Annotated in this window: 360 protein-coding genes, 6 tRNA genes and 4 pseudogenes; 200 read left to right on the forward strand and 170 right to left on the reverse strand. The window is 67.8% G+C overall.

Going from position 1 to position 461,373, the window contains the following annotated elements; translation table 11 throughout:
* Positions 1 to 25: 25 nt before the first annotated feature.
* Together nagB and GQ464_RS00010 are read left to right on the forward strand one after the other, a co-directional pair.
* Positions 26 to 868 (forward strand): annotated as a pseudogene (gene nagB, locus GQ464_RS00005) (glucosamine-6-phosphate deaminase); the annotation flags it as partial.
* Positions 869 to 887: 19 nt separating this feature from the next.
* Positions 888 to 1,112, forward strand: a complete 225-nt coding sequence (locus tag GQ464_RS00010) for a hypothetical protein (RefSeq protein WP_228350452.1) — start codon at positions 888 to 890, stop codon at positions 1,110 to 1,112.
* A 30-nt stretch (positions 1,113 to 1,142) separates the two neighbouring features.
* On the opposite strand, the gene GQ464_RS00015 is transcribed toward GQ464_RS00010, so the two are convergent.
* On the reverse strand, positions 1,143 to 2,093 hold the full coding sequence (locus GQ464_RS00015) for a sugar-binding transcriptional regulator (protein ID WP_166975072.1): 951 nt from the start codon (positions 2,091 to 2,093) through the stop codon (positions 1,143 to 1,145).
* Between the two features lie 207 nt (positions 2,094 to 2,300).
* Between GQ464_RS00015 and GQ464_RS00020 the strand changes: the two genes are divergently transcribed.
* The 38 genes from GQ464_RS00020 to GQ464_RS00205 all read left to right on the forward strand — a co-directional run bounded on the left by GQ464_RS00020 (position 2,301) and on the right by GQ464_RS00205 (position 51,843).
* A complete protein-coding gene (locus GQ464_RS00020) occupies positions 2,301 to 5,126 on the forward strand; it encodes a TonB-dependent receptor (protein ID WP_166975075.1) in 2,826 nt (941 codons plus the stop codon).
* Positions 5,127 to 5,197: 71 nt separating this feature from the next.
* Positions 5,198 to 8,599, forward strand: coding sequence for a glycosyl hydrolase (locus GQ464_RS00025; RefSeq protein ID WP_166975078.1), 3,402 nt, complete (start codon positions 5,198 to 5,200; stop codon positions 8,597 to 8,599).
* 7 nt (positions 8,600 to 8,606) lie between these two features.
* Positions 8,607 to 9,563: a sugar phosphate isomerase/epimerase family protein gene (locus tag GQ464_RS00030; protein ID WP_166975081.1), complete on the forward strand. Its 957-nt coding sequence runs from the start codon at positions 8,607 to 8,609 to the stop codon at positions 9,561 to 9,563.
* Positions 9,560 to 11,506 carry a glycoside hydrolase family 3 protein gene (locus GQ464_RS00035; protein WP_228350453.1) on the forward strand — a complete coding sequence of 649 codons (1,947 nt, stop codon included), beginning with the start codon at positions 9,560 to 9,562 and terminating at the stop codon, positions 11,504 to 11,506. Before GQ464_RS00030 ends, GQ464_RS00035 begins: the two co-directional genes overlap by 4 nt.
* Entirely contained in the window at positions 11,503 to 14,535 is a 3,033-nt protein-coding gene (locus GQ464_RS00040; protein ID WP_166975084.1) for an alpha-L-rhamnosidase, read from the forward strand. The genes GQ464_RS00035 and GQ464_RS00040 overlap by 4 nt, the downstream gene beginning before the upstream one ends.
* A 10-nt stretch (positions 14,536 to 14,545) precedes the next feature.
* Positions 14,546 to 15,988, forward strand: a complete 1,443-nt coding sequence (locus GQ464_RS00045; protein WP_166975087.1) for a purine-cytosine permease family protein — start codon at positions 14,546 to 14,548, stop codon at positions 15,986 to 15,988.
* The gene (locus tag GQ464_RS00050) at positions 15,985 to 16,182 is read left to right on the forward strand and encodes a hypothetical protein (RefSeq protein ID WP_166975090.1); all 198 of its coding nucleotides are present in this window, start codon (positions 15,985 to 15,987) and stop codon (positions 16,180 to 16,182) included. The genes GQ464_RS00045 and GQ464_RS00050 overlap by 4 nt, the downstream gene beginning before the upstream one ends.
* A 42-nt stretch (positions 16,183 to 16,224) precedes the next feature.
* Positions 16,225 to 17,508 (forward strand): sugar isomerase, encoded by a 1,284-nt coding sequence (locus GQ464_RS00055; protein ID WP_166975093.1) that lies wholly within the window; start codon positions 16,225 to 16,227, stop codon positions 17,506 to 17,508.
* Between the two features lie 9 nt (positions 17,509 to 17,517).
* On the forward strand, positions 17,518 to 18,921 hold the full coding sequence (locus tag GQ464_RS00060) for a rhamnulokinase (RefSeq protein WP_166975096.1): 1,404 nt from the start codon (positions 17,518 to 17,520) through the stop codon (positions 18,919 to 18,921).
* A 17-nt stretch (positions 18,922 to 18,938) separates the two neighbouring features.
* The gene (locus GQ464_RS00065; protein ID WP_166975099.1) at positions 18,939 to 21,128 is read left to right on the forward strand and encodes a bifunctional rhamnulose-1-phosphate aldolase/short-chain dehydrogenase; all 2,190 of its coding nucleotides are present in this window, start codon (positions 18,939 to 18,941) and stop codon (positions 21,126 to 21,128) included.
* Positions 21,125 to 21,916: a (Fe-S)-binding protein gene (locus tag GQ464_RS00070; RefSeq protein WP_166975102.1), complete on the forward strand. Its 792-nt coding sequence runs from the start codon at positions 21,125 to 21,127 to the stop codon at positions 21,914 to 21,916. The genes GQ464_RS00065 and GQ464_RS00070 overlap by 4 nt, the downstream gene beginning before the upstream one ends.
* Positions 21,913 to 23,331, forward strand: a complete 1,419-nt coding sequence (locus tag GQ464_RS00075) for a lactate utilization protein B (RefSeq protein WP_166975105.1) — start codon at positions 21,913 to 21,915, stop codon at positions 23,329 to 23,331. The genes GQ464_RS00070 and GQ464_RS00075 overlap by 4 nt, the downstream gene beginning before the upstream one ends.
* Positions 23,328 to 23,927, forward strand: a complete 600-nt coding sequence (locus tag GQ464_RS00080; RefSeq protein ID WP_166975108.1) for a LutC/YkgG family protein — start codon at positions 23,328 to 23,330, stop codon at positions 23,925 to 23,927. Before GQ464_RS00075 ends, GQ464_RS00080 begins: the two co-directional genes overlap by 4 nt.
* Positions 23,928 to 24,255: 328 nt before the next feature.
* Entirely contained in the window at positions 24,256 to 25,413 is a 1,158-nt protein-coding gene (locus GQ464_RS00085; protein ID WP_228350454.1) for an alpha/beta hydrolase family protein, read from the forward strand.
* Between the two features lie 30 nt (positions 25,414 to 25,443).
* Positions 25,444 to 26,592 carry an FAD-dependent monooxygenase gene (locus GQ464_RS00090; protein WP_166975111.1) on the forward strand — a complete coding sequence of 383 codons (1,149 nt, stop codon included), beginning with the start codon at positions 25,444 to 25,446 and terminating at the stop codon, positions 26,590 to 26,592.
* Between the two features lie 41 nt (positions 26,593 to 26,633).
* Entirely contained in the window at positions 26,634 to 27,536 is a 903-nt protein-coding gene (locus GQ464_RS00095) for a fumarylacetoacetate hydrolase family protein (protein WP_166975114.1), read from the forward strand.
* Positions 27,537 to 27,546: 10 nt separating this feature from the next.
* Positions 27,547 to 28,737 (forward strand): 4-hydroxybenzoate 3-monooxygenase, encoded by a 1,191-nt coding sequence (gene pobA / locus GQ464_RS00100; protein ID WP_166975117.1) that lies wholly within the window; start codon positions 27,547 to 27,549, stop codon positions 28,735 to 28,737.
* Between the two features lie 7 nt (positions 28,738 to 28,744).
* Positions 28,745 to 29,548 carry a 3-oxoadipate enol-lactonase gene (gene pcaD, locus GQ464_RS00105; protein WP_166975120.1) on the forward strand — a complete coding sequence of 268 codons (804 nt, stop codon included), beginning with the start codon at positions 28,745 to 28,747 and terminating at the stop codon, positions 29,546 to 29,548.
* Positions 29,549 to 29,553: 5 nt separating this feature from the next.
* Positions 29,554 to 30,348, forward strand: a complete 795-nt coding sequence (locus tag GQ464_RS00110) for a TIM barrel protein (protein WP_166975123.1) — start codon at positions 29,554 to 29,556, stop codon at positions 30,346 to 30,348.
* A gap of 18 nt (positions 30,349 to 30,366) precedes the next feature.
* Positions 30,367 to 30,777, forward strand: a complete 411-nt coding sequence (pcaC, locus tag GQ464_RS00115; RefSeq protein WP_166975127.1) for a 4-carboxymuconolactone decarboxylase — start codon at positions 30,367 to 30,369, stop codon at positions 30,775 to 30,777.
* Positions 30,774 to 31,493: a protocatechuate 3,4-dioxygenase subunit beta gene (gene pcaH, locus GQ464_RS00120; protein WP_166975130.1), complete on the forward strand. Its 720-nt coding sequence runs from the start codon at positions 30,774 to 30,776 to the stop codon at positions 31,491 to 31,493. Before pcaC ends, pcaH begins: the two co-directional genes overlap by 4 nt.
* A gap of 29 nt (positions 31,494 to 31,522) precedes the next feature.
* Positions 31,523 to 32,092 (forward strand): protocatechuate 3,4-dioxygenase subunit alpha, encoded by a 570-nt coding sequence (pcaG, locus tag GQ464_RS00125; protein ID WP_166975133.1) that lies wholly within the window; start codon positions 31,523 to 31,525, stop codon positions 32,090 to 32,092.
* 22 nt (positions 32,093 to 32,114) lie between these two features.
* Entirely contained in the window at positions 32,115 to 33,473 is a 1,359-nt protein-coding gene (gene pcaB, locus GQ464_RS00130; protein WP_166975136.1) for a 3-carboxy-cis,cis-muconate cycloisomerase, read from the forward strand.
* Positions 33,474 to 33,496: 23 nt separating this feature from the next.
* Positions 33,497 to 34,765 carry a thiolase family protein gene (locus GQ464_RS00135; protein ID WP_166975139.1) on the forward strand — a complete coding sequence of 423 codons (1,269 nt, stop codon included), beginning with the start codon at positions 33,497 to 33,499 and terminating at the stop codon, positions 34,763 to 34,765.
* A 2-nt stretch (positions 34,766 to 34,767) separates the two neighbouring features.
* Positions 34,768 to 36,123, forward strand: a complete 1,356-nt coding sequence (locus GQ464_RS00140; RefSeq protein ID WP_166975142.1) for a 3-oxoacid CoA-transferase — start codon at positions 34,768 to 34,770, stop codon at positions 36,121 to 36,123.
* Positions 36,124 to 36,495: 372 nt separating this feature from the next.
* Positions 36,496 to 38,883 carry a TonB-dependent receptor gene (locus tag GQ464_RS00145; protein WP_228350455.1) on the forward strand — a complete coding sequence of 796 codons (2,388 nt, stop codon included), beginning with the start codon at positions 36,496 to 36,498 and terminating at the stop codon, positions 38,881 to 38,883.
* Positions 38,884 to 38,958: 75 nt separating this feature from the next.
* A complete protein-coding gene (locus GQ464_RS00150; RefSeq protein ID WP_166975148.1) occupies positions 38,959 to 40,167 on the forward strand; it encodes an MFS transporter in 1,209 nt (402 codons plus the stop codon).
* A gap of 22 nt (positions 40,168 to 40,189) precedes the next feature.
* Positions 40,190 to 41,182, forward strand: a complete 993-nt coding sequence (locus tag GQ464_RS00155) for a sugar phosphate isomerase/epimerase family protein (protein WP_166975151.1) — start codon at positions 40,190 to 40,192, stop codon at positions 41,180 to 41,182.
* Positions 41,183 to 41,224: 42 nt separating this feature from the next.
* On the forward strand, positions 41,225 to 41,614 hold the full coding sequence (locus GQ464_RS00160) for a C-glycoside deglycosidase beta subunit domain-containing protein (RefSeq protein ID WP_166975154.1): 390 nt from the start codon (positions 41,225 to 41,227) through the stop codon (positions 41,612 to 41,614).
* 3 nt (positions 41,615 to 41,617) lie between these two features.
* Complete coding sequence (locus GQ464_RS00165; RefSeq protein ID WP_166975157.1) at positions 41,618 to 42,019, forward strand: C-glycoside deglycosidase beta subunit domain-containing protein; 402 nt, start codon at positions 41,618 to 41,620, stop codon at positions 42,017 to 42,019.
* A 23-nt stretch (positions 42,020 to 42,042) separates the two neighbouring features.
* Positions 42,043 to 43,041, forward strand: coding sequence for a sugar phosphate isomerase/epimerase family protein (locus GQ464_RS00170; RefSeq protein WP_166975160.1), 999 nt, complete (start codon positions 42,043 to 42,045; stop codon positions 43,039 to 43,041).
* Positions 43,038 to 44,576 carry a GMC oxidoreductase gene (locus tag GQ464_RS00175; protein ID WP_166975163.1) on the forward strand — a complete coding sequence of 513 codons (1,539 nt, stop codon included), beginning with the start codon at positions 43,038 to 43,040 and terminating at the stop codon, positions 44,574 to 44,576. Before GQ464_RS00170 ends, GQ464_RS00175 begins: the two co-directional genes overlap by 4 nt.
* Before the next feature lie 13 nt (positions 44,577 to 44,589).
* The gene (locus GQ464_RS00180) at positions 44,590 to 45,507 is read left to right on the forward strand and encodes a helix-turn-helix domain-containing protein (RefSeq protein ID WP_166975166.1); all 918 of its coding nucleotides are present in this window, start codon (positions 44,590 to 44,592) and stop codon (positions 45,505 to 45,507) included.
* 29 nt (positions 45,508 to 45,536) lie between these two features.
* On the forward strand, positions 45,537 to 46,343 hold the full coding sequence (locus tag GQ464_RS00185; RefSeq protein WP_166975362.1) for a cyclase family protein: 807 nt from the start codon (positions 45,537 to 45,539) through the stop codon (positions 46,341 to 46,343).
* 36 nt (positions 46,344 to 46,379) lie between these two features.
* On the forward strand, positions 46,380 to 47,348 hold the full coding sequence (locus GQ464_RS00190; RefSeq protein ID WP_166975169.1) for a VOC family protein: 969 nt from the start codon (positions 46,380 to 46,382) through the stop codon (positions 47,346 to 47,348).
* Between the two features lie 6 nt (positions 47,349 to 47,354).
* Positions 47,355 to 48,890: an MDR family MFS transporter gene (locus tag GQ464_RS00195; RefSeq protein WP_166975172.1), complete on the forward strand. Its 1,536-nt coding sequence runs from the start codon at positions 47,355 to 47,357 to the stop codon at positions 48,888 to 48,890.
* A 170-nt stretch (positions 48,891 to 49,060) separates the two neighbouring features.
* Positions 49,061 to 50,815: a sodium:solute symporter gene (locus GQ464_RS00200; protein ID WP_166975175.1), complete on the forward strand. Its 1,755-nt coding sequence runs from the start codon at positions 49,061 to 49,063 to the stop codon at positions 50,813 to 50,815.
* Positions 50,816 to 50,835: 20 nt separating this feature from the next.
* A complete protein-coding gene (locus tag GQ464_RS00205) occupies positions 50,836 to 51,843 on the forward strand; it encodes a TIGR00341 family protein (protein ID WP_166975178.1) in 1,008 nt (335 codons plus the stop codon).
* A gap of 10 nt (positions 51,844 to 51,853) precedes the next feature.
* Here GQ464_RS00205 and uxuA read toward each other — a convergent pair whose 3' ends face one another.
* Together uxuA and GQ464_RS00215 are read right to left on the reverse strand one after the other, a co-directional pair.
* Positions 51,854 to 53,056: a mannonate dehydratase gene (gene uxuA, locus GQ464_RS00210; RefSeq protein ID WP_166975181.1), complete on the reverse strand. Its 1,203-nt coding sequence runs from the start codon at positions 53,054 to 53,056 to the stop codon at positions 51,854 to 51,856.
* 33 nt (positions 53,057 to 53,089) lie between these two features.
* Positions 53,090 to 53,926 carry a polyphosphate kinase 2 family protein gene (locus GQ464_RS00215; protein WP_228350457.1) on the reverse strand — a complete coding sequence of 279 codons (837 nt, stop codon included), beginning with the start codon at positions 53,924 to 53,926 and terminating at the stop codon, positions 53,090 to 53,092.
* A 286-nt stretch (positions 53,927 to 54,212) separates the two neighbouring features.
* Between GQ464_RS00215 and GQ464_RS00220 the strand changes: the two genes are divergently transcribed.
* A complete protein-coding gene (locus tag GQ464_RS00220; protein ID WP_166975187.1) occupies positions 54,213 to 56,804 on the forward strand; it encodes a TonB-dependent receptor domain-containing protein in 2,592 nt (863 codons plus the stop codon).
* A gap of 41 nt (positions 56,805 to 56,845) precedes the next feature.
* Here the strand turns inward: GQ464_RS00220 and GQ464_RS00225 are convergent, their stop codons facing one another.
* Together GQ464_RS00225 and pabB are read right to left on the reverse strand one after the other, a co-directional pair.
* Positions 56,846 to 57,478 (reverse strand): aminotransferase class IV, encoded by a 633-nt coding sequence (locus GQ464_RS00225; RefSeq protein ID WP_228350458.1) that lies wholly within the window; start codon positions 57,476 to 57,478, stop codon positions 56,846 to 56,848.
* The gene (gene pabB, locus GQ464_RS00230; RefSeq protein WP_228350459.1) at positions 57,465 to 58,664 is read right to left on the reverse strand and encodes an aminodeoxychorismate synthase component I; all 1,200 of its coding nucleotides are present in this window, start codon (positions 58,662 to 58,664) and stop codon (positions 57,465 to 57,467) included. Before pabB ends, GQ464_RS00225 begins: the two co-directional genes overlap by 14 nt.
* 151 nt (positions 58,665 to 58,815) lie before the next feature.
* Here pabB and GQ464_RS00235 point away from each other — a divergent pair, with 151 nt between their 5' ends.
* From GQ464_RS00235 to pbpC, 4 genes are all read left to right on the forward strand, one after another.
* Positions 58,816 to 59,778: an ATP-grasp domain-containing protein gene (locus GQ464_RS00235; protein ID WP_166975189.1), complete on the forward strand. Its 963-nt coding sequence runs from the start codon at positions 58,816 to 58,818 to the stop codon at positions 59,776 to 59,778.
* 62 nt (positions 59,779 to 59,840) lie between these two features.
* On the forward strand, positions 59,841 to 61,199 hold the full coding sequence (locus tag GQ464_RS00240; RefSeq protein WP_166975192.1) for a hypothetical protein: 1,359 nt from the start codon (positions 59,841 to 59,843) through the stop codon (positions 61,197 to 61,199).
* Positions 61,200 to 61,268: 69 nt separating this feature from the next.
* Positions 61,269 to 62,126, forward strand: coding sequence for a type 1 glutamine amidotransferase (locus GQ464_RS00245; protein ID WP_166975195.1), 858 nt, complete (start codon positions 61,269 to 61,271; stop codon positions 62,124 to 62,126).
* A 96-nt stretch (positions 62,127 to 62,222) separates the two neighbouring features.
* Positions 62,223 to 64,640, forward strand: coding sequence for a penicillin-binding protein 1C (gene pbpC, locus GQ464_RS00250; protein WP_166975198.1), 2,418 nt, complete (start codon positions 62,223 to 62,225; stop codon positions 64,638 to 64,640).
* Positions 64,641 to 64,703: 63 nt separating this feature from the next.
* Here the strand turns inward: pbpC and GQ464_RS00255 are convergent, their stop codons facing one another.
* Genes GQ464_RS00255 through GQ464_RS00265 form a run of 3 tightly spaced genes read right to left on the reverse strand, consistent with a single transcriptional unit; the run spans position 64,704 to position 68,428 of the window.
* The gene (locus GQ464_RS00255) at positions 64,704 to 66,023 is read right to left on the reverse strand and encodes a Gfo/Idh/MocA family protein (protein ID WP_166975201.1); all 1,320 of its coding nucleotides are present in this window, start codon (positions 66,021 to 66,023) and stop codon (positions 64,704 to 64,706) included.
* Positions 66,024 to 66,047: 24 nt separating this feature from the next.
* The gene (locus GQ464_RS00260) at positions 66,048 to 66,965 is read right to left on the reverse strand and encodes an FAD:protein FMN transferase (RefSeq protein WP_228350460.1); all 918 of its coding nucleotides are present in this window, start codon (positions 66,963 to 66,965) and stop codon (positions 66,048 to 66,050) included.
* Between the two features lie 29 nt (positions 66,966 to 66,994).
* Positions 66,995 to 68,428 (reverse strand): Gfo/Idh/MocA family protein, encoded by a 1,434-nt coding sequence (locus tag GQ464_RS00265; RefSeq protein WP_166975206.1) that lies wholly within the window; start codon positions 68,426 to 68,428, stop codon positions 66,995 to 66,997.
* A gap of 228 nt (positions 68,429 to 68,656) precedes the next feature.
* Between GQ464_RS00265 and GQ464_RS00270 the strand changes: the two genes are divergently transcribed.
* Positions 68,657 to 69,271, forward strand: a complete 615-nt coding sequence (locus GQ464_RS00270) for a YceI family protein (protein WP_166975209.1) — start codon at positions 68,657 to 68,659, stop codon at positions 69,269 to 69,271.
* A gap of 21 nt (positions 69,272 to 69,292) precedes the next feature.
* Here GQ464_RS00270 and trhA read toward each other — a convergent pair whose 3' ends face one another.
* The gene (gene trhA / locus GQ464_RS00275) at positions 69,293 to 69,937 is read right to left on the reverse strand and encodes a PAQR family membrane homeostasis protein TrhA (RefSeq protein WP_166975212.1); all 645 of its coding nucleotides are present in this window, start codon (positions 69,935 to 69,937) and stop codon (positions 69,293 to 69,295) included.
* A 118-nt stretch (positions 69,938 to 70,055) separates the two neighbouring features.
* On the opposite strand from trhA, the gene GQ464_RS00280 reads away from it, so the two are divergent.
* Positions 70,056 to 72,743, forward strand: a complete 2,688-nt coding sequence (locus GQ464_RS00280) for a glycoside hydrolase family 3 N-terminal domain-containing protein (RefSeq protein WP_166975217.1) — start codon at positions 70,056 to 70,058, stop codon at positions 72,741 to 72,743.
* Between the two features lie 65 nt (positions 72,744 to 72,808).
* Here the strand turns inward: GQ464_RS00280 and GQ464_RS00285 are convergent, their stop codons facing one another.
* The 3 genes from GQ464_RS00285 to GQ464_RS00295 all read right to left on the reverse strand — a co-directional run bounded on the left by GQ464_RS00285 (position 72,809) and on the right by GQ464_RS00295 (position 75,732).
* Positions 72,809 to 73,528, reverse strand: a complete 720-nt coding sequence (locus GQ464_RS00285; protein ID WP_166975220.1) for an ABC transporter ATP-binding protein — start codon at positions 73,526 to 73,528, stop codon at positions 72,809 to 72,811.
* A gap of 23 nt (positions 73,529 to 73,551) precedes the next feature.
* On the reverse strand, positions 73,552 to 74,931 hold the full coding sequence (locus tag GQ464_RS00290; RefSeq protein WP_166975365.1) for a sigma-54-dependent transcriptional regulator: 1,380 nt from the start codon (positions 74,929 to 74,931) through the stop codon (positions 73,552 to 73,554).
* An 84-nt stretch (positions 74,932 to 75,015) separates the two neighbouring features.
* A complete protein-coding gene (locus GQ464_RS00295; RefSeq protein WP_166975223.1) occupies positions 75,016 to 75,732 on the reverse strand; it encodes a tetratricopeptide repeat protein in 717 nt (238 codons plus the stop codon).
* Positions 75,733 to 76,050: 318 nt separating this feature from the next.
* Here GQ464_RS00295 and gap point away from each other — a divergent pair, with 318 nt between their 5' ends.
* Together gap and GQ464_RS00305 are read left to right on the forward strand one after the other, a co-directional pair.
* Complete coding sequence (gap, locus tag GQ464_RS00300; RefSeq protein ID WP_166975225.1) at positions 76,051 to 77,067, forward strand: type I glyceraldehyde-3-phosphate dehydrogenase; 1,017 nt, start codon at positions 76,051 to 76,053, stop codon at positions 77,065 to 77,067.
* A gap of 181 nt (positions 77,068 to 77,248) precedes the next feature.
* Entirely contained in the window at positions 77,249 to 78,460 is a 1,212-nt protein-coding gene (locus GQ464_RS00305; RefSeq protein WP_166975228.1) for a phosphoglycerate kinase, read from the forward strand.
* 238 nt (positions 78,461 to 78,698) lie between these two features.
* Here the strand turns inward: GQ464_RS00305 and GQ464_RS00310 are convergent, their stop codons facing one another.
* From GQ464_RS00310 to GQ464_RS00340, 7 genes are all read right to left on the reverse strand, one after another.
* Positions 78,699 to 80,300, reverse strand: coding sequence for a sodium/sugar symporter (locus tag GQ464_RS00310; RefSeq protein WP_166975231.1), 1,602 nt, complete (start codon positions 80,298 to 80,300; stop codon positions 78,699 to 78,701).
* 45 nt (positions 80,301 to 80,345) lie between these two features.
* A complete protein-coding gene (locus tag GQ464_RS00315; RefSeq protein ID WP_166975234.1) occupies positions 80,346 to 82,925 on the reverse strand; it encodes a glycoside hydrolase family 2 TIM barrel-domain containing protein in 2,580 nt (859 codons plus the stop codon).
* A gap of 110 nt (positions 82,926 to 83,035) precedes the next feature.
* Positions 83,036 to 85,618 carry a glycoside hydrolase 5 family protein gene (locus GQ464_RS00320; protein WP_166975237.1) on the reverse strand — a complete coding sequence of 861 codons (2,583 nt, stop codon included), beginning with the start codon at positions 85,616 to 85,618 and terminating at the stop codon, positions 83,036 to 83,038.
* Positions 85,619 to 85,773: 155 nt separating this feature from the next.
* The gene (locus GQ464_RS00325; RefSeq protein ID WP_166975240.1) at positions 85,774 to 86,691 is read right to left on the reverse strand and encodes a FlgD immunoglobulin-like domain containing protein; all 918 of its coding nucleotides are present in this window, start codon (positions 86,689 to 86,691) and stop codon (positions 85,774 to 85,776) included.
* A gap of 45 nt (positions 86,692 to 86,736) precedes the next feature.
* On the reverse strand, positions 86,737 to 88,203 hold the full coding sequence (locus tag GQ464_RS00330) for a RagB/SusD family nutrient uptake outer membrane protein (protein ID WP_228350462.1): 1,467 nt from the start codon (positions 88,201 to 88,203) through the stop codon (positions 86,737 to 86,739).
* A 66-nt stretch (positions 88,204 to 88,269) separates the two neighbouring features.
* A complete protein-coding gene (locus tag GQ464_RS00335) occupies positions 88,270 to 91,371 on the reverse strand; it encodes a SusC/RagA family TonB-linked outer membrane protein (protein WP_166975246.1) in 3,102 nt (1,033 codons plus the stop codon).
* A 269-nt stretch (positions 91,372 to 91,640) separates the two neighbouring features.
* The gene (locus GQ464_RS00340) at positions 91,641 to 92,678 is read right to left on the reverse strand and encodes a LacI family DNA-binding transcriptional regulator (protein WP_228350463.1); all 1,038 of its coding nucleotides are present in this window, start codon (positions 92,676 to 92,678) and stop codon (positions 91,641 to 91,643) included.
* Between the two features lie 273 nt (positions 92,679 to 92,951).
* Here GQ464_RS00340 and GQ464_RS00345 point away from each other — a divergent pair, with 273 nt between their 5' ends.
* Genes GQ464_RS00345 through GQ464_RS18665 form a run of 4 tightly spaced genes read left to right on the forward strand, consistent with a single transcriptional unit; the run spans position 92,952 to position 98,514 of the window.
* The gene (locus tag GQ464_RS00345) at positions 92,952 to 94,067 is read left to right on the forward strand and encodes an aldose epimerase family protein (RefSeq protein WP_166975249.1); all 1,116 of its coding nucleotides are present in this window, start codon (positions 92,952 to 92,954) and stop codon (positions 94,065 to 94,067) included.
* Positions 94,068 to 94,082: 15 nt separating this feature from the next.
* Complete coding sequence (locus GQ464_RS00350; RefSeq protein WP_166975252.1) at positions 94,083 to 95,126, forward strand: UDP-glucose--hexose-1-phosphate uridylyltransferase; 1,044 nt, start codon at positions 94,083 to 94,085, stop codon at positions 95,124 to 95,126.
* Positions 95,127 to 95,157: 31 nt separating this feature from the next.
* Positions 95,158 to 96,378, forward strand: a complete 1,221-nt coding sequence (galK, locus tag GQ464_RS00355) for a galactokinase (RefSeq protein WP_166975255.1) — start codon at positions 95,158 to 95,160, stop codon at positions 96,376 to 96,378.
* A gap of 15 nt (positions 96,379 to 96,393) precedes the next feature.
* Entirely contained in the window at positions 96,394 to 98,514 is a 2,121-nt protein-coding gene (locus tag GQ464_RS18665; protein ID WP_262899682.1) for a glycosyl hydrolase 53 family protein, read from the forward strand.
* On the opposite strand, the gene GQ464_RS00370 is transcribed toward GQ464_RS18665, so the two are convergent.
* The gene (locus GQ464_RS00370; protein ID WP_166975258.1) at positions 98,508 to 98,978 is read right to left on the reverse strand and encodes a TonB-dependent receptor plug domain-containing protein; all 471 of its coding nucleotides are present in this window, start codon (positions 98,976 to 98,978) and stop codon (positions 98,508 to 98,510) included. The genes GQ464_RS18665 and GQ464_RS00370 overlap by 7 nt on opposite strands.
* Positions 98,979 to 99,145: 167 nt before the next feature.
* Between GQ464_RS00370 and GQ464_RS00375 the strand changes: the two genes are divergently transcribed.
* On the forward strand, positions 99,146 to 101,617 hold the full coding sequence (locus tag GQ464_RS00375) for a glycoside hydrolase family 2 TIM barrel-domain containing protein (RefSeq protein WP_228350464.1): 2,472 nt from the start codon (positions 99,146 to 99,148) through the stop codon (positions 101,615 to 101,617).
* A gap of 65 nt (positions 101,618 to 101,682) precedes the next feature.
* Here the strand turns inward: GQ464_RS00375 and GQ464_RS00380 are convergent, their stop codons facing one another.
* The 6 genes and pseudogenes from GQ464_RS00380 to GQ464_RS00405 all read right to left on the reverse strand — a co-directional run.
* Positions 101,683 to 103,200, reverse strand: a complete 1,518-nt coding sequence (locus GQ464_RS00380) for a TolB family protein (RefSeq protein WP_228350465.1) — start codon at positions 103,198 to 103,200, stop codon at positions 101,683 to 101,685.
* Between the two features lie 27 nt (positions 103,201 to 103,227).
* Positions 103,228 to 104,013, reverse strand: a complete 786-nt coding sequence (locus tag GQ464_RS00385) for a ThuA domain-containing protein (RefSeq protein ID WP_166975264.1) — start codon at positions 104,011 to 104,013, stop codon at positions 103,228 to 103,230.
* A gap of 124 nt (positions 104,014 to 104,137) precedes the next feature.
* Positions 104,138 to 106,099 carry a sialate O-acetylesterase gene (locus GQ464_RS00390; RefSeq protein WP_166975267.1) on the reverse strand — a complete coding sequence of 654 codons (1,962 nt, stop codon included), beginning with the start codon at positions 106,097 to 106,099 and terminating at the stop codon, positions 104,138 to 104,140.
* 44 nt (positions 106,100 to 106,143) lie between these two features.
* Positions 106,144 to 107,145: an L-glyceraldehyde 3-phosphate reductase gene (mgrA, locus tag GQ464_RS00395; RefSeq protein ID WP_272493452.1), complete on the reverse strand. Its 1,002-nt coding sequence runs from the start codon at positions 107,143 to 107,145 to the stop codon at positions 106,144 to 106,146.
* Between the two features lie 110 nt (positions 107,146 to 107,255).
* Entirely contained in the window at positions 107,256 to 108,530 is a 1,275-nt protein-coding gene (locus tag GQ464_RS00400) for an AGE family epimerase/isomerase (RefSeq protein WP_166975270.1), read from the reverse strand.
* 4 nt (positions 108,531 to 108,534) lie between these two features.
* Positions 108,535 to 108,897 (reverse strand): annotated as a pseudogene (locus GQ464_RS00405) (glycosidase); the annotation flags it as partial.
* Between the two features lie 374 nt (positions 108,898 to 109,271).
* Between GQ464_RS00405 and GQ464_RS00410 the strand changes: the two are divergent.
* The 3 genes from GQ464_RS00410 to GQ464_RS00420 all read left to right on the forward strand — a co-directional run bounded on the left by GQ464_RS00410 (position 109,272) and on the right by GQ464_RS00420 (position 115,080).
* On the forward strand, positions 109,272 to 110,501 hold the full coding sequence (locus tag GQ464_RS00410) for an ROK family transcriptional regulator (RefSeq protein ID WP_166975272.1): 1,230 nt from the start codon (positions 109,272 to 109,274) through the stop codon (positions 110,499 to 110,501).
* A 100-nt stretch (positions 110,502 to 110,601) separates the two neighbouring features.
* Complete coding sequence (locus GQ464_RS00415; RefSeq protein ID WP_228350466.1) at positions 110,602 to 112,983, forward strand: glycoside hydrolase family 3 N-terminal domain-containing protein; 2,382 nt, start codon at positions 110,602 to 110,604, stop codon at positions 112,981 to 112,983.
* 60 nt (positions 112,984 to 113,043) lie between these two features.
* Positions 113,044 to 115,080, forward strand: coding sequence for a glycoside hydrolase family 9 protein (locus GQ464_RS00420; RefSeq protein ID WP_166975278.1), 2,037 nt, complete (start codon positions 113,044 to 113,046; stop codon positions 115,078 to 115,080).
* Between the two features lie 3 nt (positions 115,081 to 115,083).
* On the opposite strand, the gene GQ464_RS00425 is transcribed toward GQ464_RS00420, so the two are convergent.
* From GQ464_RS00425 to GQ464_RS00440, 4 genes are all read right to left on the reverse strand, one after another.
* Positions 115,084 to 115,773, reverse strand: coding sequence for a phosphatase PAP2 family protein (locus tag GQ464_RS00425; protein WP_166975281.1), 690 nt, complete (start codon positions 115,771 to 115,773; stop codon positions 115,084 to 115,086).
* An 11-nt stretch (positions 115,774 to 115,784) separates the two neighbouring features.
* Positions 115,785 to 116,819, reverse strand: coding sequence for a recombinase RecA (gene recA, locus GQ464_RS00430; protein WP_166975284.1), 1,035 nt, complete (start codon positions 116,817 to 116,819; stop codon positions 115,785 to 115,787).
* 337 nt (positions 116,820 to 117,156) lie between these two features.
* On the reverse strand, positions 117,157 to 118,230 hold the full coding sequence (locus tag GQ464_RS00435) for a hypothetical protein (protein WP_166975288.1): 1,074 nt from the start codon (positions 118,228 to 118,230) through the stop codon (positions 117,157 to 117,159).
* Positions 118,231 to 118,365: 135 nt separating this feature from the next.
* Positions 118,366 to 119,151, reverse strand: a complete 786-nt coding sequence (locus GQ464_RS00440) for a TatD family hydrolase (protein ID WP_166975291.1) — start codon at positions 119,149 to 119,151, stop codon at positions 118,366 to 118,368.
* Positions 119,152 to 119,311: 160 nt separating this feature from the next.
* On the opposite strand from GQ464_RS00440, the gene GQ464_RS00445 reads away from it, so the two are divergent.
* The gene (locus tag GQ464_RS00445; protein WP_228350467.1) at positions 119,312 to 121,870 is read left to right on the forward strand and encodes a histidine kinase; all 2,559 of its coding nucleotides are present in this window, start codon (positions 119,312 to 119,314) and stop codon (positions 121,868 to 121,870) included.
* Positions 121,871 to 121,889: 19 nt separating this feature from the next.
* Positions 121,890 to 122,747 (forward strand): LytR/AlgR family response regulator transcription factor, encoded by an 858-nt coding sequence (locus GQ464_RS00450; protein WP_166975297.1) that lies wholly within the window; start codon positions 121,890 to 121,892, stop codon positions 122,745 to 122,747.
* 70 nt (positions 122,748 to 122,817) lie between these two features.
* Here the strand turns inward: GQ464_RS00450 and GQ464_RS00455 are convergent, their stop codons facing one another.
* Positions 122,818 to 124,644, reverse strand: a complete 1,827-nt coding sequence (locus GQ464_RS00455) for a gamma-glutamyltransferase family protein (protein WP_166975301.1) — start codon at positions 124,642 to 124,644, stop codon at positions 122,818 to 122,820.
* A gap of 236 nt (positions 124,645 to 124,880) precedes the next feature.
* On the opposite strand from GQ464_RS00455, the gene lgt reads away from it, so the two are divergent.
* The 3 genes from lgt (at position 124,881) to GQ464_RS00470 (ending at position 127,353) form a co-directional block, all read left to right on the forward strand.
* Positions 124,881 to 125,693, forward strand: coding sequence for a prolipoprotein diacylglyceryl transferase (gene lgt, locus GQ464_RS00460; protein ID WP_166975304.1), 813 nt, complete (start codon positions 124,881 to 124,883; stop codon positions 125,691 to 125,693).
* Positions 125,694 to 125,707: 14 nt separating this feature from the next.
* The gene (gene nadC / locus GQ464_RS00465; RefSeq protein ID WP_166975307.1) at positions 125,708 to 126,607 is read left to right on the forward strand and encodes a carboxylating nicotinate-nucleotide diphosphorylase; all 900 of its coding nucleotides are present in this window, start codon (positions 125,708 to 125,710) and stop codon (positions 126,605 to 126,607) included.
* 131 nt (positions 126,608 to 126,738) lie between these two features.
* Entirely contained in the window at positions 126,739 to 127,353 is a 615-nt protein-coding gene (locus tag GQ464_RS00470; RefSeq protein WP_166975310.1) for a CBS domain-containing protein, read from the forward strand.
* Positions 127,354 to 127,378: 25 nt separating this feature from the next.
* Here GQ464_RS00470 and GQ464_RS00475 read toward each other — a convergent pair whose 3' ends face one another.
* The 8 genes from GQ464_RS00475 to GQ464_RS00510 form a co-directional block, all read right to left on the reverse strand.
* Complete coding sequence (locus GQ464_RS00475; protein ID WP_166975313.1) at positions 127,379 to 127,828, reverse strand: DUF2721 domain-containing protein; 450 nt, start codon at positions 127,826 to 127,828, stop codon at positions 127,379 to 127,381.
* Positions 127,829 to 127,841: 13 nt separating this feature from the next.
* On the reverse strand, positions 127,842 to 128,846 hold the full coding sequence (locus GQ464_RS00480; RefSeq protein WP_166975316.1) for a 3'(2'),5'-bisphosphate nucleotidase: 1,005 nt from the start codon (positions 128,844 to 128,846) through the stop codon (positions 127,842 to 127,844).
* Between the two features lie 358 nt (positions 128,847 to 129,204).
* Positions 129,205 to 129,675, reverse strand: a complete 471-nt coding sequence (locus GQ464_RS00485; RefSeq protein WP_166975319.1) for a type I restriction enzyme HsdR N-terminal domain-containing protein — start codon at positions 129,673 to 129,675, stop codon at positions 129,205 to 129,207.
* 108 nt (positions 129,676 to 129,783) lie between these two features.
* A complete protein-coding gene (locus GQ464_RS00490) occupies positions 129,784 to 130,959 on the reverse strand; it encodes a lipocalin-like domain-containing protein (protein WP_166975322.1) in 1,176 nt (391 codons plus the stop codon).
* A 69-nt stretch (positions 130,960 to 131,028) separates the two neighbouring features.
* Positions 131,029 to 133,548, reverse strand: coding sequence for an FtsX-like permease family protein (locus GQ464_RS00495; protein ID WP_228350468.1), 2,520 nt, complete (start codon positions 133,546 to 133,548; stop codon positions 131,029 to 131,031).
* A 4-nt stretch (positions 133,549 to 133,552) separates the two neighbouring features.
* Positions 133,553 to 134,269: an ABC transporter ATP-binding protein gene (locus tag GQ464_RS00500; protein ID WP_228350469.1), complete on the reverse strand. Its 717-nt coding sequence runs from the start codon at positions 134,267 to 134,269 to the stop codon at positions 133,553 to 133,555.
* A 432-nt stretch (positions 134,270 to 134,701) separates the two neighbouring features.
* Positions 134,702 to 135,088: a type II toxin-antitoxin system VapC family toxin gene (locus tag GQ464_RS00505; protein ID WP_166975690.1), complete on the reverse strand. Its 387-nt coding sequence runs from the start codon at positions 135,086 to 135,088 to the stop codon at positions 134,702 to 134,704.
* On the reverse strand, positions 135,085 to 135,294 hold the full coding sequence (locus GQ464_RS00510; protein ID WP_166975728.1) for an AbrB/MazE/SpoVT family DNA-binding domain-containing protein: 210 nt from the start codon (positions 135,292 to 135,294) through the stop codon (positions 135,085 to 135,087). Before GQ464_RS00510 ends, GQ464_RS00505 begins: the two co-directional genes overlap by 4 nt.
* A 275-nt stretch (positions 135,295 to 135,569) precedes the next feature.
* Here GQ464_RS00510 and GQ464_RS00515 point away from each other — a divergent pair, with 275 nt between their 5' ends.
* Together GQ464_RS00515 and GQ464_RS00520 are read left to right on the forward strand one after the other, a co-directional pair.
* Positions 135,570 to 136,472 carry a carbon-nitrogen hydrolase family protein gene (locus GQ464_RS00515; RefSeq protein ID WP_166975687.1) on the forward strand — a complete coding sequence of 301 codons (903 nt, stop codon included), beginning with the start codon at positions 135,570 to 135,572 and terminating at the stop codon, positions 136,470 to 136,472.
* Positions 136,469 to 137,218: a GNAT family N-acetyltransferase gene (locus tag GQ464_RS00520; RefSeq protein WP_166975684.1), complete on the forward strand. Its 750-nt coding sequence runs from the start codon at positions 136,469 to 136,471 to the stop codon at positions 137,216 to 137,218. Before GQ464_RS00515 ends, GQ464_RS00520 begins: the two co-directional genes overlap by 4 nt.
* 15 nt (positions 137,219 to 137,233) lie before the next feature.
* Here GQ464_RS00520 and GQ464_RS00525 read toward each other — a convergent pair whose 3' ends face one another.
* The 4 genes from GQ464_RS00525 to fsa all read right to left on the reverse strand — a co-directional run bounded on the left by GQ464_RS00525 (position 137,234) and on the right by fsa (position 145,348).
* A complete protein-coding gene (locus GQ464_RS00525) occupies positions 137,234 to 139,708 on the reverse strand; it encodes a zinc-dependent metalloprotease (RefSeq protein WP_166975681.1) in 2,475 nt (824 codons plus the stop codon).
* Between the two features lie 537 nt (positions 139,709 to 140,245).
* Complete coding sequence (locus GQ464_RS00530; protein WP_166975678.1) at positions 140,246 to 143,152, reverse strand: FAD-binding and (Fe-S)-binding domain-containing protein; 2,907 nt, start codon at positions 143,150 to 143,152, stop codon at positions 140,246 to 140,248.
* Positions 143,153 to 143,230: 78 nt separating this feature from the next.
* Positions 143,231 to 144,628, reverse strand: a complete 1,398-nt coding sequence (locus GQ464_RS00535) for an MBL fold metallo-hydrolase (RefSeq protein WP_166975675.1) — start codon at positions 144,626 to 144,628, stop codon at positions 143,231 to 143,233.
* A 39-nt stretch (positions 144,629 to 144,667) separates the two neighbouring features.
* Positions 144,668 to 145,348 (reverse strand): fructose-6-phosphate aldolase, encoded by a 681-nt coding sequence (fsa, locus tag GQ464_RS00540; RefSeq protein ID WP_166975672.1) that lies wholly within the window; start codon positions 145,346 to 145,348, stop codon positions 144,668 to 144,670.
* Between the two features lie 159 nt (positions 145,349 to 145,507).
* On the opposite strand from fsa, the gene GQ464_RS00545 reads away from it, so the two are divergent.
* On the forward strand, positions 145,508 to 146,788 hold the full coding sequence (locus GQ464_RS00545; protein ID WP_166975669.1) for a putative sugar nucleotidyl transferase: 1,281 nt from the start codon (positions 145,508 to 145,510) through the stop codon (positions 146,786 to 146,788).
* Positions 146,789 to 146,861: 73 nt separating this feature from the next.
* On the opposite strand, the gene GQ464_RS00550 is transcribed toward GQ464_RS00545, so the two are convergent.
* The 7 genes from GQ464_RS00550 to GQ464_RS00580 all read right to left on the reverse strand — a co-directional run bounded on the left by GQ464_RS00550 (position 146,862) and on the right by GQ464_RS00580 (position 156,780).
* Entirely contained in the window at positions 146,862 to 148,595 is a 1,734-nt protein-coding gene (locus GQ464_RS00550) for a SpoIIE family protein phosphatase (protein WP_166975666.1), read from the reverse strand.
* A 111-nt stretch (positions 148,596 to 148,706) separates the two neighbouring features.
* Positions 148,707 to 149,204: a metallophosphoesterase family protein gene (locus GQ464_RS00555; RefSeq protein ID WP_166975662.1), complete on the reverse strand. Its 498-nt coding sequence runs from the start codon at positions 149,202 to 149,204 to the stop codon at positions 148,707 to 148,709.
* Positions 149,205 to 149,228: 24 nt separating this feature from the next.
* The gene (locus GQ464_RS00560) at positions 149,229 to 150,200 is read right to left on the reverse strand and encodes a hypothetical protein (protein WP_166975659.1); all 972 of its coding nucleotides are present in this window, start codon (positions 150,198 to 150,200) and stop codon (positions 149,229 to 149,231) included.
* Between the two features lie 88 nt (positions 150,201 to 150,288).
* Entirely contained in the window at positions 150,289 to 150,975 is a 687-nt protein-coding gene (locus GQ464_RS00565; RefSeq protein WP_166975656.1) for a metal-dependent hydrolase, read from the reverse strand.
* 121 nt (positions 150,976 to 151,096) lie between these two features.
* Positions 151,097 to 153,166 carry an OPT family oligopeptide transporter gene (locus GQ464_RS00570; RefSeq protein ID WP_166975653.1) on the reverse strand — a complete coding sequence of 690 codons (2,070 nt, stop codon included), beginning with the start codon at positions 153,164 to 153,166 and terminating at the stop codon, positions 151,097 to 151,099.
* Between the two features lie 55 nt (positions 153,167 to 153,221).
* Complete coding sequence (locus tag GQ464_RS00575; RefSeq protein WP_166975650.1) at positions 153,222 to 154,928, reverse strand: LamG-like jellyroll fold domain-containing protein; 1,707 nt, start codon at positions 154,926 to 154,928, stop codon at positions 153,222 to 153,224.
* Between the two features lie 187 nt (positions 154,929 to 155,115).
* Entirely contained in the window at positions 155,116 to 156,780 is a 1,665-nt protein-coding gene (locus GQ464_RS00580) for a S41 family peptidase (protein WP_166975647.1), read from the reverse strand.
* A gap of 207 nt (positions 156,781 to 156,987) precedes the next feature.
* Here GQ464_RS00580 and GQ464_RS00585 point away from each other — a divergent pair, with 207 nt between their 5' ends.
* The 5 genes from GQ464_RS00585 to GQ464_RS00605 all read left to right on the forward strand — a co-directional run bounded on the left by GQ464_RS00585 (position 156,988) and on the right by GQ464_RS00605 (position 160,130).
* Positions 156,988 to 157,509, forward strand: a complete 522-nt coding sequence (locus GQ464_RS00585) for an RNA polymerase sigma factor (protein ID WP_166975644.1) — start codon at positions 156,988 to 156,990, stop codon at positions 157,507 to 157,509.
* On the forward strand, positions 157,496 to 158,020 hold the full coding sequence (locus GQ464_RS00590) for a hypothetical protein (protein ID WP_166975641.1): 525 nt from the start codon (positions 157,496 to 157,498) through the stop codon (positions 158,018 to 158,020). Before GQ464_RS00585 ends, GQ464_RS00590 begins: the two co-directional genes overlap by 14 nt.
* A complete protein-coding gene (locus GQ464_RS00595) occupies positions 158,017 to 158,577 on the forward strand; it encodes a DUF4252 domain-containing protein (RefSeq protein WP_166975638.1) in 561 nt (186 codons plus the stop codon). The genes GQ464_RS00590 and GQ464_RS00595 overlap by 4 nt, the downstream gene beginning before the upstream one ends.
* 158 nt (positions 158,578 to 158,735) lie before the next feature.
* Positions 158,736 to 159,335: a LemA family protein gene (locus tag GQ464_RS00600; RefSeq protein WP_166975635.1), complete on the forward strand. Its 600-nt coding sequence runs from the start codon at positions 158,736 to 158,738 to the stop codon at positions 159,333 to 159,335.
* 9 nt (positions 159,336 to 159,344) lie between these two features.
* On the forward strand, positions 159,345 to 160,130 hold the full coding sequence (locus GQ464_RS00605; protein WP_228350471.1) for a TPM domain-containing protein: 786 nt from the start codon (positions 159,345 to 159,347) through the stop codon (positions 160,128 to 160,130).
* A 26-nt stretch (positions 160,131 to 160,156) separates the two neighbouring features.
* On the opposite strand, the gene GQ464_RS00610 is transcribed toward GQ464_RS00605, so the two are convergent.
* From GQ464_RS00610 to GQ464_RS00625, 4 genes are all read right to left on the reverse strand, one after another.
* On the reverse strand, positions 160,157 to 162,232 hold the full coding sequence (locus tag GQ464_RS00610) for a hypothetical protein (RefSeq protein ID WP_166975632.1): 2,076 nt from the start codon (positions 162,230 to 162,232) through the stop codon (positions 160,157 to 160,159).
* Between the two features lie 351 nt (positions 162,233 to 162,583).
* Positions 162,584 to 163,573 carry a fibronectin type III domain-containing protein gene (locus GQ464_RS00615; protein ID WP_166975629.1) on the reverse strand — a complete coding sequence of 330 codons (990 nt, stop codon included), beginning with the start codon at positions 163,571 to 163,573 and terminating at the stop codon, positions 162,584 to 162,586.
* Positions 163,570 to 164,658, reverse strand: a complete 1,089-nt coding sequence (locus GQ464_RS00620) for a hypothetical protein (protein WP_166975626.1) — start codon at positions 164,656 to 164,658, stop codon at positions 163,570 to 163,572. The genes GQ464_RS00615 and GQ464_RS00620 overlap by 4 nt, the downstream gene beginning before the upstream one ends.
* Before the next feature lie 237 nt (positions 164,659 to 164,895).
* Entirely contained in the window at positions 164,896 to 168,075 is a 3,180-nt protein-coding gene (locus GQ464_RS00625; RefSeq protein WP_166975623.1) for a S8 family serine peptidase, read from the reverse strand.
* Positions 168,076 to 168,350: 275 nt separating this feature from the next.
* Between GQ464_RS00625 and GQ464_RS00630 the strand changes: the two genes are divergently transcribed.
* From GQ464_RS00630 to GQ464_RS00655, 6 genes are all read left to right on the forward strand, one after another.
* Complete coding sequence (locus GQ464_RS00630) at positions 168,351 to 168,689, forward strand: tetratricopeptide repeat protein (protein ID WP_166975620.1); 339 nt, start codon at positions 168,351 to 168,353, stop codon at positions 168,687 to 168,689.
* Positions 168,679 to 169,521 carry a CPBP family intramembrane glutamic endopeptidase gene (locus GQ464_RS00635; RefSeq protein WP_228350472.1) on the forward strand — a complete coding sequence of 281 codons (843 nt, stop codon included), beginning with the start codon at positions 168,679 to 168,681 and terminating at the stop codon, positions 169,519 to 169,521. Before GQ464_RS00630 ends, GQ464_RS00635 begins: the two co-directional genes overlap by 11 nt.
* A gap of 131 nt (positions 169,522 to 169,652) precedes the next feature.
* Positions 169,653 to 170,495, forward strand: coding sequence for a zinc metalloprotease HtpX (gene htpX / locus GQ464_RS00640; protein WP_166975617.1), 843 nt, complete (start codon positions 169,653 to 169,655; stop codon positions 170,493 to 170,495).
* Between the two features lie 74 nt (positions 170,496 to 170,569).
* On the forward strand, positions 170,570 to 173,932 hold the full coding sequence (locus GQ464_RS00645) for a CHAT domain-containing protein (protein WP_228350473.1): 3,363 nt from the start codon (positions 170,570 to 170,572) through the stop codon (positions 173,930 to 173,932).
* 172 nt (positions 173,933 to 174,104) lie between these two features.
* Positions 174,105 to 174,725, forward strand: a complete 621-nt coding sequence (locus tag GQ464_RS00650) for a T9SS type A sorting domain-containing protein (protein ID WP_166975611.1) — start codon at positions 174,105 to 174,107, stop codon at positions 174,723 to 174,725.
* Positions 174,726 to 175,006: 281 nt separating this feature from the next.
* Positions 175,007 to 176,017, forward strand: coding sequence for a T9SS type A sorting domain-containing protein (locus GQ464_RS00655; protein WP_166975608.1), 1,011 nt, complete (start codon positions 175,007 to 175,009; stop codon positions 176,015 to 176,017).
* Positions 176,018 to 176,077: 60 nt separating this feature from the next.
* Here the strand turns inward: GQ464_RS00655 and GQ464_RS00660 are convergent.
* Positions 176,078 to 176,150 (reverse strand) — tRNA-Ala (locus GQ464_RS00660).
* 259 nt (positions 176,151 to 176,409) lie between these two features.
* On the opposite strand from GQ464_RS00660, the gene acnA reads away from it, so the two are divergent.
* From acnA to GQ464_RS00725, 13 genes are all read left to right on the forward strand, one after another.
* Entirely contained in the window at positions 176,410 to 179,157 is a 2,748-nt protein-coding gene (gene acnA, locus GQ464_RS00665; RefSeq protein ID WP_166975605.1) for an aconitate hydratase AcnA, read from the forward strand.
* Positions 179,158 to 179,308: 151 nt separating this feature from the next.
* On the forward strand, positions 179,309 to 179,782 hold the full coding sequence (locus tag GQ464_RS00670) for a DinB family protein (protein ID WP_166975602.1): 474 nt from the start codon (positions 179,309 to 179,311) through the stop codon (positions 179,780 to 179,782).
* A 60-nt stretch (positions 179,783 to 179,842) separates the two neighbouring features.
* Positions 179,843 to 180,775: a DUF58 domain-containing protein gene (locus GQ464_RS00675; protein ID WP_166975599.1), complete on the forward strand. Its 933-nt coding sequence runs from the start codon at positions 179,843 to 179,845 to the stop codon at positions 180,773 to 180,775.
* 96 nt (positions 180,776 to 180,871) lie between these two features.
* Entirely contained in the window at positions 180,872 to 182,635 is a 1,764-nt protein-coding gene (locus GQ464_RS00680; RefSeq protein WP_228350474.1) for a M28 family peptidase, read from the forward strand.
* A gap of 146 nt (positions 182,636 to 182,781) precedes the next feature.
* Positions 182,782 to 183,090, forward strand: coding sequence for a type II toxin-antitoxin system RelE/ParE family toxin (locus GQ464_RS00685; protein WP_166975596.1), 309 nt, complete (start codon positions 182,782 to 182,784; stop codon positions 183,088 to 183,090).
* Positions 183,087 to 183,389: a helix-turn-helix domain-containing protein gene (locus GQ464_RS00690; protein WP_228350475.1), complete on the forward strand. Its 303-nt coding sequence runs from the start codon at positions 183,087 to 183,089 to the stop codon at positions 183,387 to 183,389. The genes GQ464_RS00685 and GQ464_RS00690 overlap by 4 nt, the downstream gene beginning before the upstream one ends.
* Before the next feature lie 107 nt (positions 183,390 to 183,496).
* Positions 183,497 to 183,724 (forward strand): DUF2281 domain-containing protein, encoded by a 228-nt coding sequence (locus GQ464_RS00695; RefSeq protein WP_228350476.1) that lies wholly within the window; start codon positions 183,497 to 183,499, stop codon positions 183,722 to 183,724.
* A gap of 135 nt (positions 183,725 to 183,859) precedes the next feature.
* On the forward strand, positions 183,860 to 185,062 hold the full coding sequence (locus tag GQ464_RS00700) for a M20 metallopeptidase family protein (protein WP_166975593.1): 1,203 nt from the start codon (positions 183,860 to 183,862) through the stop codon (positions 185,060 to 185,062).
* Between the two features lie 14 nt (positions 185,063 to 185,076).
* Positions 185,077 to 186,258 (forward strand): M20 family metallopeptidase, encoded by a 1,182-nt coding sequence (locus GQ464_RS00705; RefSeq protein WP_166975590.1) that lies wholly within the window; start codon positions 185,077 to 185,079, stop codon positions 186,256 to 186,258.
* Positions 186,259 to 186,392: 134 nt separating this feature from the next.
* On the forward strand, positions 186,393 to 187,097 hold the full coding sequence (locus GQ464_RS00710; protein ID WP_166975587.1) for a DUF2461 domain-containing protein: 705 nt from the start codon (positions 186,393 to 186,395) through the stop codon (positions 187,095 to 187,097).
* Between the two features lie 95 nt (positions 187,098 to 187,192).
* On the forward strand, positions 187,193 to 187,777 hold the full coding sequence (gene def, locus GQ464_RS00715; RefSeq protein WP_166975584.1) for a peptide deformylase: 585 nt from the start codon (positions 187,193 to 187,195) through the stop codon (positions 187,775 to 187,777).
* Between the two features lie 105 nt (positions 187,778 to 187,882).
* A complete protein-coding gene (locus GQ464_RS00720; protein ID WP_166975581.1) occupies positions 187,883 to 188,248 on the forward strand; it encodes a hypothetical protein in 366 nt (121 codons plus the stop codon).
* Positions 188,249 to 188,321: 73 nt separating this feature from the next.
* Complete coding sequence (locus GQ464_RS00725) at positions 188,322 to 190,628, forward strand: TonB-dependent receptor (protein WP_166975577.1); 2,307 nt, start codon at positions 188,322 to 188,324, stop codon at positions 190,626 to 190,628.
* Between the two features lie 256 nt (positions 190,629 to 190,884).
* Here GQ464_RS00725 and GQ464_RS00730 read toward each other — a convergent pair whose 3' ends face one another.
* The 6 genes from GQ464_RS00730 to GQ464_RS00755 all read right to left on the reverse strand — a co-directional run bounded on the left by GQ464_RS00730 (position 190,885) and on the right by GQ464_RS00755 (position 199,778).
* The gene (locus tag GQ464_RS00730; protein WP_166975574.1) at positions 190,885 to 191,676 is read right to left on the reverse strand and encodes a response regulator transcription factor; all 792 of its coding nucleotides are present in this window, start codon (positions 191,674 to 191,676) and stop codon (positions 190,885 to 190,887) included.
* Between the two features lie 78 nt (positions 191,677 to 191,754).
* Positions 191,755 to 193,413: a T9SS type A sorting domain-containing protein gene (locus tag GQ464_RS00735; protein ID WP_228350477.1), complete on the reverse strand. Its 1,659-nt coding sequence runs from the start codon at positions 193,411 to 193,413 to the stop codon at positions 191,755 to 191,757.
* Between the two features lie 223 nt (positions 193,414 to 193,636).
* Entirely contained in the window at positions 193,637 to 196,516 is a 2,880-nt protein-coding gene (locus GQ464_RS00740; RefSeq protein WP_166975571.1) for a TonB-dependent receptor domain-containing protein, read from the reverse strand.
* 382 nt (positions 196,517 to 196,898) lie between these two features.
* A complete protein-coding gene (locus tag GQ464_RS00745) occupies positions 196,899 to 197,966 on the reverse strand; it encodes a M24 family metallopeptidase (protein WP_166975568.1) in 1,068 nt (355 codons plus the stop codon).
* Between the two features lie 79 nt (positions 197,967 to 198,045).
* Positions 198,046 to 198,822: a creatininase family protein gene (locus tag GQ464_RS00750; protein ID WP_166975565.1), complete on the reverse strand. Its 777-nt coding sequence runs from the start codon at positions 198,820 to 198,822 to the stop codon at positions 198,046 to 198,048.
* A gap of 86 nt (positions 198,823 to 198,908) precedes the next feature.
* A complete protein-coding gene (locus tag GQ464_RS00755; RefSeq protein ID WP_166975562.1) occupies positions 198,909 to 199,778 on the reverse strand; it encodes a PfkB family carbohydrate kinase in 870 nt (289 codons plus the stop codon).
* A gap of 124 nt (positions 199,779 to 199,902) precedes the next feature.
* Here GQ464_RS00755 and GQ464_RS00760 point away from each other — a divergent pair, with 124 nt between their 5' ends.
* The 3 genes from GQ464_RS00760 to GQ464_RS00770 all read left to right on the forward strand — a co-directional run bounded on the left by GQ464_RS00760 (position 199,903) and on the right by GQ464_RS00770 (position 202,448).
* Entirely contained in the window at positions 199,903 to 200,982 is a 1,080-nt protein-coding gene (locus GQ464_RS00760; protein WP_166975559.1) for a glycosyltransferase family 2 protein, read from the forward strand.
* Positions 200,983 to 201,205: 223 nt separating this feature from the next.
* Positions 201,206 to 201,481: a LapA family protein gene (locus GQ464_RS00765; RefSeq protein WP_166975556.1), complete on the forward strand. Its 276-nt coding sequence runs from the start codon at positions 201,206 to 201,208 to the stop codon at positions 201,479 to 201,481.
* Between the two features lie 13 nt (positions 201,482 to 201,494).
* The gene (locus GQ464_RS00770) at positions 201,495 to 202,448 is read left to right on the forward strand and encodes a S66 peptidase family protein (RefSeq protein ID WP_166975553.1); all 954 of its coding nucleotides are present in this window, start codon (positions 201,495 to 201,497) and stop codon (positions 202,446 to 202,448) included.
* Between the two features lie 5 nt (positions 202,449 to 202,453).
* Here GQ464_RS00770 and GQ464_RS00775 read toward each other — a convergent pair whose 3' ends face one another.
* A complete protein-coding gene (locus GQ464_RS00775; RefSeq protein ID WP_166975550.1) occupies positions 202,454 to 202,729 on the reverse strand; it encodes a hypothetical protein in 276 nt (91 codons plus the stop codon).
* Between the two features lie 235 nt (positions 202,730 to 202,964).
* On the opposite strand from GQ464_RS00775, the gene purN reads away from it, so the two are divergent.
* Positions 202,965 to 203,600: a phosphoribosylglycinamide formyltransferase gene (purN, locus tag GQ464_RS00780; RefSeq protein WP_166975547.1), complete on the forward strand. Its 636-nt coding sequence runs from the start codon at positions 202,965 to 202,967 to the stop codon at positions 203,598 to 203,600.
* Between the two features lie 147 nt (positions 203,601 to 203,747).
* The gene (locus GQ464_RS00785; protein WP_228350478.1) at positions 203,748 to 205,718 is read left to right on the forward strand and encodes an AMP-binding protein; all 1,971 of its coding nucleotides are present in this window, start codon (positions 203,748 to 203,750) and stop codon (positions 205,716 to 205,718) included.
* Positions 205,719 to 205,727: 9 nt separating this feature from the next.
* Here the strand turns inward: GQ464_RS00785 and crtI are convergent, their stop codons facing one another.
* From crtI to GQ464_RS00800, 3 genes are read right to left on the reverse strand one after another with little or no spacing between them, the layout of a single operon-like run.
* Positions 205,728 to 207,296: a phytoene desaturase family protein gene (gene crtI / locus GQ464_RS00790; RefSeq protein WP_166975544.1), complete on the reverse strand. Its 1,569-nt coding sequence runs from the start codon at positions 207,294 to 207,296 to the stop codon at positions 205,728 to 205,730.
* Between the two features lie 4 nt (positions 207,297 to 207,300).
* Positions 207,301 to 209,781 carry a carotenoid biosynthesis protein gene (locus GQ464_RS00795; protein WP_166975541.1) on the reverse strand — a complete coding sequence of 827 codons (2,481 nt, stop codon included), beginning with the start codon at positions 209,779 to 209,781 and terminating at the stop codon, positions 207,301 to 207,303.
* A 59-nt stretch (positions 209,782 to 209,840) separates the two neighbouring features.
* Positions 209,841 to 210,761 (reverse strand): helix-turn-helix domain-containing protein, encoded by a 921-nt coding sequence (locus GQ464_RS00800; RefSeq protein ID WP_166975538.1) that lies wholly within the window; start codon positions 210,759 to 210,761, stop codon positions 209,841 to 209,843.
* A gap of 114 nt (positions 210,762 to 210,875) precedes the next feature.
* Between GQ464_RS00800 and GQ464_RS00805 the strand changes: the two genes are divergently transcribed.
* The 3 genes from GQ464_RS00805 to GQ464_RS00815 all read left to right on the forward strand — a co-directional run bounded on the left by GQ464_RS00805 (position 210,876) and on the right by GQ464_RS00815 (position 214,355).
* The gene (locus tag GQ464_RS00805) at positions 210,876 to 211,622 is read left to right on the forward strand and encodes an SDR family NAD(P)-dependent oxidoreductase (RefSeq protein WP_166975535.1); all 747 of its coding nucleotides are present in this window, start codon (positions 210,876 to 210,878) and stop codon (positions 211,620 to 211,622) included.
* Between the two features lie 5 nt (positions 211,623 to 211,627).
* The gene (locus GQ464_RS00810) at positions 211,628 to 213,112 is read left to right on the forward strand and encodes an SDR family oxidoreductase (protein WP_166975532.1); all 1,485 of its coding nucleotides are present in this window, start codon (positions 211,628 to 211,630) and stop codon (positions 213,110 to 213,112) included.
* A 109-nt stretch (positions 213,113 to 213,221) separates the two neighbouring features.
* The gene (locus tag GQ464_RS00815) at positions 213,222 to 214,355 is read left to right on the forward strand and encodes a carboxypeptidase-like regulatory domain-containing protein (RefSeq protein WP_166975528.1); all 1,134 of its coding nucleotides are present in this window, start codon (positions 213,222 to 213,224) and stop codon (positions 214,353 to 214,355) included.
* Between the two features lie 136 nt (positions 214,356 to 214,491).
* Here GQ464_RS00815 and GQ464_RS00820 read toward each other — a convergent pair whose 3' ends face one another.
* On the reverse strand, positions 214,492 to 215,226 hold the full coding sequence (locus tag GQ464_RS00820) for a 4'-phosphopantetheinyl transferase family protein (protein ID WP_166975524.1): 735 nt from the start codon (positions 215,224 to 215,226) through the stop codon (positions 214,492 to 214,494).
* Positions 215,227 to 215,268: 42 nt separating this feature from the next.
* On the opposite strand from GQ464_RS00820, the gene GQ464_RS00825 reads away from it, so the two are divergent.
* Positions 215,269 to 216,432, forward strand: a complete 1,164-nt coding sequence (locus GQ464_RS00825; protein WP_166975521.1) for a carboxypeptidase-like regulatory domain-containing protein — start codon at positions 215,269 to 215,271, stop codon at positions 216,430 to 216,432.
* Between the two features lie 120 nt (positions 216,433 to 216,552).
* Positions 216,553 to 217,569 (forward strand): class I SAM-dependent methyltransferase, encoded by a 1,017-nt coding sequence (locus GQ464_RS00830; protein WP_166975518.1) that lies wholly within the window; start codon positions 216,553 to 216,555, stop codon positions 217,567 to 217,569.
* Positions 217,570 to 217,607: 38 nt separating this feature from the next.
* On the opposite strand, the gene GQ464_RS00835 is transcribed toward GQ464_RS00830, so the two are convergent.
* The 3 genes from GQ464_RS00835 to GQ464_RS00845 form a co-directional block, all read right to left on the reverse strand.
* Positions 217,608 to 219,035 (reverse strand): GWxTD domain-containing protein, encoded by a 1,428-nt coding sequence (locus tag GQ464_RS00835; protein ID WP_228350479.1) that lies wholly within the window; start codon positions 219,033 to 219,035, stop codon positions 217,608 to 217,610.
* Positions 219,036 to 219,118: 83 nt separating this feature from the next.
* Positions 219,119 to 219,520 (reverse strand): DUF2784 domain-containing protein, encoded by a 402-nt coding sequence (locus GQ464_RS00840; RefSeq protein ID WP_166975512.1) that lies wholly within the window; start codon positions 219,518 to 219,520, stop codon positions 219,119 to 219,121.
* Positions 219,521 to 219,746: 226 nt separating this feature from the next.
* On the reverse strand, positions 219,747 to 220,418 hold the full coding sequence (locus tag GQ464_RS00845) for a WbqC family protein (protein ID WP_166975509.1): 672 nt from the start codon (positions 220,416 to 220,418) through the stop codon (positions 219,747 to 219,749).
* Positions 220,419 to 220,577: 159 nt separating this feature from the next.
* Between GQ464_RS00845 and GQ464_RS00850 the strand changes: the two genes are divergently transcribed.
* The 3 genes from GQ464_RS00850 (at position 220,578) to GQ464_RS00860 (ending at position 226,253) form a co-directional block, all read left to right on the forward strand.
* Positions 220,578 to 221,705: an ISAs1 family transposase gene (locus tag GQ464_RS00850; protein WP_166975506.1), complete on the forward strand. Its 1,128-nt coding sequence runs from the start codon at positions 220,578 to 220,580 to the stop codon at positions 221,703 to 221,705.
* Positions 221,706 to 221,874: 169 nt separating this feature from the next.
* A complete protein-coding gene (locus GQ464_RS00855; RefSeq protein ID WP_166975503.1) occupies positions 221,875 to 224,481 on the forward strand; it encodes a carboxypeptidase regulatory-like domain-containing protein in 2,607 nt (868 codons plus the stop codon).
* 17 nt (positions 224,482 to 224,498) lie between these two features.
* Complete coding sequence (locus GQ464_RS00860) at positions 224,499 to 226,253, forward strand: T9SS type A sorting domain-containing protein (RefSeq protein ID WP_166975482.1); 1,755 nt, start codon at positions 224,499 to 224,501, stop codon at positions 226,251 to 226,253.
* Between the two features lie 62 nt (positions 226,254 to 226,315).
* On the opposite strand, the gene GQ464_RS00865 is transcribed toward GQ464_RS00860, so the two are convergent.
* A complete protein-coding gene (locus GQ464_RS00865) occupies positions 226,316 to 227,773 on the reverse strand; it encodes a polysaccharide deacetylase family protein (protein WP_166975477.1) in 1,458 nt (485 codons plus the stop codon).
* 84 nt (positions 227,774 to 227,857) lie between these two features.
* On the opposite strand from GQ464_RS00865, the gene GQ464_RS00870 reads away from it, so the two are divergent.
* The 3 genes from GQ464_RS00870 (at position 227,858) to GQ464_RS00880 (ending at position 230,929) form a co-directional block, all read left to right on the forward strand.
* Entirely contained in the window at positions 227,858 to 229,135 is a 1,278-nt protein-coding gene (locus tag GQ464_RS00870) for an HD domain-containing protein (protein ID WP_228350480.1), read from the forward strand.
* A complete protein-coding gene (locus GQ464_RS00875; RefSeq protein WP_166975471.1) occupies positions 229,132 to 230,169 on the forward strand; it encodes a histone deacetylase family protein in 1,038 nt (345 codons plus the stop codon). The genes GQ464_RS00870 and GQ464_RS00875 overlap by 4 nt, the downstream gene beginning before the upstream one ends.
* 61 nt (positions 230,170 to 230,230) lie before the next feature.
* Complete coding sequence (locus tag GQ464_RS00880; RefSeq protein WP_166975466.1) at positions 230,231 to 230,929, forward strand: DUF4159 domain-containing protein; 699 nt, start codon at positions 230,231 to 230,233, stop codon at positions 230,927 to 230,929.
* Here GQ464_RS00880 and GQ464_RS00885 read toward each other — a convergent pair.
* Positions 230,907 to 231,347: a hypothetical protein gene (locus tag GQ464_RS00885; protein WP_166975460.1), complete on the reverse strand. Its 441-nt coding sequence runs from the start codon at positions 231,345 to 231,347 to the stop codon at positions 230,907 to 230,909. The genes GQ464_RS00880 and GQ464_RS00885 overlap by 23 nt on opposite strands.
* 232 nt (positions 231,348 to 231,579) lie before the next feature.
* On the opposite strand from GQ464_RS00885, the gene GQ464_RS00890 reads away from it, so the two are divergent.
* A tRNA-Val gene (locus tag GQ464_RS00890) sits at positions 231,580 to 231,653 on the forward strand.
* A 144-nt stretch (positions 231,654 to 231,797) separates the two neighbouring features.
* Here GQ464_RS00890 and GQ464_RS00895 read toward each other — a convergent pair.
* The 3 genes from GQ464_RS00895 to GQ464_RS00905 form a co-directional block, all read right to left on the reverse strand.
* On the reverse strand, positions 231,798 to 232,502 hold the full coding sequence (locus tag GQ464_RS00895) for a hypothetical protein (protein ID WP_166975453.1): 705 nt from the start codon (positions 232,500 to 232,502) through the stop codon (positions 231,798 to 231,800).
* Positions 232,503 to 232,509: 7 nt separating this feature from the next.
* The gene (locus GQ464_RS00900) at positions 232,510 to 234,876 is read right to left on the reverse strand and encodes a CHRD domain-containing protein (protein ID WP_166975450.1); all 2,367 of its coding nucleotides are present in this window, start codon (positions 234,874 to 234,876) and stop codon (positions 232,510 to 232,512) included.
* Between the two features lie 94 nt (positions 234,877 to 234,970).
* Entirely contained in the window at positions 234,971 to 235,435 is a 465-nt protein-coding gene (locus GQ464_RS00905) for a cytochrome C (protein ID WP_166975447.1), read from the reverse strand.
* A gap of 1,533 nt (positions 235,436 to 236,968) precedes the next feature.
* On the opposite strand from GQ464_RS00905, the pseudogene GQ464_RS19140 reads away from it, so the two are divergent.
* Positions 236,969 to 237,088: pseudogene (locus GQ464_RS19140) on the forward strand (hypothetical protein); the annotation flags it as partial.
* A 209-nt stretch (positions 237,089 to 237,297) separates the two neighbouring features.
* Here the strand turns inward: GQ464_RS19140 and GQ464_RS00915 are convergent.
* Positions 237,298 to 237,371, reverse strand: a tRNA-Arg gene (locus GQ464_RS00915).
* Positions 237,372 to 237,523: 152 nt separating this feature from the next.
* On the opposite strand from GQ464_RS00915, the gene GQ464_RS00920 reads away from it, so the two are divergent.
* The 3 genes from GQ464_RS00920 (at position 237,524) to GQ464_RS00930 (ending at position 241,871) form a co-directional block, all read left to right on the forward strand.
* Complete coding sequence (locus tag GQ464_RS00920; protein WP_166975441.1) at positions 237,524 to 238,585, forward strand: NAD(P)/FAD-dependent oxidoreductase; 1,062 nt, start codon at positions 237,524 to 237,526, stop codon at positions 238,583 to 238,585.
* Positions 238,586 to 238,822: 237 nt separating this feature from the next.
* Positions 238,823 to 239,902, forward strand: coding sequence for a class I fructose-bisphosphate aldolase (locus GQ464_RS00925; RefSeq protein WP_166975437.1), 1,080 nt, complete (start codon positions 238,823 to 238,825; stop codon positions 239,900 to 239,902).
* 178 nt (positions 239,903 to 240,080) lie between these two features.
* Positions 240,081 to 241,871: an ATP-binding protein gene (locus GQ464_RS00930; RefSeq protein ID WP_166975434.1), complete on the forward strand. Its 1,791-nt coding sequence runs from the start codon at positions 240,081 to 240,083 to the stop codon at positions 241,869 to 241,871.
* Positions 241,872 to 241,989: 118 nt separating this feature from the next.
* Here GQ464_RS00930 and GQ464_RS00935 read toward each other — a convergent pair whose 3' ends face one another.
* A complete protein-coding gene (locus GQ464_RS00935) occupies positions 241,990 to 242,217 on the reverse strand; it encodes a type II toxin-antitoxin system Phd/YefM family antitoxin (protein ID WP_166975431.1) in 228 nt (75 codons plus the stop codon).
* A 331-nt stretch (positions 242,218 to 242,548) separates the two neighbouring features.
* Between GQ464_RS00935 and GQ464_RS00940 the strand changes: the two genes are divergently transcribed.
* A complete protein-coding gene (locus GQ464_RS00940) occupies positions 242,549 to 244,408 on the forward strand; it encodes a DEAD/DEAH box helicase (RefSeq protein WP_228350481.1) in 1,860 nt (619 codons plus the stop codon).
* Between the two features lie 251 nt (positions 244,409 to 244,659).
* Here the strand turns inward: GQ464_RS00940 and recG are convergent, their stop codons facing one another.
* Complete coding sequence (gene recG, locus GQ464_RS00945) at positions 244,660 to 246,759, reverse strand: ATP-dependent DNA helicase RecG (RefSeq protein WP_166975428.1); 2,100 nt, start codon at positions 246,757 to 246,759, stop codon at positions 244,660 to 244,662.
* A 251-nt stretch (positions 246,760 to 247,010) separates the two neighbouring features.
* Here recG and GQ464_RS00950 point away from each other — a divergent pair, with 251 nt between their 5' ends.
* A complete protein-coding gene (locus GQ464_RS00950; protein ID WP_166975425.1) occupies positions 247,011 to 247,469 on the forward strand; it encodes a response regulator in 459 nt (152 codons plus the stop codon).
* 63 nt (positions 247,470 to 247,532) lie between these two features.
* On the opposite strand, the gene GQ464_RS00955 is transcribed toward GQ464_RS00950, so the two are convergent.
* Entirely contained in the window at positions 247,533 to 247,697 is a 165-nt protein-coding gene (locus GQ464_RS00955) for a hypothetical protein (RefSeq protein ID WP_228350482.1), read from the reverse strand.
* A 247-nt stretch (positions 247,698 to 247,944) separates the two neighbouring features.
* On the opposite strand from GQ464_RS00955, the gene GQ464_RS00960 reads away from it, so the two are divergent.
* Entirely contained in the window at positions 247,945 to 248,856 is a 912-nt protein-coding gene (locus GQ464_RS00960; protein WP_166975419.1) for an MBL fold metallo-hydrolase, read from the forward strand.
* A gap of 115 nt (positions 248,857 to 248,971) precedes the next feature.
* On the opposite strand, the gene GQ464_RS00965 is transcribed toward GQ464_RS00960, so the two are convergent.
* The gene (locus GQ464_RS00965) at positions 248,972 to 250,063 is read right to left on the reverse strand and encodes a VWA domain-containing protein (RefSeq protein WP_166975417.1); all 1,092 of its coding nucleotides are present in this window, start codon (positions 250,061 to 250,063) and stop codon (positions 248,972 to 248,974) included.
* Positions 250,064 to 250,330: 267 nt separating this feature from the next.
* Here GQ464_RS00965 and GQ464_RS00970 point away from each other — a divergent pair, with 267 nt between their 5' ends.
* The 3 genes from GQ464_RS00970 to GQ464_RS00980 are packed head-to-tail and all read left to right on the forward strand — an operon-like array spanning position 250,331 to position 253,618.
* On the forward strand, positions 250,331 to 251,866 hold the full coding sequence (locus GQ464_RS00970; protein ID WP_166975414.1) for a phytoene desaturase family protein: 1,536 nt from the start codon (positions 250,331 to 250,333) through the stop codon (positions 251,864 to 251,866).
* A gap of 2 nt (positions 251,867 to 251,868) precedes the next feature.
* The gene (locus GQ464_RS00975; RefSeq protein WP_166975411.1) at positions 251,869 to 252,603 is read left to right on the forward strand and encodes a lycopene cyclase domain-containing protein; all 735 of its coding nucleotides are present in this window, start codon (positions 251,869 to 251,871) and stop codon (positions 252,601 to 252,603) included.
* Positions 252,596 to 253,618: an NAD(P)/FAD-dependent oxidoreductase gene (locus GQ464_RS00980; protein ID WP_166975408.1), complete on the forward strand. Its 1,023-nt coding sequence runs from the start codon at positions 252,596 to 252,598 to the stop codon at positions 253,616 to 253,618. Before GQ464_RS00975 ends, GQ464_RS00980 begins: the two co-directional genes overlap by 8 nt.
* Here GQ464_RS00980 and folE read toward each other — a convergent pair.
* The 3 genes from folE to GQ464_RS00995 all read right to left on the reverse strand — a co-directional run bounded on the left by folE (position 253,593) and on the right by GQ464_RS00995 (position 255,863).
* Positions 253,593 to 254,252, reverse strand: a complete 660-nt coding sequence (gene folE, locus GQ464_RS00985; RefSeq protein ID WP_228350483.1) for a GTP cyclohydrolase I FolE — start codon at positions 254,250 to 254,252, stop codon at positions 253,593 to 253,595. The two genes, GQ464_RS00980 and folE, sit on opposite strands and share 26 nt — an antisense overlap.
* Before the next feature lie 95 nt (positions 254,253 to 254,347).
* The gene (locus tag GQ464_RS00990; RefSeq protein WP_272493486.1) at positions 254,348 to 254,818 is read right to left on the reverse strand and encodes a fasciclin domain-containing protein; all 471 of its coding nucleotides are present in this window, start codon (positions 254,816 to 254,818) and stop codon (positions 254,348 to 254,350) included.
* 121 nt (positions 254,819 to 254,939) lie between these two features.
* A complete protein-coding gene (locus GQ464_RS00995; protein WP_166975382.1) occupies positions 254,940 to 255,863 on the reverse strand; it encodes a cobalamin-dependent protein in 924 nt (307 codons plus the stop codon).
* 190 nt (positions 255,864 to 256,053) lie between these two features.
* On the opposite strand from GQ464_RS00995, the gene GQ464_RS01000 reads away from it, so the two are divergent.
* Positions 256,054 to 257,172 (forward strand): ISAs1 family transposase, encoded by a 1,119-nt coding sequence (locus tag GQ464_RS01000; protein WP_166982023.1) that lies wholly within the window; start codon positions 256,054 to 256,056, stop codon positions 257,170 to 257,172.
* A gap of 119 nt (positions 257,173 to 257,291) precedes the next feature.
* A complete protein-coding gene (locus tag GQ464_RS01005) occupies positions 257,292 to 257,948 on the forward strand; it encodes an RNA polymerase sigma factor (RefSeq protein WP_228350485.1) in 657 nt (218 codons plus the stop codon).
* 39 nt (positions 257,949 to 257,987) lie between these two features.
* Here GQ464_RS01005 and GQ464_RS01010 read toward each other — a convergent pair whose 3' ends face one another.
* The 3 genes from GQ464_RS01010 to GQ464_RS01020 form a co-directional block, all read right to left on the reverse strand.
* Positions 257,988 to 259,259: a bifunctional 3,4-dihydroxy-2-butanone-4-phosphate synthase/GTP cyclohydrolase II gene (locus GQ464_RS01010; RefSeq protein WP_166980781.1), complete on the reverse strand. Its 1,272-nt coding sequence runs from the start codon at positions 259,257 to 259,259 to the stop codon at positions 257,988 to 257,990.
* 218 nt (positions 259,260 to 259,477) lie between these two features.
* Positions 259,478 to 259,551: transfer RNA gene (locus GQ464_RS01015), tRNA-Pro, on the reverse strand.
* A gap of 24 nt (positions 259,552 to 259,575) precedes the next feature.
* The gene (locus tag GQ464_RS01020; protein WP_228350486.1) at positions 259,576 to 260,070 is read right to left on the reverse strand and encodes a MerR family transcriptional regulator; all 495 of its coding nucleotides are present in this window, start codon (positions 260,068 to 260,070) and stop codon (positions 259,576 to 259,578) included.
* An 11-nt stretch (positions 260,071 to 260,081) separates the two neighbouring features.
* Here GQ464_RS01020 and GQ464_RS01025 point away from each other — a divergent pair, with 11 nt between their 5' ends.
* Together GQ464_RS01025 and GQ464_RS01030 are read left to right on the forward strand one after the other, a co-directional pair.
* Positions 260,082 to 261,017, forward strand: coding sequence for a DMT family transporter (locus GQ464_RS01025; protein ID WP_166980785.1), 936 nt, complete (start codon positions 260,082 to 260,084; stop codon positions 261,015 to 261,017).
* Between the two features lie 68 nt (positions 261,018 to 261,085).
* Complete coding sequence (locus GQ464_RS01030) at positions 261,086 to 261,928, forward strand: hypothetical protein (RefSeq protein ID WP_166980787.1); 843 nt, start codon at positions 261,086 to 261,088, stop codon at positions 261,926 to 261,928.
* A 62-nt stretch (positions 261,929 to 261,990) separates the two neighbouring features.
* Here the strand turns inward: GQ464_RS01030 and GQ464_RS01035 are convergent, their stop codons facing one another.
* The 12 genes from GQ464_RS01035 to GQ464_RS01090 all read right to left on the reverse strand — a co-directional run bounded on the left by GQ464_RS01035 (position 261,991) and on the right by GQ464_RS01090 (position 276,375).
* Positions 261,991 to 265,050 (reverse strand): AAA family ATPase, encoded by a 3,060-nt coding sequence (locus GQ464_RS01035; protein WP_166980789.1) that lies wholly within the window; start codon positions 265,048 to 265,050, stop codon positions 261,991 to 261,993.
* Between the two features lie 146 nt (positions 265,051 to 265,196).
* A complete protein-coding gene (locus GQ464_RS01040; protein ID WP_166980791.1) occupies positions 265,197 to 266,423 on the reverse strand; it encodes a bifunctional alpha/beta hydrolase/OsmC family protein in 1,227 nt (408 codons plus the stop codon).
* A gap of 84 nt (positions 266,424 to 266,507) precedes the next feature.
* Positions 266,508 to 266,975 (reverse strand): type II toxin-antitoxin system VapC family toxin, encoded by a 468-nt coding sequence (locus tag GQ464_RS01045; protein WP_228350786.1) that lies wholly within the window; start codon positions 266,973 to 266,975, stop codon positions 266,508 to 266,510.
* Entirely contained in the window at positions 266,896 to 267,117 is a 222-nt protein-coding gene (locus tag GQ464_RS01050; protein ID WP_228350791.1) for a hypothetical protein, read from the reverse strand. Before GQ464_RS01050 ends, GQ464_RS01045 begins: the two co-directional genes overlap by 80 nt.
* 172 nt (positions 267,118 to 267,289) lie before the next feature.
* Positions 267,290 to 268,066: an NRDE family protein gene (locus GQ464_RS01055; RefSeq protein ID WP_166980795.1), complete on the reverse strand. Its 777-nt coding sequence runs from the start codon at positions 268,064 to 268,066 to the stop codon at positions 267,290 to 267,292.
* A gap of 15 nt (positions 268,067 to 268,081) precedes the next feature.
* Positions 268,082 to 268,516, reverse strand: coding sequence for a hypothetical protein (locus GQ464_RS01060; RefSeq protein ID WP_166980797.1), 435 nt, complete (start codon positions 268,514 to 268,516; stop codon positions 268,082 to 268,084).
* Positions 268,517 to 268,626: 110 nt separating this feature from the next.
* Entirely contained in the window at positions 268,627 to 269,199 is a 573-nt protein-coding gene (gene mnmM, locus GQ464_RS01065; RefSeq protein WP_166980799.1) for a tRNA 5-(aminomethyl)-2-thiouridylate-methyltransferase MnmM, read from the reverse strand.
* A gap of 160 nt (positions 269,200 to 269,359) precedes the next feature.
* Positions 269,360 to 269,671: a hypothetical protein gene (locus tag GQ464_RS01070; protein ID WP_166980801.1), complete on the reverse strand. Its 312-nt coding sequence runs from the start codon at positions 269,669 to 269,671 to the stop codon at positions 269,360 to 269,362.
* A 167-nt stretch (positions 269,672 to 269,838) separates the two neighbouring features.
* Positions 269,839 to 270,591 carry an esterase family protein gene (locus GQ464_RS01075; protein ID WP_166980803.1) on the reverse strand — a complete coding sequence of 251 codons (753 nt, stop codon included), beginning with the start codon at positions 270,589 to 270,591 and terminating at the stop codon, positions 269,839 to 269,841.
* A 155-nt stretch (positions 270,592 to 270,746) separates the two neighbouring features.
* Positions 270,747 to 271,628, reverse strand: a complete 882-nt coding sequence (locus GQ464_RS01080; protein ID WP_166980805.1) for a hypothetical protein — start codon at positions 271,626 to 271,628, stop codon at positions 270,747 to 270,749.
* Positions 271,629 to 271,776: 148 nt separating this feature from the next.
* On the reverse strand, positions 271,777 to 272,700 hold the full coding sequence (locus tag GQ464_RS01085) for a DUF6263 family protein (RefSeq protein WP_166980807.1): 924 nt from the start codon (positions 272,698 to 272,700) through the stop codon (positions 271,777 to 271,779).
* A 216-nt stretch (positions 272,701 to 272,916) separates the two neighbouring features.
* On the reverse strand, positions 272,917 to 276,375 hold the full coding sequence (locus GQ464_RS01090) for a methylmalonyl-CoA mutase family protein (protein WP_272493487.1): 3,459 nt from the start codon (positions 276,373 to 276,375) through the stop codon (positions 272,917 to 272,919).
* Between the two features lie 239 nt (positions 276,376 to 276,614).
* Between GQ464_RS01090 and GQ464_RS01095 the strand changes: the two genes are divergently transcribed.
* Complete coding sequence (locus GQ464_RS01095; RefSeq protein ID WP_166977507.1) at positions 276,615 to 277,535, forward strand: GntR family transcriptional regulator; 921 nt, start codon at positions 276,615 to 276,617, stop codon at positions 277,533 to 277,535.
* A gap of 3 nt (positions 277,536 to 277,538) precedes the next feature.
* Here GQ464_RS01095 and GQ464_RS01100 read toward each other — a convergent pair whose 3' ends face one another.
* From GQ464_RS01100 to GQ464_RS18670, 4 genes are all read right to left on the reverse strand, one after another.
* The gene (locus tag GQ464_RS01100) at positions 277,539 to 280,025 is read right to left on the reverse strand and encodes an HD family phosphohydrolase (RefSeq protein WP_228350488.1); all 2,487 of its coding nucleotides are present in this window, start codon (positions 280,023 to 280,025) and stop codon (positions 277,539 to 277,541) included.
* Between the two features lie 66 nt (positions 280,026 to 280,091).
* Positions 280,092 to 281,651, reverse strand: a complete 1,560-nt coding sequence (locus GQ464_RS01105; RefSeq protein ID WP_166977509.1) for a sodium:solute symporter — start codon at positions 281,649 to 281,651, stop codon at positions 280,092 to 280,094.
* A gap of 45 nt (positions 281,652 to 281,696) precedes the next feature.
* Positions 281,697 to 283,832, reverse strand: coding sequence for an NAD-dependent DNA ligase LigA (gene ligA / locus GQ464_RS01110; RefSeq protein WP_166977511.1), 2,136 nt, complete (start codon positions 283,830 to 283,832; stop codon positions 281,697 to 281,699).
* A 36-nt stretch (positions 283,833 to 283,868) separates the two neighbouring features.
* Positions 283,869 to 284,852 carry a helix-turn-helix domain-containing protein gene (locus GQ464_RS18670; RefSeq protein ID WP_166977513.1) on the reverse strand — a complete coding sequence of 328 codons (984 nt, stop codon included), beginning with the start codon at positions 284,850 to 284,852 and terminating at the stop codon, positions 283,869 to 283,871.
* Between the two features lie 173 nt (positions 284,853 to 285,025).
* Here GQ464_RS18670 and GQ464_RS01120 point away from each other — a divergent pair, with 173 nt between their 5' ends.
* A complete protein-coding gene (locus GQ464_RS01120) occupies positions 285,026 to 285,976 on the forward strand; it encodes a hypothetical protein (RefSeq protein WP_166977515.1) in 951 nt (316 codons plus the stop codon).
* 9 nt (positions 285,977 to 285,985) lie between these two features.
* Here the strand turns inward: GQ464_RS01120 and GQ464_RS01125 are convergent, their stop codons facing one another.
* From GQ464_RS01125 to GQ464_RS01135, 3 genes are all read right to left on the reverse strand, one after another.
* The gene (locus GQ464_RS01125; RefSeq protein WP_228350489.1) at positions 285,986 to 288,463 is read right to left on the reverse strand and encodes a M14 family metallopeptidase; all 2,478 of its coding nucleotides are present in this window, start codon (positions 288,461 to 288,463) and stop codon (positions 285,986 to 285,988) included.
* A 186-nt stretch (positions 288,464 to 288,649) separates the two neighbouring features.
* Entirely contained in the window at positions 288,650 to 289,978 is a 1,329-nt protein-coding gene (locus GQ464_RS01130; protein ID WP_166977519.1) for a glycerate kinase type-2 family protein, read from the reverse strand.
* A gap of 144 nt (positions 289,979 to 290,122) precedes the next feature.
* Positions 290,123 to 291,214, reverse strand: coding sequence for a glycosylasparaginase (locus tag GQ464_RS01135; RefSeq protein ID WP_166977521.1), 1,092 nt, complete (start codon positions 291,212 to 291,214; stop codon positions 290,123 to 290,125).
* A gap of 189 nt (positions 291,215 to 291,403) precedes the next feature.
* Between GQ464_RS01135 and GQ464_RS01140 the strand changes: the two genes are divergently transcribed.
* On the forward strand, positions 291,404 to 292,525 hold the full coding sequence (locus GQ464_RS01140) for a M24 family metallopeptidase (protein WP_166977523.1): 1,122 nt from the start codon (positions 291,404 to 291,406) through the stop codon (positions 292,523 to 292,525).
* Between the two features lie 129 nt (positions 292,526 to 292,654).
* On the opposite strand, the gene GQ464_RS01145 is transcribed toward GQ464_RS01140, so the two are convergent.
* Positions 292,655 to 293,425, reverse strand: a complete 771-nt coding sequence (locus GQ464_RS01145) for a protein tyrosine phosphatase (protein WP_166977525.1) — start codon at positions 293,423 to 293,425, stop codon at positions 292,655 to 292,657.
* Positions 293,426 to 293,609: 184 nt separating this feature from the next.
* Between GQ464_RS01145 and GQ464_RS01150 the strand changes: the two genes are divergently transcribed.
* The 3 genes from GQ464_RS01150 to GQ464_RS01160 all read left to right on the forward strand — a co-directional run bounded on the left by GQ464_RS01150 (position 293,610) and on the right by GQ464_RS01160 (position 296,236).
* A complete protein-coding gene (locus tag GQ464_RS01150) occupies positions 293,610 to 294,827 on the forward strand; it encodes a DUF819 family protein (protein ID WP_166977527.1) in 1,218 nt (405 codons plus the stop codon).
* A gap of 375 nt (positions 294,828 to 295,202) precedes the next feature.
* Positions 295,203 to 295,658 (forward strand): hypothetical protein, encoded by a 456-nt coding sequence (locus GQ464_RS01155; RefSeq protein WP_166977529.1) that lies wholly within the window; start codon positions 295,203 to 295,205, stop codon positions 295,656 to 295,658.
* A 35-nt stretch (positions 295,659 to 295,693) separates the two neighbouring features.
* The gene (locus tag GQ464_RS01160; protein WP_166977531.1) at positions 295,694 to 296,236 is read left to right on the forward strand and encodes a fasciclin domain-containing protein; all 543 of its coding nucleotides are present in this window, start codon (positions 295,694 to 295,696) and stop codon (positions 296,234 to 296,236) included.
* Between the two features lie 551 nt (positions 296,237 to 296,787).
* Here the strand turns inward: GQ464_RS01160 and GQ464_RS01165 are convergent.
* A complete protein-coding gene (locus GQ464_RS01165; RefSeq protein WP_228350490.1) occupies positions 296,788 to 298,611 on the reverse strand; it encodes a M3 family oligoendopeptidase in 1,824 nt (607 codons plus the stop codon).
* A gap of 164 nt (positions 298,612 to 298,775) precedes the next feature.
* Here GQ464_RS01165 and ytxJ point away from each other — a divergent pair, with 164 nt between their 5' ends.
* Complete coding sequence (gene ytxJ, locus GQ464_RS01170) at positions 298,776 to 299,177, forward strand: bacillithiol system redox-active protein YtxJ (protein WP_166977533.1); 402 nt, start codon at positions 298,776 to 298,778, stop codon at positions 299,175 to 299,177.
* A 7-nt stretch (positions 299,178 to 299,184) separates the two neighbouring features.
* Positions 299,185 to 299,766 carry a peroxiredoxin family protein gene (locus GQ464_RS01175; RefSeq protein ID WP_166977535.1) on the forward strand — a complete coding sequence of 194 codons (582 nt, stop codon included), beginning with the start codon at positions 299,185 to 299,187 and terminating at the stop codon, positions 299,764 to 299,766.
* A gap of 331 nt (positions 299,767 to 300,097) precedes the next feature.
* On the opposite strand, the gene GQ464_RS01180 is transcribed toward GQ464_RS01175, so the two are convergent.
* The gene (locus tag GQ464_RS01180; RefSeq protein ID WP_166977537.1) at positions 300,098 to 301,288 is read right to left on the reverse strand and encodes a thiolase family protein; all 1,191 of its coding nucleotides are present in this window, start codon (positions 301,286 to 301,288) and stop codon (positions 300,098 to 300,100) included.
* 190 nt (positions 301,289 to 301,478) lie between these two features.
* Here GQ464_RS01180 and GQ464_RS01185 point away from each other — a divergent pair, with 190 nt between their 5' ends.
* A complete protein-coding gene (locus GQ464_RS01185; protein ID WP_166977539.1) occupies positions 301,479 to 302,555 on the forward strand; it encodes a metal-dependent hydrolase in 1,077 nt (358 codons plus the stop codon).
* On the opposite strand, the gene GQ464_RS01190 is transcribed toward GQ464_RS01185, so the two are convergent.
* From GQ464_RS01190 to pgsA, 3 genes are read right to left on the reverse strand one after another with little or no spacing between them, the layout of a single operon-like run.
* Positions 302,500 to 303,774 carry a competence/damage-inducible protein A gene (locus GQ464_RS01190; protein ID WP_166977603.1) on the reverse strand — a complete coding sequence of 425 codons (1,275 nt, stop codon included), beginning with the start codon at positions 303,772 to 303,774 and terminating at the stop codon, positions 302,500 to 302,502. The two genes, GQ464_RS01185 and GQ464_RS01190, sit on opposite strands and share 56 nt — an antisense overlap.
* A complete protein-coding gene (gene pyrE / locus GQ464_RS01195; protein ID WP_166977541.1) occupies positions 303,771 to 304,433 on the reverse strand; it encodes an orotate phosphoribosyltransferase in 663 nt (220 codons plus the stop codon). The genes GQ464_RS01190 and pyrE overlap by 4 nt, the downstream gene beginning before the upstream one ends.
* 46 nt (positions 304,434 to 304,479) lie before the next feature.
* Complete coding sequence (pgsA, locus tag GQ464_RS01200; RefSeq protein WP_166977543.1) at positions 304,480 to 305,067, reverse strand: CDP-diacylglycerol--glycerol-3-phosphate 3-phosphatidyltransferase; 588 nt, start codon at positions 305,065 to 305,067, stop codon at positions 304,480 to 304,482.
* A 323-nt stretch (positions 305,068 to 305,390) separates the two neighbouring features.
* On the opposite strand from pgsA, the gene dnaK reads away from it, so the two are divergent.
* The 3 genes from dnaK (at position 305,391) to GQ464_RS01215 (ending at position 314,229) form a co-directional block, all read left to right on the forward strand.
* On the forward strand, positions 305,391 to 307,310 hold the full coding sequence (gene dnaK / locus GQ464_RS01205) for a molecular chaperone DnaK (protein WP_166977545.1): 1,920 nt from the start codon (positions 305,391 to 305,393) through the stop codon (positions 307,308 to 307,310).
* Between the two features lie 215 nt (positions 307,311 to 307,525).
* Positions 307,526 to 309,955, forward strand: a complete 2,430-nt coding sequence (locus GQ464_RS01210) for a heme lyase CcmF/NrfE family subunit (RefSeq protein WP_166977547.1) — start codon at positions 307,526 to 307,528, stop codon at positions 309,953 to 309,955.
* 359 nt (positions 309,956 to 310,314) lie between these two features.
* Positions 310,315 to 314,229, forward strand: a complete 3,915-nt coding sequence (locus GQ464_RS01215; protein WP_228350491.1) for a GAF domain-containing protein — start codon at positions 310,315 to 310,317, stop codon at positions 314,227 to 314,229.
* Here the strand turns inward: GQ464_RS01215 and GQ464_RS01220 are convergent.
* On the reverse strand, positions 314,204 to 314,677 hold the full coding sequence (locus GQ464_RS01220; protein WP_166977551.1) for a hypothetical protein: 474 nt from the start codon (positions 314,675 to 314,677) through the stop codon (positions 314,204 to 314,206). The genes GQ464_RS01215 and GQ464_RS01220 overlap by 26 nt on opposite strands.
* On the opposite strand from GQ464_RS01220, the gene GQ464_RS01225 reads away from it, so the two are divergent.
* The 5 genes from GQ464_RS01225 to GQ464_RS01245 all read left to right on the forward strand — a co-directional run bounded on the left by GQ464_RS01225 (position 314,678) and on the right by GQ464_RS01245 (position 319,545).
* A complete protein-coding gene (locus tag GQ464_RS01225) occupies positions 314,678 to 315,985 on the forward strand; it encodes an ABC transporter substrate-binding protein (protein WP_166977553.1) in 1,308 nt (435 codons plus the stop codon).
* Positions 315,986 to 316,038: 53 nt separating this feature from the next.
* Complete coding sequence (locus GQ464_RS01230; protein WP_166977554.1) at positions 316,039 to 316,917, forward strand: ABC transporter permease subunit; 879 nt, start codon at positions 316,039 to 316,041, stop codon at positions 316,915 to 316,917.
* The gene (locus tag GQ464_RS01235) at positions 316,914 to 317,723 is read left to right on the forward strand and encodes an ABC transporter permease (RefSeq protein WP_228350492.1); all 810 of its coding nucleotides are present in this window, start codon (positions 316,914 to 316,916) and stop codon (positions 317,721 to 317,723) included. Before GQ464_RS01230 ends, GQ464_RS01235 begins: the two co-directional genes overlap by 4 nt.
* Before the next feature lie 199 nt (positions 317,724 to 317,922).
* On the forward strand, positions 317,923 to 318,684 hold the full coding sequence (locus GQ464_RS01240) for an ABC transporter ATP-binding protein (protein WP_166977556.1): 762 nt from the start codon (positions 317,923 to 317,925) through the stop codon (positions 318,682 to 318,684).
* A gap of 51 nt (positions 318,685 to 318,735) precedes the next feature.
* Positions 318,736 to 319,545 carry an MTAP family purine nucleoside phosphorylase gene (locus tag GQ464_RS01245; RefSeq protein WP_166977558.1) on the forward strand — a complete coding sequence of 270 codons (810 nt, stop codon included), beginning with the start codon at positions 318,736 to 318,738 and terminating at the stop codon, positions 319,543 to 319,545.
* 45 nt (positions 319,546 to 319,590) lie between these two features.
* On the opposite strand, the gene GQ464_RS01250 is transcribed toward GQ464_RS01245, so the two are convergent.
* The 15 genes from GQ464_RS01250 to GQ464_RS01320 form a co-directional block, all read right to left on the reverse strand.
* The gene (locus GQ464_RS01250) at positions 319,591 to 320,658 is read right to left on the reverse strand and encodes a dipeptidase (protein WP_166977560.1); all 1,068 of its coding nucleotides are present in this window, start codon (positions 320,656 to 320,658) and stop codon (positions 319,591 to 319,593) included.
* A 45-nt stretch (positions 320,659 to 320,703) separates the two neighbouring features.
* Positions 320,704 to 322,608, reverse strand: a complete 1,905-nt coding sequence (locus tag GQ464_RS01255) for a GWxTD domain-containing protein (RefSeq protein ID WP_166977562.1) — start codon at positions 322,606 to 322,608, stop codon at positions 320,704 to 320,706.
* Between the two features lie 31 nt (positions 322,609 to 322,639).
* A complete protein-coding gene (locus tag GQ464_RS01260; protein ID WP_166977564.1) occupies positions 322,640 to 324,358 on the reverse strand; it encodes an NADH-quinone oxidoreductase subunit G in 1,719 nt (572 codons plus the stop codon).
* A 38-nt stretch (positions 324,359 to 324,396) separates the two neighbouring features.
* Positions 324,397 to 324,915, reverse strand: a complete 519-nt coding sequence (locus GQ464_RS01265; protein WP_166977566.1) for a DUF4920 domain-containing protein — start codon at positions 324,913 to 324,915, stop codon at positions 324,397 to 324,399.
* 19 nt (positions 324,916 to 324,934) lie between these two features.
* The gene (gene nuoF / locus GQ464_RS01270; RefSeq protein WP_166977568.1) at positions 324,935 to 326,260 is read right to left on the reverse strand and encodes an NADH-quinone oxidoreductase subunit NuoF; all 1,326 of its coding nucleotides are present in this window, start codon (positions 326,258 to 326,260) and stop codon (positions 324,935 to 324,937) included.
* 31 nt (positions 326,261 to 326,291) lie between these two features.
* A complete protein-coding gene (locus GQ464_RS01275; protein ID WP_272493488.1) occupies positions 326,292 to 326,795 on the reverse strand; it encodes a Uma2 family endonuclease in 504 nt (167 codons plus the stop codon).
* A 128-nt stretch (positions 326,796 to 326,923) separates the two neighbouring features.
* The gene (locus GQ464_RS01280) at positions 326,924 to 327,073 is read right to left on the reverse strand and encodes a hypothetical protein (protein ID WP_166977572.1); all 150 of its coding nucleotides are present in this window, start codon (positions 327,071 to 327,073) and stop codon (positions 326,924 to 326,926) included.
* 6 nt (positions 327,074 to 327,079) lie between these two features.
* Positions 327,080 to 327,754: an NADH-quinone oxidoreductase subunit NuoE family protein gene (locus GQ464_RS01285; RefSeq protein WP_166977574.1), complete on the reverse strand. Its 675-nt coding sequence runs from the start codon at positions 327,752 to 327,754 to the stop codon at positions 327,080 to 327,082.
* Between the two features lie 78 nt (positions 327,755 to 327,832).
* On the reverse strand, positions 327,833 to 329,155 hold the full coding sequence (gene nuoD, locus GQ464_RS01290) for an NADH dehydrogenase (quinone) subunit D (protein WP_166977576.1): 1,323 nt from the start codon (positions 329,153 to 329,155) through the stop codon (positions 327,833 to 327,835).
* Positions 329,156 to 329,194: 39 nt separating this feature from the next.
* Positions 329,195 to 329,887 (reverse strand): NADH-quinone oxidoreductase subunit C, encoded by a 693-nt coding sequence (locus tag GQ464_RS01295; RefSeq protein ID WP_166977607.1) that lies wholly within the window; start codon positions 329,885 to 329,887, stop codon positions 329,195 to 329,197.
* 83 nt (positions 329,888 to 329,970) lie between these two features.
* Positions 329,971 to 330,558 carry an NADH-quinone oxidoreductase subunit B gene (locus tag GQ464_RS01300; RefSeq protein ID WP_166977579.1) on the reverse strand — a complete coding sequence of 196 codons (588 nt, stop codon included), beginning with the start codon at positions 330,556 to 330,558 and terminating at the stop codon, positions 329,971 to 329,973.
* A gap of 125 nt (positions 330,559 to 330,683) precedes the next feature.
* Positions 330,684 to 331,055, reverse strand: a complete 372-nt coding sequence (locus tag GQ464_RS01305) for an NADH-quinone oxidoreductase subunit A (RefSeq protein ID WP_166977581.1) — start codon at positions 331,053 to 331,055, stop codon at positions 330,684 to 330,686.
* Between the two features lie 211 nt (positions 331,056 to 331,266).
* Entirely contained in the window at positions 331,267 to 334,095 is a 2,829-nt protein-coding gene (locus tag GQ464_RS01310) for a TonB-dependent receptor (RefSeq protein WP_166977583.1), read from the reverse strand.
* Positions 334,096 to 334,334: 239 nt separating this feature from the next.
* Positions 334,335 to 335,627 (reverse strand): adenylosuccinate lyase, encoded by a 1,293-nt coding sequence (gene purB, locus GQ464_RS01315; RefSeq protein ID WP_166977585.1) that lies wholly within the window; start codon positions 335,625 to 335,627, stop codon positions 334,335 to 334,337.
* 106 nt (positions 335,628 to 335,733) lie between these two features.
* Positions 335,734 to 336,339: an RNA polymerase sigma factor gene (locus GQ464_RS01320; RefSeq protein WP_166977587.1), complete on the reverse strand. Its 606-nt coding sequence runs from the start codon at positions 336,337 to 336,339 to the stop codon at positions 335,734 to 335,736.
* 219 nt (positions 336,340 to 336,558) lie between these two features.
* On the opposite strand from GQ464_RS01320, the gene GQ464_RS01325 reads away from it, so the two are divergent.
* Positions 336,559 to 337,104 (forward strand): hypothetical protein, encoded by a 546-nt coding sequence (locus GQ464_RS01325; protein ID WP_166977589.1) that lies wholly within the window; start codon positions 336,559 to 336,561, stop codon positions 337,102 to 337,104.
* Between the two features lie 100 nt (positions 337,105 to 337,204).
* On the opposite strand, the gene GQ464_RS01330 is transcribed toward GQ464_RS01325, so the two are convergent.
* Together GQ464_RS01330 and GQ464_RS01335 are read right to left on the reverse strand one after the other, a co-directional pair.
* Positions 337,205 to 339,388, reverse strand: a complete 2,184-nt coding sequence (locus tag GQ464_RS01330; protein WP_166977591.1) for a glutamine synthetase III family protein — start codon at positions 339,386 to 339,388, stop codon at positions 337,205 to 337,207.
* A gap of 100 nt (positions 339,389 to 339,488) precedes the next feature.
* On the reverse strand, positions 339,489 to 339,980 hold the full coding sequence (locus GQ464_RS01335; protein WP_166977593.1) for an Lrp/AsnC family transcriptional regulator: 492 nt from the start codon (positions 339,978 to 339,980) through the stop codon (positions 339,489 to 339,491).
* Positions 339,981 to 340,210: 230 nt separating this feature from the next.
* Between GQ464_RS01335 and GQ464_RS01340 the strand changes: the two genes are divergently transcribed.
* Together GQ464_RS01340 and GQ464_RS01345 are read left to right on the forward strand one after the other, a co-directional pair.
* Positions 340,211 to 340,283, forward strand: a tRNA-Ile gene (locus GQ464_RS01340).
* A gap of 881 nt (positions 340,284 to 341,164) precedes the next feature.
* On the forward strand, positions 341,165 to 342,403 hold the full coding sequence (locus GQ464_RS01345) for an FG-GAP repeat domain-containing protein (RefSeq protein ID WP_166977595.1): 1,239 nt from the start codon (positions 341,165 to 341,167) through the stop codon (positions 342,401 to 342,403).
* On the opposite strand, the gene GQ464_RS01350 is transcribed toward GQ464_RS01345, so the two are convergent.
* Positions 342,400 to 343,314, reverse strand: a complete 915-nt coding sequence (locus tag GQ464_RS01350) for a transposase (protein WP_228350222.1) — start codon at positions 343,312 to 343,314, stop codon at positions 342,400 to 342,402. The two genes, GQ464_RS01345 and GQ464_RS01350, sit on opposite strands and share 4 nt — an antisense overlap.
* A gap of 410 nt (positions 343,315 to 343,724) precedes the next feature.
* Here GQ464_RS01350 and GQ464_RS01355 point away from each other — a divergent pair, with 410 nt between their 5' ends.
* The 6 genes from GQ464_RS01355 to GQ464_RS01380 all read left to right on the forward strand — a co-directional run bounded on the left by GQ464_RS01355 (position 343,725) and on the right by GQ464_RS01380 (position 353,948).
* Positions 343,725 to 344,093, forward strand: coding sequence for a T9SS type A sorting domain-containing protein (locus GQ464_RS01355; RefSeq protein WP_166981058.1), 369 nt, complete (start codon positions 343,725 to 343,727; stop codon positions 344,091 to 344,093).
* 279 nt (positions 344,094 to 344,372) lie between these two features.
* Entirely contained in the window at positions 344,373 to 347,153 is a 2,781-nt protein-coding gene (locus tag GQ464_RS01360; protein ID WP_166981060.1) for a TonB-dependent receptor, read from the forward strand.
* A 42-nt stretch (positions 347,154 to 347,195) separates the two neighbouring features.
* The gene (locus tag GQ464_RS01365; RefSeq protein ID WP_166981062.1) at positions 347,196 to 347,633 is read left to right on the forward strand and encodes a four helix bundle protein; all 438 of its coding nucleotides are present in this window, start codon (positions 347,196 to 347,198) and stop codon (positions 347,631 to 347,633) included.
* 48 nt (positions 347,634 to 347,681) lie between these two features.
* Positions 347,682 to 351,080, forward strand: a complete 3,399-nt coding sequence (locus GQ464_RS01370) for a fibronectin type III domain-containing protein (protein ID WP_228350493.1) — start codon at positions 347,682 to 347,684, stop codon at positions 351,078 to 351,080.
* A gap of 97 nt (positions 351,081 to 351,177) precedes the next feature.
* Complete coding sequence (locus GQ464_RS01375; protein ID WP_166981064.1) at positions 351,178 to 352,218, forward strand: PorV/PorQ family protein; 1,041 nt, start codon at positions 351,178 to 351,180, stop codon at positions 352,216 to 352,218.
* Positions 352,219 to 352,304: 86 nt separating this feature from the next.
* Positions 352,305 to 353,948 (forward strand): N-acetylmuramoyl-L-alanine amidase, encoded by a 1,644-nt coding sequence (locus GQ464_RS01380; RefSeq protein ID WP_166981066.1) that lies wholly within the window; start codon positions 352,305 to 352,307, stop codon positions 353,946 to 353,948.
* Positions 353,949 to 353,957: 9 nt separating this feature from the next.
* On the opposite strand, the gene GQ464_RS01385 is transcribed toward GQ464_RS01380, so the two are convergent.
* Positions 353,958 to 354,455, reverse strand: coding sequence for a hypothetical protein (locus GQ464_RS01385; RefSeq protein ID WP_166981068.1), 498 nt, complete (start codon positions 354,453 to 354,455; stop codon positions 353,958 to 353,960).
* Positions 354,456 to 354,677: 222 nt separating this feature from the next.
* Between GQ464_RS01385 and GQ464_RS01390 the strand changes: the two genes are divergently transcribed.
* The 5 genes from GQ464_RS01390 to GQ464_RS01410 all read left to right on the forward strand — a co-directional run bounded on the left by GQ464_RS01390 (position 354,678) and on the right by GQ464_RS01410 (position 361,019).
* Entirely contained in the window at positions 354,678 to 355,523 is an 846-nt protein-coding gene (locus tag GQ464_RS01390) for an ABC transporter ATP-binding protein (RefSeq protein WP_166981070.1), read from the forward strand.
* Between the two features lie 31 nt (positions 355,524 to 355,554).
* Entirely contained in the window at positions 355,555 to 356,109 is a 555-nt protein-coding gene (locus GQ464_RS01395) for a cob(I)yrinic acid a,c-diamide adenosyltransferase (RefSeq protein ID WP_166981072.1), read from the forward strand.
* A 16-nt stretch (positions 356,110 to 356,125) separates the two neighbouring features.
* A complete protein-coding gene (locus GQ464_RS01400; protein WP_166981074.1) occupies positions 356,126 to 358,102 on the forward strand; it encodes a tetratricopeptide repeat protein in 1,977 nt (658 codons plus the stop codon).
* Positions 358,103 to 358,441: 339 nt separating this feature from the next.
* On the forward strand, positions 358,442 to 359,623 hold the full coding sequence (locus GQ464_RS01405; protein WP_228350494.1) for an RNA-guided endonuclease TnpB family protein: 1,182 nt from the start codon (positions 358,442 to 358,444) through the stop codon (positions 359,621 to 359,623).
* A gap of 88 nt (positions 359,624 to 359,711) precedes the next feature.
* On the forward strand, positions 359,712 to 361,019 hold the full coding sequence (locus tag GQ464_RS01410) for an acetyl-CoA hydrolase/transferase family protein (RefSeq protein ID WP_228350495.1): 1,308 nt from the start codon (positions 359,712 to 359,714) through the stop codon (positions 361,017 to 361,019).
* A 121-nt stretch (positions 361,020 to 361,140) separates the two neighbouring features.
* On the opposite strand, the gene GQ464_RS01415 is transcribed toward GQ464_RS01410, so the two are convergent.
* Both GQ464_RS01415 and GQ464_RS01420 read right to left on the reverse strand, forming a co-directional pair.
* The gene (locus GQ464_RS01415) at positions 361,141 to 362,049 is read right to left on the reverse strand and encodes an NHL repeat-containing protein (protein ID WP_166976568.1); all 909 of its coding nucleotides are present in this window, start codon (positions 362,047 to 362,049) and stop codon (positions 361,141 to 361,143) included.
* An 11-nt stretch (positions 362,050 to 362,060) separates the two neighbouring features.
* Positions 362,061 to 363,476, reverse strand: coding sequence for an MATE family efflux transporter (locus GQ464_RS01420; protein ID WP_228350496.1), 1,416 nt, complete (start codon positions 363,474 to 363,476; stop codon positions 362,061 to 362,063).
* 193 nt (positions 363,477 to 363,669) lie between these two features.
* Here GQ464_RS01420 and GQ464_RS01425 point away from each other — a divergent pair, with 193 nt between their 5' ends.
* Genes GQ464_RS01425 through GQ464_RS01435 form a run of 3 tightly spaced genes read left to right on the forward strand, consistent with a single transcriptional unit; the run spans position 363,670 to position 367,350 of the window.
* On the forward strand, positions 363,670 to 365,799 hold the full coding sequence (locus GQ464_RS01425; protein WP_166976570.1) for a glycosyltransferase family 2 protein: 2,130 nt from the start codon (positions 363,670 to 363,672) through the stop codon (positions 365,797 to 365,799).
* Positions 365,800 to 365,836: 37 nt separating this feature from the next.
* Positions 365,837 to 366,862: an acetyl-CoA carboxylase carboxyltransferase subunit alpha gene (locus tag GQ464_RS01430; protein WP_166976571.1), complete on the forward strand. Its 1,026-nt coding sequence runs from the start codon at positions 365,837 to 365,839 to the stop codon at positions 366,860 to 366,862.
* Between the two features lie 56 nt (positions 366,863 to 366,918).
* Positions 366,919 to 367,350 carry an acyl-CoA thioesterase gene (locus GQ464_RS01435; protein WP_166976572.1) on the forward strand — a complete coding sequence of 144 codons (432 nt, stop codon included), beginning with the start codon at positions 366,919 to 366,921 and terminating at the stop codon, positions 367,348 to 367,350.
* Between the two features lie 155 nt (positions 367,351 to 367,505).
* On the opposite strand, the gene GQ464_RS01440 is transcribed toward GQ464_RS01435, so the two are convergent.
* From GQ464_RS01440 to GQ464_RS18975, 14 genes are all read right to left on the reverse strand, one after another.
* Entirely contained in the window at positions 367,506 to 368,195 is a 690-nt protein-coding gene (locus GQ464_RS01440; RefSeq protein ID WP_166976573.1) for a sll1863 family stress response protein, read from the reverse strand.
* A gap of 47 nt (positions 368,196 to 368,242) precedes the next feature.
* Complete coding sequence (locus tag GQ464_RS01445) at positions 368,243 to 368,404, reverse strand: DUF1328 family protein (protein ID WP_166976574.1); 162 nt, start codon at positions 368,402 to 368,404, stop codon at positions 368,243 to 368,245.
* Between the two features lie 61 nt (positions 368,405 to 368,465).
* Complete coding sequence (locus GQ464_RS01450) at positions 368,466 to 368,684, reverse strand: CsbD family protein (protein ID WP_166976575.1); 219 nt, start codon at positions 368,682 to 368,684, stop codon at positions 368,466 to 368,468.
* A 53-nt stretch (positions 368,685 to 368,737) separates the two neighbouring features.
* Entirely contained in the window at positions 368,738 to 369,229 is a 492-nt protein-coding gene (locus GQ464_RS01455) for a DUF305 domain-containing protein (RefSeq protein ID WP_228350497.1), read from the reverse strand.
* A 61-nt stretch (positions 369,230 to 369,290) separates the two neighbouring features.
* A complete protein-coding gene (locus GQ464_RS01460) occupies positions 369,291 to 369,743 on the reverse strand; it encodes a hypothetical protein (protein WP_228350498.1) in 453 nt (150 codons plus the stop codon).
* A gap of 283 nt (positions 369,744 to 370,026) precedes the next feature.
* On the reverse strand, positions 370,027 to 370,491 hold the full coding sequence (locus GQ464_RS01465; RefSeq protein ID WP_228350499.1) for a hypothetical protein: 465 nt from the start codon (positions 370,489 to 370,491) through the stop codon (positions 370,027 to 370,029).
* Between the two features lie 379 nt (positions 370,492 to 370,870).
* Positions 370,871 to 371,275, reverse strand: coding sequence for a response regulator (locus GQ464_RS01470; protein ID WP_166976579.1), 405 nt, complete (start codon positions 371,273 to 371,275; stop codon positions 370,871 to 370,873).
* A 108-nt stretch (positions 371,276 to 371,383) separates the two neighbouring features.
* Positions 371,384 to 372,061, reverse strand: a complete 678-nt coding sequence (locus GQ464_RS01475) for a YiaD family glycine zipper/OmpA-like lipoprotein (RefSeq protein ID WP_166976580.1) — start codon at positions 372,059 to 372,061, stop codon at positions 371,384 to 371,386.
* Positions 372,062 to 372,117: 56 nt separating this feature from the next.
* On the reverse strand, positions 372,118 to 372,774 hold the full coding sequence (locus tag GQ464_RS01480) for a hypothetical protein (protein ID WP_166976581.1): 657 nt from the start codon (positions 372,772 to 372,774) through the stop codon (positions 372,118 to 372,120).
* Positions 372,775 to 372,779: 5 nt separating this feature from the next.
* On the reverse strand, positions 372,780 to 373,004 hold the full coding sequence (locus tag GQ464_RS01485) for a DUF3185 domain-containing protein (protein WP_166976582.1): 225 nt from the start codon (positions 373,002 to 373,004) through the stop codon (positions 372,780 to 372,782).
* A 51-nt stretch (positions 373,005 to 373,055) separates the two neighbouring features.
* Positions 373,056 to 373,202 carry a lmo0937 family membrane protein gene (locus GQ464_RS01490; RefSeq protein ID WP_166976583.1) on the reverse strand — a complete coding sequence of 49 codons (147 nt, stop codon included), beginning with the start codon at positions 373,200 to 373,202 and terminating at the stop codon, positions 373,056 to 373,058.
* A 195-nt stretch (positions 373,203 to 373,397) separates the two neighbouring features.
* Positions 373,398 to 374,582, reverse strand: coding sequence for an AI-2E family transporter (locus tag GQ464_RS01495; RefSeq protein WP_228350500.1), 1,185 nt, complete (start codon positions 374,580 to 374,582; stop codon positions 373,398 to 373,400).
* 19 nt (positions 374,583 to 374,601) lie between these two features.
* Positions 374,602 to 374,865 carry a hypothetical protein gene (locus GQ464_RS01500; RefSeq protein WP_228350501.1) on the reverse strand — a complete coding sequence of 88 codons (264 nt, stop codon included), beginning with the start codon at positions 374,863 to 374,865 and terminating at the stop codon, positions 374,602 to 374,604.
* Between the two features lie 89 nt (positions 374,866 to 374,954).
* Entirely contained in the window at positions 374,955 to 375,332 is a 378-nt protein-coding gene (locus GQ464_RS18975) for a Rho termination factor N-terminal domain-containing protein (RefSeq protein ID WP_228350502.1), read from the reverse strand.
* A 346-nt stretch (positions 375,333 to 375,678) separates the two neighbouring features.
* On the opposite strand from GQ464_RS18975, the gene GQ464_RS01510 reads away from it, so the two are divergent.
* From GQ464_RS01510 to GQ464_RS01535, 6 genes are all read left to right on the forward strand, one after another.
* Positions 375,679 to 378,288 carry a PAS domain S-box protein gene (locus GQ464_RS01510; RefSeq protein WP_166976586.1) on the forward strand — a complete coding sequence of 870 codons (2,610 nt, stop codon included), beginning with the start codon at positions 375,679 to 375,681 and terminating at the stop codon, positions 378,286 to 378,288.
* On the forward strand, positions 378,285 to 378,917 hold the full coding sequence (locus tag GQ464_RS01515) for a response regulator (protein ID WP_166976587.1): 633 nt from the start codon (positions 378,285 to 378,287) through the stop codon (positions 378,915 to 378,917). The genes GQ464_RS01510 and GQ464_RS01515 overlap by 4 nt, the downstream gene beginning before the upstream one ends.
* A gap of 105 nt (positions 378,918 to 379,022) precedes the next feature.
* Positions 379,023 to 381,155 carry an AAA family ATPase gene (locus GQ464_RS01520; protein ID WP_166976588.1) on the forward strand — a complete coding sequence of 711 codons (2,133 nt, stop codon included), beginning with the start codon at positions 379,023 to 379,025 and terminating at the stop codon, positions 381,153 to 381,155.
* 450 nt (positions 381,156 to 381,605) lie between these two features.
* On the forward strand, positions 381,606 to 382,154 hold the full coding sequence (locus tag GQ464_RS01525) for a DUF3237 domain-containing protein (protein ID WP_228350503.1): 549 nt from the start codon (positions 381,606 to 381,608) through the stop codon (positions 382,152 to 382,154).
* 26 nt (positions 382,155 to 382,180) lie between these two features.
* Positions 382,181 to 383,059 carry an alpha/beta fold hydrolase gene (locus GQ464_RS01530; protein WP_228350504.1) on the forward strand — a complete coding sequence of 293 codons (879 nt, stop codon included), beginning with the start codon at positions 382,181 to 382,183 and terminating at the stop codon, positions 383,057 to 383,059.
* Positions 383,060 to 383,070: 11 nt separating this feature from the next.
* Positions 383,071 to 384,402: an FAD-dependent oxidoreductase gene (locus GQ464_RS01535; RefSeq protein WP_166976590.1), complete on the forward strand. Its 1,332-nt coding sequence runs from the start codon at positions 383,071 to 383,073 to the stop codon at positions 384,400 to 384,402.
* Between the two features lie 146 nt (positions 384,403 to 384,548).
* On the opposite strand, the gene GQ464_RS01540 is transcribed toward GQ464_RS01535, so the two are convergent.
* The 3 genes from GQ464_RS01540 to GQ464_RS01550 form a co-directional block, all read right to left on the reverse strand.
* A tRNA-Gln gene (locus GQ464_RS01540) sits at positions 384,549 to 384,621 on the reverse strand.
* Between the two features lie 88 nt (positions 384,622 to 384,709).
* The gene (locus GQ464_RS01545; protein ID WP_166976591.1) at positions 384,710 to 385,480 is read right to left on the reverse strand and encodes a lysophospholipid acyltransferase family protein; all 771 of its coding nucleotides are present in this window, start codon (positions 385,478 to 385,480) and stop codon (positions 384,710 to 384,712) included.
* A gap of 105 nt (positions 385,481 to 385,585) precedes the next feature.
* Positions 385,586 to 386,698 (reverse strand): hypothetical protein, encoded by a 1,113-nt coding sequence (locus GQ464_RS01550; protein WP_166976592.1) that lies wholly within the window; start codon positions 386,696 to 386,698, stop codon positions 385,586 to 385,588.
* 181 nt (positions 386,699 to 386,879) lie between these two features.
* Between GQ464_RS01550 and ribD the strand changes: the two genes are divergently transcribed.
* Positions 386,880 to 388,019, forward strand: coding sequence for a bifunctional diaminohydroxyphosphoribosylaminopyrimidine deaminase/5-amino-6-(5-phosphoribosylamino)uracil reductase RibD (ribD, locus tag GQ464_RS01555; RefSeq protein ID WP_228350505.1), 1,140 nt, complete (start codon positions 386,880 to 386,882; stop codon positions 388,017 to 388,019).
* 35 nt (positions 388,020 to 388,054) lie between these two features.
* On the opposite strand, the gene GQ464_RS01560 is transcribed toward ribD, so the two are convergent.
* The 5 genes from GQ464_RS01560 to GQ464_RS01580 are packed head-to-tail and all read right to left on the reverse strand — an operon-like array spanning position 388,055 to position 393,342.
* Complete coding sequence (locus GQ464_RS01560; protein ID WP_166976593.1) at positions 388,055 to 388,747, reverse strand: cell division ATP-binding protein FtsE; 693 nt, start codon at positions 388,745 to 388,747, stop codon at positions 388,055 to 388,057.
* Positions 388,748 to 388,795: 48 nt separating this feature from the next.
* Complete coding sequence (locus GQ464_RS01565; protein ID WP_166976594.1) at positions 388,796 to 389,575, reverse strand: class I SAM-dependent DNA methyltransferase; 780 nt, start codon at positions 389,573 to 389,575, stop codon at positions 388,796 to 388,798.
* Between the two features lie 50 nt (positions 389,576 to 389,625).
* The gene (pdxA, locus tag GQ464_RS01570) at positions 389,626 to 390,684 is read right to left on the reverse strand and encodes a 4-hydroxythreonine-4-phosphate dehydrogenase PdxA (protein ID WP_228350506.1); all 1,059 of its coding nucleotides are present in this window, start codon (positions 390,682 to 390,684) and stop codon (positions 389,626 to 389,628) included.
* Between the two features lie 42 nt (positions 390,685 to 390,726).
* Positions 390,727 to 392,235 (reverse strand): leucyl aminopeptidase, encoded by a 1,509-nt coding sequence (locus GQ464_RS01575; RefSeq protein ID WP_166976595.1) that lies wholly within the window; start codon positions 392,233 to 392,235, stop codon positions 390,727 to 390,729.
* A gap of 3 nt (positions 392,236 to 392,238) precedes the next feature.
* Positions 392,239 to 393,342: a DHH family phosphoesterase gene (locus tag GQ464_RS01580; RefSeq protein WP_166976596.1), complete on the reverse strand. Its 1,104-nt coding sequence runs from the start codon at positions 393,340 to 393,342 to the stop codon at positions 392,239 to 392,241.
* A 141-nt stretch (positions 393,343 to 393,483) separates the two neighbouring features.
* Here GQ464_RS01580 and GQ464_RS01585 point away from each other — a divergent pair, with 141 nt between their 5' ends.
* The 3 genes from GQ464_RS01585 (at position 393,484) to GQ464_RS01595 (ending at position 396,465) form a co-directional block, all read left to right on the forward strand.
* The gene (locus GQ464_RS01585; protein WP_166976597.1) at positions 393,484 to 394,968 is read left to right on the forward strand and encodes a DUF2851 family protein; all 1,485 of its coding nucleotides are present in this window, start codon (positions 393,484 to 393,486) and stop codon (positions 394,966 to 394,968) included.
* A gap of 43 nt (positions 394,969 to 395,011) precedes the next feature.
* On the forward strand, positions 395,012 to 395,377 hold the full coding sequence (locus GQ464_RS01590) for a putative quinol monooxygenase (RefSeq protein ID WP_228350507.1): 366 nt from the start codon (positions 395,012 to 395,014) through the stop codon (positions 395,375 to 395,377).
* Positions 395,378 to 395,562: 185 nt separating this feature from the next.
* Positions 395,563 to 396,465, forward strand: coding sequence for an HDOD domain-containing protein (locus GQ464_RS01595; protein WP_166976598.1), 903 nt, complete (start codon positions 395,563 to 395,565; stop codon positions 396,463 to 396,465).
* Between the two features lie 38 nt (positions 396,466 to 396,503).
* On the opposite strand, the gene GQ464_RS01600 is transcribed toward GQ464_RS01595, so the two are convergent.
* Both GQ464_RS01600 and GQ464_RS01605 read right to left on the reverse strand, forming a co-directional pair.
* A complete protein-coding gene (locus GQ464_RS01600) occupies positions 396,504 to 397,040 on the reverse strand; it encodes a hypothetical protein (RefSeq protein ID WP_166976599.1) in 537 nt (178 codons plus the stop codon).
* Between the two features lie 118 nt (positions 397,041 to 397,158).
* Complete coding sequence (locus tag GQ464_RS01605; protein ID WP_166976600.1) at positions 397,159 to 398,439, reverse strand: glucose-1-phosphate adenylyltransferase; 1,281 nt, start codon at positions 398,437 to 398,439, stop codon at positions 397,159 to 397,161.
* Between the two features lie 337 nt (positions 398,440 to 398,776).
* Between GQ464_RS01605 and GQ464_RS01610 the strand changes: the two genes are divergently transcribed.
* Together GQ464_RS01610 and GQ464_RS01615 are read left to right on the forward strand one after the other, a co-directional pair.
* Positions 398,777 to 399,073: a hypothetical protein gene (locus GQ464_RS01610; RefSeq protein ID WP_166976601.1), complete on the forward strand. Its 297-nt coding sequence runs from the start codon at positions 398,777 to 398,779 to the stop codon at positions 399,071 to 399,073.
* Positions 399,074 to 399,142: 69 nt separating this feature from the next.
* Positions 399,143 to 402,715 (forward strand): coiled-coil domain-containing protein, encoded by a 3,573-nt coding sequence (locus GQ464_RS01615; RefSeq protein WP_166976602.1) that lies wholly within the window; start codon positions 399,143 to 399,145, stop codon positions 402,713 to 402,715.
* 13 nt (positions 402,716 to 402,728) lie between these two features.
* On the opposite strand, the gene GQ464_RS01620 is transcribed toward GQ464_RS01615, so the two are convergent.
* Positions 402,729 to 403,136 carry a thiol-disulfide oxidoreductase DCC family protein gene (locus GQ464_RS01620; protein WP_272493489.1) on the reverse strand — a complete coding sequence of 136 codons (408 nt, stop codon included), beginning with the start codon at positions 403,134 to 403,136 and terminating at the stop codon, positions 402,729 to 402,731.
* A 260-nt stretch (positions 403,137 to 403,396) separates the two neighbouring features.
* On the opposite strand from GQ464_RS01620, the gene GQ464_RS01625 reads away from it, so the two are divergent.
* The 8 genes from GQ464_RS01625 to GQ464_RS01660 all read left to right on the forward strand — a co-directional run bounded on the left by GQ464_RS01625 (position 403,397) and on the right by GQ464_RS01660 (position 413,744).
* On the forward strand, positions 403,397 to 404,152 hold the full coding sequence (locus tag GQ464_RS01625; RefSeq protein ID WP_166976604.1) for a glycogen/starch synthase: 756 nt from the start codon (positions 403,397 to 403,399) through the stop codon (positions 404,150 to 404,152).
* Between the two features lie 159 nt (positions 404,153 to 404,311).
* Positions 404,312 to 405,481, forward strand: a complete 1,170-nt coding sequence (locus GQ464_RS01630) for a hypothetical protein (protein WP_166976605.1) — start codon at positions 404,312 to 404,314, stop codon at positions 405,479 to 405,481.
* A 3-nt stretch (positions 405,482 to 405,484) separates the two neighbouring features.
* Positions 405,485 to 406,816 (forward strand): hypothetical protein, encoded by a 1,332-nt coding sequence (locus GQ464_RS01635; RefSeq protein WP_166976606.1) that lies wholly within the window; start codon positions 405,485 to 405,487, stop codon positions 406,814 to 406,816.
* A gap of 50 nt (positions 406,817 to 406,866) precedes the next feature.
* Positions 406,867 to 408,186: a tetratricopeptide repeat protein gene (locus GQ464_RS01640; protein ID WP_166976607.1), complete on the forward strand. Its 1,320-nt coding sequence runs from the start codon at positions 406,867 to 406,869 to the stop codon at positions 408,184 to 408,186.
* A 217-nt stretch (positions 408,187 to 408,403) separates the two neighbouring features.
* Positions 408,404 to 409,690, forward strand: a complete 1,287-nt coding sequence (eno, locus tag GQ464_RS01645) for a phosphopyruvate hydratase (RefSeq protein ID WP_166976608.1) — start codon at positions 408,404 to 408,406, stop codon at positions 409,688 to 409,690.
* A 25-nt stretch (positions 409,691 to 409,715) separates the two neighbouring features.
* Positions 409,716 to 410,042: an FtsB family cell division protein gene (locus tag GQ464_RS01650; RefSeq protein WP_166976609.1), complete on the forward strand. Its 327-nt coding sequence runs from the start codon at positions 409,716 to 409,718 to the stop codon at positions 410,040 to 410,042.
* Positions 410,043 to 410,044: 2 nt separating this feature from the next.
* The gene (locus tag GQ464_RS01655; RefSeq protein WP_166976610.1) at positions 410,045 to 411,043 is read left to right on the forward strand and encodes an ROK family protein; all 999 of its coding nucleotides are present in this window, start codon (positions 410,045 to 410,047) and stop codon (positions 411,041 to 411,043) included.
* Positions 411,009 to 413,744 carry a putative LPS assembly protein LptD gene (locus GQ464_RS01660; RefSeq protein WP_166976611.1) on the forward strand — a complete coding sequence of 912 codons (2,736 nt, stop codon included), beginning with the start codon at positions 411,009 to 411,011 and terminating at the stop codon, positions 413,742 to 413,744. Before GQ464_RS01655 ends, GQ464_RS01660 begins: the two co-directional genes overlap by 35 nt.
* 67 nt (positions 413,745 to 413,811) lie before the next feature.
* On the opposite strand, the gene GQ464_RS01665 is transcribed toward GQ464_RS01660, so the two are convergent.
* Positions 413,812 to 414,924 carry an RNA-guided endonuclease InsQ/TnpB family protein gene (locus GQ464_RS01665; RefSeq protein WP_166976612.1) on the reverse strand — a complete coding sequence of 371 codons (1,113 nt, stop codon included), beginning with the start codon at positions 414,922 to 414,924 and terminating at the stop codon, positions 413,812 to 413,814.
* Positions 414,925 to 415,248: 324 nt separating this feature from the next.
* Here GQ464_RS01665 and GQ464_RS01670 point away from each other — a divergent pair, with 324 nt between their 5' ends.
* Positions 415,249 to 415,566: a BON domain-containing protein gene (locus tag GQ464_RS01670; protein ID WP_166976613.1), complete on the forward strand. Its 318-nt coding sequence runs from the start codon at positions 415,249 to 415,251 to the stop codon at positions 415,564 to 415,566.
* 66 nt (positions 415,567 to 415,632) lie between these two features.
* On the opposite strand, the gene GQ464_RS01675 is transcribed toward GQ464_RS01670, so the two are convergent.
* Genes GQ464_RS01675 through sucC form a run of 3 tightly spaced genes read right to left on the reverse strand, consistent with a single transcriptional unit; the run spans position 415,633 to position 418,363 of the window.
* Positions 415,633 to 416,034 (reverse strand): GNAT family N-acetyltransferase, encoded by a 402-nt coding sequence (locus GQ464_RS01675; protein ID WP_228350509.1) that lies wholly within the window; start codon positions 416,032 to 416,034, stop codon positions 415,633 to 415,635.
* 48 nt (positions 416,035 to 416,082) lie between these two features.
* Entirely contained in the window at positions 416,083 to 417,132 is a 1,050-nt protein-coding gene (locus GQ464_RS01680) for an ABC transporter ATP-binding protein (protein WP_166976615.1), read from the reverse strand.
* Positions 417,133 to 417,178: 46 nt separating this feature from the next.
* Entirely contained in the window at positions 417,179 to 418,363 is a 1,185-nt protein-coding gene (gene sucC, locus GQ464_RS01685; RefSeq protein WP_166976616.1) for an ADP-forming succinate--CoA ligase subunit beta, read from the reverse strand.
* A gap of 149 nt (positions 418,364 to 418,512) precedes the next feature.
* Here sucC and GQ464_RS01690 point away from each other — a divergent pair, with 149 nt between their 5' ends.
* The 10 genes from GQ464_RS01690 to hemL all read left to right on the forward strand — a co-directional run bounded on the left by GQ464_RS01690 (position 418,513) and on the right by hemL (position 429,768).
* Positions 418,513 to 419,598, forward strand: a complete 1,086-nt coding sequence (locus GQ464_RS01690) for an LptF/LptG family permease (protein WP_166976654.1) — start codon at positions 418,513 to 418,515, stop codon at positions 419,596 to 419,598.
* A gap of 246 nt (positions 419,599 to 419,844) precedes the next feature.
* Complete coding sequence (gene hemA / locus GQ464_RS01695; RefSeq protein ID WP_166976617.1) at positions 419,845 to 421,152, forward strand: glutamyl-tRNA reductase; 1,308 nt, start codon at positions 419,845 to 419,847, stop codon at positions 421,150 to 421,152.
* Positions 421,149 to 422,063: a hydroxymethylbilane synthase gene (gene hemC / locus GQ464_RS01700; RefSeq protein ID WP_166976618.1), complete on the forward strand. Its 915-nt coding sequence runs from the start codon at positions 421,149 to 421,151 to the stop codon at positions 422,061 to 422,063. The genes hemA and hemC overlap by 4 nt, the downstream gene beginning before the upstream one ends.
* Positions 422,056 to 422,847 (forward strand): uroporphyrinogen-III synthase, encoded by a 792-nt coding sequence (locus tag GQ464_RS01705; protein ID WP_166976619.1) that lies wholly within the window; start codon positions 422,056 to 422,058, stop codon positions 422,845 to 422,847. Before hemC ends, GQ464_RS01705 begins: the two co-directional genes overlap by 8 nt.
* Before the next feature lie 14 nt (positions 422,848 to 422,861).
* Positions 422,862 to 423,968: a porphobilinogen synthase gene (gene hemB, locus GQ464_RS01710; protein ID WP_166976620.1), complete on the forward strand. Its 1,107-nt coding sequence runs from the start codon at positions 422,862 to 422,864 to the stop codon at positions 423,966 to 423,968.
* Positions 423,969 to 424,093: 125 nt separating this feature from the next.
* Positions 424,094 to 424,831 (forward strand): chlorite dismutase family protein, encoded by a 738-nt coding sequence (locus GQ464_RS01715; protein WP_166976621.1) that lies wholly within the window; start codon positions 424,094 to 424,096, stop codon positions 424,829 to 424,831.
* Between the two features lie 96 nt (positions 424,832 to 424,927).
* Positions 424,928 to 426,010: a uroporphyrinogen decarboxylase gene (gene hemE, locus GQ464_RS01720; protein ID WP_166976622.1), complete on the forward strand. Its 1,083-nt coding sequence runs from the start codon at positions 424,928 to 424,930 to the stop codon at positions 426,008 to 426,010.
* A gap of 21 nt (positions 426,011 to 426,031) precedes the next feature.
* Complete coding sequence (gene hemH, locus GQ464_RS01725) at positions 426,032 to 427,003, forward strand: ferrochelatase (RefSeq protein WP_166976623.1); 972 nt, start codon at positions 426,032 to 426,034, stop codon at positions 427,001 to 427,003.
* 24 nt (positions 427,004 to 427,027) lie between these two features.
* Complete coding sequence (gene hemG / locus GQ464_RS01730; protein WP_166976624.1) at positions 427,028 to 428,467, forward strand: protoporphyrinogen oxidase; 1,440 nt, start codon at positions 427,028 to 427,030, stop codon at positions 428,465 to 428,467.
* A gap of 14 nt (positions 428,468 to 428,481) precedes the next feature.
* Entirely contained in the window at positions 428,482 to 429,768 is a 1,287-nt protein-coding gene (hemL, locus tag GQ464_RS01735) for a glutamate-1-semialdehyde 2,1-aminomutase (RefSeq protein WP_166976625.1), read from the forward strand.
* Between the two features lie 31 nt (positions 429,769 to 429,799).
* Here hemL and GQ464_RS01740 read toward each other — a convergent pair whose 3' ends face one another.
* Positions 429,800 to 430,120 carry a DUF3467 domain-containing protein gene (locus tag GQ464_RS01740; RefSeq protein WP_166976626.1) on the reverse strand — a complete coding sequence of 107 codons (321 nt, stop codon included), beginning with the start codon at positions 430,118 to 430,120 and terminating at the stop codon, positions 429,800 to 429,802.
* A 251-nt stretch (positions 430,121 to 430,371) separates the two neighbouring features.
* Positions 430,372 to 431,739: pseudogene (locus tag GQ464_RS01745) on the reverse strand (pyridoxal-phosphate dependent enzyme); the annotation flags it as partial.
* Between the two features lie 175 nt (positions 431,740 to 431,914).
* On the opposite strand from GQ464_RS01745, the gene GQ464_RS01750 reads away from it, so the two are divergent.
* Positions 431,915 to 433,375 (forward strand): hybrid sensor histidine kinase/response regulator, encoded by a 1,461-nt coding sequence (locus GQ464_RS01750; RefSeq protein WP_166976628.1) that lies wholly within the window; start codon positions 431,915 to 431,917, stop codon positions 433,373 to 433,375.
* 177 nt (positions 433,376 to 433,552) lie between these two features.
* Entirely contained in the window at positions 433,553 to 436,069 is a 2,517-nt protein-coding gene (gene lon / locus GQ464_RS01755; RefSeq protein WP_166976629.1) for an endopeptidase La, read from the forward strand.
* Positions 436,070 to 436,154: 85 nt separating this feature from the next.
* Here lon and GQ464_RS01760 read toward each other — a convergent pair whose 3' ends face one another.
* Positions 436,155 to 436,388 (reverse strand): hypothetical protein, encoded by a 234-nt coding sequence (locus tag GQ464_RS01760; protein WP_166976630.1) that lies wholly within the window; start codon positions 436,386 to 436,388, stop codon positions 436,155 to 436,157.
* Between the two features lie 11 nt (positions 436,389 to 436,399).
* Positions 436,400 to 436,693, reverse strand: a complete 294-nt coding sequence (locus tag GQ464_RS01765) for a hypothetical protein (RefSeq protein WP_166976631.1) — start codon at positions 436,691 to 436,693, stop codon at positions 436,400 to 436,402.
* Between the two features lie 134 nt (positions 436,694 to 436,827).
* Here GQ464_RS01765 and rsgA point away from each other — a divergent pair, with 134 nt between their 5' ends.
* Positions 436,828 to 437,817, forward strand: coding sequence for a ribosome small subunit-dependent GTPase A (gene rsgA / locus GQ464_RS01770; RefSeq protein WP_166976632.1), 990 nt, complete (start codon positions 436,828 to 436,830; stop codon positions 437,815 to 437,817).
* A 28-nt stretch (positions 437,818 to 437,845) separates the two neighbouring features.
* Here the strand turns inward: rsgA and topA are convergent, their stop codons facing one another.
* A complete protein-coding gene (gene topA / locus GQ464_RS01775; RefSeq protein ID WP_166976633.1) occupies positions 437,846 to 440,425 on the reverse strand; it encodes a type I DNA topoisomerase in 2,580 nt (859 codons plus the stop codon).
* Positions 440,426 to 440,843: 418 nt separating this feature from the next.
* Between topA and ppdK the strand changes: the two genes are divergently transcribed.
* Positions 440,844 to 443,534, forward strand: coding sequence for a pyruvate, phosphate dikinase (ppdK, locus tag GQ464_RS01780; RefSeq protein ID WP_166976634.1), 2,691 nt, complete (start codon positions 440,844 to 440,846; stop codon positions 443,532 to 443,534).
* Positions 443,535 to 443,568: 34 nt separating this feature from the next.
* Entirely contained in the window at positions 443,569 to 445,278 is a 1,710-nt protein-coding gene (locus GQ464_RS01785) for an asparagine synthase-related protein (protein ID WP_166976635.1), read from the forward strand.
* Positions 445,279 to 445,287: 9 nt separating this feature from the next.
* On the opposite strand, the gene GQ464_RS01790 is transcribed toward GQ464_RS01785, so the two are convergent.
* Entirely contained in the window at positions 445,288 to 445,599 is a 312-nt protein-coding gene (locus GQ464_RS01790; RefSeq protein ID WP_166976636.1) for a hypothetical protein, read from the reverse strand.
* Positions 445,600 to 445,759: 160 nt separating this feature from the next.
* On the opposite strand from GQ464_RS01790, the gene GQ464_RS01795 reads away from it, so the two are divergent.
* The 8 genes from GQ464_RS01795 to GQ464_RS01830 all read left to right on the forward strand — a co-directional run bounded on the left by GQ464_RS01795 (position 445,760) and on the right by GQ464_RS01830 (position 454,631).
* Positions 445,760 to 446,548: an SDR family oxidoreductase gene (locus GQ464_RS01795; protein WP_166976637.1), complete on the forward strand. Its 789-nt coding sequence runs from the start codon at positions 445,760 to 445,762 to the stop codon at positions 446,546 to 446,548.
* A gap of 15 nt (positions 446,549 to 446,563) precedes the next feature.
* The gene (locus tag GQ464_RS01800) at positions 446,564 to 448,024 is read left to right on the forward strand and encodes an aldehyde dehydrogenase (RefSeq protein ID WP_166976638.1); all 1,461 of its coding nucleotides are present in this window, start codon (positions 446,564 to 446,566) and stop codon (positions 448,022 to 448,024) included.
* Entirely contained in the window at positions 448,021 to 448,476 is a 456-nt protein-coding gene (locus GQ464_RS01805; RefSeq protein WP_166976639.1) for a RidA family protein, read from the forward strand. Before GQ464_RS01800 ends, GQ464_RS01805 begins: the two co-directional genes overlap by 4 nt.
* Before the next feature lie 5 nt (positions 448,477 to 448,481).
* Positions 448,482 to 448,988 carry a 3-hydroxyanthranilate 3,4-dioxygenase gene (gene nbaC, locus GQ464_RS01810; RefSeq protein WP_228350510.1) on the forward strand — a complete coding sequence of 169 codons (507 nt, stop codon included), beginning with the start codon at positions 448,482 to 448,484 and terminating at the stop codon, positions 448,986 to 448,988.
* 309 nt (positions 448,989 to 449,297) lie between these two features.
* A complete protein-coding gene (locus GQ464_RS01815; RefSeq protein ID WP_228350511.1) occupies positions 449,298 to 450,359 on the forward strand; it encodes an amidohydrolase family protein in 1,062 nt (353 codons plus the stop codon).
* A complete protein-coding gene (locus tag GQ464_RS01820) occupies positions 450,356 to 451,183 on the forward strand; it encodes a cyclase family protein (RefSeq protein WP_166976640.1) in 828 nt (275 codons plus the stop codon). The genes GQ464_RS01815 and GQ464_RS01820 overlap by 4 nt, the downstream gene beginning before the upstream one ends.
* A gap of 54 nt (positions 451,184 to 451,237) precedes the next feature.
* On the forward strand, positions 451,238 to 452,494 hold the full coding sequence (kynU, locus tag GQ464_RS01825) for a kynureninase (protein WP_166976657.1): 1,257 nt from the start codon (positions 451,238 to 451,240) through the stop codon (positions 452,492 to 452,494).
* 526 nt (positions 452,495 to 453,020) lie between these two features.
* The gene (locus GQ464_RS01830) at positions 453,021 to 454,631 is read left to right on the forward strand and encodes a DUF1593 domain-containing protein (protein WP_166976641.1); all 1,611 of its coding nucleotides are present in this window, start codon (positions 453,021 to 453,023) and stop codon (positions 454,629 to 454,631) included.
* 226 nt (positions 454,632 to 454,857) lie between these two features.
* Here GQ464_RS01830 and GQ464_RS01835 read toward each other — a convergent pair whose 3' ends face one another.
* Positions 454,858 to 456,468 (reverse strand): serine hydrolase domain-containing protein, encoded by a 1,611-nt coding sequence (locus tag GQ464_RS01835; protein ID WP_228350513.1) that lies wholly within the window; start codon positions 456,466 to 456,468, stop codon positions 454,858 to 454,860.
* 318 nt (positions 456,469 to 456,786) lie between these two features.
* Here GQ464_RS01835 and GQ464_RS01840 point away from each other — a divergent pair, with 318 nt between their 5' ends.
* A complete protein-coding gene (locus tag GQ464_RS01840; RefSeq protein WP_166976643.1) occupies positions 456,787 to 458,175 on the forward strand; it encodes an FAD-dependent oxidoreductase in 1,389 nt (462 codons plus the stop codon).
* On the opposite strand, the gene GQ464_RS01845 is transcribed toward GQ464_RS01840, so the two are convergent.
* Positions 458,151 to 459,251, reverse strand: a complete 1,101-nt coding sequence (locus GQ464_RS01845; protein WP_166976644.1) for a tryptophan 2,3-dioxygenase family protein — start codon at positions 459,249 to 459,251, stop codon at positions 458,151 to 458,153. The two genes, GQ464_RS01840 and GQ464_RS01845, sit on opposite strands and share 25 nt — an antisense overlap.
* A gap of 419 nt (positions 459,252 to 459,670) precedes the next feature.
* Between GQ464_RS01845 and GQ464_RS01850 the strand changes: the two genes are divergently transcribed.
* Entirely contained in the window at positions 459,671 to 460,717 is a 1,047-nt protein-coding gene (locus GQ464_RS01850) for a universal stress protein (protein WP_166976645.1), read from the forward strand.
* A gap of 30 nt (positions 460,718 to 460,747) precedes the next feature.
* Here the strand turns inward: GQ464_RS01850 and hpt are convergent, their stop codons facing one another.
* Positions 460,748 to 461,317: a hypoxanthine phosphoribosyltransferase gene (gene hpt / locus GQ464_RS01855; protein WP_166976646.1), complete on the reverse strand. Its 570-nt coding sequence runs from the start codon at positions 461,315 to 461,317 to the stop codon at positions 460,748 to 460,750.
* Positions 461,318 to 461,373: the final 56 nt, after the last annotated feature.

The raw sequence follows: 461,373 nt of genomic DNA on the forward strand, positions 1-461,373 counted from the left end.
ACCTACCGCTTACCCCTCGACGATCATGGTTTCGACTGCTGCCTCCCTGCCCGTCTCCACACACGACGACGCCGCGCTCGAACTGCCCGACGGCAGCCACCGCGAACGCGTCCCCGTGCTCATCTTCGAACACCCCGCCCAGATGGCCCGCCAGGTGGCCCGCCGCATCGCCAACCTGATCGAGGAGCGGCAGGCCGTCGGCAAAAACGTCGTGCTCGGCCTGCCCACCGGCTCCACCCCCATCGGCGTCTACGAAGAACTCGTCCGCATGCACCGCGAGCAGGGCCTCGACTTCTCGAACGTCATCACGTTCAACCTCGACGAGTACTACCCCATGCAACCGGACAGCCTTCAGAGCTACCACCGGTTCATGCACGAGCACTTCTTCGACCACGTCAACATCCCGAAGGAAAACATCCACATCCCCCGGGGCGACCTGCCCCGCGAGGAGGTCGAGGCCTACTGCCTGCAGTACGAGCACGCCATCACCAAGGCCGGCGGGCTGGACCTGGTGCTGCTGGGCATCGGCCGCAACGGTCACATCGGCTTCAACGAGCCCGGCTCCGGGCCGGAGACGCGCACCCGCCTGGTCGTGCTCGACGAGATCACGCGCAAGGACGCCGCCAGCGACTTCTTCGGGGAGGAGAACGTGCCGCGGGAGGCCATCACGATGGGCGTTGGAACCATTCTGGACGCCCGGGAGATCATCCTGATGGCCACCGGGGAGCACAAAGCCTCCATCGTGCGCCGGGCCGTGGAGGAGGAGCCCAACCGCCGCGTGACGGCCTCCTTCCTGCAACGCCATCGCAACGCCACCTTCTACGTGGACCGGGCTGCCGCGGGCGAGCTGACCCGCATCAAGCCCCCCGGCTCGCCTGCGAGGTGACGTGGACGCCCGAACCGACATGCGGGTCTGGTTCTGCATCCTGTGCCTGCTGAGCGGCGGGTGCCGCCCGGGCGGCGCCCCCTCCGACGCCGCCAACGACACACCCGCACCGGACAACACCGTGGCCCTCTGCCATGGGGAGGGCTGCCTCTACCGGACCACCGCCCACGGCCGCACCTATCACGACTATTCGACCGGGTTCCGCTGCTGCGCCGACGCCCGATGAACCCGGCGCTCCCCCATCCGGAAAGGCGTGTCAGGCCGCCTGCAGGCGGACGGCCGTATCGTAGTCCGTGATCAGGACGTTGATGAGCCGCCCCCGCAGCGCGCCCAGAATCGCCTCCACCTTTTCGGCCCCTCCGGCCACGCCCACCACGCGCGGCACCGCTTTCAGCTCCTCCAGCGTGATCCCGATGGTGCGCTCGTCGAGTTCCGTCTTCACGGGCTTCCCGCCTGCATCGAAGAAGCGCATGGCGATGTCGCCGACCGCACCGGCGGCCGCCAGGGCCTCGTAGGCCGCATCCGGCAGGATCCCGCCCTGCCGTTCGAAGACGGGGTTAGTGGACAGGGCGCCGATGCCCGCAAACGCCATCGTGAGCCGCGGGAACCACCCCATGGCCTCCCGGACATAGCGGTCCGAGCGCAGGATGGCGCTGCTCTCGGCCCGGTCCACGATGCCGGGTGCCGGTAGCAGGGTGACCGTACCGCCGAGGAGCTGGGCCAGGCGGCGTGACAGGTTGGCGGCATGGATCTCCGCCTCGGGCGGTCCCAGCCCTCCCATGGTCTGCACCACCCGCACGGGATGGACGGGCCGGGGCTGCAGGGCGTTGACCATGGCCTGGAGCGTCCGCCCCCAGGTGACGCCGATGACGTCGCCGTCCTGGATGGTGCGCTGGAGGTAGTCCGCCGCGGCGACTCCCAGTTGCTGCCCAAACACCCGCTCCCCCGCTTCGGTCTCCACGATGAGCACCTCCTTCAACCCGAACCGCCGCTCCAGTTCCGTTTCCAAGTCGAGGAAGGCCATGCTGGAGACGACGTTGATCTGCACGACCCCCTCCTCACGGGCCTGCCGGAGCAGGCGCGACACCCGGGGCCGGGACAGCTGGAGACGATCCGCGATCTCCTGCTGCGTCAGGTCCTGCAGGTAATACAGCACACTCACCTTGAACAGCAGGCGGTGATCGACGGGCTCTTTGCGACGGGCCATGGTGGTCTCTTTCGGAAGGAAAACAGGCAATAACTGAACATACGTTCATTTTTCAAATTTTTCTCATCTTCACAATCACTTCATGGAAAGGAGTTTCGTCCTCCGGGATCGGTAAATATTTTGTTAACCAGATCAAAAGTTCTTTACTGAACAAGTGTTCATAAAGAACCGCTTTCCGTCCCACCTTCTTACCCGCCCCGGTAGGTCATGAAAACGCTCTACACCTCCTGCAGCCTCCTCACGCTCCTGATCGCACTTGCGGTACCGGTCGCCTCCGCCCAATCCACCGGCACCATCACGGGCACCGTCACCGATGCCCGGGGCAACGCGCTTCCCGGAGCCCAGGTCATTGTGGCCGGCACATCGCTCGGCACCGTCACCGGCATTGACGGGCGCTATGCCCTCGACGGCGTGCCGGCCGGCGAGCATACCGTCGAGGTCCGTTTCGTCGGCTATCAGACGGGCGAGGCCACCGTCTCGGTCGAGGCCGGCGGGCGCATCCGCCTCGACTTCGCGCTCGAGGAAGAAGTGCTTCGCTTCGACGAGTTGATCGTGACGGGGACGTTCGACCGGCGCAGCGCCCAGGAAGCCTCCGTGGCCATCACGACGCTGACCCCGCAGGTCCTGGAGCAGACGGTCCCGGTCAGCTCGGCCGATGTGCTGAAGAACGTGCCCGGCGTGTTCGTCAACTCGGCCCTGGGCGAGATCCGTAACATCGTCTACTCCCGCGGCGTCTCGGCCAACACCGTCGACGCCGACCGGGGCTACTACTACGTCTCCATGCAGGAGGACGGGCTCCCCGTGACGACCCTCACTGGGGGCAACTACGGCCCGGACTACTACCTCCGGCACGACCTGACCGTCACCCGGGTCGAGGCCGTACGGGGCGGCTCGGCGTCCATCACCTCGGCCAACGCGCCCGGCGGTGTGTTCAACTATCTCTCGCGGACGGGTGCCGGAACGTTCGGCGGCGCCGTCTCGACGCGCAACGGGCTCCAGGGCGGCGACAACCCGTTCGTTCGCTTCGACGCCACCCTCGGCGGGCCGCTCTCCGAGAAGGTCACCTTCAACGTTGGCGGCTTCTACCGCTACGACGAGGGCGCCCGGGATGCCGGCTACCCGATGAACCAGGGCGGCCAGCTCAAGGGCAACCTGACGTACGGGCTCGAGAACGGCTTCCTCCGCTTCTACGCCAAATACCTCCACGACACGAACGGATGGTTTGAGTTCATCCCGGCGGTCAACTTCAGCGACCCGACCTTCGCGCAGGGCTTCGACGCCGCCTCGTCGGTCCTCTTTGAGCCGATGGCGGTGCCGGTCTACTCGACGCGCCGGAACGAGACGCTGACACTCGACCCGAGCAAACTCGTCAACTCGCGCGAGCAGATGATCCAGTTCCAGCTCGTCCAGTTCCTCGACGGCTGGGAGATCGACAACAACGCCCGTTTCTCCCACAAGGGCCGCACCTGGCAGTCGAGCGGGGTGATCTTCATGTCCCACCCGGCTGACCCGCTGGTCTATCTCATCGGCGGCATGGCCGTGGATTTCGGCACGTATCGCTTCACGGACCCCGACACCGGGACCCTCATGGCCGAAGTGGTGCGGGCCCCCGGCAGTCCGTTCGATCCGAGCACCTACACCGTCACAACGAACAACCTGCCCAACGGGGGGCGTTTCCTGAACGGTCTCGCGCTCGACTTCCGGGCCTCGGTCAACGAGGTGATGGACCAGTTCCAGGTGGCCCGTGAGGTCGGCCCCATGCGCTTCGTGGCCGGCGGCTTCTTCGCCTACGCCGACCTGGTGCAGACGAACAGCTTCGGCAGCCTGGTGACGAACACGTTCGTGCCCCGGCCGCAGGCGCTGACCGTCACGTACACGGCCCTCGATGGGACGACCTATCAGGTGACCGAGCCGCATGGCTTCTGGAACACGACCCTGAGCGAAACGCGCAACGACGCCTCGCAGCTGACCCTGGCCGGCTTCTTCAACCACAGCTGGGAGCTCTCCGACCGGTTCAACCTCGACTACGGCTTCCGCCTCGAGCGGGTGCGCAACGAGGGTACCAACTCCATCGCGTCCCTGGTGCGCCCGCCCGTGGGCACCGCGGGCGGACGTGACGGCAGCCCGCTCACCCTCTACGACAACGCCACCGTCACGTTCGAGGACTTTTCCTACGACGCCACCGTCACCACCTTCTCCTTCTCGGGCGGGCTCAACTACGAACTCACGAACCGCCTGGCCATCTACGGGCGCTTCTCGCGGGGCAACAAGGCGCCCGACCTGATCCTCTACAACGACATCGACACCCAGTTCGAGGCCGAAACGCTGGAGCCTATCACACAGAAGATTACCCAGGTCGAGGGGGGGCTGAAGTATCGCTCGCCCCGGATGACACTCATCGCAACGCCCTTCTACAGCTTCCTCGACGACTTCGCCATCAGCACACCCTTTCAGAACGAAGACGGAACGTTCTACACACCGCCGACCCTGTTCAACGCCATCGAGACCTATGGCGTCGAGGTCGAGTTCGACGCGGACCTGTCCCACGGCTTCGGTCTCCGCGCGGTGACGACGCTCCAGAACTCGACGGCCACGCGGTGGAAGCTGAACGTCGCCAACAACCCCGGGCCGGCAGACGACCAGGTACTGGACTTCTCCGGCGGCAAGGCTGAGAACGCCGCCGACGTCATGTTCACGCTGACGCCGCGGTTCCAGCGAGGCCGGTTCTCTTCCTTCGCCACGATCCGGTACATGGGAGCGCGCCCGGCCAACGTGCCCCGCGCCTTCGACCTGCCCGCCTTCACGACGGTGGACCTGGGCGTCGACGTCGACGTGACACCGCGCGTGCATCTGGGGGCGTCGGTGAGCAACCTTTTCGATACGGCCGGCATCATGAGCTGGACGCCGCCGGGGCTGCTCATCGGCCGCCAGACGTTCACGCCGGAACAGGTGGCCGCCAACCCGGACGCCACCTTCGGCGTGGTACCCGTGCAACCGCGGTCGTTCTTCGTCTCGCTCCGGTACGACTTCTGACGGAGATCCCCGCCCGTGTATCGCGCCCGCGCCTCGGAGGCGTTTTCTCCCCACACAACCCCCATCGCGCCATGCTCCGTCGCCTGCTTCCCTTCCTGCTCCTGATCGGCTCCGTACCCGCGCTCGCCCAGACGCCGGCCGGCAACCTCGAACAGGGCTTCCGGAACCCGCCCGAGGCCGCCAGACCCCGCGTCTGGTGGCACTGGATGAACGGCAACGTCACCCGTGAGGGCATCACAGCCGACCTCGAATGGATGAAACGGGCCGGCATCGGCGGCTTCCAGCAGTTCGACGTCGACCTGGGCAACTTCCTGGCAGGCGAGTTCTCCCTGCCGACGTACGTCGAGGAGCGGGTCGTGTACCGCACGCCGGCCTGGCAGGAGCTCCTCCGCCATGCGGCGGCCGAGGCGAAGCGGCTGGGGCTGGAGATGACGATGCACAGCTCGGCCGGCTGGAGCGAGACGGGCGGCCCCTGGGTGCGGCCCGAGCAGGCCATGAAAAAGGTGGTGTGGAGCGACACGATCCTGACGGGGGGACGGCACTTCACGGGGCGGCTTCCCCACCCGCCCACCGTGACGGGCCCCTTCCACGACCTGCCCCGCCTCTCGCCCCTCAGTGCCATCACGGGGGCGGAAGCGCTGCCCACGTACTATGAGGACGTGGCCGTCCTCGCCTACCGGAACCCCGTGCCCGGCACGGCCCCGCGCCCGCGCCTCGAAGCCGCCACGCCGGACCTGGACCTCTCGCGCCTTGCGGACGGCAACCTGCTGGACCCGGTGGCGCTCCCGTTCGAGGAGGGGGGCCATGCCTGGATCCGGCTCACCTACGACCAGCCGGTGACGGTCTATGCCCTCACGCTCGTCATGCCGGAGGGCTTTCCGCCCGGCCTGATCCAGGCCAGCCAGGACGGGATCACCTTCACGACGATCGCCGCCTTCCCGGGGCAGACCGGCTACGTACTGAGCCACCTGCCGGTGCAGACCTTCGCCTTTGCGCCCACCACCGCACGCACCTTCCGCGTCGTCTTCACGGGCCTGCCGCCGACGAGCCCCTTCGCCCAGTTCCTGGGAGCCGGCCCCCGCACGGCCCATGCCGTCGCCGAGCTGACGCTGCACACGACCCCCCGGGCGCACCGCTGGGAGGCCAAAGCCGGCTATGACATCCTGTTCGACTACGAGCCTCTGGCGACGCCGCCCGTGCCGGCCGGCGTCACCATCGATCCGGCGGGGATCGTGGACCTGACGACGCGGATGCGGCCGGACGGCACGCTCGACTGGGAGGTGCCCGAGGGCGAATGGGTCGTCCTGCGCCTGGGCGCCTCGCTGACCGGCGCCACGAACAACCCGGCACCGCCCGAGGGCCGAGGGCTGGAGGTGGACAAGCTCAGCGCCGAGGCCGTCCGCGCCTACATCCGCGACTACATGGCCCCGGTCGAAGATGCACTCGGCGACCTGGTGGGCGAGGCGTTGCAATACCTTCTGATCGACAGCTGGGAGGCCGGCCTGCAGAACTGGACCCCGGCCCTCCTCGCCGCGTTCGAGGCGCGGCGAGGGTATGACCCGAGGCCCTACCTGCCGGCCCTCACCGGCCGCATCGTGGGCAGCGCCGAGATCACCGACCGCTTCCTCTACGACTACCGCCTCACCATCGCCGACCTGCTCGCAGAGAACCACTACGGCGTCATCGACGCCTACCTGGCCGAGCGGGGCATGAGCACGTACGGCGAGGCCGCTGGCGCCAACAACGCCATGTTCCAGGACGCCCTGCGCAACAAGGGGATCATCGACATCCCCATGGGCGAGTTCTGGACGCTCCCGGCCGGCGAGACGCGCTACCGGCCCGAGCACATCACCGACATCCGGGAGGCGGCCTCGGCCGCCCACATCCACGGTGTGCCCATCGTCGCCGCCGAATCCTTCACGACGATGGCGCCGGGATGGAGCGAGCCGCCCTCCGCCCTCAAGCCGCTCGGCGACCATTACCTGGCCCGTGGCGTCACCCGGTTTGTCCTCCACACCTCGGTGCACCAGCCGCTGCCCACGCCGCCCGGCTTCACGCTGTTCGTCTTCGGCCAGCACATCAACCGGCACACCACCTGGGCCGAGATGGCCGGCGGCTGGCTGACCTACCTGGCCCGGGCCTCCTACCTGCTCCAGCAGGGCCGCCACGTGGCCGACCTGGCCTACTTCATCGGCGAGGGCATCCCCGCCACGGTGTTCTACGGCGAGGATACCACGCCCGACCCCGAGCCGCCCGAGGGCTACGCCTACGACTACCTCAACGCAGACGTGCTCCTGCGCAGCCGCGTCGAGGATGGGATGCTGGTGCTGCCGAGCGGGATGCGCTACCGGGTGCTGGTCCTTCCGCACCGCGTCGACGGTGTTTCGCCGGCCGTGATGCGGCACCTGCGCGACCTCGTCGCCGCCGGGGCCACGGTCGTCGGCGCACCGCCCCGGGGGACCCTCGGCCTGACGGGCTACCCCGCCGCCGATGCCGAGGTCCGCGCCCTCACCGCCGAGGTCTGGGGCGATACCGACGGGCGCGTCATCACCGAGCACGCCTACGGGCAGGGCCGCGTCTACTGGGGCACTCCGCTGGAGGAGGTGCTGGCCGCGATGGACATCGCCCCGGACGTCGAGACGACGCGTCCCCACTTCGACACTCGCATCGACTGGATCCACCGGCAGACCGACGACGGGACCGACCTCTACTTTGTCTCGAACCAGACAGGCCGCGCCCTGCAGCTGGAGGCCCGCTTCCGCGTCGCCGGCCGCGAGGCCGAGGTCTGGGACCCCGTTACGGCGACCATCACCCCGGCCTCGTACATCATCGAGGACGGCCGCACAACGGTTCCGCTTGACCTGGAGCCCTACGAGTCCGTTTTTGTCGTATTCCGACGGCCCACCGACCGGCCGTCCCGTTCCGTCCCTGCCCTCGTCCGGGAGACGCTGATGACGCTCGAAGGCCCGTGGACCGTCTCGTTCCAGGAGAACCGCGGGGCGCCCGATGCGATCCGCATGGACCGGCTCGCCTCCTGGACCGAACACGACGACCCGGGGGTGAAGTACTTCTCCGGCGTCGGCACCTACACGAAAACCATCGAGGTGCCGGCGGCCTGGCTCGCCGGCGGCGCACGCCTCGAGCTCGACCTGGGCGACGTCCGCGAGGTGGCCCGGGTGCGCGTCAACGGCGACACGCTGGGCGTGGCCTGGACACCTCCCTTCCGCGTGGACGTCACCGGGGCCCTGCGCCCCGGGCGGAACGAGATCACGATCGAGGTGGCCAACCTGTGGACGAACCGGCTCGTCGGCGAGGCGCTGGGCCGGGTCGAACCCATCACCTTCACCACGTACCCCGGTTATGTGGCGGGATCCCCGTTGCTGGGTCCGGCCGGGCTGGAGGGCCAGCTCCGCCCGGCCGGCCTGCTCGGGCCGGTGACCCTGCACCGCATCGCGCCCCGACCGGCCAACTGATCCGACCATGTCCCCGTTCTCCCGATCCCTTCCCTCCGCGACCGGCGACGGCCGCGACGACACCCCGCGGCCGCCCGGCCGCCGTTCGTTCCTGAAGACCCTGGCCCTGACCGGTGGGGCGCTGCTCCTGGGCGGACACCGGCTGATGGACCGCCCCGAACGCCTCATCGGCGTGCAGCTCTACACCCTGCGCGAGCGGATGCAGCAGGACTTCGCGGGCACCCTCGAGCAGGTCGCCGCCATCGGCTACCGGGAGGTCGAGTTCGCCGGCTACTTCGACCGCCGGCCCGAGCAGGTGCGTGCCCTGCTGGAGCGCCTGAACCTGACCGCCCCCAGCACCCACATCGGCCTGGACGCGCTCCGCAACGACCTCGACGGCCAGCTCGAAACGGCCCGCACCATCGGGCACCGGTACGTCACGGTGCCGGCCATCATGGAAGCGTTCACCGGCACGATGACCCCGGACGCCTGGTCCCGCTACGCCGCGGAGTTCAACCGGATCGGTGCGGCCTGCCGGGACAAAGGGCTGACGCTGGCCTATCACAACCACCACTTCGAGTTCGTCCCCGCCGGGGAAGGACGGACCGGCTTCGACGTCCTGCTTGCCGAGACGGACCCGGACCTGGTTGTCTTTGAACTGGACCTGATGTGGGCGACCCTGGCCGGGCACGACCCCGTCACGTTGTTCGAGCGGTACCCCGGACGCTTCGTGATGTGGCACGTGAAGGACCTGAAGTCGATCGAAACAGCACGGGCGGCCGCTGGCCGGGGCATGGAGGGCTTCCGCACCATCCTCGGGCTGATGGCCGACGTCGGGGCAGGTGAGATCGACTTCGCCCGCATCTTCGCCCGCGCAGAGCAGGCCGGCGTCCGGCACCTCTTCGTCGAGCACGACGCCCCGCAGGACGCCCTGGCCAGCATCACGAACAGCTTCCGTCACGTGCAAGCCCTGCTCGCCCCATGAATCGACCGCCCCGGAACATGGATTCCGGCGCGCGGCAGCGCGGGCTGTGCGGCGCCCTGCTGCTGGCCGCCTGCCTGGCCGGCTGCGGGCCGGACTCCCCGGAACCGGCCGCCCCGCGCCTGACCGTGGACGGCTACACCTTCCGCGACCTGAACAAGAACGGGCGGCTGGACCCGTACGAGGATGCCCGCCGGCCCGTCGAGGAACGCGTGGAGGATCTGCTCGGGCAGATGACCCTGGCCGAGAAAGCCGGCCTGATGTTCATCAACGGCGTCGTCGTCAGCGAAGACGGGTCGCTGGAAGGGCCGCCCCCGCCGGGCTCGTTCGGGGCTTCGGCGCCGGAACTGATCCGGGAGAAGCGGATGAACAGCTTCAACATCTGGGCGGCCCCGTCGCCGGTCGCGCTGGCGACGTGGTACAACAACGTGCAGCGGCTGGCCGAGGGCACCCGGCTGGGTATCCCCGTCACCATCGCCTCCGACCCCCGGCATGCGTTCGAGCACAACGTGCTCACCAGCGCTGCCGGGCAGGGCTTCTCCCGATGGCCGGAACCGCTCGGCCTGGCCGCCCTGGGCGACACCGCCCTCGTCCGGCGCTTCGCCGACATCGCCCGGCAGGAATACCTGGCCGTGGGCATCCGCCTGGCCCTCCATCCCATGGCCGACCTTGCCACGGAGCCGCGCTGGCCCCGTATCAACGGGACGTTCGGCGAAGACGCCCACCTGGCCGCCCGGATGGTGGCCGCCTACGTGAAAGGGTTCCAGGATGAACGGCTCGGCCCTCACAGCGTGGCCACCATGACGAAGCACTTCCCGGGGGGCGGCCCGCAGCGGGAAGGCCTCGACCCGCACTGGGAGTTCCAGAAAGGGCAGGTCTACCCCGGCGGCCGGTTCGACTACCACCTGATCCCGTTCGAGGCGGCGCTGGCGGCGGGCACGGCGCAGATCATGCCCTACTACGGCGTGCCGGTCGGGCAGACCAGCGAGGACGTCGCCTTCGCCTTCAATCGCGAGATCATCACCGGCCTGCTCCGTGAGCGCTACGGGTTCGACGGCGTGGTGACGACGGACTGGGGCGTGCTCACCGACGTCCAGCTCGGGCCCTTCGTCTGGAAGGCGCGGGCCTGGGGCGTGGAGCACCTGACCCCGGCGCAGCGCATGCGGAAGGCCCTCGAAGCCGGCGTCGACCAGTTCGGCGGCGAGTCAATCCCGGACACGCTCGTGGCCCTCGTGGAGGCCGGGCTCGTGTCCGAGGACCGGATCGACGTGTCGGCCCGCCGGATCCTGCGCGACAAGTTCCGCCTCGGCCTCTTCGACAACCCGTACGTGGACGTGTCGCGCGTGCCGGAGGTCGTCGGGGCACCGGCGTTCGTTGCGGCCGGCGAGGCGGCGCAGCGACGGTCCATCGTCCTGCTCAAGAATGGCCCGGCCGGCGGCCTCCCGCGGCTGCCCCTGCCACGGGGGCGGCTGAAGCTCTACGTGCGTAACCTGGACCCGGCCGTGGCAGCCCGCTACGGCGAGGTCGTCGACACGCCGGAGGCGGCGGACGTCGCCATCCTGCGCCTGCAGACGCCCTGGCAGGCGATGGAGGGCCCCGCCTTCGCCAGCACGATGCACCACGGCGACCTGGACTTCAAGGAGCCGGAAAAGACGGAGATCCTGACGCTGCTGCGGGCGGTCCCCACCGTCGTCGACATCTACCTGGACCGGCCGGCGGTCATCCCCGAGATCGCGGCCGAAAGCGCGGCCCTGGTGGCGAACTTCGGCGCGAGCGACGCGGCCGTGCTGGACGTCCTCTTCGGCGAGGTCGCGCCCGAGGGCCGGCTCCCGTTCGAGCTCCCCTCGTCCATGGAGGCCGTCCGCCGCCAGAAGGAGGACGTGCCCTACGATTCCGAGAACCCCCTTTTCCCGTTCGGCTTCGGCCTGCGCTACGAACAGCCATGACCCATCCCCTGTCTTTTCCCGTGACCTTGCTCCCGAAGACGGCCCTTCTCCTGCTCCCGCCGCTGTTCCTGATCGCGGCGGCCCTCGGCCAGACGGGCACGTTGACGCCCACCGGCCTGCGCGTCGAGTACGCCGAGAACCCCATCGGCATCGACGCGCGCGTGCCCCGGCTGAGCTGGCGCAGCACGTCGACGGAGCGAAATGCACGGCAGACGGCCTATCAGATCCAGGCCGCCGCCTCCGAAGCCGACCTCGCGGCCGGCCGCCTGCTGTGGGACTCCGGGCGTGTCGCCTCCGACCAGTCCCTCTTCGTCCCCTACGGCGGACCGCCACCGGTCTCGGGCCAGCGGGTCGTCTGGCGCGTGCGCGTCTGGGACGGGGCCGGCCGGCCCTCGGCCTGGAGCGCGCCCGCCCTCTGGGAGATGGGGCTGCTCGACCCCGCCGACTGGCAGGCCCGCTGGATCAAACCCGCCGGCCCGCCGGACACCGCCATGGCCCGCCCCGTGGCCATGCTGCGCGGCCGCTTCCGCCTCGACGGCGAGGTCGCCCGCGCCCGGGTCTATGCCACCGCCCGCGGCCTCTACGCGCTCGAACTCAACGGCCGGCCCGTCGGGGACCAGGTGCTCGCGCCGGGCTGGACGAGCTACCACCACCGCATCCAGTATCAGACCTACGACATCACCGACCTGCTGCAACGGGGCGAGAACGTCCTCGGCGCCTGGCTGGCCGACGGCTGGTACCGCGGCTGGCTCACCTGGAACGGAACCCGCAACCACTACGGGGACCAGACTGCCCTCCGGGTGCAGGTGCACGTCACGTACGCCGATGGCCGCGAGGCGGTCTTCGGCACGGATGAAACCTGGCGGGCGACGAAGGACGGCCCCTACCGCATGGCCGACCTCTACGACGGCGAGATCTACGACGCCCGGCGCGAGATGCCCGGCTGGAGCACCCCCGGCTTCGACGACGCCGCCTGGGCGCCGGTGGCCCTGTTCGAGGGCGAGCCCGTCGCGCTCGTCGCGCCGCAGGGACCGCCGATGCGCCGGATCGAGGAGATCCGCCCGGTCTCGATCACCCGGGCCCCTAACGGCGAGACAGTGGTCGACATGGGGCAGAACATGGTGGGGTGGGTGCGCCTGCGCGTGCGCGGCCCGGCCGGCACCGAGGTGGTGCTCCGCCACGCCGAGGTGCTCGACCCCGAGGGCAACCTCTACACGGACAACCTCCGTTCCGCCGACCAGACCGACCGCTACATCCTGCGCGGCGAGGGCGAGGAGGTCTACGAGCCGCGCTTCACCTTCCACGGCTTCCGCTACGTCGGTGTCCGCGGCTACCCCGGCATGCTCACGGCGGACGACCTCACGGGCGTCGTCGTCCACTCGGACCTGCCACGCACGGGCTGGTGGACCAGCTCGGACAGCCTGCTGAACCAGCTCTACCACAACATCATCTGGGGCCAGAAGGGCAACTTCGTCGACGTCCCCACGGACTGCCCGCAGCGCGACGAACGCCTCGGCTGGACCGGCGACGCCCAGGTCTTCGCCCCCACGGCCGCCCTCAACATGGACGTCGCCGGCTTCTTTGCCAAGTGGCTGCGCGATGTGGCCCTGGATCAGCGCCCGGACGGGGCCGTCCCGCACGTCGTGCCGAACGTGCTCGGCCCCCAGGCCGCCGGCACCGCCGGCTGGGCGGACGCCGCCACCGTCATTCCCTGGGAAATGTACGTGGCCTACGGCGACGCGGGCCTCCTGGAAGCCCAGTTCCCCAGCATGAAGGCCTGGGTCGACTACATCGGCACGCAAGCCGGGGAAGACGGCATCTGGCGTCCCGGCTTCCAGTTCGGGGACTGGCTGGCCCCGCTCTTCGACAACACCTTTGCCCCCTACCGCGCCACCACCGGCGTCGACCTCATCGCCACGGCCTACTATGCCCACTCGGCCGACCTCGTGGCGCGTACGGCCGGGGTGCTGGGCCGGGACGAGGAGGCCCGCACCTACCGTGCCCTTTTCGAGCGAATCCGCGAGGCTTTCCGGCACGAGTTCATGACCGGCGCCGGGCGCCTCTCCTACGAGACCCAGACGGCCTACGCGCTCGCGCTGGCCTTCGACCTGTTCCCCGAAGCGGAACGGGCCGAGGCCGCCGCCCGCCTGGCCGCCGACGTGCGGGCGCGGGGCAACCACCTCACGACCGGCTTCCTCGGCACCCCCGTGCTCACCCGCGTCCTGAGCGACCACGGCCAGCTCGAGACGGCCTATGCCCTGCTCACCCAGACCACCTACCCCTCCTGGCTCTACCCGGTCACCTTCGGCGCCACGACGATCTGGGAGCGCTGGGACGCCATCCGCCCCGACGGCACGTTCCAGAGCCCGGAGATGACCTCCTTCAACCACTACGCCTACGGGGCCATCGGGGAGTGGATGTACAACGTGGTGGCAGGGCTGGAGGCCGACCCCGCCCGGCCGGGCTACCGGCACCTCCGGGTGCACCCCCGGCCGGGCGGGAAGCTCACCCACGCTAGCGCCCGGCTCATGACACCGTACGGCGAGGCCGCCTCAGCCTGGTCGTTCCACGGCCCGCGCTTCAGGCTGGAGGTGACCGTCCCGCCCAACACGACGGCGCGTGTCGTCCTGCCGATGGCCGCCGGCGCGACCGTGACCGAGGGCGACACGCCGCTGCGCCAGGCCGCCGGCGTCCACACCGTGACGACGGAGGGGAGCGACCTGCACGTCGAGGTCGGCAGCGGAACGTACCGGTTCGTCTACGAGGCGCCCGAGCTGGCGCTCTTTGCCGCCGGCTACCGCGAGCTCGGCCCGGACGCGACGCTCTCCGACGTCATCGCCGCGGCCGAGTCCGTCCTGGCCGAAGTGGCGCCCGCCCTGTTGAACCCCCAGGTACGCCAGTTCGGCGGGTCGATGCCGCTCCGGCAGGCCCGGGGTACCCTGCTCACACCCGAAACCTACGAGGCGCTGCTCGAAGCGCTCGCGCGGGTCAACGCCGAACGCCGCGCCGCCATCCTCCACACCCCCTGACCACACGCCTATGCCCTCGTTCCGTACCCTGGCCGAACGACTCGACGCCATCAACGAGTTCGACCGCGAGCCCGTCTCCGAAGACCGCCTGCAAGGACCCGGCAGCTTCATCGGGCTCTACGCCGGCGAGCACGTCGCCGGCACCGAATTCGTGATCGGCCCCCTCTTCGTCGCCCACGGCGTGGCGGCGGCCGACCTGTTCCTCGGCCTGCTCGTCGGCAACCTGCTGGCGGTGCTCTCCTGGGCGTTCATCTGCGCTCCCATCGCCACACGCACGCGCCTGAACCTCTACTGGAAACTGCGCAAGATCGCCGGGCCGAACCTCCTCTTCCTCTACAACATCGTCAACGCCCTCATGTTTTGCTTCCTGGCGGGGGCGATGATCTCGGTGGCGGCCACGGCCGTCGGCATCCCGTTCGACATGGCGATGCCGCAACTGAGCGACCTCTACCCCAACAGCGCCGGCTGGGTCGTAACCGTCCTGCTGGTGGGCGCCGTCGTCACGGTGCTGGCCATCCTCGGGTTCGAAAAGATCGCACACTTCTCGAAAGTGGCCTCCCCGTGGATGTTCCTCGTCTTCGTCGCCTGTGGGGTGGCCGTGCTGCCACAGCTGGGCGTGCACACGATCGGCGACTTCTGGCAGGTAGCCAGCGAAAAGATCTGGACGGGCGTGCCGATGGAGGGCCGCGTGAAGTTCACCTTCTGGCACGTGACGTTCTTCGCCTGGTTCTGCAACATGGCCATGCACATCGGCATGGCGGACATGACGATCCTCCGCTATGCCCGGAAGTGGACCTATGGCTTTGCCAGCGCGTTCGGCATGTACCTGGGGCACTACATCGCCTGGATCGCCTCCGGCATCCTGGTGGCGCTGGCGCTCCAGATCGGGCACGAGGTGGCGCCCGGCCCCATCGCCTACCTGGGAGCGGGGCTGGCCGGCCTCGTGGCCGTCCTCATCGCGGGCTGGACGACCGCCAACCCGACCATTTACCGGGCCGGCCTGGCCATGCAGACCATCACGCCGAACTGGAAGCGGTGGAAGGTCACGCTCGCCGTGGGGGTCATCACGACGGTCGCCGCGCTGTTCCCGGCGCTCATGATGCGGCTGCTCGACTTCGTCGCCCTCTACGGGCTGCTGCTCATGCCGATGGGTGCCGTCATCTTCGCCGACTTCTGGCTGCTGCCAAAGCTGGGCCTGCGGCAGGACTACGCCGAATGGAAGCAGCTCCTCTTCAGCTGGCCGGCGGCGCTGGCCTGGTTCGTGACGCTGGGCGCCTGCCTGCTGCTCAACCTGGCCGGGGGCGTGGAGATCTTCTTCCTGGGCCTGCCCGGCTGGTTCATCGCCGTCGCCCTCTACGTGGGCCTGAGCCTGCTCCAGCAGCGGCGTGCCGCCGCGACGGCCGCCGTGACGACCGCGCCCTCCCCCGAACCCGCCCTCGGAGAACGCCCATGAAAGCCTTGCTGTACGTGATCTCGTTCCTGGGTCTGGCCCTTACGGTCGTGCCAGCCTTCCTCGTCTTCGCCGGGGCGATCCCGTGGGAGACCCATGCCACGCTCATGTTCGCCGGCACGGTGGCGTGGTTCGTGACCGCCCCGTTCTGGATGCACACCGGGAGCCCGGATGCCCCGGCAAACCCCGCGCCGTAGCCCCCGCCCCGCCGCACCCCGCTCCCCCGAACGACATCCCCCATGAACCTCTCCGAACACATCGAGCAGACCAACCGGACGGACGAAGCCCTCTTCCGTCGGGACTACGAGCACCTGGGCGAACAGCTGGCCCGCCGCGGCCTCGACCTCGAGGCGCTCGTGACGGAGGTGGCCCGCTTCGAGGTCGCCATCCCCTCGTGGGCCCTGACGACCGGCGGCACCCGCTTCGGCCGCTTCCCCGGGCCGGGCGAGCCGCGCGACGTCTTCGAAAAGATGGAGGACATCGCCGTCATCCACCGGCTGACGGTCGCCGCACCCCGCGTCTCGCTCCACATCCCCTGGGACGAACCCGGGGACCCCGCCGCCCTCCGGGACCACGCCGCCGCCCTCGGGCTGGGCTTCGACGCCGTCAACTCGAACACCTTCCAGGATCAGCCCGGCCAGGCGCACTCCTACAAGTTCGGTTCGCTCGCCCACACGGACCCCGCCGTGCGCGCCCAGGCGGTGGCGCACAACCTGCACGTCGTCGAGGTCGGCCGGGCACTCGGCTCCCGGGCGCTGACGGTCTGGCTGGCCGACGGCAGCAACTACCCCGGGCAGATGCACCTGCGCCGGAGCTTCGAGCGGGTGCTGGACGGCCTCCGGCAGATCTACGATGGCCTGCCCGAAGACTGGCACCTGTTCACCGAACACAAGCCCTACGAGCCGGCCTTCTACGCCACGGTCGTACAGGACTGGGGCTCCTCGCTGATGCTGGCGCAGGCGCTCGGCCCCCGCGCCGCCTGCCTGGTGGACCTGGGACACCACCTGCCCAACACCAACATCGAGCTGGTCGTGGCCCGCCTGATCACCGCCGGCCGGCTGGGCGGCTTCCATTTCAACGACAGCAAGTACGGGGACGACGACCTGACCGCCGGCTCCATCAAGCCCTATCAGCTTTTCCTCGTCTTCCACGAACTCGTGACGGCGGCCCGTGAGCAGGTGCCGGGCTTCGACCCCGCCTACATGATCGACCAGAGCCATAACCTGAAGGACCCCATCGAGGCGCTCCTGCAGACCGTCGACCAGTTGCAGCGGGCCTACGCGAAGGCCCTGCTCGTGGACCACGAGGCCCTGGCCCATTACCAGGAGACGAACGACGTGCTCATGGCCGAGATGACCCTGAAGGCCGCCTTCGAGACGGACGTCGGGCCGCTGGTGGCGGCGGCACGCGCACGGGGCGGTGGGGCCCGGAACCCCGTGGCGGCATTCCGGGCCGCCGGCTACCGGGCCGCCCGCAGCCGTGAGCGCGCCGGCAGCGTGTACGTCCCCCCGCAGAGTCTGTAGAGGTGCCCCATGAAGCCGACGCACTACCTGGCCGTAGACCTGGGCGCCTCCAGCGGGCGCGTCTTCCTGGGCACACTCGAGGGCGACGTGATGCACATGGAAGCCCTCCACCGGTTCGAGACGCCGCTGCTCGAACGGGACGGGCACCTGTACTGGGACGCGGAGGCCCTCGTGCGGGAGGTGGAGCAGGGCCTGCGCCGGGGCCTGGACGCCGCCCCGGACCTGCGCTCCGTCGCGGTGGATTCGTGGGCGGTCGACTACGTGCCGCTGGACCGGGACGGCCAACCCCTCCGCCGTCCCTACGCCTACCGCGACCGGCGCACCGACGGCCTGATGCAGGACGCCTTCCGGACGATGCCGGCGGCGGAGCTCTTCGCCCACACCGGCATCCAGTTCCTCCCCTTCAACACGCTCTACCAGGTGCTGGCCGACCGGCGCGACACCCCGGACCTGCACCGGCGCACCGCCTGCCACCTGACCATCGCCGACTACCTGAACCACCGCCTGGGTGGCCGGCCCGTCATCGAGGTCTCCATGGCGAGCACCACCCAGCTGATGGACGTTCACACCCGGACGTGGTCGGAGGCGGTGTTCCGGGCCTTCGGCCTCGACCCGGGGGCCTGGCCGTCGATCGTCCCCTCGGGCACGCCGACGGGCCATGTGACCGCCGCGCCCCACGTGGCCGTACTGGCCGCATGCAGCCACGATACCGCCTGCGCCGTGGCCGCCGTCCCCGCCGGCGAGGGCCCCGGCTGGGCCTACATCAGCTGCGGCACGTGGTCCCTCCTGGGCGTCGAGCGGCAGGTTCCCCTGCTGGGCGAGGCGGCCCGCACGGCCGGCTTCACGAACGAGGCGGGGCTCGACGGCACCATCCGCTTCCTGAAAAACCTGACCGGGCTGTGGGCTCTGCAGGAATGCGCCCGCGAATGGGGCACGGTCGACTGGGAGGCCCTGGAGCGCGAGGCCCGCGCCGCGGCCCCGCCCGCCTTCCTGATCGACCTCGAAGACCCCCGGTTCCTCCCGCGTGGCGGCATGGAAGCCCGCCTGGCCGGCTACCTCCGCGAGCACGGGCAGCCCGTCCCCGGGACGCGCGCCGGCTGGACGCGCCTCATCCTCGAGAGCATCGCCGCGGGGTACCGGCGCACGCTCGACGACCTGGAGCGCCTCACCGGCCAGCCCATCGACACCATCCACCTGGTCGGCGGCGGCGCCCGGAACCACCTGCTCTGCGCGCTGACGGCGCACGCCTGCGGCCGGACCGTCGTCGCCGGGCGGGAGGAGGCCACCGCCCTGGGCAACCTGCTCATCCAGGCCCGCACGCTCGGCGACCTGCCCCCCGGCCTCACCCTCCGGGACGTCGCCCGGCGCTCATCCGACCTTCACGTATTCCATCCGACCGAACAAACCGTCTGATCCACGATATGCCCGATATGACCACCCTCGAATCGCTTTATCTCGTCGAAGACCGCTGGGACGACGCCGTGGCCGACCGCCTCGACCCCGTCGAGCGGCTCGTGTACCGCTCCAACCTGCTCGGCAGCGACTGGCGCATCACCAACACCGGCGGGGGCAACACCTCGTCGAAGCTCGTCGAGCGCGACCCCATCACGGGCGAGCCCGTCGACGTGCTCTGGGTCAAGGGCTCCGGGGGGGACCTGCGCACGGCCCGGCGCGAGCACTTCGCCTCGCTCTACCTAGCGCAACTGCTCGCCTTGCAGGAGCGATACCAGGCCTTCGACGAGCGCGGCCCCAAGACGCCGGCCGAGGACGCCATGGTCGCCCTCTACCCGCACACCACGTTCAACCTGAACCGCCGCGCCCCCAGCATCGACACCCCGCTGCACGCCTTCATCCCGTACCGCCACGTCGACCACATGCACCCGGTCGCCGTCATCGCCATCGCCACGGCCGCCGACGGCCCGGCGCTGACGAAGCAGATCTACGGCGATGAGGTCGTCTGGCTGGACTGGCAGCGGCCCGGCTTCGAACTGGGGCTGGCCCTGCAGCGCGTCTGCGAGGCGCATCCCGAGGCGAAGGGCGTCATCCTCGGCGGCCACGGCCTCATCAACTGGGCGGACGACGACCGCGACTGCTACCGGCTCACGCTCCGCCTCATCAACCAGGCCGCCCGCTTCCTCGCCGAGCACGACCGCGGCCAGGAGACCTTCGGCGGGGCCAAGTACCCGGCCCTGCCCGAAGCGGAACGGCGCGAGGTGCTCGTGCGCCTCCTCCCCTGGCTCCGGGGACGCCTCAGCCGCAAGAAACGGGTGCTGGCGACGGTCGAGTCCTCCCCGGCCGTCCTCGACTTCGTCAACGCCGTCCGGGCGCCCGAACTGGCCGAGCTGGGCACCTCCTGCCCCGACCACTTCCTCCGCACCAAGATCAAGCCGCTCTATGTGGACTGGGACCCCGGGCGGGAGGACATCGAACGGCTCAAGGATCGGCTGGAGGAAGGGCTGGCGCAGTATGCGAAGGACTATGCCGCCTACTACGAGGCCTGCAAGCGCCCGGACTCCCCGCCCATGCGTGGGGATGAGCCGACCGTCATCCTGATCCCCGGGGTGGGTATGATCGGCTGGGGCAAGTCGAAGAGCGAGAGCCGGGTGACGGCCGAATTCTACCGCTGCGCCATCGAGGTGATGCGCGGGGCAGAGGCCGTCAGCCGCTACACGGCGCTGCCGCGGCAGGAGGCCTTCGACATCGAGTACTGGGCGCTGGAGGAGGCGAAGCTGCGGCGGATGCCGCCCGAGAAAGAGCTGGCGCGGCAGGTGGCCCTGGTCGTCGGGGCGGGCAGCGGCATTGGCGTGGCCGTGGCCAACCGCCTCGTCGACGAAGGCGCCGTCGTCTCGGCCGCCGACCTGGATGCCGGCGCCGCCGAAACGACGGTGGCGGCCATCGAGCAGCGCCTCGGCCGGGGCATCGGCGTGGCCGGTACCGGCATCGCGGCCGCCGGCGACGCCATCGCCCTGCCGGTGGACATGACGGACCGCGCCTCGGTCCGCCGGGCCCTCGAGGACACCATCCTGGCCTACGGCGGCATCGACCACGTCGTCATCTCGGCCGGCCTCTACGTCAGCCCCGACGTCGACGGCGAGATCCCCGACGCCCGGTGGGACGACACCTTCCGTGTCAACGTGAAAGGCCCGTACCTGGTCGCCAGTGAGATGAAGCGCATCTGGCAGGAGCAGGACCTGCCGGGCAGCCTGGTCGTGCTGACGAGTGTCAACGCCGTCGTGGCGAAGGAAGGCAGCATGGCCTACGACACGAGCAAGGCGGCGGCCAACCACCTGGTGCGCGAACTGGCGGTGGCCCTGGCCCCGCGCGTGCGCGTCAACGCCCTGGCACCGGCCACGGTCGTCGAAGGCAGCAAGATGTTCCCGCGTGAGCGGGTCATCGCCTCGCTGACGAAGTACGGCCTGCCGTACGACGAGGCCGAGGACACCGAGACGCTGCGCGCCCGCCTCTCCGCCTTCTACGCCGAGCGCACCCTCACCAAGCAGACCATCACGCCGGACGACCAGGCCGAGGCCGTGTTCCTGCTCGTGAGCCGCCGCCTGGCCAAGACCACCGGCCAGATCCTGCACGTCGACGGCGGCATCCGGGATGCCTTCCTCCGATGAGGGTCGGCCTCTTCATACCGTGCTATCTCGACCAGCTGTACCCGGAGGTGGCCGTGGCCACGCTGGCCGTGCTGGAGGGCCAGGGCCTGGCGGTGGACTACCCGCTCGACCAGACGTGCTGCGGCCAGCCGATGGCCAACGCAGGCTGTGCGGACGCCGCCGAAGGCGTGCACCGGCACTTCCGCCGGACCTTCGACGGCTTCGACACCGTGGTGGCGCCCTCGGGAAGCTGTGTGCTCCACGTGCGCCGGCACGTGCTGGGGACCGCCGCCACGCCCCGGGTCTTTGAACTGTGCGAGTTCCTCGTCGACGTGCTGAAGACGCCCTCCCTGAACGTGCGCTTTCCGTACCGCGTCGGCGTCCATGCGGCCTGCCACGGCCTGCGCGGCCTGCGTCTGGGAGCCGGCACCGAGCGCCGCGTGCCGCCCTTCGACAAGGTGGCCGCCCTCCTCGACCGGATCGACGGCCTCGAACGCGTCTCCCTGGACCGCCCGGACGAATGCTGCGGGTTCGGGGGGACGTTCGCCGTCGGGGAGGAAGCCGTCTCGGTGCGTATGGGCCGCGACCGGCTGCAGGACCATCTGGACCACGGGGTCGAGGTCATCACGAGCACCGACATGTCCTGCCTGATGCACCTCGACGGGCTCATCCGGCGCGAGCGGCGGCTGGGCCGCCTCACACGACCCCTGCAGGTGATGCACGTGGCCGAGATCCTGGCCGGCGTCTCGCCCGCGGAGGCCGCCCGCCGCCGGGGCGCCCGCCTGAACGGAGGGGAGGTGACGGCATGAACCGGCTGCTGCACACCCTGCCCGTGATCGACCACCCCGCCGCCGCGGCCCGTTTCCTCCACGACGCCGACCGCGCCACCTGGCACGACGCCTCCCTCTGGCAGGTCCGCCGGAAACGCGACCGGGCGGCGGCCATGGTCGAAGAATGGGAGGAGCTGCGCGCGCTCGCCTCGGCCATCAAGGAGCACACCCTCTCCCACCTCGACACGTACCTGGAGGCCTTCGAGCGGCACGCGACGGCCAACGGCATCCAGGTCCACTGGGCCGCCGATGCCGCCGAGCACAACCGCATCGTGCTCGACCTGCTGCGCCGACACGGGGCGCGGCGGGTCGTCAAGAGCAAGTCCATGCTGACGGAAGAATGCGGCCTCAACCCGTTCCTGGAGGCCCACGGCATCGAGGTGGTGGACACCGACCTGGGCGAGCGCATCGTGCAGCTGGCGAACGACGCCCCGAGCCACATCGTCATGCCCGCCATCCACTACCGGCAGGAGGAGATCGGCGCCCTCTTTCACGCGAAGATGGGCACGGAGGCCGGGGCGGACGAGCCGGCCTACCTGGCCGCGGCCGCCCGGCGGGACCTGCGCCGGCGCTTCCTGGAAGCCGACGCGGCGATCACCGGCGTCAACTTCGCCGTCGCAGAGACGGGCGGGTTCGTCGTCTGCACGAACGAGGGCAACGCCGACCTGGGGGCCCACCTGGCGCCGCTCCACATTGCCTGCATGGGCCTCGAGAAGGTCATCCCGCGCCTGGACGACCTGGGCGTGTTCCTGCGCCTGCTGGCCCGGAGTGCGACGGGACAGCCGATCACGGTCTACACCTCCCACTTCCACCGGCCGCCGCCCGGGCGCGCGCTGCACGTGGTGCTGGTGGACAACGGCCGCTCGGCCCAGCTTGCCCGCCCGGCCTACCGGGCCTCGCTCAAGTGCATCCGTTGCGGCGCCTGCATGAACACCTGCCCGGTCTACCGGCGCAGCGGCGGGCACAGCTACGGCGCCCCGGTGCCCGGTCCCATCGGCTCCATCCTGATGCCCGGCGCCGATCCCGTGCGCTACGCGTCGCTGCCCTTTGCCTCCACACTGTGCGGCTCCTGCAGCGACGTCTGCCCGGTGCAGATCGACATCCACGACCAGCTCTACGCCTGGCGCCAGGACGTCACCCGGGCCGGGGGCGTCTCCCGGGCGAAGCGGTGGTTCATGCAGATGGCCGGCTGGCTCCTCGCTCACCCGCGCCGTTACAGGGTCGCGGGGGCCGCCCTGCGCCGGCTCCTGCGCCACCTGCCCCGCCGCCTCCTCTATGCCCGGCCGAACACCTGGGGACGGGCCCGGGAGCTCCCCCCGGTGCCGCCGCAGACATTCCGCGACTGGTACCGGACCCACCGCCCTGCCCCGGAACACCCCGCTGACATGCCATGAACAGCCGCACGAAGATCCTGGAGGCCGTGGCCCGCCATCGCCCGCCGCCCCGCCCCCATCCCGGCCTGCCGTCCTTTCCCGCCCCCGGGAATGACCTGGCGGCGCGCTTCCGGGAGGCGGCGGCCGGCGTGAACGCAACCTGCCTCACGGGCTCCCTCGACACCCTGGGCGACGTCGTCCGGGCACGGTATCCCGGCGCCCGGGTGATCGCCGCCCTCGAGCCGGACCTGCTGCCCGGGACGCAGGTGATCGACGCCACGACCGCCCCGGCGGAGCTGGCTACGATCGACCTGCTCGTGTGCCGCGGCACGCTCGGCGTGGCCGAAAGCGGCGCCGTGTGGGTGCGGGCCGCGCCCGCCGGGCATCGTGCCGCACTGTTCCTGGCCGAACACCTGCTGCTCCTGCTCCCTGCCGACCGCCTCGTCTGGAACCTGCACCAGGCCTACGACCGCCTCGACGTGGCGGCGGAGGACTTCGGCGTCTTCGTGGCCGGCCCCTCGAAAACCGCCGACATCGCCCAGGCCCTCGTCATCGGCGCCCACGGCCCCCGCAGCGTGACGGTCTACCTGATCCCGGATACGAAAATCTCTTTTTGAATAGTGCATTCCTCCCAGAAACGATGCCGTCTGGCCGACCAGATGAGGCTCCAAAAGGTTCATTACCAGCCATATCCTTCATCCAAATACCCATCAAAGACATGGCCAAAGCCAGTATATCCATACCGGAGAGATGATTGATAATGCATATTAATTGCGGTTTCCTGATAAAGACGCACGGCATCGTTTTTCTATCTTCTTCACCGAAACATCAAGCGACCGTCACCGCAGAAGGTTCGCCGAGCCTGAAAGGGCTTTTTCCCGAAGCCCACCGGAGAACAACGACCGCACGCGCTGGCCCCTATGTGCCCATGCCTTTCCGATTGCCATGACCAGGAACCCCGAACAGGCTGGCCCCACCAAAATGTGGCAGTATTTCCCGGGGCACTACATGTTCTCCTATCAGCTGGTGCGGATCCTGGCCCAAGCCCACTACGGCGGCGGCGAGTTCAACGAATGCCTGGAAGCCGCCGCCCGGATCGAACCGGGCAACCGGGAGTCGTTCCATGAAGCCTGGACCTGGCAGGGCAGGCAAGTCCTGGCTCGTGCCGAAAAAGCCCTGGCCGAAGGACGCCGAACCACCGCCAGGGCACACTTCCTCCGGGCATCGAACTACCTGCGCACCGCCGAATTCTTCCTCCAGCCCGGCGATGACCGCAAGCTGCCGACCTACCTTCAGGCCGTCGAAGCCTTCCACAGAAGTCTCCCCTACTGGCGCATCCCTCCGGACGTGGTGAAGGTGCCCTACGAGGGGTCTCACATGCCCGGCTATTTTTTCAAAGCGAAGGCCACGTTGACCGAACCTGGCCCGCTCGTCATCATGTTCGGCGGCCTGGACAGTTGTGCCGAAGAACTCTGGTTCGGCCCGGCCCTGCTGCTGAACGAGCGAGGCGTCTCCGTGCTGGTGCTCGACGGCCCCGGACAGGGCGGTGCGCTCCGCCTGAACGGCCTTCACACCCGGCACGACTACGAGGTCCCCGCCACGACCGCCTTCGACTGGGCCATTGCGAATCTGCCCGTCGACCCCGGTCGTATCGGAATCATGGCCGTCTCGATGGGTGGCTACATGGCGGCACGGGCCGCTGCGTTCGAGTCGCGCTTCCGGGCCTGTGCCATCTGGGGCGCCGTCTGGAACTACTCCGACACATGGGACAATCGCTCCGACGACCACCCGCTGGCACCGATCCTGATGCACATCCTCGGCGTCGATGACATGAAGTCCGCCCGCGAAAAACTCCAGCTCTTCACCCTCGACGGGGTCGCCGAGCAAATCAGGATACCGACCTTCATCTCGCACGGTGAGGACGACCGCCAGAACGTCGTCGCGCATGCTTACCGGCTCTACGAAGCCCTCACCTGTGAAAAACATCTTCACATCGTACCGAAAGAGGAAACCGGCTCGGCGCATTGCCACGTCGATAACTTCACGAAGGCCTACCCGATGCTCGACTGGCTGGCCCGCGAGCTCGGAAGTGAGGAGGTCTGACCCCGATCCGCTCACCCATCCGCATCCACCATGGCAGCGACAGCACACATACTCATCGTCGGCGGCGGTATTGGCGGGCTCTCGCTAGGCACGGCGCTTCGCCAGGCGGGCTTCGATGCGGAGATCGTCGAGATCCACGACGAGTTCGACGTCTACGGGGTCGGCATTATCCAGATGGTCAACGCGCTCCGTGCCCTCGACGCCATCGGCCTGGCCGACGAGACCATGCGCCGCGGCTTTCCCTACGGGAAAGTCAAGCTGTGCCTGGCCGATGGCACCCCGATCGGCGAGACGGGCACCCCACCGATCGGCCGCTTTCCCAGCCACAACGGCATCTCGCGACGGATCCTGCACGACGTCCTGCACGAGAAGGCGGTTGCCTCCGCTGTCCGGATCCGGATGGGCCTGAGCGTGGCGGCCCTCGAGCAGGATGCAACCGGCGTCGACGTCACCTTTACGGACGGCAGCACAGGGCGCTACGCCCTCGTCGTCGGTGCCGACGGGATGAACTCCCATGTGCGCGAACTGGTCTTCGGAGACTTCCCCCCCCGGCCGGTCGGCTCGGCGGTCTGGCGCTATCCTTTCGAGCGCCTGCCCGATCTCGACACCGGCTACATGTTCTTCGGGCGGAACGCCAAGATAGGCCTCATCCCGATGACACGAGACACGATGTACATGTTCGTCGTGACCCCCGACGCCGGACACCGACTGGCCCGGGAAGAGCTCGTGCCCCGGCTTCGTGCCTACATGCAAGCGTTTCCCAACCCGTTCATACAGCGCCTCATCGACCGGGTCGACGATCCGGACGAGGTGATCTACCGGCCGTTGTGGACCCTGCTCGTTCCACCGCCCTGGTACCGCGGGCGCGTCGTGCTCATTGGCGACGCGGCCCACACGACGGTGCCACAACTGGGCAATGGCGCCGCGCTGGCCATCGAAGATGCCGTCGTCCTGGCCGAAGAGCTGCACGCCTCCGGCCTGGACGACCCGGAGGTCCTCACGCGGGCCCTGGATCGCTTCATGGCACGCCGGTTCGACCGGTGCCGGATGGTCATAGAGGAGGGGGCGACGATTGCCCGGTGGGAGCAGCTCGAGTGGGAAGGGAAGCCCCTGCCCGAAGGGGCCGACATGGGCCGGAAGCTGGGCATGGTCTTCACCCGGCTCACCGAACCGATCTAGCCGCACGGCACCGCCTGACCCGGTACCGCCACGAGCACGCCATGAAATTCGTCACTTTCGAACACGAAACCGGCCGTCTCCGGGCCGGCTGGCTCCAGGACGACGGCGTTATCGACATGCAGCGCGCCCATTCCGACCTGCCGGCCGATCTTCTGGCTTTCATCGATCTGGGTCCGGAAGCGCTCGACTTCGCCCTGAGCCTGGACGTCGAACCCCACTGTCGACTGTCCGAGGTGCGCCTGCATGCCCCGTTGCCCCGCCCCCGCAGCATCCGGGACTTCGTCGCTTTCGAAGAGCACATGCTCAACTGTTCCCGCACGTTCGGCTATCCCGTCGCCCCGGCCTGGTACGAAATGCCCATCTTTTACTTCACCAACCACCATGCCATCCTCGGCCCGGAGGATCCGGTTCGTCGTCCCGCCGGAGAGACGCACCTCGACTTCGAACTCGAGGTGGCCTGTGTCATTGGCAGGCCGGGCGCCGACATTCCAGTCGAGGAGGCCTCCGGCTACATCTTCGGCTACATGATCTTCAACGACTGGACGGCCCGCTCCATCCAGCGCCGCGAAATGACGGTCATGCTCGGCCCCCACAAGGGCAAAGACTTCGCCAATGCATTTGGACCCTTTCTCGTCACCCGGGACGAGCTGACCCCGCGTGAAACCGGCGACGGCCGGCTTGACCTGGGCATGACGGCCCGCATCAACGGAAAGACCGTCTGCGAGAACAACTTCCGCACCATCTATCACCCTTTCGCCCACATGATCGCACGGGCTTCCGCGAACGGCGTAACGCTCCGGCCCGGAGACGTGCTCGGCAGCGGGACGGTTGGACACGGCAGCCTCGTCGAGGACGACTTCCGCAGACATCGCCCGCTCCAGCCGGGTGACGTCGTCGAGTTGGAGGTCGAAGGGCTGGGCATCCTGCGCAACCCGGTCGCCTAGCAGCAGCCCCATGGCCCTCACACGCACACAGGTTGGCATCATCGGTTCGGGCCCCGCCGGGCTCCTGCTCTCCCACCTGCTTCACCGGGAGGGCATCGAGTCGGTCATTCTGGAGCGGCGCAGCCGCTCCTATGTGGAGGGACGCATCCGGGCCGGCGTGCTGGAACAGGGCACAGCCGACCTCCTCCGGGAGGTCGGGGTCGCCGAACGCATGGAGCGGGAGGGCCTCCCGCACGCGGGCATCAACCTGGCTTTCTCCGAGCGGCTGGAACGCATCGACATGGCAGCCCATACCGGCGGCAAGACGGTCCTGATCTACGGACAGACGAAGGTAACCCGGGACCTTATCCGGGCCCGCCTCGACGCCGGCGCTCCCCTTCTCTTCGAGACACCCGTCGTGGGCATCGAGGGCTACCTCGACGCCAAACCCCGTCTCATCTACGAGCAGAACGGCCAACGGCACGAGCTCCGATGCGACTTCGTCGCCGGTTGCGACGGATATCATGGCATTGCTCGCCGGAGCGTCGACCCGGCCCGGCTGCACACCTTCGAAAAAACCTATCCGTTCGGCTGGCTTGGCCTGCTCGCCGACGTGCCACCGGCCGCCGAGGAACTGATCTACGTTAACCATGCGCGCGGCTTTGCGCTGTGCAGCATGCGCTCACCCACACGCAGCCGGTACTACATCCAGTGTGACGCCGACGACGACGTGGCCCGCTGGACCGACGAGGCCTTCTGGGACGAGCTGAGGCGCCGCCTTCCGCCCCGGGTGGCCGAGGCCGTCGTGACCGGGCCGCGCCTCGAGATGAGCATCGCCCCGCTGCGCAGCTTCGTGGCCGAGCCGATGCGCTTCGGCCGCCTCTTCTTGGCCGGCGACGCCGCCCACATCGTTCCCCCGACCGGCGCGAAAGGCCTCAACCTGGCTGCCTCCGATGTCCACTACCTGGCCCGTGCGCTGGCCGCCCATTACCGGGAGGGCCGTACCGACCTGCTCGATCGCTACTCCGAGACGGCCCTCCGGCGGGTCTGGAAGGCGATCCGGTTCTCCTGGTGGTTCACCTCGGTGCTGCACAAATTCACCGACGACCCCATCGACCACCGCCTCCAGATCGCCGAGCTCGACTACATCACCGGCTCCAACGCCGGCCGCACCATGGTGGCAGAGAACTACGTCGGCCTCCCCCTCGAACCCTTCGACTGAGGCATCCATGTCCGACCGTCGCGCCCTGTCCGTGAACGACCTTACCGTCAACGTCCTCCTTGAAGGCGAGGGCAGCGGTGTGCCGCTGGTGCTGGTGCATGCCCTGGGCACAGACCTGCGCCTCTGGGATGCCGTCGTTGCCCGGCTGCGGACCTGGGACCCGCACCGGCCCCTGCTGCGCTACGATCTACGGGGGCATGGACTCTCCGACGCCCCCGCACCGCCCTACACCCTGGCCATGCTTACGGACGACCTGATCGGTCTGGTCCAGACCCTGGGCCTCGCATGCATCGACCTGACCGGCATCTCGGTGGGGGGTCTCATCGCCATGAACCTGGCGGCGAAGTATCCCGGCCGGGTGCGGCGCCTCGTGCTGTGCGACACCCTGCCGCGTATTGGCACCGCGGCCGCCTGGGAAACCCGTACCGAAGCCCTTCGCGACCGCGGTATGGCCGCCCTGGCCCAAACCATCCTCGACCGTTGGTTTGCCCCGTCCTTCCCGCACCGGGAGCCGGCTACTTACCGGCTCTACGTGAACATGTTGCATCGCACCCCGCTCGACGGCTACCTGGGCACCTGCGCCGCCCTGCGTGACGGAGACGTCTCGGACCGGCTCGACCGGATCACGGCCCCCGCCCTCGTACTCTGTGGCACGGAAGACCTCGCCACCCCCCTGCAAGATTGCCGCACCCTGGCTGAAGCGTTGCCCGAAGCCCGTTTCGAAGCGGTGCCCGGCGCCGCGCACCTCCCGCCGGTCGAACAACCGGACGCCCTCTCCGATGCCCTCATCCGTTTTTTGTCCAACGCATAACGCCCATGGAACTGTCTGCCAACATCGAGCTCCTGTTCACGGAAGCCGGCAACGATTTCGGAGACCGCGTGCGCGCCGCCACCGACGCGGGCATCACCACGGTCGAAATATGGTTCCACAGCAACAAGGACCTGGAAGCCCTTGGCCGGGCACTCCGGGCCTGCGGAGCTCGCGTCTGGACCCTGCTGGTCGAAGGACGTGTCCCCCTGGCCGACCGGGAAAGCCATCCGTTCTTCCTCGAACATGTGACACAGGCCTGCCAGGCCGCCCGGACGCTGAACTGCCCGCACATCGTCACCGGCTCGGGCGTCGGGTTTCCGTACATGCGCCGGGCGCAACAGCACGACATCGTCGTCGACGCGCTCCGGGCCGGCGCCGACATAGCTGCCGAACACGGCGTCGTCCTCCTGCTGGAAAACCTCAACACCCGCGTCGACCACCCCGGAACGCTCTTCGACACCACCACCGAATGCCTGGCGGCCATCCGGAAGGTCGATCATCCGGGCCTGGCGCTGTTGTTCGACCTCTATCATGCCCTGCAGATGGGAGACGCTCCGGGCGACGTACTCCGTGACCACCTCGACCGGGTAGCCCATGTCCAGATCGCCGATGTGCCCGACCGCACGGAGCCGGGGAGCGGGCGAATCGACTGGATGACCCAGCTCCGCACCTTGCGTGACCTGGGCTACGACGGGCCGGTGGGGCTCGAATACACACCGACCACGGAAACGAGGCGCTCCCTGGCCCACATTCAGGCCGTCCTGCAAGCCCTCGATGCAATGCCTCGCGATCTCTCCTGAACCCTGCCGCCTTCCCCGATGAGCCACGACGACCGGTACGAACAAGGCATGGCCGTACGGCGGGCCGTGCTGGGCGAAGCCTACGTCGACAGGGCCGAAGCCGCCAAGACACCCTTCGACGCCGCCTTCCAGCGCTTCATCACCGAATTCGCATGGGGAACGGTCTGGTCCGGTGAAGGGCTCGACCACCGGACCCGTCACCTCATCACGATCGCTATCCTGGCGGCGCTCGGCAGGGAGCGGGAACTTGCCCTGCATCTCAGGGCCACGCCGCGCACCGGGGTCACTCCGGCCGAGGTACGCGAGGCCCTGCACCACGTCGCCGTCTATGCCGGCATCCCGGCCGCCCACGCCGCTTTCGGCATCGCCCGGGACGTGCTCGCAACACCGGGCACCCGTACCGACGACTTCGAACAGAAACAGCCATGAACGATTTTACCGAACCCCGCCGCGGCGGCACGCTGGACGGGTCGGTGCAGCCGCCCTATCTGTACGCCCCGTACCGGGCCACCGTCAAGCGCGCCCCGCACCGGCCGTTGATGCCGCTGCCTCACACCCTCTCGGAGCGCACCGGGCCGGTTTTCGGGCACGAAGCCCTCCACCCCCTTGATCACGACCTGACGCGCAATGCCATCGTCAACGGAGAGCCTATCGGCGAGCGCATCATCGTCACCGGGCGCGTCCTGGACCGTTCCGGGCATCCCGTACGCCATGCCCTGATCGAGGTCTGGCAGGCCAACGCCGCCGGACGCTACATCCACAAACTCGACCAGCACGACGCTCCCCTCGACCCCAACTTCGCTGGCACCGGACGCGTCCTGACCGATCAGGATGGGACGTACCGCTTCATCACCATCCGGCCGGGTGCCTATCCCTGGAAAAACCATGACAACGCCTGGCGCCCCTCCCACATTCACTTCTCAATCTTCGGCACCGATTTCACGCAGCGCCTCGTCACCCAGATGTATTTCCCCGGCGACCCGCTGCTGGCCCTTGACCCGATTTTCAACAGCATTCCGGATGAGAAAGGACGCCAGCGCCTCATTGCGGCCTATGCCCATGACGTAACCGAACCCCTGCATGCGCTGGGGTACCGGTTCGACATCGTACTGGGTGGGCGCTCTCAGACGCCGTTTGAAGAATGAAACGAGCAGCCGTGACGTCCGAAAACGCCATGCAACCGACGAGCAGCCAGACGGTCGGCCCCTTCTTCCACGATGCCCTCATCACCGGCGAGGCGCAGCGCATCCTGGCCGCACCCGGAGCCCGAGGGGAACGCATCTACATCGAAGGCACCGTCTATGACGGCGACGGCCTTCCCGTACCCGACGCCCTCGTCGAAATCTGGCAGGCCGACGCCGCCGGACGCTTCCCCCACCCCGCTGACCCCGAGTACCGGCTGGCCGACCCGGCCTTCCGCGGCTTCGGCCGTTCTGACACCGCGAACGACGGCCGCTTCCACTTCGAGACGATCCGTCCAGGCCGTAGAACCGGGCCGGACGGCGACGGACACGCCCCTCACGTCAACGTTCGTGTCTTCGGCCGGGGGCTGCTTGTTCACCTCGTCACCCGCCTCTATTTCGAAGATGAGCCGACCAACGCCACCGACCCCGTGCTCGCGCAGATAGCTCTGGACCGGCGATCGAGCCTCCTGGCACGGCGCGTGGCCGACGGACCACCCCCATGCTATCAGTTCGACATCCGGCTTCAGGGAACCGGTGAAACCGTCTTCTTCGACCTTTGAATCGCGTAATCACCCGGTCCGTATGGCGCTCTCTCCCACCGACTCCCACCTCTTCGGTGCCCTGTTCTCCGACGCGGAGATGGCGGAGCTCTTCTCCGACGCAGCCTGCATCCGGAGCTGGCTCGACGTTGAAGCATCGCTCGCACGGGTGCAGGGGCGTCTGGGTGTGATCCCGGCCGAAGTGGCCCAGCACATCGATGCCGTGCTGGCCAATCTGCCCATCGACCCGGACGGGGTACGGGCAGGCATCGCACGGGATGGCGTGCCGATCGCGGCGCTGGTGGCCCAGGTGCGGCAGGCCGTCGACCCGGAGGCGGCCCCGTACGTCCACTGGGGCGCCACGACACAGGATGTCATGGATACCGGGCTGGTGCTCCGGCTCCGCGCGGCGCTCCGTGTGCTCGAAAACCTGCTCGGCGACGTGATGAGCCGGCTCGCGGAGATGACCCGCGTTCACCGTACCACGCTCATGCCGGGACGAACCCACGCGCAGCACGCCGTCCCCATCACCTTCGGGCTGAAGGTAGCCGGCTGGCTCGCGCCGCTGATTCGTCACCGCCGGCGGCTGGCAGAACTGCGCCCCCGGCTGCTCGTCGTCCAGCTCGGTGGGGCCGCCGGGACGCTGGCAGCCCTCGACCAGCGGGGACCGGATGTGCTGCACGCCCTGGCGGACGAACTGGGGCTGGGTGTCCCCCTCCTCCCCTGGCACACCCAGCGCGACAGCCTGGCCGAGCTGGCAGGCTGGCTCTCTCTGGTCTCCGGCTCGCTCGGTAAAATGGCCCAAGATCTCATCCTGCTCGCACAGAGCGAAGTGGATGAAGTCCACGAGTCCTCCGAGGTCGGGCGAGGGAGCTCCAGCACGATGCCCCAGAAGCACAACCCCGTTGCCAGTGAAGTCATCCTCGCAGCAGCCCGGACGAACGCCACCCTGTTGGGTGCCCTGCACCACGCCCTCGTCCAGGAACATGAACGGGGCACACATGGCTGGCAGATGGAATGGATGGTGCTCCCACAGATGCTGGCCCTGACGGCAGCGGCCCTCCGGCAGGCCGCCTTCCTGGGACGGCACCTGGCCGTCGACGTGGAGCGAATGCGCCGGAACGTGGCGGACTCGCAGGGCATGCTGCTGGCCGAAGCGCTCCGTCTCGCCCTGGCCCCCCACCTCGGTGCCGACGCGGCTCGACAACTCATCGCCGAGGCTGGCCGCATCGCCCGTCGTGAGGGATTTCACCTCGTCGAGCTGGTTCGTTCCCGGACCGACGCCCCGGTCGACTGGGCGATCCTTCGCGACGAATCGACCTACCTGGGCGCTGCCGATGCCTTCATCGAACGCGTGCTGGCGGAGGCCGCGGACCTTCTCGACACCCCACCCCCTTCCTGACCCCGGATCCCTTCCTTTGCCCCATGCAAGACGTCGTCATCGTCAGTGCTCTCCGTACTCCCATCGGCCGGCTCGGCGGTGCACTGGCCGCGGTCCGCCCGGACGATCTCGCGGCACTCGTGATCCGTGCCGCGCTCGACCGGGTCGGGCTCGAGGGAGACGAGGTGGACGAAGTGGTCCTCGGCTGTGCCAATCAGGCCGGTGAAGACAATCGGAACGTGGCCCGGATGGCGCTACTCCTGGCTGGCCTGCCGGACCACGTGCCGGGGGTCACCGTCAACCGGCTGTGTGCGAGCGGGCTGACCGCCGTCAACGTGGCCGCCCGGGCGATCCGCGCCGGCGAGGGCGACGTGTTCGTGGCCGGCGGGGTCGAGAGCATGACCCGTGCGCCGTACTCGATCCCGAAGAACCCGCAGGCGTTCGGGCCGCCCGGCAACCAGACGGCCTGGGACACAAGCCTGGGCTGGCGCTACCCCAACCCGAGGCTCGCCGCACGCTTTCCGCTCGAAGCCATGGGCGAGACGGCCGAAAACATCTATGCGCTCAGTTGCACCGGGGCGCTTGCCGGAGGCGAGATCACCCGCGAGGAACAGGACCGGTTTGCCCTCCAGAGCCATGCCCGGGCCGTCGCCGCCCTGAACGCGGGACGCTTCGTCGACGAGATGGTCCCCGTCGAGATCCCCCGGCGGAAGGGTGATCCCGTCCTCGTGGACACCGACGAACATCCCCGTTGCACCCGGACGGAGCACGGGTTCGAGCTGGCAACGAGCCTGGAGCATCTGGCGGCCCTGCGACCGGCTTTCCGCGAGGGGGGCACCGTCACGGCCGGCAATGCCAGCGGTCTCAACGATGGGGCCTGTGCTCTCGTGCTCATGTCGGCCCGGAAAGCCAGCGCACTGGGCCTGCGGCCCCTGGCACGATGGGTAGCCTCAGCCGCGGTGGGCGTGGATCCCCGTGTGATGGGGCTAGGCCCCGTGACCGCCACACACAGGGCCCTCGCCCGGGCCGGAATCACCCTGGACGACATCGACCTGGCCGAGGTCAACGAGGCCTTTGCGGTCCAGGCGCTGGCCGTGCTCCACGAACTCGGCCTGAGCGAGGCCATCACGAACGTCAACGGCGGTGCGATCGCACTCGGTCACCCGCTCGGCTGCTCCGGGGCCCGCATCCTCACCACGCTCCTGCACGAGATGCAACGCAGGGCACGTGCCGGCGCGCGGATGCGCTACGGGCTGGCGACGCTCTGCGTCGGCGTCGGGCAGGGAGAGACCACTATCATCGAACGTTGCTGACCATGCGTACCGTCCCTGTGATCACGGCCGAGGAGGCCGCCCGGCTGGTTCCGCCCGGAGCAACCCTGATGGCCGGCGGCTTCGGCATGACGGGCAACCCCGTCCACCTGCTCCATGCTCTGGCCGAGCGGGGCACGGGCGGACTGACCTATATCGGTAATAACGTCGGCGAAGCCGGCCTGGGCGGGGGACGGCTGCTCCGTAACGGCCAGATCCGCAAGGCCATCGGGTCCTATTTCACCAGCAATCCCGAAGCGGTTGCCGCCGCACAATCAGGTGCGATCGAGGTACAGCTCCTGCCGCAAGGATCGCTGGCCGAGGCCATCCGGGCCGGCGGCGCCGGCCTGGGCGGATTCTACACCCCGACGGCGGCCGGCACCCTCCTGGCCGAAAGCGCCGAGACCCGTGAGATCAACGGGATACCGCACGTGTTCGTGCCGGCTCTTCGCGCCGACGTGGCCTTCATCCGCGCCTGGCGAGCCGACACGGCCGGCAACCTCGTCTACCGGATGACCGAACAGAACTTCAACCGGGCCATGGCCATGGCGGCCGACCTCGTCATTGCCGAAGTGGAGGAGATCGTGCCTGTCGGCATGCTCGACCCGAACGAGATCCACACCCCCTGCCTCTTCGTGGACTACCTCGTACAGGCCCCTCTGACGCTCGACGACCTCGGCTCCTCGGCCTCGGTGACCACCAGTGCCCGGCGAGCGGACGATGCCCGCATGCTTATGGCACGACGCGCCTTCGCCGAACTGAAGCGCGGCGACGTGGTCAACCTAGGCATCGGAATCCCAACCCTCGTGGCCGACCTCATCGGCCCGGAAGACGGAATCATCCTCCACACCGAAAACGGAATGCTCGGCGTGGGCCCGGCCCCGAAGGAAGGCGGTGCTCTCGACTATCCCGTCAACGCCGGCAAAATTCCCGTGACGGCGCTGCCCGGTAGCAGCTATTTCGACAGCGCAGACTCCTTTGCCATGATCCGCGGCGGGCACATCGATGTAGCTATCATGGGCGGCCTCCAGGTGGATGCACATGGCAACCTCGCCAACTGGGCCGTACCCGGCCGACCGCTGCTCGGCGTGGGCGGCGCCATGGACCTCGCCGCCGGGGCCCGGCGACTCATTGTGACCATGTTCCACACCGACCGCGACGGGACGCCGAAGGTCGTGCCCACATGCACGCTCCCGCTCACGGCGGTCGGCGCCGTCGATCTACTCATCACGGACCTGGCCGTGTTTGCCTTCGAAAACGGCGCAATGGTGCTCCGCGAAGTCATGCCCGGCGTCACGCCCGACGAAGTCCGCGCCCGCACCCCGGCCCCGTTCCAAGACGGGACCAGCCGCCCTGCATGACCTCCTTCGCCCGCCACGACGCCTCCGGCAACTTCGAAAAAGGTTGTGAAGATTCCGAGATGGACTTCCTCGATGAATGATATTGATGCTCCAAATGATCTTTTTTAACCATAAAAGGCTTTTGAAAAGTTTAAAAGGATTGATTTTGAAAACAACTCCCCCGATTTCGATAGGACATCTCCAGCCGCCTTTGCTTAAAATTCTCGTAAAGAAGGCACCGATACCGGTAGCGCTTCGGTGCCACTTCTCCACTGCCAGCTCAAGTCCTCCCTCACCGCCATGTGCTACCCTGCTCTTTCCCTGCCTTCATACGGCCCCGTCGCGCGTCGCGCCTGGCCGGGCTGCACGTTCTTGCTGTTCCTGGGCTTGTTCATGACCGACCCGGGAAGTGCTTTGGCGCAAACCGTCTCCGGCACTGTGCGTGATGCCCAGGGTCAACCCCTGGCCGGTGCCACCGTCGTCATCGAGGGCACCTCCGTCGGCACCGCAACGGACGTCGACGGAAGATATACGATCCGGCTCCCGGGCCCAGGCGCTCACACCCTGGTCGTCTCTTTCGTCGGTTACGTGACGGCACGTCGGGAGATCAACGGCGAAGGCCAGCAGATCGACTTCCGGCTGGAAGAGGCTCCGCTGATGTTGAAAGACGTGGTCGTCACGGCGGAGAACCGCACCGCACTGGCCCAGGACGTCCCCATCGCCATGGCCCTGCTGAGCGGCGAAGAGCTCGAAACAACGGGCACGACGGACCTCTTGCAACTGCAATTCGAGGCCCCCGGGCTGCATCTCGTTCAGAACACCATTTTCAACCAGATCGGCATCCGGGGCGTCTCCTCGCAGGCCGGCGGGGAGTCCGAGCTTTCGGACCAGGCCGTCACACTCAATATCGACGGGGAATACATCAATCGCCCGACCTCGCTCAACGCCGCCCTCTACGACCTGGAGCGGGTGGAGGTGCTCAAGGGGCCTCAGGGCACCCTCTACGGGCGTAACGCCACGGCCGGAGCCATCAACATCATCACCAATAAGCCGGTGCTGAGACGTACCGAGGCCAGCGTCTCCGGCCAGTACGGAAACTACAACCTCGTCAAACTCACCGGTGCGCTCAACCTGCCCCTGGGGGACGTGGCCGCGATCCGCCTGGCCGGCCTGCTAGACCGGCACGACGGCTACCGCGACGGCGGGCCGGCCGGACGCATCGACGACGGCAACGTCATGGGGCTTCGCCTCGGCCTTCGCCTCGACCCGGCAGCGACGTTTTCCCTCTACGTCGCCGGCGAGTACAACCGCACCGATCAGCAGGCCCCCTCCCAGTACGGCGTCAACGTGGCCCAGGCTGCGCCCTCCCTCATCGGGCAACCGCCGGCCACGTTCTCCACCGAACTCCCGAAGGACTTCGATGTGGCCACAGGCGGCTTCCTGAAGATCGACCAGTATGCCCTCCGGGGCCGCCTGCGTTACAGCTTCGGGCCGGCCTGGCTCACCTATACGGGCGGCTATCGCTACGCCGAACTGGCAGGATACCAGCCCCTGAACGGGTTTTTGCCGGAAACCTTCAGCTTCGACAACAACTTCGGCATCAATACCCACAGCCATGAACTCCGGCTCAACGGGGAAACCCCGCGGTTCATCTGGCAGACGGGTATGTTCTACGGCTACGAAAACCAGGACGTACGACGCGGCCTGTTTCTCCCCGCCGCAGCCGGTGCCTTCGGCGGCCGCATCCCCTTCCTCAACTACTCGATCTTCGACGTGACTTCCTCAACCTTCGGTGTGTTCGGGCAGGCCACCTACAACGTCACCGAACAACTCGGGCTCACCGGAGGACTCCGGTACACCCACGACGAGAAGAAGCGCACGGGCCAGCAACTGGGAGTCCCCCCCTTCGTCCCCGGCGCACCGGCGTACTTCTATCCGGATGCCCGCCCGCAACTGAACGACCCGGGCATGGTGGACCGATTCGGCGAAGGCAACTGGAGCCAGGTAACCTGGATGGTAAACGCCGACTATGACTTCACCGAGGACAACATGGCCTATGCCAAGGTGAGCACGGGGTACAAGGCTGGCGGGTTCGACGAGCTGGGACCCTACGATCCGGAGTATCTGACCGCGTTCGAGGTCGGCTCCAAGAACCGATTCCTGGATGCCCGGCTGCGCCTCAACGGCTCGACCTTCTTCTACGCCTACCGGGATCAGCAAGTCACCGTCTTCTTCAACACCGAAATCGGAGGCACCACCCAGAACGCCGGAAGTACGAACATCTTCGGGATCGAACTGGACGGAGAGTTCCTGGCCACCGCTCGCGACCGGTTCCGCTTTTCCATCAACTTCCTGGAGGCCAAGTATCACAAATTTCCCACCCTCGTCAACGTAGTCAGCGGCGACCAGGTGAGCGTGGACCTGTCCGGCAATCGGCCCGTGCATTCGCCCCGCTGGATCCTGATCGGCGGCTATGACCGGGACGTTCCACTGGGACCAGGCATCCTCAACATCGGTGTCAAGACGCAGTACAAGTCGGCATACTACCTGACCCCCTTCAACTTCGCCATGGAGCGGCAGGATGCCTATACGAAGACAGACGTGGACGTCGCCTACCGCCATCCGGACGGACGGTGGGAGATCGGAGCCTTCGTGCACAACCTAGAGGACAACCGGATCATCACGTATGCGGCCTTCACCGGCGGCGGCATCGACCTCTACAACTGGATCTTCGGAGCGCCTCGCACCTACGGCGTGCGGTTGAGTTACCTGTTCCGCTGAACAGCCACGTGGCGGTCGCCGCGGGCACGGCGGCGACCGCCACGTTCCCCGTATCCTTCCCGCTCTATCGAACCCATGCGCTCCGACACGCCGCCCCCCCGTGCGGGCTTTGCCCAGGGTGCCATCATCATCGGCATCAACCTGCTGCCGATGATGGCCATCGTGGCCCTGATGCCGGTGGTCCCGGCCATTCGCAACAACTTCGCCGAGCTGCCGGGCATCGAAACCCTGGCCCCGCTCGTGCTCTCGGCGCCGGGCCTGTGCGTGGCCCTCTTTTCGCCGCTGGCGGGCTTTCTTACCGACCGGCTGGGGCGACGCAAGCTACTGATGCTCTTCACCTTCCTGTACGGCGCCGGGGGCATCCTTCCCTTCTTCGTCGAGAGCTTCCCGGCCGTGCTCGGCGGGCGGTTCCTGCTCGGCATTGGCGAGGCCTTCGTCCTCACGATCGGCAATGCGCTGCTGGGTGACTATTTCGACGAAGCCGACCGGGCCAAGTGGCTCATGTGGCAGGGCATCCTCGGGTCGGCCTGCGGTACGCTGCTGCTGTCCCTGAGCGGCTACCTGTCCACCCTCGGCTGGAACTATCCTTTCCTGGTCTACGCCTTTGCCTTTGCCATCACAGGAGGCGCCTTTCTGTTCATCTACGAGCCCCGCATCACCCGAAGCAGGACCGAAACACCGACCGGGCCGCCCCCCCCTTTTCCCCTGCGCCTGGTGCTCCGCATCGGGCTGTTCACCCTGATGGCGTCCGCGCTGTACTTCGTCTATACGTTCCACTTTGCCCTGGCCCTCGATGCCATGGGCATCACGGACAGGCAGCAAATCGGCAACTACAGCGCGGTGGCCAGTATCGCCGTGCCGATCGGGGCCATCCTGTTCAAGCTCATCTCGGGCAAAAGCAGCCGATTCCAGTTCGCCTGCCTGTTTTGCCTGGTGGGACTTGGGCTGATCGGGATCGGGCTGGCCGTCAGCGTGCCGGCCGTCGTGGCGGCCGCTTGGATCCAACAGCTCGGTGCCGGCATGGCCATCCCGGTGCTGATCGCCTGGGGCCTGCGCGAGGTGCCCCCGGCCTTCCGCGGCCGGGGCATGGGCTTCTGGGCCAGCGGGTTTTTCCTGGGCCAGTTTCTCTCACCCTTGGCCGTCTCCGCCGTGCGGGATGTGACGGGCAACCTGCTGGTGACCTTCGTGGTCTTCGGCACCGTCTGCCTGGCCGTTGCTGCGGCCAACCTGTTCCTGTCCCGGCGCGAGGTCGTCCCGGCCGGCATCCCCAGCGGCTTGCCATGAACCCGACAACCTGTGACCAACCATGAGACCTGCCATCAAGCGAGGCGTAAGCCTCTACAGTTATCAGGAGGAATATTTTCTGAGGAAGATGACGCTCGAGGACTGCATTGCGGCTGCGGCAGCGGCCGGAGCTACCGGCATCGAGGTCGTCGGAGAGCAGATGTTTCCCGGCTTTCCCCGACTGAGCGAGGCCTTCCTCGAACAATGGTTCGGCTGGATGGAGCAGTACGGCGTCGAGCCGGTAGCGCACGACATGATGCTGGACCTGGAACCCTACAAGGGCCGGTACCTGACGCTGGACGAGCAGCTAGCGTCAGTCCTTCGCGACCTGCACTTCGCCCGGCAGCTTGGCTGCAAAGTGGTGCGGGTCATCGTCAATGCGTCGCCGGAGCTCATGGAGCGGGCCATTCCCTATGCCGAGGAGATGGACATCAAGCTGGGCATCGAGGTGCATTCCCCCTGGCACCTTCACTCGGCCTGGATGACCCGGCATCTGGAAGTGATGGAGAAGACGGGCACGAAGCACTTCGGCTTCATCCCGGACGGCGGCGCCTTCACCCGGCGCCTGCCGCGTGTGGCCGTCGAACGCATGATCCGTGAGGGGGCTGATGAGAAGATCGCCGCTTTCGTCTGCGAGCAGCACGAAAAAGGCGTGCTGGCCGAATACATCATCGCCGAGGTAGAGCAGATGTCGAATCGCCCGATCGACCGGGCTCTGGCCATGATGACGCGGCACAACGTCTTCAGCAATCCCCGGAGCATCGAACAGTTCGAGGGACGCATCGTGCATGTGCACGGGAAGTGTTACGAGATGCTGGAAGACAGCCTCGATGGCCGACCCTACGAATACAGCATCCCCTACGATGAGATCGTGGCCGCCCTCAAGAACATCGGCTTCGACGGCTATATCTGCACCGAATACGAGGGCAACCGTCACATCCAGGACATCATGGAGGTGAACAGTGTGGAGCAGGTACGCCGCCATCAGAGGATGCTCGAACAGCTCATCGGCTAGCGCTTGCCGCCTTCTTTCACCTGTAGACCCGATCCGATTCCCATGTTCGAAAAGTATATGATCGTGCCCGAGGAGGCACGCAACGTCACCGAAAACGGTCGTGTCACGGGGTTCCAGTTCGGGGCACGGTTGCCCTACTACCGGGGCGTCGGGCTTTCGCTCGTCGAGGACATCCAGGTGAAGATCGACGGGGAGCCGGTCGCCCCGGAAAACCTCACCGTTACCGTCCACGGCAACACCTACACCCTCGAGGAGATGGCACGCACCTTCGAGGACCGCTGGGAGATGGGCGAGGTGGCCCTGATCACCATCCGGCGCGAGGGAGGCCTCCCGCCGGGCGAACACACGATCGACCTGCTCCTCAACCTGCGCATCTCGTACCTGCCGTTTCCGGCGATCCGGAAAGCTACGAAGACCATCAAGATTCCCTGATCCATGGGCCCACTAGACCAGTTCATCCTCGCCGATGACGCCCTGACGGCCACTCCTACCGGCGGTGCCGTGGCCTTTCGCTCCCACTGGTACCGGTCGCTGCCGCTCTCGTGCATGGAGGTTCAGTTGAGCCTCGACGGTCGGCCAATCCCCCCGGAGGCCATGACGATCGTCGTGAACGGACACACGTATCCGGTCGAAGCCATGCCCGGGCTCATCGACGAATGGCTCTTCATCACCGACGCCGCCACGCTCCGCTTCGCCTGTACTCCTCCACTGGAGCGGGGCCGGGCCTACGCGGTGACCCTCCGCCTCGACCTCTACCCGCCCTACATCCTCGTCGGCCCCGACCAGGAGCCGTTGCTGGCTTCCAGCACCGTTACACGAATCCTCACGGCTGCATGACCTTCCTCAACGCCCCACCTGCCATGTCCGAAATCAAGCTGGCCACGTCGCTCTTCTCGTATGCCATCGAGTGGCAATCGCGGACCTGGACGCTGGAGGACCTGCTGGCCCGGACGCGGGAGATCGCCCTCGGTCCCGGCCTGGAGATCATCGGCTTCCAGACTCTGCGCGGCTTTCCCCGTATCACGGATGCACAGGTGGCCGAGGTGCGGGGCCTCATGGAAAAGTATGCGTTCGAGCCGGTGTGCCTGGGCGCCAACGTGGATGTCCGTCTCCGGCGGGATCGGCTCATGACGGCCGATGAGACGGTGGCCTATCTGATCCCCCAGGTCGAGGTGGCGGCCCGGCTCGGGTTTCCCGTGCTCCGGGTCCAGATGACCGCCGGGCCGGAAGTGTACCGGAAGCTGGTTCCAACGGCCGAGCGGCTCGGTGTCAGATTGGGGATCGAACTACACACGCCTTACGGGGTCGATCATCCCCGTGTGCTCGCCATGCGTGCGCTTGTCGAGGAACTGGACACACCCTATCTGGGCTTCATACCCGACTTCGGCACGTCCATGCGGTCCCTCCCCACCGCCCTGCTCGACAGCTTCCGCGCCGTCGGGGTGAGCGAGGAAGTGCTCGCCATCACCCGGGAAGTCTGGGCCCTGGACGCACCGGCACCGGAACGGTTCGCCCGGCTCCGGGAACGCGCCTCGGCCGTCGGCGCCACTCCCCAGCAGTTGGGTCGCCTCAACATGGCGCTGAGCATGTGCGGGCGACAGCCCCCCGAGCAGTGGGCCGAGATCGTGCCCCGGACGGTGCACCTTCACGGCAAGTTTTACGGCTTCGATGCGGACGGGCGTGAACCTTCGTTCGACCACGAAACCATCCTCCGGGTGTTCCTGGACGGAGGCTACCGGGGCTACATCTCTAGTGAATACGAGGGAACGGCCTTCACCGATGCCTACTCCGGCTTCGAAATGGTGCGCCGTCATCATGAACTCCTTCATTCCATTTTACAGACCCTAGAGCAGCGATGAAGGTCGATGTTCTGATCGTGGGCACCGGGCCGGTAGGGGCCACGTTTGCCCGGTTGCTCTCCGAGCGCCGGCCCCGGGCCCGCATCCTCCTGCTCGATCTCGGCCCGCGCCTGACGGCGACGGCCGGGCTGCATGTCAAAAACATCGCGGATGCGACGGCGCGTGAACAGGCCCAGGTTCGCTCCCAGGGTCCCTACCGGCATCCCTACCCCGCCGTGAGTGTCCCCGAACGGGCGGAGGCCGTCCGGGCCGGTCTCCGCCATCCCGACTTTCTGGCGCGTCCGGGCACGCACCTCGTGGCGGAGACGGAAGAGGACCTCGCCGCGACCGAGATGCCGGCGGCGGCGCTCTCGAGCAACGTAGGCGGCATGGCGGCCCACTGGACCTGTGCCTGCCCCCGACCCGGCAACGGCGAACGCATCCCGTTCCTGGCACCGGAAGACTACGAGCGCACCCTCACCATGGCCGAGCGCCTTCTCCACGTGCGGCAGGATGCTTTCCCCGAAACGCCGGAAGGCGCCGCCATCCTGCGCGTGCTGGGCCAGGCCCTCAATGACCTCCTTCCCCCGCACCGCAGGGTGCAGCGGATGCCCCTGGCCTGCCGTCTCGATGCACAGGGACGTCGCCACTGGACCGGCGTCGATACGATCCTGGGCGAGGCGGCCCGGCCCGGCTATGAGGGTCCCATCACGATCCGGTCCGAAACACTCTGCCGCATGCTGCTGGTAGACCGGGACCGCGTGCGGGGAGCCGTCGTGGAGGATCTCCGAACCGGAGTGCAAGAAACCATCGAAGCCCGCGTCGTCTTCGTGGCCGCCGACTCGTTCCGAACGCCGCAACTCCTGTGGGCTTCTGGCATCCGCCCGCCCGCTCTCGGGCGCTATCTCAATGAACACCCGTTCATCTTTACGTTCGTAGAACTGCGGCCCGATCTGGTCAACCCCGAGGATGCTCCGGCCTATGACCCGGCGGCCCGTGATGATCCCACGATCGGCGTCTTCTGGGTTCCCTTCGAGGCCCCTTCCCATCCGTTCCACGGCCAGATCATGCACATGGACGTCTCCCCGCTCCAGACCCGCTCCGAGCGCGATCCCCGGCACATCGTCGGGCTCGGATGGGGACCGCTCAAGGAGATGCGGGCCGAAGACCGGATCGTGTTCTCCGACGAACGCACCGATCACCTGGGCATGCCCGCCATGACGGTTTCCTACAGCCTTACCGAGTACGACCTCGAAGCCATCGAGGCGGCCCGTGAAGAGCAGGCCCGCGTGGTGGCGGCTTTCGGGCGTATTCTCGAGGAGGGACGGCAGACGCTGATGCCGCCGGGCAGCTCGCTGCACTATTGCGGCACGGTCCGGATGGGCGAAGTCGATGACGGTACGTCCGTCTGCGATCCGTCCTCCCGGGTGTGGGGACTCCAGAACCTGTTCGTGGGCGGCAACGGGGTGATCCCGCTGCCCACAGCCTCCAACCCCACCCTCCACAGCGTAGCGCTGGCCGTGCTGGCCTGCGACCATGCCGCCGAACTTCTTTGAACGAGCGAGCCCCATGCCATCGACCCGTCCCCCCACCGGCCCCGACGTGCCCACCCTGACGATGCAGACCCTCGACCGCTTCCACCACCTCCCGGAAGGCGGTCCCCTGGGCGCTTCCAGGGTATGGGGCGGTTTCCACATCAACCGGATCGAAGACTATCTCGCCCACCTGCCGTTTCCGCTGCCGCCGCACCGCAAGGCCTTCACCGACATGATCTTCCTCACCGGAGGCACTTCGGTCCGCTTCAAAGGGCTGACGAAATACACGTTCGGACCCGGCCAGCTCTTCGTACTTCCCGCCTACCAGATCACCGCCCACGAACATATGAGCCCGGACGCGCGGGGCTTCTATCTGCACTTCAACCCGGAGATGCTACGCGAGCGGGGCGTGGACGACCAGCGCTTTGCTATTCTAAACTTCACCATTCATCCGGTCGTGACGTTCCCCCCTGCCACCCGTCAGGCCGTGCTGCACCTCTTCGAGCGACTCGAAACGATCTACCAGACCCTCGATCCTCCCGACCTCGACCTGGTGACGGCCTACCTCGTCGCCCTCCTCTTCGAGGCCGATCGCTGCATGGATACGTGCACGACCCGGTACCGGAACGCCGCAGCCTACCTCACCCAGCGTTTCAAAGATGCGCTCTCCCGCCACATCTACGAACTCCATACGGTACAGGCCTATGCCGACCTGCTGGGCGTAACCCCGAACCACCTCAACAAATGCGTCCGCGCCACGCTAGGCCGCCCGGCCAAGAGCCTGATCCGGGAAATGATGGTGATGGAGGCCAAACACTTCCTCCGCCATTCGTCACTCCAGATCGCCGAGATCGCCTTCCGGCTCGGCGAACAATCGCCGAGCAATTTCGCCCGCTTCTTCAAGTCGGAGACCGGGCTGACCCCGCGCGAATACCGAGAATCGCTCACGTGAGTCCCATGTCCACCCTGCTTCGCTGCCCGATCCGGCTGGTTGATCTGTCGCTCCCCATCTCCGAGCGCATCCGGGAGCCGCTCCCTACCCGGATCGAGCGGGAGGATCATCGCACGGGCGCCCTCAACATGGCTCGGACCCTGCTGGGCGATGTCACGCCCGAAGCCTTCCCGGACGGCCTGGCCCTGGCCGGCGAGGTCCTGATGCTGACAGCCCATGCCGGCACCCACGTCGACGCGCCCTGGCACTACCATCCAACGGCCGGCGGCCGCCCCGCCCGCACCATCGACCAGCTTCCCCTTGACTGGTTCTTCCACGATGGGGTCGTGCTCGATTTCTCCGACCGGCCCGAGGGAACCTGTCTGGAACCAGAAGACCTCGAACACAAGCTGGATGCGATCGGCTATACGCTCAAACCCTTCGACATCGTGCTGCTCCGCTGCGATGCCGACAAACGGGCCTATGACCCCGACTACGTCCGCATTCACGTCGGCGTCTCCGCGGAGGCTACGCGCTGGCTCATCGACCGGGGCATCCGTGTGATGGGGACGGACGGCTGGGGATGGGACGTCCCGCTGCACCTGCAGGTCGAAGCCTACCGGCGTCGGCCGCGCCCGGGCGTGATCTGGGCCGCCCACTTCGTCGGGATCGAGGCCGAGTATTGCCAGATCGAGAAGCTGGCCAACCTCGACCATCTCCCTCCCTACGGGTTCATGGTGGCCTGCTTTCCGGTCAAGATCGAACGGGGAAGTGCCGGGTGGGCCCGGGTCGTCGCCCTCGTGCCCGAACAAGCAACGGATCTCCCTGCAACCCTATCGCCGCCCCCGGCGGGCTGATTATCGACCTTTCCACAACCCAACTACGTTCCGATCATGGCTCGCAACCCGCATTTTTTCTCCCAGCTGGCCCACGTCGAGGTACTGACCACCGACCTGAAAGCCTCCGTCGCGTTCTTCGAGGAGATCGTCGGCCTGGACGTCACCGGACATGGAGACGGTTCAGTCTACCTCCGTGCATGGGGCGACTATTTCCATCATTCTCTCAAACTGACCCAGGCTGACGCCCCCGGCCTGGGCCATCTCGGCTGGCGTGCCGACAGCCCGGAGGCCCTCGACGAGGTGGTAGCCCATATCGAAGCCCTGGGCCTGGGCGAGGGCTGGCATGAAGGAGAGCAGGGCCATGGACGAGCCTATCGGTTTCGCACGCCCAACGGACACGCCTGCGAGGTGTTCTGGGAGGTCACCTGGTTGCGTGAAACCGGTACGCGCGGGAGCGTCTTTGCCGACCGCTATGCGAGCAACCGGCGTCGTGGCGTGTGCCCCCGGCGCTTCGATCATGTAACGCTCAACACGGGCAACTATCCCGCCGACAAGACCTTCTGGAAAGGACTCGGCCTCAAAAACCCCGACGAGATCCGCATCAACGACGACCTGCCGCCGGTGGGAGGGCTCTTTACCGTGGGCAACCTTTCACACGATATCGCCATCTTCACGGATCCGGCCCTGCAACCTGGCGAGGGCGCTCTCAACCACGTCTGCTTCAACCTGGACAGCCGGGAGGAAGTGCTCCTGGCCTGCGACTGGTTCATCGAATGCGGCTACCGCCTCGCCATGGGCCCCGGGCGCCATCAGGCCGACGAGGGATTCTTCATCTACGTCGACGAGCCGGGCGGCAACCGGTTCGAGTTCTATGCCGGCGCACGGCTGGTTTTTGCACCCGACCACGGCCCCGACATCCACTACCTCAAGGACAACCCGAACGATGCCTGGGGCAACTACAACCCCTGGTCCGGCGATGGAACCTTCAAACCTGAGCACGGTAGCTTCCGGCGCCAGGAGTGAAACGTCATGCCCGCTCCCCTCTCGCCCCAGGACCGTGCCCTGACCCTGCTTGCGGTGTTGCTCGCCCTGTTCCTCGGGGCGCTCGACCAGACCATCGTGGCGACGGCCCTGCCGCGCATCGTCGAGGACCTCCAGGGCATGACGCGCTATGCCTGGGTGGCCACCACCTACCTGCTCGCCTCGACGGCCATGGTCCCGGTCTACGGCAAGCTGGCCGACATCATGAGCCGGCGGACGATCGAGCTCTGGACGATCGGCCTGTTCCTCGCCGGGTCGGCCCTGTGCGGCCTCGCCGGGGAGTTCGGAACACTCCCGGTGCTGGGCGACGGAATGAACCAGCTCATCGTCTTCCGGGCGGTGCAGGGCCTCGGAGCGGCCGGCCTCTTCGCCATGGCGTTCATCGTCATCGCCGACCTGTTCCCACCGGCCGAGCGGGGGCGCTACCAGGGGTTCGTGGGCGCCACGTTCGGCATCGCCAGCGTGCTCGGCCCGCTCCTGGGCGGGCTCTTCGCCGACCATGGCGACGCCCTGTTGCCCGGCGTAGCCGGCTGGCGATGGGTGTTCTACGTGAACCTCCCCTTCGGCCTCCTGGCCCTCTGGTTCGTCCTCCGGCATATGCCGCGACTGGAACCCGCCCACCGCGGGCGGCTCGACGTGGCCGGTGCCCTCCTCCTCGTGGGCGGGCTGGTCCCGTTCGTGCTGGCCCTCCAGATCGACAAGACGGCCCATCCCTGGACGAGCCCCTTCACGCTGGCCCTGCTGGGCGCGGCCGGCGTCCTGCTGCTCCTGTTCGTCTTGCGGACACGCCGCGCCGAGCACCCGCTGATCACCCTCGACCTGTTCCGCTGGCGCATCTTCGCCGCGTCTGTCGGCGCCGTCTTCTTCCACGGCGCCGGCTTCCTCGGCCTGACCATTTTTCTGCCCCTCTACGTGACGGGCGTGCTGGGCACGAGCGCCACGGCGGCCGGCACGACGCTCATCCCGCTCTCCCTGAGCATCGTCTTCGGCTCGACGGTGAGCGGCCAGATCGTCTCCCGTGTAGGGCGTTACAAGGCCTTCATGGTCGGCGGCGGCCTCGTCGTCATCGCCGGGATCGCCGGGCTGACGCAGCTCTCGACCACAACGCCCTTCTGGGCCGTCGTCGCCCTGATGATCATCTGCGGGCTGGGCCTGGGCCCCACGTTGCCGCTCTTTCCGCTGGCGGTGCAGAACGCCGTCGATGCGCGCCGACTGGGCCAGGCCACGAGCGCCATCCAGTTCTTCCGCCAGATCGGCGGGGTCGTCGGAACGGCCGCGCTGGGGACCGTCCTGGCCCTCACCCTCGTGAAAGCCCTCGGCCCGGACGTCTCCGTCCGCGTGGGCGAGGGGCTGGCCGGGACGCCGGCGGGACCACCGCCGGACGCGATCCGGGAGGTCTACGCCCTCGCCATCCGCCGCGTCTTCACGCTGGCGCTCCTGCTCGTCGCGACCGGCTGGGTGTTCACGCTGTTCGTGCCGGACCTGCCGCTCCGGAAGACGTTTTCCGAGCCCGCGGCGGCCTGAGTCGCCCGGGACCGTCACGCCTCACCGTGGAGCTCCTGCTCCGGACCGGACGGGGTGTGCGCACACCGGGCCGTTTTCCCGAAGTCACGCGGGACAAGGTGTTGCTTTCTGTCCGGAAATGCTATCTTGCCCCGGTTTGTCTCCCCCCGACCCAACCGGAGAGCGCATCGATGAGCGTGCTTGCAACCATCGACTGGATCGTGATCGCCGGATACTTCCTGGTCATCCTGGGCCTGGCCTGGTGGGTCATCCGGCAGAAGACGGACACGACGACCGACTATTTCCTCGCCGGCCGCCACCTGGGATGGCTTATCGTGGGGGCTTCCATCTTCGCCTCCAACATCGGCTCCGAGCATCTCGTGGGCCTGGCCGGCTCCGGCGCAACCGACGGTGTGGCGCTGGCCCACTACGAACTACACGCCTGGTGCCTGCTGGTGCTGGGCTGGGTCATGGTGCCCTTCTACATGCGCTCGAAGGTCTTCACCATGCCCGAATTCCTGGAGCGTCGCTTCTCGCCGCCGGCCCGGACCCTGCTGTCGCTCATTTCGCTCGTGGCCTACGTGCTGACCAAGATCGCCGTGGGCATCTTCGCCGGCGGGGTCGTCTTCAGCGTGCTGATGCCCGAGCTGCACTTCCTGGGCATGAACAGCTTCTGGCTGGGCTCGGTCCTGGTGATCGTCTTCACCGGGGTCTACACGGTGCTGGGGGGCCTGCGGGCGGTCGCCTACACCGAGGCCCTGCAGACACTCATCCTGGTGGGCGGCTCGTTCCTGGTGCTGGTCTACGGCCTGAAGGCCGTCGGCGGGTGGGAGCGGCTCTACGAGATCGCCGGCTCCGAGATGTTCGACCTCTGGAAGCCGCTCGTGCCGGCAGGCTTCACCCCCACCTGGGCCCCCGTCCTCGGCCCGGGCGAGATGGCCTGGTATTTCAACGACCAATATCCCTGGGTGGGCATGCTCTTCTGCGCCCCGATCATCGGCCTCTGGTACTGGACGACGGACCAGTACATCGTGCAGCGGGCGCTGGGAGCCCCCAACGAAACGGAGGCGCGGCGGGGAGCCATCGCGGCGGCTTTCCTGAAACTGCTGCCGGTCTTCATCTTCATCATCCCGGGCATCATCACGTTCGCGCTGGCCAAATCGGGTCAGGTACCGGCTTTTCAGGAGGCCCTCTTCAATGAACAGGGAGAGCTGGTGCGGGAGAACGCCCAGGCCGCCTTTCCCCTGCTGGTGGCCCACGTCCTGCCGGTCGGGGTGCGCGGGATCGTGGTCGCCGGCCTGCTGGCGGCGCTGATGAGCTCGCTCGCCGGGGTGTTCAACGCCTCCTCGACCCTTTTCACGATGGACTTCTACAGCCGTCTCCACCCGGGAGCCTCGGAACGACACCTGGTCTGGATGGGGCGGGTGGCCACGGTCGTGATGGTGCTGATCGGGCTGGCGTGGATCCCGGTCATTCAGGGAGGGCGCGGGCTCTACGACTACCTGCAGGGCGTGCAGGCGTACCTGGCCCCGCCCATCTTCGTGGTCTTCTTCCTCGGGGTGTTCAACAAACGCCTGAACCGGCACGGTTGCCTGGCCGCCCTGATCGTCGGGTTCGCGCTGGGCCTGTTCCGCCTGGCCGTCGACACTCCCGTCGCCCTGATCGACGGGTTCTCCTACCCGGAAGGCTCCTTCCTCTGGATCGTCAACAACATCTTCTTCCAGTATTACAGCCTGGGCATCTTCCTGATCTGCGTGCTCGTGATGGTCGCGGTCAGCTACCTGACGGCCCCGCCCGACTATGCGCAGATCGCGGGGCTGACCTACGGTACCCTCTCCGCCGAGGACCGGGCCAGCAGCCGGGCCAGCTGGAGCTGGGTCGACGTGGCGGCCTCCGCGCTCGTGCTGGCGATGATCCTGGCGGCCTACCTGTACTTTACCGGCTAGTCTCCGTCCCGGCTGCACCCATGGCCCTTCGCCTCGTCGAGTTCACGGCACCGGCTGGCTTCACCCTGCCGGCCGACGTCACCGACACCCACGGGATCGCCCACCAGAACCGGCTGCCCCTGGCTACCGGTGACGTCCTCGTCCGCATCCTCCTCGACGCCGACCGTGCCGAGGGCTTCACCGAATGGCTGCACGAAGAGGCCGGGCTGCGGCCGGACCACCGGATCGTGCTGCTGCCGGTCGAGGCAACGGTGCCACGCCTCGAGACGCCCGGCGAGCACGAGGCGCCACCGTCGAGCAGTCCCGGCCGCATCAGCCGGGACGAGCTCTACGAGGACGTCAACGATGCCGTCAGCGTGACCGGTGCCCACTACGCGCTGGTGGTGCTCTCGACCATCGTAGCCGCCGGGGGCATGCTGCGCGACAGCGTGGCCATCGTCATCGGTGCCATGGTCATCGCCCCGCTCATCGGTCCCAACATTGCGCTGGCGCTGGGTACCACCCTGGGCGATCGGGACCTGCTCGGCCGGGCGTTCCGGATCAACGTCCTCGGGTTGCTGCTGGGGCTGGCCCTGTCCGTCGGGGCCGGCCTGGTGTTCGAGGTGGACCTGCAGGCGGCCGAGATCGCCTCCCGCACGCAGGTACAACTGGGCGATCTGCTGCTGGCGCTGGCGGCGGGCGTAGCCGGGGCGCTGTCCATGACGCGCGGCTATCCCTCGGCCCTGATCGGGGTCATGGTGGCCGTGGCGCTGCTGCCGCCGCTGGTGGCCCTCGGCATGTTGCTCGGCGCGGGCCGGTGGGACGCCGCCTACGGGGCGGCCCTGCTGCTGCTGACCAACGTCGTCTCCATCAACCTGGCGGCCGTGGCGACCTTCCTCGTACAGGGCATCCGGCCGATGCGCTGGTTCGAGGCGGAACAGGCCAGGAAGGCGACCCGCCTCGCCATCGGGCTGTGGGTGCTCGCGCTGGCCCTGCTGGTGGCCGCCATCCTCCTGTCGCCGGACGTGAAGCTTCCGGCCGGGCGCTGAAGCCTCCCCGTCACGCCGTCGGCTCTCGGGCGCCTCCGCCGATTCCGTGCTCCAGGCCACGCAGCTCGGCCAGGCCGCGCAGCCGCCCGATGGCCGGATAGCCGGGGCTGGCGGGCTTGCGCAGGTCGTCGAGCAGGCGGTGGCCGTGGTCCGGCCGCATCGGCAGCGGGACGCCCGGCGTGCCGTCACGCACGCGCCGCCGCTCCTCCTCGACGAGGGCCCGCACGACGGCGTACATGTCCACCGCCCCCGCCAGGTGCTCGCTTTCGTGGAAGCTGCCGCCGGGCTCCCGCCGTATGTTGCGCAGGTGGACGAAGTGGATGCGGCGGCCGAAGCGGTGCACCATGCCGGGCAGGTCGTTCTCCGGGCGCACGCCGAGCGAGCCGGTGCAGAAGGTCAGCCCGTTGGCCGTCGTGTCGGCCGCCTGCAGCACGGCCGCAAGGTCGGCTTCGGTGCTGACGACGCGCGGCAGGCCCAGCAGCGGATACGGCGGGTCGTCCGGGTGGATCGCCAGGTGCACCCCCACCTCCTCCGCCACGTCCGCGACGGCCCGGAGGAAGTAGGCCAGGTTCGCCCGCAGTTCCCGCTCCCCGACCTCCCGGTACGCCGCGAGCGCGGCCCGGAAGGCCTCGAGGTCATAGGCGGCGTGCCCGCCCGGCAACCCGGCCAGGATCGTTCGCGCCAGGCGTTCGCGGCCGGCTCCGGTCAGGGCTTCGAAGTGGTCCCGCGCCGCCTGCCGCAGCGGTTCGTCGTAGTCGCGGGCGGCGCCGGGCCGGCGGAGGATGAACAGGTCGAAGGCGGCCAGCGCGACCCGGTCGAAGCGCAGCGCCAGCGCCCCGGTCGGCAACGGGAACGCCAGGTCGGTCCGCGTCCAGTCGAGCACCGGCATGAAGTTGTAGCAGACGATGCGTGGGCCGCAGGCGGCCAGGTTACGGAGCGTCTGCCGGTAGTTGTCGATGTACCGGTCGCGGTCCGGCCCGCCCGTCTTGATGGCCTCGTGCACGGGCACGCTCTCGACGACGACCCAGCGCAGCGGCGCATCGCCGGGCCCCTCCTCGATCTGCCGGCGGCGGGCCCGGATGGCCTCCACGGGCCACACCGCACCCGCGGGGATCTCGTGCAGGGCCGAGACGATCCCCACCGCCCCGGCCTGGCGGGCATCCGCCAGCGTCACCGGGTCGTCCGGACCGAACCATCGCCAGGAAGGTAACATGCCGTTGCGTGCTGGTGCGGGTCGCTACGGGCCTCACCGTAGCGACGCGGGTGGATAGTCCGCCGGGTCGAAGGACGGGGGCGGGTACTGCGGGCTCATGGCCTCGAGCGTGTCGACGAGCAGTCGCGCTACGACCAGGTTGCGGAACCAGCGTTTTTCGGCCGGCACGACGTACCACGGAGCTTCCGGCGTCGAGCACCGGTTCAGGGCCAGCTCATAGGCCCGCATGTAGTCGTCCCAGCGCTTGCGCTCCTCCAGGTCCTGCGGGTTGAACTTCCACCACTTATCCGGCCGTTCCAGCCGCCGGCGCAGGCGTTCGAGCTGGTAGTCCTTCGAGATGTGCAGGTACACCTTGACGACGCGCGTACCGTGGTCGTGCAGGAGACGTTCAAAAGCGTTGATGTGGTCGTACCGCTTCTCGATGAGCTCCGGCGGGACCAGGCCGTGCACGCGCACCACGAGCACATCTTCGTAGTGGGAGCGGTTGAAGATCCCGATGTGGCCCTTTGGCGGCACGCGCTGGTGCACCCGCCAGAGGAAGTCGCGGGCGAGTTCCTGCGGCGTCGGCTTCTTGAAGCCGTAGATGCGGCAGCCCTGGGGGTTGACCCCTTTCATGACGCTGCGGATCGTGCTGTCTTTGCCGCCCGTGTCCATGGCCTGCAGGACCAGCAGCAACGCCTGCCGGTCCTCGGCGTAGAGCCGTTCCTGGAGCGACGAGAGCCGTTCGCGCAGCGCCGAGAGCGTCGCCCGGGCCGCGTCCTTGTCGTCCATGCCCTGGGTGTCGTCGGAAGCGATCGAGGACAGCCGGAAGCCGCCACCGGGCGGCACACGGTAACGGTCGTAGTCGATGTCGAGAGGGTGTTCGTTCACGGCGGCGGCGCGGGTTCGTCGTGCGGGCGGGTCCGGCGGGAAGATAACCAAAAAGCCCGGCAGCGTCGAGCCGCCCACGCCGGGGGCCGACGCCCCCGTGACGACGGCAGGCGGCCGGCATTCGTGACGCATCCGTGCAGCTCACGACGCACGCGTGCAGTTGGGCCCATGCGCTGCATCCGAAACCCCGGTGCTCCGTTTACCCGGTAGCATGTGCCCCGCCGGAAACCATGAGCGGCGAATACGCCACAACCCCTTCCTTTGCAAGACCATAACGACCAAACATATGAAAGCGCGATACCTCTTCCTCGCCCTCACGAGCGCGTTCCTGATCCTGCCCGGCCTTTCACACGGCCAGGGCCGGCCGCAGGACGGCGCCGCTCGCGGCAGCATCGGCGGCACCGTCCTGGACGCCGAGACCGCCGAACCGATCGCTTCGGCGACCGTCGGCCTCTGGCGTGCGGCAGACTCCTCCCTCGTCACGGGGACGATCACCGAACAGGACGGGCGCTTCCGCCTCGAGGGCATCCGGAGCGGCCGGTACTATGTCACGGTCAGCTTCGTCGGGTACGCGACCGAAACGATCCCGGACGTCGCGGTCGAACCCGGCAACCTGCAGATCGACCTGGGTACGATCCGCCTGGTGACCGACACGCAGGTGCTGGACGAGGTGGAGGTCGCCGCCGAGCGGACCCCCATGCAGATCCAGATCGACCGGACCGTCTACAACGTGGCGGATGCACCCGTTGCGATCGGGGGGACGGCCACCAACGTGCTGGAGACGATCCCGTCGATCGACGTGGATGTGGACGGCAACATCAGCCTGCGCGGCAGCGGCAACGTGGCCGTGCTGATCAACGGCCGCCCGGCGCCGGTCAGTTCCGAATTCATCGCCGCCTACCTGCGCCAGCTCCCGGCCGGGTCGATTGACCGCGTCGAGGTGATCCCCAACCCCTCGGCCCGCTACGAGCCCGAGGGCATGGCCGGCATCATCAACATCGTGCTCAAACAGGAGGCCGAGCTCGGCCTGGGCGGCACCGTGGTCGCCGGCGGGGATTCCCGGGGAGGGTACAACGCAAGCGGGACGTTCACCTACGGCCGGGGCCCGCTGAACCTGGCGCTCACCTACGGCTTCCGCCAGGAAAAGGGCGGCGGGGGCGGCAGCAGCTTCCGCATCAACCGCTACACCGATCCGCTCACCTACTTCGACCAGGACGAGGACGAGAACGAGGACGAGACGTCTCACCTGGTCAGCCTCTCGGGCGATTACCAGCTCTCCGCCCGCACCACGCTCAACGCCTCGGCCCAGGCCGGCTTCCGGAACGAAACGCAGCAGGAGTTCACCAACTTCCTCGTGCTTGACGACGCGCAGAGCCCGTTCCAGCACAACCGCCGCCTGACGGTCGAAGGCCGGGAGGGCTGGAACGCGGACTTCCGCCTCGGCCTGACACACAGCTTCTCCGGCGTCTCCACGCGCCGGGCCGGCGGCGGCGGAGGAGGCGGCTTCCGGGGAGGCCGGTGGGGCGGCTTCGGCGGCCGGGGACCGGCCCCGTCGCCGGGCAATAACGGCTCCAGCCACACCCTCTCCATCGAAGCCCGCTTCGACGCCTCGGCCAACAACAACGAAGACCTGTTCACCGAACGCCTGGGCGACAGCGGCGACCTGCTCGAACGGCAAAACGCCTACACCGACCGCGAGGACCAGGAATTCTCCCTCCAGATCGACTACGTGCGCCCCCTGGGCCCCTTCCGCCTGGAGGCCGGCTACAAGGGCGACCTCGAGTCCCTGTACTCGGACCTGTACGCCGAAAGTGCCGAAGGCGAGGAGCCACTCACGCCGGACGAAGGCCTGATCAACACGTTCGACTACGACCAGCAGATCCACGCGGCCTACCTGCAACTCGCCCGCCAGTGGGGCGCCCTCGGCGTACAGGCCGGCCTCCGCGCCGAACTGGCCAACACCACCTTCACCCTGCAAAACACGAACGAGTCGTTCGACAACGACTACCAGAGCCTCTTCCCGAGCGCTTTCCTGACGTACAAAATCTCCGAAACCACCACGCTGAGGGCGAGCTACAGCCGCCGCATCAACCGGCCGCGCACCTGGTCCCTGAACCCGTTCCCCAGCTTCGACGACCCGCTCAACATCCGCGTGGGCAACCCGTCGCTGCAGCCCGAGTACATCGACGCCTTCGAGCTGGGCTACGTGCAGTTCACCCCCTGGGGCTCGTTCACCCTGACGCCCTACTACCGCCGGACGACCAACGTAATCCGCTTCTACCAGCAGGTACGTGACGACGGCGTGACGGTGCGCACGTTCGGCAACTTCGCCACGTCGAGCTCCTCCGGCGTCGAGCTGATCACCTCCCTGGACGCCCGGGCGCTGCTCGACGGGCTGAGCGGCTACGTCAGCTTCGAGGGCTTCCGCATGGTCACCGACGGCTCCAACGTCGATGCCACGTTCCAGAACAACGCCTTCGGCTGGGGCGGCCGCCTCAACCTGAGCTACGGCCTCGGCGACGTCTTCGGCCTCGGCGGCGACCTGGACCTGCAGGCGACGGTGCGCTACCGGGCCCCGATGGACACCGAGCAGGGGCGTATGGGCTCGTTCTCGTGGACCGACGTGGCCCTGCGACAGGAACTGCTCCGGGGCCGGGCCAGCCTCACCCTCCGCGCCCGCGACGTGCTCGGCACGGCCGGCTTCCGCGGCATCATCGACCAGCCGGACCTGTACAACGAGTTCACCCGTGAGTTCGGCGCACAATCCGTCGGGCTGACGTTCACCTACTCGTTCGGCCAGGCGGACCGGCAGAACCGTCGCCCCATGCAACGCCCGGAAGAGGGCGGGGGCGACTTCCAGCCCGTCGAGATGGATTGAGTTCCCCCGATGCATCGGGCGTGGTGCGTAGCCCGCGGCTGCTACGGGCTACGCACCACGACGGCCTCGACCAGCCCCCGGACGGCATTGCACACGTACACCCGCTCGGCCCGGCGCAGGTCCTCCGGACGCAACTCCCGCTCGACGATGCCGGGACGGGTATCCAGCAGGTAGGCGCGGTAGACGCCGGGCAACAGCCCCGCACGAAGGGGGGGCGTGCACAGGTGTCCGTCGTGCTCGACGAAGAGGTTGGTCCGCGTCCCCTCGGTGACGGCGCCGGCGGTGTTGATCAGGAGCACCTCGTCCAGCCCGGCCGCCAGCCCGGCCCGGTAGGCCCGCTCGTAGCGGTCCCGGCGTGTCGTCTTGTGGTAGAGGAGCGGGTCGGCGGGGTCGACGCGTTCGGTGGCGAAGCCCAGGCGCATCACCGCCGGCGCGTCGCCCAGGGGAGTCACCCCGGTGGTGAAGCGGCCCCGGCGATCCAGGGTGAGGCGCACCCGGTGCGGTGCGTCGAGGCCGGCCGTCGCCGCGTCGAGGGTGGCCTGGAACCGCTGCCGGTCGAACGGGAAGCCGAAGCGCTTCGCCGAGGCGGCCAGGCGCGCCGCGTGGTACGGGAGCAGGCGGATGCCCCCCTCCCACCGCATCGTTTCGATCAGGGCGAAGTCATCCGTCATCATCGAAGAGAAAGCGTGTCTTCAGCAGGCACTCGGCGTACTCGTCCTCCGCGTTCGAGTCCCAGACGATGCCGCTGCCCGTCCCCATGACGCCCGCGTCGCCCCGCAGCGTGATCGTGCGGATGGCCACGTTGAAGACCGCCTCGTCGCCGGGGGCGGCGTAGCCGATGGCCCCGCAGTAGACGCCGCGCGGACCGGGCTCCAGCGTGCGGATGTGCTGCATGGCCCGGAGCTTGGGTGCCCCCGTCACCGAGCCGCAGGGAAAGAGTGCCCGGAAGAGGCCGGCGTAGCCGGTGCCGGGCCGCAGCGTCCCCTCGACGGTCGAGGTCATCTGGATGAGCGTGGGATACGTCTCGATGGTGAAGAGCGCCGGCACGCGGACGCTCCCGGGGAGGCAGCACCGGGAGAGATCGTTCCGCAGCAGGTCCACGATCATCAGGTTCTCGGCCCGGCTCTTCTCGTCGTGCCGGAGCCGCTGCCGCAGGGCCTCATCCTCGTCCGCCGTGCGGCCCCGGCGGATGGTGCCCTTCATCGGGCGGGTGCGCACGAGGTCGCCGCGCCGCTCGAAGAAGAGCTCGGGGGAGCACGAGAGCACCAGGGCCTCCGCCAGGCGGATCCAGGCGCCGTAGCGGACGGGCTGCCGCCGGCGGCAGGCCGCGTAAAAGGCGCGGGCCGACCCCTCGAACCGGAAGCGGTACGGCCCGGTGAGGTTGATCTGGTAGACGTCCCCTTCCCGGATCAGCGCCCGGACGGCCGCGACCCGGCGAGCGTAGGCGCCGGGCGCGTAGGCGAAGCGGCCGTCGGAGACGCGGTACGGCGCCCGGTCGTCGAGCAGCGCCGCCACGGCACCGGCTCCGAGCACCGCGGGGGCACGATAGACGCCGAACCAGGCCAGCGGCAACGCGGCCGGCGGTTGCGGCGGGGCGGCCGCGCGCTCGAGCGCATACCCGGCCTCGTAACTCAGAAAGCCGGCCACGTACAGCCCCCGGGCCACCGCCGCGTCGATCCCGGCCAGCACCCGGTGCACCCCGGCCGGTGTCCGGGCCGAAAGCACCCGCACCGGATCGACGAACAGCAGTCCCCGGGCCGGCCCGTCCTCCGGCGCCGGCGCATCCAGCAGCACCGTGCCGGGCCGCAGCAACACCGCCCCGGGTTCGGCCGGAACCCCGGGCGCCTCCGCTATGAGCATGTCCCGTGCCATCGGCGCGGGCAACGAGCCGCCCGCCGATTTGATCCGCCGCCGGCAGGTCCCCGTCAAAAATCCTGCATTTCCTCGCCCCCGTTCGCCCGGCAATGCTTAACTTTATCCCCGCTATCCGTCGCCTTATCCGTGAATCCCCATGCCCGAACCCGCGAACCGCCCCCGCAAGATCGGCGTGCTCCGGGGGATGGAAACGACCTTCCCCGACGCCCTCATCCCCTACATCAACAGCGAATACGCCGGCCGGAACGTCGTGGCCGAGTTCGTCCTGATCGACACGGTCAAGATGGACGACGAGCCGGGTTACGACGTCATCCTGGACCGCATCTCGCACGAGGTGCCCTTCTACCGCTCCTACCTCAAATGGGCCGCGCTCAAGGGCACGTACATCGTCAACAACCCGTTCTGGTGGAGCGCCGACGACAAGTTCATCGACAACGTCATCGCCCGGCAGGCCGGGGTGGCCGTGCCCAAGAGCGTCATCCTGCCGCACCGGCAACACCCGCCCAACACGCAGGCCACCTCCTTCCGCAACCTGAAATACCCGGTGGACTGGGACGCCGTCTTCGACTACGTCGGCTTCCCCGCCTTCCTCAAACCCCACGACGGCGGCGGCTGGCGCGGCGTCACGAAGGTGAACAACCCGGACGAGTTCTTCACCGCCTACAACGCGTCGGGGGACGACTGCATGATGCTGCAGGAAGGCATCGCCTTCGAGCACTACTTCCGCTGCTATGGCGTCGGACGGCAGAAGGTGCACATCATGCCCTACAACCCGCTGGCCGAGCCGCACCGGCGCTATTACGACGTGCCCGAGGGACCCTACGACGAGCAGCTCCTTCAGAAGATCGAGCGCGACGTGCTGGCCCTCTGCAACGCGCTCGGCTATGACCTCAACACCGTCGAGTTCGCCGTACGGGACGGCATCCCCTACGCCATCGACTTCATGAACCCGGCACCGGATGCGGACTACCACTCCGTCGGCCACGACAACTTCGAGTGGATCGTCCGGGCGATGGCCGAATTCCTCGTCGAGAAAGCCACCGAGGAACGACGGCCCCGGCAATTCACCGCCAACGGGTTCCTCGAACCGGCGGTCTGACCGAAGCCCCGGCGGCGAGAGGCCGGCCGCCCCACCGGTCCCGGAACACGTCCCCCCCTGCCATGCATACCCGCCTGCAACCCGCCATCGACTACTACCACAGCCTGATCGCCCGCGACCTGCGCGCCGCAGAAGAGCAGCTCGACCTCCTCCGCACGCAACAGGCGGAACGGCGCGTGCTCTTCGGGGATCGACCGCTGGCCGGCTGCCTCCGCCCCACCTTCCTCACCGAAACGACCTACACCGAGGTGCAGGACACGGTCTACCTCATCCGGCAGGCCGTGTTGCGCATCGCAGCCGCCTTCTTCAACGACTACGACCGGCTGCGCAACGAACTCGGCATGCAGGAATGGGAAGTCGAGCTGGCTTCCATCCCCACGAACGTCATCCGCCTGGCGGCCACGGCCCGGATGGACTCGTTCATGACGACCGACTCGTTCAAGTTCGTCGAGATCAACGCCGAGGTCCCTGCCGGCATCGCCTACATCCATGAGCTGGCCCGGATCTTCCGCGACCTGCCCGTCTTCCGGGCCTTCGAGCAAAAATATCCCGTGCGCTTCGTCTCGCCGCTCGAACACACGTTTGCGGCCCTGATCCAGATCTACCACGAGCAGTTCGACGGCCGGGAAGAAAAGCCCACCTTCGCCATCGTGGACCACCTCGACGTGCCCACCGTCCACGAGTTCCGTCTCATCCAGGCCTACCTGCAGCGGCTCGGCTATGCCTGCGAGATCGCCGACCCGCGCACGCTCGCCTGCCGCGACGGCTGGATCTACGCCAACGGCCGGAAGATCGACATCCTCTACCGGCGGCTCCTGCTCAACGAGTTCTACGCCATGAAGGACGATTGCAAGGCGTTCCTGGAAGGCTACATGGCGCAGAAAACCTGCTACCTGAACTCGTTCCGCACGAAGATGGTGCACAAGAAGGCCATCTTCTCCTTCCTGACCGACGAGCGCTACACGCACGTGCTCACCGAGGAACAGCGCCGTGCCATCGACCGGCACATCCCGTGGACACGGCTGCTGCGCCCCATGAAAACGACGTTCCGGGGGCTCAAGATCGACCTCCTGGAGTTTGCCCGGAACAACCGGCAGTACTTCATCCTCAAGCCCAACGACGAGTACGGGGGCAAAGGCGTCACGCTCGGCTTCGCCGTCAGCCAGCCGGAATGGGACGCAGCCCTCGACGAAGCCCTCGACAACGATTATGTCGTGCAGGAATGCGTCGATATTCACCGGGAACCCTTTCTGATGAAAACCGAGAACGGCTGGGCGCCGGTGCCGGTGGTCATCGACCTGGATCCGTATGTCAACGGCCCCTCCGTCGGGGGATGCCTCACCCGGATCTCGACCTCGAACCTGGCCAACGTGACCGCCGGCGGGGGCACCCTTCCCCTGTTCATCCTCCGCTATGCCTGAACGTTTGCCGGCGTGCGGCGTAGTCTGAACGCACCACACCCCACGAACCCTGGACCAACCCGAATCCCGATGTCGACGCCGCAGACCCCCGTTCGCGTGGCCGTGCTCGACCTGTACGACAACGAGCCGAACGAAGGCATGCGGGCCATCCGCGAGATCCTGGCGGCCAGCGACCGGCGATACCACGGCGTGCCGGTGACGTTCGACGTCTTCGAGGCCCGCTACCGCGCCGAGGTGCCGGGGCTCGACTACGACGTGTACGTGTCCTCCGGCGGCCCCGGCAGCCCCTTCGACGGCGAGGGCAAACCGTGGGAAACCGCCTACTTCAACTGGCTGGAGCGCGTCTGGGCACACAACAGCGGCACGAAGGACTCGAAGAAGTACGTCTTCTTCATCTGCCACTCGTTCCAGATGATGTGCCGTTTCTTCGAGCTGGGGGAGGTCACGCAACGCCGCTCCCCCTCGTTCGGCATCCTGCCGGTCCACCTGACCGAGCAAGGGCGCAAGGACTGGCTCTTCGAAGGCCTGCCGGACCCCTTCTACGCCGCCGACTTCCGATCCTGGCAGGTGGTGCAGCCCCACCGGGAACGGCTTCGCCGGCTCGGGGCCCGTATCCTCGCCCTCGAAAAGATTCGCCCGCACGTGGACCTCGAGCGGGCCGTCATGGCGATCCGCGTTTCCGGGGAAATCGTGGGAACCCAGTTTCACCCGGAGGCCGACCCGCCCGGCATGACGAAGCACTTCCTCAAGCCGGAACGCCGGGCCTACGTGATCGAGCACCACGGCGAGGAGAAATACCGGCGTATCCTGCGGCGGCTGCAGGAGCCGAACGCGCTCACCCGCACCCACAACGCCGTCCTGCCCAACTTCATCCGGCATGCCGTCACGAACCTGCGCCCCGAGCAGGCCCTGCGCCGGGTGGCATGAGGAGGGGTTGAAAACGGGCAGGCCGGAGGCATGCGAACGTCATTGCCGGCCCACCCTGCCATCCGCCGCCGGGTCGCGCCGCAGAACCCCGCGCGCATGAAAGACCGCTTTTCCGCTTTCCCGGCACGCATCCGGCGCCGCGCGTTGCGGTGGCTGCTCGGCGGGCTGGTGCTGTGCCTGGGGGGATCGCTGCTGTGGCCGCCGCCGGTAACGCACCCGCGGGCGGTGCCGTCGGCCAGCCTGCAGGTGACGGACCGGACGGGAGGGCTGCTGCGCGAGCTGCGCCCGTGGGGCCGGAGCCGGCCCGTCGCGCTCGACGACGTCAGCCCGCATGTGGTGCCGGCGCTCCTCGCCGCCGAGGACCGGCGCTTCTACCGGCACGTCGGCATCGACCCCGCCGCCGTCCTGCGGGCCGCGTGGGCCAACCTCCGCGCGGGGCGCATCGTCAGCGGCGCCTCGACGCTCACGATGCAGGTGGCCCGCCTCCTGCGCACACGGCACGGGCGCTCCTGGACCGGCAAGCTCGCCGAAGCCCACCTGGCCCTCCGGCTGGAACTATACCTGACGAAAGACGAGATCCTCACACTCTGGCTCAACCGGGCTCCGTTCGGCAACGGCGCCACCGGCATCGAGGCGGCCGCGCAGACCTATTTCGCCAAACCGGCGCGGGACCTGACACCGGCCGAGGCGGCCTACCTCGTGGGCCTGCCGCAACGCCCGTCCGAGCTCGACCCCTTCCGCCACCCCGACCGGGCCCGCGCCCGGCAACGGTACGTCCTTCAGGCCATGGAACGCGAAGGCTTGCTGACGGCCGAGGAGCGAAGGCGCCTGTCCGCCCTGCCGGTAGGGCTGGTCACCCCGCAGGAGCGGTTCCGCGCCCCGCACCTGGTCGAGCACCTGGCCCACACCGCCACCGGCGACGTGGTCGAGATCCGCACCACCATCGACCCGCAGCTCCAGGCGACGGTCGAAGCGCTGGCGCGGGGGCACCTCGGGCGCCTCGGCACCCTCGGCGTCGGCAACGCGGCGGCCGTGGTGCTCGACAACCGGACGGGCGACGTGCTGGCCTACCTGGGCAGCGTCGACTTCTGGGACGAGCGGGCCGGCGGCCAGAACGACGGCGTGCGGATGCTTCGCCAGCCCGGCAGCGCCCTCAAGCCGTTCACCTATGCCCTGGCGCTCGCCTCCGGCCGCTACACCCCCGCCTCCATCCTGCCCGACATCGAGACGCCGATCCTGGAGGCCGGCGGGGCCTTCACGCCGGAGAATTACGACGAGCGGTACCACGGCCCGGTACCGCTGCGGCAGGCGCTCGCGTGCAGCTACAACGTCCCGGCCGTCCGGCTGGCCCGCGAGCTCGGCCCGCCGGCCCTGCTCGACCTTCTGCATGCCGCCGGCTTCACCTCGCTCGACCGCCCGCCGGAGCACTACGGCGTCGGGCTGACGCTCGGCAACGGCGAGGTACGCCTCATCGAGCTGGCCCGGGCCTATGCCGGGCTGGCCCGCGGCGGCAGCCTGCCCCCCCTCCGCTACGAGCACTGGCGCCGCACCGCCGCCGGCGACACGTTGCGCCCGGCCACGCCGCCCCCCGTGCCGGTAGGACTCGCCCCCCGGATCGTCTTCCTGATCACCGACATCCTGGCCGATCCCGAGGCACGGGCGCCCGCCTTCGGACGGGGCGGGCCGCTCGAACTGCCTTTCCCCTGCGCCGTCAAGACCGGCACCTCGAAAGACTACCGGGACAACTGGGCCGTCGGCTACACCCCTCGCCACACGGTGGCCGTCTGGGCCGGCAACTTCGACGGCCGCCCGATGCGGTGGGTCAGCGGCGTCACCGGAGCCGGCGCCCTGCTGAAGGCCATCTTCCTGGCCCTGGGTGACGGCGGAAACTTCACCCCGCCGCCGGACCTCGTGCGCGGGACGGTCTGTCCCCACAGCGGCGCCCGTCCCGCGCGGGCCTGCCCCACCCGGCGCACGGAATGGTTCGTCGAAGGCACCGTCCCGCAGGACACCTGCCGGGTGCACCGGCGCGTCCGCCTCGACCGGCGCACCGGCCTGCTCGCCGATGCCGGCACGCCGCCCGGGGACGTGGAGGAGAAGCTCTTCACCGTCTATCCGCCCCTGTTCCACCCCTGGATGCGGGCCAACCACCTTCCTTTCCCCCCCCGGATCACCGCCGCCGAGCGCCCCACCGCCGACACGACGCTGCACTACTCGGACCGCCTGCTCATCCAGTATCCGGAAGACGGCACCGTCTACCAGCTCGACCCCGTCCTGCGGCCCGCCTTCCAGCAGCTTCACCTGCGCGGAGCCACCGAACCCGGCCTGCTCGACGTCCACTGGCGCATCGACGGCCGGCGGCTGCCCGGAGACTACCGGACGGCCTCCTGGCCGCTCACACCGGGCCGGCACACGGTGGAGTTGCACGCCGTCACCCCGGAAGGCCTGCGCCTGCGCAGCCGCACCGCCCGCATCACCGTCTTCTCCTATCTCGAAGCCACCACATCCCGTTGAGCACACAACGGCACGCCCGAAAAGGCAGCCTTCGCTTTCCCGGCACGGCCCGGACAGGCGTCCCTACCCGATCTCGAACCACGCGTCCTCGAGGTCGATCCGGGTGTTTTGCATCGTGGCTTCGTGGGTTTTGATGGCGATGACGGCGGCCTCGTAGCCGCGCACGTAGTTCACGCTCGGCTCGAAGGGACCGAAGAAAAAGTTGTCCGTGAACTCTTTGAGTGCGTAGTAGAGCGTCGGTTCGACGCCGGGGATGGGATCCGTGGGCCCCAGGTCCTGCGCGTCGAGCTTCGTGGCGTTGGCCAGCAGGGCAATGCCTTCCTCCTTGTAGAACTTGTCCCGCCGGGCATAGACCTCCCAGCCGAGCATCGGGGCATCGACCTCCTTGAACATCCAGGCCTTGCTCTCCCGCATCAGAATGGTGCTGTCCTTGCCAAGGAAGACGTCGTAGGCATCATCGAACGAGCTGGTGAGCGTGGCGTCGTAGAGCATGTGGACGCCGTCGGGGAAGGCCAGGACGGCCTGGATCGTGTCCGGCACGCGGCGGCCGTCGTCCCAGAGCAGGATCTGGCCGAAGCCGGTGACCGAGACGGGCCGGGCGCCGTGGAACCACAGGGCGGTGTCGATCTGGTGGATGCCGATCTCGCCGGCCAGCCCGATGGAGACGTCGGCGTCCAGGCGCCAGTTCTGCTCGCGCTGGCGCTCGCGATTGGGCGAGGGACGGCGCCAGCTCTGCTTGGCGTGCCACTGCGCGCGGGCCATGGTCATGCGACCGAGGGCCCCGCCCCGGATGAACTTGGCCACGGAGAGGTACTGCGGATCCGCCCGGTACTGCTGCCCGACGTGGAAGATGAGGTCGGGGTGGGCGCGGGCGGCCCGGGCCATCGCCCGCGCGTCGTCGATCGTGGAGGCCATCGGGGCCTCGCAGTAGACGTGCTTGCCCGCTTCCAGGGCGGCCACGGCGATCTCGCGGTGCCGGTGCGTCGGGGTGGCGATGACGACGGCGTGGATGTCCGGATCGTCGAGGACGGCCCGGTAGTCGGCGACGAAGGCGGCCTCGGGCACCTCGCGGGCGGCCCGGCGCTGCATCACGTCGTACGTATCGCAGACGGTCTTGAGGGTGGCCTCGGGGATGCGCGCGAGCATGGCGGCGATCTCCCGTCCCCAGGCGCCGTAGCCGATGAGGCCGATGTTCATCACCTCGGCCCGCCGGTCCGCCGGAGCGAAGCGCCGGGGACGCTCGGCGGCAATCTCGGTGACGCCGGTGAGCCCGAAGAGCGTCGCCAGCGAGCTTTTCTTGAGGAAATGCCGCCGGCTCAGCTTTCTCGCCTCGGCGTTCGTCAGCGGCCCCGGGGAGCCGGCGGGTTCTTCAGCGTATCGCATGCTTCCGTGTTCGGGATAGTCGGTTCAAGGGTTCAGCGTGCCTGAGACGCGCGGCACGCCGCCGGGGGTTCCGGCGGCGACCACGAGGGCACGGGGGGGCGCTCCGGCGGCGTCGAGGCCCGCGGCCCCCTGCACGAGCAGGGCGGTCGAGAAGGCGTCGGCGTCCGTGGCGGACGGCATCACGACCGCGGCCAGCAGGGCGCCCGTCACCGGGCACCCGGTGCGGGGATCGAGGACGTGCCCGTAGACCTGCCCGTCGACCTCGAAGGCCCTGCCGGAAGGAGCCGAGACCGACAGCGCCTCGTCGTCGAGCGACACAACGGCGAGCACCTCCGGCAGCCCGGTGCCCCCTTCCGGGGCGGGGACGGCCACCTTCCACGCGCCTCCGTCGTCCGGGGCGCCGTAGGCGTAGACGGTGCTCGTGCCGCCGTGCAGGAAGGCGGCCGGCACCCCGGCTTCCTTCAGGAGCGTCACGGCCTCGTCCACCGCATAGCCCTTGCCGATGCCGCCGAGGTCCAGCGCCATGCCCGGCCGCCCGAAGGCGACCGCCCCGTCCTCGAGCACGACCCGGTGCAGGCCGGTGCAGCGCCGGGCCTCCTCCAGGGCCGCCCGCGCCGGGCGACGCCCCTCACCGGTGGCGAACCCCCAGCAACGCATCAGCGGCGCCACCGTGGGGTCGAACGCCCCGCCGGTGGCCTCCCAGAGCCGGCGCACGCGCTCGAGCAACCGGTAGAGCCGGGGCTCCAGGCGGACGGCCTGCCGCCCGGCCAGCGCATTGACGCGGCTGATCTCGCTGCGCGGGTCGTAGAAGCTGAGCTGCCGCTCCAGCCGCCGGATCTCCGCCAGCGCCTCCTCGCCCGCGGCCCGCAGGCGCACCGGATCGTCGCCGGCCAGCACCAGCTCGAACCGCGTCGCCATCGCCTGCACGGCCAGCCGCACCACGGGCCTCACCTCCGGCCAAAAGGAGATCGTCAGGCGTCGAGCGTGCCGTAGGTGATCGGAGCGAACTCCTTCCCGCTGCCGTTCGTGATCTTACGGGTGTGCTCGTCGAAGTAGAGCATCTCGCCGAGGCGTTCGGACATCTCCGCCAGCGAGATGATCGTCTGCGCCCGGATGGCTACCTCGATGTTGCCGTTCGGCTCCCGGTCATTGCGGATGCTGTCGAAGAAGTCGAGGATGTGGGCGGGCACCTCCACCCCCGGCTCGATGTTGTCGAAACGCTCGGGGTCGATGAGGTCGGCATAGGGCCGCTCGGGCCGCAGCTCCAGCGTGTTGCCGGAGAAGTAGAGCGTGGCCTCGTGGCCGCGGATGACCTGCCCGAGCCCCTGTTCGTTGACGGTCGAGCCGATGACCAGCATGGAATAGCCGCTGGGGAATTCGACGATCACCTGGGTGTTGTCGGTGACGTCCCGGTCGTCCGGCCCGAGCATGTCGAGCGTGACGCGGCGCGTGCCCAGGCAGGCCACCCGGCGGGGAAACTCGGGGTTGCCGGTGGCGATCAGCAGCGGGTGGATGCGGTGCGCGAGCAGGTCGCCCAGGATGCCGCAGCAGTAAGGATAGTATTTCCGCCAGCGGTGGTAGTGTTCGGGGTTGAAGGGGCGCTCCGGCACCGGCCCGAGCCACTTCTTCCAGTCGATGGTGACGCCGGGCTGCAACTCGGGCTCGATCTGGTAGTAGTTCCACTCGCCCTCGGGGGTGTTGCGCGTGTAGGAGTCCTGGGCCAGCACGAGCGGGCCGATCCGGCCGGCCCGGATGAGCTCGGCTGCCCGGTGCCATTTGCCCTCGGTGCAGTACTGCGAGCCGATCTGGAACTTGAGGCCAGTCCGCTTGACGGCCTCATAGACCCGGAAGGCCTCGTCCAGATACCGGGTCATCGGCTTTTCACAGTAGACGTGCTTGCCGGATTCGAGCGCGTCGATGGCGATCTGGGCGTGCCAGTGGTCGACGGTGCCGATGAAGACGACGTCGATGTCCTGCCGATCGAGCAGCTCACGATAGTCCTCGTAGACCTGCACCGGCGCGGTGCGACCCTCGGCGGCACGGGCGGCATCCAGCGCAGCAAAGGCCCGATCGCGGCGCTTGGAGAACACATCCGCAGCGGCCACCCCGGCCGCATTGTACACGTAGTCGTGCCGCTTCTCGCCCTCGTCGTTCCGGTTGATGACGCTCTGCAGGTGGGCGTAGTAGCCCTGCCCGCCGACGCCGATGAACCCGACGTTGATGCGCTCGTTGGCGCCCAGCACGGACGGCGGCGGCGGCGCTGCCTGCGGGCGCTCCCGCGTCACCTCTTCGGCAACCTTCGGCGAACACCCGGCCATCACGGCCGTGGCCGCCAGCGCACTTTTCTTCAAAAACTCGCGACGCGACGTCCCGGTGGCCTGATAACGCTTTCTTCTGTGCTTCATGACCTCCCAATGCCTGTTTGGGTGAATCACGCGAAGAGAAACCCGCCCTTCGCGCAGCGGAAACGAACCGGGCCGGCGGAACCGATCGGGAAACCTCGCTTTCACAAGCAGCGTCCTTCGGTCACCCCGGGCCCGGCCGCACAATTTCGTTTATTTTGACGAAAATGTCAGGGTCCGCGCTTATTTTTTGCCCCGACCGGCCTTCCCAATGTAATCGATCTCATTCCCATGCGTTCGATCCCCATGTCCTTCGTCTCCGTTCTCGTCCTGACGGCCGTCCTCGTGGCGAGCCTTCCGGCAACGACCGCACAGGCCCAGACCGCAGCGCTCGTCGTCCAGCCGGAGAGCCGCCTCTGGGTCGAAGGTACCTCTAACCAGAAGAAAAACTGGCAGGCAACGGCAAGCGAGCTTTCCGGGCAGGTTCGCCTCGGAGAAGCCGCCGGGCCGGCCCCGGCGCTCGCAGCCGTCGAGGTCACCATCCCTTCGGAAAAGCTGGAGGGCGAGGCCTCGGCCGGTAAGTTCATCATGAACCGGCTCATCCGCGAGGCGCTGAAGGTGGACGCGCACCCGCAGATCACCTACCGCCTCACGGCCGCCGAACCGGGGACCGCCGCGAATACCCTGCACACGACCGGCACGCTGACCCTCGCCGGCATCGCAAAAGAGATCACCATGGAGGTGACCTGGGAACGACTCGACGACGGCCGCCTGCGCTTCACCGGCAGCCATACGCTTTCGATGCCGGACTACCAGATCGACCCGCCCTCCGTACGCACCCTGGGCTACCACGTGGGTCCGGAGGTGACCGTCCACTTCGACCTCGTCGTCGGCCCCGGCTCGTGACGCCCGGGCGGGCCTCCCCCGCTAGGGAATCACATACAGCACGACGGCGAAGAAGTGGCAGGCGCTGCCCGTGAGCACGAACAGGTGCCAGATGGTGTGATGGTACGGCAGGCGGTGCCAGGCATAAAACACCACCCCCAGGGTATAGGCCAGCCCGCCGGCCACCACCAGCACGACCCCGGACAACGGCAGGGCAGCCGTGATGGGACCGAGGTAGAACACGGCCAGCCATCCCATCAGCAGGTAGAACACAACCGAAAACCACCGGTACCGCCGTCGCGAGAACAGCTTGTAGAGGATACCTGCCAGGGCCAGGCCCCAGATCAGGCAGAACAGTACCCAGCCCCGGTCGTCCCGGAGCGTGACGAGCGTGAACGGCGTGTAGGACCCGGCAATGAGCACGTAGATGCCGATGTGATCGAGCAACCGAAAGAGGTTCTTGAGCCGGGGCCGGCGAACCCCGTGATAGAGCGTGGAGGCCGTGTACAGGAAAACGAGGGCCCCACCGTAGATGAGGCTGCTGGCAACAGACCGGCCGTCCCCGTGCCCGAACGCCTGCCCCGCCAGCCAGACCAGGCCGAACAGGCTCAGCACCGCGCCCACCGCATGGGTAAGGCTGTTGAACAGTTCCTCACGGTCCACCTGCAAATTCCCTGCACGCCACATGACCAGAACACCCGGATCAACTTCATTCCTTTGTCCCGGTAACCGGTAAGCCGCCGATTTGTTACCTTCCGGTCCGGCTTTTTTTGTCAGAGCCCCTTTCTTTTGCCCGCTTTCCAGGATGAGTAACCGGACGACCTCCCTGTTTCTGATCCTGTTCCTGCTGATCCGGCCCGAGCTTGCCCGCGGCCAGCATCCGTACCGGGATCCCGGCCTCCCCGTCGAGGTGCGCGTGGAAGACCTGCTGGCCCGGATGACGCTCGAGGAAAAGTTCTGGCAGCTTTTCATGATCCCGGGCGATCTCGACGAAGACAGGGAGCGCTACCGCCACGGCCTCTTCGGTTTCCAGGTCGCGACCGCCGGGAAAGCGGGCGACGCCTTCGAACAGCAGCTGGAATACGGGCCTTCCGGCACCGCCCGGCAGGCCGCCGAGAAGATCAACGCCATCCAGCGCTACTTTGTCGAGGAGACGCGGCTGGGCATCCCCATCATCCCCTTCGACGAGGCGCTACACGGGCTCGTGCGCGAAGGGGCCACGGCCTTTCCGCAGGCGATCGCCCTGGCCGCCACGTGGGACACGGCGCTCGTCGGCCGCGTGGCACGCGCCATCGCCCGCGAGACGCGCACGCGCGGCATCCGGCAGGTACTCTCGCCCGTGCTGAACCTCGCCCGCGACGTGCGCTGGGGACGGGTCGAAGAAACCTACGGGGAAGACCCGTACCTGACGTCGATGATGGGCCTGGCGTTCGTGCGGGCCTTCGAGCAGGCCGGCGTCGTGACCACGCCGAAGCACTTCGTGGCAAACGTGGGGGCGGGCGGCCGAGATAGCTATCCGATCTATTTCAGCGAACGCCTGCTCGACGAGGTCTACTTCCCGGCCTTCAAAACGGCCATCCGGCGCGGTGGGGCCCGCTCCGTCATGATGGCCTACAACGCAGTCGACGGCGTTCCCGCAACCGCCAACCGGTGGCTCATGCGCGAGCGACTCAAGCAGGCCTGGGGGTTCGACGGCTTCATCATCTCGGACGCGAACGCGACCGGCGGCGCCATCGTGCTCCACCACACCGCCGCCGACTATGCGGATGCGGCGGCGCAGGCCATCGAAGCGGGCCTCGACGTCATCTTTCAGACCGCGTACGAGCATCACCGGCTCTTCTGGCCCGCCTTCGAACAGGGCCTGATCGCCCCGGCCACCCTCGACGACGCCGTGAGACGGGTCCTGCGCGCCAAGTTCGAACTCGGGCTGTTCGAAGACCCGTACGTCGACCCGGAAGAAGCCGCCCGCTGGAACGGCCATGCCGACCACCGCGCGCTCGCCCGCGAAGCCGCCCGCGCCTCCATCGTCCTGCTGAAGAACGAGAGCCGGGTTCTGCCGCTCGATCCGGGAATCGAATCGATCGCGGTCATCGGAACGGACGCCGTCGAGGCACGGCTCGGGGGCTACAGCGGGCCGGGCATCGACAAAGTCTCGATCCTGGACGGCCTCCGGCAACGGCTCGGCGGCGCGCGCGTGCACTACGCCCCGGGGCCCGGGCGGGAAACGACCGCCTACGTGCCCATCCCCCCCGGCAACCTGTTCGTGCCCGGCACCCCGGAGCCGCAACCGGGCCTGGCGGCGGCCTACTTCGACAACAACCGCCTCGAAGGCGACCCGGTGGTCCGGCGGACGGACGAGCAGATCAACTTCGGCTGGACGCTCCACGGCCCCGCCCCCGAACTGCCGTACGACTGGTATTCCGCCCGCTGGGAAACGAAGCTCCGCGTCCCGGAACCCGGCACGTATCGCATCGGCCTCGAAGGCAACGACGGGTTCCGGCTGTACCTCGACGACTCCCTCCTGATCGACAACTGGAAGAAGCAGTCCTACCGCACCATCCTGAAAGAGGTGACGCTCACCCGGCCGGTTCACGACCTGCGGGTGGAGTACTTCGAGAGCACCGGCAACGCACGGCTGAAGCTCGTGTGGGATTACGGCCTGCAGGCCCGTGAGGCAGAGGCGCGGATCGCCGAAGCCGTGGCGGCGGCGCGGCAGAGCGAGGTGGCCGTGGTGGTGGCCGGCATCGAGGAAGGGGAGTTCCGGGATCGCGCCTCGCTGCGCCTGCCGGGGCATCAGGAGGCACTCATCCGCGCGGTGGCCGCCACCGGCCGCCCGACCGTGGTCGTGATCGTCGGCGGAAGCGCCGTGACGATGACGAGCTGGCTGGACGACGTGGCGGGCGTGCTGTATGCGTGGTATCCCGGCGAGGCGGGCGGGCTCGCCGTGGCCGACGTGCTCTTCGGAGACTACAACCCGGCCGGGCGCCTGCCGATCACGTTTCCCGTCTCGGAAGGCCAGCTGCCCCTCTACTACAACCACGCCCCCACGGGCCGCGGCGACGACTACCTCGACCTCACGGGGCAGCCGCTCTTCCCCTTCGGCTTCGGCCTCAGCTATACGACGTTCGCATATTCGAACCTGCGGATCGAGCCGAACCCGGCAACACCCGGCGGCGCCTCCCTGCCCGGCCCCGTGGCAACGATCCGCTGCACCGTCCGCAACACCGGCCCCCGCGCCGGCGACGAAGTGGTGCAGCTCTACCTGCGCGACGTGCTGGCCTCGACCGCCCGGCCGGTCATGGAACTGAAAGGCTTTCAACGGATCCACCTCGCTCCCGGCGAGGCGAAGGACGTCACGTTCGAACTCACCCCCGAGCACCTGCAGATGCTCAACCGCGACGGGGTGTGGGTCGTAGAGCCGGGCACGTTTCGCATCATGATCGGCCGCTCCTCGAAAGACATCCGGCTGCGCGGGATGCTGGAGGTGCGCTGACGTTCCTCCTCCTCGAAGCCGCCCGTCCTGCACTCCGGCACGGGATCGCCGCCCCGGGCGTGTTTTCAACCTGGCATCCAGGCGGCCACATCGGCCGGATCGACGGTGTGGAGACGCCCGTTCTCGAGGCGGAGCACACGGTCCGCCAGGGCGGCAAAGCCCAGGTTGTGCGTAACGATGACGAAGGCCTGCCCCAGCTCCCGGCTCAGGCGCATGATCTCGTCGTGGAGGCGGTCGGCGGTCTTCGTATCCAGGTTGCCGGTGGGTTCGTCGGCCAGGACCAGGGCCGGCTCGTTCATGAGGGCCCGGGCGATGGCGACGCGCTGTTTCTCCCCGCCGGAGAGTTGTCCCGGCCGGTGCCCGGCCCGCTCGCCCAGTCCCAGCTTTTCCAGCAGGGCCATCGCCCGCGGGCGTACCTCGGCGAGCCGCCGGTGCCGGATCAGCGCGGGCATCGCCACGTTCTCCAGCGCCGTGAACTCGGGCAGGAGGTGGTGGAACTGGAACACGAAGCCGATGGACCGGTTGCGAAAGGCGGCCAGCGCCTCGTCGTCTTTTCGGAAGACATCCTCTCCCTCGAAGCACACGGAGCCGGCGTCGGGGCGGTCCAGGGCGCCCAGCAGGTGCAGCAGGGTGCTCTTGCCCGTCCCGCTCTCCCCGACGATGGCAACCACCTCCGCGGCCCGGACGTCGAGGTCCACCCCGTCGAGCACCACCAGCCGGCCGGCCTCCCCGGCCGGATACGACTTCTTCAGGCCTCGAACCGAGAGCAAGGGCTCCTGCTTCATAAGCGGCTTGGGGATCGCCGGCGTCAGTCTTCGCGCTCGATGCCGTACTTGTTCATCTTATTGTAGAGGTGCGAGCGCTGAATGCCGATGGCCTCGGCGGTCCGGCTAACGTTCCAGTCGAACTGGCGAAGCTTGTGTTCGATGAACAGCTTTTCGGCCTGATCCCGGAAGGCGCTGAACTCCTCGTACTGGCTGATCAGGTTCTCGATGGGGTTACCGGCCGGGGTGCCGGGGGCCACGTAGCGTTCGACGTCACGGGCGGTCACCGTGTCGCCTTCGCTGAGGATGAGCAGGCGCTCGACCACGTTGTGCAGCTCGCGCACGTTGCCGCGCCACTCGTACCGCTTGAGCCGTTCGAGGGCCTCCTCGGCGAAGGTTTTCTCGCCCAGCCCGTTGCGCCGGGCCAGCTCGGCGGCGAAATGACGGGCGATGATCGGGATATCCTCCTTCCGTTCCCGGAGCGGCGGCACGTGGATGAGGATGACGCTCAGGCGGTGGTAGAGGTCCTCCCGGAACCGGTTCTCACCGATCAGATCGAGCAGGTCCTTGTTCGTGGCCGCGATGACCCGGACGTCGACCGGGATGGGGCGGTCTCCGCCGACGCGGGTGATCTTGTTCTCCTGCAGGGCCCGCAGTACCTTGGCCTGGGCCGAGAGGCTCATGTCCCCGATCTCGTCGAGAAAGAGGGTGCCGCCGTCGGCCTGTTCGAACTTGCCGATCCGCTGCCGGGTGGCGCCGGTGAAGGAGCCTTTCTCGTGGCCGAAGAGTTCGCTTTCGATGAGCTCGCTCGGGATCGCCGCACAGTTGACTTCGACCATCGGCCCCTCCTTCCGGGCAGAGAGGTGGTGAATCCACTTGGCGACGAGTTCCTTGCCCGTTCCCGGCTCGCCGGTGATCAGCACCCGTGCCTCGGTCGGTGCCACGCGTTCGATGGTCTCCTTGATGCGCGTGATGGCCGGGCTCTGGCCGAGGATGGGCGTCCGCTCGGTGCCGTGTTGCTCGAGGATGGTCTGCCGCATGCGGCGGTTCTCCGCGACGAGCTGCCCGCGGGCGAGCGCGTTGCGGATGGTGACGAGCAGGCGGTTGAGGTCCGGCGGCTTCTCGATGAAGTCGAACGCCCCGAGCTTGGTGGCCTCGACGGCCGTCTCGATGGTGCCGTGGCCCGAGATCATCACGACGGGCTGCTCGGGTGTTTCTTCTGCAATGACGGCCAACACCTCCATGCCGTCCCGCTTCGGCATCTTGACATCCAGCAGGACGAGGTCGTAGCGGCCGGCACGCAGCTTCGCCAGGGCCTCCTCGCCGTGCTCGGCCTCCTCGACGGCGAAACCCTCGTATTCGAGGATCTCGCGCAGGGTCCGGCGGATACTGGCTTCGTCGTCGACGACCAGGATGGTAGGCACAGGCATAGCGACGGGTCATTCGGCCGCGCCATGCGGCCGGCTGGGGGTGATGAGCAGGAACGGGGCTGCGCGGGCCCGGCGGTCTCAGGTACCGCGTGCCCGCTTCAGCAGGGTCTCGACCCGCGCCAGGTCCACGTCGACGTTCCGGGCTGCGGGCGTGTCGCCGTAGCGGTCCTTGATCTCCCGATACACCTCCCGCGCCGCGCCGTAGTCGCCGGCGGCCTCGTAGGCCCGGGCCGCGTCGAAGAGGTAGTCCGCGGCCACCTGCTCGCTGCGCACCATCCCGGCGGCACGGCGGTAGAGACGGGCCGCCCGCTCATGCTCACCCCGCTGCTCGTAGACGGCCGCCTCGCCGGCGACGGCACTGGCGCCGATCAGGTTGTCCTCCTTCTCGAAGTCCCGGAAAAGCTCGAGGGCCTGATCATACTCACCCAGCTGGAAGAAGGCATTGGCGGCATAGAAACGGGCCAGGTTGCCGGCCTCGGTGCCGCCGTAGCGGTCGATAATGGCGAGCAGCCCCACGTAGCCGGCAGTGCCGTCGAGTGCCTCGCGGTAGCGCCCCTGCTCGTAGGCCTGTACGGCTCCGGCCATCTCCGCCACCGCCTTCGCCTGCTGGCGCTGCTGGTAGACGGCATAACCGATCAGGGCCGCCACGACCAGCACGACGACCGCCGCCGCCCCGAGCACGATCGTCCGGTTCCGGTCAACGAATTCCCAGGCCCGGGCATAGAACGTGACGACGGTGTCCTGGCGAAGCTCCTGCCTCCGGGAGACCTTCTTGGTCGGATTCAGCGTGGACATGGATACAGCTTGCTCTGGGTTCAACGCACCCCGCGCGGGGCACGCCATTTTCAGGTAGAAAGGGAAGATATCGTATTTCGGCAGGGGCCGCAATGCAGCCCCCCGACCGCCCCGGCACTTGTGCAAAATTTCGTTTTGCCGCCGGGCCTCCGCTTAAACGCATGATTTCCCGATCGTTTCCGCCCGGCATGCCTTCACCGGGAATCCGATTTTTTCGTACACTTTCACAACTTTCACCGGAACGCCCCCGGAGGCCCGCCGGTTGAGTACCTAAAGCCCCGCAATCCCCCCTAACCCATCGATCAAGGAGAACGGAACATGGCGATCAAACTCGGCATCAACGGCTTCGGACGGATCGGGCGTCTGGTCTTCCGCGCCATCCTCGAGCGCAAGTCGGACGCGTTCGACATTGTCGCGGTCAACGACATCACCGACGCCAAGACGCTGGCCCATCTCTTCAAGTACGACTCCATCCATGGCGCCTACCCCGGCGAGATCACGGTAGACGGCAACGACCTCATCATCGACGGGGAGCGGTTTCGGGTGCTGAGCGAGCGGGATCCCAAGAACCTGCCCTGGGGAGACCTGGGCGTCGACGTGGTGGTCGAGTCCACCGGCATCTTCCGCTCGCGCGAGGCCGCGGCGCAGCACCTGCAGGCCGGGGCCCGGAAGGTGGTCATCTCGGCGCCCGCCAAGGGCAAGGTGGATGCCACCGTGGTACTCGGCGTCAACGACGACACCCTCACCGGTGAGGAGGAGGTCATCTCGAACGCCAGCTGCACGACGAACTGCCTGGCGCCGATGGTCAAGGTGCTCGACGACGCCTTCGGCGTCCGCCGGGGCTTCATGACCACGGTCCATGCCTACACGGCCGACCAGCGCCTGCAGGACGCCCCGCACAGCGACCTGCGCCGGGCCCGGGCCGCCGCCCTGTCGATCATCCCGACGACCACCGGCGCGGCCAAGGCCGTCGGCCTGGTCCTCCCCCACCTCAACGGCAAGCTCGACGGCTTTGCCCTCCGTGTGCCCGTGCCGGACGGCTCCATCACCGACTTCACGGCCGAGCTCGAACGCGAGGCGACCGTCGAAGAGGTGAACGCCGCCATGAAAGCCGCCGCCGGCGACCGGCTCAAGGGAATCCTCCAGTACACCGAAGACCCCATCGTCTCGGCGGACATCATCCACAACCCGCACTCGTGCATCTTCGACGCCCTCTCCACGATGGCCTCCGGCAACCTGGTGAAGGTCGTCGGCTGGTACGACAACGAGTGGGGCTATGCCAACCGCACGGTGGATATCGTGCAGAAGCTCATGACGGTGGCTGCTGCCGTCTGAGCCCCGTCCCCCCTTTTCTTTGACAGGGCCGAGGGAGAGCGCATCGCCCCGATCGCTCTCCCTCTTTCTTTCACGCCACCCCCGGGCTGGATTCGCCAACCTCCCCCCCTTCCGTCGTCCTGCTTTCCGGCCGGAACGGGGTGGCGACCCGTTTTCAACCCTCAACCCGCCATCCGACCCCATGCCCAAGTTGACCCTCGACGACCTCGACGTGCGCGGGCAGCGGGTGCTGGTCCGCGTCGACTTCAACGTGCCGCTGTCCGAAGAAGGCGACCGGCGCCGTGTGGCCGACGACACGCGCATCCGGGCCGCGCTCCCGACGATCCGCGCCCTCCTCGACCGGGGCGGGCGTGCCATCCTGCTGAGCCACCTCGGCCGCCCCAAAGGCACCCCCGACCCGAAGTACAGCCTCGCCCCCGTCGCCGACCACCTCAAGACCCTCCTCGGGAACGGTACCGGCCGGGCAACACGGGTGGACTTCGTCCCGGCCGTGACGGGTGAGGCCGTGAAAACCCATGCCGCCGCCCTGCCCGAAGGCGGGGTGCTGTTGCTGGAAAACACGCGCTTCCACCCCGGCGAGACGAAGAACGACGACGCCCTGGCCGCCGAATGGGCCGCCCTGGGGGACCTCTACGTGAACGACGCCTTCGGCTCGGCCCACCGGGCCCACGCTTCCACCGTCGGCATCACCCGCCACGTCCGGCAATCCGCCATGGGCTACCTGCTGCAACGCGAAGTCGAATACCTCGGCCGCGTCCTGGAAAGCCCGGACCACCCCTTCGTGGCCGTCCTCGGCGGGGCCAAGGTGTCGGACAAGATCGGCGTGATCGAAAACCTGCTGGACCGGGTGGACCACCTGCTCATCGGGGGGGCCATGAGCTACACGTTCCTGAAGGCCCTGGGCCATGCCACCGGCAAGTCGCTCGTGGAAGAGGACCGGCTGGAGGAAGCCCGCACACTCTACGAACGGGCCGGCGGCAAGATCAAGCTGCCGGTCGACCACGTGGTGGCGACGGCCTTCGAGAACGACGCCCCGCACCGCACCGTCACCGGCGACATTCCGGACGGTGAGATGGGCCTGGATGTCGGCCCGGCGACGCTCGAGACCTACCGGAGCATCCTCCTCAAGGCCCGCACCGTCGTCTGGAACGGCCCGATGGGGGTCTTCGAGATGCCCAACTTCGCCCGCGGGACGTTCGCCGTGGCCGAGGCGCTGGCCGAGGCCACCCGGCACGGCGCCCTCACCGTCGTCGGCGGCGGCGACTCGGTGGCGGCCATCAACCGGTCCGGCTACGAAGACCAGGTCAGCCACGTCTCCACCGGCGGCGGCGCCATGCTCGAATTCCTCGAAGGCAAGACCCTCCCCGGCATCGCCGCCCTGACGGACAGGTGAGCGGCAGCGCGGCGGCTCACTCGAGCGCGAGCACGACGACGGACTTCGGCGGCAGCGCCACCGTGCATGTCGTCGGAGCAGGAGATGGAGGCACGGGGCCGGCGGCTGCCCCTTCGGCGGCAGCGCCACCGTGCATGTCGTCCCCGCGAGGCGGGCCCCGTCGAACGGCGCCGGCCGTACCGCGTCCGGCTGCTCGAACGTATTGTGCACGTTCATGGCAGGTCGGTCTTTCCGTTTCTCACCAGAAAAGGGCATAGAGGGCGGCGGTGATGCCCAGGATACCGAAGGCCGCGGCGGTGAAGACGGGGTCGGCCGCCAGGCGCGTGCCGGCCAGGCGCACCGCGTTCGGATGGTCCCGTCCTTTGCCTTCCGCCCAGGAGATGACCATGATCAGCGCCACCGACAGCAGGAACACGTAGCCCATCCGGTTCAGGAACGGGACCTCCGGCGCCAGCACCTTCATCCCGGCCGAGAGCGGGATGCTCAGCAGCGCCGAGACCAGCGCGGCGTTGGGGGTCGCCTTCTTCCAGAAGAGCCCCATCACGAAGATGGCCAGCACCCCGGGACTGATGAAGCCCGTGTATTCCTGGATGTACTGGAACACCTGGTCGAGCGCCGCCAGCTGCGGGGCCAGCAGCGCGCCGATCGTGATCGCCACCAGGCTGGCCAGCCGCCCGACCCGCACCAGCTGTGCCTCCGAGGCCTTGCGGCCGATCATGTTCCGGTAGAGGTCCATCGTGAAGATCGTCGCCGTCGAGTTCATCATCGAGGCCAGGGACGAGACGATGGCCGCCGCCAGCGCCGCGAAGGCCAGCCCGCGCAGACCCGGCCCGACGTAGGAGGCCAGCAGCCACGGATAGGCCTCATCGCCCCGCGTGATCGGTGCATCTAGCGCGTAGGCCACGATGCCCGGCACCACCACGATCAACGGCAGGAGCAGCTTCAGGTAGCCCGCAAAAGCCAGCCCGCGGCGGGCCTCCTGCAGGCTCCGGGCCGCCAGCGCCCGCTGGATGATGTACTGGTTGCACCCCCAGTAGAACAGGTTGGCCACCCACATCCCGCCCAGCAACACCCCCAGCCCCGGCAGGAGCTGGTAGGCGTCCTGCAACGTGCCGGTGTCGTCCCGGTAGAGCAGCTCGCCCGGATAGAGGATCATATTGAACCGGTCCCCCGCATCCTGAATCAACTTCCCGAAGCCGGCGATGACCCCCGCCCCGTCGCTGTAGGCGTCGAGCGCCAGGTAGGTCGTCAGCAGCCCGCCGCCGACGAGCACGAGCACCTGCACCACGTCGGTCCAGGCCACGGCCTTGAGCCCCCCGTAGATGCTGTAGACCGTGGCAAAGAGCGCCAGCCCCAGGATCCCGGCCCAGAGCGAGATGCCCATGATGCCCTCGAGCGCCAGCGCCCCCAGGTACAGCACACTCGTCAGGTTGACGAACACGTAGACGAGCAACCAGAAGACGGCCAGCAGGGTACGTACCCGGCCGTCGTAGCGCTGCTCCAGGAACTGCGGCATCGTATAGATGCCCTTCTCCAGATAGATCGGCAGGAAGAAATAGGCGATCACGAGCAGCGTTACGGCCGCCATCCACTCGTAGGAGGCGATCGCCAGGCCGAGGCGGAAGCCGGAACCGGACATGCCGATGAACTGCTCGGCCGAGATGTTGCTGGCGATGAGCGAGGCCCCGATGGCCCACCAGGGCAGCGCCTTGCCGGCGAGGAAGTAGTCGCTGGTGTCTTTCTGATGTCCTTCTCGTTCCCGGGAAACCCACAGGCCGAGCCCGACGATGACGGCGCCGTAGAGCGCAAAGATGACGTAGTCGAGGGCGGTAAAGTGCATGAGCGATCAGCGGATTGGAGGAAACGTTGTGTGCGGTGCCGGCGCTCAGCCTTCCCGCTCCCGGGGGGCGACGCTGCCCGCGATGCGAAACTTCGGCACCGTCTCGTCGGCCTGCACGACCGGGTGCCCGTTCACGAAGAGCGCCGCCTGCACCGGCTCGCCGGCCGGGAAGGCACCGTCGTAGCGGGGTGCGCGCGGGCCGGGCCCGTGGCCACCGGTCGCGTAGCGGATCTCCCACGGCAGCACGTCCCCGCCGAGCGGCGCCGCCCCGCCGAGCAGCCGGACGAGCCCACCCTCCCGCACGATGGCCAGCGCGTAGACGGCCGCCCGCGGTCGCCGCTCCGCCTGCACCAGCACGCTGGCGATGCCGGCGTCCGAAGATAAGGGGTTCGCCCCGACAAGCGAAACCCCTCCAATCGTCCCGAAAAACACATTCTCCCAGGCGTCCGGCACGACGGTCCCGTGCTCGTCCTGCAGCGCGGCGTGCACGAAGACCACGTCCTTGCCGTCGCGGGCGAAGGGGCGGCCGCCCTCGTCCACCCACACCGACAGGCGCACGGGCCGGCCGGGCGTCCGCACGGCGTGGCGGGCCGCAGGGCGCCCGTCGAGATAGCCGACGGCTTCGAGCAGGCCCGGCTCGAAGCGCTCCAAACGGAACGTGAAGGGCGGATGCGCCAGATGCGTCGAGAGGCGGTCGGCGTCCGGACGCTGCCGCGCCACGAGGCGGCCGCCCACCGAGAGGGCCACCTCGTCGCAGTTGCTGAACACCCGGACGTCGGTCGGCGAGTCGGGCGTCCAGTAGCTGGCGATGAACACCATCGGCCCGGAGGCCAGCCCGGGATACCGCTCGGCGGCATCCCGCTGGCTACGGAAGAAGTGGTAGGAGAACTTGGGCAGCCGGAACAGATCCATGCACCCGGAAGACTCGATGTCCGGCGCATAGCCCCGGTTGTAGTCGAACATCACCCAGAGGCCGTCGGCGAACGCGATCGTCTTGCGGTTGTCGTTGTGCGCCTCCTGGAAGTTGGTGGCCTGCTGGAGCAGCGCCCGCTCGCCGTGCCAGCGGAGTTGCCGGCTGTTGGCCTCGTCCGGCGCGAGATCGGCCCAGGCCTCCTGGTTGAGCCCGGCATTCTGGGCGTAGTACTCCCAGTCGCCGTATTCGCTCACGACGCACGGCCGGTCGGTGACCTCGACGCAGCCGCCGTGCTGCCGGGCCTGGATGAAGACGTCGTACCCGTCCGTCCAGCCGCAGGTGTACATCTGATCCCCCGGGTATTCCTCGTGGGCGATGGCCTGGGTCTTCGCCACGAACTCGGGCGGCATCCACGTCTCGTTGAGCGAGACCTCCCACAGGATCACGCACGGGTGGTTGCGGTCCCGGCGAATGAGACGGCGGCAGTTTTCGTACTGGATCTCCGCGAAACGGGGGTCGTCCCGGTTGAAGTATTGCCAGCCGGGGATGCAGTTCATCACCACCAGCCCCAGCTCGTCGCAGGCCTCCATGAAGGACGGGTCGTGCGGATAATGCGAGAGGCGGATGTAGTCGAACCCGGCCTCTTTGATCTTCCGGGCGTCCCGGTACTGGGCCGCGTCCGGCACGGCATAACCGACGTAGGGATACTCCTGATGCCGGTTCGTCCCCCGCAGGAACATCTTCTCCCCGTTGATCCGGAACCCTTCGGCCGAGATCTCGATGCGCCGGATGCCGATGCGCGTCACTTCCTCGTCGACCACCGCGCCATGCTCGACCAGACGGGTGCGGAGGGTGTACCGGGATGGCGAACGCGGGCTCCAGAGCGCCGGCCCCAGCACCCGCAGCGTCCGGACGACCTCCGTATCCTGGCCGGGAGCCAGCGTGACGGGGTCGGAGGTGGCCCCGGCCACGACCGCCCCGGCTTCGTCCTCCAGCACGTATTCGACGACGAAGCGACGCTCCCCGGCGTCGTCGTTGCGTACGTGGACCTGCACCCACACCGAGGCCGCCTCCGGCGTCACCTCGGGATAGCGCACGAACACCCCTCCGCTGGCGGTCTTATCGGCCAGGATCGGATCGGTGATGTGCAGCGGATCCTTGACGATCAGGTGCACGTCCCGGTAGATCCCGTGGTACAGGTTGAAGTCGAGCTGATGGAGCGGCTTCGGGCCGGTGATCGGGTTGTCGGTATTGTCGAGGCGAACGGTCAGGAGGTGCTCGTAGCCGGGCACGAGGCGGCCGGTGAGGTCGAAGCCGAAGGGCAGGTAGCCGCCCAGGTGCCGGCCGAGGTGCTCGCCGTCGAGCCAGACGTCGGCCACGTTCATGGCCCCGTCGAAGAGCAGGTAGACCTTCTTGCCGGCCGTCTCGGGTCCCATCACGAAGCGCTTTTCGTACCAGCACAGGCCCTGCCACTGGTAGGTCGGGCTGCCGGGCTCGCCCGTCACCAGGGCCTCGATGCGGGCGGTGTGCGGCAACGTGACGGGTTCCCAGGCCGCCCCGGCCGGATCCTCGCCCCGGAAGAAGCGCCAGTCCCGGTTGAAGGAGATGCGCGAGGGCCCGTGCTCCGCCGTCAGCAGACGCCCGGCGGAGGGAGCGAGCAACAGCGCGGCCCCGCCCGCGGCGGTGCTCTTCAGAAAGTCTCTGCGTCTCATCGGCCTGATGGGAAAAGCATGATCGGGATCGTGGGGATCGCCACCGCCGCACCGGTCGCGACCGGGTTCATGCGGACCTCCGATGCGGTAAAGCGCCCCGCCGAGGCGGGTCATTCCAGGACGATCCGCTCGACGTCGAATCCCCGGGGTACCTCCCGCCCCGCGGCGTCGAACCAGGCGCCGTCGATGGCGAACTGGAGGCCGTCCAGGTTGCGGGGTTCCGGGGCATCGTCCGGCGTGGCGGCGTCGAACAGGTAGGGCAGGAACTGCGGGTAGGGGCGCGGCAGGAGGGCCAGCGGGGTGCGCCGCAGCGCGGCCAGCGGCACGGTGTACTCCTGCCAGGCTTCGGTGAGTTCGAGCACGGTCCCCCAGGCGGTGCCGTCCTGCTCCACGAGGGCCACCTCCAGCCGTCCCTCCGATGCGCCGGCCGCCCGTGCCCGGATGCGCAGCGTCCCCGTCCCCGGCGCCTCCGCCAGCCGGTGCCGCTGTGCGGGCGTCAGGAACGTGCGCAGGGCGAAATGTCCGGGCTCCGGCGCCAGGCTCTCGACGACGACGCGGAGCGCCGGGCGGTCCGGCGCGGTGCCTTCGGAAGGCTCCAGGCGGTAGCGCACGTAGTTCCAGAACGCCGGCGCAAGCAGGTGGTCGCGGTCGCGCCGGGCGTCGAAGAGCACCACCGGGGCGTCTGGCGAGACGACCGGCACGTCCCACGTTGCGCGCCCGGTGAAATCCCACTGGAAGGGATGCCCCGCATCGCCGCCGGGGAAGGTGTGGGTTCCGTCGCGGCCGAAGACCACGATACGGTAGGAGAGCCATCCCGGCGTGAGGTGCCCGGCAGGGAGCGTGGCCGCGAACGTGAAGCCGTCACCCGGCGTCATCCGCAGGGGGCGCGGGCGCCGGAAGCCGCCTCCGGGCGTCCCGGCAAGGAGCCACACCGAATCCGGCGGCGCCGCCGTCACCACGTCGGCCTGCACGGTGAAGGGCCGCCCCGCCGTCACGGCCTCCGGCGGGGTGTGCCGCACCACCGGCGGCCCCGGCGACGGCGGCGGGACGAAGAAGGTGGCATCGACGGCGGGCACCTCCACACCCGGTCGAGCCAGCACGTACACCCCCGGCCGGACGACGAACGCCCCGTCCCGCACGGCCGGGCGGTGCACATTCCCCGCATCGACCGGCTCCACGGTGAAGGCCGGCCCCAGATCCGGCAGCGCCACCCGCATGCGACGATCCCGCCAGAGCACCCGCGCCACCGGACGCCGCAGGCTCGGGCGGCTGAACGGGTCCTCCACCCAGGCGACGTCCGGGTAGACCTCCAGCCGCCAGAGGCCCTCGCCCAGCCGGTCCAGGAAGTAGGCGCCGGTGCCCGCATACGTCACCACGGGCGAGGAGCCGACCCCCGCCACGTGCCGGAGCGCCGCCGGCGCCGGCGGGATGGTCTGCGTGTCGTTCGAATGGTAAAAGACCGTGTCCGCTACCAGCTCGCTCAGGTCGTCTTCGTAGCGGACGCGGAACGGGCCGAAGGTACTCGTTTCGGGGTACGTACCGAACGCGGCCCCGCGCGGGGTGCGGCGGAACACCTCCCCGGCGATCATGAAGCCGATGGCCCGGCCCGGCGTGTAGACCAGGTTCAGGAAATGGGTCTGGTAATCCGTGTTCGCCCAGGCAAACGCCAGCGGGTCGTAGGCGAACTGCGTGGCCCACTGGAACCCGGCTTCCCGGAAGCTGCGGGCCATGGCCGGATACAGGTACGACCCCGCCACGTCCGCCGCGTCGAACTCGTACACCATGCGGGCCTTGTTCCGGCAGTCCGGGAAGTCCGCGAACGGGAGCGGATAGTGATCCACGTTGGGCAGCATGTTCCCCCCCACGGCGGCGCCCCGGACGAGCCCCGTCGGGTACCACTGCACGCTGACGCCGTCGATGCGGGCGGCGCAGACAGCCCGGCCGTGGGCGTCGGTGTAGCCCTGGCTGATGTTGTAGAAGATCGGCTTGCGGAAGCCGGCTTCGCGCAGGGCGTCGGCCAGCGTGTCGATGAAGCGGGTCGTCTCCTCCGCACCCCCCGGGTGGCTCGGCTCGTTGAACAACTCCACGGCGATGATGGCGGGATCGTCGCGATAGCTGTAGCCGGTGTACGGGTTGACGTGTGCGATGAACTGCCGGAGGTAGTTGACCTGCGCCCGCCGGGCCTCGGGGTCGGTCGTCATCTCCCCTTTGGAATAGTAGTCCGAGATGCCGCCGGTGCCGGGATCCGGCTCGGGATACCCGGCCCCCCACCAGGCGATCGGCGTCAGGATGGTCCGGATGCCGCGCTCGGCCAGCCGGGCCAGCAGGTAGTCCAGCAGGTCCAGGTGGTCGTTCTCGATCAGGTTGCCGTGCCGGTCGGTGATCTGGCGATCCCAGACGTGGATGCGGTAAGCGTCGAGGCCCAGGCGGGCGAAGTGGGCCACGTCCTGGTCGATGGCCCGCTTGCGGTCGGCACCGACGTAGCCCAGGGCACGGTAGCCATGGGCAAACGGCACCCCGTAGTTCACCCCGAAGAGCGCGACCTCCTCCCCGGTGCTACGCCACCGCATCACCCCCGTCTCATCGACGAAAACCGGTCCTTCCTGCCCCGATGCCTCGCCAACGGGCATGACCAGCCAGGCCAGGAGCAGGGCGACAAGCCCCCTCGTTCGAACGGTTACGGGCATCATCATGCGAACGGATGTGGGATGACGGCACACGCCGGGGCTGCTCGGCCGCCGTGCCCGGCGCTTATGGCGAGGCGGGACCGCCGGCGCCGGTGAGGCCATGCCTCCCGCCTGCCGCGCCCCGCCTCGACCCCGCCAGTTTCATGAAAGACGGCTGCCGGCTAGCGGACGATCAGCATCTGCCGGGTCACGGCGTGACCGCCCGTGCCCAGCGCCAACCGATAGAAATACAGGCCGGGCGGCAGCAGGCGGCCGGCTTCATCCCGGCCGTCCCAGCGGGCCGCATGCGGGCCCACCGGCTGCACGGCCTCCACGAGCGTACGCACGCGCCGTCCGAGCAGGTCGAACACCTCCAGCCGCACGGCACCGGGACGGTTCAGGCGATAGTCGATGTGCGTGGTCGTCCCGGCCACGAACGGGTTCGGGGCGTTCTGTGCCAGCTCGAAGAGCGCCGGGGTCTCCCCCTCGATGGCCGTGCTCACCGCGCGGAACAGGCGGACGTTGTCCACCTCGGCCCAGCTGTTATCGCCACTCGTGTCGGGGTCGTCATCGCCGTTCGTGTTGTCCACGGCCACGCCCAGCCGGTGCCCGATGGCCTCGGGCACGTCGTCAGCCGAGAAGGAAGCGGTGATCTCCACCATGGGCTCGCTGATGCCCTCGAAATCCCAGGTGGTGGTGGCAACCGGGACGCGCGTGCCGTTGTCATCGTAGTAGAGGATGACGTCGAAGGTGGTGGCCTGCCAGCTGCTCCGCGCATCCACGTGCAGCGTGTAGGTCTCCCCGGCCGCGATGACATGCTCGGTCAGTTGCCAGAGCTGGGGGTCGAAGTTGGCCAGCCAGGCCGCGCAGACCCCGTCGGTGGCGTTGGCATTGTCCGAGACGCCCGAGTCGACCGGGGGGGTGTCCATGCTCCAGCCGGGCACGTCGATGAAGTTCGTCACCCGGATGCACGGCGTGTTGCCGTTCGGGTCGAGTTCGAAGCTAGGGTTGATGAGCGTGATGGCTTCCTGGGCGTGGGCGCCGGCCGCCCACACGCCCGGCAGGAGCAACAGGACGAACGTTCGTAGCAGTGTCTTCATGGCATCCTCCGCATGGCATGCGTCTGGTTCGGGGGACAGAGGGGGTCAGTAGCCGGGGTTCTGCTCGATCACGCCGCCCCCCTGGTCGATGACCTCCTGTGGGATGGGGAACAGCACGTGGTGCGGCCCGGCGCTGGCACCCGCCGGCGCGTATTCGATGAACTTGCCGTGGCGGATCAGATCCTGCCGCCGGACCCCCTCGGCGTAGAGCTCGCGTCCCCGCTCCTGCAGGATAGCCTCCCGGAACTGCGCCTGCGTCATGCCACTCCAGGGTGCCAGCCCGGCGCGGGCCCGCACCTGGTTGACGTACTCGTAGGCCTCATCCGGGCCGCGCTGCTCGTTGATGGCCTCGGCCAGCGAGAGCAACGTCTCGGCGTAGCGAAAGACCGGCATGTCAAAGCCGTAACCGGGCCCATCCCCCTGGATGTCGGTGAACTTGAGCGGGATGGCCCCGCGCATACCGTTGTTGCGAGTCCGCACGGCGCCGGAGGTGGTCACGTAGCTATCGGCGATGGTATGGAGCCGCTCGTCGCCGGGCTCGAAGAGGTCGTAGAACTCCCAGGGCATCCAGAAACCGTACCACCCCGGCCCCCGCGTGATGGTCTTGCCCGAAGGCAGGGTCGTCGAGGCAAAGTTCGGCGGGATGATCTCCTGCGGCCAGTAGTTCTGCGAGGCTTCGTTGGCCGGGACGGCGTAGATGATTTCGTTGTTCTGCTCGACGTTGAACACGTCCGGGTAGTAGGGCATCAGCGAGTAGCCCATCGCCATGATGTCGCGGGCCACCTGTTCGGCTTTGGCCCACTGCTTCTCGTGCATGTAGAGGCGCAGCAGTACCATGCGCACGGCGCCCTTGCTCACCCGTCCCCAGTTGGCCGCATCGCCGTTGTAGCGGTCGGGTAGATCGGGCAGGGCCTCCAGCAGGTCCTGCTCGATGGCGGCCACGTACTCCTCTTTCGACGGGCGCGGGGTGATGGTGGGATCATGCAACGTCGCCGGGTCCAGCTTCACGTTCACCGGGCCGAAGAAGTCGTAGAGGATGTACATGAGCCAGCCGCGCAGCGCCTTCGCCTCGGCGATGTAGCGTGCCTTGACCTCGGGCGGCACGGGCGCGTCCGACTTCTGGATCTTGTCGATGACGTCGGTGGCCCGGGCCACGTAGCGGATCTTGGCGTAGGTGGGCCCGTTGCCGCCGTTGAACGTAGTCGGCCCCCATTCGAAGAAGTCGAACGTGGTGCTCCAGGGACTGAACAGCTCGTCCGTGGGGGTCATGCTCCGGATCAGGTACGTCTTCGGGTCGTGGTTGTAGAGCGCGGCATACCACACCCCGGCGCCCTGGTCGGTCGTTCCCCAGTCGGTCATGAAGGGGTTGTAGAGAGCGGCCACGGCGGTCCGGAAATCCGCCTCCGAGGAGAAGAACGTCTCCGGGGTCAGGTCGCCGAACACCTCCGGTTCGAGCAGGTCCGAGCATCCTGCCAGCGGGAGCAGGAGCAGACCGGAGAGCGCGAGCAGCACCGCGCAACGGGAGCAAGCCGCCGATACGGGCGACACGGGAAGGTTTTTCATGGTCCTTCGATGGCGCTAAAAGTTGAGCTCCAGCCCGAACGTCGTCGTATAGGCCTTCGGGTAGGGGTTCGGTTCGGTAAACTCCGGATCGAAGCCCGGATAGCTCGTGAAGACGGCCAGGTCCTGCACCGTCACGAACAGCCGGGCCGATTGCAGCGGGCTGCCCGTCCCCAGCAGCCGGCCCGGCACCGTATAGCCGAGCGACACGTTGCGGAGCCGGAGAAAGCCCGCATCCTTCAGGTTGAAGTCGTGGTTGCCGGTCGGATTCTGCGTGTTGTAGGGGTTGGTTGCAATGCCGGGAAAGGTGCCGTCCGGGTTCGTCGAGGACCAGACGTCCCGGGCATAGATGGTCGTGTTCTCCGGGTTGGTGGGCTGGGAGATCACGAAGGTGTTGGGCGCGAAGTTGTTGTTCCGCTTGTAGCCCAGGTTGCCGTAGAGGTAGACGTTGAGGTCGAAGCCGCCCAGCGTGAAGGTGTTGTTGAAGCCGACGACCCAGCGCGGCGCGGCATTGCCCAGGATGACCACGTCCTGCTCGTCGAGGACGCCGTCCCCGTTCTGATCGACGTAGCGGAGGTTGCCCACGTTGGCGTTCGGCATGTGGGCCGGGCGGTCGGTCTCGCTCCGGATGATGCCGTCGGTCTGCCAGCCGTAGATGGCATCGAGCGGGTCGTTCTCGCCGATATAGGGAGCCAGCGGCACCTGCGGGTTCCGCTCGACCCAGAAGCTCTTGTAGTGCGAGACGCTCACGTCGGTCTCCCACGCGAACCGCCCTGCCTCGACGTTCCGCGTGTGCAGCTCGATCTCGAAGCCGCGGCTGCGGGTGGCGCCCACGTTGTCCGCCACCCGCCCGACGGCGTTGTTCGACGGCAGCGGGTTGAAGTCGAGCAGGTCCCGCGCCGTCTTGACGAAGTAGTCGACCGAACCGCGGACGCGGTTGGCCCAGAGGCCGAAGTCCACCCCCACGTTGAAGGTCGAGACCGTCTCCCAGCGGAGGTCCGGGTTGGCCACCTGCGAGAGGGCCACGCCGTTGTAGAGCGTATTACCGATCAGGAAGGGGTAGCCCGGACTGTAGAGCTGCAGGGCATTGCCGCTGAGGATGCTCTCGTTGCCGGCCTGCCCGTAGCCGGCCCGCACCTTGAGCTGCGTCACGGCCGCCACGTCCCGCAGGAACGCCTCGTCCGAGACAATCCAGGCCGCCGAGATGCCGGGGAAGAAACCCCACTGGTGGTTCTCGGCGAAGATGCTGGAGCCGTCCCGCCGGGCCACCAGGGAGAGGATGTACCGGTCGTGCAGGCTGTAGTTCAGCCGGGCGAACTGCGAGAGCTTCGTCCGCGCGGTCTTCCACGAGCCGATGCGGTTCTGCAGCAACTCGGTCGAGACACCCAGGTTGTTGTAGGAGAAAGCATCGGTGAAGAAGCCCACGCCCTGCATCGAGGACCCTTCCGTCAGCGCCCGGTAATAACCCGCCCCGCCGACGACGGTCAGGCTGCTGGGGCCAAACTGGTTCGTGTAGGTGAGGTACGTCTCGGCGCTGTAGTTCTCGACGGTCGACTCGCTCTTCTGCGCCATCCCTTCCGGGAACTGCGCGTTGTTCGTGGTGCGTGGCAGGTAGAACCCCCGCACCGTCGACTCGCTCTGTGCCTGCCCGACGACGTTCAGCCGCAGCTGATCCGTCAGGTCTACCTCGACGGTCGGGGTGGCGAAAAGGCTCGTCGTCCGGCTCCGGTCGTCGATGGCCAGAAACGCCGCCGGGTTCATGATGAGCCGGTTGAAGGTAGAGGCGTATTCTCCGTTCTCCTCGAAGACCGGCACGGTGGGCGAATAGGCCATCGCCGCCTGGATCATGTTGAATTTCTCCTGCCCGCCCGAGTTGGCCCCCGTCGAGGCATTGTTGCCTTCCAGCCGGCTGGCGGACATGCGCAGGCGCAGGCGCACCCGATCCGAGACGGTCTGGTCCAGATTGACGCGGCCGCTGTAGCGCCTCAGCCCCGAGTTTTTGAGGACGGCGTCGTTGTCTTGAAGGTTGAACGAGACGTAGGCGGTCGTCGTGGCCGAGCCCCCGCTCAGGGACAGGTTGTGCTCGTGGATGTGACCGTTCTCGGTGATCAGCCCCAGCCAGTCCGTCCCCTCACCGGCCGCCTGCATCTCCTGCTCGGTAAAGAGCGGGATGTAGGGCGAGACGCTGTTCGGGTCGGTCGTGCCGTAGGGAGCGATGCGGTTTTCAAACAGGTACCGCTCGTAGGCCAGCCGGTTTTGCTCCTGCATGAACTGCCGGGCGTTCATCAGGGGGAAGTAGTCGTAGGGCGTCTGCGCCGAGAAGCTGCCGCGGTAGTTGACCCGCAGGCGGCCGGCCCGCCCGCTCCGGGTGGTGATCAGCACGACGCCGTTGGCGGCCGCCGAGCCGTAGATGGCCGCCGCGCTGGCGTCCTTGAGCACCGTCACCGAGGCGATGTCTTCCGGGTTGAGGAAGCTGAGCGGATCCCGGTCGATGCCGCCATAGAACCCCAGGTCGGTATCATCGAGCCCCGGCACGGAGGAGGTGTACTCGGTCACGGGCACCCCGTCGATGACGTAGAGCGGGGTGTTGTTGCCGCGCGGCGAGATGGCGCCCCGGATGTTGACCGAGACGCCGCCGCCCGGCTGGGCCGAGCGCGTCTGCAGGTTCAGGCCGGGCGCCCGCCCCTGCAGGAGCTGGTTGACCGTGGTGGTGCCCACGGGTTCGAGCCGCTCCACGTCCACCGTCGTGACGGCGCCGCTGAGGTTGCGCTCCCGCTGCGCGACGTACCCGACCACCACGATGTTCTCCAGCACCTGCACGTCCGGCACGAGCGCCACGTCGATCACCTCGCGCCCGTCGACGGGGACGAGCTGCGTCACGTACCCGACGAAGGAGAAAACGAGGGTGTCCCGCCCGGCCGGCACCTGCAGGCGGTACGTTCCGTCCACCCCGGTGGCCGTGCCCCGGTCGGTGCCCCGGATCACGATGTTCACCCCGGGCAGCGGCGTTCCTTCCTCCCGGTCGGTCACCTGCCCTCGCACGGTATGCTGGGCCCCCACCGGTGCCGCAGCACTCCCCGCCAGGAGGAGCAGGAACAGCAAGAACTGGGTCGCTCTCATGGAAACACGATGGTTTGGATGCAAAGACCAGGGGCCCGGACGACGCGGCCGGCATCCCATAGCGCTTCCGGGCGACAGGGCACGGCTGCCCCGCCTCCGGCGAACCGGCCGGGGATACCTTCTCGAACCCAGAATACTGGTTCAGAAGGTTACAGAACCACATGAACCGATTCAAGTGCAAATCATAGTACCCTGCCCCTCCATGACAGTCAAGATGAAAAGGTGAAGTTATGATGAAGGAATGATGAGGACGGGGAGGCGGTTCGGGCTCATGCCGCCTCGGCCGGCGCGGCTGTCGTGTCCCGCAGCACAAGCTTGAAATCGAGCTGGACCTTCTCGACGGGCAGGGCCGAGGTGGCATTGATGTGCCGGTCCAGGATCTGCACCGCCCGCTCGCCCATCTCCCGCTTGGGCACATGCACCGTGGACAGCGCCCAGGGAGCATACCGGAGGAACTCCAGGTCGTCGAAGCCCATCACGGAGACGTCCTCCGGCACCCGCAGGCCCAGTTCGTGCAGGGCCCGCAGCAACCCCATCGCCACCAGGTCATTGTAGCAGACCACCGCCGTGGGGCGTGCCGGGTGATGCTGCCTGAAATAGTCCATCCCCGCCCGGTAGCCGTCCTGCAGGTGCGCCCCCGCGTACACGATCTGATCCTTCCGGAGGGACAGGCTGGACTCACTGAAGGCCCGGCGCACTCCTTCGAGCCGGTCCTCGCTGTGCAGCGAATAGGGCGGCCCGGCAAAGTAAACGATCTGGGAGTGCCCCTGTTCGATCAGGTAGTTCACCGCCGCCTGCGACGCCCGGATGTTGTCGATATCGACCAGGTTGGCCTGCAGGCCCCGCACACCTTCCAGCAACACAAACGGCACGTTGCGCCGCTTCAGGTCGAAGATGTGCGAGAGGTCCGCCTGGCTGTCGAGCACAGGGGTGATGATGAGCCCGCTGACGTCCTTGGCCGTCATCAACTCGACGATCCGCTGTTCGGCCTCGTAGGAACCTTCCGAGCTGGCCACGAGGATCGTGTATCCGTTCTCCTCGGCAAAACGGCGCGCCCCGGCCACCACCTCGAAATAGTACGGGTTGTCTTCCTCCTTGATGATGACCCCGATGCTGCGCCCTGCCCGGGGACGAAGCCGGTTACGGGCGGCTTCCCGGGGCCGGTAGTTCAACTGCTCGATCACGGCCAGCACGTTGCGCCGCGTGGCCTCCCCCACCGTATCCTTGTTGTTGATGACGGCCGAAACAGTCGCCTTGGAGACCCCCGCCAGCCGGGCAACGTCCGAGATGGTTGGATTTTTTGACATGTCGATGTTCTCGTTGTGACTTGAATCGGTTCAAGTTAGGTTTATCCCGGTACCGATGCAACGGGGCCCCCGGCTAATGTTCCGATCCACCCCGGCTCCACCCGTCCATATCCCGGAGCACCCTGGCACCGGACAGACCGTTTCACCAATCCTTAACATTTCATACTTGCAAAGAAGCAGGCATCGCTTTACAATCTGAACCCTATTGAATCGGTTTATCAGGTTTTTGAACCGATGTAAACCCTTTTCCACCGCCCGGCCCGGCCGTTGCCAATGACGACGTCCCACGCGGCATCGCACCCGACACCGCCCGCCTCTCCCCTCCCCCGCGGCATCACCCCCGCTGCCTTCGGAACAACCGGGGACGGGGTGCCGGTCGAAGCCTTCCGGCTCGTCAACGCACGCGGCGCCTCGATGCAGGTGCTCACCTACGGCGGCATCATCACCGCCCTGACCCTGCCGGACCGGGACGGCCGCTTCGCGGACGTCGTGCTCGGCTTCGACACCCTGGAAGACTACCTGCACGACACCGCCTACATGGGCGCCCTCATCGGGCGCTATGCCAACCGCATCGCCGGCGGCCGCTTCGCGCTCGACGGCCACACCTACACCCTTGCCCGCAACGAGGGTCCCCACCACCTCCACGGCGGCCCCCGGGGGTTCAACAGGGTGGTCTGGCGGGCCCGGCCATTCGAGAACGCACGGGGCGTGGGGCTGGTCCTGCACCACACCAGCCCACACGGCGACCAGGGCTATCCCGGCACCCTGCAGGTACGGGTCACCTACACGCTCACCGACGACAACGCGCTCTGCCTCGACTACTTCGCCGAAACCGACGCCCCCACCCCCGTCAGCCTGACCCAGCACCTGTACTTCAACCTGGCCGGGCGAGGAAGCATCCTGGAGCACGAGCTCCAGCTCCTGGCCGACCACTTCACCCCCACGGATGCCACCCAGATCCCGACCGGCGCGATCCGGCCGGTCTCGGGCACCCCGTTCGACTTCACCGTCCCCACACCCATCGGCCGCCACATCCATGCCCACGATCCCCAGCTCCGCCACGGGCAGGGCTACGACCACTTCTTCGTGCTCCGGCGCAACGGCACCGCCCCCGAAGGTGACACGATGGTGCCGGCCGCCCGCGTCTACGAGCCCATGAGCGGACGGCGCATGACGGTCTACACCACCGCCCCCGGGGTGCAGTTCTACGCCGGCAACCGCCTCGACGGGCGCAGGGGCAAAAACGGGCACCCCTACCTCCCCCGCACGGGCTTCTGCCTGGAGACCCAGCACTTTCCCGATGCACCCAACCAGCCCACCTTCCCTCCGGCCATCGTGCAACCCAGTCACCCCTACCGGTCGCGCACGGTCTTTGCGTTCTCCGTCTGACCTCCACGCGCACCCATGCTTTCCCACGAACATCCCCATCGTCGCCTGAATCCCCTCACGGGGGAGTGGGTGCTCGTCTCGCCGCACCGGGCCCGGCGTCCCTGGCAGGGACAGGTCGAGAAGGTGCCGCCGGAGACGCGCCCGGCCTACGATCCGTCCTGCTACCTCTGCCCCGGCAACACCCGCGCCGGCGGGGCACAGAACCCGGACTACCCCGGCACCTTCGTCTTCGACAACGACTTCGCCGCACTCTATCCGGAGGTGCCACAGGCAGGCGTCGAGGAGGACGAGCTGTTCGTGGCCCGTACCGAGCCGGGCATCGCGCGGGTGATCTGTTTCTCCCCGCGGCATGACCTTACGCTACCCGAGATGCCGGTCGAGGCGATCCGCCGCGTCGTGGACGTGTGGACGGAACAGTACGCCGAACTGGGAGCCCGGCCGGACATCGGCCACGTGCAGATCTTCGAGAACAAGGGAGCGATCATGGGGTGCAGCAACCCCCACCCGCACGGGCAGATCTGGGCGCAGGCCACGCTTCCGGACCTGCCCGCCCGCGAGCTCGCCTGCCAGCGCCGGTACTTCGAGCGCCACGGGCACACGCTGCTGGGCGACTACCTGGCGCGGGAACTCGACCGGGACGAGCGGATCGTGTGCGCCAACGACCACTTCGTCGCCCTAGTGCCGTTCTGGGCCGTCTGGCCGTTCGAGACGCTGGTTATCAGCCGCCGGCCCGTCCCCGACCTGACGGCCCTCGACGACGACGAGAAAACGGCCCTGGCCGACCTGCTCAAGCGCCTGACGACGCGCTACGACAACCTTTTCGAAGTCTCCTTCCCCTATTCGGCCGGATTGCACCAGGCTCCGACCGACGGGCGCCCGCATCCCGAATGGCACCTCCACATGCACTTCTACCCGCCGCTGCTGCGCTCGGCCACGGTGAAGAAGTTCATGGTCGGCTACGAGATGCTGGGCATGCCGCAACGGGACCTCACCCCCGAAGCCGCCGCGGCCCGCCTTCGCGCCCTCTCCGAAACACACTATAGCGTTTGCGCTGCGTAGTGCGCGTATTCCTCGCCAACCAGTCCTGCCCATGACAACGAGGAAGCCTCTGTCCGGTGAGACCCGAGCACCGACCACCGCCGTGGCACCCGTCGACCGGGTGCGCCGGGCCTTCGAGCGATACGTCGGGCCGGCCGCAGAAGCGACCCTGGCCCTGGCGCCCGGCCGGGTCAACCTCATCGGGGATCATACCGACTACAACGACGGCTTCGTCCTGCCGATGACGCTCGGGCAGGCCGTCTACGTGGCGTTGCGGCGGCGGCCGGACCGGCGCATCGTCCTGCACGCGCTCAACTACGACGAGCGGCTGGAGGCGACGCTCGATGCCCTGCCCGGCCCCGGCTCGTCGTGGCGGCACTATGCCGGAGGCGTCGTGGCGTTGCTCCAGGAGCGGGGGTTCATACCGTCCGGCTTCGAGGGCGTCCTCTACGGCGACGTGCCCGTCGGCGCCGGGCTGAGCTCCTCGGCCGCCACCGAGGTGGCCCTGCTCGTGGGGCTGGAACACCTGTTCGGCTTCGCGCTCGAGGGCGCCGAGGGGGCACGGCTCTGCCAGCAGGTCGAGCACCGCTTCATCGGCGTGCAATGCGGCATCATGGACCAGTTCGCCGCCCGCCTGGGCCGGGCCGGGCACGCCCTGTTCCTGGACTGCCGCACCCTGGCCTTCGAGGCCGTGCCGGTGCACCCCGGCGAACACGTCTTCGTGATCGCCGACAGCCGTGCGCCCCGCTCGCTGGCCGCCTCGAAGTACAACGAGCGACGGGCCGAATGCGAGGCCGGCGTCGCGTTCTTCCAGCGCCTCTACCCACAGGTCCGGGCCCTGCGCGACGTCTCGGCCGAGATGCTGGAGGCTCACGCGGCGGCGCTGCCGGAACCGGTGCGGCGGCGCTGCCGGCACGTCGTCGGCGAGAACGCCCGGGTGCAGGAGGCCGTCGCGGCCCTGCGCGCGGGCGACCTGGCTCGCTTCGGAACGCTCATGACGGCCTCGCACGCAAGCCTGCGCGACCTTTACGAAGTCAGCTCGCCCGAACTCGACCGGCTCGTGGAGACGGCCTGCGCCACGGACGGCGTACGGGGGGCCCGGATGACGGGTGCCGGCTTCGGCGGCTGCACGGTCATCCTGGCACACCGCGACGCCGTGCCGGACCTGACGCAGCGCCTGTCCGCCGACTACCGCACCGACTTCGGTCGCACGCCCGCCGTCTACGTGGTCGAGCGAAACCTCGAAGCCGGTCCTGTGTCCTTTTCCTCCTGACCCCCCGCCGTTGCCATGTCCTGCCGTATCCTCCTCGCCCTGGCGTTCCTGCTTCCGGCCCTGTTCCGGCCCCTCCCCGCCCCGGCGCAGTCGTTCCACTTCGGGGCGGACCTCTCTTATGCGAACATGATGGAGGACTGCGGGGCCGTCTTCAAGGAGCACGGCACGCCAACGGACGTCTACGCGATCTTCGCCCATCGGGGCCACAACCTGGTGCGGGCCCGCCTCTGGGTGGACCCCGCCTGGCAGGAGGCGCTCGTGCAGCCGCCGGGCGTCAAGCCCCGGTACAACGACCTCGACGACGTGCGGGAAACCTTCTCCCGCGCCCGCGCCGCCGGCATGCAGTTGATGCTGGGCCTCCACTACTCCGACTTCTGGGCCGATCCGAGCCGGCAGGTCGTCCCCGCCCGCTGGGCCGCCATCGCCGACGACGTCGACGCGCTCGCGGACTCGGTCCACGCCTACACCAAGCAGGTCCTCACGACGCTCGACGCCGACGGGCTCATGCCGGAGTTCGTCAAGATCGGCAACGAGACGAACGGCGGGCTGCTCGTCCACCGCACCATGAACGACCGGTACGAGCCCGTCGGCACCCTCAGCACGGACTGGAGCCGCCACGCGGTGCTGTTCAACGCCGCCATCCGGGCCGTCCGCGAGGTCGGCGCCACCGCCGCCGTCACGCCGAAGATCGTCCTCCACTTCGCCGGGCTGAACAGCCTCGTCTGGCGCTACCAGAACCTCGTCGCCCACGGCGTGACCGACTTCGACGTGATGGGCTTCTCCTACTACTACGCCTGGCACGAAGCCAGCATCCGCGAGCTCGGCGAGACGATCCGCGCCCTCCGCAGCCGGCTCCCGGGCTACGAGGTGATGGTCGTCGAAACCGGCTACCCCTGGACCCGCACCGGCTTCGACAGCCTCCCCAACATCATCACCACGCCGGACCCGGACTACCTCCCCGTCATCCCCGAAAAACAGCTGGAGTACCTCGTCGACTACGCCCGCGAGGTCATGCGGTCCGGCGGCATCGGGGTCATCTTCTGGGAGCCGGCCTGGGTCTCGACGCCGTGCCGCACCCCCTGGGGGCAGGGCTCCTCGCAGGAGCACGTCGCCTTCTTCGACCCCGTCGAGACGAACTTCATGGAGAACGGCGGGGGACGCTGGCCCGAGGCGGCCTTCTACGAGGACCTCGATGCCCACAAGATCACGTTCCAGGTGGACATGACCGGGCAGGACACCGAGCGCGGCGTTTATATCCGGGGCACCTTCACCGACGGCGAGATCGTCCCCATGGCCGACCTGGGCGAGGGGTTGTTCAGCTTCTTCGCGTACCTGCCCGAGGGCGCCACCGGCACCTACCACTTCCTCAACGGCCCCGAGGCCACGGACCGCGAGACCGTCCCGGCCGCGTGTGCCGCCGACGGCACCGACCGCCGCTATACCGTCCCCGCCTCCGACGCCGTCTTCGCCTTCCGCTGGGCAGACTGCACCCCGCTCGTGGACACGCCGGTGGAGGTCACCTTCGCCGTCGACATGACCGGGCAGGACACCTCGCGCGGCGTCTACATCACCGGGCACGTCACGGACTGGGAGATCGTCCGCATGACCCCGCAGGGTGAGGCCATCTACACGTACACCACCTCCCTGATGCCCGGCAGCGCGGGCGCCTACTATTACCTGACCACCAGCACGTGGGACAACTACCAGGCCTTCCGCGAGTCGGTCCCGGCCGCGTGTGCGACGTGGTACGGCTCGGACCGGGGCTACGTCGTGCCGGACACGCCCGCCGTCTTCGCCGTACGCTGGGGGACGTGCGAGACGTTCGCCTGGCCGACGGCCCGGGAGGACGCGCCCTCCACCGGCACGCTCCGGCTCCACCCGAACTACCCGAACCCGTTCCGCCGGACGACCACGCTGACCTACACGTTGCCGCAGGCGGGTCCCGTGCGGCTCGCCGTGTACGACGTGCTCGGCCGCCGCGTGGCGCTGCTGGTGGACACCCGCCAGGCCGCCGGCACCTACCGGACCGCGTTCGACGCCACCGCGCTGCCGCCCGGCCTGTACATCGCCCGCCTGACGACGCCGGCCGGCACCCTCACCCGCCCGCTCGTGCGGGCGCAAGGACACGATCAATGACCGCTCCGGGTGGTGATAAGGATGGCGCCGTTGGCCCCCCGGGACCCGTAGATGGCGGTGGCGGCGGCGTCTTTCAACACCTCGATGCGTTCGACGTCGCGGGGGAACAGGCCTGCCACAACCCCGCTGTACGGGCCCGGGCTGGGCACCCCGTCGATGACGAAGAGCGGCTCGTTGCCGCCGTCCGGGAACACGCTCCCCTGGATCCGCACGACGTAGGACCCTGCCGGCCCGCGCAGCACGGTCACGCCGGCCAGCCGCAGCACCTCTTCGATGCGACGGGCCGACGACGCTTCGATCTGCTCGCGCGTGACGACGGACACGGCAGTGGTCAGGCGTTCTTCTTTCTCCGTGCCGTATCCGACGTTGACGTCGCCGTCCTGGCGATGCGCAGCGGGCTGGGCGGTTCCGCAGCCGGCCAGCAGCAACAGGAGCACGGGAAGGACGAAACCGGAATCGTTCATGGCAACCCCCTCCGGGCGGTCGATGACCCGGTGGCGCACCGGATACATCGCGTGGGACGAACATGCAGCCTGCTGAAGGTTAACGCGAGGTACGGCGATCCGTTCGCCACCGGCTTTCCGTACCGTCCTCATACCCCCTCTTCCCTTTCATCCAGCTCCGTATGGCCATGCTTATCCTCTTCCTCTCGCTGATGCTGGCCTCCGTGCAGGCCACGCCCGTCCTGCTCGAATCCGGTCAGGACGCTCCACGCCGGCGCCTGCTGATGGACTACGGCTGGCGCTTCACGCGGGGTGACGTGCCCGGAGCCGAGCAGCCCACTTTCGACGATCAGGCCTGGCGCGTAGTGGATCTTCCGCACGACTGGAGCATCGAGGGGCCCTACGACGAGCACGCCCCCACCACCGGCCGGGGAGGCTACCTGCCCACCGGCATCGGCTGGTACCGGCGACGCTTCGCGCTGCCGGAGGAGGCAACCGGCCGCCGCATACACGTCGTTTTCGACGGGATCTACCAGCACAGCGACGTCTGGATCAACGGACATCATCTCGGTCACCGGCCCAACGGCTACATCTCCTTCGCCTATGACCTGACGCCGTACCTGGTCGAGGGCGAAAACGTGCTGGCCGTACGGGTGGACAACAGCCGGCAACCCAACAGCCGGTGGTACTCCGGCAGCGGCATCTACCGGCACGCCTGGCTTCTGATCACGGACGTGCTGCACCTGGACCTCTGGAGCACCTTCGTCCGCACGCCCCTCGTGGACAGCACCGCCGCCACGGTCGCTGTCACCGCACAGCTGGTGAACACGGACACCACCCGGCGCACGGGCTCCCTCGAAACGCTGGTGCTCGACCCGAACGGGCATGCGGTGGCTCGCACGATCCTCCCCTTTACCGTGGCACCGGGTGCCTCCGCCACCGCAGAGGCATCGCTACCGGTCGAGCGGCCGGCTCTCTGGTCCCCCGAGACGCCCGTACGGTACACCCTTCGCCTCCTCGTCCGGGAGCGTGGACGGGTCATCGATGGAGAAGATACACCGTTCGGCATCCGTCACCTCGCCTTCGAGGCGGACCGGGGCTTCCTGCTCAACGGGCGGCCGGTCAAGATGCGGGGCGTCAACCTGCATCACGACGGCGGCCCTGTCGGAGCCGCCGTACCCGAAGCCGTCTGGGTGCGCCGCCTGAAGCTCCTCAAGGCCATGGGCGTCAATGCCATCCGGACAGCCCACAATCCCCCGGCCCCCGAGTTCCTCGACCTGACCGACCGGATGGGCTTCCTCGTCATGAACGAAGCCTTCGATGAATGGACGCACGGCAAGGTCGAATACGGGTATCACCGCGACTTCGACACCTGGGCCGAGCGCGACCTGGCCGACTTCATCCGCCGCGACCGCAACCACCCGTCGGTGATTCTCTGGAGCCTGGGCAACGAGATCGCCGAACAGCATGTCGAGGGCGGGCCCGAAGTCCTGCTCCGTCTTCGGAACGTCGCCCGGCGCGAAGACCCCACCCGGCCCCTTACCACCGGCAACGATCACATCGCCGCCGACGACGGCGCCACCACCGAGGCCTTCCTCAGCCTGCTCGACATCGTCGGGTACAACTACGTCGATCGCTGGCACGAGCGCCGGGAGTTGTACGCCGAACAGGACCGGCACGCCCACCCTACGTGGAAGATGATCGGTACTGAAAACGTCTCCGTTCGGGGCGTGCGGGGGGCCTACTCCCTCGGCGACGACCCCGCACGCGTCGATCCCGACTACACCACCGGCATGATCCGTGCCGCCGAACTGTGGAAGTTCGTCGCCCTGCACGACTACTTCATGGGCGACTTCATGTGGACGGGCATCGACTACCTGGGCGAAGCCCGGTGGCCCCACAAGAACGCCTCCTCGGGCGTCCTTGACCTCGTCGGCTTTCCAAAGGACGGCTACCATTTCTACCAGAGCCTGTGGACCGACGCCCCCGTACTCCACCTCTTCCCGCACTGGAACTGGCCGGGACGTGAAGGGCAGTTCATCCCTGTGCTGGCCTATACCAACGTAGACGCGGTGGCGCTGTACCTGAACGACCGGTTCATTGGCGAAAAACGGCGGCAGTTCCCCCGGCCGGGCACGTCGGGCTGCTGGAACTGCTACGACGAGCCGCCGGTCCGCGTCACCACGGCAGACCTGCATCTGAGCTGGGACGTCCCCTACGAACCGGGCGTGCTGCGGGCCGTCGGCAAGCGGAACGGCGAGACGGTCGTCACGGCCGAGGTCCACACGACCGGTCCGCCTGCCGCCCTGCGCCTCGTGGCCGACCGCGACACCCTCGTGGCCGGCGTACGGGACGTCGGCCACGTGCGCGTGGAGGTCGTCGATGCGGCAGGCCGGGTGGTACCGACGGCAAACAACCCGGTGCACATTCGGATAGAGGGACCGGCCCGCCTGCTGGCCCTCGGCAACGGCGACCCGGCCGACCACAGCCCCTATCAGGCCACCGAACGGCGCGTCTTCCACGGACTGGCGATGGCCTTCGTGCAGACGACCGACGATCCCGGATCGGCCCGCCTCACGGCAACGGCCGATGGGCTCCGGAGCGACACCGTCACCCTCACCGTCGTGCCGGCCGCGCCCCCCCCGCCCCGCCTGCCCTGAACGGCTGCAACCCGTGCCGCCCGGCGTCACAGTCCCCGCCCCCGGTCGCGACGGTATGGCCGGCCTCACGGACGCAGGGGGCCCGTGTTGCTCACGAAGGCCACCTTCCGGCTATCCGGCGACCACGACGGCACGTTGATCGTCCCCTGCCCGCCGTAGACGTACGCGACGACGCGCGGCACCCCGCCCCCGGCCGGGATCATCCGCAGGTAGACCTCCTTGTAGAACGGATGATCGTCCGGGGCCACCTCCGGGCCGTACGACAGAAACACGACCCACCGCCCGTCCGGAGAGACATGGGGAAACCAGTTGTTGAAACCGTCGTCGGTCAACTGTTCGGGCCGGCTTCCGTCGGGGCGCATCCGCCAGAGTTGCATCGTCCCGCTGCGAACCGAGTTGAAGTAGATGTACTGCCCGTCGGGGCTGTATTCGGGTCCATCGTCGAGGCCGGGGGTATCCGTCAGGCGCACCTCCTCGCCGCCCCCGGCGGGAATGCGGTAGACGTCATAGTCTCCGCCGCGCAGGGCCGTGTAGACCAGGTAGCGCCCGTCCGGCGACCATCCGTGCAGGTAGGAGGGGCCGGTAGGCGTCACCTGTACGGGCGTCCCGCCTTCCACCGGCACCGTGTAGACGATGGATTGCCCGTCGTGCGCGTCGCTGTGGTGGCTGATGCCGAGCATCCGGCCGTCGAACGAGAGCACGTGGTCGTTGTTGTTGGCCGTGGCAAAACCCGTGTCGATCACGTGCGGCGTCCTCGTCTCCAGGTCGAAGCGGTAGAGCCGTCCGTCTGCGTTGTAGATGAGTGCCCGGCCGTCGGGTGTCCAGTTCGGCGCCTGGATCGACCCCGGCGCACGGTAGACGACCTCCCGGTGACCGGTCTCCACCTCCAGGATCTCCAGATTGCTCCCCAGGTAATCCTGGTACGGAACGAGGTCGTCCGGCGCCGGGACGACGATGCGGACGTTGCGGAAGCGGGCTACGGCGTCATCGTCGTGCGTGCCCACGAACAGGCCCACGTAGAGCGTATCGCCCAGCGGGAGTGTGACCTCGGCGTCGCGGACGAGCGGCTCACCGAAACGCGCCACGGCCAGGGTGAAGGTATCCCCGCGGCGGGTGAGCTGGAGAACGTCCGGTCCGGCCACGGCAGAACGCACCGCTTCCGCCCGTGCCCCCGGGGTACGGCGAAACTGAAGCGCCGCAAGGCCGTCGCCGCGCACGGCGGCACGGACGTGGGCCGCGCTCGCCTCGAGGGACGACCGGACGGCCCAGCCCAGTTCGCTATGCGGGCCGGCTCCCGCCCCGGGGAAATGTCCTTCCGCCCGCAGGATGAAATCGCCCGCCAGGCGTCGCCACACGAAGTGAAAGGCGTCCCGTTCGTCCTCGCGGTCGTATCCGGAGCCTTCGATCTGGTAGGTCTGGGTTGCCGGGTCGTAGCGGGCATCGCCGGCGTGCCGTACCGGACCGACGTCGCCGTGAGATTCGAACAGCCCGAGGGACTGCGCGAAGGCCGTACCGGCCGGCAGCACCGCCCATAACGCCACGGATCCGAACAGGCGAACCCGGGAAAGCATGTCGCTTCGCATGGTCGTCCTCCTCGTTTTTACCCGTCCTCAGGGAACGGGGCACGTCCCCGCCTGGCCGGCCGCATAGAGGATGCCGCCCAGGAGGTGCTGCCGGAAGGCCGGCTCGGCATAGCTTTCCGGCGTGTGGCCCATCGCCGTGTACCAGGCCCGTCCCCCCTCATAGGCATGGCACCATGCGATGGGGTGATCCCCGCCCATCGTTCCACCCTCGTACGTCGCCTCGTCGAGCACGGCCAGGACGTGGACGCGCCCCCGCGGGTTGCTCCGGAAGTTGTACCACTCATCCGTGCGCGTCCACCGTGGCGGCAGGCCCCGGGTCGAAGGGTGGGTGGTATCGGCGAGCACGACCGTGGCCGGCTGGATGGCGGGGTGACCGGCGAAGTAGGCCCCGACGAGCCCGCCGTAGAACGGCCAGTCGTACTCGGTGTCCGAGGCGGCGTGCACGCCGGCAAAGCCGCCCCCCGCCCGGATGTACCGCTCGAAGGCCTCCTGGCCCGCCTCGTCGAGGACGTCCTCGCTCGTGTTCAGGAAGACGACGACCCGAAAGCGGGCCAGCGTGCTGTCCGTGAAGGCGGCGGCGTCCTCGGTGGCCTCCACGGCAAAGCCGTGCGCCTGCCCCAGCGCCCGGATCGCGGCGATACCGTCCGTAATGGAGGCGTGCCGGTAGCCGGCGGTCTTCGAAAAGACGAGTACCGCGAAGCGCGGCGCGGCCGGATCGTCCCCCTCCCCCCCGTTCCGGGCCGGGGAGGATTCCGACGTACACCCCACCGTGAAAACCGCCAGCACGAGACAGCGCAGGATGATCGTTTGCATGGGTATCGAAAGCGTGGATGATATGCAATGTACGACAAGGGTGGAGCCGGCACCAGCGGGCAGACCGGCTCTCCCGGCAGTTGCATGATGCCATGGAGATCACGGCACCGGCCTGCGGGTCCGCTCACCAGGTGTCGGTGCGGAAGGGGGCGGCGGGCAGGCCCTCCCGGTTGTAGAGGTTAGCGCGGGCGGGGTTGTTCGCCCAGGCATAGCGGACGGCCACCGGGGCCGGCACGCGGTCGCTCCACACGACGACGCGGTCGCCCTCGATGCGCGCCTCGGCCCAGACGAAGCGCCGGTCCGCCCCCGCGACGGCGAAGCCGCGGACGACGCGCCCGCCTTCCCGCGTCACCAGCCCGCCGCCGGCGTGATCGAACGAGACGAAGACCCGGCGTCCCTCGACGCTGTGCGACCGGTAGACGGGACCGGAAGCAACGACGTCCTCGCCATAGGCCACCCTGCGTGCAGCCAGGGCCAGCCGGCGGCCCACGTCCTGCTTGTTGCGCGGGTGGATGTCGTCCGCCTCGCCGAGGTCGATGATGACCGCCTGCGCCGTGTTCGGCAGGGCCAGCGCGGCGTGTTGCGATTCGCGCAGGAGCGCCCAGGCGCTCTGCGACGGCGGCGTCTCGTCCTCCGCCATGAAGTTGGCCAGCTGCACCCAGAGGAACGGGAAGTCGCCCAGCCCCCAGGCCTCGCGCCAGCTCCGGATCATCGTGGGAAACAGCTCGCGGTAGGCATATGCCTCCTCGAGGGTGTTGGCGTTCGACTCCCCCTGGTACCAGATGACGCCCCGGATCGGGTACGGCAGCAGGGGGTGCACCATCTTGTTCCACAGCACCGTGGGCACCTGGTTCTTGTTGCCGCTCGTCCCGATCGTCACCTGCCCGACCATGAAGCGCCACGGGCCCGGCAGGGGACGCCGCACCCCGTTCACCTCGACGTACACCGCCTCGGGCGACCCGTGGATGCCTCCGCCGCCCTGGTAGTCCTCCACGCGCACGGCGAGGAGGTTCTCCCCTTCGCGCAGCGCGGCGGGCGGCACCGTGTAGACGCGCGCCAGGTTCCAGGCGTTGTCCGTCCGTCCCACCTCGACGCCGCCCACCCAGGTGATGTCCGAGTCGTCGATCATGCCGAGGCCGAGGGTGATCCCCTGCCGGGCCTCCTCCGCCGTCAGGGTGAAGGTGGTGCGGTACCAGGCCACCCCGTCGACCCCCTCGAAGCCGGCGGCTTCCCAGAGGCCGGGCACGGGGATGGTGAACCAGGCGCTGTCGTCCAGGTCGGGGGCGGCCCAGCGGGCCTCGCCGTCGACGAGGCCGGGGTCCCGGTCCGGCAGCGTGCCGAGGCGGGCGCGAACGCGGTCCAGGATGGCCTGCTCGCGGGCGGCTTCCTCCGCCCGGAGGGCTTCGACCGCCGCGGTATCCATCCCCAGCGCCTCCGCACGCATCCACGGCTCGATGCGGCTGCCGCCCCAGGTGGTGTTGATGATACCCACCGGCACACCCACGTGCCGCCGCAGCTCCCGGGCAAAGAAGTAGCCGACGGCCGAGAAGTCGCCCACGTGCTCCGGATCGGCCACCTCCCAGGTGCCCCCCGCCAGCGAGTCCTCCGGCCGGTACGACCACGAGCGCGGCACCTTGAAATGCCGGATCTGCGGATCGTCCGCGGCGACGATCTCGGCTTCGGCGTTCATTGCATCGGCGACGACCCACTCCATGTTGGACTGCCCCGAGGCCACCCACACGTCGCCGACGAGGATGTCCCGGATCCGGCGGGGCGGCTCCCCTCCGGCCGCCACCGTCATCTCATGCGGTCCGCCGGCCTCCAGGGCGGGAAGCGCCACCCGCCAGCGGCCATCCCCGCCGGCCGTCGTCTCGTACGCCTGCCCGTCGAACGTGACGATGACGCGGGTGCCGGGTGCAGCCCATCCCCACACGGGCACGGGCGCCCCCCGCTGCAGCACCATGCCATCCTCAAAGAGCCGGGACAGCCGGAAGGCGGGGGAGCGTTCCGCGCCTCCACAACCCGCGAGCAGGCACAGGATCAACAAACCGGGAAGGCAGGTCGGGAGAACAGACAATCTTTCCATGCGTCTTGTGCGGTTGATCGGGTGGAGCGACACGCCGGCGGCCCTCATCCGGCCTCGGCCAGCAGGCGGTCGATGGTTTGCAACTCCGCTTCGGTGAAGGCCAGGTTGTTCAGCGCGGCGACGTTGTCCTCGATCTGCTCGACGCGGCTGGCTCCGACCAGGGCCGAAGTCACGCCGGGATGGCGGAGCACCCAGGCCAGCGCCATCTGAGCGAGCGTCTGCCCGCGGGCCCGGGCGAGTTCGTTCAGACGCTGCACGCACCGGACCCGCCCGGGCGTGACCTCCTCCCGCGTCAGGAAGCCGTGCGGCTTGGCAGCCCGTGACTCCTCCGGGATGCCCTGAAGGTACTTCGTGGTCAGGAGCCCCTGGGCCAGGGGGGAGAAGACGATGCAGCCCATCCCCACCTCGTCGAGCACGTCCAGCAGGCCGTCTTCGATCCACCGGTCGAACATGCTGTACTTCGGCTGGTGGATCAGGCAGGGCGTACCGAGCGCGCGCAGGATGCGCACGGCCTCGCGGGTCTGTTCCGGCCCGTAGTTCGACAGGCCCACGTAGAGGGCCTTGCCCTGGCGCACGGCCTGGTCGAGTGCGCGCATGGTCTCCTCCAGGGGCGTGTCGGGGTCGGGGCGGTGGTGGTAGAAGATGTCGACGTAATCGAGTCCCATGCGGCGCAGGCTCTGGTCGAGGCTGGCGAGCAGGTACTTGCGCGAGCCGCCGTCGCCGTAGGGGCCGGGCCACATGCGGTAGCCGGCCTTCGTGGAGATGATGAGCTCGTCACGATAGCCGGCCAGGTCCCGCCGGAGGATGCGCCCGAAGGTTTCCTCGGCAGAGCCGGGCGGCGGCCCGTAGTTGTTGGCCAGGTCGAAGTGGGTGATGCCCAGCTCGAAGGCACGGCGCACCATGGCCCGGGCGTTCTCGAAGGTATCCACCCCGCCGAAGTTATGCCAGAGGCCGAGCGAGATGGCGGGCAGCACCACCCCGCTGCGACCACAGCGGCGGAAGGTCATCGTGTCGTAGGCGGGCAGGAGGGGGCGAGGATCGATCATGACGGCATGGAGGCTGGTTGAGCGTCTTCTCCTTTCCGGGGCGGCGTGTACCCTCCCCGGCTCCGGGAAGATACACTTTGCGCCGGTACCGGGGCACGGCACCGGCGGGTTCACCCGGCGTCCCGGTCGGAACAGGGTCCCGCGTGCGTCGCCCGTCCTCCTTCCCGGAGGGCCTGTCGTGCAAGCCGGTCGGTGCGGGCGATCACCTCCAGACAGGCCCGGACGTTGTGGTAGGGGCATTTCCAGACCCCCACCTTGTCCTCGCCCGGACAGGGGTTGCCGCGGCGATCGACGCGGAAGAACCACTCGCCGTGCACGCGGTCCACGATGTGCGCGCGGGTGAAGGCCCAGGTGGCCGCGGCCGCGTCAAGGAAAAGCCGCTCGCCCGTCTCCCCGTAGGCGTTGACGAAGCCGACGATGGCCTCGGCCTGGGGCCACCAGTGCTTGTCGGTGTCGAGGGTGCCGTCGGGATGGGCCTCATAGAAGAGACCACCATCCCGGTCGACACCTTCTGCCAGGATGGTGCGGGCGACGGCAAGGCCGGCGGTCCGGGCCCGGTCTTTCAGGGCCGCTTCTCCCAGCACGCCGGCGGCCTCCATCAACAGCCAGCTCGCCTCGATGTCGTGCCCGAACGAGACGACGCGGGAGGTGGGCGTCCAGTCCACCTGGAAGAAAGGACGGACATGGCCGGTACCCGTGTCGAGTATCTTCGTCAGGAACAGATCGATGAGGCCGGCCAGGCGCCGGCGCAATCCCGGGGCGGGCCAGATGCGATAGAGGCTGGTATAGGCCTCGAGCACGTGCAGGTGGGTGTTCATGCTCTTCGGTGCCTGCTCGTCCCGATCGCTGAGGCGGGCCCCCGCGAGGCGGCGCCAGTCGCGGCTGAAGACTTCGAAATAGCCCCCGTGCACCGGGTCCGTGCAATGGTGCTCCAGCACCTGGCCGAGTTCGACGGCGAGGGCGCGGGCCGGCTCGTGCCCGGTCGCCCGTGCGTATTCGCTCAGCCCGTAGATCGCAAAAGCCTGCGCATAAACGAACTTGCGGGTGTCCCGGGGCCGCCCCGCAGGGTTGAGCATCCAGTATACCCCGCCGTGCTCGGTGTCGAGGAAGCAGGTGCTCACGTAGTCGTAGGCCCGATCGGCCAGGGCCCGGTAGTCCGGATTACGCAGCAGGCGATAGGCCGCCGAGAAGGCCCACAGGATGCGGGCGTTGAGGACACAGCCTTTCGGAGCGCCGGTCAGAACCTCGTTCTCGTTCGTGATGCGCCCCACGAAGCCGCCACCGGTGTGGTCGACCGCGTGCGTCATCCAGTAGGGCAGGATGTGGTCGACCAGTTCTCGGTAGAGCTCGTCCCGGAGCCTGTGCAGCAGGGGTGGAGCTTCCATGGCGCTACCGGTGGTTGAGGCGTTCGAGGTTCCGGCGGATCAGGTCGCGCCGCACGTCCACGCAGGCCGCCGAACGTAGCGGATCCGGAGGTTTCACGTAGTCGAGCGGCTGGTCGAGGGTGGTGGTGGCCACGTGCAGGCGGGTGTCCGCGAGCGCAGTCATGAACAGGTAGAGCACGTAGCGGAGCCCCGCGGCCGTGCCCCGCACGCCGTGCGCCAGGTGCAGCCAGCCCTCAGGCGTCTTCAGCGGCGGCGGCCCCAGCCCGTTCTTCACCTCCTTGATCGTGTGATAGACCCGCCCGTCGACGACGATCTCCCGTTCGAGGACGGGATGCGTGATGTCCTCGCACAGGCCCCAGCCGAGACCGACCGTAGCCAGGAGGTAGGCCGCGAGGATCAGCAGGTCGAGCGGGTGGAGAGGCATGGACGAACCGCGGCCTACGAACCGGAGAGGGACCGAAATATTTAATCAAATCAATTTATCATATCAACGAACCCGGCCCCGCCCGCTTCGCCGGACCGGCCCTATTCACGACTTCTTAACACACCTCCTCCCCGGCCGGGTACAACCTTCTCGCCGCCAACCAGTATGCAATTCATGGGTTTATCAAATCTTTTTACTAGATTATACGCGTAATATTTTCTGCCTGTCTTCGACTCCAGACAGGTACGCGGCCCGTCGCTCAGGGCCGTTGCTCGTCCCGCCTCCTTCATTCACCTCCCTCCCCGGAGGGACTTCCGATGCTCACCGGAACCAACCTGACCTACACCAAAGAGTACAACCTGCGCATCGTTCACGAGACCATCCGGCTCTACGGCCCCCTCTCCCGTGCCGAGATCGCCCGTCGCACCGAGCTGACGCCGCAGACGGTCTCGAACCTGGTCCGGGACCTGATGGCGCTGGACCTGATCGTGGAAAGCGGCCGGCGCCAGGAAGGACGCGGTGCGCCCTCGATCACGCTGGCGCTCAACCCGGACGGGGCTTACTCCATCGGGCTGGACCTCGACCGCGACCACCTCACCGCCCTGCTCGTCGACCACGCGGGCACGGTGCGGCAACGCATCCATCACCACCTCGACTTCCCTTCCCCGGACGAGGCCCTCGCCCTCATGGTCGAGACGGTCCACGAACTCACGGCCCGCCAGGGGCTGAACCTTGCGCAGGTACGCGGCGTCGGCATCGGCGTGCCCGGGCCGATGAACATCGCCGAGTCGAACGGGCGCACCTACCTGATCAACCCGAAAGCCTTCAAGGGCTGGCACGACGTGCCCATCGCCGACCTGCTGCACCAGCGCCTGGGGATACCGGTCTTCCTCGAAAACAACGCCACCGCCGCCGCGATGGGCGAGCGCTGGTACGGCGCCGGGCAACACCTCTCCTCCTTCTTCTACTTCTACTTCGGCAGCGGCCTCGGCGGCGGCCTCGTCGTGCAGGGACAGCCGTACGAAGGCTTCACCGGCAACGCCGGCGAGATCGGCTACTTCCCCGCCTTCTCGACCGAAAAGCCCTGCCTCGACCTCGAACGCGAACACGTCGGGCAACATTTCAACCTGCCCCGCCTCTACCGCATCCTGCAGGCCGAAGGGCTGGAGGCCGGCACACCGGAAGACCTCGAACGCCTTTTCGAAGCCCGGAACCCCCTGCTCCTCGCCTGGATCGACAGCGCCGCCCATCACCTGAGCTGGCTCGCCCTCGCCGTCGAATACCTGGTCGATCCCGAAGCCGTCTTCTTCGGCGGGCGCCTGGCCGACTCCATCCTCAACGCGCTGCTCGAACGGGTCGGGGAGCGCCTGCCGGCGCTGCGCATCTCGGGCAAACGAACGCACCCCGAATACCTGATCGCCACGGCCGGTATCGACGCCGGCGCCCTCGGCGTGGCCACCCTCCCCATCTACGAAATCTTTGCTCCCGTCCACCGGATCCTCGTCAAACAGCCCGACGGGCGCCCGGTCCTCCACCCCGCCCGTTAACACGAACCCTTTGCATTTTCCGGAAAGAGTTCGTACATGACAATAAATCCATTCGCTTTACTTATCTTATCCCGTTCCGGCTGCGCTCCCCGGCGGTCGCATGTACCGGGGACGCCCCTCCGAAGCGGACCGGGTTGTCTGTAGCCCCTCGGGCACCGCGGGCGACGAGGTCCTCCCGTTCAACCCCCGCCATGAAGCGTTCGCCATGCGCCCCCCGTCCATCGCCTACCGGTCTTTCTGCATGATCGCCTCCGCCTTTCTCCTGACCGTCGTGCCGGTGAAGGCACAGGTCCCGGCCGCCCTCACGGAGCGGGTGGAGGAGCTCCTGAAACGGATGACCCTCGAAGAGAAGGTCGGCCAGATGACCCAGCTGACGCTTCAGGCCGTGGCCCGGGCGCAGCCGGCGCAAGGGGCCGGGGACCGGCTCGTCGAGCTCGACCCGGAGAAGCTGCGGGAGGTGCTCGTCACCTACCACGTCGGCTCGCTGCTCAACGTCGTCGACCATGCCCAGCCGCTGGCGCACTGGCAACGGCTCATCACACAGATCCAGGACGTAGCCACGCAAGCGACGCGGCTGGGCATCCCGGTGATCTACGGCATCGACGCCGTGCACGGGGCCAACTACCTGATCGGCGGCACCCTCTTTCCCCACAACATCGGCCTGGCGGCCACCTTCGACACGTCGCTGGCCTACCGGGCCGGGCGCATCACCACGTTCGAGACGCGCGCCTCGGGCATCCCCTGGAACTTCGCCCCGGTGCTGGACCTGGGCCGCCAGCCGCTCTGGCCCCGCTTCTACGAAACGTTCGGGGAGGACGTGCTGCTGGCTTCTGCGATGGGGGCAGCCACGATACGCGGCTTCCAGGCGGTTCCCCCCGGCGGGCTTGCCCCCGTGGCCGCCTGTGCCAAGCACTACGTCGGTTATTCGGCGCCGGCCAGCGGCAAGGACCGCACCACGGCCCTGATCCCGGAACGCACCCTGCGCGAGTACTTCCTCCCCCCTTTCCGCGCCGCCGTCGAGGCCGGGGTCAAGACCGTCATGGTCAACTCGGGAGACGTCAACGGCATCCCGGTGCACGCCAGCCGCTACCTGCTCACGGACGTGCTGCGCGGCGAACTGGGCTTCGAGGGGGTCGTCGTCACGGACTGGGAGGACATCGTCAAGCTGCACACGGTGCACCGCACGGCGGCCTCGATCAAGGAAGCCACCCGGCAGGCCCTCGAAGCCGGCATCGACATGAGCATGACCCCCTACGATGTGCGCTTCTACCACGACGTGCTCGCCCTCGTGCGGGAGGGCGTCCTCAGCGAGGAACGCATCGACGACTCGGTGCGGCGCATTCTCCGCCTCAAGTTCGAGCTGGGGCTGTTTCGCGACCCGTACCCGCCCGCCGTTCCGGAGGCCGCCATCCACACGGCGGATTTCGAGGCGACGGCGCTGGAGGTGGCCCGGCGCAGCCTGACGCTGCTCGAGAACGAGGGCGACCTGCTGCCGCTGCGGCCGGGGAGCCGTGTGCTGGTGACCGGCCCGGCCGCGCACTCCCTGACGGCCCTCAACGGCGGCTGGACCTACACCTGGCAGGGACGGGATGCCTCCCTCTTTCCCGGCAAGCCGACCCTCCTCGAGGCCCTCCGTGAGCGCCTGGGCGAGGAACGGGTCGTCTACGTGCCCGGCACCACCTTCGACGCCGTGCTCGACCTGGAGGCAGCGGCCGCGGTTGCCCGCACGGTGGACGTCGCCGTGGTCGCCGTCGGCGAAGACGCCTATGCCGAGAAACCCGGCGACCTCGACGACCTGGCCCTGCCCGAAGCCCAGCGTGCGCTGGTGCAGGCCGTCACCGCCACCGGAACGCCCGTGGTGCTCGTCCTGGTGGAAGGCCGCCCCCGTCTCCTCGGCCGGGCCGCCGACGCCGCCACCGCCGTCCTCATGGCCTACTGGCCCGGCATGGAAGGCGGCCGGGCCATCGCCGAGGTTCTCGCCGGCGACGCGAACCCCTCCGGCAAGCTGCCCTTCACCTACCCCCGCCACCCGCACGACCTCCTCCCCTACGACCATCCGGTCAGTTCTTCCTTCAACATCTGGTTGAACGAACAGACCGCATTCCGGCCCCAGTGGCCCTTCGGACACGGCCTCAGCTACACCACATTCTCCTATGAAGACCTCCGGGTCGAACGCAGCACCCTGTCCCTGACGGACACCCTGTATGTGCACGTCACCGTCCGCAACACGGGCGACCGCGCCGGGTGGGAAACGGTGCTCCTGTTCGTGGCCGACGAATACGCCTCGGTGGCCCCGCCCGTGCGACGGCTCCGCGCCTTCCGCCCCGTCCACCTGGAGCCCGGTCAGGCCCGCCCGGTGACCTTCTCCGTCCCCGTCCACGATCTGGCTTTCGTCGGGCCGGAAAACACCCGGGTCGTCGAACCCGGGACGTTCCGGGTCGAGGTGGGGCCCCTGTCGGACCGGTTCGAAGTCAGAGAATAGCGCCGGGGCAACCCCGACCGCCCGCCCCGTACCGACCTCCTCAACGCCCGCTCCGTTGCCATGCGACCGATACCGACCGCCCTGCTGCTGGGACTGATCCTCCTGCCGGCCCGTGCGCAGGCACCGACCGACGCCATCCGCCTCAACCAGATCGGTTTTTACCCGAACGCGCCGAAAGAGGCCGTCGTGACGGGCCCACCGGCGGAAGACACCTTTCACGTACTCCGGGTCGCGACGGGAGACACCGTCTACACCGGCACCCTGGGGCCGTCCCGGCACTGGACGCTCTCGGGCGAGTCGATGCGCCGGGCGGATTTCTCGTCACTCCGCACGCCGGGCGCCTACGTCCTGGATGTTCCGGGCTTGGGGCGCTCCCACGCGTTCGTGATCAACGAGGCCGTCCACCGGCCCGTGGCGGTGGCGGCGCTGAAAGGCTATTACTTCCAGCGCGCCTCGACGGCCCTCGACGCGGCCCACGCCGGGATCTGGGCCCGCCCGGCGGGACATCCGGACGACCGGGTGATGGTGCATCCGTCGGCGGCCTCGCCCGCCCGCCCGGCCGGCACCATCCTTGCCGCCCCGCGCGGGTGGTACGACGCCGGCGACTACAACAAGTACGTCGTCAACTCGGGGATCAGCACCTATACCCTGCTGGCGCTCTACGAGCACTACCCGGCGCTGGCCACCGCGCTGAAGACGAACATCCCCGAAAGTGGAAACGACGTGCCCGACGTGCTGGACGAGGCCCTCTGGAACATCCGCTGGATGCTGGCGATGCAGGACCCGCACGACGGGGGCGTCTACCACAAGCTGACCACCCCCGGTTTCGAAGGCGCCGTCATGCCGCACCAGGCCACCCAGCCGCGCTACGTGGTGCAGAAGGGCACGGCCGCCACGCTCGACTTCGCGGCCGTCATGGCCCAGGCGGCCCGTCTCTACGACGACTTCCCCAGCACCTTCCCTGGCCTGGCCGACAGCCTGCGCACGGCCGCCCTGGCCGCCTGGCACTGGGCCCGGACACGGCCCGACATTCCCTACGTGCAAGGCGCGATGAACCAGGCCTTCGACCCGGACATCCACACGGGTGAATACGGGGACAGCAACCTGAGCGACGAGTGGGCCTGGGCCGCCGCCGAGCTGGCCGTCACCCTGGAGGCCGACAGCTTCCTGACCGTCGCCTCCCCGCTCGACGCCGCGCCGGACGTCCCCTGGTGGGGCGGGGTCCGCATGCTCGGCTGGTACACCCTGCTGCACCACCGGCAAGCGCTTGCCGCCGCGCTCGACACGAACAGCCTGAAGCAACGCTTCCTCGACTTCGCCGGCACGCTGGCCTCGGCCCGCACCCCCTACGGCACGGTGATGGGCCACGAGGCCGGCCATTTCGTCTGGGGCAGCAACAGCGTGGCCGCCAACCAGGGCATGCTGCTCATGCAGGCTTTCCGCCTCACCGCCGACAGCACCTACCTCTGGGCCGCCCTGAGCAACCTGGACTACCTCCTGGGTCGCAACGCCACCGGCTACAGCTTCGTCACCGGCTACGGCGACCGCACGCCGATGCACCCGCATCACCGCCCCTCCCAGGCCGACGGCATCGCCGCCCCGGTGCCGGGCCTGCTCGCCGGCGGGCCCAACCCCGGCCGGCAGGACGGCTGCACCTACCCCTCGACCCTCGCCGCCCGCGCCTACGTCGACGACTGGTGCAGCTATGCCTCCAACGAGATTGCGATCAACTGGAACGCCCCGCTGGTCTACCTGGCGGCCGCCATCGAGGCAACGCTGGCCGGGATCGCCGCCCCGACAAGCCACGAGCCGGACGACCTGGGCGCGGTGCTCCCTCCCCGGTTGCTGCCGCCGTATCCCAACCCGGCCCGGGAAGAGGCCAGGCTGCCCTTCGTCCTGCCGGTCCCGGAGGAGGTGCGCCTGGAGGCGTTCGACCTGCTGGGCCGGCGCGTCGCCGCCTGGCCGGCACGGACCTACCCGCCCGGACGCCATCACGTCACCTGGTCCCTCGCCGGCCTGCCGGGCGGGCTCTACCTGATCCGCCTCACGAGCGGCGCCCGGGCCTACACGCACAGGCTGCTCAAAGTGCAGCCCTGATTTTCAAAACACGATGCGGAGATGAACCACCGGCGTACCCGTCCGGGAAGCCGGTTCGTCCGCACGCAGGAAGGCCGGGGTCAGCGTGTGGCGGAGCAGGTGAACGGTGGCGGCCACCCCCGCGCCGAGCAGGGCCCCGGCCAGCACGTCCGACGGATAATGCACCCCGAAGCGCACGCGGCTGAGTGCCACACTCCCGGCCCAGAGCATCCCCGGCGCCACCACGTACCAGCGGGGGTAGGAGAGGCTCCACGACGTCGCCAGTGCAAAGGCCAGGGTGGCGTGCCCGGAGGGAAAGGAATAGGGATCGATGACGCCTTCGCCCCCCGTGCGGTGCCGGCCGGTTCGTCCCCGCACGCCCGGAAGCACAGCGTAGGGCCGCGGGCGACGCACCAGGTATTTCAGCCCGAAAACCCCTGCCGCCGCCGTACCCCAGCTCAACGCCAGCCGGTAGGCGGCCTCCCGGACGACGCCCCCTTCGACGAGGGCCGCGCCCCAGGCCACCGCCGGAGCGCCGAAGAACACCGGATATGCCGTCGCATCGACTGCGTGCAGGTACGGGTCTACCCCGGGCAGGTCGGCCCGGTAGACGTGCAGGAAGAGGCGCGCATCAAGCGACAGCGTGTCCGCCGGTTGCGCGCAGGCCGCTCCGGCGCCGAGCCCGGCCAGCACCAGGAGCCCGACGAAGCGCATGACCGGCGCCCTCAGACCTCCTCCACCCCGTCCATGACCTCGCGGTCCGGTGCCGGCATGGCTCCGATGGCCTGTTTGACCTGCTCCTTGATCTCGGCCCGGAAGTCCTCGTTCTCGCGGAGCCAGGCCTTGGCCGCCTCACGCCCCTGCCCGATCTTGACGTCGCCGTACGAATACCAGGAGCCGCTCTTCCGGATGATGTCGTGGTCCACGGCCAGATCGACGAGTTCGCCGAGGGCGGAGATGCCCTCACCGTAGATGATGTCGAACTCGGCCTCGCGGAAAGGCGGGGCCACCTTGTTCTTCACGATCTTCACCCGTGTCCGGTTACCGATCACGTCGGTCCCCTCCTTGACGGCCCCGATGCGCCGGATGTCCATGCGGACGGACGCGTAGAACTTGAGGGCGCGGCCGCCGGTGGTGGTCTCCGGCGAGCCGAACATGACGCCTATCTTTTCCCGGATCTGGTTGATGAAAACGAGCACGGTCTTCGTGCGGTTGATCGTGCCGGTGAGCTTGCGCAGGGCCTGGCTCATGAGGCGGGCCTGCAGGCCGACGTGGCTGTCGCCCATGTCCCCTTCGATCTCGGCCTTGGGCACGAGCGCGGCCACCGAGTCGATCACGATCACGTCGAGGGCACCGCTGCGCACGAGTGTGTCGCAGATGTTCAGCGCGTCTTCGCCGGTATCGGGCTGGGAGACGAGCAGGTTGTCGATGTCCACGCCGAGCTGTTTGGCGTAGTTGGGGTCGAAAGCGTGTTCGGCGTCGATGAAGGCACAGATGCCCCCGAGGCGCTGCGCTTCGGCCATGATGTGGGTGGCCAGCGTCGTCTTCCCGGAGGATTCGGGGCCGTAGATCTCGACGATACGCCCCCGGGGCACCCCGCCCACGCCGAGCGCGGCATCCAGGGCCAGCGAGCCGGTCGGGATGGCCTCGATCCGGACGGCCGGCGCATCCCCCAGCCGCATGATGGCCCCCTTGCCGAAATTTTTCTCAACCTGTTTCAGCGCCAGCTCGAGCGCGCGCTGCTTTGCGGAATCTACCATGTTCTCTCTGCCGTTCGTGTGTGTAAGGAAAAGCGGGTCGGTTCTGCGAAAGGATCGCACCCCGGCAAGCTAGGCAATGTGGGTGTCATCCGGGTGTCATAGCCGGCAAAAACCTGTGGGACATCGTGCAGCCAAGCCCCGGCCCGGCGGGCCGCCTGCCCGGAACGGCGTGCACACCGGCCGGCATCTCTTTATTAAGACACACGGGACCGGTCAATATAACCCCGCGCCCCACACATTTTGCAGGGCTCTACACCGGAACTACTACCCTGCAGGGCGACGGGAGTTGCACCACCACGCCGGCACGGGAAACGGCCGCCGGTCGGGCCCCGGTGCGTCAGCCGGCCTGCTCGCTCAGGTGCACCACCGTGTTGTACTTCGGCAGGAGTTGCATGCTCTCGGAGATGTAGTCCGGCCAGGCACCCGCTTCGACCTCGAAGAGCTGGTCGTTGACGCGCACCGAGGGTTCGCCGGCCAGGAGCGTCACCAGATCCCGGCGCAGCAGCAGAGCGGTTTTCTGGAGCCGGGCTTCCTCACGGGAGCCGAACCGGTACCCGATCCGCTCCAGCTCGTCGGTCAGGTTGACCAGGGCCTGGTTGGCCAGCACCCGATCGGAGATGAACACCTGGCCCTCTCCGGTAGCCAGGCGCCGGTAGAGAAACAGGGCAAAGCGCCCGATCAGCGAGCCCAGCACGTCGAGGATGTGTGCCTCGCCGCGCACGACCACCCAGAGTCCTCCCCGCTCGACCCCGCCCGTCTCCACCTTGGCGATCTTCAGGGGATAGGCCTCGGTCGAGACCTCCGCCGCGTCGCAGATCTCCAGGTAGGCGCGCTCCAGCGAGGCCAGCTTCTCGACCACCGCGCCGTAGGTACGGGCGTGCCGGAAGTGTACCGACAGGGACGCCTCCGCCCCGGACGCCTCCGCCTCGTCGAAAAGCACCGCGCGGAGGGTGCCCAGAAGCCGCCGCATCGAGATCAGGCTCGGATACAGGTGGCTGGCTTCGGTCAGCAGGGCGGCAAAGGCCTCATCGTTTCCGGAGCGGGCGTACTGCTCGGCGGCCCCGTAGAAGCGCTCGACCAGGGCATGCACCTCGCGGATCGCCTGCTCCTCCTCCGTGGCAAAGGCCGCCCGCACCCGCTCCAGCAGTTCCAGTAACTGGATGGCTTCGTGAAAGACGTGACCCGGCGGGAACGTGTCCGACTGCTTCCGCACATCATAGAACCGGTCCTGCGTAACCTGCTGTTTTTTGAAAAACTGCGTTCGGTTACGCACGTGCACGAGTTCCATCAGTTCGTCTGCGAGTTGCTGGTATCCCCGCGCCAGGATGAAGATGTAGCGGGGAAGCACCCGATCATTGCCAAGTGCCGCCAGCAGCGCGTCGATATGCTGCCGCAGTTCGATCGTCGTCATGAGGAGGGAACACGACTGGAAAGACAGACGGATACGGAACCGGCCGGTTGCCGCCGGGAAGTACTCGAAGGATCGTCGGTCCCCCGCGATTGTTAAGCGGGGGGCGCGCCATGCGGTGCGGGTGCGCAGGACGCCTCACGTCTCCGCCGGCAATCCGAAGAGCCGCCGGGCGTTCCCGGTCGTGATGCGTTCCACCTCCTCGACGGTGAGGCCTTTGAGTTCGGCGAGCCGTTCGGCGACGAGGCGGAGGTAGGCCGGCTCGTTGCGCCGTCCCCGGTGCGGTTCGGGCGCCAGGTAGGGGGCGTCGGTCTCCAGCACGATCTGCGACAGCGGCGCGCCGGCCACGGCCCGGGCCACGGCTTTCTTGTTCACGAGCAGCCCTCCCACCCCGATCAGAAAGCCCAGCGCGGCGGCCTCCTCGGCCAGCGCCGCCGGCCCTTCGAAGCAGTGGAAGACGCCGCGCAGCCGCTCCGGCCGGGCGAGGGCGCGGCGCTCCTCGCGAAGGATGCGGACGAGGTCTTCGGACGCCGCCCGGTTGTGCAGCACGAGCGGCAGGTCCTTCTCGGCGGCCAGGCGGATGTGCCGGCGGAAGAAAGCCTGTTGCCGTTCGTCGAAGGAGCGGTCCCAGTAGTAGTCGAGCCCGCTTTCGCCGACGGCTACGACTTTCGGATGGTCGCACAGGGCCGCGACCGCCGCGAAGTCTTCCCCGGTGGCCGTCTTCGTCTCGGAGGGGTGCAGGGCGGCCATGGCATAGAGCCCCTCGTACGTCTCGCAGAGCCGGAGGGCGCGGTGAATCGACGCGACGTCGATGGCGGGCATGAGGATGATGCCGACCCCGGCGGCCCGGGCCCGTTCGAGCATGGCGTCGCGGTCCTCGTCGAAGCGATCCAGGTAGAGGTGCGCGTGTGTGTCGATGAGCAAGGTGGTACGGGAATGCGATGACGAAAAGCCGAAACCAAGATCCAGAAACGGATACCCAATGTCCAGACGAACCTTCCCGCGGGATCTGCTTATCAGGTCCAGAACGCGATAAAGTTTTCTTGAAGCTTTTCGGATCATGGGGGTGCAACGCTTCAGACGCATGGCCGGGCTGCTGGTGGCGGTGGCGCCGCTGGTGGCGCTGATCCCGCTCGGCCGCATGGCGGTGGACTGGGTCGCGGTGCACCGGGTGACGGGGACCTGGCCGACGGCGGCTCCACACAGCTATGCCTGGATCGTCTGGGAGGATGCGGACGACGGGATCCGGGCCACGTACGTCTTCCCCCGGGGTCCGGCGGCCGAAGCCGGCCTGCGCGAGGGCGACGTGTTCTACATGCTCGAAGGACTCCAGTATTTCAGCGCCGAGGACCTCAAGAGCGCCACGCAGCGCATCGAGCCCGGGCAGGTACGCACCTACTACGTGATCCGTGACGGGCGGGTGATCACGGCACCGGTGCGCTTCACCCCCTATCCCACGTTTCTGTATCCCCTCTCCTCGGCCCTCTGGCACTTCTCGATCTGGGGCTTCACCCTGGGCACGTTCCTCCACGTGCTCGGGCTTTTCATCGCCGGACCGCTGGCCCTGCGCAGCCGGGCGGCCTGGCCGCCGCTGATGCTGATCCTGGTCTCCTTCCTGTGGATGTTCGGCAACCTGCTGCGCATCCTGCTCGTGACGCTGCTGGGGCCGCCGGGTGCCACGGGGTTCTACGCCGGCCTGTTCGAGGCCCTCACCTTCGCCAGCCTGGCGGGCTGGATCGCCTTCCCGGTGCTGCTCCTGCGCAAGGTGCTGCGCGACGCCCGGCTGGACGAGCCCGACCCGGCGCGCCGCAGGCGGTTTGCACCGGATCGTCTCCCGATGTACGCGACGCCGGGGCTGCTGGGCCTGGCGGCCGTGCTGACCACCTGGCACGGCCCGCTCGGCCCGCTGACGCTAGACGGGCTGCTGGTCCCCATCCTTTTCTACGCCTCGTGCTACATCGCCACGGCGGCCCTGCTCGTGCTGGGGCTCTACGCCCTGGACCGCCCCCGGGCCGAGGCCCTCCTCTGGAGCTGGGGCCGGACGGGCAGCGCGCTCATCCTCGGCGCCGCCCTCATCACGGCGCTCTCGGTCCTCGGCGTCGTCCCCATCCTCGGCGCCGTCACGGACACGACGGCCGGCTGGCTGATCGTGTGCGCGCAGCTGCTCTACCTCGCCCCGGTGATGCTCGTCTCGGCCGCCCCGCTGCGCCACGGCAAGGTCGACGAGGTGCTCACCCGCGCGCTGACCTACCTGACGGTCCTCGGGCTGCTGTTCTTCGCCTTCGTCGGGGGCATGACGCTCATCGACCCCTACCTCGCCCGGGTCCAGGCGCCGCGCTACGTGGTGGCCGGCCTCTACCTGATCCTGCTGCTGGTCGTCTTCGAGCGGCTGGCCCGGCTCATCCGCACCTACGCCCGGCACGTCTTCGCCACGGACCGGCAGCGGGCCCACCGGCAGGTGAGTCGCTTCCAGGAACAGATGCGCTCTATCCTCAACCTCGACACGCTCGTACGCCAGACCGTCGAGGTGGTCGGCCGGGCCTACGATGCCCGCTCGGCGATCCTGTTCATCCGGCCGCCGGGCACGACCGGCCCCTGGGTCTCCAGCGCCTACCACCCCGAGCCGCCCTACCTGACCGAACGCCTCTTTCACCGCATCTGGCCCCACTTCGAACGCGAGGGGCGCATCTGGGCCCGCAACCCCGAACTGAACGAAAGCACCCTGCCCCCCGAGCCGGCCCGCCTGCTCGTCGAGCGCGGCGCCGCGCTGGTCGTCCCCATCCAGGGGGACGGGGCCCCGATGGGCCTGCTCATCCTCGGCACCAAAAAGAAGCGACGGGCCGTCTACAACCTCGAAGACCTCGAACAGCTCCGCTCCCTCGGAGGCCAGCTGGCCCTGGCCGTCGAACGGCTCAACCTGGTCGAACGGGAAAAGACGCTGGCCCGGCAGCGCGCCGAAGCGCAGCTCGTCGCCCTCCGGGCGCAGATCAACCCCCACTTCCTCTTCAACGCCCTCAACACGATCGTCTCCCTGATCGAGGAACGCCCCGAAGAGGCCGAGGCCGTCGTGGAAAACCTGGCGGCCATCTTCCGGCACATCCTCCAGACGAGCGGCCACCCGTTCATCCCCCTCGAGGCGGAGCTGGACCTCGTGGGTCACTACCTGGCCATCGAGAAGGCCCGCTTCGGCGACAAGCTACGGATCGAGACAGAGGTGGAAGCGGAAACCCTCGCCACGCCGGTGCCGGCGTTTGCCGTACAGACCCTCGTCGAGAATGCCGTCAAGCACGGGCTGGAGAAGCAGCGGGAAGGGGGACGGCTGCGCATCACGGCCCGCCGCCTCGACGACGGCCATACCGAGATCGTCGTGGCCGACACGGGCGTGGGCATCCCGGCCCTCTTCGACACGGGCCGCGGCGCCCTCTCGCCGGACGGCATCTATGGCCTCGGCCTGACCAACGTGGCGCAACGGCTCGAACAGCTCTACCAGCGAAGCGACCTGTTGCAGATCGAGAGCCGCCCCGGTGAGGGCACCACCGCCTGCCTGCTGATCCCCGCCCCTGCCGGCGCCCCCCGGTCCTCCACCGGGGACGGCCTCGGTACGACGGAACACCCCCCCCGCCCCGAAACCAACACGCCGTAGTTCCAACCCGCTGACGCCCATGCTCCGCGTGCTCATCGTCGACGACGAGGCGCCGGCCCGCCGCCGGCTCGCCCGGTTGCTCAAACCGATGGAAACGGCCGGCCGGGTGCAGGTCGCCGGGGAGGCCGCCGACGGCCCCGCCGCCCTCGACCTGATCGCCCGCCGGCCGGTGGACCTGATCTTCCTCGACATCCAGATGCCCGAGATGGACGGCTTCGGCGTCGTCGAACGGCTCGACCCGGAACGCCGGCCCGTCGTCGTCTTCACCACCGCTTACGACGACTATGCCCTGCGTGCCTTCGAAGCCAACGCCGTCGACTATCTCCTCAAGCCCATCGCCCGGAAACGCCTGGAGGAGGCCGTCGGGCGGGCCGAGCGGCTCGCCGGCAACCCGGGCGCCCGGGCCGACCGGGACGACCGCCTCGAACGGCTGCTCGACTGGATGGAAGCCCACGCCGAGGCGGAGCGCCCCCGCCCGGCCCCGCCGCCCCCGGCCCACACCGACCGCGACGGCACCTATCTCCAGCAGCTGTCCATCCCCTACCGCGACCGCATCCTGATCGTCCCCGTCGAACGCATCGTGGCTGTCGAAATCAGCGAAGGCATCACCCGCGTCTTCGTCCTGGACGAACCGCAGGGCCCGGGCAAACCCCGGCTGCGCCAGCACGTCGTCAGCTACACGCTCGACCAGCTCGAGGCGCACCTCGACCCCGAAGCCTTCATGCGCGTGCACCGCTCGGCCATCGTGCAGTACGCGCACATCCGCGAGCTCATCCCCTGGTTCAGCGGGCGCTACAAGCTCCTGCTCACGGGCGGGCACGAGGTCATTGCCAGCCGCGAGCGCTCCCGGCTCCTGAAGGAACGCCTGCTGCTCTGACGCCCCCCGCACGGCACACGGACCGGAGACGGGTCGACGTCGATCCGCCGATTAGCCCGAGAGGCCGGCCCTACCAGGCGATGCCGTAATCCTCGCCGTGGTGGCTGGAGCCGCCCCAGAAGGTGCCGTGCTCCCGGTCGAAGTAGATGGCGTTGATGGGGCCGGAGGTGCGCTCGTCCGTCCGGAGCTCATAGCCCATCTCCCGCAGCGCCTTCCGCACCCAGGGCGGCGTCGCCTCCTGGATCAGCAGCCGGCCCGGACGCGACTCGTGCTCGCCGAAGGAGGACCTGAGCTGGAAGCTGTTGATGTTGGCCGCCTCGACCGCCTCCTGCACGTTCATGCCGAACTCGACCACGTTGAGGAAGAACTGGAGGAGGTTCTGATCCTGGCTGTCGCCGCCCTGGACGGCGAACGAGAGGAAGGGTTTCCCGTCCCGGAGGGCCAGCCCCGGCGTCAGCGTGACGCGGGGACGCTTGCCGGGTTCGACGACGTTGAACGGGTTCTCCGCCGGATCGAGGACGAAGCTCTGCATGCGCTGGCTCAGCCCGATCCCCGTCTTGCCGGCGATGACGGCCGGGATCCAGGCCCCGCTGGGCGTCACCGAGACAACCCACCCCTCGGCGTCGGCTGCCTGGATGGACGTGGTGCCGGCGTAGAAGCCGGCCTCGAAGCCCGCCTCGTCCTGCCTCCGGGGGGTGACGGCGGTCCACTGCTCCAGGTACTCCAGGTACGGGTTCGTTCCCCCCTGAAAGGGATACGGGTCGCCGGGCCTGACGTCCGGGTCGTTCTTCTCCCAGTCGATGTCCCGGATCCGCGCCTTCGCATACTCCTTCGAAAGCAGCCCCTCGAGCGGTTCTTCGGGCGGAAAGTAGGGATCGCCATAGTAGAAGTCGCGGTCGGCAAAAGCCCGGTTCATCACCTGATAGAGCAGGTGGATGTACCGGGCGCTGTTGTAGCCCAGGGCCTGCAGGTCGAAGTTTTCGAGCATGTTGAGCATCTGCAGCATGACCGGCCCCTGCGTCCAGGTGGTCAGCTTATAGACCTCGATGCCCTTGTAGGTGGTCATGACCGGCTCTTCGAGACGGACCTGCCAGCGGTCCAGGTCTTCCATCGTGAGGAGGCCACCCTCCTCCTGCACGGCGCGGACGAGTTCCCGGGCGATGTCGCCCCGGTAGAAGCGGTCGTAGGCGGCATAGATGGCCTCCTTGCGGCTCTTGCCCTCGGCCAGCGCCGCCGCCTCGGCCTCGACGAGCTTCTGCAGCGTGCCCAGCAGATCCGGCTGGCGGAAGATCTCGCCCGGATACGGCGCCTCGCGTTCCTGGCCCAGATGAGGCAGGAAAACCCCCGGCGCGTACTTCCACTCCTTGATCCGCTCCTTCTGCCGTTCGATCTGGTCGGCGGTCTGGGCCTCGATGGGATAGCCCTCGGCCATCTGCATGGCGGGCTCGAGCACCTCCCGGAGGCTGAGCGTGCCGTATTCGGCCAGCATCACCATCAGGCCGCCGGGCGTGCCGGGGGTGACGGCGGCCAGCGGGCCGTATTCGGGCGGGTATTTCATCTCCTTCTCCTTGAAGAAGGCGGCCGTGGCTCCGGTCGGGGCCACCCCGAGGGCGTTGACCCCGATGACCTTGCCCGTATGGGGGTTGTAGATGAGGGCCTGCGTCTCACCGCCCCAGCCGAGGACGTCCCACATGGTGGCGGTGGCCGCCAGCATGGCACAGGCAGCGTCGACGGCGTTGCCACCTTTCATGAAGACGGCGGCGCCGGCCGTGGCCCCGAGCGGCTTGCCGGTGATGGCCACCCAGTGCCGCCCGTGCAACACCGGCTTGGCGGTCTGCTGGGCCCGGGCCACCATCGGAAGGAGAAGCAGGGTGAGAAAGAGGCTGAAGATACGCATGGCATGAGAAAGCTTGGCCTGGAGGGATGCCGGAACAGGCGGGGGGCCGGTGCCACGGGGCGTACACCCGTCCGAAACCGGCGCCCCGCCCGCCGGGAACCAACGTAACCATACCGGCGCGTTAAGGCAAGCACCCCGCGGCCCCGGGTGCTGCTGCAAATATGCGGATTTTGTCGTAGGTTGGCGCGGCCTTCGCACGGGTCCCCGCCCGATCAACCGCCTGCCGTGTCGTTCCCATGCCCGACCGTTCGTATTTCGTCTGGGACGTCAGCCCGGTCCTCTTCTCGCTCGGCCCCTTCAGCGTGCGCTGGTACGGGCTGCTCTTCGCCCTGGGCTTCGTGCTCGGCTACTTCTTCATGCGGTCGGTCTATCGCCGCGAGGGCAGGCCCGAGGCGGACCTGGACCGCCTGCTCCTCTACCTGCTCGCCGGCACCGTGGTGGGCGCCCGCCTCGGGCACGTCCTCTTCTACGACCCGGCCTACTATTTCTCGCACCCGCTCGAAATCCCGCAGGTGTGGAAGGGCGGGCTGGCCAGCCACGGCGGGGCGCTCGGCATCCTGATCGCCGTCTACCTTTACCACCGCCGGACACCGGACCAGCCCTACCTCTGGCTGCTCGACCGCATCGCCGTGCCGACGGCGCTGGCGGGCGCCTTCATCCGCCTCGGCAACCTGTTCAACTCGGAGATCCTCGGGGTCGAGACGGACGTCCCCTGGGCCGTCGTCTTCGCCCGCGTCGACGCGGTGCCGCGCCACCCGGCCCAGCTCTACGAGTCGCTCGCCTACCTGCTCGTCTTCGGGCTGCTCCGGCACACGTACCGCCGCTTCGGCAACCGGACGCCGCGCGGGCTGCTGCTCGGGCTCTTCTTCGTGCTCGTCTTCACGGCGCGGTTCTTCATCGAGTTCGTGAAGGTGCGGCAGGCCGCCTTCGGCGAGGCCCTCCCCCTGAGCATGGGCCAGCTGCTCAGCCTGCCCGCCGTCGCCGCCGGCGGCGTGCTCCTCTGGCACGCCTACCGGCACGGCCGGAACGCCCCTCCGGTGACACCCTGACGCCCGCCCACGCCATGCTCCCGCCCTACCTGACCGACGACGCCCTCGACGACCTCATCGCCCGCGCCCTGGCCGAGGACGTGGGCCCGGGCGACGTGACGACGCTCGCCACCATCCCCGAAGGCACACGGGCCACAGCCGCCTTCCTCGCCAAGGAGGACGGGGTGCTGGCCGGCCTGTACGTGGCCGAGCGCGTCTTCGCCGCCGTGGACCCCGCCGTACGCGTCCACTGGCACGCCGCCGACGGCGAGGCCGTCGCACGGGGCACCGTCTTCGGCATCGTCGAAGGGGCGGCCCGCAGCCTGCTCACGGCCGAACGGACGGCCCTCAACCTCCTGCAACGCATGAGCGGCATCGCCACGGCCACCCACCGCATGGCCGGGGCCGCCCGCCCCGCCCGCATCCTCGACACACGGAAGACGGCGCCGGGCCTGCGCCTGCTCGACAAGTGGGCCGTCCGCCTGGGCGGTGGCGAGAACCACCGCATCGGCCTCTTCGACATGATCCTCATCAAGGACAACCACATCGCCGCCGCCGGGGGCGTGCGTGCCGCCATCGAGGCCGCCCACCGCTACCGCCATGCCACGGGCCGCACCGGCCTGAAGATCGAGGTCGAGGCCCGCACGCTCGACGAGGTGGAGGCCATCCTCGCCACCGGCGGCGTGGACGTCATCCTGCTCGACAACATGGCCCGCCGCCGCGACGACGGCTCCGTGGACACCTCGCTCCTCCGGGAGGCCGTCGCCCGCATCGGCGGGGCCGTGCAGACGGAGGCCTCCGGCAACGTCACCCCGGACACCGTCGCCGCCATCGCCGCCACCGGCGTCGACTTCATCTCCTCGGGCGCCCTCACCCACTCCGTGCGCGCCCTCGACCTCTCGCTCAAGATCGACCTCGAACGCGCCTCGCTGTAGGGATCCTTCCTACACCCGCATACCGGCTTTCCCTCACAACGCGCCACCCCACTTTTTGCGACCTTGCCTGCAGGTTGAGCCCTGCACGAGAGAACCTTTCGACGGCTTCACCGGATGCGGAGGGTATCTCCATGCTGGTACAGGACATCATGTACGGCCCGGTCGTCACGGTTGCCCCCGGCGACACCCTGGCCGACGCCTACCGGATCATGCATGAGCGCGACATCCGGCACCTGCCCGTAGTCGAAACGGGGCGTCTGGTGGGTATCGTGACCGACCGCGATCTGCGTTTTGCGACGAGCGCGTTGCACCCCGCACCCTTCCCGCCGGAGGCACGGGTAGCGGACGTGATGATGCGGGCCCCGAAGACTGCGACGCCGGACGATCCCGTCGAAGAAGCCGCCCTGAAGATGCGCACATACCGGATCGGCTGCCTGCCCGTGGTCGAATCCGGACGGCTGGTGGGCATCGTGACAGTGACGGACCTGCTGGACGCCTTCGTCCGAATGACCGGCGTCGAGGTGCCTGGAAGCCGGCTGGTGGTGCAACTGGACGAGGAGCGGGACCGGCTGACGGCGCTGGTGGCCCGCATCGCCGCCCGGGGCGTGAACCTGCACGCGGTGCTAACCTATCCGGCCAACAAGCATCATACCGAGGTAGTCCTGCGTGTCGACGCACCGGCGGCCGAGCCCCTGGCCGACGCCCTGCGCCGCGAGGGTTACACCGTGCGCCGACCCCACACCTAGCCGGTACCGGCCCGACACGCGCCCCTCACCGGGAAAGCCGGTCTTCCGGCGGGATCTCCAGCCCCAGGGCCTTCAGCGACACGTTGATGTCCACGATGAAGAGCACGAGCGCCGCGATGAGCGCGGCCAGACAGAGGACGAAGAGCCCCACGAGGGCCACCGTAACGGCCAGCCCGAGCAGCGCTCCCACGAACAGGGTGATGACGAGCAACGCCGCCAGCAGCACGCTCACGGCGGCCAGCGCAATGGCGGCCCGGACGATCCGCGCCCGCTGCCAGAGAATGCGGAGCTGGGCGTGCACCTGCCGCTGATCCGCCCCGGCACCGAGCAGGAGGTCCTGCCGCAGGAGCCGCGCCCGGTCGATGACGCGGCCGAAACGGTTGGTCATGCTCAGCAGGAGCAAGCCCACCCCCGAGATGAGGATGACCGGCCCGATGGCCAGTTGCAGCGTCGCGACGAGGTCCGAGAGCGACATGGCGGTCCGGGGATCACCCGGCGGTGCGTCCTACCCCGACGGCCTCCAGCGCGGCGATGATGCGGTCGTGGAAACGGCCGTTCGAGATGATGACGCCGGTGTTCTTCTCGAGGCGGTAGCCCCGGCTGAAGTCGAGCGGCGCGCCGAAGACGTCGGTGGCCATGCCGCCGGCCTCGGTGACGACGAGCATGCCGGCGGCGTGGTCCCAGATCTTCTCCACATAGCCGGGCCGGGTGGGCAGGCGCATGTAGATGTCGGCCTCGCCCCGGGCCACGACGGCGTACTTGGCCTGGCTGTCCAGGCGCACGGGCTCGGCCGTGATGCCGAGCACCTCGGCCACGCGGGCGGCGTCGTCGTGCGAGCTGTGGCCGGACTCGACCGACTCGCAGAAGCGGGCCTGTGTCACGTCCTCGAGCGTGCTCACGTGGACGGGCACCATCGCGCCCGGGCCCGCGAGCGGCACGCGCACGGTGCCCTGCCCCCGGATGGCGGCATAGACCACGCCCCGCTCCACCGCGCCGGGCTCCACCGGCAGGTTCGGGCAGGCCAGCGCCGCCACGGTCACCTCTCCGTCGATGATGAGCGCCAGGGCGATGGCGTACTGCTCGCCCCGCAGGAACCCTTTCGTCCCGTCGATGGGATCGAGCGTCCAGAAGCGGGCGCTGTGCTCCTGCGCCCCGCCGTGGTCGATCCAGGCGAGCACGTCTTCCGCCCCGGCCGCGGGATGGAACGCCCGCACGTGGCCCACCACCTTCTCCAGCGTCGCGGCGTTCTCGGGCCGGCGCAGCGCGGCCGCATCCTCCTCGGCGATGACCGGGTCCTCGGGGAAGGCCTCGGCCAGCATCCGGCAGACGAGGGCCTGGCTGCCATAGTCCGCCACCGTGACGGGGCTGCGGTCCTTTTTCTGGATGACGTCGGGTGAGATGCCGGCCTGCACGGCCCGGCAGAGCCGGGCGGCCTCGCGCACGGCCGCGACGGCCACGCTGCGCTCGTGGTGATACGGGATGTTTTCTTCCATGAAGTGAAGGGAAGATGCTGTTGAGAAGCCCCGGCGAACCGGTCGCCTCCGAGTATAGCCCCTCCTCCCGACCAATGCAACGCAGCCGGGATGAAGGATCGGGAAAAGGTGTTTTGCCACAAAGACACGAAGACTCGAAGGACTCTGTGCCTCCCCCTCGAGCCCCACATGGCACACGGAGGAGGACGGATCAGAACGGATTTTCTTCCGAAACACCGGGCCGGTGGAGGTTCGGAAAACGCGCAACGTGCGGCTCAACGCGAAACATGCAACCCGAAACATGCAACCCGAAACGCGCAACCCGAAACGTGCAACCCGAAACGTGCAACCCGAAACGTGCAACCCGAAACGCAAACGTTCAGCCCAGCGCCTCGTAGCGAGGCAGGGCGTCCAGGAAATGATAGGTGCCCGCGCTGTGGTCGATCCGGCAGCAGTAGTGGACGAGGCCGTTGGTGACGACCAGGTAGCGCGCCCGTACGACGGTGTTGTAGCGGGCGGCCTGGTCGAAGGCCGCCTGCCGGATCTCGACGTCCGGCGCCTTGCACTCGACCATGAGCAGCGGGCGGCCGGACCGGTCGTGCACGATGACGTCGGCGCGGCGCGGCATCCGGGCATACGTGAAGGCCGCCTCGATGGCCACCAGCCCGGCCGGCACCCCCCGGTCCCGGATCAAGTACTGCACGAAGTGCTGGCGCACCCACTCCTCCGGCGTCAGCCGCACGTACTTCTTCCGGACGGGATCGAAGATCATCGCCTTCCCGTCGATCTCGCGCACGAGAAAATCGTACGGCGGCAGGTTGAGCGGCGGCCGGGCCGTGGCGTCGGTCATGGGGTTGTGGACGATGCGAAGGGTTGCTTCAGGAAAATACGCCAGGCGTCACGCTCCATGCCATCCGTCCCGGCCCGCGGCATCGGACCGGCACGCACGCCGGCCTCCTCACCCGCCCGGCGTCACGCCGGCCTCGTCGTAGCCCGTCAGCTCGACGTAGCCGTGGCCCTCGACGGGGCTTCCGGCGGCGGTGCCCTCCACGCGCACGGCGCCTTCCCAGTAGCGCACGGACACGTTCATCTCCTGATCGGCCAGCAGCGGCGTGAGAGTCAGGTCGAGGGCTTCGCGCGGCACACGCAGCCGCCAGCGTGCGGGGTAGACGGCGCCGCTGTGGGGGCTCGTCCACCGGTCGAGCACGTCGACGACCACGTCCGTGTGGTCGAGCCGGCGCGGGGTGCCGTCCCCGGCGACGAGGACGCCGTCGCTGGTGGGGCTGATGCCGCCGTCCCGCTCCCGGAGCCGGTAGAACATCAGTTCCCGCCCGTCGGAGAGCTGCAGGGCGAACCAGTCCCACCCGACCTGATCCGGCCCGAGGGCGCTGGTGCTCCACTCCCGGTCCATCCAGCTCAGCCCCTCGACCGGGAACGTCGCCCCATCGACGGTAACCGTGCCCTCGGTGGCGATGCGCGTCATCGAGTAGTAGTACGAGGCGTTGCCCGGGTCGTCGCCCTTGGGGTCGAGGCCGCGGTCGCCCTGCAGGACGATGGGCTTCAGCGGCCGCAGCACCAGATCGACGCCCGTACCGTCCTCGTGGGCCCGCAGGCGCATCACCGGCAGCGCGGGGTCGGGCGCGGGCTGCGTGGTGTCGGCTTCGAGGTACCAGTCTTCGAGCCAGACGCGGAACGGGCGCGCCCGCGCACCCGCCAGCCCGGCGGCTCCCCGGCTGAAACGCTCGAACGGGAAGAAGCGCCGACCGGCCACGTCCGTGACGGCGAAGTGGCCCATGTAGAGCTGGCGCGTGGCCCAGGCGGAGGCCCGCGCGGTGCCGTCCGGCGGGGCCAGCGCGAAGCGGAAGATCGTCAGTTCGTACCCGAAGCGCCGGCCGTCCGCGGCCGCCAGGTTGCCGGTGACGTACCACCACTCGCTCTTGAAGTCCGGGTGCGGGCCGTGATCCTCCGGAAAGACGAACGGCCGCACCGCCGTGGCACGGGCATAGCCGGCCGTGTCCGCCGCCATGGCCTCGGCCACGGTGACCGTCGCCCGGACGGACGCCTCCTCGCCGGCACACCCCGCAGCGGCAAGGAACGCGAGCGTCGCGATGAGAAGAAAAGGGAAATGTTTCATGTCTTCATGTTGAACGTTCCATGTTTTCACGTTGAACGTTGAACGTGCAACGCAAAACGCGAAACGCGCCTACCGACCCATGCGGAAGGCGGGATACAGCCCGGCCAGGACGGCGGCGACGAGGGCCACGCCGACGGCCTGCAGGAGCATCTCCGGCGGCACGTCGAGCTGGAGCGTCCAGCCGAACGAGCGTTTGTTGATCACGTGGACGAGCACGCCGGCCAGCAGCAGGCCCAGCGGGATGGAGAGCAGCCCGGCGAAGAGGCCCATCAGGCCTGTCTGTAGCGTCACCAGGCGACGGAGCCGGCCCGCCTCCATGCCGACGGCGTGCAGGACGGCGAACTCGCGGGCGCGTTCGAGTTGCAGGGCCATCAGGGCGCTGAGCACCCCCACGAAGGCCACCAGCACGGCCAGCATCCGCAGCACCACCGTGACGGTGAAGGTGCGGTCGAACACCTCCAGCGAGGCCTCGCGCAGGGCGCGGTTCGAGCGGATGAAGACCTCCTGCATCCCTTCGACCCGGCTGCGCAGGCGGGCCATCAGGGCATCGCGGTTCTCCCCCGGCGCGGCATAGAGGGCCAGTCCGGAGCGGAGGCGGTCGTCGAAGTGGCGCTCGAACGTGGCGCGGCTCATCAGCACCACGCCGCGGTCCGAGGCATAGTCGTAGTAGATGCCGCGGACGACGAAGGGGCGCTCTCCGTGGTCCGTCTGCAGGCGGAGCGTGTCGCCCACGCCGGTGCGGTGGCGGTAGCTGTAAGGCTCCGAGACGAGGACCGACGCCCCATCCTCGAAGGTGGACCAGACGACATCCGGGTCGCCCGCTTTGAGGCGGAAGGTGGACGGCGTCATCGGCCCCCGGTCGACGGCGACGAGGCGGACGCGGCCGTGGTTCGAGGCCACGTCGAGGCGGCGCACCGAGTAGGCGGCGGCGACGCCGGGCGTCGTGCGCAGGCGCTCGAGCACCTCGGGCCGGAGCGTCGCCTCCCCCTCGCGCAGGACCAAGCTCGGCGGCTGCACGTACACGTCGGCCTGCAGGGCATAGCCGAGCCAGGTGTCCACCGTCAGGCGGAAGCTGTCCACCATGACGCCCACGCCGATGGTGGCCGCCAGCGCGATGGTCAGCGCGGCGATGGCCACGGCGGTGCGGCTGAGCGCGGCGACGATGCCGGAGGCCGCCATGCGCCCGGTCAGGCCGAAGAGGCGTCCCATCACCGGCCGGGCAATCCGGGCCATTCGCTGTACCGCCCACGGCGTCGCCAGCGCGAAGCCCAGCAGCAGGCAGAACAGCGCGGCGTAGCTCCCGCCGATGCTCCGCCCCGAGAGCAGGAGCAGGACGCTACCCGCCCCGCCGAGGGCGACGCCCGCCCGCGCCAGCCGTGGCGCCCGGCGACGCGCCCGCGCCTCCGGCACCGACGCCTGTAGCACCATCCCCGCCGGCGTCTCGGCCGCCTCCCGGGCCGGGAAGAACGCCGCCGCCAGCGTCGCCCCCAGCCCCAGCGCGATGCCCTTGGCCAGCGTCAGCGGCGCCAGGTACAGCTCCCGTACCGTCACCACGTAGTAGAGGTCATTGATCGTGCGGGTGACGAGCCGCACCAGCCCCTGCCCGAGCACGACCCCCAGCAGCCCGCCCAGCACCGTGCCGGCCAGCCCGATCAGCAGCGCCTCGCCCAGCACCAGCGTGAACACCTCGCGGCGCGTCACGCCCAGCACCCGGAGCCGCCCCAGCAGGGGACGCCGCTGGACGACCGAGAAGGTCATCGTGTTGTAGATGAGGAACATGCCGACGACGAGCGCCAGCAGGCTCAGCGCCGTCAGGTTCAGTTCGAAGGCACGGGTCATCTGCTCGACCGTCTCGGTGCGGGTCGCCGAGCGGACCACCTCGGCGCCCGGCGGCAGCACGGCGCGGACCCGTTCGAGCAGCGCCGCGCCGGCCCTCCCCTCCGGCACGATCAGGTCGATGCGGCTCAGGCGGCCAACCCGCCCGAGCAGTTCCTGCGCCGTGGCGATGTCGACGACGAGCAGGCCGTCGAGCGCCTCCGCGCTGTGGGTGTCCGTCCCCTCCATCAGCCCGACCAGGTGCAGCCGGGCCGGCCGCCCCTCGACGCGCACGACCAGTGTGTCGCCCGGAGCCAGCCCCATCGCCCGGGCCGTGGTGCCCGCCATCAGGGCCGCGCCGGGCTGCGTCAGGAACGCGCCCAGGTCGAGCCCCGTCTCCCGCCCGGCGTAGCTGCGGAACGGTCCCTCCGCCAGCGGGTCGACCCCCAGCAGGTGGAACGTCCGGCCCGAGTCGGCCACGGCGGCGACGTAGCCCTCCACCACGGGCGCGGCGGCCCGCACGCCGGCCTCCAGGCGCAGCCGCCGGTACACGTCCTCCGGCAGCCCGCGCTCCGTCGGGCCGACGACCAGGTGCGTCGCCCGCCCCGTGACCGTCTCGGCCGAGAGCTCGAAGGCACGGCGGGCGCTCCCGCTGGCCAGGTCGATGGCGACGACCACGGACACGCCCAGCGCCACGCCCAGTATCGACAGCGCGAGCAGCCAGGGATGGCGCAACAGGTAGCGCAGACCGGCACGGAGGAGCAGCGGGGCCATGAGATCAGTCGTGGAGGTGTGCGGGGGTGCCCTCGTGCAGCCGCCCGTCGTGCAGCGTGAAGATGCGGTCGGCGGCGTCGAGGAAGTCGCGGTCGTGCGTGGCCACGAGCATGGTGGTGCCGGTACGGCGGACGAGCCGGTGGAGGAGGTCCATCACCCGGCGGCCGGTCCGGTAGTCCAGGTTGCCCGTCGGCTCGTCGGCCAGGACCAGGCGCGGCGCGTGGGCCAGGGCCCGGGCAATGGCGACACGCTGCTGCTCCCCGCCCGAGAGCCGATCCGGAAAGCTGCCGGCCCGGTCGGCCAGCCCCACCTCGTCGAGGAACGCCAGCGCCCGCTGCCGGGCCGCCGCGTCGTTACGCCCGTTCAGTTCGAGCGGCAGCAGCACGTTCTCCTCGACCGTGAGCGTCGGGATCAGGTTGAAGGCCTGGAAGACGAAGCCGATGTGGGCGCGGCGGAAGCGGGTGCGGGCCTGCTCATCCAGGCGGGTCAGGTTAGTGCCGTCGACGATGACCTCGCCGGCGTCCGGGCGGTCGATGCCGCTGATGAGGTTGAGCAGGGTGCTCTTGCCCGAGCCGCTGCGCCCGAGCAGCACCACCAGCGCCCCCGGCGCGATGGCGGCATCGACGCCGCGCAGCACCGTCCGTTCGTGCTCCCCTTCGCGGTACGTCTTCGTCAACCCGTGCAGCCGCACGAGCGGCTCCGTCATTCCCTGATCCGGCATGGTTACGGTTTCCTGCGTGATGCGTACAGGATCGGGCGGCCAGGCCTCCGATCCCCCGAAAGCCGGCGCCTCGGACGCGCTTCCCCGGGGAAAGTTCGACTTTCTCCTTTATCCCCGGGCGGTGAACCGGCTACCCCGGCTTCAAAGATAGTGCGTTACGTCGCGTGGGTTCGTTGGGGGGTAGGTGGGTGCTCGGCACACAGGGCCTCGTACTGCGCCGGGGTCTGATACCCGGGCGTACGGCACGCAGGCGCGGCACCTCGCCGAACGATCTTTCGGCTCGCACGTACCGGCAGAAGCGTCTGCGGATGGTGGGCCGTCTGGCGTGCCCCGCCCTCGTCTCGCACTACTTGTACCCGCGAGAGAAGATATTGATGGCGCAGACGTGGTAGGCGCGATGTTCGTAGGCATTACAACACGTTGCCCCACCTGTTAGCGGGCTCCTTTCACTTTCTCCTTGTACTGCACGCCTTCGATTCCCATGAAGTCTGCGTCCTGCGTCCACAATGTAGCACCGTACCAACGCGCCGTAGCCAGAATGATACTGTCGGCCATCGGTAGCTTCAACGCCCAACTCAGCCTGGCTGCACTGATCGCCAGGGCAGCATCCAGGTCTACGACCTGCCCCTGGTGCATCTGGGCCACCGCTTGCAAGGCTTCACCCTCGCCGCGCTGCATCAGCACGCGCTTGAAGACCTCAAAGACGCTGATCGAGGGCACAATCAGCAGCGCCGTATTCTCTATGGCCTCAGCAAAGAAGTCTGCATTCGGCCCATCGGCGAAGTATTCGAGCCATCCGGAGGAGTCCACCAGGTTCATAGGACACGGTCTGGCTCGCGCTCAACGGTGGTATCAATGCCTTTGAGAAAGCCCCGCAACTGGCGCATGGGCCTGACCGGCACGAGTTCAATGCGGTTGTCATAGAGCAGGACTTCCACCTGTTGTCCGGCTTTGAGTTGGAGTTTTTCCCGGACCTGCTGTGGAATGACGACCTGGAATTTAGGGGAAATCTTAACCGTTGGCATTGGATCGATCAGGTATGCGTAAAACGATCTCCTGATCAAACGGTCCTCCAGATCGTCGGTTTCCTCGAGGCAGCTAACATAGCATGATCAACATGACCGATCCTACCCCTCCGTCGCTCCGCGACACCGCCCCTTCGCAGGGGGAGAGGCTATTGTGAACGAAAAAACGCCGTTCTGCAGGTCGATGTACCTGTACCACATAGCCGGGAATATTTGCAGGGGCATCGACGTACCACAGGGTGACATCCGAAACACGCCCATCGACTTTGAACCCCATGCATCGTTCTCGTTCCGGCCGTATCCGCGTCGCCGCCGCCCAGTATTTCGTCCGTCCCGTCCGCACGTTCGAGCAGTTTGCCGAGCAGGTGGAAGCCGTCGTAGAGGTCGTGGCGGGCTACCGGTGCCGCCTGCTCGTCCTGCCGGAATACTTCACGATGCAACTGCTGACCCTGCACGACATCCGGTTGCCGATCGCCGAGCTGGTGCGCCAGGTGGCAGGGCACCGCGACCGGTTCGTCGAGCTGATGCGCGACCTGGCCCGGCAGTACGGCCTCTACATCGTCGCCGGCACCATCCCGGCCATGGACGACGGGGACGACCGGGTGTTCAACGACGCCTACTTCTTCTCTCCCTCCGGCGACTTCGACGTGCAGGGCAAGCTGCACATGACCCGCTTCGAGCGCGAGGAGTGGCACGTCTCGCCCCGCAACCGGCTCAAAGTCTTTGAAACCGACTTCGGGCGGCTGGCCATCGCCATCTGCTACGATGTCGAGTTTCCCGAGCTCGTCCGGGCGGCGGCACACGAGGGGGCCCACCTCCTGGCCGTGCCCAGCAACACCGACGACCGCAAGGGCTTCCTCCGCGTGCGCTACTGCGCCCATGCCCGCACCATCGAGAACCAGCTCTACGTCATCCACAGCCCGACGGTGGGCACCCTCCCCCGCGTGGCCGACATGACGCTCAACTACGGCCAGGCGGCCATCCTGACCCCGTCCGACTACCCCTTCGCCCGGGACGGCATCCTGGCCGAAGGCGTGCTCAACCAGGAGGACATCGTCATCGGCGAACTCGACATGCACGCCATCGAGGAATCCCGCACGTTCGGGACCGTCCTCCCGCTCAACGACAGCCATCACACCCGAGAACTCATCCGCGACCTCGACGTCGTTCCTCTATGAACGCCCATCACGCCGGGCGGAAAAAGCCCGCCACCGGCATCCTCGTACGCAACACCCTTCCGGAAGACTTCGACGCCATCACCCGGTTGAGCCGGGCCGTCTACCCGGACCAGCCGCCCTGGACCGCACGCACGCTCGCGGCCCAGCACGAGGCCTTCCCCGAAGGGCAGTTCGTCGCCGTGGACACCCGCACCGGCGAGGTGGTGGGCATGGCCGCCAGCCTCATCGTCGCCTGGGACGACTACGACCACCGGGACGACTACGCCACGTTCACCGCCGAGGGACGCTTCAGCAACCACGACCCGTCCGGGCGCACACTCTACGGCGCCGAGGTGATGGTCCACCCGGCCCACCGCCGCCGTCGCATCGGGGCCCGGATCTACGCGGCCCGCCGCGCCCTCGTCGAGCGGCTGGGCCTGCTCCGCATCCGTGCGGGCGCCCGCCTGCCCAACTACCACCGCTACGCCGACCGGCTCACGCCCGAAGCGTACGTCCTCCGGGTCATCCGGGGCGAGCTGCGCGACCCCACCCTCTCGTTCCAGCTCCGGCAGGGGTTCGAGGTCATCGACGTCATCCCCGAGTACTTCCGGCATGACCCCCAGAGCCGGGGCTGCGCCGCCCTCATCGAATGGCTCAACCGGCAGGTGGCCCGCCCCGAAGACTACGCCGGGCGCAACCCGCGCTTCCTGCGGCCCGACACCCCGCGCCGCCCCCGCCGCTTCGGCGGCCTGGAGACGGGCCGGTGAACGTGCGGGCCGGCCTCATTCCCGGTCGGCCTCCAGGATGTCGTCGATGCGGGCGAGGACGTCGTCGAGGTGGAGGCGTGTCATGCGGTCGGTGGTGCGGCTGCGGGCCCGCTGCACCTCACCCCGGAGGGCCTGCAACTCGCCCCGCGCCAGGGCCCGGATGTCGGACTGGCTGACCTTGACCGGCGTGAAGCCGACGAACTCGCGGAAGGCGGCCGGCGGCGGCGTGACTTCCTCGGTCATCAGGTACTCGAGCCGTTCGAGGTAGCCGCGTTGCAGGTTGCGCCGGTACGGGTCGATGGCCTCCCCCCGTTCGAGTTCCCGCCAGATGCCCCGCCGCAGGTCGGTGAGCATCTCCAGGCAGGGGTACGGGTCGCCGCCCGGCAGGGCCTCGGCCTCGATCATGCGGGCCAGCCGCTGCGGGTCGAGCACGAGTTCGACGACGCCCACCTGCAGGCGCCGCACGCGCTCGACGGCCCCGGCATGCTCGATGCGGCGCAGCACGCCGGTATCGAGCAGCCACGACGGCGTGGCAAAGACCTCGCGGTTGAGGAACGCCATCGCCTCGCGCTGCCGTGCCGCCGGCACCGGCTCGTAGACGGCGCCCTCCTGGTCGTACGTCTTGTAGGTCTCGTAGACGCCCCCGATGTTGCGGGCCACGTGCCCGGCGTAGCGGTTCCACTGCGCCACGACCTGCTCGTAGAGCTCTTCGAGGTCGTCGTAGTTCTTGCCGTTCTCCTCCGTCCACGCGATCAGGTTCGGGACGATGCGTTTCAGGTTGGCCAGCCCGTACGTGCTCGCCTTGACGGCGTCGTCGCCCAGGTCCTCGTTCTGCGCGCGCGGGTCGATGCGGGCGCCGGACTGCCGGCCGTAGAAGTAGCGTGGGTCATCCGCCCGCTCGACGACCCACCGGTTCAGGACCGGCCGCTCCTCGTCGGGCGTGCGGGCCTCGGGGATGGGCCGGTAGCCCCACTCGATGGCCCACTTGTCGTACTCACCGATGCGCGGCATGAAGTTCGTCACGCCGTCGCCGGGCTGGGCGATGTAGTTGAACCGGGCGTAGTCCATGATCGAGGGCGCGGTGCCGTGCGTGGCCGTGAACGTCGGCGAGCGGAGCGAGTCGACCGGGTAGGCGTAACTCGACCCCCAGTTGTGGGGCAGGCCGAGCGTGTGCCCCACCTCGTGCGCCGACACGAACCGGATCAGCTCTCCCATCACCTCGTCCTCGAACTTGACACGCTGCGCCTCGGGGTTGACGGCGGCCGTCTGCACGAAGTACCAGTTGCGCAGCAGGTTCATCACGTTGTGGTACCAGCCGATGTCGCTCTCCAGGATCTCGCCCGTGCGGGGGTCGTGCACGTGCGGCCCGAAGGCGTTCTGGATGGGTGAGGAGAAGTACCGGATCACCGAGTAGCGGACGTCCTCCGGGCTGAACTCGGGGTCCTCCTCGGGCGAGGGCGGGTCCTTGGCGATGATGGCGTTCTTGAAGCCGGCGGCGGCGAAGGCCTCGTTCCAGTCCTCGACGCCCTGCTTCAGGTAGGGCCGCCACTTCATCGGCGTGGCCGGGTCGATGTAGTAGACGATGGGCTTCTTCGGCTCGACGAGCTCGCCACGCGCCCAGGCCTCGGGATCGCTCGGCTCCAGGCGCCAGCGGGTGATGTAGCACCGCTCGGCCGCCTTCTGCTCGTCCCGCCCGTAATCGGTCATCCGCACGCTGAAGAAGCCGACGCGCTCGTCGCACAGGCGCGGCTGCATCTTGTCCTCGGGCAGCACGATCATGGACTGGTTCATCTCCAGCGAGAGGGCACCCGTGTTCGAGGGCGAGTCGGTGGCCTCATACGTGAGCACGTGCCGCACCTCGATGTTCTTGGGGTAGCTCCGCGCCGAGACGATGTAGGAACGGCTCTTGTCCAGCCGCCGCACCTTGAACTGGTCGCGCCGCTCCTTCGGCAGGCCGAGCGACGGGACGTCGTCCGTGAACAGGTTCGTCACCTCTACGACGTAAGCGGTCGAGTCGTCGTTCATCGTCTCGATGTCGAAGGCGGCGATGATCGGCTCGAAGTTGGAGTTGCGAACGGCCTGGTAGATGGGCTCGTTCTCGTCGGCCACGTTCTCGTAGCTGACCACGCGCAAGAGGATCTTCTTCCCCTGCTTCTGCCAGCGGACCACCTGCGTGTTGGCCTTCATCCCGCCGTAGCCGATGTTGTTCTCGGTCCGGGCGTAACGGGTCACGAGCAACAACTCGCGTTCGAGCAGGCTGTCGGGGATCTCGTAATAGAGTTTCTCCTCGATGCGGTGCACCGTGAAGAGGCCTTCGTCCGACCGGGCTTCCTCCGTGATGACGTCGCGGTACGACTTGCCTTTCTTCTGCTGTTCCTGCCGGGCCTGGGCGGGTTGTGCGGCAGGTTGTGTGGCGGGCTTCGTGCCGGCACACCCGGCCAGCAGGCCGGCCACCAGCGCGAGCACCGCCAGCGTGCGAAAAGTTGCCATGTCTCCGTATCGGTTCGATCTGAGGGAAAGAAGGTGGGGGGTGTAGTGCGTGCGTGGTGCGTAACCATGCCTTACGGCCATACGCACTACGAAATATAGCGCTGGTCAATGCCATTGAGGGCGTCATTGTGCAGCGCGATGTAGCCGCACCCTTCACGGGTGCGTCCCCTGGGCCACAGAAGAGCCCGGGCTAAAGCCCACGACTACAGGAAACAACCCTGTAGCCGCACCCTTCACGGGTGCGTCCCCTGGGCCACAGGAGAGCCCGGGCTAAAGCCCGCGACTACAGGAAACAACCCTGTAGCCGCACCCTTCACGGGTGCGCCCCCTGGCCCACAGGAGAGCCCGGACCGACGGGACGCGCAACGCGTCCAGATCCGCGGCTACACGTGGGCCGTTCGCTAAGGGCAGCCCTGCCCTCCATAACCATGACCTCCGCTATACGCACGACGCACGACGAAATACCGGGAGAATCTACGAAAGAAATCTTGAGGTGCAAGGGCAGAACGGCGGATCTCACCGGTGCGGCCATGAGCGTCACGCCCGGGTTGCCAGCGCGTCGAGCAGCACCTGGGCCGGATGCAGGGCCGTGCGCCCGGCGACGTCGTGGATCTGGGCGCGGCACGAGGTGCCGGCGGCGACGATGAGCGTCTCTTCGCCGGCTGCCCGCACGGCCGGGGCCAGCACCCGCTCGGCCATGGCCAGCGAAACGGCCCGGTGCTCCTTCTCGTACCCGAAGGCGCCGGCCATCCCGCAGCAGCCGGCGTCGAGGGTCTCGACGGTGTAGTTCGGCGGCAGGGCCAGGCAGCGCTCGGAAGGGCCGGTGCCGTCGAGCGCCTTCTGGTGGCAGTGCCCGTGCAGGAGCACCCGGCGCGGCGCGTCGGTCCAGGCGACGTGGTCGAGGGCGCCCCGGCCGGCCTCACGGGCGAGGAACACCTCGAGGGTGCAGGCGGCGTCGGCCACGCGGCGCGTGCGGGGGTCGCCGGGGAGCAGCGTGCGGAACTCGTCGGCCAGCGTGAGGATGCAACTTGGTTCCAGCCCCACCACCGGCATCCCCTCCGCCACGTACGGGTAGAGCGCCTCGACGACGCCCAGCGCCCGCCGCGCCGCCTCGTTTACGAAACCTTTCGAGAGGTACGTGCGCCCACAGCACACCCGCGCCTCCGGCACGACGACCCGGTAGCCCAGGCGGTCCAGCAACCGGGCGGCGGCCCGGGCCACCTCGGGGTGCTGGTGGTTGTGGAACGTGTCGGGAAAGAGAACGACGGGCGGCCCGTCGGCACGCCACCGCTGCCGGGCGAACCACACGGTGAAGGGCTCCGGCGCGAAGGAGGGCAGGGTGCGGTGGCGGCTGAGGCCGAGCGTGGCGTCGAGCAGGCGGCGCGTCAGGCCCCGGCGGTTCACCCAGTTGACCACGCGGGCCACGGGGCCGTGCACGCGGGCGGCCACCTCCGGCAGCCGGGCGAAGAGGCGGGTACGCGCGGGCACGGGGTTGTCCTGCCAGTAGCGGGCCAGCCACTCGGTCTTGAGCTTCGCCATGTCCACGTTCGAGGGGCACTCGGTCTTGCACGCCTTGCACTGGATGCACAGGTCCATCACCTCGTACATCCGGCGGCCGGTGAGCGTCTCCGGCGGCAGGGCGCCCGAGAGGGCCATCCGCAGCGCGTTGGCCCGCCCCCGGGTGGTGTGCTCCTCGTCGCGCAGCACCATGAAGCTGGGGCACATCGTCCCGCCCTCGAGCTTGCGGCAGGCGCCGTTGCCGTTGCACAGCTCCACCGCCCGTGCGAAGCCGCCCTCGACGGAGAAGTCCTGCTCGGTGAGCACCTCGAGCGTGTGGTAGTCCGGCCCCATGCGCAGGTGTTCGGTCATCGGCGGGGCGTCCACCACCTTGCCGGGGTTGAGCAGCCCGTGCGGGTCGAAGAGCTGCTTCGTGCGGCGGTAGACCTCGTAGAGTGCAGGCCCGACGAGCACGGGCGTCAGCCAGCTGCGCGCCAGCCCGTCGCCGTGCTCCGACGAGACGGCCCCGCCATATTTGCGCACCAGCTCGGCCGAGGCCAGCGCGATCTCGCGCATCTTCTCCACCTCGGCCGCGTCCTTCGTGTTGATGAACGGCCGCACGTGCAGGCAGCCGGCCGAGGCGTGCGCGTAGAAGACGACCTCGGTCCGCGTCTCCTCCAGCATCTTCGCCAGCGCGTCGATGTAGTCGGCCAGGTGCTCCGGCGGGACCGAGGCGTCCTCGATGAAGGCGACGGGTTTGTGGTCGCCGTAGACGCTCATGATCAGGCCCAGCGCCTCGGTGCGCACCCCCCACACGTTGGCGACGGCGGCGGGGTCGGTGACGCGGACGACGGCGTACCCTTCGCCGGCGCGGGCCAGCGTGTCCTCCAGCGCCTGGAGGCGGCCCGTCAGTTCGGCCTCCGTCTCACCGTAATATTCGGTGATGAGTACCCCGCCCGGCTCCCCCGTGACGAACGTCAGCCGGGGGCCGAAGCCGGGCGACCGGCGGGCCTGCCGGATGGAGCGCCCGTCGAAGAACTCGACGGCGGAGGGGTCGGTGCCGAGGATGGTGGGAACGGCGCGGAGGGCCTCGCGGCGCGTGTGGAAGTGGACGACGCCGAGGGCCGTGCGCCGGGGCCGGTCCACCAGGCGGACCGTCAGCTCGGTGACCACGGCGAGCGTGCCCTCACTGCCGCAGAGGAGCTGCGCCACGTTGCGCTCGTCGCCGAGCAGGTATTCGAGGCGGTAGCCGCTGTTGCGCCGCCAGTGCCGGGGCGTGTCGCGTTCGATGACGTCGCGGTGGGCCTTCAGGAGGGCGTCGAGGTCCCGGTAGAGCTGTCCCTCGCGCCCGGCGCGGCGGGTGCGCTCGGCCCAGGCGTCCGGGGGCAGGGGCTCCAGCCGCACGGGGGTGCCGTCGTCGAGGAGGGCCTGCGCCGCCGCCACGTGCCGCACCATGTTGCCGTAGAGGATGGAATGGGTGCCCGTGGCGTTGTTACCCAGCATCCCGCCGAGGGTGGCCCGCTTGCCGCTGGCGGGGTCCGGTCCCACCATCAGGTGCGGCGCCCGGGCGCGCAGGTAGCGGTCGAGGCGGTCGAGCACCAGGCCGGGCTGCACGCGCACCCACCGCTCCTCGGCGTTGAGCTCGACGACGGCGTCGAGGTGGGGGGTAAAGTCGATCACGAGGGCCTCGCCGACGGTCTGCCCGGCCAGCGACGAGCCGCCGCCCCGGGGCAGGACGGGCACGCCAAAGCGGCGGGCCTCCTCCAGCGCCGCCTGCACGTCGTCGGCGTGGCGGGGCAGCAGCACCCCGACGGGCATCATCTGGTACAGGCTGGCGTCGGTGGCGTAGAGCGCCCGCGTCATCGCGTCGGTGCGGAGCGTGCCGGCGAGCCGGGGCTGCAGCGCAGCGAAGAAATCTTCGAGCAGTTCGGCGGAAACGGTGGACATGCAGGCCCGATGCGTCCGGGGTTCAGGATCTGTTCTGTGGAAAAGGTACGACGCCGGCCCCTCCGGGGGCGAGCCGGTTCACAGCGGCACCGCCTCGCCGAGTTCAGGCAGCACGACCTCGATCTCCGGATAGAAGAAACGCAGGTTGTCCGCCATCCAGCGGCGGGCCCGGTCCTCGCCGTGGACGAGCAACACCTTCTTCGGCTGCAACCGGCCGGTGAGCTGGATCAGATCCCGGCGATGGCTGTGGCCGCTGAAACGGAAACGCGCGACCTCACAGTGGACCGGCTGGGGCTCCCGGCTTTTGTCCAGCACCACCTCGGTGCCCTTGCCCTGCGCCGCCGCCTCCAGCAGGCGACCGGCCGGTGCGTCCTCTCGCGTGTAGCCGACGAGAAAGATGGCATCCTTCTCGTTTTCGACGATCATCCGCGCAATCTCGTTCGAGATCGTTCGTTCGAACATCATGCCGCTGCCAACGACGTAGATGCTCGGCTCGGCGAGGGCCTGCCGGAGGGCCTGACGGCTGCGGGGCAGGCGTTTCTGCGGCACGCCGAAGACCTGAAAGTCGGGATCGAGGCGCGGCGTGGAGAAGCGCGTCTTGTCGTACAGGTCGGCGATGGCCCGCATGGAGCCGGCCGTGTAGACGGGCACCTCGGACGGGATGATGCCGCGCCGCTTGAAGCGGTCGATGAGGGCCAGCATCTCCTGACCGCGGCCCAGTGCAAAAACCGGCACGAGAACCGCCCCCCCGCGCTGGAGGACCCGCCGGAGGGCCGCCCCGAACTTCTTCTCCTCCGTCTTCCGGGTGGTCTGTTCCGCCTCGGAATCCGCACCCAGGGTCGATTCCAGGATGAGCACGTCGATCGGGCCCCGGGGATAGGATCCGCCGGGCAGGATGGCCTGGGGACGCAGGCTGGTATCGCTCGTATAGAAGAGCTTTCGCGTGACGCCCCCCTCCTCGAAGGACAGGTGGACCCCGGCGGCCCCCAGCACGTGCCCGGCGTTGAAGAAACGGGCCTTGACCGGTGTCTTTCCCCGCAGGCCGGTCACGTCGAACTCGGTCTCGAGCTCATGCGTGAGGTAGAGGTAGCTCATCACGTCGAGCTCCTCCTCTTCGAAAAGCGGGGGCGCCGTGGAGGATCCTTCGCGGAGCCGGCGCCGCTGCAGACGCGCCGAAGCCGGCAGCAGCAGGTCGGCCAGCTGGCGCGTGGCCTTCGTCATGTGCACGTGCACGTGGGGAAAGTGGCGGATGAGCACCGGCAGCGCCCCGATGTGGTCGTGATGCGCGTGCGTGACGATGGCGTGGTCGACGTACCAGTCCGGGTTCTGGCGGATGAGCTCCAGGCGGGGCAGCCCCTCCGGCCCCTCCTGCTCCGGATGGACCCCGGCGTCGAGCACGATGCCCGTCCCGTTGATCTTGAGGAAATGACAACTTGCGCCGATCTCGTCGGTAGCCCCCAGCGCAACGAAAACCATAGGATCGAACGATTTGAGCGACGAAGAGCGGGTGTTCCTTCAGGACCGGATGCCGTTGCCGGCGACGGCGGCGTTTTCCTCGTACTTCCTCCAGTCGGCCAGGAAGCGTTCGAGCCCGATGTCGGTGAGCGGATGCTTGATGAGCTGCTTGATCACACCGAAGGGCATCGTCGCCACGTCGGCCCCGGCCAGGGCGGCCTCCACCACGTGCATCGGATGGCGGATCGAGGCGGCCAGCACCTCCGTCTCGAAGCCGTAGTTGGCATAGATCTGCACGATCTGCTCGATCAGCTCCATCCCCGGCGTCGAGATGTCGTCGAGCCGGCCGATGAAGGGGCTGATGTAGGTGGCCCCGGCCTTGGCCGCCACGAGCGCCTGCGTGGGCGAGAAGCACAGCGTGCAGTTGGTGCGGATGCCCTCGGCCGCAAGCGCCCGGATGGCCTTGATGCCGTCGAGGATCAGCGGCACCTTCACCACCACGTTGTCGTGGATCTTGGCCAGGGTGCGGGCCTCGCGCAGGATGCCGTCGAAGTCGGTGGCGGTCACCTCGGCCGAGACGTCCCCGTCGACGATCTCGCAGATGGCGCGGATGTGCGCGTGAAAGTCGGCGCCGCCGGCCTTCATCATGAGCGAGGGGTTGGTGGTGACGCCGTCGAGCACGCCCATGGCGTTGGCCTCGCGGATCTCGTCGAGGTCGGCCGTATCGATGAAGAATTTCATGGTGGGTTCAGGATTGCAAATCAGCGGGTGACGGGTACAGACGTCGTCTGCCGGAAGTATCTTCCAGGTGCCTATTACGCCCGGCCCGCCGTTGGGTTTGGCAAAGAATCGACAGATCGGGTAATCTAAAGCTGGAAACCTGAAAATCCGAAATCCGCCATGTACCTCTGCCTGTTTGAAGACGAGACCGTCGAGCACCTGAACCCGCTGGTCCGGACGCGGGCCGTCTACGACCTGCGGCTCGGCATCCGCACGGTGCTGGAGAACACCCGTGCGGCCTTCGGGGACCCGCCGTTGCTGCTGCACACCCGCCGGCACGTAGCGGCGGTGACGGCCCGGATGCATCCGGGCGCCGACGCCCTGGTGGGTCACATCCCGGAGGGTCTCGGCGTGCTGTTCGTCAACGGGCGGTACGTTGCCGAGGCGAGCCCGCTGCTCGAAAGGTTGCAGGGGGCCGCCCGCGCGGCCGAGCCGGCCCGTGTCTTCGTGCAGGGAAGCGACGTGGTGGCCGCCTGGGTCCCCGAAGCCGGGAAGGCGCGCCTGACCGGCGAGGTCGTCACCCGCGAGACCTTCGCCGACCTGCCCGAGGAGCCGGTCGAAGGGGCCGTGCTCCTGGCCCGCCTCTGGCACCTGCTCGATGCCCGGGATGCCGCCCTGCGCCGCGACTTCGCCGCGCTGACGAAGGGGTACCGGATCTACGAGCGTCCCGGCGCCGACATCCGGGAAGGGGCCCGGCTCGTCCACGGCGAGCAGGTCTACGTAGCCCCCGGCGCCGTCGTCCACCCGGGCGCCATCCTCAACGCCGAAGACGGCCCCGTCTACGTCGACGCGCAGGCCGTGGTCATGGAGCAGGCCGTCGTGCGGGGCCCGGCCTACATCGGCCCGCACAGCCAAGTCCGCGTCGGCGCGCTGCTCGACGGCTGCGTACTCGGGCCCTGGAGCAAGGTCGGCGGCGAGGTCTACCACAGCATCATCGACGGCTACTCGAACAAGGCCCACAGCGGCTTCCTCGGCGACGCCTACCTGGGGCGCTGGTGCAACATCGGTGCCGGCACGAACAACTCGAACCTCCGAAACGACTACGGCCCCGTCCGGCTCTACAACGAACGGCTGGGCACCTACGAGACTACCGAGCGCCAGTTCCTCGGCCTGTTCCTGGCCGACCATGCCAAGTGCGGCATCGACACCATGTTCAACACCGGCACCGTCGTCGGGGTGGCGTGCAACCTCTACGGGGCGGGCTACCACCCCACCTACCTGCCCTCCTTCATCTGGGGCAGCCCCCAGGACCGCTACACCACCTATCGCCTCCCCAAGGCCCTCCGCGTGGCCGAAACCGTGATGGCCCGCCGCCAGGTCCCCTTCACCGACATCGACCGGGAACTGCTCACGACCGTCTTCGACCAGACCGAAGCGGCACGAGCGGCGTTCCTGGCGTGAGGCGGTGCAGGTTTCACGTTCCGTTTTCCAGGTTCCGGCCATCGTGAAACCCGGAACGTTCAACGTGAAACGGTCACCTTTCCGCTTTCACCACGATCATCGTCAGGTCGTCGCTGAGGGCGGAGGCCTCGCCGGTAAAGCGGCGGACGTCGGCCAGCACAGCGTCGAGAAGGGCCGGGGCGGATGCCCGGCGGTGGGCCTTCAGGACGGCCTCCAGGCGTTCCTCACCGTACTCCTCCCCGCCGGGACTCATGGCCTCGGTGACCCCGTCGGTGAAGAGGACCAGCACGTCGCCCGGCGCGAGCGTGACGGTGCCGCGTTCGTAGGTCGACGCGGAAAAGACCCCGAGCAACAGACCGCCCTTCTCCAGCAATGCGACGGAGCCGTCGTCGCGCACGAGCACCGGCGGGTTGTGCCCGGCGTTGACGTACTGGAAAGAGCGGTCGCGGGCGTCGTAGATGCCGGTGCAGAGCGTGATGAACTTGTCGTAGTCCGTGTTCTCGCAGACGACCCGGTTGGCATGGGCGACGGCTTCTTCGAGCGTGATGTCCATCGGGGCCATGACGTGGATACACGCCTGCAGGTTGGACATGAGGAGCGAGGCTGGAAGGCCCTTGCCCGTCACGTCGGCGATGGCCAGCAGGAGGCGGTCGTCGTCCAGGCGGAGAACGTCGTAGTAGTCACCGGCGACGTAGCGGCTGGGCAGGGCGACGGCGGCGATCTCCAGGCCGCGCAGCGCGGGAAGGCGCTGCGGCTGGAGCTTCATCTGGATCGCCCGTGCCAGGCGCATCTCCTCCTCCAGCCGTTCCTTCTCGATCTGTTGTTCGACGAGAAAGGCGTTCTGGAGCGAGACGAAGGCCAGATTGCCCAGGGCCGTCAGGAACTCGACGTCATCCGGCCGATAGGGCAGGCCGGTTCGCTTGGGGCCCAGGCACAGCATGGCACACGTCTCGCCCTGGTGCCGGATGGGCAGGGCCAGCACCAGCCCGCGCCGCCGGAGCCCGTCCCAGCGCGGATCCGCCTCCGCCTCGTCCTGTAGCAGCAGCATCGTCTTCAACTCACACAGGGCCTCGATCAGCTCGGGCTCGACCGGGTCTTCGCCCACGCCCCGGGCCGTGACGATGCGGAAGGCGTGCGGCCGGGCTTCTCCCTCGCGTTCGCCCATCAGGAACAGGTACTTGCCCACGAGCAGCTGCCCCATCAGGGCCAGCGAGAGCAGGTGCACGAGTCGCTCGCGGTCCACCGTGGCGTTGAACTCCTGGGACAGGTCGAACAGGGTGTTGAGCTGCTGGACCTTGGCGTCGAGGTCGCGGTTGGCCTGCCTGAGTTCGGCCACCATGAGCGAGTTGTGCACGGCCGCCGAGGCCATGTTGACCAGGGACTGGACGAACTCGAGCTCCTTGTTGCTGAAGGCCTCGCCGGTCATCTTCCCGCCCAGCCCCACGAACCCGATGTGACGGTGCCCGAAGACGATGGGCAACACGAGCACGACGCGGTGGACGGCCAGCGCCTCCGGTACGGCCTCGTCCCGGAGCAACGCGCCCCGGGCCTCCCCGTCCAGGCGCAGGCGCTCGCCACACCGGAGGTTTGCGATGCCTTTGACGGCAGCCACCTCGTAGCCGTCCTCGACCGGATCGTGGAGCAAAGCCACGCCCCGCGTGACGAGCAACTTGCTCATGGCGGTGAGCAGCAGGTTGTTGAGCACGAACTCGAGGTCAAGCGAGGTGCTGAGCAGCTGGCTCGTCTCGTGCAGGGCACGCAGGTCGAAGCGCTCGGTCTGCCGGACCGGCGGAGAAGCCTCGGGCATGACGGTCTCTCGTGGATCGGGGGTGTCGGCTCATCCTTCAACGGGAAGCCCGGGGGTGGGTCCCCCCCGGAAGATACGCCTTTTCATGCAACGCATGCCGGTCCGATCCGTTCATCCCGTCTCATCCAGGTGAACCACCTCGGCCTGCCGGAGCGTCCCCCCGTCGAGGACGAGGCGGACGCACGTCTTGACGCGGTGCAGGCCCTGGCGTCCTGCGGCGCCGGGGTTCAGGTAGAGCATGCCGCCGAGCTCGGCCACGCGTTCGATGCGGAGGATGTGGCTGTGCCCGCAGATGAAGACGTCGGGGGGATCGGCCCGGAGCGCCTGTCCCATGCCACGCTGCCACCGCCCGGGCCGCCCGGCGATGTGGGTCATCCAGAAGGACAGCCCGTCGAGCGTGAAGCGCTGGTGCTCGGGCAGGCGACGTCGCAGTTCCGGCCCGTCCACGTTGCCCCACACGGCCCGGGTGGGGGCGATGGCTTCGAGGCGGTCGAGCACCTCGGCCGTGCCGACGTCGCCCGCGTGCAGGATCAGGTCCGTGCCCGCCAGCACGTCCGGCAGGGCGGGATGGAAATACCCATGCGTGTCGGAAAGGATGCCGAGGAGCATAGGGGGCGGCCGGGCACGGGAAGCTTAACGCAGCATCAGGCGGGCACCGATGTGGAGACGGGCACTGGGCCACTCGCCCTCGTCGGGATGCCACTGCCTGAGCGGTACGGCCATATACGGGGCGATCTGGTAGGCGGGCCGGTCGAACTCGAGTCCGGTCCGTACCCATATGACCCCGCCCCGGAAGCGGGTGGTCGTGCGCTCGCCGTCCGCATCGACGAGCCTGCCGTCCGGCCCCACCTCGCCGAGTTCGATCAGGTCATACCGCCCGGCCTCCCCGAGGAAGGTGACGAAGAGGTTGCTGCCGGCCGGATCGAAGAGGATGTTGTAGGACATCATGAGGTGCGCCTCCCAGCCGAGCGCGCGGGTCCGGATGAGCGCCCGGTCGGCCGGCGTGGTGACGACGGGGTCGTCCGGATCGGGGGGCGGGACCTCCAGGCGCACCAGTTGCTGGTAGCCGATGCGTATCCGCCGCAGGCCGAGCGCAAAATCCGTGGTGAGGGTGGGCGAGGCCGGCGAGGTGTAGAGAAACGCCAGGTCCATCTGCGGAAAGCCCACCCGTCCTTCCGAGGCCGGGTCGACGGCCAGCCGGAAGGCGTAGTCCTGCGTGTCGACCGTGCGGTAGTACTTCAGCGCCACCCAGTTGACCGCAAGCTTCCGTCCGGCCGTCCCGCCCACGGCGTCCATGAGGATGGCCAGGTCGAAGCGGCTCGAGAGCTGATAGTCGAAGCGCAACCCGAGCGCGAACGGGTCCGCGTTGGGCGAGGGAATGTCGCCGTCGGACTGGATGAAACCGGCCGGCCGGTAGGAGACTTCGGCGGTGAGGGCGTAGCGATCGAAGAAGATGCGGCGGGCGGTCTCGTCGCGGTAGAACGGGTCATAGACGCGCAGCGGTCGCTGGGCGGCGGCTTCCGGCAGGGTGCTGCCGCAGAACAGGAGCAGCCCCAGCAGGGCTACCCTGCGCACGCTGAAAACGGTATCGACAGGCCGTCGCATAAGCTTGACGGAAGACGGCGGCACATGGGCCGGCGGAGCGGGCATGCCCACGCCGTTGGGTGCGTCGCCCGCTCCGGCTGTTACGACGCTAGAGCGCCAGCGTTTCACCGGGCTTGAGCACTTTCGGCTCGAACCCCGCCGTGCGCATCCGCCGGGCCCATGCCTCCACATCGACCTCGATCAACGGGAAAGTACCGTAGTGGATGGGGATGACCAGTCCGGGCCGGATGAGCCGGGCCGCCCGGATCGAATCTTCCGGCCCCATGGTGAAGCAGTCGCCGATGGGCATGAGCGCCACATCCACCGTGTGGTCTTCTCCGATCCAGGCCATCTCGGCGAACGGGCACGTGTCACCGAGCGCATAGACGCACTTGCCCTCGATGTGGAGCAGGTAGCCGTTCGGGTTGCCGCCGTAGGTGCCGTCCGGAAAGGAGGACGAATGCCGGGCATAGGTCTGCGTGACCCGCCCCCAGGCGAACGTCCAGGACCCGCCCGTATTCATCGGCAGGACGTTCTCATGGCCGTGCTGCTTCTGCAGGTACTGTGTGATCTCGAAGTTGGCCACCACCTGCGCGCCCGTGCGCCGGGCGATGTCGGGCGTATCCCCCCAGTGATCGCCGTGGGCATGGGTCAGAAGGATGACGTCCGGGTTGAGGTCGCCGGCCTGCACGACCCCCTCCGTATGGGGGTTGCCGGTAAGGAAGGGATCGACCAGGATCGTGGTGTCGCCGGTCTCGATCTGAAAAGCCGAATGGCCGAAATAGGTGAGCTTCATGGGGCGTCGTGTTTTAAATGGTTCCACGTTTCACGTTCCACGTTCCACGTCATGTTTCACGTTCCGGGGTAAGGTCCGGCGCGGTCCTGGCGCGTCGTCGAGGCCGTCACGCGGGTGATTCTCACGTCCGGCGGGCGATGCGGTAGAGCCAGAGCACGAAGCAGGCGAAGGCAAGCACTCCGAGCACGTCGGCGACGGTATCGAAGCCGTCGGGAGCCAGGCGCAGCACGTCCGTGCTCTGCGCCGCGGCGAACGGGATGGCCAGGACGATACCCACCAGCGCCTCGCCCGTGATCAGCCCGGAGGCGAAGAGCAGGCCGCGGCGGTTGGCCCGGGCTGCGGCCGCCTCGTAGTCCCCTCCCAGCGTCTCCCGGCGACGCCGCAGGTACCGGCCGGCAAACAGGGCCACCATTCCCCCCACAAAAATCGGTACCGAGAGTTCCAGCGGCAGGTAGATTCCCACGGCCACGGCCAGCACGGGCGTGCGGAAGCCCGATCCGCGGGCTTCGAGCACCTTGTCCAGCGCGATGATCGCCACGGCGATGGCCACCCCGATCCAGATCATCGTCCACGGCAGGTTGCGCAGGAAGACACCGGAGGCGACCGAACTCATGAGCGTGGCCTGCGGGGCCTGAAGCGCCTCCGTCGGATCCATACCGGGCCGGGGGAACACGTCGCCCAGGCCGTAGGCGGAGAAGAGCAGTTGCAGCACCGGCGCGATGACCAGTGCCCCCGCGGCCACCCCGACCATCTGCATGATCTGCTGCTTGTAGGGCGTGGCCCCCACGATGTGCCCGGCCTTCAGGTCCTGCAGGTTGTCCCCGGCGATGGCCGCCGCACAGGCCACGATGCCGCCGACCAGGATGGCCGTCGCGGCGGCGGCCGTGGCCCGCTCGGCGTCGACGGCGAAGTCGACCTGCAGGCCGAGCAGCGCCAGCAGCACGAGCGAGACAGTCAGGATCGTGGCGATGGTCACCCCCGAGATCGGGTTGTTCGACGAGCCGACGAGCCCGGCCATGTAGCCGGCCACCGAAGAAAAGAGGAAGCCGGCCACGAGCGCGAAAAGGAGCCCGATCCCGAGGGTGCCCCAGTACAGCCCGGCCGAGATGTCCAGGTGTCCCGGATCGATGACGTACAGGAAGACGACGAAGATGGGCACGGCCAGCGCCAGCGTCCCGTAGAGGACGATGTGGATGGGCGTGTCCCGCTCGGTGCGCAGGATGTCCACGGCCTCGCCCCGGCGGGCAGCCCGGACGGCCTCCAGCGACGAGCGAACCCCGTCGCGGATGGGTTTGATGAGCGCCAGCAGGGCCCACAGGCCCCCCGTAGCCATGGCCCCGACGCCCATGAACCGGATCTCGGCGCTCCAGATCGCCTCGGCCGCCGCATAGCCCGTGGCCCCGCCCGTGACGGCGGCAACGGTCTCCGGATCGGCCAGCAGCGTGAAGAGCGGGATGCCGAAGAGCCACGAGATCAGCCCCCCGGCGAAGATGAGCACGGCGATGTTCAGCCCGACGATGTAGCCGACGCCGAGCAGGGCCACGCCCAGTTCACTCCCGTAGCCGAAGACCATGCCGCCGGTCGTGAACGCCCCGGACGCCTTGCCCGCCACGAGCTTGAAGCCGGACTGGAACAGCTTCAACACGGCCCCGGCCACCCCGGCGAGGGCGATGTACCGGGCCCCCTCGCCTCCTTCGGTACCGGCCTTGAGCACCTCGCCGGTGGCCACCCCCTCGGGGAAGAGCAGCTTCGCCTCCAGGATGAGTGCCCGCCGCAACGGTATCGTGAACAGCACCCCCAGTACCCCGCCGCAGAGCGCGATCGCCATCGTGGGAATGAATTCGAAATCACTCCAGTAGTGCAGCATCACCAGCGCCGGCAGCGTGAAGATGACGCCGGCCGCCACCGACTCCCCCGCCGAAGCCGCCGTCTGCACGATGTTGTTCTCCAGGATGTTGTGTTCCCGGAAAAAGCGGAGCACGGCCATGGAGATGACCGCCGCCGGAATCGACGCGGACACCGTCATGCCGACCTTCAGGCCCAGGTAGGCGTTGGCACCGGCCAGGATGGCCGAGAGCAAAAACCCCAGCACCAGGGCCTTGACGGTGATCTCGGGCAGCGACGTGGTGGCCGGGATGAACGGCCCGGCCACCACCTCCCCGCGCGCACTCGCTTCGGAAGGATGTTTCATGGATGACACGTCGTGGTTCGTTCGGAAGCGCTTTTCGCCAAAAAAATCCGGCGCCTCATTTCGCCAGCACCATCTGCCGGGTCTGCACGCCGCCGGCGGTCCGCAGGTGAATGAAGTAGGTGCCGCTGGGCAGATCACCGGCCTCAAAGTGTACCTCATGATAGCCTTCCCCCTGCTCTTCATCGACCAGCACCGCCACGAGCTGGCCCGAGAGGTCCCACACCGCAAGGCGCACGTGCTGGCGCTTTTGGAGGCTGTAGGAGATCGTGGTGGCCGGGTTGAAGGGGTTGGGGAAGTTGCCGATCAGGAGCGCGTCGGGTTCTTCCGTGCCCCCCAGGCCCATCTTGATGGTCCCCGAGACGCGCTCACTGCCGTTACGAAACCGCTGGCGGATCCGGTAAAAGCGGACTCCGCCGCCGGGATCGGGGTCGAAGAAGGAGAAGCGTACCGCTCCGCCCGGCGCATGGACGCCGGCGGCAGCCGCGCCCGGCTCCAGGCGCCCGACCTCCTCGAAGTGGCGACCGTCCCCGGAGCGTTCGACGATGAAGGCCTCGGTCTGCCGGTCCTCGGTTTCCCAGGTGAGCCGGATGCCCTGCTCGTCGACGGTGCCACGCAGGTTACGTACGGGCAGGAAGAAGTCGAGGTCGGCGGGTTGCCGCCGGAGGCGGGGCGGCCGGCCGTCGATGAGGTGCTCCGGCACCGGCTGTTCAAAGCCCAGCACCACGCCCTGGCCGCCGAGGTCGGGCAGGGGTTCGTGCATCGTCCGGCGGATCTCGGCACGGGTACGGGAGCGAGCCCAGAGCCGCAGCTCGTCGAGCCGCCCGGTGAAGGGACGCCCCCCGGCACGGCGGCCCGGGGCCGGCAGGCGCCCTCCCACCGCCACCCCGCCCGGCATGTCGATGAAGGGCAGGAGCTCATGAAAAAGGGAGTCGGCCGGCTGCCCGTCGAGGTACAGGCGGGTCCAGCCGGCGGCCGGGTCGTTCGTCACGGCCACGTGATGCCACCGGCCGTCGGCGACGGGGTGCTGCGTCCGCAGGGCGTGGTGCCGGCCCGGCTGCCCGTAATACGCCAGGAACCGCCCCCGGCCGTCGACGACGAGCTCGAGCGGGTACGCCGTCCGCTCTTCCCCGGTCCACGTCGAGAGGACGACCTCGTTCAGGCCGGTGGTACGCAGCCAGAACTCGACCGTGAACGCCGCCCGCAGGCCCAGATCGGGCACGGCCTGCCGGCGTAGCAGCAGGGGCACCGTCGCCGGATCGAACGCGAGGACCCGGTTCTCGCCTTCAAACGCCTGCCGGAGCGATACCGGCGCCGTCACCTGCAACGCATCCTGCCGTTCCAGCTGTACCCGTCCGGTGCGCACGTGCCGGAGGAGCGGGGTCAGCACACACAGGGCACGGCCGGGCAATTCCCCCGTCTGCACCCGAAAAACCAGTTCGTGCCCGCCCCGCAAGGGCTGCCCGGCCAGGACGTCGTAGGTGCCCGCCTGGCCGGAGACGGCCTGAACCGTCGCGGCAACGGGTTCGTACCCGTAGCGCAGGATCCTGACCTCGCGCAGTTGCCACCCCGCCGGCAGTTCGATCCGGAACCCATCGGCGACGCGACGCCCCTCCCACGTGACGAACAGGTTGGCCGCCTGGCCGGCCGTGAGGTGTTCGGGGACGTGTATCTCCTGGAACTGCCCGAACGCAGGCACCCCACCCAGCAGCATCGCCCAGACGATGCCCGGCCAGACACCCGCGTGCTTGCAGCAAGAGAACATCGGCTACGTTCCGGTGGGGGCGACAAACACAACGCACCGCAGCAAGCGACGGTCGCGCTGTGGGACGGGACGTAGCGCGTCCCGAACAGAACGGCGTCTAAAATAGGGGCGTGCCGCCACGGTGTCAATGCCGGCCCGGCCCGGCGCCCCCCGCACGGGCCGTCCTCCGGGTGCCGGGCCCCGGTCCCTACCGGATGTGGAAAGCTGCCAGGGCCTCGGCACGCTTCCACAGCTGCATGGCCTGCTGGAAGTCGGGCTCGATGGGGTTGAAGATGGGATAGCCGGCCTCGCTCCGGTAGAGGCGCTGGGCGAGTCGAGCCTTGAGCAGGGTGGCGAGCACCGCCCGGTGCGCCTCCGCCTCCGACCGGGCAAAGCGTCCTTCCGCGGGAGCCGCCGCTCCGTCGCTTACCAGGTGCAGCGGCCCCTCCTCCGCCGCATAGCGCCAGAACTCCTGCCAGAGCGCCTCGTCCACCTCGAACGTTTGCATGAAGGCCTCCTGACGATCCGCCCACTGCTCCCGGAGGGCACGTTCGTGGCGGTTGAACCAGTCGCGAATGAAGCGAACGTCGAGCGCACGCTCGCGAACGGCCATCACGACGGGAGCCAGGAAGGGATGGGTGCTGTCTGCGGTGACGACGACATCCGGCAGGATCCCCCCGCCCCCGACGACGACGCGCCCGTGCGCCGTCTTGTACTTGAGCGAATCGGGCACCTCGTCAAGGTTCAGCTCGCGCGTGGCGACCTTCTGCTCGAAATAGCCTTCGAGGTCACCGTTCTCGTAGGGCGTCTGGATGAGGCGACCGGCCGGCGTGTAGTACCGGGAGACGGTCACCTGCAGCACACTGCCGTCCGAGAGGGGGAACGGGCGCTGCACGAGCGCCTTGCCGAAGGTGCGGCGCCCGACGATGAGGGCCCGGTCGTGGTCCTGCAGGGCTCCGGCGACGATCTCGCTGCCGGAGGCCGAGTTGCCGTTGACGAGCACGATGACCGGCTCCTCCTCGAAGAGACCACCCGGCGTGGAGCGATCGACCTCACTCTCGGCCGGGTTGCGCCCGCGCGTATACACGATGGTCTTACCTGCCTTCAGGAGTTCGTCGGCCACCTGCACCGCCGTCTGCTTGATGCCGCCCGGGTTGTCCCGCAGGTCCAGGATGAGCCGCTGCATGCCCCGGGCTTTGAGGCGCCGCATGTGCTCGACGAACTCCTGGTGCGTGGTCATGGCAAAACGACCGATGCGGACGTAGCCGGTCCGGTCGTCGACCATATAAGCGCTGTCGATGCTGTAGAGGGGAATCTGGTCGCGGGTGATGACGAAATCGAGGGGCCTGCGGGCGCCGGGCCGGATCACCGTGACTTTCACCTTCGTCCCGACGAGACCCTTGAGCCGTTTCTGGATGGCCTGGGAGTTCATTCCGATGGCACTCGAATCGTTGATGGCGACGATGCGGTCGCCGGGCATGAGGCCGACCATCTCGCTCGGCCCGTCGGGGATGGTGGAGGTCACCTTGGCCGTATCCTTTTCGGTGGCCGCCGGCTCGAACCAGATGCCGATGCCGCCGAACGACCCGCGGTAACTCTCCTGCAACTCGGCCACCTCCTCGGCCGGGATGAAGGTCGAGTGGGGGTCGAGGGCCTTCAGCATGCCGGCGATGGCACTCTCGGCAAGCACTTTGGGATTCACCTTCTCGACGTACTGCCGGTCGATCACGAGGAAGGCGTCTTCGAGCTTCTTCAGTTGCTCGAAGGTGTCGTCACCGGAGACGGCAGCGTCGATCTGCATGCCCAGTGCCGCACCCAGCAACAGCAGGATCACGGCAAAGAGAAGGGAGCGCTTTTTCGGTCGCGTATGCATGACAACGTCGGTCGGTCGGCCTGATGGCGTGTTCGAGGGAGCGCAGCGGGCGAGCCGTCGCGGCGCGTACAGCATCAACGCGGCAGGCCGCCGGGCGTTTCAACGGAGGGGCGCACGTCCCTTTCCTGTAACCTTTTCACCGGCTGTAGCGTCTTTCCGGGCGTCGAAAAGGTCGACTTTCAATTGCGGGCGGCGCACAGCTCCAGCGTGAACCTGAACGAGTACGAACAACACGTCCTCCGTCACCAGCACCGGGTCTACGGCCTGGCCTGCTACCTGCTGGGTAACCGGGAAGAAGCCGAGGATGTGACCCAGGAGGTGTTGCTACGGCTGTGGGACCATCGCCATGCGGTGGATCCGGAGCGGCTGCCGGGCTGGCTGCTGCGCGTCACCCGCAACGCCTGCATCGACACGCTGCGCCGTCGACAAACCTACCGGAGCATGATCCGGAACGATCCGGAGGGGGTAGACAGCGCTCCGGCACCGGAACGGCTCCCGGACGCCCACGCCGCCACCACCCTGTTCCAGGAGCACCTGATCCAGGCCCTGAACCAGCTCGACGAACCCTATCGCAGCATCGTGATTCTCCGCGAAATCCAGGCGTTGAAATACGAGGAGATCAGCGAGGCGCTGGAGCTGCCGCTGAACACGGTGAAGGTGTACCTGCACCGTGCCCGCAAGACCCTTCGCAGGCTGTTAGAGGAGGTGTACGACCGTGCAACCGTTTGACCCACTGCCGGAGCCTGAGGACGACCTCATCGAGCGCTATCTCGACGGCGACCTGTCGCCCGGAGCGGCGGCGGCGCTCGAGCGCCGTCTGGCCGACGCCGGCCGGTCGGAGGTACTCCGGCTGGCCGAACGGATACGGGACGACCTTCGCACCCTACCCGTGCCGTCGTGTCCTCCTCATGTGACACGGGCGGTGTTGCAGGCGGCACGGCAGCGGGCCCGCAGGGACCGGCGCCGACACGGGCACCCACAGGATCGACGCTGCACCTGGCAACCGGTGCTGGCCATGGTCCTGCTGCTGGGCCTCGCCCTGGTGGCCGCCCTCATCGGCCGTCCCGCACAGCCCTCCCCGGACGACCCCGCCATACAACGCGCCCTGGTCGAGGTCAAGTGGACGCTTGCCCTCGTCTCCGAGGTAGGCCGCCAGACCGGAGCCTCCGTCAGCCGGGCCATGCTCGGCCCCCGCACCGACCTTCCCCGAGACGCTGCCGAACCCTCCAAGACGCCATGACACACACACCGACCGTGGCATACCGTGCCCGTCTCCTCACAGGCCTCCTGCTGCTCGTCCTGCCGGGCGTTCCGTCCTTCGCTCAGACCCCCCTCGAAGACGATCCCGGCTTCCTGGACCTGGCCTCGATGACCGCCTGGTTCGACCGGGAACCGACGCTGGAGGTGGACATCCAGGGTTCCTTGTTGCGCCTGGTCGCCGAAGCCTCTCGCTACGACGATCCCGAACTGGCCGACTTGCTGACCCGCCTGCGTGCCATCCAGGTTCGCGGCTTTCCCCTGCCCCGAACCCGCTTCAACGAGATCGCCCGCCGCACGGCCGAGGTGGCCACCCGCCTCGAAGCCGCCGGATGGGATACCGTCCTCCGCGTGCGCGACTACGACGAACAGGTGCACATGTACGTTCGCGTGCACGACAACGCCATCGCCGGCATGGTCGTCTTCGTCGTCAAACCCGGCTACGACGAAACAGTCTTCGTCAACATCGTGGGGGAGATCGACCCCGAGCAGGTCGGCCGCCTCGGGCGCAAGTTCAGCTTTGGACGGCTGGAACGCTGATCCGGCGCGTTTCAACGGATCGGAAACCCGCCATCCCCGGCCCGCCGTACCGGCCCCTCCTGCGCCGTGCGGACCGGTGCCAGAAACCCCGATCCGCCCTCGTCGTATGCCGGGGTGCTCGTACGCGGCTTCTTCTCTTCAACATCTACGGGACACACATGCGCAGCAAAGGTACGCTTGGTTTGCTCATCGTGCTCATGCTGGTCGGGCTGGCCGGCTGTGCCGGTTGTACCACCTACAACAACCTGGTCGAGGCCGAAGAGCGGGTGGAACAGGCCTGGGCCAACGTGGAGACGACCTACCAGCGACGGGCCGACCTCATTCCCAACCTGGTCAACGTCGTGAAAGGGGCGGCCGACTTCGAACAGGAGACGCTGGAGGCGGTCACCAGCGCCCGCGCCCGGGCCACCTCGATCACGCTTTCGGTGGATGACCTGAGCGACCCGGCCAAGGTCGAACAGTACCTGGCGGCCCAGCAGCAGCTCGGCAGCGCGCTCGGCCGGCTCCTGGCCGTGGCGGAAAACTACCCGCAGCTCCGTGCCACGGAGGCTTTCCGCGACCTCCAGGCCCAGCTCGAAGGCACGGAGAACCGCATCAACGTGGCCCGGCGGGACTACAACGAGGCCGTCCGCGAATACAACGTCCGGGTGCGGCGTTTCCCGAACGCGCTCTTCGCCGGCCTCTTCGGTTTCGAGCCGCGTACGCCCTTCGAGGCCCAGCCCGGCGCCGAGAAAGCCCCTACGGTCGACTTCAACTGAGCGAGCATCGTGCGGTGGTTGCCAATCGTGATCGGCGGGTTACTGGCACTCGCGGCCCCGGCGGCGGCCCAGCGCATCGAGGTGCTGCCGCCTTCCGGCCGGTGGGTGACGGATAACGCAGACCTGCTCTCGCCCGCCGAGGAACGCATCCTGAGCGCCCGGCTCGCCGGCTATGCGGACACCACCTCCACGCAGATCATTATCGTGACGTTGCCGTCGCTCGGCGGGGTACCCGCCGCCGACTACGCCGTCGAGCTCGGCCGGCGCTGGGGCGTGGGCCAGCAGGGCAAGGACAACGGCATCGTCATCCTGGTCTCGCGCGACGACCGCGAGGTGTTCATCGCCACCGGCTTCGGCCTCGAAGGCGCCATCCCCGACGCGGTGGCCGCCCGCATCGTACGCAACATCATCATCCCCCACTTCCGCCAGGGACGCTTCTACGACGGCCTTTCTGCTGCCGTCGACGCCCTCATCCAGGCGGCCGCCGGCACGTTCACCGCCGAACCGGTACCCCGCTCCGCCCCCGGCGACACGCCCAACTACGCCCTGCTTTTCATCCTGCTCATCCTGGCCGTCTTTATCCTCTCCTCTCTGGGCAACCGGGGGGGAGGTCGCGGCGGAGGACGCCGATACCGCCACCGTCACGGCGGCCCGCCGGTCATCATCTGGGGAGGCGGCTGGGGTGACTACGGCGGCCGGCACGGCGGCTTCGGCGGCCTGGGCGGTGGCGGCTTCGGCGGCTTCGGCGGCGGGGGGGGCGGCTTCGGGGGCGGCGGCGCCGGCGGAAGCTGGTAGCGTGCGGCCCGGCATGCACGGCCCGGTCAAAACGTGTAGCGATGCCGGAGAACGACGTAACGATCCGTGTACTCGGCCTCGCCCCGATAGGTGTCGTACCCGAGTTGCAGTTCCAGTTCCATGTCCCGGCGGAGACGGTAGACGCCGCGCAGCAGCAACCCGATGCGGTCAGATCCGGGCAGGACAAGCGGCTCTCCTCCCGGGGTCAGGAACAGCTCCGTCTCGGCCGTATGGGTGTTCTGCACGCCGGCCGAGACGTCCAGTTCGGGCCGGCGCAGCCGGTAGCCGATCAATCCGGAAAGCGTGGTCAGCTTCCGGAGCGTACCCTGATCGCCCGACGTGACCAGGAGATGGTTCAACTGCATGTTGAAGTAGAGCGGGAACGGGAACGTCTCGTTCAGGCCGGCCGTGATCACCCGCGTGACGTTGTCGAGGGCGGGCAGCAGCACATCGCGGCGGTCGGTGTAGGTGTAGGAGAGGCTCAGGCCGTGCTGGTAGTCTCCCGAACGCGCCAGATGGTACCCGCCCACGGAGAACGACCGCACCCGGGTGTCCGAGGCCGGGTCACCGGTGCCCTCGCGGGTGGTGCTGCGGTTGTGCAGGCGCAGGCTGGCGAAGAACCAGGTCGGACGGCGCCAGGGAGCAAGGGCAACCTGCCCGTAGAAAAGGTCGGCATTCAGGGAGGCACGGGTGGGGTCGTCACGCCGGGGGGTACCGTAGTGCTGGTAACGCAGCGTACCCGAGAGCCGGTCGCCGAGCAACTTGAACCGGTCCGTCAGGGTCAGCGAGCGCCGGTCGCTCAGCAGAAACGGGTTGCCGAAGGCGACGTAGGCCTCGCCCACCTGCCGCACTTCCGCCGTGAAGGTGTGCCCGCCGGCGGCGACCCGCCCGCGCAGGTACCAGGCCAGCGACGAAAGCCGGTCGGGGCGCAGCGGAACGGTGGTCGTGTTGAAGGTGAAGAGCCACGCGAGATCGGCAGGGTCCACCGGGATATGCGTGTCGAAGAGGGAATCGATGCGGGCCCTGGTTGCCACCCCGCGGGCAACGTCTTCGGTGGTGAGGCTGAGGGCCCCCCCGCCTTCGAAGTAGAGACGCCCCTGCAGGAGGCGCAGGCTCAGGCTGCTGCCGGCCACCAGGTTTTCCATCGGCGTGAGGCCGGTGGCCTCGGCCAGGTCTTCGGGCAGCGAGCCGGCATCGTCGCGGGCGCGGGCCACGTCGAGGTGCCAGAGCACGGAGCGCTCGCTGCCGACCCCGAGGCGCAGCGCCGTCAGGGTGCGCGTGAAGGCGGCCGGGCCGCTGATCGCGCCGGGCAGGCGTTCGGGCTCGATGCCGCGCCGGAGTTGCCCGTGCACCCCGGCCAGGCGCACGGGGTGGAGATAGAGTTCGGCCCGGATACCACGCGTGCGGGCCCCGTCGAGCATGAGCGGGTTGTAGAGCGGCGTGTTGTCTCCGAGGAGCAGGGTCAGGTGCTCGGAACGAACCCCGACGAGGAAGCGGTTGCGCGGCTGGGCCCGGGGATCCTCGTCGGTAGTGAGATAGAGCCGCACCGGGAACGTAAAGGCGCCATACCGCCCTTCCGCCTCCGCCTGCAGCACGTAGGTACGCAGCGGTTCCTGCCGCAGGTCGCGCCGCCCGGAAAAGTCGGAGGTGCGGGTGTCGAGGATGGTGCTGCCGGTGAAGTCGAACCGGCGGGCGGGTCGTGGGGCCGTGGCAACCGCCGCGTCTTCGGCCGCGCCTGCCACACGAAACGACCACTGGAGCGCCGGCAGGCTGCTTCCCCCGGCTTCCTGCCCCTCGATGTGAAGCGTATGCCGGCCGGCACCGAGCCGGCGCGCATACAGAAGCCGTACCGAGGTGTCAGAGACCTTTGCCTGCCGCGTCAGTTCCTGCCCATCGAGGTAGAGGCGAACCGAGGCGGGATCGAGGCGCTTTCCCGCCTGCAACGTCACCACGACGAACAGGCTCCCGTCCTGCACGAGGGTGTCCGGGGTGGGGCTGTGTATCCGCCACGGCCCGTCGACGGCCTGCGCCGCCGCCGGGCTGCTCCCGACCCATACCAGCCCCATCAACAGGCTCACACCCTGAACGATCCTTAGCCGCATCGATAATCTTGCTCCGTGCAACGGCCGTGCAGGCACCTTCACAACACCGGCCGGTCTGGTGGGAATCTCAAGAAAACACAACCTGCTCGCTAAAGCATCGGGAGAATACGCACTGGACTTAAGCCCCGCAAAAGGGACCGGCCCTGCACCAATACCCTTCACACCATCTTCCTACCCAAAACCTCCACCCTTGATTTGTCTCCAGCGGCCGTACCTCCCCGGAGGAAGGACCTTCTCCGGCGCACAGCGACCGGACGGCCGGGCGGACGACGCGGCAAAAACACATCGCCCCCGCCCGTGGAGAGCGGAGGCGATGTCATGCGCTCGAAAAGCCGGTGCGGGATCGCGTCGCTACTCGACCCGCTGGATCTTCTGGGTGCGGATGACCGGGCGTACGCCGCCCTCTTCGTAGAAGGCCACGACGTTCAGCGTATAGGTAACGCCGGGAGCAAAGACGGCGGGCGTGACGGCCCACGCGTTCTCCGGGACGTCCTGCTCCAGAATGGGCCGGTTCTCGTCATCGTAGACGCGGACACGGTAGCCGCTCACGCGTTGCTCGCCGACGTCCGGCCAGGTAAAGACGATCTCTTCGTCCTCATTGCCGGTGATCACCAGCACGTCGTTGCGCAGGGTGGCACCGGGCAACCTGCCGCTCATGACCTGGTCCGGATTGGCGATGGCCTGCTGCACGGTCTGCAGAGAGATCACGTTCGAGGTCCGAAACAGGGGAAACACCAGGAGCACAGCCAGCATGCCAAGGGCCAGAGCCAGGGCCGGAGCCCGCAGGGGACCTCCAAACACCTGCTCGCTCCAGGCCGTCAGGCGTCGCCAGAGCGTGTGCAGGCGCTCCCTCGCCACGGTAAGCAGAGACGGCGGCGCGGTCGTCTCCGGGGCAAGCACCAGCTGAAGGGCCTCCTGCGGCGTACGATGGGCTGCCGTCACGGGGGTCTCCAGGTCATACACGGCGGCAGCGTACTGCTGGTAGCACGTATAACAGGCTATGATGTGGGCTCGCACGGCCTCCTGGTCCGCCGGTGCCAGGGTACCCTCGACGAAGGCAGCCAGGCGGACCTCGTCGAGGTGCTCCGGCGCCGCCGGATCTTCCTCCGGGGCCCCGTAAAGGTGTTCCTGCATCAGGTGTCGCCCGATCCCGCGAAGCGCCCGGACACGCTCCAGTTCGGCCGCACACGTATTGCAGAACCGGACGTGCTTGTCGATGGCGCGCTGCACCGGCGGCTCATATCCCCCTTGCAGATACCGGATGACCTCTCCGACGGTCATCTGGATGATCGGGCACCCTGCCCGGACGGGTTGTTTCTTTTCCTGTGCCGTCATGATCATGGTTCTGACCCAGCGTTGGAGGCGCGTGGGCCGGCCTGCCGGGAAGCAGGTTCCGGTCCGAGCCCCATGTTTTTCAGCAAGGCTTTCAACCCCTTCACCGATACCGAACCCCGCACATCGAGCGTGTCGTCGAGCCAGTTGTAGGCTTCCGCGAGCACCTCGGGAAAGCGTTCCCGGAGGCGCTCGCCCACGGTTTTCAAGATGCTGTCCACCGACTGATAGACGGTGTGGATGGTGACGTTTCCGCTCCGGGGTATCACCGGCAGCGTCACGCCGAGGGTTTCGCAGCGCTCCAGGATCGTTTTGGCGTCGAGCTCTTTGTCGAACACCATGTCGAGCAAGATCTTGTGATGCTCCGGCAGTTCGCTGATCAGCAGGCAGACCTTTTCCCAGATCTGGTCCACGGCGTGCTGCATCGGCAGCAGGCGCGGCCCGTCTCCCCGGTCCTGCATGCCGGTGTCGTCGAGCATGCCCTCGGGGTTGCGCAGGATCAGGTGCAGGTTGCCGTTGGTCATCAGGGCATGCGTGACCCGCTCCTGTGCCTGTTCGGTCTCCTCGATCGAGAGGCCCACCTTGCGGGCGATCGTCTCGGTCGGGCGCTGCATCACCATTTGCTTGAAGACCCGCTGGTCTTTCGCCGGGAGGCGCTGGATCTCCGGGGGCAGGGTGATCTGATCGACGCGCAGGCGGCGCCGGTGCCGGATCCAGTCGGTGCGCAGGTGCCCGTGAAGCACCGCCGAGACGAACGTGTCGAGCCGGGCGCGGCCGTCGTAGTGTTTCAGCTTGCCGGTGCTCTGGTCGCGCTTGTACAGATAGTCAAAGATGAAGGCGTAGATCTCCAGCCCTTCGTCACAGCTGCGCCGGTCGTCACCGGAAGGTTGCACGCCGCCGGCCGCCAGCGCGTGAAAGACGCAGAAGACCCCGCCGCGCTTGTGGGGGCACGTCTCGTAGCACAGCTGCCATGCCCGGCGCCACACCCGGTCGGAAAACCGTTCGACGAACTGGTTCCAGGCCTCGGCATCACCGTCAAAGATGCGTTGGACCCAGGACAGGTCGCCTTCGTGGGTCTTGGCGTCGGCAGTCATCGATGGGTCGGGTTGGCATGTGCAACAAAGCAGGGTGGGGTGTATGCACACGCGGTCAATATACGGACGGAGGAACCTTTTTTATTTAGCTCCGCCGGAGAATTTCGGCTGCGACACGAACAAAAACCACACACAGGCAGCCGCGACGGCCGTGGGTTCTCACGGCAGGTATCGCGCCCGGCCGCACCCCCTTAAACCGGGGCGGCACGATTCGGAACGGTCGCCGGCGGCTTTTGCCTACCGCAGGGCTTCCCTGAGGCGATCGAGGTTGACGGCGCCCCAGCCGAAGCGTGGATCTTTCTCCCCGGCTTCGGCACCGGCCGGCGGGTCGACGCAGGTTCGCAGGAGCTGAAGGGCCCGGCTTGCCGGCCAGTCCGGATGCCGGTCGAAGATACGGGCGAGGGCGGCGGCCACCCGGGGCGCGGCGAAAGAGGTTCCCACCGGCCACAGGGCTTCCACCTCGCCCCGGCGTACCACCCCGTCGGCGGCGAAGTCGGGCCGCAGGCGGCCGTCGTTGGTCGGTCCCTGCGAGCTGTGCTCGAAATCGACGGCGGCCACGGGCACCACGGTTTCCGGCCGCGCCACGGCGAGCCCGGAAGCCAGGCTGCTGCGGCCTTCGGGGGCGGGGTCGCTATCCTCGGGCCAGGGGTACATGTAGAGTTCGAAGTGCGGCGGGGCCGCTCCGGGTCTGAGCCGGTGCGCCCGCACCTCCAGCCGGTACGGTTGCGTGCCGGGATAGGGGGGTACAAAACTGCGGATCCGCTCGGTCGGTTTTTCGAACCGCCCCCTCCCCTGCCGGTTGACCGACCGCATCGGATAGCCGCCGGCGTCGTAGAGGGGCTGGCCGGTCTCGTCCAGGAGGTACAGGTCCAGATCCACCTCGGGCTGCTCCCAGTCGTCCCAGCTCAGGAGAAAGTTGTAGACCTCCTCTCCGGAGAGAGAGAGCGTGAGCCCGTTGCGTTCCGGTGTAAAGTTGTGGCGTCCGTCGCCATCCGGGTCCGAGAAGCGCCCTTCCCAGTGGCTGCGGGCGAAGTTGCCGGCGGCAGCCACCAGCACCGCCCGTTCCCCGAGCATCTCGGCGAGGTTGGGCCCGAAGAGATAGCCGGTCCCGTCGTAGTGATCGTAGGCATCCATCCAGGAAACCGAGCTGGTGGCAACGCGCACGCCGAGCGAGTCCACGGCATAGCGCAGGGCGGCGCGAAATTCGAGCTCCGTTTCGAAGTTGAACAGGTGGAGGCGGCTCGCCTCCGGAAGGGTTTCGATCAGGGCCTGCACGGTGGTGAGGCCGTGTGCGGCGGCCTCGGGGCTCCGCCCGTCGAGGCGGCGGTCGCGCCGGAACGAGTACAGCGCGTACTCGACGCCTTCGGCTTCGAGCAGGCTGCGGAGACGCGGCACGTCGTAGCCGAACTCGAAGACGGCCACGCCGACCCCGGACGGATTCGATGCCGGCCGGGCCTCCGCGACGGTCCGGCGTGCCGGGGTGGGCGCGGGCGGGCGCGTGGCCTCGTGCGCCTCCTCCCGCCCGGAGAACCAGGGGGGAGCCGGCAGGGTCAGCAGGCGCAGGAAAGGCAATTGCACCAGGGCTGGCAGGCTGCTCACGGGCACGGAAAGCTGCAGCCAGGGCCCGTCTTCCAGGTCGATCTGGACGTTCGTGTTGAGCAGGGCCTGCCGGTCGAGCGGGGCCAGCGCCGGGGTGCGCAGCTCGGCCAGCAGCGTGAGGGTCACCTCCAGCTGTCCCTGCCGGAGGGCATTGTCCCAGGCCTGGCGGAGATCCCAGCCCACGTTGGCCTGGGGCGCCATCGTGAAGCGTACCGGTGCCGAACGGGCCAGCAGGTTGTCTTCCGGATCGAGAACGTCGACCTGCACAGCGTAGAGACGGCCCGGTTCCAGCAGCGGAGCCCCCGGCGGATAGTACATCGACGTGGCCTGCCGCACCGTCTGCACGAGCACCGGCGGCACGTCCGGCACCTCCTCGGCCGGATACCCGGCCTCTACCGGGAAGACGCTGACGCGATACCGCAGCGCATCGGCCGAATCGGCCCCGGCCACCTGCCAGACGAAGTGGACACCGGGCGCGACGACCGGCTGTTCCTCCACCGGGAAGACGATACGCACCCCGAGCGCCCGCGTGGGATCCCCGGGAACGCCCCCGGTGGTGTCGGCGGCGGCCGGACCGGCCGCCAGGGTGTCGTTGGCGGCGACGACAGCTTCTCCGGGGCGTGTGTCGGGGACTTCGATGAAAACCGTCGCGTAATCCATCACCTCGCCGGCGCGGGCCGTGACGGCCACGACCCCGGGCTGCTCCCCGGCCGTGAACCGCCCTTCCTCATCGATGGCACCGGCCCCGAGCGGTTGCAGGCTCCACGTCACCCGCACCCCGGGCAGGAGCAGGTCGGCGGCGTCGTAGGCCGCCGCACGAAAGAGGAACGTACCGCCGGGCGGCAGCGTGATCTCCTGCGGGCTGACCTCCAGGCGGGCCACCCCCTCACCGGCAACCCCGGCCGAAAGCACCGGCGGCAACCCGTCCGACGCCGCCACGTTCAGATCCTCCCTCGCCTCCACGACGAACCAGTACATCTCGCTCGGCTGCACCAGCGGGCCCGCGGCGGTCTCCACAATGGCCTCCACCTGCCAGGCATACGTCACCCCGGGGCGCAGGGCCTCGGCGAAGCTCGGGTAGGGCAGCACGGTCGCCGTCATGAGGCTGTCCCGGACGGCAAAGACCGGCCGGCTGCCGGCCACGTCTTCGGGCGAACGCTGGTGAGGTCGCACCTCGTAGAGGGCAAAGTTGAACCGTGCGGCGTCCGAGAGCCACTGGAAGATGGGGAACGGCGTCGCCACCACGTCCGGCTCCTGCCCGAAGGGCGTGCCTGGCCCCACGAGATCGAGTTGCCGCCCGGGGTTCTCCGTCACGATGACCCCTTCGCCCTCGGCGACCAGGGCCCCGCCCCCCGGCCCGGCCTCGTCGAACACCCGCACCTCGAAGACGTATTCGTCCGCCGGCAGCACATTGCGCTCCAGAGCCGTCTTCACCAGATCGGTACCGGCGTCGGCGACCTCGTACGTCTCGATGTCCCGGTTCGTGACCGGCACGACGGCGAAGGGCGCTACACGGCCCAGCCGCTTCGTGCCGGTGACGAGCACCCCGAACCGGGCCGAACGGACGTGGACTTCCAGGCGCAGATCCCGTTCCTGCTCGTCGTTGATCACGGTGGCGTGCAAGAAAACCGGCGCCCGCTCCGGACGGAGCGGGTCGAAGTCGGAGAGGCGCAGCAGTTGCACGCTCACCGTACGCACTTCCACCATCACCGCCCCCTGGGCCCGGGCTGCGGGCACCACCACGTCCCCCGGCAGGCCGGCGAGCAAAACCACCAGCCCGCCCAGGAGGCAGGCACAAAGATGACGAACAGGAATCATCAAGGATCGCCTTCGACACATACAACAAAACGGGTCGTCCCAACCGAACCACCCCGCACCGGTGAGACAATCCCGCGCGGGAGTCAGGACGGCAGGTTCACCCGGGTTCAGTTGCCATCAACCGGCTTTTTCAAGGATCGAACCATCATTTTACATGGGCTCCGTTCCCAACTTTCCCGTTCCTCCGGAACATGTTGCCGTAATGTTCGGGAATAAAGGGCGTATTGGCAACCAGACGCCCGCTGCGTTTCACCACCCGGAGGCCCGCAACGAACATGCCGCAAGATCGACTGGAAGCCCTGCTTCGCTTCTATGAGGAAGATCCGAACGACGCCTTCACCCGGTATGCGCTGGCGGGAGAGTACCTGAAGCGCGGCGACACGGACCGGGCGCTTTCGTTCTTCGAAGGGCTCGTGGCCGACGAGCCGGACTATCTGGGGACGTATTATCACCTGGGCAAGCTGTACGAACACCTCGGCCGCCCGAGTGACGCCCTGGCGACGTACCGTCGCGGCATCGAGCGGGCCCGGGCACAGGGCGCATGGCATACGCTCTCCGAGTTGCAGTCCGCCCTGCTCGAAGCGGAGGGACTCGGCTCCGACGATGCATCCTGACACCGGGCCGGACGTACGCCGGCCCAAGCCCGGGCCACCTGCCCGGCATATCGATCACGCCAACCTGCGGGAGACCGGCCAGATGGAACAGGGAACCGCCACCGTGCCGGGATGGAAGACCTATCACCGGCTCACCCGGACGGCCACCTACGGCTTCGTGAGTGTGCTCCCGTTGCTGGTGCTCTATGAGGTGATGATCCTCATCGCCAACCGGGGAGACATCTACCAGGTGCGCGTCGGTGCCGAGGTCTGGATCAAGCGCCTGCTCGCGAGCGTGGGGCTCAGCGGGATCCTGGCCCTCGGCGTCCTGGTGCTGCTGGCCGGCGTGGCCGTCGCGTTCTACGAGCGGCACCGCTCGATCCCGCTGCGCCCGCGTTATTTCGGCTGGCTCATCGTCGAGAGTGCGGGGTACGCCGTGCTCGTGGCCTTTGCCGTGTCCCGCCTCGTCGGCCTGCTGCTCTCGGCATGGGCCGCGGGCGGTGCGGGGCCGGTGGCCGACACGTGGACGATGCTGGCCCTCTCGATCGGCGCCGGGCTCTACGAAGAGCTGCTCTTCCGCGTCCTGCTCGTCGGCGGCCTCTACCTCGTGCTGAAGCGACTCGGCCTGCGGGGGGCCCCGGCCTATGGCCTCGCCGCCGTGGCAGGCGCGCTGGTCTTCAGCGCCGCCCACTACCTGGGCCCGCTCGGCGACCCCTTCACGATGGCCTCGTTCCTGTTCCGGTTCCTCTTCGGCCTTGCGCTCAACGCCCTCTTCCTGGTGCGCGGCTTCGGGGTGGCCGCCTGGACACATGCCCTCTACGACGTGATGGTGGTCACCCACCTGCTCGGCTGAGCGGGTCCCTGCAACCGCCCCCATCGCCCGCCCGTCAACCTCCTGCACGGGGTGTAGAACTGGCCGGGGCCTCGGTCGTTCAACCTCCCCGATGACCGATCCGAACAACTCCAGTCTCTTTCGATAAACAGATGCTTTCGAACGGCCTTCGCACCGCCGCCCTGATGGCGGTCCTCATCGTGCTTTTCGCCCTCATCGGCCGGCAGCTCGGCGGCGAAGCCGGGCTGGTGCTGGCCTTCGGCATCGCCGTGGCGATGAACTTCGCCGGCTACTGGTTCAGCGACAAGATCGTCCTGAAGATGTATCGCGCGCGCGAGGTGTCCCGGCGGGAGGCACCGGAACTCTACGACATGATCGACCGGCTGCGGCAGCGGGCCGGACTGCCCATGCCGAAGGTGTACGTCATCCCGTCCGAGCAGCCCAACGCCTTCGCGACGGGCCGGAACCCCGCGCACGCGGCGGTGGCCGTCACGAACGGTATCGTGCGGTTGCTCTCGCGCGAGGAACTCGAAGGGGTCATCGCGCATGAGCTGGCCCACATCAAGAACCGGGACATCCTGACCTCCTCGATCGCCGCCACGATTGCGGCGGCGATCACCCTGCTGGCCCGCTTCGGGCTGTTCTTCGGCGGCGGTCGCGACCGGGACAACGTCATCGGCACCCTGCTGATGCTGCTGCTGGCGCCGGTGGCGGCCATGCTGATCCAGCTGGCCATCTCCCGCGCACGCGAGTACGCCGCCGACCGGGACGGTGCCCGCATCTGCGGCAAGCCCCGGGCGCTGGCCAGTGCCCTGAACCGGCTCCAGCACGGCGCCGAGCAGGTTCCGATGGACGCCAACCCGGCCACGGCCCACATGTTCATCGTCAACCCCTTCTCCGGCGCCATGGCCGGCCTGCGCAACCTGTTTTCCACCCACCCCCCCACGGAGGAGCGCATCCGGCGCCTGCTGGAGATGGAGCGGACGGGCTTCTGACACCGGGAACCGGAGCAGGCGTACCGCCCATCAACCCGCGGTGCCCTCCGGGTCCGGGCCGCCTCCCTGTTGCCATGCTCTCACCGCACCCGCTACGATGGGCCATGCCGGCGCTTGCCCTGGGGCTGGCCGGCTGTCTGGCCTCCTGGCAGGACCGGCCCATGCCGGAAGACCAGCGGGCCTACTGGGCCTGGACCCGGTCGATCCACGAAGATCCGGCACGGGCGCTCGAGACCGGCTTCGCCCTGTTGAACGAGTACCCGGACCTGCAACGCCTCTACCTTCGCCTGGCCGAGATCTGCCGGGACACGGACCGCCGACCGGATTGCCGCAATGCGCTGGCCGGCGTCACCCCGCCGGACACCCTCAGCGCCCTCTACCGCGAGGCCGCCCTCCTGCTCCTGATGCCGGAGGACGAGGCTGCCGGCCGCTGGCAACGGATCGCCCGGGCCCCGGTCCTCGACCCGGCACTGGCACGCCTGCTCGTGGATACGGCCTTCCGCACGCAGGACAACGCCCGGCTCGAAGCGTTCCGGGCGCTGTGGCAGCAGCGGCAGGCCGAGACCCCCGAGGCCCCCGGCCCCCTCTTCGGCCTGGGCTACCTCGCCGTGCTCCGCGCCGCCTGGGAGGAGGCCGAACCCCTCCTGCAACGCGCCACCGAACTCGCCCCCGACGACCCGGAGGCATACCGCGAACTGGGGCGCCTCTACTTCCACACCGCACGGCCCGAAGCCCTCGTCCAGGCCCTCGAAAACGGTATCCGGGCCGCACGCGCCCGGTATGACCTGCGGACGGAACTCATCCTGCGCGGCAACCTGGGCCTGACGCTGATGGAACAGCAGGGCAACCTGGCCGGTGCTGAGCAAATGTTCCAGACCGCCCTCGAGCAGAGCCGCGCCCTGGCCGACGGGGCCAGCGAAGGGTTCAACCTGTACCGGCTGGCCCTCGTCCGTATCCGGCAACAGCACTATCAGGAAGCCCTGCCCCTGCTCCAGCGCGCCGACTCGCTCTTTGCCCGGCACACCCCCCGCCAGCGGGCCGAGGTGCTGGTCCAGATCGGAACCGCCCTCCACGGCCTCTACCGCTTCAGCGACGCCGAAGCCGTCCTCGAGACAGCCGTGGCCGAAGCCGAGACCCATCGCCACCTCGGCGCCCAGCTCCAGGCCCTGACGGCCCTGGCCCACCTCCGCTACCAGATGGGTCGCTACACCACGGCCCGGCAAACCGCCCTCGACGTACTCAACCTGACGCAGCGCTACCGCTCCGTAAAGTTCGAAATCACGGGTCGCCTCGTCCTCGGCGACATCGAAAACCGCTGGGGCAACTACGAAACGGCCGTCGCCCATTACGAACAGGCCCTGACCCTGGCCCGGGAGCATGCCCTCCACCCACGCATCCGCGAGCTGTACCGGCGGCTGGGCCGTACGACGCTCAACCTGCACGACACGGGCAGGGCCCGCGCCTACTTCGACAGCCTGCTCGCGCACGAACGCCACCACGCCGACGCCGTCACACAGGCCCATTCCTACCTCGGCCTGGCCCGTACCTACGCGCAGTTCGGTAACCCGGACGAGGGCATGCGCTACCTGGAACAGGCCCGCGCCCTGATCGACCCTTCCCGGCAGACCCGGCTGCTGGCCTCTACCCTGCTGGAAATGGGCTGGAACGCCATCGGCCGCCGGGCTTTCGACGAGGCCGAGCGACACCTGCTCCGGCTCGACAGCCTCCTCCGGCACACCGGCCTGCCCGCCTCCATCGCCTACGAGATGCACGCCGCGTTCGGCCGGCTATACCGGCAACGGGCCCGCTACGACGCGGCCCTGCATCACCTGAACGAAGCGCTCCGCTACGAGCGCACGCTGCCCCTGCCCGCCGAACGCTGGGAAGTGCTGCACGACCGCGCCCTGACCCTGTGGCGCAACGGCCGTCTCACCGAAGCGGAAGCCGACTTCCGCACCGCCATCGAACACATCGAAACCATACGAAGTCACCTCGCCTCCCGGGAAAACCGGGCGGCCTTCGTGCAAGACAAGGTGCTCGTCTACAAAGACTTCGTCACGTTCCTCGAAGCGCAGGGACGGCTCGCCGAAGCGTTCCACTTCACCGAACGGGCCCGGAGCCGCAGCCTGACCGACCTGCTCTTCACGACGCAGCAGGACAACGCGGCCGCCGGTGCCGACGAGACGCTCGAACAATTCATCGAGGCCGAACGGCGGCGCCAGACCATCGCCGGGGCACTCGCCGGCGAGGACCTCGACGACAACCCGGCCCCCGATCCAGCCCGCACCGCCGCACTCATGCGCGCGTACGCCGAAGCCGACTCGCTCTACCGGACCACCCTGCTCCGGCTGCGCACCGACCGGCCGCTCGGTGCCCTGCTCGCACCCTCCCCCCTCACCGCCGGCGAGGCCCGGGCCCTCCTCCGGCCGGACGAGGCCCTCCTCGCCTACCAGCTGCGTACCGCCCCGGAGACGGCAGCCCATGGCACGATCCAGGCCTACGTGCTCACCCGGGACACCCTCTTCTCGGTCACCCTGCCCATCGAGCCGGTCAACCTGAGCGAGTCGATCCGGTTCTTCCGGGATCAGATCACCACCCCCGGAACGGGCGAAGAGGCATTCTGGCGCAACACCGGCCGCCGGCTCTACGAGCACCTCCTGGCACCGCTGCTGGCCCGGCTGCCGGACTCCATCCGGCACCTCCATATCGTCCCGGAAGGCCCGTTGCACTACCTGCCCTTCGCCGCCCTCCCGGATGCGTCGGGGCGCTTCCTGGTCGAGCGGTACACCCTCTCCACCACGCCGTCGGCCAGCGTACTGCAGATCGTGCAGGCCCACAACCCGCACCGGTGGCGTTCGATCCTGATCGTGGCCGACCCGGCGGACAACCTGCCCGGCAGCCGCCGCGAGGCCGCCCGCCTCGCCGCCCTGCCCGGCATCCAGGCGCACTCCCTCGTCGGGGCGGAAGCCACCCACCGCAACGTCCTCGACGAAGCCGGCCGCCACGACGTGCTCCACTTCGCCACACACGGCCGCTTCATGCGGCGCGCACCCGGGCGCTCCCACCTCGAGTTGCACGACGCACCACTGAACGTGGCCGACATCGGGCGCCTGCGCCTGAACGCCTATCTGGTCACCCTCAGCGCCTGCGAGACGGCCCTTGGCAGCGGCCGGCAGGCCGACATCCCTGCCGGCGACGAGTGGATCGGGCTGCACCAGGCCTTCCTGGCGGCCGGTACCCCGACTGTCATGGCCAGCCTGTGGCCCATCGACGACCGCACCAGCAGCCGCTTCATGCCGGCCTTCTACGAGGCCCTGCGTGAAGCGTCCGGTAAAGCCCGTGCCCTGGCCGACGTGCAGCGACGGTTTCTCCGGAATCCGGAAACCCGTCACCCCTTCTACTGGGCGCCCTTCGTCCTCGTCGGAGATCCGCGCTGACGCGGCGTCCGACACGGTCCTGCCCCCCACTCCTTCCCGCCCCCGCCCTTCAACCGCTTAAAAATAAGCGCTCTCGTCCGATATCCCCGGTGAGTTGCCGTGCCTGTGCCCGAGCGGCGCAGCCTGCGGCGCACCCATCCCGGACAAACCCTCTACCAGGACGAGAGCAACCATGAAATCCACTTTCCGCTTCACGCTGCACGGTCTTTTCCGGCACCCCCTTCTCACCCTTGCCCTGTGCTTACTCTCCGGCTTCATCGCCCTCCCGGCCAGCGGGCAGGACGAGCCTCCCATCGAACCCGGCGACGGCGGCTACCAGTCCGTCGTACAGGCGCCCGTCGAGGGCCTGACCCTGCTCCGCCTCCCGGTTCTGACGGTCTCCAACCCACAACCGGGGGACGACGAGCCGCCCCTCGAAAGCGGCGGCGACGAGCCTCCCATCGAACCCGGCGACGGCGGCTACCAGTCGGCGGACCGGGCCGGCGGCTTCGAGACGGGCCTCCTCCGCACAAATACCACCGTACCCGCCGGCTCACCGGGGCTGCTGGGCAACTATCCCAACCCCTTCAACCCGCAGACGACCATCCGCTTCCATCTGGACGAAACCCAACCGGTTCGGCTGGTCGTTTACAACATTCTGGGCCAGCAGGTACGGCTGCTCGTGGAAGGTACGCTGCCGGCCGGCGTACACGAGACCACCCTCCGTGCCGGCGACCTGCCCCCCGGCCTTTACCTGGCCCACCTGGCAACCCCGACCGGCACCTTCGTACAGCGCATGACGCTGGCCAGATAACCGGGCGGCCGGGATATCAGACGGCCCGCACGCCCTCCCTTCTCCACACCAGACCGCCCTTTCCGGGGCGTCGCCTTCCGGCGACGCCCCTTTTGTTTTTGCCGCCCGTATCGTTTCTTTGTCTCATTCTGAAACAGATCTCGATGCACCGTCCTCTATACCGTGCCGCTCACGCCTCCCAGAAGGCCGCTGAAGGCCATTCTGCCCCTCTTTCTCCATACGGGCACGGATGTTGACCTGCGCTTTCCCCCGACGCCAACCGACAAGCCGTGCAGGACAGCATGAAGAACCTTCTCGTTATCCTCTTTCTTTCCCTCATGGTCGCCGGGTCTGTACGAGCACATACCTGCTCCAACCCGAGCACCGCACCCTCCTGGGACAACACGATCATCAACAACGGCGACGGGACCGGCCTCCTCGTCCACGTGCAGGCACCGATGGGGTTTGCCCGGGTTGCCCTCGACCTGGCCTATACCCACAACCTGACCCTCCTCCGCCCGCGCCTGCCGGACGATACCCCCATACCGGGGTTCTCGCCGACCGGCACCACGATCGAGCCCCACGACCCGGCGCTGGGCGAGGGCAACAGCGAATGGACCTACGGGGGCTCGTCGGCTCCGACCGAACTGCGTCTCCCCATTGCGGCGGAGCATGCGGGCTCCTCCCGGGCCGTCGTGCTCCTGATCGACACCTGCGGGCGCTCGCGGGCCTATGACCTGGTCGACGGCCCCCTGCCGGTCGAGCTGGTCTCTTTCGAGGGGATGCTCGACGGCGACGACGCCGTGCTCACCTGGAAGACGGCGGGCGAACTGGCCAACCTGGGCTTCGAGGTCGAACACCACGACGGCTTCGCGTGGCAGGCGCGCGGCTTCGTCGACGGGGCCGGCACCACCACCTTCGCCCGGCAGTACCGCTACGTGGTCCACGACCTGGCCCCGGGCCGGCACCGCTTCCGCCTCAAACAGATCGACGCGGGGGGCGGCTTCCGGTACAGCGCCGAGATCGAACTGGACGTGACGGCGCCGGAGGCGTTCGTGCTGTCGGCGGCGTATCCCAACCCGTTCAACGCACACGCCACCTTCGCGCTGCACGTGCAGCAGACCCAGCACGTGCGCGTGGCCCTCTACGACACGATGGGACGCCTTGTGACCCTCCTCTACGACGGCACCCTGCCCGCCGGCACCCGCCACGCCGTCCGCATCGACGGAAGCAACCTGCCCAGCGGCACCTACTTCTACCGGGCGACGGGGGAAACGTTTGTGGAAGCCCGCCCGGTAACCCTGGCACGATGACCCCCTTCCCCTGAACGCCCGAAGGCCCGGAGGCGATCGCCTCCGGGCCTTCGTCTTTCGTGGAGCTAAGCGGATTCGAACCGCTGACCTCCTGGGTGCGATCCAGGCGCTCTACCAACTGAGCTATAGCCCCGCTTGCGCCGGAATGAACGAGGTGACGCACCCCGCTGTTCCACGCCAGGCCGCGAATATACGACGCCTTCCCGCTCCCCCGCAAAGCCCCGAACCGGCCACGAGAGGCCGCCTCCGGACGCTTCATCCCTTTTTCACCCCGCCCGTCCGTCCCGGCCGGACTCGCCGGGAGCCCCCATGAACAAATATCACCCCGAAGCCGTATTTTCCACGTTGCTTCCTTGTGCACCCCTTCATTCACCCATAGATGAACGAACTCCATGGCAACGCCTGCTGCATCAGATCGCAAACGAGATCCTTTCGGCGCCCGCGACACGTTCGAGACCGGGAACGGAGCGGCCTACCTGTACCGGCTCAGCCGCCTCATCGACCACGGCTACACCGGCATCGACCGGCTGCCTTTCTCCATCAAGGTGCTGCTCGAGGCCGCCCTGCGCAACTGTGACGGGTACCTGGTTTCCGAGGAGGATGTGGCCCGCCTGGCTACGTACGCCCCCCGGCAACCGGCCCGCGTCGAGATTCCGTTCATGCCGGCCCGCGTGCTCCTGCAGGACTTCACCGGCGTGCCGGCCGTCGTCGACCTGGCGGCGATGCGCTCGGCCATGGCCCGGCTCGGCGGAGACCCGGACGAGATCAACCCGCGCGTGCCCGTCCACCTGATCATTGACCACTCGGTGCAGGTGGACGCCTTCGGCACGCCGGCCGCGCTGCAGATCAACGCCGAGAAGGAGTTCGAGCGGAACCGGGAGCGGTACGAGTTTCTGCGCTGGGGCCAGCAAGCCTTCGACAACTTCTCCGTCGTCCCGCCGGCCAGCGGCATCTGCCACCAGGTCAACCTCGAATACGTGGGGCGTGCCGTCTGGTCGAGGCCGGCGGAAGACGGCGTCCCGGTCGCCTATCCGGATTCGCTCGTGGGCACCGACAGCCACACGACCATGATCAACGGCCTCGGTGTCGTCGGCTGGGGCGTGGGCGGCATCGAGGCCGAGGCGGTCATGCTCGGCCAGCCCATCTACATGCTCCTGCCCGAGGTCGTCGGCTTCCGCCTGACGGGGCGCCTGCCCGAGGGCGCCACGGCCACCGACCTGGTCCTCACCGTCACGCAGATCCTCCGCCAGTACGGCGTCGTCGGCAAGTTCGTCGAGTTCTTCGGCCCCGGCGTCAGCACCATGAGCGTGCCGGACCGCGCCACGATCGCCAACATGGCCCCCGAGTACGGGGCCACGATGGGCTTCTTCCCCATCGACGACGAGACGCTGAACTACCTCCGCCGCACCGGCCGCCCGGACGCGCTCGTCGAGCTGGTGGAACGCTACACGAAAGAACAGGGCCTCTTCCGCACCGACGACACCCCCGACCCCGAGTTCATCGACGTGATCGAGCTCGACCTGGGCGACGTCGTCCCCAGCCTCTCCGGCCCGAAGCGCCCCCAGGACCGCATCGACCTGCCGGAGATGAAGCAGGCGTTCCGGACCTCGCTCACGGCGCCGGCCGGCCCGAAAGGCTTCGGCCTTCATGAAGACCGCCTGAAAGCCACCGGCCGCTACAAAGACGACCGGGGCAACGAACTCGACCTCAAGCACGGCGACGTGGTCATCGCCGCCATCACGAGCTGTACGAACACGAGCAACCCGTCCGTGATGATCGGCGCGGGGCTGGTGGCGAAGAAAGCCGTCGAGCGCGGGCTGAAGGTGAAGCCCTACGTCAAGACGTCGATGGCGCCCGGCTCGAAGGTCGTCACGAACTACCTCCACGAAGCCGGCCTGTGGCCCTACCTGGACGCCCTCGGGTTCAACCTGGTCGGCTACGGCTGCACCACCTGCATCGGCAACTCGGGCCCGCTGCCCGAGCCGGTGGCCCGCGCCATCAAGGAGGGCAACCTGATCGTGGCCGGCGTGCTCTCGGGCAACCGCAACTTCGAGGGCCGCATCCACCCGCTCGTGCAGGCCAACTTCCTGGCCTCACCCCCGCTGGTGGTGGCCTATGCCCTGGCCGGCACCGTCGACATCGACCTGACGAACGAGCCCCTGGGCCAGGATGAGGCCGGCAACGACATCTACCTGAAGGACATCTGGCCCACGAGCGAGGAGATCCAGCGGCTCATCAACGAGAGCGTCAAGCCCGAGCAATTCCGCAAGGAATACGAGGGCATCGAAGACTCCAACGAAACCTGGAACAAGATCAAGATCCCGGAGGGCTCCCTCTACGCATGGGACCCCGACTCGACCTACGTGCAGGAGCCGCCCTTCTTCGTCGACCTGACGCCCGAGACACCGCCGATCCACCCGGTGAAGGGCGCCCGCGTGCTCGTCAAGGTGGGCGACTCGACCACGACGGACCACATCTCCCCCGCCGGTTCGATCCCGCCGGACAGCCCCGCCGGCAAGTACCTGCAGAGCCGGGGCGTGCGGATCCTCGACTTCAACTCGTACGGCTCGCGCCGCGGCAACCATGAGGTGATGATGCGGGGCACCTTCGCCAACATCCGCATCAAGAACCAGCTCGTGCCCGGGACCGAGGGCGGCATCACGAAATACCTGCCCACGGGCGAGGTGATGCCCATCTACGACGCCGCGATGAAGTACAAAGAGGACGGCACGCCGCTCGTCGTGCTGGCCGGTAAGGACTACGGCATGGGGTCGAGCCGCGACTGGGCCGCCAAGGGCACGGCGCTGCTGGGCGTGCGGGCCGTCATCGCCGAAAGCTACGAGCGCATCCACCGCTCGAACCTGATCGGCATGGGCGTGCTCCCGCTCCAGTACCGGGACGGGGAAAACGCCGCCTCGCTCGGCCTTGACGGCACCGAAGTCTTCGACATCCCCGTCGACGACGGCGTGCAGCCCGGCCAGGAGATCCCGGTCACGGCCACAAAGGCGGACGGCACGAAGGTCCACTTCACGGCCCTCTGCCGCCTCGACACGCCCGTCGAAGTGGAGTACTACCGCCACGGCGGCATCCTCCATTACGTCCTCCGCGAGTTCCTCAACGCCTCGAAGGTGGAAGCTTGAGACACGGTGCGGGCGGGGCCGGTCCGATACCGCCGGCGCCGTGCTTCGCAGCCATAACCCGGCCCCGGCACGCGGATCGCCGGGTTGCAAAGGCCGCGCGGGTGCCGCCTCAACGCGCCGGGCCGCCCGCCCGCCCCTGAAACGCCAGACCATGACCACCGCCTTCTTCCTCGACCTTTTCCGGTACACGTCCTGGGCCAACGGCCGGATGCTCGATGCCCTCCACACCCTTTCGGCGCGCCCGGAGGCCGGCACGGCACTGGCCGAGGCCTGCCGCCTGTTCGGGCACATGCACCGGGCCGAGCACGTCTGGCTCGGACGGGTCCTCGGCACCGAGGCGGCCCACCGGCCCTTCTGGGTCGACGACGACCTGGCGGCCTGTACGGCCCTGGCGGCGGAGACCCCCTGGCTCGACCACCTCGCCACCCTCTCTGAGGCCGATCTCGGTCGCCCCGTCGCCTACACCAACTCGAAGGGGGAACCGTTCACCAGCACCGTCGCCGAGATCGCCACGCATCTGGTGAACCACCACACGCATCACCGGGCGCAGATCGCCCGTATCCTCCGCACGGCCGGCGTCCCGCCGCCTCCCACGGATTACATCTTCTACGCACGCACCCGCTAGGGGAACCACCCGTTCCCCGTGCGTTCTACCCCTCGGCCGTTTCATCCATCCCCCGAGCCCGTGTCCACACCGGACGCCGCCCTGCGCTACCTCGACCCCATCGTCATCTCGCAACTCAAGAACATGGAGCTGCGGGCACGGCTCATCGTCGAGGGATTCATCACCGGGCTGCACAAAAGCCCCTACCACGGCTTTTCCGTCGAGTTCGCCGAGCACCGGCCCTACAACCCCGGCGACGAGCTGCGGCACGTGGACTGGAAGGTCTACGCCAAGACCGACCGGCACTACGTCAAGCAGTATGAAGAGGAGACGAACCTGCGGCACTACGTCGTGCTGGACACCTCTCCGTCGATGCGCTACCGGCACACGGCCCCGGTGACGAAGCTCGAGTACGGCGCGTACCTGGCCGCCGCCCTGCACTTCCTGATGATCAAGCAGCGGGACGCCTCCGGGCTGATGGCCTTCGACGAACGGATCCATACGCTGCGCCCGCCGAAGAGCACGCCGGGCTACCTGCGCCAGCTCCTGGCCACGCTCCAGCACCTGGCCGACACCCCGCCGGCCGGTCAACGCACCAGCGCCGCCGCCGTCCTCAACGAGGTCGCCGAACGCATCGCCCGCCGCTCGCTCGTGGTCGTCATCACGGACCTGTTCGAAAACATCGCCGCGCACGACGACCTGCTCAAAGCCCTGCGGCACCTGCGCTATCGCGGCCACGAGGTGCTCGTCTTCCACGTCCTCGAGAGCGAGACCGAGCGGCGCTTCCGCTTCCCCGACGTGCCCATGCTCTTTCGCGACCTGGAGACGGGCGAGGAGATCACCCTGCAGCCGGCCCAGCTCCGCGAGAACTACGCCGAGGCCGTGCGCCTCTTCAGCGAGCGCTTCCGCCGCCGCTGCCGCGAGTTCAACGTGGACTTCCTCGAACTCGACACGGCCGAACCCTACAATACGGCCCTGCTCGCCTACCTGAACAAACGCCGCACGCTGCTCTGAACGCGCCGCCCTGAAACCTGACGCCGAGACCGGCGAAGAAGGCCACGACACGTTCCACTGCATCGACTGAATCCTCCACACGAACCCCGAACCACGATGCAAACCCGAATCCTGACCGCCGGAAGCCTGTGGGCGGTCCTGCTGATGCTGATCACCGGCACAGCCTGCGCCCAGGATGCCGACGACGCCCCCCCGGCGACGACCAACCGGACACCGACCGTCTTCGACGCCCCGGCGATCGTGCAGCGCTATCAGGCCACCATCACACCGGAAGACCTGGCGGCCCACCTGTACCTGTTCGCCTCCGACTTCTTCGAGGGGCGGGAGACGACCACGCGCGGGCAGAAGCTGGCCGCCCACTACCTGGCCGCGCAGTACCGCAAGATGGGCCTGGCCCCGAAAGGCACCGTCGCCACCGACGACCCGCTCGCACCGGAAGCCTACTTCCAGCCCTTCACCGTCCACGGCCGGCGGCTGAAGAAGGCCGAACTGGCCGTGAAGGTCGGCGGCGCGACCGTGGCGACGAGCACGTTCGCCCCGCCCGCCTATGATGCCGACGCCTTCCTGTCCTTCGGCGGCGCGCCCGAAGTCAGCGCCGGCGTGGTCTTCGCCGGCTACGGCATCGCCGACGACGGCCTCGGCTACAACGACTACGCCGCCCTCGAGGCGCAGGGCATCGCCTACCAGGATCGCTGGCTCCTGATCCTCCGCGACGAGCCGCTCCGCGACGCGGAGACGAGCCGGCTACCCACCGAAGACGGCAAGCCCTCCGCCTGGACGACCGGCGGCAGCACGAAGCTCCGCTACCTGTTCCGTGCCGGCATGCCGAAAGGCATCCTCATCGTCGGCGACGTCGGCCCCCGCGCCGAGAAGAGCGTGGCCGGCCAGGCCGCCGAGGCCGCCGGACGCACCAGCGTCGGCAGCCTGTCGCTCGAACCCCAGGGCGGCGGTTTCCGCTTCCCTCCCGTCTACATCATCTCCTCCGACCTGGCCGACCGCCTGCTGGCCCCTACCGGCCGCACCGTGGCCGAGGTGAAGGCCGAGATCGATGCCCACCTCGCGCCCGTCGTCTTCGCCGTCGAGGACGTCACCGTCGAGAGCCGGATCGAGCACGAAGCCTTCCAGGCACAGACCGAGAACGTGCTGGCCTTCATCGAAGGCACCGACCCGCTGCTCAAGGACGAGGTGGTGGTCCTCTCCTCGCACTACGACCACGTGGGCATGACCAGCGGCGAGGGCGACACCATCTACAACGGCGCCGACGACGACGGCTCGGGCACCGTCGCCATCCTCGAGATCGCCGAGGCGTTCGCACGCGCACGCGCCGACGGATACGGCCCGCGCCGCTCCATCCTCTTCCTCAACGTCAGCGGCGAGGAAAAGGGACTGCTGGGCTCGGCCTACTACGCCGACGAGGAACCCGTCCTCCCCCTCGAGAAGACGGTGACCAACCTGAACATCGACATGATCGGTCGCCGCGACCCCACCTACCCCGGCAACCAGCCCGACAACTACGTCTACATCATCGGCTCGAACCTGATCTCGCAGGAACTGCACGACCTGAACGCACGGGTGAACGAGGTCACCGGGCTGAAGCTGGACCTGCACGAGCGGTTCAACTCGAAGGACGACCCGAACCAGTTCTACCGCCGCAGCGACCACTGGAACTTCGGCAAGCACAACATCCCGTTCATCTTCTATTTCAACGGCACGCACGAGGACTACCACGGCCTCGACGACGAGCCGGACAAGATCGACTACCCGCAGCTGGCCCGGCGCGCGCAGCTGATCTTCGCCACGGCCTGGCAGGTGGCCAACCAGGACAAACGGCCGGCCGTGAGCGGGAAAGGGTTCAACTGATCCCCTCGCCGGAACGAGCACGAAAACAGCGGGCGCGGTCGTATCTTGCCGCGCCCGCTGTTTCATTTTCCATCTCCCCATCTGCCATGCGTGACCGTATCCTTGCTCTGCAACTTTAGTACGCCATTGGCGTACCGATACCTCCGATGGTATTCATCGAGTCCAGCCGGTTCAGTGACCGACGAAGGCGTTATCTAGATGACGACGCCTTTCGGTCCTTGCAAAATCTCATCTTGATGCATCCCGAACAGGGTCGATTGATCCGTGGGGGGCGCGGCCTGCGCAAGATCCGCTTCGCTCCTTCTGGCCGGGGTAAGAGCGGTGCCTTCCGCGTGATTTACTACCTGGCCGTGGGTGAATCGATAATCTACCTGCTGGACCTCTATTCAAAAAGTGACAAAGACGACCTGACGCCCGATGAGATAAAAGCCCTGGCGGCTCTGATCAAACCATGACGAACTTCGAGAAAGAAACCCCCTTCGAGCGGTTGAAAGCTTCCATCGAGGAGATGAACGCGCACCGCGCCGGCCGGAGCGAACTGCCCCCGGAAAACATTCATTTTGCCGGTGAGCCTGACCCCCGCCAGATACGGGCTCAGATGCAGCTTTCGCAGGAGGACTTCGCGCACGTGCTGGGGATCAGCGTTCGCACGCTGCAGAACTGGGAGCAGGGGCGACGGCGGCCGACCGGTCCGGCCATGAAGCTCCTCCGGATCGCAGAGCGCCACCCCGAACTTTTGCTCGAAATGGCCTGATAAAGTGTAAAAAGAGCGGGCATGATGCCACGATGAGAGCCCGCAACCATCCTCCGGGCAGGGCGTTGATCTAAACATGTGCCATCCGGCAACTGGCAGGCAAAAACGTGACCGAAACAACCATTCTCCAGAAGCTCCGGGCGCTTCCGCCTGATAAACGGCAGGAAGTAATCGACTTCATCGACTTTCTTCTCCAGCGTATCGCACCGCCCGCCTCACAGCGGACCACGTTCTACGGTCTCTGGTCCGACCTGAACGTCGACCTCTCCGCCGACGATCTCGACGCGGCCCGCCGCGACACGTGGAACGATTTCCCCCGTCCCGACCTGCCATGAGCCTCCTGCTCGACACCCACGCGGCGGTCTGGTTTGAATGTTCCGCTGGTTACCCGAGATCACAAAATTCGGCTCTCGGACATTGAAACAGTCTGGTAGGCTGTCAACCGACCTGCTTTTCCCATCCCCCCTGTCATGCGTGACCGTATCCGAGCCCTGGCCGACGAGGTGTTCCCCGAGGTCGTCCGGCTGCGGCGGGCGATCCACCGGAACCCGGAGCTGGCCTTCGAGGAGCACGAGACGGCCCGCCTGGTGGCCGAGACGCTGGCGCCGTTGCCGCTGGAGGTGCAGACGGGCGTGGCCCGCACGGGCGTCGTCGCCACGCTGCGGGGCGGGCGGCCCGGCCCCACGCTGGCCCTCCGCGCCGACATCGACGCGCTGCCCATCCACGAGGAGAACACCTTCGACTTCGCCTCGCAAAACCCGGGCAAGATGCACGCCTGCGGGCACGACGCGCACACGGCCTCGCTCCTGGGCACGGCCATGATCCTGGCCCGCCTGAAAGACGACTTTCCGGGCACGGTGCGCTTCCTCTTTCAGCCGAGCGAGGAGAAGCTGCCGGGTGGCGCGCCGGCAATGATCGAGGCGGGCGTGCTGGCAGCCGGTCCCGGCTACCCCGCCCCCGAAGCCGTCTACGGACAACACGTCCGTCCCGAGTTGCGGGCCGGGCAGATCGGCGTCCGCGCCGGCTGGTTCATGGCCTCCGCCGACGAGCTGTACCTGACGGTGCGGGCCGCGGGCGGCCATGCCGCCGAGCCGCACCGCCTGCCGGGCGACGCCGTCCTCGTGGCCGCCCACCTGGTCGTGGCCCTGCAGAGCGTCATCAGCCGGCACCGCCCGCCCGGCGTGCCGAGCGTCCTCTCCCTCGGCCGCCTCGTGGCCGACGGCGCCACCAACGTCCTCCCCGCCACCGCCCGCCTGGAGGGCACATTCCGCGCGATGGACGAGGCCTGGCGCCTCCGGGCGCACGACCTGATCCGCCGCGTGGCCGTCCACACCGCCGCCGCCCACGGCGCCGAGGTGGACGTGGACCTCGTCGTCGGCTACCCGGCCCTGTACAACGACCCCGCCGCCGCCGCCCGCGTCCGTGACGCCGCCATCGACTACGCCGGCGCCGAAAACGTGGTGGACGTGGAGCCCTGGTACGCCGCCGAGGATTTCGCCTACTACCTCCACCAGGTGCCCGGCTGCTTCTACCTCCTCGGCGTGGGGAATCCGGAGGCCGGCATCACGCACGCGCTCCACACCTCCCGCTTCACCATCGACGAGGAGGCCCTGCGCCTGGGCCCGGGTTTCATGGCCTACCTCGCCTGGCGCCACGCCACCGAAGCCGCCTGAAAAAGCCGTACGTCATGCCTTCCGCACCGTCCCTCTCCCCCGTCGCCGAACAACTCCTTGCCTACCTGCATGACCGGCGGGCGCCGTTCATCGACTTTCTCCAGACCCTCGTTCGTACCGAGTCACCCTCGTTCGAGCCGGCACGGACGCGGGCCGTGCTCGACCTCCTGGCCGAAGCCTTCGGCGCCCTCGCCTTCGACGTGACGCACCTGCCGGGACGCAGAACGGGCGGGCAGCTCTACGCACGCCCTCGCCGCCGCGCCCGCGGCACCGGAGCCCAGCTCCTGCTCGGTCATGCGGACACGGTCTGGCCCGCCGGCACGCTCGACGAGATGCCGTGCACGCTGAAGGACGGCCGCCTCTACGGGCCGGGCGTCTTCGACATGAAGGCCGGCCTGGCGATGATGGTCTTCGCGCTGCGGGCACTTCGCGATCTCGACCGCCAGCCCGCCCTCACGCCGCTGGTCTTCGTCAACACCGATGAAGAGATCGACAGCATCGAGTCGCACCGGCGGATCGAACGACTGGCACGGGTCGTGGACCGCGTGCTGGTGCTCGAGCCGGCGCTGGGCCCTTCCGGCAAGATCAAGACGGCCCGCAAGGGTACCGGTGAGTTCGAGATCATCATCCACGGGCGGGCCGCCCACGCGGGGCTCGCCCCCGAGGAAGGCCGCAGCGCCATCCTGGAGCTCTCGTACGTCATCCAGCAGCTCTTCGCCCTGAACGATCCGGCCTCCGGCGTCACGGTCAATGTGGGAACCGTCGCGGGCGGCCTCCGCACGAACGTCGTCGCGCCCGAATGCCGCCTGACGGTGGACGTGCGCGTCCCCTCCCGGGCGGACGCCGAACGGATCGAACGCCGGATCCGCGGCCTGAAACCCACCACGCCGGATGTCACGCTGGAGATCCGCGGCGGCTTCCACCGCCCGCCCCTCGAACGGACGCCGCGCAACCGGGCGCTCTGGCAGCAGTATCAGGCCCTCGCCCGGGAACTGGGCTGCACGCTCGAAGAAGCCACGGCCGGCGGCGGGTCCGACGGCAACTTCACGAGCCGCTTCACCGCCACGCTCGACGGCCTCGGTGCCGTCGGCGACGGTGCCCACGCCCGCCACGAACACATCGACGTGGACCGCACATTGACGCGCTGTGCCCTCCTGGCCCGCCTCCTCGTCGAGCCTCCGGCCGGCGCCCGTTGAACGTTTGTGCGTTGCACGTTGAACGTTGAACGTGATGCGTTTGAGAACGTAGGACGCGGCTCCGTCCTTCCGCTCGCCTCGACAAAACGTGGAACATAGAACGTGGAACGTTCAACGTGAAACCCGAACCCTCTATGGACTTCCCTCCGTTTCCCGGCTTCCGAGAAGAAGCCTTCGCCTTTCTGCGGGATCTCAAGGCCAACAACCTGCGCGACTGGTTCAAGCCGCGCAAGGAGATCTACGAGGACGAGGTCGTCTGGCCGCTGCGGTGCCTTCTGCTGGACGCTGCCCGCGAGGCGGCCGGGCAGGGCCTGCCGTTGCGGGCCGACCCCCGCCGCTCGATCTTTCGCATCTACCGCGACACCCGCTTCTCGAAGAACAAGGATCCGTACAAGACCCACGCGGGCGGCGTCCTCTCGCGCACGGGCGACCACCGCTCCCCCGGCGTGGTCTACGTGCACGTGGAGCCCGGCGCCTCCTTCCTCGGAGCCGGCTTCTGGCGTCCGGACGCCGCGCTGCTCCGCGCCTGGCGTCACCATATGACCACCGCCCCCGAGGCCTTCCTCGACCTTGCCGCCGACCTCGAAGCCCGGGGTCTGCCCCTCGACAACGGCGTCGAGATGCTCCGGCGGATGCCGCGCGGGTTCGAAGCCCATGCCGATACGGCCCTGGCCCCGTACCTCCGGCGTAAGTCGTTCGTCGTCACCCGCCCCGTGGACGAGGCGGCGCTGGCAACACCGGACTTCACCGCCACGCTGGTCGCCTTCATGGAAGCCACCCTGCCCCTGCTCGCCTTCGGGTGGGCCGCCGAAACGCACCGGCCCCGCGACCGCCGTTGAAGCCCCGGCGAAACCGGAAGCCGCGCGCCCCGCCCGCCGAACTCTTACCCGCCGTCGCCGTTTACCGGGCAGAAGTTCGCCATCCCCTTCGCCCCATGATTCTCCCGATCTACACCTACGGCCAGCCGATCCTGCGTGAGCAGACGGAAGACGTGACCGAGAACTCCGAGGCGCTGCAGCAGCTCATCGACGACATGATCGAGACGATGCACAACGCCGCCGGCATCGGGCTGGCGGCCCCGCAGGTGGGCCGCCGCGAGCGCCTCTTCGTGGCCGACCTCTCCGCCCTGGCCGACGACCTGGCCGAACAGGGCGAGACCGTCCCGGACGGGCCGCAGGTGTTCATCAACCCGGAGATCCTCGAGGAAACGGAAGAGGAGACCGACTTCGAGGAGGGCTGCCTCTCCATCCCCGACCTGCGCGAGGTCGTCTGGCGACCGAAGGGCATCCGCCTGCGGTTCCTCGACCGGAACTTCCGGCCCCGTGAGATGCAGGTCGACGGCATGCTCGCCCGGGTCATCCAGCACGAGTACGACCACCTCGAGGGGATCCTCTTCATCGACCACATCAGCCCGTTCCGGCGGCGCCTGCTCCGGCGACGCCTCCAGGAAATGGCCCGCGGCCAGGTCGAAGCCGACTACCCCATCCTCCCTCCGAACGGATCCGGCGACGCACGCTGACCGGGTAACGGTCGACGTTACACGTTGAACGTTATACGTTGAACGTTGAACGCATTCCGGCGTGCGGCGTATCTTTCGGGCACCCTTTCGCTTCGCAGAACCCCCATGCGTGGTTTTCGTCGACACGGCGCCGTCTACTTGCTCGCCCTCTTCATGGCGGGGGCGGTGGTGGCGCCCGTGTTGCACCACGTGGGCCATGCCCTGCACGAGGCGTCCGTGCGGGCGGCCATCGCACGGCAGCTGGACCACGTCCACACGGACGACGAGGTGTTCACGGTCGCGCTGCCGGAGGCGCTCTACGGGCACCCGACCTGCGTCTTCTGCACCCACCCGGTGCCGGCGCTGCTCGCCCCCGGCCCCGCGCCGTTCCTGCTCCCCGCCGCCGCCCCCCGGCTCCTCATCGCCTCCGCCCGGCCCGACGTCCGGCCCGGCGCCGCCCCCTCCATCCGCGCCCCGCCCTTCTCGGCCTGACCCCCGCGCCCGCCTCCGTGGCGGTGCCCTGCCCTACCCGTTCAGGCTTTCATTCACGAGAAGGGAGAACACCATGCTTCGCCTCCTTGTATCCTTCGCCGTATCCCTGCTTTTCCTGGCCCTGCCCGCCCGCGCCCAGACCCTCGAAGGGCGCGTCACCGACGCCGAGACCGGCGCCCCCCTGGCCGGAGCCAACGTCTTCGTCCCCGCCCTGCAGACCGGCACGGCCACCAACGAGGACGGCCGCTACCGGCTCGACCTGGGCCGGACCGGCACCTACCGCATCCTCTTTCGCTTTCTCGGCTTCCAGTCCGAGACCTACACCGTCACCCTGGCCGATGGCGTCACCCGGCTCGACGTGGCCCTGTACCCGACGGCCATCGAGACGGCGCCGATCACCGTGACCGCCAAGGCACAGGCCTCCGATATCCTCTCGACGCCCCAGGCCGTTTCCGTCGTGGAGGGGGCCGAGCTGGCGCGGCTGCGCGGGACCTCGGCCTTCGACGCCCTGGAGGCCACCGCCGGCGTGCGCCTGCTGCGCACGGGCCCCGGCCTCGCCAAGCCCATGGTGCGCGGGCTGACGTCGCAGCGGGTGGTCGTCGTGCAGAACGGCATCCGCCAGGAGGGCCAGCAGTGGGGCGACGAGCACGCGCCCGAGCTGGACGCCTTCGACGTCGAGCGACTGGAGGTGGTCAAGGGGCCGGCGAGCCTGCTCTACGGCTCCGACGCCCTGGGCGGGGTGGTGCACGCGGCCAGCGGCGACCTGTTCGCAGTTCGCCGGCCGCTCGAAGGCACGGTGGGGCTGCAGGCGATGAGCAATACACAACAGGGCGCGGGTCACGCCCGCCTCGGCGGCCGGCAGGGGTCCTATGCCTACGAGGGCACGCTCACGCTGCGCCGCGCGGGCAACTATGAGACGCCGGACGGGGTCGTGCCCAACACCGGCCTCAAAGAGACCAGCGCCGCCCTCCGGCTGGGCCGCACCCTGCCCACCGGCCACCTCGTCGCCGAATACCAGCGCTTCGACGCCAAGCTGGGGCTCTTCGAAGCCGAAGAGCATGAGGGCGAAGCGCATGAGGGCGAAGAAGAGCATCTGGCAGAAGCCGGACGGTACGACATCAACCTGCCCTACCAGTCCGTCGAGCACGACCGGGTGCGCCTGGCCCTCGAACACCGCTTCGACCTGCACCGCTTCGAGTTCGATGCCGCCTGGCAGCAGAACCGGCGGAAGGAGTTCGAGGAGCACCATGACCACGAAGAAGCCGGCGGCAAAACACGCAGCATCCTCACTGGAGAAGCCGACGAACCCGCGCTGTTCCTCCGCCTGAACACCGTCACGGCCGACGCCCGCTTCCACCACCGGCCCATCGGGCGGATGTACGGCACCTTCGGCGTGAGCGGGTTCTTCCAGAAAAACGAGACGCTCGCCGAGGAGACCCTCATCCCCGGCGCCATCACGTGGGACGCCGCCGCGTACGTGACGGAGGAATGGCTGCTCGACCGGCTGACCGTCAGCGCCGGCCTGCGCTACGACCACCGGCGCCTGGAGGTGGAGGACAACGCCGACCTGGGCGTGACGGCGCAAACGCGCACCTACGATGCCCTCTCCGGCGCCGTGGGGCTGGCCTGGCAGCCGGCCACCGGCCTCTCGCTGGCCTTCAACGCGGGACGGGCCTGGCGAGCCCCCGCCCTCATCGAGCTCTTCGGCAACGGCGTCCACGAGGGCACCATCCGCTTCGAGCGCGGCCGCGCCGACCTGGACGTGGAGCAGAGCCTCAGCCTCGACGCCACCGTGCGCTGGCTCACCCGCCACCTCTACGTCGAGGCCACGGGCTACCTCAACCACATCGACGGCTACATCTTCCCCCGCCGCACCGACGCCGTCGATCCCGAGTCCGGCTACTTCATCTACCAGTACGACCAGGCCGACGCCCGCCTCTGGGGGCTGGAACTCCGGGCCGACCTGCACCCGCACCCGCTCGACTTCCTCCACCTCCACCTCTCGGGCGACCTGGCCCGGGCCCGCAACCTCGACACGGACACCTGGCTGCCGTTCACGCCGCCGGCCCGGGTGCGCATCGAGGCCGCGCTGGAACAGGAGGCGGCCGGCCCCTTCCACGACGTCGAGCTGCGCCTGGGACCGGTGCTGGTGGCCCGCCAGGACCGCGTGGATGTGAATGAACTGCCCACGGACGGCTACACCGTCTGGAACCTGTCGCTCGGCGCTGTTGCCGAGGCAGGCGGCGTCACCCTCCGTCCCCTCCTGGCCGTCGACAACCTGTTCGACACCGCCTACCTCGACCACCTGAGCCGCTACCGCCCCTTCGGCGTCCTGGCGCCCGGCCGCAACGTGCGCTTCCAGCTCGGCGTATCGTTCTGACGTGCGACCAAAAACGGGGCGCTCCGGTGGCTTTCGCCGGGGCGCCCCGCTTTTTATCGTCCTTCAGCCACGAAGGCACGAAGACACAACGTGGTCGTCAGCCATGCACCTTTGCCGGCGCCGTCATGGCACACGGGTGGTCAGGGGTTTCATGACGGATCGGAACGGATCTGTTTCGCGCAGACAAGCCGCTAATGAGGCGAGCAACACGAAAAAACGTGCAGTATGAAACCCGAAACGTGCAACCGTTTCGCCCTTATCCGGCCTGCTCCTTGAACCGGTAGCCGATGCCCTTGACCGTCTCGATGTAGGCGCTGCCGAGGCGGGCGCGGATCTTCCGGACGTGCACGTCCACCGTGCGCACCATCAGATCGCTGTTCTCCCACAGGCGTGCCAGCAGTTCCTCCCGTGAGAAGACCCGGCCGGGGTGCGCGGCCAGAAAGTAGAGCAGTTCGAACTGCTGGCGAGGCAAATGCATCGTGATGCGCCGGTCCCCCTGTTTGCGGTAGACGGTGTACCGGCTCCGGTCGATGATCAGATCCTCGACCTCGACGACGTCGGGCGCCCCCGTGAAGCGGGCGATGCTGCGGAGCAGGGCGCGTATCTGCCCGGCGAGCACGGCCGGAGAGACGGACCGCGCGAGCACCAGGTCGGCCCCGGCGTCGAGGGCGCGCAGGCGGTCCTGCTCACGGCCCGGCTCCACCAGGAGCACGAGGAGCAGCGTGCCCCGGCGGTCGTCCGCGCGCAGGCGGCGGCACAGGTCGAGGCCACCGGAACGCGGCGCCCCGGCATCGAGGACGACCAGGTCCGGGGCCGTCGCGGCGAGGAGATCCACCGCCTCTGCACCGTTGCGGGCCACCGTAACGGCAAAGCCCGCCCGTGCGAGGGCATCGCCGTACCGGGCCGCCTCCTCCAGCGCTTCGCCGACGAGCAGCACAGCCGGGACCTGAGCGGAACGTGACGCGCGGGTACGCATGCGCAGGGCCGGGCGCACCGGCTCGCCGTGCGCCGGCGGAGCTGCGGGCAACGCGACAGGGAGCGTAGACATGATCCGTGATCCTCGATCGTTCCTGCCTGTTTCCGCGCGTCTCCACCGGCGCACGGACGCACCGGCATCACCGTCGGGTTACTTGACGAGCATCATCGTCCGGCTGAGGACACCGGCCTCGGTCTGCAGGCGGTACAGGTACAGGCCCGAAGAAAGGCCGGTGGCGTCGAACGTGGCGCGGAAGACGCCGGCGGGCTGCAGGCCCTCGGCCAGCACCGCCACCTCGCGTCCGAGCACGTCATAGACGGCCAGGCGGACAGCCTGCGGGCGGTCGAGCCGGAATTCGATGGTCGTCTGCGGGTTGAACGGGTTGGGGTAGTTCTGTTCGAGCGTCACCCGGCGCGGGACCTCAACGCCCGGCACCGCCTCGATGGCCGTCGACGTGAAGCCGGCCTCGGACACATGCGTCCAGCCCTCGAGCCAGTTTTCTTCGCCAAAGGCCCCGATATAGTCGGTCTGCACGAAGAAGCCGTCGTTCGGGACGGGGAAGGTGCCGCGTGTCCAGGCCGGGCTGCCCGGTGCCGGCCGCGGGTCGAGGCCCCCGTCCCGGCTCCGGCTGATCCCCCGCAACTGCGGATCCTCCACGAAGTTGTCCGCCGCACTCAGCGCCGCCTGCACGAAGTCCTGCTCGAAGACGCCCCCCGTGCCCGGCAGCGCCGATCCGTTGATGTCTCCGAAACCAAACCACAGGTTGTTCCGAAACTCCAGATCCCCCGCCTCCAACCGCGCGCGGCTGTCTTCGCCGCTGGCGAGGTCCTCGATGTTGATCCCCGTACCCGCAAAATCCGTGAAGATCGAGTTGTAGTACTTCCCGCCGGCGTTGTCGCGCAGCTTCACCGCGCGGTCGTTGCTCGTGTTCAGCGACGACGCCCCCGAGCCGATGTAGGTCGCGTTGTAGATCACCGGGATCGCGTAGGGCTGCCCCGTCTCCGGGTCCGTGCCCCCGTCGTGCTCGCCGCCCGAGCCCCCGTCTTCCTCACCCTGGATCAGAAACCAGAACTGGCCCCGGCCCCGGAACCCCTCGTCGTAGTCGAACCCGTCGTCGCCGCAGAAGGCCGCCACCAGGTAGCGCGTGTCCACGGTCCCCCCGAACCACTCGAAGCCGTCGTCCTGGTTGGCGAAGACCTCGACGTACTCGATCGTCGTGCCCCGGCCCACGGCCCCCATCGTCAGCCCGTTGATCTCGTTGTCCGTCCCGAAGATATCGCCCCCGTGCCGGATCGAGACGTAGCGCAAGACGCCCGAGTCGTCCTCGTCGTCGCTGCCCCCGTAGAAGTTGCGCGGGTCCTCCGGCGGCAGCCCCTCGATGGCGTTCTCCCCACCGCCGACGTTGATCGTGGCCCGGCCCAGGATCAGCACCCCGCCCCAGAGGCCCTTGTCCTCCGGCGTCAGGTCGTCCGGCACCGTCACGTCGTCGTCCTCGGCCGTGAAGATGATCGGTGCCTCGGCCGTGCCCTCGGCGAAGAGCTTGCCCCCGCGCGCCACGATCAGCGCCGAGGCCTGGTCCCCCGTCGTCGGGTCGGCCTTGCCCTTGATGACCGTACCCGCCTCGATCGTGAGCGTCTCGCCGTCCTCGACGTAAACGTACCCGTCGAGCAGGTAGGTCTTGTCCGACGTCCAGAGCACATTCCCCACGATGTCCGCATCCGTCACCGTGACGACCTGTTGCGCCCGGGCGGGCAGGATCGTGAGCGCCAGCAGCAGGGCCGGCATCAGATTGTACCGCAACGTGTTCATGATTATCTTTCCGATTACGTGAAAGGGACAGGGTGTGTGGATCGACGCGCTCGCCGTCCGCCACCGAAAGGGCAGTACGGTGCCCGGCCCGCCAGCCGGGAGCGGCCTCGATACCACCGCGTTGTTCCGGTTTGCCTTCGGGCGCGTCCCCGCCAGGATGCGCCCGATTTTTTGTTCAGAGGTACGCGTGGGATGTCGTGCGCTGACGCCCCACGCCGTGTGTTCAGAGGTTGTAGGTAAGGGACAGCTTGTACGTGACCCCGAGCCGGTAGCGCCGCGCCTCGAACCGCCGGCCGTTGTATTCCTGCCCTTCGACGTAGTCGTCGTCGAGCAGGTTGGCGACGGCGAACCGGGCGTCGACGTTGCCGACGAGCCGCTGCTTCACGACCAGGTTGAGGTCGTTGCGGCCGAACTCGAAAATGTTGGGCGTGCCGCCGATGCTCACGCGCGAGAGGCGCTTGCCGAAGCGGTTGAAGGACACGGACACCGACGTGCCCCGTTCGAGGTGGTCGTAGGCGAGAGTCAGGTTGAAGACGTAGGGGGACTGCCCCTGGAACGGCCGCGTCGTGCCGATGTCGAAGCCCTCGGCGAACGCGAGTTCGCGCTCGGGCACGTCCGTCTCGGAGTGGATCAGCGCCAGGTTGGTGCTGACGGTCATGCGCCGGACGACGGGCAGCGCCACGAAGTCGAGCAGCTTGCGCACCTCGAACTCGACGCCCGCCACCCGGGCCCGCGGGACGTTCTGGTACGTCTCCTGGTCGTTGTTCGAGATGACGACGCGCTCGATGGGGTGCTTGAAGTACTTGTAGAAGCCGCTGACGGCGAGCACCTCGCCGGGCCGCATGAACCACTCCCAGCGCACGTCATAGTTGTTGATGAGGGTACGCTGGAGGTCCGGGTTGCCGGCCGTCTGCCGCCCGCCGGCGAAGTCGAAAGCCGAGAACGGGGCCTTCTCCCGGAAGGTGGGCCGGGCCAGCGTGCGCGTGGCCGAGAAGCGGAGGTTCATGTTGTCCTGCAGCGCATAGACCACGTTGAGCGAGGGCAACACGTCGCGGTCGTCGAGCAGCCCCGGCGCCTTCGTCGAGTCCCGGCTGACGATCTCGAACGCGGCGGCTTCGTAGCGGGCCCCGCCGATGAGGCGCAGCCGCCGCGTCACCGTCAGCTCGGCCATGGCATAGGCGGCCGTCACCTCCTGCGTCCCGTCGTAGTTGTTCGCGGCGATGCTGCCGTCGCGGATGGTGTTGCCGAAGACGAACCGCCCGTTGTTCTCCTCCAGGATGCCGATGTTATCCGGGCCGAAGTAGGCGTTGACGTCCCCGTTGAACACGCGAAAGGGGACGCTCCCTTCCACGTAGTCGAACTTACGCTCGCGGAAGGTGCGGTCTTTCTTCAGGTACGCCCCGCCCGTTTTGAGCTTGACCGGTGCGGCCAGGCCCAGGTCCACCGGCAGCTCCACGTTGAGTTGCACCTCACGGTTCTCCTCTTCGAGATCCCGGAAGAGGCGCGTTGGCGGCGTGGCGTTCGACGAGCCGAGCACCAGGTCGTAGACGCGGAACGTGGTGTCCTCGCGTACGACGTCGACGAACTGGTCGAAGAAGAAGCGCAGGTCCGGCTCTTCCTGCCGGGTGCCGGCGACGGAGGCCATCCAGTCGATGCGCACGGGCCGGAGGAAGTGCTCGCCGCGCAGCTGGCCGGAACGCACGCCGCGCTCGGTGTAGCGCAGCACGTACGTCTCGAAGCGGACCGTCTCGGGCGAGTTCTTCGGGAAGGGCCCGACGGCATAGCGGGCCTCGTGGTCGCTCACCTGCGACCGGTACAGGTTGACGCCCACCTGGTGATGCGGGTGCAGCTTGTAGGTCAGGTTCGCCAGCACCCCCCAGTTGACCGACTCGGTGCCCTGCCGGTCGGCCAGGTCGTAGTCGACGAACAGTTCCTCGGCGTTGGGGTCGGTAAGGACGAACTGGGCCACGCGGCCGCCCTCGTAAGCCTTGAAGCCCCGGCTGTATGTGGCGCTGGCCACCACGCCGAGCGCCCGCCCGAAGACCGGCATCTGGGTGCCCAGCGAGGCCGCATAGCTCAGGTCCAGGCCGGAGCGGCGCGGAATGGGCACCATGACCGGGTTGAAGGCGCGGGTGAGCTGGTCGAGCTGCGCCGCCAGGGCCGGGTCGCGCCGGGCCTGCGTGGGCCGCGGGATCGCGAGGCCGGGCGATTGCAACAGTGACGGCAGGGCTCGGAGGCCGTCGTCAAAGCCGAGCCAGTCGGTGTCGCTCCGGGGTCCGGAGAGAAAATCGTCCTTGAGCGAAGCCCGCGTGCTGTAGCCGGTCGTCGTGGTGAGTTGCAGGCCGAAGCGCTCGGGGAAGTCTTTCGTGCGGAGGTTGACGTTGCCGCCGGTGAAGTTACCGGGCTGGTCCGGCGTGAAGGTCTTCGTGGCGACGATGTTGTCGAGCAGGTTGGCCGGGAAGAGGTCGAACTGGGCGGCATTGCGGTCGGGGTCGGCGCTGGGGAGGGTGGCGCCGTTGAGTTGGGCGTTGCCGTAGCGCCCGCCCAGGCCGCGCACGTAGACGTACTTGCCGCCCACCACAGAGGCACCGGTGACGCGGCTCATGGCCTCGGCGGCGTCCCCCGCGCCGGCCTGCGCCATGGCCCGGGCGCTGATGGCATCGCTGACGGCGATGGCTTTCGCGCGGTCCTTGAGCAGCACGGCGTCGTTGTTACGCAGGGCGCGGGCCTCCACCACCACCTCGCCCCCGACCTCCACGGCCTCCTCGACGAGGCTCATATCCACACGGATCACCGCACCCGCCTTCACCTCCACGCCCCCGACGCGTGCATCCCGGAAGCCCAGATACGAAAACACCAGGGTGTACGTCCCCGGTGCCACCCGCTCGATGGTATAGCGCCCATCGAGGTCGGTCGTAGCGCCGGTGGTGGTGCCGTCGAGCACCACGTTGGCCCCGATGAGCGTCTCGCCCGTGCCGGCATCGACCACCACCCCGGTGATCTTGCCGGTTTGCTGTGCCCGTGCGGGCATCACACCCGGCAGCAGGCCCAGAAGCAGCACCCCCAGGCTCCACACCACGCCGGACCCGTTCCGTCGTACCATCGAATCTATCATCAGGTTGGTTCGTCTGCGATGCCGCCGGCCGCGATGAGGCCCGGCAGCGAGCGCAAACTATTCCCCTGATGTTAACCCGGCGTTACGAGCACGTTATCGCTGGTTTAATTCCCGGCCTGCTCTTCCCGCGTCGGTGCTTCCGTCGGGGAGAGGCCGGTCACCCGGCACTGCAACGGCTCATGTGCCCCCCTTCGTAGCAGGACTCCGGCCTCAAGACGGCGGGGGACGCCGTGTTCCGAAGTGCCTTCGTGCCGGGACCGTGTCTTGCCTTCTACCCGCCACGAAGCCTTTCCCGTCCCCCCCGACACACTGGCCATGTGTGTTCATGTTTGCGTCCGCACTGAAAAGCGGTCCTTCGGCCTTCACGGGGTCAGAGCACGATGAGCTCCTTCGGTGCGGTGGTCAGGTTCTCGCAGCCGCCGTCGTGCAGGACGACGATGTCCTCGATGCGCACGCCGAAACGACCGGGCAGGTAGATGCCCGGCTCGATGGTCACGGCCGCACCGGCCGGAAGCGCCTCCTCCGAACGAAACGAAACGGCGGGCCATTCGTGGGTTTGCAGGCCGATACCGTGACCGAGGCTGTGGGGAAAGTATTCCGCATAGCCGGCCGCCGCGATGACGTCCCGGGCGGCTGCATCCAGTTCCCGCGCGATGATGCCGGCCCGGGCCGCCGCCAGGGCCTGACGCTGTGCGGCGCGCACGACGTCGTAGACCCGCCGCGCCTCCTCGCCCGGCTCGCCGACGGCCACCGTCCGCGTCAGATCCGAGGCATACCCGTCCACGACGCCCCCGAAGTCGAGCACGACGAGGTCGCCCGTTTCGATCTTCCGATGCGTCGGACGGGCATGGGGCAGGGCGCCGTTCGGCCCGGCGGCCACGATGGGCTCGAAGGCCATCCGCTCGGCCCCATGCCGGAGATGACGATAGACGATCTCCGCCGCCACCTCGCGTTCGGTCATCCCCGGGCGCAGCAGGTCGAGCAACTCGGAAAAGACGGCTTCCGTGAGGCGCTGGGCCCGGCGGATGCACGCGACCTCTTCCGGCGCTTTCTCCGCCACCAGCCGCACCAGCAGTTGCTCCACCGGGTGCCAGGCAACGTCCGGAAAAAGCGCCCGGAGCCGTGCCTGCCCGGCCAGCGTGACGTGTTCGGCCTGCAGGAGCACCTTTTCTCCCGCCTCGAACAGCCCGGCTTCGGCCGCATAGCCCAGGAGATCGTAGCCCGGCGCGTGCACCGCGGCGTCCCGCACCTCGCGCTCCGCCTGCACGCGGTAGCGCCCGTCGGTGATCAGATGCGCCGCTCCGGGCCGAACGATGAGCACCCCGTTCGAGCCGGTGAAGCCGCACGCCCACCGCACGTCGGGCAGGGACGTGATCAGCGCCGCGCCGGCCTCCTGCCGGGCACACAGGGCACGGATCCGGTCAAGACGGGTGGGCATGGTTTGGGGTTGAGGGAGAGCTTACGAGCGACGAAGTGACGCGGCCCGGAAGGCAGCACGGTGCTCATCCGCCGGGCGGTCATCCACCCGGCTCGTCCTCGTACAGGTCGGCGGGGTCGGCGGCGGCCAGGTCGATGAGGAAGCCGGCGATCCGGTCGGCGACGGCTGCCACGTATCGCCGGCCCTTCTCGGCCGTCGCCCGGGACGGATCGCCGACGCCGGTGTCCACGGTGGCCCGGCTCCACTGGCGCGGGGTCCATGCCCACCCTTCCCGCAGCGCCCGCACGCGGAACGGCCGCGACGCCCCCGAACCGGCCTCGGCGAGGGGTCGCACGAGGGACGGCGCCACGTGCAGCATCACGCTCGTCTCCATCTCCCCGGCGTGATCTCCCGGCTCGTCGAAGAAGCCGGCAGGGTCGACCACCGCGTACCAGTTCAACGTGCAGAGAAAAACGCCGGGAAACTGCGGCTGGAGCTCGCGGATCATCTGACGGAAGTCGTTTCCTCCATGCCCGTTCATGACCACGAGCTTCGGTATGCCCTGGCGGGCGAGGGCGTCGACGACGTCGCGGAGGACGGCGGCCTGCGTGCTCGGGTTCATGTTGATGTCCAGCCGGATGTCAAGCTGGCCGGTGTTGACGCCGAACGGGATGGTCGGCAGCACGACGACCCGGGCTCCGGCCTCCCAGGCCCGGCGGGCCGCCTCGGCGGCAATGTGATCACACTGGATCGTATCCGTTGCGTAGGGCAGGTGATAGTTGTGTGCCTCGGTGGCTCCCCAGGGCAAGACCGCCACCTCGTACGGGGTCTCCCGTACCGTGCGCCAGTTCGTTTCGGCCAGGATGTAAGGTCGCATAGAGATCAGTAGGGGTGTGCGTCTCGGCATACAGGTGTGCCCCCCGCCGCGTACACGCCGAGAACCGGGGCAGGCTGCCCGGGCGATCACGGCACACGGGGCACGTCGCAGCGGAGGAGGGCTCCGGGAATATACTGCCCGGCCACGTGCCGTGCCGCGATGTGGGCGGCATGGGCGGCGGCCTCCTCCACCGCCTGGCCGTCGCGGAGGCGGGCCGTGAGGTAGGCCGCGAAGAAGACGTCGCCGGCCCCGGTGGGGTCGGCCGGACCGTGCACCGGCACGCCGGCGTAGGGCGTGACCTGCCCGGCCCGCTCGAACACCCGTCCCCCCTGCCGGCCCCCGGTGACGACGAGCTCCCGCAGATCGAACCGCTGCATGAGGGCCGGCACGTCGAGGCCGAACGCATCCAGGACCGTTGCGAGCTCGACGGCATCCGCCTTCACGTAGTCGGCACCGGCCAGCGCTGCCGCGATTCGCGGATCGACCTGCCGCTCGACGCGGCCCTTCCGGACGCGGCGCGTGTAGCCCTGCACGTCGAGGCTCTTCGGTGCCTTCGCCGCGGCAACGAGGTGCAGCAGGTCCGCGGCCAGGTCGTCCGGATGCAGGGGACCGAGGTGGATGAGTTCGACCCCGTCGAGGGCGGCGCGGGCGCAGGCCGCCGTCACGGGCGCAGCCGCCGCCGGCATCTCCTGCCGGCGGTCGTCCCCCAGCACGTGGTTCACGAAGCGGGTCGTACGGGGCGACGGGCCGAAAAACACCCGGATGCCGGCGCGTTCCAGCCCCCCGAAGAAGCCCCGATCCGCCGGTGCGATGCGGGCCACCACCCGCACGTCGAGGCCGTGCAGGCGAAACGTGTGGCCGGCATACGTCACCACCCCGCCGGGCCGGACGGTGGCATGCCCGGCCTGCTCCACCCGGTCGATGGTCGCCGATCCGATGACGACGACGTGCTGCATGAGAAACGGGAAGATCCGAGGAACGATGGCCCGCGACGTGCGCAGGACGACGGCAAAATACGGCGATGGAACTTCAGCGTCACACGCGGCTTCTCCGAGCGGTATCTCATCCCCAGCGCCGCCGATGGTTGTCCTGATCGCCGTCCTCCACACCGTGCTCTTTGCCGTCCTGCTCGCCAACCTGGCTCACCTTCGACGGCATCGTACGGTACGTCTCGGACGCGTCACGCGTCCGACTCCCGGCGCCCGGCCGCGCGTCTCGGTCATCATTCCGGCACGAAACGAGGAGGCCAACCTGCGCCGCCTGCTGCCGTCGCTCCTCTCCCAGCGCTACCCTGCCTTCGAGGTGATCGTGTACGACGATGCTTCGGACGACGGCACGCCCGGGGTGCTCCGCTCCTTCGCCGGCGACGAGCGCCTGACCCTGCTCCGGGGCGAAGGCCCACCGCCCGGCTGGGTGGGCAAAGTGTACGCGCTCGAACAGGCCGCCCGGCACGCCCGGGGGGACCGGCTCCTCTTCCTCGATGCCGATGCCGAGCTGACCGACCCCGAAGCCCTGGAACGGCTCGTCGCCCGGTATGAGGCCCTCCCCGGAGACGCCGTGCTCACGGGCCTGACCCACCTCCGGGGCGGCGGGGCCCTTCTGGTGAGCCTCGTGCCCAACGCCATCCTGGCCGGTCTCCCCTGGCCGCTCGCCCGCAGGCTGCGCCGGCCCGTGCTCGGTGCCGTCAACGGGCAGTGCTGGATGATCGACACCGCCACCTACCGGCGCCTCGAACCCCACCGGCACGTCCGGGCCGAGGTGCTCGAAGACGTGATGATCGGGCGCTACCTCCTGGCCCACGGCCGCGTGCCCACCCTGGTGGATGTGCAGGACGAGGTGCGGGTGTACATGTACGCCGGCCTGGCCGAAGCCTGGCGGGGGTTCCGCAAGAACGCCTACCTGATCATGGGCGGTACCCCCTTCCGGTTTCTCGCCACCTTCACCGCGTTCGTCCTCGCCTACGTCGCCGCGCCGTTCGTCTCCCCGTGGTTCCTGCTCTCGGTCTACCTGCTCAAGCGGATCACCGACCGGCAGACCGGATTCCCGCCGTGGGTCTCCCTGCTCGCCCCCCTCTCCTTCACCCTGGGCGCCCTCCTGCAGGCCGACTCTTTCGCCAGCCATCTGATGGGACGGGTCACGTGGAAAGGACGAAACGTCTGACCCCTTTTTTCTGAGAAGCACGAAACGTATTATAGCGGGGGTCCCTCGCCGGTCGAGGGCGCCCCGGGGAACCAGACCACAGCGGACGTGCGATGCGCCCGGGCAGTGCATGCACGCCGGGCTTCCATCCATCGCTTCGCCCGCCGCACCGGGCGTCCCGGATTCCCCCGAACATCGAAGCCGGCTCTCCGGCCTCCGTGCCCCCGTTCGCCCTTCGAAGCCGATGCGTATCTCCCTGATCCTTTCGCTCTTCATGGCGGTCTTTGCTCTCACGAATCCCGACCCCGTGACGATCGACTTCGGCTTCTTCGAAACCACGGGCCCCACAGCCCTCGTCATCCTCGTCACGTTCGTCCTGGGCATCGTGGTAGGCGTCCTGTTCATGCTGCCGGGCCGGATCAAACAGGCCCGGAGGCTGGCCCGGCAGGCCCGGGAACGCGAGAGCGCCGCGCAGGACACCGGCCCGACCTACACCCCGCCGGCACCGCCCCTTCCCTGATTCCCGACGGCCCATGTATAGTTCCTTCCCGGGGATCGGCGCCCTGCACCCCGGCGACCGCGTCGCCGTCATAGCCCCGGGCAGCCCTCCACAGGACGCAACCGCGCTCTCTGCCGGGCTCCAACGTCTGGAATCGGCCGGGTTGTTCGTGGAAGTCGCTCCCAACGTGCAGGCGCGGTACGGATACCTGGCCGGCACGGACGCCACCCGCCTGGACGCCCTGAACGCCTACCTCCGGCGCTCCGACGTGAAGGCGCTTTTCTGCGTGCGCGGGGGCTACGGCGCCCTGCGCCTGCTCCCGGGGCTCGACTACGAAGCCGCCCGGCGCCATCCGAAGCTGCTCGTCGGCTACAGCGACGTCACCGCCCTTCACCTGGCCCTCCACCACCGGGCCGGATGGCGCGGCCTCTCGGGCCCGATGGTGGCCGTCGACTGGGGCATCCTCGACCCCGACAGCGAGCGCCTCTTCTTCGAACTGGCGACCGGCGCCCGGCCCGACCCGCTCCTCGGCCCGGGCGGCGAAGCGCTCGAACCCGTCCGCCCCGGCACGGCCGAAGGCATCCTCCTCGGCGGCAACCTGTCCGTGCTCACCCGGCTCGTGGGCACCCCGTACCTGCCCCCGCTCGACGGTGCGATCCTCTTCCTCGAAGACGTCGGCGAAGCCCCCTACCGCCTCGACGGACTCCTGGCCCACCTCCGCCTCGCCGGCCTGCTCGATCGTCTCGGAGGCGTCGTCCTGGGCGGCTTCACCGAGTGCACCCCTCCTCCGGATCGACCCTCCCTCTCCCTCGAACAGGTCTTCGACGACTACTTCGGGAAAGCTCCTTACCCGGTGGCCCGTGGCCTCGTCTACGGGCACTTCCCTGTCAAAAGCACCGTGCCCGTCGGCGTACGGGCCCGCCTGACGGTCACCGCCACCTCGGCCACGCTCTCGGTGCTCGAACCGGTGGTCGAAGCGTCCCCCTGAGCGGTTCAGCAGGAAAGAATCACCGGCCGGCCATACCCGTCGAGGCGGCTGCGGCTCATCTTCTCCGCCAGCTCCTCGGCGGTGTAGGCCACGATGACACGCGAGAGGCCGAGCCGGGTGGCGCTGAACACCTGCCGGTGGTGCGCCGGGCCGGCGACACAGACCCACGGCTTCCAGCCGGGAGGCACCGGCGCGTCGGGATGCCTGCTTTCAAAGCGCTCCGCCGCCCGCAGCACGGTCGCCCGCTGCTCCGTCGTCCAGTCTCCGGCGAAATGAACCATCGTGCGAAGAAAGTTGCCCCGGGTGATCAAGATGGGCCTGAACGGAATGCCCCGGGGCCATGCACCGCCGGGTGCCACCTTGCATAAAACACCGGGATCGCCCCCGCCTAACCTCCTTCACGACATATTCACAAAAAGAATCCCTTTGCGTTCTTCACACCCTTTTTTTTGATGGTTGGACGGTCCTGTCCTAACATGCGGCACGTTGTGCTCATCGTTGCGAGATCCGCTTTCCATGTCCACCTCCGAACGCATCCGCCTGGCCGTCTTCGCCTCGGGCGGTGGTAGCAACTTCGAAGCCATCGCCGGAGCCGTCGCGCGCGGTGCGCTTCCGCTCGACCTGGCGCTCTGCCTGAGCAACCGGCCGGACGCCGGTGTGCTCGAACGCGCCGTGCACCACGGCGTCCCGACTGCCGTCCTGAGCCCCTCCGACCACCCCAACCCGGACACCTACGTGCAGGCCCTGCTCGACGTCCTCGCCGCGCACCGGGTGAACTTCATCGCGCTGGCGGGCTACATGCGCCTCGTCCCCGCGCCGGTCGTGCAGGCGTTTCGCCACCGGATCCTCAACATTCACCCGGCATTATTGCCGGCCTTCGGCGGCAAAGGGATGTACGGCCGGCGGGTGCACGAAGCCGTCCTGGCCTACGGTGTCCGCTGGACCGGCGCCACGGTGCACCTGGTTGACGAGCAGTACGACACCGGCCCCATCGTCCTGCAGGAACCCGTGCCCGTCCGGCAGGATGACACGCCCGAGACGCTCGCCGCCCGTGTCCTCCAGGTGGAGCACCGCCTCTACCCGCTTGCCCTGAAGCTCTTCGCCGAGGGCCGCGTTTCGGTCGAGGGACGGCGTGTGCTCATCCGGGGATGATCGGTGTCACGTCTCGCGTTCCGGGTTTCGGCGGTTCGCCGGTCCGGGACGCGGTGCCGTCGCCCCGGGCCGGGAGAACGGTTTGCGTTTCGAAGCGAAGGTTTTACCTTACGCCTGCGCCTTTTCACGATCATCCGAACACCGACCATGCCGGAGCACACGCACGACACGTTCCCCTTCGGGCAGGCCATCGCCTGGGAGCCCAACCCACAATGGATCGCCGAGAGCAACCTGAAGCGGTTCATGGACCGCCACGGCATCGCCACGTACGACGAGCTCATGCGCCGCTCGGTGGAGGACATCGGCTGGTTCTGGTCGGCGGTCCTGGCCGACCTGCGCATCGCTTTTTACGAGCCGTATGAGCGGATCGTGGACCTGAGCGAGGGGCCGGCCTTCCCGAAATGGTGTGTGGGCGGCAAGCTGAACATCATCCATAACTGCCTGGACTGGTGGCGCGACACCGACACGTGGCACCGCCCGGCCCTGATCTATGAGGCGGAGGAGGGAACCGTCCGCACCCTGACGTACGCCGAGTTGTACCGCGAGGTGTGCCGGTGTGCCGCGGCCCTCCGGGGGCTCGGCCTGGGCCGGGGCGATGCGGTGGGCCTGTTCATGCCGATGACGCCGGAACTGGTCGTCGCTTTCCTGGCCGTCATAAAGATCGGCGGGATCGTCCTGCCGCTGTTCAGCGGCTACGGGCCGGAGGCGGTGGCGACGCGCCTGAACGACGCCGGCGCGAAGGCGCTCTTCACGTCGGACGGCTTCTTCCGCCGGGGCCAGGCGGTGCCCATGAAGGCCGTCGCCGACGAGGCGCTGCGGGAGGTGCCCGGCGTCCGCCACGTCATCGTGCACCGCCGCGCCGGGCTCGACGCAGTGCCCTGGACCGAGGGCCGCGACCGCTGGTGGGACGAGGTCATGGCCGACCAACCCGACGAGAGCCCGACCGAACGGACCGGCGCCGAGGACGTCCTCATGATCATCTACACGAGTGGCACGACCGGCCGCCCCAAAGGTGCCGTCCACACCCATTGCGGCTTCCCGGTCAAGGCTGCGCAGGACATGTACCACTGCATGGACCTCAAGCCGGGCGAGGTGATGTGGTGGATGAGCGACATGGGCTGGATGATGGGGCCGTGGCTCGTCTTCGGCACCCTGCTCATCGGCGCCACGATGGTGCTCTACGACGGTGCACCGGACCACCCCGACGTGGACCGGGTCTGGGCCATTGCCGCCCGGCACGGCGTCACGCACCTGGGCCTCTCGCCCGTGCTCGTGCGGGCGCTGAAGCCGCACGGCACCGAGCCGATCCGCCGGCACGACCTCTCGAAGCTCCGGGCCGCCGGCTCCACGGGCAGCCCCTGGGACCCTGAGTCGTGGCGATGGCTCTTCGATAACGTCCTCGAGGGCCGTAAGCCGATCCTCAACTACTCGGGCGGCACCGAGATCTCCGGCGGCATCGTCTGCGGCAACTTCTTCAAGCCCCTCAAGCCCTGCGCCTTCTCCGGCCCGGTGCCCGGCATGGATGCCGACGTGGTCGATGAGCAGGGCCGCCCGGTGCGCGGCGCCGTCGGCGAACTCATCATCCGCCAGCCCTGGATCGGCATGACGCGCGGCTTCTGGAAGGACCCGGAACGCTACCTGGACACCTACTGGCGCCGGTTCGAAAACGTCTGGGTCCACGGCGACTTCGCGGCCATCGACGAAGACGGGCTATGGTACATCCTGGGCCGCAGCGACGACACAATCAAGGTGGCGGGGAAGCGCCTGGGGCCGGCCGAGGTGGAAGCCATCGTGAACGCCCACGAGGCCGTGGCCGAGAGCGCGGCCATCGGCGTGCCCGACCCCGTCAAGGGCGAGGCCGTGGCCGTCTTCGTCGTCCTCAAGCCCGGCTTCGCCCCGGACGAGGCGCTGCGGCAGGCCCTCTCGGACCGTATTGCCGAGGCCCTGGGTAAGCCGCTCCGCCCCCGGGCCGTGCTCTTCACGCGGGCGCTCCCGAAGACGCGCAACGCCAAAGTGATGCGCCGCGTCGTCCGGGCCGCCTACCTGGACCAGGACCCCGGCGACGTCTCCAGCCTGGAGGATCCCACCACCGTGGATGCCATCCGGGAGGCGATCTGACGCCTGCCCCTATGCTTCCTGGAGCGCCGGCGCGGCGAAACGGGTGCCGGTGGTTCCGTCGCCGGTCGCGTGGCCCAGCCCCAGGTCGCGTCGGATGCTGTACTCGGTGGCCTCGGCGGAGAGAAGCACACCCGGCACCCCGGCGCCCGGATGCGTCCCCGCCCCGACGAAGTACAGGTTGGGGATGTCCTCGCTCCGGTTGTGCGGGCGGAAGTAGGCCGTCTGGCTGAGCTTCGGCTCCAGCCCGAAGGCATTGCCCAGGTGTGCGTTGAGTTCGTGCTTGAAGTCTTCCGGCGTGAAGATGCGCATCACTTCGGTGTGCGCCCGCAGCCCCTCCAGGCCCCACGCCTCGAGGAAGTCCAGCACGCGGTCGGCAAACGGTCCGGCCTCCTGCCGCCAGTCGATGCCCGAGGCGAGGTTGGCCACCGGCACGAGCACGTACAGGCTCTCTCCCCCCTCGGGCGCCATCGAGGGATCGGTCTTCGTCGGCGCATGCAGGTACATGCTGAAGTCGTCCGGCAGCACCTTGCGGTCGAAGATGTCGCGCAGGAGTTCTTTGTACCGCTTCGTGAGGATGAGCGTATGGTGCTCCAGCTGCGGGTACTTTTTCCGCACGCCGAGGTAGAGCAGGAAGCAGCTCATCGTATAGTCCATCTTCTCCACCCGCCGGTCCGTCCACTTCCTCCGGTGCTCCGGCGCGATGAGATGGCGGTAGGTGTGCGCCACGTCGGCGTTGCTGACCACCAGGTCGGCCGGGAAGAAGGTGCCGCCGGCCACGACGCCCGTCGCGCGCCCGCCCTCGACGCGGATCTCCGACACCTCCGTGCCGGTGTGCACCACGCCGCCCTGCTCACGGAACAGCCGCTCGAACGCCTTCACCACCTCGTACATCCCGCCCTTCGTAAACCACACCCCCTGCTCCCGCTCCAGGTACGGAATCATGATGTAGACCGACGGCGAACGGAACGGGTTGCCCCCGATGAACAGCGGGTGGAAGCTGAAGAGGAAGTGGTGGCGGAAGTCTTTGAAATACCGCCGCGCGAACGTCGCCACGGGCAGGAACGCCTTCAGTTTGATGGCCCGCGGCGCAAAATCGAGCATCGAGCGCACCGTGTCGAACGGGCGGGCGCCGAGCCGGTCGGTGATGACGGCCTCGTAGACGGGCCGCACCGCCTCCATGAAGGCGTCGTATCGCTCGGCGTCCTCTTCGTTGAACCGGCACATCTGCGCCTTCATCCGCTCCGGGTCGCCCGTATAGTCGATCCACGTGCCGTCGTGGAAGAACACGCGGTAATACGGGTCGAGGGGGATCAGGTCGAGGTAGTCGGCGCGGGAGCGGCCGGCGGCCCGGAAAACGTCCTCGATGATGTCGGGCGCCGTGATCAGGCTCGGCCCCATGTCGAAGACGTAGCCCTTCTCGATGAACTGATAGGCCCGGCCGCCCACCTGAGGGCGCTTTTCGAGCAGGGTGACCTGCATCCCGAGGGCCTGCAGGCGGTTGGCGACGGCCAGCCCGCCGAAGCCACTGCCAATGACGACGACGCGGCGAGGGGTGGCGGTTTGCGTGGTAGGGTTCATGGTGTCAGAGGGTGGTTTCGTCGATGTCGGGGCGAAGGGCGGCGAGGGCCTGCTGGGTCGCAGCCGGCAGCCGGCCGGTATCGAGCAGGAAGGTGATCATGAGGCGGTAGAGGGTGGGCGGATAGGCGTCGCGGGCCGCCGGTAGCAGCCGGCCCAGCGCAGCGATGTCCTGTGACACCGTCTCCGAGCGGCCGAACAGGCCGGGCAGGTAATAGCAACTCAGGAGCCGGAGGAAGCGGATCTCGGCGTCGTCGGGATGTTCCTCGACGAGGGCATCGAGCACGGGAAGGCCGCGTTGCACGTGCCGGTACTTGTCGAACGGCCAGAAGGCGTGTTTGGCCTTCATGACCTCGAAGGCGGCTCCGTACGCACGTACGACCGGCTCCGCGTCCGCCCCCTGCGTGGCGATCAGCGCCTCGGCCCGATCGATGTAGTCTTCTTCGTCGGCCGAGGCCAGGTAGTAGTCCCGGAGCGTATCCACCACAGGGCGATGGGTCATGGCGGTCCTCGGATGGGGTCGGCTGGTCAGCAGCGTTTCCGGTGGTACGGGCTCGGCCGGGTGGTCCACCACCGGCTGGGCGGCCAGGGTCGACGGCCCCAGGAGCAGCAGGACGAGCAGGTGAAGCGGCCGGAAGCGGCCGGACGAGCCGCCCGGGGTGGGGGCCTCCTCGCCCAGGGCGGGCGAGAACGACGACGGGCCCGAGCAGGCTTTCGGGTGGTGCCGCTGATGCCACCGCCTCCGGGCCAGACGGAACAGTGCGCGGGCGGCCAGCCCGCATTTTTCCGCCGTCGTGGTGCGCGCCCGCTGTGTGAGGTTGTCGTAGCCGTTGGCGCGGATGCGGCGGTGGATGCCGCGGTACACGTCGGCCGCCACGGCCACGGCGCGGCCGAAGCCGCCGGGCAGGTGCGGGATGGCTTCCCAGGCACGGGCATACCGGGCGTCGGCTTCGGCCATGAGCGCGTCCACGAGCTTCCGGTAGGCCGGCGTCACGCGGCCCTGTGCCTGCATCCGACGGAGGTCGTCCACCGAAAGGCCGTGTGCGGCCAGGCACTCGGCGGGGAGGTAGACCCGCCCGGTGCGCAGGTCCTCCCCCACGTCGCGCAGAATGTTGGTCAGTTGCAGCGCCTGCCCCAGGGCGATGGCCCGCTCCAGCCGCCACACATCGCGCACGCCGAGCAGGTGGCAGATCCACAGACCGACGACCGAGGCGACCCGGTAGCCATACGTCCAGAGTTCGTCCATCGTCCGCAGGCGCACCGGCCCCAGGTCGGAGGCCACGCCATCGATAAGGGTCTGTATGACGTCGAACGGTACGCGGAACCGCGCCGAGTCGTGCATGAGCGCATCGAGCCAGCCGATGCCGGTGGGCGTGCCCTCGTAGGCGCCCCGCACGAGGGTCTGCCAGGTCGTGAGGCGGGCGCGCAGATCCCCCTCACAGCGTCCCTCCGGCACGTCCACGAGGTCGTCCGTGAACCGGCAGAACGCATACACACGCGTCACACGCTTCCGGTCGGGCGGGTCGAACCAGCGCGCCGCGAAGGAGAACGAGCGCGAGTTGTCGGCAAAGAACGCGTCGATGTCGACGGGCACGCACCGGGCAATCTCCTGCACGAGGGCCTGCGTTGCCGGGTCGGGCGTGCGGGCGTCCGGGGTCGGCTCCTCGGCGCCCGGGCGGGTGGCACGCCCCCGGACGCGCCAGGCGACCAGGCCCAGCCCCGCTCCCACGGCGGCCGCCGTGTATCCGACCGCATCCCAGAGCCCGTTTGCGATCACCATGCCCAGCGGCATGGCGAGCACGAGCAGGTAGTAGACCGTCAGCCACCGGCGCGAGAGACGATCCGCCCAGTCCCCGGCGCCGAGCGCCTCGAACAGGCCCATCAGCGCCAGGCCCGTCACGAACCACCCCAGCAGGTTGACGAGCGGCATGCCGTAGTACGGCCCGGCCTCGCCCCACACCCAGTACGTCGTCAGGTAGCTCATCGCCGGGTCGAGGGCCAGGTCCCAGGCCGTGAGGAGGAACGCCCCGAGCAGGAGCCGCCCGGCCAGGCGGCCGGGGTACGCCGCACGGGCCAGCACGTAGGCCGGCAGTGCCATCGTGAACCAGCTCAGCGGGATCAGCCAGGGCACCCGCCCGAACCACTTCGGCCCCAGCAGGTCGGTGTACCCGTACGGCCCGAACGGCACCCCGTACCCCGTGCCGATGAACTCGCTCAGGAAACTGACCGCATACACGGCGGCGAACACGCCCAGCCACCGGACGCCTGCCATCCGCCCGAGGTACCACCCCAGCACGAAGCCGGTGAGCCAGACATGCGTCTGGGCGAAGAACCGGAACGCGACGCCATAGAACGCGACGAGCGAAGGCGCGAACTCGCCGATCCGGGCCAGGTTGGCCGGGCCATGCGGCGGCAGCGTGAAGAGCACGTACCCGGCCAGGGCCACGAACGTGTACCCCCCCAGCAGAATCAGAGGCCAGCGGCGCATGTTCGGGGAAGCAGCAAGGGGAGATCGGAGAGGGCGCATGCGAGGGCTTTCGGGGGAATTCAAACGTGGACGAGCTGATCGAGCCAGTCCGAGAACGCCAGCATCGAATCGAAGGCGCGTACTTCGGGGAAGGGGGTCTCGGGAAGCTCCGGGGACAGGCCGCCGAGCAGGCGTCCGCCCAGCACAAGCCGGCAGGGATGGGAGGGCTCGTACAGGCGCGCCAGGGTGCGGACGTGCGCCAGGGCCTCGGCCGGGCCGTGCGGCGGGGTCATGGCGATGGCGATGAGCGAGGCCTCATGCCGTACCTGCTGGATCACGAAGTCCTCGACGGGTACGTTGGCGCCCAGGTAGATCACCTTCCACCCGCGCTCGCCCAGGAGGAAGCGGGCCATGAGCGCCCCCATCTCGTGGTCGTCGCCCGGCGCGCAGCCCACGATGGCCGTCCCGGCAGCCTCGTTCGTGGTCTGCCCCGGCGCTCGACGTACCCGGCGGGAGATGTAGGCCATGAGCAGGGCATCCCGCAGGGCCTGCGTCATGCGGTGCTCGTCGCCCACCGTGAGCACGCCGTCCGCCCACGAAGCGCCAACGCGGTGCATGACGGGCCCCAGGAGCTCATCGAACACCTGCTCCGGCGCAAAGCCCATCTCCAGAAGAAAGAGCAACAGCCGCTCTGGCCGCTCGCGCTCGGAGAGTTCGAGCCAGCCGTACAGCAGCCCTACGAGCCGACCGAACCCTTCCCCCCGGCGAGCCGCTTCGATGCCTTCCCACACGGCGGCCTCGTCGGGTGCGAAGTCGAGCAGGGCACAGGGCTGGTTTTCGGTTCGGGCAAACCGAAGGAGTTCGTGGAGGCGGATGCGCCGGTGCCCCCCTTCCGTCTGTTCGCATGCGAGCAACCCCGCGTTGCACCAGCGCTTCACCGAGGAGGCATGGATGCCGAGCAGTTCGGCGGCCTGGCGTGTCGTCAGAAGAAAATCGCCCATTTTTCCCACCTGGACTTTTTGACTTTCTAGCTATGCGATGAAACCCCCTTCCGATACGTTCATATCGGACCCCCGTCCATACTTGCCATCACCGAACGTGTTTCATTTTCCGCCATGACTCCTTCCTCCTCCCTGGTCTATCTCCTTCTCGGCGCTACCGGCGGCATCGGCACGGCGCTGGCCGAGCGCCTCGCCGGAGACGGCGCCCGTCTGGCCCTGGCGGCTCGCTCCCGTGACCGGCTCGACGCACTGGCCCGGCGCACCGGCGGCCTCGTCCTCCCCACCGACGCCACCGCGTACGAACAGGTCGAGGCGTGCGTACAGGCGACGCTCGACCACCACGGCCGCCTCGACGGGATCGTCAACCTCGTCGGCTCGATCCTGCTCAAGCCGGCTCACCTGACCTCACTCGACGAATGGCGCCGCACGCTGGCGCTCAACCTGGATACGGCGTTCTTCACCGTCAAAGCGGCGGCCCGCCCCCTGATGAAGCAGGGCGGCAGCATCGTGCTGATGGCCTCGGCCGTGGCGCTGACCGGCCTGCACAACCACGAGGCCATCGCAGCGGCGAAGGGCGGCGTGGTGGCGCTGGCCCGCTCGGCGGCGGCCACCTATGCCCGTCGCAGCGTGCGCGTCAACGTGGTGGCGCCGGGGCTGGTACGCACGCCGCTGACGGAGCGGCTGACGGCCAACGAAGCGTCGGAGAAAGCCTCGCTGGCGATGCACGCCCTGGGCCGCCTCGGCGAGCCGGAGGACGTGGCCGAGATGATCGCCTTTCTACTGGACGACCGGCGGAGCGGCTGGATCACCGGCCAGGTCTTCGGCGTCGATGGAGGACTCGCCCGCGTACGCCCCGCCTGACCGCCATGAACGCTCCCCGTCGCATCATCGTCACCGGCGCCACCGGCTATGTGGGTGGCCGCCTGGCTCCCCTCCTGCTGGAAGACGGCCACACCGTCCGCTGCATGGTCCGCGATCCGGATCGCCTGGCCGGCCGTCCCTGGGCCGACCGCGTCGAGATCGTCCGCGGCGACGTGCTCGACCCCGACACGCTGCCCGAGGCGCTCGAAGGCATCGACACCGCGTATTATCTCATCCACTCGCTCCACGCGGGGGAGGCGTCGTTTGCCGAGCGGGACCGGCAGGGCGCCCGTAACTTCGGCGCGGCGGCCCGGGCGGCCGGCGTGCGCCATATCATCTACCTGGGCGGCATCGCACCGCGCACGGACCGTCCCTCCCCCCATCTGCAAAGCCGCCTGGAGACGGGCGACTGCCTGCGCGAGAGCGGCGTCACGGTGACGGAGCTGCGGGCCGGCGTCATCATCGGCTCGGGTAGCCTCTCCTTCGAGCTGATCCGCTACCTGACCGAGCGCGTGCCCGTGATGATCTGCCCGCGCTGGGTGACCACGCGCACCCAGCCCATCGCCATCCGCAACGTCCTCGACTACCTCCGGGCCACGCCGGCCAACGACGCCGCCCACGGACGGATCATCGACATCGGCAGCCCGGACGTGCTCACGTACGAGGACATGTTCCGGCTGTACGCGAAGGTGCGGGGGCTGCGCCGCCTGATCGTCAAGGTGCCGGTCCTAACGCCCCGCCTCTCGTCGTACTGGATCGGCCTCGTGACACCCCTCCCCGCGCATGTCGGCCGCCTCCTCATCGACGGCCTGAAGAACGAGGTCGTCTGCCACGACGACACGGCCCGGCGGCTGTACGACGTCGAGCCGATGGGCGTGGAAGAGGCCATGCGCCGGGCGCTGGACCGCTCGCAGAGCCACGCCGTCGAGACGACCTGGTTCGGCGCCTTCTCGGCGAGTGGGAAGGGCGGGGAGCCGCCCGGGCTGGCGCAGGTCGAGGGGATGATCGTCGAGCGCCGGGTGGCCCGCACGACGGCCCGGCCCGAGGCCGTCTTCGACGTAATCCGCCGCCTCGGCGGGGACACGGGCTGGCTCTATGCCAACGCGCTGTGGAAGCTCCGGGGGCTGCTCGACGCGCTCGTGGGCGGCGTCGGCTTCCGGCGGGGCCGCCGCCATCCGGTGGAACTGCACGTGGGCGAGGCGGTGGACTTCTGGCGGGTCGAGGCCGTGGAGCCGGGCCGGCTGCTGCGCCTGCGGGCCGAGATGCGGGTGCCCGGGCGCGCCTGGCTTCAGTTCGAGGTGTGTCCGGAAGGAACGGGCAGCCGCGTCGAGCAGACCGCCTTCTTCGAACCGCACGGGCTGAGCGGTTTGCTGTACTGGTATGTCCTCTATCCGGCCCACCGGATCATCTTCCGGGGCATGATCCGCGCCCTGGTACGCCGCGCCGAGGCGAACGCCACCACACCCCGTACCGCCGAAGCGGAAGCCTAACCGCCGGTAACGGAACCTTTCCCCCACCCGACGTAGGCACAGGCAACCGCCGGCGCGTTTCTTGCGGCCTCGCGCCGGTATCGTCTCCCCTCATCCATCCCTCCGCCCGATGCGACTCCTCCTCGGCCTCACCCTCCTGGGCGCCACGCTCCTCCTGGCCGTGCCCGCCCACGCGCAGATCCCCACCGCCACGCTCACCGGCACCGTCGTCGACTCGACCTCCGGCGCTCCCCTGCCCGGCGCCAACGTGTTCATCGCTGGCTCCATGATCGGGACGACCACCGACGGCGAGGGCCGCTACCGGCTCGAGCGTGTCCCCCTCGGCGCCCACCGCCTCTATGTCTCCATGGTCGGCTTCGAGCCCCGTTTCCGCGACCTCAACCTGCGCGAGGCCCGCATCTACCCGATCGACTTCGCCCTGCCCGAAGCGATCATCGAGCTCGACGAGGTGACCGTGGAAGCCAAAGGCGACAAGAACTGGAAACGCCGGCTCGAACGCTTCACGAAGCTCTTCATCGGCGAGACGCCCAACGCCGCCGAGACGAAGATCGTCAACCCGGAGGTGCTCGACTTCCGCGAGACGCTGGGCCATCTGGAGGCCTATGCGGCCGAGCCGCTCATCATCGAGAACCGCGCCCTCGGCTACCGCATCCACTATTTCCTGAAGGAGTTCGTCGGCGAGCCGACGCGCACCCGCTACGACGGCGAGCCGCTCTTCGAGGAGATGACGCCGCGCGACGCCGAGGAAGCCGCGCGGTGGGAGCAGAAGCGGCGGGAGGCGTTCATGGGCTCGTTCCGCCACTTCATGCTGGCCCTGCTGGCCGGGCGCACCGAGAAGCAGGGCTTCCAGGTCTACAGCCGCCCCACCATGGGCGAGCAGCAGCGCGCCGTCCCGGCCGGCGGCGGCAGCCTCCTGCGCGGCCGCGAGCGTTTCCCCGTCGACCCCGCCACCCTCCTCAAACCCGGCGAGATCCCGTCGGAGAAGATCCTGGACTTCCAGGGGTTTCTCGAGATCATCTTCATGGGCGAGAAGGAGGACCCGGCCTACCTCGAATGGTCCCGCCAGCCGGGCCTGGGCCGCAAGCCGGGCTTTCAGACCTCCTGGATCAACCTGGAGCGCGGCCCGGTGGTGGTCGACTACAAGGGCGACGTCGTCGATCCGTACGGTGTCACGTTCTACGGCTACTGGGCCTTCGAGCGCGTGGCCGACGAAGTCCCCAAGGAATACCGCCCGGGCCGTTGAACGTTGCACGTTGAACGCTGCACGTTGAACGTTCTTGACCCGTCCTCCACGTGCAACGATCAACCGGGAACGGGCAACGTGCAACCGGGAACGCGCAACGATAAACCTGGAACGTGCAACGATCAACCGGGAACGCCTACGTCTTCCACGCGAAGCAGCGGAGCGTGAGGCCGTGGCCTTCGACGGCCAGGGCGGCGGCGTAGCCGGGGCCGGGGTCGAGGGCGTGCAGGGACCAGCGGGCCGCGTCGGGCGGGTTCCAGGCCGTCGAGAGGAGCGCCGGCGGGGCTCCCGGCGCCAGCGACACGCAGAAGCGGTCGAGCCCCAGCGCCAGGCCCTGCCCGGTGGCCTTCATGTACGCCTCCTTGCGCGTCCAGGCGTTGAAGAAGCCCGCCACCCGCTCCCCGGGCGGCAGGGCGCGGAAGGCAGCCACCTCCTCCGGCGCGAAAAACCGTGCGGCGATGTCCTCGGCGGCGCGGCGGGGGTCGCACCGCTCGACGTCCACACCCACCTCGCGCCCGCACGCCACGGCAACGAGGGCCAGCTCGTGCGAATGCGAGACGTTGAAGCGCAGCGGCGTCCCATCCGGCGCGGCCAGCGCAGGCTTGCCCCGGGGACCGTAGTTGAAGCGTAGCACGGCCGGGTCACACCCCAGGTAGCGGCCCAGCAGGTGCCGCAGCACCCCGCGCGCCGTGACGAACCGGTGGCGATGCACGTCATAGACGAACCGGTCCGCCCGCGCCCGCTCGTCCGGCGACAGCACCCGGGCCAGCGCCGGAGGCGGCACCCCGGCCAGCGACACACGCCAGACGTGCACCTCGCCCGGGTCGAGGCCCACGTCCGCGGGTGGGATCTGCCAGGCGGTCTCGGACATATGCAGGGAAGGTTCGTCTTGCGAAGCGCTGCGGCGAGAATCATGTACTCGAAAAGACGCCATGCGTTCGCCGTCCTCTCTCGCGCCCCCGCGCCGTCCCGGCACGTCATGCCGTTCCGTGCCCTCCTGCCGGCCCTGTCCCTGTGCCTGGCGGTCGCGTACCGCGTGCCGGCCCAGCCGGCGCCGGCCGTGTTCACCGGCACCGTCGTTGACGCCGAGACGGGTGTGCCGCTACCGGGCGCCCACGTCTTCATCGCCGGCTCCATGATCGGCACCACCACCGACAACGAAGGCCGCTACCGGCTCGAGCGCGTTCCCCCCGGTGCCCACCGGCTCTACGTCTCCATGGTCGGTTTCGAGCCCGCCTTCGCAGACACGCTGGTGACGGCCAGGCAAACCCTCACGTTCGATGCCCGCCTCGTGCCTGCCGTCATCGAGCTGGGTGAGATCCGGGTGGAAGCCCGGGCCGACAAAAAATGGCAGAAACGGCTGAAACAGTTCATCCGGCAGTTCATCGGCGAGACGCCCAACGCCGCCGAGACGGAGATCCTCAACCCCGAGGTGCTCGACTTCGACGGCAACTGGTGGGGCAAGCTCGAAGCCCGGGCCGCTGCCCCCCTTCTGATCGAGAACCGGGCCCTGGGCTACCGCATCCGCTATTTCCTGAAGGAGTTCGTCTCCACCGGCGTCACGATCAAGTACGACGGCGAGCCGCTTTTCGAGGAGATGCCCCCCCGCGACGCCGCCGAAGCCGAGCGATGGCGCGAAAACCGTCGCCGGGCCTTTTTCGGCTCGTTCCGCCACTTCATGCTGGCCGCCCTGGGCGACAGCACCCGCACGGCCGGCTTTGTCACCTACCGCCTCCCTTCCCTCGACAGCCCGGAACGCCACCGCCTGCGCTTTCCCGTCACCATGTCGGACGTGCTCAAGGACGGCCCCACGGAGGAAACCCGCACCCTGAAGTTCTTCGGCTACATCGAAGTGCATTATCTCGGGGAAGAAGAGGAGGAAGCCTTCCTCCGGTGGGAGCGCAGCTATTACCGGCGCACACCCGGGCCGCAGCGCTCGTGGATCCGCCTCACCGACGGCCCCACCGCCGTCGATCCCACGGGCACCATCGTCGATCCCTACGGCGTGACCGTCTACGGCTACTTCGCCTTCGAGCGCGTGGCCGACGAACTGCCCAAAGAGTACCGGCCCGACTGAGCGCAGCGATTTGAAATCCGGGAGCACTTTCGTATCGTGAAGAAGGGTTGCACGTTGGCGCGTTGAACGCTTTGACCCAACGTGACCCCCGGAACCTGGAACGAAGCATCCGCCCGCGCCATGGAAACGCCCGTCGCCGAACGCCTCCCGCTGGAAACGACCGGCCTCAGACCCACCTATCGTTTCGACCTCCGCACCGGCCCGCCGGACGTCTTCGTCGACGCCTCCGAGACGGACTGGCGCCACCTCACCTGGAAGGACGTCGGACGGCCCTACCTCGTCGAGAACTACTCGAAGCGCCGGCGCGCGTGGGAGCAGGAGCAGGGCCGCGAGATGCCGGTGCCCGTGCAATGGAAGTTCTTCAACAAGCACTTCCACCAGCTCTTCATGACCGACCTCGACGAGGCGCCCGCCGAAGCGCGCCAGCGGCTGCAACGCCATCTGGCCGGCCTGAACCTGCACGGGGCCGCCGAGGTGCTCAAGGAACTCGCCCGGATGAAGATCTGGAACAAGGTCCACCGGGTGGAGGACGCCGTCTGGGATCCGCGCGGCAAGCGGGCCCTCTTCGAAGGCCTCGACGTCAAACGACCCCGCATCCTGTTCCTCGGTGCCGCCGAGGGCTACGAGGCCATGCAGCTCCTGGCCCTCTACCCCGGCGGCCATGCCGTCCTCGTCGACTACGACGACTTCTGCCGCACGGACCGCTACGGCCACTTCCCCGAAGCCTATCCGTTCCTCGGTCGAAACCCGGCCACCGGCCAGTGGGACGTCTACCACAAGGAGGACTTCCACATCGACTACGTGGTCGAAGACATCCGTAACCTGAAGTACGGCAGGGAGTTCGACATCGTCCTCTCGGTCGGCCTGATCGAGCACTTCCCGGACGAGCACAAGCCGCTGGTGTTCGACTTCCACCGGCGTTTCCTCAAGCCGGGCGGCTATGCCATCATGACCACCCCCCGCCGCCAGCTCCGCTCCCGCCTGTTCTACCTGGCCATGGGCGAGCTCATGAATTTCGGCTACCGGGAGTTGATGGACGTGCGCCAGATGGGCCTCTATGCCTATGAGAACGGCTTCGAGATCCTCCGGGCCGGGCACATCAAGGCCCACAACGGCATCATCGCCCGGGCACGATGAGCATTGAACGTTGAGCGTTGAGCGTTCAACGCATCGCCTCACAGGGCTTCGCCCCGGCGCCAGCGCCGGACGAGGTCGATCCAGGCCTGGTGGTAGGACGGGTCGCGCAGGAGCACATAGTTGACGAAGCGCCCGTCGCTGCCGTAGACGCGCACGCGCTCGAACGTGTAGGTGTGCTCGTCCGGCAGGCCGTAGCCGTAATACCAGACCTCGGCGTCGAAGCGTCGGTCCACATAGGCGGGCGGGCCGAGCAGGATGAAGACCATGCCGCGGTCCGTCTTCCACCCTTCCTTGAACGTGGTGTAGCGCAGGTTGGCCTCCTCGACGCGGCCATAGTAGCGGGCGAGGACGTCGGCGGCACGGCGGCGATCCGGCATGAGGCGCCCCCAGAAGGCGTCGAAGCGGCGTCGCCGTTCCGCCGGGTCGCCGGCCCCGGCCAGCGCCTCCATCTCGTCCGGGTAGGCGATGTAGGTGAGGGCGGCCACCATGGCTTCGAGGGTGGTGATGCGGGGAAAGTCCGGCGGGCGCACGACCAGATCCCGGACGCGGCGCAGAGCGTTCCGGCCCGCCGCCGGGGTGTCCGGCCGCGCTTCGACCTCGACCCGGTAGAGGCCGGGTTCGAGCGGCGGGAGCGAGAAGAGTACTTCCAGGCCCGAGGCCGGCGGTTGGACGCGCCGGCGGGTGACCTGCAGCGTGTCGGCCTCGTCGTAGCGCACGCCCTGGTAGGCCAGCGCCCCGCGCATGACCGGCAGCGCATAGGGCGGCGCAGCGACCGACGTGTCGGCCCGCAGCCGGAGCAACCGCATTGCCAGTGCCACCGCACCGGGCGCCTCCTCCCCGGGGCCGTAGAGCAGCACGCGGGCACGCAGCGAGTCGAAGCCGGCCGGCGTGTGCGGCGCCACCAGCGGCTCGAACGGCAAGGCCCCCCATCGCGCCAGCAGGAGCACGTCCGACAGCACGAGGGCGGCGGGGTCGGGACCGAAGACCGTCACGTGGCGGCGCCGGGTTGCGACCTCGCCCGTGGCCGGGTCGGCGAGGCGGGCCTCCACCTCGTAGTCGCCGGGGTCGAGCGGGATGCGCAGCCGGCGATGCACCCGCCGGAACGAGCCGGCCTGCGCCCGCGTCGCGGCCCGAACGGTGTCGGTCGTCGCCTCCCGCACCACCATCCGCTCCCCTTCGTCCCACACCCGCACGACGGCCTCGAACGCGGCCACATAGCCCGTATCCGCCGCCGCAAAGACGAGCGAGGCGTACGGCACCCCCAGATACACCTCGATGCCCGGCCTGTCGTCCTCGAGCGAGGCGATGACCTCCAGGTCGAAGTCGGGGAAGCCGGGCCGGTAGGCCATCTCCGCCTCGGCCGTGACGAAGCGCCCGGCCCCGGTGCACCCCGTGGCGCCCCCCGCCACCACGAGCCAGGCCACACCGAGCCACAGCCCTCCTTTCGCTTCGCACAATGAACGCATGAGCATGTGCACGCCGCGCCGTTCACAGGTTGGAGGAAGGGGGGCCGGGCGTGTGAACGCATCACCGACAACCACCCCGGCATTCAGTCTTCAAGTTCAATCTCAGCTTCCCGTCCGGCCCGCCTCCCGCGCCGGCGCAGAAAGACCAGCCCGTAGACGACCGCGTTGAAGCCGAGCACGAGCAACCCGAGCACGACCTGCACCTCGCGCGTGAGCCCCTGGGGATACAGCACCGGCAACACGTACTCCTCGACGAACCCGCCGGCATAGCCGGCCTCCCCGCCCTTCCGGCGGAGCGTGTTCTCCAGCGGGGTCAGGGGACAGACCCATCCGGCCAGTTCCACCCAGGCCCCCCAGAGCGCCGCCGGCACGTGAACCCACACCAGCCGGAACCGCCAGAGCACCAGCAATCCGCCCAGCACCACGAAGAGCACGAAGGCGAAATGCACAACCACCACCACGTCGGCCAGCAGACGGTAAAGCATCGTACGGGTTGCCAGAATTCCGGGGAATTCGTTGAACGCGCACGCCGTGCCCTTCGTTCGGGCCGGAGCGAGATACGGGCGTGTGAACGTTTGGAAGTGGGGAGGACACGTCCCCCGTTTCATGCCCTTTCTACGTGATGGGCGGATCGCTCGTAGTGCGTGGCACGTACTGCGTAGTCCACAAAGATGCTGCCCCCAGGCCCAGGTCATCCTTCACCGGCCACCCTCACCCGGGCCGAAGTGCGACACCCTGCCGGAGGACGGCGAGCGCCTCCGGTCCGTAGTTGAAGAGCAGGTCCACCGCCGACACGTCCGGCTCGAAGCCGCTGAAGTTCTGCCGGTAGGGCGGCGTCTCGTAGCGCAGCACCTGTGCCGACGGCGCCAGCGGGACGTCGTGCGCGGCGGCTTCTTCCGGAACGAGGAGCCGGTCCGCACCCGTCGCGGCCAGCACCTTCGTGAGCGTATCCGGCGCCCCGGCCAGGCCGGAGGCCCGCAGGAGCGGGGTCCTGATGCCCAGCAGCCGCGCCACGAGTGCCACCGTCGCGCAGGTCAGGTCCGCCAGGTGCGTCCACGTTCCGGCGAAGAGGGATTCGAAGTCGGGTTCGTAGTATTCGAAAAACGGCGTGGAGCGGTAGTTGTACATGAAGGCGCGGCGGTGCTTGCCCATCCAGTCGCGGCGTGGCTCGATCTCGACGGCGCGGATGGGGCGCCCGTGCTGCCCGCCCCGCAGGGGGATGGAAACCCACTGCCGGCCCTGCGGCGTGCGCAGCCGTGCCCGGTTCTGGTACGACTGCCGGCTGTACTGAAACGTGTCGGCCAGTACGAACCGCTCGGCCGCATCCATCAACGCGAAATACGCCAGGCGCGGAAAATACTCGGGCGGTCGGACGGCGATCATGCCAAGAGAGATGGTTCAAATGGGGCCGACACCAGCGGATGCAAGGTAACACAGTAGCGAAATTACGTAACCGTTAGGAAACGAAAGGGCCACCTCATCTTCGTAAGTGTTTGTTCGTAGATTGGTTGAGTCTTTCTGCACTCAACCCGGCTCCGAACTATGGCTCCGCTCCTTGCCTACTTCCAAGATCTCGAAGATCCTCGATGGGATCGCTTTAAACTCCACCCATTCAATGACATCCTCTTCATTACCATCTGCGCCGCCATCTGTGGGGCCGATGGATGGAAAGACATCGAAGCCTTCGCCCACGCCAAAGAAGACTGGCTCCGAGGCTACCTCGAATTGCCCCATGGCCTGCCCTCAGACGACACGTTCCGACGCGTCATCTCGCGCATCAACCCGGAGGCCTTCGAGACCTGTTTCCGGCACTGGGTCGCCTCGGTAGTCGAAGGGACCACCGGTGAACTCATCTGCATCGATGGCAAAACCCTGCGGGGATCCTATGACGCCCAGGACGAGAAAGCCGCCCTTTGCATGGTCAGTGCCTGGGCCTCGGCCAACGGGCTGATCATGGCCCAGGAGCGGGTCGATCAGAAGTCAAACGAGATCACGGCCATCCCAGCCTTGCTCTCGGCCCTGGAACTGAGCGGGTGTCTCGTAACGATCGATGCGATGGGGACGCAGCGGGAGATTGCCCGGCAGATCACCGATCAAGGGGGGCAGTACGTCCTGGCCCTCAAGAGCAATCATCCGACGCTCTACGAGGACGTGCGCACGTTCTTCGAGGAGGCGCAAGCGACGCAATTCCAGGGTATTGCCCACGACTATGCGGCGCGTACACGCCGCGTCGAACACACCGATGGCGGTCACGGGCGCATCGAAGTGCGCCGGTGCTGGGCCGTCGGGGATGTGGCGTGGCTGCGGCACCAGGATCGCTGGGCAGGTCTACGGACGTTGGTGCTGGTGGAGTCCCGTCGTATCGTGGGCACAGAAGAGCGTCTCGATCGCCGTTACTACATCGCCAGTGCGCCCGCCGATGCCGCGTCTCTGTTAGCGGCGGTACGTGGCCACTGGGGCATAGAGAACCGCGTGCACTGGGTCTTGGATGTGAGTTTTGGCGAGGACGGCAGTCGGATACGGAAGGATCACGGGGCGGCGAACATGTCGTTGCTGCGTCGATTGACGCTGAATCTGATCCGTCGTGAGCCGAGCAAGGGCAGTCTCAAGGGCAAGCGCAAGCGAGCCGGTTGGGACAACCGCTTTCTTGAGAAGATCCTCACCGGTTAAGATGAGGTGGCCCTGTAGGAAACGATTTTCCCCTTGCCTGGCCAAAAAATTTGTTTATCTTTGTTTTGCAGCGGATTCAGAGATTGGGCCAATCTTACACGCGACCTACCCCGCTTCAGCGCAGAGGATTGTTTTTTCATTCAATTCATCCTCTGCAGAAGGTATACCGATGAAGTACTTCATTCTGACCGCTGCTCAATGGCGCCTTCATCGTCTGGTCCTTTCCTTATGGCTCCTTTATCCCGCTACGGCGATCCACGCACAAATTCCCTCCACCCAGGAAGATAGTGTAAACAAAGTCGCTCGTTATCTTGTTTTCAACGATAAAGAGATAGCTGCGCGTGTTGACGAAGCTACCGGCACTCCTTCCTGGGTCATCAGTTTGGATTCGATCGACTTCAACCTGGGAGTTCCCGAAGTTCTGATCACTCCGGAGGCTGTCGTGCGGAAAACGCGCGCTTTCCTGCAGGCACATCAAACTTTACTCAAGGTCGATCCGGACAGGCTCTCGGAACCGACAATCTCGACGGATGGGCGGTTCTGGTTCATCACCTACAGCCAGGAATATAAGGGCTTGCCGGTGATCGGTTCACAGATCGGGCTCACAATCACCCGGGAAGGACGTCTCTTTGCACTGGGTGTTCAGGCCTATCCGGATCTTGCGTTGAACACCACCCCCTCGCTCGGGGCATCGAGTGCGGCCCAATTGGCCCGAAATCACGCCGGACTTGACCGGGACGGCGAACTGAATAAGCAGCAACTCGTAATTCTGGCCGGACCGGCTCAGGGACGTTACGAGTACAAGCTTGCCTGGAAACTCGTGTTGGAAGACTTCACACGCGCAACACCGGTAAGCAAGTCGTTCCTCGTGGATGCACACCAGGGTACAGTATTGCGCGAGCGTGATAACTTTTTGCACGTCGAACCCAGCTTTAATACCCACAGTCCAACAGTGAGCATGGTCTCCTCCGTGCCCGATGACAGTCCCCTGGATTCCGACAAACACACCCTTTTGGTTCCACCGTTTGCCCTGCCGCTGAAGACCGGAATACTCGAAAATGGAGACGGCCGGAGCTCCGGCAGCGTAGCAGGAACGGTTACGCTCAATTACTACGATACCCCGGACGACATTTACACTCCGCTCATTCGTCGCTACAACCGGCCTTTCAAAGGAGCCAAGGTACAGATAAAAAACAATGCGACCGGTGCAACCCGGACCACCTACGCCGATACGAACGGCTTTTACGCTTTCTCCGGTCTTGACAGTGGCTCCCACACGGTGACGTTTTTCATCGAAAACGACCAAGCCCGCATCAACAGCGGTGTGTCTACTTCCAAAAAAGAGAAAAGCTTTACCATCAACGTAAGCGGTGCCGTTCAGCTGAATTATGATTGGGGATGGGGAGACGATGGGGACGTAGACCAGTCCACCACAGCCATGGGACTCAACGCCGTCCACCAGATAAAGGTGCAGCATGAATACGTACGGAACACGCTCGGATACACGGGGATGGATGGGCTTCCCGTTCGACAGGTGTATGTATATCAAACTATACCGAAGAATGAAAACGGAGGATCGACGCGGCCTTGGTGGCAAGAAATTTATCTCCGACGACACTATGCACTGTCGAGCGAGGTGGCACACCATGAATACATGCACAATATAATCTATGAACTCTATAATGGAAACATGATCTCTTGGCTTTTTTCCGGCGGAGATCCGGACTATGATGCGGAAGAAGCGGCGGCGATGGACGAGGGGTTTGCCGACTATTTCACCTGTTCTCGTACCGGAAATGCCACATACGGAGGTCCTGTGGATCTGGCCAACGATCCTTCCTTTCCTCCGGGTGAAGGGGTAGTCGTGCGGTTTCTCTGGAACGACTGTACCATGAATGATTTCGATGGCGAATGGCCATGCGGAGGAAGCCCGCACAGCCGGGGACGGATCATCAGTGGAGCCGTCTGGCGTGTCCGAACCGATATCGGATCTGCCGCCGACGAATTGGCCTTCCTAGCCCTGCAGATTGCCCCACAACCACAGAGCTTCAGTAGCTTCGGTGAACGCATGTATGTTGCCGACGACATGCTCAACGGCGGAGCAAACCGCGCTGTGATTGAGCAACGCTTTGTTGAGCGGCTCATCCTGCCGCCACTGGCTCCCTCGTCACTCTTTGCCTTAAGTGGTTCAGGAGGCGATGTGCACCTCTCCTGGAACGATCGCTCTTCGCTGGAAAACGGCTACGACGTGCAACGCCGTCTCAACGGCGGCACCTGGAGCGCAGTAGCCAGCCTGGCAGCTGACGCGACAAGCTTCACGGACCAGCACATTTTCTGCCGTACTGGTTCAAATGATTATGAGTACCGAATCCGAGTTTACAAAGATGCCCTCGAAGATTTCTCTCCGATCCGGTACTATAACCCGTGTGGTCCACAAGCCAGCGTAGCCGTTTCCGGGCAAACCCTCGATGCGGACATCCACCAGGCGGATCCCGTAACGCCCGACGTGCCAGTCGCCACGCTTCTGGAAGGTGCTTATCCCAACCCCTTCAGCCCGTATACGACCATCCGGTACACCCTGGCCTCGGCGACCCACGTACATCTTGCCGTCTACGACATGCTGGGCCGGGAAGTGGCCTTGCTGGTCAATCGACGCCAGAAACCAGGTCAATATGAAGCCTTCTTTAAGGCGGAGAACCTGCCCAGTGGGCCGTATTTATACCGGCTCGTGACGAAAGACCAGCAATTCTCGGGCACGATGCTGTTCGTGAAGTAGGATGGAGGTAAAAGGTTATGAAACGATTCCTGCCAGCACTCACGATCGTGCTCGTGCTCGGGCCGGGGTTTTGTCCCGGTCAGGTCACCAAGGCACAGAACACACCGGAATGGCTTCATCAAGCCTGGGCGATCGACCAGGACGGCTTCGGCGGAGTTGTTCGTCCCTACGGCATCTCTGCTGCTCTACCGGGCGTCGCGTACGTGGCCGGCGGCATCAACGCGATCTCGTATTTCGACACGTTTACACTCTCCCCGGATAGCTCCGGCAGCTTCATCGCCGGCTATGACCCGACCGGAAACCTTCAATGGGCCAGGACCGGGACAACTTTTCCTGACCGTCCGTGCGCGTTCCACGTTGCAGCCGGAACCGATGGCGCCATCTACACCAGTGAAGGATATCACTTTGCCTTCGACACAAACATGTGGACCGAAGGGGGCGTCGTGCTAAGCAAATACGCCAGCGACGGCACCCTGCTGTGGTCTCACCCCATGGGCGACTCGACCCAGGTGACGAATCCCAACATAGCCCCCGTCTACCTCAAAGGCCTGGGCATCGACCAGGAAGACAACCTCTACGCTGCCGGCGAATTCCGCGGCTCGCTCGTACTCGGGACCGATACCCTCACCAGCACCGACATCGACGTCCTGCTGCTAAGCTTCGACGCCGACGGCAACCTGCGCTGGTACGAACACCTCGAGGGCTCCGGCTTCGACGCCATGGCCGGCATCTTTCCCTGGCCCAGAGGCATCTTCGCCGTCAGCCCTTCCGGCAATGTCTACCTCGGTGGCTTCTTTACGGCGGGCACCGTCTTCAACGCCGGTCGCCCGGGTGCCTACACCATGGAAACGGGCAGCTGGGCCGTGGCCGGCTACGATGCCACCGGTACGCTCCGCTGGGTCCGCACCCGGCAGGACTTGCAGGTCGAGGGGAACGTCGGGCTCTTGCGCGCCGCCGTCGATCCGGCGGAGAACCTGTTCCTGGCCTGGTTCATGCGCGACGTGGGCGGCACGACGACGGCCCTGGTGGGCGACTCGCTCCTGCAGGATCCAGGCTTCGGCGGGGCCTTCCTGACAAAGTACGATCCCGAGGGCAACCTGGACTGGGTACAACAGTTCCGTGGCGACGGCAACGAGTTCATCTGGGCGCTCGAGACCGACACCGAAGGCCGCGTCTACGTCGGGGGCAGCTTCGACGCCCTGCACCTCGAACTCGACACAACTACCCTTTCGAAGCAAGAGCTGCAGGCGGATGAGCTAGACGGCTTCGTGGCCGGCTATGACCCGGCGGGTCACCTGATCTGGACCCTGCACGTGCCCGGCGAGGAAACGCAACGGGTCTATGCCCTTGCCACCGACCCGGTGGGCAACCTGTACGTGACCGGCGAGTTCGAAGGGACTCTTCGCCTGGGCACCGAAGTGCGCGAAGCCAGGGGCCGTTTCGACTTTTTCGTGGCAAAGTACACTAAATCGACGGTGCTCGAGGCGGAAACAGCACACCCGGTCTCCGAAACTATGAGGCTGGAGCCGAACCACCCGAACCCGTTCACCTCCTCCACCTCGTTACACTTCACGTTGCCGGCGGCCTCAAGCGTCACCCTGCGCATTTACGACGTGCTGGGCCGGGAGGTGGCCACGCTCCTTGACGGCTTCCTCCCCGCCGGGCACCACGAGGTATCCTTCACGGCAGAACGCTTACCGGGAGGTGTTTACTTCTACCGGCTAGAGACACCCGCCGGCCGGCAAACGCGGGGTATGGTTCTCCGGCGCTGAAGCCAGACGCCGTCCCCCCGCTGCACCTGAACGCTTGACGCGTTCAAGACGAGGTGCTTCCTTCACGCACAGAAAGCAGCCAGGGCGTCGCGGAGGGAGGCTATGTACGCGCCCTGTGTGGCGGCCTCATCGAGCGTGGCGGTGAAGTGGTCCCCCCAGCCGGGGAAGTCGAGTTCGTCCCAGAGGGTGTTGTGCCACAGCCCGACGGCCACCCCGCCGAAGCGGCGGCACGTCGCCAGGAGGTCATGCGTGACGGCCAGCGCCTGCTCCCCGTCGAGGCCCCGCCGGTTGAACAGGACCGACTCCATGAACGCCAGCGGCATCTCCCACAGGTCGAGCGGGCGGTCGGCCGCGACGTCGTAGAGCTGGAACGGCAGGCAGGTGCCGTGACGAAAGCCCTCGTGGCCGGCAAACCCGAGCGTCGAGTCGATCCGGAAGCCGGCGGCCGCCAGCAGACGGGGCGTCACGACCGGGTCGAAGCGCAGGTAGTGCGTGCGCACGGAGACGGGCGGCGCGGCGGTGAGACGCGCCAGCCGGTCGTACTCTTCCCGCAGGTAGCCCGGATGGTCGAAGGCGTGATAGCTCGGGTGCAGGCCCACCTCGAAGCCGCCTGCTTCCAGCGCCTGCACCCGTGCCCGGACGTAGGCGCCGTCCCAGTCGTAGGGCACGTCGTGCGGGCCGTGAGCGCCCGTCTTGAGGAAGAACGTCGCCGTGCCGCCGCGCCGGGCCGTCTCGGCGGGCATCCGCTCGAAGGCCCGGCGGAAGACGTCACCCGGGCGAACGAGGTCGGCCAGGAAACGGCCGAAACGACGCAGGCGGGTGCCGGGCGATTCGTGCCGGCGGTTCAGGGCCAGGTGATGGACGACCTCGCGCCAGACCATCCCCGGCCGCCACTTGCGCAGGTAGTCGACGTCGTGCGTGGGGCAGAAGGCCCAGGCGTGCCCGGCCCAGCGGCGCGGGTGCACCGGCACACCGGCAGCGAGCAGCCGTTCGGCCAGCGCTTCGCGGTAGGCGTCGACGGGCGGGCGGATCGTGGTGCCCAGCCGGCGCTGGAGCGAGGCCTCCCACGGAAAGCGGCCGTGGCGGTCGCAGGTACGGACGGTGTGCTCCTGCCAGCCCGAGAGCCAGAAGAACGCCGAGGCGATGAGGTCGTGCCCGGCCACACGCTCCCCGCCGAAAAGCACGGGCCAGCGGTCATGCGCGTCCCGGCCCTCCATCCACCGCACCTCGCCGGCGTGATACGGCACCCGGGCCTCGAAAAAAGCCACGGTGGCCTCCCGCAGCGGCAACGCCACCACGCGCTCCGGCAGGCCCTCCGGTCCCGGGCCGTAGTACAGCCCCGGCTCCGGCAACACCGACCGGCCCACGCGCTCCGGGGCCAGTCCCAGCGGCAACAGCAGCATCCGCAGCGCATACCACGCCTTCGCCTCGAAACGCGGCGGCACCTCCAGGCAACAGGGCAGTACCGCTTTCGGACGGACCGCTCCGGGCAAAGGGACGGCTTCCTCGGCGTTCCTCATGGCGTGCTTGGCCGGGCATTGCGTACATTGGGGCGTCCAGAGCATACGAACCGGCTCCCGCAATCCGAAATCCGCACGCGACAATTGAAGATATTTTCCGATCCGGTACACGGCTTCATCTCCGTACCGCGCGGGCTGATCCTCGACCTGATCCAGACCCCCGAAGTGCAACGGCTGCGCCGGATCCGGCAGCTCGGCGTGGGCTACCTGGTCTTCCCCGGCGCCGAGCATACCCGCTTCGGCCACGCCCTCGGCGCCATGGCCCTGATGCAGGACGCCCTGGCGACCCTCCAGGACAAGGGCACCCCCATCACGCCCGAAGAACACACCGCGGCCCTGGCCGCCGCCCTGCTGCACGACCTGGGCCACGGCCCCTTCTCCCACACCCTCGAGAACGAACTCATCGCCGGCTTTCATCACGAGAAGATGAGCCGGGTGATGCTGGCCCACCTGAACGAACGCTTCGACGGCGCCCTCGACCGCACCATCGCCCTCTTCGACGATACCTACGAACGTCCCTTCTTCCACCAGCTCATCGCCAGCCAGCTCGACATGGACCGGCTCGACTACCTCCGCCGAGACTCTTTCTACACCGGCGTCGTCGAAGGCAAGGTGGGCGTCGACCGGATCATCAAGACGATGCGCGTGCACCCGCCCGAGGGCGGGCCCGGGTCGCGGATCGTCATCGAGGCCAAGGGGACGTATGCCGTCGAGAACTTCCTCATCGCACGGCGGCTGATGTACTGGCAGGTCTACCTGCACAAGACCGTCCTGGCCGGGGATCACTTGCTGCGGGCCATCCTGCGGCGCGTCCGCCACCACCTCCAGAACGGCACCGGCGATGTGGCCCGCGGCACCGCCCCGGCCTTCCTGTTCTTCCTCCGGAACCACCTCACCGCCGACGACCTGGCCCGGGACGACGTGCGCACCGCCTACACCGCCCTCGACGACACCGACATCCTCTTCAGCCTGAAGCAGTGGCGGCACCACACAGACCCCGTCCTGGCCGACCTGTGCCGCCGCTTCGTCGACCGCGACTTCTTCCGCGTCACCTTCCTCGACGCCCCGCCTTCGGAGGCGCAACAGGCCCGCTGGCGCGACGCCATCGCCGCCTGGCTCGTCCGTTCGGGCCGGTCCACCGCGGCCGGCGCTCCCGAAGACGCCGCCTTCTACCTCGCCACCGACACCTCGCGGCACTACGCCTACGACGAGGGTGAGGCCGAATCCATCCGCGTGCTCGACCGGCACGGCACCGTCCGCGAACTCTCCCGCACAACCGACACCGCCGCCGTCTCCGCCCTGACCCGGTACGAAGAAAAGCCCTACGTCTGCTATCCCAAAGAGGTGACACTCACGCCATGAGAACCGCCTTCGCCCACAACCCCGGCCACGAAGCCCATGCCGAGGAAGGTCACCCCGAGCGCCCGGCCCGGCTCGACGCCATCCTGTCGCTCCTGCGGGACGACCCGCTGTGGGACCGCCTGCACCGGGCCGAGCCCGTCGCGGCCGACCCGGACACGGCGCGGCTCGTGCACACGGACGACTATCTCCGGCGACTGGAGACGGCGGTGTCGCAGGGCGGCCGCCTGGATCCGGACACGTACGTCACGCCCGAGAGCCTCGACGTCGCCCTCCGGGCGCTCGGGGCCGTGCTCGGCGTCACGCGGGCCGTCATCGAAGGCGAGGCGGACAACGGCTTCGCGGCCGTCCGGCCTCCCGGCCACCACGCCCGGCCCGGCGCCGCCATGGGCTTCTGCCTGCTCGCCAACGTGGCCCTCGCCGTTCGCTGGGCCCGGGCCGAGTTCGGCGCCGAGCGCTTCGTCGTCCTCGACTTCGACGTGCACCACGGCAACGGCACCCAGGAGGTCTTCTACGAGGACCCGAACGTGCTCTTCATCAGCACGCACCAGTACCCGTTCTATCCCGGCACCGGCGCGGCGGACGAGACGGGCGACGGGCGCGGGCGCGGCGCCACGATCAACCTGCCCTTCCCCGCCGGCACGGGCGACGATGCCTTCCGCACGGCCTTTCGGCGCATCCTCACGCCCCGCGTGCTGCGGTTCCGCCCCGAGATGATCTTCGTCTCCGCCGGCTACGACGCACACTGGCGCGACCCCATCGGAGGGCTCCACCTGAGCGTGACCGGCTTCGCCGACCTGGTGCGCCATACCCTCGAATGGGCCGACGCCTGCTGCGACGGGCGGCTCGTGGCTGTGCTCGAAGGCGGGTACGACACGGAAGTGCTCGCGCACAGCGTCCGCGCCACACTGGCCCGCCTCGAAGATCCGGACGCCGAGACCGAGGACCCCTTCGGCCCGGCCCCCTTCCCCGAGGCCGACGTGGACCGCCTCCTCGACGACCTGGCGGGCTTCCACGCCGTCACCCGCGCCGGTTGAGCTGCAACCTGCCGTCGCCCCGGGCCGTTGGAAAACACACCGCTGCTTTCCACGGTCCCCTATGCGTAGCCTCCTCCTGCTGCTCCTGTTCGTCCCGGCCGCCGGGCCTCCCCCCGGCTTCGAGCCGGGCTTCCGGTTCGTCCGTATCCGGTACCAGACCGTTCCCTACGCCCGCGCCGCCACCTGGGCCTATGATTACCCCACGGCCGAGTTGAACCTCTACGAGGCCATCCGCCGCACCACCCGGATCACCCTCGAAGGCCCCCCGCTGGTGCTCACGCTCGACGACCCCCGGATCTTCGACTACCCCGTCCTCTACCTCTGCGAACCCGGCTACTGGCAGACCAACGACGCCGAGGTGGAAAACCTGCGCAAATACTTCGCCCGCGGCGGCTTCATGATCATCGACGACTTCCACGACTGGCCGGGTCGCCCCCGTCACGAATGGAATAATTTTTACCGGAACATCAAACAGGTCTTTCCGGACCATGAGCCGGTCGAGCTCGCCCCGGATCATCCCATCTGGCGGATCTACTTCGACATCGATCCGGTGGAGGCCGCCTCCACCAAACCCGGCTTCCACCGCTACCAGGACCGGTACTATGCCATCTTCGACGACGACGGGCGGATGCTGTGTGTGATCTGCTACAACCAGGACATCGGCGACGGCTGGGAATGGCCGGATCGCAACCAGGAAGACGCCTCGACGGTCAGCTTTCAGATGGCGATCAACTTTATCATGTATGCGCTGACCCACTGACGGCCGGCACCGGCACGCGGGCCGTGTGCAGCAGGTTCTCCCGAACCGGCGGGCCACAGCGGAAACGGAAACGTCCCTGCTGGGCGGAAAGCGGCGTCAGATCGACCTGCAGCCGGACTGCAGCAGCTCCGGAGGCATCCCGGCGCACCTTGATCGCTGCCGCCAGACCGCACTGGTGGGCCCGGTAAAAGACCGCCCGGCAGATCGCCCGAAGATCATGCCCCGCCTCGAAGGCCTGCCGGGCCGCCTCCTGCAACGCCCGGTCGACTCCCGGCGTCACCGGTGCATCCACCTGCACGACGGGAAGACTGCCGGGCCGGCAGGCCAGCACATCACCCCGGTCCGCGTGCCGCGGTCGCGAACGGTACTTCGGTCCGCGGGTCCTCGGGACGCCCGCCACCACCAGCTCATACTTCATGGCCGATCTCCTCGTGTGGAAATGCGCTTTGCTTCGATATCGGCCTGCAAACGGCTGTGCTTAAACCATCCCGACCTCTTCTCGGAGGTGGTGCCGGTCCGTTCAATTTCCTGTGAAACAGCCTGTGTAGTCCCCTTTTGACCGGCATGACGTGATCCTCCGGCGATCCCGTGCGTACAGGGGTTGACACGCGCGGGAACGAAGTGATATATTTCGCGTCCCTCAGAAAAACGGGTCCTTAGCTCAGCTGGTTAGAGCGCTACGTTGACATCGTAGAGGTCGGTGGTTCGAATCCACTAGGACCCACAGAGATTTGCCACAAGCACCTGGAAACGCCGCACTTATAGAAATACAGGTGCGACAAAAACCCGGTTTTTTTCCGGTCGATTGTAAGGGTCGCCTCGCCTGTAGCGAAGGCGGCCCTTCCGGTTATGTGCGGCGAGCCCCGGCCTACGATTCCCCGGGCAAGTGTGCCCGCAGGTCTTCCAGTAGCAGCAAGGCTGTCGCCACGGCAGCAAACAGGTCGCGCCCTTCCATGGCGGTCTCCGGTAGCCAGACCGCTCCCTCGCTTATCACCTCCACCGCGGCCACCGGGCGCCCGGCCCGGACGATCTCATAGCCCGTCGTGGTACCGGCGGGCAGCCCACCCTTCAGCGCGCTCGTGCCATAGATGCCCAGTTCCGTACCGCCGCTTACGAGGCTTCCTTCCAGGGGACGCGCGTATTCCCCGGCCAGAGCCAGCGTCCAGCGGGCAGCCTCCCGGTCAATCGCATCCAGGGTACAGGCCAGTTCGGAACGGTCGGCAAAGACCACGTCGACGACCTCCGCATCGACCATGCCCCGGCGCAGCAGTACCTCGCAGGCAACGTGCCAGTGGTCCGCGGCGCCTTTGCGAAGGGTGAAGCTATAGTGCTGCTTCCGCCGGTTCAACTCCAGTGCGTTCACGACCAGATCTCCCCCGCGAACCCACGAGCGGTCGATGTCGCGCGCCTCGTAAGATCCAAAACGCAGGTGTTCCTTTATCTTCCAGCCCTGCCGGCCCTGCACGGGAAGGCGCCCGGCCGTAGACAGCGCCTCGGGAACGGGCATATGGGCCGCCTGGCAGCCGACCAGGAACACGACGAGGCTCAGCGCCATCGTCCAGGTCTGTTTCATCGTGCGTTCATCTGACAAGTGACATCTTTCCCCGCGCCACCTGCACCGTGTCCCCGCGCTGCATGACGAGGCGATAGAGATAGCTGCCGGAGGGCAGTGCCGCGGCATCGACCTGCACACGGTGCGAGGGACCTGCCGCCAGCAGGCCCGCCGGCACGGTGAGCACCCGCTGTCCGAGCAGGTTGAAGACCTCGACCGTTACCTCGGCGGCGGCCGGCAGGTCAAACACGACGGTGGTCGCCGGATAGAAGGGGTTCGGATAGTTGCCGTGGAGTACGAAGCGGCGAGGTAGGTCCGCCAAAGGCTCATCCGCCGTGATCGTGCCCCGCACGAGTGTGAGCGTCACCGCCTCGCCATAGCTGAAGCGGGCACCGTCCGACGTGACCGCACGATGGTAGAATGCAACCGGGGTGTGCAACGGGGGTGTATGACCGCTCCAGGCCGCCTCAAACACCGCCGCAAGGCCGGCTACCGTGAGCGGAAGGTTCAGGCTGTCCACGCCCAGTTCGACGGTGGTCGTCGTGGAGGGACCGAAGGCCGGGTCCCGCGAAGCCTGCCAGAGGTAAACCACGCGGTGGCCGTCCGGATCATCCGCCGGTGCCAGGGAGATCGTGGCAAGAGGCGTGTCCGGATCCACCGGATCACCGGCCTCCGTACCGCCGATGAGGATCGTGTTCCCGCCGGGGGGCGTCAGGATCCGGGACGTGCCGGGAGCACGGTTGGGGTGGGACAGGAGCTGTCCACGAACCTCTCCGTCCGGCCGCAGCGTCTGCACCGCAAGGTAGAGCAGTCCATCGAGCAGATCCTGTACCTGGCCCTCCGTAAGCGTGAGGGTTCGGTTGAACCCCATGTCCGTTCCGGGATCCCCGGAAAAGTTGAGGAGGAGATTCTTAACGTGTTCACCCGGAAGGCCGGGCACGCCACGATAGAGATCGACCTGGCTCCATGGCGCACGCAGGCCAGAGAAGAAACCGGCCAGGCGCAGCCGGTCCTTTTCCAGCGTAGCCAGCATGCTGCCGCGCGCGAGGAGCAGCCCTTGCCAGCGCTCCGAGAGCTCCGTCCCGGCGAGCACAGGAGCCACGACCGGCAGCACCTGCACCGGCCCGCCGAGGCGAACGGACGGCTCGATCGTGCTGAGATGAAGGTAGAACCGCCCCGCGTGCAGGGCCTGTATCTGTGCTTCGGTGAGCGCAACGGTGGCCTCCACACCTCCGCTGTGGGCCGCCGGCGCCGGCACGGCCAGCGCCAGGTTCTGGATGAGGGTCCCCCCCTGCTCCGGGATACCCTCGTACAGGTCGATCCGGGCCCAGGGATGGCGTAGTGCAGAGAAGAAGACGACGAGATGGAGGGCGTGGCCGCTCAGCGTGGCCGATGCCCCTCCTTTGAGGACAGGCTGACCCTGCTCCTCCTCCACGAACGAAGCCTGAAAGAGGGGCGTCGTGCTGCTCAGGTCATAGTACCAGAGCCCATCGCCCCGCCCCACCCACAACCGGTCCGGGCGACCGAGCAATGTGAGCAAGGAGGCGGGGATCTGGTTCCGGAGCACCCAGGTGGCGCCGTGGTCGTCGGAGGAATAGAGGGCATAGCCCTGGTGCTGGACTCCGGCATACAGGCGCGCGCCGCAGGCGGCCAGCGCCAGCACGTCGGCCCCCTGCGGAAAAGCCCCCTGCAGGTGCACCCAGCCGTCTCCACGCAGGGAGCTCCGATAGATCCCGTCGGAGGTGCCGGCCAGCAGAAAGGAGCCGGACGGCAGCAGGGTGTATGCGATGGCATGCGGCTGCGGGCCCAGCGGGATGCTCGTCCAGGTGCCTGCACCGGACGACCGTACCCACACTTGCCCGCTTCCCCCCGCGCCGGCCACGAGCGCGCGCCCACTCGTGGCGAGGGTGCGTACCGAGGATGCGCCCAGCCCCTGGCTGAAGTCCTGCCAGACGGCCGGTTGTTGCAGGTTGAGCACGTAAACGCCGGCATCGGTACCGGCGTAGAGGCTGTCACCGCGCACCGCAAGGGACAAGACGCGCCGGGCCAGTCCTGTGAGCCCACTCCCCGGGCTCGACCACGAGGCCCCGCCATCGGAACTGACGAAAACACCGCTACCCAGGGTTCCGGCAAAGAGGTTCGTTTCATGGGCGAGCAGCGCATACACGCCGTGATCCTGCGCGTCCACCGGCAGGCTGGCAGCCGCCTCCCAGCTCTCTCCGCCGTCGAGGCTGGTGTAGACCCGGCTGAAGGTGGCGGCGTAGAGCCGATCCGTACCGGCAGCGAGGGCGACGATCTCTGCGGCAGGTAGTGCCTCTACCCGCCTGGCCTCCTGAGCCAGAGCACCCGCACCGCCAGACAGCACCAGAAAGCCCGGAAGGACAAGTCGTAACATATTGATGTTTTCCATTGAGTTGCGACGTGACGGATGAGCAAGACATGGCGTCCCCGTCCCGTGATGGCCACGCAGGGCTGAACACGCCGGAGAACTACGGCCTCTGCGTGGCAGTGCCGGGGGAAGTCCCGACCGGAAGCCGTTCCATCTGCTGCGGCGTGAAGTCGAAGTAGGGCGTGGCGGGCTTCTCGCCCGGGGCAACGGCCGCGGGCATGGGTTCCCCCCTGGGTCCGAGCGCATGGATGAAGCGGTAGATGGCGCGGGCGTCGGCCTCGGAGAGCGCGTTCACGTTCATCCACGGCATCGGCGGCCGCTCTTTTCGCGTGCGAAGGACCTGGACGAAAGCGTCCTCGGAGAGTGACTGCACGATCAGCCGGAGATTCGACGGATACGTCGTGCCCCATGGCCCGCGCCACCCGATGGGGGAGCCGACGAGCCAGTCGGCCTCGGGCACCTGCCCGCCCTCCTCCCAGCCGGGCGTGTGGCAGTCATTGCACGCACCGACCGTGACAAGGTAGCGACCCGCCGAGACCGGATCGGCCGCGAGGACGCGGGGCATGCTTCCCTCCGAGACGCCGGCGCGCCCCCGATCGCAACCGGCCGAGGCGAGCGCGACGCCACCGGCTAGGAGAAAAGCTGCAATCCGCCATGGTGCCATGCATCGAAGAGTCGTTTTCATGGTCAGGACACCCCGGGGTCCAGCATGCTGGCAGTATCTCTTTGAGGCGCGCCGCAGTCCCGGGGTGCGTCCCGGCAGGACAAGTCACCCCGGGGTGCAGGCACGGTGCCTTCTGGCACATGGTAGGCGCCCCGGCAGGTTATCGCGCAGGGAACGCCCCGAAGCCGGACCCATGATAGGACGGCAACCCGTTCGTCCACATGGGACGATCTTCCTATTTTTGACGTCGCCCGGCGCCGGTACCGCCCGGGCCGTTCCTTTCCCCATAGAATCCTTGAAGCCGGCGGGCTTCCCTTGCTCGCCAACCTCACCGAAAAACGTGAATTCGTCTGGCCGAGCCGCGCACCTATTGGCAAAACCAGGGAGCGAACGTACACTCAGGCCATTGTCCCGGCAGGACGCAGTGTACCCCTCACTGGCGAGTGCAGCCTATTTCCTCCGCGAGGTTCACATACGTGCCGGCCTCCCACCGGCCAGCTCCGGAGAACGAGCGCTTCATGCAGTACCTGCCTGTGGCACCACGCTTCTTGCAGGTACACTGCCATGAGCTTGATGATCTCGGGTGCCGACCTGGCCCGTCTGGAGCGGGCCTCCCATGCGCTGCTCAGCCCCCTTGCGGTTCCCAGTGTGGAGGCCTGGCGTCATGAGGCGATGCGCGTCGTGTGCGAGGCCCTCGGCGCACAAACCGGCGCCTTCACGATGCCGGGGCATGCCCGGGTGGTGCAGGTCTATAATCTCGACGAGCACGTCGCGCAGGCTGCAGACCGCTACCTCAGCGCCACGTGGTCAGAACGGGGACGCTCGCCCGATCCGATCCTGGACAGGTTCTACCGCCTCCTCGTGCGGCAGCAGGTCGAGGTGTGGGACATGCATGTGGCGGATCACCTCCTGGGCGGCACCGGTGCGGCCTGGAATAACCGGTTCTGCCGCGAGGTGCTAAGGCCAAACGGCCTGGACGACACCCACGCCCTGTTCGTGCCGTTGTGCCGGGGCAGCACGACTCTCGCCGTTCACAACTTCTACCGCCGTGTGGAGCCCGGCCAGAAGCTCCCGCTCCTCCGCATGTTGCTTCCCGCCTTCAAGGCCGGCCTCGACACGCTCGCCAGGCTCGACGCCCAGCGCACCGCCCTCGACGTGCTGACGGAACCGCTCATCATCTTCAGCGTGGATGGCCGGGAACTGCACCGCAACCCCGCGCTCGTGTTCCTGCTCGTCTCCGATCCCGAGCAAGAGCACCTGCTCGGTGCGTTGTGCCGGATGGCCCGCCGGTTGTGTGAACTGGGCTTCGGGCGGAGGTCCCGCGGCGAAGACCCCTTCGCCCTCGCACAGCAGCCGGTCAGAACCCGTAAGACGCGGTACCGCCTGCGGGGGACGCTCCTGGCAGCCAGCCCCTTCGGACAGGACGGCGCCGTCATGATCTCCGTTACGGCCGAGACCGCCCCGGTGCTGCCCTCCGTCGATACCCTGCGCGAGCGGTTCGGGCTGACGAAACGGGAGGCCGAGGTCGCCCTCCTGCTGGCCGAAGGCCTCTCCAACGACGCCCTTGCCGGGCGCCTCTCCATCAGCCCCCACACGGCACCACACCGAACAGATTTTCGCCAAGCTGGGACTGAACTCGCGGAGCGCCCTCACCCTCAGACTCCTTCAGCTCCCCTGAACCCGGTGTGCGTCGCTCCCGTACCCCTGCAAGCAAAGACGCCCCGGAACCACGACTCTGGCGGGTTCCGGGGCGTCGTTCGAAGCGTGCCCGGGAGGATTCGAACCCCCGACCTTCTGATCCGTAGTCAGACGCTCTATCCAGCTGAGCTACGGGCACAAGACAGCGGTTTCAACGCACAGCGCGTGCGGGAGGTCCCAAAATAGGCGTGTGGCCGGCACGGGTGCAAGTGAAGAATCGTTGCAAAGTATCCTTCGCCCGGACGGCCTATCTTGGAGGGTTGCAGGCTGCGGTTGAACCTCTTTCCGAGGATGGACTACGACACGATCATCGTGGGAGGCGGGCTGGCGGGTGCGGCGGCGGCGCTCCACCTGAGCCGGACCGAGCGGGTGCTCCTGGTGGAGGCGGAACGGCCGGCCGCGGGGGCCTCTGGCGCGGCAGCCGGGCTGGTCAACCCGCTCATGGGCCGGCGGGCCCGGCGCCCCTGGCAGGCTGAGCAGGCCCTCGAAGCCCTGCATGCCACCCTGGCGCTGGCCGGCGCCGCCGGGCTGTTTCGTCCCGGCCTGCTGCGCCCGGCAACCGACCCCGACCAGGCCGCCTGCTTCCGGGAGGCCGCACGGGCCCATCCCCATCTGGGATCGTGGTGCACGCCGGCCGAGGTGCGCGCCCTGTTCCCGCCGGTGCAGGCACCGCACGGCGCCCTGTACGTCCACGCCGGCGGGGCTGTGCCGGTACCCGCCTTCGTCGAGGCCATGCTGGCCGCGGCGCAGCGGCGTGGCACCGTCGTCCGGACCGGCACCCGGCTCACCGGCTGGCGCGAGACGGCCCGGTACGTCGAAGCCATCCTCGAACACGACAGCGACCGGACGCGCTGCCGCACCGGGCGGCTCCTCCTGGCCCCCGGTGCCGACTACACCCGCTTCCCGGCCCTGGCGGGACTGCCGCTGCACGGCGTCAAGGGACAGACGGTGCGGGTGAGGCTCCCCGGCCACGGCGACCTCGGCGCCCTGCCTTCGCTCTCCGGCAACGGGTACGTGGTCGTCGAGTCCGACACCCTCGTCGTCGGCAGCTCCTACGAACACCGGTTCCTCGACCGCCGGCCCTCGGACGAAACGTCCCGCCGGCTCCTGGCCCGGGCCGTCCGGATGCTGCCCCTCCTCCGACAGGCCCAACCCGTCTCGGCGACGGCGGGCGTGCGCGTGACCGTGCCCGGCCGCCGGCTCCCGCTCCTCGGCCCCCTCCCCGCTCACCCGCGGCTGTGGGTCTTCACCGGCCTCGGATCGAAGGGGTTGCTGATGGCGCCCTGGATCGCCCGCCACCTTGCCGGACCGGAAGCGATTCCGGCCGAGCTTCGCGTCCCGGAAAACCTGTGAGCGACCGGGAAGCAAAATTCAAAATCCCTCTTTTTACCATGGAAAAGCGCTTCCGGATTGTTTAATTTTGACGAACGGGGTGAGGATGGGATACTTTTTTTATACCTTGTTCGGTGCGCCCTCGCCGTCTTCCCCTACGGTGCATGCCTCCGACGGACGGCGGTGCCCCGGCATGCCCGCCCCGCGACGGCGCTCGCCATCCCCTTCCGCACTCATCGACTCCGGAGGTATAGAACCATGGCAGAAGTCACCACATCCTACATCGCCGACATCCTCGGCGACGAGGCGAGCTACCTGCTCGACCACAAGTGCACCACGATCCCCAAGGAACAGCTGCACCTGCCCGGCCCGGACTTCATCGACCGTGTCTGGCTCGGCTCCGACCGCTCGCCGCAGGTCCTGCGGTCGCTCCAGACGCTTTTCAACCACGGCCGGCTCGCCGGCACCGGCTACCTCTCGATCCTGCCCGTCGACCAGGGCATCGAACACGCGGCCGGCGCCTCCTTCGCCAAGAACCCCATCTACTTCGACCCGGAGAACATCGTCCGGCTCGCCATCGAGGGCGGTTGCAACGCCGTCGCCTCGACGTACGGGGTGCTCGGTGCCGTCGCCCGCAAGTATGCCCACAAAATCCCCTTCATCCTCAAGTTCAACCACAATGAGCTGCTGACCTACCCGAACACGTATGACCAGATCATGTTCGCACGGGTGGAGGAGGCATGGAACATGGGATGCGTGGCCGTCGGCGCCACGATCTATTTCGGCTCGCCGGAATCGAACCGGCAGATCCAGGAGGTCTCCGAGGCGTTCGCGCACGCGCACGAACTCGGCATGGCGACGATCCTCTGGTGCTACCTGCGCAACAACGCCTTCAAGGTCAACGGCGTCAACCATGAAACGAGCGCCGACCTGACGGGCCAGGCCAACCACCTCGGCGCCACCATCGAGGCCGACATCCTCAAGCAGAAACAGCCCACCCAGAACGGCGGCTACAAGGCCCTCAACACGGGCAGCTCCAGCTACGGCAAGCTCGACGAGCGCATCTACACCGAGCTCACGACCGACCACCCCATCGACCTGACCCGCTATCAGGTGGCTAACGGCTACATGGGCCGGGTGGGGCTGATCAACTCGGGCGGCGCCTCGGGCAAGAACGACCTGCAACAGGCCGTCAAGACGGCGGTCATCAACAAGCGGGCCGGCGGCATGGGGCTGATCTCGGGCCGCAAAGCCTTCCAGCGCCCCATGAAGGAAGGCGTCGAGATCCTCCACGCCATCCAGGACGTCTACCTGAACAAAGAGGTCACCATCGCCTGAGACGCAGCGCGGCTGTCCGGCCAACAGCGGGGCGCAGGCCAACACCGGCAGGCGCCCCGCTTTTTTGGAACCCGGCCGGACGCCCCCCGAACCTTCTCTCACCTCCCGGCATTCTACCAGACGGCGGCGCCCCGGCCCCGCCCCGTTTTCCCCTCACCCAAACCGGCCACACCGAGCGATGCCCGACCACCTGCCTCCCGGCGACGCGACGCCCCCCGCCCCGGCCGCCGCACCGGCCGACCTGCTGGAAAAATACACGGCCCACTATCCGGAATGGGCGCGGGAGTTCGCCCGGAAGTACTTCACCAAAACCCTCACCCAGTTCATCCTCTACGGGAACGTCCGGGACCTCGTCCCGACGGTCGACACGCAGGGCCGCCGCACCTACGTGTCCCTGCGGCAATTTCTCAAGGACGAGCTTTTCGCCGCCCGGGACATCGTCCTGTTCTATGACCGTTCCAGCGGCATCCACTTCGCCGACAAGGCATCACAGCAGGACTTCAACCGGGCGCTCTCGGGCTACGACACCATCTTCGGCACCGAGTACGCCCGGAAGCTCCCGAAAGACCCGGTGCGCGTCTTCTCGGTGCTCGAAAACTACTTCCGCCTGCGCCTGGCCGACGGCAAACGCATCGCCTGCGTGATCGACTACGCGGAGACGATCGTGCCGATGGCCGAAGCCTCCATGTACTCGGCCGAAGACCGGAACGCGCTCGTCTTCCTCCAGAAATGGTCGCACGATGCCCTCTTCCTCGAAAGTGACTTCACGATCGTCCTCGTCACCGAGAACCTGACGCAACTCAACCAGCAGCTCGTCCAGAGCCCGTACACCGCCGAGATCCAGATCCCTATTCCCGACGAGCCGGCCCGCCGGACGTTCGTCGAATGGTACGTGCAGGGGCGGGAAGAAGCCTTCAGGCAGCACTCGGAGGTCAGCCCCCGGGCGCTGGCCCAGCACACGGCCGGCCTCAACTTCATCCAGCTCCGCACCATCCTGGCCGACGTGCTCGAGAACCGGTCGGAGCTGACGTTCGACCTGCTCTCGCGGCTGAAGAAGGAATTCATTGAGGCCGAGGCGTACGGGATGCTCGAGTTCATCGAGACGGACTGGAACCTGGACATGGTCGCCGGGCACGACGAGGCCAAGGCCCACCTGCGCCAGGCTGCCCGGGCGCTCAAGAACGGCCGTCCGGACGTGATGCCGATGGGCTACCTGGTCTCCGGGCCCGTGGGCACCGGCAAGACGTTCATGATCACGTGCTTCGCCGGCGAGATCGGCATCCCGATGGTCAAGCTGAAAAACTTCCGCTCGATGTGGCAGGGGCAGACCGAGGGCAACCTGGAGAAGATCCTGACGTTGCTGGAGGCCATGACCCCCGTGGCCGTGATGATCGACGAGGCCGACGCAGCCCTCGGCGACCGGGACGTCGAGGGCGACTCGGGCGTCTCGAAGCGCGTCTTCGGGCAGATCGCCTCGTTCATGAGCAACCCCCGGCACCGCGGGCGCATCATCTTCTTCCTGGTCACCGCCCGCCCGGACCTGATGCCCGTCGACCTGAAACGCCAGGGACGGGCCGAGGAACACCTGGCCCTCTTCTACCCCTCCAACCGCGCGGCGCGCGAAGAACTGCTCCGCGTGATGATGCGCCGCACCGGCGTCGAACTGCCCATGGACCAGGTGCCCGAGACGCTGCTCAACGGCGAACGCACCTTCAGCGGGGCCGACATGGAAGCCCTGCTGACCCGCGCCAAGTTTCGCGCCGCCGCCGGCGACGGCCGGGTCACCCGCGAAATCCTGCAGGAAACGGTCGACGATTTCATCCCGCCGACCTACCCGCTCGAAGTGGAGCTGCAAAACCTGGTGGCCGTCCTCGAATGCACCAGCCGCGCCCTGCTGCCGGAGGCCTTCCGGGACATGGACCGGGAGGCCATCGTGCAGCGCATCGAAGCGATCAAACGGCTGATTTGAGCCTCCCGCGGACCGGCACCGCACAAAACAGCAAGGCAAAAAGGGCGGAATCTCCTCTATCGGAAACCCGCCCTTTTATGCTTCGAACAAAGCCGGATGATGCGTTCGGCATCGCAGGTCACGACCCGCTTCCACCGCCACCTTTGTTGCGTTTCCGCGCCGCGGCCTCACTGGCCGCCAGCAGCTTCAGATAAAGATCATAACTGATCAGAACAGCGTAAGGCTCGTTGTTCTTCTGGATCAGAATACCACGATCAATTGTCTTGGCATGCTCGACGAGATCGGAGGTCTTGGAGCGCAACTCGGTGATGGTCGCGACCGCCTCGATTCCTTTGGTGCTGTACATGTGCGTATGGGGTTAGGGTTGTTATGGGGATACGCCTTACGGCCTGAAGGGTTGTACCCTGTCGAAATCTACACAACTAAGCGCTCACAATCCAATATGTTTCTGCCTTCTCCTTCAACCGCACATTTTTTTGGTATCGGCGACAACGAAATCAACATTTTCTCCAACATATTGACACAATCTTCTCGGAGGAGGCGTGATGATCTTCGTGCGGGTATCCTTCGCAAGAATCGCATGGAATCGCGCATGAGATGGTTCATGTACGATCCTGTGGCCGGTTGTCGCACGACGGAAAATTTCAGGCGCCGGAGCGCTGGCACAGGTCTGCGCGATGTCGTATGTTCGGGCCCCTGTCGTACCCGAGCAGTATGAGGTTATGGAGCGCGAGACGAGCACGACCCCTTCCCCCCCGAACAGCCCTTCCCTCTCCGACAACCCGTCCACCCTGCCCGGCATCTCGCTCCGGAACGGTTTCCGCTTCCGGCGCGGGCAGCAGGCCTTCCTCGAAAAGCTCGCCGCCGCCTTCGCGCGGGGCGAGATGAACCACCTGGGCGTCTTCGTGCCCGGCTACGGCAAGACGATCACCGCCCTGGCCTCGTTCGTGGTGGCGCACGCCCTGGACATCGCCCGCAAGCTCGTCGTGTTCGTCCCCCGCGGCAACCTCCGCGACCAGTACGCCGACGGCGAGGCCCTCGGCCGCCTCTTCCGCAACCTCGGCGCCCCACCCTTCACCTTCTGCGTGGCCGACTCCGAGCGCGTCTTCCTCAAGAACCTGAAGACGCAGATCATCATCACCACGTACCAGTACGCCAGCGGGCGCGGGGGGCACAAAGCCCTGAAGCAGTACTGCGCCTCGGCCCCCTGCATGTTCGTCTTCGACGAAGTACACCACCTGGCCGAGGACGGCCTCTGGGCCGAGAAGATCGCGGCGTTCCCACACGTGTGCAGCGTGGCCCTCTCGGGCACGCCCATGCGGTCGGACAACAAGACCCTCTTCGGCGTCCCCATGGCCCCGGGCGACGACGAGCACGAGTACTACGTGGCCCTCCACGAGGTCACCATGCGCGACGCCCACGAGGAGGGCGGCATCCTCAAGCGCGTCCGCGCCCACGTGGTGGACTACCGGCTGAAGATGGTGCGCGGCGACACGGGCGAGGAGGTGGAGCTGTCCCTCTCGGGCATGCGCGAGCTCGGGCAGTCCAGCCGCGAGATCGACACGTACCTGGCCCGGCGTAAGCTGCGCTTCCACGAGGTGTACCTGGAGTCGCTTCTCAAACCCGCCTTCGACGTCTTCGCCGAGAAGCGCCGGCGGCTGCGCGAGGTGCTCACCCGTACGGGGCGGGCCGCCCGCGGGCCGTTCCGCAACCACCAGATGCTCATCATCGCCATGAGCAACCGGCACGCCGCCGCCATCCTCGACTTCGTCCGCGCCCGCTTCCCGCAGTACGCCGCCGACCGCATCGGACAGGACCTCCCCGCCGCCACCTGCCAGGCCCGCCTCGACGACTACCGCGAAGGCCGCCTCGACGTGATGGTGCAGGTGGACATGATCGGCGAGGGCACGGACATCAAACCCATCAGCGTCATCGTCAAGGCCGACCTCGTGCGCGCCGTCTCGAAGACGCTCCAGCAGGTCTTCCGCGGGATGCGCTACTTCGACGGGTTCGACGAGGAGGCCAACGTGTGCGACATCTTCGCCGCGGACGACTCGGAGGTGGTCTCGGTGCTCGAATGGATCACATCGGAGGAGCAACTGGGCGTGCGGCGACGGCGCGAGCGGGAGGCCCGCGAGGCCCCGCCGGCCCGCGAGGCCTTGGAGACGAGCCGGTGGGAGCTGAAGCACGTTGAACACCAGCGCATCAAGTCGCACAGCCTGGAGCTGTTCCCCGGCTCGGGGGAGCGGAGCGCCCTGTACCTGCGCGAGCTGCACGCCGCCCCGCCCCGCCGCGAGGCCGCCTCGCACGCCGTGGACGTACAGGCCCGCGAGAAGGCCCTCCGCAAGGCCTGTGCGGACCTCGCCGCCGAGCTACACCACGTCCTCACCGCCGCCGGCCGCCCGGTGCCCATCCGCGCCATCCACGCCCGCGCCAAGCAGCACCTCCACCGCGGCCAGGGCGACCTCAGCCTGGACGAACTGGAGAAGAAACGCCGCTGGCTCGAACGCTGCCTGCGCGCCCGGCGGCTGCTCTGACCTGTCCCCCCGAACGCACGCCCTCATCCCACGCGGGCGAAGCCGTCACGGAGCGGCCCACACCCGACCACGTAGCCGCGGGCTTCAGCCTGGGACGGCCGAGAGGCCAAAATCGCCGGGCACGACGCCACACCGCCTCACCCCACGCGGGCGAAGCCGTCACGGAGCGGCCCACACCCGACCACGTAGCCGCGGGCTTCAGCCCGGGACGGCCGAGGGGCCAAAATCGCCGGGCACGATGCCACACCGCCTCACCCCACGCGGGCGAAGCCGTCACGGAGCGGGGCGTAATGGGCCTCGTAGTGCGCGCGGATGTCCGCGTGCGCGGGGTCGCGCAGGTGGGGGTCGCGGCGGACGAGCTCGAAGGCGGCCTCACGGGCCTGCATCAGGAGCTCCTGGTCCTGCGTGATGTCGGCGATCTTCAGGTCAGGCAAACCGCTCTGGCGCGTGCCGAAGAAGTCGCCTGCGCCGCGCAGCTTCAGGTCCATCTCGCTGATGGCGAAGCCGTCGTCGGTCTGCACCATGGCGTTGAGGCGGGCTTCGGCCTCGGCGGAGCGTTTGTAGTCGGCCATGAGGATGCAGTAGCTCTGCTCGCCGCCGCGCCCGACGCGGCCGCGCAGCTGGTGGAGCTGGCTCAGCCCGAAGCGCTCGGCGTGCTCGATAACCATCACCGTGGCGTTGGGTACGTCCACGCCTACCTCGATGACGGTCGTGGCCACCAGGATGTCCGTCTCGCCGCGCTTGAAGCGCTCCATGGCCTCGTCCTTCTCGTAGGGCAACATGCGCCCGTGGATGAGGTCCACCTTGTAGGGCCGGAACTCGGCCTTCAGCTTCTCATAGCCCGACTCGGCGTCCTTCAGGTCCAGCTTCTCGCTCTCCTCCACCAGCGGGTAGACGACGTAGCACTGCCGCCCCTCGCGGAGCTGCCGGCGGATGAAATCATACACCTCGCCCCGGCGTTTCTCCGAGCGGAGCCAGGTCTGGATGGGCTTACGGCCGGCGGGGCGCTCCTTGATGAGCGTCACGTCGAGGTCGCCGTAGAGGGTCATGGCGAGCGAGCGCGGGATGGGGGTGGCGGTCATGAGCAGCATGTGGGGCCGCTCGCCCTTGCGGAACAGCTCGGCCCGCTGCATCACCCCGAAGCGGTGCTGCTCGTCCACGATGGCCATGCCCAGATTGTGGAAGGCGACGCCCTCCTGGATGACGGCGTGCGTGCCCACGGCGATGTGGGCGCGGCCCTCGGCCAGGTCCGCCAGGATCTCCTCGCGCAGGGCCTTGCGCTGCCCGCCGATGAGCAGCCGCACCTCCACACCCAGCGGGTCGAGGTACTTGCGGAGGTTGGCATAGTGCTGCTCGGCCAGGATCTCCGTCGGGGCCATGAAAGCGCTCTGGTAGCCGTTGTCGAGGGCGTGCAGCATCGCGGCGATGGCCACCACGGTCTTGCCGCTGCCCACGTCCCCCTGAACGAGGCGGTTCATCTGGAGCCCGCTCTGCGTGTCGGCCACGATCTGGCGTACGGCCTCTTTCTGCGCGTTGGTCAACTCGAACGGCAGCACCTCGTGAAGGAACCGGTGCACGAACGCACCCGGCGGGCCAAAGCGCAGTCCGGCCACCTCCTCGCGCGACTGCCGTGTCAGCGCCAGCATGAGCTGGATGTAGAAGAGTTCTTCGAACTTGAGCCGGGTGCGGGCGCGGGCCAGCTCGCCCTGGCTCTTCGGGAAATGGATGGCCCGCAGCGCCACGCGCCCGTCGATCAGGTCGTAGGCCTCGCGCAGCCAGGCGGGGAACGGGTCGCGCAGCTTCAGCCCGTGCTCCTTGAACAGGCCGTAGATGACGCGGCGGAAGGTGCGGCTCGTCAGGCCGGCCTTCTGGAAGGCGGCCCCGCCCGGGTAGAGGGCGATGATACGACCCGTGGCGAGCGCCGGCCCCTCCTCGTCGAGCTTGTCGAAGTCGGGGTGGGTCATCGAGAAGCGGCTGCCGTAGCGTTGCGGCTTGCCGTGAAAAGCCACCCGGTCGCCGGGCTTGAACACCTTGCTCACCCAGCCGATGCCCTGGAACCAGACGCAGGTGAGGCGCCCGCCGCTCTCGTCCTCCACGATCAGTTCGTACCGCTTGCGGTTCTTGCCCGGCACCAGGCCGGCAGCCCGCACCGTGCCCACGACCGTCACCGGCGCCCCGCTGTCGTCGAGGCGACGGATGGGGACGACGGTGGAGCGGTCGAGGTAGCGGCGGGGGTAGAAATGCAGCAGGTCGTGGAAGGTATGCAGACCGGCCTTCTCGAGCACGGCGGCGCGGCGCGGCCCCACCCCCTTCAGGAACTGCAGCGAAGTCTGGAATACGTCGTCATCCATGCCAGAACCGATCGATCGAACGCACGGGGCCAATATAATACGAACGCGGCCCGCCACCATGCCCCGATCAGAAAACGTACCGCCGGGCTTAACTGCACCCGCTCCCCGCCGATACCCACGCCGGATGCCCTACCCCTGGCCGAAATAGACCTGCCGACATCCAGCTTCCCTTTCAAGACCTTCCCCCCATCCAGCACCGATTGACCAGAACTTCACCCATGCCTCGCCAACCACGAAAAAAGAAAAAACCCATGATCCTGATCGTGGAGGATAACCCCTTCACGCATCGCCTTTTCCAGTACATGCTGGACAAGGACTACCATCTCCGGATGGTTTCCGACGAGGAGACGGCGCTCATCATGGCCCGACGCGCCCGGTACGACCTGGTGCTGATGGACATCCACCTGGGCACGGACCGCACGGGGCTCGACGCCATGCTTTCCATCCGGGATATCGAGGGGTATGAGGACATACCCGTGATCGCCGTGACGGCCTATGCCGAACACCTGGGCCGGGAGAAGCTGCTCGAACTGGGCTTCGACGAGTACGTCCCCAAGCCGTTCACTCGCCGGACGCTCGTCAACGCCATCGAGCGCATGCTCGAAGCCCGAAAGAACCGGGATGGAACCCCCTCGCGCCACGTGCGGCCGAGTGATACCATCATCGAATATTACCGCAATTACTGGAATTCGTGGCCGGAAGAGGCCTGATCCTGACGGCCATCTGCTTGCCCGGGCCGCGCGACGTCGTTCGTGCGGCCTTTTTCGTTCCGTTCAGGCCGCCCGGCGCGGGTACGACGCACGGTCCTGCAGGGTGGCCCGCAGCAACTTGGGCGTGACGCCCAGACGCCAGGCCAGCTCGCGTAGCCGGCGCTCGGCCCGGGCCCATGCATGGGCCGTCCGCCGGGATTTCATTCGGATGGGTTGGCACTTCTCCATGGCGCAGCCTCCAACACGTCGCTTCACACAACACCGGCACATCGCGCCGCCGCCCGTCGCGGTCCGTCGCGGAGCCATCGGCTCTCTGTTTTCGGACAAGTTTCATGCCGGAATGCACGGGCCGCCGGCACGCAACCGGAGACCTCCTCCGAAGCGCCTGCCACCCTTGTGCCGGCGGAAAAAAACACCTACCATCTCTACAGTACCCCCCATCTACAGCACCCCTCCCATCCAGCCCGACAGCCCCATGCGCACCGCTGCTCTTCGCCTCCTTCCCCTCGCGATCCTGCTCGGCCTTGTCCCCCCGGTCGCTCTCGCCCAGCCGAATTTCGACGAGGTGCAGATTCAGACCATCCCCGTGGCCGAAGGCGTGTTCATGCTCGCCGGTCGGGGCGGCAACATCGGCCTGTCGGTCGGCGAGGACGGCGCCTTCCTGATCGACGACCAGTACGCCCCGCTGACGGACAAGATCAAGGCGGCCGTGGCGGCACAGACGGAGCAGCCCATCCGGTTCGTGGTCAACACCCACTGGCATGGTGACCACACCGGCGGCAACGAGAACATGGGGCAGGCCGGCGCGGTGATCGTGGCCCACGAGAACGTCCGGCGCCGCATGAGCACCGAGCAGTTCATCGAAGCCTTCAATTCGCGGACGCCTCCGGCCCCGCCGGCCGCCCTGCCCGTGGTCACCTTCACCGACGCCGTCACCTTCCACTGGAACGGCGACGAGATCCACGTCTTCCACGTCGACCCGGCCCACACCGATGGCGACGCCATCATCTTCTTCCGCCGCGCCAACGTGATCCATATGGGGGACACCTACTTCAACGGCATGTACCCGTTCATCGACGTCTCCAGCGGGGGGACCCTCGCCGGCATGATCGCCGCCGTGGATCGGGTGCTGCCGATGACCCACGAGGACACGAAGATCATTCCCGGCCACGGACCGCTCTCGAACCGTGCCGAACTCATGGCCTACCGGGAGATGCTCGCGACCGTGCACGCGCGGATGAAGGCCCTCATCGCCGACGGCAAGAGCCGGGACGAGGCCATCGCCGCCCGGCCTACCGCCGACCTGGATGCCACCTGGGGCCGCGGTTTCCTCCAGCCCGACGTGTGGGTCGGCATCGTCTACGACGCCGTGGCCGCCGAAGAGTAGGCCCCACGAGCAGCGTCCCGGCTCGGATGAACCGGGACGCTCCCCACGCGGGCACGTGACGCCCTGACCTCTCCCCCAGGACCTTGCGGAACGCCCGCACCCGCCGCGGGATGGGTTACCGGCCGCCCCCGACCTTCGCGAGCACCTGCGAGACGGTGCAGCCGGCCGTGAACTCGTTCGCTTCAAACCGCGTGGCCAGCAGTCCTACCGCCGTCCCATCGGTAACGCGCACCGTGAGTTCATGCTCGCCGCTGCGCTTGGGCGAGCAGTACTCGAGCAGGTAATAACTGTTGGCCTCGTCCCGGATGAAGCCGGCGATCTCCTGGAAACGGGGCAGCAGGTCGTCGATACGGGAGGCGGCCACGAAGCCGTCCCGGCCGATCTCCGTCAGGGTGGCCTCATCGATCTCCCCCCCGAGGCCGATGGCATAGATCGACACGTCCGGCCTGGCACGCCGCACGGCCGTCATCGCCTCGGAGCGCGGTACCCGGCTGGCCTGGTCGGTACCGTCGGTGAAGAGCACGACCGTCCCGGCCGCGATGATCTGCTCCCGCACGAGGACCTCCAGCCGTTGATCGATCTGATCGATGCCCTGCACGACGGCGCCGTAGAGGTTGGTCGAGTTGTCTTTCGGCAGGTCAGCTGTGATGTCTTCGATCCCGGCCAAGAGCAGATCCGGGTCGCTCGTCACCCCCACGAGCGGCACCAGCTCGGCCTGCCCATCGAACCACCAGATGCCCATCTCGATCTCGCCATAGCGGGGATCGTCGCGGGCAAACAGGGTCGCTTCGACGAAGCTCCGGGCCGCCGCCTTGAGCGGCTCCAGACTCTCGCTGGCGACGATGCTCCCGCTCAGGTCCAGCAGGAGGGCCACGGTGAACCGGAACTGCCCCGCCTTCGGCACGATGCTCTGGCGGGACTCGAAGCGCGAGACGAGCTGCTCGTTCTCGAAGATGTCGAAGTTCGCCGGTTGCAGGCCCGGCACGGGCGCCCCGTCTTCCGTATCCACCTTGAACAGCAGGGACACGTTGGCGGGCGGCCGCGTCTGGTGCTCGATGAGGGCAACGTTGAGGGTCGCCGTCACGTCGCAGGTCTGAAAGATTTCGCAGCGGGCGGCCTCGTCGTTCGCATCGCAGCCGGCCAGCGCGACGAGGAGGAGCAGCACCCAGGCTGCGGGTCGGTAGCAACGGGTTCCGGGATGTCGCATGGGAGGATCAAGCCTGAGGGATACGGGCGGTTCACCCCTGCCCCTGCACAGACCCTGCCATACCCGGCACCCGGCTACCGGATCGTCCTGAAAAGGCCGTTTTCAGCGCAGCAACGCCTGTCTTTTTCGGAACGCGCACCGGCATCGCCGCTCCGGACGCCGCGCTTCCGGAACCGGCGCTCGCCCGGATGCGAACGTGCCTTCGTCCGCGATCAAACCTTTGCCCCGATGGCGGGTATGGAGCGCCATACCTTTTCGCCTGGACCCATGCCCCACGATTACGACGTCCTGGTCGTCGGCGCCGGCCACAACGCGCTCATCACGGCCGCCTACGCGGCACAGGCCGGCTACCGCGTGGCCGTCTTCGAACGCCGCGACAGGGTCGGCGGAGCGGTCTCCACGTGCGAGATCGTCCCCGGCTACCGGTTCGACCTCGGCGGAAGCGCCCACATCCTGATCCGCCTCACGCCCGTCGTCGATGAACTCGGCCTCGGCGCCTTCGGCCTCGAGTACCTCGAACTCGACCCGCTCTTCTTCGCCCCCTTCCCCGACGGCGACGCGGTGTTCCTCTACCGCGACGTGGACCGGACCGTGGCCCACCTGGAGGAAAAGTTTCCGGGGGAAGGGATCGCCTACCGCCGTTTCATCGACGCCTGGAAGCCGTTTGCCGAGGCGGTCAGGGACGCCTTCCTGTGCGTGCCCGGTCCCTTCGAGCTGGGCCGCGCGATGGTTTTCCGCCGCACGACGCCCGACTGGAAACAGGCGCTTCCGATGATCCTGAAGCCCTACGGGGAGGTGGTCGATGCGTACTTCCGGGAGGAGAAGCTGAAGGCGATGCTCGTATGGATGGCGGCGCAGTCCGGCCCGCCGCCGACGGAGCCGCTGACGGCCCCGTTCCTCCTCTGGCACCCGCTCTATCACGAGGGCGGCATCGCGCGGCCCCGGGGCGGCTCGGGGGAGCTGACGCAGGCGCTCCGCCGCCACATCGAGGCGCACGGCGGGGCGGTCTTCACCTCGGCGCCGGTCGAGCAGATCCTCGTCGAGGGCCGCCGGGCCGTGGGCGTGCGCGTAGCGGGCGCGGCGTACACGGCACGGGCCGTGGTGGCGGGCACCCACGCCCTGGAAACGTTCGGGCGGCTGCTGCCCGAGGCCCACCGCCCGCCGGGCGCCCGGCACCTGCGCACCGGCAACGGCTTCGGCGCGATCCTCCGCCTGGCCCTCCGCGAGCCGGTCGCCTACACGGCCGCACCGGGGGCCGAGGCCCGCACCGGCCTTCAGCTCCTCTGCCGCGACCGCGCCCAGCTCCACGCCGCCTACGGCGACTACCTGCGCGGCGAGCCGGCCCACGACCCACCCCTCGTGGCGATGACCTTCTCCGCCGTCGATGCCTCGCTGGCCCCGCCCGGCGGCGAGGTGCTCTGGCTCTGGGCCCAGTACTTCCCGTACGCCCTCCGCTCCGGGCACTGGGACGAGATCGGCGAGGCCGTCGCCGACCGCATCCTGTCGGCCTTCGAAGCCTATGCCCCGGGCACCCGGGACAAGGTCGTCGGCCAGCTCTTTCAGCACCCGCTCTACCTCGAGCGCGAGCTGGGCCTCTACCGGGGCAACGTGATGCACCTGGAGATGAGCCTCGACCAGATGTTCATGCTCCGCCCGTTCCTCGGCATGGCCCGCTACCGGACCCACCTGAAGGGGCTGTACCTGACCGGCGCGAGCACCCACCCCGGCGGCGGCATCATGGGCGCCTCGGGCCGGAATGCCGCCCGCGTTCTGTTGAAAGATCTGAGCCGAAGGCGCGTCTGAATATGACCTACCTCCAGTTCCACCTCGTCTTCATCCTGCCGCCGCTGCTGGCGCTGGCCCTCATCCCGCCCCGCCCGGCGGCCGCCCCGGGCGAGCGCCATCCCTGGCCGTGGCTGCTCCTGCTGGCCCTCCTGGCCGTACTCTACACCACCCCGTGGGACAACTACCTCGTGGCGCGGGGCATCTGGTCGTACGGCGCAGCGCGTGTGCTGGGGACGATCGGCTACGTGCCCGTCGAAGAGTACCTGTTCTTCGTGCTCCAGCCGCTGCTCACCGGGCTGTGGTTCGTGCGCCTGCGGGCGCGCCCCGCCCTCCGCCGGCCCGACGCGGCCCCCGGCCCCCACGCCCGCCGCCTCGGCGCCGCCTTCTGGCTGCTCATAGCCGTCGTCGGCGCGGTGCTGCTGACCACCGAGCCGGGCACCTACCTGGGGCTGATCCTGGCCTGGGCCGCCCCGGTCCTGGCAGGCCAGTGGTTCCTCGCCGGCGACGCCTTCCTCCGGCACCGGCGCCTCTTCTTCCTGGCGGTGGCCGTCCCCACGCTCTACCTGTGGGTCGCCGACGCCATCGCCATCCGCCTGGGCATCTGGCACATCGCCGAGGCCACCACGCTCGGCTGGCGTCCCGTTGGCCTGCCCGTCGAAGAAGCCACCTTTTTCCTCGTAACGAACCTGCTCGTGGTGCAGGGCCTCTGGCTGTTCCTCCCCCTGTCGCAACCGCACGCCGCCCGCCATGCCTGACGCCCCCGTCCATCCCGCCGTCGCCGTGATCGGTGCCGGCCTCAGCGGCCTGACTGCCGCCTCCACGCTGCACCGCGCCGGCCTGCCCGTCCGCATCTTCGACAAGGGACGCGGACCGGGCGGGCGCATGAGCCGCCGCCGGCAGAACGGCTTCCACTTCGACCACGGCGCCCAGTATTTCACGGCCCGGGACCCGGCCTTCCGCGAGGCGGTCGAGGCCTGGCGGGCCGAGGGGATCGTGGCCGCATGGCCGCTGCGTCTCGGCGTGGCACGCCATGGGCACCTCACCGCAAAGCCGTCCCGCGAGGCCCGCTACGTGGGCGTGCCCAGCATGAACGCCGTCGCACGGCACCTGGCCCGTGGCCTGCGCGTCGACTACGGCGTGCGCATCGAGGCCGTAGAGCCCTTCGCGGGCGGCTGGCAGCTCCGGGCCGAGGACGGCACCGCCTTCGGGCGGTTCGACGTCGTCCTCGTGAGCGCCCCGCCGCCGCAAGCTGCGCCCCTGCTCGGCGCAGCCTCCGACTTCGCGGCGGCCGCCGCCCGCCTTACCATGGCACCCTGCTGGGCCGTCATGGCCGCCTTCGACGCCCCGCTCCCGATCCCGTTCGACGGCCTGTTCGTCGAGGAAAGCCCGCTGACCTGGGTGGCGCGCAACAGCAGCAAGCCCGGACGGCCCCCCGGCGAGACGTGGGTCCTGCACGCCGGGCCGGACTGGTCGGCCGCTCATCTCGAAGCCGACCCGGACCGGATCACCGCCCCGTTGCTCGACGCGTTCTTCGCCGCCGTGGGCATGGCCCCCGTGCCGCCCGTGCTGGCCGTGGCCCACCGGTGGCGCTATGCGTTGCCCGTGGGCAAAGCCGAGGCCCCGTGCCTCTGGGATCCGGCCATCGGCCTGGGTGCCTGCGGGGACGCCTACCGGGGCGGACGCATAGAGGGCGCGTACCTCAGCGGCCGCGCCCTCGCCCGTTCCGTGCTATCCACGTTCGGGATCAGCCCCCCTGCACCAGCCGCATGAACTCGGCGCGTGCGCTCGTGTCTTCCATGAACAGCCCGCTCATGGCGCTCGTCGTCGTGATCGAGTGCTGTTTCTGTACGCCGCGCATCACCATGCACAGGTGCGTCGCCTCGATCACCACCGCCACCCCCTGCGGCTGCAGCACCTCCTCGATGGCGTCGCGGATCTGGATCGTCAGCCGCTCCTGCACCTGCAACCGCCGTGCGAACACGTCCACCACGCGCGGGATCTTGCTCAGCCCCACGATCTGGCCGTTCGGGATATAGGCCACGTGCGCCCGACCGAAGAACGGGAGCATGTGGTGCTCGCAGAGGGAGAAGACCTCGATGTCGCGGACGAGGATCATCTCGCTGTAGTCTTCCTCGAACAGGGCGCTGGTGAGGATGGCGCGGGGGTCCTGCGTGTAGCCCTGGGTGAGGAACTGGAGGGCTTTCGCCACGCGCTCGGGGGTTTTCAGAAGGCCCTCCCGCTCGGGGTCCTCGCCGAGCAGTTCGATCACCCGCGCCAAGTTGCGCGCGAGGAGCGAGGTCGCAGGCGTGTTTGTGTCGGTCCGGGGCATCGCGGGGACCGGAACGGGTTCACCGGCCGCACCGTCGCCCTGGGAGGTGGACGTGTACAGGGTAGGCATCGTCATGAACAGGTTCCTCGTCATAAATAAGGCTGGGATAGTGCGAAAAGGGAAGGCGGTCCGGCACCGCATCGAATCGGTGCAGGACCGTTCCCGTCGCGTCAGTTCGACGGCGGCAGCAACACCGTGTCGATCACGTGGATGACGCCGTTCGAGGCCTCGATGTCCGTCGCCGTGACGGTGGCGTCGTTGATCATCACCTTGCCGTCCATCACCTTGATGGTAAGCGAGGCCCCCTGTACCGTCTTGGCCGACGTCAGGTTGACCACGTCGGCGGCCCGTACGGCACCCGGCACCACGTGGTAGGTCAGGATGGCAACGAGCTGGTCACGGTTTTCCGGCTTGAGCAGGCTTTCGACGGTGCCCTCGGGCAGCTTCGCGAAGGCCTCGTCGGTCGGGGCGAAGACGGTAAACGGCCCCTCGCCCTGGAGCGTCTCGACCAGGCCGGCTGCCTGCACGGCCGCCACCAGCGTATTGAAGCCGCCTTCCGTGGCCACCTGCACGATGTCTTTCTCCACCATGGGCGTCTCAGGGTCCTGCGCGTCACAGCCCGTCGCGACGAACAGAGCCATCAGCGTGAGGGTGAAAAGTGACGTGGTCATGTGTTTGAAGATGGTTTTCATGGTTTGCTCTCCGTGTTGATGGTGTGGGATGGATGGATGGTGGATGGAAGGCATGGCGTGCGCCGGATCGTCAGGCTTCGATGGCCTGTATCCACCGGTCGAACGGCTCCATGCGTGAGAAAAAGCGGGCCTCGAGGAAGCGAGGGGCCACATCGCGCAGATCCCGATCTTCGGGCAGGCCCGGCCCGCCGAGGGCCAGACGGCAGGGTCTTTTCGGGTCGTACATGCGGTCGAGCAGGCGCACGGCGGCGAGGGCTTCCGGCAGGCCCCGGGGCGGCATCATCGAGATGCACATCAGTTGTGCCTCGTGCCGGTGTTGCTGCCCGGCGAACTCTTCCGTGGGCACATCCAGCCCGAGGTAGATGACCTGCCAGCCACGGGCCGCCAGCACGTGCCGCACCATGAGGGCGCCCAGTTCGTGCACCTCCCCCTGCAGGCAACCCACCACGGCGACCCTGCGCTTCCGGCCATTGCGCTGCTTGCGCAGGCCCTCGCCCGCCGGCGCATCGAGTCGTAAGATCGCGTCGCGCACGAGCCCGGTCATGCGGTGCTCCTCGCCGACGCTGAGGTGCCCAGTCACGTAGCCCTCTCCGATCCGGCGCATCACCGGGCCGACCAGGTGGTCGAACAGCCGGGCAGGGGATACGTCGTGCCTGCGGAGGAACGTCAGAAGCCGGGTGAAACGCTCGACGTCGCCGTGGGCCAGTGCGTCGTACGCCACCTCGTACAGGTCCGTGAAGTCGCCTTCGCGTTGCGCCCGGAGCAGCCCCCGTCCGACGCGGGCCGCTTCGTCTCCGAACGCCAGCAGCGGAAGGTTCATCCGCCGCTCCGAAGCGAAGCGGACCAGCGCGTCGACCGGGATGCGCCGGTGGCCTCCCGCCGTCGTCCGGCAGGAGAGCGCCCCCTCGTTGCACCAGCGCTTTATCGAGGATTCATGCACCCCCAGCAGGCTGGCCGCCTCCCGGGTGGACAGTATGGTCTGCGCGTCGCTCATGTCTGTTTTTCGACCATCTCGTGCTTATGAACGCTTCAGAATGGATAAGTTGCACTACGACGGAGATTAAATTCGATTTTTTATCTTGATTGACAGGGCGAGCGCATTCTAAAATAGGCTAGTGTTAATGGCCTGGGATGTCGTAAGCTGTGCCGGTTCGTCAGCCGTTCCAGTTTGCTCCCCTCCGTTCATGTCTGAGACCTGCTTTATTCGCTATTTTGACCACCTTGAGGACCCCCGACGCGATCAGGGCAAACGCCACCGGCTCGAGCACGTGCTCGTGATCGCCCTCTGTGCCGTTGTTGCCGGTGCTGAGGGCTGGGATGACATCGCCACGTTCGCCCAGGCCAAAGTCTCCTGGCTGACCCAACGGCTCGACCTCAAACATGGCACGCCCTCGGGCGACACCTTCCGCCGCGTCCTGGCCGCCATCTGCCCGGAGGCCTTCGCCCGCGGCTTCGTACGCTGGGTGGAGGCGCTGGCCCAACAGACGGCCGGCGAGGTCATTGCCATCGATGGCAAGACGCTGCGCCGCAGTTACGACAAAGACGACCCGAAGGCCGCCCTGCACATGATCTCGGCCTGGGCGTGTGAGCAGCATCTGGTGCTGGCGCAAGAGAAGGTCTCGGCCAAGAGCAATGAGATTACCGCGATTCCGGCGCTTCTGGAGGTGTTGGACCTCGAAGGCTGCATTGTGACGCTCGATGCGATGGGCACGCAGACCGAGATTGCCGAAGCGATCTGCGCGCAGGGGGCGGACTACGTGTTGGCCCTGAAGGGCAACCAGGGCCTGCTCCACCGTGAGGTGCGGGCCTACTTCGAGCAGGGGCGCACGCGGCACTGGCGGGCGATGCCGGTCGCCTACGCGGAGCGCTGTGACCTGGGGCACGGGCGCAAGGAAGTGCGTCGGCTGTGGATCTCGACCGATGTGGCCTGGGTGCCCAAGGCCGAGGCGTGGCGTGACCTGAACAGCCTCGTGATGGTCGAACACGAGCGCCACACGCAGCAGGGCGTGAGTCTGGAGCGCCGCTTCTACATCAGCAGCCTCGCGACCACAGCGGAGCAGATGCTGGATATCATCCGGAGTCACTGGGGCATTGAGAATCAGCTGCACTGGGTGCTCGATGTGGTGTTTCGGGAGGATGAGAGCCGTATTCGGCGCGATCACGGGGGGCAGAACATGGCGGTGGTGCGGCAGCTAGCGCTCAACCTGTTGCGCAAGGACGAAACGAAGCGGTTGAGTCTGCGCATGAAGCGAAAACGGGCCGGTTGGGACGATGCCTTCCTGGCGCAGATCGTCGGAATTTAGAATGCGCTCGCCCTGTCTTGATTGATCGAAACATAATTCATTTTCGATATTAGAACAGGTCAGAATCGCTCACAACAACCACGATGAGCGTTATTCGACCCACAACCGAGAGGTGCCCCATGAAGACCGCCCGCCTCCACCCCCGCAACCGGAAGGCCCTGCTGGACGAACTCAGCGACGAACTGCTCATGGAGCAGCTCCAGGCCGGAACCGTGGAAGCGTTCGACCTCCTCGTCGAGCGCTACTCCGGCAAGTTGATGCGTTACCTGCTCGACTTCCTCGGCGACCCGCAACGGGCCGAGGACCTGCTGCAGGACACCTTCCTCCGCGTCTACCGGAACCGCCACGCCTACCGGCGCTTCGCCAAGTTCTCCACGTGGATCTACACCATCGCCGGCAACCTGGCCCGCTCGGAATACCGCAAAAACAAGCGCCGCAAGACGACCTACACGCTCCGGGTCGGAACCCGCGATCAGGAGGAGTACGAGCTACCGCTGCCCGACGAGACCTTTTCGCCGGAGCGTGAAACCGAGCGCACGTTCGAGGAGCAGGCCATCCAGGAAGCCCTCGCACAGCTCTCGCCGCGCTACTGGGAGGTGGTGGTACTGCGCGACGTGCAGCAACTGACCTACGACGAAATCGCCGAGATCACGGGCCTGCCCATGGGCACCGTCAAGAGTCGCATCAACCGGGGGCGTATCCGCCTGCAGCAGATTCTTCGCGATCGCTACGGCATCGTCCCCGAGGGGCAGGAAGCCGAGGTCATGGCCGCCTGAAATCGTCCCCACGTACACCTGTGGACGATACGGGATCCATCAGAGGATATGCCGGAGCACCTCCTCGTCGTGCTCGGACGTGTTGTTCAGGATGAGGTGCCCCATGCGGTCGCGCTTCGTCTGCAGGTAGCGCTCGTTGACCTCGTTGGGAGGGATCTCGATGGGCACGCGCTCGACGATCTCCAGGCCGTAACCCGCCAGTCCGATGCGCTTGGTCGGGTTGTTCGTCATCAGCCGCAGCTTGCGGATACCCAGGTCGCGGAGGATCTGGCAGCCGATGCCGTAGTCGCGATGGTCCATCTTGAATCCCAGCGCCTCGTTGGCCTCGACCGTGTCCAGCCCTTCCTCCTGCAGGCGGTAAGCGCGTAGCTTGTTGAGCAGTCCGATGCCGCGCCCTTCCTGCTTCATGTACAGGACGACGCCCCGGCCTTCGCGTTCGACCTGCTGCATGGCGCGGGCGAGCTGGTCGCCGCAGTCGCATCGCTTCGAGCCAAAGATATCGCCGGTGACGCACTGGGAGTGCACCCGCACGAGCACGGGCTCGTCCTCGTTCCACGTCCCTTTCGTCAGCGCCAGGTGGACGTCGCCCGTGAGGCGCTCTTCGTAGGCCACGAGGCGAAAATCCCCGTAGCGCGTGGGCATCTGCACCTCCACGACGCGCTCGATCAGCTTCTCGGTGCGCATCCGGTAGGCGATCAGATCCTTGATGGTGATGAGCCGCATGTCGAACCGGCGGGCGATCTCGCGGAGCTCGGGCACACGGGCCATGGTGCCGTCGTCGTTCATGATCTCGACGAGCACGCCGGCCGGGTAGAGCCCCGCCAGCCGGGCCAGGTCGACGGCGGCCTCGGTATGGCCGGCGCGCCGCAGCACCCCGCCCTGCTGGGCCCGCAGCGGGAAGACGTGACCGGGCCGTCCGAAGTCCTCGGGCCGTGCCTTCGGGTCGGCCAGGGCCCGGATGGTCCGCGCCCGGTCGGCCGCCGAGATGCCCGTGGTGGTGCCGATCCGGTAGTCGACCGACACGGTGAAGGGGGTGTCGTAGAGGGCGGTGTTGGAGGGCACCATCATCCCGAGGTCGAGTTCCTGAGCCCGTTCCCGGGTGATGGGTACGCAGATGAGTCCCCGCCCTTCCTTGGCCATGAAGTTGACCAGTTCGGGCGTCACCAGCTCGGCGGCGGCGATGAAGTCGCCTTCGTTTTCGCGATCTTCGTCGTCGACCACAATGACGAGCCGGCCGGCCCGGATGTCGGCGATGGCGTCTTCAATCCGGTCAAACGGGGGCGACGGCGTGGGCGGATGCGCCTGGGTCATGGAGGTCGTCGAATGGCTCGGAAAGGGCTTGCGTCCCCGGTGCGGCACGCGGGGCGAACGCATGGCCCCGGAGACGCTCCAAAATCATGTGCTTGAACGGGAGGAGCCGGATGAGGTTCTTTCCTCACGAGAGCTTCAACAAGCACGCGACCCGGGGTGGAAACGAAAAAACCCGTCCGTACGGGCCGGTGACGGCGTACGGACGGGTTTCCCTCAGGTCGGGACGGCGGGATTTGAACCCACGACCCCTTGCACCCCATGCAAGTGCGCTACCGGACTGCGCTACGTCCCGATCCGGTCGAAAACAAAGAAAACCTCAGAGGCTTTTCAAGAGCTTCTCTAAAAATACGCGGAGCTCGAGAAGTTCCCGGCGAAAGGCCGTTTCATCCTTTTTTGCGCCGTCGGACGCCTTTCGCTCCTCTTCCAGCGCCTGCCGGGCCCCGGCGATGGTGTACTTCTCGTCGCGCAAAAGCGCCTGGATCCGCCGGAGCACGGCGATGTCGTCCTCGGTGTAGATCCGCTTGCCGGCCCGGCTCTTGCGCGGGTGCAACTGCGGGAACTCGGTCTCCCAGTAACGGAGTACGTGTGCTTTCTCGCCCAGCAGTTCGGCCACCTCGCTGATGGAGTAATACAGTTTCTTGATGCCTTCTTCCTCCATGAAACGCTGCGTTCTCTGATGATCCCGCGGGCGACCGGGGTCCAGGGGCGTCGCAACGGCACCGCCCGGCCGCCGCCCGATGAATTTTGCCTTCAAAGTACGAAAGGAAGGAGGCGAAAGCATCGCGTTGCCCTGTATTTTGTCGCTTTTCACCGCCCGCTCCCATGACCGACACCCGAGCCTCCGGCTGGAAGACGGACGCCATGCTGCTGTTCGTCACCCTGGTCTGGGGTTGCAACTTTCCCGTGATCAAAGCCGTGCTGGCCGTGATGCCGGCACACGCCATGAACGCCGTGCGGCTGCTCATCTCCGCGCTGGTGCTGGGAGGTTATTACGCCGTCCAGGGGCGGCGTCAGGGCACGCCGCTCCTGGCCCCGCTCCGCCAGGCGCCGGGGATGCTCCTCGCGCTGGGGCTGCTCGGCTACTTCCTGTACCAGGTGGCGTTCATCGTGGGCCTGGACCACACGGCGGCGGGCAGCGCCGCCATCATCATGGCGAGCGTGCCGCTGTGGTCCGCGCTGGTCGGTCACACTTTCGGATTCGAACGGCTGCGCCGGCTCGGCTGGGCCGGCCTGCTGGTGACCCTCGTCGGCACGGCCCTCATCGTGGTCTTCGGCCCCCGCACGGTCGACTTCGGGGGCGGCGTGCTCTTCGGCAACGTCGTGATGGTCGGTGCCGCCGTCTGCTGGGGATGCTACACGGCGCTCAACCGGCCCGTCCTGCGCCGGGTCTCCCCGCTGGCGCTCTCGCTCTTCGGCCTCCTGTTCTCCCTGCCCCTGCTCTTCCTGGTAGCCCTCCCCTCGTTCGACGAGATCGCGTGGGGACGGGTGAACGGATGGACGTGGGCGGCCCTGCTCTACTCGGGCGGCCTCTCGACGGGGCTGGCGCCGGTGCTCTGGAGTGCCTCGGTGCACCGGGTGGGAGCCGCCCACACCACCGCCTTCGGGAATCTGGTGCCGTTCATCGCCCTCTTCGCCGGCTTCTTTTTCCTGGACGAACCGATCAACCTGGCGCAGTTGCTCGGCGGAGGCCTCATCATCGCCGGCATCATGCTCGTTCGACGGGTACGGGGAACCGCCCGGCCGCCGGCCCGCGTGTAAGCCCCCGGCACCGGAACCCGCACGGCCCGCCGGTCTTTCCGCAACCCATTCCGAAGAACACCCTGTTCATGCTCCCCTGCCCCGGTCTCTCCCACCGCTTCCCGCGCGGCGTCCTCGTCCTGACGGGATGGTTCCTCCTCGTGGCCGGGGTGTTCGAAGCCCGACCGGTCCTGGCCCGGCAGGCGCTGGCGAACACGGCTCCGCAGATGCTCGGCCTCCAGTTCGACGCCTTCCCGGACACCGAAGCCCGGCAACTGCTGCTGCTGGCCGCCCGCCGCGTGCCGGTGGCGCTGCTCCTGCCCGCCGTCTCGTCGGACAGCCACTTCGACGTCCTCTTCGGAGCCGCCGGTGCCCGCTTCGGCAACGACCTGCCGACCCGCTTCCGCTGGCGTGCCGGCCTGCTGGACCTCGACGTCTTCCGCCCCCCCTTCGGGGCCGGCCTCACCCTCCTCGACGTGGACCGCGCCGGGGTACCCGACCTCCACGCCCGCTGGCTCGCCGTGCGCCTCGGACCCTCCCTCCGGCTCGGCGGCCCCGCCTTTTTCGTCGAACCGCGCTTCATCGGCAACGGCGCCCTCAGCTCCCTCCGGCTCGGCCAGACCCAGTACGACGGGCTCGGACCGGGCACGCGTGACACCCGCACCGCGCTCGAGGCCGGCTACACCGCCGGGCTGCTGGTCCAGCTCGGCCCCCACCTCCACCTGACCGCCTCCTCCGGGTACCAGATCCATTACGGCGGCCCCGATCCCTCCTTCCACCGGCGCCGCCTCGGCGTGCTCTATGCACCGGAGAGCCGCCTCCAGGTTTTCGCGGCATACGGCTACGAAAAAGCGTCCCTCGGCCCCCGGACCCTGCGCTTCGAGCACTTCCACGCAGGCCTCCGCTTTCTCCCCGCCGCCGGCGGGCTCTGACCGAGCCGCCGTATGTACGGCGTGCGAAACGCCTCCCACGGCCATGTGAGGTACGCACCGCCTCAGACGCCGATCATCTGGAAACGGGATCCTTCGACGGGATCCTTCTCCACCTCGATCCGCACGGGAAAAGCCTCTTTGAGCTGATCCAGGTGGGTGATGACAATGATCTTGTCGAAGTCGTCCTGGATGGTCTGGATGGCCTCGACCATGTTCTCCACGCCCTGTTCGTCCTGGGTGCCGAAGCCTTCGTCGACGACGAGGGTGCGCACGCGGACGCCGCTGCGCTCGGCCAGGAGCTGGGCCAGGGCGATGCGGAGGGCGAAGTTGACGCGGAAGGCTTCCCCGCCGGAGAACGTCTCGTAGGGCCGCGGCACCCCCTGTTCGTCGGTGATGATGATCTCGAGCGTCTCTTTGGTTCCGCCGGTCTTCTTATCCTTGAGCGTTTCGAGGTGGACGTACATCTTGCCGTCGGTCAGGCGGGCGAGCAGCTCGTTGGCGCGCTCTTCGATCTCGGGCAGGGTCTGTTCGATGATGAGCGACGGGATGCCGTGCTTGCCGAAGGCGGCGCGGAGATGCCGGTAGATGGTACGTTCGGTGCGTGCGGCGGCGTGGGCCTTCCGCTGTGCCGTGAGGGCTTCGCGGTCCTGCCGGGCCTGTTCGAGACGGGAGCGCAGCTCGCCGGCCCGGGTGTGCAGGTCGCTCAGGGCCTGCTCCCGCCCGGCACAGGCCGCGGCCAGCTCACGCTGCCGGCGGACCAGCTCGTCGCGCCCGGCCAGGTCGGCCTCGAGCCGGGTGAGCCGCCCGGCCAGCGCCTCCCGCTCCGCCTTCGCCCTCGCCAGGCGCTCGTCGATCCGGGCAACCTGCTCTTTCCAGTCAGCCCGGTTGGCGCGGGCGTGCAGCAACTCCTTCATCCGCTCGCCGGCCTTCTCGACCTCCCGGAGCATCCGGCGCACCTCCTCCAGGCGGGCCGGGTCGAAGCCGATCTCGGCCTGCCGGGCCTCCAGGTGGCGGATCTGCTCCTGGATGGGTCCGAAGACCGAGCCGTCGTCGAGCCGGGTACGCAGGGTTTCCAGCTCCGGCTCCTTCCGCTGAAGGCGTTGTTCGAGCTGCTGCTTGCGACCGGCCACCTCCTCCAGCCGCCGGAGCTTTTCCTCGAACCGTTCCACCTGGCCGGCCTGGTCGCGCAGGCGCTCGTAGGCCGCCTCGTCGAAGGGACAGGCGTCGAGACGCTCGCGCAGGGTCTGGAGCCGTGCCCGCACCTCGTGCCCGAAATCCTCGTCGGCGAGGCGGCGGCGCAGGGCCTCGGCCTCCTTGCGGCGTGCCGCCAGGGCCTCCTGCGCCGTACGGGCGTGGGCGATGCGCTGCTCGATCGCCGCCAGCGATGCGACCCGGTCGGCGAGTTGCCTGGCCTCGTTCTCCACGGCCCGGTACCGATCGAGCAGGGTCTGGCGAGCCGCCATCTTTTCCTCGATCCCGTGCTGCATCTCCTCCAGCTCTTTCCGGAGCCGATCCATTTCGGTTCGGTACCGGGCTTCCACCTCGGCCCGGTGTGCCGGGGTGAGCGGCGTGCCACAGGTGGGGCAGGCCTCCTCCTCGAAGTCGAGCAACCGGCGCAGTGCTTCCTCCTGCTTTTTCAGGCTTTCCTGACGGGCCTTCATCAGGCCCTCCCGCTCCCTGATCTGCTCGCGCAACGCCTGCCCTTCCTGTCGGATCCGGTCCAGCGCTTCCTGGAGTTGCCGGTGCCGGTCCACGGCCGCTGCGCAGGCCTGCCGTTCCTGCTCCAGGCCGTCGGGGTCGGGCAGGGTGGCGGCTTCGCGCTCGATGCCGGCCTCCAGCGCGTGCAACCGCCCGCCGAGGGCCTCCCGTTCCTGCATCAGGCGCTGCTCGGCGGCGGTGATCTCCTCCTCCAGCCGGCGTCGCCGGGTGAGCACGTCGGTCAGGTCTTTGAACTGCCGGGCCGCGGTCCGGGCCGCCTCCAGCTGTCGCCGTACGGCCGGCAACTCGACCAGCTCGGCCTCGCACCGGGACAGCTCGTCCCGATCTGCCTTCAGCTCGACGGTCAGTCTGTGGATCTGGTTCTCGAGCGCGTTCTTCCGGTCCTTCAGCTCCTCCCGTTGCTGCCGGATCTGCTTCTCGACGGCCTCGTAGAGATGCTGCCTGTCGAGGAGGTCGTCATACGTCTTCCGGAGGGTTTCGTAGCGCTGGTGCTCCCGCTCGATCTCCGCCTGCCGGGCGATGAGGGCGTCGGCTTCCCGGATGCGTTCCAGAAGTTGCCGCCGCTCCTCCTCGTCGGCGTGACGGCGCCGGTCGAGCCCGTCGAGGGCTTCCCGGGTGGTGAGGGCTTCCTGCGCCCGGGCCTCGAGGGCGGCCAGGCGTTCGGCCAGCTGCCGTTCCTCGGCCCGGAGCCGTTCGAGCGTCGCCGCCTCCTCGGCAATCTGCGCCTCCACCCGGGCGTGCTCCTCCTTCCAGGCGGGCTCCCCGGCCAGGGCGTTCTTGAGGCGCTCGATCTCGCGTTCGGCCAGGTCGACGTCCGCCTCGGCCTTGCGGAGGCGCTCGCGGGCCATCTCGGCCAGGCGATCGTAGCGGCCCAGGTTCAGGATGCGGGCCAGGATCTGCTTGCGCTCGGCAGGCCGTTTCTTCGTGAACTCGTCGGAACGCCCCTGCAGCAGGAAGGCCGAGTTGATGAAGGTGTCGTAGTCGAGCCCCAGAATGTTGTTCAGGACCTGCTGCGTCTCGCGGATCGAGGCCCCGGTGAGGGGCCGGTAGTCGTCCTGGGCCGGGTCGAAGACGTGTACCTCGAGGCCGGGCTTGCTCGTCTTACCCGTCTTCGTCTTCTCATACCAGCGCAAGACGCGGTAGCGGGTTCCCTCGAGGTCGAAGACGAGCTCGACCTGCATGCGCCGGGCTCCGATGCGCAGCAGATCGTCGTCGGGCTTGCGGCTGTCGCTCGACTTGCGGGCCTCCCCCCAGAGCGCCCAGGTGATCGCATCCAGCAGGGCCGACTTACCCTGCCCGTTGCGCCCGGAGAGACAGGCCACGCGGAACTGTTCGAAGTCGAGCGTCGGCGCGGCGGTGCCGTAGCTGAGAAAGTTGTGCAGGCGTAGCGCGACGGGTACCATGCGTGCAAGAACTACCGGTTGACGATCTTCCCGGGCAACGAAGATACGCCCGCCGGGATCCCCATGCACGGCCGGTGGAAGCGAGGCAGGGAAGTGTGGAGGGATGGAGGTGTGGATGTTTCGCCATCACCGAGCCGGACGGCCACCTATTTTTCCCGTGTCTTCACGACGACCTGGCCTTCGGTGAGGGTACGGTGGACCGGGCACCGGTTGGCGATCTCGACCAGCCGCCCGCGCTGTTCCCGGGTCAGGTCGCCCGCCAGTTCCACCTCTCGTTCGACGAGATCGATCTTGCCGGTACTGGTTTCACCGGCCCCGCAGTCGCAGTCGCGGGCATGGACCTTCCGGTGAAGCAGGCGCACCGTCACCGACTCCAGCGGCCAGTCCTTGCGGTCGGCATACATGCGCAGCGTCATGGCGGTGCAGGCGCCGAGGGCGGCAACGAGCAGGTCATAGGGCGTGGGACCGGCGTTCGTCCCCCCCACCGTGCGCGGCTCGTCGGCGAGGAGGGCATGCCCGTTGGCCAGGATCTCGGTGCGGTAGTGCGCGCGGTCGATGTGGGCCACGATCCGGTTGTCGGCCGGATCGGGGTGCTTGCGCTCCGCCTGCGACACACCGAGGTATCTGCGGGCCCAGGCCGCGATGACGGTTCCGGCATAACGGGCGTCCTCCTCGTTCGAGAGCAGGTGGTCGGCCCGGTCGAGCGAGACGAAGCTCTTCGGATGCCGGGCCGCCTCGAAGAGGAGAGCGGCGTTGTCGATCCCGACGACCTGGTCCATCGGTGCGTGGAGCAGCATCAGGGGCCGCTTCAGGTCACGCAGCACCCGGCGGACGTTCTGCGCCGCCAGGTCGTCGACGAACGCCTTCTTCACGGTGAACGCGCGCCCGGCCAGCCGTACCCGGGTCACCCCGTCGCGTTCGATCTCGTCGAGGACGTCTTCGAAGAGGTGCAGGACGTGCTCGGGATCGAACGGCGCGCCGATGGTGGCCACCGCCCGCACGGCGTCGAGCTGTGCGGCCGCCTGCAACACGGCGGCACCACCGAGCGAGTGCCCGATCAGGAGCGCCGGCGGAGCATACGAACGCGCCAGGAAAGCGGCGGCGTCGACCAGGTCTTCGACGTTCGACGAAAAGGTGGTTTCGGCGAAATCCCCTTCGCTCTCGCCCAGCCCGGTGAAGTCGAACCGGAGGACGGCGATCCCCGCTTCGGTGAGGGCTTCGCTGAGGTAACGCAGGGCGCGGAGGTTCTTCCCACAGGTGAAGCAGTGGGCAAAAAGGGCACAGGCAAGGGGATCGCCATCGACGGGTAGATCGAGCCGAGCCGAAAGCCGCTGGCCGTTGCGGTTCTCGAAGGTGATGCGTTTGAAGTTCATGGCATTGACAGGTTGATCCCGGAAACACCGGTGGGTTACCCGGCCGGGTCATCCGTTGCAACCCGCGCCCGTCTCGATGCGAAATCACCCGTCCGAAAAGTCACGCGGATGGATCCCCAGGCCGGCTGCGATCACCTGCCGGTCATACGTGACATGCGGCACACCCAGGTGCCGTCCCAGGGCGGCATACGTGGCATCGTAAGCCGTCAGATCATGGTCCGATGCCAGGCGAAGCACAAGTTCGGCTGGTGGTGTGTCCACGATGCGCACCAGGCCCCGGGCCGCACGGAAACGGCGAAGGGCATCGTCCACAGAAAACGTGTTCTGCCGGATATACCGCCACATGACGTTCAAAAACTCGCTCTCCCACAGCGGTGGTACGATCCATTCCGGATCGTGCTGAAACAGCTTTCGGACCTCGGACGTGTGGGCTCCCTCTACAGATAAACCGAGAGATTGACGTCCGCTACGATCATGCGCGTCCCTCCTCGATCCACCGCTTGAGCGTGCCGGGTTCCGGTGCCCGGGCCGGTGTCTCTGCCCGAAGGCGATCCGCTTCCCGCAGCAGGGCTTCGGCTTCCTCCGGTCTCCGGCGGGGAATGATGATGACCTGCACGCTGGTGCCATCCTCAGCCGGGACGTTGACCGTGACGCGACCGTCTTTGACGACGGTCATCATATTGATAGCGTTCATAGCCACACCGGGATTCGATCTGTTGCATGTACGAGGTTTCATCCTGCATGTTCATCCCCCGGGAGCCCGCCCTTCATGGTTTTTTACCGGGTGAAGCACCGGAGGCGTCTCCGGGCGTCCAACGTTCATGGGCGTCGAAGCAGCCGGGGCCGGTACCTGCCGGTGGGCCGGCTCATCCGTTGCAACCCGCGCCCGTCTCGATGCGAAACCGTCGCGTGCGGGGTGCCTGGCCGTCGTGCGGGAAAGTGCGCTCGGCGACGGTGATCACCCCCTCGGCGTCGACCAGGAGGACCGTAGCGGCGCGCGTGCCGTAGCCCGGAGCCCGGATGAAGGCGGACGAGAGCCGCCGCTCCCACTCGCGGCCAACGCCCGTTTCGGGCAGGGCCTCGTCCGGCGCCGGCGTGGTGTCGGCCAGCAGCTCGAAGAGGGCTTCGGGCTCCGGCGGGCCGGCCTCGAGCAGGGCAGCCAGGCGTGCTCGGGCGTGGACGACCTTCGGCCAGGGCGTGTCCAGCAGATGGTTGCTCAGGCCGTAGAGCCCCGGCGCCAGCTCCTGCCGCCCGTCCCGGTTGGAGAAGTAGTGGAGCGAGGTACCATCTCCCACGAGCAGGTTGAACCCGTTGTAGCGGCCGGCCTCCGGGGCGAGGGCATCGAGGAAGGCGGCGGGCGGGTCGTCACCGAGGAGGAAGCGGACCGGCAGGTGGCCCCGTGAGGGCGCGGCCGGGTTGTGGCGCCCGGGTTCCCGGTAGTTGGTCACGGCGGCGAACCGGCCGGTGCGGGTCAGGCCCAGCCAGGTGCCCCCGCCGCGCAGGTCGCGCCCGGCGAGCAGGTCCGGCGCCTCCGTCCAGAAGTCCATCGGCGTCGCCGGGCGGTCGAGGAACTCATCCCGGTTTCCGGCAAAGACGAACGGGTAGTCCGGGTGCTGGCGGTAACTGAAGACGATCAGGCACATGATCGGGGTCCGGTCTTACCCGCCGGCCAGGGCCTGCCGCGTGGCGGTCAGGACGAAGGTGCCGATGCCGGGCACCTCCACCCGGCCGGACATCGTATCCCCTTCCACGGTGGCCTCACCCCGGACCGGCGTCGCCTGGCCGTCGATGTTGACCGTCGCGACGAAGGTGAAGACATCGTTCTCAAAAGAAGCTTTTTCGAGCGGCGCCGTCTGGCCGAGCAGGTCGACCACCATGCGCCCGCCAAGGTGCCCGTCCACATAGGTGACGACGAGGGTGCCCGGGGCGTCGCCCTGGGGCGTGTTGACCACGACGTAGGCCCAGGTACCGACAACGGGCGGGGTTGCCGGCGTGGAACGGAAAAGGCCGCACCCGGAGACGAGCATAAGCAGCACGGCGGTCTGAAGCGCCGGCACAGCGGCCCGCCGGAAAAAGACACCCGGTGGTAGCATACGGAAGCAGGAATGAGGTGAAAAACGGTTGGGATGGTCCGCTTCGGCGGCGTGCCTAAGTTCCGGCATTCCCCGGCAGGATGCAACCCACCCGGAATGCCCGGGCTCCTTCAGTCCCGTTTCTCTACGGCAAGCAGCCAGGGAGGATGATGGGGACGATTGAGCAGATCGTAGCGCACGGCCAGGTAGCGATGCGGATCGAGCGCCGCGGCCCAGTTCCGGACGGCCCCGGCCTCCTCGGCACCGCCGGGATGACCGGGATAGACGACCACGGTGAGCACCCCTCCGGGACGAAGTACGTCGAGCGCGGCGTCGAGGGCCGGCACCGTGGTTTCCGGGCGGGTGATGCGGCGGTGGTCGCCGCCGGGCAGGTAGCCCAGGTTGAACATGACCGCCGCCACGTGTCCATGCACGCCGGCCGGAAGCGTCTCGCGCAGGGCCTCATGGCCCCGGGCGAAGAGCGTCACCCGTTCGGCCAGGCCCGCCCCGGCCAGCCGCTGCCGCGTGCGCCCGATGGCCTCCTCCTGCACGTCGAAGCCGTATACGTGCCCGGCCGGTCCCACCCGTTCGGCCAGGAAGACCGTGTCGTGCCCGTTGCCGGTGGTGGCGTCGACGGCCACGTCGCCGGGTGTGAGCACGGCGGCGACGATCTCCTTGGCCCGGTCCAGTGGCTTGATCAGCATAAACGACGACGTCTCCGGCCTGTAGGGCGCGTTCGATCCGGCCGGGTCTGGAGCCGCAGCAGGTAGACGCCCTCCCCGACCTGCACCTCGTGCGTCCCCGGCAGATCGTACAGGGCCGGCCGCGCCGGTAGCGCCTGCATACGATGAAGAACGGGCCTTGCTACGGCGCTCCCCCGGCCCTGCGTATCACCGTCGCGGCATAGCCCTGCACCGGACAGGACTCCATCACCGGCCCGCTCACATAGACCTCCACGGTGTCGCCCTCGCTCAGATCCGCCAGCGCGGCACGCCGCAACCCGCCGGAGCGCGTACGCTCCAGATAGCGCGTTCCGGCATCCACGGTGGCCAGAATGCCACACGGCTCTCGCGATCCCGGCCCGGCCCGTACCAGCAAGCCGGAGGCCGTAGCCCGGTGGGTGAGCGACTCGATGGGCCCGCGCACGTAGGGCTCCCCTTCCGGTTCCCACAGCACCGACCTGCTCGCGCACGACATCAGAAGAAGCGCGCCGCCGAGCGCGGCAACCACGACCGCAGCCTTGATCAACACGCCGAACCTCCTGCCCGTCCGGGCAAACCTTGAGACGAAAAACCTCCCGGACAAACACCCGGGCAGCATGCATCAAGCCTGCCGCGCCCTGCCTAGAAGGCGGCGGCCAGGGCCTCGAAAGAGAGCTTTTCCAGAAAATACGGCAACATCCGCCGCCAGGTAGGCCAGTCGTGGGGAACGTCGTGTCCCCACAGATCCAGTTCATGCGGGATCCCCTTCGTATGAAGAATCCACGAGAAGTGCTGCGAGGCACCGGGGTTCTCGTAGCTGCCCTGCCCGGTTGCCAGAATGATCCGCTTCCGCCGGAGCTGTTCGAGGACCCGTTCATCTTCCAGGTTGGCCACGTAGTCCACGGGCGAGTTGAAATAAACGTCCTCGTCCCAGTACCCTTTCGTGTAGTGCTTCAGGTCGTAGGAACCGCTCATGCCGATGGTGCCGGCAAAGAGATCGGGACGGCGGAAGAGCTGGTTGACGGCATGCAGCGCCCCGAGCGAGGCACCGGCGGTGACGATGGGGACCAGCCCCCGGCAATGGTCGTGGATGAAGGGCACCACCTCCTCGGTCACGTAGCCGTTGTACTGCTGGTGCCGGATGGCCTTGTGGCGCGGGGGCATGTGATCGTTCAACCAGCTTTCCCGGTTGATGCTGTTGATCGAGTAGACCTTGCACCGGCCACGCTCGATGTGCGGCGCGATGGCGTCGATCAGATGAAACCGCTCGTATTCGAGAAAGTCGGCGGCGGCCGTGGGGAAAAGAAGGAGGGCGAAGCCGTAATGGCCGTACGCCACGATCTCCATGTCCTTTTCGAGGCGGGGACTCCACCAGCGATGTATCTCCCGTTGCATGAACCGTCAGGATGGATGGCTTTTCCGAAGCGCGGCGTGTGCCCCCGAAGCGGAACGCCCGCCGCCCGGGGACCCTACTACGCCCGGCCCCCCCCGCAGGTCTCCCGGCCAATATCAGGCTTTGGAGAATTTATACCGCCGTGCGGGAACGGCCTTCAGGTGCCGGCCAGGCGCAGTTCCTCGAGGTCGTCGTAGTCGACGGCTTCCAGGAGGTCCTCGACGTCGTCCTCGCTCAGATCGGAACCCTGCAGTTCGAAACTGACGACGAAGCGCTCGGCGACGATGACCTGGGCCTCGAACCGGTCCTCCCCCTGCCCGCGTTCGAGTTTCAGGTGGGCGGGATAGCCCCGGTAGGTCTGCGTGCGTTCGAAACCGTGGCGGTCGACCCGGTCGATGTGTACATCGAGCCACTCGATGCCGGTCATGGCGGCACCGCGGAGCGTGCCCAGATCCACGATGCTCAGGCGCAGCCGGCGGTCGTCGTCCTCATACGTGCCGGTCACCCGGGAGACGTGGATCCCGAGGGCGCCGGCCCGCTCGCCCTCGACGTCGACACGGCGCAGGCCGTCGACGCGGCGCGGCAGCAGGTCTTCGAGCTTGCGCCAGTCCACCGGCTCGACGCCGTCGCCAAGCGATTCGCCCAGCGCGCGCATCTTCTCCCCGAAGGCCTCCATGGCCTCACCGAAGCGTTCCCAGCCCTCCGCCTCACGCCGGAAAGCCTCCTCCCAGGCTTCCCGGGCCTGTTCGCGGGCGCGGCGGGCTTCCTCCCAGGCTTCGTCGAGCCGTTCCCGCCGGTCGGGATCCAGCCGGCGGCGGGCTTCCTCGGCGCGGGCCCAGGCTTCCTCCGCCCGCTCACGGGCCTCCTCGGCGCGCAGCCGGGCCTCGGCCGAAGCGCGCTCGGCCGCCTCGCGGGCCCGTTCGGCCATTGCCTCGTAGCGCGCCTCGGCCTCCTCGACGAGCCGCCGCTCCTCGCGTGTCTGATCCGCGCAGGCCATCGCCAGCAAAACCAGGACGGCAACCATGCTGAACCGTTTCATGGCGGTGCTCCCTCCGGTTTTTTCCCGATAAACCAACCCGAGACGTCCGGCTTCATGCAGGCACCGAACGTTTTCCCCGGCTGCTACGGGAAACGGGGTCGTTTTGTGACAGGCGCCGAAGCAACCGGCGCCGGGCAGGCCGCCGGCCCTATTCTTCCATCGACAGCTTCGTGTGGGTGCGGAAGACGAGTGGCCAGGTCATGGCCCCGCCGTTGACGATCATGTCCCCCGCCACCTCCTGCCGGGCTTCGGCTTCGAGGATCAACCCGGTCTCGGCGTCCATCACGGCCGTGCCCTTCTGCGAGCCGCTGATGTCGAACTCGATCTCCATACCGCCCATGTTGACGGGGCCGTCGGTGCCGGGCCGGATCTGGCTCTCGATCTCCAGCGTCGCCCGGCCGCCTTCGTAGGCCGTCAGGCGGTACGTGCTGGCGAGCTTCAGCGGCAGCCCGGCATTGACGGCGACCTCGCGCGTCCACGTATCGCCCACGGCCACCTCGCCTTCAGGATAGACGGCGAACATGGCCTCCATCTGCGAGCTCATGGCCTCGCGACCGAACTGCTGCCGCAGGCTCTGCTCGATCTGTGCACGCGTGGCCGCATCGGCCTGCCCGAGCCCTTCGACCATCCGGGCGATCATGTCCTCGACCCCGCCCACATCGAGCACCTTGCCCATGGCATCGAGCTTGAGCGTGAGGCTCTGCCCTCCGAGGGCGGCAAAGCCCTGCGCCTGGGGCGGCACCGTCTCCGGCGGGTTCTCCGAGTCGTACGAGATCGTGCCCATGGGCCCCTCCTGGGAGAACTTTACCTTGTAATAGGTCAGCTTCACATCGAACACCTGGTCGCGGGCGGCGAGCACGTCGAACCGGTAGCCGATGCCGATCTGGTTCTTGACGTTCTGCTCCTGCCCCATGACCACCTGTTCGACCGCCTGCTCGATCTGGTTGTACATCTTGTAGGAGGCGCCCTCCTTCAGGTTCAGACGCAGCCGGACGGCCGGCTCCGGTGTCAGCGTCGCAGCTACCAGCACGAGCAGCAACAGCGGCAGCCCGGCACGTTTCAAAGTTGTCATAGGTCCTGATCGGTTGATGGTTGAAGAAAAGCAAACCGGTTCCGCCACGGGACAGCCGCTCGTGCGACATGCGGGCCCCCCTCCGGCCCCGCCGGAGGCACGACCCTGCCGAACCGTACGAAGAACAATATACGCCCTCCGGCACATTTTCCGGCACCCGGCCCCGAAGCGACCCGCCCCGGTGGAGGCCCGCTCCGCTCTACGGTTCCTCCCCCCTCACATGTTGCGCCGGTACTGCCCGCCCACCTCGAACAGGGCGCGGGTGATCTGGCCGAGGGAGCAGACCTTGACCGTCTCCATCAGTTCCTCGAACACATTGCCCCCGCTGCGGGCCACCTCCTTCAGCCGCTCCAGGGCCTCCGGAGCCCGATCGGCGTTGCGTTGCTGGAAGGCACGGAGCGCCTGAAGCTGGCGCCGTTTCTCGTCCTCCGTGGAGCGCATCAGGGCCACCGGGGCGTCGTGTGCCTCCTCGCCTTCGGGGGGACGGAACGTGTTCACTCCGATGACGGGCAACTCGCCGGAGTGCTTCTTCCGCTCGTAATGGAGCGATTCCTCCTGGATCTTGCCCCGCTGGTACATGGTCTCCATGGCCCCGAGGACCCCGCCCCGGTCGTTGAGCCGCTCGAACTCCTGCAGGACGGCTTCTTCCACCAGGTCGGTCAGTTCCTCGATGATGAAGGCCCCCTGGAGCGGGTTCTCGTTCTTCGCCATCCCGAACTCGCGGTTGATGATGAGCTGGATGGCGATGGCCCGCCGCACGCTCTCCTCCGTCGGCGTGGTGATGGCCTCGTCGTAGGCGTTGGTGTGAAGCGAGTTGCAGTTGTCGTAGATGGCCAGCAGGGCCTGGAGCGTCGTGCGGATGTCGTTGAACTGGATCTCCCTGGCGTGCAGGCTGCGGCCGGAGGTCTGGATGTGGTATTTGAGCTTCTGGCTGCGCTCGCCCGCGCCGTATTTCTCCCGCATCGCCACGGCCCAGATGCGCCGGGCCACGCGCCCGATGACGCCGTACTCGGGGTCCATCCCGTTCGAGAAGAAGAACGAGAGGTTCGGGGCGAAGGCGTCCACATCCATGCCCCGGCTCAGGTAGTACTCGACGTACGTGAAGCCGTTGGCCAGCGTGAAGGCCAGCTGGGTGATCGGGTTGGCCCCCGCCTCGGCAATGTGGTAGCCGGAGATGGAGACGGAGTAGAAGTTGCGGATGCGGTGGTCGATGAAGTACTGCTGTACGTCGCCCATCATGCGAAGGGCGAACTCCGTGGAGAAGATGCAGGTGTTCTGCGCCTGGTCCTCCTTGAGGATGTCTGCCTGGACGGTGCCCCGGACCACCCGGAGGGCGTCGGCCTTGATGGTGTCATATTCGTCCTGCGCCAGCACACCCCACGCGACCAGGTCGGAGCCGGTGCAGCCGAGCAGCCCCAGGCCCGAGCCGTCGTGCGTCTCCGGCATCGTCTCCTCCGGGCCGTTCGGTCCCGTGGGCACGTAGCGCGGGCGGTCTTCCCCGAGCCGCTCGGCGATGACCCGCTCGGCCTCGTCCCACCGCCCCTGGTCCTTCAGGTAGAACTCCACCTGCTGGTCGATGGCGGTGTTGAGGAACATGGCCAGGATCATCGGCGCCGGGCCGTTGATGGTCATGGAGACGCTCGTCTTCGGGTCGCACAGGTTGAACCCCGAGTAGAGCTTCTTCATGTCGTCGAGCGTGCAGATGGAAACGCCGGCATTGCCGACCTTCCCGTAGATGTCGGGCCGCTCGTCGGGGTCGAAGCCGTAGAGGGTGACCGAGTCGAAGGCGGTGGAGAGCCGCCTGGCGGGCATGCCGGCAGAGACGAGGTGGAAGCGGCGGTTGGTACGTTCGGGGCTCCCCTCGCCGGCGAACATGCGGGTAGGGTCCTCGTCGCCGGTGCGTTTGAACGGGAAGACGCCGGCGGTGAAGGGGAAGTAGCCGGGGAGGTTCTCCAGCAGGGCGAAGCGGAGCCGCTCGCCGGGGTCCTGCGTGCGGGGCAGCGCCACGCGCGGCACCTTCGTCCCGGAAAGCGACTCGTGGAACAGGGGCACGGTGATCTCCCGGCCGCGTACGGTGTACGTGAACGTCTCCTGCCGGTACGCCTCGGCCAGCTCGTCCCAGTGCTCGAGGATGTGCTTCGAGCGGGCGTCGAGCTTGTCCCACCAGTGCTTGATCATCTGGTCGAGGCGTTCGAGGAGCCGGTCTCGGTCTTCAGGAGCCCAGTTTTCCACCTGCTTCCGCGCGCCGACGGCCTCGCCCCACTTACGGGCATAGGCCACCTGTTGCTCGGCATGGGCGCGGTACGAGCGGCATGTCTCGGCGATCTCGCCCAGGTACCGCTGGCGCTTCGGGGGGATGATCGCCCGGGCGGCCGGATCGGCCTCGGGCAGCCGCTCCCGCGCATAGATGCGCGACGTGCGCCCGAAGCCGAAGCGGTCGTTCAGGTGGTCGAGCAAAGCCAGGTAGAGCCGCGTCACGCCCGGATCGTCGAAGTGAGAGGCCATCGTCGGGAAGACGGGCATCTCCTCGGGGGCGCGGTCGAACAGGCCCCGGTTACGCTGGACCTGCTTGCGCACGTCGCGGAGGGCGTCGAGGCTGCCGCGCTTTTCGAACTTGTTCAGCGCCACGAAGTCGGCCACGTCGAGCATGCCGATCTTTTCGAGCTGCGTCGGCGCGCCGTAGTCCGAGGTCATCACGTAGAGGGTAACGTCGGCCAGGTCGGCGATCTCGGTGTCGCTCTGCCCGATGCCCGCCGTCTCCAGGAGGATCAGGTCGAAGCCGGCGGCACGGCACACGTCGATACTCTCGCGGAGGGCTTTCGAGGTGGCGCGGTGGGCCTGCCGCGTGGCGAACGACCGCATGTAGACGCGGCCGGCGTTCTCGCCGTAGATGGCGTTCATGCGGATGCGGTCGCCCAGCAGGGCCCCGCCCGTGCGCCGCTTCGTGGGGTCGACCGACAGGATGGCGACGCTCAGGTCGTCGAAGTCGTTCAGGAAGCGGCGGACGAGCTCGTCCGTCAGGGTGGACTTGCCCGCGCCGCCGGTGCCGGTGATGCCCAGGACGGGCGCCGTGCGGGGCAACACCTCCGGCGCCTCCGGACCGGCATGGGTCGCCGSSTGGCCGKCCTGCACGGGCACCGGCGCCGGCACCTGGTTCTCCACGTAGGTCAGCCGGCGGGCCACCACCCGCTCGTCCCGGGGCGATGCCGTCTCGGGCACCCGGAACGGATGCTCGGTCACAGGGAAGTCGCACGCTTCGAGCATGTAGTTGATCATTCCCTGCAGGCCCATCGCCAGCCCGTCCTCGGACGAGAAGATGCGGGTGATGCCGTAGGCGTGCAGCTCCTCGATCTCCTCCGGCACGATCACCCCGCCCCCGCCGCCGAAGATCTTGATGTGCCCGGCCCCTTTCTCCTGGAGCAGGTCGTACATGTATTTGAAGAACTCCATGTGCCCGCCCTGGTACGACGACACCGCGATGCCCTGCACGTCCTCCTCAATGGCCGTCTCCACGATCTCGTGCACGGAGCGGTTGTGCCCCAGGTGGATCACCTCGGCGCCGCTGGCCTGCAGGATGCGGCGCATGATGTTGATGGCGGCGTCGTGCCCGTCGAACAGGCTGGCGGCGGTGACGAAACGGATCGGGTTCTTCGGTTTGTAGGCACGCGGCTGCATGGCATCGAGGTTCATCCGGTGGAGAAGGGCCTTCGGCGGTCCGAGGGCCGGGTTATCGCACGGATGGTACGCCCACCCGTAGCGGAGGTTTTCCGGCACGTGCCGTTTTTTGGAAGCGCTTTTCCGGCGGCACGCGCCGTCCCGGCCCCACCCCGGCACCAGCCGGCCCGAAAGGCGTACTGCCTTCCGATCCGTTCCGGCCATGCCGGACCCGAACGCGACACGAAACCGCACCGCCGATGATCACCCTCGACCGCGCCGCCTCCACGCCGGTTCACGAACAGCTCGTGGAGCAGCTCCGCTACCTGATCGCCACCGGCCGGTACAAGCCGGGCGAGACGTTACCCTCGACCCGGGCCATGGGAGAACAGCTGAACCTCTCCTTTCACACGGTTCGGAAGGCCTATCAGGAGCTGGAACGCGAGGGCCTCGTCGAAGCCCGCCCGGGCAGCGGGTATACGGTCATCGAGCGGGTGCCGCTGAGCAAGAGCGAGCGCATGGAACGCGGCGCGGCCGTGATGCAGGAAACCCTCCAGCGGCTGATCGGGCTGGGCCTCGACGAAGCGGAGATGGAATACCTCTTCGAGGAACAGCTGGCCCTGCTCGAAGGCGAGGGGGAACGCCTCAAGCTCGTCTTCGCCGCGCCCTACCGCGAGCTGGCCGAACTGGCGGGCTCCCAGGTCGCCTCCGTCGTGCAACAACCGGTGGAGGCCGCGACGCTGGACGCCCTGGCCCACCACCAGGACGCGGACTTCGTCTTCGCCCGCATGCAGGACGTGCGGCACGTCCGGGAGCAGATCCCCCGGGCGGACGTGATCGGCGTCGTCGTCATGCCGGGCCTCGACGCCCTGGCCCGGATCGCCCGGATGCTCGATCACGAGACGCTGGGGCTGGTGACCCGCTACCCGGACGCCATCGGCCCGCTCTCGGCCGAACTGCGGGCCCAGAGCGGCTTTGCCGGGCAGATCGTGGCGGCTTCCGTCGAGCACGGGACCCGCCACCTCGCCCAGCTCGTTCCGCAGACCGACCTGCTGCTCTACACCCCGGCCAGCCGCCGCCGGCTGCTGGCCGTCCTCACCGACCGCTATCCCCACGCCGAACTCACCTTTCACGTCAGCCGCGAGGCGCTGGAGGCGATACGGCAGGCCCTGCCCGGCTGAGCGTCACCCGCCCGTACGCGAGCCGGAGACGCGCACCTCGTCCCCGGAAGGCGCCTCTTCCCCGTCCGGGGAGGCCGTCCCGGCCTGCTCCTGCCGGCCCGTCTCCACCACGTTGACGTCCCGGCCGGCCGCCTCGGCCTCCTCGTGCAGATCTTCCGCCAGCTCCCTGTCCTGGTCCGGATACTTGACGCGCACGTGATAGATGGCCATCAGCATGGACAGAAACGTCTGTTTGATGGTGTTCAGCTCCCGGAACGTCAGGTCTGAATCATCGAGCTGCCCGTCGTCGAGACGGGCCCGGAAGATCATGTCGATGAGGGCTTCCAGCCGCTTGTGCGTCGGGTTGGCCAGGGTCCGGCTGGCCGCCTCGACCGAGTCGGCGAGCATCAGGATGCTGGTTTCCTTCGTGTTCGGCTTCGGGCCGGGATAGCGGAACTCGGACTCGAGCACCGGGGGGTCCCCTTCGCCGGCCTGTTCGAGGGCTTTACGGTAGAAATACTCGATGCGGGTGGTGCCGTGGTGCATGGGGATGAAGTCCAGCACCACCTGGGGCAGCCGGTGCTGGCGCCCGATCTCCAGCCCTTCTTTGACGTGGCTGGCGATGATGAGGGCGCTCATGCGCGGCTTGAGCTGGTCGTGCGGGTTCTCCCCCGGCCGCTGGTTCTCGACGAAATACTCCGGCTTGACCATCTTGCCGATGTCGTGGTAGAGGGCGCCGACCCGCGTGAGCAGGGCGTTGGCGCCGATGGCGTCGGCAGCCGCTTCGGCCAGGTTGGCCACCTGCAGCACGTGGTTGAACGTGCCGGGGGCACGGAGGCTGAGTTCTTTCAGCAGAGGGCGGTTCGTGTCCGAGAGTTCGAGCAGCGTCAGGTCGGTGGTGATGCCGAAGGCCCGTTCGAAGACCCAGAGCAGCGGCATCGCCAGCAGCACCAGGAAAGCGTTGATCCCGACCATCAGCACGTCCCAGAGCAGCCGTTGCGTGGCGGTGCCGGCCACCAGCCAGCCGGCCACAAGCACGAGCAGGTAGCCCAGGAAAACCAGTCCCGCGCTCAAGAAGAACTGTCCCCGGTTCTTGATGTCGCGCACGCTGAAGATGCCGAGGGCGCCGGCGATGACCGTCGCAAAGGTGAACTCGAAGTCGAACCGGAGCATGTGGCTGCCCAGAAACGCCAGCGTCAGGGTGGCAAAGAGGCTCACGCGCGAGTCGAACAGGATCGTCAGCACCAGCGAGACGATGACCACCGGCACGGCATACAGGGCCAGCACCGGCAACCGCAGCGCCAGCGCATAGAGGCCGATGATCATGGCGAAGAGCAGCGCCACGAGCAGGACGTGGCGGTTGTCCTCGAAGATCGGCCGGCGCAACAGGTACAGGTACAGGAAAAAGAAGCCGAAGGTGGCCAGCACCAGCAGAAACTGGCCGAGCAGCTCTTTCCACGGCATCCGGTCCCCGCTGCGCTTGCTCAGCGCGCGCTCCAGCGAACGCAGCTTGCGCAGCGTCTCGGCGTCGACGATGGCGCCCTGCTCGACGATGACCTCACCCTGGCGCACGATGCCCCGGGTGGGCGAGAGGGCGGCCTCCTTCCGCTGCCATGCCTGCAACGTCTCGGCCCGCAGGTAGCGCAGGGACGGCTGAAAGATGACCCGAAAGAGGGCATAGGCGATGCTCGCCAGCTCGGGGTCGTTCTCGTAAAGGGTCTGGAAGCGTTCCTGCGCGGAGGCATGGGCCTCGTCCAGCCCGAAGACGTTCTGCTTTTCGATCAGCCGGGCGGTGTGTTCGCGCGGGTCACGCACCTCGATCGTCTCGGTCAGCACGCTGTCGATGGCGACGTCGAGCACGCCCAGGTTGAGCATCTGCCGCCCGTAGGACCAGGCTTCTTCGAGCAGCCGCTCGTCCAGGCGCGGGCCGGCCGGTACGGCCCGCGAGGAACGCACCAGCCCGGGGATCCGCTCGGCGTAGTCGTCGAGCAGGCGCTGCCACTGCCCGGGAGTCAGCTTGAGGCGGGCATTGCGGCGCAGGGTCATGTAGCGGGTCGAATCGGCTTCGGCCGCCTCCGGCCGGCCCCGCGACCGGTTTTCGAGGAAGGCTGCGTAGGCGGAGAAGATGCGCTCGAGCTGGGCCGCGACGGTGTCCCGGTTCGCCTCCATCTTGGCGGTCGCCTGATGATCCACCTCGAAGATGGGAGGGGTGGTCAGGCGAACCTGCCGGCGCTCTTCCGCCAGCGTGGCCTCGTCCTTCAGGACGGCAAAGTCGAACGGGGCGATCAGGCGTTCGTCCTGCCACACGTCTCCCTCCTGCACCCCGTAGCGATAGTGCTCGCCGCGCGGAAACGCCAGCAGCGTGAGCGCGATCAGCCCCGCGAAGATGCCGGTCTTGGCGGCAAGGTTCTTCCGCCGCGCCCGCCCCCGGTCGTCGCGCCCCTTCTCCAGGCTGTTGCCCACCGGACGCGCCCGGCGGGACGCCAGGCCGATTTTTTGAAGCAGTCCCATGATCTGCCTGCAGGCACGTTGAAACCGTTGACGGGTTGCCGCGGAAGCGGCTGTGCGCCGGCCCCGCTACCGCTCGCCGGCCGCCACACCTAACCCCTGGGTATGCCGGAGGGCCGTCAAGGATCCGACGAGCAACGTCAGCGCCGCGCCGATGCACGTATACCACGGCCACCCGATGGCGCGCAACCCGGCTTCGGCGATCCGGGCCTCATCCGGGTTGAAGATGAAGACCCAGCCTTCGACGGGATGGTACCACACCCCGAAGATGACGAAGATCATCGTGATGATGGTCAGGGTGAAGGCGATGAGGGCATCCGCCTGCCGGGTACGCCGGTTCACCAGCCCCAGGAGGAAGACCCCGAGCAACCCGCCATAGGTGAAGGAGGCGATCGCCAGGCCGAGTTCGACCACGGGGTTCTGCTGGTCTTCGAACAGGTTGGCGAAGCCGATGAAAACCAGGCCCCAGAAGAGGGTCGTCCAGCGGGCCAGCCGGAGGGCTCGCCCGGCGGGGAGGGGACGCCCGCTGAAGCGCTCGTAGAGGTCCATCATGGTCGAGGAGGCCAGGGCGTTCAGCGAGGAGGAGAGCGTGCTCATGGCGGCGGCCAGGATCCCGGCCAGCATCAGCCCGGAGACGCCCGGCGGCATGCCCTCGATGATGAACTTCGGAAACACCTCGTCGCCCCGCGTCAGGCCGAGCGCCTCGAGCGAGGCCCCGCCGTAGTAGGCCCAGAGCAGCAGCCCCACCAGCAGGAAAAGGCCGAACTGGAACATCACGACGAACGCGCTGCCGAGGAGGGCCTTGCGGCTGTCGGCCAGGTTGCGGCAGGCCAGGAGGCGCTGCACGATGAGCTGGTCCGTGCCGTGGGAGGCCATCGACAGGATCGCCCCGCCGACGATGGCCGTGACGGCGGCATAGGGCGAGGTGAGCACGTGGGCCAGTCCCTGGTCGAAGCCCCATTCGAAGAGCGTCGTCTTGCCGGCGGCCGTTGCCGTCGCCCACCAGGTCTGCGGCACGTCCTGCCACAGTACGAACACCGCCCCGACGGCCCCGCCTACGTAGATGAGCATCTGCACCACATCCATCCACACCACCGCCTTGATCCCGCCGATGTAGGTGTAGACGATCGTGACCAGGCCGATGAGGAGGATGATCTCGAAGTAGCTCAGGGAAACCCCGGCCATGGCCGCGATGACCCGGATCGGGATCGCCGTGGCGAAGAGACGAACGCCGTCGGCCAGCAGCCGGGTGACAAGGAACGTGACGGAGGCGGCGGCCCGCATGCCGTCCCCGTAGCGCTGCCCCAGGAAGGCGTAGGCGGTGCTCAGCTTGCCCTCGTAATAACGCGGGAGGAAGTAGAGGCTGACGAGCAACCGCCCCAGCAGGTAGCCGAAGGTGAGCTGGAAGAAGGTGAGCGTCCCGCCGTAGGCCACGGCCGGGATGCCGATGACGGTGAGGGTGCTCGTCTCGGTGGCGACCACCGAGAAGCACACCGCCCACCAGGGCAGGTTGCGGCTGCCGAGGAAGTAGTCGGTCGTCGACTGTTGCCGCCCCCCGGCCTTGATCCCCAGTGCGGCCACGCCGAGAAGGTAGATTGCAATAACGGCATAATCGAGTCCGGTCAGCATGGGCAAACATTCGATGGGCTATCTTGCAAAAAAAGCGCGGCCCCGTCACCGCGCCGGCGGGCCGTCTGCGTCCCCCAGCAAGGCGAGCAGACGGGCCTCGTCGATGATCTCAACCCCGAGCGCCCGGGCACGGTCATACTTCGAACCGGGGCTCTCGCCGGCCACCACGTAGTCCGTCTTCTTGCTGACGCTACCGGCCACCTTCCCCCCGGCCCGCTTGATGCGCTCCTCCGCCTCTTTCCGGCTGAGCGACGGCAACGTCCCGGTGAGCACGAACGTCTTGCCGGCCACCGGGCTCTCCCCCGGCGCCGGCGGCGCTTCCCCGGGCAGGCGCCGGGTGTTCACCCCCACCTCCCGCAGCCGGGTCACCAGCACCCGGTTGTCCTCGACGCGGAACCAGTCCACCACGCTCCGCGCAATCTTTTCCCCGATCCCCTCGATGGCCTCGAGCGTCTCCACATCGGCCCCGGCCAGGGCGTCAAGGGACGCAAAGTGCGCCACGAGCAGCTCGGCGACCGTCTTGCCCACGTGCCGGATGCCGAGCCCGAACACGAGCCGGCTCAGCGGCCGGTGCTTCGATGCCTCGATGGCCGCAAGCAGGTTCCGCGCCCGCTTCTCCGCAAACCCTTCGAGCGCCAGCAGCTGTGCCAGGGTGAGCGTGTAGAGGTCGGCCAGCGTGTGCAGCAGCCCCTGCTCGACCAGCAGCACGGCGAGCTTTGCCCCCAGCCCCTCGATGTCCATGGCATCCCGCCCGGCATAGTGCTCGACCAGCCGGATGAACTGCGCCGGGCAGTCCGAGGCCACGCAATAGTAGTCGGCCTCGTCCGGCAGCCGTTCGAGCGGGTTGCCGCAGGCGGGGCAACGCTCCGGCATGCGCCAGGGACGCTCCGACCCCGTGCGCGCCTCGACGACCGGCCGGACGACCTGCGGGATCACGTCGCCGGCCCGCTTGACTACCACCACGTCGCCGATGCGGATGTCGCGGCTGAGGACGTATTCCTCGTTGTGCAACGTCGCCTGCGAGACGGTCACCCCGCCGATCAGGACGGGCTCGAGCACGGCTTCGGGCTTGATGACGCCCGTGCGTCCCACGTTCACGACGATATCGAGCAGGCGGGTCGTCGCCTCCCGCGCGGGAAACTTGTAGGCCACGGCCCAGCGCGGGGCGTTCGAGATGGCACCGAGGGCTTCCTGGTAGGCGAAGTCGTCGACCTTGACGACGATACCGTCGATCTCGTAGTCCAGCGCGTCGCGGGCGTGTGCCCACCGCTCGCAGAACGCCAGGAGGGCGTCGAGGTCCGTAAAGCGGGCGGCATGCGGGTTCGTCGGGAAGCCGAGCCCGCGCAGCCAGGCCAGCAGCTCGTACTGCGCCGGGGGCACCGTGCCTTCGACCGGCCCGACGGCATAGGCGAAGAAACTCAGCGGCCGGGTAGCCGTCACCCGCGGGTCGAGCTGGCGGAGACTGCCGGCCGCGGCGTTCCGGGGGTTGGCGAACGTCTTCTCCCCGGCAGCCGCCAGGCGGGCGTTGAGCTTCTCGAAGTCGCTCTTCCGGATGTAGATCTCCCCGCGCACCTCGAGACGGGCCGGGACGTCCGCCGTCGTTCCACCGGCGACCGGGATGCGCAGCGGGATGGCCCGGATCGTCCGCACGTTCTCCGTGACGTTCTCCCCCTCGACGCCGTTGCCGCGCGTGGCGCCGACGACCAGCCGGCCTGCCTCGTAGGTGAGCGCCACCGCCACCCCGTCGATCTTCAACTCCGCCGTGACGGCCGGCGGCGCCTCCACACCGAGCGCCGCCTTCAACCCGCGCCGGCATCGCTCGTACCACGCCCGCAGCTCGTCGAAGTCGAAGGCGTTCTGGAGCGACAGCATGGGGACGGGATGACGCACCTTCTCGAACCGGTCGAGCGGTGCGCCTCCCACCCGCTGTGTCGGCGAATCCGGCGTTTGCAGGCCGGGAAAACGTGCTTCGAGACGGCGCAGGGCCTGCAGCAGGACATCGTACTCGGCGTCCGTGATGAGGGGGGCGTCGAGCACGTAGTACCGGTAGTTGTGCGCCTCGATGACCTCCCGAAGCCGGCCGGCCAGCGCGGCGGCTTCGTCACGCTCGAGGTGGCCGGTGCCGGAGAGAAGCGCGTGGACCTTCGCCTGTACGTCCCGGGTAGCCTGAAGAAGGTTCATGCGAGCGTGGCCTGAAGAAAAGCGGTGCAATGCCGGTCAGCGCGGAAGGGTTTCGAGAAAGGCCCGTGCCGTTTCCCGGGTGATGACGACCATCGTATCCGACGGGCTCACGGGATAGGTGTGTCCCTCCAGGGTGATACGCGCGCGCGGCAGCGAGTACCGGCTCTGAATGCTGATGCGGTTGACGGGACGAAAGAGGATGGAGTCCCCCTGTTCCACCCAGTAGGGCCGGCGCAGGTCGTCATCCACCCGGACCCGGATGCGGAGCAGCGGTCCCCGTTCGGCCACCAGGTAGACGGTCATGGTATCCGGCAACACGGGCGGGGGCGGCGGAGGCGGGGGTGCCTCGGCGGCCACGGTGTCTTCCGGCACCGGTGCGGGCGCTTCCTCGGCCGGAGGCGGCTCGGAGCGCAGCAGGAAAAAGTAGGCCACCAGGACCAGGACGACGACCAGCGCCCCGCCCAGGACGATGCGAAGCCAGAGGCCCTCCTCGGCCTGCCGCCGGCGATGCGGGCCGGCCCCGGCAAGCCGCCCCGCACGGACCGCCCGCGCCCGCTCCGGCACCACCGTTTGCTCCGGCTCCCGGGTCGTCTCCGCCGCCGGCTCTTCGGCAGGGGGCGCCGGCACGGGCTCCTCCTCCCCGGACACCGGCCCGGACGGCATCCCGGCATCCTCCCCCGCAGCAACCTCCGGCGGTACCTCCTCCCGTTTGATGCCAAGGTACTTCTCGGCAAGCCGGTCCAGGTAACGCCCCTCGAAAACCTCTTCCAGCGCCGCCAGGGCCTCCTCCACCGGAAGGCCGACGACCTGGGCGTAGCTGCGCACGAACGAACGAAGGTAGACCCGGTTGAACATCTCGTGGTCGAGCAGAGCCGTCCGCTCGAAATGCTCCAGCAAACCGCGCGGCACCTTCAGCTCGTCGAGCACGTTGTCCAGGGAAAGCCCTCGCTTCTCGCGAATCTGTTTCAGATCCGACGCAAACCGGACACCACAGACCCGTTGTGCCTCTTCGGGATCCATACGATGATGCCGTCCTGGTGGGGTTCTATGACGGAAACCTTCCGTTCGAAGGCCCACGGGAAGTTAAAGCGCAAGGACACGATGAACAAAATCTTTTCCAACAAGCTTCCTTAAAGCGTGTCATTCCTTACCTTCTGGCGTCGACTCCGGGACCGACCAGCCGCCCCAGCGCCATGTGCCTCGACACCCGTTCCTGCCGTCTCCTTCGCGTCCTTCTGCTCGTCCCCCTGCTCCTGCCGGCGGGCTCCACGCAGGCGCTCGCCCAGGAAAGCGTCCGGCTTCGCCTGGCCCACCAGGGCACGTTCCTCCCTCCGAACACCGAGGTGCTCATCCTCACCCGCCCGGTGACGGAAACGGGGGCGGAAGCCGCCCAGCCGGTCTTTCTCTCCTTCGCGGATTATCCCCGGGACCGGGCGCACCTGTTCCGCCGCGACACCCTGGCCTCGGACGGGCGTTCCCGCCATGCCGTCCCGCGCACCGCCGACGCCGGGCAGCGCTACTTCCTTTACGCCCGAACGCCGGACGGCACCCTCTACTGGAGCTACAGCGCCCTTCGCAATGCGCTCAAATACGACGTGGTGGAGACGGGGGTGATGTCGGTGGCACCGGTCATGGACCCACAGGCCCGTGAGGTCATCGCCACCCTGTTCGAACCGGCCCCGGCGGTTCCACCGGTCCCGGCCGACACGAGCCGTGCCCCGGCCGGACCGCCGGAGTCGAGGCCGGCGACCGACACCCTCTCCGCCGCCGGCACGCTTCCGGCCGCGGGCGAGCCCGGCCTTCCCGGCGACGCCGCACCGCTCCCCGAGGCGACGCCCGAAGGGGAGGCAGCACCTCCTCCGGCCCCCCGCCCGGAGACCACCCGCTCCGGCCTGCTGCTCCCCTGGTGGTTGCTGCCGCTCTCGGTGCTCCTCCTCCTGATCCCTCTGGTGCTCGTGACCCGTCGCTACCGGCAGGCCCGGCGCACCATCGAGGCCCTGCGTGAGGAACTGTTCGTCCTCCGGACGACCCCGGCGGCCCGCTCCACGAAAGACGAACCGCCGGTCCCTCCCGGCCCACCGCCCTCCGGCAAGCACCCGCCGGACCCCGGCAACCCGATCGACCCGGCACACTGGAACCCCTGACGGACGCCGTCAGAAGGCCCCGCCGAAAAAGAGTGCGTTCAGGAAAAGCCGGTTGCTGCCCCACCAGAAGGCGCGGAAGTTCGGGTTGTCCATGATGAGCACGACGCGCCCCCGCCCGTAGCGCCGGGCGACGACGGCGGCGCTGCCGGAAGCCTGGGCCAGCCGTTCCCGGGAGATGTAGCCGCTGAGCACCGGCGCCTCGGCGTAGACCCCCACATTGGTGCCCGGCTCTTCGGCGGGGCGGTAGAAGGTGCTGTGGTCCCGAAAGACCGGGAGGGTCGGCCCCAGCCCGAAGGCCAGCGGGTGGGTGGTGTCGAGGACGACCTCGAAGATCGTCCCGCCGATGACCTGGGCGCCCCGGGCCTCGTCGAGCCGGTCGTAGGGCAGGCCGCGCAGGAGCGAATCCAGGTTGAAGGGTTTCTCCTCCAGCCGGGCGAGTTCCTGCCGGAGCACCCAGCCGGCGGCGGAGCCCAGGGCGATGAGGCGCCCGCCCCCCCGCACCCAGGCCTTGACCGTCTCGCCCGGCAGGGCGTCGTAGGAGCCGCCGGCAAGGATCAGGGTATTGTAGCGGCTCAGGTCGGCCCGCGCCACCCGGTCGGCGTCGAGCAGGGTAACGGGGATGCGGAACCGTTCGGTGAGCAGGTGCCACACCTCCCCGGCGTCGTAGGCTGACGTGCCGTCGCCGGTGATCAGGGCCAGGCGCGGCTGCTCAAGCACCGTGGTGCCCGGCCCGCCGAGATCCGGCCCGGCGGGGGTCAGCCCGGCCTCGACCGCATAGATCTCGACGTGGTCTTCTTCGACCAGGCGGGCGACGAGGTCGTGCACCCCGCCCACGGGCCCGTCGCGTCCCACGACGGGGATGATGACGGCCCCACGCTCGAAAGCGACCTCCTGCCCCCCCGTACGGACCGTGAAGGGGTCGGGCATGAGGCGGGGCCGCACCCCGGCCGCCTGCAGTTTGTAGAGGGCCCGTGGCGCGAAGTAACGGTTCCAGCGCATCACATAGGCCACCTCGGAGCGGCCGCCGACGAGCCGCCCGCCGTCCCGGGTCACGCGGGTGAGGGCCGGGCCCAGCAAGCCGTCGGGGGCCTGCCGGAGGGCGGCATGAGGAACGTCGAAGGCCAGCGGCAGCGTCCAGGTGGAGACGTCGTAGAAGAGCGAGTCTTCGAAGGTGTGCACCCGCTCCATCATGGCCTGGACCAGGCGCACCTGCGGCTGGTCGAGCGGTACGACGTAGGCCTGCCCGGCCCGGAAGGTTTTCCCTTCGGCCTGCACGTCGCGCGCCAGCTCGTGCACCCGGATGCGGTGGCGCAACAGCAGCTCGGCCAGCGCCTGTGCCCGGGTACGCCCCGGTTCCAGCCCGATGACATAGGCCTTCACGGGAAGGCGCCGGGCCACGTCGGCCGCCCCGGCGTAGAAGTCGCGCTGGTAGCGCAGCAGGCGTTCCCGCAGGTGCACCGCCGCCTCCAGCGTCGAGAGCGAGGTGGCGAACTGGTTACGCACGGTAAAGGCATAGTCCAGCGTGCCGTCGACCACCTCGCGCTTGAGCGCCCGTGACGAAGCCTGCTCGAAGAGGATACCGACGGCGCCGTTCACGTCGGGGTAGGTGGACCCCTTGCCGTAGTAGAAGTCGTCGAAGGATTCCTCGGTATAGTAGAGTGAACCGATACGATCGAGCGCACGGCCGTGGTAGGTGGCGATCTCGGCCGTCAGCTCCTGGTTGAGCGGGGGGGTGAGGGGATGGGTTCGGCTGGGCACGCCGGGCTGGAAGAAATAGGTGGCGTTTCCTCCCATCTCATGGTGATCGGTGAGGACCTGCGGCCGCCAGTGATGGAAGAGGGCCAGGCGTCCCCGGGATTCGGGATGCTGGGCCGGAAGCCAGTCCCGGTTCAGGTCGAACCAGTAGTGGTTGGTGCGCCCGCCGGGCCAGGGCTCGTTGTGCTCGCGGTCCTGGGGGTCGGCGGTGGCCACGGCGCCACGGTTCCGGTTGACCCACGTTGTGAAACGGTTGCGGCCGTCCGGGTTGAAGAGGGGATCGAGCAGGACGACGGCGCTCTCGAGGGCATCCTCGACGGCGGGTCCCTGCCCGGCGGCGAGGTGGTAGAGGTAGAGCACGGCCGCCTCCGTCCCGCTGGCCTCGTTGCCGTGGATGCTGTAGCCCTGGTAGAGCACGACCGGCATCGTGGCCAGCTCGTCGTCGCCGACCTCCCCCGGGGCTTCGGAAAGCCGCAGGTTGGCCGCCCGGATGGCTTCCAGCCGTTCGTGGTTGGCGGGCGAGGTGATCACGGCATGGATGAGGGGGCGTCCCTCGTAGGTGCGCCCGTGCTCGCGCAGCACCACCCGGTCGCTCGCCGCCGCCACCGCCTCGAAATACGCCACCACCTGATGCGGCTCGGTATGCTTCGTCCCGATCTGATGCCCGATGACTTCCTCGGGCTTCGGGATCGAGGAATCGTATCCCGTCACGCCCGGCAACGGCACCTCCATCGGAAACGGCAGCGACTGCGCCCACACGTGAGGCAGGCTACCCGGCAGCAGTCCGATCAGGAAACCGGCGAGAAGGCATGGGAAAAACCGAAAGCAGGTGGTACAACGCATGTTTTCCTGGTCTGGGTGTTTGAACGGGGTTCTGAAGCCGGAACCCGACCGCGTCACGGGCCCGGCCGGTCGTCCTCAGCCGGCGAGGGCAATCTGGACGTCCATCACGTTGGTATGGGTGGGTCCGGTTTTGAGCAGGGTTCCCAGCGCCTCAAAGAAAGGGTAGGCATCGTGCCTTTCGAGGGCGGTTTCGGGGTCGAGGCCGCCGCGCCGGGCTTCGGGGACCGTTTCGGGTGTGACCCAGGCGCCGGCGGCGTCCGTGGGACCGTCCCGGCCGTCGGTGCCCCCGCTGACCACCACGACCGGCTGCCCGGCGCCTTCGATCTGGAGTGCCGCCGCCAGCGCCAGTTCCTGGTTACGCCCGCCCCGCCCGCCGTTCTCCACGGTGACGGTCGTCTCGCCGCCCCAGAGCAGGCACGTCGCCGGGCCGCCGGCCGCCTGAAGCGCCCGCCGCGCCACTTCGACGCCGGCCTGGCGGGCCTCGCCGGTCAGCCGGTCGGTGACGAGCAGGGGACGATAGCCGCGTCGCCGGGCCTCGTGCGCGGCCGCCTGCAGGGCGTGCCGGTTGCTGCCGACGAGCAGCGTCAGGGTCCGCCGGAAGGCCGGATGCCCGGGCTTGGGCGTCTCCAGCTCCGGCGTGTCCCGGCCGCCGCGCAGGTGCGACCGTACGGGCGCCGGCACCCGCTCCCACAGGTCGAACTGTTGCAGCACCTGGATGGCCTCCCGGAAGGTCGAGCGGTCCGGCACGGTGGGCCCGCTGGCGATGACCGAGAGGTCGTCGCCGACGACGTCGGAGATGGCGAACGCCACCACGGTTGCCGGAAACGCCGTGGCCGCCAGCCGCCCCCCGCCGATGCGAGAGAGGTGCTTGCGGACGACGTTGATCTGATGAATGTCGGCGCCGCTGTGCAAGAGCAACTGGAACGTGGTCTGGGCCGCCTCCAGTGTGATGCCGTCCACGAAGGCGGGCCAGAGGGCCGAGCCGCCGCCCGAGAGCAGCACGAGCAGCAGGTCGCCGGCCCGGCAGGCCCGTGCCAGCGCCAGCGTGCGTTCCGCCGCCGCCATGCCGGCCTCGTCCGGCAGCGGGTGCCCGGCCTCGACCACCTCGATGCGCCCGGGCGGCGGTATGGTGGCGGGCAACGTGGCCCGGTAACCGTGCGGTACCACCACCAGCCCCCCCTCGATGCGCGATCCAAAGCGGGCCTCCACCGCACCCGCCATGGCCATCGCCGCCTTCCCGGCACCCACTACCACCACCCGGCTGAAGGTGTCCAGCCCGCCCAGCAGCTTGTCCCACTCGATGCGTTCCATCAGCCGGTCCGGGCGCACCCCGGAGACGGCCGCCCGGTAGATCGCCTCCGCATCCGCCACCCGCCTGCGCATCTTTCTGTCCAGTACGATCATAAGACGTCTGCATCTCGGCCGCGTCACGCGGCCAGCATTCCGGCGGAAAATAAGACGACCCGGGCCGCAAAGGGAAGCCGGCAGCAACCGGCACCGGCCGCATGGCCGTTTTTCCGGCACGGCAGGAGCGGGTTCCGAAAAGCGTCAGCCGGGCTCACCCCGGTATAGATAGGCCAGCTCCACCTCGCGCGTGCCGTTCGCATCGGCCACGGCGAACGTGTTGCCGCCGCCCCAGATCTCCGCCCCGCCGACCTCGCCGGCCTTGTTGAGCGCGTAGAACTTGACGTTGAAGGCCGGGCGGCCCTGGTCGTCCTGGAGCCGGGCCAGCCGGGTGTGATCGACGATGCGCTCGCAGGCGTAGAGGCAGGCCTGCTGCGGGCTGTCGCCCATGCGCATCCGCTCGACGATGAGAAAGGCGCAGAGGTTTTCCAGGTTGGCCTCGCCCCGGCCGGTCGAGCCGGCGGCGCCGACCTCGTTGTCCACGTACAGCCCGGCGCCGATGATCGGGGAGTCGCCCACCCGTCCGGGAATCTTGAACGCCAGCCCGCTCGTGGTGGTGACACCGCTGATGTTGCCCGCCAGGTCGATGGCCGAGCAGTGGATCGTGCCCCAGTGCCGTTTGATTTCCTCCAGGTACATCCCGATGTCGCGATCTTCCGGGCTGTGCGGGGGCAGGTAATCGTCCTGGTTCGAGAGCGTCTCCTTCCAGCGGACCCATACCTCGCGGGCCCTGTCCGTGAGGAGGTTCTCCACGGGAAAGCCGTGCATCCGGGCAAAGTCCTGCGCCCCCTTGCCGACGAGGAGCACGTGGTCGGTGCGCTCCATGACGAGACGCGCCACCTTCGAGGGATACTTGATACCCTCGAGCGCGGCGACGGCCCCGGCCCGTCCCGTGGGCCCGTGCATGACGGAGGCGTCGAGCTGCACGACCCCGTCCTCGTTGGGCAGGCCGCCGTAGCCGACGCTCATGTCATCCGGATCCTCCTCCACCAGGTTGACCCCGGCGATGACGGCGTCGAGGGCGTCACCGCCCTGCTGGATGACCTCCATGGCCCGCGCCACGGCCCGCATGCCGTTCCGGCTCGAGATGGCCACCGGGCCGGCCGGGCGCATCGACGGCCGCACCGGCGACCGCTCCCCGACAACCCGGGCCGCCGGCCACAGGGAGGCCGCCACCCCGGCCAGCGCGCCCCGTTTCAGAAAGTCGCGACGTGTCGTATCGTGTTCGTTCTGCATGACGTGCTCCGTTTTGGGTTTCGAGCGGAAGGGGGCGGGACGATACGAGGCGGGGGAATGTACGCTCCGAACCTTCAGTTTTTCAACGCAAATTTTCACGTTTTCCCGTTCGATACGTGGACGGCGTTCGACATGGCGGCAACGCTGTGCTATCTTCTCCGCCGACCCGATCACCCGCCCATCCGACCCATGACGAAACCGGACTATGCGGCCCGTCACACCCGCCTGGCGGAAGCCCTCGCCAGCGTCGGCCTCGACGCGCTGGCCCTGAATCCCGGCCCGAGCCTGGTCTACTTCACCGGGCTGCACTTCCATCTGAGCGAACGTCCCGTCGTGGCCGTCTTCTCCGCCGCCGGCGACGTCCCCGTGCTGGTGCTGCCTGAACTGGAGGCCCAGAAGCTGAAAGAAGCGGCCTTCGAACTGCAAGCCTTCACCTACACGGAAGACCTGGCGAGCTGGCCCCGGGCGTTCGCCGCGGCGATGCAGGCCGCCCGCATCGACGGCCGGCGGGTGGGGGTGGAGCCCCGCAGCCTGCGGGTGCTGGAGCTGCGCCTGCTCGAACAGGCGGCCCCCGACGCCGCTTTCGTCTCGGGCGAGCAGGCCGTGGCCGCGCTGCGGATGCGCAAGGACGCCGCCGAGCTGGCCCTGATGCGCGAGGCGACGGCCATCGCCCAGCGCGCCCTGCAGGCGACCCTTCCTACGGTCCGCCCCGGCGTCACCGAGCGCGAGGCGGCCGCCACGCTCATCCAGCACCTCCTGCGCGAGGGTAGCGACGGCGAGCTGCCCTTCCAGCCCATCGTCGCCTTCGGACCCAACAGCGCCAACCCCCACGCCGTCCCGACGGACTACACCCTCCGCGAGGGCGACCTGGTGCTGTTCGACTGGGGCGCCAACCACCACGGCTACTTCTCCGACCTGACGCGCTGCTTCGTCGCCGGCGAGCCGGAGGCGGAACTGGCCCGCATCGCCGAGGTGGTGCGGCAGGCCAACGCCGCCGGCCGCGCCGCCGCCGGCCCCGGCGTCCCCGCCGGCGAGGTGGACCGCACCGCCCGCCGCGTCGTCGAGGAAGCCGGCTACGGGGCGTACTTCATCCACCGCACGGGCCACGGCCTCGGCCTCGAGGTCCACGAAGACCCCTATATCCGGGGCGACAACGAACAGCGCCTCGCCGAGGGCATGACCTTCACCATCGAGCCGGGCATCTACCTGCCCGGGCGCGGCGGTGTACGCATCGAAGACGACGTGGTCATCACCGCCGGCGGCGCCGAAAGCCTGAGCGACCTGCCCCGTGAGCTCATCCGGCTGGGTTGAGATGGGATGTGTAGTGCGTGGTGCGTAGTGCGGGGTGCGTGATGCGTAGTGCGGGGTGCGTGATGCGTAGTGCGGGGTGCGTGATGCGTAGTGCGGGGTGCGTAAAGATCGAGTTTTACGAAATACGCACTACGAAATACGAACGAGGAACGCCAGCATCCGCTCCTGCACGTCCCGGTGCCCGTACTCGGCCTCGACGTTGACGTACGGGATGCCCCGGCGGCCGCAATAGACCGAGAGGGAGCCGTCGTCCGTGGCGCGGGCGTTGTCCTGGAGCACCACGTTGAAGCCTGCCGCGCGGACCACCTCGAAGAGACCGCGCTCGGTGACGAAGAAGAAGTCGTCCGGGTCGCTTCCGTCGGCGATGAACACTTCCACCGCGTTGCCGTCCTCCGAGCCGCCGGGCAGGTAGCTGGCCGCCGAATAGTTTTCGTCCGTGTTGTTGTGCACGGCGACTACGAGCGAGAGGGTGTCGAGGCCGGCCCGGACGAGCACCGCCTCCGCCAGGCGCCGGACTTCGGCGGCCGCCGCCGGGCTGAAGGCCCCGAAACGGCGGAGCGTGGCCTCGATGCCCGCCGGCGTGAACATGCGGTTGGGATCGAAGGTGTAGGTGGTGTCGCCCAGGGTGAACGTGATGTTGCGCTCGCCCGTGTGCCGCAGCTCGACGAGCCGGCCGCCGTGCCGGCGAATCACGGCCCGCGCGGCCTCCACGGCGGTGTTCTCGTCATCGTGCAGGCTGAGGAACGTGCGCCCCGGCCGGCCACTCTCGGTCACCACCACCTCCACCGCCCCCGCACCGACCGGCACGGTCGTCACGTCTTCGACCACCCCTCTCCCTCCGCACCCGGTCCCCCAGAGCGCCAGGCAGAGTCCTACCAGGGCAGCGGCTCTTTCCGGCATGTACAGGTTGCGAAACAAAGGCATCTCCGTCTGGATCGTCGGCTCCGGAATATCCGCAAAGAACCTTAATTGTCAAACCCCGGGGGGACAGCCGTCCGTGCGGCGTCCGCTTCGATTTGCGTGATTCACCGGCAGGTCGCATTTTCCCGGCTCCACCCGAAGCCGTCCCATCGTTGCGCCGTCCATGGAAACGCTTTTTCCGATCACCGAGCCGACCCACCTGTTCGCCTTTCTGGCCGCCGTTCTCGGGCTGGTCTTCTGGCTGAGCACGTTGCCGCCCCTGAAGAAGCTGTTCGAATTCCTGCCGCCGGTGATCTGGGCCTATTTCGTCCCGATGATCGCCACGACGCTGGGCATCACCCCGGACAGCAGCCCCGTCTATTCGTGGATGTCGCGCTACCTGCTGCCCTTCTCGCTCTTCCTGCTGATGATCACGGTGGATCTGCCGGCGGTGCTGCGGCTGGGCAAGACGGCGCTGTTGATGATGCTGGCCGGCACGCTCGGGATCGTCGTCGGCGGGCCGGTGGCCTACCTGATCTTCAAGGGGTTTCTGCCCGAGGACGCCTGGCAGGGGCTGGCGGCGCTCTCGGGGAGCTGGATCGGCGGCACGGCCAACATGGTCGCCATCCAGCAGCACATCGAGTCGACGGCGGTGGTTCCCACGACGGTCGACCTCGGGCCGATCATCGTGGTGGACACGGTCGTCGGCTACGGGTGGATGGGGGTGCTCATCTTCCTGAGCGCCTTCCAGCACCGCTTCAACCGCCGGGTGCAGGCCGACACCCGCTTCGTCGACGAACTGAACCGCAAGCTGCTGGAGCTGGACACCGCACGCCGGCCCGTGCAGATCGCCGACCTGGCGATGATCGTGGGGGTGGGCCTGGCAGCCACGGTGCTGGCCCGGCTGCTGGGCGAGGCCATCCCGCCGGTGCGCCTCGACCCCGGGGCCCCCTCGCTCATCAGCGGGACCACCTGGGCCATCCTCATCGTGGTGACGGCCGGGCTGCTGCTCTCGTTCACCCCGATGCGCACGCTGGAGCGACCCGGCGCCTCGCGCCTGGGCTACCTGGCGCTCTACCTGCTGCTGACCTCCATCGGCGCCCGCGCCGACCTGAAGGCCGTCCTCGACGCGCCCCTGTTCCTGCTCACCGGCGTCGTGTGGATCAGCATCCACGTCGCCCTCCTGTTCCTGGCGGCCCGGCTCCTGCGCGCGCCCATGTTCTTCGTGGCCACCGGCAGCATGGCCAACGTGGGCGGGGCAGCCAGCGCCCCCATCGTGGCCGAGGTGTACCTGCCGGGCATGGCGCCGGTGGGCCTGCTCATGGCCGTGGCCGGCTACATCCTGGGCATCTACGCCGCCCTCGCCTGCGCCGAGATCCTCCGCTTCCTGAGCATGCTCTGACCCCTTCCCCGGCGTGCCCCTTTCCCCATGGTTTCGACAAAATAACCTGTCACATTTTACACACTTCGGCAACACCCTTCTTGCCGCAAAGGCCGTTATTACGAACGGCTTTGAGAACACAGATCACCCCCCGTCTCCGCGCCGGGCGAAACCGCACCTACCCGCCCGTGACAGGGCGGGCAAGCGATCCGGTGTTCCCCCGGCCATCCAGGCCAACGCCTGTGGCTAAACGCGTGGAATAAAATCACAACCACCCGATGGGGGGTGCTTTCCACCGTCTGCTTCTTCGAAGCCCCGTGCGCACACGCCACCGCGAAGAAGCAGACGATGCCGAGAAAGGAGAATCGAAAATAGCACATACATGGAGGCAGAAAAATGAGAACCAAAATCTTCCCATACACGCGCCTGCTTTCTCTCCTTCTGATACCGGCGCTCCTGCTGCTCGCTGCCTGCACCGACCGCACACCGGACGAAACGCAAAACGCGCCTTCGGGGATCGAAGTCCCTCCGCCTGCGGCGCCTCCGGTCATCCAGGCAGCCGACACGATCCAGGTGATTCTGTCGGACTATCAGATCGACATGCCCACCTCGCTGTCGCCGGGACCGGTCGTCTTCGCGGTCTACAACGAGGGCACGGTGCCCCACGCCTTTGAGGTTGAAGGCGGGGAGATGGAAGAGCGCCTGGACCCCATCGAACCGGGCGACATGCAGCACCTGTCCGTCGAGCTGGCCGCCGGACGGTACACGGTTTATTGCCCCGTCGACAACCATCGCGAGCGTGGGATGACGACCGGCCTGCTCGTAAGCGATGAGGCCCCGGGTACCCTGTAATCCACAACCTTTCAACCAGATAAAAGGCACCAGTCATGAAAACCCACATCATCCACCATGCCCTGCGCCCTGCCGTCCTTATCCTGATGCTGGCGCTCGTGACCCCGCTGTACCTCATGGCCCAGGAAAGGGAGCGGACCGAAGACCCCTCGCCCGCCGAACAGGCCACCCTCATCACCACCCTGGAGGCTGAAGGCTCCTATACCCAGTTCCTCGCCCTGCTGCGCCGCGCGGGCCTGAGCAACGCCCTGAACGCCGAAGGGCCCTACACCCTTTTCGCCCCCACGGATGAGGCCCTTGCCGAAGAGGACACGGACCGGTTTGAAACCATGGAGCCGGAGGCCCTGGCCGACTTCCTGCGCAACTACATGGTGATGGAGGCCGTCAGCCTCGAGAAGGCCAAACAACTCGGCGCCCTGCAAACGCTCAACGGCAACACGTTGCCCGTCGAAACCGCAGAGGACGGCACCGTGACGGTTGCCGGCGCGCCGGTGATCGCCGCGGACGTCAAGGCCGCCAACGGCATCATCCACGGCATCGGCGCCCTGATCACCCCCTCGGAGAAGCAGGAACGATAAGCGCCCCGGCGCTTATCCGGACGAGGCACCCCCCGGACCGCACGGCCGGGGGGTGTTTTTTTGCGATATAGCGGAGGTCATTTTTATTAAGGGCATGACCACCCTTCGCGAACGGTCCACGTGTAGTCGCGGATCTGGACGCGTTGCGCGTCCCGTTAGCCCGGGCGCGCCGGCGGAGAGGGGAGCGCACCCGTGAAGGGTGCGGCTACATTGCTCCTCGAACGTACCGGGTAGCCGCGGATCTGGACGCGTTGCGCGTCCCGTTAGCCCGGGCGCGCCGGCGGAGAGAGGGCGCACCCGTGAAGGGTGCGGCTACATCGCGCTGCACAACGACGCCTTCAATAGCATGGACCGACGCTATACTTCCCGAGTTCTTCCACATATATCCAGTGCCGGATACGCCCATCGGATTGGACTTCCCTGGCTATCGGTTCTCGTACGGCCCTCTCACACCAGGCCAGTTTGATGTAGGGACGCCCCCGGAGAACGCGTCGTTGAAAATAGGATGTTTGCTTCATAGGATCGGCTGATCCGTCCTGATCTTCCTCTGGTCATTCCGCCCCATTCGTCGAGGCGGCGGCCAGCGCTTCGGCCTGCTCGATGAGCGCCTCGATGGCCGACAGGCCCCGGTGCCAGAAACCCGGGTCGGTCAGGTCCACCCCCAGGCGGCCGACGAGCCGGTGCGGCCAGTCCGAGCCGCCGGCCTCCAGCAGCCCGATGTACTTGTCGGCGAAGGCCGGCCCTTCCTCCCGGTAGCGGGCGTAGAGGGCCAGCACCAGCAACTCGCCGAAGGCATAGGCATAGACGTACCCCGGCGTGTGGAGGAAGTGGGGGATGTAGCTCCACCAGAAGCGGTAGTGGTCGCCCAGCGTGACGCTCCCCTGGAACATGGCGCGCTGCGTGTCCATCCAGGCCTCGCAGAACCATTCGGGGGGCAGTTCGCCCTCGGTGCGGCGGGCGGTGTGCATCCGGTCCTCGAACCGGTTCATGGCCACCTGCCGGAAAACCGTGGCGATGGTGTCGTCGATCTTGCCCACGAGCATCGCCAGGCGGTTGCGCGGGTCCTGTTCCTGCTGCATCAGCCGCTGGAAGACGAGCATCTCGCCGAAGACCGAGGCCGTCTCGGCGGTGGTCAGCGGGGTGTCCGCCTGGAGGACGCCCTGCTTCCGGGAGAGGTACTGGTGCACCCCGTGCCCGAGTTCGTGGGCCAGCGTCTGCACGTCCCGGATCTTGCCGGTGTAGTTCATCAAGATGTAAGGGTGGGCGCTGGGGACGGCTCCGTGGCTGAAGGCGCCGCCCCGCTTGTTCGGCGCCAGCGCCGCGTCGATCCACCGCTTCTCGAAGAACTGTTCGACGATCTCGCCCAGACGCGGGTGGAAGTCGGCATAGGCGGCCTGCACCAGCTCGCGGGCCGCGTCCCAGTCGTACCGGGTGTCGGCCTCGCCGACCGGGGCATAGCGGTCGTAGTCGAACAGCTCGTCGAGGCCGAGGAGGCGGCGCTTGAGGCGGTAGAAGCGGGCGACGAGATCGTACCGGCCGGTGACGGCTTCGATGAGGGCTTGCACCATCTCGTCTTCGACCTCGTTTTCGAGGTTGCGGGCGGCGAGCCAGTGCGGATAGCCCCGGAGGCGGTCGTCCGAGGCCTTGTCGGCCAGGATCGTGTTGAAGATGAAGGTGAGCGGGCGGAGGTTTGCCTCCAGCCCCCCGGTGAAGGCCAGCGCCGCCGTGCGCCGGACCTCGCGGTCCGGCTCGTAGAGCTTTGCCAGCACCTCCTGCTGCGTCATCTGCCGCCCGTCGAGCGTGAAGCGCATGGCCCCGAGTGTCTCGTCGAAGAACCGGTTCCACGCCCCCCGCCCGGTGACGGCCTTCTCGGAGAGGATCTTCTCCTCGGGTTCGGAGAGCAGGTGCCGGCGGTGCAGGCGCTCGAGTTCCAGGTAGTGGCGGTAGGTCGCCAGGAGCGGATCGGCCAGCAACGCCTCGGCACGGTCGTCGTCCACGGCCGCCCATTCGAGGCGGAAGAAGATGAGGCGCTGCGCGATCTGCGTGTAGGCCTCACGCACCTTCTGCAGGAGCGCCCCGCGGGCGGGGTCGCCGGTGTCGGTGGACCAGTACAGGTAGGCGTAGGTGTAGGCACGGCCCAGCCGGTCGTGCAACCGCTCGTAGGCGACCAGCGCCCCGGCCAGGCCCCCGGCGTCCAGCCCGGCGACCCGGCCGCGATAGCGATCTTCGAAGGCTCCGGCCTCCTCGGCGGCGGTTTCCAGATCCCGATCCAGCGCCGCCTGGTCGGTATAAAGGTCGGTCAGGTCCCAGTGAACCGATTCGGCTCCGGTGACAGTCGTCTCCATCGTGTCGATTTGCTCCCGTTTTGTTTGCATGTGTGCGGCGTTGGCCGCCCGGGATACCCGCACCTGAAACGCAGGCGCGCGTGGTGAAACCAACGTGCACGTCATTTGTTGTCGCCCGCCGGGCCGGGAACCCGTTCCTCTGCCTGCCGTGAACCTTTCCGCCGTCGTCCTGTACCACGGACGCACACGAGCCGATGATGCTGAAAAAGCTACGCGCCACGTTGCAACAAGCCTTTTCACAGCCGGACCGGCTACACCCGCTGGAAGACGAAGCGGGGCTCGACGCCGCGCTGGACCGGTCCCGAACCCGGCCGGTCGTGCTGTTCAAGCACAGCACCTGGTGCGGCACGAGCCTGGTGGCACGGCGGGAGATGCAGCGGCTCACCGAAACACATGACGTCCCGGTCTACGAGATCGTGGTCCAGGTGGCCCGCCCGCTTTCGAACCTCGTCGCCGCACGCTTCGGCATCCGGCACGAATCCCCGCAGGCCATCGTGCTCGTCGACGCGCAGCCGGTGTACCACGCCTCGCACGGCGACGTCCGGGCGGACACGCTGCGCCGGATCCTCGAACCCTATTCCCCAACCTCGCGCTGAACCCCGCATGAAACGGCACCTGCTTCCTTTCGGGCTCACCCTGCTCCTGCTCTCCGGCTGCGGCGAGCGCAACGCCGGTCCCCACGGCCTTCCGGACGACAACCGCCCGCCGGCGACTTCGGTGGAAACCGACGCGGCTACGGCGGAAGCGCCCTCCTACCTGGGCCAGACCGCCCCCGACTTCACGCTCAAAACCCTCGACGGCCAGACCTTCCGCCTCTCCGACCACCGCGGGAAGGTCGTCCTGATCAACTTCTGGGCCACGTGGTGCGGCCCGTGCGTCATCGAGACGCCCGAACTGGTGGCGCTGTACAACGACCTGAAAGGCCGGGGCCTCATGATCGTCGGTGTCTCGCTCGACGAGGAAGGGTTCGAGGTCGTCCGGCCTTTCGCCGAGGAGTTCGACGTCACCTATCCCCTCGTGGTGGACGACGGCGCCGTGGCCGAGGCATATGGCGGCATCTACGGCCTGCCCACCACGTTCGTCCTCGACCGGGAAGGCAAGATCCGGCATCGCTTCATCGGCCTCTTCCCCACCGGCGAGATGCGCCCGGAGATCGAAAAGATGCTGGCCCGGGACGCGGGCTGACGCCCGGGAAAAGACGACCATAGAAAAGCGCGGGGCTGCTTCACCGGCGGCCCCGTGCTTTTTTACGTCTGTCCACCGGACTCAGGAGCGGTCATGACCCCCATCCCCCCTGCGGGGTACTTCCCCCTGTACGGCCTGCGGCCAGGGGGAAGGGTCTGGCTTCACACGATGCAGCCAACAAGTTCCTCCCCATGCGAAGGGGAGGTGGCCCGCAGGGCCGGAGGGGTAGCCCTGTCGCGGCACAGGTCTCAACGGCGTAACATCAGACCAAAACAAAGCGCGGGGCCGCCGGTGAAGCCGCCCTGCGCTTCCTTCTTGTCAGCCTTCCAGCTCAGACCCGTTCGAGGGCGATGGCGGTGCCGCCGCCGGTGCCGTGGCAGATGGCGGCCAGCCCGGCGCCTTTGTCGTGCGTGTGGAGGGCGTGGACGAGCGTGGTGGTGATGCGGGCCCCTGTGCAGCCGATGGGGTGGCCCAAGGCGATGGCGCCCCCGTGCACGTTCAGCTTCTCGTAGGGCACACCGAGCATCCGGTGGAACAGGATGCTGTTGAGGGCAAACGCCTCATTGTTCTCGAAGAGGTCGAAATCGTCCACCGTGCGGCCGAGGCGGTCGAGCAGCTTGCGGACGGCCGGGACCGGAGCTTCGGGGAAGCGCCAGGGTTCGCCCGCGGCCCAGGCGCCGCCCAGGATGCGGGCCAGCGGCTTGAGCCCGAGCCGTTCGACGGCGGAGGCCGAGGCTACCACCAGCGCCGCAGCGCCATCGCTGATCTGGCTGCTGTTCCCCGCCGTCAGCACCCCGTCTTGCCTGAAGGCCGGGCGCAGCGCCGCCAGCGATTCCAGGGTCGTATCCGGCCGGATGCCCTCGTCGGCCTCGAGCATCTTTTCCTCCCGCCGGTCCCGGTAGGCAATGGGAACGATCTCGCGGGCAAAATGGCAGGCCGCGGTCGCTTCGGCGGCCCGCCGGTGCGACATCAGGGCGATCTCGTCGAGCGCCTCCCGCGTGACGCCGTGCTCGGCCGCCAGCCGTTCGGTCTGGTCGCCCATGGCCTCGCCGCTCATCGGGTCGCTCAGCCCGTCGCGAAAGAGGAGGTCGATGAGCCCCTCGGCCGGCCCCATCGCATACTTGTACCCCCAGCGCGCCTTCGAAGAGAGGTAGTATCCGGCCCCGGACATCGACTCGGTGCCGCCGGCCAGGATGAGATCGGCCTCACCCGCCTTGATCAGCGCCGCCGCGTTCATCACGCTCATCATGCCCGAGGAGCACACCATGTCCAGCGCGACGCCGTCCACCTCCTTCGGGATACCGGCCTTGAAGGCCGCCTGCCGCGGGATGAGTTGCCCGTGCCCGGCCCGGAGGATGTTGCCGAAAACGTACAGGTCGAGGGCCTTCCCCTCGATGCCGGCCCGTTCGAGGGCCGCCCGCATGACGTGGGCCGCCAGGTCGACCGGCGAGTGGTCCCTGAGCGCACCGCCGAACCGGCCGATGGGCGTGCGCACGGCGGAGATGATATAAACGTCCTGCATGGTGCTCTTGCCTGGGTTGGTGGCATGACGGATTTCGAAACCGGAAGCGCTTCTGGAAAGCGTCCCCGGCCGTGCTTTGAAGATAACGCCGGGGGCGGAAACGGGTTTGAGGCCGGGCGGGTCTTCACATCGCCTTGACGAACCGGCTTCCGGTTTGCCGGTACGGCGGGATAAAACGAACCCGCACGCGATGGACTCTTTCACCCAGTTTGCCCTTGGCGCAACCGTCGGCGAGCTTGCCGTGGGCCGCAAGCTCGGCAACCGGGCGCTCCTCTGGGGCGGCGCCCTCGGCACCCTGCCGGACCTGGACGTGCTCGTCAACCCGTTCGTCTCGGAAGTGCAGGAACTGGCCTTTCACCGTGGCCTTTCCCACTCGCTCTTCTTCTGCATCGCGGCAGCGCCCCTGCTCGGCTCCCTCCTGGCCCACCTGCATCGCAGCGACGGCGTGACCCGGCGCGAAGGCGTCCTCACCGTCTTTCTCGCCCTGAGCACCCACGTCGCGCTCGACCTCTGCACCACCTATCCCACCCAGCTCCTGCAACCCTTCAGCGATGCCACCTTCGCCCTCAGCGCGATCTTCATCATCGATCCGCTCTACACACTGCCCCTCGTGGCCGGGCTCGTGGCCGCGCTACGCCGGGAACGCACCGACCGGCGCCGGAGACGGGCCGTCCTCCGGGGCCTCGGGGTGTGCACGCTCTACCTGCTCCTGACCCTGGTCAACAAGCAGCACGTCTCCGGCGTGTTCGCGCGGGCCCTGGCCGCGCAGGGCCATACATACGAACGCCTGCACACGGCCCCCACACCGTTCAACAACCTGCTCTGGGTCGGCCTGGCCGACGACGGCGAAGGCTACCGGGTCGGCCTCTATTCCCTCCTCGACGAGGCGCCCCCCCGGGCGTTCCTTCGCCTGGAAAAGAACCAGGCCCTGCTCGCCCCCTTCCTCGACGACCCGCCGGTCCGGCGGCTGATCTGGTTCTCCGACGGCTACTATGCCGTCAGCCGGCGGGGGGACAGCCTGTTCTTCAGCGACCTGCGCTTTGCCCGCGACGACCTGTGGCTCACCGGCGAAGGGGCTTCCGTCTTCCGTTTCCTCCTCGAACGCGCGCCGGAGGATTCGACCCGCATCGCCGGTTTCCGGCGGCACCCGCCGGCGCTCCGCCCGGATGCCGCCCTGCTTCGATGCTTCGGGCGCCGGCTCCTCGGCGCGGTCATCCCTCCGGGCGGATGCGCCGCTGCCCGATCAGATGCAGCCGGATCAGGTTGAGCGCCGCCGTGCTCGCCAGCGCCTTGTTCGTGCGCCGGTCGTGGGCAAAGCGGTGCAGCGTGGCGTCCGTGCCGTGGGCACCGGCATACCCGACCCAGACGGTGCCGACCGGCTTCTCGGGCGTCCCGCCGGTGGGCCCCATGATGCCGGTGGTGGCCACGCCGACGTCGGTGCCCAGGCGCGTGCGAACGCCGGCGGCCATCTGCCGGGCCACGACCTCGCTGACTGCCCCGTGCTCGTCCAGCACCGCCGGATCGACCCCTAGGACCTCGATCTTGACCCGGTTGCTGTAGGCCACGATGCCGCCGGTGACGTAGCCCGAAGCCCCGCTGACGTTGGTGAGCCGGTGGCAGACGTACCCGCCCGTGCAGCTCTCCGCCACGGCCAGCGTCAGGCCTCGCTCCCGCAGCAGGGCCCCGACGACGCCTTCCAGCGTGTCGCCGTCCTCGCCGAAGAGGTAGGGGGCGATGCGTGCCCGCAGCACCGCTTCGAGTTGCTCGAGGCGGGCGCGGGCCGCCGGCTCGTCGGCGGCACGGGCCGTCAGGCGAAGCCGCACCCCGCTCGTGCCCGGCAGGTAGGCCAGGCGCAGGTCCGGGCCGAGCAGCGACACGGCGTCGCCGAGCTTTTCCTGGAGATGCGACTCCCCGATGCCGGTCGTCAGGAGGGTCTTGTGCAGGATGACACGCCGCCCGTCGAGGGCCCGGAGACGGGGCAGCACCTCGTGCTCCATGAGCACACGCATCTCGAAGGGCACCCCCGGCAACACCGCCAGCAGGCGCCGCCGCCCGCCGGCTTCCTCCGCATACCAGAGGCCGGGCGCCGTGCCGACCGGGTTGGGCAGCACCGTGAAGCCCTCCGGGATCAGCGCCTGCGCGCGGTTGCTCTCGGGCACCGTGCGCCCCCGCTGCACGAAGCGGTCGCAGATCTGCGCATAGACGGCCTCGTCGAAGACGAGGGGCACCCCGAAACAGGCGGCGACGGCCTGGCGGGTGACGTCGTCGTGGGTGGGCCCGAGCCCGCCGGTGACGATCACCAGCGTCGCGTGGCGGAACGCCTCGTCGAGGGCGGCACGGATGGCGTCCTCGTCGTCGCCCAGCGTGGTCATGCGCACCACCTCGATACCGGCCTGGTGGAGCTGCTCGCCGATCCAGGCTGCATTCGTGTTCACGACCTGCCCGATCAGCAACTCGTCGCCGACGGTGAGCACCTCCGCGTTCATCGGGCTGCACTCCACCGGTTCGACCACCGCTCGGGGTCCTGTCGCCAGGCTTCCAGCACCGCGACCGCCTCCGGGGCCAGCGCTCCCCGCGCCCGCGCCGTCGCCAGGAGCGTGTCGAAGTCGGTCAGCGTGAAGAGCGGCACCCCGGCCGCGGCGAAGGCGGCCTCGGCGGCCGGAAGACGATAGGAAAAGATGGCCAGCACGGCCAGCACGTCGGCCCCCACGGCCTGCAGGGCCTCGACCACCGCCACGGACGACCCGCCCGTCGAGACGAGGTCTTCGACGACCACGACGCGCTGCCCTGCCTCGATGCGTCCCTCCACCTGGTTGCCCCGCCCGTGTGCCTTGGGTTTGGCGCGGGCATAGGCCATCGGCAGATCGAGCCGCTCGGCGAGCCAGGCGGCGTGCGGGATGCCCGCCGTGGCCGTGCCGACGACGGCTTCCGGCGCCAGCCCCTGCGCCTGCAGCAACGTGTGGAACCCCTCGGCGATCCGCCGGCGCACCGGCGGGTAGGCCAGTGTCAGGCGGTTGTCGCAGTAGACGGGAGCCCGCAGCCCCGAGGCCCAGGTGAACGGGCGCTCCGGTGCCAGCACCACCGCCCCGATCTCGAGCAAGTCGCCCGCAATGCGGCGGGCCCATTCCGTCAGGGTATTCGTCATGAAAAACCGGGTTTGAAATCGAGCGGAACGCCTGCCCGGCCGGCGTTCACCCCGGGCCGGCCGGCGGCGCGGTCGTCATCTGGCGCAGATAGGGCAGGCCGGTCAGCACCGTGACCAGCACCACCAGCAGAAAAAGCCAGAAGGGCACGGGGGTCTGCAGGATGTCCCGTCCCAGGGCCCCGGGGCTCCCCCCCACCTTGGCCAGGACCAGCACGGAAAGCATGGCGATGATGAAGACGAGCTGAGCCGTCGTCTTCGCCTTGGCCACACGCAGCGTGCGCAGGGAACGCCCGTGGGCTTCGGCCCACGACCGCAGGCCGGTGACGAACAGGTCGCGGGCGGCGATGAGGGCCACCCCCCACCAGGGTACGACCTTCGGCACCAGCAGGGCCAGCCCAGCGAACGTGCCAAGCACGAGCACCTTGTCGGCCACCGGGTCGAGGAACTGCCCGAAACGCGAGCGCACCGCATACCGCCGGGCCAGCTTGCCGTCCAGGTAGTCCGAGACGGAAGCCAGAACGAAAAGGACGAGGGCCCACACCTGCCCCCACAGGGTGTTCGTCATCAACAGCACCAGCAGGACGGGCGTGATGAGAATCCGAATGATCGTGAGCGTGTTCGGAACGTACTTCATCGCAGGCAAGGGCTCTCCCGGAGCAAATATATGAATTGCTCCGATGCCGGTGTTCGAAGATCCGCTGCGTTTCGACGGGGTGCCGGCCCGGCAGCCTGCAATCTTTGCAGAGCCGTGCCGCCGCCTGCGTCGTTCTGACGGAAAGGCGGTCGCCGGTGCGGTCCCCGGCCGGGATGCGCTGTCATTGTGACCGGCCGCCCGGAACCGGCACTGTTCTTGAGCAAACACCGGAGCGTCACGCGGGCGACCCTTCCTTCAGGAGGTTTCGACCCGGCATGTGCGCGCGAGTTGACCACGAACGCAACGACCAACGACACAGACATATGGGCAAGATCATCGGTATCGACCTGGGTACGACGAACTCCGTGGTGGCCGTGATGGAGGGCGGCGAGCCCGTCGTGATCACGAACGCCGAAGGGTCGCGGACGACCCCCTCGGTCGTCGCCTTCAAGAAGGACGGCGAACGCCTCGTCGGTGCCCCGGCCAAACGCCAGGCCATCACCAACCCCAAAAACACCATCTTCTCGATCAAGCGCTTCATGGGGCGGCGCTACGACGAGGTCACCGAGGAGATCAAGACCGTACCCTACGAGGTCGTTCGGGGCGACAACGACACGGCGCGCGTCAAGATCGGCGACCGCGTCTACACGCCGCAGGAGATCTCGGCCATGATCCTGCAGAAGCTGAAGCAGACGGCCGAGGACTACCTGGGCGAAAAGGTCACCGAGGCGGTCATCACCGTGCCGGCGTACTTCAACGACGCCCAGCGCAAAGCCACCAAGGAAGCCGGCGAGATCGCCGGGCTGAAGGTGCGCCGCATCATCAACGAGCCGACCGCCGCCGCGCTGGCCTACGGCCTCGACAAGAAGAAGGAAGACGAAAAGATCGCCGTCTTCGACCTCGGCGGCGGCACGTACGACATCTCGATCCTCGAACTCGGCGACGGCGTCTTCGAGGTGAAGGCCACCAACGGCGACACCCACCTCGGCGGCGACGACTTCGACCAGCGCCTGATCGACTACATCGCCGACGAGTTCAAGAAGCAGGAAGGCATCGACCTGCGGCAGGACGCCATGGCGCTGCAGCGCCTGAAGGAGGCCGCCGAGAAAGCCAAGATCGAACTCTCGAGCTCGACGCAGACGACCATCAACCTGCCGTTCATCACGGCGACGCAGGAAGGGCCCAAGCACCTGACGATGGACATCACCCGGGCCAAGTTCGAACAACTCATCGACGACCTCATCGCCCGGACCATCCCGCCGATGGAGAAGGCCCTCAAAGATGCCGGCCTCTCGAAGAGCGACATCGACGAGGTCATCCTCGTCGGCGGCTCGACCCGCATCCCGAAGATCCAACAGGTGGTCGAGGAGTTCTTCGGCAAGAAGGCCAACAAGAGCGTCAACCCGGACGAGGTCGTCGCCATCGGTGCGGCCATCCAGGGCGGCGTGCTCTCGGGCGACGTCACCGACGTGCTGCTGCTGGACGTGACCCCGCTCTCGCTCGGCATCGAAACGCTCGGCGGCGTCATGACGGTGCTCATCCCGGCCAACACCACCATCCCGACACGCAAGAGCGAGATCTTCTCGACGGCGTCGGACAACCAGCCCTCGGTCGAGATCCACGTCCTGCAGGGGGAACGGGCCATGGCCGTGGACAACCGCACGATCGGGCGCTTCCACCTCGACGGCATCCCGCCGGCCCCCCGCGGCGTGCCCCAGATCGAGGTCACCTTCGACATCGACGCCAACGGCATCCTGAGCGTCTCGGCCAAGGATAAGGCCACCGGCAAGGAACAGTCGATCCGCATCGAAGCCTCCAGCGGGTTGACCGAGGCCGAGATCGAAAAGATGCGGGCCGACGCCAAAGCACACGCCGAGGAAGACCGCCGCAAACGCGAGGAAGCCGAAAAGCTCAACACGGCCGACACGCTCATCTTCACGACGGAGAAAAACCTCCGGGAGTACGGCGACAAGATCCCGGCCGACAAGCGGGCCCGGATCGAATCGGCCCTCGAACGGCTCAAGGAAGTGCACAAGAACCGCGACCTGAGCCAGATCGATTCGGCGTTGCAGCAGCTCAACGAGGCCTGGAGCGCCGCCAGCCAGGACCTCTACCAGGCCCAGCAGGCGGCCGCCTCGGAAGGCGCCTCGGCCGGTGACGGAGCCTCGGCCGGCAAAACCCAGGACAAGGAGGTCCGCGACGTCGACTACGAGGTCGTGGACGAAGAGGAGGACAAGAGTTAAGCCGGGCGCGGCTTAACCTTTCCACATAGATTTGACCCCGACCGCCCTGCCGCGGTCGGGGTTTCTTTTTTTCCGGCCTTCCGCCCCGTGTAGGATCCATGAAATGAACCGGGTGGACCGTCCCGATCCGGCCCGGGGTGGAACCCCCGCCCGCCTTGCTGCTTCAAAACGCCGGTCACCTGCCTTCACCCTTTTCGCCGATCCCCCTGCTTGCCATGGCCGGTACGATAGGTCACCTGTTGATCCTGACGGCGCTCGTTGCCTGTGCCCTTGCCGGGCTCGCCTTCCTGCAGGCCAACCGCTCCGCCGGCAGCCCGACCGAATGGCAACGCATCGGGCGGGGCGCCTGGATGGTGATGCTCCTCGCGGTGACGGCCGCGTTCGGGCTGCTGATCTACCTGAACGTCACCCACCAGTTCCAGTACGCCTACGTGCACCAGCACACCTCGCGGGGGCTGCCGTTGAAATACCTGGTCTCGGCTTCGTGGGCCGGCCAGGAAGGGTCTTTCCTGCTCTGGATCGTCCTGAACGCCCTGGTCGGAGCCGCCCTGATCCGGTGGGCGGACCGGGACTACGAAGCCCCGGTGATGACGGTCGTTGCGTTCTGCCAGGTCTTCCTGATCTCGATGATCGCCGGGCTCAGGATCGGCGCCGTCTCGATCGGCTCCTCTCCCTTCCTCACGCTGGCCGAAAAGTTCCCCGATGCGCCGATGCTCCAGGCGGGCCTCGTCCCCAGCGACGGGCAGGGGCTGAACGACCTCCTGCAAAACTACTGGATGGCGATCCATCCCCCGACGCTCTTCGTCGGCTTCGCCTCGATGATCGTCCCGTTTGCCTTCGCGGTGGCCGCGCTGTGGAAGCGGCGCTACACCGAGTGGGTCCGCCCGGCCCTGCCCTGGACCCTTTTCGCCGTGATGGCGCTCGGGGTCGGCATCGCGATGGGGGGCTACTGGGCCTATGAGACGCTCTCCTTCGGCGGCTACTGGGCCTGGGATCCGGTCGAGAACTCGTCGCTGGTACCGTGGCTCATCGGCGTGGCCGCCGTGCACACGATGATCATCCAGAAGAAAAGCGGGATCAGCCAGAAGGCATCGCTCTTCCTGAGCATCCTCGCCTACATGCTCGTCATCTACTCGACCTTCCTGACGCGGAGCGGCATCCTGGGCGACATCTCGGTCCATTCGTTCGTCGACCTGGGGCTCTACAACCAGCTCCTGCTCTGGATTCTGGCGATGGGGGTGGTCGGCTTCGGCCTGCTCGCCTACCGCTACCGGGAGCTGCCCCGCCCCCGGCAGGAGCCGGCCCTGCTCTCGCGCGAGTTCATGATCTTCTGCGGGGCGATGCTGCTCTGTGCGGTGGGTGCCGTCGTGCTCCTGGGCACGAGCACCCCCATCATCGGCCGCCTCTTCCGGGACAACCCGTCGACCGTGCCGCTGGCGTTCTACAACAAATGGACGCTGCCGCTCTCGATCCTGTTCGTGTTCCTGGCCGGGCTCGGGCAGCTTTTCTGGTGGCACAAGATGAGCGTGGAAAACGTCAACCGGGTGCTGCTGAAGCCGGTCGTGCTGTCGGTGGTGAGCACCGTCGCCGTGCTCGTGTTCACGCCGTTCGTGGAGCGGACGGCCGTCGAGGCCCCGGCGCCGGGAGGCGCCATGACCCAGGCCGGCCTCACGGGTTCGCTCGGCACGTTCTGGGCCAGCTACGGCACGGGGCTGTTGCTGTTGCTCCTTGTCTTTGTGGCCTTCTTTGCCCTCTACGGCAACGGGCTGGTGCTCTGGCGCATCGCGCGGGGCAACCCGCGCCTGGCCGGCGGCGCCTTCGCCCACGTCGGCCTGGCCGTCATGGTGCTTGGCATCGTGGCCTCCAGCGGGTTCAGCCGGGGCCTGGGCGTCGACCCGAACGGCATGGGACGCAAGAACTTCGTCGTCGAGCACGGGCAGACTGTGGCCGTCGACGGCTACCGCTTCACCTACCGGGGCACCGAGACGAACGCCGAGGGCCGCCCGGCCTACGTGCTCGACGTGGTGGACCCGCAGGGCCGGCGCTTCACCGTCCGGCCGGTGGTCTACAAGAGCAACAAGGAACAGTGGATCCAGCATCCGGACGTCCGCCTGGGAGCGTGGCAGGACCTGTTCGTGGCCGTCTCGCCGAGCCTCATGTTCGAGACGCAGCAGGCCCCGAACACGCTGACCCTCTCCCGCGGCGAAACGGCCCGCCTGGATGACGGCCGCCTCACCCTCCGCTTCGTCGACTTCGACCTGAACGCCGGACGGGCCTACCTGAACGATACGACGGCCATCGCCGTAGGGGCCACGCTCGAGATCACCGAGGCGGACGGCCGGATCCACACCCTCACGCCCGTCTACCTGGTTGCCCGGGACGGCGCCGTACGCCTGGTGCCCGCCCGCCTCGACGACGGGCGGCTGGAGGTCGCCTTCACCGGGATGGACGTGAGCACCGAGGCGATCACCCTCGCCGTCGAGGGAGCCACCGTCGCCCCCGAAGACTGGCTGGTGGTACAGGCCTACGAGAAGCCGTTCATCAACCTGGTATGGATGGGTATCCTCCTGCTCACCTTCGGCTTCGGCCTGTCTGCATACCGGCGGGCACAGGACCATCGCGCCCGCCGCCGGGAAACCGCCTAGCGCACCTCCTACGGCGGCTTTTTCTTCCGGCTGCGGGTATTTTCTGCCCCGCAGCGAAGCCCGGCAACCGGCACCCCGCCCCGAAACGGGACGCGCTCCGTGTCCGGAATCGGTTTTTTCAGGCGTTCGGGGGCCGCCCGATGCACCATTGGCCCGCCGCTTGCTTCACCGAGCCTGATTCGACCCGAACACCCCTGTGACTGGGCCGTCTCCGGCCAACGTGTTCACCCATGGTACAACGGGATACACCGGAACCCCCGGCGACTTTCTCCTCCCCCACCCGGCACACCGCGCGTCCGTCGCCTGCCGAAGCCCCTTCCCGCCCGGCGACCGGCACCACGGACCTCCGGCTGCACCTGATGCAGCAGATCGCGCGTGCCATCACCGCCAACCGCTCCCCCGGCGAGATCGTCCGGCTGGCCGTGGACCTGATTGCCCGGCACCTCCCCGACTGCCGCGTCGCTTTTTCCACCCTCGACGAAGCCGGTCGCCTGCACGTCGAATACGACCGGGCACCGGACCGGATGCCTTCGCTGGCCGGGTGCGAGCTCGACCTGACGACCGCGCCCCGTTTCCTCCAGGCCCTTCGCCAGGACGAGCCGATATGCCTTGCCGACGTGGAGAAGGACGAACGCCTGGCCCCCCTGACCGGCCCGATCACCGCGCTGAAAACCCGCGCGGCGATCTATGCACCGCTGCACCACGGCGGCGATCCGGTCGGCCTGTTGTGCATCGGAACGGACACGCCCCGCGCCTGGCCGGACGACACCGTCGCGTTGTTCCGGGAGGCCGCGTCGTTCCTGGCACTGGCCCTTCACGATGCCCGCATGCGGGCCCACCGGGCCGAAACCGAAGCGGCGCTCCGCGAGAGCGAGGCCCGCTTCCGCACCCTCGTCGAAGCCTCTTTCGAGGGCATCGCCGTCAACGTGGACGGGGTCATCGTAGAAGCGAACCAGGCCCTGGCCGACCTCTTCGGCTACGACCGGGCCGAAGACATGATCGGCCTGACCGCACGCGACCTGCTCGCCCCCTGCGACCATGAGCGGGTCTATCGCAACATCCGGCAGCAAACCGAAGCGCCCCAGGAATACACCGGGCGAAAACGCAGCGGCGAAACCTTCCCGCTCGAGGCCATCGGAAAGAACACCCTGCACCGTGGCCGCCCCGCCCGCATCACCGGTTTTCGGGATCTGACGAAGATACGCCAGGTCGAGCGCGAGCGGGCCCACCTGCTGGAGGAAACCCGGCGGTCGCTCGCCCGCATGGAGGAGCTCTACCGGCTCAGCCGCGCCCTGCTCCACGTCAACAACCTGGCGGAAGCCCTGCAGGCCATCACCGACGGCCTCACCCGGACGCTCTCGGCCGAACGGGTGGCCCTCCTTCTGCTGAACGAAGAGGACACCGAGGCCGAACCGTTCATCAGCACCGGGGCCTCCACGCCCCTCTCCGACGGCTTCAGGGACCTGGTGTGGCGGCTGAACCGGCACATGCTGCAAGCCCGGCAACCGCTCCTGCTGGCCCGGGAAGCACCCGACCCGACCGGCCACCTGGATCCGGCCACGCGCCGGGCGCTGGACTGCGGCGCCCTCATCGCCGTCCCCCTGCAGTTCAAGGACCGGCCCGCGGGCCTGCTCGTAGCCGCCAACGGCCTGAACGGGCCGGACTTCACCTCCCTCGACGTGGCCCTGATGGTCGCCGTCGCCGGGCAGGCCTCCATCGCCATCGAGAACGCCCGGCTGTTCCGGCGGCACGTCCGCCACGCCGAAGAGCTGGCAACCTTCTCCAACCGGCTGAAACAGCTCCACCACCTCAACACGTCCGTCTATCCGGACCTCTCCGCCCTGCTCAACGCCTTCCTGGAGACCGGCTGCCGGCTCTTCGGCATGCAACAGGGATACGTCACCTACCTCAGCGAAGACACGCTCACCGTGCTGGCAGCCAGCGACCCGGCGCCGTTCGGCGACGACCCGCCGTCGCTGCCGCTCGACGAGACGTTCTGCCGGGAGGTGGTCGAACACCGGCAAACCCGTGCCTGCGCACAGGTGGGGCAGGATCCGGCGCTGGCCGCTACCCGCCTCTACCGGGAAACGGGGCTGGAGTCGTACATCGGCACGCCCGTGCTGGTGGAAGGAACCCTCTTCGGCACGCTCAACTTCGTGGATCCCCGGCCGCGCTCCCACCCGTTCGCCGCCCACGACATCGAGCTCATCGAACTGATGGCCGAAAGCCTGGGCCGCTACCTGACCCTGGCCCAGAAGGAACAGGACCAGCAACAGGTACAGGAAGACCTCAAACGCTACACGGAAGACCTCGAGGCCGCCAAGCAAACGCTGGAACAGCAGGCCGCGGACCTGGCCACGATGGTGGCCCAGCTGGAAGAGGCACGGCACCATGCCGAGGAGACCACCCGCGCCAAGAGCGACTTCCTGGCCAACATGAGCCACGAGATCCGCACCCCCCTCAACGGCGTCATCGGCATGATCGAGTTGCTGCGCGAGACGCCCCTGACGGACGAACAGCGCCAGTACGTCGACACGATCCACGCCAGCGGCGAGGCCCTGCTGAACCTCATCAACGACATCCTCGACCTTTCCAAGATCGAGGCCGGCCGGCTGGAACTGGAACAGGCGCCGTTTGCCCTCTGGGACCTGATCGAAGGCGCCCTGGACGTGATCGCCCTCCGCGCTGCCGAGAAAGGGGTGGCCCTGGCGGCCGAGGTGGCACCCGACGTGCCGGCCCGGCTCCTGGGCGACCTGACGCGGCTCCGCCAGATCCTGGTCAACCTGCTCGGCAACGCCGTCAAGTTCACCGAAGAAGGCGAGGTGGTGCTGTCCGTGGCGGCAACCCGGGAAGACGAGGGCACCGTCAGGCTGCATTTCGCCGTGCGCGACACGGGCATCGGCATCCCCGCGGACCGGCTGGAGCAGATCTTCGAAACGTTCACCCAGGCGGACAGCACCACCACCCGGCGGTACGGCGGCACGGGGCTGGGGCTGGCCATCTCACGCCGCCTGAGCCGGATGATGGGCGGCACCATCCGGGCCGAGAGCCGGGTCGGAGAAGGCTCGACGTTTCACGTCACCGTGCAACTGCACCCGGCCGGCGACACCGAACCTCCCACGCCTTCTTTCGAGGGGCGGCACGCGCTCGTCGTCGAAGCCCACGAGGCCACGCGGCAGATGCTGGCCCGCCACCTCGAAGCCTTCAACCTGCGGGTGCAAACCGCCGCCACGGCGCAGGAAGCCCGGCCGCACCTGGCCGGTGCCGACCTGCTGCTGGTGGACTCCTCCCTTCCCGAGCTGTACGACCTGCTGCACGAGGCCGGCGAGCGCCCCACCGGCCTGCTGCATCCGGTCGGCCGGCGCATGCCCTCCGACCTGCCCCCCTCCACCGTCGTGCTCAGCAAGCCCGTGCACCGGGACCACCTGCTCGACCTGCTCTACCGCGCTTTCCGGCCGGAGGAAGCCTGCGAAACGCCCTCCGACGCCCCGGCGGACCGGCCGGCCTCCGGGCGCACGCTGCGCATCCTGCTGGCCGAAGACAACCCCGTCAACCAGCAGGTGGCCCTCCGGATGCTCCAGCAGCTGGGACACGACGCCCGCGTGGCCGCCAACGGCCGGGAAGCCGTCGAGGCACTCGAAAACGATGCCTTCGACGTCATCCTCATGGACCTGCAGATGCCGGAGATGGACGGCCTCGATGCCACCCGGGAGATCCGTCGCCGGTATGCACCCGACCGCCAGCCTCGCATCATCGCCCTGACGGCCAACGCCCTGCAAAGCGACCGCGAGCGCTGCCTGGAGGCCGGCATGGACGACTACATCTCCAAACCCTTCCGCCTGGAAACCCTCCGCCATGCACTGAAACAGGCTGCGACCCGCCCGGCACCGCCCAGCGTCACGGCGCCGCCCCCCGACCGCGACATGGCGGAAGCCCTCCTCGACGGGGCCGTCCTCGAAGAGCTGCGCAACATGCTGGGCGAGGACGACGACCCCGACTTCCTGCGCAGCCTGATCCGGGATTTCCTGCAAGACACCCGGCGCCTCCTCGACGAGCTACGACGGGCCTACCTCGAAAAAGACCTTCCGACCCTGCACCGGACCGCACACACGATGAAGTCGAGCAGTGCCCTGTTCGGCGCCGTCACGTTCTCCACCCTGTGCAACGAGCTGGAACAACTCGCCGAAGCCGGCTCCCTGGAAGGGGCGGACGCGCGCATCGCCCGGCTCGAAAAGCAATACGAGCACATCAAGGCGGCGCTGGAACGGGTCTGAGCGCGACGTCTTCCTCCGGAACGGTATCCCCGTCCGGTGCGTCCCCTGCGGATGCCGGAGGCGCCCCCTCGCCGGCCTGCCGCCGGCGCCGGATCTCTTCCCGCCAGGCCCGGTCAAGGTAGGCATAGTCCCGCGCCCGCAACGCTTCGTCGCCGAACGGCACACAGTGAAAGCCGAAGCGTACGGGGGAGAGGTTGGCCCGGGGCGCACTGCTCAGATCGAGCAGGCCGGCCCGGACGAGCCCCCGGCGAAACTCGCCGTGCAACTGCCCGAGCACACAGCACGACCCGTCGGCCAGGGCCAGCGTGTCCGGTTCCAGGCGACGGTACCAGCCGGGATCGACGGCGTCCAGGTAGGCGGCTCCCCGGGCAGCCCGCTCCCGCGCCGCCGCCGGCGTCACCCGCCGCACCAGCCGCCGCTCCCGCCAGTTTCGAAGACGATCGATCATATGCCTGTTCCCTCGACCAGCCCGACCGGCCATCCGCCGGACCAAGACCTCCCTGCCTACAACGAGCCACCGCGCCCGAAGTTGCCCTTTTCCGCCGGCTGCTCCCGGATCCCGTTCGTCCTGCTGGTCGTCTTCCTGGCCGGGTGCGGGCGTGCCCCCGCCCCCGAGCCCGACCTGGCCCGTGCGTCGTGGGAGGAGATCGAGCGCCTGGCCCGCGGGCAAACGGTCGACCTGCTCATGTGGACGGGCGACCCGTACATCAACGCCTACATGCGCACCTACGTGATCCCCACGCTCCGGGAGCGCCATGGCATCACGCTCAACATCGTCCCGGGGCAGGGCAACCAGATCGTCTCGATGCTCATGACGGAGCGCGAGGCGGGCAAAACCGAGAGTGCGTTCGACATGATGTGGATCAACGGCGAGACGTTCTACCAGCTCCGCCAGATCGACGCGCTCTACGGCCCCTTCACCGAGCGGCTCCCGAACGCCCGCTACATCGACTTCGACGATCCATTCATCGGCATCGACTTCCAGCAACCGGTCGACGGCTACGAGATGCCGTGGGGCAACGTGCAGTGGATCCTCATCTACGACAGCGCCCGCGTGAGCGACCCGCCCCGCACGCCGGAGGCGCTGGCCGCCTGGGTGAAGGCCCACCCCGGCCGCTTCACCTTCGATACCTCCTTCACCGGCATGACCTTCCTGAAAACCCTCCTCATCCACTTCGCCGGCGGCCCCGGCCGCCTCTCCGGCCCCTTCGACCCCGAAACGTACGCCCGCCACGCACCCCGCCTCTGGCGCTTTCTCAACGAGATCAAACCTTATCTCTGGAAACGCGGTGAAACGTTCCCCGCCAGCGTCACCCAGCTCCACCAGCTCTTCGCCGCCGGGGAGATCGACTTCACGATGAGTAACAACGACGGCGAAGTGGATAACAAAGTGCTCCAGGGGCTTTTCCCGGAGACGGCACGTGCCTACGTGCTCGACGGCGGCACCATCCGGAACACGCACTACCTGGGCATCGTGAAGACGGCTCCGCACAAGGCCGGCGCCCTCGTGGTGTGCAACTTCCTGATCTCGCCCGAGGCCCAGCTCAAAAAGCTCGACCCGCAGGTCTGGGGCGACGGCACGGTCCTCGACCTCGACCGGCTGCCTCCCGCCTGGCAGGAGCGCTTCCGCAACGTCTCCGGACGCCGCTTCGCCCCCGACCGGGCCGCGATCCGGGACCGGGCCCTCCAGGAACCGGATGCCACCTACATGATCCGCCTCTATGACGACTTCCGCCGCGAGGTCATCGGGCGCTGAACGCCTCGCAGGCCGGAAACGGTTTTCGAAACGCAACCCGCTCCAAACAACCCTTGTTTCGCACGGGCCACAACGACCGTCCGGGCGCGCTGGGACTGGCGCTCTTCATCCTGATCGCGCTGCTGCCGATCGGGTTCAGCCTGGGGTATGCCTTCGCCTACAGCGTGGGGCTGACGGGGCTGCTGAGCGAGGGACCGACGGGCCGTCACTGGGCGCAACTGCTCCGGGAGGGCGAGATCTGGGCGTCGTTCGGGCTGAGCCTGTACGTGGCCGCCGCCACCGTCGTGCTGGGTGTCAGCGGAGCGCTCCTGCTGGTGCTGTACCTGCGTCGCCCGCTGCGCCGGGGGGTGCTGGCCTACCTGATCTACCTGCCGCTGGCCCTCCCCGCCACGGTGACGGCCTTCCTCACCTACCAAGTCCTTTCCAGCACCGGCTACCTGGCCCGCTGGCTCCTCGCCCTCGGCCTGCTCGAGGAGGCGTCGCAGCTGCCGGGGCTGGTCAACGATGCCGGCGGGGTGGGCATCATCGCGGCGCACGTGGGCATGGCCGTGCCGTTCTTCACCCTGCTTTTCCTCCACCTGTACGACAGCGAAAAGCTGGACGCCCTGACGGACCTGGCCCGGACCCTCGGCGCGGGCCGGCGTGCCTGCCTTTACCGGGTCACGGTGCCGATCCTGCTCGCACGCGCCCGCCCGAACATCGTCCTGCTCTTCATCTTCGTCCTCGGCTCCTACGAGATCCCGCTCCTGCTGGGCCGCCAGGCACCGCAGATGGTGTCCGTGCTGGCGATGCGCAAGTATGCCCTGTTCGACCTCACGGAAAAGCCCGAGGCGTTCATCATCGCGCTGCTCTATACGGCACTCGTGCTGTTGCTCCTCATCGCGGGTATGCGTGACGGCACCGTGTTCCGGCGCGGGAGGGAGACCCCATGAGCACCGCCACGCTGGAGCCCCGGACGAAGACGGCCCCGCTGCGCCGGCTGGCCGCGCTCGCGGTGGGGGCCGCGTGCCTCTTCCCCTTCGCCTACCTCCTGCTGCTCTCGCTGGCACGGCGCTGGCCCTTCCCCGCCCTGTGGCCCGACGGGTTCCAACCCGACCGCTGGCACGACGTCCTCTCCGGCACCGGCAACCTGGCCGCCGGCTTTGCCCTCTCCGGCCTGATCTCCCTGACCGTCGCCGCCCTCTCGACGGCCGCCGGCTACGTCACCGGCAAATACATCGCCTATCATCCCCGCCGGCAAACGCTGCTTTTTCTGGCCTACATCCCCTTCATCATGTCGCCGGTGATTCTGGGAACGTGCCTGATGTATCTTTACCTGAAAGCCGGCCTGGCCGGCAGCACGACGGGCGTCATCCTGGCCCAGTCGATGTTTGCCTACGGCTTCGGCATCGTCTTCTTCAGTGCCTTCTGGAACCCGGAAGTCAAAGCGCTCGAAGACCTGGTCTTCACCCTCGGCGGCAGCCGCCTCGATGCCTACCGGCGGGTGCTGCTGCCCGTCTCCAGGGGCCCGCTCCTGGTCTGCTTCTTCCAGACCTTCCTGATCTCCTGGTTCCAGTACGGCCTGACGTTGCTCATCGGGACGGGTAAGGTGCAGACGCTGCCCCTCCTGGTCTACGCTTACCTCAACGAGGCAAACGTGCACTATGCGGCCATGGCGGCCTGCCTGCTGATCCTCCCCCCCGCCCTCCTGCTGTGGATCAACAAACGCTTCGTCTTCAACGAGATGCGGGAGTTTTAACGCCGCGTCAACCGTCCCCGGCAAACCTTCCCACCTTGACCCGAAAGCCTGGCGCCCTTTTCACCCTCGAAAGCTGCCCACCGGGTCATGCGTCCAACCCGATCGCCACGGCCCAGAAATTTTCCCCGGCCCTTTGCAACCTGCAACCCGAAATCCCCTAATTTCCCCCTGTGACCAGCCATCCCACACCGGCCACCGCATGTTCCTCGAGGTACAGCATCTGGTGAAGACGTTCGGCCCGGAGCGGGTCCTGCGGGAGGTCAGCTTCGGCGTGGCGGCGCACGAGACGCTGAGCATCCTCGGACCGTCGGGCTGCGGCAAGACCACGCTGCTGAAGATCATTGCCGGGCTGGAGACGCCGGATGCCGGCACGATCCGGCTGGCCGGTGAAGACCTCGGCGGCGTACCGCCCCAGCGGCGCGGCATCGTCTACCTCTACCAGGAGCCCCTGCTCTTCCCCCACCTCGACGTCTTCGAGAACATCGCCTTCGGCCTGCGGCTGCGCCGGGTCGATGCGGCCATGCTCCGGCGGCGCACCGACGAGATGCTCGCCAGCCTCGAACTCTCCGCCCATGCCCGCAAAAAGCCGCACCAGCTTTCGGGCGGGCAACGGCAGCGTGTCGCCTTCGGACGGGCCATCATCGTCAACCCCCGGCTGCTCCTGCTCGATGAACCGTTCGCCAGCCTCGACGTCGACATCCGGGCCAGCATGCAGCGCCTCTTCCGCCACCTCGCGCGCCGCTACCGCATCACCTCGCTGTTCGTGACGCACGACCTGAAGGAAGCCCTGCTCGTGGGCGACCGCATGGCAAGCCTGCGGCGAGGATGCCTGAAGACCTACCCCTCGAAAGAAGCGTTCATCGACGACCCCGAGACCGGGGTGCAGCGCGAGATCGATTTCTGGGAGACGCTCCGCAACCCGATCCCACAGCCGGGAGACGACGATGCCCGGAGCGCATAGCGCGTGGTGCGTAGTTTCGAGGTCCCAGCCTGACGTATCCCCTGTGTTCGTATGTCCGCCGATCTTTCCGTTGCCGTCATCCTCGGGAGTGCCTTCGGGGCCGGGCGTCTCGGCGACCTGTCCCTCCGGCCGGTCGATGTCGGGACGCCGTGGGGCCGGCAGACGCTCCACCGCGTGGACCACGTCGAACGACCGGCCTATGTGCTCTTCCGCCACGGAACGCCGCATCGCCTGCTGCCGAACCAGATCAACTACCGCGCCCAGGCCGCCGCGCTGCGGGCCGTAGACTGCGGCGCCCTCGTCGTGACCAGCTCCGTCGGCGTGCTCGACCCCACCCTGCCCCTGTTCCGCCTGCTCCTCGTCGGCGACCTGCTCATGCCGGAGAACCGCCTGCCGGACGGCAGCACCTGCACCATGTTCCCCACCCCCTCGCCGGAGCACGGCCATCTGGTGCTCAGCGAAGGGCTCTTCTCCTCCGCCCTCGGCAGCCAGCTCCGCCGCCTGGCCGAAGACACGGGCGAGGCGATCCACCCGGACGCGGTCGTCTTCGCCTATGCCGGCGGGCCGCGCACGAAGACGCCCGCCGAGAACCGCCTGTGGGCCCGCCTCGGAGCCCAGGTCAACTCGATGACGCTTGGACCGGAGGTGGTGCTCGCCAACGAGCTGGGCATCCCCTGTGCCGGCCTCGTGGCCGGGCACAAATACTCGGTGCCGGACGTGCCAAACCTCGAAGACGCCGGCTCGGTCGAGGCCTCGCTCGCGGCGGCCCGGCAGGCGATGGAACGGGTCGTCACCACCTTCCTCCGGCATGGAAAGCCCGTTCCCTTCGGCAACCACCTCTACCGCTTCGGCGCTCCCTGACCCGCCGCACCCTGCCGTGGTGCGTATGGAGCACCGCTGCCCGGACTATTTCCAGGTGGCGCGGAGCACCCGGAGCCAGTTCTCGTACGCCAGTTTGCGGAGGGCCGCCGCGTCGTACCCGGCCGCCCGGAGTGCCTCGAGGAGGCGGGGCAGCCCGGCGGCATCGCCCAGAGCGCGGGGGATGACCGTGCCGTCGAAATCCGAGCCGAAGGCCACGTGGTCGATGCCGATGCGGTCCCGGATGTAGTCGATATGACGCACGAGGACCTCGAGCGGCGTTTCCTCCACCCGGCGCCCGTCCGCCCGCAGGTCGTACACGGAAAAGTTGAGCCCGACGACCCCGCCGGAGGCGCCGATGGCGTCGAGTTGCCGGTCGGTGAGGTTGCGGCTGGAGGGACTCAGCGCGTGCACGGCGGCATGGGTGACGACGAGCGGCGCCTCCGAGAGAGCGGCCACGTCCCAGAAGCCGCGCTCGTTGAGGTGGGCCAGGTCGATGAGAATGCCCAGCCGGTTGCAGGCCCGCACGAGCGCCCGGCCGGCTTCCGTCAACCCCGGCCCGATGTCCGGCGCGTGCGGGAAGCGAAAGGGCACCCCGTAGCCGAAGGCGTTGGGGCGGCTCCACACGATCCCGAGCGACCGCAGCCCGGCCCGGTAGAACACCTCCAGGGCATGGAGGTCCGGGTCGATGGCCTCCGCCCCTTCGAAGTGCAGGATCATGGCGAACACGCCCCGTGCCAGGCAGCCGGCGAGTTCGTCGGCCGAGCGCACCACCCGCACCTGTCCCTCCGAAGCGGCCTCGATCCGAAAGAGCCGGGCCGTCAGGGCCATCGCCGTCCGCAGGGCATAGCCGGGGTCGATGGCCGGGGCATAGGGCACGGCGTACCCGTCCTGCGTCGCCGCGGCCTGGCGCGAGCCGGTCGCACCGGGCTCCGGGGGCGGCACGAAGACGGCAAAAAAACCACCGCCGAGGCCACCGGCCCGTGCCCGGGGCAGATCCAGATGCCCCTCCCGGCCCGGCTGAAAGAAGGCCCGTTCGGGCAGGCCGTTCACATGCAGGCGCAACAGGGTGTCGTTGTGACCGTCGAGAACGGGCAGATCAGCGCGGGGTGCCATCGGAGCGTCGTGCAAACAGGGTTGTGGAGAAAAGGGGAGCCCTCCCTACCGGGCGGGGAAGGTGACGGCCCGGGTCAACACCCGGCGCGCGCCGGTTGCCGCCTCGGTGACCCGCACGGTGAGAAGGTGCGGGCCGGGGTCGGGGCGACCGGGATCGAGGCGCAGGGCCAGCGCATCGTCCGGGCCGGGGGCGGTCTGGACGAAACGCAGGGCGACCGTCGCCCGTGCCGCCTTGCCGGGCACCTCGTCGAACGGCTTCCGGATCCCGCCCCGGTCGCGGCCGCTACCGGCCGGGTCGCGGGGCAGCAGTACCGCCTCGACCGTGTAGGACCGTGTGCCGCCGGGAGCCGGCGAGAGGCCATACACTTCGAAGTACAGGTAGAGCGGCTGCCCGGGTGCGAGGGTGTCCCACGGCACGGGGCGGATGTACAGGTCTCCCCGGCGGATCCATCCCGGACGTTCCTCGCCGTCGTCTTCGGGAGTGGCCGTTGCCACCGTGTCGGCCAGGAGCAGGTCGCCGGTGGCCAGGCCGGGCCCGGACAGGTCCGGCACCGTGAGGTCCACGCGCTCGACGCCGTACGCCACGCCGGGCCCGGCCGCGAGCTCAACCGCCAGCGTATAGTGCCCCGGCGGGACCGCCAGGCAGTACGCCGCCCGCCCTGGCTCCCGAAGGCGCATGGCTTCCCGTACGGGCTGCATGCGCGTCCGGCGCGCCGAGGCCCGGACGCCGGACGCGTCGAGCAGGAAAGCCCCGGTTTCGATGGGGGGCGGCAGGGCCTCCCCCGCCGGGTGGGCAAAGGCGGTGCACACCTCGGTTCGTCCCTCCTCCCCCTTGAAAACGGCGGCGACGTGCGGCAGGCGGACGCGGCGGCCGGGCCCCTCGTAGACGTATCGCTCCGGTGTCCTTCGGAGGACGGCCCGCGCTTCGAGTTCGGGATCGGCCCCCCCCGCGGTGGCCGGCGGCGTATAGAAGCGTAAATCCCCGTTTCGAAAAGGATCTTCGAGGTAGAACGTGACGACGTCCCCGCGCGTAGGTGCCGGGTAGATCCACACCTTGCCGGCTCCCGCTGCTTCCCCGAGGACGGCGCCGTAGGGGGAGGTGGCGAGCATGGGGTCCCGGGGCAACCCGTATCGCACCACGAGATCGCCGGGGACGGTTTGCCACCCGGGTCGCCCGCGGTCCGGATCGCCGAAGAGCAGGTCGGCCAGGACCCGCCGGGCATAGTGTGCGTTGCGGCGTTCGTTGGCCGGGGTGAGCAGCAGGGGATCGCGGGTGGTCCAGAACGCGGCAGTATCCCGCGGCGGTGCCCCGTCCGGCAGGAAGTACCCGAGATCGTCGAAGGCATCCCGCATGCCGGGTCGCATACGGGCCAGGGCCCCTTCAAAACGGGTGGCGGCCTCTCCGGCGCGGCCCTGTGCATGGGCCACCAGGCCGAGGTACAGCCAGGTCGCCGGATCGTCGGGGCGATGGCGGCGCATCACCTCGAGGAACGGTTCGGCCTCGTCGAGCCGCCCGGTATAGGCGAAGAACCGCATCGCCACGGCATAGGTCTCGGCGGCTGCCGGCGCGGCGTGCAGGAGCCGCTCGAGGTACTGCCGGGCGGCTGCGGCGGCCTCCTCTGCCCGGCGGGCGAAGTAGCGGGTGTGATGGCGGCGGGTGCGGTAGACGTTCCACTGGAGTTCGTCCAGTGCGAGGCGGGCCCTCTCCGCCAGGGCCAGCGGATGGCCGGGGTCGAGCGCCAGGAGCCTTTCGGCAAGGAGCCGGTGCGTGGCCAGGCGTTCATGGCGTGGGGCATGCCCCGGATCGGCGCGGTAACGTGCCAGCTCGGCGGCGAGCAGCCGCACCTCTTCCGGCTGCCCCGGCTGCGCCCCGGCCGCACCGGCCAGCAGCAGCCCGGCCAGCAACACCAGGCGCCACCGGTTCGGCGGCCTGTCAGCGGTTGGTTCCATCGGGAAAGACCCGCCGCCGGCCGGCCCGGCTTCAGACCGCCTCGCCGACGGCTTCGAGACGAACGCCCAGCAGGCCCATGGCCTCATAGGTGGCGCCGGCAAAGGCCGGGTTCGTCGCGGCCACCTCCGCCATGATCTGCTTCGGCCCGCGGTACTTCATCTCGACGCCCAGGCGGGCGGCCACCTCGGGCAGGCTCACCCACCCGGGCTGGCAGTCGACCTGGTTACCCTCGTTGTACCACCGGTCGAACGGCGTGCCGTGGCGGTCCGGACGGCCCAGCTTCAGTTCCTTCATCAGCCACCGGTGCACGCTGCGGATGGCCTTGGCGGGGCGCACACGCTGCGCATGCCCGTCGCAGTTGACGTACGTGCCCACCGTCTCGACGACCATCGCCGCCGGCAGCGCCACATCGGCCACGGGCAGGGTCTGGTTCGTGGTGTGATAATGGTGCAGGATGACCGGGATGCCAGCCAGCTCGGCGGCGGAGAACAGCCCGGCGGCCACGGGGTCGTCCTCGAGCACATAGACGGCCCGGATCTCGCCGGCCTCCATCTTCGCACGGACGGCCGCCTCATCGACGGGCCGGATGCCCAGGCGCTCGCAGCCCTGGGCGTTCGGCGTGCGGTCGTCCGTCCGCAGCCAGCCGTCGCCGTGGCCGGGTTCGATGTGGGGGATGTAGACCGGCGCATCCGCGCCACGGGCTTCGGCCAGCTTCGAGAGCAGGTAGTTGTCCTCCACGGTGGCATAGGCCGAGCCGAGGAACAGGATGCCCCGGCCGTCGATGCCGCGCAGCAGCTCGGCGGCGCGGTCGTAGGCGGCTTCCCAGGAGGCCGGCGCCCCGTCGACGGCCGGCCCCTCGGGGCGGTTCTCATTGAACTTGCGGTAGTCGAGCCGGTCCTCGTCGGGCAGCCAGTATTCGTTGACGGCCATGTTCTCCCGCGCGGTGACGCGGAGGACCAGGTTGTCCCGCACCCAGTAGTAGCAGTTCGACCCCTTGGCGTTCGTCGTCGTGATCGAGGGGGCGCTGCTCATCTCCCAGATCCGTGCCTTGAACCGGAAGTCGATGGAGGTGAGGGCGCCGACCGGGCACAGGTCGATCACGTTCATCGAGTACGGCTCGTCGAAGACCACCCCGGGCGGGGTCATGGGGTAGTTGCGCACGCCGCGCTCGATGATGGTGAGCTGGTGGCTCTTCGAGATCTCGTCCGTGAAGCGGGTGCACCGTGTGCAGTTGATGCACCGTTCGGCGTCGAGCATGACGCGGGGGCCCAGCGGCACGTGCTTCGGCTTGTGCACCTTGCGGAACTCGAAGCGCGAGCCTTCGGGGCCGTACTTGTAGGCCTGAATCTGGAGCGGGCAGTGCCCGGCCTGGTCGCAGATGGGACAGTCCAGCGGGTGGTTGATGAGCAGGAACTCGAGCGTGTCCTCCTGTGCCCGGGCCACCTTCTCGCTGGTGCGGTGCGTGCGGATGACCATGCCGTCGGTGATGTCCTGCGAGCAGCTCGTCATCAGCTTGGGCATGAACTGGATCACCGGATGGCCGTCCTTGTCCAGCTTCGGCTGCCCGGTCTCCCGGTCGATCACCGGCGTGCCGACCTCGACCAGGCACTGCCGGCAGTTGGCCGGGATGGACATGGCCGGGTGGTAGCAGAAGTGCGGCAGTTCGATGCCGTGATCCAGACAGAACTGGAGCACCTTCGGGCGCCCTTCGAACTCGAAAACCTGGTCGTCTATCGTGACTTTCGGCATGGCATGTCTACTTGGTCGTGAGGGAGCGAGACGTCGTCTCAGGCGTCGCTCGCCGCCGCTTCCTTTTCCACCAGCACCCCGCGGGCGATCATCTGCAGCTCCGTGTGCGGCGCTGCGCCGGCGTCGTGCTCCTCGCCTTCTTGCGGGGCGTGACCGGCATCCTCCTCGTAATGGTCGTGCATCGCCTTCGTGACCTCGTGCGCGGCCAGTTCGCCGTAGACGACGACCCGCTTCCCGCTCAGGTCGGTCGGGACGGTGAAGACGTACGCCCCGGCTTCGTCCCGCGGCACGTGGATGCGGATGTTCTCGCCCTCGGCCTGGAGCGTCAGCCAGCAGCCGGCGGCCCGGCAGACCTCGGCCACGCGGCCCTCCACCTTGACCGCCCGACCGGCATAGTGGGCCCGCTCGGCCAGCACGGCCTCGACGGGCACGGCATCCTCGGGCTGAAAAGCCTCACCATAGACCGCATAACCCGCCAGGGGGTCTACCCCGGCCGGCTTCTCGGCGCCGCAGGCGGCAAGGCACACGAGCAGTAAGATCGGCAGGATCGTACGCATGGCTTCCTCCGGTTTAACATCAGGCCGGCACGCCGCCGGCGGGCACCAGGCTCGGGCGGCACTTGGCTTCGAACTCTTCACGGAAGCGGTTGACGGTGTAGCGCACGGGCCAGGCGGCGGCGTCGGCCAGGGCGCAGATGGTGCGCCCCTCCATCTGCGTGCACAGGTCCAGCAGCAGGTCCAGGTCGCGCAGGTTGCCCTCGCCCTCGTCGATGCGGGTGACGATGTTCTCCAGCCAGCCCGTCCCCTCGCGGCAGGGGGTGCACTGCCCGCAGCTCTCGTGGGCGTAGAAGTGCGTCACGCGGCGGAGCCAGGACACCATGTCCGTGTCCTCGTCCAGGACGAGCAGGCCGGCCGTGCCCATCATCGAGCCGGCCTCGCGGAGCGACTCGGCGTCCATCGTTACGCCGTCGATCATGTCGGCCCGCAGCGGTGGCGTGGAGCTGCCGCCGGGGATGACGGCCTTGAGCTTCTTGCCGCCGCGGATGCCGCCGGCCACCTCCTGGATCAGGTCGGTGATGAGCATCCCCGTCGGGTACTCGTAGACGCCCGGCCGGTTGACGTGGCCCGAGATGCCGTAGAGCACCGGCCCCGGGTGCTTCTCCGCGCCGATCTTCGCGTACCACGCACCGCCCCGGTTGAGGATGAGCGGCACGCACGCCAGCGTCTCGACGTTGTTGATGGTGGTCGGGTAGCCCCAGATGCCGCGCTGCGCCGGGAAGGGCGGCTTGATGCGCGGGTAGGCCCGCTTGCCCTCCAGGCTCTCCATCAGGCTCGACTCCTCGCCGCAGATGTACGCCCCGGCGCCCTTGTGGATGACGATGTCGCAGGAGAAGTCGGACCCCATGATGTTCTTGCCGACGTAGCCCTTCGCGTAGGCTTTCTCCAGCTCCCGTTCCATGTGGCTGATCCAGTCGGCGTACTCGCCGCGGACGTAGAGGTAGGCGGCCCTGGCCGAGATGGCATAGCAGGCCAGGAGCATCCCCTCGAAGACGAGGTGGGGGTTGTACTCCATGAGCTGCCGGTCCTTGAAGGTGCCGGGCTCGCTCTCGTCGCCGTTGCAGCAGAGGAAGCGCGGGACGTTGGGATCGACCGGTGGCATGAAGCTCCACTTGAGGCCGGTGGGGAAACCCGCGCCTCCACGCCCGCGCAGGCCGCTTTCCTTGACCTCTTCGATGATCGTCTGCGGCGTCCACTTGTCCGTCGTGAGCGCCTCGCGCAGCGCCTTGTAGCCGTCGTGCTGTTCGTAGACCTCCAGGCGGTGGAGGTCTTTGATCGGCGGCAGGAGCACGCGCCGGTAGTTGCGCCAGTCGCCCGCTTTCGTTTTGCTGGAGTTTGCTTCCATGAGGCTGTATACGGCTAACAATCGTTCACGATCAGGGCAGCAGGTCGGCCACGGGCAAGGCGGCCTCGGGTCGGAACGCGGGCGCCACGGCCTCGCCGGGCCCCAGCGTGCTCTTGGTGCGGTACGTATCGCCCGAAGGCTCGCGGTAGACTTCGAGCGTCCCCTCGCTCAGGTTGACGATCCAGTACTCGGGGATGCCGGCGCGGGCATACACCGCCAGCTTGCGCCCCCGGTCGAGCTCGAGCGACGTGTCGGCCACTTCCACCACGAGCAGGGCGCGCTCGGGGTGGGCCTCCACGTAGTCGCGCGGCCCACCCGGCACCACGGCGACGTCCGGCTCGGGCTCGCTGAACGCGTCGAGCGCCAGCGGCAACTGCGAGCGCACGTCGTATCCTTCCGTAAAAACGGAACGCAGGGCATTCTCAACCAGGCGAATCGCCGTAGCGTGACGGCTTCCCTGTGGACTCATCTCGATGATGTCTCCATCGATCAACTGGACGCGGTCCTCCGGCCGGAACACCCCCGCTTCGATCATGCGGTCGTAGGCCGCCCGGGTCCACCGGTGGGGGCGGACGGACGGACCATCGCCGCCCGCCGCTCGCTTCGCCCTCGATGGTATGTTTCCGCCGGCAACGCCCATGGATGTTCTCTGCACAGGTGGGTTCACACGCGATGCCCCCCTTCGCCCGGCTCCTCGCCCGGGCCCGCCAGCACCGCCGGTGCGACAGGCCCCTCGGCCGGGGCGGCCTGCCCGGCCCGTGCGATGGCCTCGCGCGCACGGCGTTCGGCGGTATGGTGGAGCGCACGCACCATGCGGGCTTATTCGAGCGTCTTCGAGACGGGCGGGGTCACGTACGTGGCCGTCTGCGGCGCGTCGGTGCGGCGGTTGCCGCCCATCTCGTCCTCGTCCTGCGGGAGCGTCACCGACGTGAAGGCCGGCATCTTCCCCGCCCGCAGGTCCTCGAGGAGCCGGTCGATCTTCTCCTCGGTCAGGTTGAAGACGTACGGCCCGTTCGTCACCTGGAGCACCGGCGCCGAACCGCAGGCGCCCAGGCACTCGACCTCCTGGATCGTGAAGAGCCCGTCCTCGGTCGTCTCCCCCTTCTTGATGCCCAGCTTTTCTTCCAGGTAGTGCAGCACGTCGTAGCCGCCACAGACCTGGCAGGAGAAGCACGTGCACACGTCGAGCACGTACTTGCCCATCTTTTTCTTGTAGTACTGCGTGTAGAAGGTCGCCACGCCGTAGACCTGCGCATAGGGCAGGCCGAGCGTATCCGCCACGAGACGGATGACCTCCGGCGGCAGGAAGCCGAACTTCTCCTGGGCCAGCCACAGCGTGCGCATCACCGCGCCGTCGGCCGTGGGATAGCGCGCCACGTAGGCTTCGATCTGGCGCTTCTCCTCGTCGGTGAAGACCAGCTCCTCCGTCGAGAACACCGGCTCTGGATCGCGTTCCGGCAGGGGCACCACCGGGTGTTTGATGAAATCAGCCATGTCTCCGTGTCGACGTGTGGGTGGAAGGAAACCCGGCCGTCTGCGCGCCGAGCTTCCCCACGTGCACACCGTTATGCATTATTTGTCCGCTTCGCCCATGACGGGGTCGATCGTGCCGATGAGGATGACCATGTCGCCCATCATGGCGCCTTCCATCATGTACTCGAGGCCCTGCAGGTTGGTGAAGCTCGGCGCATTGATCCGCACGCGCCAGGGGTTGCCGGTGCCGTCGGATTCCAGGTAGAAGCCCAGCTCGCCCTTGGGCGCCTCGATGGCGTGGTAGCACCAGACCCCCTTCGGCGGGCAGACGCCCGTGTCCGTATAGAGGAAGTCGTGGATCATCCCCTCCATCGAGTAATAGACCTCGTTCTTCGACGGGTAGGCCTTCTTGGCATCGTCGTTGCGGATGGGGCCGTAGACACGGGGGATGCGGTCGAGGCACTGCCGGATGATGCGGGCGCTCTCTTTCATCTCGTCCATGCGCACGAAGTACCGGGCCAGCGAGTCGCCCTCGGTGCGGATGGGGATGTTGAAATCCACCTCCTCGTACTTGAGGTAGGGCTCGAAGCGCCGGATGTCGTAGGCGACGCCGGAGCCGCGCAGGTTCGGGCCGGTCATGCCCAGTTCGACGACCTCCTCGGCCGTGAGCACGCCGATGCCCTCGTTCCGGTCGATCCAGATCCGGTTGCGGTTGAGCAGTTTCTCCCAGCCGGCGATCGAGTTTTCGAACTTGTCCAGGAAGGCCGCGATCATGGCCAGGTGCTCGTCCGTGACGTCGGAGGCCAGTCCCCCGATGCGGCTGTGCGAGACGGTCAGGCGGGCGCCGGTGACGTGGTCGAAGATGTTGTAGATGTCTTCGCGGTGCTCGAAGCACCAGAGGAAGACCGAGACGGCGCCGGCATCCATCAGGCCCACCCCCAGCCAGAGCAGATGGGCCGAGATGCGGGCCAGCTCGCACATCATCATGCGGATCCACTGGGCCCGCTCCGGCACCTCGATGCCCGCCAGCTTCTCGACGGCCAGGCACCAGGCGACGTTGTTCGAGTAGGGCGAGAGGTAGTCCATGCGGTCCGTGTAGGGCATGAACTCCTGGTACGTCTTGGCCTCGGCCAGCTTCTCGATGCCGCGGTGCAGGTAGCCGATGTCGAGGACGCACTTCTCGATGGTCTCGCCGTCGAGCTTGACGGCGCAGCGGAGCACGCCGTGCGTGGCGGGGTGCTGCGGCCCGATGTTGAGCACCATCTCGTTTTCGAGCGGGTCCGGGGCCAGGTCTTCCGGCGTGCGGTGCCGCTCTTCCAGCCAGGCGTGTTTGCTTTCGAGGCGGCGATAGAGGGCCTCGTTGTGGCGCGGCCAGAAGCGGAACTGTTCCTTGAAATCGAACGGGGAAACGATGCTGCTCATGATCCTGCAGGTCGGCGGCGAAAATCGACCGGTGCCCCCTCACTCTTCGGTGAACTCGGAAGGAGGCTCCTCGTAGCTCTTCGGCGGCTTCGCACCGTGGGCCGCCGGGAACGGATCGCGCGTGAGCTCGCCCTCGGGCGTCTGGGGCGGCAGCGGCAGCGAGCCCGGGATGCCCAGCAGCGGGAATTCCTTGCGGAGCGGGTGGTACTCGAAGTCCTCCGGCATGTACATCCGCCGCAGGTCCGGGTGCCCCTCGAAGCGGATGCCGAACATGTCGTAGCACTCGCGCTCGTTCCAGTTGGCGGCCCGCCAGACGCCCGTGAGCGAGGGCACGGTCATGTCGTCCTCATCGACGCGCACCTTCAGGCGGATCCGCTTGCCGGCGTCGATGTTGACCAGGTTGTAGAAGACCTCGTAGCGGTCCTCGTCGGTGAAGCGGTCGATGCCGCCGCAGTCGACGAAATAGGTGAAGCCCTGCTCCTCGCGGAGAAAGCGGGCGATCTCGACGAGCCGCGCCTTGTCCACGCGCACGGTGTGCTCGTTGGCGTAGAGCGTCACCTCCTCGACGGCGTCGCCGAAGCGTTCCCGGAGTGCCTCGACCACCTCCGGCACGTAGGTCGTTTTCTTCGCGTGGGGGTTGCTCAGGTCGGCTCCCGGCCTGGGCGGGTCCACCGGCGTGAAGTGAAACTTCAGGGTTTCGTGTTGCGGGGGACGGCTCGTCGAGTCGGGCATGGCGGGTCCGTGCTTCACGTTTCACGTTCCACGTTTCACGTTGCCGGGGCGGGCACCGGAGACGCGGAACCGGCAACCGAAAACTATTCCGGATGATAGAGGAGGCCGGGCGAGACCTCCTCCTCGCCCACCGGGGCCATGAGGCGGGGGCGGGCCGGCGGCGGAGCGGGACGCTTGTCGCCGTGGATCAGGTCGTCCGCCACGGAATACTCGTTGCGGATCTTCTCCTGGATGTCCATCAGCGCGTGGATGACGGCTTCGGGGCGCGGCGGGCAGCCGGAGATGTAGACGTCGACCGGGAGGAAGTTGTCGCAGCCCTGGACCACGCCGTAGCAGCGGTGCATGCCGCCGGTAGACGCACAGGCTCCCATGGCGATGCACCACTTCGGGTCGGCCATCTGGTCCCAGACGCGGCGGATGGCATGTGCCATCTTGTAGCTGACCCAGCCGGCCACGATCATCAGGTCGGCCTGGCGCGGCGAGAAACGCATGGCCTCGCTGCCGAAGCGGGCCACGTCGTACTTCGGCGCGGCGAACGCCATCATCTCGATGGCACAGCAGGCCAGGCCCATCGGCATCGGCATGAGCGAGTTCGACCGCGCCCAGTTGAGCACCGCATCGACGCGCGTCGTGAGAAAGCCCTCTTTTACCAGGACGGATTCGAGTCCCATGGTCCTATCGGCGAAGGTTCGTGTCGGTGGGGTGGGCCGGACGCTTGTATGTACCAGGGACGGGCGGGTTTCGGTGACTTTCAGTTAAAACTGAAAACCGGAACGCCCTCGCCTGCGCCCCGGCCTCAGTCGAACTCGAGCCCTCCTTTCTTGATGTCGTAGAGCAGCCCGATGGCCAGGATGAGGATGAAGAGCACCACCACGCCGAGCACACCGGCCCCGGCCCCCGCGTCGAGGAAGTCGTGGTAGCTGACGGCCCAGGGATAGAGGAAGACGACCTCGACGTCGAAGACGATGAAGATCATCGCCACGAGGTAGAACTTGACCGTGTAGCGTTCCCGGGCCGTGCCGACGGGGTCCATCCCGCTTTCGTAGGCGCGCTGCTTGATGTAGTTGGGCCGGCGCGGGCCCAGGAGTTCGGCCGCCTTGAGCAGCGTGAAGGCCAGCCCCCCGGCCAGCACCATCGTCAACAGCAGCGGTATGAAGTCGGTCAGCATAAGCCCCTGGCGACGTCCACGGCACGTCCCGGCGTGAAAAGGCACCACCTGCTGCGCGAAAAGACGGCAGCAGGGCGAGAAGAACCGGGGTTGAAGCTACCGAATCGCTTTCTGGGAGTCAACGCGAAAAGGCTTGAAGAATGGACAAATACAACGGCCCCCCGGGATGCCGCCGGTTCCGGGGGGCCGTTGCGCCGCTGCGTTACCAGCGTCAGAACGTATAGGTCAGGCGGGCAATGCCCATACGGCCGAGCTTCGGGGCCCCGATGAACTCGCGGTGCTCGTTGTCGAGGACATTGTTGATGCCCACGTCGAAGCGCAGGCCCTGCAACTCGCCCCGGAAGGCATAGCCCAGGTTCAGATCCAGGAGGAAGTAGCTATCCACCATGCCCTGATAGGGGCCGGAGCGTACGGGAAAGCCGTCGCTGTACCGCGCGGCCAGGCCGGCCGAAAAGCCGGAGGCCCCGTCGTAGTTCGCACCGGCCTTGAACTTGAACTTCGGCGCGTTCAGGGCCACCGAGAGGTCGGTGTTCGCCTCGTCGAGCTCCTCGTTGTCGAAGAAGTCGTCGCTGACGAAGGAGACGTTGCCGAAGAAGCCGAGTTCACGGGTGGCCATCACCTGCACGGCCGCATCGAAGCCCCAGTAGGTAATCTTACCGAAGTTGCGGTAGGAGAGCATCAGTTCCGGCGTGTTGCCGGGTCCGGGGTTGTTCTCCCGCGCCTGCACGATGGCGACGGGGGTATTCGCCCCGGGCAGCTGGCTGCCGGCCAGCCCGACGATGAGGGCGGCCGCCGCCTGGGGGGAGATGCCCATCTGTGCCAGCGCCCCGGCCAGCTGGACATTGTTCTGGATGCCGCCGGCCAGGGCCACCGTCAGATCACCCGCCAGCGTGGGAACGAAGACGAAAGGCGTCTCCATCGCCAGGGGACCGACGAAGTCTTCCTTCTGCGCCCAGTAGCCATCGACGGCAAAAAGGACACGCTCGCCGAGGATCCCTTTGTAACCGACCTCGACGGTCTGGGTGATGGTCTGATCGAGCGGTTTGATGTCGGTGAGATCGCTGACGGGGTCGAAGCCGAGCGTGCTCAGGTTGAGCTTGCCCAGGCGACCGCGCGTGAAGCCCTGCACCTGCGTGAGCTGGGGATTGAGCAGGGCCACGAGGGCCGCCGCCGTCTGGGCATCGATCGGGATCCCCTGAGCCTGCAGCATGGCCGCGAGCTGGGCCGGCGGAATGGCGGCAAGCCCCTGGTAGAGGGCGGCGTAGGTGGCCTCGAGGGACAGGCCGACGGGCTGGGGCAGGCCCAGGGCCGCCGGGTTCAGGCTGGAAGCCACCAGATCGCTGCCGAGCGGGCTGCCGTCCGGCGTGGGCAACCCGGCGAAGGCGGGGTTGCGCTCCCAGGTGAAGCCGCTGGCCGCCCCCCGCCCCCGGATGATGATGTTCGTTCCCGGGAGCTGCCCGGCGACGATGTCCAGGAAAAGCGAGTTCGTGCCGGGTGAAGAAAAAGCCCGGTTGTAGGTGGCCCGCACGGTATGCGAGGGGGTGGGTTTGAAAACCAGCCCCGCCCGGGGCGAGACCTGGAAGGTCTCGACGACGTTGTTGTAGTCGCCGCGGGCCGCCAGCACCAGGTCGAGCTTCGGTGAGATCGCCGTCGTCGACTGGGCGTAGACGCCGTACTCGTCGATGTTGTCGTTTTCGTCGTTGCGGCCGAGGATGGTGCCGTCGGTGTCCGGGCGCGTCAGCTCCAGGTCGACGCCGACGATGAGCTGCTCGCGCCCGTCGGCGAACTCGAAGTCGTACTGGGCCTGTGCATTAAAGAGGAGGCCTTTGTCGACGACGCGCGTGCCGATGTTGTCGGGTGCCGAGGCATCGTAGACGAACGAGTCGCCGGCGTCATTCTTGTTGACGTAGACCTGAACGAAGAAGCGGTCTACCTGAAGCCGGAGCTGGCCATAGCTGTACCCGAAGCCGTCGGCCTGCACCGTGCCGATGCCCGAGAGGACCGTCGCCTTGAGCGACGAGAAGCCGCCGTTGGCCGTGATCGAGACCCGGTCGTTGGGGCGAAACTCCAGCGTGCCGTTGAGGTTCAGCTTCTCGTAGTCGTTGTTGCGGACGCCGTCGGTCTCGATCTGTACCCGGTCGATGGGGTCGTTCGGGTCGAGTTCCCAGTCCTCGGCCTGGCTGTAGGCCCCGGTGACCTTGTAGCCGAGCCGGCCGGCGGCGAGCACCCCGGCGTGCCGCCCCTGGATGCCGAAGAAGGAGCGCTCCCCGCCGCTGACGGAGATCGTCGTGCCCGGATGGGTGAACGGATCCTTGGTGATGAAGTGCACCACCCCGGCATCGACGCCGGGACCGTAGAGGGCCGAACCGGGCCCGCGCACCACCTCGACGCGGTCCAGGTCGATGTTCAGGTTGGGCATGATGCTGTAGACGTTCACGCCCAGGGACGGCACGGCCGCCTGGCGATAGTCCGTCAGCACATACGTTGCACCGGAGAAGGCGTTGTTGAAGCCCCGCAGCACCATCTCCCGGCGGTCGACGCCGGTCTGGGCCATGTCCACCCCCGTGGTGTTGCGCAGGGCCTCGACGGCGTTGGTGCCGACGCTCTGCTCCACCTCGCGAGCGGTCAGCACCGAGATCGATGCCGGTGCATCGAGCACCTTCTCCGCCCGGCGCGAAGCCGTCACGATGACGGTGTTCAACTCGAAGCCGGCCTGCGTCAGGCCGACGTCGACCGTGGCGTTCTCGCCCGCCGCAAGCGTCACCGGCACCTCGGCCTCCTGATAGCCCACGAAGCGGACCCGCAACGTATAGCTTCCGGAAGCCACCCCGGCGATCCGGTAGCGGCCGTCGACGTCCGTGGCCGTCCCCGTGACCATCCCGCCGCCCTGCAGCAGCAGCACGTTGGCGCCGGCCAGCGGCCCCCCGTCAACGGCGTCGGTCACCCGGCCGGAAATCGAGGCGGTCTGCGCCCGGGTCGCCGGTGTCCCCAGCATCCCAAGCACCGCGAGAAGCACACAGATGCGTAGCGTCTGGCACATATTTCTCTCCGAATGATGAGATGAGCAAAAGGGGTTTTCCCCCTCACCTGCGCGCCAAAAATAGGACGGCCCCGCCTAAAAGTCATGTGCCGGCCCGGATTTTCGTAACCGCTTCCGGGTCGCCCGGCCTCAGGGTATCCGCAGCGGAGACGGAGAGAAGCCTGCCGGGTTGAAGGTCCCGGCACCATGGCGGGCCAAAGCAGGGACCGGCCCGTCACCGTTGCACGTTCAAGCCCCCCTCAAAGGCCGACCCGTTCAAAAATGTGGTCGACGTGGCGGAGGTGGTAGGCCGGATCGAACGCCTCGTCGATCTCCTCCCGGCTCAGATGCGCCCGGATCTCGGGATCGTTCGCGACGATCTCCTTGAACGACCGTTCCTCCTCCCAGGCCCGCATGGCCCGGGGCTGGACGAGGTCGTAGGCCGCCTCGCGGCTGAGTCCTTTGTCGATGAGCTTGAGCAGGAGACGCTGGCTGTTGTAGAGGCCGAACGTCCGCTCCATGTTGCGCCGCATGTGCTCCGGATAGACCACCAGTTCCTCGACGATGCCGGCGAAGCGGTGCAGTGCGTAGTGCAGGAGGGTGGTGGCGTCGGGCAGGACGACCCGCTCGACGGACGAGTGGGAGATGTCCCGTTCGTGCCAGAGCGCCACGTTCTCATAGGCCGAAACCATGTAGCCGCGCAGCAGCCGGGCACAGCCGGTGATGTTCTCCGACCCGACGGGGTTGCGCTTGTGGGGCATCGCCGAGGACCCCTTCTGCCCCTTGCCGAAGGCCTCTTCCACCTCGCGGACCTCGCTCTTCTGCAGGCCGCGCACCTCGACGGCCATCTTTTCGAGCGAGGCCCCGATGAGCGCCAGCACAGCCAGGTAGTGCGCGTGCAGGTCGCGCTGGAGCACCTGCGTCGAGATGGGAGCGGGCTTGAGGCCCAGCCGCTCGCACGTGAGCCGCTCGACCTCGGGCGGCAGGTGGGCAAACGTCCCGACGGCCCCCGAAATCTTGCCCACGCGCAGGCCCTCGGCGGCGGCCTCGAACCGCGCCCGGTTGCGGTTCATCTCGTCGTAGTAGAGGGCCATCTTCAGCCCGAAGGTGGTCGGCTCGGCATGGACGCCATGCGTGCGCCCCATCATGAGCGTGTACCGGTGTGCCCGCGCCTTCTCGGCCAGCGCCGCCCGCAACCGGTCGATGGCTTCCAGGATCAGGGCGTTGGCCCGCTTGAGCCGGTACGAGAGGGCCGTATCGACCACGTCGGACGAAGTCAGGCCGTAGTGCACCCACTTCTTCTCCGGCCCGAGCGTCTCGCTGACGGCCCGGGTGAAGGCCACCACGTCGTGCCGGGTCGTCTTTTCGAGCTCATGGATGCGCCGCACATCGAAACGCGCGTTCGCGTACAGCTTCTCGACGTCCTCTTTCGGGATCACGCCCAGCTCGGCCCAGGCGGCACAGGCGGCCAGCTCCACCTCCAGCCAGGACTGGTACTGCTGCTCCTCACTCCAGAGCTCCCCCATCTCGGGGCGGGTATACCGGTCGATCATGTTTCGGGATTGCGGGTTGAAGATTGTGGATTGCAGAGAGGCCGGGGTTCACCGCGACGGCGTCGACGGGGAACCCGGACCATGCCCCCCGGCCCCATCGAGCCCCTCAGAGGGACTGCCGCTTGTCGCGGAGGTACTTGTAGAGCAGGGCACGGGCGCGGAAGATGTGGGCCTTGACGGTGCCCAGCGGCAGATCCAGCTCGCGGGCGATCTCTTCGTAGGATTTCTCCTGCTGGTGCCGCATCACGATGACGCGGTGGTACTTCGGCGGCAGGGCGTCGATGGCTTCCTGGATCAACTCCCGCCGCTGGTCCTCGACGATGTGACGGTCCGGGCGATACGTGGTGTCCGGCACCTCGTATTCCAGCTCGCCGTCGCGGGTCTGGATGGGCCGGTCGATGGAGAAGGTGGGCAGCTTCCGCTTGCGCAGGTAGTCGATCGTGTGGTTCGTGGCGATCTTGTAGAGCCAGGTGGAGAAAGCATACTCGGACGAATAGGAGTCCAGGGCCGAGAACGCCTTGATGAAGCACTCCTGCACGAGGTCGTCCACCTCCCCCCGGTCCCGAACCATGCGCTGGATGTGCCGGTAGAGCGCGTTCTGATACTTCGCCATCAGCTCATTGTAGGCGGCCTCGCGCCCGGCGAGGGCCTGCTCGACGAGCCTTCGGTCCTGCTCACTGGAGGCCGAGGGCGTGCTGGCGGTGTTTCCCATGCGTGCGGTGTCACTACGTAGCAAGGTGCCCTGCTCCGGGCATCAGGTGAAGATAGAGAAAAAGCTCCCTTCCGATCCAACCGAAAATTTCCGGTGCAACGAAATCGGTGCCTCCGGGATCCGTTGCGTTCCCTCCGGGCCGGCCGCTTAAGCCGTGCCGGCAAGCGCCGATTCCTGCGGCAACCGTCCTTCCCTGCCTGCCTGAACGTTTGTCCCGCAATGGGTGTCCGGGAAAACCCCTTTCTGCTGAGCGATCCGCTGCACGACCGGGTCGTACGGATCCTGCTGGCCGAAGGTGTCGTCACGCGCGAGCAGGTCGAGCATGCCTGGCTGCGCTGGCTCCGCAGGCTGCGCGACGGCGAGGAGTACCCGCTCTGGCGGGAGTTGCTCAACACCCCCGACGTGGATCAGGAGAGCATCTTCGAGGTCGTGGCGCTGACCTATGCCTTCCGGCGCATCGCCATCAGTGTGATGGGCACGGCCGTCCTGATCGACAAACTCCACGCTCACATCGAAGACGAGCAGTGGAACCGGCTCATCGAGCACCTGGTGCTCCCGGTGGTGGAACAGGGCGAACGGCCGGATACGCTCCAGCGCATCTACGTGGCCACCTACGACCCCACCAGCCGGACAGTGCGCGAGCTCGTGGCCGGCCTGAAATTGCCCCGGGTGGAGCTGCGCTACGCGCCGGCCGCCGAGCTGATCGCCCTGATCACCGAGCTCTTCCCGCACAAGAAGTTCCTGCTCGGCACCGCCGTCCTCTGACGAAAAGCAAGCGCCGTCCTCTGGCGAAAAACAAGGCCCGCCCGAACGCACCGTCCGGGCGGGCCTCCGTATGACGTGCACCCCGTCGCCCCGGCGACGCCTACTTCACGAAGAGGATCTCGCGGTAGGTCGGCAACGGCCAGCGCTCGTGATCGACGATGCGTTCGAGGTCGTCGCCGGCCTGGCGCACGGCCGCCATCGCCGGGATGACGTGGTCGCGCATGTGCTCGGCCTTCTCGTGGACCGTATCGCCGCCGAGGGCCCGGTTCTGGCGGTTGAGCTCGTCGAGGGCCCGGCGGAGGGCGTCGATGCCCCGGCTGACCTCCTCGGCCGTCTCGCGCACCCCGTCGCAGGTGAGCCCCACCTGGGCGCCGCCGGCCAGGATTTCGGTCAGCTCGCGGAGGTACCCGACGGCGGCCGGCAGGATCATCGTCCGGGCGATGGCCTCGGTCGTCTCCGCCTCGATGTTCACCCGCTTGAAATACTGCTCGACCCAGATCTCATGCCGGCTCCGCAGCTCTTTTTCGTTCAGGATGCCGTATTTCTCGAAGAGCCGGACGTTTTTCTCGTCCGTGAGCCGGTCCAGGGCATCGACGGCGGTACGCAGGTTGAGCAGCCCGCGCCGTTCGGCCTCGCGGTGCCATTCCTCCGAGTAGTTGTCGCCGCCGAAGATGATCGGCTTGGCCTCGTGCAGCACTTCGCTGATGACCTCGGCCACGGCGCTTTCCAGATCCTTGCCGCCGGAGAGCCGTTCCTCCAGCATCGTCGCCATGACGTCGAGCGACTCGGCCACGATGGCGTTGAGCACGACGTTCGGGAAGGAGATGCTCTGCGAGCTGCCGACGGCGCGGAACTCGAACTTGTTGCCGGTGAAGGCGAAGGGGGAAGTCCGGTTGCGGTCGCCGGCGTGGCGGGGCAGGTGCGGGAGCACGGGCACGCCGAGGCCCAGGAGTCCCCCCTGCTTGCTCGAACGGGCCGGCCCCTTTTCGAGCTGGGCGAAGATGTCTTCGAGCTGCTCGCCGAGGAAGACGCTCATGATGGCGGGCGGGGCCTCATTGGCCCCGAGGCGATGGTCGTTGCCGGCCGAGGCGACCGAAGCCCGCAGCAGGTCCTGGTGCTTGTAGACGGCGCGGACGACGGCCGTGCAGAAGAAGAGGAACTGCATGTTGTCGTGCGGGTTGTCGCCCGGGTCCAGCAGGTTCATGCCGGTGTCGGTGGACATGGACCAGTTGTTGTGCTTGCCGGAGCCGTTGATGCCGGCAAAGGGCTTCTCGTGCAGCAGGCACACGAGGCCGTACTTGCGGGCCACCCGCTGCAACGTGAGCATGATGAGCTGCTGGTGATCGGCCGCGATGTTGGCGTTCTCGAACAGCGGGGCGATCTCGTACTGGCTCGGGGCCACCTCGTTGTGCCGGGTCTTGACGGGCACCCCGATGCGGTAGAGCTCTTTTTCGACGTCGAGCATGCAGGAGAGCACCCGGTCCGGGATGGAGCCGAAGTAGTGGTCCTCCAGTTCCTGGCCCTTGGGCGGCTTGGCCCCGAAGAGCGTCCGCCCGGTGCTGATCAGGTCGGGACGGCGGAAGAAGAACTCCTCATCGATCAGGAAATACTCCTGCTCGCTGCCGACGGTCGAGTAGACCTTGTGGACGTCTTTGACGTCGAAGAGGGCCAGGACGCGGCGGGCCTGCACGTCGAGCGCCTGCATCGAGCGCAGCAGCGGCGTCTTGTGGTCGAGCGCCTCGCCGGTCCAGGAGGCGAAGGCCGTGGGGATGGCCAGGTAGGCGCCGTTGTCGTTTTCGACGATGAAAGCGGGCGAGGTGGGATCCCAGGCCGTGTAGCCGCGGGCCTCGAAGGTGGCCCGGAGGCCGCCGCTGGGGAAGCTGGAGGCGTCCGGCTCGCCCTGGATCAGGTCCTTGCCCGAGAACTGGGCGATGGCACCGCCCCCCTTGTTCGGCGTGATGAAGCTGTCGTGCTTCTCGGCGGTCAGGCCGGTCAGCGGCTGGAACCAGTGGGTGAAGTGCGTCGCGCCACGCTCGACGGCCCACTCCTTCATGGCCAGCGCCACCGTGTCGGCGATGCCGGGATCGAGCGGCTCGCCCTTCTCGATGGTGGCCAGGATGCTGTTGAAGACCGACTTCGGCAGGCGGCTCTTCATCTCTTCAAGCCCGAAGGCGTTCTCCCCGAAGATCTTCTCGATGTCCATCGGGAGGTACGTACGCCCGTTGCCGTTGTAGCGGTACTTGGTGGCGGCGACGACGTTGTAGTCCTGGGTTTTCTTGCTCATGGTTCTGTGTGATGGGCTTACGGAAGGCGGGTAGGGCGGGCGACGGAACCGGTCCGGCGTCGCGAGCCGCCGCTGGGGGTCCGGCGGAGGCCACGCCGGTCTATACGGTTTCGGCCTCGGGGTAAAAGAGCTCGGTGGGCTGGACGGCCAGCGCCCTCGTTTCCTTGAACGTGCTCAGCACGATGCTGGTGGAGGTGCCGTGCACGCCGGGCCACGACTGGATCGTCGAGAGCAGGCGCTCGAGCGTGGTGGTGTTCGGTGTGCGCACCTTGAGGATGTGCGACCCCTCCCCGGTGATCGAATGCACCTCCTGCACTTCGTCGAGCTCTCTGGCGCGCTCCACGAAGCCGGGGAAGTAGGACGACCCGTCGACGATCACCCGGATGAAGGCGGTGATGTCCACGTGCAGCCGCTTGGGGTCGACGACGGCGTGGTAGCCCGTGATGACGCCGCGCTCCTCCAGCTTGCGCATGCGCTCGCTCACCGACGGCACCGACAGCCCCACCTCCTCGGCGATCCGGTTGCGTTTCATCCGGCCGTGTGCCTGAAGCAGGGTCAGGATCTTCACATCGATCTCGTCAATACGGTCCATGGGCTCCGGTTGTCTGCTGGTGACTTAAATATTTTAGGTCAATTTAAAATCAAGCTCCCTCTATTGTCAACATTTGCCCGACTCAATCTAACTATTTTAACAGAGCCTCCGCATTTCCGTATCCATCCGCGCCGCACCCGGTCGCCTTGCCCGCGTTGACATCGCGCCCGCGCCTGTTCTATCTTGCCGGCGTGGAACGACGCCGTTCTGCGCTGCGTAACGCCCCCGTCGCGCCCTTAGCTCAGCGGTTAGAGCTGCGGACTCATAATCCGTAGGTCGCAGGTTCGAATCCTGCAGGGCGCACCTCGCACCCCTGCCGCCTCCGCACGCAGGGGTTTTTCTTTTCCGGAAACCGGCCACCTCTCCCGGTCTGCCACCGGGATTGGAATCGTTTCCACGCCGCGGAGAGCCACCCGGCGTTTGACAGGGTGATCATGGTTTCTTTATAATCCCAGTCACCCGATCGGCATGCCTTCCCTCTCCCGCCCTTTCTCTCGATCCCCCTGTTCAACCGTTTCACGGAGGTCTTATGCGCTCAGCTACCACCCTGACCCTGCTCTTTCTCTGCCTAGTTTCTTCTGGTTGTATCATCGATGTTGAAGTAAACGACCCTCACGAAAGTCCCACTTTCAAAAGTTATACTAACAAACATCAATTATATCCAAAAGCAGGCATATTAGGCTCTGGAGAATATTTTTTAAGCATTTTCGCCACTCCCTTAGACTACTATTCAAGCAAATCCAGAACCGTTGACAGAACTAGTTTGATTATATGTGGTGGTGGTAGCACTTGCGAATTCCCGTTGAATATCACGGTTCAAGGAAATAGTTCAGAGGGAGGGTTATACCTTGTAGATCTTGAGATTAATGACAGGCTTGTATTTTCAGGTTCATATCCATCTAGAACATCTGGATCTTTTTACGAGGGAACTTACAAAGGAAAGTTAGGCGATACATTCAAACTAACCGCTTCATGGGTTTTGCCATTGACGCCCACAGGTTCGATACCCAGAAGTACTTCTCTAAGTAGTATAACCGCTAACTTAGCTTACTAAGATACAGTGTTGCCTAGCTTGGCTCCTGAAACTCTCATTGAGTCGCGCCTTCATCGGCACAATATGATCATCCTGCATACTGACCTTGTCTTTAATCCTCGCACCCAACCAACCTGCCAGAGAACAACCCATGCGCTCAGCTACCACCCTGACCCTGCTCTTCCTGCTGATTGGTCTCACTCAGACCCAGGCTCAATCTCTCGAATATATCTTTTCACCTGAACGGACCGGCGAATTAACCGATCCCTTCGCCGTAGGGGCACAGAACGGTGCCCGTGGCCTTTCCGGACCCTGGGACCTCGACCGAGACGGAAAAATTGAGATTCTAGTTGCACAACATAATAGTGCCGGTGGCCGCATTCATGTTATAGAAAACAACGGTTTCGACACCTGGGAGCTGGTCTATTCCACAGCGATGATCGATTCATCCGCATCCAGTAGCAATGCACGCTATGCAACTGCCGCAGACCTTGATGGGGATGGAAACCTTGAGATCGTGTATGTGGCCGGTACGGACTACAGCGACGCCAACCCCAACTTACTGAACGGGGTCTACGTTTGGGAGCACGACGGCGTCGTCGGGTCCGACAATTACGGCACGCTCCCGGCTACAATCGGAGCGTTCTTTGAACTCGATGGTCTCGACGACGGCTTCGTTCGAGCGCAAAATCTTGAAGCCACAGACATCGACGGAGACGGCATCCAGGAACTACTTGTTCCTGCGGATGGCGACAGCAACCACGACATTTTCTATGTGCTCTCCGTCAACGGATCTTTTGAAACGAACGGTGTGGGAACCGGCTTCGAAACCTGGGTCATTGAAGCACGCCTAGGACCCCGCGAAAACGGAAATGCCTTTGGTGGTGGAAGCCCCTACGACTTGATCGCCGCCGATCTGAACGGAGACGGCCAGATGGATCTCTCGTTCCACTCCTGGAATTTCATGAATTTCTTCAACGCCACCGTACCGGGAGCGGATACCATCGTTCTCCCCGATCTTTCGGCCGACAAGCGTTTCCTACAGGCTTCTGCTCCGGATGACCACGTTGCCTTATTCGGAGGAATCGCTTACGATATCGACGCCGATGGTAATAGTGAGCTCTTCTATCCCAACTGGTTTACCAAAAACATCACGGTGATAGACTACAACTCCGGAGATGACGTTTTACAGATCGATGCCAGTAAGGTGGCTTTCGATGTTATTCCCATCAACGGTGCAGGCGGCATTGCCGTAGGCGACATCGACGGCGATCAGAACATGGAACTGATTGTTGGAGGTAACGGCTATCAGGCTGATGACTGGAATGAAGGACGACCCTCACAATTCATCTCAATAGCCGAATACCTGGGAGGTGATCATGCGAATTAAGGGTAGAACGCGAGGATCCACATCGCCGCGGCTAGCCGCCCGAAGACGTGCACCAAGAGGCCCTCGAACGAACGCACCTTCGAGGCCACCTCGATGCCCGTCTTCTGCTCGATCCAATTGAACAGCGACTCGATCGGCTGCCGGCGCTGACTGACCCGCCGCGAGTACACCTTCTCGGTCAGCAGCACATCGGTCTGCCCCTTGCGCTTCTTCACCGGCGTGCACAGGTGCAGGTTCTGCTCGGCTGCCAGGCGCTCGCCTAGCTCACGGTCGGCGTAGATCTTATCGGCAAAGAGACGCCCCTCGTGCAGGCGCGGTAGGATCTGTCGGGCCACGGTCAGGTCATTGGCCGGGCCGGGAGCCAGTCCGATGTAGAGCGGCAGCGGCATCGTGCCGGGACGCCGCCGTGCGACGACATGTACCTTGACGCCGTAGAAATACAGGTTCTTCGAGGCGCAGAAGCCTTTGCCGGCGATGTGCGGAGCGACCCTGGCCCAGGCCGAGCGCTTCTGCTGGGCCATCACGACCGGAAAAGAGTCGATGATGTAATCGGTTGGTTCACCAGAGCGCTCTGCAGGTCGCTCACCAGAGGACTGGCGCGGACATGCCTCCAGGGCTGCTTCGACCAGCAGGGGGAAGGCATCGGCCAGCCGGTTGAGGCGCTGCACGAAGGCGACGTAGGAGGGCAGTTTGGGGAAGAAGGCCATCAGGTGGTCGCGGGTGTAGGCGTAGATGTCGGTCAGCGTGCGGCGCTGCTGCATGAGGCCGAAGAGGTAGACGGTGAGGACTTCTTCATCGGAGAAGGCCGGCGAGTGGTTGTTGCTCAGGCGCTGGGCAACGACGCAGAGGCGGCGCTGATACTGCTCACAGACGTGGAGGAACAGATGAATGAGCGTATATTGCCAGTCCATGGGGTCCTCGGGCGTTTGGTTGGAGGTGAGGGGTCATCTCCTTCTAAACGCTCAGGACACCATGGTGTCAACTCTTAATTCGCATTGATCCTAAAGACGGGGCAAACTATTTCGTGCAGACGCTCGATACCAGCACCCCTGCGGATACGGCTGGATTCAACATCGTCTATCGCGATTCCCTCGGAATAAAGAGCAGATTCTTCGAAACAGCCCAGTCAAAATCCGGCAGCACCACGAGTTCTACGGGTGATCCCCATTTTGTATCGGGCATTGCCTACCTAGGTGATGGAGATAACGACGGTGCTGCTGAGATTGCCATTTCATTCCAGGGGGTCGATGACAGCCTCTACGTGTATGACGAGATCTGGAATGCGGACTCGTTGCGGTATGAGCGCACCGTCCGTGAAAGAATGCCTGCCCCGGTACGCTCATTCCTCCGGATCTACTCCGTAGGTGACCTCGCCGTCAAGATCCAGGACGAGCGCATCGTGCTGCCTTCGGACTACCGGCTGGAGCAAAACTACCCCAACCCCTTCAACGGGACGACGGTGATCCGCTTCACGCTCCCCCTGGACAAGCGCGTCAGCGTAAAGGTCTACGACATGACGGGGCGCCTGGTGAAGACGATCGTCAACGACCAGCTCCTGCCCAAAGGCGCGCACGAGGTCAACTGGGACGGCACCAGCGACACCGGCATCCCGGTGGCCAGCGGTTCCTACCTCTACACGCTCGAATACGGCAACTTCCGCCAGAGCAAGACGATGGTGCTGTTGAAATGATGTGACCGACGGAAAACGAAGGGAGGGGTTCGGCACCCGGGCCCCTCCCTTTTTTTGACCGGCCACCGCGTGCGCCCGCGCCCGTCGCGGTCGCCCTCCCTCCGGGCAGCCTCCGGGCGACGGTACCGGTGTGGCGGCGCGGCCTCCGCCGCCGGTCCGGTCTTTTTGCCTGGTATCAAGCCCTCGCTTCGAGATATTTTTTCGGGGGGCGATGGCGCGGCCGGTTCGCCCCTCCCGCACGGTCTTCGGTCTGCCCCCTTCATCCAGTTCGCGATGTCCATGCCCCACAAACGTTCTCGTCGCCCGTTCGCGTTCCGCCCGGTAGCGTTCTGCCTGCTCTGGCTGCTCGCCCCGGCCGTCGCCTTTGGCCAGGGCAAGATCGCCGGGCGTGTCACGGACGCCGCCACGGGCGAGCCGCTCGTCGGCGTCAACGTGCTGATCGACGGCACCACGCAGGGCACCGTCACGGATGCCGACGGAAACTATATCCTCCTCAACGTGCGGCCGGGCGAATACACGCTCGTCTTCTCGTACATCGGCTTCCAGACGCACCGCGTCGAAGGCCTGCGCGTGGTGACGGGCCAGACGACGTCGTACGACGTGCAGTTGCGCGAGGAGGTGATCCAGGGGCAGGAGGTCGTCGTGACGGCCGAACGCCCTCTCATCCAGAAAGACCTGACGGCCTCGAAAAAGACCGTCGTCGCCGAAGAGATCGAGGCCCTGCCGGTGGAGGGCTTCTTCGGCGTGCTCGTCACGCAGGCCGGCGTCAACCAGGGGCCCGGCGGCGAGATCCACATCCGCGGCGGCCGCTCGAACGAGGTCGCCTACCTGGTCGATGGCCTCTCCGTGGGCAACCCGTTCGACACGAACGGGCTGGCGACCACGGTCGCCGCCGACGCCATCCAGGAGATGACCGTCATCTCGGGCGCCTTCAACGCCGAGTACGGCAAGGCCATGTCCGGCATCGTCAACCTGGTCACGAAGGAGGGCGGAGACCGCTACACCGGCTCGGTCAGCTTCTACGGCGGCGACAACGTGACCGCGCACGGCGACCTCTTCTACACCCCGCCCGGCTACCGGCTCAACGTCTACACGTTCGAGGGCACCCTCAGCGGGCCCGTACCCTTCTACCGCCCCCTCCGCTTCTTCGTCTCCTACCGCCGCGACGTCGACGACGGCCACATCTACGGCTTCCGCGAACACCTGCCCTCGGACTCGGCCAACTTCAACGCAGGGCCCGGGCTGCTCGAAACGATCCGCCAGCATATCCCCGACTACGACGGCCCGGCCTGGTACTACGAGATCCGGGGCACGCCCTGGTACGAGCTGGACGACCCCGCCGCCGCCCGGGGCGAGCGCGTGGCGATGAACCCCTCCTCCAGCGCCAACTTCATCGGCAAGCTGAGCCTGCGCCCCTTCGCCGGCGCCAAGATCGAATATGCGTTCCTCCACGACCGCAGCCGGCGCAAGCCCTTCGACTTCGCCTACCGCTTCAACCCGGACGGCGTCGTCACCAACCGGGACTGGAGCTACAACCACAGCCTGCACTGGACGCACACGCTCAACGACCGCACCTTCTACACGCTCCGCCTCTCCTACGCCACCAACACGTTCCGCCAGTACCTCTACGAAGACCCGCTCGACCCCCGGTACGTCTCCACCGGTAAGATCCAGGGCTTCCCGGGCAACAACTTCGTCTTCGGGGGCAACCAGAAAAGCCACGTCTACGAGGACGCCCGTTCGTTCCGGGCCAAGCTCGACTTCACCCGCCAGTTCGGCACCATCCACGAAGCCAAGACGGGCATCGAGTTTCAGCGCCATAGCCTGGACCGCGAAAACTTCGTCATCCTCTTCGACGGCGACCGCTACCCCGAGCCGACCATCCCCCCGCTCGACTCGCCCTCGCACGACAAGTACGAGGGGCAGCAGGTGACCGAGCTGAGCGCCTACGTGCAGGACAAGCTGGAGTTCGACGACTTCATCATCAACGCGGGCCTCCGCTACGAGTACTTCAACCCGCACGGCTACTACATCCCCAACCTGCTCGATCCGAAAGGCAACGCGCAACCCCCGCAGCGGGCCGAGGTCAAGCACCTCTTCCTGCCCCGGCTGGGCGTCTCCTTCCCCATCACCGACACGGGCATCATCCACTTCTCCTACGGCCACTTCGCCCAGATGCCGGCGCTGCGGCAGATGTACGTCAACCCCGAGTTCGAATTCCCCGTGGGCACCACCCCCACCTTCGGCAACCCGAACATGCGGCCCGAGCGAACGGTGCAGTACGAACTCGGCCTGCAACAGCAGCTCACCGACGACGTCGCCTTCGACGTGACGGGCTTCTTCAAGGACATCCGCGACTACCTGGCCCTGCAAACGATCCGCTACAGCACCATCGCCGGGGAGGACGTCTACAACATCTACCTCAACCGCGACTACGCCAACATCAAAGGGATCACGTTCGCCCTGACGAAGCGGCGCGGGCGCGGCGGCCTCGTCGCGGCCACGCTCGACTACACCTTCCAGATCGCCGAAGGCAACCGCAACGACGCCAACGCCTTCTTCTTCAACTTCCTCTCCGGCCGCGAGACGGAACTGGAACTGATCCCGCTCGACTTCGACCAGCGCCACATCGTCTCGGGCACCGTAACGCTCACCCGCCCGCGTAACTGGGGCCTCTCGCTCATCGGGCAGTTCGCCACCGGCTACCCCTACACCCCCCTCCTGATCGACCAGAAGCTCGACCAGCTGCCCAACAGCGACCGCAAGCCGTCGCAGATCAAGCTGGACCTGCACGCCTACAAGGATTTCGCCCTGGGCGAGCGCTTCTCGTTCCGCATCTTCGCCAAGGTGTTCAACGTGCTCGACCGGATGAACGAACGCTTCGTCTTCGACGACACGGGCCGCGCCACGTACTCGCTCAACGGCGAGCGGGGCGTGCACGCCTCCTGGGAACCCGCCTACGGCCTGCCGGGCATCCACACGCTCGACGAGTACAACACCCGCCCCCACTACTTCTCCGCCCCCCGCGAAGTGCGCCTCGGGGCTACGTTGTCGTTCTGATCGTTCAGCGTTGTCACGTTTAACGTCAAAAGTTCAAACATTATGGCCACGGTAAAGCGGTTTGAAGAACTCGTTGCCTGGCAGACAGCACGTCATCTCGTCAATGAGATTTATGCACTGACCGGTGACGGAGCTTTTGCACGTGATTTCGGTCTACGTGATCAGATTCAACGGGCCGCCGTGTCGGTGATGAGCAACATCGCCGAGGGGTTCGAGAGCCGCACCCAGCGCCTGTTCATCGAACACCTGGGGCGGGCACGGGCCTCTTGTGGCGAGGTTCGTTCCCAACTCTACGTAGCGCTCGACCTGGGCTATATCGACCCGCCCCAGTTCGATGCGCTGTATGAATGCACCGACAAAACATCGCGCCTGATATACCGCTTAATGACGTATCTGACTTCCCTCGATGACACACCGCGCGTACGGGAGGATATCCTCCTATACGACCCCTCAGGACGTCTTTCCCAGGAGACAGCCTGATTGCCTTCCCTCACTTTTTGACAACGTGCAACGTTCAACGTGCAACGTATGAAACCCTTTCTTTTAACATTCACCCTCGCCCTCACCCTGGCCGTGCCGGCCCTGGCCCAGGACGCCGGGCGGCAGACCGGATGGACGTACGACGAGGTGCGCCGGTGGATCGACCGGCAGGCCGGCAAAGGCGGCCCCGCCACGCCCCTCCAGCTCGACTGCGTGGACTTCACCAACCGCCGCGACGCCGTCATGAACGGCAACCGCATCACCACGCAGATCCTCAACTTCGGCTCCATCTCCGCCCCCGGCAACACCATCACGGACATCGTCTGGAACGGCCTGGGCTACGGGTACGAGTTTGGCCCCTTCGTGGCCGCCGAGGTCGTCGACGAGGGGCACCGCGACCCCAAGAGCGTGCAGCTCCGCGACGAGAACGGCAACCTGGTCCTGGACGAGAACGGCGACCCCATCTGGGTGATGCACATCGTCTCGGACGGCATCGTCTCCAACGGCGGCGAGGTCTCGCCGGACGGCTCCACGTTCTGGGGCTGGCAGCCCATCCCGTGCGCCCAGCCCGTGGGCAACTTCGCCGGCATCGAGGTGGTCAACCCGAACTCCCCGCTGATCCCCACCAGCGACGCCCCGGACAAAGACCTCGACGGCAAGCCGGACTCCTGGCCCGACTCCTGGTTCAACCCCAACCTGAAGGAGTACGTCTGGCCCGGCGCGCTCCAGCAGGGCGCCTCCAACGCCGACAAGGAGGCCCTCTACTTCATGAACGACTACAGCAACTGCGAATTCGCCTACGACCCCTTCCCCTCCAACCCCGACCTCAACTGCGGCCTCGGCCTGGAGGTGGAGGTCCGCATCTACCAGTGGGCCAACCCGCTCGCCGAAGACGCCATCTTCCTCATCTACAAGATCACCAACAAGAGCGAACGCGACCTCGAAAAAGTCATCTTCGGCATGTGGGGCGATCCCCACGTGGGCGGCCCCGGCGACTGGGCCGATGACCTGGCCTTCTTCGATAAAAACCTGGACATGGTCTTCGCCTGGGACGCCGACGGCCGCTCCGACATCCCCGGCCGCACGCCCGGCTACTTCGGCTACAAGTTCCTCGAGAGCCCGGGCGTGGGCAACGAGATCATCAACGGCCAGTTCTTCCCCGGCGACGGCATCGACAACGACGGCGACGGGATGGTCGACGAGTCGTGGACGGACGGCATCGACAACGACAACGACTGGGACCCCGAACGCGACGACGTGGGCGTCGACGGCATCCCCGGCACCGGCGACGAGGGCGAGGGCGACGGCCGCCCCACCGCCGGCGACCCGTTCGACATCACCCGGCCCGGCGAACCCAACTTCGAGTTCACCGACATCGACGAGAGCGACATGATCGGGCTGACCTCGTTCGCCTCGCCCCGTTTCGCCGGCAGCCGCATCTCGAACGACGAGCAGGTGTGGGAGTGGGTCACCCCCGGCCGCTTCGACAGCGTACCCGCCGAGCCGGGCGACTACGTCTTCCTCTACGGATCGGGCAGCTTCAAGCTCCGCGCCGGCGAGACGAAACGCTTCTCCATCGCCCTGATCGTCGGCGAGAACCTGGAAGACCTGCGCCTGAACGCGCAGACCGTCCAGCAGATCTTCAACGTCGGCTACCGCTTCGCCAAGCCGCCCGAGAAGCCCATCGTCCGCGCCGTGGCCGGCGACGGCAAGGTGACGCTCTACTGGGATGACCGCGCCGAGGCGAGTGTCGACCCCCTCTCCCGCGAGCAGGACTTCGAGGGCTACGTCATCTACCGCTCGACCGACCACGAGTTCAGCGACCAGCAGACCATCACCGACATCAACGGATCCCGCTTCCTGTTCCGCCCGCTGACGAACAGCCTGGGCGTGGAAGCCAAGTTCGACCTCGAAAACGGGATCAAAGGCCCCTCGCCGATCCCCTTCCCGCAACGCGGCGTCTCGTACGACCTCGGCGACGACACCGGCCTGTTCCACACCTATGTGGACTCGAACAACGTCGTCAACGGGCAGACGTATTACTACGCCGTCGTCGCCTACGACCGGGGCTTCGCCGGCGAGAGCGGGGACGTCCTGGTCGGCATCCCGCCGAGTGAGACGAGCAAGACGATCACCTACAACCCCGTCACGGACGACTACATCTTCGACGTCAACACCGTCGCCGTGACGCCGGCGCCGCGCGTGGCCGGCTACGTCCCGCCCTCGATCGAGGCGGCCGGCGGCATCGAACATACCCGGGGCCACGCCACCGGCCAGATCACGATCAACATCGTCGATGAGATGGCCGTGCCGGACGGCGGGCACTATACGATCCGCTTCGAAGAAGTGGACGGCCAGATGGTCTACTCGGTCGTGGACGAGGTACCGCGCACGGCCACCGTCCGGGCCATCGTGGGCAAGACGTCCTCGCTCGGCGTGCGGAACGTGATCCCGGAGACGTTCCGGCTCACGAACGCCGCCGGCACCGAACTCCAGCCGGGCGCCGACTACGAGCTCAACGCCACGGCCGGCTCGGTCCTGATCCTGGGCGGCGCCGAGGACGGCGAGGAGCTGCTGGCCACGTTCCGCTACTACCCCCTCTACCGGAGCGACCGGCTCCAGTCCGAGGAGTCCAACATCGTGTTCGACGGCCTCCACCTGTTCGTGCAGGACGACGCGCTGGCGCTCGACCTGGAGCAGACCGGCTGGGTGCAGGGCGGCGACGGCATCCCCTACACGGTGCGTGTGGCCACCTCCGGCCCGGGCCGCAGGGGCCAGCCCTTCGACTACGAGATCACGTTCTCGGACAGCCCCGTCACCACCGGCTTCAGCAACAACCTGCCGCTGCCCTTCGAGATCGTCAACCTGACGCGGGCCAACCAGCCGATCCAGGCCTTCGTGCCGGACCTCAACCGCAACGGTGCCTGGGACGTCAACGAGCAGATCATCTTCCTCGAAGACATCGACGGCACGCTGACGGCCACCTGGGAAGTCAAGTTCGACAACACCGGTGCGAAACCCGGCAGCGGCGACGTCTTCTTCGTCCGCACCTTCAAGCCGTTCCGTTCCGACGACGTCTATACGTTCCGCACCGTCGCCGCCACGACGGACGCCGCCCGCGTCAAGAACGAATTGCGCAACGTCTACGTGGTGCCCAACCCCTACGTGGTCACCAACGAGATCGAGCCGCGCAACCCGGTCTCGCGCTCCGAGCGCGGCGACCGCCGGCTCTACTTCGCCAACGTGCCGCAGCGGTGCACGATCCGCATCTACACCCTCGCCGGCGAACTCGTCGACGTGATCGAGCACGACAGCACCCTCGACGACGGCAAGGCCTTCTGGGACCTGCGCTCGAAGGACAACATGAACATCGCCTACGGCCTCTACCTCTTCCACGTGGAATCCGAGGAAGGATCGTACATCGGCAAGTTTGCGGTCATCAAATAGCGTTAAAACGTTAGCACGTCGACACGTTAGAACGTCAAGACCATGGGACCTTCTGGCGCCAACCTGCCAACGTTATAACGTTCAAACGTTTTAAGAAATGAAAGGACGGATCTCCCTGTTGTTCATGCTGCTCCTGGCCGTGCCGGTGCGGGCGCAGACCCTCGGTGAGGCCGAGGAGCCGGAGACGATCACGAAGGTCGGCACGACGGCGGCGCAGTTCCTCAAGCTGGGCGTCGGTGCGCGGGCGGTGGCGCTGGGCGGCACGTTCGTGGCCGAGGCCAGCGACCTCTCGGCGCTCTACTGGAACCCGGCCGGGCTGGCCCGCCTCAACGGCAGCGCCGTCCAACTGGCGCACACGCAGTACCTGGCCGACATCGACTACAGCTTCGCCGCCTTCGGCCTCAACCTGGGCAATGCGGGCACACTGGCCGCCTCCCTCCTCTTCCTCGACTCGGGCGAGATGGAGGTCCGCACCACCCGCGACCCCGAGGGCACCGGCGAGCGGTTCAAGGTGCAGGACTTCGCCCTGCAACTCTCCTACGCACGCGCCCTGACCGACCGCTTCGCCATCGGCGGCACGGCCAAATACATCAACGAGCGCATCTGGCACAGCACGGCCTCGGCCTTCGCCTTCGACATCGGCGTGCTCTTCACCACGCCGTTCGAGCCGCTCCGTCTGGGGGCCAGCATCGCCAACTTCGGGCCGAAGATGCAGATGAACGGCCGGGACATCCTCTTCAGCACCGACCCCGACCCCGACCGGCAGGGCAACGTGGAGGTGGTCAACTCGGCCTACCTCACCGACAGCCACCCGCTGCCGCTGCTCTTCCGCGTCGGCCTGGCCTGGTACGCCCTCGCCACGGCCAGCCACCGCGTCGTCGTCCTCACCGACGCCGCCCACCCGAACGACAACAGCGAGTACATGAACGTCGGGATGGAGTACAGCTTCCGCAACCTGCTGGCGCTCCGGGGCGGGTTCCGTAACCTGTTCGAGCGCGACGGCGAGCAGGGCCTCACCTTCGGCGCCGGCCTCAACGTCCGCCTCGACCGTACCCTGCGCGTGCGCTTCGACTATGCCTACGCCGACTTCGGCCGCCTCGAACAGACCCACTGGTTCACCTTCGACCTGGCCTTCTGACATCCCTCCGGCTCCGGGCGTTACACGTTAAACGCTGCGCGTTGAAACCCGAGACGCATCCCCCTTATCCCCTCATCCAGCCATCCATGTCGAAACGGCTTCTGCCTTCCTTCCTTCTCCTGCTGGCCTTCGCGACCGTCGCGGCGTCTCCGGCGACGGGACAGATCCTGCACGACCTGACCGAGCGCACGGTCCCGCTGTCCCCTGCCGATCCCGTGGTGGCCGGCAAGCGGGCCACGCTGACGACCGCGTCGCCGGCCGTGGAGGAGCCCTTCAACGGCGTCGTGGTGCAGGGCTATGCGAGCGATCCGGACGTGCAGGGCTGGATCCGCTTCGAGGAGCGCGGCGGCTGGGGTGCCTGGCGGCCGATGCGCCTCATCCGGTCGGCCACGGACGGGACGTTCGCCGGCGGCTACCGGGATGAGGTCTACCGCAGCGGCCTCCGGTTCGAGTTGCGCTTCGCGTATGCGGCGGGCACGGCCTTCCACCTCGTCGGCGCCGGCGTCTTCGACAACCGCAACGACGAGGACCGGCAGGCGCCGGGCGGGGTCGTCCCGCACCACGGCAAGAAGGCGGGCCACATCATTCCCCCGCCGCTCATCACCCGGGCCGAGTGGGGCGCCGCGCCGTTCCGGGGCACCCCCTCACCGCTGGCGCCGAACGGCTACGAATACATGACCTTCCACCACGCCGCCGGCTACTCGGCCACGACGAAAGAGGAAGGCATCCGGCAGGTGAAGGCCATCCAGGACCTGCACCAGAACGTCCGGGGCTGGAGCGACATCGGCTACCAGTTCCTCATCGACCGGGGCGGGCATCTGTATCAGGGACGCCCCTTCCTCGACGACGCCACCTCGCTGGAGGAGGTGCCGGCGCTGGCACTCGGCGCCCACGTGGGCGGCCACAACACCGGCAACATCGGCGTCTCGCTCCTGGGCTGCTACCACCCGCCGGAAGGGTCGTTCTGCCAGGAGGTCATCACGCCGGAAGCCCTCGAAACGTACGTCGTCCTGTTCGCTTTTCTGAGCGAGCGCTACGGCGTGGCGCCCGAACTCATCCGGGGCCACCGCGACTTCTCGAGCACGGCCTGCCCCGGGGACAACAACTATGTGCTCCTGCCCTCCCTGCGCGAAGACGTGGCCCACCTGCTCCTGACCGGCAACGAACCGCTCGGCCAGGCCGTCATGGCGGCGACGGTGGATGCGGACGGGGTGGTCCGTCTCTCCTGGGAATTCATCGAGGCTCCGGGCATCGCGGGTTATCGCATCGAGCGCACCAGCGGCGGCATCACCACGGTGGTGACGGAAGGAGAAGGCGCGGCGCCGGGCCTGTATGCCGACGCCGGGGTGACGAAGCCGGGCCCGGTCCGGTATGAACTCTACGCCCGGAGCGCCACCGGACGCGAGCAGTTGCTGGCAACGACCGAGGTCACGGTGGAGGCCCCGGCGGCACTGTACGTACTCGCCCAGGGTTTTCCCAACCCGTTCCACCGGCGCACGACGATCCGCTATTACCTCGAACGGGACGGCATCGTCCGGCTCCACGTCTACGACGCCACCGGGCGCGAGGTCCGCACCCTCGTCGAGGCCTACCAGCGCAGCGGGCAATGGTACACGGTCCCCTTCGACGCCGCCGGCCTGCCGGCCGGTACCTACTTCTACCGCCTGCGCGTCGAGGGTTTCTCCGGCCTCGACTTCGACCGGACCGGCACGCTTGTCCTGGTGCGCTGATCCGGGCCCTCAGCCACCCCCTTCGAGCATCACGTCCCCGTAGGTGACCAGCTCGCCGGTGGCATCGAAGACGAAGAGACGGTGCAGCCCGGTGACGCCGATCTGGATGGGCGAGAAGCGGAACTCGTGCCCGCCGGTCTCGGCCGCGTTGTTGACCTCGGCCAGCAACAGCAGCCGGCGCGGGTCGGCGGGGTCCCGCGTGCGAAGCACCATCCGGTTCGAGACGGCGTTGAACTCGAGCGTGACGAAGGGCAACGTCACCGGCTCGCCCCGGGTCGGGTTCGGATACGGGGGCCGAAAGCTGATCTTGCCGGCGAAGAACGGGGCGGTGCGCCAGTCGTCGGGATCGTCCTGGAGGATGTTGCCGGCGGCATCGGTGCGGGCAAAACCCTCCGGCGACCGCTCCGCCATCGCGACGAAGGCTTCCTGTTCGTCCCGCTGCGTGTCGCAGGCCGCAAGCCCTCCCCCCAAGAACACGAGCACCAGCCCGCACGCGATCCGGTTCATGGCTTCTCCGATTTCCCTGACGGTATCGAGGCGGGGAGAACCGACAGGCGCCCTCCCGCGTTCCCCCGGCGCCCGTGGCGTGTACAGGGGCACAGCGGAAAGGAAGAAACGGTTCCGGGTTTCAGGGAAGAAGCTCGAGACCGGAACCCCGAAATCCCGCGTGAAGAGCCACCGGCCCCTCCACCCCTTACGTACTCCACACCTCCTACCGCGGACGCAACCATGCCCGCCCTCGTTGCCGAAAACCTGAGCGTCGTCCTCGACGGGAAACCCGTCCTCCGGGAGCTCGGCTTCACGGTCGAGGCGGGGACGTGGGTGGGGTTGCTCGGGCCGAACGGCAGCGGTAAAACGACGCTGCTCCGCGCCATCGGCGGGCTCTTGCCGTATGCGGGGACGCTCCGGGTGCTCGGCCGGGAGGTGCGGGCCTGGAAGCCACAGGCGCTGGCTCGCCATCTCGCCTTCGTCCGGCAGTCGGCGTCGCTCCTGTTCGACTTCACCGTGGAGGAGCTCGTCCTGCTGGGGCGGGCGCCGCACAAAGGCTGGCTGGAAACCGATACCCGGGCCGACCGGGAGCGCGTCCGCCGGGCGCTGGCCCGCGTCGACCTCGCCGGTTTCGAAAAACGTTCCATGCTCTCACTCAGCGGCGGTGAGCAGCAGCGCGTCTTTCTGGCGCAGGCGCTCGTGCAGGAGGCCGAGCTGCTCCTGCTCGACGAGCCCACCGCCCATCTGGACGTGCACCACCAGTTCGAGTTCATCGACCACGTGCGGGGCCTGGTCCGGGCCGGCTGCACCGTGATCGCCGCCTTCCACGACCTCGAGCTGGCCGCCCGCTTCGCCGACCGCATCCTGGTGCTGGACCGGGGCCGTCTGGCTGCCGCCGGTCCCCCCGCCCGGGTGCTCACGGCCGACCTCATCGCCGGGGTTTTCCGCATGGAAGCCCGGCTGTACCCTGCCGAAGACGGCAGCCTCCGCATCCACTACGTGGGTCCCCTCGCCGCGTGCACGCGCGCCGGGAACGGTACCGGCCGGCCCCACCCGGTCGCCCCTACGCCCCCGTCATCGCACTAACCGCCCTCGCATACCCGCACGTTTGCAGCCCATGAAAATTTACACCCGCACCGGTGACGCCGGCGACACCGCCCTCTTCGGCGGCGGCCGGGTGCAGAAAAACCACCCGCGCATCGAGGCCTATGGCACCGTAGACGAGACCAACAGCTTCATCGGGGCGGCGCGGGCACAGCTCACCGGCCGGCCCGGCCATGAACGGCTCGACCCCGTCCTGGCCCGCATCCAGGCCGAGCTGTTCGAACTCGGGGCCGACCTGGCCACACCCGGCGATGCCCGGCCCGTGGTCCCACGCATCCAGGCGACCCACATCCGGCGCCTGGAAACCGCCATCGACGACTTCGACACCGAGCTGCCCCCGCTGAAGCACTTCATCCTGCCCGGAGGCACGCCCGCCGCGGCCGCCCTCCATGTGGCCCGGACCGTCTGCCGCCGGGCGGAGCGCCGGACCGTCGAACTGGCCGGTGCCGAGCCCACCAACCCGCACGCCGTCGTCTACCTCAACCGCCTCTCCGACTTTCTCTTCGTGGCCGCCCGGTGGGTCAATCACCAGGCCGGCCTGTCCGAGGCCGTATGGAAGCCCGCCTGATGCCGCACGTTTGCCCATGCCCGCCTCGTCCGAACCCCGCCTTTCCCCTGGCAAGCGCCACGCCTTCACGGCCCTGATGCTGGCGCTGCCGCTGCTCTTCTTCGGGCTGCTCGAAGGGACGCTCCGGCTCGCAGGCTACGGCAGCTCCTATCCCCTCTTCGTCCCGGTACCCGGCTACGAGGACTACCTGTATCAGAACCGCGAGGTGGCACGCCGCTACTTCGCCCGGGAAGCCTCCCTGCCCACCGGGATCAGCGACGCCTTCAAGGCACGGAAGGACAGCACGGCGTTCCGCATCTTCGTGCAGGGCGGTTCGAGCGCCGCCGGCTATCCCTATTACTACGGCGGCAGCTTCTCGCGCATGCTCCAGCAACGGCTGCAACAGACCTTCCCCGACCGCCCCATCGAGGTCGTCAACACGGCGATGGCGGCGGTCAACTCCTACACCCTCCTCGACCTGGCCGGCGAGATCCTTGCCCGGCAGCCGGACGCCGTGCTCATCTATGCCGGGCACAACGAATACTACGGCGCCCTCGGGGTCGGATCGGCGGAATCGCTGGGACGTATGCGGTGGCTGGTGAACACCTACCTGCGCCTCCAGCACCTGCGGGTGGTACAGGCCCTGCGGGCCCTGCTGGCCAGGGCCGCGGGGCTGCTGAGCGGGCGCCGGGCCGGGTCGCCGCCCGGGGCCACCCTCATGGAACGCATGGTGCGCGAGCAGATCATCCCCTACGGCTCGGCGCTCTACCGGCAGGGGCTCGAGCAGTTCCGCGGCAACCTCCGGGACCTCCTGGCGACGTACCGGGCGCACGGTGTGCCCGTCTTCATCGGCACCGTGGCCAGCAACGAACGGGCGCACCGGCCGTTCTCGAGCGGCCTCGCCCCGAAGACCGACACCGCCGCCTGGCAGGCACACTACCGGGAAGGGCAGGTCCACCTGCGGGCGGGCCGCTTCGAGGCCGCCCTCGCCGCCTTCGACGCCGCCCTCCGCCTGGACAGCCTCTCTGCCGACGCCTTCTTCGACCGGGCCCGCACCCTCGAGGCGATGGGACGCCACGCGGAGGCCCGCGCCGCCTACCTGGCCGCCAAGGACCGGGACCGGCTTCGTTTCCGGGCGCCCGAAGCAATCAACCAGATCATCCGGGAAGAAGCCGCCCGGGCCGGCGCCGTCGTCGTCGAAACGCAGGCGGCGCTGGCCCGGGCCGCCCGCAACGGCATCATCGGGGACGACCTGATGCTCGAACACCTCCACCCCAACGTGGACGGCTACTTCCTCATCGCCGACGCCTTCTACGAAGCCCTGCACCAGGCCGGGCTGATCGGCCCCTGGCACCACACGATCCCGGCCCGGGTCGCCCGCGCCGAGGTCCTCCTGACCCCCGTCGACTCCCTCTACGGGGTCTACCGGGTGCGGCAACTCACCGGCAGCTGGCCCTTCCGTCCCCCCGGCACCGTCGACCGGTCGCTGGACACCCTCCGCGCGACGAACCCGGTTGAGGCCATTGCGCTGGCTCTTTTCCGCAGGGAGATCAACTGGATGGAGGCCATGAACCGCCTCCAGGCGCACTACGTCGAACAGGGGAACCTCCACGGGGCCCTGCGCGCCGCACTCGCCGTCATCCAGCAGTACCCCTTCCTCCCGGAAGCGTATGCCACCGCCGGCGACCTCCTCGTCCGCCAGGGACGGTACGACGAGGCCCTCGCCTACTTCGAGGCGGCGCACGAGCGGCGGCCCTCGGCCGGGGTACACTACATGATCGGCACGCTCCGGCTGGTCCGGGGAGAACTCGACGCGGCCGTCGAGCACCTGGAGCGGGGCCGGGCTCTCGATCCGGATAACCCGCTGCTGCTGTACCAGCTCGCCCGGGCCTATGTGGCCCGGGGCCGGGTGCCGGCGGCCCGTGCGGTGCTCGAACACCTGCTGGCGCGCCACCCCGACCATGCCGCCGCACGGACCCTCCTCGACGGGCTCTCCGCCGCCGTGCCGCACTGACCGCCCGCGGCGCCCGGATGGTTCCCGGCGGCACCTCCCGCACCATCCGGCCCGGCACCCTTTCCCCGCGCCCCGCTCCCTCAACACAAAGCTCACGAACCCATCGGGGAAACCCCTACATCCTCCCCTCTCCTTCCCCGTTAGCTTGGCACCGGCTCTTTATAGAGATTGGGGAGGTGTGGAGGGGTGGACAAAACCCCGCGCTTTCAAGCCGGGGATAAGGCGATGGTACATCGCCCCTGGAGCCCCTCCGCTTCCCGTGAGGGAGTTCTCCGCCGTCTGTAGACGGCGGCACGACCGAAGGGGAACCTTACGCACATAATAGGGGTGCGTGTAACTATGCCCGAGGTGATACGAACATATCGTTACCGCGCCTACCCCAATGCCGAGCAAAGGGACAACCTTGCCCGAACGTTCGGCTGTGCCCGCTGGGTATACAACTGGGGGCTGGAGCGTAGAACCAACGCCTACCACGGCGAGGGCAAAAGCCTCACCTACAACAGCCTCGCCGTCGAACTGACGCAGATTAAGAAGCAGGAAGAAACACGGTGGCTCGGCGAGGTATCCAGCGTCGTACTTCAGCAATCGCTTCGCAACCTCGCGGCGTGTACGCGCCGCGAACGTGCCTTCACGAACTTCTTCGAGGGTCGGAGCGGCTACCCCTCCTTCAAGCGCAAACGTGGAACGCAGTCGGCGACCTACGCCAGCAGCGCCTTCCGCTTCGACCCCGAAGCGATGACGCTCACGCTGGCGAAGCAGAAGACGCCGCTCAAGATCCGATGGAGCCGGAAGCCGGAGGGCGAGGTCGTCAAGGTGACGGTGACGCTCGATCCGTCTGGAAGATACCACGTCTGCCTGCACTGCCGTTGCGAGGTAGAGCCGCTGCCGTCCGCCGATCCGGGCGGAAAGACAGGCAAGAGCGTCGGCGTCGATCTCGGGCTCAATGACGTGGTTGTGACCTCTGACGGTTTCCGCAGCGGCAACCCCAGGCACCTCCGCAGAGCGTATCGCCGTCTGCGTCGGGCGCAGAAAGCTCTCAGCCGGAAGCAGAAAGGGAGCAACAACTGGGAAAAGCAGCGCCGAAAAGTGGCGAAGCTCCACACCCGCATTGCCGATCAGCGAAACGACTTCATCCACAAGCTCACGACCGATCTCGTCAAGAACCACGACGTGATCGCTGTCGAGAGCCTTGCGGTGAAGAATATGCTGAAGAATCGCACCCTTGCTCGCTCCATATCGGGGGCGAGTTGGGGCGAGATCGTACGTCAGCTCGAATACAAGTGCGCGTGGTACGGGCGTACGCTCATCAAGGTAGATCGCTGGTTTCCAAGCAGTAAACGCTGTAGCGCGTGCGGGCACATCCGGGCCGAAATGCCGCTCGCCGTGCGCCGCTGGACCTGCGAGGAATGCAGTACCGAACACGACCGCGACGAGAACGCGGCGAAGAACATTCTGGCGGTCGGAGCGACCGTGGCAGCCTGTGGAGATCTGAGTAAGACCAGAGCAGCAGGCGATGTATGATCGCCTATTCAGTTGCATGGCATCGGTCGATGAAGCAGGAATCTCCCGCTTTCAAGCGGGGGAGGCTCAACCATTCCGCAAGATCATCATGAAAATCCTTTCCGCAGAGGAAGCCGTCTCCGTCGTCGCGTCGGGTCACCGGGTGTTCGTTCACACCGCGGCGGCCGCACCGCAACGGCTCGTAGCGGCGCTGGCGGAGCGGGCCCGCTCGCTCCGGGACGTGGAAGTGATCCACCTGCACACCGAAGGACCGGCGCCGTACGCCGCGCCTGCATACGCCGGCCGTGTCTTCACGAACGCCCTCTTCATCGGCGCCAACGTCCGGGCGGCCGTGGCCGAGGGCTGTGCCGACTACGTGCCCGTCTTCCTGAGCGAGGTGCCGGCCCTGTTCCGGCGCGGCATCCTGCCGCTCGACGTGGCGCTGGTGCAGGTCTCCCCGCCGGATCGCCACGGTTTCTGCTCGCTGGGCGTCTCCGTCGACGCCTCCCGGGCAGCCGTGGAAACGGCGCGGTTCGTCGTGGCCCAGGTCAACCCGAACATGCCGCGCACGCACGGGGACGGCATCGTACACGTGGACGACATCGACTTCGCCGTCGAAGTGGACGACCCGCTGCCCGAGCACGCACCGGCGCCGCTGACCGAGATCGAGCGGGCCATCGGGCGGCACTGCGCGGCGCTCGTCGAAGACGGCGCGACGCTCCAGATGGGTATCGGCGCCATCCCGGATGCCGTCCTGGCCGCCCTCGGCAACCACCGGGACCTGGGGGTCCACACCGAGATGTTCTCGGACGGCGTCATCGATCTCGTCGAAAAGGGGGTGATCACCAACGCCCGCAAGACCCGGCACCCGGGCAAGATCGTCAGCAGCTTCCTGATCGGCACGCGGCGCCTCTACGACTTCGTGGACGACAACCCGCAGGTGGCCATGCTCGACGTGGCCTACGTCAACGACACGGCCGTCATCCGCCGCAATCCGAAGGTGACGGCCATCAACAGCGCCATCGAGGTGGACCTGACGGGCCAGGTCTGCGCCGACTCCATCGGCACGCGCCTCTACTCGGGAGTCGGCGGGCAGATGGACTTCATCCGGGGCGCCTCCCTCTCCGAAGGCGGCAAGCCCATCATTGCCCTGCCCTCCACGACGAAAAACGGCATCTCACGCATCGTGCCGTACCTGAAGCAGGGGGCCGGCGTCGTCACGACACGGGCGCACGTGCACTACGTGGTGACGGAATACGGGGTGGCCAACCTGTACGGCAAGAACCTGCGGCAGCGGGCCCGTGCGCTCATCGAGATCGCCCATCCGGACCACCGCGAGGCGCTCGAAAGGGAGGCCTTCCACCGCCTCAAGAACCTGCACTGGTGCGGGGAGCCCCCGCCGGCCCGGGACGCCTGAGCCCTGCTCTACGAAACGCCCGTGCATGGGATCGGTGGTCGGAGGCCTGGACCAGCCGTAGCGTGCACGTTGTATTCGCAGAAACGGTATGACACGATGCTTGCCCTGCGCCGGCGCCCCCTCACCGGGCCGGCAACAGCCCGCCGGCGCGGAACAGGCGGGCGGGGGTCAACAGGTAGGCCGTCTCGCCCCGGAAGGCCACGTCGACGAGGGGCGCCCCGAGGTGCACGTCGATCACCCGTTCGAGCCGGCCGCTCGCGTCGTAGACGAGCAGGCGTTCGGGCAAGACGATCACGACCCGCTCCCCGGCGGTTGTGACGGCCCGCACGTCGCGGGCGCGGCCTTCGGCGAGCATCCGCACGAAGCCGCCGAACGGATCGTAGACGACCACCGCGGCCCGCGCGCGGTCGGCCACATACAGGCTGCGGGCGTCTGCGGCCAGGGCCACCGGTTCGAGGAGCAACCCCGGCTCCTGATCTCCGATGAGGCGGACGAAGCGGCGGTTGCGGTCCCATTGCACGACGACCTTGCGCCGTGCATCGACCGCAAAGAGTTCCTGCGCCTCCGAGGTGACGACGGCGACGGGCCGCCCGGCGGCCCGGTCGGTCACCTCGCTGTCGCGGGCCAGGAACGAGGACGAGGCGGTGCGGCCGGCGGTGCCCTCGTCGCCCACGGGAATGGATTCGAGCAGGAGAAAGTCGCGTGAGAAGCGCTGGAGGCGTCCGTTGCCGGCGTCGGCGACGACCAGGATGAGCCCGTTCGTCGGGTCGATGTCGGCGGGTTCGTCGAAGCGTCCTTCGCCGGTGCCGGGGCCGCCGAGTGCCGCCAGCAGGCGCCCGCCGGCGTCGAGCCGCAGCACCGCGCCCTGCCCGGCGTCGGCGACGTAGAGCAGCCCGGTGGGGTCGATCGCCAGGGCCCGCGCGTCCTCGAAGCGGGCCAGCTCGACGGCCGCCGTGACGGTCGTGTCGGCCGGCTGGGCCCATCCGGAGGCGGGCCCCGCCAGCAGGACGAGCGCAAGGATGCGATACATGGCGGCGAGGGTCAGTCAAGCTGAAGGGGAACGGGCTCGACGGCGGCTCCGGCGGGCACCCCGGCACCGAGGCGACCGGGGCGGGACTGCCGGTGGAACCGCCACGAGAGCAGCGCCGCGGCGGCGGCCAGGCCGAGCACCAGCCCCCACCAGAGCCCGGCCGCACCGAAACCGGCCGGAAAACCGAGGACGTAGCTGCTCGTCACGCCGATCAGCCAGTAGGCGAGCATGCCGATGAGCAGGGGCACCCGGGTGTCCTTCAGCCCGCGCAGGGCCCCGATGGCCGACACCTGCACCCCGTCGAAGACCTGAAAGACCGCGGCGATACCCAGCAGGGAGACGGCCAGGCGTATCACCTCGGCGTTGGCCGGGTCGTCGAGATCCAGGTAGAGCGAGACGACGGCCCGGGGGGCCGTCCAGAAGACGAGCGCCGCGCCCAGCATGAAAAGCGCGGCCAGGCCGACGGCCACGACGCCGGCCCGGCGCACCCCGCCGGCATCGCCGCGCCCGGCCGCCTGTCCCACCCGGACCGACGCCGCCATGCCGATCCCCAGCGGCACCATGAACGTGAAGGCGGCACACTGGATCGCCACCTGGTGGGCCGCCAGCGCAGCCGGCGAGATCCAGCCCATCATCATCACCGCCATCATGAACAGGCTCATCTCGACGCCCATCGACGCCCCGATGGGCCAGCCGATGCGAAAGAGCTCCCGAAAGTACTGCCCGTCCGGCCGGCCGATCCGTTCAAAGAGGCGAAACACCCGGAAGTCGTGCCGCCTCACGGTATAGCCCAGCAGGAGCAGGAACATCATCCAGTAGACGAAGGTGCTGGCCCATCCCGTCCCGACGAGCCCGAGGGCCGGGAAGCCGAGCTTGCCGAACATGAGCACGTAGTTGGCCGCCACGTTCAGCCCCACCCCGGCGAAGGCGATGACCGTCACCGGGCGGGGCCGGGAGACGCCCTCGATGAAGCTCCGGAGCACCACAAACCAGAGAAACGGCAGAAACCCCCAGGCGATAGCCCGCAGGTAGCGCTGCGCCCGTTCGGCCGTGGCGGCGTCCTGCCCGGCCAGGAGCAGCACCGGGCCGATGTGCCACAACAGCACGGTTGCCGGTACGGCCAGGACGAGTCCCAGCCACAGCCCCTGGCGTACGCTCCGGCCGATGGGCTCGTACGTCCCGGCGCCGTAGGCCTGGGACACCATGGGCCCGACGGCCATCGTCACGCCCATGCAGACGATCAGAAACATGAAGAAGACGGCATTGCCCAGCGCCACGCCGGCCAGCGCCGCCGGCCCCAGGCGCCCCACCATCACGGTGTCGATGAAGCCCATCGAGATCTGCGCCAGCTGCGTCAGGACCACCGGCAACGCCAGCGTCACGGTCTGTCGCACCTCGTCCCGGTAGTGCCGAGCCTGCAACGTCATCCTGTAATCTCCTCCGAAAGGGAAAGACAGGGCCTGCGAGCAAAGAGAAAACGTATACGGAAGGCGGCTCGTTGCGTTCTGTCCCGGCCCGGTTTTCGCCGGATGTTGACAGGCCGTTCGGGCACCCCATTCCGGCCGGTTCGTTCTCCGGGAAAACCCGCGTCGATGCCCGGCGTTTTGTAAGTTTGTGCGTATGGCATCTTCCTCCCGCATAGCCCCCCGCCCCTCCGTCGCCGGTGCACCGGTGGACCTGCTCGACCTCTCCGTCATCATCGTCAACTACAACGTACGGGAGTTCCTCGAACAGGCTCTCCGCTCGGTCATGCGGGCCGGCGCCGGCCTGCGGATGGAGGTCTTCGTGGTGGACAACAACTCGGTGGACGGCTCCGTGGAGATGGTCCGCCGGGCCTTCCCGGAGGTGCACCTGATCGCCAACGACGAGAACGTCGGCTTCGGGCGGGCGAACAACCAGGCCATCCGGATGGCCCGGGGGCGTTATCTGCTCATTCTGAATCCGGACACCATTGTGCAGGAGGACACGCTGGTGACGCTCCTGCGTTTCATGGAAGCCCATCCGGAGGCCGGCGCCGTCGGTTGCCGCATCCTCAACCCCGACGGCACGTTCGCGCCGGAGAGCCGCCGCGCCTTTCCCACCCCGGCCGTGGCGTTCTACCGGATGACCGGCCTGAGCCGGCTCTTCCCGCGCAGCCGCCGCTTCGGGCGCTACAACATGACGTACCTGCCCGAAGATCAGGTGGCCGAGGTGGACGCCCTCAGCGGCTCGTGCATGCTCGTACGCCACGCCGCCCTGTACTACGCCCGGCAAGCCCGGGAAGCCGCCGGAAGGGACCGGATGCCGGCACCCCGCCCGGAGAACGGCAACCCGAAATGCGAGCACGGGGCCGGCCTTTTCGATGAGGACTTCTTCATGTACGGCGAAGACCTCGACTGGTGCTTCCGGATCCAGCAGGCCGGATGGAAGATCTACTACACCCCGGAGACGCAGATCATCCATTACAAGGGAGAGTGCACGAAGCGGGGCGAACTGCGCTACGTGCGGCACTTCTACGGCGCGATGATCCTGTTCACCCGAAAACATTTTCAGGACCGGTATTCGCGCCTGTTTGCGGCCGTGCTGCAGGCCGGCATCATGCTGCGCGCCGCGTTGACGGTGCTGGCCGATGGCGTGCGACGCCTGGCCGCCCCGCTGCTCGACTTTGCCCTGGTGTTCGCCCTGGTGACGCTGCTCGGCTACCTTCGCGCGGCCCAGCTCGGCACCGGCCTGGCCCCCCTGTTCTTCGCGTCGGTGGCGCCCGGCTATGCCCTTGGCACCGTGGCAGGCATAGCCCTGGCCGGCGGCTACCGCTGGCACCGGCGGCGGCGCCTGCGCCCGGTGCTGGCCGGTGCCACGCTGGGGCTGCTCCTGGTGTCGGCCGCCTCCTTCTTCGTCAAAGAGATCGCCTTCTCGCGCATGGTCGTCCTGGCCGGTTACCCGCTGGTGGTGGCCGTGCTGTCGGCCCGGCGGCTGCTGCGGCGGGACCGTCCGGGCCTGCGCCGTGCGGTGCTCGTGGGGCGGGCCACCGAGGCGAACCGGCTTCAGCGCATGCTGGCCGGCCATCCGAGCCCGCCGTTCGAGCTGGCCGGCTACGTGCCGCCCGACGACGCGGGGGACGACGCGCCGGCGGGCGCCCCGCCCCGCCTCGGCACCCTGCGCCAGCTGCGCGACCTGATCCGCCTCCGCCGCCTGGACGACGTCGTCTTCGCCGAGGAGGGGCTCTCCCACCGCACCATCTTCACCCTGATGCAACAGCTGCGCGACCTGCCCGTGCAGTTCCGCATGCTCGCACCGGGCCGGGAGCACCTCATCGGCAAAGCCTCCATCGACGACCTCTCGACGCCGATCGTCGAGGCGGACCAGGTGCTGCGCATGCCCCGTACGCGGGCGGCCCGCCGGGCATTCGAGATTCCCGTCGCGCTGCTCGGGCTGCTCGTGCATCCGTTCCTCCGGCTGGCAGCCCGGCTCGCCGGGCCGGACTCGGCCCCCGCCCGCCTGGCCGGGCGCACCCGGCTACTGCCCGCCGTCCTCACCGGGCGCCGGGCACTCATCGGCTACCGCCCCGAAAACGGCTATCGCCCGCCCCGGGCCTGGGGCCTTTCCCCCGCCGTCTTCGACATCACCGAAACGCTCCGCACCCCCCGGCCGAGTCGCCGGGAACGGAACCACGCCTTCTGGTTTTACGTGAGCCATCAGTCCGCCTCCCTCGACTGGGACATCCTGCTGCGCACCCTCCGCCACCTGTGCCGCCCCCACCGCCACCCCTGAACGGTCACCGTCTTACCCACCGACCCTGCACGTTCCCATGCCCAAGCCATCCTCCCAGTACCTGCTCGAGTTCGAGAAGCCGCTCTACGAGCTGGAAGAGAAGCTCAACGAGATGCGCGCCTTCAACGCCGCCGAGGCCGACGTGGACCTCTCCGCCGAGATCGCGGAGCTGGAGGCCCGGGTAGCCGAACTCCGCACGTCGATCTACCGCAACCTGACGCGCTGGCAGCGGGTGCAGATCGCCCGGCACCCGTTGCGGCCCTACACGCTCGACTACATCGAAGCCCTCACCGACGGCTTCGTCGAACTGCACGGGGACCGGCTCTTCGGCGACGACCCGGCCATCGTCGGCGGCTTCGGCACCTTCCTCGGCAAGCGCTTCGGCTACCGGGACCGCACCGTCCTCGTCGTCGGCCACCAGAAAGGGCGCGATACGAAGAGCCGCAAGTACCGCCGCTTCGGCATGCCCAACCCCGAAGGGTACCGCAAGGCGCTCCGGCTGATGCGCCTGGCGGCCAAGTTCGGCAAGCCCATCGTGTGCCTGCTGGACACGCCCGGGGCTTTCCCCGGCATCGAAGCCGAAGAGCGCGGGCAGGCCGAAGCCATCGCCCGCAACCTCTTCGAGATGGCCCGCCTGCCCGTCCCCATCGTCGTCGTCGTCATCGGCGAGGGCGCCTCGGGCGGAGCCCTCGGCATCGGCGTCGGGGACCGCATCCTGATGCTCGAGAACGCCTGGTACTCGGTCATCTCGCCCGAGAGCTGCTCCTCGATCCTGTGGCGCTCGTGGGACTACAAAGAGGAAGCCGCCCGCGCCCTCAAACTCACCGCCTCGGACCTCATGGCCGTCGGCCTCATCGACCAGATCGTGCCCGAACCCGTCGGAGGCGCCCATCACGATCCCGAGACCACCTTCCGAAACACCGGCGAAGCCATCGCCCGCGCCCTCGGCGAACTGGAGCCGATCCCTCCGGCCGACCTGCTCGACGCCCGCCTGGCCAAGTTCGACGCCATGGGCCGCTTCGAAGAAGCCCCGCCCCCCCAGATCCAGGCCGAGCCAACCTGAACCGGCCTTCCGGCACACGAAAAGCGAACGCAGCCCCATCCCGCTTCCTCGTCTCCATGCTCGTCCACCGATACCGTCACCGGGTCCGCTACCGCGAGTGCGACCCGATGGGCCTCGTCTACCACACCCACTACCTCGACTACTTCGAAGCGGCACGGACGGAGGCGCTGCGCGAGATGGGACTCGCCTACCGCGAACTCGAAGCAGCCGGCATCGTCATGCCCGTGGTAGAACTGGCCGTGCAGTACCGGGCCCCGGCCCGCTACGACGACCTGCTGGAGATCACCTCGCGCTTTGCCGGCGGCGTGCCCCGCGTGCGCGTCCGCATCGACTATGAGGTGCGCCGGGCCGGCGAGCCGGACCTGCTCGTGACCGGTCACGTCACACTCTGTTTCTTCGATACCGCGCGGCAACGCCCCGTGCCGGCCCCGGCCGCCGTCACCGAAGTCTTCGCACGGGCCCTAGCCGCCACCGGAATCGCCCCCTGACCCGCCCGCCGGCCTGAACCCCTGAAAACAGGCGGGGCCGCACACCACCGGATACCCGGCCGTATGCGGCCCCCTCCGCTTCGAAGGGACTTCCCCCGGAAACGGTCCTCTATGTCAATGGGTGGAGCCTCTCAACCCCACCTCTTGGTTTCCGGTTACACCGCCCCCGGATCTTCTTCCATCCGGTGGACGGTCTCACGGAGTTTCCGGTCCAGGTCAGCCAGGTCTTCCGCCACTTCGTCGCGGAGCGTTTCGAACTCCTGGCGCGTTGCATGCGAGAGCCGGGCCACCTTTTCTTCCAGGTCAGCCTGCGCTTCCCGCAGGTCGGCCAGACGATCACGGTAGGCTTCGGAGGCGGCCTCCGCCTGGCCTTCGAGCCGGCTCTCCAGCCGCGCAATCCGCTGGTCCAGGTCGCGCACGTATTCCTCCGCGGCCTGCAGGAAGGCTTCCCGTTCCGTATGGGCCATCAGGCGAGCCCGCTCCAGCTCGGTTTCCAGCTCGATCAGCCGTCTTTCCATCGTGTCGCGCGTCGCCGCCAGCTCTTCGGCGGAGTGATCCGCGAGGGTATCCAGCTGGCGGGCCAGTTCCTCACGCTCTTCACGCAGGGACGCGACCGTCTCCCGGAGTTCTCCGGCTGCGGCCTCACCGGCCGCATCGACACGGGCCGAAAGCTCCTGAAGGTGCCGGTCCACTTCTTGCAGTTCACGCTCGAAGTCTTCCTGGAAGGCCGCCACCTCCTGTGCGACGTCGTTCCGGGTTTCAGCCATTTCGATCTCCTGTTGCTCCGTACACCCGACAAGCCCCAGGAACAGGCCTATCGAGCCTACGAGCAGCAAGGTTTTCATATGCATAAACATGGCGGTTCATAAAGTTTGTTTTGGGAAAGGGTGGATCAGACCACACGTCTCCTGAACAACAGCGAGACGACAAAAAGGATGAGGAAGATGAAAAAGAGAATCTTCGCGATACCGGCGGCTGCTCCGGCAATACCGCCGAATCCCAGGACGGCCGCCACCAGTGCGACGATGAGGAAAATGATTGCGAGACGTAACATGGCGCTGTCGGGGTTTTATGCGTGTCAAAGAGTCAAAAGGGCAGGTGCTGCGTCGCCTCGTTCAGACGCGACGCTTGAGTTCCTCCGCGATCTGGTCGATCCGGCGCCGGATCTCGCTTCGCTCCTCACCGGTTTTCTCCTGGATGTACCCCTCCAGCTGATCCATCCGCCCTTCGAAGCGGTCCAGATCATCATCGGTAAGGTCACCCCAGGTCTCTTTGATCTTGCCCACGAACTGCTTCCAGTTACCTTTCAGGGCCTGCATTTTCGGGTTTTCCATGGTTGTTCTCCGCTTGGTGTGTGTGTGTTGTGGTCAGGGAACAGAGGGGTTCTCTATTCCGGGGTACCGGTGAAATCCGGCACGGGCCGGGCGCCGGCTTCGGCCGGGCTGGTGGCCACGCCGTGCGCACGGATATCTCGGATCAGCCATTCCATCTCCTTGATCTCGCGTCGCTGCGCCCGGATGATCTCGTCAGCCAGCCGCCGGACCCGCGGGTCCTGAATGCGGGCTCGCTCGCTGGTAAGGATGGCGATCGAATGGTGGGGGATCATGCCTTCCATGAAGTCGACATCGTCCACGGTCGCCTGGCTCCGGACGAGCCCCAGCGCCGTGACGGCCAGCAGGAGGGCCCCGGCCACGAGGGCGATGTTGAGCCCCCGGTGCCTGTACATGGAAAGCATGAAGGCGAGCATGATCACCGTCATGGCCGAACCCATGATGAGCGTCATGAACAGGCGCGTTTCGCTGAACCAGAAGTGGTCCACGATCTGGTAGGAATTCAGATACATGAGGAAGTACATGGCCACCATGGCGGTTGCGATCATGGCCAGGAACCGCCCATATGAACCACTTCCATGATCCGGCGGCAAATTCCTGTCGAAAGCATCAGGCATGTCTGGTCAGGGTTTGATTTCTATTTTCCGGGCTGGCGGCGGGTCCGGGCAACACGCCGGGCGCACGAGCGGTCACCCGGTCGGGGTGCCGGACGGGCTGCTCCCGCAGCCACGCGATCTTCTGCTCGAGCCGGTGCAGGTGCTCCAGCAGCCGGAGACGGGTGTGAACCTCGATGGCCGCCCGGCCGGCACCGGAGAGGCGTTGCCGGAGGGTGTCACAGTGCGCATGCAGGCTCGCCAGCTGCGCCTGCAGCTCCGGGTCAACCGCCTGCCCGTGCGCCCGGGCGGCCACCAGGCGATCCACGAGGCGGTGGGCTGCGTCGAGATGGGTCTCGATGCGTTGAGCCAGCGGAACCGGCTCCGAAGCAGGCCGGCCGTTGCGTCCCACGGTTCCTGCCAGGAACAGCAGGCCCAGGATGCCGGCGGAGGAAAGAATCGCGCGCATGAGCATGGATAAGAGCTTGTTTCTGAATCCAAACTAGCACAGTGGGAAGAACGAGCCTGTAAGCACACCGAGACGTATCCCGTAAGAGAAACCCAAGACTGAACGCAAGACAATTCTTACACAGCAACGCGGCAAGCCGTCCCCGGGGCACCCGACCTCAAAAGGGTTTGATACCGGGAAAAAAAGAGGCCCGGCCTGCTTCGTGGGGCCGGGCCCGAAGGTGCGTGGAGTTGCCGGAACGGCCGGCCGCAACACGGCGGCCTGCAAGACGCGTTGCAACCCCTCAATCGAAAAAGAAACGGAAGCCCACCCCGCCCCCGATGTCTCCATCCGTGGCCGGGGTCACCGCCAGCCGCGGCGTGATTTGCCCGTAGATCTCGAAGCGATCGATCAGGAAACCCAGGCCGAGCCGGCCGCTCAACCCGGCGACCGTCTCGTCGTCCCGATCCCGTGGGCGGTCGCGAAAACCGATGAAGACACCGGGACCGTAGTAGAGATGAACCTGTTCACGGCGATCCAGATGATGCTCATAGAGCCCGTGAACATTGAAAAAGAAGAAATCGTCGAGATCCCACGCGGCGAGAAAGTCATAAGACATCGCGCGCGGGCGGTAGACCATGAGGGACACCCCGCTGGGTTCGCCGATCTGGGCCCCCAGTCCCACCGCACCGGCACGCCGCTGTCCCCGGGCATCCGCCGGCCACAACGCCAGCGCGGTCACGGTCAGGAAGAACAGGACGGCGAGCAACTGCCCGCGCGAGCGCAATGCGAGAAAAACACCTCGATATGTCATGGTAATTCCCTGTTGATGGCTGATGAAAACGGACAGACATCACCTCCCCGCAGGTCGGTGCATCGTGCCCGAAAGGTAAAACCATGAAGCTCCTGATTTCCGTAGGCACAGATCGGATACGTCTTTCGGAATAGCGCGGCTCTGCACGTCGGGTAATGCCGGGCATCGTTGTAGGAAAAAGCCTACGCGAGGAGACGAGCGAGAGGCCCTGAATGCCCGACGTGCAGTATGGCAATGGGCCGGGCGACGGATGGAAGACCGGCCCGAACGAGAACCGGCACGCCCTTCCGGCACCACGGCCCTTTCTCATGCCGGCGGCCGGAACGCGGTGTCCCTACGTTTGAGAAGAGGACATCTGGCGGAGCACCTCGCTCACCCGTTCAAACTCGGTGGACTTGTCGAAAAAATAACTGGCTCCGGCTTTCATACAGGCCCTCTGATAGAAAGGGTTGGCATGATTGGTCAGCATGATGACCTGCGTCGCCGGCAGGGTGGCCTTGATGTCGCGGAGGGCCCGTATTCCGCTTCCGTCCGGCATGTGGATGTCGAGGATCACGACGTCGGGGCGAAGGGCCTGGATCGTATCGATCGTCGAGGCCACGGTATCCGTCTCGGCCACGACGTCCACATGGTCCAGCTCCGCGAGGAGGTGAATCAGGCGCCTGCGCACGTGCTCCGAATCATCGCTGACCACCACTTTGAGTTGCTGCTTCTCCACCAGATCCACGGGCGCTTCCATGTTCAAAAAGGGCCTGTATGTAACACATGATACGAACGCAGGGGATAGTGATTCCGTAGGAATACCGGACGTCCCTTTGCAGGAATCATCCTACACGGGCCCGGGCCCTCAATGTGCCGTCTCCATCACCTGCTGGCGATAGGCTTCGGAGGCAAAGAGGGCGACCTCGACGCGGCGGTTCTGCTGTCGCCCCTCCGCGGTCTCATTCGAGGCCACCGGCAACGTCTCGCCATGCCCGACCGTGGTGATGCGGTTCGGGTCGATGCCGCGGCCGATGAGGTAAGCGGCGGCGGCGCGGGCCCGGCGCTCGGAAAGATCGAGGTTGTAGTCTTCGGGTCCCGTGCTGTCCGTGTGGCCCGCAATCAGCACGTCCGTCTGAGGATACTTATGCAGGCTTTCGGCGAGCTCGTCCAGGTTGCGGCGTGCCTGCTCGGAAAGGACGGCCGAGTCCACGTCGAAAAGGATGGCTGCATCGAACGTGATCACGATCCCTTCACCGATGCGTTCCACGTTCGCGTTTTCGAGCTCTTTTTCCAGTTCTTCGGCCTGTTTGTCCATCTGCCGGCCGATGATGGCCCCGGCGACCCCTCCGACCGCCGCTCCGATGACGGCGCCCTCGGCCGTCTTGTCCTGGGTCTTGCCGATGACCCCGCCTACGACCGCCCCGGCTCCCGCGCCAATGGCGGCGCCTTTACCGGTGCTGGAGCATCCGGCCGTTCCCACGACCATCCACGACAAGAGCAGGGGAAGCAACAGGCTCGCGAAAAGAGAGACAAGCGTTTTCATGGCGTATTTCCAGAGCATTCAGACTGTTTGTACGTACAGGTTTTCGTTGCATCCGGTCAACCGGATCCCCCTCCGGGCCGGTGGGCCAGGCTTTCCCGGTCCGGCATCGCCGCACCGGCCACAAAGTGCTCCACCTGGGCCTGGATGAAGGGCAGGGCGGCGTTCAGGTGTCCATAGTGCCCGTTGGTGCGGGCGTCCAGCAGCAGGGGCGCTCCGGCGGCCGGGAGTACCAGCGCGAGCGTCCCCTGCACCGGTTCGCCGCCGGGCGACCGCCCGACGTAACGCACCCGATAGGCCAGGTACTCCGCCAGACGGGATACCGGGAGTCTCCGGAACGAGGATCGCCGGAGCGTTTCGTCCTGCTCCAGCCACCGGATCAGGCGGGCAAAGAGGGCATCGCGCCGGGCGACGGGGTCGGTGGCCCCGGGCACGTCCTCCTGCCACCGCCGGATCACCACCTCGATGGTGGTGTGCCCTCCCGGCGCCGTCAGCACGTGACGCACCCCGTCCCGGGCAGGCAGCGCCTGCCGGCTCCATGCCGGCGCCACCGAAACGGGCGCTTCAGCCTCCGGCCTCGCGGTGGCCTCCAAGGGACGCCCCGGAAGCCAGACTTCCGCCACGACGATGGACACGCCCAGCAGCACCAGCAGCGCCACGAAAAGCAGGCGACGACGCCCGCGCAACACGACAAAGGACGACACGTGCATCTCCATGACGCTCAGGACTGTTTTCGAATACCATAGATGACGAAACCGGCCCCGCTCACCAGGGCGATCACGCCCAGCACGGGATAAAACGGGATGGTTTCCCTTTGCTCGGCTTCGAGCTCGATGGGGCCTGCATCGACGACCGTCTCGTCTTTCACATAGGTGATGCCTTTAAAGACAAGCATGATGCCCCCGAGCACGATGAGAATAATGCCGATCCACACGGTGCCTTTCATGGTTCCAGAGGATTGGTGGTACAACGGATGGAGGAAAGATGACGGCAGGCTTCAGACGACCGGCCGGCCCCGCACGAGATCCACGATCAACACGATCACGGCCACGACGAGCAGCAGGTGAAGCAGGGCGCCGAGATCAAACACGAAAAATCCCAGCAACCAGCCGACGATGAGGAGTACGAGAATCAGGCGAAGCATCGGGTACCTCACGGATTCAGGTTAACGGAAACGGTCCGGGGCCTGAACAACGGCCCGTTGACGGAAGACAATCTAGCGGCGCTCCAACGCCCACGCTGTAGGCCGGCCCAGGTACCGCCTGTCGGAAAGACCGGGGATCAAACGTCGGACGAGGTACCGCGGTGATGCCGGATTTGTCCTACAGCTTGCACCGGCCTACCGGCCGAGGAAAGCCCCCACGGCCGAAAGCACCCGCACGTTGTCGCAGACGATCTTGATGGAGACGAGCAACGGGACGGCCAGGATGGCCCCGGCCACGCCCCAGATCCATCCCCAGAAGATGATGGAAACCAGGATGGCCACCGGGTTGAGGCGCAGGCGCTGTCCCATGATGGCCGGTGTGATTGCGTACGCCTCGAGGGTGTTCAGGAGCAGATAGGCCAGCGGCGGTGCAAGGGCTTCCCCGAGCGTATCGAAGCTTATCAGGGCCACCAGCCCGATGACGAGGATGCCCACCAGCCCGCCGAGATACGGTACGTAGTTCAGAACACCGGCAAGCACGCCCCAGAGCACGGGGTGGGGCATGCCCAGCAGATACAGCGCCAGGGCCACCGCACCGCCGAGCCCCGCATTGATCAGCGTGACGAGCAGGAAATACCGGGAGAGTTCGTGTTCGATGCGGCGGATGATGACCACGGCATTCCGCTTGTGCCGGAGCTGGGGAAGCGTCGCCACCAGGCGCCGCAGGAAACGGTCGCCCCCGGCCAGGAGGAAGTACGTCAGGAAGAAGAGGACAACCCCGCCGACGAGCCCCTGGAACGTCTGGCTCATGATCGTCTGGAGCAGCGGCGTGCCGGCTACCGGCACTTGTTCCGCGGACGCCCGGGCGCTGCCTCCCTGCGCCAGTTGCTCGACGCTCGCCGTTGCCTCCTCCAGCCGGGCCATTGAGGCATGCAGGGCCCGGAGACGCTCTTCCGCACGCCGGAGTCGCTCCGGCGCTCGTTCGACCCATTCGGAAGCCGGGTCGGCCAGGTGATACACACCCGTGACCGTCAGGCCCAGCAGCAGCAGCATCATGACGGCCGCGCCGACCGGCTCGGGACATCCCAGGCGGCGCAGGGCCGCCACGGCCGGGCTCAACAGGAAGTTGAGCAGCAACGCAATGACCAGGGACATGAAAACCGGCTGTGCCGCATAGCACGCGTAGAAGAACGCCAGCGTGAACAGCCCCAGCGTACTCACGGCCACCACCCCTAGAGGGCCGTGCAGCCGGCGGGTGAGCAAGGTCAGGTCGGGCGGTTCGACCCGGCGTTCCTGCGTGTCTCCCCGCACCGGATCCGGGGAGCCGGCCGCTTCGACCGGCTCCCCGTCACGACGTCCCTGTGCGCTGTAGGAGAGCATGCCGGAAAAGGGAAAAGGGTCATTCACCTGCCGCCTGCTCCGCCTCGCCGACCGGCACCAGGTCCGGCCCGGGCTTCCTCCCGCCCTGTCGCCCGGGCCGGACCCGCAGGGACCCGTACGCCCCGCGCTCCGATCCCCCCGGACGCGACAAACCGGAGCCGGACCACCACCCGAGCACGAGGGTGACCACCCCCACACCGGCCGCCAGCAGCATCAGCCAGACGGCGTGACCCCGAAACACGAAGTTCCGGGTCAGCAGGAAGAGCGCGCTGAGCGTAAGCATCGCGCCAGTCAGCCGCAGCATCCAGGACAGAACCCTGTCCGTGCCCGCCGGTGTATTCGAGGAGCCCATTGCGTTGCCGGGTGCAGGGTTCACGATGCCGCGCTCCGGCGCAGCGCCTCGACCAGCTCGGCCTTGGTCATCTGCGAACGGCCGGGAATGTCACGTTCCTGTGCCATTTCATACAACTCATCCCGCGTACGCATGGCATAAGGGCGCGTATCGGCCTCTTCGGCGCCGGACGTCGCCGGACCGGTTGCGTTCTCCCGCCGGCGAAGCTTATAATACCAGGTGCTGCCGGCAACCCCGATCAGGGCCAGGACACCGGTGGTGACCCCTACCAGCAGGCGCGTCCGCCCGTTTGCAGTGTGCGCCGGCATGATGGCCGCCAGCGAGCGAGGAATCTCCAGACGACCCAGCCGGGAGGAACGGTTCGCGAAAGGAAGGATCCGAGCCAACGTGTGATGCATGATCAGAAACGGTTCTGTTGAACGGAAGGGTTTCGGGGTCCAAATTAGGCCTCGAAGAACCCCGGTGCCGTAGGCGGGCCGGACAATCTGGCGTCAGCCCAGCGACCGGGATGTCGTCAGATCCCTTCCTGCCTGCCTGTCAGCGTTTTCCTACACAGGCCTGCAGGCCGTTCTTACAGAAGAAACAGCTGGAAAAACGTAGTTTTCCCGGCCCATAATTCGCCAGACCACGCCGCTGCTGAAGAATCCCATCGGACCCCGGTGCCCCGAGCGGCGCCCGGACGGGTACGGGCCCCTTCTCCCCTTACCCCGCCGCTCCGTGGCGAGACAACCATGGTCCTGACAGATGAAGATGTACGATAAGGAAAGTAGCCTGCACGTGGTTGTGGTGGCCCGCCCCCCCTGGCACGAATCGCTCAAGGGCTGGCTCGCAACGTACGATGCCCCCCTCGCCGTAACGTTCGCCTCCCCCGAAGCGCCCGGACTCCGGGACGGAGACGAACGCACGCCGTTGCTGCTCCTGGATCCCGGCGTGCTGCCCGCTCCGGAGCCCCCCCTCCCCCCGCACCTGGAGGCCGGCCCCTTTGCAATCCTGCTCGACCGGGACGACCCCGACCGCGAAGCCGCCTGGCTGCGGGCCGGCGCCCTCGACGTGCTGGCCCGGCCCGCCCTCGACGCACGGGCCCTCCGGCGCCTGCTCGCCCGCATCCAGGGGCACCCCGCGCTCTGGAACCCGTCCCGGTTGCCCCACCGGCACCTGTTCGAACACCAGACCCAGCTGCTGGCCCTCCTCGACACCGGGGGGCGTATCCTCGACCTCAACGCCCAGGCCCGCCGGCTGCTCGGCTGGCCCGACGACCACGCCTGGCACGGCCGCCGCCTCTGGGAAAGCAGCCGGTGGACCGACCCGACCGGCACGCCGCCACAGATACGACGCGCCCTGCAGCGTGCCCGCACCGGCAAGGCGGCACACTTCGAGGCCACGCTGGATACTCCGGAGGCCCCCCTGCCGGTGCGTTTCACCATCCAGGCACTCCCAGACGCCGAAACGAACCCGGGATTCCTCGTCGAAGGGCAGGTCATCGCCACGCAGAAGCGGGTGGAAGAAGCCCTCGAAGCCAGCCAGCGGATGATCCGGGACGCCTTTGAGCATGCCGCCATCGGCAAGGCCCTGGCAACCCCCGACGGCAACATCCTGGAGGCCAACCAGGCGCTGGCACGGTTCCTCGGCCGCCCCATCGAACAGCTCATCGGCTGCAACCTGCACGACTTTTTCCCACCCGAAGACCGGGGTAAAGAGCAGGTGCTCCTGCAGGCCGTCCTCGACGGCGAGCGCGACACCTTCCAGATCGAGAAGCGGTTCCTCCACGCAGAGGATCGTCCCCAGTGGGGGCTCATGTCGGTGTCGGCCATCGAACAGGGCGCCTCCAGGCTGCTGGTCGTCCAGATCCAGGACATTACCGAGCGCAAACGCTATGAGGAAGCCCTGCGGGCCAGCCAGCTCCTCAACGCCGGGATCCTGTCCTCGCTGCACGATCTGATCGCCGTCCTGAACCCCAAGGGCGAAATCATCGCGATGAACCGGGCCTGGGAAGAGCAGGCCCGCCGGCGAAACGGCACGTTTGCGCGAACCGGCATCGGCGTCAACTACCTCGACATCTGCCGGCGCGCCTCGGACGAGGACGACTATGCCCGCCGGGCCCTCCACGGCATCGAGGCGGTGCTGCAGGGCAAGACGGCCTACTTCGAGATGGAGTATCCCTGTCCGGACGACCGGAAAGAAGTCTGGTACCTGATGACGGTGGTACCGTTCAAGGAACGGGGCGGGGTCGTCGTCTCGCATGCCGACATCACCCGGCGCCGGCAGGCCGAACACGAGCTGCGCATCAGCGAAGAACGGTACCGGATGCTCTTCGAGGCCGTCAAGGACGCGATCCTCCTCGTCGATGCCGAGACGCTGCGCATCCTCGACGCCAACCAGGCCGCACAGGCGCTCTACGGCTACTCGCTGGAGGAGCTACGCCGCATGCAGGCGACCGAGTTGTCGACGGATCCCGAGGGGACGCTCCGGGCCATCGAACGCGTGAAGCAAAAAGGCGACCATGACCTCTACATCAACGAACGGCAACACCGGCGCAAGGACGGCACCACGTTTCACGTCGAGATCTCTTCGGGCCCGATCACCATGGGCGGGCGACGCCTGATCAGCGCGGTCATCCGGGACGTGACGCGCCGCCACGAGGCCGAGGTCCTCCTGCGCCGGTCCCGTGAACAGCTGCGCCGGCTGGCGGCACGCCTCCAGTCGATCCGGGAAGAAGAACGCACCCGCCTCTCCCGCGAGGTCCACGACGTCCTCGGGCAGGCCCTGACCGGGCTGCGGATGGACGTCAGCATGCTCGAACGCCGGCTGGAGAACCCGTCGCCCGCCCTGCAGGAACGCCTGGCCCTCATGAAAGAGGCCCTCGACGATACGGTACAGGTGGTGCGCCGCATCGCCGCCGACCTGCGCCCCGGCGTCCTCGACGACCTGGGCCTGGTGGCGGCCCTGGAATGGGAGGCCCAGAAATTCGAGCAACGTACCGGCATCGCCTGCACCTTCGACGCCGAAACCGAGGCGCCGCCGCTCGACACCCAGCAGGCCACCGCGATCTTCCGCGTGGTGCAGGAACTGCTGACCAATGTGGCGCGGCACGCCGGTGCCACCGCCGTCCATCTCCGCATCCGCCAGACCTCCGACCGCCTGGAAGTCATCGTGCAGGATAACGGCTGCGGCATCCGGGAAGAGGACCTGTCCGAGGCCAAATCCCTCGGCATCCTGGGCATGCGCGAGCGTCTCCTCCCCTGGAACGGGCAACTCCACTTCGAAGGGCATCCCGGGCAGGGCACCACGGTTACGGTCCAGGTGCCCCTCGAACCCGTTTCAACCCAACCGCTTGAACAAGCTCAACCCTCATGACACGCATCCTGGTAGCGGACGACCACACCGTGGTGCGGCGTGGTCTGGTGCAGATCATCTCCGAAACGATGGACCTGAAGGTCACCGGCGAGGCCGCCACGGCCCGAGAGGTGCTCGACCTGGTCCGTCGCCAGCCGTTCGACGTCGTCGTGCTGGACCTGAACCTGCCGGACCAGAGCGGCCTGGACACCCTCAAGCAACTCAAGGCCGAGTTCCCGTCGTTGCCCGTGCTGGTGCTGAGCATGTACGGCGAGGAGCAGTACGGCCTTCGCGTGCTACGGGCCGGCGCGGCCGGCTATCTCACCAAAGAGAAAACGGCTGAAGAGCTCGTCCAGGCCATCCGCAAGGTGGCCGGCGGCGGGCGCTACGTCAGCGCGGCCATGGCCGACAGCCTCCTCGACCTGCTCGAGACCGACCCCGACCTGCCCCTGCACGCCACGCTCTCCGACCGCGAGTTTCAGGTGATGCGCCTGCTGGCCGAGGGCAAGTCCGTCACGGAAATCGCCGACATGCTCTCGCTGAGCGTCAAGACAGTGAGCACCTACCGGGCGCGTGTCCTGGAAAAAATGAACATGAAAAGCAACGCGGAACTGGCCCGCTATGCCCTGGAGCACGCCCTGATCCACTGACACGGCCCGGTCCCCGGCGTATATTTACGGTTCACGAGGGGTTGATTGCCGCGGCCGAAGCCGGGCACTCCGGCAGGGAAACGAACGGGCCTGCGAGGCACGCGCATGGTCGAAAACCGGAGCGAAAACTTTTCCCTGCTCGGCGAACGTGCCGATCGGGCACGTTACCGGCATTTCGTCGGGCGCCGTGCCGAACTGGAGCTCTTTGCGCAGGCGCTCCAGTCCGAGAGCGCACGCTTCTCCGTGCTGTACGTGTTCGGCCCCGGTGGGGTCGGCAAGACCGCCTTGCTCCGCGAATATGCCACGCTGGCGGCCGAACAGGGCCGTTCTGTTTACCGGCTGGACGGCCGTGACATGGAGCCCTCCCCGCAAGGTTTTCTCCTTGCCCTCTCGCAGGCCATTGACCCGGATGTGCCTCCCTTATCCCTGGACGCCCTGGCCGATCTGCCCCCCGCCGTGCTCCTCCTCGACACCTATGAGCGCCTGGCGGTCCTGGATGACTGGCTGCGCGAGGCGTTCTTGCCGGCGTTGCCTGCGCAGCTGCTGGTGGTCATGGCCGGCCGCCAGCCGCCCTCTGAACCCTGGTACACCGATCCCGCCTGGCGCGAGCTGGCGCGCGTGGTCTCCCTGCGCAACCTGCGCCCGGAAGAAAGCCGGCAGCTGCTGACCACGCTGCATGTGCCGGGAATGCTTCAAGAGGCAATTCTCGACGTCGCCTACGGGCATCCCCTGGCCCTGGTCTTGCTCGCCGACTGGCTGATGCTGGGCACAACCCGGGCGGAAGCCATCAGCCTCGAACACGCTCCAGACGTGGTCCACCTGCTGATGCAACGTTTCCTGCAAGACGTGCCCACCCCCGAGCATCGTCAGGCCCTCGAAGCCTGTGCCCTGGCTCGCGTAACCACCGAAGCCTTGCTGGTCGACGTGCTGGGAGAGGAAGCCGCGCCCCCCCTCTTCGCCTGGCTGCGCGGACTCTCTTTCATCGAGACCGGCCCGGAGGGCGTCTTTCCCCACGACCTGGTGCGCGACGCCGTGGAAGCCGACCTGCGCTGGCGCAATCCCGAAGTCTGGCGGCGGCTCTACCGCCAGGTGCGCCACCACCTGACCCGTCGCTTCTGGCACAGTAGCGGTCTTGCCCGTCAACAGGCTTTCTTCGACCTGATCTACTTGCAACGCCACCACCCCCTGATGAAGCCCTTCTACGACTGGCGGGCCCTGGGGGGTGCCTATCACGAGCCGGCCACCCCGCAAGATCACGCCCACATCCTGGCCATGGTCGAGCAGCATGAAGGCCCGGAATCGGCCCGCATTGCCGCCTACTGGCTGCAGCACCAGCCCCAGGCCTTCGTGATATTTCGAGGAGCTGATGCTCTCCCGGTAGGATTTACCGCGAACCTCTTGCTCGACACCGTCACCCCCCGGGACGAGCAGGCCGACCCGGCGCTACAGGCTATCCGGGCCTATATGCGGCGCTACGGCCCCCTTCGCCCCGGCGAACGCATCCAGATTGCTCGGTTCTGGATGGGTCGCGAGGTGTATCAGGCCCCCCTGACCCACAACATGATCACCCTGAACACCGTAGTCACCTGGCTGACCACCCCCAACCTGGCCTGGACGTTTTGCTGTATGGCCGATCCGGCTGCCTGGGAGGGCGTGTTTACTTACATCAATTTCTGCCGCGTTGCCGAGGCCGATTTCGAGGTGGGTGGCAGGCGTTACGGCGGCTTTGCCCACGACTGGCGTGTGGAGCCGTTGCCGGTCTGGAACGAAGTGATGGAGGAACGGGCCCTCAGCCTATCCGCCGACTGGCGGCCGGAGCCCGTCGGCCAGCCCGCTTCCCCGCCGCTGCTGGTGCTCTCCCAGCCGGAATTTGCCGAGGCGGTGCGCCGGGCGCTGCGTGATTTCGCCCGCCCGGATCGGCTCAGCGCCAACCCCCTGATGCGTTCCCGGCTGCTCAGGGATCGTTATGGACCGCAAGCGGATACCGAAGACCTGCAGGAGTTGATCGAAGAGGCGGCGAAAATGATGCAGGGTCATCCGAAAGACGATAAACTCTATCAGGCCCTGCGGCGCACCTACCTGCGCCCGGCCCCATCGCAGGAGAAAGCCGCCGAGCTGCTCGACCTGCCCTTCAGCACCTACCGTTATCATCTCCGCAAAGGCATCGAACGCGTCACCGAGTGGCTGTGGCGGCAGGAGCTGTACGGCGGGCCTGTGTCTGCGTACGAACGGGTATAACTGACTGATGTTACGCAGTAGGCGACGAAGCCGTCACGTTGCTTTCCTTTCGCTTCGTGGCGGGCCCCTCGACCAGGGAGAGGGCGACCCCCATCCCCCCTTCGGGGACCTTCCCCCTGCAGGGCCGCCGGGGGCGGCCAGGGGGAAGGGCTTGTATTGGCACGACGCGGTCTGAAAAGTCCCTCCCCATGCGAAGGGGAGGTGTCGCGAAGCGACGGAGGGGTAGTCCTGCTATCCCACAGGTTTCAACTGCGTAACATCAGTAACTGACACTCCTACCCCACTTCTTCTGCCTAATCCTGAAAGGGTTAGCAATATTTCGGCAGGTTTTCGCCTGGCACCCTGGCAAAAGCCGGCGCTATCGTCATCCCGGCAACAAGTAAACCGGCCAAACGCAGGTGGCGGGAGGCCGTAAAACGATCGTTCGTGAACGTTTGCAGAGGTGCCGTTATGACCAGACTCCCCCTTTTTCTCATCGCGACTACCTTCTCAGCCCTCATTCCGGTAACCACATATGCCCAGAAGGAAGCCCCGCAGCCCGAAAGACCCCTTGTGTACGAGTGGCTCTTTGATGTCACCGTGGAGTTGGAGCCGTCCCTCGTCATCGGACCAACCGGTGCAGGACAGCGAGAGGTCTATCCCATTCGGAGTGGTTCGATCGAAGGACCGCACCTCCAGGCTGAAATCCTTCCTGGAGGCAACGACTGGGTGCTCCGGCGGGAGGACGGCAGCCTGCTGCTGGATATTCGCTCCGTGGCCAGAACCCGTGACGGGAACCTGATTAGCGCCGCCGGTCGCGGCTACTTCTCGTTGACTCCCCAGGGGATACAGCAGATGCAGGAAGGAAAACCGGTGCCCGCTTCTGAACAGTATTTCCGTGTGGCCTACACATTCGAGGCCGGCGCCGAGCCTTACGCCTGGCTCAATCGCACCCTCACGGTGGGGGTAGGTGAATTTCGCCCCGGTTGGGTGAAGGTGAGCGTCTACGCCATTCGTTGAAGCTGCAGGGAAGGATGGCAATCGTCATGAGCATGAGAAGATCCACCACCACAACCACCAACTCGGCTGAGGTGAACCGAGGCCAGGTCATCCACCAGGGCATCCGCTCCCCCTATCTGGAGAGCGGCAACCGGCACAGCGATGAAGCCGTCGTCTTTGTCCACGGCAACCCTGGCTCGTCGGAGGACTGGCGCGACCTGGTGGGCCGGGTGGGCAGCTTCGCCCGGTCCGTGGCCCCGGATATGCCCGGCTTCGGCCAGGCGGACAAGCCCAAAGACTTCGACTACACCGTGGAAGGCTACGCCCGCCACCTGGAGGGCATCCTCAACCACCTGGGCGTGCAGCGGGCGCACCTGGTGCTGCACGACTTCGGCGGGGCGTGGGGCCTGGCCTGGGCGGCCCAGCATCCCGAGCGGCTCCTCAGCGTGACCCTGATCAACATCGGCCTCATGCCCGGCTACCGCTGGCACTACCTGGCCCGCATCTGGCGCACGCCGCTTCTCGGCGAACTCTTCTTTGCCACCACCACCCGCACGGCCTTCGGCCTGTCGCTCCGGCACGGCAACCCCCGCGGCCTGCCCAAAGCCATGGTGGACCGGATGTACCGCGACCTGGACCGGGGCACCAAGCGGGCGGTGCTGCGCCTCTACCGGGCCACGAACAACCCCGGCCAGATGGCCGAAATGCTGGGGCCGCTCTTCCGGCAACTGGACGTGCCGGCCCTGGTCATCTGGGGCGCGGCCGACCCGTACGTGCCGGTGCGTTTCGCGGAGCGCCAGCGGGCGTTCTTTCCCCGTGCCCGGATCGTCATTCTGGAGCAGAGCGGCCACTGGCCCTTCGCCGACGACCCGGAATCGGTGGCCGGTGCGCTCATTCCGTTCTTGCAAAAGCAACCGGAGGCGTAAAGGAGACAACCATGTCAGGTCGAAACCATGCCGTCGTCATCGGCGCCAGCATGGGCGGGCTGCTGGCCGCCCGGGCGCTGGCCGACTTTTACCAGCAGGTGACCCTCATCGAGCGGGACGCCTTCCCGCCCATCGGCGAGAACCGCAAGGGGGTACCCCAGGGCTGGCATACCCACGTGCTGCTCTTGCGGGGCGGTGAGGTTCTGGAGGGCATGTTCCCCGGCCTGACCGCCGACCTGATGGCACGGGGCGCGCCATTCCTCGACCGGCCCGAGAAGGAGCTGATCTGGTTCGACGGCGGCGGCTATCACGCCCGTTTCACCAATGAGGACGGCCGTCTCGGCGCGCTGTGCGTCAGCCGGCCCCTGCTGGAAGGGTATGTGCGGCAGCGGCTGCTGGCCCTGCCCCATGTGATGGCCATCGAACAGTGTGACGCGCTGGGGCTGGTGCCGTCGGAGCGCGGCGGGCGGGTGCGTGGGGTGCGCCTGCTGCGCCGGGCCGGCGGCAGCGCCGAAGAGGTGCTGGAGGCGGATCTGGTGGTGGACGCCACGGGGCGGGGGTCCCGGGCGCCGAAATGGCTGGAAGAGATGGGCTACGCCCCGCCGGAGGAGGAGCAGGTGACCATCCATGTGGGCTACAGCACCCGGCTTTACCGCCGCCCGTTGGAGCAGCAGAACGGCGTCAAAGCGATCCTGATTACGCCTTCACCTCACTTGAAGCGAGGCGGTGTGATGCTGCCCCAGGAAGGCGAACGCTGGATCGTTGGCTTGGTCGGGTATCGAGGCGATTATCCACCGTCGGATGAGGCGGGTTTTCTGGCCTTTGCCCGGAGCCTGGCTGCTCCCGATATTTACGACATGATAAAAGATGCGGAGCCGCTGTCAGACATCATCACCTACCGCTTCAAGGCCAGCCTGCGTCACCGTTACGAACGGCTGACTCGTTTCCCGGAAGGCTTTCTGGTATTCGGGGACGCGCTGTGCAGCTTCAACCCGATTTATGGTCAGGGAATGTCGGTGGCGGCCATGGAGGCGCGCGACCTGCAGGATGAACTGCGGCGGGGAAACGAAGCGTTGTGGCGGCGTTTCTTCCGCCGGGTGGCGCGGAGCATCGACATGCCCTGGCAGATCGTCGTGAGCGGCGACCTGCGCTTCCCGGAAGCGGAAGGGAAACGCACGCCGGCCATCCGCTTCATCAACGCCTACATGGCGCGGCTGCACCAGGCGGCACACCGGGACCCGGTGGTGGCCCGGGCCTTCAACGAGGTGGCCGGCCTGGTGGCGCCGCCCCAGAGCCTGATGCGGCCGGGCATCGTGTGGCGGGTGTGCAGTCACGCTTCTTAACCCTGTCGTCGCAGGGCAGCCCGGGCAACGGACCACCGGCAGGGTCCGTGCGAGCACGCATCACCGGTCCGGCGTCTCTCGTCACGTCCCACCGAGACATGAAAACGCCCCGAAAAGGTCCGGCCGATTCGGGGCGTCCTGCGAGGCTGCCCTGCCAGGATTCGAACCTGGAACCCCCTGATCCAGAGTCAGGTGCTCTGCCAATTGAGCTACAGGGCAAAGATAGCTTGCAAGCTACGGCGGTTTATCGCGATTCGCAAACGAACGGTTCCCCGCCGCCCCGGCTGTCACCGATCTTTATCGACTCTTAAACGTCCGTCACGGTTGCCAGGGCATCGACGGCTTCGACGGGCACCCCGCGCCAGGCGGCCACCTGCGCGACGATCTGCCCCCGAACCCGGTCCCGCAACGCGGCCGTGTCCCCGGAGCGAAGGCCGGCCGTCTCCACCGGCGGCAGCACCCTGAGCCGGATCGTCGAGGGTTCTCCGAAACGCCAGCTATCTTTCGGCAGGGCGTTGAAGCTGCCGTCGAGCACCAGCGGCAGCACCGGCACGCCGGCCTTGATCGCCAGGCGAAAAGCCCCGTCGTTGAATGCATAAACCCGTCCGTCGCGGGAGCGCGTGCCCTCCGGAAAGAACATCACCGAGCACCTGTTTTCGAGCACCCGTCGCGCCGCCACCAGCACCCGCGCCCGGCTCATCTGCTCGCCCCGTTCCACCGGGATGTCGCCCGCCAGCCGCATCATCCACCCCACCACCGGTACCCTGAACAGCTCGGCCTTCGCCACCCACTTCATGTCCCAGGGCAACCGGCTGATGACGGGAATATCTACATTCGACTGGTGGTTGCATACCACCACATAGGGACGGCGCGGGTCCTCGATCCGCTCGCCGGAGACCTCCACCCGCCAGAACGGGTTGACCCGGGTCATGGCCGCCCCCAGGCGCCGGAACCACCGACCCGTGGTATAGCGGGCCGGATCCCGGTCGAACAGGCGGATGAGGGCCAGCAGTGGCAGCCAGAGCAGGATGAGGAGCACATTGGAAGACCAGACCCAGAGGGAGCGGAGGGTGGTCATGACGGATCGTTCGGGTTGAGCGACACAGGGGAACCGGAAAGAAACGTCCGGACGGCCACGGACGTTTCACCGGCCCGCGCGGTGCTGGCTCCCCCCGCGAATGCATCAGGCCCCTCGACCCTGCGCGAGGTGCCCTGTGCGCCCACCCCAGGCCGGCACCGGTGCGACCGTAGCGGCTCCCTCCGCCCCGGCAAACGACGCCCGGAGCACGGAGGCCACCCGCTGCAGGAACGGCTCCAGCATACCCCGCCGCTGGGGTTCGGGCAGCCGCTCCCGCCAGAAGGCCGCCGTGCGACGCAACCGCCCGGCGACCTCGGCCAGCGCCACGGGAACGGGCGGTTCCGCGCACACCGGCTCCCGGAAAAGCACGCCGTCCCGGCGACCGAGGAAAACACGGGCCAGACGGGCGTTCGACGCGGCATGAGCGGCCACGAGGCGCTCGCGGGTGGCCGGATCGAACAATGAGAAGGGCCCATGCGGGCGGCGCTCTCCCGTCGCCTGCAACAGCTGGGCGAGCAGCTTCCGCTCGTTCCCGTCGAAGACGGCGTTGCACCGGCGCGCGATCTCCACGGCCACCCGGTCGTAGCCCACTCCCACCGGCGACGACGGCTCTCCTTCTTCCGGCCACGGCATCCCGGCGACGGTGAAAAAATCCAGCACGGTATCGCCCCCGGCAAGCTGAGCCCGCTCGTAGGGTCGCACGTGTACCCGCTCGCGGCCGAAGTAGGCGGCAAAGGCCTCGGCCAGCCGGTACCAGTCGTAGGTGACCGGGTCGAGGCCGGCCAAGAACGTGCGGGCGTCCCACGTCTTTCCGGCCCGGACGGCCTCGGCATAACGCGACTCGAGGAAGAGATCCTGGCGGCGTACATAGAGGAACACGTCCGTCTCGAAGGAACGGGTGACGTGCCGGAGGTTGTGCGCCAGGCGACCGGCGTCTGCATAGCCGTTACAGGCCCTGCCGGAAAAGCCTTCGCAGCTCCAGATGAGCGTCCCGGCGCGGACACGACGGGCCAGTGCCTCCACCCGATCACATTCCAGATCGAGTCTCACCTTGAAAGCCGGCTCGAGCGCGTGCAGGGTCCGGTGATACGCCGGGCTCGCCGGCCAGAACGCATAGCCCGCCCTTTGCAGGAGGTTGGTCTGCCCGGCGAGCACCCGCTGAAGCGCCCGTGCGCCCGTCCTGTGCGTACCGATGTGAAGGAGGAGCCGCCTGACCATGTGAAGCCGCCCCGAAGCATCCGTGAAGATTTCGTGCGTCGTTCCCCGTGTTTCGACAACTTCCGTTCCACTTGCCCCACGCCGGTGGGGAAATCCCTTGCCGGAGTGAACCGTAATACCGAAGTTCGCGGAGCACGCTGATTCGTCATCATGCGCCGCGTGCACGCGCGGTCCACACGGCATGCCCGAACACACGCACGAACGGTGGATGCGCCGGTGCCTGGAGCTGGCGGCGCGGGGGGCCGGGCATGTCAGCCCGAACCCGATGGTGGGCGCGGTGCTCGTCGGGCCGGACGGGCGACGGCTGGGAGAAGGCTGGCACCGGGTCTACGGCGGCCCGCACGCCGAGGTCTTCGCCATCGAGGAGGCCGAACGACGGCACGGCGCGGCAGCCCTGCACACGGCCACCCTCTACGTCAACCTGGAGCCGTGCAGCCACCACGGCAAGACGCCGCCGTGTGCCGACCTCATCGTGGCGAAGGGCATCCCCCGCGTGGTGGTGGGGATGGAGGACCCCTTTCCCGCCGTCTCGGGGCGCGGGCTGGCCCGCCTGCGCGCCCACGGGGTAGCCGTCACGACCGGCGTGCTGGAGGCGGCCTGCCGCCGGCTGAACGAGGCGTTCGTCCACCACGTACGGACAGGCCGGCCGCTCGTCACGTTGAAGGTGGCCCAGACGCTCGACGGCCGCGTCGCCACCGCCACGGGTGATGCCCGGTGGATCTCGGGCGAGGCGGCCCGGCGGCTCGTACACCGCTGGCGGTCCGAGCTCGATGCCGTGCTCGTGGGCAGCGGCACGGCCCGCGCCGACGACCCGGCCCTGACGGTCCGCCACGTCGCGGGGCGCCAGCCGGCACGCCTCGTGCTCGACCGCACCGGCACGCTCCCCCCCACCCTCCGCCTGTTCACCGACGAGCATGCCGCCCGCACCGTCGCCGTCGTCGGGCCGGAGGCTGCCCCGCCTTATGCCCGGGCTCTCCTCCGCGCCGGCGGCGCCCTCCTGCACCTCCCCACCGCCGGCGGTCACCTCGACCTCCCGGCCCTCCTCGACCGGCTCGGCCGGGACGGCGGGCGCGACGGCGGGCGTCCCCTCCAGTCCCTCCTCGTCGAAGCCGGCCCGGGCCTGGCCTCGGCCCTCTTCGCCCAGGACCTCGTGGACCGCTACTTCGTCTTCATCGCCCCCAGAGTCCTCGGCGGCGGGCTACCCGCGCTCTCCCTTCCCGGCCCCGAGCGCATGGCCGAAGCCCGCACCTTCGCCGAACACCGCTGGACCCGCACCGGCGACGACCTGCTCTTCCAGGGCTACCGCCATCCTGTTTCGTAAACGCACCATGGCCCCACAACGCCCCGGCCATTTGCTCACTCCACACCCAGGGTGGCGGGGTCGACTTCGACGAGCTTGCTTTTGAGAAAGGCCAGCGTCCGGGACGGGAATTTTCGGACGAGGCGGTAGTCGTGTGTGGCCATGAGCACCGTCATCCCCTGGCGATGCAGGCCCAGGAGCAGCTTCTGGATCTCGTCGGCGACGGCGGGGTCGAGGTTGCCGGTCGGTTCGTCGGCCAGCAGGATCCACGGCTCGTTGACGATGGCCCGCGCAATGACCACGCGCTGCTGTTCACCGCCCGAGAGCTCGTGCGGATAGCGCTTGCGCTTGTGGCTCAGCCCCACCCGCGCCAGCACCTGCAGCACCCGGTTTTTCACCATCGCGCCCCGCTTCCCGGTGGCGTAGAGGGCGAAGGCCACGTTGTCGAAGACGTTCCGGTCCGGCAGGAGCTGGAAGTCCTGGAAGACGATCCCGAGCGAGCGCCGCAGGTAGGGGATTTCGCGGGGCTGGATGGTGTCGCTGCGGTAGTCCCCTACCCGGACCAGCCCGGCATCCGGCTTCAGGTCCATGTACATCAGGCGCAGCAGTGTCGTCTTGCCGCTGCCGGTGGGGCCGATGAGGTAGACCATCTCGCCCCGGTCGATGCGCAGCGAGAGGTCTTCGAAGACCGTGCGCCGGGAGCCGTCCGGGAGCGGATGGGAAACCGTGACGTTTCGTAGCTCGATCACGATGGTTCCGTAGGTGTCGAACGTTGCGAGAAGCGGTGCCTCGCCCGCTCAGGGACGGGCCGGCGGCCGTCGTGCGACCCAGTGGATCCGCTCGGAATCCGCGTGGGCCGGCTCGTGCGTGAACCCGTCGTAGGCCGCCACGACCTCGAACCCGGCCGCCTCGACCGGCCCGCGGACTTCCTCCATCGTATAGGCGCGCTGCACATGCGCCTCGAAGAAGGATTGCCCGGCCACGGTGATCTCGAACGTCGTCGTATGCAGGCGGCGCCCGGGGTCGTAATGGCTCGTACGCCGGAACGCGAACGCATCCGCCCCGCCTTCGTCCTCGAAGAAGGCCTCGTTGTTGAGGGAGTTGGCGGGGGTGCTCTGGTCGAAGACAAAGAGGCCGCCGGGCTTGAGGGCCCGGAAGGTGCACCGGAAAAGATCGTGCAGGCGGGCTTCTTCCAGAAGATAGTTCAGCCCGTCGTAGAGCAGCACGACGGCGTCGACGGGCGTTTGCACGCGGTAGTTGGTGAAGTCGGCGACCTCGAACTGGATGGAGGGCCCCAGCAGCTCGGCCTTGGCCCGGGCCACGCGGATCATCTGGGGCACGGCGTCGGTGCCGGCATAGCGATACGGCCCCAGCGGGGCCAGCTCGAAGGCAAGCGAACCCGTTCCGCACCCCAGTTCGAGGATCGTCTCCACGTCGCCGTGGTGGCGTTCGAGCAACTCGTGCACGTAGGCCGCCCAGAGCGCGTAATCGACGTGTTCCATCACCACGTCGTAGCCGGCGGCCAGCACCGTGTAGGGCGGCACCTGACGAGGTTCTTTCGAAACGGGAGTCGGCATGGTCGGGCGTCGGGGCTCGGGTTGTCTGCGGCCCGGCGGGCCGCGCCCGCTCAACCGGTCTTGCGGGGCCGGTGGGCGGCGCGGCGTCGGGCGATGTCGATGGCGAGAAAGATCGCGCTGCGCATGCTGCGGGGGGAGGCCTTGCCCTGCCCGGCGATGTCGAAGGCCGTGCCATGGTCCGGCGACGTGCGCACCAGGGGCAGCCCGGCCGTGAAGTTGACCCCGGCATCGAAGGCGAGGGTTTTGAAGGGGATGAGGCCCTGGTCGTGGTACATGGCCAGCACGGCATCGTATTGCCGGTAGGCACCCACGGCGAAGAACCCGTCGGCCGCCAGCGGGCCGAAGACCAGGTAGCCCCGGTTGCACGCCTCGTCGACGGCCGGGAGGATGACCTCGATCTCCTCGCGCCCCATGACCCCGCCGTCGCCGGCGTGCGGGTTCAGGCCGAGCACGGCGATGCGCGGGCGTGCGATCCCGAAATCCTCGGACAGGCTCCGGCTGATGATGTCCACCTTGTCCAGGATGGCCTCTTTCGTCACCAGCTTCGGGACATCCCAGATCGGCACGTGGCCGGTCACCAGGCCGACGCGCAGCCGGTCGGCCACCATCATCATGGTGTAGCGTTCGCAGCCGGCCCGCCGGGCGATGAACTCGGTGTGGCCCGGCTCCCGGATGCCCGCCCGGTTGATGGCTTCCTTCGAGATCGGCGCCGTCACCATGGCGTCCACCCTGCCTTCCAGGCACAGGTCTGCGGCCCGGGCGACGGCCCGCATGGACAGGCGCCCGGCGACGGCGGAGACGCGCCCGAACTCTACCGGGCAGGACTCTCCCCCGGTCGCGTCGAGCACCGTGAGGACGTCCTCCGGCCAGTGGGCGGGCACGTCCCGCACCTCCTGCAGCTCGGGCAGGGACAGGCCCAGCACCCGGGCGTGCGTCCGCAGCACGTCGGCCGAACCGATGATGACCGGTTGCATGTACTTCATCAGGCGCGAATCCACCAGGCAGCGAAGCACCACCTCGGGGCCGATCCCGTTCGGATCGCCGAGGGTGATGGCCAGGCGGGGCCGCCGGCCCGGTCCGTCCCGATATGCGGTCTCGTTTTCCATCATGGCCTCCTCACCCGGCACAGGCGCACCCCTTCGCCGCCGGCCTCAACGCTTGCGAGGACGGGCATAGTCGCGGAGAAACTCCACGAGCAGGCGTACCCCGAAGCCGGTCCCCCCCCGTGGCCGGTACGGCTTGGCCTCCTTGAGGAAGGAAGGCCCGGCGATATCCAGATGGATCCACGGGTACGCGACGAAGTGTTCGAGGAACTTGGCCGCCGTGATGGAGCCGGCCGCCCGGCCGCCGATGTTCTTCAGGTCCGCCACGGGGCTTTCGAGCAGCCGGTCATAGTCCTCGAACATGGGGAGCGGGTGCACGCGCTCGCCGCTCCGCTCGCCGGCGGCCTGCATGCGGGCGAGTCGTTCGGAGGCGCCCTCGCCCTCGTTCGTCATCACCGCCGCGCACACGTCCCCGAGGGCCACCACGGCGGCCCCGGTCAGGGTGGCCAGGTCGATCACCAGCTCCGGCCGGTAGGTCCGGGCGTAAGAGAGGGCATCGGCCAGGATCATGCGCCCTTCGGCGTCCGTGTTGAGCACCTCGACGGTCTTGCCCGAATGCATGCGGACGACCTCGCCCGGCACATAGGCGTTCTCGCCGGGGCGGTTGTCCGTGGCCGGAATGAGGCCGACGACGTAGAGCGGCAATTCGAGCCGGGCCAGGGCTTCCATCACCCCGACGACGGCCGCCGCCCCCGCCATGTCCGACTTCATGAACTCCATCGAGCCCTCGGTCGGTTTCAGCGAGAGCCCGCCGGTGTCGAAGACGACGCCCTTGCCCACGAGCACCACGGGCCGGTCGTTGACGGCCTGCTCGGGCCGCCACGTCATGACGGTGAACGTCGGCGGCTCGGTGCTGCCCCGGTTGACGGCCAGCAGCCCGCCCATGCCTTCCTGCTCGATGAGGGCCTTGTCCCAGACGTCGGCCTCGTAGCCGTACTTTTTGGCCGAGCGTTCGATGGCGCGGGCCAGCAGGGTGGGCGTCTTCTCATGCGGCGAGAGGTTGACCAGATCGCGCGCCGTGTAGACACTCTCGGCCAGGATGCGGGCCCGCTCGGCGCCCCGGCGGCAGGCCTTATCCTCCCCGGCGCTGTGCACCACGAGCCGTTGCGGGCCCGCCCACGCGTTCTCCTCCGTCTTGTACCGTCGAAAACGATAGGCGGCCAGCATGAAGCCCTCCACCAGGGCCTGGCTCGCCACTTCGGCGTCGAGGCGGCCGGCGAGATCCGCCTCGGGTACGGCCAGGCCGACGGTCTCGGCCTTCACCTTCTCGGCAAAGTCCACCCCCGCGGCCGATGCCCGGCGCAGGTGCTCGGCCGTGACGGCGGCGGCCGGCCCCATCCCGACGAGGGCCAGCCGGCGTGCCCGGGCCTGCTCGGGATAGAGCAACACCCCGCTCTCCAGCGCCCCGCTCACGTCGGCGGCACTCCGCGCCACCACCGGATCGAGGACTTCCCGGAACGTCGCCAGCGCGGCCTCCACCCCGTCCTCCGGCACGAGGACGATCAACAGGTCGACGTCGAGCTCGCGCAGCGGGATGGTCGTAACGGAAATCTTCATAGGTTAGGCGTTTCTGGACTTCAGATCGAGCAAAGACGCCAGGTAGGCCTCGTCTTCGGGCGAGAGCACCCCGTCGTCGGGTGCCCGGCCGGCTGCGCCGCAACCGGCGGTGGCCGTCTCCGGGCCGAAATCGATGAAGCGGGGCGCCGCATCGACCACCTCCCGGATGGTCTCCTCCAGCCCCTTGCGCACGAACGCTCCAGAAGCGTTGCGATGCCCGCCGCCGCCGAAGTGCTGGGCCCACTCATGCACATACGCATCCCCTTTCGAGCGAAAGCTGACCTTGGTTCCCCGCTCCGTCTCGATGAAGAGCAGCGCCACCCGCACCCCCTCGATGGACAGCACGTAGTTGACGAAGCCCTCCGTCTCCTGCACGTCGGCACCGATCTCCCGGAGGGTGCGCTGGGGCACGACCAGGTAGCCGAGCTGCCCGCCGTACCGAAGCGAGAGGGTGTCCAGCGTCCGGCTGAGCAGGCGCAACCCTTCCACGCTGCGCGTGTCGAAGATGGCGGCGTGAATCGGCGCCGGCTCGATCCCGCCCCGCTCCAGCAGGTCGGCAACGATCCGGTGCACCTCGGCCGTCGTGGAGCTGTACCGGAACGAACCCGTATCGGTCATGATGGCCACGTAGAGGGCCGTCGCGAGCGCGGCATCGATCAGGCCGGGGTCATGCGCAACGATGAGTTCGTAGACCAGCTCCCCCGTGGACGAGGCCGACTCGCGCCGGTACTGGAGGTCGAACCAGGACTCGGGCGTGGGATGATGGTCGATGAGCACCTTCACGGCCGGGCTGCTGCGCACCGCCGCCCCCATCTTACCCAGGCGCTCCTCGGTGTTCGTGTCCAGCACGACGATCACCTCCGCCCCGGCCAGGATCTCCAGCTGGCGCAGCGCCCCGTCGAAAACTTCCACCGCGTCGGTCCCCGGCATCCAGCTCAGGTTGTACGGCGGGGCATCCGTGTTGATCAGGTGCACCTCCTTCCCCAGCTTCCGCAAAAAGTGACCGAGCGCCAGCTGCGAGCCCAGCGCGTCGCCGTCGGGTCGGGTGTGGGTGGTGACGACAAAGCGGTCATGATCGAGAAAAAGCGATACGAGCTGATGGATCATTCGAGGTCTCCTGCCTTCTTTTCGAGCCTAGACTAAACGCGGCCCTCCGGCAAAGGTTCGTCGGGCGGCCCGGACGCGAACCGGGAGGTTAGATTGCACGGGGCGAGGGTGTTTTAAGAAAAAATCCCTGCACAGCAAGCCATGCCGAGCGAACCCGCTCCTCCCGCACCCGATCCCGCCACGCCGGCCGGCACGGGCCGCGAACCGGATGGCCCCCGCTATCCGTTCGACGAGTCCCGCGGGCCGGCCCTCCACGAACCGGCGGCCGCCCGCCGCGTCCCGGAAGCCTTCGTCCAGGACCTCTGGGCGACGCAGCGCTTCCCGCCCGGCACGCTGAAGACGACCGCCGGCGAGACGGTGGCCGTGCTCGATCCCGGGCAACCCAACCCGGACGGCGGGCCCGACTTCCTCGGGGCACGCCTGCGCCTGGGCGGCATGGCCTGGGCCGGCGACGTGGAGGTGCACGTGACCTCGGGCGGCTGGGTCGAGCACCGGCACGACCATGACCCGCACTACAACACCGTCATCCTCCACGTCGCCCTCTTTTCCGACCTCTGGACGGGCCGCCTGCACCGGGCCGACGGAACCCTCCTTCCCGAACTCATCCTCCTGCCCCACCTGACCGCCCCGCTCCGCACCCTGCTGCACCGGTTCCACACCCGCCCCCCCGACGCGCTGCCGTGCGCCGACGGCTGGCCCGGCGTGCCCGAAAAGATCAAGACGACCTGGATCCACCATCTGGCCCGCGAACGACTGGCGGGCCGCCGGCGCCGGCTCGAGGCGGCCTACCTCGTCCGGCCCGACCTCGAAGCGCTGCTGCACGAACGCCTCTTTGCCGCGCTGGGCTACGCCCCGAACGCCGAACCGATGCAGGCCCTGGCCCGCCGCCTCCCGCTGTCCCTGACGCGCCGGGTCCGCGACCCGCTCGACCTCGAAGCCCTGCACTTCGGCACGGCCGGGCTGCTCCCCGACCCGGCCCAGCTCCTGAAGGCCGACCGTGCAACGGCCGACTACGTGATGGACCTCCGGGAACGCTTCGACCGGCTGCGCCATACCCTCGCAACCGAGGTGGTTCCGATGGATCGCACGCAGTGGCGGTTCTCCCGCCTGCGCCCGGCCAACTTCCCCACCCTGCGCATCGCCCAGGGCGTGGCCCTGCTCCGAACCCTCCTGCACCGGGATCCCCTCGGCATCCTGCCGGCAACCCTCCGCGAAGCCGACCCCGTCGCGGCTCTCCGGTCGCTGCTGTGCGTCCGCCCGGGACCGTTCTGGGAAACCCACGTCCGGCTCGACCGGCGCACCCGGCCCCGGAACCCCGCCCTGGGCCTGAGCCGGGCGGACGGGATGATCGTCAATGCCGTCGTGCCCGTACTGCTCCTGCTGGCGGAACAGACCGGGGCTCCCCCGCTCGAAGCGGCCCTCGTCGAACTGCTGGAACGGCTGCCCGCCGAGGACGACCGGGTCGTCCGGCGTTATGCCGGGCTCGGCACCCGCCCGCGCAACGCCCTGGAAACCCAGGGCCTGCAACAGCTCTACCGCACGCGCTGCCTGGCCGGGCATTGCCTCACCTGCCCCGTCGGCCGTACCCTGATCGAAGGGACCGGCGACCCGGCCCCGCCCGCGTGAAACGACCGGGAAAAGCCGGCCCGGCCCCCCTCACCGCTTGCGGATGAACACCCGCTCCCGTTATTTCGAGGCCGGCTTTCCCGCACCCTCCTACGGTTTCATCGTCGTGCTCATTCGCCTCGTCCGCATGACCTTCCGGCCCGATCGCCTGGACGACTTCCGGGCGCTCTTCGAGATGGCGGCCCCCCACATCCGGGCCTACCCGGGGTGCCTGCACCTCGAACTCTGGCAGGACGTACGCTTTTCCAACATCCTCACGACCTGCAGCCACTGGGAAACCCCTGAAGCCCTCGAAGCCTACCGGAGAAGCCGGCTGTTCCGGGACACCTGGGCCCGGACGACTCCGCTTTTCGCCGCACCACCCGTGGCCTACAGCCACCTTCCCACCCTGATCGTCCCGGCACCGTAGGCTTACTTTCCCCGGCTTCCTGCCGATACCCCCGGAGAGGCCGCCGTTTTCCGGCCTCATCCACCCGCCCCCTCCCGTCCCGAATGCAGTGCGCACCACCGGCCCGTATATCCTCATGACCGTTTCCTCGATGCGACGCCTCCCCGTTACCGCAACCGTCCCTCGAGGATAAAGTCCAGCGTGCCATGGCTCTATCTCCTCCCAAAACGGCCACCATCAAAGTGGAACGACAGCCGGATCTGGAGGTGCGTTTCCCACCGCTGCCGCGCACGGTCACGGCCGTTTCCAACCTGCTGGCCCAGCGTGCCGAGGTACCCGACACCCCGGAACTGGTTCGCATCATCCACAACGACCCGGTGATTGCCGCCGCGGTCCTGCGCCGTGTCAACTCGGCCTACTTCGGGGTGCGCCGGCACGTCAGCGACGTCAAGAAGGCGGTATACCTGCTCGGTTTCGTGGAAGTCTGCAACATCGTCCTGTCGGCGGCCATGATGAAGCTGCGGGACGTGGTGTCCACCGAGGGGCAGGTCCACATCTTCGACCAGATCATGCAGTCGAGCGTCGGAGCGGCCTCCTACGCCCGGGAGATCGCCAGCTTTCTGCACCTGCCGGATGCCGAGACGGCCTTCACGGCGGGGCTGCTACACAACGCCGGGCGCCTGGTTTTCCTCTACAACCGGCCCGATGCGTACGAACGGCTGTGGATGGGAAATGAAAACGGCCTTTTCCCGCCGCCCGAGGCGGAGCGCGCCCTCTTCGGCCTCGACCACATGCGGCTCGGCCATATCGCGGCGAACCACTGGGAGTTGCCCCACGAGGTCGGCGAGATCATCGGCGCCTACCTGACGCCGGGTCACATCCAGGATCCGGCCCGGCGCCTGCTGGCCCTCACCGTCGCCGTGGCGGCCTCCGCCACGGAGCAACTCTGCATGACCCCCGGCGACGGCCGGCTGCGCTTCGAAGCCAAGACGGCCCTGCGCATCCTGGCCCGCAGTGTCGGCCGGGACGCGACCGAACTGATCGAGCTGATCGAATCCAAGCGCGAGCCGGTAACAGCGTACATCGCCCTGATGACGCACGGTGCCTGAGGAAGGGGCGACACGACAGCGCCCGGCACGGGCCGCGTTCAGCCCGCAGCCCGCCCCCGGTACCGGGCAAGCAGGTCCTCGGCGCTCGGTACGATCAGCGTCGCCTCGATGCGGGCATAATAGGGCGGCACGGCCTGATAACCGCTCAACAGCCGCACGACGTGCGGCATCGTATCCGGATAGGCCATCGCCACCAGCAGGTTCCGATATCGATCCCGGATCAGGCTCTGCTCCGAAACGACGGCGCCGAGGGCGCGGCTGAGCGTCCGGTAGGACGCGTCCTCCCCCAGGGCTTCGAGCCGGGCCCGGTGTTCTTCCAGCAACGCGGCGTGCCGCGTCACGGTCTGCTCGTAGGCGTCCACATAGGCCGCCAGCGCCGGGGCCGCCGCCGCGACCTCCCGGAGCAGGCGGGCATCCGCACGGGCCCGTTCGAGCTCGTCGGCAAACCGCTCGACGGCGGTCCGAAGTTGTGTACGGGCCGCCTCCTCCGACCCGTAGCCGCCGTACGTCCGGCAGCCGGCCAGCAGCAGCACGGCAAGCAATCCTTGCAGCGGAAGCGATACGGGAATCTTCATTTCGTTTTTTTCAGGTTCGACAGGGCAGCGACACACGCTCGCACGGGAGAATATGCGGCAGGACGCCGTTCGATGCCGCGGACCCGGCACGAATTCGGCACTTTTTAACCGGAGTCGTTCAGATGATCGTATCGTCCGGGATCTCCACGTTCTTGGGGATGACCACGATGCCGTCGCGGATGTAGAAGTTGGGTCCCTCGCCTTCCTGCACGTTGTCCCGGTTCTTGATGATGCAGCGTTTCCCGATACTCACGTTCCGGTCGATGATGGCGCCTTCGATGTACGACTCCTCGTCGACCCCCGGCCGCGCCGGTCCCTCGGCCGGATCCCGGAGCGAGACGTCGTGCCAGGGGAAATAGTCGGCCCCCATGAAGATGGTGTTTTTGATGGTGGTGTTGTGCCCGATGACCGAGCGCAGGCCGATGACCGAGTTCGAGATCTGGCTGTTGACGATGATGCTGGCCTCGGCGATGATCGAGTCCTGGATGTAGGAACTCTGCACCTTGGCCGGCGGCAACATCCGCGCATTGGTGTAGAGGGGGCGTCTGGGGTTGTAGATGTCGAAATCGGGGTAGCGACGGGCCAGCATCAGGTTGGCCTCGTAGAAGGAGCGGATCGTCCCGATGTCGCTCCAGTAGCCGGTGAAGGGGAAACTGACCACCCGGTGGCTCTTGATGGAGCCCGGGATGATCTCCTTGCCGAAGTCGTGCGCCTTTTCATTGGCCTCCAGGAGCTCGCGCAGGACGCCCCGGCTGAAGACGTAGATCCCCATCGAGGCCAGGTAGATGCGCCCCTGCTGCTGCATTTCCTCGCTGACCTCGCTCTCCTTGCCGGGCAACTCCTCCGGTGCCGGTTTTTCGTAGAACTCGGAAATGACGTTGTGCTCTTCCGTCTTGAGGATGCCGAAGCCGGGCGCCTCGTCGGCCGTCACCGGGATCGTGGCGATGGTAATATCCGCCTCATGCGCCTTATGATGCTCGACCATTTCCCGATAGTCCATGGTATAGAGCTGGTCGCCGGAGAGGATCAGCACGTAATCGTACCGGTAGTTCGACACGTGGATCATGCTCTGGCGCACGGCATCGGCCGTTCCCTGAAACCAGTCCCGGGAATAAGGGGTTTGCTCGGCTGCCAGGATGGCGACGAACCCCTGCCGGAACTGGTCGAAGCGATAGGCCCGGGCGATGTGCCGGTTCAGGCTGGCCGAGTTGAACTGGGTCAGCACGAAAATGCGGGAGATGTCCGAGTTGATGCAGTTCGAGATGGGTACGTCGATCAGGCGGTACTTGCCGGCCAGCGGCACGGCGGGCTTGGCGCGGTGCTTCGTCAGGGGGAAGAGCCGCGTACCGGCGCCGCCCCCCAGGATAATCGCGATGATCTCGTCCATGTAACCAGCCATAGAACAACCTCCGTTTCGGTTGAGAAGAACGCCCGCCGCCGCGCCACACACGGCGCCTTTTCCACCGGTTTGGAGGGAACGTACTAAGCGCAACGTCCCGGTTCAAGAGCCTTCTCTCTTTGAGGCGGCTTTCCGGGCACATGGAATTGACCTTACCACGCCTTTCCTTGTCTCGACCCGTTTTTTATTTTGGCGTTGAAACCTCGCCTCATCCATGCGCGCATTTCTTTCGGGCCCCGGGACCATCGTCTGGCTTCGTGCCTGTTCCTGCCCTGCCGCCCGCCGGCCTTTTCCAGGCGGACGCACCGGTTTTCCGTTCCCCCACGCCGAAAAGTTCATGGCCGACGTGCTGAAGAAAAACCTCACGTATGTCATTTTCTGGAGCGTCGTGTCGATTTCCCTGCTGACCGCCGTCACGGTGCTCGTCTTGCGGGAGCATCTCTTCCTGCTTTTCCTCTCGGTCGGGATGAACCTCTGGAGCCTCGTTCAGAGCGAGCGCGGGGGGTTCGTCCAGGCCCGGGAGATGCGCCGGGCGTTCGAGCCGCCCCGGCATTTCAACGGCATTCAGACCCTGACGGTCATTTTCCTCATCCTGGTGCAGCTCGTCATCGCCGCCCTGTTGCTGCTGTCCTGAAACCCGCCCGCCGGCGACCGGGTACACGCTTCGTGCGGCCCCTCTCTCGAACCGGTCCCGCCCCCTGACATGAGTGAACAGACCCGGCAACTCGTCCTTCGGCTCCGGCAACGCCTGCAGGCCGTCATCCGCCGTATCACCTTCGCCGAGATGGCGTTCGGGCTGGTGCTGTTGCTGGGGGCGTGCTCGGCCTACTGGGTCGTTTCGGTGGCCCTGGAGGCCGGATTCTGGCTGGACGTAACCCCGCGTGCGATCCTTTTCTGGGGCGGCGTGGTGCTGCTGGGCGGGCTTTTCGTGTATTTCCTGCTGCTGCCCCTGCTCCGGCTGACGGGCTTGCTGCCGGGCCTGTCCGAGGAGCAGGTAGCTCGCCGCATCGGCGCGCACTATCCGGAGGTATCGGACCGCCTGGTGAACGTCTTGCACCTGGCTTCGGGACGGCACAGCGACGCCCCCGCCCCGCTCATCGACGGGGCGGTGCGGATGCTCACCGAGCAGGTGCAGCACGTGCCGTTCGAGCAGGTGGAGCGTTTCGAACGGGCCCGCCGGGCCGCCCGCCTGGCGACCGCGCCGGTGTTGCTGCTGCTCGTGTTCCTGGTCGCCGCCCCGTCGACGTTCGTCGATGCCTCGAAGCGGCTGCTCTCACCGGGGGTGGCGTTTGAGAAACCGGCCCCCTTCTCGTTCGTCGTCGAGCCCGGGTCGGTCGAACTCGTGCGGGGGGCCTCGCTGGAGGTGGTGGTACACGTTCGGGGTTCGGCCCGGCCCGCACAGGTGCACCTCGTCCTGAACTACCCGGGCGAGGAGGCCGTGCAAGCCCTCCCGCTCACGCCGGATTCGACGGGGGCGTACCGGCACACGCTGGTGAACGTGCGGCGTACGTTGCGCTACCGGGTCGCCGCCGGGCACGTCGAGAGCCCCTGGCACACGGTTACGGTCGCCGAGCGCCCGCTGGTGCGTGGCCTGCAGGTCCAGCTGGACTTTCCGGCCTACACGCGCCTGCCCGCCCGGCGCCTCGAACCCAACGTGGGCGACGTGACGGCCCTGCCCGGCACCGAAGTCTCCGTGGAGGTCGGCACCGGCGGCGAGAACGTCACGGAGGCGTTCCTGCGCTTCGACGACGGCACGCTGGACACGCTGTCCCTCGACGGGGCCGTGGCCGCCGGCTCGTTCATCCTCCACCGCGAGGGCAGCTACCAGGTTCTCCTGCGCAACGCCCGGGGCGTCGAAAACGCCGACCCGATCGCCTACCAGCTCCGGCTCCTGCCCGACGCCGAGCCGACGGTCGTCCTGCTGGCCCCCCCGCCGCTGGCCGACCTCAACGAGCAACGCCAGGCCCTGCTGCGCCTGCGCATCGCGGACGACTTCGGCTTCACCCGCCTGCGCCTCTACTACCGCCTGGCCGAGAGCCGCTTCGGGCAAACCGGGGATGCCTTCCATGCCCTGGAGCTCCCGCGGCCCGGGCCGCATACCCTCGACCAGGAGATCGAATACCCGTGGGACCTCCGTGCCACGACCGGCCTCGACCTGGTCCCCGGCGACGTCGTCGAGTACTACGTGGCCGTTTGGGACAACGACACCGTCGCCGGCTACAAATCCGCCCGCACGCCGTCCCAGCGCCTGCGCTTCCCGTCCCTGGCCGAGCAGTACGAACGCCTGCACGAGCAGGAGAACGACATCGAGGAAACCATCGAAACGCTGCGGGAGGAAGCCGACCAGGTCCGGCGCCAGTTCGAAGAGCTCCGGGACGCGCTGCGCCGCAAGCCCGAGGCCGGATGGGAGGAGCAGCGCCAGCTCGAACAGCTCCAGGAACGCCAGCAACGGCTCGAACAGCGCGTCGAAGAACTCACCAGCGAACTCGACGCCGCCACCCGGCAGATGGAGGAAAACAACCTCGTGAGCGAAGAGACGCTGGAGCTGTTCCAGGAGCTGCAGGAGGTCGCCGAAGAGATCCGCTCGCCCGAGCTGATGGAGGCCCTGCGCCAGCTCCAGGAGGCCATCCAGAACATGAACCTGCAACAGATGCAGCAGGCCCTGGAAAACTTCGACTTCAACGAAGTCCAGTACCGGCAGCGCCTCGAACGCACCCTCGAACTGTTCAAGCAGCTCCGCCTCCAACAGGGGCTCGAGGAAGTCGCCCGGCGCGCCGGCGAGCTGGCCCGGCAGGAGGAACGCCTCGCCGAGGAAACCGGCAAGCTGCTCGAGGCGAAGGAAGACCGTGAGGCGAAGGATAATCGCCAGGCGGACGAGGCCCGTGAGACGAACCGGCCCCAGGAAACGTCACGCGAGCCGCAGGAAACCGGGGCGGAACGCGACACGACCGGCAACGCACCCGAGAACCGGGATACGCGGCAGGAGGCGAAGGAAACCGGAGCGCCCCCCTCCCGGCAGGAACAGCTCGCCCGGGAACAGGAACGCGCCCGCGAGGAGATGGAGGCCCTGCAGGAACGGCTCAAGACCCTCCAGGAGCAGATGCAGGAGGTGAAAAACGCCCCGAAGCAGGAGTTCCAACAACTCAACCAGCAACTGGAGCAACAGGACCTCCCCCGGCAGATGCAGCGCAACGCCGAGCAGTTGCGGCAAAATCAGCTCCAGCCCGCCCGTCAGGGACAGCAGCAGATGCAGCAGCAGCTCCAGCAGATGCAGCAGCAGCTCCAGCAGATGCAGCAAAACATGCAGGGGCAACAGCTGCAACTGAACCTCGCCGGCCTGCGCCGCGCCCTGAGCGACATCCTGACCCTCTCCCAGCAGCAGGAAACCCTGCGGGGTGAGGTCCGCGGCCTGGCCGCCGACAGCCCGCTCCTGCGCCGCTACGCCCAGGACCAGGTCGTGCTGAGCGAGGGCCTCAGCGTCGTGACCGACTCCCTCCGGTCCCTCGCACGGAACATTCCCCAGATGACCCGCGAGGTGCAGCGTCATGCCGGCGAGGCGCTGCGCGAGATGGGCGCCGCCACCGAAGCCATGGCCGAACGCGTTGCCCGGCGCGCCACCGAGCACCAGAAAGGAGCCATGACCCACCTCAACGAGCTGGCGCTGCTGCTGTCCGACCTGCTCAACCAGTTGATGAACTCGATGTCCGGCATGTCGAGCAACATGTCGATGCAGCAGATGATCCAGCAGTTCCAGCAGATGGCGCAACAACAACAGCAGCTCAACGAGCAGATTCAGCAGCTGCTCAACGACATGCAGGGCAACCGGCTCGTACAGGACATGCAGGAACGGCTGCGCCAGCTGGCCGGGCAACAGGAACAGATCCGTAACCAGCTCAAGCAGTTCAGCCGCAACCGGGAGTTCCGGAACGAGATCCTGGGCGACCTCAACCACATCGCCGAGCAGATGGAAGAGACCATCCGGGAGCTGCAACAGCAACGGGTCAACCGCCGGACCATCGAACGTCAACAACAGATCCTGACCCGCCTGCTCGACGCCACCCGTTCCCTCCAGGAACGGGGCAAAGAGAAGCGCCGCGAAAGCCGGACCGGCGAAGACGTCCCCCGCGAAAGCCCGGGCACCCTTACGCCCCGAGAACAGGCCGAAAAGCTGCGCCGTGACCTGCTGCGGGCGCTGGAAAGCGGCTACGCCCCCGACTACGAGGTACTGATCAAACGCTACTTCGAGCTCCTGCAGCAGATGTCCCGCGAGGACTGATCCCGGCGCCCGGTCAGACCGGCTCCAGGAACCGGGATCGGAGCTCCGGGGTAGGCAAGCGGCACGTATCCCGCCTGCCGAACCAGCGATAGCGATTCCGGGCGATCCAGTCATAGACCCGGTCGCGGAGCCGGCGTGGTACCACGATGAAGGCGTAGAGCAACGGCCAGGCACCGGAGAGACGCCGCGCGATACGCAACGCCGCCGTCGAACGCGTATAGACCTTCCCGTCCTCGATCAGCACGATGCTCTCGGGACGGTCGTCCGGAACCCTCAGCGCCTGCAACAGCGCCCGCGCCGTTTCGGATTGCAGCGCGGCAAAGCGGAAGTACCCATCGGGATCGTGATCGATCACAAAGTTGACGCTGCCGTTACACAGGTTACAGACCCCGTCAAACAGGATGATGCCCTGTTCGGACAGGGGGGGACGCTCCTCCGGCGCGGCCGTCGCCGGGGCCGGGGCCGCAGGGCCGGTCGTTTCTCCGGTCACGCCAGGGGCCCGGTTTGTCGGGTTGCTTGAAAATCCCGGCATATCTTCTTAAATTATAAGGCTAGTTTTATTTCGTACAAACGAGCGGCATACAGGATCCGCAACGGCCTCCGCCGCGGATCGCGGCCGCCGCCCCACAGGAAGCCGCACAACCTCCACTCACCTTAACATCCAGTAGCATGACAAACGCGATGAGGACTCTTTTTGTCTCAGGAGAAGTGGCCCCCTTCACGAAAGACACGGAGCTTTCGGAGGTGGCCCTTTCTCTTCCGGCCCGGCTGTTCGAGACGGGCAACTACGAAACGCGCATCATGATGCCGCGCTACGGGATCGTGAGCGAGCGCAAGAACCGCCTGCACGAGGTCATCCGCCTGTCCGGTACCGAGATTCCATTAGGAGACGAAAAAGAGACACTCAAGGTTAAGGTTGCTTCCATCCCCGGCTTCCGCCTTCAGGTCTATTTCATGGACAACACCCGGCTGTTCAAGCGCAAGGGCATCTTTGCCGACAAGCAGGGTAAGCTGTTTCCCGACAACCTCGAACGGGCCCTCTTCTTCGGCCGCGGGGTGATTGAGACGATCCGCTCGCTGGGCTGGGCCCCGGACGTGGTGCACACGCTGGGCTGGATCAGCGGCCTGGTGCCGGCCCTGCTCCGCACCGAATACGCCGCCGACCCCCTGTTCCAGGACGCCAAGATCCTCTTCACCCCGCAGGTGGTCGACTTCGAAGCCCGTTTCACCGAAGCCCAGTGCAAGCGCTTCGGGCTGCCTTCCGATCTGGCCGGCAAGACGCCCGTGGAAATCGGCCTTGCCCATGCCGATGCCGTCCTGTATCCGCCCTCCTGGGAACAGCCGGAAAACGGTCCCCGGCTCAGCGGCGGGCGTGAAGAAATGGCAGAGCAGGCCGCTTCCCTGTACGAACAGGTGCTAAACGGCGTACCCGCCTGAAACCTGCGCCCGCACACCGGCATACATACTCCCCCGCGTAAAAACCCCATCGACATCCGTCGCGTGGGGTTTTTACTATCCGTGCTCCGCGGCATACGATTGCTTCGTCCCGGCCCGTTAAAGAGCATCTCATACCGATTCTCCGAACCCGCATCTTCCATGTATCGCCCAGCCCTTTCGTGCGGTGCCTTGCTGCTTGCCCTGTCCGTCCTCACCGCCTGTGAAGACCCTTCCAGCGTAGGACTCGACCTCGTCGGAGAGCAGGGGGGGCAGCCCTTCGTCGTCGCCGTGCCGCCGGCGGTCATCGAGCAGGAGGTGCTCAGCGACGTCACCGGCACGATCGGCACCACCGGCACGATCCTCCGCACCCTCGCCGGGCAGGTGGAGGACCCGCTCCTGGGCCGCATCACCACGACCGGCCACATCGACTTCCAGGCCCCTTCCAGCGTGCCCGAGAACTTCCGGAACGGCCAGGTTTCCTCCACCACGCTGGAGATGACGATCGACTACGTCTACGGTGACACGACGCAACCGCTCGTCCTCACCCTGCACGACATCCCGGAGGCCTGGAATGCCAGCGGCACGACGGCCGACACGCTCATCACGGCGAGGCCGGAGGTCGTCACGGAGATCCGCTTTGCCCCCACCGACTCGCTCGTGACGGTGGCCCTGCCCGAGGCCTGGGTCGCCGCCCACGACGCCCGCCTCCGGGCAACGACCTTCAACGACGACTTCCACGGCTTTCAACTCGCCTGGCGATCGGGTGGGGCCGTCGTCGGCTTCAGTCCCGGCGGGTTCCGGCTCCGCGCCGTTGCCGGCACCGACACGGTGGCCTTTCCTGCCGCCAAAAGCGTCACCCGCATCGAACACACCGGGGGGCCCGACCTCGGCCCGGACCGGATCCTGCTGCAGGACGGCACCGGGCTGAACGTGCGCCTCCGGTTCGACTTCACCGCGGAGACGCTGCGCAACCATGCCGTCAACCGGGCCCGGCTGCGCCTCCCGACCGACACCCTCACCCTGCAGGAGACCCCCCCCGGCTTCGTGCGGCCCCCGCTCGGAGAAGTCGTCCTCTACGGCATCACCCCGGACGACACCCCCGTCCAGATCACCCGGGTCTCCCGCAACGCCGACGGCCAGTACGTGTTCGAAACCGCCGGCCTTCTGAACGTGATCCAGCGTATGGTGCTCGAAGAAGAGATCTTCGACCGTTTCCGCCTGGCCGTCCCGACCGAACAGAACACCCTCAACGCCGCCCTCCTGCTCCGCGACACGACCGGTACGGGCGGCCCGGCCGTCCTGCTCACCCTGACCTCGCCGGACAACTAGCCCATGAACCGTTTCCTTCCTTCCTCCCGCTGCCTTCTGCTGTGCGTGCTGCTGGCCCTGCCCGGCCTCCGGAGCGGGTATGCCCAGCAAACGAACGACGGCTCCATCTACTCCCGGTTCGGGCTGGGGGAACTGCGCACCTTCTACTCGTCCCAGATCCAGGCCATGGGAGGCGGCGGCACCGGCTTCCCGTCCTTCAACGCGATGAACCCGTCCTTCAACGCGATGAACCTGAGCAACCCGGCCTCCTGGGGCGCCCAGGTGCTCACCCGCGTCTCCGGGGGACTGTTCTATGAAAACATCCAGGCCACGGATGCCTCGGATGCCCGCAGCCGCCTCGCCTCGGGCACGTTCAACGGCGTCCATATCAGCTTTCCCCTCAAGTCCCAGACGCTGGGGGTCGGACTGGCTTTCGTGCCGTTCTCCCGGGTCAGCTATCGGGTGGCCGTCGAGGGCACGTTACCGGCCACCGACGGGCTCGAGGAGGTACCCTACGTCGTCAACTACAAAGGGAACGGGGGACTTCAGCAGATCGTCGGCGGGTTCGGCTGGCAGATCAACAACCACATCGCCGCCGGGGCCGCCGCCCATTTCATCTTCGGCATCCTGGAAGAGCGGCGTGAAACCCGCTTTGCCAGCGGCGCCTACCAGCGCGCCGACGTGGCCAATGCAACCCGCCTGGCCGGGATAACGGGCACCGGGGGGGTTCTCATCCGCCTGCCCGGGGTGTTCCGCCGGCAGGACGCACTCTCGGTCGGCCTGGCCCTCACCCTGCCAGCCACGCTCACCGGCACGCGCGTCCGCACCCTGGAGACCAGCGTCGAGGCCGACACCCTGGGCGGCGAGCTCTCCGGCAAGGTACACCTCCCCTACGGCCTCGGCTTCGGCGTCGCCTACCGGCCCGACCTCCGCTGGACGTTCATCGCGGATGCCCGCTACGAACCCTGGAGCACCTTCGAAAGCGACTTCACCTTCCCCGGCTACACCCCCGGCGGGCACTCCCTGCAGGACCGGCTGCGCCTCTCCGCCGGCATTGAATTCCTCCCGGCCGGGCGCGATCTTCTGGCCTCCTACTTCCGCCGCACGGCCTACCGGATCGGGTTCTACGTCGATCGGTCGTATGCGTCTCCCCTGCCGGAGGAGACCATCCGCACCTTCGCCCTCACCGGCGGCCTCAGCCTGCCTACCCTGAATGCCGGCACGCGAATTGATCTCAACGTAGAACTGGGCACACGCGGCACCACCGAACGCGGCCTCATCCGGGACCGCTTCATCCGCATCGGGGTCAACCTCAACCTCGGCGAACTCTGGTTCGTCAAGCGGAAACTCGGTTGAGGGCTCGGTGTCTATATTGAGATAGCTCTACCAAACCGGCTTGCCTGACCATGAAAAACCGACGCGCATACCTTCGCCGGCTCCTGTTCGGATGGGCGCTGACGCTGACCGCCTTCACCCTGACGGCCAAAGCCCAGCCGGCGGAAGCCCAGGAAAAGCCCTCCCAGCAGGAGATTGCCATTCACTACAGCCTGTATTACGAAGAGTATAAAAACGGCAACTACGAGGCGGCCCTCCCCAACCTGCGCTGGATCCTCAAAAACGCCCCGGGCTTTGGCCGGAACGACGACCGAAACTTCGAGCGCGCCGTCGAAGTCTACGAAAAGCTGGCCGAAGCGGCCGAGTCGGAAGCACTGCGCCGTGCCTACCTGGACTCGGCGTTGATTATGCTGGACACCGCCGTGCCCACCATTCAGGGCGTCGACGGCAACATCGACCCCTATGCCTGGCTCATCAAAAAGGGCAACTTCATCCTCCAGCACCGAAACGACCTCCCCGACCTGGTCGATAGCGTGGCGGTCATCTACCGCCAGGCCTGGGAACTCAAGCCCAAAGAGACCCCCCTCTATTACATCGAATACATCATCCGGGACTATATCAGCAAGGGCGACAAAGCCGCCGCCGTCGCCTTCATGGAAGAGGTGGAACAGCACCGGGCCGACGATCCCGAAGTGATGAACCGCCTCACCGAGTTCCGCGGCGCGCTGTTCACCTCCCCCGAGGAACGCATCACCTTCCTCGAACAGCAGCTGGAGAAGAAGCCGGATGACCTGGCGCTGATCTCCGAACTGTTCGACCTGTACCGGCAAGCCGGCTACCGCGACAAGATGTACGAAATGGGCGAAAAGTTGCAGCAGATGCAACCGACGGCCCGCATCTACCGCATGCTCGGCAAGATGTACCTGGAAGACGGCAACACGGAAGAGGCCATCCGCCTCTACGAGCAGTCGCTCCAGCTGGAAGGCGGCCGTGACCACGCCCGCGAGGTGTACTACAACATCGGCATCGCCCACCAGCAGGAGGGGCGCTTCTCCCGGGCCCGCACGGCGTTCCGGCAGGCCCTCGAAGCCGACCCCAACTACGGCATGGCCCTCATCGCCATCGGCGACCTCTACGTGCAGGCCGTGCAGAACTGCGGCACCTTCGAACGGGAAGACCGGGCCGTCTACTGGCTGGCCACCGACTACTACGAACGCGCCCGCGCCCGCGACCCGCAGGTCGCCAACATCGCCACGCAGCGAATCAACAGCATCGCCCGCTTCTATCCCAGCGCCGAGGACAAGTTCTTCAAGAACTGGAACCCGGGCGACTCCTACAAGGTCGACTACGGTTGCTACACCTGGATCAACGAAACCACGACCGTGCGCTGATCCGATCCCCCACAAGCCTGCGAAAGCCGGTGCCCTCCAACGCACCGGCTTTCTCTTTTCGAGGCCGGCGAGCGATCCCGCCCCCGCAGGCCGCCACCGGCCGGGGTCCGTCTTAACGTGTTTCTCCCGAACGGCCCCCTTGTTATTCCGGCGTGGGATGTCGATTTTCACGCGATCCGTTTTCCAACCTCGTTTCATCGTTTTCTGCGCATAGAATATGTCACTCATCGTGGACGTCAGTGCCCGGCAGATCCTGGACAGCCGCGGCAATCCGACCGTGGAGGTCGAGGTGTTGACCGAAGAGGGTATCGTCGGGCGGGCCGCGGTGCCCAGCGGCGCTTCGACCGGTGAGCACGAAGCCGTCGAACTGCGGGACGGCGACCAGGACGTGTACCTGGGCAAAAGCGTCTACCGGGCCGTCGACAACGTCAACGAGGTCATCGCACCGGAGCTGGAAGGCTTCAGCGTCCTGGATCAACTCGAGATCGATTCGTTCCTGATCGACCTGGACGGCACGCCGAACAAGGGGCGTCTGGGCGCCAACGCCATCCTGGGCGTCTCGCTGGCCGTGGCCCGTGCGGGCGCCGAGACGGTCGGCCTGCCCCTCTATCGCTACCTCGGCGGGGTCGGCGCGGCCACGCTCCCCGTCCCCATGATGAACATCCTCAACGGGGGGCGGCATGCCGATAACAACGTGGACATGCAGGAATTCATGATCATGCCCACCGGCGCCGAGAGCTTCAGTGATGCCCTGCGCATGGGCGTCGAGGTCTTCCACCACCTCAAGAAAGTCCTGCAGCAGAAGGGCTACAACACCGCCGTGGGCGACGAAGGCGGCTTCGCCCCGAACCTGCGCTCCAACGAGGAGGCGATCGAGGTCATCCTCGAAGCCATTGACGCCGCCGGCTACCGGGCCGGCCAGGACCTGCACCTGGCCCTCGACCCCGCCACGAGCGAGATGTTTCAGAACGGCCGCTACGTCTTCTGGAAAAGTGACCCCGACACCCGGCGCACGGCCGAAGACATGGTCGCCTTCTGGGAAAGCTGGATCCGCCAGTACCCGATCCTCTCCATCGAAGACGCCATGGCCGAGCACGACTGGGAGGGCTGGAAGCTGCTTACCGACACCGTGGGCGACCGCGTCCAGCTCGTCGGCGACGACCTGTTCGTGACGAACACGACGTTCCTCCGGCGCGGCATCGAAGAGGGCTGTGCCAACAGCATCCTGATCAAACTGAACCAGATCGGCACGCTGACCGAGACGCTCGCGGCCATCGAACTGGCCCACAAGCACAAGTTCACCGCCGTCATCAGCCACCGCTCCGGCGAGACCGAAGACACCACCATCGCCGACCTGGCCGTGGCCACCAACGCCGGGCAGATCAAGACCGGCTCGGCCAGCCGGAGCGACCGGACGGCGAAGTACAACCAGCTCCTCCGCATCGAGGAAGAGCTGGGGGATGCCGCCCGCTATCCCGGCCCGGACGCCTTCCGCTTCGGATGAGCCGTTTCTCCATCCCCTGCCGTCAATGCCTGCCAGACCCTCCGCTTCCCCTGCTTCGCCGCGCGCGCGTGCCTCGGGGCGGCTTCGCCGCCGGATCGGCCTGGCGGCCCTGTCGATCCTGCTGGCCTGGCTGTTGTTCGTCGACGACTACAGCCTGTGGAAGCGCCTGGGCTGGCATCGCGAACACGCCGCCCTGCGCGCCGAAAACGAAGCCCTGCAGGCACGTATCGACGAACTGCACCAGAAACTGGAGGCCGGCCTCTCGGACGAGGTGGTCGAACGCATCGCACGGGAACACTACGGCATGCGCCGGCCCGGTGAGACGGTTTACCGCGTAGAGGGAAAAGACTGACCATGAAAAAGCGTTACGCCGTCGGCGTCGACCTGGGAGGGACTTCCATCAAGGCGGCCCTGGTGGAACAGGGACAGGGCCTCGTGCGCGAGACGACGCGCCCCACCTACGCCGAAGAGGGACCCCAGCAGGTGATCACCCGCCTCGGCGACATCGTCGAAGAACTCATCGAGGCGGCACCGGACCACGAGATCGCCGGCGTCGGCATCGGCTCGCCGGGCGCCATCAACTGGGAACGCACGACCGTCAGCCATCCCCCCAACTTCCCGGGCTGGGAGACGATCAACCTGCACGAGGCCCTGCGCGCGCGCTTCGGGGAAAAGCTGCTGGTCTTTGTCGAAAACGATGCGAACGTGGCGGGCCTGGGCAGCGCTCACTACGGCGCCGGTAAACCCTTCGACTCGTTCATCATGGTCACGCTCGGCACCGGCGTCGGCGGCGCGATCATCTACCGGAACAAGATCTTCCGCGGCGCGACGGGCGCCGCCGGCGAGATCGGGCACATGACGATCGACTACGAGGGCCCGTTCGACCGCTCCGGGGTGGCCGGGGCCATCGAGGCCTACCTGGGCCAGCGCTTCCTCTCCCGGCATGCCCGCTATCGCCTCATGACCCGGCAAGACAGCCTCCTGCACGAGATGGCCGGCCCCGACCTCCGGGACATCACCCCGAAGATGCTGCACGAGGCCGCCCTGCAGGGGGACGAGGGAGCCATCGAAGTGCTCGCCTGGGCCGGGCACAAGCTCGGCTGCGTGCTCGGCGCGGCCGTCAACCTGCTCGACATCCGCAAGATCGTCGTCGGCGGGGGCCTCTCCGCCGCCGGAGACTTCATCCTCGAACCGGCACGCAAGACCCTGAAACGGTTCGTCATGCCCGGCATGTGGGACGGGCTGGCCATCATCCAGGAAACACGGGGCAACGAGGTGGGTATGCTCGGAGCCGCCCATCTCGTGTTTCAGTACCTGGATGAGCCAACCCACGCCCACGATCCCCTTTCGTGACCGAGCGGCGTCCCGGCCCGTACACCCGGCACGTACGCGCCGAGCCGGCTCTCGACCCCGCCGGTGGGGGGGCACGGCGATCCTGACCGGGCTGCTCCTGGGTATCCTGCTGGTTCCGTTGCCCCTCCAGGCCCAGGACGCCGCTCCGCGCACGACCCGCAACGGCCTCAAGGAGCCGGTCCGCTTCAGCGCCCGCGACTCGCTCCTGGTGCACTTCCCGCCGCGTACGCGTCCGGACGACGCGGCATCGGACACGTCACGCGCCCGCGACAACGGCACGGGCACACTCTACGGCGAGAGCCGGGTCGCCTACGCCGATGCCGAACTGGCGGCCCACCGCATCACCATCCTGTTCGACCTGCGCGAGTTGCGGGCCGCCGGCCTGCCCGTCGATACCGGCATGGTGGGGCGGCCGCAGATCCGCCAGGGCCAGGAAACGTTCTCGGGACAGGCGCTGGCCTTCAACCTGCGCACCGAACGGGGACGGGTCGTCGGCGCCCGGACACGCATCGAGGAAGGGTTCATCCGGGCCGGCATCGCCAAGGTGCGCGAAGACAGCACCATCTTCATCCAGGACGGCGCCTACACCACCTGCTCCTGCGTCGACGACCCGTCCTATTCGCTCCGCTCGAGCAAGATGAAGATCGTCGACGAGAAGTGGATCTACACCGGCCCCCTCCAGCTCTACCTGTACAACATCCCGACACCCCTCTGGCTGCCGTTTGGCTTCCTCCCGGCCCGGAGCGGGCGCCGCAGCGGGCCGCTCCCCCCTCAGTACGGCGAAGACGAGTTCGGCTTCTACCTGCGCGGCTGGGGCTGGTATTTCGCCCTGAACGACTACATGGACCTCCAGCTCCGGGGCAGCCTCTGGACCCGGGGCAGCTGGGGACTCAACACCCTCTACCGCTACAACAAACGCTATCGCTACAGCGGCCAGCTCGAACTCGACTTTGCCCGGCTGCGCCGCGGCGAAAGCGGCGACCCGGACTTCGCCGTCGAAAACCGGGGACGCTTCCGATGGAGCCACAACCAGACGATCAGCCCCACCGCCAGCCTCTCGGCCAACGTCAACCTGACCTCGTCGAGCTACCTGCGTGCCTTCTCCGAACTCTATGAGGATCGCGTCCAGCAAACGACCAGCTCCAGCATCCGCCTCAGCAAGCGCTGGCCCGCCGGCGGGCGCAACCTGAGCCTCAACCTGACCCACCAGCAAAACTTCGCCACGGGAGACGTGGCCCTCACCCTGCCGAACCTCACCTTCAGCCAGAACGCGGTGAAGCCGTTCCGGCGCGAACAACGGGGCCCGGGCGCCTCCGAACGGTGGTATGAGCTGATCACCTACAGCTACAATTTCTCGCTCAACAACGCGTTCAACTTCACCCCGCGCTCGGACACGACAGGCATCTCCTGGTTCGAGGCCCTCCTCTCCCCGTCCAGGTTCCGGGAGGCCACCGGCCGGGAGGAGCACTTCGCCTTCAAAGCCAGCCACCGGGTGCCCGTCTCGGCGGCCTTCAACGTGAACCGCCTGCCCCTGCTCGGCGGCTTTCACATGAACCTCTCCCCCTTTTTCAACTATGAGGAGGACTGGTTCATCCGCACCACCCGGCAAACCTTCTCCGACACGCTGAACACCCTCATCCGTCATTCGGTCCCCGGCTTCTTCGCCCTGCGGCAGTTCAACCTCGGCATCTCGTCCAACACGACGTTCTACGGCCTCTTCCCCATCGGCATCGGCCCGTACCAGGGGGTGCGCCATACCGTACGTCCCAGCCTCAGCTTCAGCTACCAGCCCGACTTCTTCGACCCGGCCTGGGGCTACACCCGTACCTTCACGAATGCCCAGGGCGAGGCCGAGCGCTATGCCATCGTCAGCGGCGTGCGCCGGGGCCTCCAGCAGGCCCTCTCCCTTTCCCTCAACAACACGTTCGAAACCAAACGCGTCGAGGTCGACTCCACCGGCGAACGACGAAGCACCCCGATCAAGCTGTTCAACCTCGACTTCTCGACGAGCTACAACTTCGCCGCCGACTCGCTCAAGATGAGCAGCATCTCGATGCGGGGACGCACCCGCCTGCTCGGCCAGGTGGACCTCGACTTCAGCGCCGCCTTCTCCCCCTACAGGCTGGACACCCAGGGACGCACCATCGACGACTACGTCTTCGACCCGGCCCGGCTCGACTTCGCCCGCCTGACCAACCTGAGCGTGACGGCGCGAACGTCCCTCCGGAGCCGGACCCGCGGAAGCACGAGCCGCCCCGCCACCCCGAACCGCGCCCGCTTCGACCAGAACCCGTTCCTCCCCCCGGACCAGTCCCCCTTTCCTGACCCCGACACCGGCCCTGCCGACTTCGCCATCCCCTGGTCCCTCAACCTGGACTTCACCTACGGCGTGAGCAAAACCGGCCTGACCACCAGCCGCCGGGCCATCCTCAACCTCAGCACGGACTTCAACCTCACCCCCAACTGGAAGGTGCAGGCCCGATCCGGCTACGACTTCGTGCGCAACGACATCGTGACCACGTCGCTGGCCGTCTTCCGGGACTTCGAATGCTGGCAGATGTCCTTCAACTGGATCCCCTTCGGCGATTTCCAGTCCTGGGGCTTCGACCTACACGTGAAAAGCGGGCACCTGCGCGACCTGCTCCGCATTCGCCAGCCCAAATCCGACATCAAGGACCGTTTCGGCAACCTCCTGCGCTGACGTCGCCGCGCCAGGCCTCATCCAGGAAACGTCATGAACCCACGTCTAAAGCACGTGGGCTTGTTTCTCAGGCTGCAACCCGAACAACCTCCGGAGAGGCATGATCGGACCTGGAAACCATAGGACGCATGACGGCGCCCCTCGCCGCGATATTGATCGCGGCATTGCGGTCGGCGTTCAACGCAAAGCCGCACGCCTGGCACTCAAAACGTACCTGATCCTTGCGGTTGGCCTTCTCGCAATGCCCGCACTGGCTGCACGTCCGGCTCGTGTAGGCGGGGTCTACGAGGAGAACGGGGATACCGGCCAACTTCGCCTTGTACTCGATGAACTGCCGAAGCTGGTAGAAACTCCAGCTATGGTGCCTTGCTCGCTGGCTCTTCCGAACCGTAGTCCGCGTTCGAATGCCCGTCAGGTCTTCAAGGGCAATCGCTCGCTTCGTGTCTTTGGCCTTGCGAACAAGGGTCTTGCTGATCTGGTGGTTCACGTCGGCACGGAACCGGCGCTCTCGACCGGAGAGTTGCCGAAGCCGACGCCTGGCCGACCTGGTGCCGACCGATTGGAGGACGGCCCGGCGTTCGGCGTACCACTTCCGCTTCGATTCGACCTGCTCCCCACTGAACGAATCGCCGTCGGAGTCGGTGGCGATCTGCGCGATACCGAGGTCCACGCCAAGCACGCCGTCTACGGCCTCCTCGTCCTCCTCCGGCACGTCGCAGGTGGTCAGAAGGTAGAAACGTCCCTTCCGGTAGATCAGGTCGCTCTCGCCCTGCTGGTAGGCGAGAAGCCGGGCATGGTGCTCGCCCACGGTGTAGGGGATGCGCTCCCGTCCGGTCATCGTCCAGATGCTCACCTCCCGCCGCTCGGTGTAGTAGCGGAGGATGCGGCTGTCGTAGACGATGGCGCCGCGCTTGCGGAACGTCCGCTTTGTGTTCCTGTCGAGTTTGTAGGCGTCGGCCACCTTACCGAGACACCGAACGACGACCTGCGCCGAGAGGGCGAAGCGGCCGCGGATGTCGTGGTAGATGGCCTTCTGCAACTCGTACTTCGAGAAGGTCCTGGTCGCCCAGGCATGCTCGCTGATCGCGTTGCAGGCGGCGTTGGCCGTCTCCATGGTGCGGAGCAGCGCGTCGGCCTGTTCGGGCGACGGGTCGAGCCGGATCTGAGCGGTCAGCTTCATGCGAACGTGTACGTTAGCACCCCTGGAACGTTTCAACGGGTTGAAGGGCGCATTCCTCCCACATGGGCTATCTCATGAGATAGCCCTGAAGCCGTGAGCTTCCTGCGCTCGCCATCCTGCACCCTTTTATCGTGAAAAAACCCGCCACGCCGGCCGCGCGGGAAACCGGGAGGGTACGCTGTCGATACAAACCCCGTAGAGTCCCTGGCGCGGCTGTCGCGTAAGTTGTTGCATAACCATAGTTTGTAACCAGACGGCTACCGCAACGACCTTCTCACCAATCGAGGGCGTGTATCCCGAACCCGGCTTGCCCCTCGTTCCTTTATGTCCAAGACCGCTTTCAGGAAACTCACCGAACGGCTTGCCCGCCCTTTCCGTCCTTTGCCCGTCGCTGAAACACAGACAGACCGGGATCGCCTCCTGGCCCGGCGCCTGTACGTCAACTTCGAGCGGGATCTGGAGCTGGCCGACATCCGGGGCATTCACTTCTACGTCCGGGACGGCATCGTGACCCTCTACGGGATCGTCCGCCACGAACTGGACCGCGAGCTGCTCACGTCGATGGTGCACCAGATCCCGGGTGTTGCCGGCGTCGTCGACCACCTGGAGACTGCCGCCGAGGCCGAAGCGGTGCCGGCCTGAAGCCCGCGGCCACCCGCCGGGCACGGCCAACCCTTCCACCCTGCGCCCCCACCGGCGGTCCGGGCATCAGGAGGCCCGGTGCATCCAGGCGTTCCGGACCCGCTCGAAGCCCAGGTGTTCATAGAAGGTGGCCGAGAGGTCGGAGTCCCGCAGTACCAGCTCGGTGCCCTTGCACCGGCGCAGCACCTCGTCGATGAGCCTCTTCCCGATGCCGAGCCCCTGCACGTCCGGCTCGACGGCCAGGTCGCACAGGTAGCTGGTAAGCACGCCGTCGGTGAGGACCCGTGCGATGCCCACCAGGTGCCCCCGGTGCCAGGCGGTGAGCACCAGCGAGGAGCGCTCGAACATCTCCCAGACGCGCTCCGGGTCGTCGACGTAGCGCAGGAGCGGGGCACGGCGATAGAGCGTCACGATGCGGGCGGGGGTCAGCCCGTCGAGTCCTTCACGGATTTCGATCTCCTGGATCATGACCATACGGGGGTTTAAACCTTGAGAAGCCGGCGGCCGCAGGTTGTTTCAACGGTCCGCGGCGAGCACCCAGCGGTAGTGGGTGGCCTCCAGACGAAACGTTTCGGTGGGGACCACTTCCGGCGCCATCCAGGCTCGCAGGGTCGTCCCTTCGGTTTCGATCCACCATTCGGCGAACGTACCGAGGAACTGTCGTGCCCGGAGGCGACCGGGGATCCCGCCCTCGTCCACGAGCCGGAGGTGTTCGGGGCGCACGGCGAGCACCCTGCCGGGCGGGGGGGCCTCTCCCCGTGTGAGCACGGCGGCCAGGCGTGCATCGTCGATGAGGTTACTGCCCCCGAGGAACTGGGCCACGAACGCCGTCTCGGGTTCGCGGTAAAGCTGTTCGGGCGGCCCCACCTGCTGGATCCGCCCCGCCCGCATGACGGCGATACGGTCCGAGAGGGCGAGGGCTTCCTGCTGGTCGTGCGTGACGTAGAGGCTGGTGGTGCCGAGCCGTCGTTGCAGCAGCTTGAGCTCGCGACGCGTCTGTTCCCGGAGGGTCACATCCAGGTTCGAAAGCGGCTCGTCGAAGAGGAGGACGCCGGGCCGGACCGCCAGCGCCCGTGCCACGGCCACGCGCTGCTGCTGCCCGCCGGAGAGTTGCGTCACCGGCCGGTCGACCAGGTGGGCCAGGTCCACCCGTTCCAGCACCTCCTGCACACGGCGGCGGCGCTCAGCGGCCGGCAGGCGACGCACACGCAGCCCGTAGGCCACGTTCTCGCCCACGGTCATCGTGGGAAAGAGCGCATAGTTCTGAAAGACCATCGCCGTGGGACGCCGCTGAGGGGGTACCCCGGCCATCTCCTCGCCCCCGATGAGGATGCGCCCGGCGTCCGGCTGCTCGAAGCCACCGACGAGGCGCAGCAACGTCGACTTGCCGCAACCGCTGGGTCCCAGCAGCGAGAAAAACTCACCGGGCCGCACCTCGAGCGAGACGTCGTCGACGGCGACCACGTCACCGAAGCGCTTCGTCACCCCGTCGAGCCGGACACCGGGCGAGGCGTCCGTTCGGGTGAGACGGTCTCGGGTCTGCAACGCATCGGAGCGGCGAATCATGGGAGATGCAGGCACCCTGCCCGTGCCGGCCGGGCGCCGGGACGCTTCAGGCCGTGACGCCGGAAAGGGCGCGGGTCACCTTCTCGGCGGCCTCGTGGAACAGGATGGCCGTCTCGATCTTGAGCCCGCTTTCTTCCAGGATGCGCTTGCCTTCCTCGGCATTCGTACCCTGCAGGCGAACGATCAGCGGCATGTCGATCTCAACCTTCTTGGCCGCCTCCACGATGCCGGTGGCCACCCGGTCGCACCGGACGATCCCGCCGAAGATGTTCACCAGGATGGCCTTCACGTTCGGATCCTTGAGGATGATGCGAAAGCCGGCCTCGACGGTATCCGGGCTGGCGGTACCGCCCACATCGAGGAAGTTGGCCGGTTCACCGCCGGCGAGCTTGATGAGGTCCATCGTCGCCATGGCGAGCCCGGCGCCGTTGACCATGCAGCCCACGTTGCCGTCGAGCTTGATGTAGTTCAGGTTGTGCTCGCTGGCCTCTACTTCGAGGGGGTCCTCCTCATGGATGTCGCGCAGGGCGGCCAGGTCTTCGTGGCGGAAGAGCGCGTTGTCGTCCAGGTTGAGCTTGGCGTCCACGGCGAGGACATCGCCCGCCCGGGTGAGCACGAGCGGGTTGATCTCGGCCAGCGAGGCATCGCTCTCCTCGTAGGCCCGGTAGAGCGCCGTAATGAACCGGACCGCCTGCTTGAAGGCCTTGCCCTCGAGGCCGAGGCCAAACGCCAGCCGGCGCGCCTGGAACGGTTGCAGGCCGATGGCCGGATCGACCCACTCCTTGAGGATCTTCTCCGGCGTCTCCTCGGCCACCTTCTCGATCTCGACCCCGCCCTCGGTCGAGGCCATGATGACGTTCATGCTCCGCTGGCGATCCAGCGTGACGCCCAGGTAATATTCCTTCGCGATATCGACGGCGTCGGCTACCAGGACGGCGCGCACCTTCTGCCCTTCGGGGCCGGTCTGATGCGTCTTGAGCATCATGCCGAGGATGGCGCCGGCTTTCTCCCGCACCTCCTCGATGCCCCGTGCCAGCTTGACGCCGCCCCCCTTGCCGCGGCCGCCCGCATGGATCTGGGCTTTGATGACGAAAAGCTCGGTGCCGCCTTCCGCCTGCAACTGCTTCGCCGCCGCGACGGCCTCCTCGACCGTCCGGGCCACGATGCCGGGCTGCACGGCCACACCGTAGCGGGCCAGAATGTCCTTGGCCTGATATTCGTGAACCTTCATGGGGCTGGGGTCTGGATGAATCGTCTGGAACGAGGCTAAGCTACAGAAGCCGCCAGGGGATGGCAACCGGAACCTTTGTTCGTTTTCGTTGAGTTTTACCCGGCGCGGCCCGTCATCCTTCCGGCCGCCGTCCACAATCCCCCGTGCCCTTGACCACCTTCGACCGTCATATCATCCGCCGGCTCGTCCAGGGCTACGCTTTCCTCGTCGGCGCGCTCATCGTCTTTTTCATCGTGCTCCACTACGTCGAGTCGATCGACGACTTCATGGACCGGGGGGCCACGATGCGGGACGTCTTCCTGGTCTACTATGTCAACTACATCCCCGAGATCGTCCGCCTGACCTCGCCGCTGGCCCTCTTCCTGGCGTGCGTCTACCTCACGGGCAAGCTGGCGCAGCAGCTCCAGCTGGCGGCGCTCCAGACGAGCGGCGTCTCGCTCTACCGCCTCCTGTGCCCCTACGTGCTGGTGGCCCTCTGCGTGACCGGCTTCATGGTCTGGTTCAACGGGTTCGTGGTGCCGCGCACCAACCAGGTGGTGCTCGCGTTCGAGCAAAAGTACCTCAAGGACGCACCGCGCCAGCTCGACCTGAACGACATCCACCGGCAAAACCGGCCCGGCAGCTTCGTCACCGTCGGGTATTTCGACCGGGAAACGAACAAGGCGTTTCGCGTCTCGCTCGAACATTTCGAGGGAGGCCGGCGCCTTGCCTCCCGGATCGACGCCCACGAGATGAGCTGGATCGACTCGCTGGGCCTGTGGCGCCTCTCGGAGCCGGTCGTCCGCACGTTCACCCCCGACGGCCGGGAGATCCGCCGGACCGTGGCCCGGATCGACACCCTGCTGCAACTCTACCCCCGCGATCTCGCCCGCACCGAACGGGACGTCGAGTCGATGACGATCCCCGTTGCCGCCGAATACGTCGACCAGCTGCGGCGCTCGGGGGCAAGCAACATCGGTCGCCCCCTCGTCGGCTACTACACGAAATTCTCCTACCCGTTCGCCAACCTGATCCTGATCCTGATCGGGGTGCCGCTTTCGGCCGTGCGGCGGCGCGGCGGGCAGGCCGTCCGCATCGGCCTGGGGCTGCTGACGGCCTTCTCCTACCTGGCCGTCCAGAAACTCGTCGAGCCGTTCGGCTATGCCGGGCAGCTCGAACCGGCGCTGGCCGCCTGGCTGCCGCATGCCCTCTTCTTCGGCCTGGCCATGGGCCTGCTGTGGCACGTGCGGAAGTGAAGCCCCGCCCGGTTTCATCCCCCCTTCCCCTAACCGTCAACGCCGTTGCTTATCTTGGGCCGGGACGGCCGCCCCGGACGGTTAAACCAAAATGCCCGCAAACTTCACGCAGTTTTGCATAACTTTGGCCCGCTTTGCGTAAATTAGAAGCCGTTTTTTCGGTTGGAGGCACCGCCCGTCCAGTCGTCGTATTCACCCACCTGCCGAGGCCCGGCCGCGCCAGAGGCGCTCGATTTCGAACAGCCCATGCCTTTCCTTTCCGACACGCTCTTGATGGTCGGTATGAGCCACCAGACGGCTCCGGTCGAGGTGCGCGAGCGATTCGGTTTCACCGGGGCATCGTGTGACCGGCTCCTTGCCGACACGGAAGCGTTTCCCGGCGAGATGGTGATCCTCTCGACCTGCAACCGGACGGAGCTGTACACGGTGCTGCCGGAGGGATCGTCGCTCGCGTCCCGGGACGTATTGCAGGTCTGGGCCCGTTTTGCGGGCGTGGACGAAGCGCTGCTGGTCCCGCATGTGGTTTTCCGGGAAGGGCCGGATGTGGTTCGCCACCTCTGTCGCGTGGCGGCCGGGCTGGAGTCGCTGGTGCTCGGCGAGCCGCAGATCCTCGGGCAGGTGAGCGAGGCCCTGAATCGCGCGCTGGCGCACCGGCGGGCCGGAGCGACGTTGAAAGCGCTCTTTCACACGGCGTTGCGCACGGGCAAGCGGGCCCGCTCGGAGACGGCCATCAGCCGCAACCCGGCGAGCGTCAGTTCCGTGGCCGTACGCCTGGTGTCCCGGGTGCTGGGCGGCCTCGAAGGCCGGCACGTGGCGGTCGTCGGCGCCGGCGAGATGGCGCGCCTGGCGCTCAAGGTCCTCAAAAAGCACACGCCGGCCCGGCTCACCATCGTCAACCGGGACGTCGCCCGGGCGGCCGCCCTGGCCGGCAACCTGGCCGCTGCGCCGCATGTAGGCACGGCCTGCCGGCCCCTCTCCGAGCTGGACGACGTGCTCGCCGCGGCCGACGTGGTCATCAGCGCCACCGGGGCCCCGCACCTGATCCTGGAAGCCCGGCGGGCCGAGGCGGCCCTGGCACGCCGGAGCGGGCGCCCCATCGTCCTGATCGACATCGCGCTCCCCCGGGACGTCGATCCCGCCCTGGCCGGGCACCCGCTCGTGCAGCTGTTCGACATCGACGAGCTTCAGGCGGAAGTGGAGGCCTCGCTCAAAGAGCGGCAGAAAGAAGTGCCCCGGGTCGAACAGATCGTCGACGAGGAGATCGCACGCTTTGCCGCGTGGGCCCGGCAGCACCGCATCAGCCCGGTCATCGCGCGGCTGCGTCGCAAGGCCGAGGCCATCCGGCGGCAGGAGCTCGAACGCGCCCTGGCCGCTCTCCCCGAAGCCGACGACGCCGTGCGTGAGCAGATGTACCACCTCTCGCGCACGCTCGTCAAAAAGCTGCTGCACGACCCGACCGTCCGCCTGCGCAACGGGGCCACGGAGCACCGGGGGCAGGACTACGCCGAGGCGGTGCGTTATCTGTTCGGCCTCGAAGACTCCGCCACGTCATGACGCCCGCAACCCTGACGGCCGGCACGCGCGGCTCCCGGCTGGCACGCCGGCAGACGCGCCTCGTGCTCGACGCACTCAGGGCCGCCTGGCCCGGCCTCCGCTGCGAAGAGCGCCTCTTCTCCACCCGTGGCGACCGCCTCCTGGAGATCCCCCTGCCCCGGATCGGCGGAAAAGGACTTTTCACCGAAGAACTCGAAGCGGCGCTGCGGGCCGGCGAGATCGACCTGGCCGTGCATTCGCTCAAAGACCTGCCGGTGGACCCCGCCCCCGGCCTGGTCATCGGAGCCGTACCACGGCGGGGCCCCGTGCAGGACGTGCTGGTGGCCGCCTCCCCCCGGACGCTGGAGACGCTGCCGCCCCGGGCCGTCGTCGGCACCAGCAGCCCGCGCCGGGCCGCCCAGCTCCGGCATGCCCGGCCCGACCTCGACGTGCGCCCCCTGCGGGGCAACGTCGATACCCGCCTGGCCAGGGTACAGCGGGGCGACTATGACGCCGCCGTGATGGCCGCTGCCGGCTTCGAACGCCTGGAGCTGGAGGCCGCGACGGTGCCCCTCCCCTTCGACGTCATGCTCCCCGCCCCCGGCCAGGGCGCCCTGGCCGTGCAATGCCGCCTCGACGACGAACACACGCGCACCCTGCTGGCGGCCCTGGACGACGCGACCACCCGGCGCGCCACCACGGCCGAACGCTCCTTCCTCCACGCCCTCGGCGGCGGATGCGCCGTCCCGGTGGCGGCCTGCGCCGAGGTCGAAAACGGCAACACCCTTCGCCTCACCGGCCTCGTCGCCGCGCCCGACGGCTCGCGCGTGATCCGCCGGAGCCTGACCGGCACCGACCCCGAAGCCCTGGGCCACGCCCTGGCCGACCTGTTGCTCACCGCCGGCGCCGACGCGCTCCTGAGCCATGCCTGAAGCCCTCTCCGGAAAACGCATCGTGGTGACGCGCCCCCGCGAACAGGCGGCCGACTTCTGCGCCCGGCTCGAAGCCGCCGGGGCCACCGTCATCCGCTTTCCGACGATCCGCATCGCCCCCGTGGACGACCCGGCCCCGCTCGACCGCGCCCTCGAACGGCTCGGCACCTACGACCGGGTCATCTTCACGAGCGTCAACGGCGTCCGGCACGTCTGGCAACGCCTCGAAGCCGCCGGACGGGCGTTTCCCCCCACCCTGCCCGTGGCTGCCATCGGCCCGGCGACGGCCGCGGCCCTCCGCCGGCACGGCCTGTCCCCCGACTTCGTACCGGACGACTACGTCGCCGAAGCCATCGTCGAAGGGCTCGGGGATGTCCGGGGGCAGGCGATCCTGCTGCCCCGCGCCGACATCGCCCGGGAGGCCCTGGCCCGCCTCCTGGCCCGGCGGGGCGCCCGGGTGGACGAGGTGGCCGCCTACCGTACCCTCCCCGCCACCCCTGACCCCGAGGGACTGGCCGCCCTCGAAGCCGGCGTCGATGCGCTCACCTTCACCAGCTCCTCGACGGTTCGCAACTTCGTAACGCTCCTCGGCGACCGTGCCCGCCGGATCGCCGCCACGGCCCTCGTCGCCTGCATCGGCCCCGTCACGGCGGAGACGGCCCGCACGCTGGGCCTCGCACCGGGCCTCGTCGCCGAAACCTATACAACCGGGGGACTCCTCGATGCCCTGATCGCGCATTATGCCGCATCGCCACGCACGACCGCCCCCCGGCCGTGCCGTTAACCTTCGGAAGCACCATGTCCGAGACCACGATCCAGACCGCCCCCGTCGCACACGCACAGGGCCGTTTCCCGGCCGTCCGCCCCCGCCGCCTCCGGCTGACGGCCTCGCTCCGGCAGATGGTCCGTGAGACGCGCCTCTCACCGGACGACTTCATCTATCCCCTGTTCGTGACCCACGGGGAGAACGTCGCCCGGCCGATCGCGTCGATGCCGGGCATCTGCCAGCTCTCCGTGGACCGGGCCGTCCGCCAGGCCGAAGCGGCGCACCGGCTCGGCATCCCGGCCGTCCTCCTCTTCGGAATCCCCGCCACGAAGGACCCGGTCGGCCTGGAGAATTTTTCGCCGGACGGCATCGTGCAACGGGCCATCCGGGCGATCAAGGAGGCCGTGCCCGGGCTGACGGTCGTCACCGACGTGTGCCTGTGCGAGTACACCGATCACGGCCACTGCGGGCTGTTGAACGTGGACGCGGCGGAGGCACACCGGGACGGCCCCGCTCGCCCCGAACCCGCCCTCCCGGAGGGATACGTGCTCAACGACGAGACGCTGGAGATCCTGCAGCGGGTGGCCCTCTCACATGCCGAAGCCGGGGCCGACGTGGTGGCACCGAGTGGTATGATGGACGGCATGGTAGCCGCCATCCGGGCGGCCCTCGACGGGCACGGCTTCGCCCACGTGCCGATCATGTCCTACAGCGTCAAATACGCCTCGGCGTTCTACGGGCCGTTCCGCGAGGCCGCCGGCGGCGCCCCCCGCTTCGGCGACCGGTCGACGCACCAGATGGACCCGGCCAACGCCCGCGAAGCCTTGCGCGAGGCCGCGCTCGACGTGCAGGAAGGCGCCGACTTCCTCATGGTCAAGCCCGCCCTCGCCTACCTCGACGTCCTCCACCGCCTGCGCAACACCCACCCCGACCTGCCGCTGGTGGCCTACAACGTCAGCGGCGAGTACGCCATGGTGAAGGCCGCCGCCGCCCGGGGCTGGCTCGACGAACAGCGCACCGTGCTGGAAATCCTCACCGGCCTCAAGCGCGCCGGCGCCGACCTCATCATCACCTACCATGCCCTCGACGCCGCCCGGTGGCTCCGGAAAACATACGACAGCCATGAGGAGAACGGATGACGGCCCTCGAAAAGGACAACACAGGCCATCAACAACCCTGCCCCTTGCCGTACGAAAACCTTTTCACGACAAATAAAAATCTTTTAATCCACCCCGTTACACCCACAAACACGGTCCACACATCCATGGCTCTCGACATCACGATCGCACGCCCGGGCCTCGACCTCAGCGAGAAGGGGCGCACCGAGACGGGCGAGACCACCTCGCTCGACCGGCGGCTCTTCATGCAACTGCTCGTCTTCGGCAACTGCTATGAGACGCTCCCGCTGATCGACGCCCTCGAAACCGCCGGCATCCAGGGCGTGCTCTACGAGGACGTAAACGATCCCTACGGCGTCGGCCTGCTCACCTTCGACGAGGACCCGGGCTACTTCATCGAAACGCTGCGTCCCTTCCTGCGCAGCGCACCCTTCCGCTCGCTCACGCCGAAGCCCGAGTTCACGATGATGGGCCGCACGTATTCGATCGGCTACGAACGGGACCTGGAAGAGGTGCTCCTGCATCGCCCGCGCCGCCACGTGTGCAACCCCGAATGGCCCTGGGCCATCTGGTATCCCCTGCGCCGCTCCGGCGCGTTCGAGAAGCTTTCGGCCGAGGAGCAGCGCACCATCCTGATGGAACACGGCGGCATCGGACGGGCCTACGGACGCGCCAACTATGCCCACGACGTCCGCCTCTCCTGCCACGGCCTCGACCGCCTCGACAACGACTTCGTCACCGGGCTGATGGGACCGGCGCTCTACCCGCTCTCGGCCATCGTACAGCACATGCGCAAAACCCGCCAGACGTCCGAGTTCCTGACCCGCCTCGGCCCCTTCTTCGTCGGCCGGGTCGCCTGGCAGGCCCCGACGGAAGGCGTCTGAAGGCGACCCCGGTGGGCCTTCTTCGCGCACACCCCCACCCTTATCGTAAAGCGACCGACAGGTAGAACCCGAAATCCGTAACCCGAAATTCCCTTCATGTCTTCTCGCCCCGACCGTTTTCTCCGGGCCTGTCGCCGCGAAGCGGTGGACTGCACGCCGGTGTGGCTCATGCGGCAGGCCGGACGGTACATGCCTGCCTACCGGGCGATCCGTGCCCGGCACAGCATGCTCGACGTGATCCGCAACCCCGCGCTGGCGGCCGAGATCACCCTGCAGCCCGTCGACGCGTTCGACCTCGATGCCGCCATCATCTTCTCGGACCTCCTCCCCCCGCTCATCGGGATGGGGCTCGACCTCACCTACGAGGCCGGGCACGGCCCGCGTATCGAGAACCCCATCACCCGAACGTACGACGTCGACCGGCTGGGCACGCCGCCGGCCGAGGAAACCATGGCCGGCACGCTGGAGGCAATCCGGCTCGTGAAAGCGGAGCTGGCCGGGCGGGGCCTCCCCCTCATCGGCTTTGCCGGCGCGCCCTTCACCCTGGCAAGCTACGCCATCGAGGGCGGCGGCTCGAAGCACTACATAAAAACGAAGGCCTTCATGTACCGGGAGCCCGCCGCCTGGCGCCGCCTGATGGAGAAACTCGTCACCGTCGTGGCGGACTTTCTCCTGCAGCAGGCCCGCGCGGGTGCCGATGCCCTGCAGGTGTTCGACTCCTGGGCCGGCACCCTCGCACCGGTCGACTACGAGCGGTACGTCCTCCCCTACAACCGCACCCTGTTCGAACGGATCGGGCGCGCCGGCGTCCCCACGATCAACTTCAGCACCGGCACCGGGGCCTTCATCGAAACGGTGGCCGCTTCGGGCGGGACGGTCGTCGGCATCGACTGGCGCCAGCGGCTCGACGTGGCCTGGCAGCGCATCGGCACCGGCCGCGCCGTCATGGGCAACCTGGATCCCGCCGCCCTCTTCGCGCCCTGGCGCGAGCTCAAGCCCCACCTCGACGACGTGCTCGCGCGCGCCGCCGGCCGCCCGGGCCACATCTTCAACCTGGGCCACGGCATCCTCCCCGAAACCCCCGTCGAAAACGTCCGGCGCCTCGTCGACTATGTCCACGAACGCACGGCGAACCGCACCCCGCAGCCCGAAGCGGTCCACCCGGAGCCCGGAACCTGAAACGTGGAACCCCAAGCAAACATGCCTGAACCGATCGGCGTACTGATCATGGCCTACGGCGGGCCGAACAGCCTGGAAGAGATCCCCGGCTACCTGGCCGACATCCGGAACGGCCGTCCGACGACGCCCGAAGTGCTGGAGGAGATCACGCACAACTACCGCCGGATCGGCGGTCGCTCGCCGCTGCTGGAGATCACCCGGCGGCAGGCCGATGCGATCCTGGAGGTGCTCAACGCCTCGGAGGCATCTCCCCGCTTCAAGGGGTACCTGGGTATGCGGCACTGGGCCCCGTGGATCGAGGAGACGGTCGGACGGATGATCGAGGACGGCATCCGCCGGGCCGTGAGCCTGGTGCTGGCCCCCCACTTCAGCCAGTTGTCGATCGCCAAATACCACCAGAAGATCGCCGACGGACTCGCCATGTACCGGGGTCACATCGACTTCGTGCACGTGGAGAGCTACCACGACGCGCCCGGGCTGATCGAAGCGCTGGCGCGGCGCGTGGAGGAAGGGTTGCACCGCTGGCCCAAGCCGGAGCGGGAGACGGTGCACGTCGTCTTCAGCGCCCACAGCCTGCCGGTGCGTATCCTCCAGACGGGGGACCCGTACGACCGGCAGCTCCGGGAGACGGCCCGCCTGGTGGCCGGACGGGTCGGGCTACCCGAAGCCCGGTGGTCCTGGAGCTACCAGTCCGCCGGCCGCAGCCCGGAGCCATGGCTGGGGCCGCAACTGGAGGAGCACCTGCCGGAACTGGCCGCCCGGGGTATCCGAAACGTCGTCAGCGTGCCCGTGGGCTTCGTGAGCGACCACGTGGAGATCCTGTATGACATCGACATTCAGGCTCAGGAGGTGGCGCGGGAGCACGGCATGCGGCTCGAACGCCCGCCGGCGCTGAACGACGATCCGGTCTTCATCCGGCAACTGGCCGAACTCGTGCGCGAGAAGGCCGCAGCGGCGGGCTGGCTGGCGGAAACCGGGGCCGTGGCGCCCTGACCGCGCTCGAAAAAGCACGGGTCCATGCGTCCTTTTCGCATCGTCATCGCGGGCGGCGGCATCACCGGGCTGGCGGCGGCCTACCGGCTCCAGAAGCTCGCCCGGACGCACAGCCTTCCGCTGGAGCTGCACCTGTTCGAACGGGATGCGCGCCTGGGCGGCAAGATCCTCACCGAGCGCACCGGCGGTTTCATCGTGGAGGCCGGCCCCGACATCTTCCTTGCCCGGAAGCCGGCCGCCCTCGACCTCTGCCGGGAACTGGGCCTTGCGGACCGCCTCCGGCCGACCTGCCCGGCGCGACGTGGCAGCTACATCCGCCGGGGCAACCGGCTCTACGCACTCCCGGAAGGGCTGAGCGGGCTGGTCCCGGCACGGCTCTGGCCCCTGATCGCCAGTCCGCTGCTTTCGCCGTGGGGCAAGCTGCGTCTGGTGCTGGACACCGTGCTTCCGGCCCGTTCCGGCCCGCCGGTGCCCGGGGGTTCGGACGACGAGTCGGTGGCCGCCTTCTTCACCCGCCGGCTCGGGCGAGAGGCGTATGAACGCCTCGTCGAGCCGCTGCTGGGCGGTATCTACGGCGGCGACGGCGAGCAACTCAGCCTCCGGGCTACCTTCCCCCGGCTCCGCGAACTCGAACGCGCGCACGGCAGCCTGATTCGCGGCCTGAAGGCCCGGCCGGAGCACACGACCCCCGAATCCGCTTTCCTCTCCCTGGCCGGGGGCATGGCCGAGCTGACCGGGGCCCTCGCCGCCGCCCTGACCGGCGTGCACGTCGCCGCCGGCCGTTGCGTCGAGGCCGTCGAACCGGCAGGGGGCGGCTACCGGATCCGGGCAGGCGGCACCAGCCTCGAGGCCGAGGCCGTCCTCCTGGCCACCCCCGCCTACGTGTCGGCCCGGCTCGTGGCGCCCTTCGCCCCCGCCCTGGCCGGTGAACTGGCGGCGATCCCCTACGGCTCCATCGCCACCCTCTCGCTCGCCTACCGCCTTTCCGACGTGCCGCACCCGCTCGACGCCTACGGCTACATCATCCCCCGCACCGAGGCGACGCCCGTGCTGGCCTGCACCTGGTCCTCGTCGAAGCTGCCGGAAAGGGCTCCTGAAGGGCACGCCCTCCTCCGCGTTTTCATCGCGGCGCGTGCGGGCGACGACGACCTGCTCGACCGCCCCGACGAGGCCCTGCTGGCCCTGGCCCGCGACGAACTGCGCGCCACGCTCGGCCTCACCGCCGTCCCCGTCTTCCACCGGCTCTACCGGTGGCAACGGGCCATGCCGCAGTACGTCCTCGGCCATCCGGAACGCCTCGACCGCATCGCCCGTCACCTCGACGCGCATCCCGGCCTCTACCTCGCCGGCGCCGGATACCGGGGTGTCGGCATCCCCGACTGCATCCGGGACGCCGAACGCGCGGCCCGCCAGATCGCCGCATGGTGCCAAAGCCGGCTTCAGAACGTGGAAGAAAAACCCTGAAACCCTGCGAAAAAATGTCCCTGGACCGATCCGTTGCCCTTTTTCGTGAAGCCCTCGAACTGCTGCCCGGCGGGGTGGACTCGCCGGCACGTGCGTTCAAGGCCGTCGGCGGGCAGCCGCGCTTCATCGACCGGGGCGAAGGCCCCTTTCTCATCGACGTGGACGGCAACCGGTACATCGACTACGTCCTCTCTTTCGGCCCGCTCATCCTCGGCCACGCGCCCGCCCCCGTCGTCGAGGCCCTGATCGAGACGGCGCGGAAGGGAACCAGTTTCGGAGCCCCGAGCCCGCTCGAGCTCGAGCTGGCCCGCCTCGTGAGGGACTTCATGCCGGCGGTCGAAATGCTCCGGTTCGTCAATTCCGGCACGGAGGCGACGATGAGCGCGCTGCGCCTGGCCCGCGCCTATACGGGTCGCGACAAGATCGTCAAGTTCCGGGGCAACTACCACGGTCATGCGGACCTGCTGCTCGTGCAGGCCGGCTCCGGGGTGGCCACGCTCGGCCTGCCGGACTCGCCCGGCGTGCCCGCCGCCGCCGTCGCGGATACCCTCCCGGCGCCCTACAACGACCTCGACGCCGTCGAACGGCTCTTCGAGCGGTATCCGAAGCAGATCGCGGCCGTGATCGTCGAGCCGGTGGCCGGCAACATGGGGGTGGTGCTTCCCCGGCCGGGCTACCTGGAAGGCCTGCGGGCCCTCACCCGCGACCACGGCGCCCTGCTTATCTTCGACGAAGTGATGACCGGCTTCCGGGTGCATCCCGGCGGCGCCCAGGCCCGCTACGGCGTCACCCCCGACCTGACCGCCCTCGGCAAGGTGATCGGAGGCGGCCTGCCCGTCGGGGCCTACGGGGGACGGCGGGAGATCATGGAGATGGTGGCCCCCGCCGGGCCGGTCTACCAGGCCGGCACCCTGTCCGGCAACCCGCTGGCCATGGCCGCCGGCATCGCCACCCTGAAGGCCCTGAAGACCCCCGGCCTCTGGGACGGCATCGCGGAGCGCACCGCCCGCCTCGCCGGGCGCCTGCGCCAGGCCGCCGGCGCCGCCGGCATCCCCGTCCAGGTGGCACACGCCGGAACGATGTTCACCCTCTTCTTCACCGGCACCCCCGTGCACGACTGGACGAGCGCCGCCCGCTCCGACACCGACCGCTTCGCCCGGTTCTTCCGGGCCCTCCTCGACGAGGGTGTCTACCTGCCACCTTCCCAGTTCGAGGCCTGCTTCCTCTCCGCCGCCCACACCGAGGACGAGATCGACGCGACCGTGGCGGCGGCGGAACGGGCCCTCCACCGGCTGCGCTGAAACGCTTCAACCCCCTCGCACGGGTCCGGGGTCACGCTTCGCCGCCCGGACCACCGAACTGGATCGGCGGCATGGAGACGTGTTCTTCGATGTCGCCGTGCGCCTGCTCATACTTCTCGATGTTGTCCGCCAGCGCGTGCAGGAGCCGTTTGGCGTGATGGGGGGTGATGATGATGCGGCTCTTCACCCGCGCCTTCGGCACCCCCGGCATGATCCGGATGAAGTCGAGGATGAACTCTTCCGACGAGTGGGCAATCATCACCAGGTTGGCATAGACGCCTTCGGCCACCTCCTCGCTCAACTCGATGTTGAGATGCGACTGGCCCGGATGCTGCTTATCTTTTTCGCTCATAGGTATGCAAGGTCTTTGATGCCGGGGTACGACCGCCGCCCTCAACCGTTGCCGTTCCGTCCGGCGGTGACAAGTACGCTGATGAGGTCGCTTCTGGTGATGATTTCGAAGTCTTCACTGTCCGGCGGGTGTACGAGGACCGCGCCCTGCTCGAGGTAGGCCGAGAGCAGATCCAGATGCAACGAGCGGGGTACGATGGGGAACGGCGTGCCCATGACCGAGCGGACCGGCTCCTCCCGGGCGGCCGGGTTTTCGATCAGCCGGTTCAGCAGGCCGCTCTCCGTGATGCTGCCGACGACCTCGCGCCCCGCGATCACCGGCAACTGGGAGATGCCGTGCTCGTTCANNAGATCCAGATGCAACGAGCGGGGTACGATGGGGAACGGCGTGCCCATGACCGAGCGGACCGGCTCCTCCCGGGCGGCCGGGTTTTCGATCAGCCGGTTCAGCAGGCCGCTCTCCGTGATGCTGCCGACGACCTCGCGCCCCGCGATCACCGGCAACTGGGAGATGCCGTGCTCGTTCATCAGCCGGATGGCCTCGGCCAGCGTGTCGTCCGGCGATACGGAGATCACCCCGCGCTTTTGGGGGCGGGAGGCGAGGATCTGCTCGACGGTCAGTTCCGGCTGGCCCGGCAGAAAGCCGTGGTTCCGCATCCAGTTGTCGTTGTACGTCTTCGAGAGGTAGCGGAAGCCGGCATCCGGCAGGATCACCACAACCACGTCCTGCGCCGAGAGCGTCTCCCGGTGTGTGTGCAGCCACTGCAGCGCCCCGGCCATCGCCAGGCCAGAGGACTGCCCGACGAAGAGCCCCTCCTCGCGGGCCAGCCGCCGGGTCATGAGCATGGCGTCCTTGTCCGAGACGCGAACGTAGTCGTCAACCAGGCCGAAATCCATGTTGCCGGCGAGGATGTCCTCGCCGACGCCCTCGGTGAGATAGGGATAGATCTCGTTCTCGTCGAAAACGCCCTCGTGGAAATACTTGTAATAGACCGAGCCGTAGGGATCGACCCCGACGACCTTCACCCCCGGTTTCTGTTCCTTGAGATAACGGGCGGTGCCCGAGATCGTCCCGCCGGTGCCGGCCCCGGCGATCAGGTGGGTAACACGTCCCTCGGTATCCTCCCAGATCTCCGGTCCGGTACTCCGGTAATGCGCTTCGGTATTGGCGGGGTTGTCATACTGGTTCAGATAGACCGCGTTGGGGATCTCCTCGGCCAGACGCCGCGCCACCGAATAGTACGAGCGCGGGTCCTCCGGGGCCACGTTCGTCGGGCAGACGATGACCTCGGCGCCGAGGGCCCGGAGCACGTCGAGCTTCTCCTGGCTCTGCTTGTCGGTGGTGGTAAAGATGCAGCGGTATCCCCGGGCGATGGCGGCCAGGGCCACGCCGGCGCCCGTGTTGCCGCTGGTGCCCTCGATGATCGTGCCGCCGGGCTTGAGCCGTCCCTCCCGCTCGGCCGCCTCGATCATGCTGATCCCGATGCGGTCCTTGACCGAGCCGCAGGGGTTGAAGAACTCGACCTTCGCCAGCACGAGGCAGGGCAGGCCCGTCGCCAGCCGGTTGATCTTGACCAGCGGCGTCCTGCCGATGGTACCCAGGATGTTCTCGTGCCACATCACGAACTACCGGAATTTGTGGTATATTGCGGTGTGCCTCCACACAGGCGGGCCGGCGCCCCAAGATACGAGCCCGCTTTCCGGAAGGCCACCGCACCGGAGCGTATTCAAGAGGGATACACTTTCGGCCGGAGCCCCAGTTCCGGCCCCCCTGCCCGCGATCTCGTTCCTCCAGATGCCGGACGAAGCCTTACCGCCCGTTGAACCCGAACTCCTCGTGGCCACCTTCAGCCCGCAGGGGACCCTGCTGTACCGCAACGAAGCCTGGATCAATACCTTCGGCGACACAAACCCGCCGTGGGAACGGCTCTCGCAGGAAGACGGGGACCTGGCCACCCGGTACGTCGGGGAGGCCGCCGGGGGCCTGCTGGTGACCAACCAGCTTTTCTTCGTCCACACGCCGGCACGGGAGGAGCCCCTGCCGGCCCTGCTCCACTTCCTCCCGGTCTTCCGGGACTGGGCCGCCATGGCCCGGTCGGTTCAGGCCGTCATGGTCACGGGCGAAATGCTCACCGCGCCCGGTTCGTGGATGGCCAGCCAGACCCTCCGGCACCGGATGGAAACGCTCGGCCGCATGACGATGGGCATCGCCCACGACTTCAACAACCTCCTGAGCAGCATCCTGGGCCACCTGGAGCTGCTCAAGTCGGCCTGGCCGGGCGAGGCCCCCGCCTACCTGATGGACGAGCACCTGCACCCCGTCGAGCAGGCCGCGCTCGACGGGGCGGCGCTGGTGCGCAAGATCCAGCAGTACATCCGCCAGGAGAAAGAGGCGACCTTCGAGCCGGTCGACCTGCCGACCCTGATCCGGGACGTGGCGATGCTGACCAAACCGTACTGGTACAACGAACCCCGGCTCCAGGGCATCGCCATCGACCTCGAACTCGACCTCGACCCGGTGCCCCCCATCATGGGGCTGGCCGCCGAACTGCGCGACGTCTTCGTCAACCTCATCCTCAACGCCGTGCAGGCCATGCCGCAGGGCGGGCACATCACCATCCGGACGCGGCACGAGCCCGAGCGGGGCGTCGTGGTCCACCTGGCCGACACCGGCACCGGCATCCCCGAGCGGATCCAGGCCCGCATCTTCGAACCCCTCTTCACCACGAAGGGCCAGCGCGGCACCGGGATGGGCCTGGCCGTCTGCTACGGCATCGTGCAGGAGCACGACGGCTCGATCGAGGTGCAATCCCGGCTCGGGCAGGGGACGGTCTTCATCCTCACCTTCCCGCCGGCCCACATGAAGGTCCTCCCCCCACCTTCCGGCGAACCTCCACCTCCACAACGACGCGCGCGCATCCTGATCGTCGACGACGAGCCGGGCGTCCGCACCGTCCTCGCGAAGCTGCTGGCCCTGAAAGGGCACGAGGCCCGGGTTGCCGGCTCGGGCTCCGAGGCCCTGGCCCTGGCCGAACGGGAACCCTTCGACCTGGTCATCACGGACCAGGGCATGCCCGAGATGAACGGCCGCCAGCTCGCCCGGGCCCTGCGCCGCCGCTTCCCCGACCTCCCCGTCCTGCTCCTGACCGGCGACACCGACGCCGGCGAAGCCGACGAGAGCGTCAGCGCCGTCCATGCCAAACCCTTCCGCATCGACCAGCTGAACTCCCTCATCCAGGCCCTGCTCGCGTCCTGACATCCTCCTCCGGCCGGCTGCCGGTCCTGCACGACGCCCGCCACTTTGGCAGCACCCGGGCTTTGGCCTGGTTTTTGAACCCCCTCTCAGGCCAATCCAGACCCTCCTTTGCATACACGAAGGCACACCGGGCACCGGCAGACCGGCGCCCACAAACTGCCGAAAATACAGCCTGTTATGATGGATCCGATCACCTTCTGGCTTATAGACGACGAAGACTCAGAGCAGAGCATCCCGTTGCCCACACCGGACGAGGAAAAGGCCATGAGCACGTCCGAGCTTCCGGAGGTGCTGCCGATCCTGACGTTGCGCAACACCGTGCTCTTCCCCGGCGTGGTGCTGCCCATCACGGTGGGACGGGACGCCTCGCTCAAACTGGTCCGGGACGCCTTCAACAGCGACCGGCAGATCGGCGTCGTGGCCCAGATCAGCAGCGACGTCGAAAACCCCTCCCCGCAAGACCTCTACACCGTCGGAACCGTCGCCACCATCCTGAAACTCATCAAGATGCCCGACGGCACCAAGTCCATCGTGATTCAGGGCAAGCGACGCTTCCGGGTGGATGAGTACGTGCAGCAGGAGCCCTACTTCAAGGCCCGCGTCTCGCCCATTCCCGAAGACGAAGACGTCGATCCGATCGAGCTGCATGCGCGGATCCGCTCGATCAAGGAACTCGCCATCCAGATCGTCAACCTTTCGCCCAACCTGCCCAGCGAGGCGGCCTATGCGATCCAGAACATCGAGTCCCCGACGTTCCTGATCCACTTCATCGCCTCGAACCTCCAGATCGACGTCGAGGAAAAGCAGAAGCTGCTCGAGACCGTCTCGATCCTGGAGCGGGCGGACCTGGTGATGGGCTTCCTGACCCACGAGTTGCAGGTGCTCCAGCTCTCCGAAGAGATCCGCTCGCGCGTCCGGAGCGACGTCGACCAGCAGCAGCGTGAGTACCTGCTGCGCCAGCAGATGAAAGCCATCCAGGAGGAACTCGGGGAGACCGACGCCACCGCGGCCGAGATCGCCGAACTGCGCCGGCGAGCCGAGGAAAAGGACCTCCCCGAGCACGTCCGCAAAACCCTGGAGAAGGAGCTCGAGAAGCTCTCGCGCTCGAACCCGGCTTCGCCGGACTACGCCGTCACGCGCAACTACATCGACTGGATCCTCGACCTGCCCTGGAAAGAACACTCGGAGGATCACCTGGACCTGAAGCGGGCCCGGGAGATCCTGGACGAGGACCATTACGGCCTCGAACGGGTCAAGGACCGGATCCTCGAATACCTGGCGGTCCTCAAGCTCAAGGGGGACATGAAGGCCCCCATCCTGTGCTTCTACGGCCCGCCCGGCGTCGGGAAGACCAGCCTGGGCAAGAGCATCGCCCGGGCTCTGGGCCGCCGGTTCGTCCGCATGAGCCTGGGCGGCGTGCGGGACGAAGCCGAGATCCGGGGCCATCGCCGGACGTACGTCGGAGCCCTCCCCGGCCGGATCATCCAGGGCATGAAGAAGGCCGGCACCATCAACCCGGTCATGATGCTCGACGAGGTCGACAAGCTCGGCGCCGACTTCCGGGGGGACCCCTCCAGTGCCCTGCTCGAAGTGCTCGACCCCGAGCAGAACTATGCCTTCAACGACCACTACCTCGAGCTCGACTATGACCTGTCGAAGGTGCTCTTCATCGCCACGGCGAACTACATCGAGATGATCCCCGCCCCGTTGCGGGACCGCATGGAGATGATCGAGATCACCGGCTACACGCCGGAGGAGAAGCTCGAGATCGCCAAACGGCACCTGTTGCCCCGCCAGATCGAGCGGCACGGCCTGAAACCGGAGCAGCTCCGGGTCACCGACGAGGCCATCCGCCTGATCATCGAGGGCTACACGCGCGAGTCCGGCGTGCGCCAGCTCGAGCGCAACCTGGGCGCCATCGCCCGCGGCGTGGCCAAACGGATCGCGCTGGAGGAGATCACCGAGGCCGTCGTGGACCGGGACGACGTGGAGACCTACCTGCGGGCCCGCAAGTACTTCTCCGAGGTCGCCCAGCGCACCGAGGTGCCGGGCGTGGCCACCGGCCTGGCCTGGACCCCCACCGGCGGCGACATCCTCTTCATCGAGGCGTCCGTCTCGCGCGGCAGCGGCAAGATGATCCTGACCGGCCAGCTCGGCGACGTGATGAAAGAGTCGGCGCAGGCGGCCCTCTCGTGGGTGAAGGCGCATGCCACCGAGCTGGGCATCCCGCTCGAAGCCTTCCGGCAGTGGGACCTGCACGTGCACGTGCCGGCCGGAGCCGTGCCGAAAGACGGCCCCTCCGCCGGGGTAGCCCTGCTCTCGGCGCTGGTCTCCATCTACACCCAGCGGCGCGTCCGGCACACCGTCGCCATGACGGGCGAGATCACGCTGCGCGGGATGGTGCTGCCCGTCGGCGGCATCAAGGAGAAGGTGCTGGCTGCCAAACGGGCCGGCATCGAAACGGTCCTCCTCCCCGAAAAGAACCGGAAGGACGTGGCCGAGATCAAGCCCGAGGCCCTCGAAGGCCTGCAGATCGTCTACGTGAACCGCGTCGAGGAGGTGCTCGAACACGTCCTCGAACCGAACCCGGTCAAAGACCCGCAGGCCTTCTTCGCCGTCCCCGAGGACGCGCCCCGGCCGGTTGAAGAAACCACCAACGGCGCCCGGATCGTGGAAACCCCCGCGGAAGGCTGACGCCGAATCGAGCAGACCAGCAAGGGCCGTCTTCCCGGTGGAGACGGCCCTTTTCCGTCTTCAGGCGCTGCCGGCGGCAAAGGTCTCACCGGCGCGGCCGCTCCTCCCGATACTCTTCCAGAATCTTGGCCTCCTCGATGTCCGGGTCGAGCCCCTGCCGGAAGGCACGCTCCGCCTCCACCACGACGTCCGCCGCCCGGTCCAGGACGGCCTCGACGGCATTGCCCAGCAACCGGACGGCAAAGCCCCCCAGCCAGACGGCCTTGCCCAGCGCGTTGAGGCGTTCAAACTCGATCAGCCTGTCGTCGGAATCCGCCATGCCCGCCGCCGTCAGTTTGCCCGATCGTCCTCTCCGGAGGTTTTCTTCCCCTTCGCCGTCGTCCGGGAGGCCCGCCGGCGCGCCGTCTGGCCGGGCGTTTCGGCCTCGCCCGCCTCGCGGCTGCCGGTCTGGCACAGCGCGTCGAGCAGGCCGGCGAGGGCCAGCCCGGCCTGTTCCAGCCCGCGACCGATCGTGGCGGCGGCGGCCTCGATGAGAAACAGGGCCCGGTCCTCCAGCTTCAACTCGTCGAAGGCCGCGCGGGCCTGGCGGTAGGCGTCCTGCTGCGTCTGCTCTCTCTCCGTCATGTCGTTTCGGGCCTGCGGCGCCCGGGGCTGCTTTGGATGTACGGTCGATTTGCCGTAGACTGTAGACGAGACCGGAGAGACCAGGTTTCATCCCCGGGTCCGCTCCGGCGCCCGTCGTACCGTCCCCATCGCCCATGTCCGACCCCCTGGCTCCGCCTCCCGGATCCCCTGCCGACACCGCGGCGACCTTCCTCGAAGGGCTCGTCATCCGCGCCACGGGCAGCTGGTACGACGTGCAGGCGGGCGAGCAGGTCATTCCGTCGAAGGTCCGCGGCCGGTTTCGGCTCGAAGAGAGCGAGACCACGAGCCCCGTCGTCGTCGGCGACCGGGTGACGATCCGCCTCAACGAGGACGGGACCGGGCTCATCACCGAGATCCACCCCCGGCGTAACGAGCTCAAGCGCCGGGCCGCCGGCCGCCGCGTCGGCCTGGTACACGTCCTCGCCGCCAACATCGACGCGGCGTGGGTCGTCCAGTCGATCCGCCTGCCGAAGATCAACCCGGGCTTCATCGACCGCTTCCTGGTGATGGCCGAACGGGACGAGTTGCCCGCCGGGATCGTTTTCAACAAGCTCGACCTGATGAAGCCGGCCGACCGGGACGCGGTGTTTTTCCTGCGCGACCTGTATGCCGGGCTGGGCTATCCGGTCCTGATGACGAGCGTGAAGACGGGCGAAGGCCTCGACGCGTTTGCCGCCGCCCTCCGGGGGCGGGTCAGCGTCGTGGCCGGTCCCTCCGGCGTGGGCAAGTCCTCTCTCCTCAATGCCGTGGAACCCGGTCTCAACCTCCGCATCGGCGAGGTGAGCCGGAAAACGAAGAAAGGGCGCCACACGACCACCTATGCCGCCCTCTACCCGCTCTCCTCCGGCGGCTTCGTCGTGGACACGCCGGGCCTCCGGGAGTTCGGGCTGGTGGACCTCGAACCCGCCGAGCTCGGGCACTACTTCGTCGAGTTCCGGCCTTTTCTGCCCGCGTGCCACTTCCCCGACTGCACGCACGATCACGAGCCGGGCTGTGCGGTCAAGGAGGCCGTCGCACGCGACGAGATCACGCCGGAACGGTACGAGAGCTACCTCAACATCCTGTACTCGCTCCACCTGGGCGAAAAGGACGTGGGGCGTTGAAGACCGGGCGGCGCGCACGGGAGACGCGTCAGGCCCGGCGGCTCCGGCGCTTTTTCCCTTTCCCCTTCGAGGCAGCCCGTTCTTCGAGGAGCCGGAGGGCTTCCTCCATCGTCAGCGCCTCGGGATCGAGACCGTCCGGAAGGGAAGCGTTCAGGCGCTGGTGTTTCACATAGGGCCCGTACCGGCCGTTCCAGACCGTCACCGGCTCGCCCGTTTCCGGGTGCGGCCCCAGCTCACGCAGCGGCTTGTTCTTCGCTTCCTTCCGGGCGATGAGTTCGAGCGCCCGGTCCAGGTCGACGGTGAGGACGTCGTCGTCGCCCGTGAGGGAGGCGAACGTCTTGCCGTGCTGCACGTAGGGCCCGTACCGGCCGATGTTGGCCACGACCGGCTGGCCGGTCTCGGGATGGGCACCCAGGGTACGGGGTAACCGGAGCAACTCGACGGCCACGGCAAGGGTCACTTCCTCCGGGGCCAGTCCTTTCGGCAGCGAGACGCGCTTCGGCCCGCCGGGCTCGTCGTTCTCACCGAGCTGCACGTAGGGCCCGTAGGGTCCTTCCTTGAGGAAGACGGGGCGTCGCGTTTCGGGATGGAGGCCCAGGAGCCCGTCGTCCTGGCTGCTGGCTTTCCGGATGAGCTCGGCGAGGGTTTCCTCGGTCACGTCGCCGGGCACGAGGTCGTCCGGAAGCGAGGCGGTGACCCGCTCGTCGCCGTCCTCGTACTCGACGTACGGCCCGTAGCGCCCGACGCGTACCTTGTAGGGTCCCCATTGCGGGAAGTGGATGGTGGCCACCTGCCGGGCGTCGATGGTGTCGAGCCCCTTCTCCACACGCTTTTCGAGGCCGTCCTCCCCCGAATAGAACTGGCGCAGGTAGGGGACGGGCCGGCGCTGGCCCGAGGCGATGTCGTCGAGGGCCTGTTCCATGCGCGCCGTGAAGCCGACGTCGACGAGGCGGGCGAACTGGGTCTCGAGCAGGTTGTTCGTGGCGAAGGCGGTGAAGGTGGGCACGAGCTGGTTGCCCTGCCGGCGCACGTAGCCCCGCTCCACGATGGTGTCGATGATGGTGGCATAGGTGCTGGGACGCCCGATGCCTTCCTTCTCGAGGGTCTTGATGAGGGTGGCCTCGGTATAGCGGGCCGGCGGCTTCGTTTCGCGCCCCAGGGGTTCGACGCGCCGGCAGGCGGGCCGGTCGCCCTCGCGCAGGTCGGGCAGCGGCTGCTCACGGTCTTCGAGGGCGGCTTCCGGGTCGTCGCTGCCCTCGACGTAGGCGCGGAAGAAGCCGGGGAACAGGATGGTCTTGCCCGAAGCGCGGAACGTGGCGCGCTCCTCCCCTTCGCCCGCCTCGAGCGTGACCGTGACCAGGCGCAGCCGGGCGTCCGCCATCTGGGTGGCGACGGTACGCTTCCAGATCAGGTCGTAGAGGGCGCCCTCCGGACCGGTCAGGCCCAGCTCTTCGGCGGTCTTCATCTCGCGCCCGGCGGGGCGGATGGCCTCATGGGCCTCCTGGGCATTGCGCACCTTGCCCGTGAACTGCCGGGGCGCCGGGCTCAGGTATTCCTCGCCGTAGCGCCCGGCGACGGCCCGCCGGGCGGCCTCGACGGCTTCCTGTGAGAGGTTCGTCGAGTCGGTGCGCATGTAGGTGATGTAGCCCTGCTCGTAGAGGTGCTGCGCCACCTGCATCGTCTTCCGTGCCGAGAAGCCGAGCTTGCGGCTGGCCTCCTGCTGGAGTGTCGAGGTGATGAAGGGGGGGTAGGGCGAACGTGTCTCGGTGCGGGCGTTGACGTTCGTGACGCGCCAGGGCCCCGACGGCAGCCGCCCGGCCAGGCGACGGGCTTCGGCCTCCTCCAGCAGCACGAGGTCGCGTCCCGGCACGAGCCCGTCCTTCAGCCGGCCGGTGTGGTCGTCAAAGTCGCGCCCCGTGGCAATGCGCAGGCCGCGCACGTGCGTCAGCTGGGCCTCGAACGCCTCGCCCGCCTGCTCCAGGAGCGCCTTCAGTGTCCAGTACGAGGCCGGCACGAAGGCGATGCGCTCCTTCTCGCGATGGACCAGCAGGCGCACGGCCACGCTCTGCACCCGCCCGGCCGAGAGGCGCGGGGCGATCTTCTTCCAGAGCAGCGGCGAAAGCGTGTAGCCGAAGAGCCGGTCCAGGATGCGGCGCGTCTCCTGGGCATCGACCAGGTGCTGGTCCATGTCCCGCGTCTTTTCGAGCGCCTCCAGGATGGCCTCGCGGGTGATCTCATGAAAAACCATCCGGCGGACGGGCACGCGCGGTTTGAGCACCTCGAGCAGGTGCCAGCCGATGGACTCCCCCTCCCGGTCCTCGTCCGTGGCGATGTAGAGCTCGTCCGCCTCTTTCAGCGCTTCCTTCAACTGGCGGACGACCTTCTTCTTGTCGGGTGGAATGACATAGAGGGGCTGAAAATCATGGGCCACATCCACCCCGAGCCGGGCCCAGGGCGCCTGCTTGAAACGCTCCGGGATCTCGGCGGCCGAGGCGGGCAGGTCCCGGACGTGCCCCATGCTGGCTTCCACCTCGAACTCGTTGCCGGGCAGAAAGCGGCGGATGGTACGGGCCTTCGTGGGCGATTCGACGACGACCAGTCGTTTCATGTGCGTATACCTTGAATCCATGATGCCTGCCGGCAGGCGGGCGACGCAAGGGCCCCGGCGGCGTTGAAAAGGACGCGTGCCGCGTCCCTGTGCGCAACCCCTGTTTCGGGACGGACCAGGATCGGAAACGAGGGTGACAGGGGTCCGTCCCGGCAGCCGGGACCCCGCGGAAAAAATCGCTACGGGCGCACTCTCACGCCAGGCCCTGCAGAACGTTCCGGGGGCCTGCAGGCCCCCGGGCCCGGCTCCCGGCCCGGCGTCCCCAACAAAAAGCGCTTCCGGTCCGGAACTCCCCGCCCCCCACCACCTTTTTTGACCGTAGCATCACACAACCAGCCCACCACAACATGTATCTTCCCGGAGTTTAGCGCGTTGCGAACGGCCTTTCCGTTTCACTCAAACACAGGGCACGACGAACATGGAGACTGCCGGTAAGACGACCGAGGTGGCAACCCCGGTCAAGAAATATACGTACGTCTTCGGCAACGGCACGGCCGAGGGGGACAAGTCGATGAAGGCGCTCCTGGGCGGCAAGGGCGCGAACCTGGCCGAGATGAGCGCCATCGGGCTGCCGGTGCCGCCGGGCTTCACCATCAGCACGGAAGCCTGCAAGACCTACTACGACCTGGGCGAGCAGTGGCCCGAAGGGCTGGCCGAACAGGTGGAGGAAGGCATCCGGCACATCGAAGAGGCGATGGGCGCCCGCTTCGGCGACCCGGACAACCCCCTCCTCGTCTCGGTCCGCAGCGGGGCGGCCATCTCGATGCCCGGCATGATGGACACGGTCCTCAACCTGGGCCTCAACGACGCCGCCGTCGAAGGACTGGCCCGCCGGACGAACAACGAGCGCTTCGCCTACGACGCCTACCGCCGCTTCATCGACATGTTCGGCGACGTGGTCTCCGGCGTCGACCACCACTACTTCGAGGAGGCCCTCGAAGGCCTCAAGCAGGAGGTCGGGGCCAAAAACGACGTGGACCTGACGGCCGAGCACCTGAAAGAGCTCGTCGACCGCTACAAGGCCGTCTACCGCAAGCACAAGGGCCTCATGTTCCCGGACGACCCGCGCGAACAGCTCGCGCTGGCCATCAACGCCGTCTTCAAGTCCTGGAACAGCGACCGGGCCATCAAATACCGGCAGATCAACAAGATCACGGGGCTGCTCGGCACGGCCGTGAACGTGCAGGCGATGGTCTTCGGCAACATGGGCGAGGACAGCGGCACGGGCGTCTGCTTCACGCGCAACCCTTCCACCGGCGAGCACAAGCTCTACGGCGAGTTCCTGGTCAACGCCCAGGGCGAGGACGTCGTCGCCGGCATCCGCACGCCCGAGCCCATCGACAAGATGGCCGAGCTGCTGCCGCAGGCCTACCGCGAGCTCGTCGAGACGACCAGCCTGCTGGAGAAGCACTACAAGAACATGCAGGACATCGAGTTCACGGTGCAGACCGGCCGGCTCTTCATCCTGCAGACCCGCAACGGCAAGCGCACCGGCACGGCTGCCGTCAAGATCGCCGTGGACATGGTACGTGAAGGGCTGGTGGACAAGCGCACCGCCGTCCGCGACCTCGTCGAGCCCCGCCACATCGACCAGCTCCTGCACCCGCGCTTCAAGGACGAAGCGGGGTATAAGGACAAGGTCATCGCCAAAGGGCTGCCGGCCTCGCCCGGTGCCGCCGTCGGCAAGGTGGTCTTCTCAGCCGAAGACGCCGAGGCCGCCCGCGACCGGGGCGAGGACGTCATCCTCGTCCGCATCGAGACGAGCCCCGAGGACGTCGGCGGCATGGACGCCGCAAAAGGCATCCTCACCTCGCGCGGCGGCATGACCAGCCACGCCGCCGTCGTGGCCCGCGGCTGGGGCAAACCCTGCGTGGCCGGCTGCGGCGACATCGTCATCAACTACAAAAACAAATCGTTCACCAACGGCCAGGTCACGGTCCACGAAGGCGACTGGATCTCGATCAACGGCTCCACCGGCGAGGTCATCCTGGGCAAACAGGCGCTCGTCGCGCCCGAGCTCAGCGGCGACTTCGCCACGTTCATGTCGTGGGTGGACGAGTTCCGCGTGATGAAGGTGCGCACGAACGCCGACACCCCCGCCGACGCCGCCAAGGCCCGCGAGTTCGGCGCCCAGGGCATCGGCCTCTGCCGCACCGAGCACATGTTCTTCGAGGGCGACCGCATCCTCTCGATGCGGAAGATGATCATGGCCTCGAATGAGAAGGAGCGCCGGGCCGCGCTGGCCGAGCTGCTCCCCTACCAGAAGGAGGACTTCCTCGGCATCTTCCGGGCCATGGACGGCCTGCCGGTGACGATCCGCCTGCTCGACCCGCCGCTGCACGAGTTCCTCCCCCATGACAAGCAGGGGCAGATGGAGATGGCCGAGGCGCTGGGCCTCTCGCTGGCCGAGGTCAAGGCCAAGGTGGAGGCGCTCTCCGAGTTCAACCCCATGCTCGGCCACCGCGGCTGCCGCCTGGGCATCACCTATCCCGAGATCACCGAGATGCAGGCCCGCGCCATCCTGGAGGCCGCCGTCGAGCTGGACGAGGAAGGCGTCACGGTGCTGCCCGAGATCATGGTGCCGCTCGTGGGCACGGTCGAGGAGTTGATCCATCAGAAAGCCGTCATCCAGCGAACCGCCGAAAAGGTCTTCGAGGAGAAAGGCCGGCGCATCGACTACCAGATCGGCACGATGATCGAAATCCCCCGCGCCGCACTGACGGCCGACGAGATCGCCCGGGAGGCCGATTTCTTCTCCTTCGGCACGAACGACCTGACGCAGCTCACCTTCGGCTACAGCCGCGACGACGCCGGGCGCTTCCTGCCCTACTACGTCGAGCAAAAGATCCTGAAGGACGATCCGTTCCAGAGCATCGACCAGACGGGGGTGGGGCAACTCATCCGGATCGGGGTCGAGCGCGGGCGGTCCACGCGGCCGCTGCTCAAGGTGGGGATCTGCGGGGAGCACGGCGGCGACCCCGAGTCGGTCCACTTCTGCTACGAGGTGGGCATGGACTACGTCTCGTGCTCGCCGTTCCGTGTGCCGATTGCCCGCCTGGCCGCCGCCCAGGCCTACCTGACCGCCCAGGACCGGCAACAGGACGCCTGAGCCGCCCCGGACGGGGCGCACCCGTCCCCCGAACATGAGCTGGATCTTCGGCTTCATCGGTGCGAGCCTCTCCCGTTCCCGTCGGGAGGGGCTCGCCGCGTTTCATCCGAAGGGGACGGTCTACAGGGGCGCGTCGTACTATGTGGCCGTCGGCGGGCCGGCGGCCACCACCCGGCACGGGCGCCACGGCAACGGCGGGTGGGCCGTCTGCGGGCTCGGCCTGCGCGTAGGGACGGACGCGACGACGCTCCTCGACGCGGCCGACTGGCGGCGGCTGCTTGCCTTCCCGGCTCCGCCCCTCGACACCCTCGACGGGCACTTCGTCGCCGCACGGTGGACCGAAGGGCACGCCGAGCTGTTTGCCGACCCGCTGGGCGTGCGTACCCTCTACCTGACCACCCTCCCCGACGGCGTCGCCTTCGGCACCCGGCCCATCGACCTGGCCCGGCTCGCCGGCGGCACCGTCGATCTCGAAACCTTCGGCGCCCACTGGCTCACGTTCAACCTGCTGGCCCCGCTGAGCCCGATCCGGGGGCTGACCCGCCTCGGCCCCGGCGGGCACGCCCGCTGCACCCCCGACCGGTTCACCCTCAGCGCGAAGCCCTGGACGCCTCTCGAGACGCCCGGCGACCCGGACGCTTTCCGCCGCACCCTGCAGGCCCTCCTTCGCCCGCACCTGCCCGCCGGGCGAACCACCAGCCTGGGCCTCTCCGGCGGCCTCGACTCGCGCCTGCTCCTGGCCCTGTTGCCCCCTGGCACCTGGCAGGCCCACACCTTCGGCCCGCCGGATCACCCCGACGTCCGGGTCGCCCGGCGCCTGGCCGCCGCCGCCGGCCTGCCCCACCGGCACCTCTGCGAACCGGTGCCCGACGCCGAGACGTGCCTCACCCTGCTCCGCGAGCACGCGGCGCTGACCCACGTCATCTCGCCGGCCTCGACCGCCCTCGGGGGGCGGTACTATGCCCGCCTCGCCCGCGACGAAGCCTTCCTGATCGACGGCGGCTTCGGCGAAGTCGCCCGGCGACAGTTCTTCAACCGGCTGCTCCGCCGCGGGCGCCCGGCCCTCCGGCACCGTACCCCCGGCGAGACGATCCTCCGCTTCCTCCGCGTCGAGCGGGCCGACGTCTTCACCCCCGAGGCCATCGCGCAGATGGAGGCCGGCGCCCTGCGGCAACTCGCCGCCACCTGGCACACCCTGCCCCCCGCGGAAACGCTGGGCCCGGAAGCCTTCCTGGACCTGCTCGGCGTGCGCACCCGCCTCCCCAACTTCTTCGGCTTCGAACAAAACCGGCTCGACGCCCTTCTGCCCGGCTACATGCCCTTCGCCCAGCCCTCGCTGCTCCGGGCCGTCTTCCAGATCCCGCTGCGCCTCCGGAAGAACGGGCGTCTCTTTCGCCGCCTCATCCGGGACGCTGCGCCGGCCCTCACCCGGTATCCCCTCGTCAAGGGAGATCAACCCTACCCCTTCTCCCTCCCCACGGTGCCGGCGATCCTGTGGACGCGTGCCCGCGCCCGGCTGCGTCCCGGCCCCGGCGACCCGGTCCGCCGCGCCTTCCTCGACGTGATGCGCCCCTTCGCCCTCGAGGCCGCCCTCGAAGCATCACGCCACTTCCCCGCATACGACGCCCGAAAGCTCCAGGTGCTGGTGGAAAGCTACTATGCCGGCAAGGAGCACCTGGCCGGTGCGGTGGACTGGTGGCTGGCCTTCGAGGTCTGGCGGCGCGAGGTGGAGCCGCCCCGCTGAGCACGCCCGTCACCGGACGGGGCGGACCGGCGCCTCGTGCGGCCCCTCCGGCACGTCCGCTCCGGAGACCTCCCCCTCCACGCCGGCAGGCGGCAGGCGCCGGACCGGCTCCAGCTGCTCGATCCGCTCGGCCAGGGGCGCGATCGCCCCGGCAACCGCCCTGCGCACGACCGCCTCCAGTTCGCTCAGGGGAACCCCCTCCGAAGCACCTCGCCGGAGCTGCTCCCGCTCCCGGCGATACCGGAGAACCATTTTGACGATCGAGAGAACCGTCATGGAGACGATCGACAGGACAACGATGACGAAGAGTTCTTCGGGCATGGTTCGACTCGTTTGATCGGGTGGGCGACGGGGCCGATACGCGTTGATCAAAACCGAGGTTGCGACGCTTTCACCCCCGATACCGCCGGTTCAGGCATCCGGTTCGGGATCCTCGTCCTCTGTTTCTTATCTTGCGCCGAAAACCGACAGGACACAGGCGATGGACCTCTCCCTTCACGGCAGGCGGGCGATGGTGTGCGGGAGCACACAGGGCATCGGCCGGGCCTGTGCCGAGACACTGGCCCGCCTGGGTGCCAGCGTGACCCTGGTTGCCCGCAACGAGCGCCGGCTGGCCGAGGTGATGCAGGCCTTGCCGGCCGGAAACGGCCAGGAACACGACCTGGTGCCCGCCGACTTCGAGAAGCCGGGCGAGCTGGCCTGGGCGCTGCGCGCCTACGCGGCCGGCGACCCGCCCGTGCACATCCTGGTCAACAACACCGGCGGTCCCCCCGGCGGGCCGCTGATCGAAGCCAGCCTGGAGGCCCTCAACCGTGCCTTCGCCATGCACGTGCTGTGCAACCAGGTGCTGGTGCAGGCGGTGATCCCCTCGATGAAAGCCGCCCGCTATGGTCGCATCATCAACATCGTGTCGACCTCCGTCCGGCAGCCCATCCCGGGGCTGGGCGTCTCGAACACCGTACGGGGAGCCGTGGCGAGCTGGGCCAAGACGCTGGCGGGCGAGCTGGGACCTTTCGGCATCACGGTGAACAACGTGCTGCCCGGCGCCACCGAGACGGGCCGCCTCCAGGCGCTGATCGCCGCGAAGGCCGAGCAGTCCGGCCAGTCGCCGGAGGAAGTGGCCGAGGCCCTGCGGCAGGCCATCCCCGCCCGCCGCTTCGCCCGTCCCGAGGAGATCGCCTGGGCCGTGGCCTTCCTGGCTTCGCCGGCGGCGGCGTATATTAACGGCATCAACCTGCCCGTCGACGGCGGGCGCACGCAGTGCCTCTGACCGCCGGCAGCCGTGATGGAATACCTGAGCAACTATATCGACGGGGTGCTCCTGGCACCGGTCCACGGTGCTTACCTCGACAACGTCAACCCGGCCACGGGCACCGTCTTCAGCCGCGTGCCGGACTCCGGCGCCGACGACATCGACCGGGCGGTGGCGGCGGCGGAGCGGGCCTTCCCGGCCTGGGCCGCCACACCCGCCGAGGCGCGTGCACGCCAGCTGCTCCGCCTGGCCGACCTGATCGACCGGCACGCCGACGCCCTGGCCCGCGACGAGGCTACCGACAACGGCAAGCCCGTGGCCCTGGCCCGCCGCGTCGACATCCCCCGGGCCGCAAAAAATTTCCGCTTCTTCGCCACGGCCATCCTGCACGCCGCCACCGAGGCCCATCCGATGGAGGAGCGCGCCCTCAACTACACGCTGCGCCAGCCCCTGGGTGTCGTCGGGTGCATCTCGCCGTGGAACCTGCCGCTCTACCTGTTCACCTGGAAGATCGCCCCGGCGCTGGCGGCGGGCAACTGCGTGGTCGGCAAGCCCTCCGAGGTGACGCCGCTGACGGCCTTCCGCCTGGCCGAACTGTGCCTGGAGGCAGGTCTGCCGCCGGGCGTGCTCAACATCGTCCACGGACACGGGGCACGAGCCGGCGCGGCCCTGGTGGCCCACCCGAAGATCCGGGCCATCTCCTTCACCGGCGGCACCCGCACCGGCGCCGCCATCGCCCACGCCGCCGCCCCCCGGTTCAAGAAGCTCTCGCTCGAGCTCGGCGGCAAGAACCCCAACATCGTTTTCGCCGACTGCCGCTACGACGAAGCCCTTGAGACGGCCGTCCGCGCCGCCTTCACCAACCAGGGCGAGATCTGCCTGTGCGGCTCCCGCATCTTCGTCGAACGGCCCCTGTACGAGCGGTTCCGGGATGATTTCGTCCGCCGGGTGGAAGCGCTTCGCGTCGGCGACCCGCTGGACGAGGACACCGACGTGGGCGCCGTCGTCTCGGAAGCCCACCTGGAGAAGATCCTCGCGTACATCGAGCTGGCGAAAGACGAGGGCGGCACGGTCCTCTGCGGCGGTCACCGCGTCCGCCTCGACGGGCGCTGCGCCGGCGGCTTCTTCGTCGCTCCCACGGTCATCGAAGGGCTGGGACCCGACTGCCGGGTCAACCAGGAGGAGATCTTCGGCCCCGTTGCCACGCTGATCCCGTTCGACACCGAGGAGGAGGTGCTGGCTTATGCCAACGGCACCCCCTACGGCCTGGCCGCCATCCTGTGGACGGAGAACCTCGGCCGGGCCCACCGCCTGGCCGCCCGCCTGGAGGCCGGCATCGTGTGGGTCAACTGCTGGATGCTGCGCGACCTCCGCACGCCGTTCGGGGGGATGAAGCAGTCCGGCGTCGGGCGCGAGGGCGGCTGGGAAGCCCTCCGCTTCTTCACAGAAGCCAAGAACGTGTGCATCAAACTCGACGACCGGGACCCCGCATGAGCGCTCCAATCCACACCGAGAAGGCCCCGCCGCCCGTGGGGCCCTACCCCCATGCCCGCCGCGCGGGCAACCTGCTGTTCCTCTCCGGCGTCGGCCCCCGCAAGCCCGGCACCACGGACATCCCCGGCGTCACCCTCGACGCCGGCGGCCGCATCGTCGCCTACGACATCGAGGCCCAGTGCCGCGCCGTCTTCGAGAACGTGCGGGCCATCCTCGAAGCCGCCGGCGCCCGGTGGGAAGACCTGGTGGACGTGACCGTCTTCCTCACGAACATGCGGGACGACTTCGCCACGTACAACCGCGTCTACGCCGAGTACTTCCCCGACCCGGCCCACCGCCCGTGCCGCACCACCGTCGGCGTCGACGCCCTCCCGACGCCCATCGCCATCGAACTCAAGTGCATCGCCGCTCTGCCGGACGGCGCTTCCCTTCCCCCTTCCACAACCCGCTGATCGCCATGAAGAAGCCCTTTAACCTCCAGGAATGGATCGACGCCCACCGCGACGTCCTCAAGCCGCCCGTCATGGCCAAGTCGCTCTTCGAGGACTCGGGTGACTACATGATCTTCGTCGTGGGCAGCCCCAACGCCCGCAAGGACTTCCATTACAACGAAACGGAGGAGTTCTTCTTCCAGCTCGAGGGGCAGTTGAACCTGTGGACCATCGACGAGGACGGGAAACAGGTGTGCAACGTGATCCGCGCCGGCGAAGTGTTCCTCCTGCCGGCGAAGGTGCCCCACTCGCCCCGCCGGCCGGCCGGCGGCGTCGGCCTCGTCATCGAACGCAAGCGCCCCGGCAAGAAAGACGGGGTGATGTGGTTCTGCGAGAACTGTGGCGAGAAGCTCTACGAGCGGTACTTCCCCGTCGAGCAGATCGCCGAAGAGCTGGGCCCCGTGCTCCAGGCCTTCGCCGCCGACGAGGACCTGCGGACGTGCAAGACGTGCGGGAGCGTGCTGGAGATCTGACCCGGACGCCGTTCCACGTTGCACGTTCCACGTTGCACGTTTCATGTTCAGGGTTGAGGACTACGGTCTAGCGTTGGTCGATGCTATGGAAGGCGTCATGGTGAAGCGCGATGTAGCCGCACCCTTCACGGGTGCGCCTCTCGGTCCGCTGGCGTGCCCGGGCTAAAGCCCGCGACTACAGGTGGGCAGCCCGGGCTAAAGCCCGCGGCTACCCGTGGGCCGTTCGCTAAGGGTAACCATGCCCCCAATGACCACGACCTCCGCTATACCTTTCAACGTGTGACGGGGACCAACGTGCAACGTGGAACGATGCAACGTAAAACGCCCATGCCCATGCCCGACAAGGCGCCATTTTTCAAAGTCGACATCCACACCCACATCCTCCCGAAGACGTGGCCGGACCTGCGGGAGCGGTACGGGTACGGGGGCTTCATCCGGCTGGAGCACCACAAGCCCTGCTGCGCCCGCATGATGAAGGACGATGAGTTCTTCCGCGAGATCGAGGACAACTGCTGGGACCCGCACCGGCGCATGGCCGACTGCGACGGACACGGCGTGCACGTGCAGGTCCTCTCGACGGTGCCCGTGATGTTCAGCTACTGGGCCAAACCCGAGCACACGCTGGACCTGTCGAAGCTGCTCAACGACCACATCGCCTCCGTGGTGGAGGCCCATCCCACCCGGTTCGTCGGGCTCGGGACGCTGCCCATGCAGGCGCCGGACCTGGCCGTCCGCGAGCTGGAGCGGTGCGTCAACGAGCTGGGGCTGGCCGGCGTCGAGATCGGCTCGCACGTGAACGACTGGAACCTCTCCGACCCGGCCCTCTTCCCCGTCTTCGAGGCGGCGCAGGACCTCGGCGCCGCCATCTTCGTGCACCCGTGGGACATGATGGGGATGGAACGGATGCCGAAGTACTGGCTCCCCTGGCTGGTGGGCATGCCCGCCGAGACGTCGCTGGCCATCTGCTCGATGATCTTCGGCGGGGTGTTCGAGCGGCTGCCCCGCCTGCGGGTGGCCTTCGCCCACGGCGGCGGCTCCTTCCCCGCCACCATCGGGCGCATCGAGCACGGCTTCCGCGTCCGCCCCGACCTGTGCGCCGTGGACAACCCGGTCAACCCCCGCGCCTACCTCGGCCGGTTCTACCTGGACACGCTCGTCCACGACCCCGAGATGCTGCGCTACCTGATCCGGCTCGTCGGCCCCGAAAGGCTGGCCCTCGGCTCGGACTACCCGTTCCCGCTGGGCGAGCACGTCCCCGGCAGCCTCATCGAGGGCATGGACGACCTCTCCGACGACGTGAAGGCCCGCCTCCTGGGGCTCACCGCCCTGGAATGGCTGGGCCTCGAAAAAGAGCGGTTCGTCCCGGCATGATCGCCACCGTGCATATCGGCGGCGCGGCGTACCGCGTCGACCTCGGCGCGGGCCTCGACGTGTCCATCCCCCTCGCCTTCGGCGGGCCGCAGCCTTCGGCCTTCGGCATCCCACCCGCCACGGCCGAGCCTTTCGAAGCCGGCGGGTTTGTGGGTGACGTGCAGCGCGGGGGCAGCTGCAACGTGTCCACCCTCCGCCTGACGCCCCACGGCAACGGCACCCACACCGAGAGCGTGGCGCACCTGGTCTCCGACGGCCCGCCCGTCCACACCGTCGCGCCGAAAGGGCTGGTGCCCGCCACCCTGGTGAGCCTCACCCCCGAGCCCGCCTTCGCCTGCCCGGACGCCTATGACCCCGCGCCGGCGGCCAACGACCGGCTCCTCACGCGCCGCGCCCTCGAAGCCGCCCTGGCCGGCGCCGGCGAGGCGTTCCTCGAAGCCCTCGTCGTCCGCACCCGGCCCAACCCGCCCGACAAGCGCCACCGCGACTACCTCGACCAGCCGCCCCCCTTCTTCTCCCTCGACGCCATGCGCTACCTCGTGGCACGGGGCGTACGCCACCTGCTCCTCGACCTGCCCTCGGTGGACCGCCTGTTCGACGAGGGGAAGCTGAACGCGCACCGCCTCTTCTGGGGCGTGCCCCCGGGCCAACGGACCTCCACCCCGGAGACCGCCATGCACCGGACGATCACCGAGATGGTCTACGTGGACGACACCGTGCCAGACGGGCGCTACCTGCTGGCCCTGCACGTCCCGCCGTTTACCTCCGACGCCGCCCCCAGCCGCCCGGTCCTCTACCCCCTTCAGCCCGTGGAACCGCGCTGACGCCTCCTGGCCTTTACAATTTGCAATCTTCAATTTGCAATTTTTAACCCCATGATGGATTTCGAGCCTACGCTGGACTTCGCCCGCCGGATGGACGCCGACGACCCGCTGGCCGCGTACCGGGACCATTTCCACATCCCGAAGACGGCCGACGGGGCGGAGTGCCTCTACTTCACCGGCAACTCGCTGGGCCTCCAGCCGAAGGCCACGCGGGAATACGTGCTGGAGGAGCTGGAAGACTGGGCGCGGCTCGGCGTGGAGGGCCACTTCCACGCCCGGCACCCGTGGATGCCCTACCACGAGTTCCTCACCGGGCAGACCGCCCGGCTGGTGGGCGCCCGGCCCGTCGAGGTGGTGGTGATGAACTCGCTCACGGTGAACCTCCATCTGATGATGGTGTCGTTCTACCGGCCCACCCCTGACCGTCACCGGATCGTCCTCGAGGCTCACGCCTTCCCCTCCGACCGCTACGCCGCCGCCTCGCAGATCCGGTTCCACGGCTACGACCCGTCCGAGGCGCTCGTGGAACTGGCGCCGCGCCCCGGGGAGGACACCCTCCGCACCGAAGACATCGAGGCCTTCCTGGAGCGGGAGGGCGAATCCGTCGCGCTGGTCCTGCTCGGCGGGGTCAACTACTACACCGGGCAGGCGTTCGACCTGGAGCGTATCACACGGGCGGCCCACGCGCAGGGGTGCGTCGTCGGGTTCGACCTGGCGCACGCCGCGGGCAACCTGGCCCTCCGGCTCCACGACGACGGCCCCGACTTTGCCGTGTGGTGCTCGTACAAGTACCTCAATGCCGGACCCGGCAGCCTCGCCGGTTGCTTCGTCCACGAGCGGCACGCCCGCGCCTTCGACCTGCCCCGCTTCGCCGGCTGGTGGGGGCACGACAAGGCCACCCGCTTCCAGATGCCCGAGACGTTCACGCCGATGCCGGGCGCCGAGGGGTGGCAGCTGAGCAACCCGCCCATCCTCCCGCTGGCCGCCCTCCGCGCCTCGATGGACCTCTTCGATGCGGTGGGCATGACGCGCCTGCGCGAGAAGAGCGTCCGCCTCACCGGCTACCTGGCCTACCTGCTCGAACGGCGCGTGCCGGACCGCGTGCGGATCATCACCCCCGCCGACCCGGCCCAGCGGGGCGCCCAGCTCTCGCTCCGCGTGGCCGGCGGCCGCGATGCCTTCGAGCGCCTCACCGCCGCCGGCGTCGTCTGCGACTGGCGCGAGCCCGACGCCCTCCGCGTCGCCCCCGTGCCGTTCTACAACACCTTCACGGACGTGTATCGCTTCGTCGAGATGCTCCGGAACGTGTAGGCACCCGGCTTTCTCACCCGACGGGCCGGCATGTGGGTTGACATACTCCCACGGCTGAAGCACGTGGGATTCTGGGATCCCGGCTATTTGGACGCAAGGGCCGTCCGGCCGCGTTGGCCGTATTACACGGCCCTTGCGGCCCTACACGGCCAACATAGCCCTGAAGCCGTGGGCTTTCATCGCTCCCCACCTCACCCTTAAATCGTAAACGTTCTGAACGTGGTCCTAGAACCTGAACCGGACCGGATAGATGAGCGGGGTGCCGGAACCCGGACCGCATGCACCGCCGGATCAGACGGGGTCACGGAGGGATAGATCTGCCACGCTGCAAGGACTCAACCGTGTAAGTCCCCTCACAGAAACGCGATCTGTCGACCATACCGTGCTCCGATTATTGCGTCCCGAGGTTGCATGCGGGATATTCCCTGGAGTCACGCCGATTGAAGCCCGGTGCCCGCCGGCCCCCTGCGCGCGTGCCGGGCCGTACCCGTCGCCCGATCCTCCCCCGGAAAACGGAACGCCGGAGATGATCTTCCCCAGACCTTTCGCGCTGGTGCTCCTCGCGGCCCTGCTCGGCAACTGTACGCGGGACACCTCCCTGCCCGACAGCGACACGACCGTCCCCCCCACGCCGAAGCCGCGGGTCGTCGTCACCACCGATCCCGAACTCGACGACTCGAACTCGCTCATCCGATATCTGCTCTACAGCACGGACTTCCGGACCGAAGGGCTCATCTACGCCAGCAGCCGGTTCCACTGGAAAGGCGACGGAAAAGGGACCAGATGGTTTGTCCCCGGCCGCGAGTACACCCGGTTCGGGCTGAACCTGTGCCCGTGCGAATCGTGGCGCTGGGCCCCGGACGAGCGGTTCATCGACGACGCCGTCGACATCTACGAGCAGGTGTACCCGAACCTGCGCGTGCACCACCCGGACTACCCGCCGCCCGCCGAACTGCGGTCGAAGATCCGGTGGGGCAACGTGGAGTTCGACGGGGACATCTCGAAAGACACGCCGGGCTCCAACCTCATCCGCGACCTCCTGCTCGACGACAACCCCGAGCCGATCTACCTCCTCGCGTGGGGCGGGGCAAGCACGATCGCGCGGGCGCTGAAGTCGATTCAGGAACGGTACGAAGGCACCGACGCCTGGCCCGAGATCCGCGCGAAGGTCTCCCAAAAAGCCATCCTCTCCCTCTCGGGCGATCAGGACGACACATATGCCACCTACATCCGCCCGAACTGGCCGGACATCCGCTCCCTGCCCGCCGGCCAGGGAGGCGCCGGCCTCGGCTACGGCGCGTTCGTCTTCGCCTCCGCCGAGAACGCGCCGTACTTCAGCGTAGCATGGACGCGCGAGAACATCTCGAGCCGGGGCCCCTTCGGCGCACACTACCGCGTGTGGGGCGACGGAAAGCAGATGGTCAAGGGCGACATCTTCGACTATTTCGGCCTCTCGGGGTACACCGCCGACGAGCTCCGGGCCATGGGCTACGTCGTCTGGCTGCCGCCGCGGCCCAGGGGTGAGTTCCTCGGCGAGGGGGACTCGTTCACGTTCCTGAACCTGATCGACAACGGGCTCGGGGCCTACCGCGCCGAGACCCCCGGCGGCTGGGCGGGATGGGTCGTCGTGAACCCGGCCTCCGCGGCGGAGCCGGAGTCCGACACAACCTCGTCCTCGTTCGAGGACTTCATGCGGCGCCTCGAAGAGATCGGCCAGGGCGACCCCGCCCGGCGTCCTCCCTCACCGCAGCCCAACTTCACGCCGGCGGTGCAGAACGATTTTGCCGCACGCATGCTGTGGTCCGTAACCCCGGCGTACGCCGATGCCAACCACGAGCCGCTCGTGACGGTACGCGACGCACGCCACTCTGCACGCCCCGGCGAGACGGTATACCTCGAAGGCAGGGTGTCGGACCCGGACGGCGACGCGGTGACGGTGCGCTGGTGGCGGTGGAAAGACGTGGACACCTATCCCGGTGAGGTGCACATCCGGAACGCCACGTCGGTCGCCGCACACTTCCAGGTGCCGGACGACGCGGAAGAGGGACAGACGATCCAGATAGTCCTCGAAGCGACCGACGACGGGCACCCCCCGCTGACACGCTATCAACGCGTCGTCGTCTTCGTAACGGAATGACCCGGGAACGAGCCGGATCGGCATCAACAGAACCGTCGGCCCTGTTCTCCCCCTGTTGCCCCTGGCCAACCGAGCCAACCGCGTAGCTGTGGGTCTCAGCCTGGGTGCTCCTGTAAGTTAGGGGACGCACCCGTGAAGGGTGCGGCTACATCGCTCTTCGCAATGACGCCTTCAACGACTATGACCCGTGCTATACAGACCCCATCAAAGAGATGACTAACATCCTTTATTGACACAAAGATTTTATCCCACTCATTCCTCTAATCAGATTTTCAAAATCCATATCGTACTCATCCATAAACCTGATGACAATCACATTGTCCGCAAAAAACCACACATAATTACCTCCATACCCCAACATATAAGTCACCTGCACATCACACCGGTTTGCGGCGACCTTCGTTGTCCAGAACGAATGCCGGTAGTACTTGCCCCGGTAATCGTTGCCGGTGCTGTAGCCGGTCCACGTCGTACGGCCGAGCGCCTCACGGCATCTGCCCCTGTGCAGCAGTTGTTTCCCCCTGTAATTACCTTCATTTGAAAAAAGCAGTGCGATTTTAGCAGCTTCATCAAGGGTAGGCCAGGCCCCATACGCCAGTATCGGCAGGCCCCTGGATCCATCCGGTTCCACGGTATGCAGCAAAGTGAAGTCCTCAGCACCCAAAGGAAGCAACACATTTTTTCTAACCAGTCCCCAGTATGAAATGCCTATTCCTTCCTTCTGCTCCACGTACTTCTGCAGGGCGTAAGACAGAACAAAAAAGTTGGTGGAGGCATAATTGAAGGACTCACCAGGACCACCCGGATAATCACCAAGACTTGCAATATTTCGTATGGCTTCTTCCGCCGAACGAGCTTTGACCAGAACCTCGTAAAGATGGCTGGCTTCCTCACCCCCTTCAGTCCCTGTTACCATATTGAGTGTGTGCAAAAAAGTTACCCCTTGCCAGGCCGGATGATCCGACAATGCCGGTACATAATCGGTGATCAGGGCATCGAAAATCTCGTCACCGTAACGCTGGCCGAAATAGAACAACGCGAGTGCCCCGGTCATGCTTTTGCTGACAGAATACACGGCGTGCCTCATCTCATGAGGATAAGGATATCGTCCGTGGCGTGTTTCGGGAGGGTGCAAATAAATCTCTCCGTCCATCAGCACAGCACCCAGGCTGGTTGGTGCACTGGTATACAACAATTTGCCGAAATAACCGGCAAGCTCATTGTTCACATCAATCTTGGAGAGGTGATGCACGGGAAGCCTGCCTGTCCTGAGACGCTTCTGCTTTTCGATCACGGAAAGCGAGTCGGCATAAGCGCGGGACCGATATGCGGCAGGTAGCATGACCCGGATATCCCCTATCTGACGATCATTCAGATCGGCCGTCTCCTGACTGCATTGCATGTAGACATTACTGATTGCATCCTGCTTATGAACAAAAGTCGCCACACAATTCCTGACCTGCCCGATATAGCTATCGGTCAGGGACAGAGGAAAGGATGCCCGGCACCATTCACCATCTTCTCGTTCATGCCAAACGTTCCCGGTTCCAACGATGACGTTCCAGGAACTGTTGGTCAGAAGGCCGTCAACCAGAATCTCTTTTTGAATGGGAATCAACTCCTCTTCATTGGAAACAAAATCCAGCGTGATACCGGGAAAAACATTCTCGCCTACATAATATTCCCTCTCTACAGGAAACGTCAATTCCGTATCCTGAAACGAGACGGAACCCGAAAAACGGCAAGTATCTGACCGACTCCACTCCGGTCGGGCAAAATAACTCATATCCATCAATGAAAAAATACCATCTTCGTGTAAATGTTCTACAGTCAACATGTCTCGGGTATAGATCATTTCAGGCCCTTTCCATACGATCGGCTCGGACTGACATGAAATTACACAAAACACAATAAAATACAAAAAATTATTTGAGCACATGGCTTCTACCAACAAAGCGTTTAACGGTATTTCTACAACCGTAATCTTCAGGTATATCACCCCACTACATACGGTGTATCCTCGAAAAGTAGCCTACCCCTCAGGCATGAACGCTCTCCAGCCACCATGGTTCAATGCCCTGAAGGCAGGGTGTTGCATCCCGATACCCCCACTGGGATATTCCCTGGCATCTCGCTGATAAAACAGCCAATCTCCATGCACACGGACATAGACGGACGCATCGTCATCGCCGGGGCCGGGCTGGCGGGCTCGCTCCTGAGCCTTTTCCTGGCCCGGCGCGGCCTCGACGTGGTGGTCTACGAGGGCCGGCCGGACCTGCGCACCACGCCCATCGACGCGGGGCGGTCGATCAACCTGGCCCTCTCGGCCCGGGGCCTGCACGCCCTCGACCAGGTGGGCCTCACCGGCGAAATCCTCCGCCTGGTCATCCCCATGCGCGGCCGGATGATCCATGACCTCGATGGCACGCAGACCCTCCAGCCTTACAGCCACCGCACCGGCGAGCACATCAACGCCATCTCCCGCGCCGACCTGAACAAGCAGCTCCTCGACGCCGCGGAGGCCACCGGGCGCGTCACGGTCCGCTTCAACCACCGCTGCACCGCCTTCGACCTCGACACCCGCCGCCTCCACGTCGAGGACACCCGCACCGGCGCGACGACGGCGACGACGGTGCCCCGCGTCCTCGGGTGCGACGGCGCCGGCTCGGCCATCCGGCAGGCCCTCACGGCCAGCCCGGGCTTTTCGTTCACGCCCGAGATGCTGGACTACGGCTACAAGGAACTGACCATCCCCCCCGCGCCGGGCGGCGGCTGGCGCCTGGAGAAGCACGCGCTCCACATCTGGCCCCGCCACCGCTTCATGCTCATCGCCCTGCCGAACCTCGACGGCAGCTTCACCTGCACCCTCTTCCTCCGGCTCGAAGGCCCCGAGAGCTTCGCATCGCTGGCCGCCCCCGCCGACGTCCGCGCTTTCTTCGAGCGCCACTTCCCCGACGCCGTGCCCCTCATGCCGGACCTGACCGAGGAGTTCTTCGAGCACCCCACGGGCACGCTGGGCACCGTCCGCTGCCGCCCGTGGCACCACGAGGACGCCGCCCTGATCCTCGGCGACGCCGCCCACGCCATCGTCCCCTTCTTCGGCCAGGGCATGAACTGCGCCTTCGAGGACTGCGCCACCCTCGACGGCTGCCTCCAGCGCTTCGGCCCCGACTGGCACCGCGTCTTCGACGCCTTCTACCGCCTCCGCAAGCCCAACGCCGACGCCATCGCCGAGCTCTCCCTCCAGAACTTCATCGAGATGCGCGACCGGGTGGCCGATCCGCGCTTCCCGCTCCGCAAGCACGTCGAGTTCGAGTTGGAACGGCGGCACCCGGACCGCTTCATCCCCCGCTATTCGATGGTGTCCTTCCACCGCATTCCGTACGCCGAGGTGCTCCGGCGGGGCGCGATCCAGGAGAAGATCCTCAGTGAACTGATCGCCGGCGTGGACGCACTCGGCGCGATCGACTGGGAACGGGCGGCCCGGCGCATCGAAGCGGAGTTGCCCCCGCTGGACGCTCACCCCGACGTGCCGGCGTACTGAAAGCCCATCGTGCGTTCCACCTCCGGCGGCAGCTCCGGCAGGGCCGAGCGCGGGATGAAATACGTCGAGAGGTTGACCAGGTCCGTGAACACCTTGTTGCGCTCGGCGGCCTGCCGCAGGTAGTCGTGTCCCGAGGAACCGCCCGTGCCGATCCGGGTGCCGATCATGCGCTGGGCCATGAGCGCGTGCCGGTAGCGCCAGGTAGTGAAGTTCTCGTCGATGTCGACGAGCAGGCTCAGGAGCCGGAACGGCAGGTGGAGGATGGGTTTGTGGCGGTAGAGATGGATCAGCAGGGCCGCCAGCAGGGCCCGGTGCGAGAGGCGCCGGACGCCCCGTGCCACCAGTTCCCGGTGCTTCTCCGGGTCGAAGAGGGCCTCGAAGCCGGTCGCCGTCGCCTCCAGCCCCCGGAGCTGTTTCTCCCGCTCCTCCGGCGTCAGGGCGGGGTTGTTCAGGAGGTGGCGGCGATCCCGTTCGAGCATCCGGCCGACGGCCTCGCGGTAGGCCTGCCAGAAGTCGAAGTCGCCGAAGTGGAGGAAGGGGGTGCGCTCCAGCCACCGCTCGATGCGGTCGAAGAGGGACGGCTCCTTTTCCGAGGCTTCGAGGCGCGCGCGGTCCCCGGGTTTCAGCCGGGAGGTGTACGGCGCCTCGCTGAAGCGGACCCGGTCCTGCGGGCGCAACCCCATGCGGTTTTCGATCAGCCGGAACTGGACGCTCTGGAAGCCCGAGGCGGGGATCAGATAGTTCCTGAACTCGAGGAAATCGAGCGGGGTCATCGTCTCCAGGATGTCGATGTGCTGGAGCAGCACCCGCTGGATGGCGACGATGCGTTCGAGATGGGCCACCGAACGGGCCACGTCCATCTCGTCCACGGTTTCGCCGCCGAAGAGGCGCAGCACGGCGTCGAGCTCCCAGAGGATCTGCTTGAACCAGAGCTCATAGGCCTGGTGGACGATGATGAAGAGCATCTCGTCGTGGGCGGGCGTGCCGTGCCGGGCGCTTTCCAGCTCCTGGCAGCCGAGCAGCCGGTCGAGCGCCAGGTAGTCGGCATAGTAGAGGGGTTGATTCGGTGCGTCCATCCTTCTCCGCGTCGGTCGTGCAGGCTTGTAGGGGTGTTAACCCGCGGCCTCCGCGGGGGTTCACGGCCCGGCACGCCGGACTTCACCACGGCTTATCGCAAGCTTGACGATTAGTTAACCATAAGCCGGCGACCGCCCGTTCGCTTCCGGCGTACAGTATGTTGTTTCGATCCTCCTTTTGTAGCCCTTCTGTAGGGTTTCCCCCGCCACGAAGTATCCGGGAAACCCTGCAACTCGTTCGGGCATATAGCTGTATCGTACACGCGGCTAATTCTTTGAAACGCAGACGATTAAGGGATTCCGCCCGTGCGAAGTATGCTTGAGCCCGCCCCACGACGGGTTCACAGCGGCGATGGTCCGGCCCCCTTTCGAGATAGATCTTCACCCTACCCCCGACGCCTCAGTTCTATGACGCCGCCATGCTTCGTGTAAAACGGATTCTTCTACCGACGGATCTGTCCGATCCGCTGGTGTTGCTGCACGCCCTGCGGCTCACCCGGCCTTTCCATGCCGAACTGCACGTCTTTCACGTCGCCCACGGCAACACCGTTCGCCCGCCCTGGAACCGGCGGGCTTTTCTCCGGTGGCTCCGGGCCGAGCTGGACGGCCTGCCCGAAACGAACGAGACCTCGCTGGCCAACCTGTATTTCCATCAGGAGGACGTGGGGCGCGAGGTCGTCAGCCAGGAAATCGCCCGCTTTGCCGAGCGGAAAGGTATCGACCTGATCGTTCTGGGTCCCCTGGGCCGGCAAGAACCCGACCACACGCTCGACGGCCAGCTCGCCGGCGAGGTGGTGCAACGGGCCCCCTGCCCCGTCCTCACGTTCCGGCGGGAAAGCGTGGCCGGCGAGGTGCTTTCCCCGCAGCACCTGCTGGTACCCACGGACTTTTCGGACTGCTCGCAGCACGCGCTCATGCATGCCCGGGAGCTTGCCGCCCGCCATCAGGCCCGCCTGACGCTGCTGCACGTCATTCCGCGGCGTACCATGCTGCACGGCCGGGACAACCCGCTGTTGCATCAGATCCTGGAACAGATGAACCGCCCCGGTTTCTACGAAGCCCATCTACGGGAGCTCTTTCGGTCGGTGCCGGGCCCGGACGTGCCGGTCGCCTTCCGCACGGTGAACGGGCCGGTGGTCGAGGGCATCACCGGCTTTGCCGCCGAGACGGGCGTCGACCTGATCGTGATCGCGACGCACGGGGTAACCGGCATCCGGCACTACCCCATCGGCCGCGTCGCCGAGCAGGTGGTGCGCCGCGCCCCGGTGCCGGTCTTCGCGGTAAGGTCCTTCGGCCGCTCGCTGGTCCCGGCCACCCCGGCGACGTTCAGCCAGCCTGCCGTGACCAGTTTCACCCACCTGCTTTTCGAGCACGCCCGGGCGTTCCTGCCGGCCCCGCCCGTTCCGGTGGCCGCCTCACGCCCGGCCCCGCGGTCGCTGCCGGTCGTGCCCCCGGAGTCCCGCTGAACGCCGTTCGAGGCCGCCCCGGGCGCCTGCTCAGGCGGCGTCGTCGAGGATGTAGAGGTCCGGCAGGTTGCGCCCGAGCTGGCCGTAGTCGAGCCCGTACCCGATGACGAACAGGTTGGGGATGCGGAAGCCGACGTAGTCGAGCGGCACCTCGTCCCGGGTGGCTTCTTCCTTGTGGAGCAGCGTGACGGTGCGCACGGAGGCCGGCCCTTCCTCCTGCACCTTCCGGATGATGAACGCCATCGAGAGGCCGGTGTCGACGATGTCTTCCACGATGAGTACGTGCCGCCCGGCCAGGTCGGCGTCGATCTTTTTCAGCTCGTGCACCACCCCGCTCGAGATCTTGCTCGCGCCGTAGGAGGAGAGCTTGAGGAAATCCACCTCGCAGTCGATGTCGATGGCGCGCATCAGGTCGGCCAGAAACATGAAGGCGCCGTTGAGCACGCCGATCAGGATGGGCCGTTTCCCTTCGTAGTCGCGGCTGATGGCTTCGCCCAGGGCCCTGACCCGCTGCTGGATGGTGTCCCGGTCGAGATAGAGGCGAAAGCGTTCGCCCCGGCACAGGATCGTCTTTTTCGTCTCGGCAAGGTTGGAGGACATGCTTTCGCCGGTGATGGTCCCAGGATCGAGGTGTAAAAAATTACGGCACGTCCGGC

The organism is Rhodocaloribacter litoris, assembly GCF_011682235.2.
Taxonomy (GTDB): Bacteria; Bacteroidota; Rhodothermia; order Rhodothermales; family ISCAR-4553; genus Rhodocaloribacter; species Rhodocaloribacter litoris.

What these genes read in the sequence shown, in the direction of transcription:
- GQ464_RS01595 (WP_166976598.1), top strand. Translation starts at nt 395,563, where the DNA reads ATGGCTCTATCTCCTCCCAAAACGGCCACCATCAAAGTGGAACGACAG.
- GQ464_RS00470 (WP_166975310.1), top strand. Translation starts at nt 126,739, where the DNA reads ATGCTGGTACAGGACATCATGTACGGCCCGGTCGTCACGGTTGCCCCC.
- GQ464_RS00860 (WP_166975482.1), top strand. Translation starts at nt 224,499, where the DNA reads ATGAAACGATTCCTGCCAGCACTCACGATCGTGCTCGTGCTCGGGCCG.
- GQ464_RS00550 (WP_166975666.1), bottom strand. Translation starts at nt 148,595, where the DNA reads ATGCCCGAGGCTTCTCCGCCGGTCCGGCAGACCGAGCGCTTCGACCTG.
- GQ464_RS00445 (WP_228350467.1), top strand. Translation starts at nt 119,312, where the DNA reads ATGGCCGGGCTGCTGGTGGCGGTGGCGCCGCTGGTGGCGCTGATCCCG.
- GQ464_RS00840 (WP_166975512.1), bottom strand. Translation starts at nt 219,520, where the DNA reads ATGCTTTACCGTCTGCTGGCCGACGTGGTGGTGGTTGTGCATTTCGCC.
- GQ464_RS00650 (WP_166975611.1), top strand. Translation starts at nt 174,105, where the DNA reads ATGAAATCCACTTTCCGCTTCACGCTGCACGGTCTTTTCCGGCACCCC.
- GQ464_RS00490 (WP_166975322.1), bottom strand. Translation starts at nt 130,959, where the DNA reads ATGAAACATTTCCCTTTTCTTCTCATCGCGACGCTCGCGTTCCTTGCC.
- GQ464_RS00200 (WP_166975175.1), top strand. Translation starts at nt 49,061, where the DNA reads ATGAGCGTGCTTGCAACCATCGACTGGATCGTGATCGCCGGATACTTC.
- uxuA (WP_166975181.1), bottom strand. Translation starts at nt 53,056, where the DNA reads ATGTTACCTTCCTGGCGATGGTTCGGTCCGGACGACCCGGTGACGCTG.
- GQ464_RS00875 (WP_166975471.1), top strand. Translation starts at nt 229,132, where the DNA reads ATGAGAACCGCCTTCGCCCACAACCCCGGCCACGAAGCCCATGCCGAG.
- GQ464_RS01165 (WP_228350490.1), bottom strand. Translation starts at nt 298,611, where the DNA reads ATGCAAACAAAACGGGAGCAAATCGACACGATGGAGACGACTGTCACC.
- GQ464_RS00720 (WP_166975581.1), top strand. Translation starts at nt 187,883, where the DNA reads ATGCGTGGTTTTCGTCGACACGGCGCCGTCTACTTGCTCGCCCTCTTC.
- GQ464_RS00880 (WP_166975466.1), top strand. Translation starts at nt 230,231, where the DNA reads ATGCGTAGCCTCCTCCTGCTGCTCCTGTTCGTCCCGGCCGCCGGGCCT.
- GQ464_RS18670 (WP_166977513.1), bottom strand. Translation starts at nt 284,852, where the DNA reads ATGGATCCCGAAGAGGCACAACGGGTCTGTGGTGTCCGGTTTGCGTCG.
- GQ464_RS00680 (WP_228350474.1), top strand. Translation starts at nt 180,872, where the DNA reads ATGCAAACCCGAATCCTGACCGCCGGAAGCCTGTGGGCGGTCCTGCTG.
- pdxA (WP_228350506.1), bottom strand. Translation starts at nt 390,684, where the DNA reads ATGATGGAAAACGAGACCGCATATCGGGACGGACCGGGCCGGCGGCCC.
- GQ464_RS01360 (WP_166981060.1), top strand. Translation starts at nt 344,373, where the DNA reads ATGCCCCACAAACGTTCTCGTCGCCCGTTCGCGTTCCGCCCGGTAGCG.
- GQ464_RS01180 (WP_166977537.1), bottom strand. Translation starts at nt 301,288, where the DNA reads ATGCAGGACGTTTATATCATCTCCGCCGTGCGCACGCCCATCGGCCGG.
- GQ464_RS01140 (WP_166977523.1), top strand. Translation starts at nt 291,404, where the DNA reads ATGACGAAACCGGACTATGCGGCCCGTCACACCCGCCTGGCGGAAGCC.
- GQ464_RS00255 (WP_166975201.1), bottom strand. Translation starts at nt 66,023, where the DNA reads ATGCGATACGCTGAAGAACCCGCCGGCTCCCCGGGGCCGCTGACGAAC.
- GQ464_RS00475 (WP_166975313.1), bottom strand. Translation starts at nt 127,828, where the DNA reads ATGTCGCTCTCGGACCTCGTCGCGACGCTGCAACTGGCCATCGGGCCG.
- GQ464_RS01125 (WP_228350489.1), bottom strand. Translation starts at nt 288,463, where the DNA reads ATGGAGGTGCCGTTGCCGGGCGTGACGGGATACGATTCCTCGATCCCG.
- GQ464_RS00555 (WP_166975662.1), bottom strand. Translation starts at nt 149,204, where the DNA reads ATGCTCCTCGGCATCCTTTCCGACACGCATGGGTATTTCCATCCCGCC.
- mgrA (WP_272493452.1), bottom strand. Translation starts at nt 107,145, where the DNA reads ATGATCGATCCTCGCCCCCTCCTGCCCGCCTACGACACGATGACCTTC.
- GQ464_RS00705 (WP_166975590.1), top strand. Translation starts at nt 185,077, where the DNA reads ATGCCTTCCGCACCGTCCCTCTCCCCCGTCGCCGAACAACTCCTTGCC.
- GQ464_RS00805 (WP_166975535.1), top strand. Translation starts at nt 210,876, where the DNA reads ATGACTCCTTCCTCCTCCCTGGTCTATCTCCTTCTCGGCGCTACCGGC.
- GQ464_RS01400 (WP_166981074.1), top strand. Translation starts at nt 356,126, where the DNA reads ATGCCCGCCTCGTCCGAACCCCGCCTTTCCCCTGGCAAGCGCCACGCC.
- hpt (WP_166976646.1), bottom strand. Translation starts at nt 461,317, where the DNA reads ATGTCCTCCAACCTTGCCGAGACGAAAAAGACGATCCTGTGCCGGGGC.
- GQ464_RS01050 (WP_228350791.1), bottom strand. Translation starts at nt 267,117, where the DNA reads ATGAACGCTATCAATATGATGACCGTCGTCAAAGACGGTCGCGTCACG.
- trhA (WP_166975212.1), bottom strand. Translation starts at nt 69,937, where the DNA reads ATGTGGCGTGCAGGGAATTTGCAGGTGGACCGTGAGGAACTGTTCAAC.
- GQ464_RS01215 (WP_228350491.1), top strand. Translation starts at nt 310,315, where the DNA reads ATGCAGCAGATCGCGCGTGCCATCACCGCCAACCGCTCCCCCGGCGAG.
- GQ464_RS00580 (WP_166975647.1), bottom strand. Translation starts at nt 156,780, where the DNA reads ATGCATACGCGACCGAAAAAGCGCTCCCTTCTCTTTGCCGTGATCCTG.
- GQ464_RS01840 (WP_166976643.1), top strand. Translation starts at nt 456,787, where the DNA reads ATGCACACGGACATAGACGGACGCATCGTCATCGCCGGGGCCGGGCTG.
- rsgA (WP_166976632.1), top strand. Translation starts at nt 436,828, where the DNA reads ATGTCCGACCCCCTGGCTCCGCCTCCCGGATCCCCTGCCGACACCGCG.
- GQ464_RS00155 (WP_166975151.1), top strand. Translation starts at nt 40,190, where the DNA reads ATGAGACCTGCCATCAAGCGAGGCGTAAGCCTCTACAGTTATCAGGAG.
- GQ464_RS00900 (WP_166975450.1), bottom strand. Translation starts at nt 234,876, where the DNA reads ATGTTACGACTTGTCCTTCCGGGCTTTCTGGTGCTGTCTGGCGGTGCG.
- GQ464_RS00600 (WP_166975635.1), top strand. Translation starts at nt 158,736, where the DNA reads ATGCGCAGCAAAGGTACGCTTGGTTTGCTCATCGTGCTCATGCTGGTC.
- GQ464_RS00760 (WP_166975559.1), top strand. Translation starts at nt 199,903, where the DNA reads ATGGTTGTCCTGATCGCCGTCCTCCACACCGTGCTCTTTGCCGTCCTG.
- GQ464_RS00190 (WP_166975169.1), top strand. Translation starts at nt 46,380, where the DNA reads ATGGCTCGCAACCCGCATTTTTTCTCCCAGCTGGCCCACGTCGAGGTA.
- GQ464_RS00525 (WP_166975681.1), bottom strand. Translation starts at nt 139,708, where the DNA reads ATGGCAACTTTTCGCACGCTGGCGGTGCTCGCGCTGGTGGCCGGCCTG.
- GQ464_RS01030 (WP_166980787.1), top strand. Translation starts at nt 261,086, where the DNA reads ATGCTCCCCTGCCCCGGTCTCTCCCACCGCTTCCCGCGCGGCGTCCTC.
- GQ464_RS01190 (WP_166977603.1), bottom strand. Translation starts at nt 303,774, where the DNA reads ATGAACGCGGAGGTGCTCACCGTCGGCGACGAGTTGCTGATCGGGCAG.
- GQ464_RS01000 (WP_166982023.1), top strand. Translation starts at nt 256,054, where the DNA reads ATGTCTGAGACCTGCTTTATTCGCTATTTTGACCACCTTGAGGACCCC.
- GQ464_RS01285 (WP_166977574.1), bottom strand. Translation starts at nt 327,754, where the DNA reads ATGGCTGATTTCATCAAACACCCGGTGGTGCCCCTGCCGGAACGCGAT.
- GQ464_RS01845 (WP_166976644.1), bottom strand. Translation starts at nt 459,251, where the DNA reads ATGGACGCACCGAATCAACCCCTCTACTATGCCGACTACCTGGCGCTC.
- GQ464_RS00505 (WP_166975690.1), bottom strand. Translation starts at nt 135,088, where the DNA reads ATGAACCTGGTGGACTCCTCCGGATGGCTCGAATACTTCGCCGATGGG.
- GQ464_RS01635 (WP_166976606.1), top strand. Translation starts at nt 405,485, where the DNA reads ATGAACCGTTTCCTTCCTTCCTCCCGCTGCCTTCTGCTGTGCGTGCTG.
- GQ464_RS00085 (WP_228350454.1), top strand. Translation starts at nt 24,256, where the DNA reads ATGACCAGGAACCCCGAACAGGCTGGCCCCACCAAAATGTGGCAGTAT.
- GQ464_RS01390 (WP_166981070.1), top strand. Translation starts at nt 354,678, where the DNA reads ATGCCCGCCCTCGTTGCCGAAAACCTGAGCGTCGTCCTCGACGGGAAA.
- GQ464_RS01795 (WP_166976637.1), top strand. Translation starts at nt 445,760, where the DNA reads ATGGACCTCTCCCTTCACGGCAGGCGGGCGATGGTGTGCGGGAGCACA.
- GQ464_RS01450 (WP_166976575.1), bottom strand. Translation starts at nt 368,684, where the DNA reads ATGGAAAACCCGAAAATGCAGGCCCTGAAAGGTAACTGGAAGCAGTTC.
- GQ464_RS00020 (WP_166975075.1), top strand. Translation starts at nt 2,301, where the DNA reads ATGAAAACGCTCTACACCTCCTGCAGCCTCCTCACGCTCCTGATCGCA.
- def (WP_166975584.1), top strand. Translation starts at nt 187,193, where the DNA reads ATGATTCTCCCGATCTACACCTACGGCCAGCCGATCCTGCGTGAGCAG.
- GQ464_RS00980 (WP_166975408.1), top strand. Translation starts at nt 252,596, where the DNA reads ATGCCTGACGCCCCCGTCCATCCCGCCGTCGCCGTGATCGGTGCCGGC.
- GQ464_RS01355 (WP_166981058.1), top strand. Translation starts at nt 343,725, where the DNA reads ATGCCTGCCCCGGTACGCTCATTCCTCCGGATCTACTCCGTAGGTGAC.
- GQ464_RS00070 (WP_166975102.1), top strand. Translation starts at nt 21,125, where the DNA reads ATGAGGGTCGGCCTCTTCATACCGTGCTATCTCGACCAGCTGTACCCG.
- GQ464_RS01095 (WP_166977507.1), top strand. Translation starts at nt 276,615, where the DNA reads ATGATCACCCTCGACCGCGCCGCCTCCACGCCGGTTCACGAACAGCTC.
- GQ464_RS01330 (WP_166977591.1), bottom strand. Translation starts at nt 339,388, where the DNA reads ATGAGCAAGAAAACCCAGGACTACAACGTCGTCGCCGCCACCAAGTAC.
- GQ464_RS01670 (WP_166976613.1), top strand. Translation starts at nt 415,249, where the DNA reads ATGTCCAAGACCGCTTTCAGGAAACTCACCGAACGGCTTGCCCGCCCT.
- hemH (WP_166976623.1), top strand. Translation starts at nt 426,032, where the DNA reads ATGCCTGAACCGATCGGCGTACTGATCATGGCCTACGGCGGGCCGAAC.
- GQ464_RS01335 (WP_166977593.1), bottom strand. Translation starts at nt 339,980, where the DNA reads ATGGACCGTATTGACGAGATCGATGTGAAGATCCTGACCCTGCTTCAG.
- GQ464_RS00415 (WP_228350466.1), top strand. Translation starts at nt 110,602, where the DNA reads ATGTACCGGGGACGCCCCTCCGAAGCGGACCGGGTTGTCTGTAGCCCC.
- fsa (WP_166975672.1), bottom strand. Translation starts at nt 145,348, where the DNA reads ATGAAATTCTTCATCGATACGGCCGACCTCGACGAGATCCGCGAGGCC.
- sucC (WP_166976616.1), bottom strand. Translation starts at nt 418,363, where the DNA reads ATGAAGGTTCACGAATATCAGGCCAAGGACATTCTGGCCCGCTACGGT.
- GQ464_RS01260 (WP_166977564.1), bottom strand. Translation starts at nt 324,358, where the DNA reads ATGCCGAAAGTCACGATAGACGACCAGGTTTTCGAGTTCGAAGGGCGC.
- GQ464_RS01025 (WP_166980785.1), top strand. Translation starts at nt 260,082, where the DNA reads ATGACCGACACCCGAGCCTCCGGCTGGAAGACGGACGCCATGCTGCTG.
- GQ464_RS01615 (WP_166976602.1), top strand. Translation starts at nt 399,143, where the DNA reads ATGAGTGAACAGACCCGGCAACTCGTCCTTCGGCTCCGGCAACGCCTG.
- GQ464_RS01055 (WP_166980795.1), bottom strand. Translation starts at nt 268,066, where the DNA reads ATGTGCCTGATCGTCTTCAGTTACCGCCAGCACCCGGACTACCCGTTC.
- GQ464_RS01545 (WP_166976591.1), bottom strand. Translation starts at nt 385,480, where the DNA reads ATGACCACCCTCCGCTCCCTCTGGGTCTGGTCTTCCAATGTGCTCCTC.
- hemB (WP_166976620.1), top strand. Translation starts at nt 422,862, where the DNA reads ATGTCCGAGACCACGATCCAGACCGCCCCCGTCGCACACGCACAGGGC.
- GQ464_RS00795 (WP_166975541.1), bottom strand. Translation starts at nt 209,781, where the DNA reads ATGCGCCGCTGGCCTCTGATTCTGCTGGGGGGGTACACGTTCGTGGCC.
- GQ464_RS00240 (WP_166975192.1), top strand. Translation starts at nt 59,841, where the DNA reads ATGCATACCCGCCTGCAACCCGCCATCGACTACTACCACAGCCTGATC.
- GQ464_RS00150 (WP_166975148.1), top strand. Translation starts at nt 38,959, where the DNA reads ATGCGCTCCGACACGCCGCCCCCCCGTGCGGGCTTTGCCCAGGGTGCC.
- GQ464_RS01320 (WP_166977587.1), bottom strand. Translation starts at nt 336,339, where the DNA reads ATGGGAAACACCGCCAGCACGCCCTCGGCCTCCAGTGAGCAGGACCGA.
- mnmM (WP_166980799.1), bottom strand. Translation starts at nt 269,199, where the DNA reads ATGCTGATCAAGCCACTGGACCGGGCCAAGGAGATCGTCGCCGCCGTG.
- GQ464_RS18665 (WP_262899682.1), top strand. Translation starts at nt 96,394, where the DNA reads ATGTCCTGCCGTATCCTCCTCGCCCTGGCGTTCCTGCTTCCGGCCCTG.
- GQ464_RS01425 (WP_166976570.1), top strand. Translation starts at nt 363,670, where the DNA reads ATGGCATCTTCCTCCCGCATAGCCCCCCGCCCCTCCGTCGCCGGTGCA.
- GQ464_RS01275 (WP_272493488.1), bottom strand. Translation starts at nt 326,795, where the DNA reads ATGATCGAAGCGGGGGTGTTCCGGCCGGAGGACCGCGTCCAGTTGATC.
- ytxJ (WP_166977533.1), top strand. Translation starts at nt 298,776, where the DNA reads ATGATGCTGAAAAAGCTACGCGCCACGTTGCAACAAGCCTTTTCACAG.
- GQ464_RS01305 (WP_166977581.1), bottom strand. Translation starts at nt 331,055, where the DNA reads ATGCTGACCGACTTCATACCGCTGCTGTTGACGATGGTGCTGGCCGGG.
- GQ464_RS01470 (WP_166976579.1), bottom strand. Translation starts at nt 371,275, where the DNA reads ATGGAAGCGCCCGTGGATCTGGTGGAGAAGCAGCAACTCAAAGTGGTG.
- GQ464_RS00615 (WP_166975629.1), bottom strand. Translation starts at nt 163,573, where the DNA reads ATGATCATGACGGCACAGGAAAAGAAACAACCCGTCCGGGCAGGGTGC.
- GQ464_RS00885 (WP_166975460.1), bottom strand. Translation starts at nt 231,347, where the DNA reads ATGAAGTATGAGCTGGTGGTGGCGGGCGTCCCGAGGACCCGCGGACCG.
- GQ464_RS00410 (WP_166975272.1), top strand. Translation starts at nt 109,272, where the DNA reads ATGCTCACCGGAACCAACCTGACCTACACCAAAGAGTACAACCTGCGC.
- recA (WP_166975284.1), bottom strand. Translation starts at nt 116,819, where the DNA reads ATGGTAGATTCCGCAAAGCAGCGCGCGCTCGAGCTGGCGCTGAAACAG.
- GQ464_RS00895 (WP_166975453.1), bottom strand. Translation starts at nt 232,502, where the DNA reads ATGAAACAGACCTGGACGATGGCGCTGAGCCTCGTCGTGTTCCTGGTC.
- GQ464_RS01765 (WP_166976631.1), bottom strand. Translation starts at nt 436,693, where the DNA reads ATGACGGAGAGAGAGCAGACGCAGCAGGACGCCTACCGCCAGGCCCGC.
- dnaK (WP_166977545.1), top strand. Translation starts at nt 305,391, where the DNA reads ATGGGCAAGATCATCGGTATCGACCTGGGTACGACGAACTCCGTGGTG.
- GQ464_RS00370 (WP_166975258.1), bottom strand. Translation starts at nt 98,978, where the DNA reads ATGAACGATTCCGGTTTCGTCCTTCCCGTGCTCCTGTTGCTGCTGGCC.
- GQ464_RS00855 (WP_166975503.1), top strand. Translation starts at nt 221,875, where the DNA reads ATGAAGTACTTCATTCTGACCGCTGCTCAATGGCGCCTTCATCGTCTG.
- GQ464_RS00080 (WP_166975108.1), top strand. Translation starts at nt 23,328, where the DNA reads ATGAACAGCCGCACGAAGATCCTGGAGGCCGTGGCCCGCCATCGCCCG.
- GQ464_RS00560 (WP_166975659.1), bottom strand. Translation starts at nt 150,200, where the DNA reads ATGCGACGGCCTGTCGATACCGTTTTCAGCGTGCGCAGGGTAGCCCTG.
- hemE (WP_166976622.1), top strand. Translation starts at nt 424,928, where the DNA reads ATGTCTTCTCGCCCCGACCGTTTTCTCCGGGCCTGTCGCCGCGAAGCG.
- GQ464_RS01515 (WP_166976587.1), top strand. Translation starts at nt 378,285, where the DNA reads ATGACACGCATCCTGGTAGCGGACGACCACACCGTGGTGCGGCGTGGT.
- GQ464_RS00110 (WP_166975123.1), top strand. Translation starts at nt 29,554, where the DNA reads ATGGAACTGTCTGCCAACATCGAGCTCCTGTTCACGGAAGCCGGCAAC.
- htpX (WP_166975617.1), top strand. Translation starts at nt 169,653, where the DNA reads ATGCTTTCGAACGGCCTTCGCACCGCCGCCCTGATGGCGGTCCTCATC.
- GQ464_RS01640 (WP_166976607.1), top strand. Translation starts at nt 406,867, where the DNA reads ATGAAAAACCGACGCGCATACCTTCGCCGGCTCCTGTTCGGATGGGCG.
- GQ464_RS00630 (WP_166975620.1), top strand. Translation starts at nt 168,351, where the DNA reads ATGCCGCAAGATCGACTGGAAGCCCTGCTTCGCTTCTATGAGGAAGAT.
- GQ464_RS01475 (WP_166976580.1), bottom strand. Translation starts at nt 372,061, where the DNA reads ATGAAAACGCTTGTCTCTCTTTTCGCGAGCCTGTTGCTTCCCCTGCTC.
- GQ464_RS00950 (WP_166975425.1), top strand. Translation starts at nt 247,011, where the DNA reads ATGATCCTGATCGTGGAGGATAACCCCTTCACGCATCGCCTTTTCCAG.
- GQ464_RS00420 (WP_166975278.1), top strand. Translation starts at nt 113,044, where the DNA reads ATGCGACCGATACCGACCGCCCTGCTGCTGGGACTGATCCTCCTGCCG.
- GQ464_RS00400 (WP_166975270.1), bottom strand. Translation starts at nt 108,530, where the DNA reads ATGGAAGCTCCACCCCTGCTGCACAGGCTCCGGGACGAGCTCTACCGA.
- GQ464_RS01790 (WP_166976636.1), bottom strand. Translation starts at nt 445,599, where the DNA reads ATGCCCGAAGAACTCTTCGTCATCGTTGTCCTGTCGATCGTCTCCATG.
- GQ464_RS01410 (WP_228350495.1), top strand. Translation starts at nt 359,712, where the DNA reads ATGAAAATCCTTTCCGCAGAGGAAGCCGTCTCCGTCGTCGCGTCGGGT.
- GQ464_RS01145 (WP_166977525.1), bottom strand. Translation starts at nt 293,425, where the DNA reads ATGCCGGAAAGAGCCGCTGCCCTGGTAGGACTCTGCCTGGCGCTCTGG.
- GQ464_RS01655 (WP_166976610.1), top strand. Translation starts at nt 410,045, where the DNA reads ATGAAAAAGCGTTACGCCGTCGGCGTCGACCTGGGAGGGACTTCCATC.
- GQ464_RS00750 (WP_166975565.1), bottom strand. Translation starts at nt 198,822, where the DNA reads ATGCGACCTTACATCCTGGCCGAAACGAACTGGCGCACGGTACGGGAG.
- GQ464_RS00310 (WP_166975231.1), bottom strand. Translation starts at nt 80,300, where the DNA reads ATGCACTTTACCGCCCTCGACTACGTCATCTTTGCGCTCTACGGCGCC.
- GQ464_RS00060 (WP_166975096.1), top strand. Translation starts at nt 17,518, where the DNA reads ATGAAGCCGACGCACTACCTGGCCGTAGACCTGGGCGCCTCCAGCGGG.
- nbaC (WP_228350510.1), top strand. Translation starts at nt 448,482, where the DNA reads ATGAAGAAGCCCTTTAACCTCCAGGAATGGATCGACGCCCACCGCGAC.
- GQ464_RS01395 (WP_166981072.1), top strand. Translation starts at nt 355,555, where the DNA reads ATGAAAATTTACACCCGCACCGGTGACGCCGGCGACACCGCCCTCTTC.
- GQ464_RS00500 (WP_228350469.1), bottom strand. Translation starts at nt 134,269, where the DNA reads ATGCCGGATCAGGGAATGACGGAGCCGCTCGTGCGGCTGCACGGGTTG.
- GQ464_RS00975 (WP_166975411.1), top strand. Translation starts at nt 251,869, where the DNA reads ATGACCTACCTCCAGTTCCACCTCGTCTTCATCCTGCCGCCGCTGCTG.
- GQ464_RS01495 (WP_228350500.1), bottom strand. Translation starts at nt 374,582, where the DNA reads ATGCTCTCCTACAGCGCACAGGGACGTCGTGACGGGGAGCCGGTCGAA.
- hemC (WP_166976618.1), top strand. Translation starts at nt 421,149, where the DNA reads ATGACGCCCGCAACCCTGACGGCCGGCACGCGCGGCTCCCGGCTGGCA.
- GQ464_RS00485 (WP_166975319.1), bottom strand. Translation starts at nt 129,675, where the DNA reads ATGACCGACGCCACGGCCCGGCCGCCGCTCAACCTGCCGCCGTACGAT.
- GQ464_RS01480 (WP_166976581.1), bottom strand. Translation starts at nt 372,774, where the DNA reads ATGGAGATGCACGTGTCGTCCTTTGTCGTGTTGCGCGGGCGTCGTCGC.
- GQ464_RS01445 (WP_166976574.1), bottom strand. Translation starts at nt 368,404, where the DNA reads ATGTTACGTCTCGCAATCATTTTCCTCATCGTCGCACTGGTGGCGGCC.
- GQ464_RS01385 (WP_166981068.1), bottom strand. Translation starts at nt 354,455, where the DNA reads ATGAACCGGATCGCGTGCGGGCTGGTGCTCGTGTTCTTGGGGGGAGGG.
- GQ464_RS00510 (WP_166975728.1), bottom strand. Translation starts at nt 135,294, where the DNA reads ATGCCAACGGTTAAGATTTCCCCTAAATTCCAGGTCGTCATTCCACAG.
- GQ464_RS01080 (WP_166980805.1), bottom strand. Translation starts at nt 271,628, where the DNA reads ATGAAACGGTTCAGCATGGTTGCCGTCCTGGTTTTGCTGGCGATGGCC.
- GQ464_RS01325 (WP_166977589.1), top strand. Translation starts at nt 336,559, where the DNA reads ATGGGTGTCCGGGAAAACCCCTTTCTGCTGAGCGATCCGCTGCACGAC.
- ribD (WP_228350505.1), top strand. Translation starts at nt 386,880, where the DNA reads ATGCCCGAACACACGCACGAACGGTGGATGCGCCGGTGCCTGGAGCTG.
- GQ464_RS01135 (WP_166977521.1), bottom strand. Translation starts at nt 291,214, where the DNA reads ATGCAGAACGAACACGATACGACACGTCGCGACTTTCTGAAACGGGGC.
- GQ464_RS00530 (WP_166975678.1), bottom strand. Translation starts at nt 143,152, where the DNA reads ATGTCCACCGTTTCCGCCGAACTGCTCGAAGATTTCTTCGCTGCGCTG.
- GQ464_RS01675 (WP_228350509.1), bottom strand. Translation starts at nt 416,034, where the DNA reads ATGATCCAGGAGATCGAAATCCGTGAAGGACTCGACGGGCTGACCCCC.
- GQ464_RS01665 (WP_166976612.1), bottom strand. Translation starts at nt 414,924, where the DNA reads ATGAAGCTGACCGCTCAGATCCGGCTCGACCCGTCGCCCGAACAGGCC.
- GQ464_RS00935 (WP_166975431.1), bottom strand. Translation starts at nt 242,217, where the DNA reads ATGTACAGCACCAAAGGAATCGAGGCGGTCGCGACCATCACCGAGTTG.
- pcaB (WP_166975136.1), top strand. Translation starts at nt 32,115, where the DNA reads ATGGCGCTCTCTCCCACCGACTCCCACCTCTTCGGTGCCCTGTTCTCC.
- GQ464_RS01375 (WP_166981064.1), top strand. Translation starts at nt 351,178, where the DNA reads ATGAAAGGACGGATCTCCCTGTTGTTCATGCTGCTCCTGGCCGTGCCG.
- GQ464_RS01005 (WP_228350485.1), top strand. Translation starts at nt 257,292, where the DNA reads ATGAAGACCGCCCGCCTCCACCCCCGCAACCGGAAGGCCCTGCTGGAC.
- GQ464_RS01085 (WP_166980807.1), bottom strand. Translation starts at nt 272,700, where the DNA reads ATGACAACTTTGAAACGTGCCGGGCTGCCGCTGTTGCTGCTCGTGCTG.
- GQ464_RS00175 (WP_166975163.1), top strand. Translation starts at nt 43,038, where the DNA reads ATGAAGGTCGATGTTCTGATCGTGGGCACCGGGCCGGTAGGGGCCACG.
- GQ464_RS00835 (WP_228350479.1), bottom strand. Translation starts at nt 219,035, where the DNA reads ATGCGTTCATTGTGCGAAGCGAAAGGAGGGCTGTGGCTCGGTGTGGCC.
- GQ464_RS00305 (WP_166975228.1), top strand. Translation starts at nt 77,249, where the DNA reads ATGCCCAAGTTGACCCTCGACGACCTCGACGTGCGCGGGCAGCGGGTG.
- GQ464_RS01120 (WP_166977515.1), top strand. Translation starts at nt 285,026, where the DNA reads ATGTGCCTCGACACCCGTTCCTGCCGTCTCCTTCGCGTCCTTCTGCTC.
- GQ464_RS01580 (WP_166976596.1), bottom strand. Translation starts at nt 393,342, where the DNA reads ATGATCCATCAGCTCGTATCGCTTTTTCTCGATCATGACCGCTTTGTC.
- pobA (WP_166975117.1), top strand. Translation starts at nt 27,547, where the DNA reads ATGGCCCTCACACGCACACAGGTTGGCATCATCGGTTCGGGCCCCGCC.
- GQ464_RS00850 (WP_166975506.1), top strand. Translation starts at nt 220,578, where the DNA reads ATGGCTCCGCTCCTTGCCTACTTCCAAGATCTCGAAGATCCTCGATGG.
- GQ464_RS01155 (WP_166977529.1), top strand. Translation starts at nt 295,203, where the DNA reads ATGAGAACCAAAATCTTCCCATACACGCGCCTGCTTTCTCTCCTTCTG.
- GQ464_RS01760 (WP_166976630.1), bottom strand. Translation starts at nt 436,388, where the DNA reads ATGGCGGATTCCGACGACAGGCTGATCGAGTTTGAACGCCTCAACGCG.
- purB (WP_166977585.1), bottom strand. Translation starts at nt 335,627, where the DNA reads ATGATCGACCGGTATACCCGCCCCGAGATGGGGGAGCTCTGGAGTGAG.
- GQ464_RS00770 (WP_166975553.1), top strand. Translation starts at nt 201,495, where the DNA reads ATGTATAGTTCCTTCCCGGGGATCGGCGCCCTGCACCCCGGCGACCGC.
- GQ464_RS00145 (WP_228350455.1), top strand. Translation starts at nt 36,496, where the DNA reads ATGACCGACCCGGGAAGTGCTTTGGCGCAAACCGTCTCCGGCACTGTG.
- GQ464_RS00625 (WP_166975623.1), bottom strand. Translation starts at nt 168,075, where the DNA reads ATGATTCCTGTTCGTCATCTTTGTGCCTGCCTCCTGGGCGGGCTGGTG.
- GQ464_RS00970 (WP_166975414.1), top strand. Translation starts at nt 250,331, where the DNA reads ATGCCCCACGATTACGACGTCCTGGTCGTCGGCGCCGGCCACAACGCG.
- GQ464_RS01105 (WP_166977509.1), bottom strand. Translation starts at nt 281,651, where the DNA reads ATGCTGACCGGACTCGATTATGCCGTTATTGCAATCTACCTTCTCGGC.
- GQ464_RS00865 (WP_166975477.1), bottom strand. Translation starts at nt 227,773, where the DNA reads ATGAGGAACGCCGAGGAAGCCGTCCCTTTGCCCGGAGCGGTCCGTCCG.
- ligA (WP_166977511.1), bottom strand. Translation starts at nt 283,832, where the DNA reads ATGAACCTTCTTCAGGCTACCCGGGACGTACAGGCGAAGGTCCACGCG.
- GQ464_RS01550 (WP_166976592.1), bottom strand. Translation starts at nt 386,698, where the DNA reads ATGGTCAGGCGGCTCCTCCTTCACATCGGTACGCACAGGACGGGCGCA.
- GQ464_RS00225 (WP_228350458.1), bottom strand. Translation starts at nt 57,478, where the DNA reads ATGATGACGGATGACTTCGCCCTGATCGAAACGATGCGGTGGGAGGGG.
- pcaD (WP_166975120.1), top strand. Translation starts at nt 28,745, where the DNA reads ATGTCCGACCGTCGCGCCCTGTCCGTGAACGACCTTACCGTCAACGTC.
- eno (WP_166976608.1), top strand. Translation starts at nt 408,404, where the DNA reads ATGTCACTCATCGTGGACGTCAGTGCCCGGCAGATCCTGGACAGCCGC.
- GQ464_RS00635 (WP_228350472.1), top strand. Translation starts at nt 168,679, where the DNA reads ATGCATCCTGACACCGGGCCGGACGTACGCCGGCCCAAGCCCGGGCCA.
- galK (WP_166975255.1), top strand. Translation starts at nt 95,158, where the DNA reads ATGACAACGAGGAAGCCTCTGTCCGGTGAGACCCGAGCACCGACCACC.
- nuoD (WP_166977576.1), bottom strand. Translation starts at nt 329,155, where the DNA reads ATGAGCAGCATCGTTTCCCCGTTCGATTTCAAGGAACAGTTCCGCTTC.
- GQ464_RS00090 (WP_166975111.1), top strand. Translation starts at nt 25,444, where the DNA reads ATGGCAGCGACAGCACACATACTCATCGTCGGCGGCGGTATTGGCGGG.
- purN (WP_166975547.1), top strand. Translation starts at nt 202,965, where the DNA reads ATGTCCACCTCCGAACGCATCCGCCTGGCCGTCTTCGCCTCGGGCGGT.
- GQ464_RS01850 (WP_166976645.1), top strand. Translation starts at nt 459,671, where the DNA reads ATGCTTCGTGTAAAACGGATTCTTCTACCGACGGATCTGTCCGATCCG.
- GQ464_RS00285 (WP_166975220.1), bottom strand. Translation starts at nt 73,528, where the DNA reads ATGAAGCAGGAGCCCTTGCTCTCGGTTCGAGGCCTGAAGAAGTCGTAT.
- kynU (WP_166976657.1), top strand. Translation starts at nt 451,238, where the DNA reads ATGGATTTCGAGCCTACGCTGGACTTCGCCCGCCGGATGGACGCCGAC.
- GQ464_RS00995 (WP_166975382.1), bottom strand. Translation starts at nt 255,863, where the DNA reads ATGAGCGACGCGCAGACCATACTGTCCACCCGGGAGGCGGCCAGCCTG.
- GQ464_RS01740 (WP_166976626.1), bottom strand. Translation starts at nt 430,120, where the DNA reads ATGAGCGAAAAAGATAAGCAGCATCCGGGCCAGTCGCATCTCAACATC.
- GQ464_RS00570 (WP_166975653.1), bottom strand. Translation starts at nt 153,166, where the DNA reads ATGAAACATCCTTCCGAAGCGAGTGCGCGCGGGGAGGTGGTGGCCGGG.
- GQ464_RS18975 (WP_228350502.1), bottom strand. Translation starts at nt 375,332, where the DNA reads ATGCATCACACGTTGGCTCGGATCCTTCCTTTCGCGAACCGTTCCTCC.
- GQ464_RS00735 (WP_228350477.1), bottom strand. Translation starts at nt 193,413, where the DNA reads ATGAACACGTTGCGGTACAATCTGATGCCGGCCCTGCTGCTGGCGCTC.
- GQ464_RS01750 (WP_166976628.1), top strand. Translation starts at nt 431,915, where the DNA reads ATGCCGGACGAAGCCTTACCGCCCGTTGAACCCGAACTCCTCGTGGCC.
- GQ464_RS01365 (WP_166981062.1), top strand. Translation starts at nt 347,196, where the DNA reads ATGGCCACGGTAAAGCGGTTTGAAGAACTCGTTGCCTGGCAGACAGCA.
- GQ464_RS00180 (WP_166975166.1), top strand. Translation starts at nt 44,590, where the DNA reads ATGCCATCGACCCGTCCCCCCACCGGCCCCGACGTGCCCACCCTGACG.
- GQ464_RS01605 (WP_166976600.1), bottom strand. Translation starts at nt 398,439, where the DNA reads ATGGCTGGTTACATGGACGAGATCATCGCGATTATCCTGGGGGGCGGC.
- GQ464_RS01380 (WP_166981066.1), top strand. Translation starts at nt 352,305, where the DNA reads ATGTCGAAACGGCTTCTGCCTTCCTTCCTTCTCCTGCTGGCCTTCGCG.
- GQ464_RS01530 (WP_228350504.1), top strand. Translation starts at nt 382,181, where the DNA reads ATGAGCATGAGAAGATCCACCACCACAACCACCAACTCGGCTGAGGTG.
- GQ464_RS01575 (WP_166976595.1), bottom strand. Translation starts at nt 392,235, where the DNA reads ATGAAGATTTCCGTTACGACCATCCCGCTGCGCGAGCTCGACGTCGAC.
- GQ464_RS01185 (WP_166977539.1), top strand. Translation starts at nt 301,479, where the DNA reads ATGGACTCTTTCACCCAGTTTGCCCTTGGCGCAACCGTCGGCGAGCTT.
- GQ464_RS01150 (WP_166977527.1), top strand. Translation starts at nt 293,610, where the DNA reads ATGGAAACGCTTTTTCCGATCACCGAGCCGACCCACCTGTTCGCCTTT.
- GQ464_RS00655 (WP_166975608.1), top strand. Translation starts at nt 175,007, where the DNA reads ATGAAGAACCTTCTCGTTATCCTCTTTCTTTCCCTCATGGTCGCCGGG.
- GQ464_RS01815 (WP_228350511.1), top strand. Translation starts at nt 449,298, where the DNA reads ATGCAACGTAAAACGCCCATGCCCATGCCCGACAAGGCGCCATTTTTC.
- pbpC (WP_166975198.1), top strand. Translation starts at nt 62,223, where the DNA reads ATGAAAGACCGCTTTTCCGCTTTCCCGGCACGCATCCGGCGCCGCGCG.
- GQ464_RS00825 (WP_166975521.1), top strand. Translation starts at nt 215,269, where the DNA reads ATGTACTCGAAAAGACGCCATGCGTTCGCCGTCCTCTCTCGCGCCCCC.
- GQ464_RS00205 (WP_166975178.1), top strand. Translation starts at nt 50,836, where the DNA reads ATGGCCCTTCGCCTCGTCGAGTTCACGGCACCGGCTGGCTTCACCCTG.
- pabB (WP_228350459.1), bottom strand. Translation starts at nt 58,664, where the DNA reads ATGCTCATAGCGGAGGCGCCCGGGGTTCCGGCCGAACCCGGGGCGGTG.
- GQ464_RS00930 (WP_166975434.1), top strand. Translation starts at nt 240,081, where the DNA reads ATGCCCGACCACCTGCCTCCCGGCGACGCGACGCCCCCCGCCCCGGCC.
- GQ464_RS00050 (WP_166975090.1), top strand. Translation starts at nt 15,985, where the DNA reads ATGAAAGCCTTGCTGTACGTGATCTCGTTCCTGGGTCTGGCCCTTACG.
- GQ464_RS01610 (WP_166976601.1), top strand. Translation starts at nt 398,777, where the DNA reads ATGGCCGACGTGCTGAAGAAAAACCTCACGTATGTCATTTTCTGGAGC.
- GQ464_RS01805 (WP_166976639.1), top strand. Translation starts at nt 448,021, where the DNA reads ATGAGCGCTCCAATCCACACCGAGAAGGCCCCGCCGCCCGTGGGGCCC.
- GQ464_RS01225 (WP_166977553.1), top strand. Translation starts at nt 314,678, where the DNA reads ATGCCTGTTCCCTCGACCAGCCCGACCGGCCATCCGCCGGACCAAGAC.
- GQ464_RS00095 (WP_166975114.1), top strand. Translation starts at nt 26,634, where the DNA reads ATGAAATTCGTCACTTTCGAACACGAAACCGGCCGTCTCCGGGCCGGC.
- GQ464_RS00075 (WP_166975105.1), top strand. Translation starts at nt 21,913, where the DNA reads ATGAACCGGCTGCTGCACACCCTGCCCGTGATCGACCACCCCGCCGCC.
- GQ464_RS00965 (WP_166975417.1), bottom strand. Translation starts at nt 250,063, where the DNA reads ATGCGACATCCCGGAACCCGTTGCTACCGACCCGCAGCCTGGGTGCTG.
- GQ464_RS00830 (WP_166975518.1), top strand. Translation starts at nt 216,553, where the DNA reads ATGGAAACGCCCGTCGCCGAACGCCTCCCGCTGGAAACGACCGGCCTC.
- GQ464_RS00450 (WP_166975297.1), top strand. Translation starts at nt 121,890, where the DNA reads ATGCTCCGCGTGCTCATCGTCGACGACGAGGCGCCGGCCCGCCGCCGG.
- GQ464_RS00845 (WP_166975509.1), bottom strand. Translation starts at nt 220,418, where the DNA reads ATGATCGCCGTCCGACCGCCCGAGTATTTTCCGCGCCTGGCGTATTTC.
- GQ464_RS00015 (WP_166975072.1), bottom strand. Translation starts at nt 2,093, where the DNA reads ATGGCCCGTCGCAAAGAGCCCGTCGATCACCGCCTGCTGTTCAAGGTG.
- GQ464_RS00520 (WP_166975684.1), top strand. Translation starts at nt 136,469, where the DNA reads ATGAACGCCCATCACGCCGGGCGGAAAAAGCCCGCCACCGGCATCCTC.
- GQ464_RS00030 (WP_166975081.1), top strand. Translation starts at nt 8,607, where the DNA reads ATGTCCCCGTTCTCCCGATCCCTTCCCTCCGCGACCGGCGACGGCCGC.
- GQ464_RS01485 (WP_166976582.1), bottom strand. Translation starts at nt 373,004, where the DNA reads ATGAAAGGCACCGTGTGGATCGGCATTATTCTCATCGTGCTCGGGGGC.
- GQ464_RS01680 (WP_166976615.1), bottom strand. Translation starts at nt 417,132, where the DNA reads ATGATTCGCCGCTCCGATGCGTTGCAGACCCGAGACCGTCTCACCCGA.
- GQ464_RS00165 (WP_166975157.1), top strand. Translation starts at nt 41,618, where the DNA reads ATGGGCCCACTAGACCAGTTCATCCTCGCCGATGACGCCCTGACGGCC.
- GQ464_RS00195 (WP_166975172.1), top strand. Translation starts at nt 47,355, where the DNA reads ATGCCCGCTCCCCTCTCGCCCCAGGACCGTGCCCTGACCCTGCTTGCG.
- GQ464_RS00320 (WP_166975237.1), bottom strand. Translation starts at nt 85,618, where the DNA reads ATGATGATGCCCGTAACCGTTCGAACGAGGGGGCTTGTCGCCCTGCTC.
- hemA (WP_166976617.1), top strand. Translation starts at nt 419,845, where the DNA reads ATGCCTTTCCTTTCCGACACGCTCTTGATGGTCGGTATGAGCCACCAG.
- GQ464_RS00065 (WP_166975099.1), top strand. Translation starts at nt 18,939, where the DNA reads ATGACCACCCTCGAATCGCTTTATCTCGTCGAAGACCGCTGGGACGAC.
- GQ464_RS01370 (WP_228350493.1), top strand. Translation starts at nt 347,682, where the DNA reads ATGAAACCCTTTCTTTTAACATTCACCCTCGCCCTCACCCTGGCCGTG.
- GQ464_RS00535 (WP_166975675.1), bottom strand. Translation starts at nt 144,628, where the DNA reads ATGGTTTTCGTTGCGCTGGGGGCTACCGACGAGATCGGCGCAAGTTGT.
- GQ464_RS01265 (WP_166977566.1), bottom strand. Translation starts at nt 324,915, where the DNA reads ATGCGTACGATCCTGCCGATCTTACTGCTCGTGTGCCTTGCCGCCTGC.
- GQ464_RS01705 (WP_166976619.1), top strand. Translation starts at nt 422,056, where the DNA reads ATGCCTGAAGCCCTCTCCGGAAAACGCATCGTGGTGACGCGCCCCCGC.
- GQ464_RS00955 (WP_228350482.1), bottom strand. Translation starts at nt 247,697, where the DNA reads ATGGAGAAGTGCCAACCCATCCGAATGAAATCCCGGCGGACGGCCCAT.
- GQ464_RS00025 (WP_166975078.1), top strand. Translation starts at nt 5,198, where the DNA reads ATGCTCCGTCGCCTGCTTCCCTTCCTGCTCCTGATCGGCTCCGTACCC.
- GQ464_RS00690 (WP_228350475.1), top strand. Translation starts at nt 183,087, where the DNA reads ATGACGAACTTCGAGAAAGAAACCCCCTTCGAGCGGTTGAAAGCTTCC.
- GQ464_RS01715 (WP_166976621.1), top strand. Translation starts at nt 424,094, where the DNA reads ATGGCTCTCGACATCACGATCGCACGCCCGGGCCTCGACCTCAGCGAG.
- GQ464_RS01240 (WP_166977556.1), top strand. Translation starts at nt 317,923, where the DNA reads ATGTTCCTCGAGGTACAGCATCTGGTGAAGACGTTCGGCCCGGAGCGG.
- GQ464_RS01040 (WP_166980791.1), bottom strand. Translation starts at nt 266,423, where the DNA reads ATGAACTTCAAACGCATCACCTTCGAGAACCGCAACGGCCAGCGGCTT.
- GQ464_RS00905 (WP_166975447.1), bottom strand. Translation starts at nt 235,435, where the DNA reads ATGCCCCGCGTCCTCGCGGCCGATCCGGTCTCGGCGGGTCGCTACCTT.
- GQ464_RS01440 (WP_166976573.1), bottom strand. Translation starts at nt 368,195, where the DNA reads ATGAAAACCTTGCTGCTCGTAGGCTCGATAGGCCTGTTCCTGGGGCTT.
- GQ464_RS01585 (WP_166976597.1), top strand. Translation starts at nt 393,484, where the DNA reads ATGCCGAGCGAACCCGCTCCTCCCGCACCCGATCCCGCCACGCCGGCC.
- crtI (WP_166975544.1), bottom strand. Translation starts at nt 207,296, where the DNA reads ATGAACCCTACCACGCAAACCGCCACCCCTCGCCGCGTCGTCGTCATT.
- GQ464_RS00645 (WP_228350473.1), top strand. Translation starts at nt 170,570, where the DNA reads ATGCTCTCACCGCACCCGCTACGATGGGCCATGCCGGCGCTTGCCCTG.
- GQ464_RS01415 (WP_166976568.1), bottom strand. Translation starts at nt 362,049, where the DNA reads ATGTATCGCATCCTTGCGCTCGTCCTGCTGGCGGGGCCCGCCTCCGGA.
- GQ464_RS00245 (WP_166975195.1), top strand. Translation starts at nt 61,269, where the DNA reads ATGTCGACGCCGCAGACCCCCGTTCGCGTGGCCGTGCTCGACCTGTAC.
- GQ464_RS01650 (WP_166976609.1), top strand. Translation starts at nt 409,716, where the DNA reads ATGCCTGCCAGACCCTCCGCTTCCCCTGCTTCGCCGCGCGCGCGTGCC.
- GQ464_RS00925 (WP_166975437.1), top strand. Translation starts at nt 238,823, where the DNA reads ATGGCAGAAGTCACCACATCCTACATCGCCGACATCCTCGGCGACGAG.
- GQ464_RS01520 (WP_166976588.1), top strand. Translation starts at nt 379,023, where the DNA reads ATGGTCGAAAACCGGAGCGAAAACTTTTCCCTGCTCGGCGAACGTGCC.
- GQ464_RS00315 (WP_166975234.1), bottom strand. Translation starts at nt 82,925, where the DNA reads ATGAGACGCAGAGACTTTCTGAAGAGCACCGCCGCGGGCGGGGCCGCG.
- lon (WP_166976629.1), top strand. Translation starts at nt 433,553, where the DNA reads ATGATGGATCCGATCACCTTCTGGCTTATAGACGACGAAGACTCAGAG.
- GQ464_RS00685 (WP_166975596.1), top strand. Translation starts at nt 182,782, where the DNA reads ATGGTATTCATCGAGTCCAGCCGGTTCAGTGACCGACGAAGGCGTTAT.
- GQ464_RS00280 (WP_166975217.1), top strand. Translation starts at nt 70,056, where the DNA reads ATGAGTAACCGGACGACCTCCCTGTTTCTGATCCTGTTCCTGCTGATC.
- GQ464_RS00160 (WP_166975154.1), top strand. Translation starts at nt 41,225, where the DNA reads ATGTTCGAAAAGTATATGATCGTGCCCGAGGAGGCACGCAACGTCACC.
- GQ464_RS01175 (WP_166977535.1), top strand. Translation starts at nt 299,185, where the DNA reads ATGAAACGGCACCTGCTTCCTTTCGGGCTCACCCTGCTCCTGCTCTCC.
- GQ464_RS01350 (WP_228350222.1), bottom strand. Translation starts at nt 343,314, where the DNA reads ATGGACTGGCAATATACGCTCATTCATCTGTTCCTCCACGTCTGTGAG.
- pgsA (WP_166977543.1), bottom strand. Translation starts at nt 305,067, where the DNA reads ATGAAGTACGTTCCGAACACGCTCACGATCATTCGGATTCTCATCACG.
- ppdK (WP_166976634.1), top strand. Translation starts at nt 440,844, where the DNA reads ATGGAGACTGCCGGTAAGACGACCGAGGTGGCAACCCCGGTCAAGAAA.
- gap (WP_166975225.1), top strand. Translation starts at nt 76,051, where the DNA reads ATGGCGATCAAACTCGGCATCAACGGCTTCGGACGGATCGGGCGTCTG.
- GQ464_RS00810 (WP_166975532.1), top strand. Translation starts at nt 211,628, where the DNA reads ATGAACGCTCCCCGTCGCATCATCGTCACCGGCGCCACCGGCTATGTG.
- acnA (WP_166975605.1), top strand. Translation starts at nt 176,410, where the DNA reads ATGGCAACGCCTGCTGCATCAGATCGCAAACGAGATCCTTTCGGCGCC.
- GQ464_RS00545 (WP_166975669.1), top strand. Translation starts at nt 145,508, where the DNA reads ATGTACCTCTGCCTGTTTGAAGACGAGACCGTCGAGCACCTGAACCCG.
- GQ464_RS01075 (WP_166980803.1), bottom strand. Translation starts at nt 270,591, where the DNA reads ATGCAACGGGAGATACATCGCTGGTGGAGTCCCCGCCTCGAAAAGGAC.
- GQ464_RS00765 (WP_166975556.1), top strand. Translation starts at nt 201,206, where the DNA reads ATGCGTATCTCCCTGATCCTTTCGCTCTTCATGGCGGTCTTTGCTCTC.
- GQ464_RS00295 (WP_166975223.1), bottom strand. Translation starts at nt 75,732, where the DNA reads ATGTCCACGCTGAATCCGACCAAGAAGGTCTCCCGGAGGCAGGAGCTT.
- GQ464_RS00265 (WP_166975206.1), bottom strand. Translation starts at nt 68,428, where the DNA reads ATGAAGCACAGAAGAAAGCGTTATCAGGCCACCGGGACGTCGCGTCGC.
- GQ464_RS00375 (WP_228350464.1), top strand. Translation starts at nt 99,146, where the DNA reads ATGCTTATCCTCTTCCTCTCGCTGATGCTGGCCTCCGTGCAGGCCACG.
- GQ464_RS00135 (WP_166975139.1), top strand. Translation starts at nt 33,497, where the DNA reads ATGCAAGACGTCGTCATCGTCAGTGCTCTCCGTACTCCCATCGGCCGG.
- GQ464_RS00725 (WP_166975577.1), top strand. Translation starts at nt 188,322, where the DNA reads ATGCTTCGCCTCCTTGTATCCTTCGCCGTATCCCTGCTTTTCCTGGCC.
- GQ464_RS00340 (WP_228350463.1), bottom strand. Translation starts at nt 92,678, where the DNA reads ATGTCAAAAAATCCAACCATCTCGGACGTTGCCCGGCTGGCGGGGGTC.
- GQ464_RS01435 (WP_166976572.1), top strand. Translation starts at nt 366,919, where the DNA reads ATGCTCGTCCACCGATACCGTCACCGGGTCCGCTACCGCGAGTGCGAC.
- GQ464_RS01460 (WP_228350498.1), bottom strand. Translation starts at nt 369,743, where the DNA reads ATGCGCGCGATTCTTTCCTCCGCCGGCATCCTGGGCCTGCTGTTCCTG.
- GQ464_RS00670 (WP_166975602.1), top strand. Translation starts at nt 179,309, where the DNA reads ATGACCACCGCCTTCTTCCTCGACCTTTTCCGGTACACGTCCTGGGCC.
- GQ464_RS00755 (WP_166975562.1), bottom strand. Translation starts at nt 199,778, where the DNA reads ATGCAGCACGTCGTCGTCATCGGATCGGCGACCATCGACCGGGTGGAG.
- GQ464_RS01820 (WP_166976640.1), top strand. Translation starts at nt 450,356, where the DNA reads ATGATCGCCACCGTGCATATCGGCGGCGCGGCGTACCGCGTCGACCTC.
- GQ464_RS00270 (WP_166975209.1), top strand. Translation starts at nt 68,657, where the DNA reads ATGCGTTCGATCCCCATGTCCTTCGTCTCCGTTCTCGTCCTGACGGCC.
- GQ464_RS01250 (WP_166977560.1), bottom strand. Translation starts at nt 320,658, where the DNA reads ATGGCACCCCGCGCTGATCTGCCCGTTCTCGACGGTCACAACGACACC.
- GQ464_RS01420 (WP_228350496.1), bottom strand. Translation starts at nt 363,476, where the DNA reads ATGACGTTGCAGGCTCGGCACTACCGGGACGAGGTGCGACAGACCGTG.
- GQ464_RS01835 (WP_228350513.1), bottom strand. Translation starts at nt 456,468, where the DNA reads ATGTTGACTGTAGAACATTTACACGAAGATGGTATTTTTTCATTGATG.
- GQ464_RS01525 (WP_228350503.1), top strand. Translation starts at nt 381,606, where the DNA reads ATGACCAGACTCCCCCTTTTTCTCATCGCGACTACCTTCTCAGCCCTC.
- GQ464_RS00055 (WP_166975093.1), top strand. Translation starts at nt 16,225, where the DNA reads ATGAACCTCTCCGAACACATCGAGCAGACCAACCGGACGGACGAAGCC.
- GQ464_RS00815 (WP_166975528.1), top strand. Translation starts at nt 213,222, where the DNA reads ATGCGACTCCTCCTCGGCCTCACCCTCCTGGGCGCCACGCTCCTCCTG.
- GQ464_RS00745 (WP_166975568.1), bottom strand. Translation starts at nt 197,966, where the DNA reads ATGCCCACCCGTCTTGACCGGATCCGTGCCCTGTGTGCCCGGCAGGAG.
- GQ464_RS01800 (WP_166976638.1), top strand. Translation starts at nt 446,564, where the DNA reads ATGGAATACCTGAGCAACTATATCGACGGGGTGCTCCTGGCACCGGTC.
- GQ464_RS01130 (WP_166977519.1), bottom strand. Translation starts at nt 289,978, where the DNA reads ATGATCGTACTGGACAGAAAGATGCGCAGGCGGGTGGCGGATGCGGAG.
- pyrE (WP_166977541.1), bottom strand. Translation starts at nt 304,433, where the DNA reads ATGACGAATACCCTGACGGAATGGGCCCGCCGCATTGCGGGCGACTTG.
- GQ464_RS01535 (WP_166976590.1), top strand. Translation starts at nt 383,071, where the DNA reads ATGTCAGGTCGAAACCATGCCGTCGTCATCGGCGCCAGCATGGGCGGG.
- GQ464_RS00140 (WP_166975142.1), top strand. Translation starts at nt 34,768, where the DNA reads ATGCGTACCGTCCCTGTGATCACGGCCGAGGAGGCCGCCCGGCTGGTT.
- GQ464_RS01010 (WP_166980781.1), bottom strand. Translation starts at nt 259,259, where the DNA reads ATGACCCAGGCGCATCCGCCCACGCCGTCGCCCCCGTTTGACCGGATT.
- GQ464_RS01455 (WP_228350497.1), bottom strand. Translation starts at nt 369,229, where the DNA reads ATGATCGCAACCGCCATGGTGGCCATGTACTTCCTCATGTATCTGAAT.
- GQ464_RS00345 (WP_166975249.1), top strand. Translation starts at nt 92,952, where the DNA reads ATGACGACGTCCCACGCGGCATCGCACCCGACACCGCCCGCCTCTCCC.
- GQ464_RS00350 (WP_166975252.1), top strand. Translation starts at nt 94,083, where the DNA reads ATGCTTTCCCACGAACATCCCCATCGTCGCCTGAATCCCCTCACGGGG.
- GQ464_RS01300 (WP_166977579.1), bottom strand. Translation starts at nt 330,558, where the DNA reads ATGGGACTCGAATCCGTCCTGGTAAAAGAGGGCTTTCTCACGACGCGC.
- GQ464_RS01625 (WP_166976604.1), top strand. Translation starts at nt 403,397, where the DNA reads ATGAGGACTCTTTTTGTCTCAGGAGAAGTGGCCCCCTTCACGAAAGAC.
- GQ464_RS00960 (WP_166975419.1), top strand. Translation starts at nt 247,945, where the DNA reads ATGCGCACCGCTGCTCTTCGCCTCCTTCCCCTCGCGATCCTGCTCGGC.
- GQ464_RS00940 (WP_228350481.1), top strand. Translation starts at nt 242,549, where the DNA reads ATGTCGTATGTTCGGGCCCCTGTCGTACCCGAGCAGTATGAGGTTATG.
- GQ464_RS01430 (WP_166976571.1), top strand. Translation starts at nt 365,837, where the DNA reads ATGCCCAAGCCATCCTCCCAGTACCTGCTCGAGTTCGAGAAGCCGCTC.
- GQ464_RS01310 (WP_166977583.1), bottom strand. Translation starts at nt 334,095, where the DNA reads ATGTGCCAGACGCTACGCATCTGTGTGCTTCTCGCGGTGCTTGGGATG.
- GQ464_RS00040 (WP_166975084.1), top strand. Translation starts at nt 11,503, where the DNA reads ATGACCCATCCCCTGTCTTTTCCCGTGACCTTGCTCCCGAAGACGGCC.
- GQ464_RS00775 (WP_166975550.1), bottom strand. Translation starts at nt 202,729, where the DNA reads ATGGTTCATTTCGCCGGAGACTGGACGACGGAGCAGCGGGCGACCGTG.
- GQ464_RS01500 (WP_228350501.1), bottom strand. Translation starts at nt 374,865, where the DNA reads ATGCTTACGCTCAGCGCGCTCTTCCTGCTGACCCGGAACTTCGTGTTT.
- GQ464_RS01660 (WP_166976611.1), top strand. Translation starts at nt 411,009, where the DNA reads ATGAGCCAACCCACGCCCACGATCCCCTTTCGTGACCGAGCGGCGTCC.
- recG (WP_166975428.1), bottom strand. Translation starts at nt 246,759, where the DNA reads ATGGATGACGACGTATTCCAGACTTCGCTGCAGTTCCTGAAGGGGGTG.
- GQ464_RS00480 (WP_166975316.1), bottom strand. Translation starts at nt 128,846, where the DNA reads ATGGAAGAAAACATCCCGTATCACCACGAGCGCAGCGTGGCCGTCGCG.
- GQ464_RS01510 (WP_166976586.1), top strand. Translation starts at nt 375,679, where the DNA reads ATGAAGATGTACGATAAGGAAAGTAGCCTGCACGTGGTTGTGGTGGCC.
- GQ464_RS01565 (WP_166976594.1), bottom strand. Translation starts at nt 389,575, where the DNA reads ATGCCGACTCCCGTTTCGAAAGAACCTCGTCAGGTGCCGCCCTACACG.
- GQ464_RS00595 (WP_166975638.1), top strand. Translation starts at nt 158,017, where the DNA reads ATGACACACACACCGACCGTGGCATACCGTGCCCGTCTCCTCACAGGC.
- GQ464_RS01235 (WP_228350492.1), top strand. Translation starts at nt 316,914, where the DNA reads ATGAGCACCGCCACGCTGGAGCCCCGGACGAAGACGGCCCCGCTGCGC.
- GQ464_RS00515 (WP_166975687.1), top strand. Translation starts at nt 135,570, where the DNA reads ATGCATCGTTCTCGTTCCGGCCGTATCCGCGTCGCCGCCGCCCAGTAT.
- GQ464_RS00235 (WP_166975189.1), top strand. Translation starts at nt 58,816, where the DNA reads ATGCCCGAACCCGCGAACCGCCCCCGCAAGATCGGCGTGCTCCGGGGG.
- pcaG (WP_166975133.1), top strand. Translation starts at nt 31,523, where the DNA reads ATGCAACCGACGAGCAGCCAGACGGTCGGCCCCTTCTTCCACGATGCC.
- GQ464_RS01100 (WP_228350488.1), bottom strand. Translation starts at nt 280,025, where the DNA reads ATGGGACTGCTTCAAAAAATCGGCCTGGCGTCCCGCCGGGCGCGTCCG.
- GQ464_RS01785 (WP_166976635.1), top strand. Translation starts at nt 443,569, where the DNA reads ATGAGCTGGATCTTCGGCTTCATCGGTGCGAGCCTCTCCCGTTCCCGT.
- GQ464_RS00425 (WP_166975281.1), bottom strand. Translation starts at nt 115,773, where the DNA reads ATGCGCTTCGTCGGGCTCCTGGTGCTGGCCGGGCTCGGCGCCGGAGCG.
- pcaH (WP_166975130.1), top strand. Translation starts at nt 30,774, where the DNA reads ATGAACGATTTTACCGAACCCCGCCGCGGCGGCACGCTGGACGGGTCG.
- lgt (WP_166975304.1), top strand. Translation starts at nt 124,881, where the DNA reads ATGCCCGACCGTTCGTATTTCGTCTGGGACGTCAGCCCGGTCCTCTTC.
- GQ464_RS00435 (WP_166975288.1), bottom strand. Translation starts at nt 118,230, where the DNA reads ATGACGACGATCGAACTGCGGCAGCATATCGACGCGCTGCTGGCGGCA.
- GQ464_RS00220 (WP_166975187.1), top strand. Translation starts at nt 54,213, where the DNA reads ATGAAAGCGCGATACCTCTTCCTCGCCCTCACGAGCGCGTTCCTGATC.
- GQ464_RS00820 (WP_166975524.1), bottom strand. Translation starts at nt 215,226, where the DNA reads ATGTCCGAGACCGCCTGGCAGATCCCACCCGCGGACGTGGGCCTCGAC.
- hemG (WP_166976624.1), top strand. Translation starts at nt 427,028, where the DNA reads ATGCGTCCTTTTCGCATCGTCATCGCGGGCGGCGGCATCACCGGGCTG.
- GQ464_RS00380 (WP_228350465.1), bottom strand. Translation starts at nt 103,200, where the DNA reads ATGCGAAGCGACATGCTTTCCCGGGTTCGCCTGTTCGGATCCGTGGCG.
- GQ464_RS00035 (WP_228350453.1), top strand. Translation starts at nt 9,560, where the DNA reads ATGAATCGACCGCCCCGGAACATGGATTCCGGCGCGCGGCAGCGCGGG.
- nuoF (WP_166977568.1), bottom strand. Translation starts at nt 326,260, where the DNA reads ATGGAAGCAAACTCCAGCAAAACGAAAGCGGGCGACTGGCGCAACTAC.
- pcaC (WP_166975127.1), top strand. Translation starts at nt 30,367, where the DNA reads ATGAGCCACGACGACCGGTACGAACAAGGCATGGCCGTACGGCGGGCC.
- GQ464_RS00990 (WP_272493486.1), bottom strand. Translation starts at nt 254,818, where the DNA reads ATGGCTCTGTTCGTCGCGACGGGCTGTGACGCGCAGGACCCTGAGACG.
- GQ464_RS01405 (WP_228350494.1), top strand. Translation starts at nt 358,442, where the DNA reads ATGCCCGAGGTGATACGAACATATCGTTACCGCGCCTACCCCAATGCC.
- GQ464_RS01590 (WP_228350507.1), top strand. Translation starts at nt 395,012, where the DNA reads ATGAACACCCGCTCCCGTTATTTCGAGGCCGGCTTTCCCGCACCCTCC.
- GQ464_RS01035 (WP_166980789.1), bottom strand. Translation starts at nt 265,050, where the DNA reads ATGGTACCCGTCGCGCTACGCCTGCACAACTTTCTCAGCTACGGCACC.
- GQ464_RS01280 (WP_166977572.1), bottom strand. Translation starts at nt 327,073, where the DNA reads ATGGTGCGTGCGCTCCACCATACCGCCGAACGCCGTGCGCGCGAGGCC.
- nadC (WP_166975307.1), top strand. Translation starts at nt 125,708, where the DNA reads ATGCTCCCGCCCTACCTGACCGACGACGCCCTCGACGACCTCATCGCC.
- GQ464_RS00325 (WP_166975240.1), bottom strand. Translation starts at nt 86,691, where the DNA reads ATGAAGACACTGCTACGAACGTTCGTCCTGTTGCTCCTGCCGGGCGTG.
- topA (WP_166976633.1), bottom strand. Translation starts at nt 440,425, where the DNA reads ATGAAACGACTGGTCGTCGTCGAATCGCCCACGAAGGCCCGTACCATC.
- GQ464_RS00800 (WP_166975538.1), bottom strand. Translation starts at nt 210,761, where the DNA reads ATGGGCGATTTTCTTCTGACGACACGCCAGGCCGCCGAACTGCTCGGC.
- hemL (WP_166976625.1), top strand. Translation starts at nt 428,482, where the DNA reads ATGTCCCTGGACCGATCCGTTGCCCTTTTTCGTGAAGCCCTCGAACTG.
- GQ464_RS00565 (WP_166975656.1), bottom strand. Translation starts at nt 150,975, where the DNA reads ATGAAGCTCACCTATTTCGGCCATTCGGCTTTTCAGATCGAGACCGGC.
- GQ464_RS00390 (WP_166975267.1), bottom strand. Translation starts at nt 106,099, where the DNA reads ATGGAAAGATTGTCTGTTCTCCCGACCTGCCTTCCCGGTTTGTTGATC.
- GQ464_RS01830 (WP_166976641.1), top strand. Translation starts at nt 453,021, where the DNA reads ATGATCTTCCCCAGACCTTTCGCGCTGGTGCTCCTCGCGGCCCTGCTC.
- GQ464_RS00335 (WP_166975246.1), bottom strand. Translation starts at nt 91,371, where the DNA reads ATGAGAGCGACCCAGTTCTTGCTGTTCCTGCTCCTCCTGGCGGGGAGT.
- GQ464_RS00710 (WP_166975587.1), top strand. Translation starts at nt 186,393, where the DNA reads ATGGACTTCCCTCCGTTTCCCGGCTTCCGAGAAGAAGCCTTCGCCTTT.
- GQ464_RS00575 (WP_166975650.1), bottom strand. Translation starts at nt 154,928, where the DNA reads ATGTTCTCTTGCTGCAAGCACGCGGGTGTCTGGCCGGGCATCGTCTGG.
- GQ464_RS00495 (WP_228350468.1), bottom strand. Translation starts at nt 133,548, where the DNA reads ATGGCCCCGCTGCTCCTCCGTGCCGGTCTGCGCTACCTGTTGCGCCAT.
- GQ464_RS00610 (WP_166975632.1), bottom strand. Translation starts at nt 162,232, where the DNA reads ATGCGGCTAAGGATCGTTCAGGGTGTGAGCCTGTTGATGGGGCTGGTA.
- GQ464_RS01060 (WP_166980797.1), bottom strand. Translation starts at nt 268,516, where the DNA reads ATGCTACCACCGGGTGTCTTTTTCCGGCGGGCCGCTGTGCCGGCGCTT.
- GQ464_RS00385 (WP_166975264.1), bottom strand. Translation starts at nt 104,013, where the DNA reads ATGCAAACGATCATCCTGCGCTGTCTCGTGCTGGCGGTTTTCACGGTG.
- GQ464_RS00620 (WP_166975626.1), bottom strand. Translation starts at nt 164,658, where the DNA reads ATGACTGCCGACGCCAAGACCCACGAAGGCGACCTGTCCTGGGTCCAA.
- GQ464_RS00045 (WP_166975087.1), top strand. Translation starts at nt 14,546, where the DNA reads ATGCCCTCGTTCCGTACCCTGGCCGAACGACTCGACGCCATCAACGAG.
- folE (WP_228350483.1), bottom strand. Translation starts at nt 254,252, where the DNA reads ATGACGATGCCTACCCTGTACACGTCCACCTCCCAGGGCGACGGTGCG.
- GQ464_RS00920 (WP_166975441.1), top strand. Translation starts at nt 237,524, where the DNA reads ATGGACTACGACACGATCATCGTGGGAGGCGGGCTGGCGGGTGCGGCG.
- GQ464_RS01600 (WP_166976599.1), bottom strand. Translation starts at nt 397,040, where the DNA reads ATGAAGATTCCCGTATCGCTTCCGCTGCAAGGATTGCTTGCCGTGCTG.
- GQ464_RS01295 (WP_166977607.1), bottom strand. Translation starts at nt 329,887, where the DNA reads ATGCCCGACTCGACGAGCCGTCCCCCGCAACACGAAACCCTGAAGTTT.
- GQ464_RS01210 (WP_166977547.1), top strand. Translation starts at nt 307,526, where the DNA reads ATGGCCGGTACGATAGGTCACCTGTTGATCCTGACGGCGCTCGTTGCC.
- GQ464_RS00170 (WP_166975160.1), top strand. Translation starts at nt 42,043, where the DNA reads ATGTCCGAAATCAAGCTGGCCACGTCGCTCTTCTCGTATGCCATCGAG.
- GQ464_RS01160 (WP_166977531.1), top strand. Translation starts at nt 295,694, where the DNA reads ATGAAAACCCACATCATCCACCATGCCCTGCGCCCTGCCGTCCTTATC.
- GQ464_RS00700 (WP_166975593.1), top strand. Translation starts at nt 183,860, where the DNA reads ATGCGTGACCGTATCCGAGCCCTGGCCGACGAGGTGTTCCCCGAGGTC.
- GQ464_RS01630 (WP_166976605.1), top strand. Translation starts at nt 404,312, where the DNA reads ATGTATCGCCCAGCCCTTTCGTGCGGTGCCTTGCTGCTTGCCCTGTCC.
- GQ464_RS01220 (WP_166977551.1), bottom strand. Translation starts at nt 314,677, where the DNA reads ATGATCGATCGTCTTCGAAACTGGCGGGAGCGGCGGCTGGTGCGGCGG.
- GQ464_RS01345 (WP_166977595.1), top strand. Translation starts at nt 341,165, where the DNA reads ATGCGCTCAGCTACCACCCTGACCCTGCTCTTCCTGCTGATTGGTCTC.
- GQ464_RS01245 (WP_166977558.1), top strand. Translation starts at nt 318,736, where the DNA reads ATGTCCGCCGATCTTTCCGTTGCCGTCATCCTCGGGAGTGCCTTCGGG.
- GQ464_RS00740 (WP_166975571.1), bottom strand. Translation starts at nt 196,516, where the DNA reads ATGGTACGACGGAACGGGTCCGGCGTGGTGTGGAGCCTGGGGGTGCTG.
- GQ464_RS01255 (WP_166977562.1), bottom strand. Translation starts at nt 322,608, where the DNA reads ATGGAACCAACCGCTGACAGGCCGCCGAACCGGTGGCGCCTGGTGTTG.
- GQ464_RS00455 (WP_166975301.1), bottom strand. Translation starts at nt 124,644, where the DNA reads ATGCGTATCTTCAGCCTCTTTCTCACCCTGCTTCTCCTTCCGATGGTG.
- GQ464_RS01490 (WP_166976583.1), bottom strand. Translation starts at nt 373,202, where the DNA reads ATGCTTCGCCTGATTCTCGTACTCCTCATCGTCGGCTGGTTGCTGGGA.
- GQ464_RS00730 (WP_166975574.1), bottom strand. Translation starts at nt 191,676, where the DNA reads ATGTCTACGCTCCCTGTCGCGTTGCCCGCAGCTCCGCCGGCGCACGGC.
- GQ464_RS00785 (WP_228350478.1), top strand. Translation starts at nt 203,748, where the DNA reads ATGCCGGAGCACACGCACGACACGTTCCCCTTCGGGCAGGCCATCGCC.